Raw genomic sequence first — 461,373 nt, 5'->3', positions numbered from 1 at the left:
GACGTGCGGCCTCTGCCTGGGAGTCGCCCGAGGGTGACCCCGTCCAGGTGTGGCGTTCGGCGGGATGTCTGCTTGCGTTGCTGGTGCGGGGCACGGTCGCAGGTGTCCCTGAGGCGGCTGCGGCACTCGGGGAGCTTCCGAGCGGGTTCGCCGTGACCGGGGGAGACATCGCGGAATGGGTGGAGCCGTACAAGAGGCGCCCCGCGAACGCCGTTGAGACCGGCGTGATGATGGATCTGCTGGTGCGCATCGGTGAACTCCGGCAGGCGAGGACGATGTTGGTGAACGGAGTTACGCTCGACGACGCTTCGCTCACCCGGCTTACCCGCTCTGCCCTCGGTGCGCTGGGCGCCGCCGTGCCGCCGGTACGCGCCAGTGCGATGGGCCATCCGGTCCGGAAGAGGCTGAGGGAACTGGCCGAACTACTCGTCGTGCTGCGGCACAGGGGCACGATGCTGAACTTGCCCTGGACAGAGCTGGCGGGCTGGATCGACCGCGTTCCCGACCCGATAGCCCTGGGCTGGATGGTGGAACTCGTCGGAGCAGGGCTCGAACGGCACGAGTATCCCCCTGCGGATGCCCTGCGGCTGCTGCGCGCACAGTGCGGCGCGGACAGCACACTGGACGGCGGGAGCGAACTCGGCCGGAAGGCCCGCCTGTGGTGCGTGTGGTGGTACAGCGTCCATGGGGTGGCCTCGGATGTTCCCGAGGCACTCCGGGTGGCCTTCCACGAACCCGTCGACGCGCTCACCATCATGAAGGTGAGCAACTTCGTCTTCCCGGACCGGCGTGACACCCCGCTCACCGAGGAAGAGTGCGCCGACCTTCTGCTCAGTGTCGGCCGCCAGCTGAGGGCGAGCACGCTGGGCTCGGGGCGCCGCAAGGACGTCGCCCAGGCATGGCGGGCGGCGATGTGGTCGTTCGTCGTGGGGAGCGGCACTGACACCCAGCTACGGATCGTCCGTGAACTTCCCCTCCTGGACGACGCGTTCGCCGGGCATCTGCTTCAGTGCGTCCCGGTGAACCGTACGCCTGAGCTGCGCGCCGCGCTTAGAGACGTCGCGGCCCAGCCGAAACTTGGTGCCCGTCTCCAGCAGGCCGTGCACCAAATCCTGGACCAGTACAAGCGGCACTCCTCGGAAGGCGGCTGGCCCGGCCTGTTTGCGGATCTGGCCCGTGCTGGAGGCTGACGGCGTCGTCGGCGGTGACGGCCTACCGCAGCTCCGTCACATGGCAGTTCGTGCCCGGAACCGTCGGTATGAACAGTGCGACCAGCTCCACCCTCTGGCCTCGACAATGTAAGTCTGCCTCATTCGTCAGAAGCATTTGGCGTAGCCGACAGAGCCCTCAATGACGTGTACGAGAGGCGGGAAAACACTCCATGGTCGATGACGAGGGCGGTGCCGACGGGTGCCCGAAGGCGACGTACGCAGTGCCGCAACCAACGGGCATGAGCAGCACCATCCGTTGACCTATCTGCCCGTTCATCCGCGAGGCCCTCCCTGTTCAGGAGCCTGGAGATCGTCCGTCCGTTGTGTTCTGCTCCGTCGCCGCCTCGGCGTCCGAGCAGGTTTGGGAACGTGGCTCGGGCGGCAGACGATGATCACATCGATGATGTCGGGAAGCTTCAGGAGTGCGTTGCGGGTGGTGTCATGTTCCTGGACGGATGAGGACTCGTCATAGATGAAGACGGTCATCTGCCGGTAGGAAGTGTTGCCGGAGAGGTAGCCGATGTAATCGTCGTAGATCTCCTTCTCGAAGGACTTGAAGTCGGCGGCCTTGCGCGCGTATTTGACCTCGATGAGCAGACCGAGCGAAGGGACGCCGAAATCCGCACGGTAGGTGCTGTGGCCGAGCCGCCGGAGGGGTTCTTCCTCGACAAGGTCGTCGAATACAGGCCGGAGCATGAGCCAGAGGATGTTCTGGATTTCGCGTTCCGAGGTGATGGGCCACCTGATGGGGCTGTCACGATCGTCACCGTCGTGGCGCCACTGCCGCATCGCGGCCTCGAATCGGCTCAGGAGGACGCCGACGTGGGAGCGGCTCAGGAGGGTCTCGTCGATGCTGGCGGTGACTATATGGGCTGTTGCTTCGAGAAGCAGCGCCGCCCGTGGCGCACTTGCCTGTCCTGCATCGGTCAAGAGAATGTCGGTGAGCAGCCGTGACTGCAGTCGCCGCAGCTCGTCTTGCTCCGTCTGCGGGATGTCTCTTGCTGAGACGGTCAGCCAGTGAAGGCAGGCGGCTTCCACCGGATCGTGGATGCTGCGGGCGTCCACCGGGAGAGTGGCCGTGGTGCCGAGGATGTGCCGGGCGTGCTCCTGGAACAGGCCGAGGAGCACGTTGGCGTGACGCAGCCTTGAGTCTTGGAGAATCTCTGCCAGCCACACGCGTGCTTGTGGAGCGTCGTCGTGGACTGTGGTGACGGCCAGCGCGAGGCCGACAATCTGTCGTGGGTCATTGACGAAGGTGACTCCGTCGTCCTGGAAGGGACTTTTCCGCATGAGGGCGGACAGGCCGGCAGTCAGGTGTTCCCGGGCGGCAGCCTGGGAGGCGGTCGTTGAGGGGAATTCTGTGAGGCCGTAGCCGAGGACGGCCAGGCCGTGTGAGTGGGCGAAGCGGTGCTCGTTGTCGGTGAGCCATGCTGGCGTCATGGGGCTGGTGTCCCAGTCGAAGCTGAGGCGTCGTCGGCTCAGGATGTGATGGGCGAGCATGCCGTCGAGGTTGCCGGGCGTGTTAGCCCGTCGGATGAGCTCTTCCAGGTGGGCGGTCGTTGCGGCCAGCAGGTGTCTGGTGGGAGTGGCCGTCCCGGGTTCTTCGGTCGCGGTCACAGGAACCACCTGCTGGAGCGGAGTTTGGTGGTGACCGCGTCGGCGTTCCAGTTCCGTACGTGGCGCAGCTGTCCGAGCAGCTCGGCGATCAGGTCCGAGTACAAGATTGTCACGGGGATGCGTGACGGGTACATGTTTCGCCAGGACATCGATGTGAAACGGAATGCCTGTCGCCCCAGGTATTCGATGTCGGTAAAGGTCGAGTGGCGGTGGAGCTTGAGAAGGAGAGGCTTGGGGACACCGTGCAGGGCGCTCTTGAGGTCCATGGGGCCGCTGACGGATACGAGTAGTTCACGCTCGCCGATGGGTACGGCATGGCCACGTTCCGGGACGTAGTGTCCCTTGGCTCTGCCCCCGGCCCCACGGTTCACTCCTGCGCTGGCCCGGTCGAACATGACCCAGTCGTGGTCGGTGCTCACGTGCACGAAGGCGAACTCGACCTTGGCGTAGGTCTGGGTGAGGCGCTGGACCAGTTCTTTGACCGCAGTGGCCTCGATGTCTTTGAGCGGTTTGAACACGTGGAAGGTGAGGCGCAGTTCGTCGCCCTTCTGCCAGGCGTTGCGTTTCTTGATCAGGTCGATGCAGTCCGTCAGGGAGCGCAGGAGTTCCCGGGGGTAGTCGTCGTAGTCAGCCTCCCGGGACGTGTTGGACAGAAGATAGTTGCCGTCTGCGCTAAACACGGTGGTGATGCCCACTACTCGTTCCGGCGCGGTGAGTCGACTCTCCTTGACGTGCGCACTTCCGATGCCGATGACCAATTCGTGGGTGAGGGCACGTGGAGCGGCGATCACGAAGGGGATTCCGCCCAGCTTGGCATAGCAGGCCAGGGCAATGCTGTTGAGCGGGTAGGCGAGTTTGCTCAGCCGGACCGTTTCGATTCTCACGTCCTGGACGGGGACGCCCTGTCCCATGAAGGCTGATTTCGCCACAAGGTACGGGCTGCTGTCGCCCGTGAGCTGAGCCTGAGCCTCGCTGGTGATGACGATGGCCAGGTCGAAGTCTCCACTGAGCAATGCCCCCCGGCACGCCTCGCGGTAGGCGTCGGCATCGGTTGTGGCGCCGTCGAAGGGATGCAGGGAGACGTCAGCCCCGGAAAGGTGATACTTGCGGATGAAGCCGAGGCCGAACGTTCTCTCTCCTTGGATCCCGTAGAGGAACTTGGAGAGGAAGGTCTCGACGATGCCCTTGTGCGCGCGAGGCGTGATGACGGCCATCCGGGGCTTTTTCTTGGCGAAGAACTCCACGTCGAAAGGGCCGTACTCGTCCAGGCCACGGTCGGCGGATTTGCTGGTCTTGTCGCCGGCTTGGTCGAACTGGAACGTCGGGGATGGATAGTAAGTCCCGGTCACCTTCGTGCCGTTGCTCGACCCGACCGGTTGCTGGATGATCACGGACAGGTCGCTGGTCACTTGCAGGTGGCCGAGTCGCCCCAGGCGACTGGCGATTTTGACCGCGCCTTCGTAGCGGCCGAAGGCCCCGAGCAGATCGAATGTCTTCTGCTCCAGCTCCTTGAGGATCCTGGCGCTGTCGGCTCCGGCCAGGGCACGGACCACGTCGTCGAAGGTCTCCCGTCGGCTCTCCAGCCACGCATTGCAGGCGGGGATACGGGTCGCGCCTGGGGCGTCGCGCAGTACCAGGTCGGTGCCGTCGACGTGATCGACGGCACCGACCGCGCGCCGTGCGGCGTGATGGTCCATGCGCGGGTCGGGTTCGCTCCTTGCGTCCTCGCTCAGCACGTAGAGGCCGCGCACGTCGAGGCCCTGGTGGATCAACTCGTCCACCGTCATGTCGATCTCATGGCGGCTCTTCACCCCGACGATCACTCCGGGGTGATTTGAGGGGCCGATGGTCCTGCCGTCCAGACGGTATTCCGGATAGACGTGGAGCCTTCCGAGGGCCTCCTGATGCCGGCCACGGACCGAAGGCTCAAGCAGATCCCTGCCTGCCAGGCGAGAGACGAACACCGGTGGGCTGCGCCGACGCACCTTGTACCCCCACCCCAGCACCGACCGGAGCAATGCTTCCTGGACGAGACGCATGGTGAGTGACCGATGATCGCGTGTCCGGAAGGTTGTAGGCGTGCCGTGCGCGTCGGTGTCTGCTTGCACTGGAATGCAGGCGATGCCCGTTCGTGTCTTGGCGACCACGTGGCTGTCGGCAAGCTTGGCTCGGAGGTCAGCCAGCTGCTCGGGCGACTGGAATTCGATCAGCCCACCTTTGAACTCGTCCGCCGAAAAGCGGATCGGCAGGAAGTTGAAAGCCAGCACCGGTGGATTCATTCTGTCCCCTTGCGTCCGAGCGCCCCCCCTGACATCGAGGCGGTTACACGTACGGCACCTCGTCACCACGGCGCCCTTCACGCTACGAGCATTGTGGCACTGGGGTATGACAACGGGCGGGGAGAGGCACACGGGATCGCGGAGCGGGGCGATGGGCGGCCCGACTGGGATGACGGTCAGCTCACGGTGGGCTCGCTGCGGAGTTGTTCGCGTTGAAGGGGTACTTGTCGGATCTCGGCGGCGGTTGCCGCAGCACGGCGACGTGAGGTCGGCCGGGTCGTAGGTCAGGATCGTGGCCGGTCCGGGATGCGAGGAGGGCGTACCCGCCCTGGCCGTGCCCCGCACGGTCTTGCCGCCCACTGCGAAGTCGCGCAGCCCGCTCGGCACGGCTTCGGGCATCGGTCCGCGCGCCGGTGTCGGACTGCGCGGTCCAGGGCGTCGGAGTCGATGCGACGCTGGCGGACCGTTTTGCACTATCAACGTGGCTGCTTGACCGCGCGAGGCACGTCGACTCGTACGACAACTTCACTGCACGGGGCCGGTCATCCGGCGACCTTGGAGGCGGAGGAGTTCTCCCGCAGCCCTACGCACCCGCAGGCTGGTCACCGGTTCCGGCAACGTGCGGCTTCGCGGAAGACACGGTACAACTGGCTGTCATGCAAGGGGAGGAGCTGGTGACCGTGGGTCAGGGAGCAAGTCCGTTCCGCTTTGAGGTGGTCAAGAAGTATCCGCCGCGGGGCCCTATGCATCAGTACCGCCTCGCTACGGCGACCACATTCACCTGTTGTCGATGCGGCAATGACAAGAAATCCAAGTTGACGGTCTCCATCCACGATGAGTGGAATCTCTTGTTGTGCAACGCTTGCTACGGGCGACTCCTGTCCATTTGGGAGATCAAAGCCGGAGAACTTAGCGACTCTGCACGCCATGCCGAGCTCCTTCGCCTCCTCGGCAGCTTGTCCGGGGAAGCTGAGGTCGAGCGAGCCCGAGCTGTTCTGCTGGCCCGTGATTCCCGATCCACCCTCTTGTCGGCCCCTGCGCTCACGATGTTGGCGACGGCTGCCGCTGTGGCCGATGGATTTGCCGTCAAAACGGCCACCGAACTTGACTGGTCGGCTGCGGTCATCGGTTTGTGCAAGGCCGTTGAGTTGGAGGCTGTCCGGCTGATCTGCGAACCCCTGAGAACAGCCGTGTCTGGCATGGAACTGGCGGACGACCTGCGCGACCGCAGTTTTCAGCGCATGGCCCAGTACTGCAAGAACGGAAAACCCGTGGAGCTGGGCACCCTTGGCTACTTCATGCGATCCATAGCTGCGTCCCCGCGCTCGGCAACCAGCCCCATTGCGTCAGAGATGCGGACTCTCGCCAGCCGATGGCCCAGATCCGACTGGCTGTTCAAAACAGACGGATTTCCCGAAGATGTGCGGATACTGACCAAGATCTACAGAAACCCGGCAGCGCATACTGAGCTACTCTCCGAGGCCCAATATCGATCATGTGCTGAACTCGTTCAGGGAACAGACGGAGTCCTCTGGAAGGTTCTCGCAGCCGTGGATATGACTCGGCGGTAGTTCGTGCGATAGCGCGGTGATTGCCCGCGAGGCAGAAAAACGCCGGGATGGGCACGCAAGGCCCGTCGGCACAGTGCGGCAACAGTGAAGAGCAGCCCGTGTCACACGCCTCATGTGACACACAGTGCTTCATCGGAGCCCGCGGCCGGCACCCCGTTGCGCTTGGTGTCGGCCGTACTGGCCAATGACATCCTCGGTCACGCCGGTTTCGCCCCGTGCTTGCCGAGTGCACCGAAGGGCGCCCGAGGTACAGGGTGTGGCGCGTTCGAGCCGGTGGTTGCCCTTCGCGCGGAGCGCACCGAAGTGCGCTGAAGGAGACACAGGGCGCGCGGCGGTGGGGGAGCTTCCATGGTCTGCAGATCGGCCGACGTGATCTGCATGAGGGTGGGCAGCGGTTGGGGAGTATGGAAGCGAACGCTGCTGCCGTACCGCGGACTGGCTCCTGACATCTCGGACCGACGCGTCCTAACCATCCTGTGTCGACGCGGGGCGAGGCAGTGCGCTTGGACGCTGGACCGGGGAGCGTGTCTGGAGCACTGGAATGCGGGGTGTCCTCTGCACCGTGTCACTGGTGACCGCTCTCCGGGTCGGCGGCGCGGCTGCTGACTTGCGACGGGGGATGAACCATCGAGTCGTCAGACCCGCCTCGAGCCGCGGGCCGCGCGGCAGATGTGCATGAGGTGGTGCTGGGGGTCGACACGCATCGCGATGTGCATGTCGCGGCTGTGGTCTCGTTGACGGGCCACGTCTTAGGTGTTGACCGCTTCCCAGCAACAGCGAGTGGCTACGGCCGACTTGCAGAGTGGGCCGGTCGGTGGGGCGCAGTTCGACGTGCCGGGGTGGAGTGTTCTGGCAATTACGGTGCGGCGCTGTCGCGCCATCTGCTGGCTGAAGGCATCACGGTCGTCGAGGCTCCTGGCCCTGGGCTTGCAGCGCGGCGCCGGCGGAGCAAGTCCGACGAGGGGGATGCGGTAGCTGCAGCCCGGTCCGTGCTCAGCGGCCGTGCGCAGTCACCGGTGAAGGCAGGCGATGGCCCGGTCGAGATCGCGCGCATGTACCTGATGGCGAGAGACTCCGCGGTGAAAGCCAAACGGCAGGCGGTGAACCAGATCAAGGCCCTCCTGGTCACCACTGACCCGGCCCTCAGAGAGGAGCTGCGGAGTCTGTCGCGCCGTCGTCTCACCCTTTCCTGCCTGCAACTGAGCGAAGGCGGCGAGGAGGTGGATTCGATCGTGAGGGCGACCAGGTTCACGGTGCGGGTGCTGGCGCAACGCATCGAGCAGCTTGATGGGCAGGCTCGAGTGCTGGACCAGCGCCTGGCGGAGCTGATCGGGACGTATTACCCGCGCCTGCTCGATGCTGTCGGAGTCGGTCCGCACAGTGCGGCGGTGTTGTTGACGGCCCTGGGCGACAACAGCGAGCGGATGCGAGGTGAGGCGTCGTTCGCGGCGTTGTGCGGGGCAAGCCCGGTCGAATACTCCTCGGGCAGCCGGCAGCACCGCCGGCTCAACCGCGGCGGCAACCGGCAGGCCAACGCGGCCCTGCACCGCATTGTGCTGTCGCGGCTGCGCTGGGACTCGCGTACGCAGGCGTACTACGAGCGGCGGGTAGCCGAGGGAAAGACCCGGCGCGAGATCATCCGCTGTTTGAAGCGGTACGTCTCGCGCGAGATCTATCGGCTGATCGCCACCAGCCGCGAGGAATTCGTGAACGGATCCAGCCGCCGGCCCGCCCCGTAACCTGCTGCACTCGATGGGAGAGCCGACAAGCGGAACGTTTCTAAGCTGCCCCGAGGCTGGAGAGACCGGCGAGCACGTTCGGGGAGAGGTTGGAGTCGTATCTTTGTGTTCATGCCGCCGCGTCAAAGAGAACTCGTCAGTCCCGACACTCGGATGAAGTTCCGCTCGCTGGCGACGAATTTGACTGTCCGGACGATTGGCGAGGCGTGGCAGAGCCACCACTTCGCCCCCATCCCCGACGACGAACTTCGGTACACGGACTCCAGCATCCGCCGCACCACCTTCGAGTCCTACGCCGCAGCCGTTGACTGGACCGACCGCGGCCACGTGACCAGGGCGTTGCGTGTGTTCGAGGACCTGATTCGGACCGGACGCCGGGAGGGATGGAGTGGGCCCTGGCTGGACGATCTGATGGAGCGACTGCGGCGAGACGGCCTGCAGATCGATGAACGCGGCCGCATTACCGAAATTCCGGGCACCTCGACACCGGCAGTCCCTACCCAGAGCGCGTCGCGCACGGACAACCGAAGTGTGGCGCTCACCGAGGTGACGCGGCGTCGCATCGCCGAGGCCCTTGGCACGACCGATTGGACGGGAGGGCTGGGCGACCTCTCGTTCCTCGAGCGCCTGTATGACCTCGATGCCTTGCCGAGCCACGACTCCCGCTTCGCGACGGCACGAGAAGACATCGCCAAACACCGCTACGCCAACGACGACTGGGACAACGACTGGATCTTCAGCGACGACCGGTTTGGGCTGGGGCGCGGCCTGGACGAGACGTTACTTCGATTTCTCAGTGAGACCCTTCACCCCGCTGTACGCACGGACGAGGAGGAGGTTGCACGTCTCGTGACTGTGCTCAATAAGGTGCTGGCTCCGGACGGTTACGTTCTGAAACCGGCGACCGTGATCAGCGGATACCCGGTCTATCGAGCCGGGCGCTTGGCAGAGAGGACGGCATCTGGCGAGTCGGACGGAGACGCTGCCGCGCGCAAGGACCCGGATCCGATACCCGGCTCCCGGCACAGTTCTGCGTCGAGCACCACGACCTCCTCGGCAGCGGCCGATGACGCGGCGCGGGTGCGACGTCTGGCCCGCGGAGATCGGAAGGACTATTCCTGCGAACGGCTGCCGTTCGCCGACGGCGGTCAAGCAGACGTCTTTCGCGCGATACACAAACCGACGGGCGCCAGGGTGGTGCTCAAGAAGCTCCGCGACCGGAACCCGCCCGAACGCAAGCGCGCCCGCATGAAACGCGAGATCACCCTGGGCCGCTGGCTCGACGGGCACCCGCATGCCATGCCGATCTTGGACGCGGACCCGGGCCACACTTGGTTCGTCATGCCCTACGCCCCCTTCACGGCAGAGCAACGCAGAGACCAGCTCGCCGAACCGTCAGAGCTGAGGAAACTCGTCGACGCCCTGTGCTCGGTGTTGTCCGCCACCCACCAGGCTGGCTGGCTCCACCGGGACATCAAGCCCGCCAATGTGCTCATGCACGACGGCCGGTGGGTCCTCGCAGACTGGGGCATTGCCCGGCGTCCGCGTGGACAGACCACGGACCCGCAACGCACCCGCGTCGGCGTACCTTTCGGCTCGGGCGGCTTTGCCGCCCCAGAACTTTCCGTTGATGCACACGGCGCCACGGACGCCGCCGACGTGTACAGCATTGGTCAGCTGATTGGTTGGGCCGTGACCGGAACGATGCCCGCGATCAACGTGCCGCTCCTGCCCCCGGCAGGGCCGTGGAGGAGCATCGTGCGGCAGGCCACGCAGACTGATCCCGTTCGCCGGCCTCCCACTGTCCGGGCACTTCGCCAGCTGGTCATCCAGGAGACGCAGGCCCCAGCACAGTCCGCCTTCGTGAAGGCGCAGGCCCTTCAGCGGGAGATGGAATCAGGCTCTGCCACCGCTGCACACGAGTTGATCGCGTTGGCCGCGAGACATACCGATGACGCGCCGCTCTACTGCGATCTGCTGGTAAAGCTGCCCCTGGGGCCGCTCTTGCCGGCGCTGCTGGCCGATGCCCAGCGTGCTATCGACATCGTCCGCGCGATGGCCGAACTCCTGGGCACGCACCGGTCTCCGGAGCGGGGGGAAGTCGATGCCACGATCATGTGGCTGATTCGCATTGCACAGCGGGCGGCAGACAGCGGCGTCCTCGACCTTCTCGAGGAGTGCTGTGACGGGGCATTCGAATGGGACGGCCGCTGGGATCAGTGGGGACCTCAGAAGGACATCGCGGCATGGCTACGCACCTTGCAGGGTGACAGTGCCAGCTCAGTCGCCTCGATGCTTCGCCAACACCCCACCTGTGCACAACACTTCAGTCACATCGCCGACGACGTCGATGTCGACCACCGGATCCGAGCCGCACTGACACACCTTGGCGACGCGCGTCCCGCGCCCGTGAAGGCTGACGCGATCCGCGCATCCCCACCCGGACTGCGGTGACGCGGGGTTGGACCGTGGGCTCCCTCCGCGCCGCGTCTGGCGAACTGCACACGATGCGCCTCTCGCGGTAGCCTGTTGGGCTGACCGGCGAGTGCCGCGAGCGGCTTCAGGTCGACTCGTGGGCCGGATCGGTGGACGCCTGCCGCGGGACAAGCCGAGGTGGCATGACCCGGGGCGGGCTCGCGTAGGCCGCGTGCGCGCGTTCCTGCTCGCGATGCCAGATCCGCTGGAGGGCTTCGTCTGACCGCGGCACAGCGAGGCCCAGGTCCCTGAGGATCTCTCGAAAGAATGGGACGGGGCCGCCGCCAGGTGCCACGACCAAGGACGACAAGAGCGGGGCATCGCTCCCGGAACGATCTTCGATCTGGGTCAGCAGCGTGAGACGCACATCCTGAGCGGTGTTCTTGCCGCCGGACAGCAGCAGCCAGTGTGTGGTGCTTGCTGCCTGCGCCACCGCGATCAGCTGCTGCCGCAGCTCGTCGGGAGCGGGGACAGCCGGCTTTTTGGCCTTGTCGAGTTGGGTGTTTCGTTGGCGCCGATCCCGCTCTTTCGGTTCCTCGGCGGGTCGCTCGTGCGAGGTGTCGTTGAAAGCCTTCTGGTTGCGCTGCGCCGTTTGTCGGGCCGTGGTGATTGCGGCCTCCAGTTCAGCGCTCGTCTTCCGTAGAACCCGGAGCCTACGGCTGTTGAGCTGCGTGCGGCGGGTGCCCTCCAGCAGCCTGCGCGCTGCTCGCAGCTCCTGCGTCAAACGGGCGGCAGTCCCGCCGCCTGCACCGTCGGCCAATTGTTGGCCTTCGGCGAGCAGATGTTGCAGCCGCATCCATTCGTCGGTGCTGGGCCTCTTGCTGCCCTGCCCAGCCGCCTGGTGGATGCCTTGAAGTTCGCCGCGGCGAGGGCTGAGCCGGGCGCGAGTACGGCGTTGGGGCACCGCCGCATTAAGCGGCAGTTCCTGGGGCATGGTGCGCGCGGGGACGCCGTACTTGGCGAACGCGCGATCGGCCTCTCGCTGAGCCCACCGCTTCAGATGAGGCGCCGACGACGGCTTCCCCAGCCCGATCCCTTCGATAACGCTGGCCAGGTACGGCAAGGGCGCACCCTTATCTGTCCGTATGAGCGCGGATAGCACGGGGGCGTGCGCAGGAAACGGGATGTCGACCTCGGTGAGCAGATCGACGAGGTCCGCATCGTCGTATCGGGTGAAGTCCACACCGACCGTCTGCCCGAGGTGCTTCAGGGTCGGTTTGGTTGCCCAGCGCGCATCGAGCTCCAAGGCGTCTCGAAGCGCGACGATCAGCTCGTCCCGGCCCAGCTCGCGGACAGGCGGCGGCGGGACCTCAGGCGATCGCGCTATGCCGCTGCGCCTCTTGTCGTCGGCGGTCGCGCGCCGGCGGGCCGCCCGGATCTTGTCGACTGCCGGCGTAGCAAGCCCGTCGGGGGTCAGCACCGCGGCTGAGAACGGGGTCCATTCAGTTGCCTGACCGCGTTGTTGCACGCCGAGGTAGGGGCATCGCTCGGCTCCCTTGGTCTCGAACCGGATCCGGAAGACGTACCCGGACTCGTTCCAGAACACACCGGGCACCGCGCCGCCGAGCCCGAAGATCCAGTCTGCCTCTTCTCGTGGAGCTGGGGTCTCGCCAGGCGCTGGACCCCATGAGCCGTTGAGGTCGGGCCGCAGGCGGAAGTGCAACCGCCGGGCCATGCCTTGTGGGTCGACGTCGATCGAGCCACCGGAAGTCGGGGTGTCGCCGGGCATCCGGACCGTCGCTTTGAGGCCACGATTCCCCATCCAGCTGCGCAGAGCCCGCCTCATGAAGAGATGGTCGGCGCTGTCTTCACCATTGGCGGTCCGCGTGCAGGTGTGATGAGGATGGTGCGCGAAGTGACAGACCTTCGATTCGTAGAGGCGGTCAGTTAGCCGTTCTCCGCATCCCCCAAGCAGAGTGCCGCACCAGTAGGTGTACTGAGGGTGGCGTTGCCGCCATCGCGTCAGCTCCATTGCCTCCATGGGGAGAATGATCGCCAAGTCCGAATCGCTGCTACCAATGACAGCCGTCTGTATCCGACGATGGTCCACGGGCGGCGGTTGCATGACGTTGGACCTCCGGCGGAGGGAAGCTGGCAGGCGCCAACAATCCTGCCAGAACACGTGACTTGTGACTGTCGCTCGCAGCGAGAACGGCTGGGACTGCCCGGCGGATCGAGCGACTAACTGCCCGGCAGAGCACAAGCAGGGCGCGGTGTTGAGCTGCGAACGTGCGGTGATGCTGTCGTACCGGCACTGGCACGAGAGGGGCGGGGCGATGTGTTCCAGGTGTGCGACCCGGGATTGGGCTGGCGACCGATCGCTGCTCGAATGGCTGGGGGAACTCATTGGAGTCCGGATCGGGCTCTCCGTCACGGAGGATGAGTTAGCCGATATCGTGCGCGAGGCGAGGCGGGATTTCTTGATCTCACACTACAAGCAGCGCGTGGGTGAAGTTTTCTGTGTTTCCTCGGAGTCGGTCGCGTTGGGTGACATGGCGTGGTCGACGGCACAGCCCCAGGGCGCTGGCCGCGATTTTCCGAGTGCTCGCCGGACGGCGGGGCCCGTGGCAGTTTGTCATCGCCAATTAGATTCGGCGCGGAGTTCGTTCCGGTTGGTTGCCTCCTGCGCGAGTCGTTGGCCCTGGGCCAGCAGGGTGTGCGCGGACTGCTGGAGTTCTTCAGGGAGCCATGCCACGAGGCTTTGGGCTCGATCGTCGGCGATGATGTCGCCGGCGGTTGCCTCGTGGGAAAGCAGCAGGCGGTAGAGGCCCGTGGCCGGTTCGATAGGGGGCAGCCCGTGCTGGAGGCCGTTGATTGAAGCTCTGGCCGGTATGGCGATGCCTTCGGCGTCGAGGTCGCCGTAGTAGACGATGCGATGGATACCCGCGAGCTCGGCAAGGTTCTCGACGGATGCCTCGAAGGCCCGTCCGGCGCCGAAGGCGATGTATCCGACGTGTCCGGGGTCGGGTGTGAGCAGGTCGCGCAGGGTGGCGTAGGTGTCGCTGTTTTCCACCACGAGAACGGTGTCGCCGTCGCCGAGCCGACGGTAGGCCAGCGGCGGAGGTTCGCGGTAGGTGGCAAGCTGGTCGAGGGTCAGCCGCCCCGGGGCGAAGAGCGCCCCTGTAATCAGGGTGTCGAGGCGCTTTTCCTGGCGGAAGATCTCGTACGAGCGTTCCCGTAGGGAGAGGCGTGCGCGACGGTCTGGATGGTTGTGGGTGTCCCGGAACCAGCGATTGACCGCGAGGAGATCCTCGGTCTGAGATGCGGTGAGCTGGGCGTTGTAGGCCCAGTTGAGTTCCGGTCTCCACGAGACGGGCTTGCGAGGGGTGGGGGACTTTGTGGGTGCCGCTCCGGGGACCCGGATCTGTTCCGGGAGGGCTGGGCGTCCCGCGTCCCATTTCGTACTGGCCGTGGGGAGGCTGATGATGCCGTGTTCGGCGACTTCATACAGCAGCGTGGCGAGGGCTCTGCGTGCGTCCTCGCCACTGGCGGAGCCGGGCAGGGCTTGACGGAATGCCTCGATGAGGGTGGCCCGGTCGACCGTGACGCGTTCGGTCAGGGCCTGAAGTGCGGCACTGAACTGCGCTGCTGCGGGGGAGAGTTGGGCAGGTGCCTGGTCGGCGGGGTCGGCGGGCGGTGTCATCGGGCGTCTCCCCGCTTGCGGTACAGCCGGGCCGAGGTGAGGAATCCGGCGGGGTTGGGGGCGTCCTGGTCGGGGGCGACGCGGGGCGTGGGGATGAGGGCGTTGCGCACGGTGTCTTCGAGCCGGATGAGAGAGAGGCCACTTCGGGCTTCCGCGTCGTTGCGGAGCTGGATGTGCAGGGGGAAGCGGGAGGAGACATTCTCGTCGCTCAGCCCGGTGGTGTAGATCAGTTGGATTCCGAGGGCTGCGGCCATTTCCATCTGGATGTCGACGAGGTATCCGGCGTTGGCGCGGCCGATGGGGTTGTCGAGCAGGAGCAGTCCGCCGTTGCGTGTGCGGCTGCGCGGGCCGGGCGAGGTGCGCAGGGCGGCGAGAGTGCAGTAGAGGAGGATGGCGCCGGTCAGCTCCTGACCGCCTGAGAAGACCTCGGCCATGTCCTCTACGGGAACACGGTCGAGGCGATGGGCGGCGTTGGGTTTCATGACCTCGGCGTTGAATCCGCGGGGGACCGCATCCTTGAGGCAGCGCATGACGACGTCGGTGCCCTTGAGCTTGCGGGTGCGGGAGTTGCCGGCCAGGGCGTCGACGGATTCGCGCATCTGTGCGGTGAGGGTCGCCAGGTCCGGCCTCTTGTAGCGGATGGTGAGGTATTTCTGCCCGGACCAGGGGGAGTCCCCGTCGGGGAAGGCGGAGAAGCGGGTGGCCTGGTCGAGGCGCTGCAGAAGGTCGGTTACATGGCCGCCGAGCTGCGAGGCGAGGGCTTCGCGGGCCTTGGCCATGCCTTCCAGGTCGGAGTTCAGGGCCGCGATGCGTGAGGTCAGTGCCTCGGTCCAGGTGGAGGCCATGGCCGGGATGTGACGGCTGTCCAGGGCGGAGATCTGGGTTCGCAGCGGAATATCGAGCCGTTCGAAGCGGACGTCGGCGGGTACCTCCTTGAGTCGGCTGACGCCGCTTTCAAGGCGCCGCTCCGCTTGGCGGGCTTGGTTGCGGGACTGGGTGTGTGCGGCCGTCACCCGGCGTGCGGTGGTCTCGGCTGCTTCCGCGGTGCCGCCGTAGGCGGCCACGTCCGCGGGGATGGCCAGGTCGTGGACGGCGGTGTCCAACCGGGGCAGGACGCGGTCAAAGGCCGTCAACTTCCGACTGGAACTGGCCTGTTCGCGGCGGGCGGTGTTGAACGCGTCGGCGGCGCTGCGTTCGCGCTCCTGAGCTTCGTGGTATTCGCCTGTGGCCTTGGTCGTCAGGTCTCGGGCTTCGGCGACGGTGCCCGGTGTCCATGCGGCGGCGTCCTCCTCGCTCAGCGGCAGTGCCGGGGGCAGGTGGGCGGCGCGTTCGGTGAGGCGGCTTGCCTGGTCGCGTAGTTCTTGGAGGGCTTCTGCGCAGGAGCGGATCTCGGTGGCGAGGGCGCGCAGGACGGCGTTGCGCTGGACTTCGTCGCCGGCCCGTGCGTCGTGGCTGTACTCCAGGGCCAGCTCTTGTACGCGGGCAGGGACCTTGTTCCATGACTCCTGGCTGTCGAGGAGTGCCTGCTGCGCGGCCTCGGCTCGCTGCTGCTGGTCTTCGCCGACCTCTACGCTCTTCAGCTCTTCCTGAGCCTGCTGGTAGCGGTGCTGGAGTGCGGGGAGGGGAGCCAGGGGTGCAGTGAGGGCGGCGTGGGCCTGCTCTGCTGGTGCGGTGGTGGTGATTGCTTCTCGGGCCCGGGCGTACCCGTGTGCTTCCTGCTCGGCCGCTTCGATGGCGCGGACGTGCCGCTCGCCCTCGTCCTCGGCCTGGGTGATCTGGCTTCTCAGGGATTCCAGCTCATGGGTGCGAGTGGCGCTTTCGGCGGTCAGCGTCGCGATACGGGCCTCGGCCTGCTCTGCGGCGGCCTCCTCCATCGCCAGCTGAGCCAGCGTGTCGGCAGCCCGCTGCGCCGCGCGGGTCTGCCCGTCGAGGCGTTCACACGTGCCCTCGGCGTCTTCCAGGGCGGCTTCTTGGCCATCGACTGCGGTGCGTGCGGCGGCCAGAGCGTTCTGGGCCCCTTCAGCGGCGTACTGCAGGTCGGCCAGCTGCTTGAGCCGGTGGGGTACCGGCGACTCGCCGCAGGCTTCGCGCCAGTTCACGATCTGGCGGACAAGATTCCTGGCGGCGCTGATGCGTTGGCCGAGAGTGTCCAGCTCGCCCTGGCCTGCAGTGATACGGGCCTCGACCTCGGTGCGTTCGCGCGCGGCGGCTTCTTCGTCATGGAGGGCGGGAGAGGGTTCCACAACGAACCGGTCTTCGTCGAGCGCCGTGGGGGAGCGCAGCATCCGTTCCCCAGTGCCCACGGTGACGGCGGCGGAGGGCAGCGGACGCAGGCGTTCCATAAGGTTCTTAGCGGACTCCAGCCCGTCAGGGCCGCCGACGATGATTCCGCCGGCCAGGTCCGGGTGAGCACTGATGATCTGCTGGTGCTCCGCGGCCGGGACGTTGTCCCGCATCCACTGCCAGCCGGGCACGGCATGGATGCTGTGGCGGGACAACTGCCCGCACAGGTCACGGACTTCCTGAGAGGAAGGCAGAAGGCCCTCGCTCGTATCGAGCAGGGAGAGCAGGTCCTGATCGTGCCGCAGATCCATGCGCGCCTGTGTCAGGGCGGTGTCGAGGCCGCTGACGCGCCGTTCGGCGAGCTGGTGCAGGCCGGCGGCCTGGGCATGGAGCCAGGGCAGCGCGTCCCCGCTGCGCAGCTCCTCACTGCCGGCCTCCAGCAGTTCGGCACACAGGGGGTTGTCGCGCACGGCTTCAGCGCGAGTCCGCAGCTGACCGATCTCCTTCTCGGCCGCTTCCGACTTCTCGCGCGCCGACCAGGCCAGCTTCTCCTGCTCCGTCAGGGCCTTGTGGGACCGGTCGCGTTCGGCCCGGATGCTGGCGCGCGTCAGTTTGGCCTCACGGAGCAACTGCTCGCTGTGGTGGGTCTCGCTCTGGGCGCGAGCCGCAGCATCCGCGGCGCTCTCCTGTGGGGTGAGGAGGTCCTCGGCCCGGGCAGCGCTCAGCCGTGCGGCGAAGACTTGGGTCCGCTCCCGCAGGGTGCGGGATTCTTCCTGGGCGGCGCCCGCGGTGGTGAGCAGCGCGTTGCTGCGGGTACGCCACTGATCGATCCGTTCCTTGGCCTGGGAAGCGGCGGCCTCGTGCGTACGGATCGTGGTGCGGGCGTCCTTCTCGGCCAGCTGGTATCCCGCGCGCAGGGCGGCAGCCGCGGCATCGACGGCCTGGACGTAGGGGGCGGCCGTGTGCTCGGCCTTGATGAGGGCCTGCTGAGCCCGGTCATGATTCTCCACGGCCTGGGTGTGACGCAGCGCGATCGGCACGCTGCGCCATGCCGTGCTCTGGTCCTCTGCCCGCGCCTTGCCGTCCTGGACTTCGGCCTGTTGGCGGGAGATCTCGTCCAGTTCGAGGGTGTGCGAGTGGGCCTGAACGTGCCGCAGGCGCGAGGCGGCGACTTCTCGTGCGCGCTTGGCGTCATCGTGCGCGCGGTGGGTGGCCTTGACGGCGCTCTCGTCCTCGGCTGTTGCAGCCGTGAGGGCGGCGTGGCGTGCCCGGAGCGCGGCAGTGAAGCGGACCAGATCCTTTTCGGCTTCCTTGGCCGCACCGGCGTGCTCGGTCAGGGCGTCATGAAGGCCGGCGACGTCGTCGCACGCCTGCCGCATCTCCAACGCGAACTGCCGTTCCCTCTCCCACTGGGCCCGTTCGTCGTGGGCGGCGGCGTAACTGTGGAAGGCCGTTCCGAGTTCGGCATACCGGTCGTCATCCGTGGCCTTGCGCAGCAGCCATTCGACGAAGGCGTCGGCGGTATGGGTGGTGAAGGCTGCGGCGGCGTCGCTCTCTTTGGCGTTCATCCTGCGCTGGACGTCGAAGAGATCGGGCTGCAAGCCGAGGCCGTGCTGGTGCTTCTCCCACTTCTCCTGTCCCTCGATGATGCGCAGCTCGAGCGCGTCAACTCGCTTGTCGTAGTCGCGTAGTTCGGTGAGGTAGTCATCGAACGGCACCCAGTGCCCGTCGCGGTGAAAGGGCAGCCGGTTGGCATCCAGTGCCGCGGAGGGATGAAAACTGTAGAAGCAGCGGTGCAGCTTGCCGTCGTGATCGGGAGCCAGGATCTGAGCGGTGACCAGGAGGCGTCCGGTGCGGGCGTCGGCCCACTCCAGGACGACGTGGGAGGGCTGGGCCTTGGAGACGACGAACTTGCGCAGGGCCGCCAGTTCGCTGTGGCGGTACGGGATAGTGGTGCAGGTGATGCCGGTCAGTAAGACGCCTTTGCCGCCGCCGTTTTGGAGCATGACCAGGCTGGCGGGGGAGGGGCGGTGGGTGACGTGCCCGGCGTCGGGGACGAGGGAGGCTGTCTCCACCTCGACGCCGGCGCCGGAAAAGTCCAGCGGAACATTCTCGTACCGGGCATCGTGGGGGCCGAAGTTTCGCAGCAGAATGCGGTTGAGCTCATACATGGAAGACGTCCTCGGGGAGCTCGGTCAGCTGAACAGGCCGGTTACCGGAGCGGCATCGGCCGGTGGAGAGGCGCCGCCTGTGGCCGGCCGGCCCTGGATGCCCGGATCGCCGGTGGGCAGGACGGCGACGCCCAGGGCCGCCAGTTCCTGCAGCATGTCGCGGGCGGCCTGGTCGCGGATCTGCAGCCGGTACTTGACGTTGGTGTTGTACGTTCCGGCGTGTTCGTCGCTCGCCTTGTGCAGGAAACCGTTGTCGGCCAGATGGGTGAAGGCCCTGCGTACCAGGGCTCGGGTGGAGGTCCGAGGTGGCCCGCCTGCCCGTGTCTGCCCTGTGGCGTTGCGGCGCAGGTAGGCCCGCCACAGCCCTTCCAGCCCCGGCTGACCGGTGGGTGGGTCGACGTCGCTGTCGGTCAGTGCGAGACGGCGCTCGATCGCCGAGGCCAGGGCCCGAACTTCTTCGTCCACCTGCTTGACCGAGATCCGGCCGACGTACTCGTCGTCGTCGAGGTCTTCAGGGCGGGGGAAGGCGAGGGCGGCGATGGTCAGCTGGGCCAGGAGGTACAGCGGACGGTCAGTGGTCTGCGGAACGAGTTCGGAGACGGACACCGCGAAGTCGGTCTCGGGCGTGGTGCCCAGGACCAGTCCCGGCTTGGGATGGACCTCCAGCACCGTCAGCTCGAAGCCCTGGGCGACCTTCCGTACCAGCTGGGCGAACTCCGGCTCGGTATCGAAGCGTTGGACGAGCCGGGTGTATTCGCCGGAGCGGGCCGGAGCCTTGCCACGGGCCATGGCGAGGGCCACCATCCTGGCGGCGTCAGCAGCATCTTCGTACTGGTTCATGCACTCTCCTCATCAAAGTGGTGGGCTTCGGCGCCGGCCGGGGGGCGTGGTCCCGGCATAGGGGGCAGCGGCGTCGGGGCCGTTCGCGGCCCGTCCGTCAGGGCAGTCCCTTGGGTGCGGACCAGAAGGAAGTCACTGCCGGCGAAGTGGTCGTCGATCAACGCTGTCCCGTCATCGATGGCCACCACGGTCGGTGCGCCATCGGCGAGCCGGCGCACGGGAATCAGCCGGAACAGCTGCTGCACGCGGATCGCGAGGAGTTCATCGGTGGTGCCGCGATCCGGGCCGGGCTCCGTGCCGGAACGGCGCGCTGCGGCCAGCAGGCTCGAGAGCCGTGCGCCCTGCTCTGTGACGGCTTCCAGCAACGCCTCCACGGCCTCATGCTGTTCGGGCGTGAAGGCGGCGGGCTCCTCAGCCTCCGACCAGTCGCGCTCGCCCTGGACCGGCACCAGTTCTCCGTCGGCCTGTTCGGTGACCTTGGCCAGTCCCTCGAAGAAGTCGGGCAGATACATCACGCGCGGCCGCACCGGTCCCAAGACTGCGCGGGTGAAAGCCTCCAGGGGGCCCAGGCAGGCGTCGAGGGAGAGTTCTAGGGCCGGTTGAAGAAGCTGCTCATGCAGATGCACGCGTGTGTGCAGCGCGGGTGCCACGAACACCTGACGGTCTTGCTGCCGCCGAAACTCCGGGCCGACCTTCATCAGCATGTCGATCAATACCGCGTGACGTTGCCAGCACTCGTGGATCAGCGCCCCCAGGTCCTCCAGTTGCCGGCGCTTGCGCTCGTCGTCGGTGGCTTCCAGCAACTGGTCGACCCGCTCCTTGAGCTGCGTCTCCGCCTCCGACCTGCTGCGTACATGTTCCAGCGCCTCGTCGACCGTGTCCTTAACCTCCGTATCCCAGTCCACAGCCCGCACATTGCGCTGCATCGACTCGATACGTCCGCGGATGTCCTTGGCATACCGGACGCTCTGGATCCGCGCGCGGTGCGCGATCTGCCACGCCTCGCTGATCCGGGCACGCTTGAGGAGCGCCTCCAGCTTGGCTTCGGCAGCGACCTGCTCCGAGGCAATGTCGACGTCGATCGCGTGCACCAGCACAGTGATCGCCGCATCCGTGGCGACGAGAGCGGCCTGCCCCACATGATCGGGAACTTCCTTGAGGATCTGGAAGGACGCCTCACGTGTCTCGAACCCGTGATCCGTCACGGACCCGATCTCATGACGAAACGCGCGGTCCCGCTCCTCCGTATTGATCAGTCGCTCGGTCACCCATCGTGCGACTGCCCGGTATTCCTCGTCCGCCCGCCCGGGCAGCTGCAGTGCAGCGAACTCGGCAACGTGTTCCACGACCGTTTCCTGCCGAACGGCGCTCTGCATGTCGGTGCGCAGCGTCACGACATCGATCGCGGCCAAGGCCAACTCGGCCATACGGTAGTGCTCCCACCCGCGCTCCCTCTTGGCCTTGCTGGTGTCCAAGGCCAGCAAGGGGTAGACCACCGCCAGGGCCCGCATCCGCGACGTGATGCTTTCGTAGACCGCGGACGGTTCCTCGAAGATCACCAGGTGTCCCCCAACTCCCTTGTCTGGTCTATCGATTCAAAGCTAGGCGACGGCACTGACATTCACTCGGAAATCCGAACTGGCGTTTCATTATGGGGAGTTGGTGGAGTTCGAACAGCAGGGGTTGCTATGACTTTCCAGCGACACGAGGGGGCCCCGCCGGCGATGCGGTCTGGCCTCTTCCTGTGACTGGTCAACAGTGTCCGCAGCCTGCTTCGGGGGTCCCGTTGTACTCGGGCTCGCCGCTTTCGAGTACTCGGACCAGGGACGCGGTGACGACTCGCGTGCTGCGGCCGATGCGGAGCACGCGGCAGGGGAACTTTCCCTGGCGCACCAGGTCGTAGCCCTTCGCCCGGGAGAATCCGAATGCCTTGGACGCTTCCTCCACGCTTCCGGTCCCGTTCCAGGTAGCTCGGATATGGGTGGGGCTGTACTGGGGATCCTGGATCGGGTTGTGCTGTGTGTGCATGACTGCTGGTTCTGTCCTTCTCGCGGCGCATTTCGGTGGCGGAAATATCTCCGAGTCCAATGGGGTTCCCCTCTGGCATCGTGGTCGTGCAGGGGGAGTGGTGGGACTGAGGCTGTTCAACGTGACGAGTGGTGTGACTGAGGTCGTGCCGCGACTGGCGCAGGTCGAGGCGGATGTGCAGGGCCTTGTCGAGGCGCACATGGAGACGATGCTCGGTGTCAGGTTCCTGGCGAGCGAGTACGCCATCGACTGTGTCGATGGCGGGCGGATCGACTCACTGGGCCTCGACGAGAACGGCGCACCCGTGATCGTCGAATACAAGCGTGGCACCGACGCAGGCGTGATCAACCAGGGCCTCTACTACATGGCCTGGCTGACGAACCACAAGGACGCCTTCCAGGGGCTGGTTCGCGACCGGCTCGGGGGGATGACCACATCTCAGATTCTGTGGAGCGTGCCTCGACTGATCTGTGTGGCCGGCGACTTCACCCGCTACGACGCGCACGCCGTACGCGAGCACCGGCGCAGCATCGACCTGGTCCGCTACCGGTACTACGGCAGCGACCACATCGGCCTGGAGACCGTGGCATCGGTCACCGGGCATTCGGCTGTTCCCCGATGGCGTGGGCCCGACCTGACGATGGTTCGACGACACGACGGTGCGATGACTGAGCTGGCCGGGGCGGTCGATGAGGCGCTGACCGGTCTCGGGGCCGGCGTCACCCGCGTGCAGCGCAAGCAGTACGCGGCCTACCAGCGGCTGCGGAACTTCGCCTGCGTGCTTGCGCCGCAGCAGACCAAGATCCTCGTCTACCTCAAGGCCGACCCGAAGGACGTCGACCTCGTTCCGGACTTCACCCGGGACGTAACAGGGCTCGGTCACCATGGCACGGGTGACTTGGAGTTGCAGCTGCGTTCGGAGCGGGATCTGGAGCGTGCCCAGGATCTGTTCCGCCTCAGCTACGCCGCGGCGTAGCGCGCTGGTCGTCAGCTTGGTCGTGGGTGGCGCGGTTGCGGTGTAGGGGGTTGCTGTCGTGGTGCTGCCTTTCGACGCGGCAGGTAGGGAATGGCGGTGGAGCTATAAGGATGCGGTGGATCTCCGGTTTCGGTAACCGGGGATCCACCGCTACGCTGCCTCGCACTTCGGCAAGGGGCTCCCATCCTGTTGGGAGAGAACGCACTGCTGCGGGGTGGGTACCCGCCAGAGGCCGACACTGCCAAGGTGGCTTATCTCAACCCGCCCAAGCAATGGGCGCGATTGGGGAATAGGCCACCCGATCTGGTGAACGTGGCGGCTTGGGATCACCCCCGCCGTTGGTCGTAGTGGCAGATTCTGTGGTGCACGTCGGTGGCTCATCACCGGCGTCCGCCTCATGCCGCCGTCGGCGGAGCAGGAGCAAGCTGCGAGACGTCCAGACGCCACCGAGGCGTTTTGTTGGGGCTGATCGTTCTTCGGGCGTTGGCAGATGGACCGTACGGGGCGAGGACCGCCGGACTCCCTTCTGCAGGGTGTTGGCCCGTTCCTCGTCGGCACGAGGCTTCGGCGCTCGGGCGCGTGACACGCTCCCGAGAGGCGGGAGCTTGTGTGTTCGCCCGGCACGCCGGGTGAAAGGACAACACCATGGTCGCGAAACGACCTGACGGCATTTTTCCGCGCATCGGCACCGACGCCTATGGCCGGAACCTCGCGGACGCCATCGAGAACACCTGCGCGGAACACGGGGTCGTCCCGCCTCCCCGGCAGGCGATCACCGAGGGGCTGGCCACCGCTCTCCCGGACACCGAGATCAAGGGTCTCATCACCAGCCGGAGCGGCAAGAAGGTGCTCAAGCCCTCGGCTTACCGCCTCGTGCAGGCCGGCGAGGAGCAGGTACTCCTGCTGATGTGTGACGTTCATGGTGCTGCAGCGGTCCCGTGGGACCTCAACGACCGCACCGTCAGCTGCTGGTCGCCGCCCGTTCCTGAGGCCAGCCAGCGCGTCAAGGACCTCATCGCCGCCGAGTTGGCGCTGCACGAAGCCAGGAAGACCGCAAAGACCGCCGAGAGGGAGCGGGAAAGCTGCCGCCGCGCGGCCGGTGACGACACGTACGCCGCGCAGGCCCTGGCGGCGGCCAGGCAGAAGCACGAGGATGCTGACCGCCGGGTGGGGGAACTCGAAGGCGAGCGCCAGGCACTCCTGGCCGCCCTCGGCGGCCGGCGGCCGCGTCCTGTGGTCCGGGCGGCGGAGGAGGACGGGGAGCCTAAGGCAGCGCTCACTCTCGCCGAGCAGCCCTACGACGTGGCGGTCCACATGCAGCGGTACGCCGCCGAGAATCTGGAGCGCGCCGGGAAGACCCGCGGCTACGACCTGGCCGAGTCCCTCGTGGACGCGGGCCAGCTCTCCAAGGGCATGAACGTTCTGCAGCAGTGGCAGATCATCCGCCCCGACGGCACGGTGTCGAAGCTGTGGCGTCTGGCCGCCGTGACCGGGAACAACCGGGCACTGGCCCGTCTCAACATCTTCCGCGTGCGGCCGGAACACCTGGTCACGGGGATGCCCCAGTCTCTCCTGCCCATGCCGAAGGGCAAGAAGGCTGATCCGGAGCTGCTGTTGCTGAGTCAGCGCGAGATCCTGAACCGGCTCTCCGACCGGCTCAACGAGGCCGTCGCCAAGCCGGAGACAGAGGCGACCGACCCGTCGGTCCGGGCCGGGAAGATCGCCACGATCTCCTCGGAGATCGTGATCGGCTGCACCAAGCCGGCGGCGCTGGAGCACGTCCTGCGGACGCTGAACGTCAACGACCACCTGCGCGGCATCCAACCCTACGACGAGGATGCGCGCCTGATCGCCCTGTTCGCGACGCTCGTCGACGCCTACGCCAGGGAGTCGGTCCTCGCGGACGCGCTCACCGAGGCGTTCCCCGACGCGCGAGGCGCGGATCTCCTGGACCTGGTCGGGGTGCGCGACGCACTGACCGCCAACGGACCGCTCGACCCGCTCGTGCCGCTCGTGCCCGCTGGCGACGATGTCTCCCTGGCCGTGCTCCGCGACATCGCAGTGCGCGCCATCACCGCGCTCGTGTTCCCCGAGATCCCGCCCGAGGCCCCGAAGCGGACGAACGCTCGCACCGTCCGTGACACGGGGCGTTTCTGGCCGATCGTCAGGGGGACGCTCCAGGAGCCGGCGTGGAGCCAGACCAAGGCCAAGACAGCAGAGGCACGTACCCGCCTGTGGTCCGCCGCCATCGCCCAGCTGTTTCTGCACCGGGGAAATATCCTCTCCGCCCTCGGCTTCTTCGGCGTCCCGGAGACCGCCAAGGGCGCCGGGCAGGACCCGCGATCACTCAAGGTGCTCCTCCTCGGGGCAGAGGCCGGCGACGCAACCGCCTGGGCCGCCCTCGTCCAGCGCATGGCACCAGCGCTGATCCATGCTCCGCAGCCGTTTATCACCGCTGGCCAGGGCAGCGAGGCAGGCGACGGCCGCAAGGGCGTGCGGCGCACCCCCAAGAGCGCCCTCGCCGCCCTCACCCTGGCGTACACAGCAGCCAGCGCCCCGGGCGTCAGCCGGGCCCTTCTCCTTGCGTTCGCGAAGGCCGTGCTGGAGCACCCGGACGCAACTCAGCCGCCCGAGGCCGAAGACGGCAATTCTCTGATCTGTTACGGCGAGCAGCATTGGGTTGAGGGCTGGACGCCGATCACCGCGGGGATGGTGATCGCCCCAGACATCAAGGGGCGGCCCACCCACTTCGTCGCAGACAAGGCATGGTTCGACGAGACCTTCCCCGTGGAGCTCGGTCGTGCGGCCCCGGGCGACCCCGGAAGCGCAAGTGCTTCCACCACGGCCGGAATCAGCACGAATTCCGCTGCTGCCACCGCGCACGGCGCCCCGCCTGTCGACCCGCACGACCAACTGGCCGCGCTGCGCCGTGAGCTGCCCGCCCGCGTGGAACTCGTCGAGAGCGGCTACCAGCAGGCCGTGGACTCCGCCCACAATCTGATGACGGACTTCGAGGAGGCGCACCGCCTGCGAGTCCAGCTCGAAGAGGACGCGCTCCCGGCTGAGCAGCGGATCGAGTGGATGGAGAAGCTGACGAAGGTCCGGGCCGCAGCCCAGGCCAGCGTGATGACGCTCGAACAGGTGGAAGCGCTGATCCTGCAAGTCTGACCGACGAGGTAGACCCGACTTGTCGGGTAAGGGTGGGCCCCTGGACGTAGATGAGGGGCCCACCTCCCTTTTACCGAGGCGTGCCCGAGGCCGGCTGCCGGACTAACCTGGCCAGTCGCGCGGGTGGTCCAGGAGCGGCGGCCGAGGGTAGAAAGGCTGGCCAGGCGGCGCGGCCGCATCACTGCGTAGCGGGCCGAGGTGGTTGCGGTAGGTGGGGGGCGATCGGTAGGCCGGGCTATGCACCATGCGGTCGGGCCCCGCATAGCGGACGTAGCGCTGGACCATGTTCAGGAACAGGCCGATTCTGCGGGGCATTCCATCAGACTTATCCCGATGTAGGAGTCTGTGGACCTGCCGTCAGCGCGTCCACATCGTCGTTCGCAGTCTGAGTGATTTGCTCTTGGTGGAGCCCAATTACATATATTTCGAGACCGGCGTTGCGATGAAATACAAGTTCGCTGGAGGCAGACGCTCAGGACTGGAAACATCTTCATGAGGCATGTCACAGTTGCCTCATTGTAAAGCCGCAGTCCATCAGAAAAGGGTTTCGTTAATGGCGAATGTTGCCTCTGCTTCAGTCCATATCCCTCAAGCCGTGCGTTCGAAGGACGGCGCGCTCCTTCCGGCAGGAACGCGCGGTGATGCCCACCTCGCGGCGGACTGGGCCGTCGGAGACGATAGCCTCACGGATGTGTCTCTCACCAGCTCGCATAGCGCCACTGTCCACGCCGAGGCCATCCCTGCCGAGGCCGTGGCCAACGGCGAGGTCTACACTCGCCGATGGGTCGTCGACATGATCCTCGACCTGGTCGGGTACACCACTGACCGGGATCTTGATCAACTCGTCATCGTCGATCCCGCCTGCGGATCTGGCGCGTTCCTTCTTGGCATCGTTGAGCGCCTCAGCACGGTGTGCCGAAAGCTTGAACGGGACCTCCCCGTGAAGGGGGTCCGTGCCCTCGACCTGCTGAGTCGCAACGTGAAGGCGAGTCGCGAGGCGGTCGCGGACGTCCTTGTTGCAGATGGCTGGGACCGCGAGACGGTTGACACCGTCGTCAGGCAGTGGATTCAGCACGGGGACTACCTCCTTGATGACGCAGGGAAGGCCGACTTCGTTGTAGGAAACCCTCCCTATATCCGTTTGGAAGATGTTCCAGACCAGCGGATGCAGCTTTATCGGAGGGGTCATCCGTCCATGGTTGGCCGCTCTGACATCTACGTCGGATTCTTCGAGAGGGGCCTCGCTTCCCTCGCGCGCGGTGGGGCGCTCGGGTTCATCTGTGCGGATCGCTGGATGCGCAACCAGTATGGCCGTGAGCTGCGTCGGCTAGTCGCCGACCACTTCAGCATGGATTTTGTTGCAACTATGCATGATGTCGATGCTTTCGAAGAGCAGGTGTCGGCCTACCCGGCGATTACGATCCTGCGTAATCACCCACAAGGAAAGTCAGTTGCGGTCGACACCACGAAGTCCTTCGGACCGGACGAAGCCCGTCGGCTGATGGACTGGCTCGGCGACGAGGATCGCGCTGCTGCGAACACAAGCAGCTTCAAGGCGGCCCGACTGCCTCACTGGTTCTCGGCAGCAGACTCGTGGCCGGCCGGAAGCCCCGCACGCCTCGCCTTGCTTGAGGACCTGAACGACCGATTCCCCGTGCTTGAAGAGACGTTGACGAAGGTCGGGATCGGCGTGGCTACAGGATCTGACGCTGTCTTTCTCACTGAGGACGACACGCTCGTGGAGAAGGACCGCCTTCTCCCCATGGCGATGGTGAAGGACGCCAAGAGCGGGCACCTGGAGTGGCACGGCACCCACATGGTCAACCCGTGGGATGACGATGGCGAGCTGGTAGACCTCGACAAGTACCCCAGGCTGAGGGCTTACTTCGAGAAGCATCGGGCAGCTCTCGAAGGCCGTTACGTGGCGAAAAAGCAGCCCGACCGTTGGTACAAGACGATCGACAAGATCGACTCACGTCTGACGGGTCGGCCGAAGTTGCTGCTTCCGGACATGAAGCTGACAATTCATCCGGTACTGGATGAAGGTGGCTACTACCCCCATCACAACCTCTATTACGTTGTGTCCGACACATGGGACATCAAGGTTCTGGGAGGACTCCTCCTGTCTCGCGTGGCCCAGACCTTCGTTGAGGCGTACGCGGTGAGGATGCGGGGCGGCACACTCCGCTTCCAGGCCCAGTACCTGAGGCGTATCCGGGTTCCTCGCCCCGAGGCCATTTGTCAGACCGATGCTCTAGCGTTGGCACACGCGTTTGATCACCGCGATGTGCAAGCCGCCACCGAGGCGGCCCTCCGCGTCTACGGGATCGAGCGCATCCCGGACTGACTGACATGGGGGACTGATGAGCACCCAACCAACCTGGGACAACGACGCCTTGAACCGGGCCGTCCACACGATGTGGGCGGCCCGTTCGCGTGGCACCCAAAGTGGGAAGCACATGGCTGCGGTCGAAGACCTCGTGATCGAATCCGCGACAGAGGCTTGCAAGAGCACTCCCATTACCTTCTTGAGAGGTGAGGCCGCCACGCTTCCCGGGGTTTACCGGCCACGCAAGAACTGGGACATCGTTGCCCTGGATGGGGACCGTCTCGTTTTTGCCATTGAGATGAAATCTCAGTCCGTTGAGAAGATCAGCAATAACGCGAACAACCGAAATGAGGAAGCTATCGGGAGTGCTACCGACTTGAGGCTTGCTCACAAGAAGGGGCTGCTCGGAAGGGACAGGGGGGATGATCATAGGCCCTGGATTGGGTATCTATTCATTCTGGAAGAGGCGCTGGGGTCGACGCGGCCGGCCCGGCAGCAAGTGAGTGCTGCTCTCCCGACGGATCCCGCTTACGGGACTCACCCGTCCTATGAGGACCGGTATCGCTTGCTTTGTGAACGCTTGTTGGAGAACAAGCTCTACGATGGAGCGTGCTTCCTCCTCTCGAATACCACCCCAGGCGCCCTGGTCAAGCAGCCGGACCCGAGTACTGGTATTGATTTTGGTAGCTTTATGGAATCCCTTGCGGGGTATCTCGCAAAGTACTGCGCCAACAGGACCTGAACCGGGGTGGGCCGGGGGGCCTTGTTTCGGCCATGGGGAGCGTCGAGACGGCGTGTTCCACTAGCCTGGCCTCTGGCTTCGGTGGTCGAGGCCCGCAGCGTCGAGAGCTGTGCCAGTCTCGTGCAGCCCGCCCACTGGCTGCACGTCGATCATGGTGGGTCCGTGGACGGAAAATTTGAACTCGCAGTCCGGAAGTACTGGGAGAAGCGAGAGCAGCAGACCGCGAGGCAAATCGCTGAGGGGAAGCAGGATGCGGGGCTCCGGGGCGCCGTTACAGGTGGCGCCCATCTTGATGCTCTGACGCAACTGATCGTGGAACACTTCGTGGACGTACTTGAGTACCCGGCCAGCTCAATTTTCCTGGGCAAGAAAGCTGAGCTGCCTGGGTATTATCGGCCAACCAAGCAATGGGATCTCATCGTCAAAAATGGAACCCAGCTGGTTGCGGCTATCGAGTTCAAGTCGCAGTCCGGGCCCTCGTTCGGGAACAACTTCAATAACAGAACAGAAGAAGCGATCGGTAGCGCTGTAGATACTCAGCGCGCCATCGCCAAGGGCCTCCTTGGCGATGCCCGACCCTGGCTGGGATACGTATTCCTACTGGAGGACGCAGACGGATCCACGCAGAGTGCGAAGCGAGACTTCAAGCCGAGCTTCAAAGTGGACGAGGCGTTTGAGGGGCGTCCTTCATATGCTGACCGTTATCAAGTGCTTTGCCGCAGACTGGTCGAGGATGGACTCTATGACGCTGCCTGCTTCGTCTTGGCCCCCAAAGATCCCGAACGTCCTATCGGCCAACCCGACCCGAAGCTAGAATTTGCGGGATTCATCGACTCGCTTACGAAGCACGTACGGAAGGAGCCAGGGCTGTAAACGAGGTTGCTTCGAGTGTGAGATTCCCAATTCATCCAGGGTTCACTGCAGAGCAGCGTGGATCTTCTGCGTCAACTGGTAGGTCGGGTGGGAGAGATCGCTTTAGCTCAACACACATTCCCAGCATTCGGCTGCCGGTATGCGACACATCGCCGGACCGGAAGGGGAACGGGCATACCCACTTCGATGGTGCCCAGTGCGCCTTGCTCCGCAGGCCCGCCGTCGGCGTCCTGGGAGTGAGGTGGTGTTGGGGCCGGACATGCACTGGGATGCCCAAGTGGCAGTCACCGCCCTCTTGCCGAACCGGCGCGTGAAGTCGGCTGCGCGCTGATGTCGGTACGGCTCAGGGCGTTCAGCGCCTGAGGCCGGGCTGTGACCGGTTTCTGCATGAGCCGGTGGGCCACCTCGAAGGCGACATCCTGCAGCACCGAGGCTGCGGCGTGAGGCGAGAAGTGAAGCGCTCACCGGGGAGTGCCGGCGGCGCCGCCCTAGAAGGTTCAGGCGGGCAAGGCGCCGCGATGGCAGTGGGCGTCGAAGGCGTCGAACTGGACGCCTGCGGGGTCATCTCCTGGTGCCTGCCGGCGGACCCAGCGGCTGTCGACGGTGTGGTCCCAGCCGGCGTCGGTCAGCGGGCGGGTGGCCATCGTCGATGGTCGCATCTGAGACCTGGTTGCCCGCCGCGATCTGTGCCGCGTCCGCGGAGGCGAGGCTGTCGAGGAGTACCCGCATGATCTCAACAGGGACTGTGGTGGTCGCGGTGGCGTGCCACACGCGCTCGCCGACCGGGCTTTCGTACGCGGCTATCTTCCACTGGGCGTCGTCGGGGTCGGCTTCGTGGACGAACTCGGCGCGCAGGACGAGGGATTCATGGACGGCGTGGGTGGTGTCGTCCGACCAGGTCCGTTCCCTGCCAAGTGCTACCTGTTGAGAGGCAGTCGTCGTTGTCGGACCCGTGCGTCATCATTGCGGAGGTGGCCTTGTGCGGGTCACAGCCGCCCACATGACGACTGGCGGGAGAGAAGAAGTGCAGGAGCGCGACGATTTCATTGTGTCGCTCAATATCGACCGCACGCCCGACGACATCCGCTCGGCCGGGCAGCGGCGGCTGGTTCGCGAGCTCTTGGCCGAACTCCGCCGCGTTGCTGAGGACCCACGCTATGCCGGAATCGTCCGTGAGGTTATCGACCCGGTTACCGGCTCGGCCCGGCGCCGTGCACCTCGTACGGCGCTCCTGCAGGCACGCCTGGCGGTCGAGGGCTATCAGCTCCGCCGTCGGCGGGAGGGGCGCCCTCTCCTGATGGAAGAGACGGCCACTCAGATCCTGCTGGCTTCTGCCTCTCCTGAGATCGAGTACTACGAGTTCACCAAGACCGAGGAGTCCAGGTACGGCGCGGACTGGCTCTGGGTGTGGCTCGACCGTTCCGGTGTGTGCTTCATGATGCTGGTGCAGGCGAAGACCTTGAAGGTCAACAACGGCAGATGGAGTCTCGATCTGGGCTACCGCAGTGGTAAGGGGAAGCGCCGTCAGATGGATCTTCTGCTGGAGTCGGCGGAAGTGTTCGGCGTTCCGTTCTCCTACGTCATCTACGCAGGGGATCGACAGTACCGCGCCACTTTGGAGTGCTCCTCTCCCCACAATGACGGGCACTGCCGCGACCGGGACCGGGCGGGGGTCTCGTGGTTGGCTGGATTGTCGGCGCACAACGTTATGACGATGCTGCGGCCGAGCGAGTACGCCGCCGACGCGCTACACCGCTCCATGCCTCTCGAGGACATGCTGGGCACGGACAAGCCCCTGCCTCCCATCATCGACCTGAATCAAAAGGTCCTGCCGCACGAAGTCCGGGATCTCCTCAGCAACCCGGAGGGGCAGGCACAGACGATCGCCAGAATGGTGTTCGGCCAGGTCTCCACGATTCGCATGGGGCAGTTTTCGGCAGCGGACACTGCCTTGATGCCGCTCCCTGAAGGCTCGATCGTTCCCGAACTCCCTCGGGACCGCGGCCACCTGCCGCTCCCCTACCTTCCGCACATATTCGGCGGCTTGCGGTCCTCGGCGCCGACATTCGTTCAGGACGTGATGGCCGGCCGGACACCTCCCAGCTGGGTCACTGAGCGGCTGGCGGGCATCGTGATCGTGCCTGACTCCGAGCCGGAGGTGCGCCACCATCCGCCGCAGTTGCCCGCTCCCTCGCTGCAGCTGCCGCCAAGCACGTCGGCCAACGCAGCAGAGGAGCCGCGCCGGGTGGCCTGACCCGATGGCCCGAGCCCGGGGCCCACCTTGATCGGCCTCAACATGCCAACCCGGTAGGGATGGTCTGGTACTTCTCCCAGTCGGCGTGATTGTCGAGGAAGGTGTTGAAGACGGCTTCGTGGTAGCCAAGGTCGGCGGCGTAGGTGGGTACCTGCTCTACCAACGGCGCAGCGGTGTCGGTCGGGGCCGTGTCCGGGCGGAGTGAGGCTGGTACGGGAGTGGAAGGTGTGGCGTTCGATGTCGGTCATGGGTGCAGGTTCGGGTCGTACGGCCTTGCCGTGAGCCTGTTCGAGGGCAAGGAGGGCCTGGGCCGGTGAGGCGAGGCGACGGTGACGTGATGCAGGTGGTTCTCGCCGTGCAGGGATGAATGACGAGCCGGCCGGCGCGGATGGCGTCGTGGATCTTCTGGGCTTGGTCGGAGCATTCGCGGATCTGGTCGCGGCTGAGGCGGGGCGTGGGGTAGTTGACCCATGTCCATTCTTCGTCGATGGCTTCTCGCAGGCCGGGGGTGATCTCGGCGGTGATGCCTTCGGCGTGCAGAGCGTGGGTCGCCTTCTCGGCCCAGTACGGCTCCTCGCGGTCGATCCGGGCCCGGTAGTGGGGTCATCGGTGGGCGCGCGGGCTGAGTAGTGCGGGCTGGGGCGGCGGGCCGGTCGCGCGGGGCGGTTGCCCGCGTCGTGTCGGCTGGCTTTCGGCGGGAGCGGGCGGGGGTGCAGTGGCGCGCATCCAGCGGGTACGCAGGGAGTTGAGGTCGGCCAGGGCCCCGCGGCTGCCGGTGACGAGTTGGTGGGGGGTGTTGGCCAGGTCGTCGGTGTAGGCGGTGATCCGAGCGGCGACCGTCTGGGCGCGGGCGAGGAGAGCGCGTTGGAGGATCTTCTCGCCCCAGTACTCGGGGGAGCCGGTGGGCGTGGAGACCAGGGCCATCACGTCCTTGGGGGAGAGGGAGCCGGTGAGAAGACCGCGGTGCTGGGCCTCACCGAGGACGGTGACCGGATCGACCATGTCACCGCGGTGGACCAGCGCCGTGATCGACTGCCAGAGCGCGGCGTGCAGCGGCAGCAGGAAGTCCGCCTCGGTCAGCCACCGCATCTGCTGGACCTCCTCCGGATAGGCGGTGGCGGTCGCCAACAGGAGGCGTTCTTCGTCGAGGTCCTCCTCGCCGGCCTGCCGCGGGACATCCGCGGGGAGTGCCGTGCGGGGGAAGGAGCCGGGGTGTGGGGCGAACTGTTCGGCGAGGGCGTCCAGGACGCGGCCGATGTCGTCGGCCAGGCCGAGCGTCGAGGCGGCCGGGTTGGGCAGGCCCGGGTCGGTCGCGGTGGACGCGAGGCGCTCGGCGTGCTCGCGGAGGAGCCGGCGGGTGTTGTCTGCGCGGATCATCCTGGCGTACGCCGCCGCATGCTTCGGTTGCGGGCAGAACTGGATGATGGTGTGGAGGTAGGAGGCGCTCAGGCCGGGAGCGTGCGGACGCGCGTGGTCCAGCACGGCGTTGAGCCAGGCGGTGTCCTTTGCGTGGTCGGCGGGGTCGGGCGGCGGCAGCGTGCGGATCGCGGTGAACAGCGCGGCATGGGTGTGGCTGTCGAAGTGGTGGGCGATCAGCGGCTCGGTGTCGGCCAGACGTGCAGGTTCGAGGAGAAGGGCGCCGAGTAGGGCCTGCTCGGCATAGTGGACCGGCCTCGGCGCCGGCGCGAGGTCGAGGTCGTTGTCCTCGTCGGGTTCGGGGGCGTGGGTCATCAGGCGGCGAGAGTGAAGTCGTCGGGGTTGAAGGGCTTGTTGAGGTTCGGGGCGAGCAGGTGCGCTGCCAAGCGCGGGGGGACAGCGTTGCCGATCTGCGAGAACATCTGGCCTTTGTTGCCCTGCCACGGATAGTCGGCGGGGAAGCTCTGCAGCACGCCCGCTTCCCGAGCGGTGATCTTGATCGGGGCTGGCACCGGTCGGTGCTCGCCGTCCGGCACGCCGGAGGCGGTGTCGGCGACCCAGGTGCACTCGTTGGCCCGGTGGCCGAAGAACAGCGTGCCGGCGGGCTCGTCGGCACGGCGCACGGTCGCGTTGGACTGGTTGTTGCTGCGCAGTGACCATGACCAGCGGTGCGCGTCGGCGGTGAACGTGGGGGCCAGAGCATCTGCGGGGCGGTTCTCGCGGGCAACGTGCCGGGCAGCCCAGCCGGAGCCCTCCCGGCGGGAGGCCAGGACGATCTCGGAGTCGGGATGCGGTGTCCAGGCGCCGCGGGCGCGGGCTTCGGTCAGGGTTTTATGAGAGCCGGAGGGGAAGGGTTCGGGGCCGCCTCCAGGTCCGCCGCCGGCGCACACGGTGGGCACGGGCCGGTCAGTGGCGCCCCAGCCCAGGGCCTCGGCCATGGACACCCACCGGTCACGGCCGGGTCCGAACAGCGACTCCGGCTCGGCGGCCGTCGCGTGAGTGGGCGGCGGGGGCTGGGCGGTGTGTACGCGGGAGGCGAGCAAGATCGCTCGCTTCCGGGTCTGCGGGACGCCGTAGTCGGCGGCATTGAGGATGCCAGTCCAGACGGAGAATCCCCAGGTCCGCATGATGGCTGCGTACTGCCGCCACAGCGGCAGGACGTCGGGGACTTCCTCCATGACCACCCACTCGGGCAAGCCCGCCAGGTTCAGGGTGTGCAGGTAGCGCATGGGTTCGGCCGCGAGGAGAGACCGTTCGTCCGCGCAGGCGCCGAGGAGCTGCTCACGGGTGTCGCGTCCGGCGGCGAGGTCGGCGACGGCCTGGTGGACGAGTGGCTGGTCGACCAGACCGAGGCGCTTGCCGGCCATGCTCCATGCCTGACAGGGAGGGGAGGCGATCAGCCCGAGGATCCGGCCGGAGAAGATCCACGCCGGATAGCGGGCGACATCGGTCCGGATCGTCAACTGCCCAGCTCGGGCACGGGTTTTGCAGGCCCACTCGTCCCACTCAAGGCCGATGTCCCGCGCGCCGAGGACGGTGAGCGCGTGGCTCCAGCCGCCGGGGCCGGCGAACAGGTCGAGGATGATCCGCCTCAAGAAGCCAGCCCGAAGTCGTCCTGCACCGGTTCGACTTCACCCCGGCGGGCCCAAGGAGAACAGCCGTCGACCACGCCGTTCCCCAAGCCCTCGACCACGACGGCCCGGTTGCCGCTGTGCAGCAGGCCGGAGAGTGCGTCGTGGTGGCTGGTGTATGCGGTGCCGAGGGCCAGCAGGCGTTCAGGGGCATCGTAAGACGTCACCGGCGTGCTCCCTGCGCCACGGCGGCCTTGGGCGCAGTGGCCGCTGCGGTCGGCAGCGCGGCTCGGTGACGCGGCTGCGTCAGGGCCCGGTGCCCGTCCTCGGTGACGGTGATTTTTTGGCCGTGGTACAGCGAGGTGCTGGTGTCGGCGGTGACGAGTCCGCGTTTGGACAGAGCCTGGTAGGTGGCGATGGAGACGCGGGTGCCGTCGTCGGTGGCGACGCGGGTGACGCCCAGCCCGCGTTGTGAACTCTCATACAGCCGTCCGCCTCCCAGGAGGGACTTGAGGGCGTCGTATTGGGCGGCGGTGAGTGCGAGGCCGGTCGTCTGCTGTGCGGATGCCGCCGTGTGATCCTGCATGGATGCCAGGTCTTCGGTGATGCCGTGGGCGAGGTAGTGGCACCCAGTCGCGCTCAGGTCGAGCTGGTGGGCGGCATCGTCGAGGTGCCCGGTCATACGCGGAATGGCCTCGGCGTGCCGTGCGGTGCGCACCGCCTCGTCGTCGGCCACGTAGCCAGAGAACTCCGCGCCCTCGTAGGGGTTGGCGAACAGCGCGTTGGCGATGTCGTTGCCGGCTAGCGAAGAAGCGGACACTACCGAGGCCATCAGCTCCAGGCCGGCGCGGCTGCCGGCGATGTTGGTGTACGTGCTGTTGTCGAGGGCAGTCAGACGCAGCAGGGCGGTGGCCGTGAGGTTCTGTGCCTTGAGCAGGAGAGGGCTGATTCGGTGCAGCGCGTCCGTGCCGGGGATGTAGGAGACGTTGCGTACGCGTGCGCGGAGGGCTTCGAAGTCTCGGGCCAGTTGACGGAGCTGGCGGACTTGTTCATTCAGGTCGGGCGGGGGCGTGGAGATGGGATGGCTCCTGGGGACGGCGGTTCAGCGGCTTCGGGTGGTTGCTTGAGTGGCGGTGGGGATCGGGCGGGGCGTCGTGCCGGGGGCGGTACCTGGTCCTGTCGGGGGTAGTCCGATGACGGAGGCGAGGGCGGTGATGCCTGCTGGTGTGAGGCGCACGCGGTCCTGCGGCGGGCCGCCGATGTAGGCACCGAGAGCGGAGTTCGGGGTCCGTTCGGCAAGGTCCTTCGACTCCAGGGCCCGCAGCGTGCTCATCAGGACCTTGGGCTCCCGGGAACGCGTGAACTCCCGCCCCAGGGAGCTGCTGGCCACGACATGCCCGCAGGCGATCTCCGCGAGGGCAGTGCGCTGGGTGGCAGTGAGCCGTTCATCCGGTGCGATGGCGGTCGACCAGTGACGTCGCCGTGTCTGTGCGGCGAGAGCTGCGGCGCAGCCGAACGCGGCTTCGGGAGCCAGGGCGGTCAGCTCACGAGCGGCCTGGACGCCGTGGTCGGCTGACGCGGTGCTGAGAAAGGCGAGCTGTTTCAGCCGCAGCACGCACTCTGTCAACTCCGTGCTCTCGTAAAGCCGTTCATCGTGGATGGCTTTGACGGCGATGCGGGTGTCGGACGCCAGGCGCTGTGCGGAGGCGACGTGGGCCTGCAGCTCGGGCTCGGTCGCAGTGCCAAGGAGGATGTCGAGCGCGTCGTTGTGACGGGTGTATTGATCGGCGAGGTGGAGCAGGCGCTCGACGGGTGTCGGCGGTGGTGGCACGTCGAACAGCAGGGATTCGGTGGGCGGCGTGGTCATGAGCGGCGCCGTACGGCCGGAACCGGCACGGGGACGCCGGCGCTCGTGCTCGGTGTCGCGGGACGGCGGGGCGCACCAAGGCAGGCGCGGGCCGCTGCCAGGTCCTGACCGGCGTCGTCGAGGTGGACGCGCAGGCGGCTGTGCTGGTCGATCGCGTCGAGCTGTTTGTGGAGCGTTGTCTGTCCGCCGGGCTGGGCGAGGGTGACGAGCGGGGCGAGGGCCTGGGTGTAGTGGGCGATGGCCCGTCCCAGGTGCCCGGTCGTCAGCCCCAGGGCCTCGGCCGGAGGGATGCCGGCGATGTTCGGAGCGAGCTGGTACTCGGCGTCGGCGGCCATGCGGGCGGCCAGATGGCAGAGCAGGCCGATGTGGCGGGTGGCGGTGAACAGGCCGCTTCCGTCACCGGTGATGCGGTGGTCGCGCATGTCGGCGATGACGGCATCTACGGCTTCGTGCGGCTCCATGTCGTCCAGGTCGGCGGGCTCGTAGGTGTGAATGTGCGCCTCCGTGGGCGAGTTGAGTGGGGAGAAGGGGCGCGCGGACTAGGCGGTGGTGCCGAAGTCGGTCTGCTTCGGGGCGGCCTTGGCGACGGCGCGATCGGTGATGCCCTTGGACGCGCGGGCGGAGGCGGCGGAGAGTTCGCTGGCGCCGGGCTCGAGATACCAGGGGCGCAGGTCGAGCATGGCCGCGCGCATGCCGGTGGCGAATGCGAGCGCGGTGCCCTTGGGTAGGGCGCGGATGGCGTCGGCGGCCAGGATGCGTTCTTGCCGCATGCTGACGGACGTGGATTTGCCGGATTCGGAGGTCGAGGTGGAGGTGGTCTCGACGTCGTGGTCACCGATCAGGCGGGACAGCTTGTCGGCGAAGTCGGGGTCGTCGATGCCGGACCCGATGACCTTGATCGTGGAGGCGGACCACATGGCGTCCATGCCGGCGTCGCCCCAGACTTTCTGACCCTGCCGGTAGCTCTGCAGGTGACAGATGAGAGGGTCAGGCGGGTGAGTGAGACACCGATGAACACCCTGCAATACCGCTTTGACGGGCCAGAAGACGCCCCGGTCCTGATCCTCGGTCCCTCACTGGGTACCACATGGCACATGTGGGACCGGCAGGTGCCGGAGCTGGTGAAGCAGTGGCGGGTGTTCCGTTTCGACCTGCCCGGGCACGGTGGCGCCCCCGCGCATCCCGCCGGGTCGGTCGCCGACCTGGCCACCCGGCTGCTCGCCACGCTCGACGCGGCCGGCGTGCAGCGCTTCGGCTACGCGGGCTGTGCGCTCGGCGGTGCGATCGGCGCCGAACTGGCGCTGCGCCACCCGGAGCGGCTGGCCTCGCTCGCGCTGATCGCCGCCTCGCCGCGGTTCGGGACGGCCGACGAGTTCCGTCAGCGCGGGGTGATCGTCCGGACGAACGGGCTCGGCCCCATCGCGCGCACCTCTCCCGAGCGCTGGTTCACCAGCGGCTTCGCCGCCGCGCAGCCCGCGATCACCGAGTGGGCCGTGCAGATGGTCCGCACCACCGACCCCGGCTGCTACATCGCGGCCTGCGAGTCGCTCGCCTCCTTCGACGTACGGGGCGAACTGGGGCGCGTCGGCGTGCCGACCCTCGTCCTCGTCGGGTCCGACGACCAGGTCACCGGCCCCGCCGAGGCCCGCACCCTGGTCGCCGGTATCCCGGACGCCCGCCTCGCGGTGGTGCCCGGCGCCTCCCACCTGGTGCCGGTCGAGCAGCCCGCGGCCGTCACCGACCTTCTCGTACGCCACTTCTCGACGGCCTGGCAGCCCGCGTACGACACCGGAACCGGCCAGACGGCCGTCTCGGCGGTCCCGGCCAGGGCGGTCCTGACCGCACCGCAGCCGATCACCCCCATCGCGGAGATAGCGCCGCCCGTCCCGCAGCCCGAGGCGCCGGGCCGTCCGGACCAGTACGACGCCGGGATGAAGGTCCGGCGTGAGGTGCTCGGCGACGCGCACGTCGACCGGGCGCTCACGCAGGCGGACGAGTTCTCCGGGGACTTCCAGGACTTCATCACCCGATACGCGTGGGGCGAGATCTGGAACCGGCCCGGCCTCGACCGGCGTTCCCGCAGCTGTGTCACCCTCACGGCCCTCGTCGCGGGCGGTCATCTCGACGAACTCGCCTTCCACACCCGCGCCGCCCTGCGCAACGGCCTCACCCCGGTCGAGATCAAGGAAGTGCTGCTCCAGGCCGCCGTCTACTGCGGGGTGCCGGCCGCGAACAGCGCGTTCAAGGTGGCCCAGCGGGTCATCCGCGAGGAGACGACGCCCGAGGCGTGACCCTTGCCGGGCGACGCTTGAGGGACGACCCCCGGCAGGTGAGGGGCGGCCCCGAGCCTGGTGGTGAAAGCACCAGCCCCAGCCGCTCACGGTCCGGGCCCGCGCGGCAGGATGGACGTATGAAGCTCACGAAGAAGTCGCACGCCTGCATCCGTCTGGAGAAGAACGGGCAGACGCTCGTCCTCGACCCCGGGGGATTCAGCGAGGAGGACGCCGCGGCCGGTGCCGACGCGATCCTGGTCACGCACGAGCACGTGGACCACTTCGACGAGGGACGCCTGCGCGCCGCCCTCGACGCGAACCCGGCCGCCGAGATCTGGACCCTCGCCGCGGTCGCTGACCAGCTCTCCGCCGCCTTCCCGGGCCGCGTCCACACCGTCGGCCACGGCGACACGTTCACCGCCGCGGGTTTCGACGTACAGGTCCACGGCGAACTGCACGCCGTGATCCACCCGGACATCCCGCGCATCACGAACGTCGGCTATCTCGTCGACGGCGCCGTCTTCCACCCCGGCGACGCCCTCACCGTCCCCGACCAGCCGGTCGACACGCTGCTGCTCCCCGTCATGGCCCCCTGGAACAAGCTCTCCGAGGTCGTCGACTACGTCCGCGAGGTCAAGCCGCGGCGCGCGTACGACATCCACGACGCCCTGCTCACGGACCTCGCCCTTCCGATCTACGACCGGCTGGTCGGGGGCCTCGGCGGCGCCGAGCACGTGCGGCTGACGCCGGGAGCGTCGGCGGAGGTCTGAGACGGGGTTGTCAGACCCGGCGGGTAGGTTGTGGGGCATGCGTATCGCGACCTGGAACGTGAACTCGATCACCGCCCGCCTGCCAAGGCTGCTGGCCTGGCTGGAGAGCACCGGCACGGATGTGCTGTGCCTCCAGGAGGCCAAGGTGGCCGCCGAACAGTTCCCGTCCGACCAGCTGCGCGAGCTGGGCTACGAGGTGGCGGTCAACGCGACCGGCAGGTGGAACGGCGTCGCGGTGATCTCCCGCGTGGGCCTGGAGGACGTCGTGCGGGGCCTGCCCGGCGACCCCGGCTACGAGGGAGTCGAGGAGCCCCGTGCCGTCTCCGCGACCTGCGGCCCGGTCCGCGTCTGGTCGGTGTACGTGCCGAACGGCCGCGAGGTGGCCCACCCCCACTACGCCTACAAGCTCAGCTGGTTCGAGGCACTGAAGGCGGCGGTCGCGGCCGACGCGGCAGGCAGCCGCCCGTTCGCCGTCCTGGGCGACTACAACGTGGCCCCGACGGACGACGACGTCTACGACCTGGCCGCCTTCGAGGGCCTCACCCACATCACCCCGCCCGAGCGCGCCGCCCTCGCCGCCCTGCGTGAGACGGGCCTGACGGATGTGGTCCCCCGTCCCCTGAAGTACGACCACCCGTACACGTACTGGGACTACCGCCAGCTCTGCTTCCCCAAGAACCGGGGCATGCGCATCGACCTGGTCTACGGCAACGAGCCGTTCGCCCAGGCGGTGAAGGACGCGTACGTGGACCGCGAGGAGCGGAAGGGCAAGGGCGCGTCGGACCACGCCCCTGTGGTGGTGGACCTGGAGGTGTAGGAGACCTGTTCTCCGGGTCCGGGGGCCTGCTCAGCGCCGGACATGCATGTTCAGCGCGGACGGGCGTCTGGGGGCGGAGTCCCCGGGGACGGCGGCCCGACCCAGGTGCCCTACGGAACCAGCGCACCCAACGGAACCGCCCCGGCCAACGCGGTGAGCCCCGCGTCACCCGGATGCAGATGGTCCCCACTGTCGTACGCGGGCAGCAGCCGCGTGGGCTGCGCCGGGTCCCGCAGCGCCGCGTCGAAGTCCACGACCCCGTCAAAAATGGAACCGGAGCCGGTGCCCGACGCGGCCTCCTCCCGGATCCACGTGTTCACGGCCGCCCGCTGCCCGTCGACCACCGAGGTGCACCGAGCCTCACCCGCGCACGGCCCGATCGTGGCCACCAGTACCCGCACCCCGCGCGCCCGCACCCGATCCGCCAGCGCCCGCAGACCGGCGACGACATCCTGCGCGGACGCGCCCGTCCGCAGGTCGTTCACGCCCTGGAAGACGATCGCCGTACGCGCCGACGTCTGGGCCAGCACATCCCGGTCCACGCGGTGCAGGGCGCTCACCCCGCCCGAGTCGGTGGAGACGCCGTCGCCCGGGTAGCGGTCGGTGAGGACGCGGTTCGCGGCGATGCCCTGGTTGAGGACGCCGTAGTGAGGAACCGCGCTCTGGGCCAGCAGCCGGTCGGCGAGCACGTCGGGCCAGCGCCGGTTCGCGTCCACGGTCGAGCGCTCCCCGTCGGTGATCGAGTCGCCGAGCACCACGACCGACCCGGGCCCGCCACCGACGTCCACGCCGGTCAGCAGCGGCCACGTCGTCAGCGTCGAGGTGTACGGCGCCGGGGAGCCGTCCGCCGTGTGGTCGCCCGGCTCGCTGACGTACGAGCGCTGCTGCGCGAGCCGGTGCAGGGGCGCGGCCGTCACCGTGCCCGGCAGATGGAAGCTCACCAGCAGATTGGCGTCCGCGGGCACCGCGAAGTCCAGCGGATCACTGAACGCCTGTGCCCCGGCCGGGAGTTCGGCCCCGCGCGCGCCCCGGAACGTCAGCGGCACCGGCGTCTGGCTCGCGGCGGCGCCCGCCGCCTGCACGGCCACCGTCGCGCCGCCGATCCGTACCGGCGCCGACGCGAAGGTGTTGTCGAAGCGGACCCGCACCCGCGGCCCGCCGGCCGATGTGTGCACCACCAGCCGCAGCGTCCGGTCGGTCCACGGGCCGACGGTCGCGTACGTCGAGGTCGGCGCCGCCCAACTCCCCGTCCAGCCGTCCGTGTCGGGCCGTACCGTGAGGGCGAACACATGCAGGTCGGCCGCGTACGGCAGACGGACGGATTCGACCTGGTGCCCTCGCGCGATCGGCACGGTGACGACGTACAGCCGTGCCTTCTCGGCGAGTTGGCCGGTGGCCGTGTTCACGTGCGGCAGGGCGACCGCCTTGGCGCCGAGGGGGCCGGCACGCCAGTCGGGGGCGGTGAGCCGGTACGAGGACCGCGTGCCGTCCGTGTACGAGACGGTGCCCGCGCCGCTCACGTCGGCGCCGCCGGTACCGGCGACGAGGAACGCGAGGGCGTCCCCCTCCCCGCGGACGCGTACGGGCTGGCCGGCGGCGCGGACGTTGTCCGGTTCGCCCGGCTCCCGGCACGGCCAGCTCAGCCGGGCGCCCTGGACGGTGAGGGCGCCGCCCCGCGTCCAGCCCGCGGCGGTCAGGTCCTGGGCCGACACGGAGGCGCCCGAGCCGTCGAAGTCGGCCGTCCCGGGGCGGGTGTCGTCGCTGACGGCGGTGTTGTCGAAGTACCGGGTGAGGGGGAGGGCCTCCGTGGCGTGGGCCGTGGACGACAGGGGCGTCAGCGTCGCGCACAGAGCGAGGACGATCCCCGGTCCCCAGAGACCCCGGACTCCCGGTCCCAGCCCGCCTCGGCCACCTCGGCGCATGTCCGTCCCCCGGTCCGCTCGGCCAGCCGTTCAGTGCAGTGTGAAGCTAAGGAGTCGGCAAGGGCCCGTCAATGCGCAGGTGAGCCGGACAGGGCCGGGCACGGAAGTTGGCCGGAACCGGCGGCCCCGCGCGCCCTGTGGTGCGGTCGGCGGTGTGAATGACACGCTGGACGTATGAACATCCCTTTCCTGGGCAACTGGCGCAAGAAGCACGGACCCGCCCGCGGTGTGGCGGTGTTCTCCGAAGGGGAGCACGACTCCGAGGCGGTCGCCGGGCTTCTCTCCGAGTGCGAGCTGCTGCGTTCCCAGGCGCACCGGGCGGGCGTCGAACTCGACGACTCCGCCGCCTCGTTGGAGGCGCTGGACCAGCTGGTGCCGGGCTGGCGGGACGACGAGGAGACGCTGTCCTGGCTCGGCAACGACGCGGGGCTCTATCTGGGCACGGTCATCGTGCGGACGGTCCCCGGCGCCGCCTGGGACTTCTGGGCGAACGGCCAGCCCGTCGTGCGGCTGTCCTCCGGCCGTGAGTTCGACGTCGTCACCTCCGGACACGAGTGGGCGTCCAGCGGCGTTCCCGAGTTGTCGCAGCTGTACGCGGAGGTCGCGGAGACGTAGGAACGATGCGGGCATCTGGCGTAAATACGGCTAATGCCCGAAAAGTGCGTGTCGCGCTTTAACTCCACTCTTGTCTGGATAGTTTGCGGCAACCACGACACAGCTGAAGTGAGTAGGGCTGGGCATGGCCGTCGATCCGTTGATCGAGCTGCATGAAGTCAACAAACACTTCGGTGAGCTGCATGTCCTCCAGGACATCAACCTCACCGTGGGCAGGGGGGAGGTGGTCGTTGTCATCGGCCCGTCCGGGTCGGGCAAGTCCACTCTGTGCAGGGCGATCAACCGGCTGGAGCCGATCGAGTCCGGGACGATCAGGCTCGACGGTCAGCTGCTGCCCCACGAGGGCAAGCCGCTCGCGCGGCTCCGGGCCGAAGTCGGGATGGTCTTCCAGTCGTTCAACCTCTTCGCCCACAAGACCGTCCTCCAGAACGTCTCGCTGGGCCAGGTCAAGGTGCGCGGGCGCGGGAGGGCCGAGGCCGACAGGCGCTCCCGTGAGCTCCTCGACCGGGTGGGCCTCGCCTCGCAGGCGCCGAAGTACCCGGCCCAGCTGTCCGGCGGGCAGCAGCAGCGTGTGGCCATCGCCCGCGCCCTGGCCATGGACCCCAAGGTCATGCTCTTCGACGAGCCGACTTCGGCGCTCGACCCGGAGATGATCAACGAGGTTCTGGAGGTCATGCAGCAACTGGCCCGTGAGGGTATGACGATGGTCGTCGTCACCCACGAGATGGGCTTCGCCCGCTCGGCCGCCAACCGGGTCGTCTTCATGGCCGACGGCCGCATCGTCGAGGACCGCAGCCCCGAGGAGTTCTTCACCGACCCGCGCAGCGACCGAGCCAAGGACTTCCTCTCCAAGATCTTGCGGCACTGAAGCCAACACCCCTGGCAGTCATGGGAGTTGAGGACGTCGTGAATCCACTGACGGACAACCTCCGTACGGCGGCCAGGGCCGGAAAATCGGCCGCGCCGAACCTCGACTACGATTTGCCGTTCATCCCCATCGGGATGTGGACCGAGGTCGAGGCCGTCGCACCGGCCGAATCAGGGACGCTGCTGCCAGGCGGGCAGCGGTAGAAGGGCATGCGCTCGCCCGGCGGCAGCCGGAGATCACTGCTCGCGCAGGGGTACCGACACCCATGAGGGGTCGTGCTCCGGCGGGCGGAAGGTCAGCTGCGCCGGTCGGGTTGTGCTCGACGCAGACGGGTCGACCTGGCCGGCCGGCCTGCCGAGGCCGAGCGGGCCCACGTCGCGGAGGTACGCGACGGGGGTGCCGCTCTCCTTGTTTCCGGTGACCGGACCGTCCGCCGTGTGCGACGTGACCGTTCCCCGGACGCGCCGCTAGGAGGCGCGGTGGGAGTTGGACGGAGCAACGGCCGGAACCGGTATGGGGGTTCGCGCGGCCCGGGTGACGTCCGAGACCACCTCGACGACATCGGGTCCGTACGCCTGCGAGTTGACGACCTTCAGGAGCAGGGCGAAGGAGTTGTTGCCGTACTTGCGGGCCAGCCGTTCGTGGTTGCGGGCCAGATAGCGGGTCGCCGCCTGGTTGGTGATCGCGCGCTGGCCGCAGAAGAGGAAGACCGGCCGGGCCTCGCCGCTCTGGCCGGCGGTGAGCCGCGCGAGGATCACGTACTCGCTCCGGCCGCCCTCCAGCCGGTAGCGCTCCGTACCGATCTGGAAGGCGCCGCGGTCCGGGCCGGGTTCGGCGTCGACGTTGACGCGGACGCCGGGGAGCAGGGAGTGCAGATGCGCCAGCATGCGGCGGTTGGAGGAAGGGCCGCCCACACAGAACTCGGTCCGTTCGCCGAACCCCTGCTGTGCCGCGTCGTGGGCGACGACCTGGGCGTGGGCGTTGCAGTCCTTGATGAGCGCGGCGAGTTCCAGGAGCGCGAACACGTCGTGCCGCATCACCGTCAACTCGGGGCCACCGGCCTCCCGGTTCACCACGAGCAGCGACTCGGAGTTGTCCGGGAGCCCGAAGAAGGCCTGCTTACGGCGGAGTTTGCGCTTCCACAGATAGGTGCGGGCCAGCCAGCCGAGGGCTGCGCTGATACCGGCCGCGACCACACCGAGGACGATATTGCGCACATCGTCAGTCATGGGCGCGCATGGTATCGGTCAACCGCAACGGTGTTCGAGAGGCCCTTACGGGACCGCTGGGATGAAGTTACGCTGCGCGGACGGTCGTTGACTGGAGGTATTGATGCGTCGCCCTGTCGCGCGGAGTCTGGCGGTCCTGGCGGTATCGGCAACGGTGGTCTCGGTGGGGGCGGCAGCGCCACCTTCCGGCGCCGCACCGGCGGACCCGGTGCCGCCGAAGGTCCCGGTCGCCGTCGGATACGGCGGTGCCGTGGCGAGCGTGGACGCGGACGCCTCGGCCGCCGGGATCGAGATCCTGCGCAAGGGCGGCAACGCGGTGGACGCCGCCGTCGCCACGGCCGCCGCGCTCGGCGTCACGGAGCCCTACTCCAACGGCATCGGCGGAGGCGGCTACTTCGTCTACTACGACGCCAAGTCCCGTACGGTACGGACGATCGACGGCCGCGAGACGGCACCCCTGACGGCCGACTCGGGCCTGTTCCTGGAGAACGGGCAGCCGATCGCCTTCGCCGACGCCGTCACCAGCGGCCTGGGCGTCGGTACGCCGGGCACACCGGCGACCTGGCAGGCGGCGCTGGACAGCTGGGGCACCAAGGGTCTCGGGACGCTGCTGAAGCCGGCGGAGCGGCTCGCGCGCGACGGCTTCACCGTGGACGACACGTTCCGCGCGCAGACCGCGCTGAACGAGACACGGTTCAGGAACTTCCCGGACACGGCGAAGCTGTTCCTGCCGGGCGGTGCGCTGCCGGTGGTCGGGTCGACCTTCAAGAACCCCGATCTGGCCCGTACGTACGAGGAGTTGGCCCGCAAGGGCGTCGCCACCCTGTACCGGGGGAAGCTGGCGAAGGAGATCGTCGACACGGTCAACGAGCCGCCGGTGGACCCGGCTTCGGGCTACAACGCGCGTCCCGGCGAGCTGTCGCTGAAGGACCTCGCGGCCTACCGGGCGAAGCGGCAGGCGCCCTCGAAGACGTCGTACCGCGGCCTGGGCGTCTACTCCATGGCACCCTCCTCGTCGGGCGGTACGACGGTCGGCGAGGCCCTCAACATCCTTGAGAGGACGGACCTTTCGAAGGCGAGCGACGTCCAGTTCCTGCACCGCTACATCGAGGCCGGCCGGATCGCCTTCGCGGACCGGGGGCGCTGGGTGGGCGACCCGGCCTTCGAGGACGTACCGACGAAGGAGCTGCTGTCGCAGTCGTACGCCGACTCGCGGGGGTGCCTCATCAAGGACGACGCGGTGCTGACCAGTCCGGTCGCGCCCGGCGACCCGCGCAACCCGGCTGCCTGCAACAGCGGCGGCATCGCGGCGCCGACGACGTACGAGGGTGAGAACACGACGCATCTGACGGTGGCCGACAAGTGGGGCAACGTCGTGTCCTACACGCTGACCATCGAGCAGACCGGCGGCAGCGGCATCACGGTCCCGGGCCGCGGTTTCCTCCTGAACAACGAGCTGACGGACTTCTCCTTCGCGCCGGCCAGCCCGGCCGTCCACGACCCGAACCTGCCGGGCCCGGGCAAGCGACCGCGCTCGTCGATGTCCCCGACGATCGTCCTGGACGCCCACGGCAAGCCGGTGGTCGCTCTTGGCTCACCCGGCGGCGCCAGCATCATCACGACCGTTCTGCAGACCCTGACGGGCTTCCTCGACCGGGGGCTCCCGTTGGTCGACGCGATCGCGGCGCCGCGCGCGAGCCAGCGCAACCAGACGACCACCGAGCTCGAACCGGGCCTGTGGAACAGCGGGTTGAAGACCAAACTGGAGGCGATCGGCCACGGCTTCCGGCTGAACGCGGAGATCGGCGCGGCCACCGGCGTGCAGCGACTGCCGGACGGCAAGTGGCTGGCGGCGGCCGAGACGGTACGGCGGGGCGGCGGCTCGGCGATGGTGGTGCGGCCCGCGTCATGAGTCACCCGGGGGCGGGCGGCGGCAGGGCGTCCGAGGCCGGCCGCCCGTCCCCGTAGCGACTGACGGCCGCCGCGGGCCAGGTGTACTCGATCTCCGCCAGGGTGAAGCCCGCGGCCGTCCGGAGAGGCCGTTCGGCGGTGCGCAGGCCGCCCGCGCGCTCGTAGAACGAGATCGCGCGGGCGTTGCCGCGCAGCACTTCCAGGTAGACGTCCTGGCCCGGGTGCCGACGGGCCGCCCAGGCGAAGCCGTGCCGCAGCAGGGCGCGGCCGACGCCGGTGCCGACGTGGCCCGGCCGGGCGTGCAGGTTGTCCACGTGGACCCGGCCGTCCGGGGCCGTGTCCAGATGGATGAAGCCGCGCAGTTCGCCGTCCTGCTCGGCGAGCAGCAGACACCGGTCGGCGGACAGTACCGACGCGCGGGTCCGCCACTTCGCGCGGTGCTCCGCCGCCAGCGGGCCGTCCAGATACGCGGCGGGCATCAGCGCGCGGTACGCGCTGCGCCAACTCGCCGTGTGCAGGGCCGCGATGCTCTCCGCGTCGGCGGAGGTGCCGTTCCTGACGCGCATGCGGCCGTAGACTACTCCCGGCTCGTGTGCGCCTCCAGCCGGGCCGTGAGCACCCGCGGACCCGACTTCGTGATCGCCACCGTGTGTTCCGCGTGGGCCGCGCGGGAACCGTCGTTCGTGCGGAGGGTCCAGCCGTCCGGGGCCTCGTGGTAGCCGTCCTTGCCGGAGCCGATCAGCATCGGCTCGATCGCCAGGACCAGGCCGTGGCGCAACGGCATCCCCCGGCCCGGGCGGCCCTCGTTGGGGACCGGGGGGTCCTCGTGCATACGGCGGCCGATGCCGTGGCCGCCGAAGCCCTCCGGGATGCCGTAGCCCGCCGTGCGGCACACCTCGCCGATCGCGTGCGCGATGTCGCCGACACGGTTGCCGACGACCGCCGCCGCGATGCCCGCGGCGAGGGCCCGCTCGGCGGTCTCGACGAGCCGTACGTCGGCCGGGCGGGGTTCGCCCACGATGAAGCTGATCGCCGAGTCGCCCGCCCAGCCGCCGAGTTCGGCGCCGAAGTCGATGGAGACGAGGTCGCCGTCGCGCAGCCGGTAGCCGTCCGGGATGCCATGCACGATCGCGTCGTTCACCGACGCGCAGATCACCGCCGGGAACGGGGTGGGCGCGAAGGAGGGGCGGTAGCCGAGGAAGGGGGAGGTCGCCCCGGCCGCCCGCAGCACGTCGTGCGCCACCTCGTCCAGCTCCAGCAGGGAAACACCCACGTCAGCGGCTTCCCGAACCGCGGTCAGCGCTCTGCCGACCACCTGGCCCGCTTCGTACATGGCGGCGATCGCCGCATCTGTCTTGAGTTCCACCATGCCAATTACTATACCGGTATTAGAATGGGGGCATGGTACGCACTCCTCTCACCCCCGAAGAGCGTGAACGCGGCGAACGGCTCGGCCGGCTGCTGCGTGAGGCGCGTGGTGGCCGCAGCATGGCGGAGATCGCGGCCCGCGCCGGCATCTCCGCCGAGACCCTCCGTAAGATCGAGACCGGCCGTGCGCCGACCCCGGCCTTCTTCACGGTCGCGGCGCTGGCGCGGGTGCTCGGGCTGTCCATGGACGAACTGGTCGGGCGGTGCGAGCCCCTGGCCCCGGTCGCGGCGTGAGCCTCGGGGGGCGGTTCCGGCCAAAGTGTCAGTGGTGCACGTCACGTTCCGCTGGGCGCGCGGTACTCTGCGTCCGGTCCGAAAACCCCTCGTAGCTCATCCGTAACACGGTTGGTGTTTTCTACGGGGCGGAGAACTCCGGTCGGGCATGGGGTGGACGTCATGGCGGTGGAACAGCTCCCGGGGCAGGTGCGGGAGTTCGCGCGGTATCTGAACGGCCTGTTGGCCCGCCTCGACCAGGGCGCGGGCTGGTGCGGCGTGTTCTGGGAGCGTGACCCCGACGGTATGCGTGCCTGCCTGGAGGGGTACGAAGTGCCGCCCTGGGACGTCGTGGAGGCGCTGCTCCAGGATCTCGCCGCCGAGTACGGAACGGGCGCCGTCACCCCGGAGGCCGAGCGGGCGCGTGCCCTGCACCAGGCGTCGCTCGCCGAGTTCGACTCCCGCCCCGGTGCCCGTGACACCCTCGGCGACCGGCTCGACGTGATGCTCCGGGAACAGAGGTACGCCGCCGAACGGCTCGCCGAGCTGGGGCGGTCGCTCGGCTCCGCCACCACCCACGAGGAGGCCGAGGAGCTGCGTCTCGACCTCGCCTGGGCCCACGACGACCGTGAACGCGCCTCCGCCCGCTGTGCCGAACTCCGTTACCGCCTGGACCAGTTGGCCCGCCGGACGGTGAGCCGGGCGCCCTACCGGGGCCGTGACGGCGACGACGAGGCGGACGTGTTCGCCGGCCGCGTACACCACCACAACGCCCCGCACCGTGCCGACGCGCCAGACGGCGACCCCCTGACCCTGCCCAGGCAACGCACCGACCCCGACGGCACGGCCGTCTGGCACGACGACGAGCGCGGCACTCACGGACAGCGTGCGGACGGCCGTGCGACCGCCGGCTACGAGAACGGTCCCGCCTCCCCGGGACAGGCCCCGGACGCCCCCGCCCCGGCCCGCCACGGGGACGACCGGGACGCGGACCGTCAGGGCCCCGGCGACCGGACGGCCGCCTGGCGCGAGGGCACCGGCCGCACGGACGACCACGACGGCGCCGGCCCCACCCGCTACGGAGACGATCGCGCCCCCGGCCGTCAGGGTTCCGGCGACGATGCGGGTGCCTGGAACGCGGACAGCCGCAGTTCCGGCCGCACGGACGAGGGCGGCGCCCGCCCGGCCGCCCACGGGGCCGACCGAGGCGCGGACCGGCAGGGTTCCGGCGACCGGACGGCCGCCTGGCGCGACGGCATCGGCCGCTCCTCCGGCCGCACGGACGACGGCGACGGCGCCCACCCGGCCGACGCTCCCGGCACCCTGGAGCCTTCGGCCGAGCGCACGGCCCCGCAGCTCCCCGCCGACTGGTACGAGCCCTCGGCCCCCGACCCCGACCCCGAGCCCGCCCCCGCCCGCGCAGAGCCCCGCCCCGCGGGCAAGCAGCGCTCCAAGCGCCGTGCCCGTGGCAGTGCCCGGTTCGCCGGGATGATGGACGACGCGGACACCGGCGCCACACCCGTCGTCTCCGCCGCACCCGCACCGGCCGCACCCGCGCCCGCCGCCCCCAGCCGCCGTACCCCGCGCGGCGCGCGGTTCGCCGGAGCCCCCGCTGCCGCCAAGCCCGTGGCGCCCGTGCGGGAGGCGCTGGACGACGACGCCCGGCACGACACCATCGACGCCGTCCGCAACCTCGTACGACTGCGCGGCGAGGGACGCAGCGGTGAGGCGCACGCGCTGCTCGTCGAGGCCTCCCAATGGCCCGCCGTCCGCTTCCCGCTGCTCGCCGCCGAGCTGAACCGCGCGGGGCTCGGCGCCGACTGGGCCACCCTGCTGTGGGAGGCCGCCTCCCTGCCGGCCGACCAGCTGGTCGCCGCCGCCGACGCGCTGGTCGCGGCGGGGCGGGGACTCGACGGCCAGCAGATCCTGCGGCAGGGCATCGTGCGGCCGGCCCACGAGGTGGGCGAGGCCGTGCTCCGGCTCGCCGAGGAGGGCCGGCAGCGTGAGGTGCGGGCCCTGCTCGACGCGTACGTCCGGGTCCGTACCCCCGAGGAGGCCGCCCGCAGTGTCGCCGCCGACCCCCAGCGCCTCGTCCCGCTGCTCCTGGAGGCGGCCCGGGGCGCCTCCGAGGACCGGTACTGGGATCTGGTGCACGCCCTCCGGGTCGCCGGCCACAGTGCCTGACCGGGCTGACCCGGCTGCCCGTGAATCGCCCACCGGGGTGTGAAACGTGATCGACTCCGCGGGTTAACGGCGATGGTCTTGGCAAGGCTCTTCCGGAGGCTTACTTTCAAGCCCCTACGACCTCTGTCTACGGGCGTAGAGGCTCTCTGACGTCCAGCCGGAAGGAACAGGTCATGGCCAACGTCGTACGTGCCGCTCTGGTTCAGGCCACCTGGACAGGTGACACCGAGTCCATGGTCGCCAAACATGTGGAGCACGCCCGTGAGGCCGCCCGGCAGGGTGCCAAGGTCATCGGATTCCAGGAAGTCTTCAACGCCCCCTACTTCTGTCAGGTCCAGGAGCCCGAGCACTACGGCTGGGCCGAGCCCGTGCCCGACGGGCCGACGGTGGTCCGTATGCAGGAGCTGGCGCGCGAGACCGGCATGGTGATCGTCGTCCCGGTCTTCGAGGTCGAGCAGTCCGGGTTCTACTACAACACCGCGGCCGTGATCGACGCCGACGGCACCTACCTCGGCAAGTACCGCAAGCACCACATTCCGCAGGTCAAGGGGTTCTGGGAGAAGTACTACTTCAAGCCCGGAAACATGGGGTGGCCCGTCTTCGAGACGGCCGTCGGGAAGATCGGCGTGTACATCTGCTACGACCGGCACTTCCCGGAGGGCTGGCGCCAGCTGGGCCTGAACGGCGCGCAGCTCGTCTACAACCCGTCCGCCACCTCGCGCGGCCTGTCCGCCTACCTGTGGCAGCTGGAGCAGCCGGCGGCGGCCGTCGCCAACGAGTACTTCATCGCCGCCATCAACCGGGTCGGCCAGGAGGAGTACGGGGACAACGACTTCTACGGGACGTCGTACTTCGTGAACCCGCGCGGCCAGTTCGTCGGCGAGGTCGCGAGCGACAAGGACGAGGAACTCGTCGTGCGGGATCTTGATTTCGATCTCATCGAGGAAGTCCGGCAGCAGTGGGCCTTCTACCGGGACCGGCGGCCGGACGCGTACGAAGGGCTGGTGCAGCCGTGAGCGATCTGTACGGGCGTCACAAGGCGGTCCTGCCGGACTGGCTCGCCCTCTACTACGAGGACCCGCTCGAAATCACGCACGGCGAGGGCCGGTACGTGTGGGACGCGGCCGGAAAGCGGTACCTCGACTTCTTCGGCGGCATCCTCACCACGATGACCGCGCACGCGCTGCCCGAGGTCACCAAGGCGGTGAGTGAACAGGCCGGGCGGATCATCCACTCGTCCACGCTCTACCTCAACCGGCCGATGGTCGAACTCGCCGAGCGCATCGCCGAGTTGTCCGGCATCCCGGACGCACGCGTCTTCTTCACCACCTCCGGGACGGAGGCCAACGACACGGCTCTCCTCCTCGCCACCTCCTACCGGCGCAGCAACCAGATCCTGGCCATGCGCAACAGCTACCACGGCCGCTCCTTCAGCACGGTCGGCATCACCGGCAACAAGGGCTGGTCCCCGACCTCCCTGTCCCCGCTCCAGACCCTGTACGTCCACGGTGGCGTCCGCACCCGCGGGCCGTACGCCGAGCTGAGCGACGACGAGTTCATCGCCGCCTGTGTCGCCGACCTGGAGGACCTGCTCGGGCACGTCCGGCCGCCCGCGGCCCTGATCGCGGAGCCCATCCAGGGCGTCGGCGGCTTCACCTCGCCGCCCGACGGGCTCTACGCGGCCTTCCGCCGGGTGCTCCAGGAACGCGGCATCCTGTGGATCGCCGACGAGGTGCAGACCGGCTGGGGCCGCACCGGCGAGCACTTCTGGGGCTGGCAGGCACACGCGGAGAACGGTCCGCCGGACATCATCACCTTCGCCAAGGGCATCGGCAACGGCATGTCCATCGGCGGGGTCGTGGCCCGCGCCGAGATCATGAACTGCCTCGACTCCAACTCCATCTCCACCTTCGGCGGCACCCAGATCACCATGGCGGCCGGCCTCGCCAACCTCACCTACCTCCTGGAACACGACCTCCAGGGCAACGCCCGGCGCGTCGGCGGCCTGCTCATCGAACGGCTCCGGGCCGTCGCCGCGCAGCTTCCGGGCGTACGGGAGGTCCGTGGCCGCGGACTGATGATCGGCGTCGAGCTGGTGAAGCCGGGCACCGACACGGCTGATCCGGAGACCGCCGCCGCCGTGCTCGAAGCGGCCAGGGAGGAGGGGCTGCTCCTCGGCAAGGGCGGCGGCCACAACACCAGCGCGCTGCGCGTCGCACCGCCGCTGTCCCTCACCGTCGCGGAGGCCGAGGAGGGCGCCGCGATCCTCGAACGTGCTCTGAGGAGCACCCAGTAGCAGAACCTGAGTAAGGGCGGGTGAGCCGAAGGGGCGCGCCTGTGTCGAGAGTTGGAGCGCGCGGAGGCCCGAAGGGTCGAGCACGGTCGGGCTCTCGACACAGGCCGGAGCGCCCCGGAGGCGAACCGAGCCACAGAAAAAGGGGTAGACGGCCATGCTCACGACCACCACCTTGGAACCCGCCCTGTCGGTCCGCCAGGTCCTCGGCCTGGAACGGGTGCTCGCCGGGGAGCCCGAGGTGGTGGCCGGCGCCGGCCAGCTCGACCGGGCCGTGCGCTGGGTGCACGTCGCCGAGGCCGCCGATGTCGGCGTGATGCTCAGCGGCGGCGAGATGATCCTCACGACCGGGGTACTGCTCGCGGGGGACGAGGAGGCCCAGGCCGAGTACATCCGCTCGCTGCACCGGGCGGAGGCCGCCGCCGTCGTGCTCGGGCTCGGGCGTGCCTTTCCGGCGCCCCCGGACGTCATGCGGCGAGCGGCCGAGCGGTGCGGGCTGCCCATGGTGGTGCTCCACCGGCCTTTCCCCTTCGCGGAGTTGACGGAGGAGGTCCAGTCCCGGCTGGTCCGGCGGAAGTTCGCCGCCGTGAGCCTGTCCGAAGCCGTACGGACCGCTCTCACCGGGCTCATCACCTCCGGCGCCCCGCTGCAGAGCCTCCTCGACGAGGTCGCCTCGCACAGCGCCTGTCCCGTCGTCGTCACCAACCTCGCCCACCGGGTCCTCGCCACGGCGGGGGAGCGGTCGGCCGTCGACGACGTGCTGCGGGACTGGGAGCGCATCTCCCGGCAGGCCGGCGGCAGCGGGGGAGACGGGTGGATCCGGGCCGAGCTGGGCGGGCGCGGGGAACGCTGGGGGCGGATCGTGCTGTGCGGGTACCGCGGTGACGCCGCCACCGGACGGCTCCTCGCCGACCGGGGCGCCGAGGCACTCGTCCTGCACCGCATGCTCGGGGGCTCCGTGCACACCTGGGAGGAGCAGTCCGCGCAGAGCCTGCTGACGGACCTGGTGAGCGGAGTCGTACCGGCCCGGCAGCTGCTTCCGCGCGCGCGGGCCGCCGGGCTGCCCGTCAACCGGCGGACCTTCGTGCCGCTCGTCGTACGGGACGGCGACCCCGCCGAACTCGACCGCGTACTGAGGCTGTTGGGGCTGCCGGGGCTGGTCGCCGAGCTGGCCGACGACGCCACCGCCGTGCTGCTGAGCCTCGCCCGGGACCAGGACGCCAAGGCGCTGGCCGCGCACTTCGCGCTCCGGCTGCGCACCGAGACCGGCGGGGGCCGGACCGTGGTGGCCGCCGCCGAGGCACTCGCCAACTGGGACGACGTACCCACCGGACTGCGCGAGGCACTGCATGTCGCCGCCGCCGTCGCGGACACCCCGGCGGGGCAGGACCTGCCCGTGCTGGTGCACCTGAGGGACGTACGGCTGCGCGGGCTCGTCCGGCTGCTGCGGGACGATCCGCACGTCCAGGCGTTCGCGGAGCGGGAGCTGGACGGGCTGCTGTGCGGGGCCGGGGGCGAGTCCGAACTGCTGCCCGTGCTGCGGACCTATCTCGCCACCGGGCGCAACAAGTCACGTACCGCGCAACTGCATCACGTATCGCGGCCCGCGCTCTACCGGCGGCTGGAGGCGATAGAGGCGCGGCTCGGGCTCGATCTCGACGACTTCGAGCAGGCCGCCTCCGTGCATATCGCGCTCCTCGCGCACGACGCCCAGCAAGGCCGATGACCGCTCGCTCCAGCGCTCCGTCTTACCGCTCCGAAACATCAGAGGACCAGGGAAAACAGTGGTGAAACATGGGCCGACGGCAGGGTGACACCGTGGAACGCCGGGCGTCCGCAGGCGTGACACCGTGCAACTCAAACCCGATCTCCAGGCTTCCTAGGCTCGGCGTACACCGAGTGACCGGAGGTCCCGATGAGCAGGGTGATTCGCGCCGCCATTTTCCAGACTGCCTGGACGGGCGACAAGGAGTCGATGATCCAGGTCCACGAGCAGGCGGTCCGCGACGCCGCGGCGCAGGGTGCTCAAGTCATGTGCTTCCAGGAGCTGTTCTACGGCCCCTACTTCTGCCAGGTCCAGGACAAGGCGTTCTACGAGTACGCCGAGCAGATCCCGGACGGCCCGATCGTCAAGCGCTTCCAGGCGCTCGCCAGGGAACTGGGCATCGTCCTCGTCCTGCCGATGTACGAGGAGGAGCAGCCCGGCGTCCTCTACAACACGGCCGCCGTGATCGACGCCGACGGCTCGTACCTCGGCAAGTACCGCAAGCACCACATCCCGCAGGTCGCCGGGTTCTGGGAGAAGTTCTACTTCCGCCCGGGCAACGCCGGCTGGCCGGTCTTCGACACGGCCGTGGGCAGGATCGGCGTCTACATCTGCTACGACCGGCACTTCCCGGAGGGCTGGCGTGCGCTGGGCCTCGAAGGCGCCGAGATCGTCTTCAACCCGTCGGCCACCTCGCGCGGCCTGTCCGCCTACCTGTGGCAGCTGGAGCAGCCGGCGGCGGCCGTCGCCAACGAGTACTTCGTCGGCGCGATCAACCGGGTCGGTGTCGAGGAACTGGGCGACAACGACTTCTACGGGACCTCGTACTTCGTGGACCCGGAGGCACAGTTCGTCGGCGAGGTGGCGAGCGACAAGGAGACCGAACTCGTCGTCCGCGACCTGGACCTGGCCAAGCTGCGCGAGGTCCGCGACCGCTGGCAGTTCTTCCGCGACCGCCGCCCCGACGCGTACGGCCCCTTGACCGCACCGTAACCAGTAGACGCCGGGTTCCCGCGCCCACCCAGGGGCGCGGGAAACTGCGCGACCAGCCACACACGACCCGCACTCTTCACACAACCAGCGGAGTTGTCATCCCATGAGCAGCCGTACCGTCATCCGCGGCGGACTAGTCATCACCGCGTCCGACGAGATCCATGCCGACGTCCTCATCGAAGACGGCCGCATCGCCGCCCTCGCCACCAGCGGAAGCGCCACCGCCCAGGCCTGGACGGCCGAGCGGACCATGGACGCCACCGGGAAGTACGTCATCCCCGGCGGCGTCGACGCGCACACCCACATGGAACTGCCGTTCGGCGGTACGGCCGCCTCGGACACCTTCGAGACCGGCACCCGGGCCGCCGCCTGGGGCGGCACGACCACGATCATCGACTTCGCCGTGCAGAGCGTCGGCCAGTCGCTGCGCGACGGACTCGACACCTGGAACGCCAAGGCCGACGGCAACTGCGCCATCGACTACGCCTTCCACATGATCGTCTCCGACGTGAACCAGGACACGCTCAAGGAGATGGACCTGCTGGTCGAGGAGGGCGTCACCTCCTTCAAGCAGTTCATGGCCTACCCGGGCGTCTTCTACAGCGACGACGGCCAGATCCTGCGCGCCATGCAGCGCTCCGCCGAGAACGGCGGGCTGATCATGATGCACGCCGAGAACGGCATCGCCATCGACGTGCTGGTTGAGCAGGCGCTGGCCCGGGGCGAGACCGACCCCCGCTACCACGGCGAGGTCCGCAAGGCCCTCCTCGAAGCGGAGGCCACGCACCGCGCCATCAAGCTCGCGCAGGTCGCGGGCGCACCCCTGTACGTCGTCCACGTCTCGGCGCAGGAGGCAGTCGCCGAGCTGGCACGGGCGCGCGACGAGGGGCTCAACGTCTTCGGCGAGACCTGCCCGCAGTACCTGTTCCTGTCGACCGACAACCTCGCCGAACCGGACTTCGAGGGCGCCAAGTACGTGTGCTCGACGCCGCTCCGGCCCAAGGACCACCAGGCCGCGCTGTGGCGGGGCCTCAGGACCAACGACCTCCAGGTCGTCTCCACGGACCACTGCCCCTTCTGCTTCGAGGGCCAGAAGGAACTGGGCCGCGGCGACTTCTCGAAGATCCCCAACGGGCTCCCGGGCGTCGAGAACCGTATGGACCTCCTCCACCAGGCCGTCGTCGACGGGCACATCAGCCGCCGCCGCTGGATCGAGATCGCCTGCGCCACCCCGGCCCGCATGTTCGGCCTCTACCCGAAGAAGGGCACCATCGCCCCGGGCGCCGACGCCGACATCGTCATCTACGACCCGGCCGCCGAGCAGACCGTCTCCGCCGCGACCCACCACATGAACGTCGACTACTCGGCGTACGAGGGCAAGCGGCTCACCGGCCGCGTCGAGACCGTCCTCTCGCGCGGCGAACTCGTCATCACCGAGCGGGAGTTCACCGGACGCGCGGGTCACGGCGTCTACACCCCCCGCTCCACCTGTCAGTACCTGATCTGAACTAGGAGCAGCGCTCATGGACTTCGGCCTCGTCCTGCAGACCGACCCGCCGGCCTCGCGTGTCATCGAGCTGATGCAGCGCGCCGAGGGCAACGGCTTCACGTACGGCTGGACCTTCGACTCCGCCGTGCTGTGGCAGGAACCGTTCGTGATCTACAGTCAGATCCTGTCCAGCACCGAGAAGTTGACGGTCGGCCCCATGGTCACCAACCCGGGCACCCGCACCTGGGAGGTCACCGCCTCCACCTTCGCGACCCTCAACGACATGTTCGGCAACCGCACGGTGTGCGGCATCGGCCGCGGCGACTCCGCGATGCGTGTCGCCGGCCGTACGCCCAACACGCTGGCCCGGATCAGCGGCGCGATGAAGGTCATCCGCTCGCTCGGCCGGGGCGACGAGGCCGACCTCGGCGGTACGGTCGTCAAGTTCCCGTGGGTACGGCCGGGCGCCGAACTCCCCGTCTGGATGGCCGCGTACGGCCCCAAGGCCCTCAAGATGACCGGCGAGGAGGCCGACGGGTTCATCCTCCAGCTCGCCGACCTCTATCTCACCGAGTACATGGTCAAGACGGTCAAGGACGCGGCCATCGCCGCCGGACGCGACCCGTCCGAGGTGAAGATCTGCGTCGCCGCCCCCGCGTACATCACCGAGGACGACTCGCCCGAGGCGCTCGCGCACGCCCGCGAGCAGTGCCGCTGGTTCGGCGGGATGGTCGGCAACCACGTCGCCGACCTGGTGTCGAAGTACGGCGCACACTCCGCCGCCGTACCCGAGGAACTCACCGACTACATCAAGGCCCGCGAGGGCTACGACTACTCCCACCACGGACGGGCCGACAACCCCGACACCCAGTTCGTGCCCGACGAGATCGTCGACCGGTTCTGCGTCATCGGCACCCCCGAGATGCACATCGAGAAGCTCAACAAGCTGCGTGAGCTGGGCGTCGACCAGTTCGCCGTCTACGACATGCACGACGCGCAGGAAGCCGTCATCGACGCCTACGGGTCGACGGTGATCCCGGCCGTCAACGCCTGACGTACACCGGCTGCCGTGTTACGACCCGCACGTCCCCGATATCTCCCTCTCCCCGGCGTTCAGGTTGCCGGGGAGGGGGTCAGGACTCCTCCGGGAGTCCTGTGCGCATCCCCCAACGCGCCACCCGCACGGCCTTTCCCGACCCATCTCATTGATTGGCCTGCCCATGACCGACACCGCTCCCACGGCCATACCGCCGTCCTCCCAACTCACCCTCCCCGACGGCCGGGTGGAGATCTCCCCCGACGCGCCCGTTCCCAGCGGGCCGTACGCCAACGAGGACCTGCTGCCGGTTCCGGTCGAGAAGCGCACCTGGAACACGTACAACTTCTCGGCCCTCTGGGTGGGCATGGCCCACAACACGGCCTCCTGGACCCTCGCTTCGGGTCTGATCGCCGTGGGCATGGACTGGAAGCAGGCCGTGCTCACGATCGCCCTGGCGAACGTGATCGTGCTCATCCCGATGCTGCTCACCGGGCACGCCGGGCCCAAGTACGGCATCCCCTTCCCCGTCTTCGCGCGTGCCTCCTTCGGTATCCGGGGCGCCAACCTCCCCGCCGTCGTACGGGCGTTGGTGGCGTGCGGCTGGTTCGGGATCCAGACCTGGATCGGTGGCGAGGCGATCTACTTCCTCGCCGGCAAGCTCATCGGCAACGGCTGGAGCGACGCGGGGAAGATCGGCGGCTACGCCTGGACGATGTGGCTGTCCTTCGCCATCTTCTGGGCGATCCAGGTCGCGATCATCTACCGGGGGATGGAGACGATCCGCCGGTTCGAGAACTGGGCCGCGCCCTTCGTGCTCCTCGGCGCGGGCGTGATGCTGTGGTGGATGGCCGACAAGGCCGGCGGCTTCGGTCCGCTGCTCGACCAGCCCTCCAAGCTGGGCTACGGCCCGGACTTCTGGAAGATCTTCGCGCCCGCCCTCATGGGCATGATCGGCTTCTGGTCCACGCTGTCGCTGAACATCCCGGACTTCACCCGGTACGGGAAGAGCCAGAAGGCCCAGACGTGGGGGCAGGCGCTCGGTCTGCCGACCACGATGACGCTCTTCGCGTTCCTGTCCGTCATGGTCACCTCGGGTTCGCAGGCCGTGTACGGCGAGGCGATCTGGGACCCGGTACAGCTCGCCGCCAAGACCGACAACGTCTTCGGTCTGCTGTTCGCCCTGGTCACCGTGCTGGTGGCGACCCTGTCCGTGAACGTCGCGGCCAACCTGGTCTCCCCGGCCTTCGACTTCTCCAACATCGCCCCGCGCAGGATCAGCTTCCGGACGGGCGCGCTCGCCACCTGTGTCCTCGGCGTGCTGATCTTCCCGTGGAAGCTGTACTCCGACCCGCAGGGCTACATCTTCACCTGGCTCGGCCTGGTCGGCGGTCTGCTCGGCACGGTCGCGGGCATCCTGATCGCCGACTACTGGATCCTGCGCCGCGGCAAGCTCGACCTCGCCGACCTGTACCGGGCGGGCGGACGCTACTGGTACGACAACGGCTGGAACTGGCGGGCGGTCGTCGCCCTCCTGGTCGGCGGCGTACTGGCCGTCGGCGGCGCCAACTTCGCGCCGCTGATCGACGGGCGGCCCATCCCGGCACTGTCCTCGCTGGCGGACTACGGCTGGGCCGTGGGCCTGGGCACCTCGATGGTGCTCTACCTGGCGCTGATGCTGGCGACCGGCAAGGGGAGTGACGAGGCGCGGGAACAGGAGCAGGAGACGACCACGGTCTGACCCTGTGACGTGCCCCGGAGGGCGGCCGGTTCTACCGGCTGCCCTCCAGCGCTGCCACCGCGTCCCGGGCGGCCTTGATGGCACCCTTGTTGATCACATCCGTGCTGGGCGCCTTCTTCGACTCGAAGTCACTGCCGTTGTACGTGATCACCACCAGCGCGTTCGACGCGCGGACCAGGACCACACCCTCGCGGGTCTGCTGCTTGTCCTCGGTGGTCAGGTTCACGACGGAGTAGGCGGCGTCACCGAGACCGGGCACCACCCCGCCGCCGCTCTTCTCCGTCAGGCGGTCCTTGTACGTCTTCTCCGCCGCCGCGTCCGTGTCGGACAGCTCGAACGACACGTCGAGCCAGCGGTAGTCGTACCCCTTGAGCGCGTTCCAGGAGCAGGTGCGGCGCGCGTCCGTGTCCGTCGACGGAATCTCCTTGCCGGCCGCCTTGGCGCCCGGGACGAGGGACTTGATCGTCCCCGGGGTCACGGCCGAGCAGGGCGCCGGCGCGGCGGCGAAGGTCTTCGTGGCCGCCGATGTCGAGGGCGCGGTGGGCGCCGCGGACGCGCCCGTGGTGGCCGCCGTCTCGTTGTTGTCGGACGGCGCCGCGGCGAGCGGACCCGAGGACAGCGCCCAGCCGGCCGTGGCGAGCACGGCGACGGGCGCGAGGCGGGTGGTGAGTGCGAGCGGCAGAGGAAGGCTCAAGGCGCACTTCTCGTGGGGGACGGTGCGGAGGGGGTCCGCACTCCGGACGGGACGCCAGTGTCACATGACTGCCTGTGGGGCGGAAGTAAGAACTCGCTCCGTGGCGGTGCGATGACTGTCACTTGCCGTGGGCCGCCCGGACTGTCCGTCGGAATAGGCAAATCGGCGCCGATAGCGCCTAATTCCTCCTCAATGCTGTACAGCAAGGCGAAACTCGCATAGGTGATGAGGCAGGCATTTCGATAACAGCTTGCGCCGTTCCGCCCCCGTCCGCAGCCTTGACGCATGTCCTCCTCATCGGCCACCACGGAGAACCCGTCCCCCGAACTCCCCGCCGTGCGCGAGGAGATCCTCGACTACTACGCGCGCGGCAAGGAGGACGCCCGGATCCGGCGGGGTTCCGGGCGGCTTGAGTTCTGGCGGACCCAGGACGTGCTTCGGAGGCTGCTGCCCGCGGCTCCCGCGCGCGTGCTGGATGTCGGCGGGGGCAGCGGGGTGCACGCGGAGTGGCTTGCGCGGGACGGGTACGAGGTCGAGGTGATCGATCCCGTGCCGCTGCACGTGGACCAGGCGGGACGGTTGCCCGGCGTCACCGCGCGGCTCGGGGACGCCCGTGCGCTGCCCGTGGAGGACGCCTCCCAGGACGTGGTCCTGATGCTGGGGCCGTTGTACCACCTGCCCGAACGACCGGACCGGGTGAAGGCGTTGAGTGAGGCGCTGCGGGTCGTCCGGCCCGGGGGACCGGTGGTCGCGGCCACCATCAACCGCCATGCCGCACTGCACGACCTGCTTCGGAAGGAGCACTACTTCGACCCGGTTCACCGGGCCCACACCGACGAGGTCAGCGCCACCGGCCGACACGGCACCGTGGGGGGCCTGTTCACAACCGCCTACTTCGCCGAACCGACCGAGGTGCCGGCCGAGTTCAGCGAGGCCGGACTCGTCCCGGAAGGCCAGTACGGGCTGGAGGGTGTCGCCTGGCTCATGGGCGGTGTCGAGCAGTGGCTGGACGACCCGGAACGCCGCGAGGCCGTCATGTCCGCGACCCGTCGCATCGAGTCCGATCCGGCACTGCTCGGCGCGAGCGGCCACGTGCTGACGGCGGGACGGCGTCGGTCCTAACCGGGAGGTGAGCGGGCGCGGCTGGTGCAGCGGGTCTACCGGGTCCATCGGGAGCGCGGCACGGGGTACGTACGATCATCGGATCGTGTGCCGCAGTGAAGGAGCCGCCCGTGTTCACCACCCGACCCACGCTCCAGGGCACCTTCGGGATGGTGTCCTCCACGCACTGGCTGGCCTCTCAGTCGGCGATGGCCGTCCTGGAGGACGGCGGCAACGCGTACGACGCCGCCGTCGCCGCGGGCTTCGTCCTGCACGTCGTCGAACCGCATCTCAACGGGCCCGCCGGTGAGGTGCCGATCATCATCGCGCCGGCCGACGGCGAGGTGCGGGTGCTGTGCGGGCAGGGTGTCGCGCCCGCCGGGGCCACGGTCGCGCACTACCGGGGACTGGGACTCGATCTCGTACCCGGCACCGGCCCCCTCGCCGCCGCCGTGCCCGGCGCCTTCGACGCCTGGATGCTCCTGCTCCGCGACCACGGCACCAGGACGCTCGCCGACGTCCTCAAGTACGCCGTCGGGTACGCCGAGGACGGGCACGCGCCCGTGGAGAACATCGGCGCGACCGTGGAGACCGTACGGGTGCTGTTCGAGACGGAGTGGACCTCCTCCGCGGAGGTGTACCTGCCCGGCGGGCAGCCGCCCCGGCCCGGCCGGCTGTTCCGCAATCCCGCGCTCGCCGCCACCTGGAAGCGCCTGCTCGCCGAGGTCGCCGGGGCGGGGGACCGCGTCGCCCAGATCGAGGCGGCACGGGAGGTGTGGCGCACCGGATTCATCGCCGAGGCGCTCGTACGGCAGTCCGCGCGGCCCACCCTCGACACCAGCGGCACGCACCACACCGGCACCCTGACAGCCGCCGATCTCGCCTCCTGGTCCGCGTCCTACGAGGCCCCGGCGACCTACGACTGGCACGGCTGGACCCTCTGCAAGGCCGGCCCCTGGAGCCAGGGCCCGGCTCTCCTCCAGCAGCTCGCGCTGCTCCCGCCCGAGCTGCCCCAGTACGGCTCCGCCGACTACGTCCACCTGCTGATCGAGGGCTGCAAGCTCGCCATGGCCGACCGGGAGGCCTGGTACGGGGACGCGTCCGGCGGAGCCGACGTACCGCTCGACGAACTGCTGTCCGACGCCTACAACGCCGACCGGCGGACGCTCGTCGGAGACAAGGCCTCCTACGACCTGCGGCCCGGCAGCCCCGGCGGACGCACCCCGCGACTGTGCGCGCACGCGCGCGTGGTGACCACGGACGAACCCGGATTCGACCCCCTGGGAGCCGGGGAACCGACCGTCGCCAGACTCCCGGCCCCGTCCGCGCCCGGCGCGCCCGGCGAGCCCGAGATCGCCGCCGACGGCTCCACCCGGGGCGACACCTGCCACCTCGACGTCGTCGACCGCTGGGGAAACATGGTCGCGGCCACGCCCAGCGGCGGCTGGCTCCAGTCCAACCCCGTCGTACCCGAGCTGGGCTTCCCCCTCGGCACCCGGCTCCAGATGGCCTGGCTGGAGGAGGGCCTGCCGAACTCCCTCACCCCGGGCCGCCGCCCCCGGACCACCCTCACCCCCTCCGTCGCGCTTCGCGACGGGGTGCCGGTGCTGGCGTTCGGTACGCCCGGCGGGGACCAGCAGGACCAGTGGCAGCTGCACTTCTTCCTCGCCGTCGCCCTGCGCCCCCGGGTGCGCGGCGGTCTGGACCTCCAGGGCGCGATCGACGCCCCGAACTGGCACAACGACAGCTTCCCGGGTTCCTTCTACCCGCGCGGCGTGCGCCCCGGGAGTGTCACCGTCGAGGCCCGCACGGCGGACGGAGTGGTCGAGGAGCTGCGCAGCCGGGGGCACGACGTGACGATCGGTGACGACTGGTCCGAGGGCCGGCTGTGCGCGGTCGCCCGGGACCCGCAGACGGGTGTCCTGTCGGCGGCGGCGAATCCGCGGGGGATGCAGGGGTACGCGGTCGGGCGCTGATGTCCGAATCCTGGTCTTCAGGCGGATTCCATCCGATGTCCACCGGCCCGGCGGGGATTGTCAGTGGCGCGTGCTCTCATGGAGGCATGATCGAAGAAAACGAAACCATCGAAGAGTTTCTCGCCCGGCATGTGTCCGACGTCGAAGAAGCGGTCCGTGAGGCGGCGGCCGCGGAGATCATGCCGCGCTTCCGGCAGCTCGCCGCCCACGAGGTCGACCAGAAGAGCGGACCGCACGACCTGGTGACCGATGCCGACCGCAGGGCCGAGCTCTATCTCACCGAGGTGCTGCCCAAGCTGCTGCCCGGCTCCGTCGTGGTCGGCGAGGAAGCCGTGCACGCCAACCCCGCTTCGTACGAGGCGATACAGGGTGAGGCACCGGTCTGGATCGTCGACCCCGTGGATGGCACCCGCCAGTTCGTCCACGGCGACCCCGGCTTCTGCACGCTTGTCGCGCTCGCCCACCGAGGAGTCGTCCGCGCGTCGTGGACGTTCGCCGCGGCCCGCGACCAGCTCGCCACGGCGATCCGCGGACAGGGCGCCTTCCTCGACGGCACACCCCTGCACGCGGGCGTGCCCCAGCCCGGCAGTGACCTCCGGGTGGCCACCTCCCACCCGGACTACACGACCGACGAACAGAAGCGCGCGCTGCTCGGCCTGTGGACGGACGGCGTCCGGCCGCGCGCCTGCGGCTCCGCGGGCCTGGAGTATCTGGCCATCGCCCGGGGTGAGCTGGACGCCACCGCGTTCTCCTGGGAGGCCGCCTGGGACCACGCGGCGGGCATCCTCCTCGTCGAGGAGGCCGGCGGCGCCCACCTGACCCGCGCGGGCGAGCCGTTCCGCATAACCGGCGGCAATGTGCTGCCGTTCACCGCTGCGCGCGACGCGGCCACGGCTCGCCGGGTGGCGGAGCTGCTGTCGGGCGCAGCCTGATCTGCGGGCGGGCCGAACTGAAGCGCAGGGTGACGACCTCGAACTCGGCCACGGTGCCCACCGCGGGCCAGTCCGCGGGGTCGAAGGGCAGCCAGGCGATGTCCACGAAGGCGTCCACCGGCAGGTTGATGTCGACGAACAGCCCGGTCCGGCCCGGTCCCCACGGCAGCGCGCACACCATGCCGGTGACCAGGTACCCCTCGGGCAGCGGGCCGGTGGTGTAGTGGCTCAGATGCCGGTGCCGCAGAGCCGTGGACCACGCCCGCTCGAACTCCGGCTCGGTCACGTCCACCGCCTCCGGCGGCACCTCCACGGCGCCCTCGGTGAACGGTCCGTACACGGTCTGGTAGAGCTGCACGCCGAGGCGCCCGAACCGCTCTCGTACGAGGGCCAGTTGGGCCTGTGCGGCGGCCATCGAGGCACCGCCGGACGTGGTGCCGTCGGCATTCTGGAGGGGCTCGCAGGAGCGCGGGATCTCCAGTGCCGCCTCGAACACCGCCTGCCGCAGCACCCAGCCGTCGTCCTCGACCTCGAACCAGTGCCAGGCGGTGTCGTCGGTGCCCTCGCCGGGCGATTGGATGCGGAAACGGCGCGTCATCCGGCCGAGGTTACCCGCGCCGGGCAGTGTCGGTGTCCCGGCATATCCTGATCCGAAGTGGCCGTCGGCCGACAAAGGAGTCCGAAGGTGCCGTCGATGCTCGATGTGGTCGTGGTGGGGGCGGGCCCCAACGGGTTGACGGCTGCCGTGGAGCTGGCCCGGCGGGGCTTCTCCGTCGCCGTCTTCGAGGCACGCGACACCGTGGGCGGTGGTGCCCGGACGGAAGAGCTGACGCTGCCCGGCTTCCGGCACGACCCCTGCTCGGCGGCGCACCCGCTCGGCGTCAACTCCCCGGCGTTCAGGGCGATGCCGCTGGCGAGGTACGGGCTGGAGTGGCTGCACGCCGACCTGCCCATGGCGCACCCCTTCCTGGACGGCACGGCCGCGGTGCTGTCCCGTTCCGTGGCCGAGACGGCCGCCTCCTTCGGGCCGCGTGACGCGGGCGCCTACCGCAGGCTGGTCGAGCCGTTCCTCAGCAGGTGGGACACGCTGGCTCACGACTTCATGTCGCTGCCCCTGACCTCGCTGCCCCGCGACCCGGTCACTCTCGCCCGCTTCGGTCTGGCCGGCCTGCCACCCTCGACCTGGCTGATGCGCCGCTTCCGCGACGAGCGGGCGAAAGCACTGTTCGCAGGCCTCGTCGGACACGTCATGGCCCCGCTGAACGGGGTCGCCACCGGCGCCGTCGGCCTGGTCTTCGCCCTGGCGGCACACGCCCGCGGGTGGCCGGTCGCCCGAGGCGGTTCCCAGTCGATCTCCGACGCGCTCACCGCGTACCTGACGGACCTCGGCGGCGCAGTCCACACCGACTACGAGGTCAAGCGGCTGGACGACCTGCCACCCGCGCGTGCGTACGTCTTCGACACCTCACCGACCGCACTGGCCCGCATCGCGGGCTTCGGCGGCTACTACGAGCGCTATCGCTACGGCGCGGGCGTCTTCAAGATCGACTACGCGCTGGACGGCCCCGTGCCCTGGACAGCGCCGGAGGCCCGCACGGCGACCACCGTCCAGGTCGCCGCGGACCGGGCCGAGATCGACACCGCCCTGCGCGCCGCCTCCCGTGAGGGCCGGGCACCCGAGACCCCCTTCCTGATCACCGTCCAGCCGAGCGCCGTCGACCCCTCCCGGGCCCCCGCGGGCAAGCAGGTCTTCTGGGCCTACGGACACGTCCCGAACGGCTGGACGGGCGACCTCACCGACGCCATCGAGCGCCAACTGGAACGCTTCGCCCCCGGCTTCCGCGACCGGGTCCTCGCCCGCGCGACCGCCGGGCCGCCCCAACTCGCGGCCCGCAACGCCAACTACGTCGGCGGAGACATCGGATCCGGCGCGGCCAGCGGCCTCCAGCTCGTGATGCGCCCCAGGCTCTCCCTGTTCCCGTACGCCACCCCGCACCCGGCCGTCTTCATCTGCTCGTCGGCCACCCCGCCGGGTCCGGGCGTGCACGGAATGTCGGGACACAACGCGGCGAAGGCCGTCTGGAGAAGGCTGAGGCAGCCATGACCGCCATCACGCTCGTCAAGGGCGACATCACCCGACAGAGTGCCGACGCGATCGTCAACGCGGCCAACTCGTCACTCCTGGGCGGCGGAGGCGTGGACGGAGCGATCCACCGCAGGGGCGGCCCCGAGATCCTCGCGGCCTGCCGGGCACTGCGCGCCGGCCACTACGGCAAGGGTCTGGCCACCGGCCAGGCTGTCGCCACGACCGCGGGCAAGCTCGACGCGCGCTGGGTGATCCACACGGTGGGGCCCCGCTTCCTCCCCGAGGAGGACCGGTCGGCACTGCTGGCCTCGTGCTATCAGGAGTCGCTCAGGGTCGCCGACGAACTCGGCGCCCGCACGGTGGTGTTCCCCGCCGTCTCCGCCGGCATCTTCGGGTGGCCGATGCAGGACGCGGCTCGTATCGCGGTGGAGACCGTGCGGGCCACGGAGAGCGCGGTCGAGGAGGTACGGTTCGTCCTCTTCGACGATCAGGCGTACGAGGCGTTCGCCGCGCAAGTGCACTGCTGACGGCGGGGGTTCGGTCCCGTTGACCGGTGCGGGTGCGAGCGCCCGTATGAAGGCCGGGTCCACGTGCCCGGGCCGAGGCGCCCATGGTGAGGCCCGGGACACCGGACCCGGCGACGGGCGGCCCCGGGCCGGAGCGGTCACGGGCCGTCGCGACGTCAGGGTGACGGTTCGGCCTCCCCCTGGGTTGCCCGCAGGTCGGCCAGCAGTTCCGCCTGTCCGGCCAGCACGCCGGACAGGATGACCCGCGCGACCCGGAGCAGTTCGGCCACGTGCGGGCTGGTCAGCGAGTAGTACACGGTCGAGCCCTCCTTGCGGGTGACGACCAGGTTGGCCCGCCGTAACACCGCCAACTGCTGCGAGAGGTGCGCGGGTTCGATGCCGACCTCGGGCAGCATCTCCGCGACCGCGTGCTCACGTTCGCTCAGCAGTTCCAGGACGCGGATACGGGCCGGATGACCGAGGGTCTTGAAGAACTCGGCCTTGAGTTGGTACAGCGGCGTGCTCATCGCGCCGTCGCCTCCCCGGGGCAGCGGTACGACCGCGCCGGCCGATCCTCGGCGCATCGCACCCACCCATTCATGAACACCATGGCGCTCATCCTCGCCCGCGACGCCCGCCGGACAGAATCCGGCCGGGGACACCGGGCCGCACGGATCCCGGTCGCCCCGTCCCGCGGGAAGCGCGACCGGCGGGTGGGCGTACGGCGCGCGGGCCCGCGTCCCAGGTCCCTGCGGGGGCGGGGGAGGGCCGCATCGGCTCCGGACACGTCGGCCGCGTACCGGGTGGCGGGGGTGGTGCTCATCGGGGCGACCCCTCGCCGTTGCCCGTGGACCCGTCCGTGGTGGTGTTCCTGGCCCGGGCCGCGCTCCTTGGCCCGTTCCTGGCCCTCGGGGCCGGTACGGCGGTCAGGACTCCGGTGGATTCCAGGTGGGCGCGCGCTCCCCGGATCGCCTCGGGGGTGGTGCCGTACTCACGCTCCTCCTGGCGCAGCAGGCCCAACAGGCCGACGGAGTCGAGGACCTGACGCTGGCCGGAGCGTATTCCGGAGAACATGACGACGATGCCGCGCCGGTTCAGTTTCTGGACCGCGTCCTTGAGGACCAGCGCGCCCGTCGCGTCCACGGTCGACACCCGGGACATCCGCAGGATCACGACCCGTACGTCCGCCACCTCGGTCAGCTCAAGCAGGAAACGGTGGGCGGCGGCGAAGAACAGCGGCCCGTCGATGCGGTAGGCGACGATGTGCTCGGCCAGCAGGGCGTGCTCCTCGGCGCTGTGGTCGTCCCGGTCCAGCGGGACCTCGTCGAGGCGGGCCTGCATGGCCACGGCCCTGAGCGCCAGGGCCCCCGCGACGACCAGGCCGATGATCACCGCGTACACCAGGTCGAGGGCGAGGGTGGCGACGGCGGTGAGAACCAGGATCAGCGCGTCGGAGCGGGTCGCCCTGGCCATCGCCCGCAGTGAACCGACTTCGACCATGCGGATCGCGGTGGCCAGCAGGACGCCTGCCAGCGCGGCCAGCGGAATCTTCGAGACCAGCGGCGCCGCCGCGAAGACGATCACCGCCAGGACCACGGCATGGGTGAGCGCGGCGAGCCGGGAACCGGCACCCGAACGGACGTTCACGGCGGTCCGGGCGATCGCTGCCGTGGCCGGGACGCCGCCGAACAACGGAGCGGCGAGGTTGGCGACGCCCTGCCCGAACAGTTCCCGGTCCGGGTCGTGCCGCTGGCCGACCGTCATGCCGTCCGCGACGGTCGCCGACAGCAGCGACTCCAGCGCGGCCAGCGCCGCCACCGCCACGGCCGGAGCGAGCAGCGAGGACAGCGCGGACAGGTCGAGGAACGCCAGCGAGGGTGCGGGCAGGCCGGCGGGCAGATCTCCGATCGGAGCGGCCGCGTCCAGCCGGAAGACCTGGGCCAGGACGGTGGCGACGATCACCGCCACGATCGAGAACGGGACGGTCGGCCGCCATCGCGCACCGACCAGCATGACGAGCGCGACACCCGCGGCCAGCACGAGCGCCGTCCAGTTGGGATGGCGGACGAAAGCCTCGACGGCGCGCCAGGCGACGGTGAGGACCTTGTCGCCCTCGGGCCGCGCCACGCCCAGCGCGTTCGGCAGCTGCTGAAGGCCGATGACGCAGGCGATACCGAGCGTGAAGCCCTCGACGACGGGGGCGGGCACATATCGCATGTACTTGCCCGCACGGGCCAGGGCGAGCCCGATCAGCAGCAGCCCGGCCAGCAGTCCGACGGTCAGCACACCGCCCGGCCCGTACCGGGCGACGATCGGTACGAGGACCACGGTCATCGCCCCGGTCGGCCCCGACACCTGCAGATTCGATCCGCCGAACACCGCGGCCAGCGCGCCCGCGACCACCGCGGTCGCCAGTCCCGCCGCCGCACCGAGGCCGGAGGACACTCCGAAGCCGAGTGCGAGGGGGAGCGCCACGATCGCCACGGTCAGCCCGGCGAGGAGATCCCGGCGCGGATCGCGGGCCATCGCCTCGACGTCGGCACGCACGGGAAGCAGGGACCGTACCGATCCCCATGCGCGGACCGCGCCGCTCACTCCGGGGTGACCTGGTACAGCGAAACGGACACGTCCGGCTCCTTCTCTCCACCTGGCTGTCTGGACCGACGCAGCTATCTGCGAACACAGCCAATAGAGCATCTAGCCAATTGCGAAATTATGCAATTCTGCATCCCTGCTGTGTCACTGCGCAGCTGTCCGATCCGGGACCTCCCTGGACACGCCACCTTGATGTCGGATTCCCGCCAGCCCCGGCCCGGCCCAGCACCGATGCTGGACGTATGCGGAACGCCATGCACACCGACACCGAGCACTGCGTACGCGCCGTCCGGTCCAAGGACGCGCGCTTCGACGGCTGGTTCTTCACGGCGGTCCTGACCACCCGGATCTACTGCCGGCCCAGCTGCCCGGTGGTGCCGCCCAAACCCGAGAACATGACCTTCTACCCGAGCGCGGCGGCCTGTCAGCAGGCGGGATTCCGCGCCTGCAAACGGTGCCGGCCCGACACCAGCCCCGGCTCACCGGAGTGGAACCAGCGCGCCGACCTCGTGGCCCGCGCGATGCGGCTGATCGGCGACGGGATCGTGGACCGCGAGGGCGTCCCCGGCCTCGCCGCCCGCCTCGGCTACAGCACCCGCCAGGTCGAACGGCAGCTCCTCGCCGAACTGGGCGCCGGTCCGCTCGCCCTCGCCCGCGCCCAGCGCGCCCAGACCGCACGGCTCCTCGTCGAGACGACCGCGCTGCCCATGGCGGAGATCGCCTTCGCGGCCGGCTTCTCCTCGATCCGCACCTTCAACGACACCGTCCGCGAGGTCTTCGCCCTCTCCCCGAGCGAACTCCGCGCCCGCCTCCCGAAGCCACGCGCCGACGCCCGTCCGAGCGGCGCGGCCACGCCCATCGGCACCCCGGCCGCCCTGAACCTCCGCCTCCCCTTCCGCGCCCCGCTCAACCCCGACAACCTCTTCGGCCACCTCGCCGCGACCGCCGTACCCGGCGTGGAGGAATGGCGCGACGGCGCCTACCGTCGGACCCTGCGTCTTCCTTACGGACACGGCGTCGTCGCCCTCGCCCCGAAAGCCGACCACATCGCGTGCCGCCTCACCCTCAGCGACCTGCGCGACCTGCCCGTCGCCATCAGCCGGTGCCGCCGGCTGCTCGACCTGGACGCCGATCCGGTCGCGGTCGACGAGCAGCTGCGTACGGATCCGTTGCTGGCGCCGCTCGTCGCGAAGGCCCCGGGGCGGCGGGTCCCGCGCACGGTCGACGAGGCGGAGTTCGCCGTACGGGCGGTACTGGGCCAGCAGGTCTCCACGGCCGCCGCCCGTACCCACGCGGCCCGGCTCGTCACGGCGTACGGCGACCCGGTCGGCGATCCGGAGGGCGGCCTCACCCACCTCTTCCCGACCCCGCGGGCGCTGGCCGCCCTCGACCCCGAGTCCCTGGCCATGCCCCGCACCCGGCGGACCACATTCACCACCCTTGTCCGTCAACTCGCCGACGGAACAATTCACCTGGGGGTCGAGAGCGACTGGCCCCAGGCCCGCGCCCGGCTCCTCGCCCTGCCCGGCTTCGGCCCCTGGACCGTCGACGTCATCGCGATGCGTGCCCTCGGCGACCCCGACGCGTTTCTCCCCACGGACCTCGGAATCCGCCGCGCGGCAAAGGAGTTGGGCCTCCCGTCGACACCGGCCGCGCTCACCGCACACGCGGCAGCCTGGCGGCCGTGGCGGGCGTACGCGGTCCAGTACCTGTGGGCGACGGACAGCCACCCGATCAACTTCCTTCCCGCATCAGGACGTCAGGAGCAGCAATGAGGCAGCACACGGTCATCGACAGCCCGTACGGCCCCCTCACCCTCGTGGCCGACGACGGGGTCCTCTGCGGCCTCTACATGGTCGGCCAGCGTCACCGTCCGCCCGAGGAGAACTTCGGCGCCCGCGACGACACGCCTTTCGGGGAAACGGCCGACCAGCTGGAGGCCTACTTCCGGGGGGAGTTGAAGGAGTTCACCCTCGAACTCCGCCTGCCCGGAACCGACTTCCAGCGCAGTGTCTGGGAGCAGCTGTGCCGTATCCCGTACGGCGAGACCCGCTCGTACGGCGAACTCGCCCACGCCCTCGGCAGTCCGAAGGCGTCCCGGGCCGTGGGCCTCGCCAACGGCAGGAACCCGGTCGGCATCATCGTGCCCTGCCACCGGGTGGTCGGCGCCGACGGCAGCCTCACCGGGTACGGGGGCGGCCTGGAGCGCAAGCAGCGACTGCTGGACTTCGAACGGGGGCCGGCGCTCTTCTGACTCCTCCGCGCCTTCGCCCCGCACCCCGTACTCCCCTCCACCTTCGTCCCGCACCTTGTAGCCCGCCGCGCCCCGGCGCATGATGTGAAGCGCTTTCTGTCGCGTTCATGGCAATGATCTGGGCGGGTGTGCCGATGGGCGCGCGCCTCGAAGGGCGGTAGACGATGGAGTTCACCAGCCGTTCCGCAGGTTCCACGCCGTCCGAATCCGGTGGTGTGAGCAGACGGCGTGTGCTGCAAGGGGCCGCCGTGGGTGTGGGTGCGGTGGCCCTGCCGACGGGCGGGACGGCGTCGGCGGTGCAGGTCGAAGCAGTGGGGCGGCAGACCTTCGGCCTGAATCTCGACTGGCGGTTCATCAGGTCGAATGTCGCCGGCGCCGAACGCGCCACGTTCGACGACTCCGGGTGGGCCGTGGTCAGCGCGCCGCACACCTACAACGACGTGGACTCCTTCGACAACTGGATCGGCAGCTCGGGCGAGTCCTCGGTGGCGATGCAGCCGACCTGGTATCGCAAGCGCTTTCAGTTACCGGTCGAGCAGGCGGGCCACAAGGTGATCCTGGAACTGGAGGGCATCCGCCAGGCCGCCACCGTCCACCTCAACGGCGTCCTGATCGGCAGTTACGAAGCCGGCGTCACACCCTTCGGCTTCGACCTCACCGACGAGGTCCTGTTCGGCGCCGACAACGTGCTCGCGATCTGCGCGGACAACACCAAGTGGCGGCCGGAATCCGCTACCGGGATGCCCTTCCAGTGGGACACCCGGGACTTCAACCCCACCTTCGGCGGCCTCACCCGCAACGTCGTCCTGCACGTCGTCCCGAAGACCCACTTCACGCTCCCGCTCCACAGCAACCTGGGCACCACGGGGACCTACGTCTACCCGTCCGCCGTCAACGTCTCCGGCCACACCGCGACGATCAACGCGGAGGCGCAGATCAGCAACGAGGAGGACCGGTCCCGGACGCTGTCGGTGTCCGCCGAAGTCCTCGACGAGCAGGGCGTGCCCGTGGGCACGCTGCCCGCCTCCACGGTCACCCTGGCCGCCGGTACCAGCCATGTCGTCAAGGTCGGCAGCCGGATCAGCAGGCTGAACTTCTGGTCGCCGTCGTATCCGGCCCTCTACACCGTGCGGCTGACACTCGCGGAGGGGACGACGGTCGTGGACACGTACACGGTGCGCACCGGCTTCCGGAAGGCCGAGTTCCGTGGCGGGGCGAGCACCGGCGGCGTGTACATCAACGACAGGCAGATCTTCCTCACCGGTTACGCGCAGCGCGCCACCAACGAATGGGCGGTGCTCGGCGACGCCGTACCCGAGTGGCTGCGCGACCACGACGGCCGGCTCATCCGGGAGAGCAACGCCAACCTGATCCGCTGGATGCACCTCGCCGCGCAGCCCGCGAACATCCGGATGACCGACCGGTACGGGCTGGTGTCGGTCCAGCCCGCCGGGGACAAGGAGGCCGACGTCACCGGCGTGCAGTGGGACCAGCGCCTCGCCGCGATGCGGGACGTGATGATCTACTTCCGCAACAGCCCGAGCATCCTGTTCTGGGAGTCCGGCAACAACTGGCTGACCGCCGACCACCAGCGGCAGATGCGCGCACTGAAGCAGACCTGGGACCCCGGCGGCATGCGCGCGATCGGCTCCCGGGCCACCTCCGACAACTCCGCCTACGGCGGCACGGCGGCCGTCGACCAGTGCGAGTACATCGGCACGATGCTCAACCGCCACTACAGCGACTACGCCCGCGACCGCATGCCCCTCATCGAGTCCGAGTTCACCCGCGACGAGGCCCCCCGCCGTGTCTGGGACACCGCCTCCCCACCCGACTTCGGCTACGTCACCGGCCCCGACGTCACCTACCACTGGACCTCCGAGGACTTCGCCGCGACCGTGGCCGCCAGCTACCGCTACGAGTTCTGGAGCCAGCGCATCCAAGGGCCGGGCAACCAACGCTACTCGGGAGCGGCGGCCCTGACCTGGGCGGACTCCAACCAGCACGGCCGCCAGTACAACTGGGAGACGTGCCGCCTCTCCGGCCGCGTCGACGCGGTGCGCATCCCCAAGGAGACCTACTACACCCACCGCGTCATGCAGAGCCCGACCCCCGACCTCCACATCGTCGGCCACTGGACCTACCCGTCCGGCACGGTGAAGCCGGTGTACGTCATGGCGGCGGGCGTCGCCCGGGTGGACCTGCTGGTCAACGGCAGGTCGGTCGGTACGTCCACCGCCCCGCAGTACGACTTCCTGCACACCTTCGCGAACATCACCTGGCAGTCCGGCACGATCACAGCCGTCGGCTACGACTCGGCCGGCACCGAACTGACCCGCGCCCAGAAACAGACGACTGGCACACCGGCCGCCCTCCGGCTCACCGCACACGTCTCACCCGACGGTCTGAAGGCCGACGGCACCGACGTTGCGATGATCGACGTCGAGGCGGTGGACTCGGCGGGCCGCCGCGTACCCACCGACCAGGCTCGCGTGGACTTCACGGTCACCGGCCCGGCGAAACTGCTCGGCGGCCACAACCCGGGCGTCCCGTACAGCGTGTTCCAGTCGTACGTCAGCACGGAGGCGGGCATCAACAGAGTCTTCGTACGCACGACGCGCACCGCGGGCCCCGTCACCGTCCGCGCCACCCGCAACGGCCTGGCCACCGCCACGGTGACGATCACGTCCACACCCGTCGAGACGACGGGAGGACTCACGGAGCCCCCGCCGCTGTGAACCCCGTGCGCCTAGGCCGCCCCGAACTCCCGCAGCCCGCGCAGCAGTTGGGGCAGGGCCGTGCCGATCGGTTCCCGTACGACCTCGTCGGCCCGGTCGTCGTACGGGGTCGGCTCGGCGTTGACGATGACGAGCCGGGCGCCGTGGTCGGCGGCGACACCGACGAGCCCGGCGGCGGGGTGGACCTGGAGGCTGCTTCCGACGGCGATGAACACCTGGCAGGCCTTGGTGACGGCGAGGGCGTCACCGAGGACGACCGGGTCGAGGCGCTGACCGAACATCACCGTCGCCGACTTCAGAATCCCCCCGCACGTCAGACACGGCGGATCGTCCTCACCGGCCTCCACCCGGGCGAGAGCGTCCTCCATGGGACCGCGCGCATGGCACTCGGTGCACACGAACTCCCTTGCGGTGCCGTGCAGTTCGAGTACCTTCCGAGCCGGCATCCCGGCGAGCTGGTGCAGCCCGTCCACGTTCTGCGTGATCACCCGCACGGGCACCCCGGCCCGCTCCAGCTCGGCCACGGCCAGGTGCGCGGCGTTGGGCTCGGCCCGCAGGGTCTCGTTATCGCGCCGCATCCGCCAGGAACGGCGCCGGATCTCGGGATCGCTCATGTAGTACTCGTACGTCACGAGCTTCTCGGCCTCGGGATCGCGCCGCCACAGGCCGCTCGGGCCCCGATAGTCAGGGATGCCGGAATCGGTCGAGATGCCGGCGCCGCTGAGCACGGCGACGAGGGGCTTGGTCATGGTGCCGAGGGTAGGTCCCGGGGTTCGGGTCGGCGACCGGTTATCGGCGCGAGGCCCGTCCTCCACGGCCGGTGCACGAACAGGCGCCCGGTGTTGGTGTCCGCCCCATGGCAGCCGAGGTCTCCGTGTCCCTCGACGCCGGACTCGTCGTCGAGGGCATGGTGCTCGCAGGCGTCGAGAACCCTCAGGACGCCGTCGAACTCGTCGTACGTGACTGCATCACGCGCGGTCACCGGACAGAGGCCCGGGTCGCCGAGCGCGACGACACTCGGCGGGCGGCGGACGAGGTGACGCCGCCGGACGTCCAGGGCTGAACCCGCCTCCCGGGGTGCGCGTCAGGCCACCCGGCTGCCGTTCTCCAGTTCCGCGGTTCCCCCGCCCGCCGCCAGGACGTCGAGGGCGTGCAGGACCCGGCGGCCCAGGGAGCCCTGGAGGTACTCGGCGAGGTCCTCGCGCGCCACGAGCCGCCACGACAGCAGCTCCTCCTCCTGCAACCTGATCGACTTGAGCTCGTCCTCGCCGAGCACACCACCGTCGTACAGATACGCCACCAGCGGCGGGTGGCCCGCGATGTGGACCCAGTCGACAGCCAGCAGGCGGCCGGGTTCACGGTCGAGGCCGATCTCCTCAAGGGTCTCCCGGCGCGCGCCCTGGCGTGGGGTCTCCCCGTCGTCCGACTCGATCGTGCCGCCCGGAAGTGCCCAGCCGTCACGGTAGTTGGGCTCGACGAGCAGGATCCGTCCGTCGGCGTCACGGAAGAGCGCGGCGGCGCCGGCCAGCACACGGGGCAGGCCGGCGATGTACGTGGCGAAGTCTTGGATGGTCATCCGGGAAGCGTAACCAGGGCAGATGGCCCGGTGAGGCCCGTCGGTGTTCCGTCACACCTGCGGGTGGCCCAACCGAACGGTCCGCTCCGCCAGTTCGCTGATCCGCACCCCGTCGAAGCCGAACACCGCGCTGCGTACGGTGTCCTCCAGCGGGTCCTTCCACCGGCTCGGGATCGCCCGCGCGCCGCACAGCACGCCCGCCACCGAGCCCGCGGTCGCGCCGTTTGAGTCGGTGTCCAGGCCGCCCCGGACGGTCAGGGTGATCGTGCGGGTGAAGTCGCCGTCCCCGTACAGCAGCCCCGCGGTGAGGACGGCGACGTTCGGCACCGTGTGGATCCAGCCGAGCCCGGCGGTCTCCCCGGCGACCGCATCGAGCGTGTCCTCCCAGGTCAGCCGGGCCTCGTGCAGCGACAAGACCCGGCGCACCGTACGGGCCAGTCGGCTGCTCGTCGGGATCACCGTCAGCGCCGTGTCCAGGGCGTGGCGCACAGTGGGTGCCGTGAACGCCGCCGAGATCAGTGCCGCCGCGAACATCGCCCCGTACACGCCGTTGCCCGTGTGGGAGAGGACGGCGTCCCTGCGGGCGAGGTGGGCGGCGCGGCGGGGGTCGTCCGGGCAGGTCCAGCCGTAGATGTCGGCGCGGATCAGGGCGCCGATCCACTCCTGGTACGGGTTGTCGTACGTGGCGGTCAGCGGCGGCCTGAGACCGGCGGTGAGGTTGCGGTAGGCGGCGCGTTCCGCCGTGAACGTCTGGAGGAACGGCAGGCGCAGCAGCCACAGTTCGCCGACCTGCTCGGTGCTGAAGCCGAAACCGTGTGTCTCCAGCAGGGCCAGGCCGAGGATCGCGTAGTCGACGTCGTCGTCACGGCAGCTGCCGTGGATCCGGCCGCGTACGCACCGACGCCACTCGGGGCGCAGTTCGAAGCCGTCCGTCCCGCCCTCCCCGTCCTCGCTGTCGGGCGGCGGCCCGGGCAGGTAGTCGGTGAGCGGCAGGGCGCCCGTCAGGCGCAGATAGCGGTCGATGCGGTCGCGCGTCCAGTGGTCGCCCTGTTCGACCGGCTTGCCGAGCATGTTGCCCGCGACGCGGCCCAGCCAGCCGCCGAGGACGCGGTCGGCGACGTCGGGCCCGGTTCGTACAGGGGTCATGTGTCCGGTCTACCACTTCGCGCCGGCACGGATGCCCTGCTGTGAGCGGCCGGGAAGGCATGACGGGGCGGGTCCCCTGCGGTTAAGGTCGCAGCGGCGCGACTGCCCTGCTGGTTCGGGGCCGAGAGCAAGGGGAAAACAGGGTGGCGGACGCTGCGGTATCGGCGAAGGTGACAGGTGTGCGGACGGCTCGGGTGCTGATCGCCGCCGACAAGTTCAAGGGGTCGCTGACGGCTGTGGAGGTCGCCGAGCGGGTGACCGCCGGGCTGCGCAGGGCCGCCCCCGGTGTCGAGGTCGAGTCGCTGCCCGTGGCCGACGGCGGCGACGGAACGGTGGCCGCCGCGGTCGCCGCCGGATTCGAACGGCGTGAGGTACGGGTCGCGGGACCGCTCGGGCACGAGGTGACGGCCGCGTTCGCGCTGCGCGGAGACACCGCCGTGGTGGAGATGGCGGAGGCGAGCGGGCTCCAGCGGCTGCCCGCGGGCGTCTTCGCGCCGCTCACGGCATCGACGTACGGCTCCGGCGAACTGCTGCGGGCCGCGCTCGACGCGGGCGCGCGCACGATCGTCTTCGGGGTCGGCGGCAGCGCCACCACCGACGGGGGCGCGGGCATGCTGTCCGCGCTCGGCGCACGCTTCCTGGACGCCGACGGCGAGCCCGTCCCGCCCGGGGGCGGCGGCCTGGACGGTCTCGCCACGGCCGACCTCTCGGGCCTCGACACCCGTCTCGCGGACGTCGACTTCGTGCTGGCCAGCGATGTGGACAACCCGCTGACCGGGCCGAAGGGCGCGCCCGCGGTGTACGGCCCGCAGAAGGGTGCCTCCCCGGACGACGTGGCCGCTCTGGACGAGTCCCTCGCGCACTACGCGAAGGTCCTGGAGACGGCGCTCGGCGCGAAGGCCGCCGAGTACGCGGCCGCCCCGGGTGCGGGCGCCGCCGGCGGCATCGGCTACGGCGCCCTGGTTCTCGGCGCCCGGTTCCGGCCGGGCATCGAGGTCATGCTCGACGTCCTCGGCTTCGCGGCGGCCCTGGACCGCGCCACGCTGGTGATCACCGGTGAGGGTTCCCTCGACGAGCAGACCCTGCACGGCAAGGCCCCGGCCGGTGTCGCGGCGGCGGCCCGGGCCGAGGGCCGCGAGGTCGTCGCGGTCTGCGGACGCCTCGCCCTGCGCCCGGAGGCACTGGGCCGGGCCGGCATCCGACGCGCGTACCCCCTGACGGAGATCGAGCCGGACCTCGCCAAGTGCATCGCGGACGCCGGGCCGCTCCTGGAGCGGGTCGCGGAGAACATCGGACGGGACTTCCTGGTCTGAGGCCCGCGGGACGCCGACCACGTCATTGGGCGAGCCGTGCGGCCTCCTCCTGCGCGCCCGTCGGCCCCGACAGCCGGTACGCGTCCAGCGCCAGCGTCATCTCGATCAGATCGCGCGGCCTGGCCAGTGACCGGGACGTCAGCTGTTCCAGCCGCCGCAGCCGGTTGAACACCGTGTTGCGGTGGCAGTACAGCCGTCCCGCGGCCCGTCCCGCCGAGCCCTCGCAGGCCAGCCACACGTCCAGCGTCTCCAGCAGCACGTCCCGGTCGGCCGGTTCCAGCCCGACCAGGGCGCCGAAGACGGACGAGACCAGCCGGTTCGCGAGTTCCGGCTGGCTCACCACCAGCGCCGTCGGCATCCGCTGATCCAGCCGTACGACCTCGTCGGCGTCCGGCGGGCAGGTACGCAACGCCAGTTCCGCCAGCCGCCGGGCCCGCCCCAGCTCGGCCAGCCCCGGGACGACGGGACTGATCCCGCCCGCTCCCGAACACCGCCCGCTCAGCGCCTGCGCCACCGCGTCGAGCCCCTGGTCGGGCCCCAGTAGCACCACGCCGACCTCCTGGTCGGCCCGCATCCGCCACACGAACCGGTACCCGGCGCCCCGTAACGGCCGGTGGAAGGCCTCCCGGGGGTCCCGCCGCTCCGCCCGCAGCACCACCACGGCGTACGCGCCCCGCTCCGGCAGATCGAGCCCCGCCGCTGCCCTGGCGGCCAGCCCCGGCGACTCCTGACCGTCGAGCAGGGCGTCCAGCAATGCCTGCAACTGCTCGTCTGTACGCCGCCGTAGCTCCATCTCGGTCGCCCGGTAGGCCTCCGACGCCGTCGCCGCCTGCGCGTCGATCGCCGACCACACCAGGGTCGCCGACCGCATCAGCACACCGAGCCGTTCCGGGTCCTGGCCGCCCGCGCCCTCCAGCAGCGCGTCCCAGACCAGATAGCCCGCACTCCGGTACGCGTGCACCAGGAGCTCCAGCGGCAGCCCCTGCTGGGCGCGGCGCCGGCCCGCGTCCTCCGCGTACTCCAGGTCGCGGCGCGGTGAGCCCCGGGGCGCGGAGATCGTCCCGATGCCGATCCGCATCGCCTCCTCCGCCTCCCGCCACTGCTGGTCGTACGGGAGGACCTGCCCGTAGACGGGGGAGTGCTCCGACAGTTGCCGCACATGTTCGTCGACCAGCTCCGGCACCCGTTCCAGCAGTGCCGTGCAGGACTCGGCGAGCACCTGCCAGTCATGACCCGTACGCCTTCTGCGCGGTCCCATGAGCGGAGGATGCCACCGTCCGCTCCCCTTCGGCAGGCCCCTGACACGCAGCGTTGTGCACGCGCACAACGGGCGGCGGAGTCCGCTGGTCCCCGGCCACGTTTCGCCGCGGTTTCGGCCGCGACCCGTGGACGGACGCCGGACGCGGTGCTGGGGTGAGCGCCACACCGGACGTGTGTGCGGGAGGGAGCGGACGCCATGGGCGGTGGGACAAGGGGATCTCCGGGCGGTTCTCCGGACGGTTCCCCGGGCGGTTCAGCGGACAGGACGCCGCGCAGGACCTCGGGCGGGACTCCGGGCGGGACCTCCGGTGGCGCCGCCCTCGTCGTACGGGACCTGACGGTCGGCTACGGGCCCGTGCGCGCCCTCCGTCAGGTGTCGCTGGAGGTGCCCGAGGCCGCCGTCGTGACGGTGCTGGGCGGCAACGGCGCCGGCAAGTCCACGCTGCTGCGCGCCATCAGCCGCACCCTGTCCTTCCAGGGCGGGGCGACGACCGGCGGCACCGTCACCCTCGGCGGACGCCGGATCGACGGGCTCGCCCCCGACCGGGTGGTGGCCGCCGGGGTGTCCCAAGTCCCCGAAGGACGGCGGGTGTTCGCCCGGATGACGGTCGCCGACAATCTGCGTGCCGGAGCCCTGGGCGCGAGCGGCGGACGCGTGGAACGGGCCGCCGCCCTGCGCCGCGTGCACGAACTGTTCCCCGTCCTCGCCGAGCGCGCCCAGCAGCGCGCCGGGCTGCTGTCGGGCGGCGAGCAGCAGATGCTGGCCGTCGCGCGCGCCCTCATGGCCGCCCCCAAGGTCCTGCTCCTCGACGAGCCGTCACTCGGCCTGGCCCCGCTGATGGCCGCGCGCATCGCCGACACCGTGCGTGAGATCAACGCCCAGGGCACCTCCATCCTGCTCGTCGAACAGAACGCCGCCCTGGCTCTGAAGCTGGCCACGCAGGCATACGTCCTGGAGGTCGGCGAGGTCACCCTCTCCGGCCCCTGCGCCGAACTCGCCGCCTCCGACGAGGTGCGCCGCCGCTACCTGGGAGTGGTGGACGAGGACGCGGCGGCGGACGCGGCAGGGGCGATGACCGGAGCGGGTGCGTCCGGGTCGACACGGTCCACTCCGAGGTTGACCAGATGGGAGGGTTGATCCACATTGACCACACTTGACGGACCTGCATCCACCATTGACGAGCAATCCGTACCGTCCCTCAACGTTGATCACCTCACCGTGCGCTTCGCCGGGCTCCTCGCCCTCGACGACGTCACCTTCACGGTCCGCCCCGGCACCGTCCACGCCCTGATCGGCCCCAACGGCGCGGGCAAGTCCACCTGCTTCAACGTCCTGTCCGGTGTCTACCGGGCCACCTCCGGCAGCGTCCGCTTCGGCGAGCACGAGCTGACCGGCATGCCCCCGCACCGCATCGCCGGCCTCGGTGTCGCCCGCATCTTCCAGAACCTCGCCCTGCCGCCCCACGCCACCGTCGAGGACAGCCTGCTGCTCGGCCGCCACCGGCTGACCAGGACCGGCTTCGTCGCCGCCGGACTCCGGCTGCCGTCGGCGGCCCGCGAGGAACGCAGGCACCGCGCGCGGGTACGGGAGATCGCCGGGTTCGTCGGCCTGGAGGAGCACCTGGGGCGCCCCGCCGGCTCCCTGCCCTACGGGCAGCAGAAGCTCGCGGAACTCGCCCGGGCCCTGTGCATGGAGCCACGGCTGCTGCTCCTCGACGAACCGGTGGCCGGGATGACCGCCGACGAACGGCGCCGGGTCGCGGCCGTCATCGCCGGTGTCCGCGACAGCCTCGGCATCTCGATCGTCCTGGTGGAGCACGACATGGGGGTGGTGATGAGACTCGCGGACACCGTCACCGTCCTGGACTTCGGCCGCCTGATCGCGGACGGGGCCCCGGCGGACGTACAGAACGACCCGGACGTCGTACGGGCCTATCTCGGCGAGGAGGCCACCCCGTGAGCACCTTCGCCGAACTGCTCCTCAACGGCATCTCCATGGGCTCCGTCTACGCCCTCATCGCCCTCGGCTTCGTCGTGATCTTCCGAGCCACGGAGGTCGTCAACTTCGCGCACGCCTCCCTGCTGCTCGCCGGCGGCTACGTCACCGCCTCCCTCCACGACGACATCGGCTTCTGGCCCGCGCTGCTCGCGGGAATCGCCGGGGCCGCGCTCGTCGGCGCGGCCGTGGAGTTCCTGGTGATGCGCCGCGCCCGGGGCGGCGACCACAGTGTGCTGGCCATCGTCACCATCGGCGTCGACATCCTGCTGACCACCGAACTCACCCGCCGCCTCGGTACGGACGTCCTCGCGCTCGGCGACCCCTGGGGCGACGCCGTCCTCACCCTCGGCCCGATCTCGCTCGCGCACACCCGGATCGCCGCCTTCGTCGCCGCGGCCCTGCTCATCACCGCCTTCCTGCTCGCGTTCCGCTACACGAGCTGGGGCGTGGCGATGCGCGCGGCGGCCGAGAGCCCGGAGACGGCAGCCCTCATGGGGGTCAGGCTGGGCCGGGTCTCGCTCGGCGCCTGGGCCGTCGCGGGCGGACTCGCGGCCGTCGCCGCCCTCTTCCTCACCGTCTTCCCGACCCCGGGACTGGAACGGGCCACCTCCCTCGCCGCGTTCAAGGCGTTCCCGGCCGCCATCCTCGGCGGCCTCGACTCCACGACCGGCGCCCTCGTCGGCGGCCTGGTGGTGGGCGTCACCGAGTCCCTCGCCACCGGCTACCAGAGCGACCTGGCCTTCATGGGCCGGGGCCTCGGCGACCTCGCGCCCTATCTGGTCATGGTCGCGATCCTGCTCGTCCGGCCCGCCGGGCTCTTCGGCACGAAGGAGCCCGCCCGTGTCTGACGTCCTCGCCGACCCGGCCACCGAGCCCCGAAGCGCGCTCCGCCGACCGCACGCGCGCACGTACACGGCCGCCGCGGGCGCCCTTCTGCTCCTCGCCCTCCCGTTCTACCTGGACCGCTTCTGGCTCCAGGCGGGCCTGTTCGCCATGGCCGCCGCGATCGGCGCCATCGGCATCAACCTCCTCACCGGCGCCACCGGCCAGCTCTCCATGGGCCACGCCTTCTTCCTCGCGGTCGGCGCCTACGGCTACTGCGTGTTCGCCGCCGACGGGGACGACGGGCTCACCGGGCTGGGACTGCCCACCTGGCTCGCGGTCGTGCTCGCCACGCTCGTCGCGGGCGCCGCGGGCGGCCTGTTCAGCCCGATCGCCGGCCGCCTGCGCGGCCCCTACCTCGGTATCGCCACCATCGCCCTGATCTTCATCGGCCAGCACGTCCTGTTCAACGCCCGAGATCTCACCGGCGGCTTCAACGGCCGTGACGTACCGCCGCTGAGCCTCTTCGGCCTCACCTTCGACGACCGTGAGCTCCTGGTCGCCGACGTGCCGTTCGGCTCCGCCGAGAAGCTCTGGTACGCCGGGCTCGTCCTCCTGCTCGGGGGCGCGCTGTTCGCCCGTGGCGTCCTGCGCGGGCGCCCGGGGCGGGCCATGAACGCCGTCCGCGACCACCGCATCGCCGCCGGGGTGATCGGCGTGCCCGTGGCCCGCTACCGTGCCGCCGTCTTCGTCCTGTCCTCGATGTACGCGGGGCTGGCCGGCGTCCTGCTCGCCCTCGTCTTCCAGCGGACCGTGCCCGACTACTACGGCATCACGCTCTCGCTGGAGTACCTCGCCATGATCGTCATCGGCGGGCTCGGCTCGGTCTCCGGGGCGGTGGTCGGCGCGGCCTTCGTCTCGCTGCTGCCGCAGCTGCTGACCCGCTACAGCGACGCCCTGCCGCTGGTCTCCGCCCCGGGCACGGGCGGGATCGCACCGGGCGAGGCGTCCCGGTACCTGTACGGCGCCGCCGTCGTGGCGGTGGTGCTCTTCCTGCCGGGCGGGCTGGTCAGACTGGCCGCCGCCCGGCGCCGCTTCGGACGCAATCCAGGGGAGGAACGATGACCACGAGATACGCGGCCCGAGCCGCCGCGGGCGCGCTCGCCGTGCTGCTCGCAGTGGCCGGGTGCAGCTCCAAGGCCAAGGACGACGACGGGGGCGACAGCGCTTCGGCGTCGGCGGGCGGCGTCAAGACCGACGTGGGCGTGTCCGACAGGACGATCACGCTCGGCGCGCTCACGGACATGACCGGGGTCTACGCGACCCTCGGCAAGAGCGTCACCCAGGCCCAGCAGCTCTACGTGAAGCAGCTGAACGCCGTTGGAGGCGTCTGCGGCCGTCAGGTGGCCCTGACCGTCCGCGACCACGGCTACGACCCGCAGAAGGCCGTCTCCGGCTACACGGAGCTGGCACCGAAGGTGCTGGGCTTCGCCCAGTTCATCGGCTCGCCGTTCGTCGCGGCGGTGAAACAGCGCATCGACGGCCAGGACAAGGTCCTGGTGCTGCCGCAGGCGTGGGCCGCCTCACTGCTCGGCAGTCCGTACATACGCGTGATCGGGTCAACGTACGACATCGAGACGATCAATGCGATCGACTTCCTGATCAATGAGAAGGGGATCAAGAAGGGCGACAAGATCGGTCATGTCTACTTCGAGGGGGACTACGGGGAGAGCGCCCTGGCCGGTGCCAAGTACATGGCGGAGAAGTCGGGGCTGACGATCGTCGAGCAGAAGATCAAGCCGACCGACAACGACATGACCGCCCAGGTCGCCGCGTTGAAACAGGCGGGCGTCAAGGCGATCGTGATCAGCGCCGGACCGCGCCAGGCCGCCTCGCTGGTCGGAGTGGCCGCGGCCGGCGGCTTCGGCGTCCCGGTCATCGGCAACAACTCGGCCTTCGCCCCGCAGCTCCTGGCCACCCAGGCGGGCCCGGCCCTGTCCGCGAACTACTGGGTCGCCTCACCGTCCCTGCCCATCGGGGCGGACACCCCGCAGGCGCAGAAACTCGTGGCCGACTACCGGGCCGCGTACCCGAGCGACTCGCTGGACAACGGCGTGGTGGCCGGCTGGACGGCGGCCTCCGTCTTCGGCGAGGCACTGAAGAAGGCCTGCGCGAGCAAGGACCTCACCCGCGAGGGCGTGGACAAGGCCCTGCTGACGATCAACGCGTTCGACGTCGGCTTCGGCAGCCCGCAGGACTTCACCGACCCGAAGTCCCCCTCCTCCAAGGAGAGCGTGATCCTCCAGCCCGACAAGAGCGCGACAGGAGGCATGAAGGTCGTACGGGAGTCCGAGGCGTCGTCCGTCGCGGAGGGTTACTCGCCGGGCGCGTGAGCCCTGGCATGGGCCCTGGCATGGGCCCGGAGAACCCCGCACGCAACGCGGAGGGCCCCGAACCGTCCGGTTCGGGGCCCTCCGTACGACTGGCTGCCAGCGCGGTGCTACGGCAGCTGTGCCGCCCGTGCCTCGCGGCGGGTGCCGCGGAAGTTGTTCACCCGGCGGGCCGTGGCGAACAGCGGGATCACCGCGCCCAGGACGAGCTGCAGGGCGCAGCCGGTCTGGAGGAGGAGCTGGCCGCCGGGGGCGTCGAAGGCCCAGGCCGCCAGGAGGCCCATTCCGGAGACGATCCAGGCGATCATCGCGATCGCGAGGGGACCCCGCGGCTTCGGGTACTCGACCCGGCTCACCATCAGCCAGGCGGTGCCGACGATGGCCATGAGCGTGGCCACGAACGGCAGTTCCAGAAGCACGATCGAGACGACCGTCAGGGCGCCGAAGGGACTCGGCATGCCCTGGAAGGTGCCGTCCTTCACCGTCACGCACGAGAATCTCGCGAGTCTCAGCACCACGGCGAGCAGGACGACGATCGCGCCGACCGCGGCCACCTTCTGGTACGCGTCGTCCGCGACCATGCCGTACACCAGCACGAAGTACGCCGGCGCGAGACCGAAGCTGATCAGGTCGGAGAGGTTGTCCAGCTCGGCGCCCATGGGGGAGGAGCGCAGCTTGCGGGCGACCAGACCGTCGAAGAGGTCGAAGACCGCCGCGCAGAGCATCAGGATCACCGCGGTCGCCGCCGAGTGACGGGCCATGCCCGACTCGTCACTGCCGGTGAGGTGCGGGATCAGGATGCCCGTGGTGGTGAAGTACACCGCCATGAAGCCACAGGTGGCGTTGCCGAGGGTGAGGGTGTCCGCTATTGAGAGGCGGAGAGAAAGAGGCATCTCCTCCTCGTCGTCACCCACCTCGTCGGCCTCCGGCACCCACTGGGTCTCGGGATCAATCACGGTCAATGCGAGTCACCCCTGCCACCGTCTTCTGGCCGACCTCGACCGCGGCCTCGACACCCTCGGGGAGGTAGATGTCGACGCGCGAGCCGAAGCGGATCAGGCCGATCCGGTCGCCCTGCTCGACCTTCGTGCCCTGCGGGACGTACGGGACGATGCGGCGAGCGACCGCACCGGCGATCTGGATCATCTCGATGTCACCGAGTTCGGTGTCGAAGTGCCAGACGACTCTCTCGTTGTTCTCGCTCTCCTTGTTGAACGCCGGAACGAACCCGCCCGGGATGTGCTCGACGGACGTCACCGTGCCGGAGAGAGGCGCGCGGTTGACGTGTACGTTGAGCGGGCTCATGAAGATCGCGACGCGGGTACGGCCGTCCTTCCAGGGCATGATGCTCTGGACCACGCCGTCGGCGGGAGAGATGACCCGGCCCTGGGTGATCTCGCGCTCGGGGTCGCGGAAGAACCACAGCATGCCCGCCGCCAGCGCGGTGGCGGGTACGGCCACGGCCTTGGCGGCGCCGGACTTGCGCGCGCGTACCAGGCTGAGGGCTGCGGTGGCGACGGTCGGGAGGAGCCACGGCGATGCTCCGCGCGCCAGGCGTACGCCTGCCAGGCTGTCGCGAGGTGCAGAGGTTTGGCTGTGGGGCATGGATGACCTTCGTAGCGGATGATGCCGCGCTGTATCAGGGGACGGCGGCTTTCCGGCGATCGTAGCGGCTCACGACCACAACTGGGTAAGCCAGGAAGCCGAGTCGACGGCTGAAGAGTGCTGACGGGGTGTGATCTTCTTCTCCAAGAAAACACCCCGAAGCGGACAATCAGCCCTGGAATTTGTACTCTTCGAGCAACCTGCGCCCGATGATCATTTTCTGGATCTCGGCGGTCCCTTCGCCGATCAGCAGCATCGGTGCCTCCCGGTAGAGGCGCTCGATCTCGTACTCCTTGGAGAAGCCGTAGCCGCCGTGGATCCGGAAGGCGTCTTCCACGACCTCTTTGCAGTACTCGGAGGCGAGGTACTTCGCCATCCCTGCTTCGAGGTCGTTTCGCTCACCGGAGTCCTTTTTGCGTGCCGCGTTAACCATCATCGCATGGGCGGCTTCGACCTTGGTAGCCATCTCGGCCAGCTTGAACTGGATCGCCTGGTGCTGGGCGATCGGCTTGCCGAAAGTGTGCCGTTGCTGGGCATACGAGACGCCGAGTTCGAACGCACGCTGAGCGACACCGCAGCCACGTGCGGCGACATTGACACGTCCCACCTCGACGCCGTCCATCATTTGGTAAAAACCCCGGCCGGTGGTGCCACCGAGAACGCGATTGGCCGGAATTCGCAGTCCGTCCATGATGAGTTCGGTGGTATCGACACCCTTGTAGCCCATCTTGTCGATCTTGCCCGGGATGGTGAGACCGGGCCGGACCTCACCGAAGCCCGGCTCCTTCTCGACCAGGAAGGTGGTCATCGACTTGTGGGGCGCGGTCCCCTCCGGGTGTCCTTCGTCACTTCGGACGAGTACGGCGACCAGGTTGGACGTTCCGCCGTTCGTCAGCCACATCTTCTGGCCGTTGAGGACGTACTCGTCGCCGTCCTTGACCGCCTTCGAGGTGATCGCCGACACGTCCGAGCCGAGCGCCGGCTCCGACATCGAGAAGGCGCCGCGGACGTCGCCCGCCGCCATCCTCGGCAGGAAGTGGTCCTTCTGCTCCTGGGTGCCGTGCTGCTTGAGCATGTACGCCACGATGAAGTGGGTGTTGATGATCCCGGAGACCGACATCCAGCCACGCGCGATCTCCTCGACGCACAGCGCGTACGTCAGGAGCGACTCGCCGAGGCCGCCGTACTCCTCGGGGATCATCAGGCCGAACAGGCCCAACTCCTTGAGGCCGTCGACGATCTGCTGCGGATACTCGTCGCGGTGCTCCAGCCCGGTCGCGACCGGGATGATCTCCTTGTCCACGAAGTCCCGGACCGTGGACAGGATCTCCTGCTGGACGTCGGTCAGACCGGCGGTCTGGGCGAGTCGCGCCATGGCTACTTCACCTGTTCCTTGAGCTCGGGGCGGCCGGGCTGCTCGCCGCCGCGCTCCTTGATGTACGTCTCGGTCGGCACCATCACCTTGCGGCGGAACACACAGACCAGCGTGCCGTCCTGCTTGTAGCCCTTCGTCTCCACGTGGACGATTCCGCGGTCGTTCTTCGACCGGGAGGGCGTCTTGTCGAGGACGGTCGTCTCGCCGTAGATCGTGTCGCCGTGGAAGGTCGGCGCCACGTGCTTCAGCGACTCGACCTCCAGGTTCGCGATCGCCTTGCCCGACACGTCCGGTACGGACATGCCCAGCAGCAGGGAGTAGATGTAGTTCCCCACGACGACGTTCTTGCCGAAGTCGGTCGTGTTCTCCGCATAGTTGGCGTCCATGTGGAGCGGGTGGTGGTTCATCGTCAGGAGGCAGAACAGATGGTCGTCGTACTCCGTGACGGTCTTCCCGGGCCAGTGCTTGTAGACCGCGCCGACCTCGAACTCCTCGTAGGTGCGTCCGAACTGCATGGTGTTCAGGCCTCCGGGGCTTCGAACTTGGACGTACGCTGCATGCCCGCGGCCCGGCCCTTGCCGGAGATGACCAGGGCCATCTTGCGGCTCGCCTCGTCGATCATCTCGTCGCCGATCATCGCGGAGCCCTTCTTGCCGCCCGCCTCGGACGTGAAGTACTCGTAAGCGTCGAGGATCAGCTCGGCGTGGTCGAAGTCCTCCTGCGAGGGGGAGAAGATCTCGTTGGACGCCTCGACCTGGCCCGGGTGCAGCACCCACTTGCCGTCGAAACCGAGGGCGGCGGCACGCTGCGCGACCTCGCGGTAGCCGTCGACGTTGCGGATCTGGAGGTAGGGGCCGTCGATCGCCTGGAGGTTGTTGGCGCGGGCGGCCATCAGGATCTTCATCAGGATGTAGTGGTAGGCGTCCGCCGGGTAGCCGGGCGGCTGCTCACCCACGACGAGCGACTTCATGTTGATCGACGCCATGAAGTCGGCCGGGCCGAAGATGATCGTCTCGACGCGCGGGGAGGCCGTCGCGATCTCGTTGACGTTGTTGAGGCCCTGGGCGTTCTCGATCTGCGCCTCGATGCCGATCCTGCCGACCTCGAAGCCCATCGTCTTCTCGATCTGCGTCAGCAGGAGGTCGAGGGCGACGACCTGCTGGGCGGTCTGCACCTTCGGCAGCATGATGCAGTCGAGATTCGGGCCCGCGCCCTCGACGACCGTCACGACGTCGCGGTACGTCCACTCGGTCGTCCAGTCGTTGACGCGCACGACCGTCGTCTTGCCCGTCCAGTCGCCCTCGTTGAGGAACTTGACGATGGTGTGCCGCGCCTCGGGCTTGGCCAGCGGGGCGCACGCGTCCTCCAGGTCCAGGAAGACCTGGTCGGCCGGCAGGCCCTGGGCCTTCTCCAGGAAACGGGGGTTGCTCCCGGGGACCGCGAGACAGGAGCGTCGCGGACGCAGACGGTTGACGGGCGTGGTCATGCGGGGACCTCCAGGGGGTCGAGCTTGTTCGCTTTCCGGATCTCGTCGACTATGCGGCCGATGATTCCGGTGATGTCGAAGTCCTTCGGGGTGAAGACCGCGGCCACGCCCGCAGCCCTGAGCTTTTCGGCGTCACCATGGGGGATGATCCCACCGGCGATGACAGGTACGTCTGTGGCACCGGCCACACGCAGCCGCTCCAGGACGTCCGGCACCAGCTGGGCGTGCGAGCCGGACAGGATGGACAGGCCCACGCCGTGCACGTCCTCGGCGATCGCCGCGTCCACGATCTGCTCCGGGGTGAGCCGGATGCCCTGGTAGACCACCTCGAACCCGGCGTCACGGGCCCGCACGGCGATCTGCTCGGCACCGTTGGAGTGCCCGTCCAGACCCGGCTTGCCGACCAGGAACCGGAGCTTGCCGACGCCCATCTCCTGCGCCGTGATCTCCACCTTGCGGCGGACCAGCGCCAGCCCGGTGCCCTCTGCGGCGGCCACCGCGACCGGCGCGGACGAGACGCCGGTCGGCGCCCGGAACTCCCCGAACACCTCGCGCAGGGCCCCGGCCCACTCACCGGTCGTGACGCCGGCGCGGGCGCACTCCAGGGTGGCCTCCATGAGGTTGCCGGTGCCCTTCGCGGCCTCCTTGAGCCGCTCCAGCGCCTTGCAGGGGCGCGGGTGGTTGAACGGCGGCTGGTAGCGCGTGTCGCGCCAGCCCTGGAGCGCGGAGGTCACCCGGGCCTCGACGGCCGGATCGACCGTCTGGATCGCCGCGTCGAGGTCGGCCGTGAGCGGGTTCGGCTCGGTCGACTCGAAGATGTTGACGCCCACGATCTTCTCCTGACCGGACTCGATACGGGCCCGCCGCTCGGCGTGCGAGGCGACGAGCTGCGACTTCAGGTAGCCCGACTCGACGGCGGCCATCGCGCCGCCCATCTCCTCGATACGGCCCATCTCGGCAAGCGACTCCTCGACCAGCTCGGCCACCTTCGCCTCGACGACGTGTGACCCGGCGAAGATGTCCTCGTACTCCAGCAGGTCGCTCTCGTAGGCGAGCACCTGCTGCATCCGCAGCGACCACTGCTGGTCCCAGGGCCGGGGCAGCCCCAGCGCCTCGTTCCACGCCGGGAGCTGGACGGCACGCGCGCGTGCGTCCTTCGACAGCGTCACCGCCAGCATCTCCAGCACGATCCGCTGGACGTTGTTCTCCGGCTGCGCCTCGGTCAGTCCGAGGGAGTTGACCTGCACGCCGTACCGGAAGCGCCGCTGCTTGGGGTTCTCGATGCCGTACCGCTCGCGCGTGACCTGGTCCCAGATCCGCCCGAACGCCCGCAGCTTGCACATCTCCTCGACGAACCGGACGCCCGCGTTCACGAAGAAGGAGATACGGGCCACGACGTCACCGAACTTCTCGGCGGGCACCTGTCCCGAGTCCCGTACGGCGTCCAGTACCGCGACGGCTGTCGACATGGCGTACGCGATCTCCTGGACCGGGGTCGCCCCCGCCTCCTGGAGGTGATAGCTGCATATGTTGATCGGGTTCCACTTGGGGATGTGGTTGACCGTGTAGCAGATCATGTCGGTCGTCAGCCGGAGCGAGGGTCCCGGCGGGAACACGTGCGTGCCCCTCGACAGGTACTCCTTGACGATGTCGTTCTGCGTCGTCCCCTGGAGCGTGGTGATGTCGACACCCTGCTCCTCGGCGACGACCTGGTAGAGCGCCAGCAGCCACATGGCGGTGGCGTTGATCGTCATCGAGGTGTTCATCTGGTCCAGGGGGATGTCCTGGAACAGCCGGCGCATGTCACCGAGGTGCGAGACGGGGACGCCGACCCGGCCGACCTCGCCGCGGGCGAGGATGTGGTCGGGGTCGTACCCGGTCTGGGTCGGCAGGTCGAAGGCCACCGACAGACCTGTCTGGCCCTTGGCGAGGTTGCGCCGGTACAGCTCGTTGGACGCCTCGGCCGTGGAGTGACCGGCGTACGTGCGCATGAGCCACGGCCGGTCCCTTTCCTTTCGCTGACGCTCACTCATCAGTGACCTCCGGTCTCAGATGTTCCGGAAGCGGTTGATGGCGTCGATGTGCTGGGCGCGCTTCTCCTGGTCGCGCACACCGAGACCCTCCTCGGGGGCCAGGCACAGGACGCCGACCTTGCCCTGGTGGAGGTTGCGGTGGACGTCGTAGGCGGCCTGCCCGGTCTCCTCCAGGGCGTACACCTTGGAGAGCGTCGGGTGGATCTTGCCCTTGGCGACCAGCCGGTTGGCCTCCCAGGCCTCGCGGTAGTTGGCGAAGTGCGAGCCGATGATCCGCTTGAGGGACATCCACAGGTAGCGGTTGTCGTACTCGTGGTTGTAGCCCGAGGTGGAGGCGCAGGTGACGATCGTGCCGCCCTTGCGGGTGACGTAGACGGACGCGCCGAAGGTCTCGCGGCCGGGGTGCTCGAAGACGATGTCGACGTCCTCGCCGCCGGTCAGCTCGCGGATGCGCTTGCCGAACCGCTTCCACTCACGCGGGTCCTGGTGGTGTTCGTCCGCCCAGAACCTGTAGTCCTCGGCGTTGCGGTCGATGATCGCGTCGGCGCCCATCGCCCGGCAGATGTCCGCCTTCTGCTCGCTGGAGACGACACAGATGGGGTTGGCGCCGCCGGCCAGCGCGAACTGCGTGGCGTACGAGCCCAGGCCGCCGCTCGCGCCCCAGATCAGGACGTTGTCGCCCTGCTTCATCCCGGCGCCGTTGCGCGACACCAGCTGGCGGTACGCGGTGGAGTTGACCAGCCCGGGTGCGGCGGCCTCCTCCCAGCTCAGGTGGTCCGGCTTGGGCATCAGCTGGTTGGACTTGACAAGGGCTATCTCCGCCAGCCCGCCGAAGTTCGTCTCGAAGCCCCAGATGCGCTGCTCGGGGTCGAGCATCGTGTCGTTGTGCCCGTCCGACGACTCCAGCTCCACCGACAGGCAGTGCGCGACGACCTCGTCGCCGGGCTTCCAGGCGTTGACGCCCGGGCCGGTGCGCAGGACGACGCCCGCGAGGTCGGAGCCGATGATGTGGTACGGCAGGTCGTGGCGCTTGGTGAGCTCGCTGAGCTTTCCGTAGCGCTCCAGGAAGCCGAAGGTCGACAGCGGCTCGAAGATCGACGTCCAGACCGAGTTGTAGTTGACCGAGGAGGCCATGACGGCCACCAGGGCCTCGCCCGGGCCGAGTTCCGGCACCGGGACGTCGTCCAGGTGGATCGACTTGCGGGGGTCCTTGTCGCGGGTTTCGAGGCCCGCGAACATGTCCGTCTCGTCCTTGTGCACGGTGATGGCACGGTACGACTCGGGGAGCGGCAGAGCGGCGATGTCGGCCGGAGTCGAGTCCGGCGACTGGATCGCGTCCAGGATGTCCTTCACGGTCACGGTGTTGCCTCCGGCGAATGGCGTCTTGAGGGAAGACGTTGAGGGTTACGTCGGTGCTGCTGAGGGTTGGGTGTGAGACGTGCCGTCGGTTCGGCGGGTGGTGCTTCGGCAGCGCGTGGTGGCGCGGGAGGTTGCCTGTGACGCAGGCGTCCGGGCGCGCAGACTGGGGGTCCCCCCAGGCCCTTGAGGCACTGGGGGAGGTTTGCGGGGACAGCCGACGTACGAATGGTCTCTGCACGCCGGCCGCCCGGACACCTTCAAGGTATGACACCGCGTGTCAGGTGACAAGGCACTGAGTGCCAGAAAATGGCCTCAGATGAAATCTTTACGTAACAAATGAGCGATGATCGATCAAAGGCTACTGGGGAGTAGATCCCGCGGGTCCCGGGCGAGGGACAGAGAAGAGGCGGGCCGCAGTATCCGCGACCCGCCTCTTCCGAAAGCTCTTCCGCTCTACGGCCGTTCCTTCAGCGCCTGCTCGATGGTGCGCATCACCTCGTCGAGCGGTGCGTCGGTCCGCGCCACGGCGACCAGCACCTCTCCCTGCGAGGCCACCGAGGCCGGAACGGCCCGGGCGGCGGTGTCGCGACCTGCCCCGATGCCCGTGCCGAAGGTCTTCCGCACGATCCCGAAGGCGTGGTCGAGCTGGGTCTCGACGTCGCCCTGGCCACCCGCCCGCAGCCAGCGCCGCAGGACGTGGTTGTGGGCGGTGACCACGGCCGACGCGGCGACCTCGGCCAGCAGCGGATCGTCGTTCGCGTCGTCGTCGTGCGCGTGCTCGTCGAAGTGGCCCAGGAGGTAGCGGGTGAAGAGACGCTCGTAGCGGGCGACCGACGCGATCTCCGCCTCCCGCAGGGTGGGCACCTCGCGCGTCAGCTTGTAGCGGGCGACCGAGATCTCCGGCCGGGCCGCGTACATCTTCATGACTTCCTTGATGCCGCGGCACACGGTGTCGAGGGGATGCTCGTGCGCCGGAGCCGCGTTGAGCACCGCCTCGGCCCGGATCAAGGTGTCGTCGTGGTCCGGGAAGATCGCCTCTTCCTTGGAGCGGAAGTGCCGGAAGAAGGTGCGGCGGGCCACGCCGGCCCGGGCCGCGATCTCGTCGACGGTGGTGCCTTCGTAGCCCTTGGTGGAGAACAGCTCCATCGCCGCCGCCGCCAGTTCTCGGCGCATCTTGAGCCGCTGGGCGGCCGCGCGGCCGCCCGCGGCACTCTCCGGCGCGTCGGGCGTGGCTGGGGTACGGGAGGACTTGGCGGGCTGGGACATGACCCGAACGTACTGCATCTGCGCAGGGTGGCGCGCGCGTCCGGGATCACCCCCGCCCTGGGCGGGCGGGGGCGGGGAGGCCGGGTCGAGAAGTCCGCCCCAGTCCTCGTCGTGCCGGGGAACGCGCCCGAACCCCTGTCCGAAGCCGGGCCCGGACCAGTCGCCGGCCCCGTCAGCGGCGGGCATATTCGCGGAAGCCGCGGCCCGTCTTGCGGCCGAGGCAGCCCGCGGCCACCAGATGCTCCAGGAGCGGCGCGGGGGCCAGACCCGGGTCACGGAACTCGCGGTGCAGGACCTTCTCGATGGCCAGGGAGACGTCCAGCCCGACCACGTCCAGCAGTTCGAACGGGCCCATCGGGTAGCCGCCGCCCAGCTTCATCGCCGCGTCGATGTCGTCAAGAGACGCATAGTGCTCCTGCACCATCTTGATCGCGTTGTTGAGATACGGGAAAAGCAACGCGTTGACGATGAATCCGGCCCGGTCGCCGCAGTCGACGGCATGCTTCTTGATCCGGACACACACCTCGCGGACCGTCGAGTGGACGTCGTCGGCCGTCAGCACCGTGCGGACGACCTCGACCAGCTTCATCGCCGGCGCCGGGTTGAAGAAGTGCATGCCGATCACGTCCTGGGGACGCGAGGTGGCACGGGCGCACGCGATGACGGGCAGCGAGGAGGTGGTGGTGGCCAGCACCGCGCCCGGCTTGCAGACCTTGTCCAGCGTCGCGAACAGCTGCTGCTTGACCTCCAGGTCCTCGGCGACGGCCTCGACCGCCAGATCGACGTCCGCGAAGGCGTCGTACGAGCCCGCCGCGGTGATCCGGTCGAGGGTCTGCGCGGCGGCCTCGGCGGTCAGGCGGCCCTTGTCGACGGAGCGGGCCAGCGACTTGCCGATCCTGGCCTTGGCGGTCTGGGCCTTCTCCTCGCTGCGGGCGGCGAGGACCACGTCGTATCCGGCCTTCGCGAAGACCTCGGCGATCCCGGAGGCCATCGTGCCGGAACCGGCGACACCCACGGAACGGACGGTGCGGCCGGGGGTCTCCGGGGCGGTGGACAGCGGCGTCAGCGCGTCCGCCACGACCGTCGCACTGCCGGGCGCCTCGTAGGAGTAGAAGCCGCGCCCCGTCTTCCTGCCGGTCAGACCGGCCTCGCTGAGCTGCTTGAGGACGGGCGCCGGGGCGTGCAGCCGGTCGTGGGACTCGGAGTACATGGCCTCCAGGACCGTACGGGCCGTGTCGATGCCGATCAGGTCGAGCAGGGCGAGCGGCCCCATGGGCAGACCGCAGCCCAGCCGCATCGCGGCGTCGATGTCCTCACGGGAGGCGTACTTCGCCTCGTACATCGCGGCGGCCTGGTTGAGGTAGCCGAACAGGAGTCCGTCGGCGACGAATCCGGGGCGGTCGCCGACCGCGACGGGCTCCTTGCCGAGCTCGATCGCCAGATCGGTGACCGCGGCGACGGCCTGCGGCGCGGTCAGCACCGACGAGACCACCTCGACCAGCTTCATCGCCGGAGCCGGGTTGAAGAAGTGCAGGCCCAGCACACGTTCGGGACGCGCCGAGTCGGCGGCGAGGCGGGTGACGGAGAGGGCGTTGGTGCCGGTCGCGAGGATCGTCTCCGGGCGCACGATGTCGTCGAGGGCGCGGAAGATCTGGTGCTTGACCTCGTACGACTCCGGCGCCACCTCGATGACCAGGTCGGCGTCGGCCGCCTCGCGCAGGTCGGTGGAGGTGCGGAAGCGGGCGAGGACGTCCGCGCGCTCCTGTTCGGTGAGCCGGCCGCGCACCACGGCACGGGCGGTGGAGGCCTCCAGGGCGGCGACGGCCTTCGCGGCCGTGGCCTCGCTGATGTCGATGCCGACGACCTCGCGGCCGGCGCGGGTGAGGACCTCGGTGATGCCGGTGCCCATCGTGCCGAGGCCGACCACGGCGACGGTCCCGAGCGGGGACGGAGAGGTGTGGGACAGGGGAGTGGCCATCGCGGGACTCCAGGAATGAGGGTGACGACTGGGAGCGCGCCCGGGTGCGCCGGAGGAAGCCCTGCGGACAGGGAAGCCCTGTGAACGGCGCACCGGGTGCGAGAAGAGGAGTACTGAACGCGGAGTGCGGGTGATGCCGGGCTGCGAAGCGCACACGCCCGGTGCCGTGGTCGCGGGCGTGCACACGCCCGGAGAACGGTGATGTCCGACCGGCCCTGTCCCAAGCCGTGTCGCACTCACGACGGCTGCGTCACCAGGCCGTCGTCAGCAAGCATTGCAAGCGAGTGGGTAACTCGCTCGTCTGAGCTTAACCGGTGGGTAACGAGCGCGCCAGCCCCCGGTCTTGTGATGTGCGTCCCGGGATCCTGCCCACGCGGCCTCGCTCCCGCACCTAATCTCGGCATCATGGACGAAGAGTTGCGATCACTCACGGAGCGTTTACGGTCCGAGGCCGGAGCGGCGAGCTCGGGGGCGTACGAGAACCTGGTGGCGACCGGCGACCTCGACGAGCTGGCCGATGTCCTCACCGCACCCGGGCAGCCGCTGTGGGCCAGGGAGTTGGCCGCCTTCCGCCTGGGGCTCGCCGGGGACCGGCGGGCCTTCGAGGCACTGGTCCTCCTCCTCAACCACCGTGACCCGCAGCGCTGCTCCTCCGCCGCGTACGCCCTGGCCCGCCTCGGCGATCCGCGCACGGCCCGGGCGGCAGCGGCCCTCGCCACCAACGAACTGCGCGTCGCCTACGCCCTCCACCCGGTCCGGCTGCTGGCCCAGCTGCGCGCCCCCGAGTCCGTGCCCGCGCTGATCACCACACTGGCCCGCCGCCTGAAACCGCACGACCCGCACCGACGGGTGGCGCTCGCCTGTGTCGAGGCGCTGGGCACGCTGGGGGACCGGCGGGCGGCACCGGTCCTGAACGAGGCGCTCGCGCACCCGGCGCTCGCCGAGGCCGCGGTGCACGCGCTGGCGCGCATCCCGAGGCAGAGGTGACCCCGGGGAGCTGTCAGCCGAGCAGTTCCCGCACGTACCGCACCTCCGGTACGGCGACCCCGTCCACGTCGAAGGGCTCCTCGGCGCCGTCGGCGGTGAACCCCGCCCGCTCGTAGAAGTGCCGGGCGCGGTCGTTGTCCCGGAGGACCCACAGGAGCATGCGCCGGTGCTGGGCATCGGCGCACCGGCGTACCGCCTCCCGCAGCAGCGACTGTCCGACTCCGGCGCCGAACCGCCCGGCGTCCACGTAGATCGCGTACAACTCGGCGTCGTCGGTGCGGATCTCGCCGTCCCGGTAGGGCCCGTGACAGGCCCAGCCGACGACTTCCCCGGCCTGCTCCGCGACCAGGTTGACGACCTCCGACCCGGCCCGCACGAAGAACGTCCGCCGGCGCTCGGCGTCCTCCGTCACGCTGAGGGCGTCGAGATACGGCTGCGGCATCAGGCCCTTGTAGGCGTGCTGCCAGCCCCGGATACGTATCTCGGACACGCGGTCGCAGTCGTCGAGGGCCATCTCGCGCACGAGGATCGGGTCGTTCATGGGGGCACCCTTTCAGAGCAGGGTCAGCTGGACCGGCCCGGGTGCCCCGGTGGCGGGCTCGGCGGAGTCCGTCCCTACGGGTGCCGGAATCCTGCGCGGCATCCCCGCGCGCGTGGGACCCATCCCGTACTCCTGGGCCAGCTCGTGGACCTGGCGGGTGATCCGGCGCTGGTACCACTTGGGGGCGTAGGCGCCCTCCGCGTACAACCGCTCGTACCGGCGCACCAGATGCGGGTGGTGCTGCCCGAGCCAGGCCATGTACCACTCGCGGGCCCCGGGACGCAGATGCAGCACCAGCGGGGTCACGGAGGCGGCCCCGGAGGCGGCGATCGCCCGCACGGTCGCCCGCAGTTGGGCCGGGTGGTCGCTGAGGAACGGGAGCACGGGCGCCATCAGCACCCCGCAGCCGATGCCGTGCTCGCCCAGTGCCCGTACGACGTCCAGGCGCCGTTCCGGAGCGGGGGTCCCCGGCTCGACCGTGCGCCACAGGTCGGGGTCGGTGAAGCCGACGGAGACCGAGATGCCGACATCCGTGACCTGGGAGGCCTGCACCAGCAGGTCGAGGTCGCGCAGGATCAGGGTGCCCTTCGTCAGGATCGAGAAGGGGTTCGCGTGGTCGCGCAGGGCGGTGAGGATGCCCGGCATCAGCCGGTAGCGGCCCTCCGCGCGCTGGTAGCAGTCGACGTTGGTGCCCATCGCGATGTGCTCGCCGAGCCAGTGGCGCGAGCCGAGCTGGCGGCGCAGCAGCTCCGGGGCGTTCACCTTGACGACGATCTGGGAGTCGAAGCCGAGACCGGTGTCGAGGTCCAGATAGCTGTGCGTCCTGCGCGCGAAGCAGTACACGCAGGCGTGCGTGCAGCCCCGATAGGGGTTCACCGTCCATTCGAACGGCATGCGAGAGGCCCCGGGGACCCGGTTGATGATCGAACGGGCCCGGATCTCGTGGAAGGTGATCCCGCGGAACTCGGGGGAGTCGAAGGTACGGGTGGTCACCGCGTCCGCGCCGAACAACGCGGCGTCGGCCGGGCCGGAGCCGGGCTCCACTGTGAGGTTCTCCCAGCGCATGACACCTCCTCGGTAGCACTGGCCACAGAATAGAACACATGTTCCCTTGATCGTGCGATCGTATGTTCGAGTGTTGTGAAGCTCCTGGGCGGTGCCCCCGCCGGACCCCTTGCGGGACCCCGATTTGGGCGGCCGGGCGGCGGGGTGGTTGGGTGAGCGCGAACCCCCGAAGAACCAGCTGCTGGAGGAACGCAATGGCGCAGGTCGAGGCCACCACGGAGCGCATCGTCGCGGCGGACGCGGAGACGGTGTTCGACGCCCTCGCCGAATACAGCGGCACGCGCGCGAAGGTGATGCCGGAGCAGTTCAGCGAGTACGAGGTGCGCGAGGGCGGCGACGGCGAGGGCACCCTCGTCCACTGGAAGCTCCAGGCCACCAAGAAGCGCGTCCGGGACTGTCTGCTGGAGGTCAGCGAGCCCACCGACGGTGAACTCGTGGAGAAGGACCGCAACTCCTCGATGGTCACCACCTGGCGCGTCACCCCGGCCGGCGAGGGGAAGTCGCGGGTCGTCGTCACCAGCGTCTGGGACGGCGCCGGCGGCATCGGCGGCTTCTTCGAGCGGACCTTCGCCCCCAAGGGTCTCGCCCGCATCTACGACGGCCTCCTCGACAAGCTCGCCGCCGAGGTGGAGAAGTAGCCCAAGGGGCAACCCCTTCAGGGGCGTTGGCTCCCGCCCCCGCACCTCACCGGTTCGAGTGGATCTCCGTCCCATGTACCGGTACGCCGTAACTCGTCGCGCTTGCTCGCAGTTGTCGCCCAAAGCGGGAATTGTCGGTAGGTGCGACGAGGGGAGCGGTACGTGGGCGGGATCACTCTGGTGCAGGACGAACCGGCGACCGCGCTCGCGCCACCCCCGCCCGGACCTGTGCAACTCGGCCCGCGCCAGGTCCGGTTGGTGTTCTTCGGGCTCATGCTCGCGCTGCTGCTCGCAGCCCTGGAGCAGATGATCGTCGCCACCGCGCTCCCGAAGATCGTCGGCGAGCTGCACGGCCTGGACAGGATGTCCTGGGCGATCACCGCGTACCTGCTCACCGCCACCGTCGGACTGCCGGTCTACGGCAAGCTCGGCGATCTGCTCGGCCGCAAGGGCGTGTTCCAGTTCGCGATCGTCGTCTTCGTCATCGGCTCGGCGCTGGCCGGCCGGGCGCGGACCATGGACCAGCTCATCGCCTTCCGCGCCCTCCAGGGCGTCGGCGCGGGCGGGTTGATGATCGGTGTCCAGGCGATCATCGCGGACATCGTGCCGCCGCGCGAACGTGGGCGCTTCATGGGCCTGATCGGCGCCGCGTTCGGCCTCGCCTCGGTCGCCGGCCCCCTGCTGGGCGGCTACTTCACCGACCACCTCTCCTGGCGGTGGTGCTTCTGGTTCAACGTGCCGTTCGGCCTGCTGACGCTGGCCGTCGTCACCGTCGTACTGAAACTGCCGAAGCCCACGGCCAAGGCCCGCCTCGACGTCCTCGGGGCGCTGCTGCTCGCCACGGCCTCGACCTGCCTGGTCCTGCTGACCAGTTGGGGCGGCACCGAGTACGCGTGGCGCTCGCGCGAGATCCTCGGCCTCGGCGCCGGAGCGGTCGTGGCGGCCGTGCTCTTCGTCGTCGCCGAGCACTTCGCGCCCGAACCCCTCATCCCGCTGCGGCTGTTCAGGGACTCCGTCTTCAACGTCACCGGCCTGGTGGGCCTGGTGATCGGCGTGGCGCTGTTCGGGGCCGCCAGCTATCTGCCGACCTTCCTCCAGATGGTCGACGGCGCCAGCGCCACCGAGTCCGGTCTGCTGATGCTGCCCATGATGGCCGGCATCGTCGGCGCGTCGATCGTCTCCGGGCAGCTCATCAGCCACACCGGCCGCTACAAGATCTGGCCGGTCCTGGGCAGCGCCCTGGCCGTGCTCGGCATGTGGCTGCTGTCCCGCCTCGAAGCGGACACGCCCCGGCTGCACTACAGCCTCTGGATGGCCCTCCTCGGCGCCGGCATCGGCATGGTGATGCCGGTCCTGGTCCTCGCCGTGCAGAACTCCGTGCGCCCCGCCGACCTCGGCACCGCGACCAGCGCCAACAACTACTTCCGGCAGATCGGCGGCAGCGTCGGCGCCGCGGTCTTCGGCACCCTCTTCGCAAACCGGCTCGCCGAGTCCCTGCGGAAGAGCCTCCCCACGCGCGCGGGAGCCCGTCTCCCCGAACCCGACTCGATCACCCCGCAGCTCGTCCACGCGCTTCCCCCGGAGCTGCGCGACAGCTACATCAGGGCGTACGCCGACGCCATGCCGCGCGTCTTCCTGTACCTCGTGCCGGTGCTGGTCGTCGGTCTGCTCATCGCCTTCTTCCTCAAGGAGAAACCGCTGGTGTCCCACCACACGGCTCCCGCCGCCCCCGACTCCACGGGCACCACGGCCACCCTGGCGGTCCCGGTGGCCTTCCCCCACCCTTCGGGCGGGGAGACCTCCGTCGCGTCGCGCCCGCCGCACGACGCCGGAATCCCGGTGTGCGGCACCGTCCAGCACCCGGACGGGACCGTCGTACCCCGCGCGGCGCTCACCCTCATCGATGTCACGGGTGCGCAGATCGGGCGCGGCGCGAGTGCCGAGGACGGGCGGTACGCGCTGTCCACGCCGGGCCCGGGCGCGTACGTCCTGATCGCCGCAGCGGGCGGCCACCAGCCGCAGGCGGTCACCGTGACCGTCGGCGAGCGGCCCGTCGAACTGGACCTCGTCCTCGGCGGCGCGGGGCGCCTGGCGGGCCGGGTGCTGACCGCGGACGGCACCGCGGTCCCGGACGCCACCGTCACGCTCACCGACGGACACGGCGAGGTCGTCGCCACCACCCGCAGCGGCTACGAGGGCCGGTACGTCATCACCGAGCTGGTGGCCGGCGAGTACACCCTCGCCGCCAGTGCTCCCGCCTTCAGCCCCGCCGCCCTCCCCGTCACCGTGCGGGCGTCCCGGGAGACCCTTCAGGACGTCCGACTCGCGGGCGGCGCCGTCCTGAAGGGCACCGTGCGGGCCGGCGGCGGACGGCCCGTCGAGGACGCGCGGGTGACCCTGCTCGACATGGCCGGCAACGTCGTGGACACGCTCACCACCCCGGCCGACGGGACGTTCGGCTTCCTGGACCTGTCCTCCGGCGAGTACACGGTCATCGCCTCCGGTTACCCGCCGGTCGCCACCGTCCTCCAGGTGGCCGGCGGCGACCGTACGGAACGCGACCTCCGGCTCGGGCACGGGGACTGAGCGGGCGGGGCGCGCGACCGTGCGCCGGAGCGGACCGGCCAGGACCAATTACCGGATTGCCACACATCGCGACCGACCGGCGCCGTACGGTGGTGAGGACGGCACAGATCTTGCGGAGCCGTGGGAAGAAGGGGCCTGCGCCATGGACCGTGGCACCGAGCCGGGCGCACCTCCCGCCCGCGGGGCTGAGGAGAGCGCGCCGGCGGAGCACGCCGCGGCCGGCCGTATCCCGCTGGCCGTGGTCGTGGTCGACCGTGAAGGCCTGGTCTCGCACTGGAGCCGGGGCGCGCGACGCCTGTTCGGCGCCTCCCGGGAGGAAGCCCTCGGCCGGCCCGCCGTCGACCTCCTGCCCGTCTCCGGTGCCCTCCCCGACACCGGTACCGACGACGATGACTCGACGCCCTACGGGCCGTACGCGGCCTACGACGGACTCGGACCCGACCTGGAGTCCTCCCTCGACGGCCGGCTGTCCTACCCGGCCGCGGGCCGCGCCCGTCTCACGGTGCCCGGCCGGGACGGCGAACGCGTCGACGTGCTCTGGTGGGCCTACCCCCTGGTGGGCCCGGGCCACGAGCGACTCCTCGTGCTCGCCGCCGACACCGACGTCCTGCGCCAGGAGGACGACGAGGTCGCTGTCGAGCGCATCGCGCCCGGATTCGCCCTGCACACCAACTTCCCCGGCGCCGACGAACTGGCCCGCAGGCTCCCCGAGATCCTGCCCAGCATGAGTGTCGGGGAAAGCGCCCGCATCGTCTCCCAGATCCTCGAACTGGGCTATCCCGTACTGGAGTTCAGCCAGAACGACCTGGTCCCGGTCACCCCCGACTGGGGCGTGCCCCGGCGCGCCGAGCGCAAGGCCCGCCGGGAGCGGGCGGCCCGCGCGGTCCAGGCAGGCGAGCCCCTGCCCGAGGACCTCCAGGACGACGTCGAGGACCTCGAACACGCGGCGGTGCGCGAGCGGCTGGAGTTCCTCAACGACGTCAGCGGGCGCATCGGCACCTCGCTCGACCTGTCCCGCACGATCATCGAGGTCAGCAGGGCCGTCGTCCCCCGCTTCACGGACGTGGCGGGCACCTATCTGCGTGAACAGGTCGTCGCGGGTGAGGGTTTCTCCGACGGAGTGCCGGACACGACGACGATGTGGCACCGCGTCGCCCTGGAGCACACCGACGAACCGGGCCGCTGGGACGACGTCGTACCGGTCGGCGAGGCCATGCCGTTCCCGGCGCACACCCCGTTCTTCCAGTGCATGACCAGCGGTCAGCCCGTCCTCGTGCCGCGCATCAGCGAACAGATGGGGCACATGATCGCCTCGCAGTTCGAGAAGCGTGACATCCGGCCGCTGATCACCGGCCGCTCCATGCTGGTCGTCCCGCTGAAGGCCCGCAACGTCGTCCTCGGCTTCATGATCCTGCTGCGCCACCCCGAGCGCGTCGAGTTCAACGACATGGACCGCGTCACCGGCGCCGAACTCGCCGCCCGCGCGGGCCTCGTGCTCGACAACGCGCGCATGTACACCTACCAGGAGAGCGTCGCCGAGACCCTCCAGGACAGCATGCTGCCGCAGATCCCCGCACGCATGGCGGGCTGCGACATCGCCACCCGCTATCTGCCCGGCACACTGCTGGGCCGCGTCGGCGGCGACTGGTTCGACTCCGTGAAACTGCCGGGCGCCCGTACCGCCCTCGTCGTCGGCGACGTGATGGGACACGGCCTCAACTCGGCAGCGATGATGGGCCAGTTGCGTACGGCCGTCCAGACCATGGCCGCCCTCGACCTGCCGCCCGCCCAGCTCCTGCGCAACCTCGACGACCTCGCCCAGCGCCTCGGCGACAACTACCTCGCGACCTGCCTCTACGCCGTCTACGACCCGATCGCCGGTGAGCTGCACCTCGCCAACGCGGGCCATATACCGCCCGTGCTGGTCCGCGCGGTGGACGGCCGGAGCGAGCTGCTCGACCTGCCCACCGGTGCGCCCATCGGCGTCGGCGGGGTGCCCTTCGAGGCGGTACGCGTGCGCGTGGAGCCCGGCGACCGGCTCGTGATGTGCACCGACGGCCTCGTCGAGGTACGCGGGGAGGACATCGGCGTGGGCCTGGCGACGCTCTGCGAGTCCGCCGCCCACCCGGCCGCCTCCATGGACGACGCCTGCGACACGATCATCCGCGCCCTGAACGTACGCGGAGGCCGCAAGGACGACGTGGCGCTGCTGATGGCCAGACTCAACGGCATCGAACCGGACGACGTCGCCGAATGGCGGCTCGCCCTCGACCCGGCCGAGGTCCGCCGGGCCCGTGCCGTGGTCCGCGAACAGCTCCACGACTGGGGCCTGGCGCGGCTGGTGGACGTCTCCGAACTGCTGGTCGGCGAACTCGTCACCAACGCCGTACGGCACTCGCACGCGCGTCCCGTCGTGCTTCGTCTCGTGCGCGGCGAGACCCTGCTGTGCGAGGTGGACGACGACGACCACACCCTGCCCACACTGCTCAGCGCCGAGCCCACGGCCGAGGCCGGCCGCGGGCTGCGCGTGGTGAGCACGCTGGCCCGGGAGTGGGGGGCGAGCCGTACCGGGGCGGGCAAGACCGTGTGGTTCGAACTCACCTTGCCACGCCGACGCTGACGTCCCGCAGTCGATGTCGGTGTCCTGTGCTTGGATTGACGTTGCCGCGGGGCCGGGGAGGCGTGTGAGGCGCACACCGGCGTACACCTCTCGAACGAGCCGTGAAGGTATGCGCGGTGCGCTTGTGGGCGTAACCGGGGCACGGTAGACCGAACTGGCCCGTCACCTCGGACGGGCAGCCGTCGCACCCTGGGGAGTTGGGCATGAGCGTGACGAGTCGGTACAGGGAGGCCTGGGAGGGCTTCTGGCGCGAGGCCCCCCACGGACAGGGAGCCGTCTTCTGGGACGCGGAGCCCGTGCTGACCGTCGGTCTCCACCTCGCCGTCTTCGAACCGCACCTCGCGGACTTCGAGTTGCCCCTGCTGGACCTCGGCTGCGGCAACGGCACCCAGACCCGGTTCCTCACCGACCGGTTCACCCGGGTCGTCGGCGCCGACCTCTCGCCCGCGGCACTGGAACGCGCCCGCCAGGCCGACCCGGAGGGCGCCGCCGAGTACGAACTGCTCGACTGCGCCGAGAAGACCGAGGTCGAGGCACTGCACGGAAAGCTCGGCGACACCAACGTGTACATGCGCGGGGTGCTCCACCAGTGCGACGCCGACGACCGGCAGACCCTCGTCGACGGCATCGCGACCCTCATCGGACAGCGCGGCCGGGCCTTCCTGGTCGAACTGTCGCAGGACGCGCGCCCCATCCTGATGGGCCTCGCGCAGAGCCCCGAGGGCCCGCCGCCCAAACTGCGCCCGGTCCTCGAACACGGCATCGCACCGGGCGAGGTGGCGGACTCGGCGGTGCCCGTGTACCTGAGCGCGGCGGGCCTGAAGGTCCTCGGGAGCGGTGAACTCCCGCTCACCACCACGGAGTACACAGCGGACGGAACCCGCATCGTGCTGCCCTCGAAGTGGGTCGTGGTGGCGCAGCAGCGCTGAGGTCCGCGGCGGCCGGAAACGTGACGCCGGAGGCCGCCGTGACCAAGTCGGAATGTGGAGAAGTCGTGGAGGATTGACGGGAGTCGTTCGGCGTGGCGAGAATGCGGATCACTTCGCTGCGTCTGAAGCGAGTGAAGTGACGCGAGTGACCTGGTCGCGCAGGCTTCGTGTGTCCGCCCGCGCCGGTCACTGGCACTCGACACACCTCCCACACATTTCGAACCACAGAGGCTCATTTTGTCGCGTTCGCTCCAGTCCAGAACTCTGACTGTCCTCGCCGCAACCGCTTTCGCCGCCGCTGTCGTACCCGTACTCGGGGCCGGTACGGCGAGCGCGACCAACGGCGGGTCGTGTCAGTCCGCCACCGTCCAGTACCGCGTCGACGGCGGCGACTGGACCTCGCAGGGCGGGTTCCACGCCTGGGACAGCGCTCCCGGCTCCGTCGAGGTGCGGCTGGCCCCGGGCCAGAGTGTCGGGGAGGGCTGCAAGTACCCCGTGTCCCTGGCCGAGTACACGACCGAGGGCCCGAACTGGAACACCTCCGGCCGCCAGACCTTCGTCGAGAAGGACACCGTCTACCTGACCTCGGCGGACGTCGCCGACGCGGGTGGCGCGGAGCACACCTGGCAGAAGCTGAGTGTGAAGACCCCGGACTGCTACGGGCAGATCGACCTGTACGGCGACGACATCGCGTACGACGGCAAGGAGGGGGAGGGCCACGGTCCCGCCCCCTACCAGCCCGACGGCGTGGTCACGCCCTACCACCTCATAGCGGCCTGGAACGGCGGCGACAAGGCGTGCGAGACCGGCGCCTCCGAGCCGCCCGCCCCCACTCCGTCGGAGCCCGCGCCGAGCACCCCGGCCACCCCGACCACGCCCGCGACTCCCACGACGCCCGCGAGCAGCGAGCCGCCCGCCGAGGAGACGACCCCGCCGGCCTCCTCCAGCACGCCGCCCACCACCCCGGACGTGCCCCCGGCGGAGTCGACGCCGCCCACCAGCCCGGAGCCCTCGCCCAGCGAGAGCACCCCGCCGCTGGCGGAGACCGGCGCCGGCGCGCCGGTCGGCACGATCGCCGGTGCGGCGGCCGTGGTGCTCGCCCTCGGCGCCGGCGCGCTCTTCCTGACCCGCCGCGCCCGCCGCTCCTGACCGGGAGCGCCGCGACCGCGGCCGTCCCGTAGCGCGACAGGTCGCCCGACAGCCCCGTTTCCGTGAGGAGGCGGGGCTGTCGCCGCGTTCCGGCTACTGAACGGTTCGGCGCGTAGATCCGTGAGTCCACCCGGGAGGCCGAAGGGGTGCTTCCTGGCCGGGACCGCGCCCGGCGCGTAACGTTCGGACAGCGAGCCGCTGACCTGCGACGGGACTGTCTCACGATGAAGATCCTCATCAGCGCCGACATGGAGGGCGCCACCGGCGTCACCTGGCCGGCCGACGTACTGCCGGGCACCCCGCAGTGGGAGCGGTGCCGTTCGATGTTCACCTCGGACGTCAACGCGGCCGTGCTCGGCTTCTTCGACGGCGGCGCCGACGAGGTGCTGGTCAACGAGGCCCACTGGACCATGCGCAACCTGCTCCTCGAACGGCTGGACGAGCGGGTGGAGATGCTCACCGGGCGCCACAAGTCGCTGTCCATGGTGGAGGGCGTGCAGCACGGCGACGTCGACGGCATCGCCTTCGTCGGCTATCACGCGGGCGCCGGAATGGAGGGCGTCCTCGCCCACACCTACCTCGCCAACTCCATCACCGGCGTGTGGGTGAACGACGTACGGGCCAGCGAAGGGCTCCTCAACTCCCATGTCGTCGCCGAGTACGGGGTTCCCGTCGTGCTCGTCACCGGCGACGACCTCGCCTGCGAGGACGCGCTCGGATACGCGCCCGAGGCGCTGAAGGTCGCCGTCAAGGACCATGTGTCGCGGTACGCCGCCGTGTGCCGGACGCCTGCCAGGACCGCCGCCGACATCCGGGCCGCCGCGAAGGAGGCCGCCGTACTGGCCGTGCGGCACGAGCCCGTCGTCGGCGGGCCGTTCACCGTCGCGCTGGAGTTCGACGCCGAGCATCTCTCCATGGCCGCCACCGTCGTGCCCGGCGTCGGGCGGATCGGGGAGCGGAAGGTGGCGTACACGAGCGGCACAATGTACGAGGGCATTCGTACCTTCAAGGCGGTCACGACGATCGTCTCGGCCGCGGTGGAGGAGCAGTATGGCTGACCAGCAGGCGCTCGACGAGGTGGTGGCGTTCACCTCCGATCTCATCCGGATCGACACGACCAACCACGGCGGCGGCGACTGTCAGGAGCGGCCCGCCGCCGAGTACGCCGCCGCCCTGCTCGCCGAGGCGGGCCTGGAGCCCACACTCCTCGAACGGACCAGGGGCCGCACCAACGTCGTCGCCCGGATCGAGGGCACCGACCCCGCCGCCGACGCCCTGCTCCTGCACGGGCACCTGGACGTCGTGCCCGCACGCGCCGACGACTGGAGCGTGCACCCGTTCTCCGGGGAGATCCGCGACGGCGTCGTCTGGGGGCGGGGCGCCGTCGACATGAAGAACATGGACGCGATGATCCTCGCCGTCGTCCGCGACTGGGCCCGCGAGGGCGTCCGGCCCCGGCGCGACATCGTGATCGCGTTCACCGCCGACGAGGAGGACAGCGCCGCCGACGGCGCCGGATTCCTGGCCGCCGAGCACCCGGGGCTGTTCGAGGGGTGCACCGAAGGGGTCGGCGAGTCCGGGGCGTTCACCTTCCACGACGGCGGCGGACGCCATCTGTACCCCATCGCCGCCGGTGAACGCGGCACCGGCTGGCTCAAGTTGACCGCCAGGGGCCGTGCCGGACACGGCTCGAAGGTCAACCACAGCAACGCCGTCACCCGCCTCGCCGCCGCCGTCGCCCGCATCGGCGCGTACGAGTGGCCACTGCGCCTCACCCCGACCGTGCAGGCAGCCTTGACCCAACTGGCCGCCCTCTACGGGATCGTGCCCGACCTGGACGACGTCGACGGGCTCCTCACCAAACTCGGACCCGCCGCCCGGCTCGTCGAGGCGACCGTCCGCAACAGCGCCAACCCGACCATGCTGAGCGCCGGTTACAAGGTCAACGTGATCCCCGGCGAAGCCGTCGCGTACGTCGACGGGCGCTTCCTGTACGGCTGCGAGGACGAGTTCCGCGCGACCCTCGACGAACTCACCGGCCCCGACGTGGAGTGGGAGTTCCACCACCGTTCGGGAGCCCTGCAAGCGCCGGTGGACTCACCCACGTACGCCCGAATGCGCGCCGCCGTCGAGGAGTTCGCGCCCGAGGGGCTCGTGGTGCCCTACTGCATGTCCGGTGGGACCGACGCCAAGCAGTTCTCGCGGCTGGGTATCACCGGGTACGGATTCGCGCCGCTGAAGCTGCCCGAGGGCTTCGACTACCAGGCACTCTTCCACGGTGTGGACGAGCGTGTCCCGGTCGAGGCGCTGCACTTCGGAGTCCGGGTACTCGACCGGTTCCTGCGCACGGCCTAGGAGTGGGGAACACAGTGCAGACACTGCCGTACGGATCATGGCCCTCGCCCATCGACGCGGAACTCGCCGCCGAGCACGACGGGTCGCCCGAGTACGTGGGGTTCGTCGGCGACGAGGCGTGGTGGACCGAGCCCCGGCCCACCGAGGGCGGCCGGCGCACCCTGGTGCGACGGCGCTCCGACGGCTCCCAGGAGTCGGTCCTGGACGCGCCGTGGAACGTGCGCAGCCGGGTCATGGAGTACGGCGGCCACCCGTGGGCCGGTGCGGTGCTCGACGGCGGTGCGCTGGTCGTGTTCGTCAACTTCGCTGATCAGCGGCTGTACTGCCTGACGGAGGGTCAGGAACCGCGCCCGCTCACGCCGTTGTCCCCGGTCGGCGGCGGACTGCGGTGGGTGGAGCCGCAGTTGCGGCTCGAACTCGGTGAAGTCTGGTGCGTAATGGAGGAGTTCACCGGCGAGGCTCCCACCGATGTGCGGCGCGTGCTCGCCGCCGTGCCGCTGGACGGATCGGCCGCCGAGGAGCGTGGCGCCGTACGCGAACTCAGCGACGACCGGCACCGGTTCGTCACCGGCCCCCGCGTCTCGCCCGACGGACGGCGCGCCGCCTGGCTCGCCTGGGACCATCCGCGGATGCCCTGGGACGGGACCGAGCTGGTCCTCGCGGAGGTGGGCGCCGACGGCACGCTGAGCGGCGCCCGGACGGTCGCCGGAGGGCCCGAGGAGTCGATCGCCCAGGTGGACTGGGCGGGCGACGGCGCGCTGCTGTACGTCAGCGACCGCTCCGGCTGGTGGAACCTCTACCGGGACGACGTGCCCGTGTGTCCCCGCCCGGAGGAGTTCGGCGGCGCGCTGTGGAAGGTCGGGCAGCGCTGGTTCGCCCCGCTGGAGGGCGGTCCTGTCGCGGTCGTGCACGGGCGCGGGGCGACCACGCTCGGGATCCTGGACCCCGGGACCGGCGACGTCGTCGACACCTGCGGTCCCTGGACAGAGTTCGCGGCCACCCTCGCCGTGCACGGGGACCGGGTCCTCGCCGTCGGGGCCAGCCCGCGCAGCGCGGCCGAGGTCGTCGAGCTGGACACCCGTACGGGACGGGCCCGGGTCATCGGCGCCGCCCACCAGGACCCGGTCGACCCCGTGCACTATCCCGAGCCGCAGATCCGCACCTTCACCGGCCCGGAGGGCCGGGACATCCACGCGCACATCTATCCGCCGCACCACCCGGGGTGCACGGCGCCCGACGACGAGCTGCCCCCGTACGTCGTGTGGGCGCACGGCGGGCCGACCGGGCGGGCGCCTCTCGTGCTCGACCTGGAGATCGCCTACTTCACCTCGCGGGGCATCGGCGTCGCCGAGGTCAACTACGGCGGCTCGACCGGGTACGGGCGCGAGTACCGCGACCGGCTGCGCGAACAGTGGGGCGTCGTCGACGTCGAGGACTGCGCGGCCGTCGCCCTCGCCCTCGCCGACGAGGGCACCGCGGACCGCGCCCGGCTCGCCGTCCGGGGCGGCAGCGCGGGCGGCTGGACCGCCGCGGCCTCCCTCACCGGCACCGACGTCTACGCCTGCGGCACGATCCTCTACCCGATCCTCGACCTGGCGGGCTGGGGCTCGGGGGAGACCCACGACTTCGAGTCGCAGTACCTGGAGTCCCTGGTCGGCCCGCTCGCCGAGGTCCCGGGCCGCTATCTGGAGCGCTCGCCCGCCGAGCACGCCGCCGACATCACCGCGCCCTTCCTGCTGTTGCAGGGGCTGGACGACGTCATCTGCCCGCCCGTGCAGTGCGACCGCTTCCTCGCCCGGCTCGCGGCGGAGGGACGGCGCGTGCCGCACCGGTACATCGCCTTCGAGGGGGAGGGGCACGGCTTCCGGCGGGCGGACACGACAGTGCGTGTCCTGGAGGCCGAACTCTCCCTGTACGCACAGGTCTTCGGACTCAACCCGCCCGGCATCCCGACCCTGGAACTGGTCAAGTGAAGCCACTCGTCAGGCCGTCGAGGCTCGCGCCCGGTGCCCGCGTGGCCGTCGTCGCGCCCAGCGGGCCCGTGCGCGAGGAACGCCTGCAGTCCGGACTCGACCTGCTGCGCGGCTGGGGCCTCGACCCCGTCGTCGCACCTCATGTCCTGGACCGGCACGGGGAGTTCGACTACCTCGCGGGCACGGACGCCGACCGGGCCGCCGACCTCCAGGCCGCCTGGTGCGACCCCACGGTCGACGCGGTGCTCTGCGCCCGTGGCGGCTACGGCGCGCAGCGCATGGTCGACCTGCTCGACTGGGACGCGCTGCGGGCGGCCGGGCCCAAGGTGTTCGTCGGCTACAGCGACATCACCGCGCTGCACGAGGCGTTCGCGGTCCGGCTGGGACTCGCCACGCTGCACGGGCCGATGGTCTCCGCCGTCGACTTCCTCAAGAACGCGCGGGCACAGGAGCACCTGCGGGCCACGCTGTTCGACCCGGAGTCGGTACGGGTCATCGACGCCGCGGCCGGTCCGGCGCTGGTACCCGGGCGGGCCCGCGGTGTCACCCTCGGCGGCTGTCTGGCCATACTCGCCACCGAGCAGGGCACCCCGCACGCCCGGCCCGGTGCGCGCGGCGGACTGCTCATGATCGAGGACGTGGGGGAGAGCGCGTACCGGATCGACCGGGACCTCACCCAGCTGCTGCGCACCGGCTGGCTCGACGGCGTCGCCGGGATCGTCCTCGGCTCGTGGGAGAGGTGCGGCCCGTACGAGGGGCTGCGTGCCGTGTTCGCCGACCGGCTCGGCGGACTGGGGGTGCCGGTGCTGGAGGGGTTCGGGTTCGGGCACTGCGACGGGGCGCTGACGGTCCCCCTCGGGGTGGCCGCCGAACTGGACGCCGACGCGGGGACACTGACGCTGGAGGAACCGGCGCTGCGGTGAGGAGCGGGCCGGCTCCCGCTGCCGTCACCCGTCCGGCGTACCTCCGGGCGCGCGGGAAGCACTGGCCGGGCTCATGCTGGCCCCATGAGCCCGAAGACCTCCGAGAGCCGTGGCGACGCCGGTGGCGGGACCGGTGGTGCGCGGGGGCTGCTGACGCCCACCCGGGTCGCCGTCGGGGCGCTCGCCCTGCTCGCCCTGATCTTCATCTTCGAGAACACCCGCGCGACCAGGATCCGCCTGCTGATCCCCGAAGTGACCATGCCGCTGTGGATGGCGCTGCTCGGCACGGCGGCCATCGGCGCGCTCTGCGGGGCCTACTTCATGCGCCGCCGAAGGTGAACAAGGGCCGCGCGTAAGGTGACCGGGTGTCTGAGCACCGTGGATATCTCGCCGAAGGGCCCCGCGTGGGCATACGTCCGTTCACCTACGAGGACGGTGCCGAGTTCATCGACCGGGTGCGGGAGAGCAAGGCCCTGCACCACCCCTGGCTGGCCCCGCCGGCGAGCCCGGACGCCTACGCCTCGTACGCCGGGCGGCTGATCGAGGATCCGACGAAGGCCGGGTTCCTCGTGTGCGAGAAGGACGCCCGGGGTGCCGTCGCCGGGTTCGTCAACATCAACAACATCGTCCAGGGCGGCTTTCTGTGCGGTGCCCTCGGATACGGGGCGTTCGTCCATGCGGCCGGGCGGGGGCTGATGAGCGAGGGGCTCGGTCTCGTCGTCCGGTACGCCTTCGGGCCGCCGCTGCGGCTGCACCGGCTGGAGATCAACGTGCAGCCCGGCAACGCCGCCTCGATCGCCCTCGCCCGGCGCTGCGGCTTCCGGCTGGAGGGCTACTCGCCGGGTTTCCTCTACATCGACGGGGCCTGGCGGGACCACGAACGGTGGGCGATCACCGCGGAGATGCTGAAGCGGTGAGCGTGAGCACTCCGCCGGGCCGGGAGTCCGCTGTGGTGTCCGAGGGCCGTCGTGGCTCGTCGCGCAGTTCCCCGCGCCCCTTTCGGGGCGTTGCCCGTCGAGGCGCGGGCTCCCCGGCCCGGTGAGTGTCCCGGAGGTTCGCCCTCCTCAGCCGCCCGACAACTGCGGCAGCACCTTCGTGCGGTAGAAGTCGAAGAAGCCGCGCTGGTCGGGGCCGATCTGGCTGACGTAGACCCGGTCGAAGCCCGCGTCGGCGAAGGCGGACAGGGCCGCGAGGTGTTCGTCCACGTCCGGGCCGCAGACCGTCCTCTCGCTCACCATGGACTCGGTGACCAGCGGCTCCAGTTGCTCGAAGTGACGCGGCGTGGGCAGGATCTGGGCCATCTCGCCGGGCAGCAGCTGGTTGGGCCACAGCCGGTGCGCCGTACGGACGGCCTCCTCGCGGTCGGGGCCGTAGCAGACCTTCGTACCGCCGCTGACGAGCCCCGAGCCCCCGCCGCCCTTGCGGAACTGGGTCGTGAGGTCCTCGTCGGGACCCATGGTGATGTAGCCGTCGCCCACGCGGGCCGCGAGCGCCGTGGCCTGGGGGCCGAAGCCGGAGACGTCGATCGGGACGGGCTCGTCGGGGACGGTGTACAGGCGGGCGTTCTCGACGGTGTAGTGGACGCCACGGTGGTTGACCTCCTCGCCGGTGAAGAGCCGGCGCATCACCTGGATCGCCTCCTCCAGCATCTCCAGGCGGGTGCGCGCGGGCGGCCACCGGTCGCCGAGGACGTGCTCGTTCAGTGCCTCGCCGGTGCCGACGCCGAGCCGGAAGCGGCCGTCGGTCATCACCGCGCTCGTCGCCGCGGCCTGCGCCACCACCGCCGGGTGCATCCGCACGGTCGGGCAGGTCACGGCCGTCTGGACGGGCAGCGACACCGCCTGCGACAGCGCGCCGATCACCGACCACACGAAGGGGCTCTGGCCCTGGGCGCCGTTCCACGGGTGGTAGTGGTCCGAGATCCACAGCGCCTGGAACCCGGCCTGTTCGGCCTGCCTCGCCTGCTCGACGAGTTCCGCCGGACCGAATTCCTCGCACGCGAGGAAGCAGCCGTACTCGGGCATGGGGGAAGCACCTCCGGAAAAGGGCGGGTCGGGGTGTGCTCCGGGTACCCAGAAGGAGACGGGGAAACCGGCGGGGGAGGCCGGACCGCGGCTGACCCAACCGGTCCCGCACGGACGTCCGGGCGCCCTGAGCAGGCGACGCGGACGGCTCCGTACGTCGCGAACCGCTGCGGCCCGAGTACCGGAATCCGGTACTCGGGCCGCACAGCACCCTGTTCTCCAGGGGGTCGATCACTTGCCGATGCCGGCTACCAGCGGTACCAGCGACCCCTTGATCCGCTCGCGCTCGTGCCCCGCACCAGGAAGCCCAGTAGCCAGACGACAAGCACGATCAGTGCGATCCACCAGAGGATTTTCACCGCGAATCCGGCCCCGAAGAGAATCAGAGCCAGCAGCAGTACTAGCAGAATGGGAACCATTGTGAACCTCCTGGACTCCGAGTTTCCCGAAATCGGCGTCTCAGTCATCCGTGGAGGGAATCAGTCGGCCTTTCGGCAGAGGATCTCCCCGTGCGGGACGGTGAACCAGGCGTCCTCCCGCCGTCCCCATTCCCGCCAGGCCTCCGAGACCGCCCGCAGCCGCTCCGGAGTGGCCAGCCCGCCTTCCGTGGCCCGGTCCGCGTACGCCGACGCGAGTGTCCGGTCCGCCCACAGGCCGCTCCACCAGGCGAGCTCGTCGCTGTCCGCGAACGTCCAGGTGCTGGACGTGGCCGTGATGTCCGTGAGCCCGGCCCGCAGCGCCCAGGACTTCAGGCGACGCCCCGCGTCCGGCTCGCCCCCGTTGGCCCGGGCCACGCGCCGGTACAGGTCCAGCCAGTCGTCCATGCCCTCCGACGCCGGATACCAGGCCATGGCCAGGTAGTCCGACTCGCGGACGGCGATGTACCCGCCCGGTTTGGTGACCCGGTGCATCTCGCTCAGTGCCCGCACCGGATCGCCCACGTGCTGGAGCACCTGATGGGCGTGGACCACACAGAACGTGTCGTCCGGGAAGTCCAGCGCGTGGATGTCCGCGACCGCGAACTCGACGTTGCCCAGGCCGCGTTCGGAGGCCGTGGCCCTGGCCCGGTCCAGGATGCCCGGTGCCCGGTCGACGCCGGTGACCTGCCCGTCGGGGACCAGTTCGGCCAGGTCGGCGGTGATCGTGCCCGGGCCGCAGCCGATGTCCAGGATCCTCATGTGCGGCTTCAGCGAGCCGAGGAGGTAGGCCGCCGAGTTGGCGGCGGTGCGCCAGGTGTGCGAGCGGAGCACGGACTCGTGGTGCCCGTGCGTGTAGACGGCGGTCTCCTGCGGCTGCGACTGCGGCTTGGACATGGCCGTGCCCCTTCTCGTCTTCTCGAACGACCCGCTTCGAACGACTCGCTCCTCACCGTACGCAGTCGTGCCGAATAATGAGACCCGCGTCTTGGAATATGGACACCGTCCGTCAACGGCCGTCCGCCGGGGGTCAGTTCTGGTCGAGCGGCCGGTAGACGGTCAGCGCCTCCGCGAGTTTTTCGAGCGTCACCCCGCCCGCCACCTCGGTGACTTCGCCGTCGTACGCGAGGAGGGTGCCCGGAGCCACGTCGTCCCACTGGAGACGGTGGACGAGGGCGCCCGCGTGAGCGTGGTGGCGGCCGGCCGGCACGGGACCCAGCCGGCGGCGGGCGCCGCTGCCCGCGAACGGCAGCCACAACGGGCGCCGCCCTCCCAGGAGTTGCACCTTCCGCGGATGGCGGTCGGCACGCAGGACATGTACCGCCCCGAGCACCCCGGCCGGCCGACCACCGATCCGGTCGGACCAGCGCTCCCGCTCGCGCTCGCGCACCGGGTCCGGGCGGACGCCCAGGCCGCAGGTGTTGAGGAAGACGCCCTCCTGGTCCCCGGACCGGAACCGGCCCACGTCCACGCGCACCGCCTCGCCCCGGCGCACCGCGCGGCCGGCGGCCCGTGCGTCCTCGACGCCCAGGTCGAGCGCGAAGCGGTTGAGCGTGCCGCCGGGCACCACCGCGAGCGGGAGTCCGTGGGTCAGGGCGATCCCGGCGGCCGTGTTCACCGTGCCGTCGCCGCCGCACACCCCGAGCACCCGGCAGCGGGCCGCCGCCTTCTCCAGCTCGGCCCGCAGATCCTCCGGCGCGCACTCCACGATCTCCGCCAGCGGCAGCGCGTCCTCCAGCGCGCGGACCCGGTCCGCCGTACCCGCCGCCGTGTTCGCGACCAGGACCAGGCCCTCGCCGTCGGGCAGCGCCGGGGCCGTGGCGTGCGGCCGGGCCGGGGACGCGGAGAGATCGCGGGTCGGCGCGAGCCTCCGTACGGCGAACGCGGCGCCCGCGCCCAGGACCGCGCCCGCCAGCACGTCACTGGGGAAGTGGACGCCGGTGTAGACACGGGACATCGCCACCGAGAAGGCGACCGGCGCCACCAGCGCGCCCAGCCCCCGGGACTCCAGGGCGACACCGGTCGCGAAGGCTGCCGCCGACGCGGAGTGACCGGACGGGAACGACGTCGTGATCGGCTGCCGCTTCAGCTGCCTGACCGTCGGTACGGCGTCCAGCCCGGGGCGGGGGCGGCGTACCGAGCGCTTGCCGACCGTGTTGATCGTCGCGGAGGCCACGGCGAGGGAGGCGAGCCCCCGGACGGCGGCCCGGCGGGCCCGGGGACTGCCCGTCGCCGCCAGGGCGGCGGCCGTCGCGAACCACAGGACACCGTGGTTCGCGCTGCGGCTCAGCCTCGGCAGGACGCGCTCGGCGCCCGGCCAGTGCCGGGTGGCGGCGGTCTCGAACAGCCAGGAGTCGAGTTTCAGCAGGTTCTCGCGCAGGGCGTGACGGCCGAGCTGTGGGACGGTGAGGTCGATGATGTCTGCGGTCATGAACCTCTGGGTACCCTGAAGAGAGCCTTTTTGTCTTGTCGCGCCGGTCAAAGGGCTTGTCGCGAGGTCGTGGGGCGGGAGGGAAGCCATATGCGTCTGCTGCTCGTCCGTCACGGTCAGACCCCGTCGAACGTGCGATTCCTGCTGGACACCGCGGTTCCGGGACCCGGACTGACCGAGCTGGGGGAGCGGCAGGCCGCCGCGCTGCCGGAGGCGCTCGCGGGCGAGGACATCGACGCGCTGTACGCCTCCACACTGACCCGCGCACAGTTGACCGCCGCCCCGCTGGCCGGGGCGCGTGGCCTCGGCGTACAAGTGCGGGACGGCATCCGGGAGGTGGCCGCCGGGGACCTGGAGATGCGGGGCGACTCCGAGGCCGCGCACACGTACATGACCACCCTGTTCGCGTGGGCGGCCGGTGACACGGAGCTGCGGATGCCGGGCGGGGAGAACGGTGCCGAGGCGCTCGGACGGTTCGACGCGGTCGTCGCGGAGGCCGCCGACGGCGGAGCCGGCACGGTCGCCATGGTCAGCCACGGGGCCGCGATCCGGATGTGGGCGGCGGCCCGCGCGGACAACATCGACGTGCCCTTCGCCGCCGGGCACCGGCTCGACAACACCGGTGTGGTCGTCCTGGAGGGGTCCCCGGCGGAAGGGTGGAAGGCCCTGTCCTGGGCGGGCGCCGCTGTCGCGGAGACCGGGTCGGACACCGGGAGCGGGCCTGCCGGCGAGCGACTCGGCCCCGCCGGGTAGCCGGGATTCCCGCCGCGGGCCCGATGGGGGCCGGTCGCACGGTTCCCCGCGCCCCTTCCGGGACGCCGGTGCGCACCGGCGCCGACCGGAACCGTCTGCCCGCGCGCGTGTGCCGGCGGCCGTGCGTTTATGGGTTTGCCGGGGGTCGCTGTCGGCCCGCAGAATGCGCCTCATGGGACACCTCGAAGCAGCGCACCTTGAGTACTACCTTCCCGACGGGAGGGCGCTGCTCGGCGATGTGTCGTTCCGGGTGGGCGAAGGGGCCGTCGTGGCCCTCGTGGGACCCAACGGCGCCGGGAAGACGACCCTGCTGCGGCTGATCTCCGGCGAGCTGAAACCGCACGGCGGGACCGTCAACGTGAGCGGCGGGCTCGGCGTGATGCGCCAGTTCGTGGGCTCCGTACGGGACGAGACGACCGTACGGGACCTGCTCGTGTCGGTCGCCACCCCGCGGATCCAGCAGGCGGCCAAGGAGGTCGACCTCGCCGAGCACGGCATGCTGACCGTCGACGACGAGGCGGCCCAGCTCCAGTACGCCCAGGCCCTCTCCGACTGGGCCGAGGCGCGCGGCTACGAGGCCGAGACACTGTGGGACATGTGCACCACCGCCGCGCTCGGGGTGCCGTACGAGAAGGCCCAGTGGCGGCTCGTGCGCACCCTCTCCGGCGGTGAGCAGAAGCGGCTGGTGCTGGAGGCGCTGCTGCGCGGCACGGACGAGGTGCTGCTGCTCGACGAGCCCGACAACTACCTCGACGTACCCGGCAAACGGTGGCTGGAGGACCGGCTCGCGGAGACCCGCAAGACCGTTCTCTTCGTCTCCCACGACCGGGAGCTGCTCTCCCGGTCCGCGCAGAAGATCGTGTCCGTCGAACCCGGCCCCGCAGGCGCGGACGCGTGGGTGCACGGCGCCGGGTTCGCCACCTATCACGAGGCGCGGGCCGAACGGTTCGCGCGCTTCGAGGAGTTGCGCCGGCGCTGGGACGAGAAGCACGCCCAGTTGAAGAAGCTGGTGCTGAACCTTCGTCAGGCGGCCTCCATCAGCCATGAGTTGGCGTCCCGCTACCAGGCCGCGCAGACCAGGCTGAGGAAGTTCGAGGAGGCGGGGCCGCCGCCCGAGCCGCCGCGCGAGCAGGACATCACCATGCGGCTCAAGGGCGGCCGTACCGGCGTAAGGGCCATCACCTGCAAGGGACTTGAGCTGACCGGGCTGATGAAACCCTTCGACCTGGAGGTCTTCTACGGCGAACGGGTCGCCGTTCTCGGCTCCAACGGCTCCGGCAAGTCGCACTTCCTGCGGCTGCTCGCCGGTGACACCGTGAACCACACGGGCGAGTGGAAGCTCGGCGCGCGGGTCGTGCCCGGGCACTTCGCGCAGACGCATGCCCATCCCGAACTGGAGGGCCGTCCGCTCCTCGACATCCTGTGGTCTGAGCACTCGCAGGACCGGGGCGCGGCCATGTCCCGGCTGCGCCGCTACGAGCTGACCGCCCAGGCCGAGCAGCGCTTCGAGCGGCTCTCCGGGGGCCAGCAGGCCCGTTTCCAGATCCTGCTCCTGGAACTGGAGGGGGTCACGGCGCTGCTGCTGGACGAGCCGACGGACAACCTCGACCTGGAGTCCGCCGAGGCACTCCAGGAAGGCCTGGAGGCGTTCGAGGGCACGGTTCTCGCCGTCACGCACGACCGTTGGTTCGCGCGTTCCTTCGACCGGTATCTGGTCTTCGGCAGCGACGGGCGGGTCCGCGAGACCTCCGAGCCCGTGTGGGACGAGCGGCGGGTGGAGCGGGCCCGGTAAAGAGTCGCTTCGCCTGTGCGGCCAGGGGTACCCGGGCCGTACGGAAGAACTCGACGACTGGGGTGCCACCATGAACGGAGTCGATCCGGCCCGACTGGACGACCAGCAGCTCATGAAGGAGCTGGAGACGATCCACCGCACCCGTCACGACACGCTGCTGCACGCGTCGAACGGCGCGCTGCGCGCCCACAACGACCGTATGGCGCAGCTGGAGGGCGAGTACCTGCGCCGCCATCCGCGCCGTCCGGTCGCCACGGGCCGCACCCGTGCGGGCGCCCGGGACCGGGACGGCGCGCAGGAGTGAGCGAAGGTGCCGCCGCCCGGGGCCCGAGGGCTCCCGGCAGCGGCACCGGCCGCGGCGGTGGATCTCAGCGGCGCACCGGGGGAGTATCCCAGTGCCGATGGGCCGCGACCGCCGCGACGAGGGCGGGGCTGTCACCGGCCGACCAGTGGCCGATGGCCGTCAGGACGATCCGAGGACGTTCCGCGACGCACTCGTGTCCGAGGTCGGCAGGGAGGCGTCGCGGATCCGCACCTGCGCGTCGGCCGGGCTCGGGCCGCCCGGCCACCCCGCCGGGCGGCCCGAGCCCGCCGGAGGACTCGGGCACCGGTTCTCCGCCGCCGCCTCCGGCGGTCGCCGTCTGCCGGGGCTCGGTGGGTTCGACCTGTTCGGCGCCCTGGTGGGCGGTCGGAAACGCGATGCCCATGAGTTCCACCAGATTTCGGGGATGCTCGCCGCGTACCCGACGATCCGCTGCCGACACGCGCCGGCGGTGCCTCAGCTACAGGTCATGTCCGAGGACGGGCCCCTGGTCCCGGTCGGGCGGTGACCTCCGAGAGGGTGAGAGCGGAGTGCTCCGCGGAGCACTCGACGACCACCCGGACCGGGGAGCCGCAGGCGGTGTGGCGAACGTCGAGCACCGGTCCCTCGGAGCCGAGCGCGTACGCCTCGCCCCACTGGCTCAGCGCCATCAGGACGGGCCACAGGTCCCAGCCCTTGCGGGTCAGACGGTATTCGTTGCGGGAGCGGCTGCCCGGCTCCCGGTAGGGGACGGTCCTCATGACGCCGGCCGCGATCAGCTTCCGGAGGCGGTCGCTGAGAACGGCCTCCGACAGGCCGATGTGACGGTGGAAGTCGTCGAATCGCCGGACTCCGTTGACGGCGTCACGCAGGATCAGCAGCGTCCATTTCTCCCCGACCACGTCGAGCGTGCGCTGGACGGGGCAGTTCTCCGTGCTCGCCTCAAGCCACTCCATGCCGCCATCGTACGGCGCTGGCTTCGTCATTGACAGTCAGGTGAGGCGACAGCTAGCTTCGCTTGGAAAAGTCAGATGGGAGGCGCTCGGCCATGGGGCGAACGCGTACGTATCAGTGGGAAGACCCGGCGATCCTGGCGGAGGCCGCCAGACGCATGACCGGCCTCGACTTCCTGCGCGAGCTTCAGGCGGGGCGACTGCCGGCGCCGCCCGTCAACTACGCCGTCGACTTCACCCTGACCGAGGTGGAGCACGGCAGGGCCGTCTTCTCCCTGACGCCGGGGGAGGAGCACTACAACCCGATCGGCAGCGTGCACGGCGGCATCTTCGCCACCCTCCTCGACTCGGCGGCGGGGTGCGCCGTCCAGTCGACCCTCCCGCAGGGCATGGCGTACACCTCGCTCGACCTGACGGTGAAGTTCCTTCGGCGGATCACCGTGGACACGGGCGTGGTGCGCGCCGTCGGCACGATCGTCAACAAGAGCCGTCAAACCGCCCTCGCCCAGGCGCAGTTGGTCGACGCCAAGGACCGTCTCCTCGCGCACGCCACCAGTAGCTGCCTGCTCTTCCCGGTGCCGCCCCCGCAGGGCTGACCTGCGCGCCGGCCGGACCGCTTCCTCGGCCGGCCGGGTGGCCCGGTGGCCGGGGCTGTCGGCGCGGGCCGTCCCCCAGGAGCGGGTGGTGACCGCGGAGGGTTCACCCGATTGGTGGACCGTATGGGGGGCGGCAGGCCTGGCCGGGCGCGCGGAGGACCCCGACGGCCGGCGCCGGCGGCCGGTGCGCCCGACCTCGCTGGACGAAGAGGCGGCGGTACGTGCCTCCCGGGTCCCCCCGACGAACCTCCGGCGCTGCTTCGTACGGCCCTCCTCGCAGCGGACTTCGCACGATTCACCGAGGACCCTCGCGTCCTCGCGGCCCAGTGTCCTCGCACCCTCGGCCGCACGGTCGGGGCTTCCTGTCTCGCCCGGCCTGACCTGCGACCTCGCGGCAACGCTGATCTAATGACGTCAGCCATCCCGGTATGGCCCACATCACAGGGGTCAGGAAATATCTGATGAGTCAGCTACTGTTTGGTCAGGTGAATCGCTCGCAGAAAGTGCGGGCTCCCCACGCTGCCGAGGTCCTTGATGAAGCTCGTCCATGTCTTCGATGCCTACTGCGGTTGGTCGCACGGGTTCTCCGGAACCCTGAGTGAGGTTGTCTCCCGTCATCCGGACGTACCGGTGGAGGTGGTCTCGGGTGGGCTGTTCACGGGGTCGCGTCGGGTGCCGGTCCGGGAGTTCGGGTACGTCCAGGGTGCGAACGCGCAGATCGCCGAGCTGACAGGTGCCGAGTTCGGTGCTGCCTACGAGGGACTGATCGCCGACGGTTCGTTCGTGATGGACTCCGAGGTCGCCGCGCGCGGGTTCGCGGCGCTGCGTGCGGCGTCCCCCGCGCGCGCGGCGGAGCTGGCCATCGCGCTCCAGCGCGCCTTCTACGTCGACGGCCTCAGCCTCTCCGAGGCGGCGACCTACCGGACGGTCGCCGAGGCGGCCGGCCTGGACGCCGACGCCGTGGTGGACGCCTTCGAGGGGCCCGGCGTGCGGGTCGCGGCCGGAGCCGACTTCCATCGGGCCGCCTCCCTGGGCGTCACCGGCTTCCCCACCCTGCTGGCCGCCGACGGCGACCGGGTCACCGTGCTGGCGCGGGGCCACGCCACCGCCGACGAGGTCGACCGGCGGCTCGCGACCCTCCGCACCCCCTGAATCCTCCTTTCCTCACCCCGCACCCCTCACTCGCAAAGGAACCGCCATGAGCGCCCTGTCCTTCAAGGTCCTGGACCTGGACTTCCCGGCCGGCAGCAAGAACAAGACCGCGACGCTTGTCACCGGTGAGACCGACGCCCTGCTGGTGGACGCCGCGTTCACCCGCGCGGACGGCCACCGCCTGGCCGCCGAGATCCTCGACTCGGGCAAGACGCTGACCACGGTCTTCGTCTCCCACGCCGACCCCGACTTCTACTTCGGCGCCGAGGTGATAGCGGACGCCTTCCCCGACGCGGTGTTCGTGGCGACGCCGCTGGTCATCGAGCACATCCGGGACTCCTACGAGGGCAAGCTCAAGGCGTGGGCCGCGCTTGGCCCCAACCTGCCCACCCGCCTGGTGGACCTTCAGCCGCTGACCGGTGACGCCCTGACCCTGGAGGGCCACCGTTTCGAGCTCAAGGGCGGCCCGGCCGCCCTGCCCGACCGCCACTACCTGTGGCAGGCCGAGGCGCGCGCCCTCCTGGGCGGTGTGCTGCTCTTCCAGCAGGAGCACGTGTGGGTCGCCGACACCGCCACTCCCGGTGACCGTGCCGCCTGGGTCGACCTGCTCGACGAGATGGCCGCCCTCGCCCCGGAGCTGGTGGTCCCCGGCCACCGGCTGCCCGGCACCGCGGCCGACGCGACCGCCATCTCCGCCACCCGCGAGTACCTCCTCGGCTTCGAGGAGGAGCTCGGCAAGGCGGCCGACGGCGCCGCGCTGACGGAAGCGCTCGTGGCCCGCTACCCGGACAACGGGATGCTGATCGCCGCGCAGATCGGTGCGAAGGTCGCCAAGGGCGAGATGAAGTGGGGCTGACCATGGCCGAGTTCGAGACTTCCGCGGCGCCCGCCGACGTCGTACGCCGTCAGTACCTGGCCTCCGCCGCCGGTGACCTGGACGCCCTGCGGGCGACCCTGGCCCCGGACGTGGAGTGGACGGAGATGGCGGGCTTCCCGCTGGCCGGCACCTACCGCACCCCCGACGGCGTCACCGCCAACGTGATGGAGCGGCTGGGCAAGGACTGGGAGGGCTGGACCGCGCACGACGACACCTATGTCGTGGACGGCGAGAACGTCGTCGTCCTGGCCCGCTACACCGCCGCCAACAAGGCCACCGGCAAGTCGATCGACGTCCGTGTCGCCCACCACTTCGTCGTGCGCGGCGGACTCATCGTCCGCTTCGAGCAGTTCGTGGACACCGCCCTCGTCCGCGACGCGATGACCGTCTAGACACACCGTCCAGCACTCGAAGAACAGGAGAGGCGCATGTCCGCTGCCGACAACACGGCGCTCGTCGTCGCGTTCTATGAGCAGGCGTTCAACGACTACCAGCCGGAACAGGCCGCCGCCGCGCATCTCGGCGACAGCTACATCCAGCACAACCCCGAGGCCCAGGACAGTCCGCAGGCGTTCGTCGGCTACGTCCACTGGCTGCACGGTCAGTTCCCCGAGCTGCGCCTGGACATCAAGCGGACGGTCGCAGAAGGGGACTTGGTGGTCACCCACAGCAACCTGCACCTCAAGCCCGGCGACCGGGGCATGGCCGTCGCGGACTTCTGGCGCGTCGCCGACGGGAAGATCGTCGAGCACTGGGACGTGATCCAGGAGGTGCCCGAGAAGAGCGCCAACGACAACACCATGTTCTGAGGTCAGTCCCCGTCCCGGGACCCGTGTCCCCGTCCCGGGACCCGCTCGGCCTCACAGGTCGCGTGACCTTACGTCGGCCTGCGCACCCCCCCCGTGCGCCGCGGCACATACCGCGGCGCACAGACCCCCACGTGAGGACGCTTCGCGCCGTTGCCGAGCCGTGCGGCGCCGCTCCAACTAGCCCTGAGCTCTTCGCCCTTCCGTGTTGTGGCCGCCGAGCCCCAGCCCTGCCGCCGGCCGTCCAGAAGGAGTGAACCGCTCGGGCCGCGTCCCGAAGCCGTATCCCTCCGGCGGTATCCCCTCCGGCCGCGCGCCGAACGGCGAATCCGACTTCCTGACCAGGTGACGGCTGTCCTGACCGAAGCCGCCCTCTGCGCTGCCGGTGTCACCGTCGCAGCGCTTCTTCCCCCCCATGAGAAGGGTTTCACCCACATGCGGTCGGGTTGCTGGCCTGCTTCAGGATCGCGGCCCGCTGCCCCCAGGGCCCGGCCGGTGACCGGCTCCGGCATGTCCGGGGCGACGTCCTCGGCGTAGGAGTGCGGGCAGACCTCCTGCCGGGACAGCCGAGACCTCGTCATCGGACAGCACTCTCGAAAAACTGTTTGGCGCGTATGGGGCGGGGCAGGCGCAGCAACAGTGCTTCGGACAGGAGGCACGTCCGTGGGAGCGGTGGATCACCGACCCGGGTGTGTCTGTCCCGGTTGTGCGCACTCTCCCTCGGGGACCCGTCCAACCCGAGCACTCCTAGGGAGTTGCGACGCAACATGCGAACTCACACGAGTCCGAAGCGACACCCCCACAACGACGCCCCCGACACCGCGGAGGCGTTCCGCAGGCTCGCCGCGCTCCCTCCGGGGCCGCAGCGCGACACCCTCCGGGCGAAGATCGTCGAGGCCTGGCTGCCCATGGCCGACCGGCTCGCCGGCCGTTTCCGGAACCGGGGCGAGGGCCTGGACGACCTGCGGCAGGTGGCCGCGTTGGGCCTGGTCAAGGCCGTAGACCGCTACGACCCCGCGCTCGGCAACGCCTTCGAGAGCTACGCCGTTCCCACCGTCACCGGTGAGATAAAGCGCCACTTCCGCGACCACATGTGGACCCTGCACGTGCCTCGCCGGGTCCAGGACCTGCGCAACCGCGTACGGTTCGCCGCGCAGGACCTCTCGCAGACCATCTCGGGCCGCCGGCCCACCGTCGCCGAGATAGCCCAGCACGCCAACATGACCGAGGAGGACGTCAAGGTCGGCCTGGAGGCGCTGGAGAGCTTCACCGCGCTCTCCCTCGACGCCGAACTGCCCGGCAGCGAGGACGGATACTCCCTCAGCGACGCCCTCGGCGCACCCGACCCGGCCCTCGACATCGTCATCGACCGTGAGGCCGTCAAGCCCCGGCTACAGGCACTGCCCGAGCGTGAACGCGCCATCCTCTACATGCGGTTCTTCGGGGACATGACCCAGAGCTGCATCGCCGAGCAGCTCGGCATCTCCCAGATGCACGTCTCCCGTCTGATCAGCCGCTCCTGCAACCGGCTGCGGGACCAGGTCATGAGGGACGCGGCCTGAGCAACTGCTGTTCCCGGCCGTCCCGTTGACCGGAGGTCGGGAGCCGGGCAAGCGGGGAACGCGGGAGCGGGGCCGGAACGAACGGCCGCCGTCACCCGCCCCGGCCGCCCTGGAACACGGGGCGCCCGTCGGCTCGGCCGACCCGGGCGAACGAGTGCCGTCGGCCCGCGTACCGGGCCACGACTCCCGGCCAGGGGTCTCCGATACCGTTTCCCCCGCGCCACGCCGCGCTCGACGAGCTGGAACCGGGCCGGAGCGGCTCGGCACCGCCCCGCGCACCTGGCCCGTCCTCGACCGGCCGTGCGCCCTCCTCATGCACGTCCCGCGGGCACGAGCAGTGTCACCCGCTCGGGCGTGTCCGTCCCGCGAATGGTGCCCGGCCGCGCGCGCCCCGCCGCCGGGCGGGCTGTCATGGGGTGCGGGGCATCACCCGACGTGCCCCGCAGCCGCCGCTCGAAGGAGCCCAGCCATGCGCCGCACCGCCCGTGTCCTGTCCGCCGCCGCCCTGGCCGGTGCCGTGCTGGGCGCCGCCGCCCCGGCCGTGTCCGCGGACGCCGCCGGGGAGGTCAGCCCGGGCACCGTCGGCCCCGGCGGCACCGTCACCGTCTCCGTGGCCTGCGACGCGACCGGCGGAACCCCGCCCGCGACCATCGACGCGCACTCGCAGAGCTTCGAGCAGGGCACCGTCCAGCTCCAGCAGGTCCCCGGCAACGACGACCAGGTGACCGGCCCCGCCTACAGCGGCACCGCGAGGATCGCGCCCGACTGGAGTTTCGAGGGCGCCCAGAACGCGAGCGCCCCCGCCGCCGAAGGGTCGGCCGACGGTACGTGTCCCGGGCAGGGCGGGGCCCAGGGCAAGGCGTGGAAGGCGACGTTCACGGTGACGCGCGACGGCACCGGCACCTGCGGCACCGGCTCCCACGGCGGCGACTCCCGGAGCGGCGACTTCCAGGACGTGTCCGGCTGCCCCACACACCCCGCCGAGCCCGCACCCACGCCCGCGCCGGTGCAGCGCGGGGTGCAGGCCGGGCAGGGCGGCGCCTTCACCGACTCGGTGCCCGCGCTGGTCGCCGGGGGAGTGCTGATCGCGGGCGCGGCCGGGGCCGCCGTACACCGGCTGCGCCGCAGGAGAACGGCCGTACGCGGCTGACCCGGGTGCGGCCCCGGTACAGGGGAAGCAACCCGGGCGGGCTCCCACGGGTCACTGTGACTGTGGGTGCGCGCAGCCGTAGCCACGGCAGGTACAGACACCGCACCAGCAACCCCGCGGAGGCACGCATGCGGCCGACGGATCCCCAGGGGCACGGCCCCGTCCGCTACGGCCCGCCGTTCCCCGGCGACGGACTCCCCGTACTGCCCGAACTCGCCGCCGTGCTCGCCGCCGCGGCCGGTCGCCCCGACGCCCAGCCGCCCGGCGGCGGCCCCGCGCTCCTCGGCGCGGCCTGCGGCTACTGGGCCCGGCGCGGACTGCCGGCCGGGCCCGACCGGGTGGCCGCCGCGCCCGGCGCCCCCGCTCTGCTGCACGCGCTGACCGCCGCGATCGGCGGCGACGTCCTGGTGCCCCGGCCCTGCGCGGCCTGGTGGGCGCCCCAGGTACGGGCGTTGGGCAGGTCCGTGTTCCATGTGGCCGCACCGGCCGAGTGCGGGGGCGTGCCGGACCCGTACGCCCTGCTGGAGACCGTACGGAGGGTGCGCGCCGAGGGCGGTGATCCCCGGCTGCTCGTACTGTCCGTGGCGGACGACCCGACGGCCACCGTGGCGCCGCCCGAACTCCTCCACGAGACCGTCGAGGCAGCCGCGGGGGAGGGGCTCCACCTGGTCAGCGACGAGACCTGGCGCGACACCCTGCACCGGCCCCACGACACCGTGCTGCTCAGCCCGGCCGAGATGCTGCCCGAGAAGGTCACCGTCATCACCGACCTGTGCGGCGCGCTGCTGCCGCCGGGCTGGCCCGCGGCCCTCGCCCGCTTCCCCGCGAACGCCTCCGGCGACGCCCTACGCGCGCGCGTGCTCGACGTACTCACCGCGCTCGGCGCCCGCATCGCCGAACCGGTCGCCGCCGCCGCCGGCTACGCGCTCGGCGAGCCCGAGCCCGTCACCGAACGGCTCACCGCCGCCGTACGCCTGCACGCGCGCGTGGCCACCGCCGTGCACAGCGCGGTCGTCGCCGCGGGCTGTCTGGCCCGGCCGCCGAGGGCCGGCCGTCATCTGTACGTCGATCTCGGCCCCCTGCGGACCGCGCTCGGCGCCCGCGGCGTCGGTGACGCCCAGGAACTGGAGGACCACCTCACCGCCCGGCTCGGGATGCCCGTGCCGGGCGGGCACCGGTTCGGGGACGACCTCGCGGCACCGCGCGTCCGGCTGGACACGGGCGCGCTGCTAGGCGACACGCCCGAGGAACGAACACAGTCGCTCACATCACCCGAACCACTGGAACTGCCACACGTGCGACGCGCGTTGGCCTTGGTGGGATCGATCTTCGACGATCTCTGTGACGACGCTCAGCGACGGGAGCCTCCTCGATGACGCAGCAGTCCGAGTCGACCACGAGCACCAGCACAGGTACGAGCGCGACCACGACTTCGACCACGAGCGCGCCCACCACGACCGAGGCACTCCAGCCGCCGCGCGGGAACCGGGTGTGGCCCCGGTCCTTCGCCGACCGGCTGACCACCCCGCTGCCCGGCCTGATGGGCATGGCCAGATTCGCCAGAGAAGGCGCGGTACGGCCGACGCCGGAAGGCCTCGCCGACATTCCGAGGCTGCCCTTCGAACCCGGCCCGCTGCCCCGCGTGGACGCGCGCACCGTCGCCGCCTCCTGGGCCGGGCACGCCAGCTGGGTGGTCAGGATCGGCGGGCTCACCGTCCTCACCGACCCGGTCTGGTCCCGCCGCATCCTCGGCACACCGGCCCGGATCACCCCCGTGGGCGTCGCCTGGAGCGCGCTGCCGCGCATCGACGCCGTCGTCATCAGCCACAACCACTACGACCACCTCGACGCCCCGACCCTGCGCAGACTCCCGCGCGACACCCCGGTGTTCGTGCCGGCCGGGCTCGGCCGCTGGTTCCGGCGGCGCCGGTTCACCCACGTCACCGAGCTGGACTGGTGGGAGGCCGCCGAACTGCGTGGCGTCCGCTTCGACTTCGTCCCGGCCCACCACTGGTCCAAGCGCGGCCTCACCGACACCTGCCGGACCCTCTGGGGCGGCTGGGTCCTCACCGACCTGGACGGGCAGCGCGTCTACTTCGCGGGCGACACCGGGTACGGCCACTGGTTCACCCGCATCGGGCAGCGCTATCCGGGCATCGACCTCGCGCTGCTGCCGATCGGCGCGTACGACCCGCGCTGGTGGCTCAGCGACGTCCACTGCGACCCCGAAGAGGCGGTACAGGCCGCCATGGACCTCGGTGCGCGCCGGATGGCGCCCATGCACTGGGCGACCTTCGTCCTGTCGGCCGAACCGGTCCTCGAACCGCTGACCCGGGTACGGACCGCCTGGGAGAAGGCCGGCCTGGCCCGCGAGGACCTGTGGGATCTGCCGGTCGGTGGTTCGCGTGTGCTGACCTGACGCGCCGGGCGGGCGGGAAAAGCACGGATCCCTGCCGGGTGCGATGCGCTGTGCGCGGTGCGCGAGCGGCAGGCACACGGACCCCGCCCGCCACCCCGTGCGCGCGGGCCCCGGCCCGCTCACCCGCCGGCTGCGCTGCCCGGCACGAGGAGAGAAGGTCTGCGGGCCGGGCCTGCCGCGTGCGCGCGGGTTCCGGCCCGGATCCTCTCGCGCCAGGCGCTACCGCCCAGGCCGACTCCGCCATCCACGCAGGCGCACACGCGTGGGCGGGGCACCGGGCCCCCTTCCCGATGCCCAGCCGTCGCTCGAAGCGACTGCCCGACGCGCGGGCGCGGGCCGAGACAAGCACGGACCGCGCGCGGCGGGGCCGACCCTGCCCTGCCCCGCCCCGCCCCGTCCCGGTTCTCCTGCTCGGTCAGGCTGTCCTGCGGATCCCGCGGACCCGCCGCCATGCGCCGGGTGCCGCGCTGATCGTCAGTGCCAGTGCTACCGCCGCCACCACGCCCTCCCAGGGCTCGTCGAAGAGCGAACCGCCGAGGACGCCGATCAGCTGGTACGTCGCGGCCCATGCGAGGCAGGCCGGGACGTCGCCGCGGGCGAAGCGGCGTACCGGCCACTTCGCCAGCAGGCAGGCCAGCATCACCGGGATGCGGCCGGCCGGCACCAGCCGGGACAGCACCAGGACCGTCACCCCGTTCTCGCTCAGCTTCCGCTGGGACTGCGCGAGACGGTCCTCGGGCGCCCGTGACCGGATCGCGGCCAGCCAGCGCGAGCCGTTCCGGGAGTCCATCCCGCGCCGGCCCAGCCAGTAGAGCGCCACGTCCCCGAGGAACGCGGCCAGCGCGGCCACCGCGAACACCAGGACCATGGCGAGCGGCGCGGTCTGGTGATAGGCCACCACGGCCGCCGAACTCACCAGTGCCCCCGTGGGCACCACCGGCACCAGCGCCCCGATCAGCACCAGCAGGAACAGCGTCGGATAGCCGATCGCCTGCCCCGCCGCCCCCTGTCCCGAGGTCGACGCGGCGGCCAGGACCACGATCACCGTGCGACCTCCAGGCGCACGCTCTGCCCGTGGTCCAGCCGGTACACGTCGACCGTGGGCGCCCGTTCCGCCGCGAGCCGCACGAACTCCTCGCCCGGCGCGTGGAACTCATGGGGGCGTACGGCGTCCATCCCGATCGGCCAGTACGTGCCGTAGTGCACCGGCACCGCACTGCGCGGGGCCAGCCGGGCCAGCGCCTCCGCCGCCCGCTCCGCGTTGAGATGCCCCTCGCCGAGATACGGCCCCCAGCCGCCCACCGGCAGCAGCGCCGCGTCGACCGGCCCGACCTCCTCGGCCATCGACGCGAACAGGCCCGTGTCCCCGGCGAAATACGTCCGTGCCTCGCCCTCGATCACATAGCCGAGCGCGGGCGCCCGCTGCGGCCCGACGTTCAGCCGCCGCCCGTCGTGCCGCGCGGACACGGCCCGTACGAGCAGGTCGCCGACCTTCGTGTGGTCCCCGGCGACCACCTCCGTGATCCGGAGATGCGCCAGCCGGCGCGACAGGCCCGGCACCGCCTTCGGCGCGCCCCGGGGCACGATCAGGCGCGAGCCCGGCGCGAGGCGCGCGAGGGAGGGGACATGGAGGTGGTCGGAGTGCAGATGGGAGACGAGCGCCACGTCCGCGCGCCATGCGCCGGGCGGGGGCAACTCGCCCCGTCGACGGCGCAGATGGGCGAGCCGGCGTACGAACAGGGGGTCGGTGAGCACGCGTACGCCCGAGTCCTCGACCGTACAGGTGGCGTGCCCCCACCACGTGATCTCCACCGGCACCCCTTTGCCTCCTTCGCGCGACTCCCCGAAGACTACGGGCAGGAGTAGGGTCGGCGGGAAACCGCGGGGCGAGTGGGGAAACCCCGAGGTGAACGGGGAAGCCCGGAGCTTAGGGGGACGCCATGGGACACGCGCACGCCGCCGTCGGCCTGCCCGGCCCGGTACCGCGGGTCACCGCGATCGCCAGCCTGACGCCGCTCGAAGAGCTGGACGAGGAGCCGTTCCTCGTCGACTCGCGCAGTCAGCACGCGATGTGCGCCCGCTGGGCCGCCGAGCACGGCTACGTCGTCACCCGGGAGTTGCTCGTACGGGGTCTGCGCGCGGACCACTGCGCCCTGTGGGACGGCGTCGAACCGGGCCTCGACCTCTTCGTCGCGCCCAGCCGTCGGGTCCTGGAACAGGCGCTCACCTCGGTCGACGAGTTCACCGCCGAGTGCGCGCGGCGCGGGGTACGGGTGGAGACGGTGGGCCGCGCGGAGCCGTCGTACGACGCCCAGATGAAGGCCAGGGTCCACCGCCGCCTCTCCATGCCGACCGCCGGGTACGACGGCCGCTGAACCTTCACCCGGCACGCCCGGCGCCGCCCGCCCGTTGTGACAGGGTGGGCCCAGGCCAGCCGTGGGGACGGGCCAGGACGTGAGGTGTGCGGGACGTGGGTGCGGGGCGTTGGCGGCGGATCGTCAGCCAGATCGGGCGGAGCGTCGCGGTGTGGGCCGTGTCGACGCTGACGATGCTGGTGCTCGCCGGCATTCTGCCGGACTTCCAGATCCGCTCCGGGGACGGCGACAGCGCCACCCGGATCGCGGTCACCGCGGCCGTCGGCGCGGGCGCGTTCGGTCTGCTGTCGGCGCTGGCCTGGCCGGTGCTGGTCCGGCTGCTGCTGCTCGTGCCCGCCCTCGTACTGGGCCTGCTGGTCTTCTTCCTGAACGGCGCGCTGCTGCTCGTGGCCCTGCGGCTGACCCCGGCCGACCGCCCCGAGGCGGCTCCGGAGACGGCGGTGGTGGTCGCCGCGGTGATGTCCGCGGTGGCCTCCGCGACGGGCGCCGCACTGGCCGTACGGGACGACGACGCCTACCGAAGACGTCTCTACCGCCTCGCCGACCGACGCGGTACCGCGCGGGTGTTCGAGGGTCCCACGACGCCCGGCGTGGTGTTCCTGCAACTCGACGGCGTCGGACACGACGTCCTCGTCCGCGCCGTGGAGAAGGGACTGATGCCGACCGTGGCGGGCTGGCTGGGCACCAGCCACCGGCTCACCCCCTGGCGCACCGACTGGTCCAGTCAGACCGGCGCCAGCCAGCTCGGCATCCTGCACGGCACCAACCACGACATCCCCGCCTTCCGCTGGTACGAGAAGGACACCGGCGAGGTCATGGTCTGCAACCGGCCCACCAGCGCCGCCGAACTCCAGCGCCGGGCCGTCGAACGCACCGGCGACGGCGGCCTGCTCACCTTCGACGGGGCCAGCCGGGGCAACCTCTTCAGCGGCGGCGCCGACGAGCAGGCCCTCGTGCTGTCCACCGCGCTGCGGCGACGCGGCCGGGAGAACCGTTCCCGCGCGGGCTATTTCGCCTACTTCTCGGACCCCGCCAACGCCGTCCGTACCGCACTGTCCTTCGTCGCCGAGGTCGGCCGCGAGATCGGCCAGTCGACCGTGGCCCGGATGCGCAAACGGCGCCCGCGGATCGCGCGCGGCGGCCTCTACCCCTTCATCCGCGCCTTCGCCACCGTCATCGAGCGGGACGTGGTCGTCGCCGCGGTGATGGGCGACATGCTCGCCGGGCGCACCGCCGTCTACGCCGACCTGGTCGCCTACGACGAGGTCGCCCACCACTCCGGGCCGCACAGCCGGGACGTCGAGAAGGTCCTCCAACGCCTCGACCGTTCCGCCGCGTTGATCGCGCAGGTCGCCGAACACGCACCCCGCCCGTACCGGATCGTCCTCCTCTCCGACCACGGGCAGAGCCCCGGCGAGACCTTCCGCGGACGGTACGGGCTCGGCCTCGGCGACCTCGTGAGGGCCGGCTGCGGACTGCCCGTGCCGCGGAAGGCGCGCCGCACCCACAGCGGGGCCGAGGCGCGGGCAGCCGTGCGCGCCGCGCTGCACAGGCCCGTCGAGGAGAACGGTGGGTGGCACGTGCCCCCGGGTCACCACTCCGAACCGTTGGTGCTGGCCTCCGGCAACCTCGGGCTCATCTCCTTCCCGGACGTGCACCACCGCATGACCAAGGAGGAGATCGACGCCCGCCATCCCGCCCTGCTCACCACCCTCGCCAACCATCCCGGCATCGGCTTCGTCCTCGTCCGCAGCGAGGAGCACGGCGGGGTGGTGCTGGGCGCGCACGGCGCGGAGATCCCGGTGGACGCGCTGGACGACGAACACCCCGGCCCGCTGGCCGACTTCGGGCCCGGCGCGGCGAACGCGGTCCGCCGTACGCACTCCTTCCCGCACACCGCCGACATCATGGTCAACTCCTGGTACGACCCCGCCGAGGGCGAGGTGCTCGCCTTCGAGGAGCAGATCGGCTCGCACGGCGGACTCGGCGGCGACCAGGGCAGACCCTTCGTGATGGCGCCCCTCGGGCTGACGGCGGCGGTCGAGGAGGGGGAGGAACTCGTCGGCGCCGAGCACCTGCACCGCGTACTGCGGGGCTGGCTGCGCGAGTGCAACGGGCCGCAGGTGCCGCTGGAGGTCCCCGGGGACCACCGGGTCGCCTGAGCGCGGGCCGCCGGGGAACCGGCCGCGCACCGTTCGTACCGGACCTCGCGCCTTCGCGCGCGCCGTCGACCGCGAACCGTTCCCGGTGACTGTGCGGGAGAAACTCCCGCAGATCGTGGTCCGGTTCCGCAGGATGCCCGTCTGCCGTTCACCGCACGGAGGGTGGTCTTTCGCGTGCCGTGAGCCGGAGTGTGATCGGATGGGGGGATACGGACTCCCGGCTTCGGGACCACATGCGAAAGGAAGAACCGTGGCTACCACGCGCTCTGCACACACCGTCTGGGAAGGCAACCTGCTGGAGGGCAACGGCGTTGTCACCTTCGACTCCTCCGGTGCCATCGCCGAGCAGCCCGTGACGTGGGCCTCGCGCGCACAGGACGCGAACGGCAAGACCAGCCCCGAGGAGCTGATCGCCGCCGCCCACTCCAGCTGCTTCTCCATGGCGTTCTCGCACGCCCTGGCCGGCGCCGGCACTCCGGCGACCAAGCTCGTGACCTCGGCCGACGTCGTCTTCCAGCCGGGTGAGGGCATCACCGGCATCCACCTCACCGTGGAGGGCACCGTGCCGGGCATCGACGAGGACGCCTTCGTCGCCGCCGCCGAGAACGCCAAGGAGAACTGCCCGGTCAGCAAGGCCCTGACCGGCACGACGATCACGCTGTCGGCGAAGCTCGCCTGACGTTCGCCACGCCCCTGCCGCGCTCCTCGATGTCCGAGGTGCGCGGCATCGTCGTTTTCGGGGTACTTCAAAGAAGGAGTCGGCGGAAGGATCGACAAACAGGCACTCAGGGTTTGTGGTGGAGGGCGGGAAGCGTCCTGGCGGAAGGGGACAGCTGTGGCACGTGCGGTCGGGATCGATCTGGGGACCACGAACTCGGTGGTGGCCGTGCTGGAGGGCGGTGAGGCCACCGTCGTCGCGAACGCCGAGGGAGCGCGGACCACACCGTCCGTCGTGGCCTTCGCGAAGAACGGTGAGGTGCTCGTCGGCGAGGTCGCCAAGCGGCAGGCCGTGACGAACGTGGAGCGCACGGCCCGCTCCGTCAAGCGGTACATGGGCGACGGCCATTGGCGGTTCCCCGAACAGGGGTCCGTGGACGGCACCCGCTACCGCGCCCAGGAACTCTCCGCGCGGGTGCTCCAGAAACTCAAGCGGGACGCGGAGGCGTATCTCGGCGAGGACGTCTCGGACGCGGTGATCACCGTGCCGGCGTACTTCGACGACTCCCAGCGGCAGGCCACCAAGGAGGCCGGGGAGATCGCCGGCCTGAAGGTGCTGCGGATCATCAACGAACCGACCGCCGCCGCCCTCGCGTACGGCCTCGACCGGGGCGAGGAGCAGACCGTGCTCGTCTTCGACCTGGGCGGCGGCACCTTCGACGTGTCGCTCCTGGAGATCGGCGACGGCGTCATCGAGGTCAAGGCGACCAACGGCGACACCCAACTCGGCGGCGACGACTGGGACCAGCGGATCGTCGACCACCTCGTCAAACGCTTCAAGGGGCAGCACGGCATCGACCTCGCGGGCGACAAGATGGCGCTGCAACGGCTGCGCGAGGGCGCGGAGAAGGCGAAGATCGAGCTGTCGAGTTCGTCCGAGACGACGCTCAACCTGCCCTACGTCACCGCCTCCGCCGAAGGGCCGCTCCACCTTGAGGAGAAACTGACGCGCGCCCAGTTCCAGGAACTCACCGCCGACCTGCTCGACCGCTGCAAGAAGCCCTTCAGTCAGGCGATCAAGGACGCGGGCGTGGAACTCGCCGCGATCGACCACGTGATCCTGGTCGGCGGGTCGACGCGGATGCCGGCCGTCACCGAACTGGTCAAGGAACTCACCGGCAAGGAACCGCACAAGGGCGTCAACCCCGACGAGGTCGTCGCGCTGGGCGCCACACTCCAGGCCGGTGTCATCCGCGGTGACGTCAAGGACGTCCTGCTGCTCGACGTCACGCCGCTGTCCCTGGGCATCGAGACCAAGGGCGGCATCATGACCAAGCTCATCGAGCGCAACACCACGATCCCGACCCGGCGTTCGGAGATCTTCACGACCGCCGCCGACAACCAGCCCTCCGTGGGCATCCAGGTCTACCAGGGCGAACGTGAAATCGCCGCGTACAACAAGAAGTTGGGTGTCTTCGACCTCACCGGGCTGCCACCGGCCCCGCGAGGCGTGCCGCAGATCGAGGTCGCCTTCGACATCGACGCCAACGGGATCATGCACGTCTCGGCGAAGGACCTGGCCACCGGCCGGGAACAGAAGATGACCGTGACGGGCGGCTCGGCGCTGCACAAGGACGACATCGACCGCATGATGCGCGAGGCCGAGCAGTACGCCGACGAGGACCGCAGGCGCCGGGAGGCTGCCGAGACGCGCAACCAGGCCGAGCAACTCGTCTACCAGACCGAGAAGTTCGTACGGGACAACGAGGAACGGGTGCCGGCGGACGCGAAGTCGGAGGTCGCGGAGGCCGTCGCGGAGGTCAGGGGGCTGCTGTCGCAGGAGACGGACATCAGCGCGTTGCGGGCGGGGGTGGAGAAGCTTGCCACCGTCAGCCAGCGGATGGGGCAGGCGATGTACGCGCAGGCCCAGCAACAGTCTCCGACGGACTCTTCGACGGACTCTCCGACGGAGGGACGGGGCACCGGTGACTCCGCCGCAGCGGGGGAGGACGAGGGTGTGGTGGATGCGGAGATCGTCGATGACGAGCGGGAAGCGGGTGGTGGCGGGAAGAGGTAGGGGTGGCGGTGGTTCGCCGACTGCCGACTGCCGACTGCGTGTTGAGGGCTGAGGGCTGATGAACACGGCCCCGCGCCCCTGAAGGAGGGCGCGGGGCGTCCTCCTTCAGGACTTACGGGCCACGCCCGCGTACACCGGGACGATGCCCTCTGCCTGGGCTGCCACGTCCTCCGGGTCCGGGCGCCAGCCGTACACGGGGATCACGCCGGGGCCCAGGAGTTCCAGGCCGTCGAAGAAGTGGTGGAACTCGGTGAGGGAGCGGGGGAAGAAGGGCGTGCCGCTGCGCCGGAAGTGCTCGGCCGCCTTCGCGATGGCCTCGGGGCTGAGGTCCGGGGTGACCTGGGAGAGGACGAGGTAGCTGCCGGGGGCGAGCGCGTCGACGTACTTCTTCAGCAGGCCGTGCACGTCGTCGCCGTCGGGATCGTCGCCGAGGTAGTGGGTCAGTGCGACCAGCGACAGCGCGACGGGCCGGGTGAAGTCCAGGGACTCGCCGGCCAGGCGCAGGATCGTCTCCGGGTCGCGGGCGTCGGCGTGTACGTAGTCGGTGGTGCCCTCGGCCGTCCCGTGCAGCAGGGCCTGTGCGTGCCGCAGCACGATCGGGTCGTTGTCCGCGTACACCACCTTGGCATCGGGGGCGACACTCTGGGCGACCTGGTGCAGGTTCGGCTCGGTGGGGATGCCCGTGCCGATGTCCAGGAACTGGCGGATCCCGGCCTCGGCGGCGGTCCGTGTCGCGCGTTGCATGAACCGGCGGTTGGCGCGTGCGCCGCGCAGCACCGTGCCGTCCACCGCGAGGATCCTGCGGGCCAGCTCCTCGTCCACCGGGTAGTTGTCCTTGCCGCCGAGCCACCAGTCGTAGACCCGGGCGGGGTGGGGTCTGCTGGTGTCTATGCGGGTGGGCGCGCCCTCGGGTGCGGTCATGCGGTGTGTGCTCCTCAAGTGCCGTGAGTTCGTTCGTAGGTGGTGCGGCCGGTTCTGTGGGCCTGTGGATCAGCTGATCAGTAGCCGTCGCGGTACTCGGCGATGATCTCCTTGGTGCGCTGGGCCGACGCGGCACCCGCCGTCATGTGGTCCAGGACCTCCAGGTGCGAGGCGACCTCCCGGCGGGAGTCCAGATAGAGCGCGCCTGTCAGGTACTCGGTGTAGACCATGTCGGGCAGTTCCGGCTCGGCGAAGCGGAACAGCTCGAAGGGCGCCGACGTGCCCGGGTGCGGGCCGTCCCTGAACTCGGCGACCTGGATGGTGACATGGCCGCTCTCCGACGCGTCGAGGAGCCGGTCCAGCTGGTCGCGCATGACCTCGCCGCGGATGCTCACGGGCCGCCGCAGTACCGTCTCGTCGATGATCACCCAGAGGTGGGGCGGGTGTTCACGGGTCAGCAGCTTCTGCCGGGCCATGCGCAGCGACACATGCCGCTCGACCGCCTCGGGCCCCGTGTGCCCGATCGTTCCGGCCTCCATGACGGCACGCGCGTACTCCGGGGTCTGCAACAGGCCTGGTACGAAGTGCGGTTCGTAGGAGCGGATCAGCCGGGCGGAGCCCTCCAGGCTCACATGCATGCTGAACCAGTCCGGCAGGACGTCGGAGAACCGCTGCCACCAGCCGGGCTCGTTCGCCTCCTCGGCCAGGTCCACGAACACGGCCACCTCGTCCTCGGGGACGCCGTACGCCGTCAACAGCACATGTACGTACGGGATTTTGAGGGAGACCTCGGCCATTTCCATCCGCCGTACGGTCGCCGGTGCCACGCGCAGGACCCGCGCTGCCTCTTCCCGCTTCAGCCCGGCGGCCTCGCGCAGCTCCTGGAGCCGTCTCCCGAGCACCACCTGGCCCACGGTGGGCGCAGCCCGCCGCTCACTCACGCCACGCCTCCCCTACGCGCCGAAGTAACGCGAGCAGTGTGTCACGTTCCGCTGTCGGCCTGACAGGTTCGGGCCACCGAGATTACCCGCGAGGTAATCGACCCCGGTGAGCCCGCCCGGAACAGTGATGGCAACGGGTTCCGGGCCGGCGCACTCCGGTCCGGAACCCGGGTTCCGGCTCTGCTTCGACTTCTGTTCCGACCTCTGCCCCAACTTCCGTTTCGACCTCGATGGAGGGGATCCGCCATGTCCGCGACCCAGTTCGCCGCACTCGCCGCCCGGTCCGCCGAACCGCCCGTGATGCTGCGCCGCTTCCTGGCGCTGGACGCGCTGGTGACCGGAGTGAACGCGGTCGCCTATCTGGTGGCTGCCGGTCCGCTCGCCCGTTTCCTCGGCGTCGGCTCGGGGCTGCTGCTCGAACTCGGCCTGTTCCTCGGCGTGTACGCCGGAGCCGTCGGCCTGCTGGCCTCGCGCAGGCGGCCGGCCGTACTGCCGGTGCGGGCCGTGATCGAGGTCAACCTCGCATGGGCGGTGGTCAGTTGCGTCGCGCTCGTCCTGTGGCTCACCCCGAGCACGGTCGGGGCGGTCTGGGCGTTGCTGCAGGCGGCCGTTGTGGCGGGGTTCGCCGCGTTGCAGTACGTGTCCCTGCGGGCCTGTCGCTGAGAGGACAGCCCTGACGGATCATCAACCCAGCATCGAGTGAAGGTACTTGACCGTCGCCGGGTCGGCCGGGAGGAGCGTCTCGATGGCCAGCTCGGCGACGGTGATGTCCATCGGGGTGTTGAAGGTGGAGATCGACGAGACGAAGGAGAGCACCCGGCCCTCGTGCTCGATCCGCATCGGCAGCGCGAACGCGAACGTGGACGCCGAGTCGGAGTCCGACACGGACCCGGAGCCGGCCGTCCGGTCCACCGGGCTCTCCCGTGGCTCCGGCACCGGGTACGCGGCGACCTCCTCGTACAGCGCGCGCAGCGGGTCCGAACGGTGCAGGGCTATCTGACGTTCCATCTGGGCGAGCAGGTGCCCCCGCCACTCGGGAAGGTTCCGGATGCGCGGCGCCAGGCCCTCCGGGTGCAGGGTCAGGCGCATCGCGTTCAGTGGCGGCGCCAGCACGGACTCGGGGAGACCTTCGAGGAGCATCAGGATGCCCCGGTTGGCGGCCAGGACGTCGTACGTCGCGTCGACCACGAACGCCGGGTAGGGCTCGTAGCCCTGGATGAGCCGTTCGACGCCGTCCCGCAGGGACTCCAGCGCCGGGTCGTCGAGCGGGGTCTCGCGGTAGCGCGGGGCGTAACCGGCCGCCAGGAGAAGGGCGTTGCGGTCCCGGACGGGGACGTCCAGGTGTTCCGCGAGCCGCAGGAGCAGTTCCTCGCTCGGGCGGGACCGGCCCGTCTCGACGAAGCTGATGTGGCGGGCGGACGAGTCGGCCCGCAGCGCCAGTTCGAGCTGGCTGACGCGCCGCCGCTCCCGCCAGACCCGCAGCAGCGGACCGGCTCCCCGGTGCGTCCTGGGTGTCTTGTCCTCGGGGGCGATGAGGCGGGCCGCGCCGCCGGTCGGGACCGTGGTCATACGACGACCGTAGCCGAGGAGCGGCGGTGAGGGGGCGAACGGACGGGCGACCGGTCCCCGGAGTGCCGAACAGTACGAAACAGTCGGTGGGCACCCTCCTGACCTGGGCCGGAACGCCCGGCCTGTGGCACGCTGGGACAGCAACCCACATCAGGGAAGGAGCGTGGCCATGCCCGTCGTACCGCTGTCGCAGAAGGAGATCGAGGACCGGCTGGCGGAGCTGCCCGGCTGGTCGCTCGACGGGGACCGCCTCGCCCGTTCCTACCGCCTCGGCTCGCACTTCGCCGCGACGGCGCTGGTCATCCACATCGCCCAGGTCCAGGAGGAACTGGACCACCACTCCGACCTCACCCTCGGCTACAACACCGTGTCACTCACCGTGAACACCCACAGCGTGGGCGGCGCGGTCACCGACCTCGACTTCCGGCTCGCCCACAGAGTCGAGGCCCTCGCACCGGGCCACGGGGCGAGCTGACCGGGCCGAGGGGTCACGATCGTGCTGGACTACAACCAGGAGGCGGAGCGGTACGACGCCTCGCGCGGCGGCGAGCCCAGGGCGGCGGCTGCGGCGGAGGCCGTGCTGAGCCTCGTACCCGAGGAGACGCGCAGCCTGCTCGACGTGGGATGCGGTACGGGCATCGTGACCCGGCGGCTCGCGGCGGCGCGGGCCGGGATGCGCGTGATGGGCGTCGACCTGACCGAGGGGATGGCGAGGCGGGCCGCCGCCCGATTGCCCGGTGCCGTCGTTCTGGCCGACAGTCGTCAACTCCCTTTTGCGGAGGGCGGGTTGGAGGCGGTCACGAGTGTGTGGCTGCTGCATCTCGCCGGGCGGGCCGAGGACGTCCGGGCCATCGTCGGGGAGTGCGCGCGGGTGCTGCGGCCGGGCGGGACGTACGTCACCACCGTCGACAAGGGCGCCTCGCACAACGTGGGCAGTGACATCGACGCCGTTCTCGCCTCGCGCCCGTGGCGTGCGGCCCCGGACGCGGCGGCCGACGTCGAGGCGTATGCCGTCGGGCACGGACTGGTTCCGGCCGGGGAGGCCCGCTTCCGGGGGCGTGGGCAGGGGCGCAGTCCCCGGCGGGCCGTCGCGGACCTGCGGCGCGGATGGTTCATGACGTTACCGCCGGGCGATCCCCTCGCCGACGGCTTCGCCGCCCGCCTGGAGGCGCTGCCCGATCAGGACCGGGCCCGCCCGGACCCGGTGTTCACACTGCGGGCGTTCCGGAAGCCGCACTCATCCTGAGTGGCAGGGCGTCCCAACTGCCTTCGGTGTCGCGGAAGTCGGCGCGGCGGCGGTTGCGGACCGGGCACCCGCCGTTCGCCCGCCGCGCAGGAAGTCCAAGTCGTGCGGCCCGTTCATGAGCGGTCTCCAGTGGTTCCCTCGGGCAGGCTGTCGGCCAGGTAGGCGCCGAGGTCCGGGACTTGCGGCGTCAGCAAATGCCGTACCCAGGCGTCGCGTTCATGCAGGATCGGCGGCAGCTCCCAGACGCAGCCGATCCAGGGGGCGTCGGGCGCGATGAAGTGCGTGGGGTCACGGTCCGGGCAGCCCAGCACCGGCTGACCCGCCGCCGCGCCCCGGAAGTGCAGGACGTTGTCCCACACCCAGCTGTACGCGTTGAGGTAGGCGCCGTCGTCGCCGCCCCGGTGCAGGACGACGAAGGTGGCGGGCGGGGTGCCGTCCGGCTCCGGGAGCAGCCTCGGCAGCATCGCGTACGCGGCCTCCTCGACGTCGGGGGCGATCCCGTCCGGGTCGGCCGTGACGTGGTAGCGCTTGACGTGCCGGCCTGCCACCTCGATGGGCGGGAGAACGGTCAGCAGTTTCTCGGTGAAGGGGGCGAAGGCGGTGTTGGACATGAGGGGACGGTAGGACCACTTCCCTGACATCCTGCGTCAGTGAAGTGGGTGAGGTTCGCGTGAGGTCCAGTCGACTGCTGTCCGTGCTTCTGCTGCTCCAGACCCGCGGGCGGATGACCGCCGCCCAGCTCGCCGAGGAGCTGGAGGTCTCGGTGCGCACGGTCTACCGGGACGTCGAGGCGCTGAGTGCGGCGGGCGTGCCGCTGTACGGCGACGCGGGGCACGCCGGCGGCTACCGTCTGCTCGACGGCTACCGCACCCGGCTGACGGGTCTGAACGCCGACGAGGCCGAGGCCCTGTTCCTGGCCGGGGTGCCGGGACCGGCCGCCGAGCTGGGCCTCGGCTCCGTCCTCGCCGCCGCCCAGCTCAAGGTCCGCGCCGCCCTGCCGCCGGAGCTGCGCGCCCATGCCGACCGGATCAGTGGCCGCTTCCACCTCGACGCGCCCGGCTGGTACGCGGACGCCGAAGAGGTGCCGCACCTCCCGGCGGTCGCCGCCGCGGTGTGGAACAGCCGTGTCCTGCACGTCCGGTACCGGCGTTGGGCCGAGCCCACCGATGCGGAGCGCCGCCTGGAGCCGTACGGGCTGGTGCTGAAGGCGGGGCGCTGGTACGTCGTCGCGGGACCCGGTCCCCGTACCTTCCGCGTCGACCGGATTCTCGAACTCACGGCGTCCGAGGAGGAGTTCGTCCGGCCCGATACCTTCGACCTGGCCGCGTACTGGACGGCGTACCAGCGTGACTTCCACGACCGGCTGCACCGCGGCGAGGCGGTGGTGCGGCTGGCGCCCGGCGTGCGGCTGTCGGGGCCGGCCGCCGACGCCGTAGGGGTCAACGGCCTTACTGATGAACAGGGTTGGACCGTGGCGACGGTACCGATCGAGTCCGTCGACCGTGCCCAGGAGGAGTTCCTGAGACTGGGTACGGGCGTCGAGGTACTGTCGCCGGCCGAGCTGCGCGAGCGGATCGCACGGACGGTGACGGAACTGGCCGCTCGATACGCCGAATCGGTGCACCCGGGCGGCAACTCCCTTGCGGACAGCGGCGACTGACGAGTGGAACCCGTCCGCCCCGCAGGAGGTAGGTACCGTGCAGCACCCGCAGCCGCATGCCCAGCCCCATCCCCCCACCCGCACCAGACGCCGGACCCTGCTGTCCGCCGTGACCGCAGGAGCCCTCGCCGCCGCAGGGCTGGTGTCGCTCTCCGCCACACCGGCCGAGGCCGCCACCGCCCGGCAGGTCGAGGCGCTCGACCGGGGTGTCGTCAGCGTGCACACCGACAGCGGCAACCTGGTCAGCTGGCGCTGGCTCGGCACCGACCCGAACGACGTGTCCTTCAACGTCTACCGGGCCGGTACGAAGGTCAACTCGACGCCGGTCACCGGCTCCACGAACTACTTCCACTCGGGCGCCCCCGCCCAGGCCGACTACACCGTCCGGGCGATCGTCGGCGGCGTGGAACAGGCCGACTCCGTCCACGCGATCCAGTTCCGCACCGGATACAAGGACGTCCCGATCACCCCGCCCGCCGGCGGCACGACCCCCGACGGAGTCGCCTACACCTACGAGGCGAACGACGCCTCGGTCGGCGACCTGGACGGTGACGGCGCCCTCGACTTCGTACTGAAGTGGCAGCCCACCAACGCCAAGGACAACTCCCAGTCGGGGTACACCGGCAACACGATCGTCGACGGGATCAGGCTCGACGGCACACGGCTGTGGCGGATCGACCTGGGACGCAACATCCGCTCCGGCGCGCACTACACACAGTTCCAGGTGTACGACTACGACGGCGACCGCAAGGCCGAGGTCGCCATGAAGACGGCGGACGCGACGGTCGACGGGACGGGCGTGGTCATCGGCAACTCAGCCGCCGACTACCGGAATTCGAGCGGTTACGTGCTCTCCGGGCCCGAGTACCTGACCATGTTCAACGGGCAGACCGGCAAGGCGATGGGCACCGTCGACTACGTCCCGGCGCGCGGCACCGTCTCGTCGTGGGGCGACTCCTACGGCAACCGGGTCGACCGGTTCCTCGCCGGCACCGCCTACCTGGACGGCGCCCGGCCCTCCCTGATCATGGCGCGCGGCTACTACACGCGAACGGTGCTGGCGGCCTGGGACTGGCGGAACGGGGCGTTCACGCGCCGCTGGACCTTCGACTCCAGCTCCTCCACCAACACCGGCAAGGGATTCGACGGCCAGGGATCGCACAGCCTGTCCGTCGGGGACGTCGACGGCGACGGGAAGGACGAGATCGTCTACGGGGCGATGGCCGTCGACGACAACGGCAACGGGCTGTGGACGACGAGGACGGGCCACGGGGACGCCCAGCACCTCGGCGACCTCGACCCGGGGCACGCGGGCCTGGAGTACTTCAAGGTGTCCGAGTCCACCTCCCAGCCGGCCGAGCTGTACATCAACCCGGCCAACGGCACCGTCAACTGGAGCATCGCCGCCTGCTGCGACAACGGCCGGGGAGTCGCCGGGGACATCTGGGCGGGCAATGACGGAGCGGAGGTCTGGTCGGCCTCGGACTCCTCGATCCGCGACGAGGCGGGCGCCACCAAGGGCCGCGAACCGTCCTCCGTCAACTTCCTGTCCTGGTGGGACGCGGACCCGGTCCGTGAACTCCTCGACGGCACACACATCGACAAGTACGGCACGTCCTCCGACACCCGCCTGCTGACCGGCGCGTCCGTCCACTCCAACAACAGCACGAAGGCCACCCCGGCGCTCTCCGGGGACCTCTTCGGCGACTGGCGCGAGGAGGTCGTCTGGGCGACCAGCGACAACACGGCTCTGCGCGTCTACTCGACACCGGTCGAGACCACGACGAAGATCACGACGCTGCTGCACGACACGATGTACCGCACGGGCCTGGCCTGGCAGAACACGGCGTACAACCAGCCCCCGCACCCGAGCTTCTTCATCGGCGACGGCATGCCGACGGCACCGAGGCCGACGGTCTACACCCCGTGAACGACGGTGGGTGCGTGTCCCGCCGGACACGCACCCACCCGTTCAGGCGACCGTGCAGCTCTGGTCGCCCAGCTTGAACGTGGTCGGTTTTCCGTTGGTGCCCGACCAGTTGCCCGTGAACCCGAAGCTCACCGACGAGCCCGCCGCCACGTTCGCGTTCCAGTTCACGTTCTTCGCCGTGACCGCGGCACCCGACTGGGTGTACTCCGCGTTCCAGAGCTGGGAGACGGTCTGGCCGTTCGGGAAGGACCAGCCGAGCGACCAGCCGTTCCAGGCGGTTGTGCCGGAATTGCTGAGCTTGACGTCCGCCTGGAAGCCGCCCGACCACTCACTGGTGACCTTGTACGTCACCGTGCAGGCCCCCGTAGGCGTAGGCGTAGGCGTAGGCGTAGGGGTGGGGGTGGGGGTGGGGGTGGGCGTCGGTGTCGGGTCCGTGCCGCCTCCGCCGCCACCGCTCGTGTCCGACGACTCGCCGTATACGACGCCGCGCCCGTTCGTCGACACGTACACGCGCCCGTACACCCTCGGGTCACCGGTGATCGCCGAGCCGGTCCAACCCCACTGGTGGGCATCGTCGTTGACGCGCGTCCAGGACGCGCCCTTGTCCGTGGAGCGGAAGATGCCGCGTACGCCGGCGATCTTCGCGCTCGTGTAGAGCGTCTGGTACGTCGCTCCCGTCGCAGCCTTGCCGAAGCCGATCGTGTCGGCCTGCTCGACGTTCGACAGCTTGGTGAACGTCGTACCGCCGTCCGTCGAGTGCCACAGGCCGTACGCGCCGTCCGCCGCGCCGCCCGCCAGCCAGATGTCGCCCTTCGTGCCCGGCAGCGCCTTGAAGCGCACGCTGTCGCCGGCCGGGAGGCCGGTCGCCGCCGACGCCGTGAAGGTCGCTCCGCCGTCCGAACTCGCATAGAAACGGCCCGACTTGAAACCGTAGAACGTCCTCGGGTCCACCCGGTCGGACTCGACGGTCGCACCCGCAGGGATGCCCGACGACGTCGACCAGGACGAACCGAAGCCCGTCGCGTACTGCACTCCCGTGCCCGCCGGGCTCCACACGAACCGGCTGCCGTCCGACGCCGCCGCGATCGTGCCGCCGCCCGAGACGCCCGAAGGGTCGGTCCCCGCGAACCAGTTGGCGCCGTTGTCCGTCGAGAACGCGACATGCGGACCCGAGTCCAGGTCGCCGACGCGGGCCACGATCCCCGGGTTGCTCTCGGCGTAGTCCAGGCTCGTGGTCGTGGTGAAGTTCGGTGAAGTGAACATCATCGAGGGGACCTTGGTGAGATCCGTGTGCCGGAAGCCACCGATGTCGCCGAGCGCGCTGAGCAGCACCGCACCGCCCGACGGGGGAGCGGCCAGGTCGAGGACCGCCGTCTCCTCCAGGCCCTGGACCATCGGCTTGATGCTGAACTGGCTGCCGCTGTCCCAGTTGGTGAGGTTCTCGGTGCCGTAGACCGTCGCGCCCGTTCCGTACATCATGCGGTTCGAGTTGAACGGGTCGATCTCCAGCGCCTCCGTCATCCACCCCAGTTTCGGCGACTGTTCGGGCGGCGACGGGTTCGCGCCGAAGGTGAGCCACGGCGAGGACGAGACGTCCATCGTGTAGCGGTTCGAGCGGTTGGGGTACGAGGTGTAGTCCCAGGCCTTCGTCCAGGTGCCGCCGCTGTCCGTGGAGCGGAAGAGCTGCGTGTCCGGCCACCACGAGCTGTACGCCGTCGCCATCACCGTGCCCGGCTTCTGCCGGTCGATCGTCAGACCGCTGAACCCGTAGTAGGTGTCCGCCTCCGCGACCGGGCTGATGTTCGTCCAGGTGCCGGTGGCCGTCGCGTACCGCCACAGCTGGCCCTTGCCGCCGTCGTAGGGGCCGCCCTTGTCGCTGTACGGCAGGTACAGGTAGCCGTTCTTCGCGTCGAGTACGCCCTTGTGGGCCAGATAGCCGGTGGGCTGCCCGGCGAGCCGCGACCAGGTCGCGCCCGCGTCCGTCGAGCGGTACACCGCGTTGTCCTTGTCGGCGACCCCGACATAGATCGTGCGGGTCGCGCTGCCCGCCGTACCCGTCGACTCGTCGAAGGTGACCCAGACGATGCCCTGGTTGTCGCCGGCGTACCCGCTGGTGTCGGTCGGATCCTGCGCGTAGTTCCCGACGTTGGGGAAGTTCGCCACCTGCGACCAGGTCGCCCCCGAGTCCGTCGACCGCCACAGCCCCTTGCCGCTGGGCGCGCCCAGATACAGCACGCTGTTCCTGTTCGGGTCGACGGCGAGACGCTCGCCCATGCCCCGGCCGGGCATGTTGCCGCCCAACTTGAAGGGCAGGTCGGCCCGTTGCCAGCTCGCGCCCCGGTCACCGGATCTCAGCACGGCGCCGTTTCCCGGGTCCCAGCTGTTGGTGTACGTGCCGACAGCCGCGTACACCTTGTTCGGGTCCACGGAGTCGGACGCGAGGCTGACCACACCGGTGTGGCCCCAGCGGTCCCAGCCGACCGAGTCCGTCAGCGGGGTCCAGGTCTTGGTCGACTCCTGCCAGCGGTAGGCGCCGCCGATGTCCGTACGGGCGTACGCCAGGTTCTTCTCGGTCCGGTTGAAGACGATGCCGGGGACGAAACCACCGCCGTCGATGCGGGCGTTCTTCCAGGTGTACGTGTCGGCCGCGAGCTTCACCTCCGCGGCGGACGGGGCGGCCAGCGCGAGTGAACTGCCCGTCAACAGGCCTGCGGTCAGGGCCAGTACGGCCGTGAGGATACGGGTTCTTCGCATGGGTGGGGGTCCCCTCAGCAAGAGGTCTCATGAAAGGTGCGGGGTGCGGGGAAGTGGGGGAGAGCGGTACGCGACGACCGGGCGGCCCCCAGTGCGGGAAGGGGCCGCCCGGCGCGGTACGCGGAGCTCAGGTCCTTCTGGACCCGGCGGGGGCTATTCGAGTAGCTCCGCGTACGAGCCCATGGCGAGGGCTATGTCCGCCTGGGCCCAGAACCGGTGATAGGTGAACGAGGGCGCGGCGCCACCGGCCAGGTACGCCTCGATCTTCGACCAGTTGGGGTCGTTCTTGTAGAAGGAGCGGAGCGAGATGAAGGTCGACGACGAGTTGACCGTGTCGCCGTTCGGCATCTTCCCCGTCCAGGCCGACGGCACGTAGACAGCGTCGTCGAAGCGGTTGTAGTCGGTGCGGGTCTCCGGAACGGCGATGCCCAGGCTGTCCTGGTAGTTGGTCCACATGCCGTCCAGCAGCGCCTTCGCCGTCGTCGCCGCCTCGGTGTCACCGGAGCGGTCGGCGTAGTACGTCAGCGTCTTGGCGTACGCCGCCGCCACGCCCACGTCGTTGGTGTAGTCGGCGACGGTGACGTGAAGTCCCGTGTTGGCGCCCGGAGTTGTGGCGTTCCAGGTGTCGGGGGCGCCCGACCACTGGAGCGTCGACGGGATGCGGTAGGTGCCGTCGGGGTTGATGGTCGTCTTGGACAGGGCCCAGTCGACCCACTTGTCCAGGACGGTCTTCGCCGCCGCGTTGCCCGTCTGCTGGTAGTACTCGGCGACCCGCTCCATGGACCACGCCTGGAAGCCGAACCACTGGTTGGACGGCGGGTCGTGGTACACCGGCTTCTCGTCGTAGTACATGCCGTAGAAGGTCGGCGTACCGGTCGGCGGGGTCGCGTAGCGGCCGGCCCAGCTGTTGGTCGCGCCGCCCGCGATGGCACCCTCGTTGGACTGGAGCCAGCGGTAGAACTCGATCTGCCGCTGGAGCGATGTCGACCAGTCCGCCTGCCCTGTCGCCGACTTGGGCTTCAGGTCGGCGTACGAGCTGAGCGCGTAGGCGGCCAGCGGGTTCTGGTAGCCACCGTGCGTGTGGCTGGAGCCGATGCGCCAGGCCCAGCCCGCCGAGGTGTCGGTGGCGCCGCCCCACGCGTAGTACCAGGACATCAGATAGTGCGAGGCGTCCTTGCCGGTACCGGCGGCGCAGGCCGTCGGGCCGACACAGTTGCCGATCTTCTTGAAGTACTTGTCGTACATCGAGTAGCGCAGGTAGTCGCCCATCTTGGCCGCCTTGCCGACGGTGGCCGAGACGTCACTGCCCTTGCCCTGCTGCTTCGCCCAGACGTCCGCCCAGTACGCGGCCTGCACGGCCCGCGCGTCGGCGTCCGGGGCGTTGGTGAACTTCCACTGCTTGGCGTACGACGCGTCGCCGGTGAACAGGTCCAGGTACCCGTTCGTGCCGCCGTACTTGAAGGCGTCGCAGGTCGGCTGCGGAACGGTCTCCCACACCGATTCCTGCGGCCCGCGCTGGAAGGTGTTGATGTAGGAGGGACCGGTGTCCGTCGGGCCCGCCTCGCACTTGCCGGGCGAGTTGCCGTAGCCGTAGACGTTGTCGACGTCCTGCAGCCAGTGCATACCGTAGACGTCGTCCGTGCCGTACGCGGTCTTCAGCTCGGCCGCGATCGGGTCCGTACCGACCGAGACACCGGTGTTGAGAGCGGCCGGGTACTGGCTCGGCAGGTCCCACTCGGGGGCGTAGGTCGCCGGTTTCGACGCGTTGTAGAAGGAGTTGGTGGGCTGGTCGGCGTGGGTGGGGATCATGTACTGCTCCATGATCGACCAGGCGCCGTTGAACTTGGTCCAGTCTCCGGTGACCTTGCCGTACATGGCCTGGAGCCACAGGAGGTAGCTGTAGGCCTCCGACGTGGTCTCGTGGCCGTGGTCCGGTGCCTCGACGATCAGTGTCTCCACCGAGTGGTAGGGGATGCCCTCGGGAGAGAAGTAGCCGCTCGCCGGGTTGGTGATCTTGCCGTAGAGGTCCAGGAAGCGGGCGTCGTACACCTTCGAGGCCGCCAGCTCCGTGACGGTGACCGTCGCCTTGGCGTGGCCGGTGGCCGTCGAGTCGAAGGCCGCCGATCCGGTGCCCGTCGCGTTGGCGGTGATCGTCACCTTCTGGGCCGTGTTCCAGTTCGACGGAGTGAAGGTGAGCGACGCGCCGCCCGTCACCGACAGGCCCGTGTTGCCGCTCGCGCGGGCCGTCGTCACGGTCACGTTCGCGCTCGGCTGGGTCGACAGCTTCACGTCGTACGTGCCCGTCTTGCCCTGCTGGACGCCGAGTTGGGTCGGTACGGCGACCACGGCGGGACCCGAGGCGACCGTGATGCCGACCGGTGTGGACGGTGCCGAGGCGCCCAGGCTGTCGTAGGCCTTCGCCAGCAGCGAGTGACTTCCGACGGCCAGCCCGGTGGCCGAGTACGTGTACGGAGCGGTCGTGTCCGTGCCGAGCAGCGTGGTGTCGTCGTAGAACTCGATCTTGGTGATCGTCGCGTTGTCCGCCGCCGCCGCGGTGGCGGCCATCGGTACCGCGGTGCCCTGCGAGTAGACCGCGCCCGCGACCGGGCTGGTGAGCACCGTGACCGGTGGCTGGTGGGCCCCGGCGCAGGTCGTCCCGTTGATCGCGAACGAGGTCGGCGCCGCGTTGGTGCCGCTGTACGTGAACTGCCCACCGGTGCTGACGGCGGCGCCGGCGGCGATCGTCGCGTTGTACGTCGCGTTCTGCACGGTGACCGTCTGGCCGGACTGGGACCAGGTGCCGTTCCAGCCGTTGCTGAGCTTCTGGTTGCCTGCGTAGGCGTAGGTCAGTGTCCAGCCGTTGATGACGTCCGTACCGCGGTTGGTGATCGTCAGGTCCGCGGTGAAACCGGACCCCCAGTCGTTCGTCTTGTAGTCGACGCTGCATTGAACTGCCGCTGCCTGAGCGGGAGTCGTACCCGTCGCGAGCATGGTCAAGGGGAGGGCGAGGGCCGCCACGACAGCGGTCCAGAACCGCCGCGTGACGCGGCGTCTGCGTTGGGGGTGCATGGTGCTGGTTCCTCCTAGCGGGCTCGGAGGTGCTCGTGGAGATGTGGGGAGGAGCAACAAGCCTTGAACCAGTGGGAGCGCTCCCATATTGAGGACAGGCGTGTCAAGGGTCAAGGTGTTTGAAGACTCGAATTGATTCGACGACGACATCTGATGGAAACACGTCAACCCCTCTGTCCTTTGCCGTCACTTGGCGCTAACTTCGTTGACACCAGTGGGAGCGATTCCGTCAGTCGACGCGTCCGAGCGGCGTGCCCGATCTGCAAGGAGTCGCTCATGCGACACCCTCCGCGTTCAGGTCTTTTAGTCGTGCTCGGCGCTGCCGTCGCCCTTCTGGGCACCGCGGTCGCACCGGTCCTCACGGCGTCGGGAGCCACCCCCGCGTGCACGGTGGAGTACTCGGTCACCAGTGCGTGGGACGCCGGCTTCCAGGGCTCCGTCCGGATCACGAACAACCAGGCGGCGCTCAGCAGTTGGAGTCTGGCCTTCGACTTCGGCGCAGGTCAGAAGCTCACCCAGGGCTGGAACGCCAAGTGGTCCCAGTCCGGCACCACCGTCACCGCGGCCAACGAGAGCTACAACGGCTCGCTGGGCACGGGCGCGAGCGTCAGCGCGGGGTTCATCGCCTCGCGGTCCGGGAGCAATCCCGTACCGGCGTCGTTCAAGCTCAACGGGACGACGTGCAACGTGGACTCGGAGTCGAGCCCGACCCCGACACCGACCCCGACTCCGTCGCCCACCGTTCCGCCGGCCCCCGAGGCCGGAGCACCCGCCCTGCACGTGTCCGGCAACAAGCTCGTCGACTCCGGCGGCGCCACCCGGCGACTGCTCGGCGTCAACCGCTCCGGCGGCGAGTTCGCGTGCGTCCAGGGCAACGGCATCTGGGACGGACCGGTCGACGACGCCTCGGTCGGGGCGATCGCCGACTGGAAGGTCAACACCGTACGCATCCCGCTGAACGAGGAGTGCTGGCTCGGCCTGTCCAACATCAAACCCGAGTACGCGGGCGCCAACTACATCGCCGCCGTCAAGGACCTGGTGGCGAAGGTGAAGGCGCACGGCATGACACCGATGGTCGAACTGCACTGGTCCTGGGGCCTGTACACGGGCAACTCGGCCGGCTGCTCCGACGTGCACGCCAGCTGCCAGAAGCCGATGCCCGACATGCAGTACTCACCCGCCTTCTGGACCTCGGTCGCGAACACCTTCAAGGCTGACCAGGCTGTCGTGTTCGACCTGTTCAACGAGCCCTACCCGGACCGCGCCACCTCCACGGCGGCCCAGGCCTGGACCTGCTGGCGGGACGGCGGCACCTGCCCCGGCATCGGATACGAGGTCGCCGGTATGCAGGATCTCATCGACGCGGTCCGGGCCACCGGCGCCAAGAACGTGATCCTGGCCGGTGGGCTCGCGTACTCCAACGACCTCAGCCAGTGGCTGACGTACAGGCCGACCGACCCGGCGGGCAATCTCGCCGCCGCCTGGCACATCTACAACTTCAACTCGTGCTCCAGTGAGAGCTGCTGGGACTCGACGCTCGCGCCGGTCGCCGCCCAGGTCCCCCTGGTCGCGGGCGAGATCGGCGAGAACACCTGCGCGCACTCCTTCGTCGACCGGGTCATGAAGTGGTTCGACGACCGCTCCCTGTCCTACCTCGGCTGGACCTGGAACACCTGGAACTGCGCCACCGGCCCGTCCCTGATCTCCGGTTACGACGGCACACCCACCGCCTTCGGAATCGGTCTGCGCGACCACTTGCGGGCCATCGGTTAGCGCACCAACTCCCCATCAGAGCAAGGCGCTTCTCACCCCACAGGAAAACGAGAGGACACCCGCACTCATGAGCCGTACCAGAACAGCGATCCTCGCCTCCATGGCGATGGTCGCCGGTGCCACCGGCGCCGCGGCAGCCGCGGCGCAGGCCGACGTCGGCATCGCGGCGATCCCCTGCACCGTCGCCTACACGGTGCAGAACCAGTGGTCCACCGGCTTCACCGCCGCCGTGACGGTCACCAACAACAGCGCGGCCAAGTCGAGTTGGGCCGTGAAGTGGTCGTACGCCGGCAACCAGCAGGTCACCAGCGGCTGGAACGCCAAGATCACCCAGAGCGGCACCGCCGTGACCGCCGCCAACGAGACCTACAACGGGACGCTCGCCACCGGTGGTTCGGTGAGCTTCGGCTTCAACGGCAGCTACAGCGGCACCAACGCGCTCCCGACCACCTTCACCCTCGACGGCGTCACCTGCAACGTCGACGGCGGGACCGACCCCACGAACCCGCCGGACCCCGGCACCGGCACGAGGGTCGACAACCCGTACGCCGGCGCCAAGGTGTACGTGAACCCGGAGTGGTCGGCGAAGGCCGCCGCCGAGACGGGCGGCAGCCGGGTCTCCAACCAGCCCACCGGCGTCTGGCTGGACCGGATCGCGGCGATCAACGGAGTCAACGGCGGGATGGGCCTGCGCGCCCACCTCGACGCGGCCCTCCAGCAGAAGGGCACCGGCGAACTCGTCGTCCAGCTGGTCATCTACAACCTGCCCGGACGCGACTGCGCCGCCCTCGCCTCCAACGGCGAACTCGGCCCGACGGAGATCGACAAGTACAAGACCCAGTACATCGACCCGATCGCGGCGATCCTCGCGGACACCAAGTACGCGGGTCTGCGTATCGTCACGACCGTCGAGATCGACTCGCTGCCCAACCTCGTCACCAACACCGGCAGCCGGGTCACGGCAACGCCCGCCTGTGACGTGATGAAGGCGAACGGCAACTACGTCAAGGGCGTCGGCTACGCGCTCAACAAGCTCGGTGACGTGCCGAACGTCTACAACTACGTCGACGCCGGCCACCACGGCTGGATCGGCTGGGACGACAACTTCGGCGCCTCCGCCGACCTGTTCAAGCAGGCGGCCACCGCCGAGGGCGCGACCGTGAACGACGTGCACGGGTTCATCACCAACACGGCGAACTACAGCGCCCTGAAGGAGAACAACTTCACCATCAACGACACCGTGGCCGGCAAGTCCGTCCGCGAGTCGAAGTGGGTGGACTGGAACCGGTACACCGACGAGCTCTCCTTCGCGCAGGCATTCCGCAACCAGCTGGTCACGGTCGGCTTCCCGTCCACCATCGGCATGCTGATCGACACGTCCAGGAACGGCTGGGGCGGGCCCGCCCGGCCCACCGGTCCGGGTGCGACGACCACCGTCGACACCTACGTCGACGGCGGACGCTACGACCGGCGGTTCCAGACCGGCAACTGGTGCAACCAGTCCGGCGCGGGCCTGGGAGAGCGCCCGAAGGCCGCTCCGGCGACCGGGATCGACGCGTACGTGTGGATGAAGCCTCCGGGCGAGTCCGACGGCTCCAGCTCGGCGATCCCGAACGACGAGGGCAAGGGCTTCGACCGGATGTGCGACCCGACGTACACCGGTAACCCGCGGAACAACAACAACATGTCCGGTGCGCTGCCGAACGCGCCGGTCTCCGGGCACTGGTTCTCGGCACAGTTCCAGCAGCTCATGGCCAACGCCTACCCGGCGCTCTAGGCTCCGCCGGTCAGGCAGTTCTTCTGCCGCGGGCCCGGTGGGGGCTGGTCGCGCAGTTCCCCGCGCCCCTGTCGGGGGGCGCTGTGCGCCTCCCGACCTCACCGGGCCCGCTCAGACGTCTCTGCTCAGGCCCCGGTGGATCGCGATCTCCACCGGGGAGTACGTCCCGTCGGCACGCTCCAGCTCGTACGGCACCGCCGGATGCAGCGGTGGCTGGGCCATGAAGCGGGGTCGGGTGCCGTGGTGCGGTTGTGCCGCGTGGACCAGGAACGGGTGGCACAGGTACACGTCGCCGGGGCGGCCGGTGGCACGGGCGAGCGGACGGTGTGCCGAGGCCGCCACCAGTTCCGGAGCGATCTCCAGCCCCGAGACGCCCTCCTCGCCGTACGGCTCCAGCAGCGGGGGTACGTCCAGATGCGAGCCCACCCGGATGCGCGTCGGGGCGTCCGCCTCGCCGACCTCGCTGAACAGGAACAGCATCAGCAGGGACCGGTCCCGGGAGCGGAGGTTCGTGTACGGCCAGTTCGCGCCCTCGGGGAGATAGCTGCCCTCGATGTGCCAGCCCGCGTCGTCCGGTTCCTCCTCGTGCGGGAACCGCAGTGGAAAGCTCCCCAGCGAATAGCGTGACGCCCAGCGGCCCTCGCCCACCAGCGCGTCGAACGCCTCATGCAGGGCAGGGGTGTTGACCGCGGCGGCGAACGGGCCCTGGGCCATGTCGGACACCCGGTGCACGGGCTTCGTCCAGGTGCCCGGGTCGTCCGGGTCGCACCCCGTCTCCCGCCAGAGCAACCGTGCGCAGTGCTCGGCGACGCGTGGCGGGAAGGCGCTCTCGATCTTCACGAACCCGTCTTCGAGGAAGCGCTCCACCAGCTCGTCGTCCATGGGGACATCGTGCAGGAGCGGGGTCGACCCGTGCATCCGGTTTTTGCCGCAGGCGGTCGTGGAGGAGATCTCCGTTTGCCGCAACGGCAACAGAACTGGCCCGGTCGGCGGCGTCGGAGCAGGCTGGTGCCAACGACAACGGGAGGCTCGTCCACCATGGCCCATCAGCACCGGCACGATCATGATCACGACCAGGCGCCTGCTCACGCCCAGAACCATTCCCACAACCACAACCACAACCACAACCACGCCGACGTCGACTTCGCCGAGATGATCCCGCACCTGGAGGGGCAGGCCGAACTGTTCGCACCGCTCTACGCCGACGCCCTGGCCTGGCTGCGGCGGCAGCAGCCGGAACCGGGACTGATCGTCGACGCGGGCAGTGGCCCCGGCATCATCTCGGGCTTCTTCGCGGAGGCGTTCCCCGAGGCGCGCGTCGTCGCGGCGGACAGCTCGGCGCCGCTCCTGGCGCGAGCCCGCGAGAACGCCGAACGACGCGGCGCCGCCGACCGATTCAGCACCATTGAGGCCGAACTCCCGGACGGACTGGGCGAGTTGGAGTACCCCGTCGACCTGGTGTGGTCGAGCCGGGCCGTCCATCACGTCGGCGACCAGCGGGCCGCGCTCACCGCACTCGCCGCCGTACTCGCCCCGGGCGGCACGCTCGCCGTGCTGGAGGGCGGCCTCCCCGAGCGGAACCTGCCCCGTGACCTCGGCTTCGGGCGGCCCGGCCTGGAGGCTCGGCTCGATGTGATCGAGCAGGGCTGGTTCACCGAGATGCGCACCAGCCTGCCCGGCCACGTACGCGAGACCGAGGACTGGCCGGCCCTGCTCACCGCCGCCGGCCTGCGCCCCTCCGGCACCCGCTCCTTCACGCTCGACCTGCCCGCCCCGCTCACGGACGCGGCCCGCGAGTACGTGATCGGCGTCTTCGACCGGCGCCGCACGATGTTCGCGGACGAACTCGACGCCGAGGACCGCGCCACCCTCGACCGTCTCCTCGACCCCGACGACAAGGCGGGCCTGCACCACCGGCCCGACATCTTCGTCCTGGCCACGCACACCCTGTACACCGGCAGCAAGCCGCAGGGGTAGTCGCGGCCGTGCGCGGAGGTGCTGCCCGCGGGATCGGTCGGGAGGTCCAACACGCCTGCCCCGGGCTTGACTTCGAGGGCGCTTCAAGTGATGGACTCCCCGCTGTTCACCGACGCGCATGGCCCATGCGTGGCACACACAGGGGGTAACCACCATGACCGACTCACCCGTCGCACTCGTCACCGGCGGCGCCAGCGGCATCGGCGCGGCCGTCGCGCGGCAGCTGCTGGACGCCGGCCACCGGGTCACCGTCACCGGCCGGGGCGAGCAGCGGCTGACCGACTTCGCCGAGGAACTCGGGCGCCCCGAAGGCCTGTTGACGATTCCCGGCAACGCTGCCGAGTACGACCAGGTCCGTGGCGCCGTCGAGACCACGCTGAAGGAGTTCGGGCGGCTGGACACGGTCGTCGCCAACGCCGGGTTCGCCACCCACGACACGGTCGCCGACGGCGACCCGGCGGGCTGGCCGGAGATGGTGCTGACCAACGTCCTCGGGCCCGCGCTGCTCATCAGGGCCTCGATCGACGCGCTGAAGGAGACCCGGGGCCGGATCGTGCTGGTCGGCAGCGTCGCCGGGTTCGTCCACACGCCGGGCAACATCTACGGGGCGACCAAGTGGGCGGTGACCGGCCTCGCCGAGAACACCCGCCGCCAGGTCACGGAGTTCGGGGTCGGCGTGACGCTGGTGGCCCCCGGGCGGGTCGAGACCCCCTTCTGGGACAGCTACGGCAGCCTGCCCCCGGGCCGGCTGCTGACGGCCGACCAGCTGGCCGACTCGATCGTCTGGGCGATCCGGCAGCCGGAGGGGGTCGACGTCAACACCGTGGTCGTACGGCCGACAGGGCAGCCCAACTGATCTGCGCGCGGCCCGAGTTGCCTGCCCGGGACCCCCGGGCAGGCAACTCGTCGTCCTGGTGTCCCGTCGGCCCGGGCTCAGTTGTCGCGGATGAACTGCTTGGCCAGCCGATCACCCAGGGAGACCGCAGCGCTGTGGCTCTCCAGGGGTGAGACCTGCGAGTTCTTGAACAGGATGTACGTCACGCCGGAGTCGGTGCCGCCGCTCTCCGGGTCGGGATCGATGCCGAGTGCCTTAGCGGTGGCGTACGACGCCTCGCCGATGATCTTCGTGGGTCCGGTGTCGCCGACGACCGCGTACTCGACCTTGTTGTTGTAGATCACGGCGACCACGCCACCGCCCTTGATGCCGGCGCCGGCGTAGTTCCAGATGCCGCTGGAGCTGGGCACGACGACGTACGGCAGGGAATCGGCCTTGAGCGGCTTGCCGTTGGACTGGTGGAACGCCGTGTCGTCCTGGTACCAGGGGTCGGTGTTCTCGTTGCACTTCGACGTGCGCTGGCCGTCGCAGTCGATGTCCATGTCGGCCTTCCAGAACACGGCTCCGTTCTTGCCGCACACGGGGATCGAGGCCGAGGTCTCCTCGTCGGTCCGGTACTTGCCGTTGGAGAGCTGGGAACAGGACGTCACCCTGGCGAGCAGGTCGGCCGCGCTGACCGAGCCCTCCTTGGTGGACGCGGGCCGGGGCGTGCCGGAGGCGTACGAGGGGATCGCGGCGGTGGCGAGCATGGCCGCGCCGGCGGCCGCGGTGAGGGTCAGTGTTCGAGAGCGCACTGTGGGGGGACCCTTCTGTTAGGAAAGTTTCCTTACCGGGTGCGATCCAAGGTGGACCTGTTTGCATGGCTGCGTCAACCCTGCCGACCGGGGTTCGACGCGGCCCGGTTGCCTTTGTTCCATGGCGAGTTGGACGCGGCGGAGGCCGGGCGGGAGCCGGCGCGGGGTGGGGCGGCGGGTCGGTTCAGGGGGAGTGCGGGTGGTGGCAGCGGTGCGCGTGGGGTGTCGTGCGCCCGGGGTGTGGGGCAGGGGCGGCCGTTCGGGGCGAGCAGCGGGGACGGCCGGCCGACTGACCTCCCGGCCGGCCGAATGTCCGGGTCACGACGGCGCAGAACCTGCCTGGGGGTAAACGGAACGCCCCGGATCCGCGACCGGAATCGGCGCGGACCGGGGCGTTGCCGTGGTCGTCGTCAGCCGGCCTCGAAGGTGGCCGGGTCCGGGCCCAGTCGGCGGCCCTCGTTCAGCGCGCTGATCGCCGCGAGGTCCTCCGCGTCCAGGCTGAAGTCGAAGACCTCGATGTTCTCCTTGATCCGCGAAGGCGTCACGGACTTGGGGATCACCACGTTGCCGAGCTGGAGGTGCCAGCGCAGGACGACCTGGGCCGGCGTGCGGTCGTGCTTGCGGGCGACGGCCACGATCGCCGGTACCTCCAGCAGACCCCTGCCGGAGCCCAGCGGGGACCATGCCTCCGTGACGATGCCGTGCTCCGCGTGGTACTCGCGGGACTCGTTCTGCTGGAGATGCGGGTGCAGCTCGATCTGGTTGACCGCCGGGACGACGGACGTCTCGGCGAGGAGCCGGTCGAGGTGGACCGGAAGGAAGTTGGAGACTCCGACGGTCCGGGCGCGGCCGTCGGCGGCGAGCTTCTCGAACGCCTTGTACGTGTCGACGTACGCGCCCTTGGCCGGCTGCGGCCAGTGGATCAGATACAGGTCGACGTACTCCAGGCCGAGCTTCGCCAGGGAGGTGTCGAAGGCGCGGAGAGTGGATTCGTACCCCTGGTCGCTGTTCCAGAGCTTGGTGGTGACGAAGAGCTCCTCGCGGGGGACGCCGGATGCGGCGATGGCCTTCCCGGTGCCCTCTTCGTTGCCGTAGATCGCTGCTGTGTCGATGCTGCGGTACCCGCTCTCCAGCGCGGTGGTGACCGCCTGCTCCGCCTCGTCGTCAGGCACCTGCCAGACGCCGAAACCCAGCTGGGGCATCTCGACGCCGTTGTTCAGGGTGATCGGGGGGACCTTGCTGCTCACGAGCTCTCGATCCTTCAGTCGTCGGTTGGGTACTCCCATCGTCAACGAGCGGGGGCCGTGCCGCATTCCTGGTCGTCGACCTCGTGCGCTTTCCCGCAGATTGGCCGAAAACACCTTCGGCGGTCCGCGTGCATTGGTACGGACTATTGACCGCGCGCCGTCAAGCGGCGACTCTGTATCCCGCCGCGAATCGTGATGATGAATGTCGTTCACATATGTGGCTCCGTGTCGGTAGATCCAGCCCCCCATGTAGATCCAGCCCCCCATGCTGAGGTGGTCCCACCATGAACACATCCAGGCGAACCCTGCTCGGCGCCGCACTCGGCGGAGCGGCCGGAGCGGCCGTCGGAGTCCCCGCCCTCGCCGTCCCGGCCCACGCCGCCTCCTGGCAGCAGAAGTGGGCCCCCTCCGCGAGCGGCGCCGGGCTCGGCGCCTTCGAGACCATCGAGGACGACCGCGCCGACTCCCACACCGCCGGACAGCCGCACATCTTCGCCACCGGCAACAACTGGCGCTTCAACATGCACACCGGCGACCGCGACACCTCGACCGACCGGCAGCGCCAGGAGGTCACCGGGCTGCGCAACGGCAGCGGCGGCGACTACCTCAAGTGGACCGAGGGGCAGACCTGGCGGGTCACGTACTCGATGTACATCCCCAGCTCCCTCAAGGCGACGACCACCTTCACCCACATCATGCAGATGAAGCAGCCCGGCGCAGGCACTTCGCCGATCGTCGTGCAGTCGCTGCGCCGGGTGAACGGCGTACAGACCATCGAACTCAAGCTGCCCTTCGACGACATCCTCGTCGGCCGTACGAACCTCGAACCGCTCCACGACAGGTGGACGGACGTCGACTTCCAGATCAAGGTCGGCAACGGCGGCGCGGGAACGGTCCGTTGGATCCTCCGGAGCGGCTCGACAACCGTCGTCGACGCCTCACGCACCGGCGTCGACACCTTCCTCGCCGACCGCGTACGCCCCAAGTGGGGCATCTACCGTTCCCTGGGCGACACTTCGGGCTCGCTCCAGGACTGCCACCTGCTGCTCACGAACCTGCGCGGCTACCAACTCGTCTGACGGCGGCGGCCGTCAGGCCTGGTACAGCGCCTCGACCTCCTTCACATACGCGTCCTCGATCGCCTTGCGCTTCAGCTTCAGGGACGGGGTCAGCAGGCCGTGTTCCTCGGTGAACGGCTGGGCCAGGATGCGGAACGTACGGATCGACTCGGCCTTGGAGACCAGGGTGTTCGCGGCGACCACCGCACGCCGTACCTCCTTCTCCAGGTCCGGGTCGCTCACCAGTTCCGTCGAGGTCAGCTGCGGCTTGCCGCGCATGGTGAGCCAGTGCTCGACCGCCTCCCGGTCCAGGGTGACAAGGGCCGCGATGTACGGACGGTCGTTGCCGACCACGATGCACTGGGCGACCAGGGGATGATCCCGGACGCGCTCCTCCAGGCCGCCGGGGACGACGCTCTTGCCGCCCGAGGTCACCAGGATCTCCTTCTTGCGGCCGGTGATCGTGAGGAAACCGTCCTCGTCGAGGGAGCCCAGGTCGCCGGTGGCCAGCCAGCCGTCGTGCAGGGTCGCGTCCGTCGCCTTCTGGTTGTTCAGATAGCCCTGGAAGACGTTGTCGCCGCGCAGCCAGATCTCACCGTCGTCCGCGATGTGCACCGTCGTGCCCGGGATGGCCTGGCCGACCGTGCCGTACCGGGTGCGCTCGGGCGGGTTCGCGGTGGCCGCGGCCGTCGTCTCCGTCAGGCCGTACCCCTCGTATATGTGGACGCCCGCGCCCGCGAAGAACAGGCCGAGCCGCCGGTCCATACCCGAACCGCCCGTCATGGCGTGCCGTACGCGCCCGCCCATCGCCGCCCGGATCTTGGAGTACACGAGCTTCTCGAAGAGCTGGTGCTGCATCCGCAGGCCCGCCGACGGGCCGGGGCCCAGGTCCCAGGCCTTCTCCTCCGTGGCCTCCGCGTACCGCACCGCGACCTCGACGGCCTTCTCGAACGGGCCGTCCCTGCCCTCCCGTTCGGCCTTGCGGCGGGCCGCGTTGAAGACCTTCTCGAAGATGTACGGCACGCCGAGGAAGAACGTCGGCCGGAACGCGGCGAGGTCGGGCAGCAGGGCCGCCGCGTTGAGCTGCGGCTGGTGGCCGAAACGGACCCCGCCGCGGATCGCGGCCACCTGCACCATCCGGCCGAAGACATGCGCGAGGGGGAGGAAGAGGAGGGTCGCCGCCTCGTCGCCCTTCCTGGAGTGGAACACCGGCTCCCAGCGTTCGATGACGGTGTCCGCCTCGAACATGAAGTTCGCGTGGGTGATGACACAGCCCTTGGGGCGGCCCGTGGTGCCGGAGGTGTAGATGATCGTCGCGGTCGACTCGGGCATGACCGCGAGCCGGTGCCGGTGCACCACGTCGTCGTCGAGGTGCGCACCCGCCTCGTACAGCTCCTGCACGACACCGACGTCGAGCTGCCACAGCCGGCGCAGCTCGGGCAGCCGGTCGATGACCGTGGCGATGGTCATCGCGTGGTCCTCGTGCTCCACCATCGCCGCCGTCACCTCGGCGTCGTACAGCATCCAGAAGACCTGCTCGGCCGACGACGTCGGATAGACCGGCACCACCTGCGCGCCGATCGTCCACAGCGCGTAGTCGAAGAGCGTCCACTCGTAGCGCGTACGGGACATGATCGCGACCCGGTCCCCGAAGCGGATGCCCTGCGAGAGCAGGCCCTTGGCGAGGGCGAGGACCTCGTCACGGAACTCGCTCGCGGTCACGTCCCGCCACTGGCCGGCCTCGTCCTTGCGCCCGAGCGAGACATGGAGGGGGTCCTCCTGGGCACGTTCGAACACCACGTCGGCCAGTCCGCCCACGGGCGGTGCCAACGCCAACGGAGGGTTGGTGAATTCGCGCAAACCCGCTCCTAGTGACGCTTTGCACAGCGCCGTGAAAGCTACCCCACGCCTTCACATCGCGGGAGGGGTTCCAAGCCGAGCGGTGTTCAGCTTCGGCGCCGTCCCGGGGCGGAATATGCGTCTGTATGGGTAGCGGGCGGACAGAACCCCCTCCGCCGGAGAAGATCTCGGTCGGGTAATCTCCACGGAATCCGACCGACCCGCTCACCGCCCGCGCCAGGCCTCTTGGGACTGTCTTTAAGGTTTCGTGGCCGGCCGTCAGAGCCGGTGCAGCCGGTCCCCGCTCGTCAGGATCGCCGCCGCCAGCGCGTCCGCCGCGCTCTCGGCGGACGTACGCCGGTGCCCGTGGACCAGGACGAAATCGACCCGGCCCAGCTCCGGCAGCCCGGCGCGGTCGGGCACCTGGACCAGACCGGGCGGGACCATCCCGCGCGAGTGGGCCATCACACCGAGGCCCGCCCGGGCCGCCGCGATCAGGCCGTTGAGGCTGCCGCTGGTGCACACGACGCGCCACGCCCGGCCCTGCCGCTCCAGGGCCTCCATGGCGAGGGCGCGGGTGATGCCCGGCGGCGGGTACACGATCAGGGGTACCGGGCGGTCGGGGTCCAGCCGGAGCCGTTCCGCGCCGATCCACACCAGCTCGTCGTGCCAGACCGGCTCGCCGCGCGGGTCCTCGGGGCGCCGCTTGGCGAGGACGAGGTCCAGTTTCCCGGCGGCCAGCTGCTCGTGCAGGGTGCCCGACAGCTCGACCGTCAGCTCCAGATCGACCTCGGGGTGGTCGTGGCGGAAGGCCTCCAGGATCTCCGGCAACCGGGTCAGCACGAAGTCCTCGGACGCGCCGAACCGCAGCCGGCCGCGCAGCCGCGTACCCGTGAAGAACGCCGTCGCCTGCTCGTGGACCTCCATGATGCGGCGGGCGAAGCCGAGCATCACCTCGCCGTCCTCGGTCAGCTCCACGGAGTGCGTGTCCCGGGAGAACAGTTGCCGGCCGGCCGCGTCCTCCAGGCGCCGGACGTGCTGGCTGACCGTCGACTGCCGCAGCCCGAGCCGGCGGGCGGCCTGCGTGAAACTGAGCGTCTGGGCCACGGTCAGGAAGGTCCGCAGATGAGAGGGGTCGTACACGCGTCCACGCTACCCCGTTATCGCAGAACGCGATGACAGTCAGAGCGGTGTACGGGATTCCCGATCACGGACCGGAGGAGGACGATGGAAAGGGCACGACCGTCCCGTACCTGAGTAGTGGAGCACCGTGAAACGCCTGAAGTGGCCGAGCTGGATGCCGATCGACCCCTACATCCTGCTGCTGCTCGCAACGGTGGGTCTCGCGGCCCTCCTCCCGGCGCGCGGGACGGGCGCCGACGTCGCCTCGGGCGCCTCCACGGCGGCCATCGCCTTTCTCTTCTTCCTCTACGGCGCCCGACTCTCCACCCGCGAGGCACTGGCGGGGCTGAAGCACTGGCGGCTGCACACCACGGTCCTCGCCTGCACGTTCGTCGTCTTCCCGCTGCTCGGCCTGGCCGCCCGCGGACTCGAACCGGTGTTCCTGACCCACGACCTCTACACCGGTCTGCTCTTCCTCACCCTCGTCCCGTCCACGATCCAGTCGTCGATCGCCTTCACCTCGATGGCCCGGGGCAACGTGCCCGCCGCGATCTGCGCGGGCTCCTTCTCCTCCGTTGTCGGCATCGTCGTCACCCCGCTGCTCGCGGCCACACTGCTCGGCAGCACCGGCGGCGGCTTCTCGCTCGACTCGCTCGTCGAGATCGTGCTCCAGCTGCTGGTGCCATTCCTCGCCGGACAGGTGCTCAGGCGCTGGATCGGCACGTTCGTCACCCGGCACAAGAAGGTGCTGGGGCTGGTCGACCGCGGCTCGATCCTCCTCGTCGTCTACACCGCGTTCAGCGAGGGCATGGTCGAGGGCATCTGGCACCAGGTCGGTCCCGCCCGGCTCGGCGGACTCCTGGTCGTGGAGGCCGTACTGCTCGCGGTGATGCTGGCGCTCACCTGGTACGGGGGCAGGGCGCTCGGCTTCGACCGCGAGGACCGGATCACGATCCAGTTCGCGGGCTCGAAGAAGTCCCTGGCGGCCGGACTGCCCATGGCGAGCGTCCTGTTCGGCGCCCAGGCCTCACTGGCCGTGCTGCCGCTGATGCTCTTCCACCAGATGCAGCTGATGGTGTGCGCGGTGATCGCCAAGCGCCGCTCGCAGGACCCCGTGACGGCCGACCCGCCGGTCACCGGCCGGGACGCGGCCGGACCGCCACGCATGACGGCCGGTACGGCGACGCGTCACCGTTGAGCCGCCCACGGGAACCGGGCCCGGCCACAGCGGCCGGGCCCGGTTCCCGTGGGCGGCGATCCCCGTACGTCGTCAGGGGCGGGTGGGGTGCGAACGGCCCTCGTTCACCTTGTTGAGAGGCAGCCACAGGACCGTGCTGCTCGTGGCCGTCTCCTCGTCCACGGTCGCCGTCATGGCCGCCTTGGACAGTTCCGCGCTGCCCAACGCCCGGTCCCAGACCCGGACGTCGTCGATCGCGCCGCTGAAGTGCTGCAGACTGTCCACCCGTTGCCCGATGTGCACCCCGAACACCGAGTTGCGGCTGACGGATCCGGTCACGTCCGCCACGCTGACCGCCGTACCGTCGACGAAGAGCGTGAACTGGCCGCCGCCACGGCGCAGGGCCGCGAAGTGCCACAGGCCGTCGTTGTAGGTGCCCACCGAGGTCGCGGACGCCGTCCTGACGGCCGACGCGCCGTCCCGGACGGTCATCAGACCCCGGACCCGGTTGGTCGCGGGCTCGGCGCGCAGCCAGACCTGGGGCTGGGTGGAGCCGACCCCGCCCATCCACAGCAGCGGCCGGTCACCCGACGTCGCCGTGGTGCGGAACCACAGGCCCACCGTGAAGTCCTTGGTGCCGAGCGGCAGCCGGTCGCTGTACGGGAGGCGTACGGCGTCGTCCACGCCGTCGAACTCCATCGCCCCGCCGCCGAACACCCCGGTGGTCTGCGTGGCGCCGCCCAGGACGGCGGCCGGGCGGGCGTCCGGGGCCAGGTCACGGGTGGTCGGGTCCGGGCCGCGCGCCGGCGTCAGCCAGTCCTCGCTGAAGCGGGCGAAGCGGATCTCGTCGCGTGCGTCGACGGTGCCGCCCTCGTACATCAGGCCCACCGTCCCGCTGTCGATCTTCACCAGGTCGGAGTAGCCCGACCAGTCCCGGGTGACGACCGTGCCCCGGTCCACGCTGTCCCAGGTGCGCCCGCCGTCGTAGGAGGAGCGGATCATCATCGTCCGGCGCCGGTCGGGATCGCCCGGGCAGGCCAGCAGTATGCGGGCGCCGAGGCCCACCGTGGAGCACTGGACCTGGGGCGCGTAGAGGTCCGGGAGCGCGCGGAAGGGGGTGAGGAAACTGCTGCCGCCGTCCGCGCTGAAGGCCTGGGTGCGGTGTCCCAGATCCGTGCCGTCCTGCTCCCGGCCGCTGACCAGGATCACCCCGTCCGAGCGCTCCGTGAGCGTCACCTCGGACGGTTTCTGCCGGAAGGTGCCGTCCGCCGCGATCGGCCAGGTGTCCGTGGCGCCGGCCCTCCAGTGGTCGCCGCCGTCGTCGCTGATGATCAGCGCGGCATGGTTGGCACTGATCCGGCTGCCGTCCCACGTCTCGGTGTTGACGCCGAAGACGAGCCGGCCCGCGTGCTCGCCCCGGGTGAGCTGGATGCCGTGCACGGGGCCCGTCGCATACCAGGAGTTCCACTCGGGCGGCATGATCTCGGCGCTCAGGTCGCGAGGCTCGGACCAGGTCAGCCCGTCGTCGTCGCTGTACTGCAGATGGGGAGTGCGGTCGCACGGCACCGGGCAGTTGCCGCCGCCGTGGCCCGTGTTCCAGCTCTCCGCGAGGAGGATGCGGCCGGTCTCCCGGTCCACGATCGGCGCCGGGTTGCCGTGGGTGTCGACCCCGCCGTCGTCGACCACCTGGACCGGGCCCCAGGTGAGCCCGTCGTCGGTCGACCGCTTGACGACGATATCGATGTCACCGGCGTCCCCGCAGTTGTCCTTCCGTCCCTCGGCGAAGGCCAGCAGCGTTCCCTTCAGGGTCCGGACGATCGCGGGGATCCGGTAGCAGGCGTAACCGGGGTCCTGGGAGGCCCGGAAGAGCACCTGCTGCTCGAACACGGCCGTCTCGGTGGCCTGTCCGGCGCCCGCTGGGCTCGGCATCGCGAGCAGCAGAGCGGCCGTGGTGAACGCGGCCGTGAGGGTGGATCTGAATCGTGCGCGAAGACTTGACGGCATGTACGGCCCTGCCCTTCAACGTCTGGACTTCATGCGTCTGGACTTCAGAGTTCGTGACTTCAGAGGTCTGGACATCTGAACAATCGGGCATCCGAAAATCTGGACATCCTACGTCCAACGTGCGCGCATCAGACGGTAGTTGGATGCTCAGCCGCCCCACAAGAACCGTGTGTCAGGGGATCAGGACAACCTTGCCGAGGTTGGTCCGGGACTCGATGACCCGGTGTGCGCCGGCCGCGTCCGCCAGCGCGAACTCCCCGTGCACCACCGGTCGTACGGCTCCTTCGGTGAACTGCCGCCACAGCTCGCGGCGTCACCGCTCGTACAACTCGGGTTGTTCCCTGGCTATTCGGCGCAGCTGGAAGCCGGTGACGGTCGTGGCGCCCACCAGCGGGTCGTACGCCCGGACCGTGCCGCCGCCCGAGCTGTACGCGACGAGCCGGCCACCGGGAGCGAGGGCGGCCGGCGCGGGGGCGAGCGACGCGCCGCCGACCGCGTCCAGGACGTGGTCGGCGGAGGCGAACCCGTCCTGCTGTCCCATCAGGTCGTACGGGACGACCTCGTCGGCTCCGAGGGAGCGCACGAAGCCGGCCCTGGCCCGGTCCGAGACGGCGCCGACGAACCGGGACGCGCCGCGGGTCCGGGCGAGCCGCACTGCGAGGTGTCCGACGCCGCTCGGCGCCCCCGTGATCAGCGCTGTTTCGCCCGGCGCGGGGCGGGCCGCGGACAGGGCGCCCAGGGCGACCGGCCCGCTGCGGACGACCGCGACCGCGTCCATCGGCGAGACGCCGCCGGGCACCGGGGAGGCCATGGCTTCCTGGAGCACCGCGAAGTCGGCGTAGCCGTGGCCGAAACAGAGCCCGGTCACGCGGTCGCCCGGTCGGAAGCCGGTCACTCCGGCGCCCACCGTCACGACCTCCCCGGCGATCTCGCCGCCGAGCGGTACCGGTTCGGCGGCCTCGGTCACCTTGCGGACGACGGGGAGGGTGACGCCGATCGCCTCGCGGTGCACGGGGAGCTCACCGGGCCCGGGCTCGGGCACGGGGGTCTCTTCCAGGCACAGGGGACCACCCCTGTGCCCGTACCGAACACGGCGCATCCGCACCTCCTACCTCGCACTCCGAGAAACCGTTGGGAGTCCCAACGATAAACGTATAACCATTGGGAGGTCCAATGATTATTGGTTAGTCTTTCCGCATGTCTGTCGAACTTCGTTCCATACGCGTCCTCCCCAGCTGGATCCTGGGGAGGGCAGCCGACCGCGGGCGGGCGCTGGTCGCCGCCGCGCTGGCCCATGAGGGGCTGAAGATGTGGCATCACGTGGTGCTCTCCGCCGTCGCGGAGCTGGGCCCGGTCGCGCAGGCCGAACTGGTGCGCGGGGTGGGGCTCGACGCCAAGGACATGGTCGGCGTCCTCAACGACCTTGAGGGCGCCTCACTGGTGGTGCGCGCACCCGACCCGCACGACCGGCGCAAGAACGCGGTGACGGTCACGGCGGAGGGGCGGCGGCTGCTGGCCCGCTGCGAGCGGGCCGCGCGCAAGGCCAACGACGAACTGCTGGCGCCGCTCACGGCCGTGGAACGCGACCTGTTCATGGGCCTGCTCACCCGGGTTTCGGGTACGACCTAGCGGCAGGCAGGCAGGCAGGCAGGTAGAGGCGGGGCCCCACCGGCGCAGGGGGCGCTCCCCGCCGTTCGGGGCCCCGCCGCCGTGCCGCGGGGAAGCCGGTCAGCCCTGGGAGGCCGTGGCCCGCAGGGCGATCCGGTCCTCGCCCGCGTACACGTTCATGTTGGCGCCCCGGAGGAACCCCACCAGGGTCAGCCCCGACTCGGCCGCCAGGTCGACGGCGAGCGACGAGGGCGCCGAGACGGCCGCCAGCACCGGAATCCCGGCCATGACCGCCTTCTGCGCCAGCTCGAACGAGGCCCGGCCGGAGACCAGCAGGATCACGCGGGACAAGGGGAGATCGCCGTTCTGGAGTGCCCGGCCGACCAGCTTGTCGACCGCGTTGTGCCGGCCCACGTCCTCGCGGATGTCGATCAGCTCGCCCTCCTCCGTGAACAGGGCCGCCGCGTGCAGACCCCCGGTCCGGTCGAAGACCCGCTGGGACGCGCGGAGCCGGTCGGGGAGGCTCGCGAGCAGTTCGGGTGACAGCCGGACCGGGGGAGAGTCGGCGCCGTCGTCGATGGGCCGGCGGGCCGTCGTACGGACCGCGTCCAGACTCGCCTTGCCGCACAGGCCGCACGAGGACGTCGTGTACACGTTCCGCTCCAGCGTGATGTCGGGCAGCGTCACGTCCGGGGCCGTCCGCACATCCACCACGTTGTAGGTGTTCGAGCCGTCCTCCGTCGCGCCCGCGCAGTACACGATGTTCTGGAGCTCGCGCCGCTCGGCCAGCACGCCCTCGCTCACCAGGAAGCCGGCCGCGAGCGCGAAGTCGTCCCCCGGCGTCCGCATGGTGATGGCGATCGGCTTGCCGTTCAGCCGGATCTCCATGGGTTCCTCGGCGACGAGTGTGTCCGGGCGGGTGGAGATCGCTCCATCCCTGATCCGGATCACCTTGCGTCGTTCCGTGACTCGTCCCATGTTCTGATCAGCCCCGGTTCTGTACGTGCTGGTGGATGACCTTCTCGTTCTCATTGTCCTGCACGCGCGAGGTGGCCCCGCGTCCCACGGAGTCCTGTTGTCGCGAGGAAAAAAGGTTGACGACATATTGTCTACAGTATGTAGGTTGGCTCGGCAAGGGTCGTGGCGCAGGCGGGAAAGAGGGGCCCATGGCGCGGAAGCGGCTCACCGGGTGGCGGGATGCCGTTCGTCCGCTCCGAACGACCGTTCGGCGCAGCCCGGATACCGTTCACCGCATACGGTCGGCGAGTTCGACCGGCCGCCTTCCCAACCGCGCGGCCGGTTCCTATCGTCCGGGATCATGAGTCCCCCCATCGCATCCCCCGGCTGGAGCCGCTGGCTCGTACCCCCCGCCGCCCTCTCGGTCCACCTCTCCATCGGTCAGGCCTACGCCTGGAGCGTCTTCAAGCCGCCGCTGGAATCCGCGCTCGGCCTCAGCGGCACCCAGAGTGCGCTGCCCTTCCAGCTCGGCATCGTCATGCTCGGCCTGTCCGCCGCGTTCGGCGGCACCCTCGTCGAGCGCAACGGGCCGCGCTGGGCCATGACCGTCGCCCTGGTCTGCTTCTCCTCCGGCTTCCTGCTCGCCTCGCTCGGCGCCGCCACCGAGCAGTACTGGCTGATCGTCTTCGGCTACGGCTTCGTCGGCGGCATCGGGCTCGGCATCGGCTACATCTCGCCCGTCTCCACCCTGATCAAGTGGTTCCCGGACCGGCCCGGCATGGCCACCGGCATCGCGATCATGGGCTTCGGCGGCGGCGCGCTCATCGCCTCGCCCTGGTCGGCGCAGATGCTGGAGTCGTTCGGCTCCGACAGCTCGGGTATCGCGCTCGCCTTCCTCGTGCACGGACTGTCGTACGCCGTGTTCATGTCGCTCGGAGTGCTCCTGGTCCGGGTGCCGCGCAGTGCGGAACCCGCGGCCGGCGGAGCGAGCGGGCCGAGTTCCCTCTCGGGCGTGCAGGTCTCCGCGCGCAGTGCCGTGCGGACCCCCCAGTTCTGGTGCCTGTGGGTCATCCTCTGCATGAACGTGACCGCGGGCATCGGCATCCTGGAGAAGGCCGCGCCGATGATCAAGGACTTCTTCGCGGACAGCTCCACCCCGGTCTCGGTGTCGGCGGCGGCCGGTTTCGTCGCGCTGCTGTCGGCGGCCAACATGGCGGGCCGGATCGGCTGGTCGTCCACCTCCGACCTGATCGGCCGCAAGAACATCTACCGCGTCTACCTGGGCGTGGGCGCCCTGATGTACGCGTCGATCGCCTGGTTCGGGGACTCCTCCAAGCCGCTGTTCATCCTGTGCGCCCTGGTGATCCTCTCCTTCTACGGCGGCGGCTTCGCCACCATCCCCGCCTATCTGAAGGACCTCTTCGGCACCTACCAGGTCGGCGCGATCCACGGGCGGCTGCTCACCGCCTGGTCCACGGCCGGTGTCCTCGGCCCGCTGATCGTCAACTGGATCGCCGACCGGCAGGAGGAGGCCGGCAAGCACGGCTCGGCCCTCTACGGACTGTCGTTCTACATCATGATCGGACTGCTCGCCGTCGGCTTCGTCGCCAACGAACTCGTCCGCCCCGTCGACCCCCGCCACCACATCCCCGCACCGAAGGAGGCCGCCGATGTCCAGCGAGAGCCGTCCGTCTGAGAGCGCGGGCCCGCCGCCCGACCGCAGGCCCCTGATCGCCTTCGCCTGGCTGTGGGTGGGGGTGCCGCTCTGTTACGGCGTGTACGAGCTGGTGCAGAAGGCGACACAGCTGTTCACGGGGTAGGTGTTCGGGCGCGCCGGCCTCTGATGGAAGCCGACAACCCGGCCGCGTTAATCCTGTGGCATCGCGTGCCGTCGTACTGGTGAGTCACTGATCAGACTGGTGGATCCCGCTACCGAAATGCAGCAAGGGGGACCCACCCATGAACGGCTCGCGCATCGCCGCCGTCGGTCACTACCAGCCCGCCAAGGTGCTCACCAACGAGGATCTGGCGGGTCTGGTCGACACCAGCGACGAGTGGATCAGAAGCCGGGTGGGTATCCGTACGCGCCACATCGCCGGTCCCGACGAGCCCGTTGACGAGCTGGCCGCGCACGCCGCCGCCAAGGCGCTCGCGGCGGCGGGCCTGGCCGCCAGCGACATCGACCTCGTCCTCGTCGCCACCTCGACCGCCATCGACCGCTCCCCGAACATGGCCGCCCGGGTCGCGAACCGGCTCGGCATGCCCTCGCCGGCCACGATGGACCTCAACGTCGTGTGCGCCGGCTTCACGCACGCCCTGGCCACGGCCGACCACGCGGTGCGGGCCGGGGGATCGGCGCGGGCCCTCGTCATCGGTGCCGACAAGATGTCCGAGGTGGCGGACTGGACCGACCGCACGACCTGCGTACTCGTCGGGGACGGTGCGGGCGCGGCGGTCGTCGAGGCCTGTCCGGCGGATACCGCCGGACCCGTCGGCATCGGGCCCGTGCTGTGGGGCTCGGTGCCCGAGATGGGGAACGCGGTACGGATCGAGGGCACACCCCCGCGGTTCGCACAGGAGGGGCAGAGCGTCTACCGCTGGGCCACCACCCAGCTGCCGCGCATCGCCCGCCAGGCCTGCGAGCGCGCGGGCGTGGCCCCCGAGGAACTGGCCGCCGTCGTCCTGCACCAGGCCAACCTGCGCATCATCGAACCGCTGGCGGCGAAGATCGGCGCGGTGAACGCCGTCGTGGCACGCGATGTCGTCGAGTCCGGCAACACCTCGGCCGCCAGCATCCCGCTCGCCTTCTCGAAGCTGGTCGAGCGCGGCGAGATCTCCACCGGCGACCCGGTCCTCCTGTTCGGCTTCGGCGGCAACCTCTCGTACGCCGGGCAGGTCGTCCGCTGCCCGTGAGCGGGGCGGGCTCGCGGGCCCACCACGTGCGGGTGGGTCCTGTGCGGCCCACCCGGGCGTCCTTCGTGCCGCCTTCTTCTTTGTCCTCTCAGTGGAAGAAGTAAGCGGCAATCTGTGCCCAACTTCTTCCCAGCCTCGGCAGTCGCTGCTACGTTCCACTCGAAAGCCCGGCGAAGTGGCCGGAAAGAGTGGCCTGTTGGTGCCTGACTAGGCGGGGAGGGGCTTGTGAGACGTATGACCGCTCGACCCGCGAACGCCCACCAGGCCCGGCTGCTGCGCCTGTTGCGTGACGGCGGGCCCAACTCCCGGGCCCAGCTGGGGGACCAGATCGACCTGTCGCGGTCCAAGCTGGCCGTGGAGGTGGACCGGCTCCTGGAGACGGGCCTGGTCGTGGCCGACGGACTCGCCGCCTCACGAGGCGGTCGCCGCTCCCACAACATCCGGCTCGCCCCCGCCCTGCGCTTCCTCGGCGTCGACATCGGCGCGACCTCGATCGACATCGCGGTCACCAACGCCGAACTGGAGGTGCTGGGACACCTCAACCAGCCCATGGACGTACGCGAGGGCCCGGTCGCGGTCTTCGAGCAGGTCCTGTCCATGGCCGCCAAGCTGCGGGCCTCCGGGCTCGCCGAGGGGTTCGACGGCGCCGGCATCGGCGTCCCGGGCCCGGTCCGCTTCCCCGAGGGCGTACCGGTCGCCCCGCCGATCATGCCCGGCTGGGACGGCTTCCCCGTACGGGAGGCACTCAGCCAGGAACTGGGCTGCCCGGTGATGGTCGACAACGACGTGAACCTGATGGCGATGGGGGAGCAGCACGCGGGCGTCGCCCGTTCCGTCGGTGACTTCCTCTGCGTCAAGATCGGCACCGGTATCGGCTGCGGCATCGTCGTCGGCGGCGAGGTCCACCGCGGGGTGACGGGCAGCGCCGGCGACATCGGGCACATCCAGGCGGTGCCCGACGGACGCCCCTGCGCCTGCGGCAACCGGGGCTGCCTGGAAGCCCACTTCAGCGGTGCCGCGCTCGCCCGCGACGCCAAAGAGGCGGCCCAGCAGGGACGTTCGGCGGAACTCGCGGCCCGATGGGAGGCGAGCGGAGCCCTGAGCGCCGTCGACGTCGCCGCCGCCGCTGCCGCCGGGGACGCCACCTCGCTCGACCTGATCCGCGAGGGCGGCAACCGCACCGGCCAGGTCATCGCCGGTCTCGTCAGCTTCTTCAACCCGGGCCTGGTGGTGATCGGCGGCGGGGTGACCGGCCTCGGCCACACCCTGCTCGCCGCCATCAGAACCCAGGTCTACCGCCAGTCGCTGCCACTGGCGACCGGCAACCTGCCCATCGTCCTGGGGGAGTTGGGCCCCACCGCCGGAGTCATCGGCGCGGCCCGCCTCATCAGCGACCACCTGTTCTCACCCGCGTAAGCCGACTCCGTACCCGCGTAAGCCGACTCCGTACCCGCGTAAGCCGACCCCACAACCGCGTCAGCCGACGCCCGTCACCAGCACAGCGCCCTGCTCTGCCCTGCGCACAACGCCTGCCCGGCAGGCGATCCACCCTGCAACCGGCCCGCACGCCCGCCAAGGGGAACCGTCATGGCACCAGAACCACCGCTGCTCAGCATGTCCGGCATCACCAAGTCGTTCCCCGGAGTCCGGGCCCTCGACGGCGTCGACCTCGACGTCCAGGCCGGTGAAGTGCACTGTCTGCTCGGCCAGAACGGCGCCGGGAAGTCCACGCTCATCAAGGTCCTGGCCGGCGCCCACCAGCCCGACGACGGCACGATCAGCTGGCGCGGCGAGCCGGTCACCCTGCGCTCGCCCATCGCCGCCATGCGCCTCGGCATCGCCACCATCTACCAGGAACTCGACCTGGTGGAGCACCTGTCGGTGGCCGAGAACGTCCACCTCGGCCATGAACCCACGGCCGCCGGATTCGTTGTACGGGGAAAGGCGGCCAAGGCGTCGACTGCCGCGCTGCTCAAGCGACTCGGCCATCCGGAAGTGGAACCCGGGCGCCTCGTGGGGGAGTTGTCTGCGGCCCAGCGGCAGATCGTGTCGATGGCGCGGGCCCTCTCCCACGACGTACGGCTGATCGTCATGGACGAACCGTCCGCCGCGCTCGACCCGGAGGAGGTCGACAACCTCTTCCGTATCGTCGGCGACCTGACCGCCGACGGGGTGGCCGTCGTCTACATCTCGCACCGGCTGGAGGAGATCCGCCGCATCGGCGACCGCGTGACCGTCCTGAAGGACGGTCGGGCGGTCGCGGGAGGACTCCCCGCCGAGTCCACACCGACCCGCGAGGTCGTCGCCCTGATGACCGGCCGCAACGTCGAGTACGTCTTCCCGGAGCGCCGCGCGGCACCGGAGGACGCGGGCGGCGCACCGGTCCTCGAAGTCCGGGGGCTGGCCAGGGAGGGCGAGTTCGCGCCCGTCGACCTCACTGTGCGCCCCGGCGAGATCGTCGGACTCGCGGGACTCGTCGGGTCGGGGCGCTCGGAGATCCTGGAGACGATCTACGGCGCCCGCAGGCCGACGGCCGGTCAAGTCCTTGTCGACGGTGCGGTGTTGAGGCCCGGCAGCGTACGGGCCGCAGTGCGCGCCGGGCTCGGGCTCGCCCCCGAGGAACGCAAGGCGCAGGCCCTGCTGATGCTGGAGTCCGTCACCCGCAACGTGTCGGTCTCCTCCATCTCCCGCTTCGCACGCGGCGGTTGGATCGACCGGGGCGCCGAACTGGGCGCCGCCCGCGCCGCCACCCGCGAGCTGTCGCTCCGGCCCGACAATCCTTCCGTACCCGTACGCACCCTCTCCGGCGGCAACCAGCAGAAGGCGGTCCTCGCCCGCTGGCTGCTGCGCGGCTGCCGCGTCCTGCTCCTCGACGAACCCACCCGGGGCGTCGACGTCGGCGCCCGCGCCGAGCTGTACGCGGTGATCCGCCGGCTCGCCGACGAGGGCCTCGCCGTTCTGCTGGTCTCCAGCGAAGTACCCGAGGTCCTCGGCCTCGCCGACCGTGTCCTGGTCCTGCGCGAGGGCCGGGTCGTCCACACGGCACCCGCCCGCGAACTCGACGAACACCGCGTGCTCGACCTCGTGATGGAAGGAGCCCCTGTGGCCAGCACAAGCTCTGCGGCCGGCAGCCCCGTGGCCGGTGAAAGGGGCCCGGCATCATGACGCAGCCCGTGTCCCCGCCGCGCGGCACCACCGACAAGATCCCGTCGACCGGTCAACTCCCCGCCTGGAGAGGTGTGGTGGCCCGCGCCGACATCCGCACCCTCTCCCTCCTCGGTGTCCTCGCCGCCCTGATCGTGGTCGGCGGGATCACCAAGCCCGACGAGTTCCTCGACACCCGCAACCTCCAACTCGTCCTCACCCAGGGCTCGGTGATCGGTGTCGTCACCGTCGGGATGACCTTCGTCATCATGTCGGGCGGCATCGACCTGTCGGTCGGCGCCATCGTCGCCCTCTCCTCGGTGTGGGCGACCACCGTCGCCACCCAGGAGTACGGCTTCGCGGGCATCCTCTTCACCGCCGTGCTCGTCGGAGTGGGCTGCGGACTGGTCAACGGGCTGCTCATCGCGTACGGCGGGATGGTCCCCTTCATCGCCACGCTCGCCATGCTGGCCTCGGCGCGCGGACTCGCCCTCCAGATCACGGACGGCTCGACGCAGATCGTCACGATCGACAGCGTCCTCGACCTCGGCGAGCGCGACGCGTACATCCTCGGCATCCCGCCACTGGTGCTGGTCTTCGCGGTAGTGACGATCATCGGCTGGCTGATCCTGAACCGCACCACCTTCGGCCGCCGCACGGTCGCCGTGGGCGGCAACGCGGAGGCGGCCCGCCTGGCCGGCATCGACGTACGCCGCCAGCGCCTCTACCTCTACCTCCTGTCCGGACTGTGCTGCGGGATCGCCGCCTTTCTTCTGATCATCCTGTCCGGCTCGGGCCAGAACACCAACGGGAACCTGTACGAGCTGGACGCCATCGCCGCCGCGATCATCGGTGGCACCCTGCTCAGCGGGGGTCGCGGCACCATCGTCGGCTCCGTGCTGGGCGTCCTGATCTTCACCACGATCACCAACATCTTCGCCCTGAACAACCTGCAGAGCGATGTGCAGCAGATCGCCAAGGGCGCGATCATCGTCGCCGCCGTGCTCGTCCAGCGCCGTACCGCAAGCACGACCTGAGGGAAGGGTTCACCGCCATGCCTGAGTCGACGCCTCTCACAAGCCGCAGAGGACTGCTCTTCGGAACCGCCGCCGTCGGGGCGGGAGTCCTGCTCGTCGGTTGCACCAGCAACGATCCCGCTGACGAGCCCGCGGCGAACGACGACCAGCCGGCCGCCGCCGACACCCCCGGCAAGGCCGTCACCATCGGCTTCGCCGGACCGCAGGCCGACCACGGCTGGCTCAACGCGATCAACGACAACGCCAAGAGCCGGGCGAAGAAGTACTCGGACGTGACGCTGGAGATCACCGAGGGCTCGAACGACACCGCCGCCCAGATCGGCCAGATCGAAACGCTGATCAACAAGAAGGTCGACGTGCTGGTGATCCTGCCCGCCGACGGCAAGGCGCTCACCCAGGTCGGACTGAAGGCGATGCGCGCCGGCATCCCCGTCGTGAACCTGGACCGGATCTTCAACACCCCGCAGGCGTACCGCTGCTGGATAGGCGGCGACAACTACGGCATGGGCCTCAACGCCGGTCACTACATCGGCGAGCAGCTCAAGGACGTCGACGACGCCAAGGTCATCGAACTCGCGGGTCTCGACAACCTGGAGCTGACCAAGCAGCGCACCCAGGGCTTCGACGACGCCCTGAAGAACTACCCGAACATCAAGAAGGTCGCCCGCCAGGCCGCCGAGTTCACGGTCGAGTCGGGCCAGGCCAAGATGGCCCAACTCCTCCAGGCGCAGTCCAAGTTCGACGCCCTGTGGAACCACGACGACGACCAGGGCGTGGGCGCGCTGCGGGCCATCGAACAGGCCGGCCGCGACGACTTCCTGATGGTCGGCGGCGCGGGCGCCCTCTCCGCCTTCCAGGCCATCAAGCAGGACAACGGTGTCCTGAAGGCGACGGTGCTCTATCCGCCCACCATGGCCGCCTCGGCGATCGACCTGGCACGCGCACTGGGCCAGGGCAAGGGGGTCGGTGGCCTCTCCGAGTTCGAGATCCCGTCCTCCCTGACGCTCTACTCGGCGGTCGTCGACAAGGACAACGTCGACCAGTACATGCCGACGGGCTTCAAGTAGAGGGACCGGGGTCAGGGGCCCGGACCTGGACGGTGAGGCGCACGGTTCGGCCGCGCCCCTTCAGGGGCGCGGGGAACTGCGCGACCGGCCACAACGCACCCGCAGCCGACCCACTGGACCAACCCCCACCACCCGAGGAGGACCTCCGCATGGCACAGCCGCAGGCAGACGCCGACAAGCCGGCCCTGGGCGTCGGCATGGTCGGATACGCGTTCATGGGCGCAGCCCACTCCCAGGGCTGGCGCACCGTTGGCCGCGTCTTCGACCTGCCGACCCGCCCGGTGCTCGCCGCGATCTGCGGCCGTGACGCCGACGCCGTCAAAGCCGCGGCGGACCGCCACGGCTGGGCGGCGGCCGAAACCGACTGGCGTGCCCTGATCGAACGGGACGACGTCGACCTCGTCGACATCTGCACCCCCGGCGACAGCCACGCCGAGATCGCCCTCGCCGCCCTCGCCGCGGGCAAACACGTACTCTGCGAGAAACCCCTCGCGAACACCGTCGACGAAGCCGTGGCGATGACGGCAGCGGCCGAAGAGGCGGAGGGGCGCGGCCAGTTCACCATGGTGGGCTTCAACTACCGTCGGCTGCCCGCCACCGCGCTCGCCCGTTCCATGGTCGCCGAGGGCAGGCTCGGCAACCTGCGGCACGTCCGGGTGACGTACCTTCAGGACTGGCTGGTGGACCCGGAGTTCCCGCTCACCTGGCGGCTGCGCAAGGAGACGGCCGGGTCGGGAGCGCTCGGCGACCTGGGCGCCCACATCGTCGACCTAGCCCAGTACCTCGTGGGCGAACCCCTCGCCGGAGTCTCCGCCCTCACCGAAACCTTCGTACGGCAGCGCCCGTTGCCCGGCGGTCCGACCAGCGGTCTGACCGCCACCGCGACCGCCGGCACCGGACAGGTCACCGTGGACGACGCCGCCGTCTTCACCGGCCGCTTCGCCTCCGGCGCCCTCGCCTCCTTCGAGGCCACCCGGTACGCGACCGGCCGCAAGAACGCCCTGCGGATCGAACTCAACGGCGAACGCGGCTCGTTGGCCTTCGACCTGGAACGCCTCAACGAGCTCGCCTACCACGACGGCACCGAACCCGGCACGCACGCGGGCTTCCGCCGCATCCTCGTCACCGAACCCGACCACCCCTACCTGGACGCCTGGTGGCCGCCGGGCCACGGCCTCGGCTACGAGCACTCCTTCGTCCACCAGGCCCGCGATCTCGTCCTCGCGATCGCGGAGGGCCGCCGGCCCCGGCCGTCCTTCGCGGACGGACTCCAGGTGCAACGCGTCCTGGCGGCCGTGGAGGAGAGCGCGGAGAAGAACTCCGTGTACACACCGGTGTCGGGCTCACCCGCAGCGGTCCCGCCCGTATCGATCTCACCCCTGTCGGACTGAGGAGGCTCGACGAGAATGCCGCGCGACTTCACACTCTTCACCGGCCAGTGGGCCGACCTGCCTCTGGAAGAGGTCTGCCGCCTCGCCCGTGACTTCGGCTACGACGGACTCGAACTCGCCTGCTGGGGCGACCACTTCGAGGTCGACAAAGCCCTCGCGGACCCCTCCTATCTGGAGGGCCGTCACCAACTCCTCGACAAGTACGGCCTCAAGTGCTGGGCGATCTCCAACCACCTGGTCGGCCAGGCCGTCTGCGACGCCATCATCGACGAACGCCACCGGGCGATCCTGCCCGCCCGCATCTGGGGCGACGGCGACGCGGAGGGCGTACGGCAGCGGGCGGCGGCCGAGATCGCCGACACCGCGCGGGCCGCAGCCGCCTTCGGCGTCGACACCGTCATCGGCTTCACCGGCTCCGCGATCTGGCACCTGGTCGCGATGTTCCCGCCCGCCCCCGAGTCGATGATCGACCGCGGCTACCAGGACTTCGCCGACCGCTGGAACCCGGTCCTCGACGTCTTCGACGCCCAGGGCGTGCGGTTCGCGCACGAGGTCCACCCGAGCGAGATCGCCTACGACTACTGGACAACCCAGCGTGCCCTGGAGGCAGTTGACCACAGGCCCGCCTTCGGCCTGAACTTCGACCCCTCGCACTTCGTGTGGCAGGACCTCGACCCGGTCGGCTTCCTGTGGGACTTCCGCGACCGGATCTACCACGTCGACTGCAAGGAGGCCCGCAAGCGGCTCGACGGCCGCAACGGCCGCCTCGGCTCACATCTGCCCTGGGGCGACCCGCGCCGCGGCTGGGACTTCGTGTCGGCCGGCCACGGCGACGTCCCCTGGGAGGACGTCTTCCGCATGCTGCGCTCCATCGACTACCGGGGCCCCGTCTCCGTGGAGTGGGAGGACGCCGGCATGGACCGGCTCCAGGGCGCCCCCGAGGCACTGACCCGCCTCAAGGCGTACGACTTCGACCCGCCGTCGGCCTCGTTCGACGCGGCGTTCGGCAGCAACGACTGAGTCGTTCCTGACTGTTCCGGGGTGACGGCGCACCCCGGCGTATCGCACCCGCAGGTACCACGAGCTCCATTCTGGAGGCATTCGTGCACGCGAAAGACGGCCCCACCCGCACCGCAAGAACCGCGAGTCGCAGACGACACCCCCAAGTCCGCAGAGCGCTCGCCCTGTTCACGGGCGCGCTGCTCGCCGGAGCGTCACTCACCCTGACCGCTCCCCAGGCCGGCGCAGCCGTCGCCGACCCGGCAACAGCCCCCGCTGCGGCTGCCGCCGAGGACTTCCAGCAGGTCACCCTGGCCAAGGGCGAACCGGAGGTCGGCGAGCCCATGTCGCTCGCCGTCCTCCCCGACCGCTCGGTCCTGCACACCTCGCGCGACGGCGAACTCCGCATCACCGACGCCGCCGGAAACACCCGGCTCGCGGGCAAGCTCGACGTCTACTCCCACGACGAAGAAGGCCTCCAAGGCATCGGCGTGGACCCGCAGTTCAGCTCCAACCGCTTCATCTACCTCTACTACGCACCCCCGTTGAACACCCCGGCGGGCGACGCCCCCGAGACGGGCACCGCGGCCGACTTCGCGCCGTTCGACGGCGTCAACCGGCTCTCCCGCTTCGTCCTCGACGCCGACGGCACCCTGAACAAGGCCAGCGAGACGAAGATCCTCGACGTCCCGGCCTCGCGCGGCCTGTGCTGCCATGTCGGCGGCGACATCGACTTCGACGCGGCGGGCAACCTGTACCTGTCGACGGGCGACGACACCAACCCCTTCCAGTCCGACGGCTTCACGCCCATCGACGAGCGCGCGAACCGCAACCCGGCCTTCGACGCCCAGCGTTCGTCCGGCAACACCAACGACCTGCGCGGCAAGATCCTGCGTATCAAGGTCAACGCCGACGGCACGTACGCCGTCCCGGCCGGCAATCTCTTCGCGCCCGGCACGGACAGGACGCGCCCCGAGATCTACGCGATGGGCTTCCGCAACCCGTTCCGCTTCAGCGTCGACAAGGCCACCGGGATCATCTACATCGGCGAGTACGGCCCCGACGCGGGCGCGGCCGATCCGGCCCGAGGCCCCGCTGGCCAGGTCGAGTTCGCCCGTGTCACCGGCCCCGGCAACTTCGGCTGGCCGTACTGCACCGGCGCCAACGACCCCTACGTGGACTACGACTTCGCGACCGGGACATCGGGCGCCGCCTTCGACTGCGCCGCCCCGAAGAACACCTCACCGAACAACACCGGCCTGACCGACCTTCCCCCGGCCCAGGCCGCCTGGATCCCCTACAACGGCCCGTCCGTACCGGAGTTCGGCGACGGCTCCGAGTCACCGATGGGCGGCCCGGTCTACCACTACGACGCCTCGCTCGACTCCCCGGTCAAGTTCCCGGAGGCGTACGACGGCGACTTCTTCGCCGGTGAGTTCGGCCGACGCTGGATCAAGCGGATCACCAGCGACGACAACGGGACCGTCCAGTCCATCAACGACATTCCCTGGACCGGCACCCAGGTGATGGACATGGCCTTCGGGCCGGACGGCGCGCTGTACGTCCTCGACTACGGCATCTCGTGGTTCGGCGGCGACGAACACTCCGCCCTGTACCGCATCGAGAACGCCACCGACGGCCACTCCCCGGTCGCGCAGGCCGCCGCCGACGTCACCTCCGGCCAGGCCCCGCTGAAGGTGAGGTTCTCCTCCGCCGGCACCACCGACCAGGACGGCGACGCCCTCACCTACAGCTGGGACTTCGGCGACGGCGGAACATCCACCGCGGCGAACCCCTCCCACAAGTACAGGAAGAACGGCACGTACACGGCGACGGTGACCGCCAAGGACACCACAGGCCGCACCGGCGGCGCGAGCGTCCAGGTCGTGGTCGGCAACACCGCACCCAAGGTGGTCCTCCAACTCCCGCAGGACGGACAGCTGTTCGCGTTCGGTGACGCGATTCCGTTCAAGGTGAGGGTCACCGACCGCGAGGACGGCCGGGCCATCGACTGCACCAGGGTCCAGGTCACCTTCATCCTCGGCCACGACAGCCACGGCCACCCCCAGACCTCCGCGAACGGCTGCTCCGGCACCATCCAGACCAGCGCCGACGGCGGCCACGACCCGGACGCCAACATCTTCGGGGTCTTCGACGCCCAGTACACCGACCTCGGAGGCGGCGGCCAGGCACCCCTGACCACCCATGACCAGAACGTCGTCCAGCCCGACCACCGCCAGGCCGAGCACTTCAACAACTCCTCCGGTACAGCGGTGAGTTCACGGGAGTCGGCGAACGGCGGCAAGGCGGTCGGCGACATCGACAACGGCGACTGGATCGCCTTCACGCCGTACGTCCTGAGCAACGCCAAGTCGCTCACGGCACGCGTGGCCTCGGCCGGCGCGGGCGGCAGGCTGGAGATCCGCGCGGGTTCCCCGACCGGCAAGGTGCTGGGCCGCACGACCGTCCCGACGACCGGCGGGTGGGACACCTACCAGGACGTCACCGCCACCCTGTCCCACGCCCCGCAGGGCACGACCACGCTCTACCTGGTCTTCAAGGGCGGGGCGAGCGGCGACCTGTACGAGCTGGACGACTTCTCCTTCACCACCGGCTGAGGGGAGTGCGCCATGCGATCAACAGGACTCACAGTCACCGCTGTTGTGGGCACGGCACTGCTCCTCGGAAGCGTGTCGACCCCGGCCGCCTCCAGGCCCGCACCACAACACGCCGACCGGGTGCTGGTCTTCTCCAGGACGGCTGCCTTCCGGCACGACTCCATCCCTGACGGCATCACGGCACTCAAGGAACTCGGCGCGAGTGCCGGCTTCCGGGTCGACGCGACGGAGGACGCGGCGGCTTTCAACCCGGCGAACCTCCGCCGGTACGCGGCCGTCGTCTTCCTCTCGACGACCGGCGATGTCCTGACAGACCGTCAACAGACCGCGTTCGAAAGCTACATCCGCCACGGCGGCGGCTACGTGGGCATCCACGCGGCGGCCGACACCGAGTACGACTGGGCGTTCTACGGCGGCCTCGTCGGCGCCTACTTCCAGGGGCACCCGGCGATCCAGCCGGCCCGGACGGTGGTGGAGGACCGCGCCCACCCGGCGACCTCCACCCTGGGCATGGACTGGAACCGCACCGACGAGTGGTACAACTACCGCTCCAACCCACGGAGTTCGGTGCACGTCCTGGCCTCCCTCGACGAGTCGTCGTACACCGGCGGCACGATGAACGGCGACCACCCGATCGCCTGGTGCCACAACTACGAGGGCGGACGCTCCTTCTACACCGGCGTCGGCCACCTCTCCTCCGCGTACACCGAACCGGCGCTCCGGCAGCACCTGCTGGGCGGACTCCGCTGGGCCACCGGCAGAGCCCAGGCGGACTGCCGTCCGGAGAACGGCTACCGGCCGCTCTTCGACGGCACCTCACAGGAAGGGTGGAAACAGGCGGGTCCCGGCACCTTCACCGTCTCCGACGACGGCACGCTGACGTCGTCCGGCGGCATGGGCCTGCTCTGGTACGCCGCCCGGAGCTTCGGCGCCTACTCCCTGAAGCTGGACTGGAAGGCCCACGGCGACGACAACTCCGGGGTGTTCGTGGGCTTCCCGCCCTCGGACGACCCGTGGTCGGCGGTCGACAAGGGCTACGAGATCCAGATCGACACCACCGACGCCCCCGACCGCACCACCGGAGCCGTCTACGGCTTCCGCTCCGCCGACCTGCGCAAGCGCGACCGGGCGCTGAATCCGCCGGGGGAGTGGAACACGTACGAGATCCGCGTGGAGGGCGAACGGCTCCGCGTCCGGCTCAACGGCGTGCAGATCAACGATTTCACCAACACCGATCCCACCCGCAGCCTGCGGGACGGTCACGTCGGCATCCAGAACCACGGCGCCGACGACCAGGTGTCCTTCCGTGACATCCGGATCAGGGAACTGCCCACGAACGCGCCGGCGAGCCCGGGCGTCACGGGCGACTGAGCGGCGGCGGGCGGGGGACGCCGGACTCCCGCCCGCCGCCTTCCCTCCCCTCTCGGCCGCCGCCGGAGGGTGTGAACACCGTGAACGACAAGGAGGCCGCCCATGTCCACGTCGTCGTCCCGTCCTCGCACTCGTGTGGGGGTATGGCTGATCGGAGCACGCGGCTCCGTCGCCACCACCGTCGTCGCGGGCTGCGCCGCCGTGACGGCGGGGCTGCACCGCCCCACGGGCATGGTCACCGAAACACCCCCGTTCACGGACTGCGGCCTCCCGCCCCTGTCCGCGCTCGTCTTCGGCGGCCACGACACCGTGGACTGCCCGCTGCCCAAACGCGCCGAGGCACTGACGACGGCAGGCGTCCTGCCGTACGGCCTCACGCCGGCCATCGCCTCCGAACTGGCCGCCGCGGACCGGGAGATCAGACCCGGCGGCCCCGCGCCCGGCGACACCACCCGAACCCCGGACGACCTGGTGACGGCCTTCGCCGCGGACATCCAGGACTTCGCACGACGCCACGGCCTGACCCGGACGGTGGTGGTGAACGTAGCCTCCACCGAGCCGGCCCCGACCGGCACCGCACTCCCCCCGAGCTCGCTGTACGCGGCGGCGGCCCTGCGCGCCGGCTGCCCGTACGTCAACTTCACCCCGTCGACGGGGCTGCACCACCCGGCACTCGCCCGCCCGGCGGCGACCAGCGGGCTGCCCCACGCGGGCCGCGACGGCAAGACGGGACAGACCCTGCTCAGGTCGGTCCTCGGCCCGATGTTCACACAACGGGCGCTGGAGGTCCGCGCCTGGTCGGGTACCAACCTCCTCGGCGGGGGAGACGGAGCGTCGCTCGCCGATCCCTCCGCCGCAGCGGCGAAGAACGCCGGCAAGGAACGCGTCCTCACCGACACCCTCGGTACGACACCGGAGGGGGTGGTCCACATCGACGACGTCCCGTCCCTCGGCGACTGGAAAACCGCCTGGGACCACATCGCCTTCGACGGCTTCCTCGGCACCCGGATGATCCTCCAGACCACCTGGCAGGGCTGCGACTCGACCCTGGCGGCACCCCTGATCCTCGACCTGGCCCGACTCACCGCCCGCGCCCACGAGACCGGCCTCTCCGGCCCGCTGAGCGAACTCGGCTTCTACTTCAAGGACCCGATGGGCGACGGCCCGGCGGGCCTCGGCGAGCAGTACGCGGAGCTGATGGGGTTCGCGGCACGGCTGCGGGACGGGGGAGGGGCGGCGGGTCCGGCGGGGCATGCGGGCGGGGGTGCGGGCCGGGACGCGGTCCCTCGGGCGGAGGCCCCGGGCGGGCGGCCGGCCGACGGCGAGGGGGCACAGCGGTGAGCGCCCGACCCGGTGCTGCACCCGGAGACGGCGCACGGGCCCGGGGCAACCGTGGCCGCGCCCGGCCCAGCGCACCGCACGCCTCCAGCACCACGCCCCTCCGCTTCGGCTACGGAACCAACGGCCTCACCGACCTCCGCCTCGACGACGCCCTCGGCCTGCTCGCCGACCTCGGCTACGACGGTGTCGGCCTGACCCTCGACCACATGCACCTCGACCCACTCGCCCGGGGCCTCTCCGCCCGCACCCGACGGGTCGCCCGCCGCCTGAACGCCCTCGGCCTGGGCGTCACCGTGGAAACCGGCGCCCGCTACGTGCTCGACGCCCGCCGCAAACACGGCCCCTCTCTCCTCGACCCCGACCCGGACGACCGCTCACGACGCGTCGACCTCCTCCTCAGGGCGGTACGAGTCGCCGCGGACCTGGGCGCCCACGCCGTCCACTGCTTCAGCGGCATCACCCCGGCCGGCACGGAACCGGACACCGCTCGGCACCGACTGACCGAAGCCCTCACCCCCGTCCTGGACGCGGCCACCGCGGCCGGTGTCCCGCTCGCGATCGAACCCGAACCCGGCCATCTGCTCGCCACCATCGCCGACTTCCACCACCTCCGCCACGCACTCGGCGACCCCGAGGCACTCGGCCTCACCCTCGACATCGGTCACTGCCAGTGCCTCGAACCACTCCCTCCCGCCGACTGCGTACGCGCCGCCGGGCCCTGGCTGCGCCACGTCCAGATCGAGGACATGCGCCGCGGGATCCACGAACACCTCCCGTTCGGCGACGGGGAGATCGACTTCCCGCCCGTGCTCGATGCGCTGGCCGCCACCGGCTATCAGGGACTGACCGTCGTCGAACTCCCCCGCCACTCCCACGCGGGCCCCCACCAGGCCGAACACTCCCTCCGCTTCCTGCGCGACACGGTCCGCGCCACCCCGGCCCCGCCCGCCGTCCCCTCCGCGACAGCGGAACCGACCGGCACGGACCTCCGGCCCGCCGCAACCCCGCGGACCACCCCTCCGCATACCGCCGCCACGATCGCCGCAACCCCGACGACCGCTTCCCCCACCCCTTCCTCCACCCCCTTCCCCGCTCCGGCCAAGCACTCCGCCACCCCGGCCGAAGGGAGCACCCCATGACCCAGCCCCACCCCGGCCCAGGCACCCCCGCGGCCGACAGCCCCCAACCACCCGCCCCCGCCCCGCTCACTCCGCTGCACGACCTCCGCACCCAGATCACCGCCCACCTCGGCGAAGCCGCCCGCACCTGGCTCGCCCACGCCCTCGACGAAGCAGCCGCCCGCCCCGCCACCCACGGACCCATCTCCGCCTGGGAGCTGCGCCTCGCCGAAGCCGGCCGCCGCTGCGGCACCGACCACGCCGACGCCGTACGCGTCCTGATCCTGGACGCCGCCCAAGCCGGCCCGGACGCCCTCACCCGCGTCTACCGGCAGGGCACCGCCGCCGAACGCCGAGCCGTCCTGCACGCCCTGCCCCACCTGGTCGCCGGCCCCGACGCCCTCCCCCTCGTCGAGGACGCCCTGCGCACCAACGACACCAGCCTCGTCGCCGCGGCCGTCGGCCCGTACGCCGCCCGTCACCTGGACGCCCACAACTGGCGCCACGCCGTGCTGAAGTGCCTGTTCACCGGAGTGCCCGTCGACACGGTGGCCGACCTCCGCCACCGGGCCCGGGCCGACACGGAACTCGCCCGCATGCTCGACGACTACGCCGCCGAACGAGCCGCCGCCGGTCGGCCCGTCCCCGAGGACCTGCACCGCGTCCTGGCCCTGACGGGGTCCGAAGCGAAGGAGTCCTGATGCGCATCTTCGACCCCCACATCCACATGACGTCACGGACCACCGACGACTACCGGGCCATGTACGCCGCGGGTGTCCGCGCCGTCGTCGAACCCTCCTTCTGGCTCGGCCAGCCCCGCACCTCGCCCGACTCCTTCCTCGACTACTTCGACTCCCTCCTGGGCTGGGAACCCTTCCGTGCCGCCCAGTACGGCATCGCCCACCACTGCACGATCGCCCTCAACCCCAAGGAGGCGAACGACCCCCGCTGCACCCCCGTCCTCGACGAACTGCCCCGGTATCTCACCAAGGACCGCGTCGTCGCCGTCGGCGAGATCGGCTACGACTCCATGACCCCCGCCGAGGACACCGCCCTCGCCGCCCAGCTCCAGCTCGCCGCCGACCACGGCCTGCCCGCGCTCGTCCACACCCCGCACCGCGACAAGCTCGCCGGCCTGCGCCGCACCCTCGACGTCGTACGGGAGTCCGCCCTGCCCCCCGAGCACGTCCTGGTCGACCATCTCAACGAGACCACCGTCAAGGAGGCCAAGGACAGCGGCTGCTGGCTCGGCTTCTCGGTCTATCCGGACACCAAGATGGACGAGGAACGGACGGTCGCGATCCTCCGCGAACACGGCCTCGACCGGGTGCTGGTCAACTCCGCGGCCGACTGGGGCAGTAGCGACCCCCTCAAGACCCGCAAGGTCGGCGACCTGATGCTGGCGGAAGGCTTCACCGAGGACGACGTCGACCGCGTCCTGTGGCGCAACCCGGTCGCCTTCTACGGGCTCAGCGGCCGACTTGACCTCGGCGTCGACACGACCGGCGCCACCCACGAGGGCAACTCCGTCCTGCGCGGCGGGGAGTGACCCATGCGCTTCCGCCACCCCGACGGCTCCACCGTCCACCTCGCCTACTGCACCAACGTCCACCCCGCCGAAACCCTCGACGGCGTCCTCGCCCAACTCCGCGACCACTGCGAACCCGTACGCCGACGCCTCGGCCGCGACCGCCTCGGCATCGGACTGTGGCTGGCCAGGAACGCCGCCCACGCCCTGGTCACCGACCCCTCCGCCCTGCGCGGACTGCGCACCGAACTCGACCGGCGCGGCCTCGAAGTCGTCACCCTCAACGGCTTCCCCTACGAAGGCTTCGGCGCCGAGGAGGTCAAGTACCGCGTCTACAAACCGGACTGGGCCGACCCCGAGCGGCTCGCCCACACCACCGACCTGGCCCGTGTCCTCGCCGGACTCCTCCCCGACGACGTCACCGAAGGCAGCGTCTCCACCCTGCCGCTCGCCTGGCGCACCGCCCACCACGGCGAGCGCGCGGCCACTGCCCTGACCGCACTGGGCACCCTCGCGGAGCGTCTCGACGCCCTGGCCGAACTCACCGGCCGCTCCATCCGAGTCGGACTGGAACCGGAACCCGGCTGCACCGTCGAGACCACCACCGACGCCATCGCCCCGCTCACCGCGATCGGCCACGACCGCATCGGCATCTGCGTCGACACCTGCCACCTCGCCACCTCCTTCGAGGATCCGCACACCGCCCTGGACGCGCTCACACAGGCCCGCGTCCCCGTCGTCAAGTCCCAGCTCTCCGCCGCCCTCCACGCCGAACACCCCCATCTCCCCGAAGTCCGCGACGCCCTCGCCGCCTTCGACGAACCCCGCTTCCTGCACCAGACCCGCACGGCCACCGCCGCCGGACTCCGCGGCACGGACGACCTGGGCGAGGCCCTGCACGGCGACGCCCTGCCCGACGCCTCGCCCTGGCGCGCCCATTTCCACGTCCCGCTCCACGCGGCCCCCGCCGCACCCCTCACCTCCACGCTCCCCGTACTCAAGGCCGCGCTGACCCGGCTCGTCGGCGGCCCGCACCCCCGCACCCGGCATCTGGAGGTCGAGACCTACACCTGGCAGGCCCTCCCACCCGAACTACGGCCCCGCTCCCGCGCCCAGCTCGCCGACGGCATCGCCGCCGAACTCACCCTCGCCCGCGACCTGTTGAGCGACCTGGGCCTGAAGGAGCTGCCATGAGCCCCGGCCCCGCCGGAGAAGTCCCGATCCGCGCTCCGGCGACCCCGCCGCTCCGGCCGGACCGGACGGCCCCGGTCTCGTACTACGACCGGCCTCTTCGAGGCGGCCACGGCCGCCTTCGGGCGGGCGACGACGACGGTCTGCCCCTCATCCGCTCCACCCCCCCCGTGCCGTCGACGGCCGCACCGCGGCCACCGATGTGAAGTCGATCCCGCCCCGACCGGCCGGTCACTTCCGACCGGTCACAGTGAAGCACTGACCACTGACAACGCCTTCCGACCCGAGGAGTTCCAGGCATGAGCCGCACACACCACACGGACCCCGAACTCGTCCACCGCCTCAGCAGACGAGGCATGCTCGGCGTGGCCGCGGGCGCCACCGCCGCCGCGCTGCTGGGCGCCGCCGCGACCCCGGCCGGAGCCGCCACCGGGACCGCGTCCGCCGCAGCGGGCCGGGGCCGTCCCGTCCTGCCCCCGGGCCGGCTCGGCATCCAGCTCTACAGCCTGCGCGACAAGGTCTCCACGCTGGGCTTCGCCCCCGTGTTCGCCGAGCTGAAGAAGTACGGCTACGACGAGGTCGAGTTCGCCGGATACACCCAGGGCTCAGCGGGCCCCATATCGCTCGCCCAGCTCAGGCGGCTGGCGCGCGACCACGGCCTCAACCCGATCGGCAGCCACGTCGGCTACTACGCCAGTGACCCGAACGCGTACACCTTCGCCCAGAACCTCGACAAGGTCCTCGACGACGCCCAGGCACTCGGCCTCAAGCACATCGGCACCGCCTCCGGCCCCTTCCGCTACGGCTCCACCGTCGACGCCTGGAAGCGGGCGGCGGAGGAGTTCAACACGTACGGCGCGGCGGCCAGGGCGCGCGGCATGAAGTTCTACCAGCACAACCACTCCGAGGAGTTCTCCTTCGCCACCGACAACCCGAAGGTCCGGCTCTACGACGTACTGCTCGCCGAGACCGACCCCAAGCTCGTGTACCTGGAGATGGACATCTTCTGGGCCTACTCGGGCCAGTTCCGCTTCTCCAAGCGCCCCGACGGCACACCGGCGCCCTTCGAGCCGCTCGACTACGTCCTCAGGCAGCCCGACCGCTACCCGCTCTTCCACGTGAAGGACGGTGTGAGCGACCCGGGCAACCAGTACGGCTACCGCATGACCGACGTCGGCGACGGAGACATCGACTACCAGCGGTTCATCTCCGGCGTCACCCGGCTGCGCGGTCACCGCCTGGCCCATCACTGGCAGGCCGAGCACGACAACCCGACCGAGTCCTTCACCTTCGCGCGCCGCTCCAGCGAGCACCTCCACTCGCTGCGCGAGAAGTGCTGACGGGCCGCCGACACCCGAGGAGGCCCTCCCGGACGGCGCGTCCCGGGAGGGCCTCCGCACGTGCGCGTGCCGTCAGGCCGCGGGCCTCGGCTCCGCGGTCCGGGCGGCCGGGGTGCGACCCGGCTGCCGGAGCAGCAGGGCGATCACCGCCGCCACCATGGAGACGGCTCCGGCCAGGGCGTACGCGCCGTCGTACCCCCAGGCCGCGACCACCATGGAACCGAGGCCACCGCCGAACAGGCCGCTGACCAGCTTTCCGCTGTACACCAGTCCGTAGTTGGACGCGTTGTAGTTCTCCCCGAAGTAGTCCGGGGTGAGCGCCGCGAACAGCGGGTAGAACGCGCCGCCCCCGAAGCCGGAGAGGAAGGCGAAGAACAGGAACAGTGCCTCGCTCTTCACGTCGCCCGCCCAGATCACCCCGAACTGGGCCAGGCCCAGGACGACGATGACGAACACCAGGGTGGGCTTGCGGCCCCACCTGTCGGACAGCCAGCCCACGACACCGCGGCCGATGCCGTTGATGACCGCCATGACACCCATGGACGAGGCCGCCACCAGCGGGCCGAAGCCCACCTCCTTGGCGAAGTCGACCTGGAAGGAGATCCCGAAGATGGACACGCCGGCGGTCAGCACGATGGACAGCCACATCAGGGGGAGCATGCCGGTCCTGATGGCCTCCTTGGGTGTGTACTGCCTCACCGCGGGAGGGTTCTTGGTGAGGCCGGTCGCGTTCTTCTCGTCGTCGGCGTACGTCAGCGGATCGATGTCCGCGGGCCACCAGTTCTTCGGGGGATCCTTGAAGAAGAAGGCGGACGCGAGGACCACGATCATGATGTAGCAGCCGATCAGGTCGAGGACCCGGTGGTAGTTCGCGGTGTCGAAGCCGTAGTTGAAGATGAAGATGAACGGCAGCGATCCGTACGCGAACCCACCGTTGACGAACCCCGTCCTGGCTCCCCGGCGTTCGGGGAACCACTTGCCGACCATGTTGATGCAGGTCGCGTAGACCAGGCCGGCGCCGATGCCTCCGACGACACCGAAGCCGAGGATCGCGAGCCAGACGTCGCTCAGGTGCGAGAGGGCGAGGAATCCGAGGGCGCACAGGCCCGAGCCGATGTACATGGCTGTACGGGCCGTCAGGATGCCCTTCTCCCGGAGCCAGCCCGCGGGGAAGGCGATGCCGGCCTGGAAGAAGACCCAGACGCTGAGGATCCAGAAGGTGTCGCTCTGCGTCCAGCCGTGGGCGTGGGACAGGGTGTCCTCCGCCGAGCCGTACGCGTACTCGAAGACACTGATGGCCATCATGGCGATCCACGGCAGGTACACCATGAGCTTGCGGGAGTGACCGAGGATGTCCCGGTCGGTCTCGCCGACGCGGTAGACGCGACCGCGGGAGTCGGTCACTTCCCGGTAGGGACGGTGTGCGGCTCGGGGGCCGGTCGGCGAACTGTTCGCCGCGTTGCCCTCTGAAGTGTTCGCAGAACTGTGGGTCGCGATGGGATCTGCCGTCATGTCAGGCCAATTCCTCCGTGTCAGGCCGTTTCCTTGCTGATGCGTCAGGCCATTTCCTCGCCGAGCGGTTGGGGGTTGGGGGAGACCCGGCGGTTCGCCGTCGGCCTGCCGGGAGCCTTCAGGAACACCGCGAGCACGGCGGAGGCCAGGCCGATGCAGCCGGCCAGGACGAACGCGCCCTCGTAGTCCCAGTGGTCGACGACGATCGCGCCCACTCCGGATCCGACGAGACCGGAGATGAGTTTCGAGCTGTAGACCATCCCGTAGTTGGACGCGTTGTTGTTCTCACCGAAGTAGTCCGCGGTCATGGCCGCGAACAGCGGGAAGATCGCCCCGCCGCCGAAGCCGGAGACCATGGAGCAGAACAGGAAGAACGGCATGCTGCCCATCTGGCCGGAGACCAGCACGCCGAACTGGGCCGTGCCCAGCACCAGACATACGATGATCAGCGTGTTGCGTCGCCCGCAGCGGTCGGATATCCAGCCGATGACACCGCGGCCGGTGCCGTTGACGATGGCCTTCAGGGACATCGCCGTGGCCGCGATCCCGCCCGCGAAGCCCATGTCCTTGCCGAACGGCACCTGGAAGGCGATACCGAAGATGTTGATGCCGGCGGTGCACAGCAGGCAGAACCACATCATCCACAGGACGGGCTGCCGGGCGGCCTCCCTCGGGACGTACTGCTTGACCGCGGGCGGGTTCTTCTCCAGCGCCCGGCGGATCTTCGGGTCGTCCGTGGCCTTGAGCGGGTCGACGTGCGCGGGCCACCAGTTCTTCGGCGGGTCCTTGAAGAACCAGCCGGCCGAGGCCACCACCAGGCACAGCCCGACACCCACGCAGGCGAGCACGGTCTGGTAGTTGCTCAGGTCCATGTACGAGGTGAACAGGAACACGAAGGGCACCGAGCCGTAGGCGAACCCGCCGTTGACGAAGCCCGTCTTGCCGCCCTTGCGCTCCGGATACCACTTGCCGACCATGTTGACGCAGGTCGCGTAGACGAGACCGGCGCCGATACCGCTGCACATGCCGAAGCCGAAGTAGGCCACGAGCACGTTGGGCGCGTACGCCAGCGAGAGATAGCCGAGCATGGTGCCGACCGCGCCGAGCATCATCGCCGTACGGGCGGGCAGCCTGCCGCTCTCCCGCAGCTGACCGGCGGGGAAGGCCACGGCCGCCTGGAAGAACACCCAGACGCCCATCAGCCAGAAGATGTGTCCGCTGTCCCAGAGATGGGCCTCGTGGAGGGTGTCCTCCGCGGACGTGAACGCGTACTCGGCGGAGCTGATGCCCATCATGCCGATCCACGGCAGGATGACCATCCACTTGCGCCCGCGGCCCATGATGTCGACATCGGATTCACCGACGCGGTACATACGGCCGTTGTGGTCCGTCACCTCCCGGTACGGGACGGACGTCGAGTAGTCGATGGTTGTCATCTTGGTGAAGACTCCTTGCGTCGAAAGATCTGGCCAGCGCCCCCTGTCCAAATGCCTTTCGTGCGCGCATGGGTCCCGGGGCCGGCCGACGCGCACCGTCGGACGCCCCCTGTGCCGGGTTACGTCATGAACCGCCCCCCAACTGCCGGGAGGCCACGCACCTTTGTGGTGCGTGCTCCGAACTCCCCATGTCAGACCACCCCGTTCGCCCTGAGCAGGCGCAGTTCCTCGTATTCGAGGCCGAGTTCGTTGATGAGGATCTGTTCGGTGTGTTCGCCCAGGAGGGGCGGGGTGGTGATGTGGGTGGGGGAGTCGGAGAGTTTGAGGGGGTTGCCGACCGTGGTGAACGGGCCGCGCTCGGGATGATCGACGGTGACGATCATGTCGTTGGCGGCGAGGGAGACGTCCTCGATGATCTCTCTCGTGGACAGGATCGGGCCGCACGGGATGCTGTATGCGTTCAGCTGTTCCAGGACCTGCCATTTCGGCAGGGCGGATGTCCACTCCTCGATCAGCTGGAACATCTTCGCCAGCTTCGGCAGGCGTGCTTCGGGGGTGGCCCAGCCGGGATCGTCGGCGAGTTCCGGGCGGCCGATCAACGTGGCCAGGGGACGCCAGCCGGGCGGCTGGACGATCACGTACACGTAGTCGTTGGGCCCGCCGGGCGCGCATCGCACGGCCCAGCCCGGCTGTCCGCCGCCCGAGGCGTTCCCGGAACGGGGTACCTCGTCCCCGAAGTCCTGGGCCGGGTACTCCGCCAACGGGCCGTGCCGCAGCCGTTGTTGGTCACGCAGTTTCACCCGGCACAGGTTCAGCACCGCGTGCTGCATCGCCACGTTGACGCGCTGGCCCCGGCCCGTCGACTCCCGCTGGAACAACGCGGCCAGGATCCCGGCCACCGCATGGACACCGGTGCCCGAGTCCCCGATCTGTGCCCCCGTCGCCATCGGCGGCCCGTCCTGGAACCCGGTGGTCGCCATCGACCCGCCCATCGCCTGCGCCACCACCTCGTACGCCTTGAAACCGGTGTACGGGCCCTCCCCGAACCCCTTGATCGACGCGTACACGATCCGGGGATTGATCTCCCTGATCCGTTCCCAGGTGAAACCCATCCGTTCCACCGCACCCGGCCCGAAATTCTCCACCATCACATCCGAACACCGGATCAGCCCGGTCAGGATCTCCCGGCCCCGCTCCGACTTCGTGTTCAACGTGACACTGCGCTTGTTGCAGTTCAGCATCGTGAAATACAACGAATCCACACCCGGCACATCCCGCAACTGACCCCGCGTGACATCCCCGCCCGGCGCCTCCACCTTCACCACATCCGCACCCAGCCACGCCAGCAACTGCGTCGCCGACGGACCCGACTGCACATGCGTCATATCCAGGACACGAATCCCCTCAAGAGCCTTGGCCGTCACAGGTCACCTCGCTTGTCCGTAGCCTCGAACGTCCTGGTGGCGCCGATCCTGGGTAGTGCTTGGCACATTGCATACAGTCGACGAATACTGTATGAAGATTGTTATCCCGCATCCGATGGGTGATGTCCAGGGGGCGTGCAGCACTTTTAAGACGGGAGCCGAATCATGGACCTGGTCGCCCTCCCCGCGAACTTCCCCGGCATCGGCGGCGGGTTCCGGCCCGGAGCATGGCCGACGGGCTGTACGGCTTCCTCGCCGACCCGGATGTCGGGTCGGAGTTCGTCGACGTCCCCGGCGGGCCCGGCGCAGTCGAAGAAGAAGGCGCTGGAGACGGTCGGCGCCCCGGCGGGAAACACCCCGACCGGGACGGCCCGCAGCGCGCTCGCCCCGCCGGCAGCCGACGGTGACACCACCCACGGCTGACAGGCGGTGACCACCGGACCGACCGGCGCCACCACGCTCCTGCCCCCTCGCGCCCGCCCCCCACACCCACACCCACACCCACACCCACACCCAGACCCAGACCCCCGCCCCCGACTGTGCACCGAGAGCGGAGACACCGAATGACCACCACCCTCAACTCCACCCACCTCGTGGTGAAGTCCGGTACGTCCTGGACCGACGCCTGGCAGCGATGCCTCGCCGTCGCCCCCGAGGCGTTCCGCGACGACCGCGTCCTCAACCTCTGGAACTCCGCCTGGCAGGCCGACGGCCGCGCCCTGCCCGCGACCAGCCCCGTCGACGGCAGCCCGATCGCCGGCCCGCCGCGCCTGGACCGGGACGCAGCCCACCACGCCGTACGCGCCTCGCTCGACCAGCACCGCGCCTGGCGGCACGTCCCGCTCCCCGAACGCAGGGCCCGCGTCGCGGCCACCCTCGACGCCCTCACCCAGCACCGCGAACTCCTCGCACTCCTGCTCGTCTGGGAGATCGGCAAGCCGTGGCGGCTCGCGCAGGCGGACGTCGACCGGGCCATCGACGGTGTGCGCTGGTACGTCGACGGCATCGAGCCGATGGTCGCCGACCGGGTGCCGCTGGACGGCCCGGTGTCCAACATCGCCAGCTGGAACTACCCGATGAGCGTGCTCGTTCACGCGATGCTCGTACAGGCACTGGCGGGCAACGCGGTCATCGCCAAGACCCCCACCGACGGCGGTGTCGCCTGCCTGACCCTGGCCTGTGCGCTCGCCGCCCGTGAGGGGATTCCCGTCACCCTCGTCAGCGGCAGCGGGGGAGAGCTGTCCGAGGCGCTGGTGCGGGCGCCCGAGATCGGCTGCGTCTCCTTCGTCGGCGGTCGCGACACCGGCGCCGCGGTGGCCACCGCGGTCGCCGACCTGGGTAAACGTCACATCCTCGAACAGGAAGGGCTCAACACCTGGGGCGTCTGGAACTACTCGGACTGGGACGCCCTCAAGGCCGTCGTGCCCAAGCTCTTCGACTACGGCAAGCAGCGCTGCACGGCCTACCCGCGCTTCGTCGTCCAGCGGCAGCTGTTCGACGAGTTCCTGGCGGCATACCTTCCGGCGGTGCGCACCCTGCGCGTCGGACACCCGCTCGCCGTCGAGAAGGCCGACGACCCCTACCCGGCACTCGACTTCGGGCCCGTCATCAACGCGGCCAAGGCGAAGGAACTCCACGACCAGGTCGCCGAGGCCGTCGCCCGAGGCGCGGTTCCCCTGCACCGCGCCAGCGAGGCCGAGGCCCGCTTCCTGCCCGGCCAGGACACCTCGGCGTACGTCCAACCGGTCACGCTCCTGGGGCCGCCGCCGTCCTCGCCGCTGCATCACGCGGAGCCGTTCGGGCCGGTCGACACCATCGTCCTGGTCGACACGGAGGCGGAACTGCTGGCCGCGATGAACGCCTCCAACGGCGCGCTCGTGGCCACCCTGTCCACCGACGACCGGGCCACCTTCGACCGGCTCGCCCCACAGATCCGCGCGTTCAAGGTCGGCCATGGCAAGCCGCGTTCGAGGGGTGACCGCGACGAACTGTTCGGCGGGTTCGGCGCGTCCTGGCGCGGCGCGTTCGTCGGCGGCGAGCTGTTGGTGCGCGCCGTGACCCGGGGACCGGCGGGCGAGCGGCTGCCCGGGAACTTCCCGGAGTACCAGCACATGCCGTGACCGGCGGCCGGGCGGCGCCCTTGCGGGGGCGCCGCCCTCCGGACATCGCGTGCACACACGTCGACGTGGAAGTGAGGTGGCGATCATGGCCAAGGCTCTTGAGGGGATTCGTGTCCTGGATATGACGCATGTGCAGTCGGGTCCGTCGGCGACGCAGTTGCTGGCGTGGCTGGGTGCGGATGTGGTGAAGGTGGAGGCGCCGGGCGGGGATGTCACGCGGGGTCAGTTGCGGGATGTGCCGGGTGTGGATTCGTTGTATTTCACGATGCTGAACTGCAACAAGCGCAGTGTCACGTTGAACACGAAGTCGGAGCGGGGCCGGGAGATCCTGACCGGGCTGATCCGGTGTTCGGATGTGATGGTGGAGAATTTCGGGCCGGGTGCGGTGGAACGGATGGGTTTCACCTGGGAACGGATCAGGGAGATCAATCCCCGGATCGTGTACGCGTCGATCAAGGGGTTCGGGGAGGGCCCGTACACCGGTTTCAAGGCGTACGAGGTGGTGGCGCAGGCGATGGGCGGGTCGATGGCGACCACCGGGTTCCAGGACGGGCCGCCGATGGCGACGGGGGCACAGATCGGGGACTCGGGCACCGGTGTCCATGCGGTGGCCGGGATCCTGGCCGCGTTGTTCCAGCGGGAGTCGACGGGCCGGGGCCAGCGCGTCAACGTGGCGATGCAGCACGCGGTGCTGAACCTGTGCCGGGTGAAACTGCGTGACCAACAACGGCTGCGGCACGGCCCGTTGGCGGAGTACCCGGCCCAGGACTTCGGGGACGAGGTACCCCGTTCCGGGAACGCCTCGGGCGGCGGACAGCCGGGCTGGGCCGTGCGATGCGCGCCCGGCGGGCCCAACGACTACGTGTACGTGATCGTCCAGCCGCCCGGCTGGCGTCCCCTGGCCACGTTGATCGGCCGCCCGGAACTCGCCGACGATCCCGGCTGGGCCACCCCCGAAGCACGCCTGCCGAAGCTGGCGAAGATGTTCCAGCTGATCGAGGAGTGGACATCCGCCCTGCCGAAATGGCAGGTCCTGGAACAGCTGAACGCATACAGCATCCCGTGCGGCCCGATCCTGTCCACGAGAGAGATCATCGAGGACGTCTCCCTCGCCGCCAACGACATGATCGTCACCGTCGATCATCCCGAGCGCGGCCCGTTCACCACGGTCGGCAACCCCCTCAAACTCTCCGACTCCCCCACCCACATCACCACCCCGCCCCTCCTGGGCGAACACACCGAACAGATCCTCATCAACGAACTCGGCCTCGAAGAAAACGAGTTGCCGTATCTCAGGGCGCAGGGCGTGATCTGACCGACGGCGGCCGACGCCGCAACCACTCCGTCCCGGGCGAGGCGCGGACCACCGCATCCTCGCCCGGGACGGCTCCCGTTCGCATCCGACCGGAGTGAGGTAGCCCAGCATGTCGACCCACGCACCCCGTCTCGCCGGGCAGACGGTCACCGACCGCCTCGTCGAGTCCAACCGCGCGTACGCCGCAGGTTTCGCCGACCCGGGAATGGACGCCCGTCCCGTACTCCAGGTGGCGGTCGTGGCCTGCATGGACGCCCGTATCGACCTGCACGCCGCCCTCGGGCTGGAGTTGGGCGACTGCCACACCGTCCGCAACGCCGGCGGCGTCGTCACCGACGACACCATCCGTTCCCTGACGATCAGTCAGCGAGCGCTCGGCACCCGCAGTGTTGTCCTCATCCACCACACCGGATGCGGTCTCCAGACCCTCACCGAGGACTTCCGGCACGAACTGGAACTGGAGGTCGGACAGCGCCCGGCATGGGCGGTGGAGGCCTTCCGGGACGTCGAGCAGGACGTACGGCAGTCCATGCAGCGCGTGCGCACCTCACCGTTCCTGCCGCACACGGACGACGTCCGGGGCTTCGTCTTCGACGTGACGACCGGTCTGCTGCGGGAGATCGACCCGAGGGCCTGAGCCCACCCTCCGACCTCCATCCCTGCCCGCGCCGCCGCCCTCGGCGTCATGCGCTCCGGTCGGCCGGCGCGGCGAGCCGCTCGCGGTGGACGTCGGTCCACACCGTGGTGCCGAAGGTGTGCCGGTGCGTGAGTTCCGCGGCGCGGTCGGGGTCCCCGAGGCGCCCGCCGGGCGGACACCGGTCGCGGAAATTTCGCCACCGCCCCCTGGTGCCCACTGTCGGCGTACAGAATACTGTATGCAATTACTTCGAGGGGGTCCCTCCGTGTCCTACCGCACAGCTCTCGCCGACGTCCTGACCCGGGCCGTCGCACCCTGCGCCCAAGTCACCAGTACGGAAGGCAGGTTCCCCCGTGGTGCGGTGACGGCCTTCGGGGCCACCGGACTGCTGGGGCTCACCGTCTCCACCGAGTTCGGCGGTGCCGGGCTCGGTCTCCCGGAGGCCGCCGAAGTGGTGGCCCGGACCGAGCGGGTCTGCCCGGCGACGGCGGCCGTGCTCCGGTCCCACTACACGGCGGTCGCCGTCATCGAGCCCTACGGCAGCCCATGGGTGCGTGCCGAGATCGCCGCCGGACGTCATCTCGCCAGCCTTGCCCTCATGGAGGACGTGGAGGACGACGCCGCCGAGCAGGATCCGGCGGCCCACCTGCTCGTGCCGCGCCGCACAGCGGTTCGCTCCGGTGGAGTGGTTGCCCTCCGGGCCCGTAAGCGCCGGGTGGTCGCGGCGGGGGAGGCCGACAGCTACGTCTGGTCCTCCCGGCCGCTCGGTGCGCCGGACGGCCTGAGCCTGTGGGGGGTTCCGGCGCACGCCCCGGACCTCTTCGTGCCGGCCCGGCCCGACGCCTCCGGACCGCCGGGCAGCGCCACGTCCACGGTGTTCGCCGACCCGGTGCTGGTGCCCGCCGACGCGCGGCTCGGTCCGGACGGCGGCGGGCGTGACATCGTGCTGCGCACGGTCCTGCCGTGGCTGCTCGGGCTGCGGGACGCCGCGGGCACGCAGGTGCACCACCTCGCGGCTGTCGGAGCTGGGCCCTCCGACTCCCTCGTCCCGTCCGGGACCTGGGTTTCCTGAGTTCCGGCCCCTGAGGTACGGCTCGTGAACTCCAGGCCGCAGAGCGCCTGTTCGTGCTTCCGCGGACGTCAGTCCTGGCCCGCTCCGGCGGCGAGCTGTCTGCGGTAGAAGTCGGTCGTGCGTTCCGTGTGCTTGCGCATGACCTCGCCCGCACGGTCCGCGTCGCCCTTGGCGATGGCCTTGATGAGCTGGGTGTGCTCGTTCCACGCCTCCTTGCCGCGGGGCTTGGCGATGGGCGTGTAGTACCAGCGCACCTTCTGGCCCACCTGCGCGAGCATCTCGGCCAGTACGTCGTTGGCGGCCACGGACGTGACACACGCGTGCAGGGCGGTGTTGGCCGCGACCAGGCGCTCGACGTCGCCGGCGGCGAGAGCGTCGACGCCCTGGGACTGGAGCTCGCAGAGGCGCTCGACGTCCTCGGGGGTCGCGTTGCGGGCGGCGAGCTGGGCCGAGTAGGTCTCCAGCACCGAACGGACGCCGAGGAGCTGGGCGGCCTCCTCCTCGGTGGGGGAGTGGACGAAGGCGCCCTGCGCGGGCCGCAGGTCGACCCAGCCGGCGGTCTGGAGCCGCTGGAGAGCCTCCCGGACCGGCTGTCGGCTGACTCCGAGGTGCTCGGCGAGCTCGGCCTCGACCAGGTGCTGACCGGGCTTGAGGGAGCCACTGACGATCAGTTCGGTCAGGGCGTCGTACACGGCCTGGCGGAGCGGTGCCGGGCGGGTGACGCGCCGGGACGCTGCGGCCGTGAGTGCCTCGCGCATGATTGTCCCGTTCTGCTCTGCCGCCGGACCGACGGCTTTTGCCAAGAGGTGGCCGCCGAGGGGGTTGCCGACGACGGTTTCAGCATACAGGTTTTGGTATGCAACATGGCGTGGCAGGTTGATCGTAGGGGTCAATCGCGAGGCGTGTTGTTGACTGTCGTCTGTATACAGAAGCCTGTATGGGGTATTGTCTCAGTCTCCTGACCCCTCGCCCGGGACGCCGGGGGACCCGCGTGACGGAAGGCGGAGCGATCATGACGACCAGCGGGAGTGACATGTCGGTCGAGAGCGTGGTCCGGCGAGTGGTGGCCGACCACCGGGATCAGCGCGGCGCGCTGCTGCCCGTACTGCACGCGGTCCAGGCCGAGTTGGGCCATGTGCCGCAGGAGGCGATACCGGTGCTCGCCGACGGACTCAACCTCTCCAGGGCGGACGTCCACGGAGTGGTGACCTTCTACCACGACTTCCGCCGTGAGCCCGCGGGTCGCACCACGGTGCGCATCTGCCGGGCCGAGGCCTGCCAGTCCCTGGGCGCCGACCGCCTCGTGAGCTACGCGCGCGAGAGTGGACTGACCCTGGGCGAGACCTCGGCGGACGGTGCTGTCACCGTCGAACAGGTCTTCTGCCTGGGCAACTGCGCGCTCGGGCCGGCAGTCGAGGCGAACGGACGGCTGTACGGACGAATGAGCCCATCCCGGCTGGGCTCCCTCCTCGACGGGGCGCCGAACGGAATGCCGAAGCAGACGCCCGAGGAGACGCCGAACGAGACGCTCGACGGGACGCTCAACGCGGCGGTCTCCTCATGAAGAACTCCTCGCACACCGCCGCGACGGTCTACGTCCCCCGCGACTCGGCGGCCAGGTCCGTGGGCGCCGACGAGGTCGCGGGCGCCCTGCAACGAGCCGCCACACGCGGGGACTTCGCCATCGACGTCGTACGCAACGGATCACGCGGCATGCTCTGGCTGGAGCCGATGGTCGAGGTCGTGACCCCGCAGGGCCGCGTCGGCTACGGCCCCGTGGCCGCCGGCGACGTGGACGGACTCCTGGCCGCAGGCATGCTGGACGGCGCGGACCACCCCCTGCGGCTCGGCCTCGTGGACGAACTCCCCTGGCTGGCCCGCCAGACACGCGTCACCTTCGCCAGAGTCGGCGTGACCGACCCCCTCTCGACGCGGGACTACACCGAGCACGGTGGCCTGGCCGGACTGCGCGCCGCCCTCGACATGACTCCCGCCGACGTCGTCGCCCAGGTCACCGAATCCGGACTGCGCGGTCGCGGCGGCGCCGGATTCCCGGCCGGTGTCAAGTGGAAGACGGTGCTGGACTGCGCCGACGAGCTGAAGTTCGTCTGCTGCAACGCCGACGAGGGCGACAGCGGGACCTTCGCCGACCGGATGGTCATGGAAGGCGACCCGTTCCTGCTCATCGAGGGCATGACCATCGCCGCGCACGCGGTCGGCGCGAGCGAGGGCTACCTCTACATCCGCTCCGAGTACCCGGACGCGATCGCCACGATGCGCGAGGCCATCGAGACCGCCCGCGAGCACGGCTGGCTGGGCAAGGGCATCCTCGGCTCCGCACTCGACTTCGACCTGCATGTACGCGTCGGCGCCGGCGCCTACATCTGCGGTGAGGAGACCTCCATGCTGGAGAGCCTGGAGGGCAAGCGCGGCACGGTCCGCGCGAAGCCGCCGATCCCGGCGATCGAGGGCCTCTTCGGCAAACCGACCGTGGTGAACAACGTCCTCACCCTGACCACCGTCCCGGTCGTGCTCGCGAACGGCGCGAAGGCCTACCAGGGCCTCGGCGTCGGCCGTTCGCGCGGCACCCAGGTCTTCCAGCTCGGCGGCAACATCGCGCGCGGCGGCATCGTGGAGACAGCCTTCGGCATCACCCTGCGCGAACTGATCGAGGACTACGGCGGCGGCACCCGGACCGGACGCCCCCTGCGCACCGCACAGGTCGGCGGCCCCCTCGGCGCCTATCTGCCGACGTCGATGTTCGACCTGCCGATGGACTACGAGGCGTTCGCCGAGGCCGGTGCGATGCTCGGGCACGGCGGGATCGTCGTCTTCGACGACAGCGTCGACATGGCCGCGCAGGCCCGCTTCGCGATGGAGTTCTGCGCCGCGGAGTCCTGCGGCAAGTGCACACCGTGCAGGGTCGGTTCGGTGCGGGGCGTCGAGGTGATCGACAAGATCGTCGCCGGCACGCACCGCGACGAGAACCTCGCCCTGCTCGAAGACCTCTGCGACCTGATGACCGACGGCTCGCTGTGCGCGATGGGCGGGCTGACCCCGATGCCCGTACGCAGCGCGCTCACGCACTTCCCCGACGACTTCCTCGGCGGTCGCCGACTCCTGGACATCCAACCGGTCCGGGCGAGCCAACCCGTACAAGCCAGCGGTGCGAGGACGGAGGGAACGGCATGACACTCCTCAAGGAACCCGACTTCGGAACCCCGGAACGGCCCGGCCCGGCCACGGTGTCCGTGGAGGTGGACGGCCTGCCGGTGACCGTCCCCGAGGGCACGTCGGTGATGCGCGCAGCCGCGCAGGCCGGTGTCGACATCCCCAGACTGTGCGCCACCGACAGCCTGGAGGCCTTCGGCTCCTGCCGGTTGTGCGTGGTCGAGATCGACGGCCGCCGCGGCACTCCGGCGTCCTGCACCACCCCGTGCGCCGACGGCATGAAGGTGAGCACACAGACACCGAAGGTGGAGAAGCTCCGCCAGGGCGTCATGGAGCTGTACATCTCCGACCACCCCCTCGACTGCCTCACCTGCCCGGCCAACGGAGACTGCGAACTCCAGGACATGGCAGGCGTGGTGGGGCTCAGGCAGGTCCGGTACGGCTACGAGGGCGCCAACCACCTCGACGCCGAGAAGGACACCTCCAATCCCTACTTCGACTTCGACCCGTCCAAGTGCATCGCCTGCTCCCGCTGCGTACGGGCCTGCGGCGAGGTGCAGGGCACCTTCGCACTCACCATCGAGGGACGCGGCTTCGACTCCAAGGTGTCGGCGGGCGCAGGCGAGACGTTCATGGACTCCGAGTGCGTCTCCTGCGGCGCCTGCGTCCAGGCCTGCCCGACGTCCACGCTCCAGGAACGCTCGGTCGTCGAACTCGGCATGCCCACCAGGTCGGTCGTGACCACCTGCGCCTACTGCGGTGTCGGCTGCTCCTTCAAGGCCGAGCTGCGCGGCGACGAACTGGTGCGCATGGTGCCGTACAAGGACGGCGGCGCCAACGAGGGCCACTCGTGCGTGAAGGGCCGCTTCGCCTTCGGCTACGCCACCCATCCCGACCGCCAACTCAAGCCCATGGTCCGCGAGAAGATCACCGACCCCTGGCGCGAGGTCGAATGGGACGAGGCGATCGGCACGGTCGCCCGCCGCATGCGCGAACTCCAGGACCGGTACGGAACAAGCTCCGTCGGTGCCATCACCTCCTCGCGCTGCACCAACGAAGAGGTGTACGTCGTACAGAAGATGGTGCGTGCCGCCTTCGGCAACAACAACGTCGACACCTGCGCCCGTGTCTGCCACTCCCCGACGGGATACGGACTCAAGCAGACCTTCGGCGAGTCGGCGGGCACCCAGGACTTCCGTTCCGTGGCCGAGGCCGACGTGATCATGGTGATCGGTGCCAACCCCACCGACGGGCACCCGGTGTTCGCCTCCCGGATGAAGCGCCGGCTGCGCGAGGGCGCCGAGCTCATCGTGATCGACCCGCGCCGTATCGACCTCGTGCGCTCGCCGCACATCGAGGCCGCGCACCATCTCCAGCTCAGGCCGAGCACCAACGTCGCCGTCGTGAACGCCATGGCCCATGTGGTGGTCAGCGAGGGCCTGTTCGACCGGGCCTTCGTGGACGCCAGGTGCGAGGACTTCGACGAGTGGGCGGAGTTCGTCGCCCGCCCCGATAACAGCCCGGAGGCGGTCGAACCGATCACCGGCGTACCGGCCGCCGAACTGCGCGCCGCCGCACGGCTGTACGCGAACGCACCCAACGGAGCCATCTACTACGGCCTCGGTGTCACCGAGCACAGCCAGGGCTCGACCATGGTCATGGGAATGGCCAACCTCGCGATGGCGTGCGGCAACATCGGCCGGGACGGCGTCGGCGTGAACCCGCTGCGCGGCCAGAACAACGTGCAGGGCTCCTGCGACATGGGCTCGTTCCCGCACGAACTCCCCGGCTACCGGCACGTCTCCGACGACGCGGTACGCACCGTCTTCGAGAACCTCTGGGGCGGAACCCTCCTCGCCGAACCGGGACTTCGTATCCCGAACATGTTCGACGCGGCGATCGACGGCACCTTCCGCGGACTGTTCGTCCACGGCGAGGACATCGCCCAGTCGGACCCCAATCTCAAGCATGTCACCGCCGCGCTCGAAGCCATGGAACTGGTCGTCGTACAGGACCTGTTCCTCAACGAGACGGCCAAGTTCGCGCACGTCTTCCTGCCCGGCGCGTCGTTCCTGGAGAAGGACGGCACGTTCACCAACGCCGAACGCCGGATCAACCGGGTGCGCGCGGTGATGAAGCCGAAGACGGGCAAGCACGAGTGGCAGATCGTCAGCGAGATCGCCACCGCCATGGGATACCCGATGGCGTACGACCACCCGAGCCGGATCATGGAGGAGATCGCCTCCGTCACACCGACGTTCACCGGTGTCTCCTTCGAGCTGCTGGACAAGCTCGGCAGCATCCAGTGGCCGTGCAACGAGCAGGCGCCGGAAGGCACGCCCATCATGCACGTGGACGAATTCGTGCGCGGCAAGGGCAGGTTCGTGGTCACCTCCTACGTACCGACCAACGAACGCAGCACCCGGCGCTTCCCGCTGGTCCTGACCACCGGCCGCATCCTCAGCCAGTACAACGTCGGCGCGCAGACCCGCCGTACCGGCAATGTCGCCTGGCACCCCGAGGACATCCTCGAACTCCACCCGCACGACGCCGAGGACCGCGGCATCAGGAACGGCGACATGGTCACCCTCGCCAGCCGCGTCGGGCAGACGACACTGCGCGCGGAGATCTCGGACCGGATGCCGGCCGGGGTCGTCTACACCACCTTCCACCACCCCGTGACCGGCGCCAACGTGGTGACCACGGAGAACTCCGACTGGGCGACCAACTGCCCGGAGTACAAGGTGACCGCCGTACAGGTCGGCCTGGCCCGGCCCACCCGGGCCGCCGAATCCGAACCGGCTGCGGACGACCTGGTCATGGTGGTGGACTGAGGTGGCCGCGACCGCCGTACCGCCGGAGCGCCGGATGGCCAACGACATCGCCGCGAACCACGGTCACCTGCCGGACCACGTCGCAGCCGAGGCGATCGCCGGGCATGTGGGGAAGTTCTGGGACCCGCGTATGCGTACACGGCTGTACGAGTTCGTCGACGCCGGGGCGGACGGGCTCGACCCTCTGGTGGTGGCCGCGGTGAAGCTCCTGCGCTGAGCCGGGCGTACCGGCGGGACGATCAACACCGTCGCTGCCCCCTGTACATCATCCCCATGGTGCATACAGTATGGAGCAGGGTGGGACGGCCTCGGACGGAGAGGAGTCGTTCATGCTGTTCCGGCAGCTGGAGTACTTCGTGGCGGTGGCGAGGGAACGGCACTTCGCCCGCGCGGCGGAGTCCTGCTACGTGTCGCAGCCGGCGCTCTCGGCGGCGATAGCCAAGCTGGAACGGGAGTTGAACGTCACTCTCATCAACCGCGGGCACAACTACCAGGGCCTCACCCCGGAAGGTGAACGGCTTGTGGTGTGGGCCAAGCGCATCCTCGCCGAGCAGGACGCGTTCAAGGCCGAGGTGGCCGCCGTGCAGTCCGGCATCACGGGAACGCTGCGCCTCGGCACGGACCCCACGGCGTCCACGACCCTGGCGCTTCCCGTGGCCGCGTTCTGCGCGGCACACCCGCTGGCCAAGGTGCAGGTCCGGTCGCGGCTGTCGACGAAGGAACTCCACCGCCAGCTGCGCGACTACGAACTGGACGTGGCGATCGCCCACTTCGACCCGGGCGACCAGGAGGGCCTGCAGGTCGTCCCCCTCTACCAGGAGCGGTACATGCTGCTGGTGTCGGACGACCAACTCGTCGCCCAGTCCGCCACCGTGACCTGGGCGGACGCGGCCCAACTGCCGCTCGCACTGCTGACGCCCGACATGCGCATCCGCCAGATCGTCGACACCGTGTTCGCGGAAAAGGGGTTCGTGGTGACCCCGCAGGTCGAGACGGACTCCATCGCCTCCCTCTACGCGCACGTGGGCGGCGGCGGTTGGGCGAGCATCGTGCCGCACACCTGGCTGCGCGCCATGCCGGTCGTCGGCCGGACGAGGGCGCTGCCCCTCGTCGACCCGGAGGCCGGCGCCCAGGTCTCGGTGGCGATCCACGCGGCCACACCCGGCTCGGTCGCCGCCCGCGCCTTCGTCAACGCCGCGACGGGCCTGTCCCTGGACGACTTCTTCGCCCGCCCGCTGCCGTTGCCGACGCCGGCCGAGCACCGGGTGCGCTGACCCCCGCGATCAGGGCGCGTACCGGGCCCGTACCGCCTTCCGGTCCAGTCCGCCCTTCGCCGTGTACGGCAGTGCGGCGACCACTTCGAGCCGGTCCGGCACCTCGAACGCGGCCAGCCGGTCCCGGCAGTACCGCAGGATCTCCGCAGGCCCGACACCCTCTCCCTCGCGCAACACCACGGCGGCGCCGACCCGTTGCCCGTACACCGCGTCGGGTACGGCGAACACGGCCGCCGCGGCGACACCGGGGCAACCGGCGAGGATGTCCTCGACGTGCTCGGGTGAGATCTTCTCCCCACCACGGTTGATGAGGTTCTTGATCCGCCCGGTCAGCGACAGATACCCGTCCTTGTCCAGCGTGCCCAGATCACCGGTGCGCAGCCATCCGTCGACGAAGACGGACGACGTCGCGTCCCGGTCGCCGAGATAGCCGCGGGCGACGGTCGGACCGTGCACCCACACCTCGCCCTCGACGTCCACCGGACACGCCCGCCCGTTCCGGTCGACGACCCGGACCTCGACCCCGGTCGGCCGTCCCACCGACCCCTGCTTCAACTCCCCGCGCTGCGGCAGCGGTTCACTGGTCGCCTGGTGCGAGGACTCGGTCATCCCGTACGCGGACAGCAACGGCGCGCCGAAGGTCCGCTCCAGCGCCCGCTGCGTAGCCGTGTTGAGGGGAGCGCTGCAACTCCGCACGAACTTCAGTGGTGGCGTCCGTGGCCCCGGACTCTCCCGCTCCGACCGGTCCAGGAGGATCTCGTGGATGGCCGGCACCGCGGTGAACCAGGTGGCGGTCACGGCCCGCATGTCGTCCCAGAACGTACTCGCCGAGAACCGTCCCCGCTCGGGCAGCAGTACGCAGCCCCCGCTGGCCAGGGACGCCAGCAGCGCCGCGAACAGCCCGTGGCCGTGGAAGAGCGGCATCACCGCGACCGTCGCGTCGGCAGGGCTCAACTCGTAGGTGGCGCAGATGCCCTGGACGGACGCGGCCAGGCTGCTGTGGGTGATCGGAACCATCTTCGCCCGGTCGGTGGTTCCCGCGGTGAACAGGACGAGGGCGTCCCGGTCCGACAACTCGCGCGCCGCACCGGATACGTCGGCGACGTCACCGGTCTCCAGCATGACCGCCGCCGTACCCGCCCGGGAGACGTCCACCCGTACGGGCCACACGGGAACCGGCAACACGGCGTCGACCACCGACGGCCCGACGAGAGCTGCTCGCGCTCCCAACCCCCTGAGCCGCGCGTCGAGTTGGGATGCGGGAAGTGCCGGATCCAGCGGAGCGACCACCAGCCCGGCCCGCGCCGCACCCAGCAACGCCACCACGAACTCAGCCGTGTTGGCACAGATCAGCCCGACCGCGTCCCCCCGCCGCAGCCCCGTGCGCCCGAGCCGGGCCGCCACGTCGTCGGCCAGACCGGCGAGGCCCCGGTAGGACAGGTGCACACGTTCACCGGTGACGACGAGGGCCCGGGCGTACGGACGTTCACGTACCTGCCGGTCGAGGAGATCGACGAGGCCCGTGACCTCCGGAGGCCGGTACACGTTCGTGTCGCGCACGGATGCCGCGGCCGGAACGGCCATGACCCCACCCCCTCGCGTCAGATCTGATGAAGCAGTTCTCTGCGAGCCTGCGGCGACCTTCGGTCCGCGTCCAATACGCACTGGTGAACGGCCGATAGCAGCCGTCTATCAAGGGAGTTGGCGAGGCCTCCACCAGCGGTCGATAGACGCTGTTTATCGGCTGGTCGCCGATGGGTCTTGGACGCGGACGGACGCGCTGCGGATGGTGGGAGAAGTAGCCGCTCCGGCAGGACCTGCCCAAGGAGGACCTCGGACCATGACCGCCCCCTCGCCCCTGGAGACCGCGGCAGCAGCCGACGTTCCGACCGAACTCACCGACGGGTACCACCTGGTTGTCGACGCCCTCAGGATGAACGACGTCGACACCATCTACGGAGTGGTCGGCATCCCGATCACCGACCTGGCCCGCCTCGCCCAGGCACAGGGCATCCGCTACATAGGTTTCCGGCACGAGAGCAACGCCGGACACGCGGCCGCGGCGGCCGGCTACCTCAACAAGAAGCCCGGCGTGGCACTGACCGTGTCCGCACCCGGCTTCCTCAACGGCCTGGTCGCGCTGGCGAACGCGACCACCAACTGCTTCCCGATGGTCCAGATCTCCGGCTCCAGCGAGCGCCACCTCGTCGACCTCAAGCAGGGCGACTACGAGGAGATGGACCAACTCGCCGCCGCGCAGCCGTTCGTCAAGGCCGCCTACCGGGTCAGCCGCGTCGAGGACATCGGCCGGGGCATCGCCCGCGCGCTGCGCACCGCGATCTCCGGGCGCCCCGGCGGCGTCTACCTCGACATCCCCGCCGCCGTACTCGGGTCCATCATGCCCGCCGCGGACGGCGCGAAGACCCTGAGCCGCCTCGTCGACCCCGCCCCGCGCCAACTGCCCGCGCCGGAGGCCGTAGACCGGGCGATCGAGCTACTGGCAGGCGCCGAGCGGCCGTTGATCGTGCTGGGCAAGGGCGCCGCGTACGCCCAGGCCGACGACAGGGTCCGGGAGTTCGTCGAGTCCACCGGCATCCCGTACGTACCGATGTCGATGGCCAAGGGCCTGCTGCCCGACGACCACCCGCAGTCGGCGGCCACCGCGCGCTCCCTGGCGCTGAAGAAGGCCGACGTCGTGATGCTGATCGGCGCCCGCCTCAACTGGTTGCTGGGGCACGGCCGGACGGGGTGGAACCCCGACGCCAAGTTCGTCCAGATCGACATCGACCCCAAGGAGATCGACAGCAACCAGCCGATCGCGGCCCCGCTCGTCGGTGACATCGAGTCGGTGCTCGAAGCGCTCGCCGAGCGGACCAAGCCCGGCCGGATCACGGCCCCTTCGGCCTGGCGGGAGGAGCTCGGGGCCCGCTCGGCGCAGAACGTCGCCAAGATGGCCGTGCGCCTCGAAGCCGACCCGCACCCCATGCAGTTCATGGGCGCCCTGAAGGCCGTACGCGACGTCGTACGCGCGCGCCCGGAGACGTACATCGTCAACGAGGGCGCCAACGCCCTGGACATCGCGCGCAACGTGATCGACATGCACGTACCGCGCCACCGCCTGGACAGCGGCACCTGGGGCGTCATGGGCATCGGGATGGGGTATGCCATCGCCGCCGCCGTCGAGAGCGGCGCACCGGTCGTGGCCGTGGAGGGCGACAGCGCCTTCGGGTTCAGCGGGATCGAGATCGAGACGATCTGCCGCTACAACCTGCCCGTCGTCACCGTGATCATGAACAACGGCGGTGTCTACCGCGGCGACGACGTCAACCCGTACGACGACGCCCCCTCGCCGACGACCCTCATGGGCGCGGCCCGCCACGACCTCCTGATCGAGGCGTTCGGCGGCAAGGGCTACCGCGCGACCACACCGGCCGAGGTCACCGCCGCCCTCACCGAGGCGCTTGCCTCGGGCGGCCCGGCCCTCATCGACTGCGTCATCGACCCCTCGGCCGGCACCGAGAGCGGCCACATCTCGCACCTCAACCCCAAGGGCATCACCGTCGGCAACATCACGCCGGCGAAGAAGTGACCCCTGACCCTCCAGCACCGCGAACCAGTACCTCGAACTCCCCTTCCGTACGCGTACGTTCACGAAAAGGAAGCAGACACATGAGTGAAAAGCCGCTCGCCGGAATCAAGGTGATCGACTTCACCGGGGTCCAGGCCGGTCCCGCCTGCACACAGTTGCTCGCCTGGTTCGGCGCCGACGTCCTGAAGGTGGAGCGCCCCAACGGCGGCGACGTCACCCGCAATCAACTGCGGGACATCGAGGACCTCGACGCGCTGTACTTCACGATGCTCAACAGCAACAAGCGCTCCCTCGCCATCAACACCAAGACCGCCGAGGGCCTTGAGGTGCTGGAGAAGCTCATCACCGACGCCGACGTGCTGGTGGAGAACTTCGCCCCAGGAGCCCTCGACCGTATGGGCCTGACCTGGGAGCGCATCCAGGAACTCAACCCACGCCTGATCTTCGGCTCGGTCAAGGGCTTCAACGACGACTCGTCCTGGAACGACCTCAAGGTCTACGAGAACGTCGCCCAGTGCGCGGGCGGTGCCGCCTCCACCACCGGCTTCTGGGACGGCCCGCCGACCATCTCGGGCGGCGCCCTGGGCGACACCAACACCGGGATGCACCTGGCGATCGGCATCCTCACCGCGATCATCGACCGGGGGAAGACCGGCAGGGGGCAGAAGGTCTCCGTCTCCATGCAGGACGCCGTGCTCAACCTCTGCCGCGTCAAGCTGCGCGACCAGCAGCGGCTGGAGCGGGTCGGCTACCTGGAGGAGTACCCGCAGTACCCCAACGGCGAGTTCACCGATGTCGTACCGCGCGGCGGCAACGCGGGCGGCGGCGGCCAGCCCGGCTGGGTGCTCAAGTGCAAGGGCTGGGAGACCGACCCGAACGCTTACATCTACTTCACCGTCCAGGAGCAGAACTGGAAGCGCACCGCCGAGGTGATCGGCCGCCCGGAGTGGGCCGAGGACCCGGAGTACGCCACCGCGCGCGCCCGTCAGTCGCACATCTTCGAGATCTTCGAGGAGATCGAGAAGTGGCTCGCGGACAAGACCAAGTACGAGGCGGTGAACATCCTGCGTGAGTGGGAGGTGCCCTGCGCCCCGGTCATGAGCATGAAGGAGCTGGCCTACGACGAGGACCTGCGCAGGAGCGGCACGGTCGTCGAGGTCGAGCAGAAGGGCCGCGGCACGTACCTGACCGTCGGCAGCCCGGTGAAGTTCTCCTCCTTCAAGCCGGACATCGCCGGTGCTCCGCTGCTGGGCGAGCACAGCTCCGAGGTCCTGGTCGAACTGGGCTACGACGAGGAGACCATCGGTCGGCTCAAGGAGAGCGGTGTCATCGTCTGACCCGGTCCTGCCTGGTCCACAGCGACGGAAGCGGCCGTGACCCGAGGGTCACGGCCGCTTCCGTGTGGTCCGGCGGAACTCAGACCGTCGCCTCGGCCTCGGCGCGCCGCCGCATCAGCTCCCGTTCCCGCTCGCGTCGCGCGGTGACGTCCCGGATGACCGCACCGACGTATGTGCTGCCGTCGGGGGCCGGCAGGAGCACCACGCTGAACTCGATGGACAGCTTGCGGCCGTCCGCCGCGAGTGCGGGAACGTTCAGCAGATCGGCGTCCCCGTACTTGGTCGTCCCCCGGTCCATGGCCTCCTGGAAGCCGTCCCAGTGACGCTTCCGGTGCCGTTCGGGAATGATCACGTCGAGACTGCGACCGTCGACGTCGGCAGCCGAGAAGCCGAAGATGCGCTCAGCGCCCCGGTTCCAGAAGCGGATCAGTCCGTCGCCGTCGATGATCACTATGCCGTCGGGAGCCTGGGCGGCCATTCCCAGCACCACCTCGGGATTCAGATCTTCCATGTCGCCTCCGCGCTGGGGCAGTTGGATACTGAACGCATACAGGGAGGCAGTATACAGACGAATGGTATACAGGATCCAGAGCGAGCGAAGGCGCGCCGTCGCGACGGCGGGACCTCCATTGCCGGAGGTCCCGCCGTCGCGTGCTGTGCCGTGGCTCGGCTGCTTCGGCCGCACCGGCCTCAGGCGGCGGTCCCCACGGCGAGGAGGTCGCTGATGGCGTGGACGGTCCGGAGGGTGGGGACGTCAACGCCGGTGATGCCGGCGAGTTCGATGACGGCGGTGAGGAGGACGTCGAGTTCGAGGGGTTTGCCGCGTTCGAGGTCCTGGAGGGTGGAGGTGCGGTGGTCACCCACACGTTCGGCGCCGGCCAGGCGGCGTTCGATGGAGATGCCGATGCGGCAGTTGAGCGCCTCGGCGACGGCGAGGGTCTCTTCCATCATGGTGTGGATGACCTGACGGGTACCGCCGTGATGGCACATCTGGCGCATCGTGGCGCGAGCGAGGGCGCTGATGGGGTTGAAGGAGATGTTGCCGAGGAGCTTGAGCCAGATGTCGTTGCGCAGGTCGGGCTCGACGGGGCACTTGAGTCCGCCGGCCTGCATGGCCTCGCTGAACGCCTGGCAGCGCGGCGAGAGGGAGCGGTCCGGTTCGCCGATCGAGAACCGGGTGCCCTCCAGGTGCCTGACGACGCCCGGCCCTTCCAGCTCGGTCGCCGCGTACACCACGCAGCCGATGGCCCGCTCCGGCGCGAGCACCTCGCTGACCGCGCCGCCGGGGTCCACGCTCTCGATGCGATGGCCGTCGTGGGGTCCGCCGTGGTGGTGGAAGTACCACCACGGGATGCCGTTCTGTGCGGCGACCACGGCGGTGGACTCGTGGAGCAGCGGCTCGATGAGCGGCCCGCACGCCGCGTACGAGTTGGCTTTGAGCCCGAGGAAGACGTAGTCGACGGGGCCGATGTCGGCGGGGTTGTCGGTGGCGTGGGCGTGGGCGGTGAAGTCACCGCGAGGGCTGAGGACCCTTACTCCGTGTTGCCTCATCGCCGCGAGATGAGGTCCACGGGCGACGAGGTGGACGTCGGCGCCGGCTTGGTGCAGGGCGGCGCCGACATAGGCGCCGATGGCTCCGGCGCCGAGGATGGCGACTTTCACTGGGTGGCGCTCCGTTCGGTCGAGGGTGTACCGCGGAACTGTCGAAAACTGTCGACGAAATATTGTCTACAGGATGGAGATGGTGGCAGCAAGGGTTTGGGGCGGCGCCCGGACGGCCACCCGTGCCGCCTGAGCGCCGGTCTCCGGGCGTTTGTGCGCCGTAGACTGTAGGCGAAAGCCAATTCATACTGGGCTCTCACAGGTGGCGACGGTGCTGCAGAGGAGGGGCTGTGATGTTGTCGACGACAGGACTGCCGCAGGGCGCGGTACCCAGGCTCGAACGTCCCGGCCCACTGCGCGACCGTGTCTACGAGGCGCTGCTCGAACTGATCACCACCCGTGCCCTGCAACCCGGACAGCACCTCGTCGAGAGCGAACTCGCCGGACACCTCGGGGTTTCCCGGCAACCGGTTCGCGAGGCGCTGCAGCGGCTCAACACGGACGGCTGGGTCGATCTGCGGCCCGCACAGGGCGCCTTCGTGCACGAGCCCACGGAGGCGGAGGCGGATCAACTCCTCACCGTCCGCACGCTGCTGGAGGCGGAGGCGGCCCGGCTCGCCGCGGCCAACGCGGGCGCCCCGGCCATCGCCGTGCTCGAAGACCTGTGCGCGGAGGGTGAGCGCGCGGTCGCCGCCGACGACGTGGACGCCGCGGTCGCCATGAACGCCCGGCTCCACGCGAAGATCATGGAGCTGGCCGGAAACACGGTCCTCGCCGAGTTGGCGGCGCAGGTCGACCGCCGGGTCCGCTGGTACTACACGCCGGTCGCCCGGCAGCGCGGACGGCAGTCCTGGATCGAGCACCGCGAGCTGATCGCGGCGATAGCGGACCGGGACGAGCAGCGCGCGACGGAGATCATGCGGGCCCATACGGAGCACACGCGGAAGATGTACCACGAGCGGGAGAAGTAGCCGGGACGCGCCCGTCCCGTAGCCGTCCGCTCGCCCGGGGTGAGAGATATGCAGGTGAAAGCCAGTCCGAAACCTTGGTATTGTTGGTCATGTCGCCGCCGGGGAACACCCCCGAGTTGCGGCGGACACCTGGTCCGGGTGGCGGAATGGCAGACGCGCTAGCTTGAGGTGCTAGTGCCCTTTATCGGGCGTGGGGGTTCAAGTCCCCCCTCGGACACATCGCATACATTGCACATCGCTGGACGTTCGCGAGTTACTGGTTGCCGGTCGGGCCCTGAGGCCCACCGGCAATTCGGCGTTCAGGGGGGTCTCTGGGGCTCCGGGCCCTGGTGGACGCTCCCACCTCGTCGGAACGGAGAGCGGATGGGGATCGAGCGGTTCATCGGCGTCGACCTTGCCTGGGCGGAGGGCGGTACTCGTGCCAGAACCAATGAGACGGGGGTCGCCGCCGTCGACCGGCTCGGCACGGTGATCGACTGCGGCTGGACCCGCGGGATCGAAGAGACCCTGACATGGCTCGCCGAGGTGGCCGTCGACGGATCGACCCTGGTGTTCGTCGACGCACCGCTGATCGTCGACAACCCGCGGGGTCAGCGACCGTGTGAGCGGGAGGTGGGCCGACGGTACGGCAGGTGGAAGGTGAGCGCGAACAGCACCAACCAGGGCTCTCCCCGGCGGGCCGGAACGCTCCTGCGCGGACGGTTGCAGGAGCTCGGCTGGATCTACGACGACGGCAGGGACGGGCCGCCGACGGGCGGACTGGTCATGTCCGAGTGCTACCCGTACACGACGTTGGTCGGAGCCCCCGAACTCGGCTACGACCAGGAGCGCCCCACGTACAAACGCCGGCCCAGAAGAGTGCCGACGACGGAATGGAGATCGGTCCGTGCGGCTGAGTGCGACAAGCTGATCGCACGCATGGCGGGTCTGGCCACTGTCGACCCGCCCCTCCTGCTCTCCTCCCACCCTGTCTCCCGTCGACTGCTCGACGAGCCCACACCTCAACGGGCGGCCGAGTACAAGCACCGGGAAGATCTGATCGACGCGCTGCTCTGCGCGTGGACGGCAGCCCTGTGGGACCGGCACGGACTCGCACGCTGCCAGGTACTCGGGCCTGACGGCCTCGTGCCGCATGGATCTGCTCCCACCATCATCGCGCCCGCCCGACCTGAGCAACGGCGGGACCACTAGGACCTGCCCACCTCGCGGTCGGGCATGACGGCTGGACCTCGTTCGTACGGTATGCCGCGTACGGCTGAGCCCGTCGGACAGGCCCAGCCGCACCGCCGGTGGCTCAGTCCCGCAACCGGTCGATCTGCCGCAGCTTGTTCGTCGCGTCCAGAGCCGCGACCTTGTAGGACTCCGCGAGCGTCGGGTAGTTGAAGACCGCGTTGACGAGGTAGTCGACCGTGCCGTCGCAGCCCATGACGGACTGGCCGATGTGGATCAGTTCGGTCGCTCCCGTGCCGAAGCAGTGGACGCCGAGGAGTTTGCGGGTCTCCGGGCAGACCAGCAGTTTGAGCATGCCGTGGGAGTCGCCGATGATCTGGCCCCGGGCCAGTTCGCGGTAGCGGGAGATGCCCACCTCGAAGGGGATGCTCTCCTCGGTGAGCTGGTCCTCGGTGCGGCCGATGAAGCTGATCTCGGGGATGGTGTAGATGCCGATGGGCTGGAGGTTGTGCATCCCGTCGACGGGTTCACCGCACGCGTGGTACGCCGCCGCCCGGCCCTGTTCCATGGAGGTCGCGGCGAGAGCCGGGAAGCCGATGACGTCGCCGACGGCGTAGATGTGCGGGACCTCGGTGCGGTAATGCTCGTCGACCGTGATCCGGCCGCGCCGGTCGGCCGACAACCCGGCCTTGTTCAGGTCGAGTTCGTCGGTGAGGCCCTGTCGGCCCGCCGAGTACATCACCGCGTCCGCGGGGATCTTCTTGCCGCTCTCCAGGACGGTGAGAGTGCCTCGGGCGTGGCGTTCCACCGCCGCGACCGTCTCCCCGAAGCGGAAGGTGACGGCCAGGTCCCGCAGGTGGTACTTGAGCGACTCGATCACCTCGATGTCGCAGAAGTCGAGCATTCCGGGCCGCTTCTCGACGACCGTGATCTTGCTGCCGAGCGCGGCGAACATGGAGGCGTACTCCATGCCGATCACCCCGGCCCCGACGATGACCATGGAACGCGGCACACCTTCGAGGTTGAGCACGTTGTCGGAGTCCATGATGGTGCGTTCGTCGAACTCGACGGTGTCCGGGCGGGCCGGCCGGGTCCCGGTGGCGATGATGATGTGCTCGGCGCTCAACAGCCGTTCGTTCCCGGTCACTTCGCGCAACGCCACGGTGTGGTCGTCGATGAAGCGGCCGGTGCCGGCGAACAGGGAGACGTGGTTGCGGGACAGCTGGCTGCGGATGACGTCGACCTCGCGACTGACCACGTGCTCGGTGCGCGCGGTCAGGTCGGCGACGGTGATGTTCTCCTTGAGCCGGTAGCTCTGGCCGTACAGATCGCGTTGGGTGAGGCCGGTGAGGTAGAGCACCGCCTCGCGCAGCGTCTTGGAGGGGATGGTGCCGGTGTGGATGGAGACCCCACCGACCATGTCGGGGCGGTCGATGACGGCGACCCGGCGGCCGAGCTTGGCCGCCGCGATGGCGGCCTTCTGGCCGCCCGGGCCGGATCCTATGACAAGCATGTCGAAGTCGGGCACCCTCGTGAGTCTGTCAGCCCGAGGCCGCCGCCCGAAAGGGTGAACGGGCAACAGTTGATGTCGACACCGCTGCTCCGTTCCCCGATCGTGCCGCGCGACTGGCCCCGGGACTCGGCTCAGGAAGGCTGCGGAGTGAGGCGTTCGAGGCCCCTGCGGTCGTAGTAGCGGGCCATCGCGAAGCCGAAGAGCAGCGCGAGCGCGGCGCCGACCGCGATCATGATCCAGGCGCGGGTCAGGCCGGCGTCCCCGCGGGCGTCGAAGTAGAGGATCGCGCGCGCTCCGTCGCCGAGTTGGCGCATGGGCTCGAACACGGACAGGAAGCGGTAGAAGTCCGGAACCGCCTGGAGCGGGACCGTGGCCCCGGACGAGGGCAGGCCGAGGACGATGAAGACGAACATCGACACGAGCTGTCCGATCCCGCCGAAGGCCGCGTTGATGGCCTGGACGCCGAGGCCGACCGCGAGGGTGGCGCAGTACGAGTACAGCCACAGCAGAGGGAGATGGTCGGCGTCCATGTCGAGGATGCCGACGGTGGCGACCATGATCAGGGAGACGCTCAGCAGTGTGATCCCGGCGGTCATGCCCATCTTCAGCAGCAGCGTCTGGGTGCGGGTGATCGGCACGGTGGGGCGGCGCGTGTGCCAGGGGCCGATCTCGTTGTCGGCGTAGCCGAGAGAGGTGTCCACCCCGTTGCTGATGACGTTGGCGCCGAGGAACCCGGCCAGCACGAGCAGCAGCGTGTAGTAGAAGGTGCTGAGGCCCAGGCCGCTGTGGGTGCCGATGGGATGGCCGACCTGGGGGGTGACCGCGACCGGGTCGGCCAGCAGCAGCTTCGTCGTGGCGCTCGCCCCCTTCGCGCTCGCCGTCAACTGCTCGCCGATCGTCTGCGAGGCCTGGTGCGCGGCCTGTGTGGTGATCTGACTGGCCAGGGAGGAACCGAGGCTGCCCTTGCCGGGGTTGGTCAGCACCGTCAGCGCCGGACGGGCGGTGGCGCTGGTGCCGGTCAGCGCGGCGACCGAGGCGGTGAAGCCGTCGGGTACGACCAGCGCGCCGTAGAGCTTGCCCGAGTCCAGCTCGTCCTGGGCCCTGGAGAGGCTCAGTTCACGCCACTCGGCCTTGTCGCCGCCGGAGGTGTCGGTCGTGATCGCCTGGACGATCTGCGCACCCAGGTTCTCCTTCTGCCCGGGCAGCGGCGCGCCCCGGTCCGCGTTGACGATGCCGATGGGCAGGTCGTGCAGGTCCCGGTTGGGGCTCACGATGCCACCCATGTAGAGCAGCGACAGCAGCAGCGCCAGCAGCCCGGTCAGGACGGTGGGCAGCAGCCACAGCTTGGGCCGGCCCAGCAGAGCGGTGGCACGCGCCTGGACGCCGCCGTTGGTGGGGGAGGGGGACGGGGACGGGGATTCGGACGTGCTGTCCTCGGTTGCCATGGTTCTCCGGTGGTTCTGGAGCGGTTCGGGACCGTGTGGGGGCGACGGTCGTCGTATCGGCGTGGGACGTGCGGGTTGCCGCCTGCGGGGTCAGGATCGTGTGTACGGCGGCACAGCCACGTCAGCGACTCGCCGAGCCGAAGACTACGTCCCCCGGGTTGCACCCGTCGCGGCAGGATCCCGGCGCGGAGGGACGACGCCGACTGCCGCTCACGTCACCCGTGAACAGCCGAAACGGATGCCCGATGCCGGAGACGGGCGTACTGGCGTACCGGGGCAACTGGGGTACCGGTCTCCTGGGGAGGAGCGGGTCACATGGCGTCGAGATAGTCCCGCAGGACCTGGGAGCGGGACGGGTGGCGCAGCTTGGACATCGTCTTGGACTCGATCTGGCGGATGCGTTCGCGTGTCACGCCGTACACCTGGCCGATCTCCTCCAGGGTTCTGGTCCGGCCGCCGGACAGGCCGTAGCGCAGGGAGATGATGCCGGCCTCCCGAGGGGTCATCTCCGCGAGGATGGACCTGATGGTCTCCTGGAGCAGCAGGAAGGTGACCATCTCCATGGGGGTGACGCTGTCCCGGTCCTCGATCAGGTCGCCGAGTTCGCCGTCGCCGTCCTCGCCGAGGGCGGTGTGCAGGGAGACGGGTTCCCTGGTGTAGGCGGTGAGTTCCGGCAGCCGTTCCACGGGGACACCCGCCTTCTCCGCGAGTTCCTCCGGTGTGGGTTCCGTCCCGAAGTCCTGGATGAGTTCGCGGCGGGTGCGGGCCACCCGGTTGATGACCTCCACCAGATGCACGGGGATACGAATGGTGCGGCCCTGGTCCGCCAGCGCGCGCGAGATCGCCTGCCGGATCCACCAGGTCGCGTACGTAGAGAACTTGAAGCCCTTCGCGTAGTCGAACTTCTCGACGGCCCGGATCAGGCCCGTGTTGCCCTCCTGGACCAGGTCGAGGAAGAGCAGTCCGCGGCCCGTGTAGCGCTTGGCGACGGACACGACCAGGCGGAGGTTGGCTTCGATGAGGTGGGACTTGGCGCGTTCCCCGTCCGCGGTGAGGAGTTCCAACTCGCGCCGGAGTACGGGGTCCCCGGGCGGGTCCGCCAGCAGTTTGTGCTCGGCGTACAGCCCGGCCTCGATCCGTTTCGCGAGGTCGACCTCCTGCTCGGCGCTGAGGAGCCGGACCCGGGCGATCAGCCGGAGGTAGTCCCGCACCTGGTCGACCGAGCCTCCCCCGGTGGCCAGCCGGGGGAGGGGAGCATCGCTCTCGTCCTCGGTGGCCGGGTCGAACACATCGGTCACCTCGGTATCGGTCGCCATCGTGCTCACTTCCTCTCCAGGAGTGCACGCAGGAACGTCCCTGTAGGAGAACGAGTCACCGCCGTCGCGTGTTCCGGAGTCTCCTGGGCAATCACCAGGCCGCCGACAGTCCCGCCCTCCGAGCTGATATCGATCACCCGTTCGATCCCAGGATACAGGGGGCCGTGAGGTTTCCGAATCGTTGTCGAATGTGGTGGGGCGGGAATTCATGTCCACGGATATGCGCCATTGTCAATTCCCCGGGGATTTCCCATTTCCCCGCTCCCTTCCCCGTTCCCGTCCCCGGGGAATTGCGTCAGGCGTGCCGCACCGGTGTGTCAGCAGTCGCGGAACTCCGGCGACTGGTTCAGGACCTGCGAGCGCGGCGAGGTGAAGCGGGCGTAGGTCGCGCCGCTCTGCGCGCCGGGGTGGAAGGCGGCGACCCGGTGGCAGTTCTGGAAGGCGAGCGCGATGCCGAAGTGCCGCTCCAGGCTGCCCCGGATCGCGTCGCTGGCCAGCGCGCGCAGCAGCTGACCGCGCTCCTTCTCGGTGGGCGGCGGCGTCTGGTTGTCGGCGAACTCCGCGGTGCCACCCTGGAGTTCGGCGGCGAGGCCGGCGATGAGGTCGTAGGCGTACGGGAGCGAGGTGCGGACGGTTTCGACGAATTCGTCCTCACGGATGTCACCCCGCTCGGCTTCGGCGAGGAGCTGGGGGGAGACGTCGAGCGACATGAGGGGGAGTCCTGTTCTTTCGTTCTCTTGCGTTCTCACCGGTGGCGCGTCTGCGTGGTGACCGGGGCGTGGGGCGTGGGGCGGGTGTCGGAGGCGTGGTGACTGGTGCGTGCCCGGGGTGCGGTCAGGCGAGGGCGGCAGGCCCGTGCACGAACTCCGGGTCAACCTGCTCGGCCAGGTCGAGGCCCGTCGCCCGGTCCGCCCATGCGCGGGCGTTGCGCAGATGGAACTCGACGGCGTGCCGCTGGAAGGTGGCCCAGTCCTTGGGGCGGGCATCGACCGCGTCCCGGAGCTGGTTCAGCGCGTGCAGGTTCTGCGGTTCCAACTCGCCCTGTTCGCGCCCCTGTTCGGCGGCGCGCACCCAACTGGACTGGACGAGATGGGTGAGCAGGTCGTCGCCGGTCTCCTCCTTGAGGAAGAGCAGGTCGTCCTCGCCGGTGACCTTGTTGCCGATCACCGCGAGCGGAATCCCGAACTCGCGGGCGTGGTCGCGGTACTGGCGGTAGACGGAGACGCCCTTGCGGGTCGGCTCGGCGACCAGGAACGTCATGTCGAACCGTGTGAACAGCCCGGAGGCGAACGCGTCCGCGCCGGCGGTCATGTCGACGACGACGTACTCGCCGGGGCCGTCGACGAGATGGTTGAGGTAGAGCTCCACGGCGCCGAGCTTGGAGTGGTAGCAGGCCACGCCCAGGTCGCTCTCCTCGAAGGCGCCGGTCGCCATCAGCGGTACGCCGCCCACGCGTTCGACGTGCCGGGAGTGGATCTCGTCGTCGCCGAGCGGGCGCAGCAGCCGTGAGCCCCGGCCGGCCGGGGTCGTCTTCACCATGGCCTCGCGCGACTCGATGCGCGGGTTGGTGCCGCGCAGGTAGTCCTTGATGTCACCGAGACGGGCGCTCAGCGGCGGCGCGGCGAAGGCCTCGCCGCCGACCGGGTCGAGGGCCTCGGCCAGGTGCTGGTTGATGTCGCCGTCGATGGCGACCACGGGCGCGCCGGAGCGTGCGAGATGGCGGGAGAACAGTGCGGACAGCGTGGTCTTGCCGCTGCCGCCCTTGCCGACGAACGCGACGCGCATCAGCGGGCCACTCCTGGTTCTTCGTCGGCCGCCTTCGAGGCAGGCGCCGCGCAAGCCATTTTGAAAATGAATGTCATGTGGCAAGTTTTTATGCGGAGCCCGGACCCCTGTCAAATCGACTCGCCCTCAACTGGGCCACGGGTGAGCGGAGTTGGCGACCGCTTGTTCGATCAACCTAAATGCATATGATGTGCAGGTGCGTGATTACTGCATCAGGGCGGCGACCCCCGGCGACCTCGACGGCGCGCGAGCCGTCATGCTCGACACCGTCTACCGCGACTTCGGAACGGGCTACGTGCCGCGCTGGCACGGCGACATCGTCGACCCGGCGTCCGCCTATCTCGTGCCCGCCCGCCACACCCTCCTGGTCGCGGTCGACGAACGTGACGCGAGCGTCGTGGCCACCGCCGCCCTCGACTCGCGCGGCCCCCTCCATCCCCCGAATCCGCGCGGGCTCGCCGAGCGCTATCCCTCGGGGAGCACCGCGCAGTTGCGCCGGGTGTACGTCCGCCCCGAGCACCGCAGGCGCGGCCTGGCCCGGCGCCTGGTGGCCGAACTGCTGGCCTTCGCCGCGGCCGACGGCGGCTACCGCTCCGTGTATCTGCACACGGACCCGGCGGTGGCCGGTGCCGAGGGGTTCTGGCGGTCGCTGGGCCGGATCGTGCACGACGAGCGTGAGGGTGCGGGCGGCGGGCAGAGCGTCGTGCACTTCGAGGTCCCGCTGGCGCGGTGATCGTCGGCGGTCGACCTGGGCTGGCTATTGGAAATGATTATCAGATAGTCTCCCGTTTCTGTGCGGCCCCCGTCCCTGTACGGCTGCTCCGTGCTGCCCACCCCCCTGAAGACCCTTACGGAACCGAGGACCATGCGCACCCCCCGCCGTCGCCGACTGCTCGTCGGACTGCTGCTCTCCCCGCTGCTCACCGGCTGCTTCGCCTCCGGCGGCGACGACGGCGACTCGTCGTCCGACGCCGGGTCGGGGTCCGGCTCCCGGCTGCGGGTCGCCCTCGCCTTCCCGCCCGCCGAGAACCTCTCGCCGTACGGTGCCGACGCCACCCTCCTCAGCCGCCTCGGCGTCACCGAGGGCCTGACCGCCCTGGACGCCAACGGCTCGCCCGCTCCCGCGCTCGCCGAGTCCTGGACCCGCGAGGACGACCGCACCTGGCTGTTCACCCTGCGCGAGGCCACCTTCCAGGACGGCACCGACGTCACCGCGCCCACCGTCGCTGCCGCCCTCACCCGGGCCACCCGGGCCGAACCCGAGCCCGCCGCCCTCACCGGCGTCACCCTCACGGCGAAGGCCACCGGTGACGGACGTGTGTCCGTCACCACCGCCGAACCCGACCCCGTGCTCCCGCTGCGGCTGTCCAGCCCCGGCCTCGCCGTCCTCGCGCCCAAGGCGTTCGTGAAGAAGGGCGTCGTCGACCCGGTCGGCACCGCCACCGGACCCTTCGAGCTGACGAGGACCACCGGCGCCACCGCGGCCACCCTCGACCGCTTCGACGACTACTGGGGCGGACGGGCCCAGTCCGCCGGGATCGACGCGCGGTTCATCGCCGACGGCACCGCCCGCGCCAACGCCCTGCGCACCGGGCAGGTCGACATCGCGGAATCGATCCCCGTCGCCCAGGCCGCCTCCCTCGACAGGGCGACCCGCCGCGAGACCGCCACGGCCCGCACCACCTCCCTGCACCTCAACACCAGGACCGGCGTCTTCAAGGACGCGAGGCTCCGGGCCGCCGCCCGCGCCGCGGTGGACACCTCCGCCCTCGCCGACGGTGTCCACGAAGGCCACGCCGACGCGGGCCAGGGCATCTACGGCCCGGCGCTCACCTGGGCCGAGGGCAAGCGCGTCCAGCCCACCGGACGCGCGCAGGCGACGGCGCCCGAGGGCGCTTCCGTCACTCTCGCCACGTACGACAACCGGCCCGAACTCCCGGAAGCCGCACAGGTGTTGAAGCAGCAGCTGGAGAAGGCCGGGTTCAGGGTGAAGCTGGAGGTGCGGGAGTACTCGCGCCTCGAAGGCGACGCGCTGGCCGGGAAGTTCGATGCCCTGGTCGCCGCCCGCAACACGATGCTCGACTCCGGCGACCCCGTCTCCGTCCTCGCCAGCGACTACACCTGCGACGGCGGCTACAACCTGTCCCTGCTCTGCGACCGAAAGGTCGACCGGGCCGTCGCCGAGGCCGAGGGCATCGAGGACACCGCCGAGCGGCAGGACGCGGCCATGGCGGCCGAGGCGCTCGTCCTCGGCGACGACGCCGTCGTCCCGCTGGTCCACCAGCGGATCATCACCGGCGTCGACGCCGGTGTGCAGGGCGTGCTCCTCGATCCGTACGAGCGCACGCTGGTCGGTACCGGAACGCGGCGCTGACCCGTGCGGAGCCGTGCGGGCACGCTTCTGTGGCGTGCCCTGCTCGCCGCGCTCCTCGTGTGCGGGATCGGTCTGCTGCCCTGGCTGACCCGCACCGATCCGGCGTTCACCGTGCTCAGAGCGCGGTCGGCGGAACGCGAGGCCACCCCGGCGGTGCTCGCCGACATCCGCAACCGACTCGGCCTCGACGCCGGCCCGTTGCGGCTGCTCGGGGACTGGCTCGGCGGGCTGCCGCGCGGCGACGCCGGGCGGTCCTGGATCTCCGGGTCCGAGGTCATGCCGGATGTCCTCCAGGCACTCGGCGCCTCACTGCTGCTGATGGCCGTGGCGCTGGCCATCGCCCTTCTCGTCGCCGCCCTGGTGTGCGCGCGGACGCTGCGCGGCGGCGGGCGGCGGCGCGGCGGCGGCAGCGGGTCGGCGATGGTCGCCGCGCTGCCCGAGTTCCTCACCGCCTCCGTGCTGGCCACCGTCGTCGGCGTCCAGCTCGGCTGGCTGCCGGCCCTCGGCTGGTACGGACTCCAGTGGACGGTCCTGCCCGGCCTCGCCCTCGGTCTGCCCGCCGGGGCGCTGCTCGGACGGCTCCTCGACGACCTGCTGCCCGGCGCCTTCGCCGAGCCCTGGGCGCTGGCCGCCGCCGCACGCGGCATCCCGGCCCGGCGCATCGCGAGCCAGGCCGTCCGGCGCTGTCTGCCCGCACTGCTCCCCAACGCCGGACTGTTCGTCGTCGGGCTGACCGGCGGCTCGGTCGCCGTCGAGCAGATCTTCGACATCCCCGGCCTCGGCCGCACCGCCCTCCAGGCCGCCATCGCCCAGGACCTGCCCGTCCTCCAGGCGAGCACCCTCGCCCTCGTCCTGCTCGCGGCCCTCGCGGCGGGCGCGACCCGGATCGCCGCCCGGCTGCTCATCGGCCCCGCCCTGCGCGACGGCGGCCTGTCCTCCCTGCACCGGCCCGCACCGCCCGCCCGCCGCACCCCGCCCCTGCTGTACGCCGGTGTGCTGCTCGGCGTCGTCGCCCTCGGCCTGCCGCGTGACCCGCTCGCGCTGGACACCCGGGCCCGGCTCCGACCCCCTTCCTGGGCGCACCCGTTCGGCACCGACGCCCTCGGCCGCGACGTCCTCGCCCGGGTCGGGCACGGCGCCCTCGACACGCTGCTGCTCGCCTCCGCGATCAGTGCCGCCGCCCTGCTGACCGGGCTGGTGCTCGGGCTGGTGCCCCGGCTGTCCGGACCGCTCGTCGACACCGTCAACGCGATACCGCCCGTACTCGCCGCGCTGCTGGTCACGGCGGTCGTGGGCAGCGGCGGGGCCACCCCCGCGCTCGCCGTGACCGTCGTCGCCTGGGCGCCGCTGGCCGCGCACACCGCCGCCCTGTTGCGCCAGGAACGGGCCACCCTGCATGTCACGGCCACTCGGGGTCTGGGCGCCGGCCGCTGGTACGTCCTGCGGCACGAGCTCCTGCCCGCCGCACTGCCCCCGGTCACCCGGCACGCCCTGCTGCGGCTGCCCAGTGTCGCCCTCGCCCTGGCCGCCCTCGGCTTCCTCGGCCTCGGCGCCCAACCGCCGTCCCCGGAATGGGGGTTGCTCCTCGCCGAGAACCAGCCGTACGCCGAACGCGCCCCCTGGGCGGTCCTCGCCCCCGCCGCCGTACTCGCCCTGCTCGGCGCCCTGGCCGTCACCGCCGCCGGCCTCGCGGTCCGGCCGCTCCGAAAGGTCGTGCGAGTTCCCGGACCGCGCCCGGAAGCAAGGGAGTTGGCCTTCCAGTGACCGTGCCCGCAACCGCAACCGCAACCGCCGTCGAGGACGAGGCGCCCGCCCGGATGCGGCTCTCGCCGCTGCTACGGCTGCTGATCCTCACTCAACTCGCCTTCAACGTGGGCTTCTTCGCCGTCCTGCCCTTCCTCTCCGAGCATCTGGGGCAGGCGCTCGGCATGGCGGGGTGGCTCGTCGGATTCGTTCTCGGGCTGCGCACCTTCAGCCAGCAGGGGCTGTTCGTGGTGGGCGGTGCGCTCGCCGACCGGTACGGCATCCGGCCGGTGGTGCTCGCGGGCTGCGCCCTGCGCGTCGCCGGCTTCGCCTGGCTCGGCTACGCCGACTCGACCGCGACCGTCATCGGCGCCGTCCTTCTCATCGGCTTCGCCGCCGCGCTGTTCTCGCCCGCCGTCGAGTCCGAGGTGGCCCGGCAGGCGGTGGTCCGGGAGGAGCAGGGCAACGGCTCGCGCACCCGGGTCCTCGCGCTGTTCACCGTCGCCGGACAGGCGGGCGCCTTCGCAGGGCCGCTCCTCGGTGGTCTGCTGCTGGCCGTCGACTTCCGGGTGGTGTGCCTCGCGGGCGCCGGAATCTTCGTCCTCGTCCTCGCCGGGCACGCCTGGCTGCTGCCGCAGCACATACCCGGCCGGGAGCGCGTAAGCGCGAAAGGGGGCGTGCGCGTACTGCTGCGCAACCGTCGATTTCTGGCGCTCTGCTCCGCGTACGGCGCCTATCTGCTCGCGTACAACCAGCTGTATCTGGCGCTCCCCGCCGAGGTGGAGCGCGCGACCGGCTCGCAGACCGCGCTGGCCTGGCTGTTCGCCCTGTCCTCGCTGCTCGTCGTGACCGCCCAGCTGCCGGTCACCCGCCGGGTCGGCGACCGGCTCGCCCTGCGCCGCTCCATGGTCGCCGGGATGCTGCTGATCTCCGCCGGGTTCGCGGTGGTGGCGCTGGCCAGGCCCGCGGGGTGGACCGGCACGGCCGGGCTGCTGCCCGCAGCCGGCTTCGTCGTACTGCTCACCTTCGGCCAGATGCTGGTCGCCCCCGTGGCCCGCGCGTGGGTGCCCGACCTCGCCGAGGAGGGCCGGCTGGGCCTCTACACCGGCGCCCTTTCATCGGTTTCCGGCCTGATCGTGCTGGTCGGCAGCTCGCTGACCGGCACCCTTCTCGACACCGGGCTGCCCGCGGCGGTGCCCTGGCTGGTACTGGCCGCCGTACCCCTGGCGGCGATCGCGGTGCTGCCGCGCCGGGCCTGAACCGTGGCCGGGGGAGCACCCCGGGAGTCTGGGCGGCACAGCCGTGGGGCATGCCGAATTGGTAGCGTCACACCACTCGCGCCGACAGGCACGGGTGAGCAACGAACGGCACCACTGAGCAGCACCGCCGACCGGCATCACAGAGCACGATCATGTACACGACCACCGATATGCGTACGCGCTTTCGTACAGGGGGGCCCATGGCCACGATTCGCAGGGCAGTCATTCCCGCCGCCGGACTGGGGTCCCGGCTGCTGCCGCTCACCAAGGCGACACCGAAGGAGATGCTGCCCGTCGGTGACAAACCCGTCATCGAGCACACCGTCCGGGAGCTCGTGGCCTCCGGCATCACCGACATCACCATCGTGGTGTCCGGCGGGAAGGGCCTGATCCAGGACCACTTCCGGCCCAACCCCGCGCTGGTCGACCAGCTGCGCGCCGACGGCAAGGCCGCCTACGCGGACGCCGTCGAGGAGGTCGGCGAGCTGTCCCGGCTCGGCCACATCACCTACCTCGACCAGCACGGCCCGTACGGCAACGGCACCCCCGTCCTCAACGCCGCCCGCAACTTCGGCGACGAGCCGATGCTCGTGCTGTGGCCCGACGACGTGTTCGTCGCCGAGGTGCCGCGCGCCCAGCAGCTGATCAAGGCGTACGAGGCGACCAACTCCCCGGTCCTCGCGCTGATGCCGATGGACCCGGGCGACTCGCAGCGCTACGGCGTCCCCGTCGTCAAGGAGGACCTCGACGACGGTCTGCTCCGCATCACCGGCCTGGTCGAGAAGCCCCGCCCGCAGGACGCGCCCTCCTCGTACGCGGCCATCGGCGGCTACGTCATCACGCCCGGCATCATCGACGAACTCCGCGACCAGACCAAGCGCTGGTACGACCACCGCACCGGCGAGGTCTACCTCACGGACGCCATCAACGCCTACGCCGCCGGCCGGGCCGTCTACGGCCAGGTGATCCACGGCCGCTGGTACGACACCGGCAACCCGCTCGCCTACCTCACCGCCCAGTTCGCGGCAGCGCTGAACGACCCCGAGTACGGGCCGCACCTGCGCCGCCTGGCGAAGGAGCTGGAGGGGGAGGAGACCGGCGGGGCCGAGTGACCCCCGGTCTCGACCCGGGGGCTCCGCCCCCAGACCCCCGGTCGCGCTGAACGCGCTCGTCCTCGAACGCCGGACGGGCTGGATGGTGCCGGGCGGCGCCGAAGAAGGCGGCTGGTCCAAGAGGCCCAAGGGCGCCGGCGAGCGGGCCGGGACGGGTCACCCCAAGTCGGCACACGGCCTGGCGTGACCCGTCGCGTCGTGCCGGTGTCCGGCCGTGGGAGGATCCCCGCACGATGAGCGCTTCCCCGGCGGTACGGAGTCTGCGCGCCGCGGTGTTCGCCGCGGTGTGCGTCCTGCTGGCCGCCGCCGCACACGGACTCGCGACCGGCGCCGCGCCGTCGGCCGAGGCGGACGGCGCCGGGTTCGCGGCCGTGTTCGCCGCCGGGTGGCTGCTCGGCGGCCGGGAGCGGTCGCTCCCGGGGATCGGCGCCCTGACACTGGTCACCCAGGCGGGGCTCCATGTCGCGTTCGGCGTGTTCGGGGCGGCGCGCGGCCGGGTCATGGCGCACGCGCACCATCCCGGGATGCGCATGCCCCACGCCCACCCGCACGCCATGAGCGCCCACGCCCTCTCCGCGCACGTCGTGGCCGCCCTGGTCGCCTCCTGGTGCCTGCGGCGGGGCGAGGCCGCGCTGTGGTCGCTGCTGCGCTGGGCGGTCGCCTTCGTACCGGGCCTCGCCGCCTGGTGGCGGGACGCGCCCGTCGGGCCGCCCCGTACGCGGCCGGGGCGCGTGCCGTCGCGGGTCGCCCGGCCGCGGCGGCTTCTCCTGCGGTACGCGGTGGGCGGTCGGGGACCGCCGACAGGGATTCCGTACACGCCCTGAAGTTCCCCGACACCAGCCACCAGTACGGAAGTACTGAAGTACGGAGTTCCGCCCATGTTCCCGACACGCATCACCCTGCGCCGCGCCGGCGTCGTCACCGGTCTCACCGCCGCCGGTGTCCTCGCCGCCGCGGGTGCCGCCTCCGCGCACGTCACCGTGCACCCCGAGAGCTACGCGAAGGGCGCCACGGACGGCGTCCTGACCTTCCGGGTCCCCAACGAGGAGGACACCGCGAGCACCACCGAGGTCCAGGTGTTCCTGCCCACCGACCACCCCGTCCTCGGCGTGCTGGTCACCCCGGAGGAGGGCTGGACCGCGAAGGTGACGACCACGAAACTGAGGACACCGGTCAAGACGGACGACGGGACGATCACCGACGCCGTCTCCGAGATCACCTGGACCGGCGGCCGGATCCGGAGCGGGGAGTACGAGGACTTCGACGTCGCGTTCGGCCAACTCCCCGACAGCACCGGTCAGCTGGCCTTCAAGACCCTGCAGACGTACTCCGACGGCAACGTCGTCCGCTGGATCGAGACGCCTCAGGCGGGCCAGGACGAGCCGGAGAACCCGGCGCCGACACTGAGGCTGACGGCGGCGGTGACCGCTGAAGAGGGTGCCGGTGCCAGTCCCTCGGCGGCTTCCGTGAAGAGCGACGCCGGCCGGGACTCGGACCCGGCCACTGACTCGACGGCTCGCGGGCTGGGTGTCGCCGGGCTCGTCGTGGGGGTACTGGGCCTGGCCGCTGCGGCGTTCGCGCTGGTCAGGACCCGGACATCACGTTCGTAGAACAGCAGTCGCGGGAATTGCGGCAGTCGAAGTGCCTGCGGTCCGCGCATCGCGCGCGGGCCGCACCTCAGCGGGAGACGGACTCGGGCACCAGGGCACGCAGCTGCTGCTCAACCGAGGCGATCGACGCGAGCGACGGGGCGGGCGCCGTGCGCGGGCGGGACGTGCGGTACAGCCACAGGATGTCCCGGCCGAACGACCAGACCAGTGTGCCCAGAGCCAGCGCGGTCACCGCCTGCGTCGCCGCGAGGGGCAGGTACCCGGAGGCGGCGAGCAGGAGCAGGATGCCCTGGAAGGCGGCCACGGTCTTGCGGGCGGTGCTCGGCGGCAGCGGGGCGTTCAGCCAGGGCAGGACGCGGGCGGCGGCGACGAAGGCGTAGCGCATACCGCCGATCAGCAGGACCCACGGGCCCAGCGACATCGACACGTACACGCTGAGCACCAGGATGAGGAACGCGTCGACCTCCATGTCGAAACGCGCGCCCAGCTTCGAGCAGGTGCCCGTGCGCCGGGCGACCTTGCCGTCCACGCCGTCGAGGATCAGGGCCACGGCCGCGAGCCCGACGAAGAGTGTGATGGGCGGCGAGCTGACGAAGGAGTCCGCGACCAGCGCCGTCACGCCGCCGACCAGGGTCGCCCGGCCGAGGGTGACCCGGTTGGCCGGGCCGAACGACTTCGACCCCGACCGGTGCAGCGCGCGGGACAGAACGGCCCAGGTGGCGATCGCGAACGCCAGTCCGGTCAGCCAGCCCGCGGGGCCCAGGCCGATCGCGGAGCCGAGCAGGACCAGCAACAGGACCTGCAGGCCCGCCCCCAGAGCAGTTTCCTGCTGAACCAGCCTCGCTTCGTACGTGTTGTTCAGGGCCACCGCGAGTCCTCCGCCGTATGTACAGAGTGGATCATGCCGCGTACTGTGCGCGGACTGTGCACCCCGCAGTACGTGAACAACTTCCCAAGCGTTCAGGAGGACTCCGATGAAGCGCGCCGCACGTGCTTTCTGGCTCGGTTCGCCGGACCACGGAGAGATCCGTGACGTCGAACTGCCGGCGCCCGGCGAGGGCGAGGTACTGGTCCGCACTCTGTTTTCCGGCGTGAGCCGCGGCACGGAGACGCTCGTCTTCCGTGGTGGCGTCCCGGTCAGCCAGTACGCGGCCATGCGGGCGCCGTTCCAGGAGGGCGACTTCCCCGGCCCGGTCAAGTACGGCTACCTCAACGTCGGTGTGGTGGAGGAGGGCCCGGACGCGTTGACGGGCCGTACGGTCTTCTGCCTCTACCCGCACCAGACGCGGTACGTGGTTCCGGTGGGCGCGGTGACCGTGGTGCCGGACGGGGTGCCCGCCGAACGCGCGGTGCTCGCCGGGACCGTGGAGACCGCGGTGAACGCCCTCTGGGACGCGTCGCCGCTCGCCGGTGACCGGATCGCGGTGGTCGGCGGCGGGATGATCGGCTCGTCGGTGGCCGCGCTGATCGCCCGGTTCCCGGGAGTGCGTGTCCAACTGGTGGACGCCGATCCCGGGCGCGCGAAGACCGCGGAAGCGCTCGGCGTCGACTTCGCGCTGCCGCAGGACGCCCTGGGGGAGTGCGACCTGGTCGTCCACGCCAGCGCCAGCGAGGCGGGACTGGCCCGCTCGCTCGAACTCCTCACCGCCGAGGGCACGGTGATCGAGCTGAGCTGGTACGGCGACCGGCGCGTCAGCCTGCCGCTGGGCGAGGCGTTCCACTCCCGGCGGCTCACCGTCCGCAGCAGCCAGGTGGGGACCGTGTCCCCGGCCGCGCGGCCCGGCCGCACCTACGCCGACCGGCTCGCCCTCGCCCTCGACCTGCTGGCCGACCCGGCGCTCGACGCCCTGATCACCGGCGAGTGCGCGTTCGGGGAACTCCCGGACGTACTGCCGAGGCTCGCCTCGGGGGAGCTGCCGGCGCTCTGCCACCGCGTCCGCTATCCGGACGCGGGCTGACGGATTCGCCCGACCTCCGAAAAAGTGGATCGGGCACATGAACAAGTCGTTGAACAAGCTGCCGTGGGTAGCCGTACTACTCGGCATGCCCCGGCAGCGATCAGCACGGGGCAAGACGCGCCGCACCTGGAGGGTCGTCCGTTGTTCAGCATCACCGTCCGCGATCACATCATGATCGCCCACAGCTTCAGCGGAGAGGTCTTCGGACCCGCCCAGCGCCTGCACGGAGCGACTTTCCTCGTCGACGCCACGTTCCGCCGTGAACAGCTGGACGACGACAACATCGTCGTCGACATCGGCCTGGCCACCCAGGAGCTCGGCGCCGTGGTGAGCGAGTTGAACTACCGCAACCTCGACAACGAGGCCGACTTCGCCGGCATCAACACCTCCACGGAGTTCCTGGCCAAGGTCATCGCCGACCGGCTCGCCACGCGGATCGAGAAGGGCGCCCTGGGTGAGGGCGCCCGAGGCCTGGCGGGCCTCACCGTCACCCTGCACGAATCGCACGTCGCCTGGGCCAGCTACGAGCGTGCCCTGTGACCGACACGACCCTCGACCGCGCGGTTCCCCTCTCCCCGGCGGCCACTTCGGCAGCCCCGGCCCAGGTACAGGTACAGGCTCACGTGCAGACCACGCTCAACTACGTGCCCGTGCAGAACGCGGCCCTCAAGAACGCGGCGATCATCCCCATGTCCCTGCGCTCCGTGCACTTCGTGATGCCCGGCGGTGTCGACGACCCGGCCAAGCCGAGCGGCGGCAACGCCTACGACCGGCGGATCAGCCTCGACCTCGCCGGTTTCGGCTGGCAGGTCCACAAGCACGCCGTCGACGGTGAGTGGCCCCGGCCCGGCGCGGACGCCCGCGCCGAACTGGCGCGGACGCTGCGCGACCTGCCCGACGGCACGGTCGTCCTGCTCGACGGCCTGGTGGCCTGCGGGGTCCCCGAGATCATCGTCCCGGAGGCCGAACGACTGCGTCTCGCCGTGCTGGTGCACCTCCCGCTGGGCGACGAGACGGGCCTCGACCCGGCCGTCGCGGCCGAGCTGGACGCCCTGGAGCGCACCACGCTGCGGGCGGTGCCCTCGGTGATCGCGACCAGCGACTGGGCCGTCCGGCGCCTCGTCTCCCACCACGGGCTCGCCCCGGACCGCGTGCACATGGCGGCCCCCGGCGCCGACATCGCCCCCCTCGCCTCCGGCACCGACGGCGTCTCCCGCCTCCTCTGCGTGGCCGCCGTGACCCCGCGCAAGGGCCAGCACCGCCTCGTGGAGGCCCTGGCCGCGGTGACCGACCTGCCGTGGAGCTGCGTCTGCGTCGGCGGGCTCGAACAGGACCCCGAGTACGTCGCCGAGCTGCGCGCCCTGATCGCCAGGCACGGTCTGGAGGACCGGCTGCACCTGGCCGGCCCCCAGGCGGGCGCCCAGCTCGACGCCAGCTACGCCGCCGCCGACCTGATGGTCCTCACCTCCTACGCGGAGACCTACGGCATGGCGGTCACCGAAGCCCTCGCGCGCGGCATCCCGGTGCTCGCCACGGATGTCGGCGGCCTCCCCGAGGCGGTCGGGCGCGCGCCCGACGGCGGCGTCCCCGGCATCCTCGTACCGCCGGAGAACCCGGCGGCGCTCGCCGCGGAACTGCGCGGCTGGTTCGGCGAGGCGGACGTCCGCCGACGTCTGAAGGCGGCGGCGCGAGGCCGCCGGGCGGCCCTGGACGGCTGGGCGGCGACGGCACGGAGCCTGGCCGGTGTGCTGGGCCGGATTCCCTGGGAACCCCGGAGGGCGGCATGAGGACAGCGACAGCGACGACGACGGGCGCCGACAGCGGGTCGGTCTCCGCGCGGGCGTTCCGCGCGGCTGCGCTGCGGAGTGCCGTCGAGGTGCGGGGGCCGATCGCCCCGGGCACCCCGGAGAGCGGCACCACCGAGGCGACGACGATGACGGCCCCGGCCGCTCCGGCGACTCCCATGGACGCCGACATCGAGCTGATCGCCGCCCGGGGACGCCGGGTGGCCGCGCTGCGGAGTGCCGTGGGCGCACTGGGGCGCAACCCCCGGGAAGCGAGGAACGCGGCATGAGGAAGACGACGATCACCACTTCGGCGGCGTCCGACATACAACGACGGGGACCGGTGACTCCGGTGGACACGAACGCCAAGCCCGCCGCCGGGATTCCGGCCCAGCCGACGCACCGGGACGTGAAGCCCGGCGCCGGTCCGGTGGGCCCGGGGGAACGGGGCACGGTCCGGCTGCGTGAGGCCGGACCCGACGACCCGCCCCGCTACGCGCCCGACTGGCTGGAGCTGCGCGAGGGCGCCGACGCCGCCGCGCGCGCCGTCGAACTCCTCGTCCCGCTGCGCGCCCGGCTCGCCGAGCTGCCCGGAAAGCCGGGCGGGCACGTCATCCACGACCTGGGCTGCGGCACCGGCTCCATGGGCCGCTGGCTCGCGCCCCGGCTCGACGGCGCCCAGCACTGGGTCCTGCACGACCGCGACCCCTACCTCCTGCACTTCGCCGCCGTGGCCTCCCCGCGCGCCGCCGCCGACGGCAGTCACGTGACGGTGGAGACACGGCGCGGAGACGTCGCCCGGCTGACCGCCGACGCGCTGGCCGGTGCCTCGCTGGTCACCGCGTCCGCGCTGCTGGACGTCCTCACCCGTGAGGAGGTCGACGCCCTCGCCACGGCCTGCGCGGGCGCCGGCAGCCCGGCCCTGCTGACCCTCTCCGTCGCGGGCCGCGTGGAGTTCGGCACCCCCGACCCGCTGGACGGGGACATCGCCGACGCGTTCAACGCCCACCAGCGACGGGCGGGCCTGCTCGGCCCCGACGCGGTCACGGCGGCCTGCGAGGCCTTCGACCAGCGGGGCGCCACGGTCCGCGTCCACCCGAGCGCCTGGCACCTCGGCCCCGTGGAGGCCCCGCTCACCGCGGAGTGGCTGCGCGGCTGGGTCGCGGCGGCGGTGGAGGAACGCCCGGCACTGAAGTCCCGCGCCGACGCCTACCTCGCCGAGCGCCTGGAGGCCTGCGCGGCCGGGGAGCTGCGGGTGGAGGTCCACCACAGCGACCTCCTGTCCCTGCCGAGGCCGACGGACGGGACGACCTCATGAGCGTGCCGACGCTGGACGTGACCCGTAAGGGGCGCGGGGCTGTGTCGATCAGCGGCTCCGGCGCGATGGGGGTCCCCCCGTCCGAGCGAAGCCGAGAGTGGGGGAGCGACCAGCGCCCACCGGCCCGCGGCGTACGAACAGCCGTACATCCTCCGAGGCGCTCCGCGTCCGCCGGCCGCGCCGGAGTGATCGGCTTCGTCGGGCCCCGGGCCGCCGCCCCGCAGACGCCCACCCCGAACCGTCTCCGCCGCGTCGCCAAAGGCATCCGCCCCCACCTGGGCACTCTCGCCGGAACAACGATTCTCGGCGTGCTCCTCTGGCGCCTCGGCACCGGCGTCTTCCTGGACGGGCTGCGGCGGATCGACGTACCGATCCTCTTCGTGGGCCTCGGGATCGGGCTGCTCACCACCGTGTTCAGCGCCTGGCGCTGGGCCCTGGTCGCCCGGGGGCTGGGGATCAAGCTGCCCCTGGTCCCCGCGGTCGCCGACTACTACCGCTCGCTGTTCCTGAACGCGGCCCTTCCCGGCGGCGTCCTCGGCGACGTGCACCGTGCGGTGCGGCACGGGCAGAGCGCCGGTGACATGGGGCGCGGGGTCCGTGCGGTCGTCCTCGAACGGGTCGCCGGGCAGATCGCGCTGATCACCGTCGGCGGAGTGGTCCTGCTCACCCAGCCGTCGCCGGTACTGGCCGAGGCCCGCCGGGTCGCCCTGATGGTGGCCTTCGTCGCCGTGGGCGCCGTCGCGATCGTCGTCGCCGTCCGGATGAACCGTGCCCCGAGTGCGGCGGCCCGCCGGGCCCGCGCCCTGCGCGCCACGCTCACCGAGGCCCGCGGCGCCCTGCTCTCCCGCGAGAACCTGCCGGGCGTGGCGCTCTCCTCCGTGGTCGTCCTCTCGGGCCACCTCGGGATGTTCGTGGTCGCCGCCAGGGTCGCCGGATCCCGCGCCACCGTCGCCGAGCTGCTGCCGCTGGCAGTACTGGCGCTGCTGGCGATGGGGGTACCGCTGAACGTCGGCGGCTGGGGCCCCCGCGAGGGCGTCACCGCCTGGGCGTTCGGCGCGGCGGGGCTGGGCGCCAGCATGGGGCTGAGCGTCGCCGTCGTGTACGGCGTGCTGAGCTTCGTGGCCGCCCTGCCCGGCGCGGTCGTCCTGGTCGTCCGCTACTTCTGGTCCCCGGCGTCGGCACCGGCAGTGGCCCCGGCAACGGCCTCGGTGAGCATCGAGAAATACGCCCCGAAGGACTCGGCGAAGCTCGCCAGCAACGCCTTCCCCTTTTCGGCGGAGCCCAGCGAAGGACGGCCGATGACACCGGAATCGGTGTAACCGGCCATGCCGAGGGTCAGAAGATGCCGACGGTCGTCGGCGACGAAATCAGCGGTCTCATAACCGGGACGGAGCAATTCAGGATGAGCGTGCAGCAGGATGGAGGTCTCGATTTCCCCCGCGTGCATGTCGGTGAGCAGCGAGGTCACCACTCCGGCCCGCTCGCGCGCCGTCTCCCAGTCCTCCGCGGCCGGGAACAGCGCCATGCGCTCACCGCGCGCGGAGGATTCCTGAACGACGTTGCCCAGTACGTAGTTTCCGCCGTGTCCGTTGACGACCACCAGGGCGTCCACGCCCGAGCGGCGCAGCGATTCGGCGATGTCCCGTACTACCGCGTGAAGGGTCACGGAGGAGATGCTGACGGTTCCCGGCCACTTGGCGTGCTCATGCGAGCATGCGATGGTCACCGGCGGAAGGAGGTGCACCGGGTATGCGGATGCGATCTCCCGGGCAATGGCACAGGCGACCAGGGTGTCGGTCGTCAACGGAAGGAAGGGACCATGCTGTTCGAAGCTCCCGACCGGAAGAACGGCGACCTGCGTTGAGACGCCGGCGGCTCGTGTCCGTACGTCTTCCGTAGTGTCCACCGGCAACAGGCCGCCGGTCGGCAACGCTACGGACGCCGTCGACCGTATTCCCGAATCATCCATGTTCTCCCGGCCTTTCGTCTCTGCTTAGGAACCAGATCATGACAGAAAAAATTGGCGTACTCGGCAAAGCCTCCCAGGCCTCGGGAGTGGAACGCGTGGTGAATGCGCCGTTGCCCACCGTGTACGGCGATTTCCAGGCGGTCGGATACATGGACCACGATCGCGGTGACGAGCAAGTGGCGCTGGTCTACGGCGAGATCACCGAGGACGACGTTCTCACCAGGCTGCATTCCGAATGCCTGACCGGTGACGCCTTCGGCTCCCAGCACTGCGAATGCGGCGACCAGCTCGACTCCGCGCTGCGCGCGATAGTCGCCGAGGGGAGCGGCATTCTCGTCTACCTCAGAGGGCATGAGGGCCGGGGCATCGGGCTGCTCGCCAAGCTGCGCGCGATGCAGCTCCAGGCGGAGGGCCTGGACACCGTGGAGGCGAACCTCGCGCAGGGTCTGCCGGTGGACTCCCGTGACTACGGCGTCGCGGCGGAGATCCTCCATGACCTCGGTGTCCGTTCGGTGCGCCTGATGTCCAACAACCCGCGCAAGCGCGAGGCGTTGCTCCGCCACGGCATCAAGATCGCCGAGGACGTGCCGCTGCTGATCCCGCCGTGCGAGAACAACATCACCTACCTGCGGACCAAGCGCGAGCGCCTCGACCACGTCCTGCCGCACCTCGACGCGGTGGCGCACTGGTCCTGACCTGACCGGGAGACCCGGCCGGGAGTCCCGATCAGGGGGCGTACGTCACTCGGACGCGCGCGGGGGGTGCCAGCAGCCCCGATTCCGGAAAGGAAGAGGGAATGACCGACGACGTCCTCTTCCTCTCCCGGGACCAGGTGACGGCTCTCCTCGACGCCGACACGGCGATCGCCTCGCAGCGCGCGGCTTTCGGCGCGTTGGGCGCGGGCGGCGCCGGTACGCCTGATCTGCCCGGGAAGATCATGCATCCCAGCCGCTTCGACGACAGTGTGGTCTTCGCGTACGTCTCCCGGCTGTCCCGGGACACCGGCGCGGTGGCGAAGTTCGGCAGCGTCAACCCCGGCAACGCGGCGGCCGGCCTGCCGACCGTGCACGCCGTCATCACCGCCCTCGACCCGGTGACGGGCGAACTCGTCGCCCTCATGGACGGCACGGCGGTCACGACCCTGCGTACGGCCGCCGCCAGCGCCGTGGCCTTCGACGCGCTGTCCACGGCCGACAGCGCCGAACTGGCCCTGATCGGCTCGGGCACCCAGGCACTCGCCCACGCCCGGGCCGTCGCCCGGGTCCGCGACCTGAAGTCCGTACGGGTGTGGAGTCCGAACCCCGAGCGGCGCACGCGGGCCGCGGAGCTGCTCGCCGCCGAACTCGGCATCGCCGCCGAGGCGACCGGCACCCCCCGGGAGGCGGTGACCGGGGCATCCCTGGTGGCGGCCTGCACCCTCAGCACCACCCCCGTCGTGCGCGGCGCATGGCTCACGCCCGGGTGCACGGTGATCAGCGTGGGGTCGTTCGAGCCGACCCGCAGCGAGGTGGACGCCGATGCCGTACGGCGGGCGGCGGCCGTCGTGGTGGACGACCCGGGGACCGCGGCGGAGCACGCCGGACCGGTGGTCGACGCGTTGCGGGACCGGCTGCTGGCCCGCGAGGACCTGATCGGGCTCGGCGACGTCCTCACGGGCGCGCGGACAGCCCGCACCGGCCCGGACGACATCGTCTTCTACAACAGCGTGGGGCTCGGTGTGCAGGACGCCGCGGCGGCCTGGGCGGTCGTCCACGCGGCACGCGGGGAGGGGCGATGACCGTGACACGGGCGGACGTGGTCGTGATCGGCGGCGGGGTGATGGGGACGAGCATCGCCTACCAGCTGGCCCGGGCGGGCGTACGGGACGTGGTCCTCGTCGAGCGTGACGAACTGGCGTCCGGGTCCACCTCGCGCGCCGCCGGCGGGGTCCGGGCGCAGTTCTCCGACGAGCTGAACATCCAGCTCGGGGCGCGGAGCCTGGAGGCGTTCGGGCGGTTCGGGGAGGAGATCGGGCACGACATCGGACTGCACCGCGTCGGCTACCTCTTCCTCCTCTCCACACCGGCGGACGTCGCGTCCTTCGAGGCGGGGGTCGCGCTGCAGAACGGCCTGGGCGTGCCGAGCAGGATGCTCACCCCGGCCGAGGCACACCGCCTCTCCCCGCTGATCAGCACCGACGGTCTGCTGGCGGCGGCCTACTCGCCCGACGACGGCCACTGCACCCCGGAGGCGGTGGTCCACGGCTATGCCGCCGCCGCCCGCCGCCACGGCGCGACCGTCCTGCGCCACACCGAGGTCACCGGCATCGAACGCGACGGCGACACCATCACGGCCGTCGTCACGGACAAGGGACGGATCGCCACCGGCACCGTGATCTGCGCGGCCGGTGCCTGGTCACGGGCGGTCGGCGCGATGGCGGGCGTGGAACTGCCGGTGGACCCCCTGCGCCGCCAGATCGCGGTCACCGAACCGGTCCCCGGACTGCCGCCGGCGCTTCCCATGACCATCGACTTCAGCAGCAGCCTCTACTTCCACACCGAGGGACCCGGCCTGCTCCTCGGCATGTCCGACCCCGACGAGACGACCGGCTTCGCCACCGACACCCACGACCGCTGGATCCCGCGCCTGTACGAGGCGATGGAACACCGGGCGCCCGCCCTGCTCGACCTGCGCCGCACCGGCGGCTGGGCAGGCCTGTACGAGATCACCCCGGACCACAACGCCCTGATAGGGGAGGCGAGTTCACCTTCCCGCTTTCTCTACGCGACAGGGTTTTCCGGCCATGGTTTCCTCCAGGGGCCGGCGGTCGGCGAGGTGGTCCGCGACCTCTACCTCGGCCACGTACCCTTCGTCGACATCAGCCCCTTGAACGCCGGCCGTTTCGCGGCCGATGCCCTGCGCCCGGAGGTCAACCTCGTATGACCGAGCTCCACTTGTGGCTGCGCCACGAGACCCGTACGACAGAACGCCGCACCCCCGTCGTCCCGTCCGACGCCCGGCGGCTCGTCGAACAGGGGGTACGCCTGACCGTCGAGGACTCCCCGCAGCGCATCTTCCCGACCGGGGAGTACGAGGCGGTCGGCTGCGGTGTCGCTGCCGCCGGGTCCTGGGTCTCCGCGCCCTCCGACGCGGTGATCGTCGGCCTCAAGGAACTCCCCGACCAGCCGGGCGAGTTGCGTCACCGGCACATCTACTTCGGGCACGCCTACAAGGGCCAGCCGGGCGCGGCCGAGCTGCTGGGCCGCTTCGTCGCCGGGGGCGGGGCGCTGCTCGACCTGGAGTATCTGGCGGACGACCAGGGGCGCAGGCTGGCCGCCTTCGGCTACTGGGCCGGATACCTGGGGGCGTCCCTCGCCGTGCTCCAGCACCGGGGCAAGCTGTCGACTCCGCTGCTTCCGACCACCAAGGAGGCACTGGAGGCCGAACTGAGGGCACCGGGGACACGGATGAGCGCGCTGGTGATCGGCGCCCTGGGCCGCAGCGGCCGGGGTGCGCGGGTCGCACTCGACGAGGCCGGGGTGGACCCCACCTGCTGGGACCTGGCCGAGACGCGGAATCTGGACCGGCCGGCCCTGCTGGCCCACGAGTTGCTGGTCAACACCGTCCTCACGACCCGCCCGGTACCGCCCTTCCTGACGGACACGGACCTGGACACACCCGGCCGCCGCCTGCGCACCCTCTCGGACGTCACCGTCGACGTCGGCTCGCCCATGAACCTTCTCCCCGTGTACGACACCGCCACCACCTGGGACGACCCCGTGCGGCGGCTGCGCGACGAGCCGCCGCTCGATCTGATCGCCATCGACAACCTGCCGTCCCTGCTGCCCCGCGAGGCGAGCGCGGACTTCTCGGCCGACCTGGTGCCCCAACTCCTCGACTTCGAGGTGGGCGGCGCCTGGGGGCGCTGCCTGGAACGGTTCGACGAGACGTGCCGTGAACTCGGCCTGGTCAAGGCCGAGTCGGGAAGTTCGGCAAGTGCGGGAAACTCCGGAAACGAAGGGGGAACGGGCGCATGACCGACACGGTTCCCGCGAGCGGCACCGTCCACTGGATCGGCGTGGGCCTGTCCACGGGTGGCGGACTGGCCGCGCTGTGCGACAGCGACGCCGTGCGCCACGTACGGGTGTGGCACCGCACGGAGGACCGCGCGGCCGAGGCGCTGGCCCGGCTGGGTCTCACCGGCCGTGCCGAACCCCGCGCCTACACCCTGCCCGCGCTCACGGCCGAGCTGGCCCCCGGAGACGTCGTCGTCTCCATGCTCCCCGCACCCGGGCACGCCCCGCTGCTGGCGGCCTGCGTGCGGGGCGGGGCCCACTTCGCGTGCTCCAGTTATGTGTCGGAGGCGGTACTCGAGCACGTGCCGGCGGCCGAGGCGGCCGGTCTGGTCGTTCTCACCGAGTGCGGGCTCGACCCGGGCATCGACCACCTCTTCGCGCACAGCCTGGTCACCCGCGCCGAGCACGCGATCGGCGCCGGCACGCCGGCCTCGTACCGCCTCACGTCGTACTGCGGAGGCATCCCCGCGGTGCCCAACGACTTCAGGTACCGGTTCAGCTGGGCGCCCGCCGGTGTGCTCAATGCCCTTCGCTCGCCCGCCCGTTACATCGAGGACGGCGTCGAGACCGTCGCCGGGAGGCCCTGGGAGGTCACGCGTTCGCAGGACATCGACGGGGAGACCTTCGAGGTGTACCCGAACCGGGACAGTGTGCCGTTCGTCGAGCAGTACGGACTGCCGACGGCCTGGCAGGCGCGGACCTTTGTCCGGGGCACCCTGCGCCTGGACGGCTGGCTCAGCGCCTGGACCTCCGTCTTCGACGAGCTGAAGGCCGGTGACGACGAGCGGATCGGCGCCCTGGCAAGGGAGTTGGCGGCGCGCTACCCGACGACCGACGCCGACCGCGACCGCGTGGTCCTCGCCGTCTCCCTGGAGGTGGAAGCGGATGCGGAAGCGGACGTGGAGGGGTTGGGGGAGGGGGACCCCGATTCCGGGCGCCGGCGGAGCTGGTCCGGCCGCTGTCTCCTCGACCTGGAGGGCGACGCGGCCGAGAGCGCGATGGCCCGGTGCGTCTCCCGCACGCTGGCCCTGGGGGTCCGGCACATCCTCGACGGCTCGCTGCCGCCTGGCCTGAACCGCGCCGCCGAGACGGCACGGCGTTCGGAGGAATGGCTGAGTGAACTCGGCGGGGAGGGAATGGAGTTCAGGCTCACCGTCGGCTGACGGCGGCGCGCTCCCCGCCAACTGTCCGTCACCCGTTACTCGGTGACGACCGCCTCGTGCACCAGGCGCTTGAGGTCCTGCCAGTACGACTGACTCGTCCTGTGTCGTACCTGGGTCATGAACTGCACGGTCAGATCACGGCTCGGGTCGACCCAGAACGTCGTCGTCGCCACCCCGCTCCAGCCGTACGTGCCGAGGCCGGCCGGGGCCAGGGTGCGGTCCGGGTCGATCACCACCGAGACCCCGAGGCCGAAACCGACGCCCGCGTTGCCGGGCTCGTCGTGGGGACGGGCGCCGAAGGTGCGCAGGTCGGCGCCGCCCGGAAGGTGGTTGGAGGTCATCAGGTCCACCGTCCCGGACGACAGGATGCGGACGCCGTCGAGTTCGCCGCCCCGGCGCAGCATCTCCATGAACCGGTGGTAGTCGTGGGCGGTGGCGACGATACCGCCGCTGCCGGACAGGAACCGGGGCCGGTTCTTCAGGGGCAGGCCGAGGATCGGCTCGATGCCGCCGTCCTCGGTCTCCCCGTACAACTCGGACAGCCGGGCCGCCTGTTCGTCGTTCACGCAGAAGCCGGCGTCCGTCATGCCGAGCGGGCGGAAGACACGGTCGGCGACGAATTCGTCCAGCGGCTGTCCGGAGGCCACCTCGATGACCCGGCCCAGGACGTTCGTGGCGACCGAGTAGTTCCACTGGGTGCCGGGCTCGAACTGGAGCGGCAGCCCCGCGTACACCGAACACGTCTCGGCCAGCGTCGAGCCCGGCACCACCGACGACTCCAGGTTGGCGGCGCGGTACAGGGCGTCCACGGGGTGCGAGTGGTAGAAGGCGAAGGTGAATCCCGCCGTGTGGGTCATCAGGTGCCTGATCAGCAGAGGCTGGGCGGGCCGGGTGCTGAGGTCGCTCCCGGAACCGCTCACATGTACCTGCGGGTCGGCGAACTCCGGCAGGAACCGGGAGACGGGGTCCGTGAGAGCGAGCCGGCCCTCCTCCAGCAGGATCAGCGCGGCGACCGAGGTGACCGGCTTGCTCATGGAGTAGATCCGCCACAGCGTGTCGGCCTCGACCGGAAGGTCCGCCGCCCGGTCGCGCCGGCCGTGCGTGGTGAGGTGTGCGACGCGGCCGGCGCGGGCCACGGACACGAGGAAGCCGGGCAGGCGTCCTTCGTCGACACAGTGGGCGAAGTGCTGGTCGAGGCGGTCCAGTGCCTTCGCGTCCAGTCCGACCTCGCCCGGGTCGACCTCTTGTCGCAGCTGTGCCATCGTTCCCCTCCGGTCGCTTGAAGTGCCGTCCTGTCATACCCCGACAGGATCACCTCAGGCCTCAGACCCCCCATGGTGACGCAGGGACCCCGCGGGCGTCGCCGCGCGGTCACCCGGGTGCGGCAGTTTCCGGGCGGCCAGTGCACCCACGACTGCTGTACCCGCCAGCACGGGCAACGACGTCCGGAGCCCGTCGGTGACGGTGGCGAGGGTGGCCGCGGTGGCCACCCCGAGGACCGGTCCGACGTTCATCGCGGTCTGCTGCAGCCCGCCCGCCACCCCGGCCGACCCGGCCGCCGCATGGCGTACGACGACGGCCGTAGCGGTCACCATCACGGTGCCGAAACCCGCTCCGAGCAGCAGGAATCCACCGCCGACCGCCCCGGTCCCGGACGCCCGGAACAGCACGAGCACCCCCAGCGAGAGCAGGAGCAGCGCGACGACGGTCGTACGCCGGGCCCCGTACCGGCGCAGCAGTACGGCGGCCACCGGCGCCCCCAGCACCATCGCCACACCACCCGGCAGCGCGGCCAGACTCGTGCGCAGCGGGTCCATGCCCAGCTCGTCCTGAAGCACATGACTGGCCACGAAGAGTGTGCCGAACATCGCAGCGGACGCGGCCACGAGAATGCCCAGCGCGGCGCCGACGACCGCCGATCCGAGCACGTCGGGCGGCAGCAGCGGGTCGGCCGTGCGCCTCTCGTGCCGGACGAGGACGAGGACCGCGCCCGTCGCCGTGAGCAGCCCGAGGACGGCCGGCGGACTCCAGCCGTGCTCGGGAACGGCGACGAGCGTGTGCACGAGGCAGGCGAGGGCCAGCGCGAGCAGGGCGGCACCGGGGAGGTCGAGCCGCCCGTGTCCGGCCGCGGGCGACGGACGCGGACCGGGAGCGCGGACGAGCAGCGCCAGGACACCCAGTACCAGCGCCGGTACGACATTGAGGAAGAACACCGCACGCCAGCCCAGGCCGGTCACCAGGACGCCACCCACCAGCGGACCGGCCGCCGCGGCCACCCCGATCGCGCTGGTCCGCAACGCGATCGGCATCGCCAGCCGGTCGGGCGGGAACGCTGCCCGCAGCATGCCGAGCGTGGCGGGTTGCAGCAGCGCGCCGAAGACCCCCTGGACGACCCGCAGTCCGATCACCCAGCCCACCCCGGACGCGAACCCGATGCCCGCCGACACCGCCCCGAAGCCCAGCACCCCGGTGGCGAAGAGCCGTTGGTGCCCGTACCGGTCCCCGAGCCGCCCGGCGAACACCAGCAGACTCGCCACCGCGATCAGATACCCGGTGCTCGTCCACTGGACCTCGGTGAAGGAGGCGTGCAGATCCCGTTGCAGGGTGGGCTGCGCGATGGTCAGCACGGTGCCGTCGAGAGCGACGACCACCGCCCCGATCACACTGCTCGCGAGAGCGGTGCGCCTTCCCGGGGGATGCTCCCCGGACCCCCGGAGCCGATGCGCGCTCACCGCTCCTCCGGTCCGAGGTGCGCGTCGAGGGCCGTACCCAGCAGGGGTACGAAGTCGTCGGCGCCCGTGGTGAGTTGGAGGCTGCCCCAGGCCCACAGCTGGGCGATGCCGTACAGGTTCGCCAGCAGTGCCCCGGCGACGAGCCGGGCGTCGGCGTCCGGCCGGGCCCGCCCGACGAGATCGACCAGCAGGGCGAAGACGGGCAGGCTGGCCTCGCGCAGCCCCAACGTGTTGCTCTCCAGCAGGTCGTGACGGAACATCAGCTCGTGCATGCCCCGGTTGGCGAGCGCGAAGTCGAGGTACGCGCGCCCGAGTGCGGCGATCTGCTCCCGGGGTCCCGCCGTACCGGGCCCGGTCTCCTCGATCGCCCGCGATCCCCTGGCCGTGAGCTCGGCGAAGCCTCGGCGTGCGATGGCCGACAGCAGCTCCACATGGGTCGGGAAATACCGGCGCGGGGCGCCGTGCGAGACGCCGGCCCGGCGGGCGATCTCCCGCAGGGTCAGCGCGTGAACGCCCTCCGAGGTCACCAGGTCGACGCCGACATCGATGAGCCGGGTACGCAGCGAATCACTCATAGACACTGTCTACCAGTGCCCGGTAGACAGTGTCTACCGGAATGAAGGCCGGTGGCGTCGCGTTGCACGGGACATGACTCAGGACGACGCGCAGGACCCCCTCCTCAAGCCGCTCTCCGAGTACGACGGCGGAGTGCTGACGACCATCAAGGCCGACGGCCGCCCCCAGCTCTCGAACGTCACCCACGCCTACGACCCCGACGAACGCATCGTCCGCGTCTCCATCACGGACTCCCGCGCCAAGACCCGCAACATGCGCCGGGACCCGCGGGTCTCCTACCACGTGACCAGCGACGACCGCTGGGCGTACACCGTGGTCGAGGGCGTGGCCGAGCTGACGCCCGTGGCCCAGGACCCGCACGACGAAACCGTCGAGGAACTGGTCCGGCTCTACCGGGCCGTGCGCGGCGAGCACCCCGACTGGGACGAGTACCGCGCGGTCATGGTCCGGGACCGGCGCCTCGTGCTGCGGATCAGGGTGGAGCGGGCGTACGGCGTGCCCCGCCGCCGGACTCATCGAGGCGGGTGACTCTCCGTCAGCGTGCCCGCACTGCCGCTAGGGTTGATCCACAGAGCGGCCCAACGGCCGTGCGGGGCGCGGGAGACGGGGAGTGCGCGGGATACTGGATCCGATTTCGCTGGGCGCCATCAGCGCGGTACTCGGAGCCGTCGGATCGGGCATGGGCGGCGAAGCCGGCAGATGGGCCTGGGAGACCGCCGGAGGCGTGGTGCGCCGGATCGCCGGGCGCGAGGTCGCCGCACCCGCCACACCCGGCCAGCTGGCCGAGGTCGCCCGCCTGGTTTTTCACGGCCGCGCTGCCACCGGTCGACGCGGCGATCGCGGCCCTCGGGCAGGAGAACGCCGCCCATCACCTGGCCCACCTGCGGACGCTGCGGGAGCGGTGCGTCAGCGCCGGGTGACCGTGGCCCGGTGGGCGGCCTCTCCCGTCCGTACCGTCAGCCCCCGCGCGACCGGCTCGTCCAGCGACTTGCCGGCGGCGAGCCACGCGTGCAGGGCCGAGGCGTACACGGCCGGGTCTGCGTCCGAGCCGAACTCGGCTCGCACCCACAGCAGTTCACCGTCACGCGTACCGACCGTGCACCCGGCGGAGCCGCTGACGTAGGCGGCCGGCGCGCACTGCGGATACAGGGCGAGCGCCTCCGTCGTCCACAGCTCCGGCGTGCCGAACCGCGCGTCGTCCCGTTCGCCGTACCGGAACACCACGTCGGCGAGCGCGAGCCGGTGGGTCTCGCGGGTGTCCTCGTGTACCGCCGTGTGCATCTCGCCGGTGCTGTCGGCGGGCGGGCGCGGTCCGGCGTACCGGGTGATGTCGACCTCGCAGGCGCCCGGCAGCCGGGTGAACACGAGCAACGGCACGGTGCGGGAAGGGGGTTCGTACGGCGGCAGGGGGAGGGTTTCCAGCAGGGCGGGTCCGTCGGGCTGGGGGATGCCGGGGACGTCGTAGAAGAGCTGGCGCAGCCGGGTGGCCGACTCGCCGGGTACGGAGCTGATGAACCCGGCGGGTTCGGGGCGGGACCGGTGGTCGCGGGCGACCGCCTCCACCTGGGGGCGCAGCGGGGACGCCGGGTCGAGACGCGGGGCGTCGCGCACGAAGTCGTGGACGGGTGCCTCGGGCGCGAGGCCGCCGAGGGGAGCGGCGCCCAGCAGGACGGGGGCGCCCAGCGCGGCGGCGTAGCAGGTCACCGAACCGTGGTCGCCGATCACCGCGTCGGCCGCGATCGGCGCCTGGCGCCAGCCGTGCAGGGGGTCGATCGGCGCGAGCCCGGCGCGCCGTGCGCGGTCGAGCCGGGCGCGGATCTGTCCGGGACCGTGGCCGTGCCGGCTGTCGGGGTGGAGAACCGCCGCGAACCGGTACTCGTCGGCCGGGAACTCCGAGGCCGGCCGGGGGAGGAGCGACGGAAGGACGTCGCCGCCGTCGCCGAACAGCGACTCGGGGTTCCAGGTGGAGTTGAGGAGCGCCAGCCGCTGCCCGGCACGGATCCCGAGGGCCCGGCGGAAGCGGTCGCGGTAGGGCCCCGCCGCGAGCATCCGGTCCCAGCAGGGGTCCCCGGCGAGTACGGCGGTGGGCGCGGCCTCGGGGCAGGCGGCGCGCAATCGCTCGTACTGCTCGGGATGCGACAGGACGAGCGCGTCCGCGACGGGAACGCCGTGCTCGTCGAGCAGCCACTCGGGCGACATCCCGAAGACCGGCCCCCCGGCTTCGGCACTCCCGCCGCCCACTGTTGGGTGGTGGGTGTTGGGAGTCGCCAGCCTTTCGGGATACCCGACACCGTGGGACAATATGGTCAAGTGTCCCACAATGTCCGTGAGTTGACCGCCGAAGCTCGCGGATATCGCCAACGACACCGGCGTCTTGACGGCCTGTTCCCGCGGCAGTACCGGCACCCCGTCCCGGTCAGCAGCTCGGTGACGCCCGAGCGGAACACGGACGAGTCCGTGCAGGTCACGAGCAACTGGACCCTGAAGTCGTCGTCGAAGAGGGGCAGTACGTCGAGGAGCCGGGTCGCCGAGGTCACGTTGTGGACGACGAGCAGCACCTTGTGGCTCCGGCCCCGTGTGGCCCAGCGTGCCGAGTCGTCCCCGACCGGCACTCCTGTCCACCCGGCCCCCGCCACTGCCTCGCCCGCCCGCCTCTCGCACCGGTGATCGGGCAACGCTGGTCAAGGGCGGATCCGTGCGCACCGGACGCCCCTGAGAAACAGCGGGACCCACCTTTCCGGGAATGCCCATGTCCCCGAACAGCGCATTGCTGCCGGGGACTTGAGAGGGGCAAGGTCAGGCCGACACGGCCTCGCGCTTCGCCACGTTCTCGACGCCACGCTCACCGAGCCGCTCCGTCGGCACCCGGTGCGTCTCGCGTGCCGTGATCGCGGCCAGCACCGGCGGGATGCACAGGGCCGATGTGAACAGGGCGACGGAGAACCAGTCGTCCCCGTCCGGACCGGCGATCTCCGCGGCGAAGGTCACCGCGAAACCGGCGACGGCGAAACCGATCTGCGTGCCGATCGCCATGCCCGACAGACGTACCCGGGTCGTGAACATCTCGCCGTAGAAGGAGGGCCAGATGCCGTTCGCGGCGCTGTAGACCACGCCGAAGGTGACGATGCCGAGGACCAGGATCAGCGGGTACGAGCCCGTGGAGATCGCCCACAGGTAGACGAACATCATGACCCCGCTGCCGGCGGCACCGGCCAGGAACACCGGGCGGCGGCCGATGCGGTCGGACAGTGTGGCCCAGAACGGAATCGCGGCCAGCGCGACCAGGTTGGCGAGCGCGGCCACCCACAGCATCGACGAGCGGTTCATGCCGACCGAGTCGCTGGTCGCGTACGCCAGCGCCCAGACCGTGAAGATCGTGGAGACGGAGGCGACCAGTGCGCCCGCGATCACCCGCAGTACGTCCGCCCAGTGCTCGCGCAGCAGGATCAGCAGCGGCAGCTTCACCACGCCCTCGGCGGCTGCCTGCCGGGCGAAGGCCGGGGTCTCCTCCAGCTTGCGGCGGATGACGTAGCCGACGACGGCGACCGCGATGCTCAGCCAGAAGGGGATGCGCCAGCCCCAGGACAGGAGTTGGTCCTCGGGCATCGCGGCGATCGGGATGAAGACCAGCGTGGCGAGGAGCTGGCCGCCCTGGGTGCCGCTCAGGGTGAAACTGGTGAAGAAGCCGCGCCGGTCCGGCGGTGCGTGTTCGAGCGTCATGGAGTTGGCGCTCGCCTGCTCACCGGCGGCCGAGATGCCCTGGAGGACGCGGCAGAGCACGAGCAGGACCGGGGCGAGGGTGCCGACCTGGTCGCGGGTGGGCAGACAGCCGATGAGGAACGTCGACAGGCCCATCAGGATGAGCGTGAAGACCATGATCTTCTTGCGGCCGAGCCGGTCGCCGAAGTGGCCCAGGAAGAGCGCGCCGACCGGGCGGGCGGCGTACGCGACACCGAAGGTGGCCAGCGACAGGAGGGTCGCGGTGGCCGGGTCGGACTCGTCGAAGAAGACCTTCGGGAAGATCAGGGCGGCGGCGCTGCCGTAGATGAAGAAGTCGTAGTACTCCAGGGCGCTGCCGATCCAGGCGGCCGTGGCGGCCTTCTTCGGCTGGCCCTCGGGTGGATCGCCCAGGGGTGCTGCGGGGTCGTGGGGTGCGACGGAATCCGCCACGGCGTGCTCCTTCGGGGGAACTCCAGCGTACGTGGAGTGAGCGGAGGGGAGGGAGAGGTGCCGGATCCCTGGGGTGACGGGACGGCCGTGCCGGGAGCTACCCGGTTAATTAACCCACTGGATAGTTAGGAGCGGTTGGCTACGGATGTTGCGCCCACGTTTCCCGGGTGTCAAGAGGTCGCGGCGGAGGATCTTGCCCCTCGTCGGCTCGCGCCGGCTCCGGCAGTCCCTTCGCCGGCCCCGCGGTCCCCTCGTCAGGCCGTGCGGTCCGCCGTCAGGTAGGCGATGACCATGTCGCCGAGCATCGCCCGGTAGTGCTCCCGCTGGTCCGGGGCCGTCAGGTCGCGGCCGAACAGCGCGCCGAAGGTGTGCCGGTTGGCCACCCGGAAGAAGCAGAAGGAACTGATCATGGCGTGCAGGTCCACGGCGTCGACGTCGGCGGTGAACAGGCCCGACTTGCGGCCCGACTCCAGGATCCGGTGGATCACCTCCAGCGCGGGCGAGCCGATCCTCCCGAGCTGCTCGGAGGCGGCGATGTGCTCGGCCTCGTGGATGTTCTCGATGCTCACCAGGCGGATGAAGTCGGGGTGCGCCTCGTGGTGGTCGAAGGTGAGCTCCGCGAGGCGCCGGATGGCCGCGACCGGGTCCAGATGCTCTACGTCGAGGTCCTGTTCGGCCTGCCGGATCACGGAGTACGCCCGCTCCAGGACGGCCGTGAACAGCTGCTCCTTGCCGCCGAAGTAGTAGTAGATCATCCGCTTGGTGGTGCGGGTGAGCGCGGCGATCTCGTCCACCCGGGCGCCCGCCAGGCCGGCCCGGGCGAACTCCTTGGTGGCCACGTCGAGGATCTCGGCCCTGGTCCGGGCGGCGTCGCGGATGCGCCCGCCTGTGTGTGCCGGTTCTTCGACGCTGGTCATCGGGTTCCTTCGGGCGAGGGGCCAGTCCCGTGATTCTAGAAGGACTCGTGAGGGCTTCCCCGTGACCCGTGTTGCTGATATAGCTAACGTACTAGTTCGTACATTAGTGGAGGTCGGTCGTGGCCAAGGACTCGTTTCTCGTCGGGCTCATCGGCTCCGGCATCGGCCCGTCGCTGAGCCCCGCGCTGCACGAGCGGGAGGCCGGCCGGCAGGGGCTGCGCTATCTGTACCGGCTGATCGACATCGACACGCTGGGCGTCTCGGCGCACGCGGTGGGCGATCTCGTACGGGCCGCCCGTGACCTCGGATTCGACGGGCTCAACATCACCCACCCGTGCAAGCAGCTCGTCATCGAACACCTCGACGGTCTCGATCCACAGGCCGAGGCGCTCGGCGCCGTCAACACCGTGGTCTTCGAGGACGGCCGCGCGGTCGGCCACAACACGGACGTGACCGGCTTCGCCGCGTCCTTCGCGCGCGGTCTGCCCGACGCCCCGCTGGAACGGGTCGTGCAGCTCGGGGCCGGTGGCGCCGGTGCGGCCGTCGCCCACGCCACGCTCACCCTCGGCGCGGGCCGGGTCACCGTCGTCGACGCGCTGCCCGACCGGGCCGCGGACCTCGCCGCGTCCCTCAACCGCCACTTCGGCGCCGGCCGGGCGACCGCCGCGACGCCCGACCGGCTGGCGGCGCTGATCGGCCGGGCCGCCGGCGCCGACGGTCTGGTGCACGCGACACCCACCGGTATGGCCGCCCATCCCGGCCTGCCCTTGCCCGCCGAGCTGCTGCACCCCGGCCTCTGGGTCGCCGAGGTGGTCTACCGCCCGCTGGAGACCGAGCTGTTGCGCACGGCCAGGGCGATCGGCTGCGCCGCCCTGGACGGCGGCGGCATGGCTGTCTTCCAGGCCGCGGACGCGTTCCGGCTCTTCACCGGCCGGGAACCCGACACCGCGAGCATGCTCGCCGACATCGCCGAGCTCGCGGGCGCGCTCCCGGCACCCAAGTAGCAGCGAAGAGAAGGCAGAGGTACCGACGTGCGTACGTCCATCGCCACCGTGTCGCTCAGCGGCTCCCTGACCGAGAAGCTCACGGCGGCCTCCCGGGCCGGTTTCGACGGAGTCGAGATCTTCGAGAACGACCTTCTCGCCAGCCCCCTCACACCCGAGGAGATCCGCGCCCGCTGCGCCGACCTCGGTCTCGGCATCGACCTCTACCAGCCGATGCGTGACATCGAGGCCGTGCCCGCAGACGAGTTCGCCCGCAACCTGCGCCGCGCCCGGCACAAGTTCGAGCTGATGCGGCGGCTCGGCACCGACACCGTCCTCGTCTGTTCCAGCGTCTCGCCGCTCGCCCTCGACGACGACGCGCTGGCCGCCGACCAGCTGAGCCGACTGGCCGATCTGGCACAGGACTTCGGCGTCCGCGTCGCCTACGAGGCACTCGCGTGGGGGCGGCACGTCAGCACGTACGACCACGCCTGGCGCATCGTCGAGACGGCCGGGCATCCCGCCCTCGGCACCTGTCTCGACAGCTTCCACATCCTCTCCCGGGACTCGGACCCGAAGGGCATCGAGGACATCCCCGGGGAGAAGATCTTCTTCCTCCAGTTGGCCGACGCCCCGCTGCTCGCCATGGACGTGCTCCAGTGGAGCCGTCACTACCGCTGCTTCCCCGGGCAGGGCGGCTTCGACATCGCGGGCCTCCTCCAGCACGTCGTACGAGCCGGATACGACGGTCCGCTCTCCCTCGAAGTCTTCAACGACGTCTTCCGGCAGGCCGAGGCCGGACCGACCGCCGTGGACGCCCGGCGCTCCCTCCTCGTCCTCCAGGAGAGCATCGGCCTCGCCCGGCTGCCCGAACCCGTCGTCCCCACCGGTATCGCCTTCGCCGAACTCGTCACCCCCGACGCCGAACCGGTCGTGGCGATCCTCGGCGCCCTCGGCCTGGCCCGTACGGCACGCCACCGCAGCAAGCCGGTCGACCTCTGGGAGTGCGGCGAGGCCCGTGTCCTCGTCAACACCGGACCGGCCGCGCGCCGTGACGGCACCTCGGTCGCCGCCGTCGGCCTGGAGTCCCCGGACCCGGCGGGCGCCGCCCACCGTGCCGAGGCTCTCCTGGCGCCGGTCCTGCCCCGCCGCCGCGCCCCGGAGGACGCCCCGCTCGACGCGGTCGCCGCCCCCGACGGCACGGAACTCTTCTTCTGCGCCACGGACCGCCCCGAACTCCCCAACTGGCGCGCCGACTTCGAACCCGTTCAGCACACCGGGACCGCCCGGACCGCCGGGGACGCCCAGGGCGGGGTCGACCGCATCGACCACCTGGCCCTCACCCAGCCCTGGCACCACTTCGACGAGGCCGCCCTCTTCCACCGCAGCGTGCTCGGGCTGCACGGCCAGGAGAGCGTGGACGTCGCCGACCCGTACGGGCTCTTCCGTAGCCGGGCCGTCACCAACTCCGGTGGCAGCGTACGCATCGCGCTCGCCGTCGGCCCCGCGCCCGCCGAGGACGAGTCCCGTGCCCAGCACATCGCGCTCGCCACCGACGACGTGGTCGCCGCCGCCCGGCGCTTCCGAGCGTCCGGCGGCAGCCTGCTGCCGATACCCGCGAACCACTACGACGACCTCGCGGCCCGGTACGAGCTCACCGAGGGCGAGTTGGCCACGTACCGCGAGCTCGGCATCCTCTACGACCGTGACGCGCAGGGCGAGTTCAGGCACTGCTACACGCGGACCGTGGGCCGCGTCTTCTTCGAGCTCGTCCAGCGCGACCGCGGCTACCAGGGCTACGGCGCCCAGAACGCACCGGTACGCCTCGCCGCCCAGCACACGGGACGCCCGCTCCGCTGAGACGAGGTGCCGGGCCCACCGGCTCACTGCCGGCTGACGCTCCTGCTCACCCCGGCGATGACGGTCGTCGCCAGGATCCAGCCGGTCAGGATGAGGACGTACGACAGGAACTGGTACGCGCCCGTGGGCGCGAAGACCCCCTCCTGGCCGAAGGAGATCACCGGGAGGAGCAGGTCCAGGGTGAAGAAGACCGGGTTGAACTCCGGTGCCTCGTCCGCCTTGAGCGGGAGGGGGTGGTGCAGGGTGTACGCGATCGAACCGGCCGCCAGCAGCGACAACAGCCAGACGGCGGCGCGCAGCGGACGGTAGCCGTAGCCGACGGTGGTGTCCTGGAGGTGGCCCCACACCCGGCCCGGCCAGGGCAGGGTGGCCCGGTGCCGGCGCTGCTTGGCGAGCTGGACCCGGCGGGCCGCGCCCTCGTCACCGACATGCCGGTAGGCGGCGGCCAACTGCTCGTAGGCGTACGGGACATAGCCGTCACCGTCGCGTTCCAGCAGGGGCAGGCGGCGCTCGGCGGGCTCGTGCGGGTTGAGCACCGTGTAGGTGAGGTTGTTGAAGAGCACCTCACCCGGCGCGACCTCCGGTTCGAAGCCGAGTACGTCGATCCGGGACCGGCGCAGATGCAGCCGGCCCTCGATCGGCGCGCACCGGTACAGCCACAGCTCGCCGATGGTGCAACTGCTGGCCCGCAGGGCCGTACCGCCGGGGTTGGACAAGCGTGCCCGGGTGAAGTCGAGAGAGCCCGCGATACGGGAGCCGCGCAGGTCGATGCCACCCTGGGTACGCAGGTTCCGCGCTCTTACGTCGGCCCGCACTTCGAGGGACCGCGCGCACATGGCATGGCCGCCGGGGTTGCTCAGCTCGGCGTCGTCCAGGCCGATCGACCCGCCCACCGTGGCACCGTCGAGCCGCACCTCGCCCCGCACCCGCAGTCCGGGTGCCGCGAAGCCGTCGCCGAGCACGGCCTGATGGAGCTGGAGCACGGGCACGGACGGGTCGGACGTGGTGACTTCGGCTCCGTCCATGAAGAGCGCGCCCGCTATCTCCGCGCCGGCCAGCCACACCGTTCCCCGCACCCGGCAGTCGGTCATGCGCAGTGGACCGTCGATCCGCGTACTCGCGAGGTTGATCGAGGGGAGCACCGAGCCGCGCAGATTCAGCTGGCGCAGCCGGGTGCCGTAGAGGTCGGGCGACTCGTCGAAGTGGCAGTGCCGCAGATGGAGCGGGTGGTCCACCACCGCGTACGCGAGCTTCAGTTGCCCCGTGATGCGGGCACCCGACAGGCGGAGCCTGGGGATCTCGCCGTCCTCGTGCGCGGTGTCGAGCAGCAGGGCCCGCAGCACGGAGGCGCGTATCGTCCGCTCCGCTCCCCAGTCGGGGCCGATGTCCGGGTTGTCGGCACCGGCGTCGCCCTCGCGGAAGTCCACGGTCTCGCCCCTGGGGAAGGCGCGCCGCACTCGCTCCTCGGCCGCAGTCAGATCATTGATCTCCATCGGGGCGACTCTGACGCGCCCCGGACACACATGTCAATCGGGCCCGGGGACAAAGCCCCGGGCCCGACCGCCACTTCAGTCACCCGTCGCCGACGGGTGACTCAACTCGCCGCTTTCCAGCGAGAGTTCCACTCGACGATCACCGGGCGGTCGTGCTCTGTGGAGAGCCTGCTGACCGTGCCCGTGGCGAGCTGGAACAGCCGTCCGTCGGCCGGCGGCAGCCCGAGGTAACGGGCCGTCAGCACGCGCAGGAAGTGCCCGTGCGCCACCAGGATCACGTCACCCTCCGCGAGCGCGTCCTTGATGTGGGCCAGGGCGCGGTCCGCGCGCCGGCCGACCTCCTCGGGCGACTCACCCGGGTGCCCGGCCGGGCCGGGCGCCACCCCGTCCGTGAACAGGTACCAGCCGGGCCGTGTGCGGTGGATCTCGGCGGTGGTCACACCCTCGTACCCGCCGTACTCCCACTCGTGCAGGTCCGGATCGGTCGACGCGCCGGACAGGCCCGCGAGTTCGGCGGTGCGGACCGCACGGGTGAGAGGGCTGGTCACCACGCGTGCGAAGGTCCGTTCGGCGAGGAGCGGAGCGAGGGACCGCGCCTGCTCCTCACCGTGCGGGGTGAGGGGCAGGTCGGTCCAGCTGGTGTGCTGTCCCGACGCGCTCCACTCCGTCTCGCCGTGGCGGACCAGAAGAAGGTCACCCACGGCTTTCTACTCCTTGGGCTCGACGGCGTGACCGCCGAACTGGTTGCGCAGCGCCGCGATCATCTTCATCTGCGGGGAGTCGTCCTGCCGGGACGCGAACCGCGCGAACAGCGACGCGGTGATCGCGGGCAGCGGCACGGAGTTGTCGACGGCCGCCTCGACCGTCCACCGGCCCTCGCCGGAGTCCTGCGCGAAACCGCGCAGCCGCTCCAGGTGCTCGTCCTCGTCGAGGGCGTTGACCGCCAGGTCGAGCAGCCAGGACCGGATGACGGTGCCCTCCTGCCAGGACCGGAAGACCTCGCGCACGTCCGTGACGGAGTCGACCTTCTCCAGCAGCTCCCAGCCCTCGGCGTAGGCCTGCATCATCGCGTACTCGATGCCGTTGTGGACCATCTTCGAGAAGTGCCCGGCACCCACCTTGCCCGCGTGGACATAGCCGTAGGGGCCCTCGGGCTTGAGCGCCTCGAAGATCGGGTGGAGCCGCTCGACGTGCTCCTTGTCGCCGCCGACCATCAGGGCGTAGCCGTTCTGGAGACCCCACACACCGCCGGAGACGCCGGCGTCGACGAAGCCGATGCCCTTGGTGCCCAGCTCCTCCGCGTGCTTCTCGTCGTCCGTCCAGCGGGAGTTGCCGCCGTCGACGACCGTGTCACCGGACTCCAGGAGCCCGCCGAGTTCGTCGACGACGGACTGGGTGGCGGCACCGGCCGGGACCATCACCCACACCACACGCGGCGCTTCGAGCTTCTCGACCAGTTCGGCGAGGCTGCTCACGTCGGAGACCTCGGGGTTGCGGTCGTAGCCGATGACGGTGTGGCCGGCGAGGCGGATGCGCTCGCGCATGTTGCCGCCCATCTTGCCGAGACCGATCAGACCAATCTGCATGTCAGTTCACTTCCTGAGCGTCACGAAGAGTGCGGTACGTGGCCACGAGGGCGGCGGTGGAGGAGTCGAGGCCGGGCACGTCGGCCCCCTCGGTGAGCGCGGGCTCGATGCGCCTGGCGAGGACCTTGCCCAGCTCGACGCCCCACTGGTCGAACGAGTCGATGTTCCACACGGCCCCCTGCACGAACACCTTGTGCTCGTAGAGCGCGATCAACTGGCCCAGCACGGACGGAGTCAGCTCCCGCGCCAGCACAGTCGTCGTCGGGTGGTTGCCCTGGAACGTCTTGTGGGCGACCAGTTCCTCCGGCACTCCCTCCGCCCGTACCTCGTCCGGTGTCTTGCCGAACGCCAGGGCCTGTGTCTGCGCGAAGAAGTTGGCCATCAACAGGTCATGCTGCGCCTTGAGTTCGTCACTCAGTTCCGCGACCGGCTGGGCGAACCCGATGAAGTCCGCCGGGATCACCTTCGTCCCCTGGTGGATCAACTGGTAGTAGGCGTGCTGACCGTTCGTCCCGGGCGTGCCCCACACCACCGGCCCCGTCTCCCACTCCACCGGCAGCCCGTCGCGGTCGACCGACTTGCCGTTGGACTCCATGTCCAGCTGCTGCAGGTAGGCCGTGAACTTGGAGAGGTAGTGGCTGTAGGGCAGGACGGCATGCGACTGGGCGTCGAAGAAGTTGCCGTACCAGATGCCCAACAGGCCCAGCAGCAGAGGTGCGTTGGCCTCCGCCGGAGCCGTGCGGAAGTGTTCGTCGACCAGTGCGAACCCGTCGAGCATCTCCCGGAACCGGTCGGGGCCGATCGCGATCATCAGCGACAGGCCGATCGCCGAGTCGTAGGAGTAGCGTCCGCCGACCCAGTCCCAGAACTCGAACATGTTGTCCGTGTCGATGCCGAAGTCCGACACCTTCCCGGAGTTCGTCGACAGCGCCACGAAGTGCCTGGCGACCGCCTTGTCGTCGCCCAGCCCCGCGAGGAGCCAGGAACGCGCCGAGGTGGCGTTCGTGATCGTCTCGATGGTGGTGAACGTCTTCGACGCGACGATGAACAGGGTCTCCGCCGGGTCGAGGTCCCGGACCGCCTCGTGGAGATCGGCGCCGTCGACGTTCGACACGAACCGGAACGTCAACTCCCGTGCGGTGAACGCCCGCAGCGCCTCGTAGGCCATCGCCGGGCCGAGGTCCGAGCCGCCGATGCCGATGTTGACGACATTCCTGATGCGCCTGCCGGTGTAGCCGGTCCACTCACCCGAGCGGACCTTGTCCGCGAAGCCGGCCATCCGGTCCAGGACGGCGTGCACGGCCGGGACGACGTTCTCCCCGCCGACCTCGATCACCGCGTCACGCGGCGCCCGCAACGCGGTGTGCAGCACCGCACGGTCCTCGGTGATGTTGATCCGGTCGCCCCGGAACATGGCGTCCCGCAACCCGAACACACCGGTGGCGGCGGCGAGTTCCTGGAGGAGGGCGAGGGTCTCGTCCGTGATCAGGTGCTTGGAGTAGTCGATGTGCAGGTCGCCCACCCGCACGACGTACCGCTCCGCGCGTCCGGGATCGGCGGCGAACAGCTCGCGCAGTCGCGGTTGGAGGAACGCATCGGCGCGGTGGCCCTCCAGCGCGGACCATTCCGGGCGCCGGGTGAGCGTGGGGGAGTCAGACATGACGGGGGGTCTCCTTGGTGCCGTCGCCCCGCAGAGCGACCGCGTACATCTCGTCGGCGTCGAGGCGCCGCAGTTCCTCGGCGATGAGTTCGGAGGTGGGCCGCACCTTCAGCGCGAGGGTGCGGGAGGGCTGGCCCGGCAGGGTGAGTGTGGCGAGCGGGCCCTCGGGGCGGTCGATGACGATCTCGCCCTTGTCGGTGCCGAGCCGGACGGCCGTGACGACCGGCCCCGCCGTGACGACACGGTCCACCGGCACCGACAGGCGGGCGCTGAGCCAGCGGGCCAGCAGTTCGGCGCTCGGGTTCTCGGCCTCGCTCTCGACGGCCGCCGAGATGATCTTCGTGCGGGCCTGGTCGAGGGCCGCTGCCAGCATCGAGCGCCACGGGGTGAGACGCGTCCACGCCAGGTCGGTGTCGCCGGGCGCGTAGGACCGGACCCGCGCCTCCAGGGCGACGAGCGGCTGCTCGACCGCGTACATGTCGGTGATCCGGCGCTGGGCCAGCGCGCCCAGCGGGTCCTTTGCGGGCACCTCGGGAGCGTTCACCGGCCACCAGACGACGACCGGCGCGTCCGGCAGCAGCAGCGGCAGGACGACGGAGTCGGCGTGGTCGGACACCTCGCCGTACGTCCGCAGGATGACCGTCTCGCCGGTGCCGGCGTCGGCGCCCACCCGTACCTCGGCGTCGAGGTGGGAGTTGGTGCGGTCGCGCGGGCTGCGGGCGTGCCGCTTGATGACGACCAGGGTGCGCGAGGGGTGCTCGTGCGAGGCCTCCTCGGCCGCCTTGATCGAGTCGTAGGCGTTCTCCTCGTCCGTGACGATCACCATCGTCAGGACCATGCCCACGGCAGGGGTGCCGATGGCGCGCCGCCCCTTCACCAGTGCTTTGTTGATCTTGCTTGCCGTGGTGTCGGTGAGGTCGATTTTCATGGCCTGCGCCAGCTCCGTCCGTCTCGTGCGAGCATCTCGTCGGCTTCCTCCGGGCCCCAACTGCCCGAGGAGTACTGCGCGGGCCTGCCGTGCGTGCCCCAGTACTCCTCGATCGGGTCGAGGATCTTCCAGGACTCTTCCACTTCCTGGTGACGGGGGAACAAATTGGCGTCGCCGAGCAGGACGTCCAGGATGAGCCGTTCGTACGCCTCCGGGCTGGACTCCGTGAAGGACTCGCCGTAGGCGAAGTCCATCGTGACGTCCCTGATCTCCATCGAGGTACCCGGGACCTTGGAACCGAAGCGCACGGTCATGCCCTCGTCGGGCTGGACGCGGATGACGATCGCGTTGGCGCCGAGTTCCTCGGTGGCCGTCGAGTCGAACGGGGAGTGCGGGGCGCGCTGGAAGACGACCGCGATCTCCGTGACGCGCCGCCCGAGCCGCTTGCCGGTCCGCAGGTAGAAGGGGACGCCCGCCCAGCGGCGGTTGTCGACCTCCAGCTTGACCGCCGCGTACGTGTCCGTGCTGGACTGTGGGTCGATGCCGTCCTCTTCGAGGTAGCCGGACACCTGCTCGCCGCCCTGCCAGCCCGCCGCGTACTGCCCGCGCACGGTGTGCAGGCCCAGGTCCTCCGGCAGCTTCACCGACTTCAGGACCTTGAGCTTCTCGGTCAGCAGCGACTCGGCGTCGAAGGCGATCGGCTCCTCCATGGCCGTCAGGGCCATCAGCTGGAGAAGGTGGTTCTGGATCACGTCACGGGCGGACCCGATGCCGTCGTAGTAGCCGGCCCGGCCGCCGATGCCGATGTCCTCGGCCATAGTGATCTGGACGTGGTCGACGTACGACCGGTTCCAGACGGGCTCGTACATCTGGTTGGCGAAGCGCAGCGCCAGGATGTTCTGGACGGTCTCCTTGCCGAGGTAGTGGTCGATCCGGAAGACCTGCTCCGGGTCGAACACGTCGTGCAGGACCCGGTTCAGCTCACGCGCGCTCTTCAGGTCGTGCCCGAACGGCTTCTCGATCACCCCGCGCCGCCAGGAACCCTCCGGCGCGTTCGCCAGCCCGTGCTTCTTCAGCTGCTGGACGACCTTCGGGAAGAACTTCGGCGGTACGGAGAGATAGAAGGCGTAGTTGCCACTCGTACCCCGGGACGCGTCCAGCTCCTCGACGGCCGCGCGCAGCTGCTTGAACGCCGCGTCGTCGTCGAAGTCGCCGGGAATGAACCGCATGCCCTCGGCGAGCTGCTGCCAGACCTCCTCGCGGAACTCCGTACGGGCGTGGTCGCGCACCGAGTCGTGGACGATCTGCGCGAAGTCCTCGTCCTCCCAGTCCCGGCGGGCGAAGCCGACGAGCGAGAAGCCGGGCGGGAGCAGGCCCCGGTTGGCCAGGTCGTAGACGGCCGGCATCAGCTTCTTGCGGGACAGGTCGCCGGTCACCCCGAAGATGACCAGCCCGGACGGGCCCGCGATCAGGGGGAGACGACGGTCGCCGGGATCGCGCAGCGGGTTGTCCCAGTCACCCTCGGCGATGGCTGCCGCCGGCTCCGGCAGGGTCGGTTCGTCGCTCATTCCCCGTCAACTCCCTTGCTGTCCAGCGACTTCTTGACGGCGTCCAGCAGGTCGTTCCAGGCGATCTCGAACTTCGCGACGCCTTCGTCCTCCAGCAGCTTCACGACCTCGTCGTACGAGATCCCGAGCCCTTCGACGGCCGCGAGATCGGCGCGGGCCTGGGCGTAGCCGCCGCTCACCGCGTCGCCGTGGATGTCGCCGTGGTCGGCGGTCGCGTTGAGGGTGGCCTCCGGCATGGTGTTGACGGTGCCGGGTGCGACCAGCTCGTCGACGTACAGGGTGTCCTTGTACGCGGGATCCTTGACGCCGGTCGAGGCCCACAACGGGCGCTGCCGGTTGGCGTGGGCGCCGCCCAGGGCGGTCCAGCGGTCACCCCCGAAGACCTCCTCGTACGCCTCGTACGCGAGCCGCGCGTTGGCCAGCGCCGCCCTGCCCTTGAGGGCGAGGGCCTCGGCCGTGCCGAGCACCGTCAGGCGCTTGTCGATCTCGGAGTCGACACGGGAGACGAAGAAGGAGGCCACGGAGTGGATCGTCGACAGGTCGATGCCCGCGGCCTGCGCCTTCTCCAGGCCGGCCAGATAGGCGGCCATGACCTCGCGGTAGCGCTCCAGGGAGAAGATCAGCGTGACGTTGACGCTGATCCCGAGGCCGATGACCTCGGTGATCGCGGGCAGGCCCGCCTTCGTCGCCGGGATCTTGATCATCACGTTGGGCCGGTCGACCAGCCAGGCCAGCTGCTTGGCCTCGGCGATCGTCGCCGCGGTCTCGTGGGCGAGCCGCGGGTCGACCTCGATCGAGACCCGGCCGTCCCGGCCGCCCGTGGCGTCGTACACCGGGCGCAGGACGTCGGCGGCGGCCCTTACGTCGGCGGTGGTCATCATGCGTACGGCCTCGTCGACCGTGACGCCGCGCACGGCCAGGTCGGCGAGCTGCTCCTCGTAGCCCTCGCCGGAGCCGATGGCGGCCTGGAAGATCGACGGGTTGGTGGTCACGCCGACCACGTGGTGGGTGTCGATGAGCGCGGCGAGGTTGCCGGAGGCGATGCGTCCCCGGGAGAGGTCGTCCAGCCAGATCGAGACGTCCTCGTCGGAGAGGCGCTTGAGCGCGGGTGTTCCCGCGATGGGGGTTGTTTCGGTGGTCACTGTGATCATCTTCCTTCTGGCGTGCGGATCAACCACGGGCGGCGGAAAGAGATTCCCGGGCGGCCCGGGCGACGTTCTCGGCGGTGAAGCCGTACTCGGCGAACAGCGTCTTCGCGTCGGCGGAGGCGCCGAAGTGTTCGAGGGAGACGATGCGTCCGGCGTCACCGACGTAGCGGTACCAGGTCAGACCGATGCCCGCCTCGACCGCCACGCGCGCCTTCACGGACGGCGGAAGGACACTCGCGCGGTACTCGGCCGACTGCTCCTCGAACCACTCCACGGACGGCATCGACACCACCCGCGTACCCACACCCTCGGCCTCCAGCGCCTCACGCGCGGCGACGGCGAGCTGGACCTCGGAACCGGTGGCGATCAGGACGACGTCCGGGATGCCGGTCGAGGCCTCCCGCAGGACGTAACCGCCCTTCGCGGCATCCTCGTTCCTGGCGTACGTCGGTACACCCTGCCGGGTGAGCGCGAGGCCGTGCGGGGCCGGGTCGGTGGCGTGCCGCCGGAGGATCTCGGCCCAGGCCACGGACGTCTCGTTGGCGTCGGCGGGGCGCACGATGTTCAGGCCCGGGATCGCGCGCAGGGAGGCCAGGTGTTCGACCGGCTGGTGCGTCGGGCCGTCCTCGCCGAGGCCGATGGAGTCGTGCGTCCAGACGTACGTCACGGGCAGCTGCATCAGCGCGGACAGCCTTACGGCATTGCGCATGTAGTCGGAGAAGACGAGGAAGGTACCGCCGTAGACGCGGGTGTTGCCGTGCAGGGCGATGCCGTTCATCTCGGCGGCCATCGAGTGCTCGCGGATGCCGAAGTGGATCGTGCGGCCGTACGGGTCCGCCTCCGGCAGCGGGTTGTCGGCCGGGAGGAAGGAGGACGTCTTGTCGATCGTCGTGTTGTTCGAGCCGGCCAGGTCCGCCGAGCCGCCCCACAGCTCGGGCAGGACCGGACCCAGGGCCTGGAGCACCTTGCCGGAGGCCGCGCGGGTGGCGACGGACGCGCCCTCCTCGAACACCGGCAGCGCGTCCTCCCAGCCCTCGGGCAGCCGGCCTGCCACGACCCGGTCGAACAGCTTCGCCCGTCCGGGCTGCGCGGTGCGCCACTCGGCGACCCGTTTGTCCCAGGCGGCGTGCGCCTCGGCGCCCCGGTCGAGGGCCTGGCGTGCGTGGGCGAGGACCTCGTCGGCGACCTCGAAGGTCCGCTCGGGGTCGAAGCCGAGGAGGCGCTTGGTGGCCGCCACCTCGTCGTCGCCGAGGGCCGAGCCGTGGGCGGCCTCGGTGTTCTGGGCGTTCGGGGCGGGCCAGGCGATGATCGTGCGCATGGCGATGATCGAGGGGCGCGCGGTCTCGGCCCGCGCCTCCCTGAGCGCCGTGTACAGCGCGCGCACGTCGATGTCGCCGCCGGGTTCGGGCTCGATCCGCTGCACGTGCCAGCCGTACGCCTCGTACCGCTTCAGCACGTCCTCGGAGAACGCCGTCGCCGTGTCGCCCTCGATGGAGATGTGGTTGTCGTCGTAGACGAAGACGAGGTTGCCGAGCTTCTGGTGGCCGGCCAGCGAGGAGGCCTCGGCGGAGATGCCCTCCTCCAGGTCGCCGTCGGAGACGATCGCCCAGACGGTGTGGTCGAAGGGCGACTCGCCCTCCGGCGCCTCGGGGTCGAAGAGGCCGCGCTCGTAACGGGCGGCCATCGCCATGCCGACCGCGTTGGCGACACCCTGGCCGAGCGGGCCGGTCGTCGTCTCGACGCCTGCCGTGTGGCCGTACTCGGGGTGACCGGGTGTCTTCGAGCCGTGCGTCCGGAACGCCTTGAGGTCGTCCAGCTCCAGCTCGTACCCGGACAGGAACAGCTGGGTGTAGAGGGTCAGCGAGGTGTGTCCGGGGGAGAGGACGAAGCGGTCACGGCCCGTCCACTCGGGGTCCGCCGGGTCGTGTCGCATCACCTTCTGAAAGATCGTGTACGCGGCGGGGGCCAGGCTCATCGCGGTACCGGGGTGGCCGTTGCCGACCTTCTGCACGGCATCGGCCGCGAGTACACGGGCCGTGTCGACGGCACGCCGGTCGAGATCGGTCCACTGGAGGCTGTCGGATGTCTGCGTACTCATCTTCAAGAAGTCCTCGATAGAGGTGGATGGCTGCTCGGACGCGTTCAAACTTAAAAGTCTGACTTTTACGGGGCCAGGTGCCTGTGTGTCACCCTTTGGTGAAAGTGGGACACGGGCACTGAGGCCGACACGGCAAGAGAAGGACATGGCGGACAGAACCATCCAAGACGCCCAGGACGGGGACGGCATCAGGACGTTCCCCTTTCCGGTCGATCTGAGCGTCCTGGGCGTGGGTATGCAGGTCGGCCCGATGTCACCCGACCGCACCTGGCACGAGGACGCGCCGCTGGAACGCGTCCACCGGATCGACTTCCACATCGTGATGCTGTTCGACGACGGCCCGGTCACCCACATGGTCGACTTCGCCGAATACGAGGCGACAGCGGGCGACCTGCTGTGGATCCGCCCGGGTCAGGTCCACCGCTTCTCCCGCACCACCCGGTACCGCGGCACCGTCCTCACCATGCAACCCGGCTTCCTGCCCCGGACCACGGTCGAGGCGACCGGCCTGTACCGCTACGACCTGCCCCCGCTGCTGCGCCCGGACGCACCCCGACTCGCCGGTCTGCGGGCGGCCCTGGCCCAGCTGGGCCGCGAGTACGAGGACACCGCCACCCTCCCGATCGGCCTGCACACCTCGGTACTGCGCCACTCCCTCACCGCGTTCCTGCTGCGCCTGTCCCACCTCGCGACGAGTTCGGCGGAGGCGGCGGGAGGCCGGACCGACACCACGTTCACCCTCTTCAGGGACGCGGTGGAGAAGGGCTTCGCCACCAACCACAGCGTCAGCGCGTACGCCGACGCCCTCGGCTACTCCCGGCGCACCCTTGTCCGCGCGGTGCGCGCGGCGACCGGTCGGACGCCCAAGGGCTTCATCGACCGGCGGGTGGTCCTGGAGGCCAAGCGGCTGCTGGCGCACACGTCCCTGCCGATCGGGCGAGTGGGCGCGGCCGTCGGCTTTCCCGACGCGGCGAACTTCTCCAAGTTCTTCCAGCTGCACACGGGGACCACGCCGGTGGCGTTCCGGGCGGAGCTGAGTTCAGCCGGACCTCGCTGAATCGGGAACGCGGGAAGGGGCGGGCCGTCGGGCCCGCCCCTTCGTCAGCGCGGTGCAACCACCTGTTCAGTGGCCGAAGTTGAACCAGTTCACGTTCACGAAGTCCTGCGCCTGGCCGCTGGTGAAGGTCAGATAGACGTCATGCGTGCCGGTGACGGAACTGATGTTCGCCGGAACGGTCCGCCAGCTCTGCCAGCCTCCCGTGTTGGCGATCGAGAAGCTCCCGACCGGTGTGCTCGTACGGCTGTCGAGGCGTACCTCGACCAGTCCGCTCACGCCCGAGTTCGCGCCGCTCGCGACCCTGGCGACGAACTGGGTGGCCGCCGTGGAACCGAAGTTGACGCCCTGGTAGAGCGCCCAGTCGCCGTTGGCGAGCGAGCCGATGTTCTGCCCGCCGCCGGTGTCGGTGGTGGTCTCCGTGCTGGTGCCCGACTGGCTGTTGTAGGACTCGGCCTGGATGGCGCTGTACGCGTCCCGGGTCCCGGTCGGCGGGGGTGTGGTCGTGCTGCCGCCGGTGGTCGACTGGAGGACCTGCACGTAGTCGACGACCATCGGGCGTCCGGAGACCGTGTTCGCGTCCGGGCCGCCGCCGAACGCCGCCGGGAAGGCGCCGCCCATCGCCACGTTCAGGATGATGAAGAAGCCGTGGTTCGTGGCGTTGGCCCAGGTCGTCGCGTCGACCTGGTTCGCGGTCACCGTGTGGTAGTTGGTGCCGTCGACGTAGAAGCGGATCGCCTCCGGGCTCACCGAACGGTCCCACTCCATGCGGTAGGTGTGGAAGCCGGCCTGACAGGTGGTGCCGGCGCAGCTGGTGGTGCCGCCGATGCCGGTCGTCTCGTTGCAGGGGCCGCCCGGGCTGGTGCCGCAGTGCATGGTGCCCCAGATGGTGTTGAGACCCTGGGTGTTCTCCATGATGTCCAGCTCGCCGACGCTCGGCCAGTTCTGGTAGTTGCCCCGGTAGGGCGCCCCGAGCATCCAGAACGCGGGCCAGTAGCCGAGGGCGGACGCGCCGGTGACGTTCGGCACCTGGAGGCGCGCTTGGACGGCCAGTTTGCCGCCCGCCGGGGGCTGGAAGTCGGTGCGGTTGGTCTCGATGCGGCCCGAGGTCCAGTTGCCGGCGGAGTCCCGCACCGGGGTGATCCGGAGGTTGCCGCTGCCGTCGAGCGAGACGTTGTTCGTGCTGTTCGTCATCGTCTCGATCTCGCCCGTGCCCCAGTTGGCGGGGCCGCCGGGATACGAGGTCCCGGTCGCGTACTGCCAGTTGGTGGTGGAGACGCCGGTTCCTGCGGTGCCGTTGAAGTCGTCGAGGAAGACCTGCGTCCAGCCGGTCGGCGGCGTCGGCGCGTCCGCCTGGGCCACGGTCACGGCGGCTGCCGCGAGGCTGAGGACGGCGCCGACGGCGACGAGCACGCGACGGAGGGGGCCGCGTCCGACCGATGGGCCTGAAGTGGGTGAAGTGCCTGAAGTGTCCCTCATGGGTGCCTCTTCGGGTACGGGGTGGGGGTGCGCGGGTGTCTTCGAAAGCGCTCGACTTGGCTTGAGAGCGCTCTCAAAGTGGGCCCAATGTGCTCCCGGTGACTCCGGCCGTCAAGAGGTGAAACCCAGAATTTCCTTCCGCCACAGGTGAGTTCACCCGATGAAGACATGAATGTGCTAGGTGATCCGCCGGATGTGCGGTGGAGGGCTGTGGGTCCGCTGTGGCTGGTCGCGCGGTTCCCCGCGCCCCTTCGAGGGCGCGGGCCCGGTCTGCTCAGACGGCGCTGCCCGCCTTCCAGGCCGCCCAGTCCAGGTTCCAGCCGTTGAGCCCGTTGGCCGGGTCCACCGTCACCTCGCCCGAGTTCCTGACGATCACCACATCCCCGAGCATCGAACTGTCGTAGAACTTGTAGCCCGGCACGGAGGTGTCGTTCGCGCCCTTCGTGTCGTGCAGGCCGACGCAGCCGTGACTGGTGTTGCTGCTCCCGAACACCGAGGTCGAGGCCCAGTAGTTGCCGTGCACGAAGGTGCCGGAGGTGGTCATGCGCTGAGCGTGCGGGACGTCGGAGATGTCGTACTCGTCGCCGAGCCCGACCGTCGAGGACTCCATCCGCGTCTGCTTGAACCGCTCGCTGATCACCATGATCCCGGACCAGGTGGTGTGCTCGGCGTCGCCGCCGGAGACGGGATAGGTGGCCGTGGTCGTGCCGTCCCGCCGTACGGTCATGGTCTTCGCCTTCAGGTCGACCGTACTGATCTGCTCGCGGCCGATGTGGAAGGTGACGTCCTTGGACTGGGTGCCGTAGACCCCGTCCGCGCCCTCGACGTCCTTGAGCCGCAGCCCGAGCGTGATCTTCGTGCCGGCGGCCCAGTAGGTCTCCGGCCGGAAGTCGAGCCGGGTGTCGCTGAACCAGTGGCCGACCACATCGACGGCCGGCTCGGCGGTCACGGTGATCGCCTTCTGGACCGCTGCCCGGTCGGTGACCGCCTCCGTGAAGTTAATCGACACCGGCATGCCGACACCCGAGGTGGAGTCGGCCTCCGGGGTGAAGTACCCGACGAAGGTCGCGGACGGCGAGGCGGTGGTGAAGGTCGCGGTCTGCGTGGCGGCCCCGGTGACCTGCGCCGACACCGTGTACTTGGTCCCGGAGTACGGATTCCCGGTCGACGTCCACTTCGTACGGGCCTCGTTGAGGGTCCCGGCCAGTCCGCCGCCGTCGCCGGTGACCGTGACGGAGGCGAGGGTGCCGTCGGTGACGGTGACCTCGACGGGGGCGGCGAAGTCGGCGTGCTCGGTACCGTCGGCGGGGGTGACGGTGACGACGGCCTTCCTGGCCGCCTTCACGGTCGGGCTCGCGCTCGCCTTCGTCGTCGCCGAGGAGTCCGTGGAGCCGCCGCAACCGGTCAGTACGGCGGCCGGTACGGCCCCGAGCGCGGCGAGGATCCCGCGCCGGGACCACGACGGCGACTGCTGCCGGTCCCGCTCGCTCGGCTCGGACGGGTTCGGTATGTGCGGAACACCCACGGCACGCCTCTCTGGAACGATCAGGAAGTGATCGATGATGCGCGTGCATCGTGCATCTTCTGTATGGGTTTGTTCTTTGAAACGGGGCCTGGCGTCTGAGATTCGGGTAAGGACGCCGGGGACACCGCAGACGCGGCCGGGCGTCTCTCCTCAGTGCCGCTCCGGCTGCCAGCCCAGCGCCCGTGAGATGCCCCGAGCCGCCAGCCGCACCGCGGGCACCAGTACCGGCACCTGGGCGTCCCGCTGGGGCACCACGACCGACACCGCGGCGATCACCGCGCCGCCCGGACCGTGCACCGGGGCCGCCACCGACAGGGCGTCGTCGGTGACCTGACGGCTGCTCACCGCCACGCCTGTGCGCCGCACTTCGGCCAGGACGCGGCGCAACTGGGCCGGATCGGTGATCGTGTGCGGGGTGAAGGATGCCAACGGGCCCTCGCAGTACTGCTGTTGGACCACCGGGTCGCCGTGCGCGAGCAGGGCGAGGCCGACGCCCGTGGCGTGCAGCGGCCAGCGGGCGCCGACCCGGATGTGCACCCCGACCGCCGAACGGCCCGACAGCCACTCGATGTAGACGACCTCGCGGCCGTCCCGTACCGCCAACTGCACGTTCTCGTGCGTCGCTTCGTACAGGTCCTCCAGATACGGCAGCGCGATCTGCCGCAGCGCCAGCCCGCGCGGGGCGAGCGCCGCGACCTCCCAGAGCCTGAGGCCCACGTGGTAGACGCCGTCGTCGTCCCGTTCCAGGGCGCCCCAGTGGGTGAGGGCGCCCACGAGGCGGTGCGTGGTGGTGAGGGTCAGCCCGGCCCGCCGGCTGATGTCCGTGAGGGACAGCGCCGGGTGCTCGTGGTCGAAGGCGCTGAGCACGGACAGCAGCCGGTCGGGCGCGGAGCGGGTGGTCATGGGCGGGCAGCTCCCCGGGGTGTGGACGTCACGTCCCTGTATACCGACGACCGGTGCCGCGTGCCTGTGCGGTCGGCGCCCGTGTCCGTGACGGGAGTGCGGGAGTTCACGGGCGGACGCCCTCGGGGGCGGGGGTGTCCCGGGAGAGGCCGGGGGTGCCGAGGGTGTCGGTGTGCGTCTCGGGCATCCGCCACACGGTGACCGCGGTGATCAGCGCGCCGCCGCACAGCAGCAGCGACACGGGCGTACTGCCTCCGCCGTTCGAGGCGAGCAGGCTGGTCGCGATCAGCGGTGAGAACCCGGCGCCGACCAGGGTCGCCGCCTGGTAGCCGAGCGAGGCGCCGGTGTAGCGCACCTTCGTGCCGAACATCTCGGAGAACAGGGCGCCCAGCGGCCCGTACATCGTGGACTGGGCGATGCCGTGGCCGAGGACGAGGGCGAGGATCAGCAGGCCGGGCGAGCCGGAGTCGACCAGCCACAGCACGGGGAAGGCGAGCGCGGCCGAGAGGACGGCGCCGGCGAGGACCACGGGGCGGCGGCCGACGCGGTCGGTGAGCGCGGAGGCGGTGGGCAGGACGACGAGCGCCACGCAGGAGGCGATGGTCACTGCGGTGAGGACCTGCGGGCGGCTGTACCCGTTGCCGGTGGCGTAGGAGATCATGAAGCCGGTCAGCAGTGACTGGGCGGTGAAGGCGCCGATACCGACGCAGCAGGCGAGCAGCACCGGCCTGGGGCGGCGCAGCACCTCGAAGATCGGTGGCCTGGCGGAAACCTCCCGCCTGCCCTCGGTGAACAGCGGGCTCTCCGCGACCCGCAGCCGGACGAACAGGCCGACGCCGAGCAGTACGAAGCTGAGCAGGAACGGTACGCGCCAGCCCCAGGAGCGGAACTGGTCGTCGGGGAGCGTGGAGACGAGGGTGACCACTCCGGTGGAGAGCACGGAGCCGAGCGGGGCGCCGAGCTGGGTGGAGCTGGACCACAGGCCGCGCCGGGAGCCCTGGACCCGTTCGGCGTGCTCGACGACCATCAGGGTCGCGCCGCCCCACTCGCCGCCGATGGCGAGACCCTGGACGACCCGGAGGGCGACCAGCAGGACCGGGGCCCAGACGCCGATCGCGTCGTAGGTCGGCAGCAGCCCGATGAGGAAGCTGCCGCAGCCCATCAGGGTCATCGTCAGCAGCATCATCGACTTGCGGCCGAGCCGGTCGCCGAAGTGGCCGAAGACGATGCCGCCGAGCGGCCGGGCGACATAGCCGGCGGCGAAGGTGCCGAAGGCGGCGATGGTGCCGACCGCGGGGTCGGCCTGGGGGAAGAACAGATCGCCGAAGACGAGTGCGGCGACCGTGCCGTACACGAGGAAGTCGTAGAACTCGACGGTGGTGCCGAGCAGTCCGGAGAGTGCGACGCGCCGCAACTCCCTTGTGTCCGGGGAGAGTTGGGGGGTGGCGTCGGAGGACGAGCGGGATGGCTGCACGGGGAGCTCCCTGATGCCGATGTCGTGGGGGACGTCACCGGCGAGGGGACCGCACCGGTGCCCGGGTGAAGTTAGGCATCAATCGCACGGCAGTCAAGAACATGCCCAATATCAGTGGGGTCCGTCCTCCGTGATCCGCTGGAGAAGGGCGTGCAGCGTCTCCCGCTCGGCCGCGTCGAGCGGGCCCAGCAGTTCCCCGGTCACGCGCTGGCCCGCCTCGTCGGTGTCGCGGAGGAAGGCGCGGCCGTTCCCGGTCAGGGCGACGAGCCGGCTGCGGCGGTCGTCGGGGGACGGGCGGCGTTCGGCGAAGCCGAGCCTCTCCAGGTCGTCGACGAGACCGACGATCGCGCTCGGGTCGTATCCGAGCGAGGTGCTCAGCTCGCGCTGCAGCGCACCCGTGGAGGTGGCCAGGAAGCGGAGTACCGCGTAGTGGCGCAGCCGTAGCCCCGACTCCTGGAGGAAGGTGTTGAACAGCTGTCCGGAGCGCAGGCCCAGCCGGTACAGCAGGTAGCCGGTGTCCGCGTGCAGGCCGCGCATCCAGGGCTCGTGCGCGTCGATCGGGGCGGGGTTCTGGATGTCCTGCTGGCCGGCGATGGCGGGCTCCCTCGTCGAGGCCCCGGGCGGGGCGGTTCCATGTGCTGATTCCAGCATGGCGCACGCATCTGACAGCAACAACTATTGACGTCAACAATGATTGCTCTTAGCATCAATCTCAAGCAGTCGTTCCGCGTCGTCGTCTTGTGAAGGGACCCCCCTCGTGCCCAGCATCGATCTGACCGGCAAGGTCGCCGTCGTCACCGGCAGCGGCCGTGGCCTCGGCCTCGCCTACGCGCACGCTCTCGCCGCCGCCGGCGCCTCCGTGGTCGTCAACGACGTCGACGAGAACGTGGCCGAGCAGGCCGTGAAGTCCATCACCGCGGCGGGCGGCACCGCCGTGGCCGAGGTGGTCCCGGTCGGCACGACGGAGGCCGCCGAGCGGCTCGTGAACCGCGCGGTGGAGGAGTTCGGGCGGCTCGACATCCTGGTCACCAACGCGGGCATCCTGCGCGACAAGGTGCTGTGGAAGATGACCGACGACGACTTCGACGCGGTGATCACCACCCATCTCAAGGGCACCTTCACCTGCGCCCGCGCCGCCGCCGTACGCATGCGCGAGCAGGGTGAGGGCGGCACGCTGATCCTGGTCGGCTCCCCGGCCGGCCAGCGCGGCAACTTCGGGCAGACGAACTACGCCGCCGCCAAGGCAGGCATCGCCGCCTTCGCCCGCACCTGGTCGATGGAGCTGGGCCGGGCGAACATCACCGTCAACGCGATCGTGCCGGTGGCCGCGACCGCCATGACCGAGACGATCCCCGCCTTCGCCCCGTACGTCGAGGCGCTGAAGAACGGCGAGCCGTTCCCGGCCTTCCTGCGCAAGGGCGAGGGCTTCGGCACCCCCGAGGACTGCGCCGCCCTCGTCCCCTTCCTCGCCTCCGAGGCCGCCCGGGGCATCACCGGCCAGGCCATCGGCATCGGCGGCGACAAGGTGGCACTCTGGTCGCATCCGCAGGAGATCAGGACGGCGTACGCGGACGGCGGCTGGACCCCCGAGGCCCTGGCCGACGCCTGGCCCACCTCGGTCGGCGCCGAGCTCCAGTCGGTGGGCATCCCCGCCCCCAAGTTCCCGGAGGCGTAACCATGGCGCACCTCAACGTCGAGGAACTCGTCGCGATCGACGTCCACACCCACGCCGAGATCTCCTCCAAGGGCACCTCGTCCCTGGCCGACGACCTCCACGACGCCTCGTCGGCCTACTTCAAGGTCGAGGGCAAGCGGAAGCCGACCCTGGAGGAGACCGCCGCGTACTACCGCGAGCGGAAGATGGCCGCCGTCATCTTCACGGTGGACGCCGAGTCCGCGACCGGCACCGCGCCCGTCCCCAACGAGGAGGTCGCCGAGGCCGCTGCGGCCAACCCGGACGTGCTGATCCCCTTCGCGTCCATCGACCCCTTCCGGGGCCGGGCGGGCGTGAAGCAGGCCCGCCGGCTGGTCGAGGAGTACGGGGTCAGGGGCTTCAAGTTCCACCCCAGCATCCAGGGCTTCTTCCCCAACGACCGCTCGGTCGCGTACGAGCTGTACGAGGTGATCGAGGAGACCGGCACGATCGCCCTCTTCCACACCGGCCAGACCGGCATCGGCGCGGGAGTCCCCGGCGGCGGCGGGATCCGGCTCAAGTACTCGAACCCGCTGCACATCGACGACGTGTCCGCGGACTTCCCGGAGATGAAGATCATCCTGGCGCATCCGTCGTTCCCCTGGCAGGACGAGGCCCTCGCCGTCGCCACGCACAAACCGGGTGTGCACATCGACCTGTCCGGCTGGTCGCCGAAGTACTTCCCGCCGCAGCTGGTGCAGTACGCCAACACCCTGCTCAAGGACAAGGTCCTCTTCGGCTCGGACTACCCGGTGCTCACCCCCGACCGCTGGCTCGCCGACTTCGAGAAGCTGCCGATCAAGGACGAGGTCAGGCCGAAGATCCTCAAGGAGAACGCGGCCCGGCTGCTCGGACTCACGAAGCCCTGAATCCGTAACCCATGTCTCCTAACCCGTAACTCGTAGAGGGGCGCAACGATGCGCAACGAGGGACTGGGGTCTTGGCCCGCCCGCCGGGCCCGCAAGACCCCCCAACGCACCGCCCTGATCCACGGTGACACCACGATCACCTACGCACGGCTGTACGAGCGCACCACCCGGCTCGCGCACGCCCTGCGCGCCCGGGGTGTGCGCCGCGGTGACCGGATCGCCTATCTCGGCCCGAACCATCCCTCCTACCTGGAGACCCTGTTCGCGGCGGGCACGCTCGGCGCGGTCTTCGTGCCGCTCAACACCCGCCTCGCCGGCCCGGAGATCGCCTACCAGCTCGCCGACTCCGGCACCAAGGCCCTCGTCTACGGCCCCTCGCACGCCGGCCTCGTCGCCGGACTGCCCGGAAACACGGACGTGCGCGCGTACGTCGAGGTCGGCGCCGAGTACGAGGAGGCGCTCGCCGGTGCCTCCGCCGAACCCGTCGACGCGCCGGTCACCGCCGACGACACCTGCATCATCATGTACACCTCGGGCACGACCGGCCGCCCCAAGGGCGCCATGCTCACGCACGGCAACCTCACCTGGAACGCCGTCAACGTCCTCGTCGACCAGGACGTCATCACCGACGAACGCGCCCTGGTCTCCGCCCCGTTGTTCCACACGGCCGGGCTGAACATGCTCACCCTGCCCGTGCTGCTCAAGGGCGGACTGTGCGTCCTGGTCGAGTCCTTCGTCCCGGAGGCCACCTTCGACCTGATCGAACAGCACCGGATCACCTTCATGTTCGGGGTGCCGACCATGTTCGACCAGGTGGCCAGACACCCGCGCTGGGCCGACGCCGACCTGTCGTCGCTGCGCATGCTCTCCTGCGGCGGCTCACCCGTGCCGACCCCGCTCATCGCCGCGTTCCAGGAACGCGGGCTCACCTTCCTCCAGGGCTACGGCATGACCGAGGCATCGCCCGGCACCCTCTTCCTGGACGCCGAGCACGCGGTCAGCAAGGCCGGCTCGGCGGGCGTACCGCACTTCTTCAGCGACGTACGGGTGGTACGGCCCGACCTGACCCCGGCCGAGGTCGGCGAGCCCGGCGAGATCGTGGTCCGCGGGCCGCACGTCATGCCGGGTTACTGGGGACTGCCCGAGGAGACGGCCGCCTCCTTCACGGACGGCTGGTTCCGCAGCGGGGACGCCGCCCGGATCGACGAGGACGGGTACGTCTTCGTCGTCGACCGCATCAAGGACATGATCATCTCGGGTGGGGAGAACATCTACCCCGCCGAGATCGAGGACCTGCTCCTGGGCCACCCCGACATCGTCGAGTGCGCGGTCATCGGCGTCGCCGACGAGAAGTGGGGCGAGGTGCCGCGCGCGGTCGTCGTGCCCCGCGAGGGCGCGGCCCTGGACGCGGACGAGGTGCTGGCCTCGCTGTCCGGGCGGCTCGCCAAGTACAAGATCCCGAAGTCGGTCGTCATCGCGGACGAACTCCCGCGCACCGCCTCCGGAAAGCTCCTCAAGGCCCGGGTGCGCAAGGTCTTCGGCGCGGGCTCGTAGACCGCACCGGGCCCGCCCCCTCCATCAGCCATCAGCTCGACTCCCAGTTAAGGAACGCGACATGAGCATCACGGTCAACGGCATCGACGAACTCAAGAAGCTCGCCGGCAGCGACCTCGGCACCAGTGAGTGGATCGAGGTCACGCAGGAGCGCATCAACACCTTCGCCGACGCGACCGGCGACCACCAGTGGATCCACGTGGACCCGGAGAAGGCCGCCGAGGGCCCCTTCGGCGCCCCGATCGCCCACGGATACCTCACCCTCTCCCTCTTCATCCCGCTCTTCACCGAGCTGCTGGACGTCCAGGGCGTCACCACGAAGGTCAACTACGGCCTCAACAAGGTGCGTTTCCCCTCGCCCGTGAAGGCCGGCTTGAAGATCCGCCTGGTCGGCAGGCTGGCCGACGTCGAGGACGTGCCGGGCGGGGTGCAGATCACCGTCGACGGCACGATCGAGATCGAGGGCGCCCCGAAGCCGGCGGCGGTGCTGCAGAGCCTGTCCCGCTTCTACGCCTGATCCCTCCGCTCCGGCTGGTCCTCACGCACGGGCACGAGGTCGAGAAGGCGTTCCGAGGCCTCCCGGGCGAGCGGTGCGAGCCGTTCGTGCATCGCCCGGAACGTCTTCTCGGCCCGTTCCGCCGGCCAGTCGTCCGGGAGGTGCACGAACGGGAGGCGCGGATCTCGGCAGATGACGCCCAGCCACTCGGCCTGCATGACGAGGCGCAGCGAGAGGGCGTCGTCCACCGCCGGCAGCTCGCTCTCCCAGGGCTGCCACCGTCGCGCGAACGCCCGGTAGCGCGCGGCCAGTTCGGACAGTTCCCAGCTCTCCTCGATCATCGCGCCGATCTCCATGCCCGCGTCGGCGCGCGCCCGGAACACCTTCACATGGGCAGACAGACCGAGTTCGGCCACCGGGGCGGAGACATCGGCCTCGCCCGGCGCGATCCACAGGCCGTTGAACAGCGGGCCGAACCCGCTCCACGTCAACTGCGAGCGCAGATCGTGGCGTTGGCGCTGCCAGGACTCCGGGAGCGAGAAGCCCAGCAGGGTCCAGGTGCCGTCCCAGTGCCGGTTGACCGCGCCCGTGTGCCAGACACGCCGCTCCCCGTCCGCCGGCACGGCCGCCGAACGTCCGGTCAGCCCGAAGTGCATCCGGCGGCCCGCGCGCTGACGGCGCAGCAGACCGCGGCTCACCATCCGGGTCAGCGTCGAACGGGTCGCCTGCTCGCCGACGCCCGCCCGCGTGAACACGTCGATGACACTGCCCGAGGACACACGGACGCCACGCCCGAGCACCTGGTCGCCCAGGAACGTCAGCATCAGGGACCGGGGCCGCGGCGACTCCTCGGTGGTCACGCGGCCCACGCTACGCCCCGGCGACCGGTCCGTCAGCCCGTGACCTGCTGGTACGAGTACACGGTGGTCGCCAGCGCGCAGATGCCCGGCTGGACGACCTGGGCGCGCAGGACGCCGGTGTTCGTGTCGTAGTCGACGCCCTCCGCCTCGTACGCCGTTCCCGTGCAGGTGCTGCGCTGCGGGAGGGCGAACAGGCTCGTGACACGGCCCGTGACCGTCCTGCCGTCCACCGCGCGGGCCAGGTCGACCTGGAGCAGCGGGCGGATCTCCGGGAACAGGGTGCCCGAGTCGTCGTCCGAGGCACACAGCAGCCGGGTCGCGGTGACGAAGTCGCAGCCCTGGATGTCCCGCACCGTCCGGTCCAGGGTGATCTGCCCGGCCTGCGCCAGCGTGCCGCCGGTGGCCGGCGTCGACGCGTTGAGGAGCGGGGCCGGGAACACCTGCAGACGGGACTGGTCGCCCCACTCGCCCGAGACCAGCCACTGGCCGTCGGGCGAGACGGTGGCGAAGGAGTTGTTCAGTTTCTCGCCGGAGTCGAGCTGGTGCACGTACTGATAGCGCTGCCCGGCCGGGGTGGTGACCGCGAACATCTTGGACGTGGCCGTGTCCGGGCCCTGGTAGGCGTCGAACACGTACCCGTTCGCGATGTCCGGGTCACCGATGTGGTTCCAGCCGGCGATGCGCAGGTCCAGCGGGATCGAGGTGAGGCCGCGGTACAGGAGCGTGCCGTCCGCGCGGGAGGCCAGCCCCTGACCGCTGCCGAGGGAGTCGACCTGGGTCGCGCCGGTCTCCGTCCACTGTGCGTCGGCGGCGGAGGCTGCTCCACCGCCGCCGAGCGAGAGCGCTCCGGCAAGGCCCAAGAGCGCGGTCAGGGACAGGAGTTGACGCTTCATCAGTCAGCCACCCAGGACGTCGACGAATACCGGGTTGGAATAGAACCACGTATCGGCCCACGGGTCACCGTTTCCGGGCTCGTGGGTGATCGGACCGTGCGGGTCGACCGAGGCGCCGAGGTATCCGGCACCGTGCCGGTTGCCGTCGCTGCCCCGCAGCCGGACGTAGAAGGACTCGTCACCGACGGTCAGCGGCACGCGCAGGGTGTACGTTCCCGTGCGCCCCGTCACGTCCTTCGACTTCACGACCCTCGTGTCCGGCGCCTTCCAGGTGTCCCGGTCGGCGACCGGGCCGCGCACCGCGCCCCGGATCACGTCGACGTGCGCCAACTCGGGCAGGATTCCCTGCGGGTTGAGGCGGGAGGCGCTGGTCACGGTGATGTTCAGCGTGAGCTTCTCGCCCCTGCGGACGCGGAGCCGGCCCCCCAGCGTGACACCCCGGCCGGCGTCGCAGTCACGCGTCAGCCGTACGTCGAGCCCGTCCAGCAGATGGCCGTGGTCCAGCCAGACCCGGCCCGCGCGCATGCCCGCCATCACCGCGCGGTAGCCGTAGCCGGTGACGCCCACGTGGGTGCGGCTGAACTGGCCGGGCCAGAAGTCGCTGCCGGGCTGCGGGGTGTCGGTGTTCACCGGGTCGGGCAGCTTGCCGGTGTTGTCGAAGTTCTGCCCGACCGGCCAGTCGCCGTTCTTCCAGGTGTCGAAGACGATCCGGTGCGCGTCGGAGTTCGTGGTGATCGAGAACAGGCTGCCTTCGGCCAGCATCGAGTCCCACAGACCGCCGACCGTCGCGGTCGCCCAGTCGAAACCGCCGTACGTCAGATACCCGTCCGCCGGATAGCCCGCCCAGGACTGCGCGGACGGCTTGTTCTCGTACTCGCCGCGGATCGAGGTGGCCCCGCGCCAGCCGGGAATGGCCGCGCCCTGGGCGCCGGGCGCGCCCTCCATCCCGATCATGATCTCCGGCGCCGCGTCCCGCCAGTTGCGCATCTCGTGCGGGGAGTCGATGCCCAGGCGCATCGGGTGGTTGGCGAGGACCAGCACGTCGTCGACGTATCCGGTGCGGCGCTGCTCGGCCAGCCACTTGATCGCCTTGACCGCGTGTGCCTCGTTGCGGGCGGTGTCGGCGGCACCCGCCGAGCCCTCCGTGTAGCCGAGGAGCTTGCCGTCGTAGGCACTCTCGAACTTCGTGAGCAGGTCGACCTCGTGCTTGCCGGGCGGGGAGAAGACCGTGCAGTGCTCGGCGCCCGGGATGTACCACTCCAGGCCCTGGAAGATCAGCTGACGCGGGTTCTCCTTCCGCGCCTTGAGGATCTCGGCGTGCTCCAGCGGTGCCCCGAACTGGGCGTGCCCGAAGTTGGAGTGCTCGGTGAACACCATCCAGTCGAGGCCGAACTTCTCGCCCGCAGAGGCCAGTTGGGAGAACGTGTACTTGGCGTCGTGGCTGTAGACGGTGTGGATGTGATGGTCGCCGACGAGGTAGGCGAGGCGCGGGTCGCTGCCGCCGAGCCGACGGGGAGTGGCAGCGGCGGCGGGTGTCGCCAGTGACCCGGCGGCGAAGGCGGCGCCGAAGAGGCCTGCCCGGTGCAGGAGTTGACGCCGGGACACGCCCTGCGCGTCCAGGCCGGCGGGGGAGACGGTGGGGTCGGCCCAGGCAGGCAGCTGTTGCTCGGTCATGGTCTTTGGGTCCCTTGGGATCTGGTGGGATCTGGAGAGGTGTGGAGTCCACGAGGCTTGGCGGAGCCTGACGGTGTGTGTCGGTGGTGTGTGTCGGTGGTGGATCAGTGGTTCATGAACGCGCTGACGGGCAGTGCCCGTTCGACGATCCGTACGTCGCCGAGGCGGCCGTGCAGGATCTGGTCGATCTTCCCCGCGTACTCGTAGCCGCCGAGCAGCCAGGGCAGCCCGACCGAGGTGATGCCGGTCGAGGTCGCCGTCGGGTTGCGGACGACCGGGCAGCCCTGGACGTACAGCGTGGTGTGCCTGCCGTCGTTGACGACCGCGAGGTGCCACCAGGTCTCCAGCGGTGTCTCCTGGCCCCAGTTGGTGGCGATGCCCTGCTGGTTGAGGGGCCGCATGGCCCACTGGGGCTCGCGGTCGTTGGAGAGGGACAGCGTGGCGAGCGGCTCGTCCGGGTCGTCGCCGGTCCTGCCCGCGGCGCCGCCCGTACCGGTGCGGCTGACCACTCCGGCCCAGGCGTGGTGCGAGGGGTCCCAGTCGGCGGGCAGCCGGTAGAACGCCTCGATGGTGTAACCGGACTCGAACGTGGCCGAGTTGAGGGGCGCGCCGTCTACCGTGCGCAGATAGGCGCCCTTGAGCGGCGACTTGAAGCCGTTGAAGTCCAGGCTGCCGTGGCCGGGCTGGTCCGGGTGGTGGTCGCTCGACCAGTTGAGCGTGGCGCCCCCGACCGACACCGGCGTCAGATCGTTGCCGCGGCCGGACCGGTCACGGACCGTGCCCGTGAGGGCGGCGCCGTCCGTCTGTCCGTCGAAGCGCCAGTACGCCACCGTGCCCGGGATCACCATCTTCGAGGCCGGGCGGGCAGGGCGTGCGGGCACCGGGGCGAAGCCGGCGAAACGCTCCGCGAAGTCGATGTCGACGGAGAACCGGTCGGCCTCGCCGCTGAGCTCGATCTCCTGCCGCTCCAGCTCGTTGAGCCCCTTCGCGGCCCGGCCGAGGATCCACGGGGAGACCGTCTCCACGTCGATGGTGTTCCGGTCGAGGTCGAAACGGTAGAGGCGGATCATCGCCGCGCCGCCGAAGTACCGGTTCTGATAGTTCGTCAGGTGCAGCTCGACGTCATGTCCCGCCGCGTTCTTGCGCGTCGCGCGGCCGGCGGGCCAGTAGTGCCCGTTGAGGGTGAGGAAGATCTGGTCGTGGTCGGCGATCAGCTTGTCCCACAGCTGCTGCCCGTAGTCGGACAGGGAGCCGTCCTCGACGACCAGTTCGTGCGTCGTGAGGATCACCGGCAGGGCCGGGTGCTTCGCCAGGACGTCCTTCGCCCACGCGTAACCCTTGTCCGACAGCCGCCAGTCCAGCGCGAGGACCAGCCACTCCCGCCCGGCCGCCTTGAACACGTGGAAGGTGTTGTAGCCGTCGGCCGACGCCCCGCCGAAGGTCTTCTTCCCCTTGAACCGCGCCGGCCCGAACACGTCGAGGTACGGGGAGGCGCCCCGCTGGTCGGTGGTGGAGGACCTCACGTCGTGGTTGCCCGCGAGGACGCTGTAGCCGACGCCCCGCCGGTCCAGCAGCCGGAACGCCTCGCCGATCGCGGCGACCTCCGGTGCGGCGCCGTTCTGGGTGAGGTCGCCCAGATGGGACAGGAACACGATGTTCTCGTCCCGTCCGTGCTCCAGCAGATACCGCAGGGACGCCTCGACGGGCGCCTTGTCGATGCTCGGCCCGTCGAAGAGGTACTGGGTGTCGGGCATCACGGCGAGCGTGAACCGGCGGCTCTCGGTGTCGGGCCGCCACGACGAACGCGCCCTGTCGGTCACGGCTTCGGCGGCCGTCGGCAGGGCGACGGACGTGGTCGCCGCCGCCCCGATCAGCGCGGTCGCCCGCAGGAAGGTACGCCGTCCGGCGCCCGCCTGGGGTGCTTCCAGGGCAGGCTCGTGCCCGGACTCGTGCGAGGTGCACACAACTGACTCCGTAAGAGGTTCTGTGAGGTGAGAGGAGGTGTGTGGGGGGAGCTAGAGCGTGCGGAGAGTCCAGGCCCAGCGGTGGGTGCCCGGCTGCAGGAGATAGGAGGGGAAGGTGTCGGGGCCGCACGACGCCGTGCCGAGCCCGCGGTGTGCCGCGTCGATGTGGACCACGCAGCCGGGCCGCGCCGTCAGCTGGTCGTGGTGCGTGGCGGCGGCCAGCTCCTCGGCGCGGAACCGGGTCACGGAGACCTGGCGCGGCCGGTCCAGCACGACCGAGAGACCGGTGGCGTCCGGCGCCGACAGCCTGAACCGTCGTACACCGTGCCGTCCGCCGCTCTCCTGCGGTCGCAGATAGGGGGTGAACAGGGAGTCCACGGGGGCCGAGTGATGCCCGACGGGCGCTCCGGCGGCGCGGTCCGGATAGGACTCCCAGGGGCCCTGCCCGAACCACTCCAGCAGGTCGAGCCCGGACACCGTCTCGAACACGGAACCGACCCGGGCCACATCGGCGTAGGCGTCCGGCAGCTCGACGCCCTCCTCGACGCGGATGCCGCCCTGGACGGGGGTGAACACCTGCTCGTGGCGGATCACACCGGCGTTCGCCGCGTACTCGGCGAGCACGGTCACCTGCCCGCCGTCGCGCCGCACGTCGACGGCCTTGCGTACGAGGGTGTCGAGGCCCCAGTCCTGCCAGCGGGCCGCCATGCCGCCCAGCTCGTCGTTGTCGGTCGGTGCCCGCCACAGGGACAGCACGGGCGCCGACGTCAGCAGTGGGTGGACCAGCAGCCCGTCCGCGTCGACCTTGACGCGCGGTCCCGCGACCACGGTCTCCGGCACCTCGGGCGCGGCCCGCAGCAGCAGCTGGGGCACGCAGATCTCGGTGCCGCGCGGCGCCCACGGCTCGTCACCGGCCGTCGTCACCCGCAGGGTCACCCAGGCCTCGCCGCCGTCCGCCGGCAGCTCGAAGGGCAGCGGCACGGCAGCCGTCTCACCAGGGCGCAGATCCGGCAGTTCGGCGGGCGCGGTCAGGGTGCGGCCGTCCGCGAGCGTCAGTTCCCAGGTGGCCGTGAGCCAGTCCAGGCCCCGGAAGCTCTGGTGGTTGGCGACGACGAGCCCCTCGTGCCGGAAGGCCTCCAGGCGCACCGGGGCCGCGATCTCCCGGTGCTCGAACATGACGGGCTTGGGCGTGCGGTCGGGGAAGACGACACCGTCGGCGATGAAGGCGCCGTCGTGGATCGTCTCGCCGAAGTCGCCGCCGTACGCCCAGCGCAGGCCGGGGGCGGCGACACCGTTGTCATGGAGCCCGGCGCCCGCGCGTCCGAGAGGTCTGCCGCTGTTCACGCACTGGAGAATGCCGTGGTCCCAGAACTCCCAGATGAACCCGCCCTGAAGTCCCGGAGTTGACTCGATGGCGGCCCAGTGGTCGGCGAGCGTGCCGTTGCTGTTGCCCATGGCGTGCGAGTACTCGCACTGGATGAGCGGCTTGGTCTGCCTGCCGGACAGGGCGTGCGCGACACAGTCCTCCAGCGGCGCGTACATCGGGCAGGCGATGTCGGAGGCGACCGCCGGATCGGCCCAGCCGAGCTTGGCCGCGCCCTCGTACTGGAGCGGCCGGGTCGGGTCGTGCCGGCGCAGCCAGCCCGCCGCCGCGTCGTGGTTGGCGCCGTAGTCGGACTCGTTGCCCAGCGACCAGATGATGACCGACGGGTGGTTCTTGTCCCGCAGGACCATCCGCGAGACCCGGTCCACGAAGGCGTTCAGATAGCGCGGATCGTCCGCGATCTCGTGCGCGTGGTCGTGCGACTCGATGTCCGCCTCGTCGACCACGTAGAAACCGAGCTCGTCCGCGAGGTCGTACAGCGTCGGGTCGTTCGGATAGTGGGCGGTGCGGATCGCGTTGAACCCGAACCGCTTGAGCAGGACGAGATCGGCGCGCATGTCGTCGTACGACACGGTCCGCCCGGTCAGCGGATGGAAGTCGTGCCGGTTGACGCCCCGGACGTATATCCGCTCCCCGTTGACCAGCAGGTCCCGGCCGACGATCTCGACGTCCCGGAAACCGATCCGCCGCTGAGAGGTGTCGGCGACCGTTCCGTCGGCGCGGTGCAGCCGGACGGTCAGGTCGTACAGCTCGGGCGTCTCGGCGTTCCAGGTGCGTACGTCGGACACGCGCACCCCCAGCCGGGGCTCGCCCAGGAAGTCGGAGACGCGGTCGTCCTCGGCGTTGGAGCGGTCGAACTCGGCGTCCTGGAGGAGGAGGTGACCGTCGATCTCACCGGTGACGTACCAGCCCGCGGGCAGCGCGCCGCCCGCGTCCCGCACCCGGCAGTCGACGCGCAGCTCACCGGAGGCCGGTGCCCGCACGGTGACGTCCGCGAGGTGCAGCGGGTCCGTCGCGTACAGCAGCACCGAGCGGGTGATGCCGCCGTGCCACCACTGGTCCTGGTCCTCGATGTGGGTGGCGTCGGACCACTTGACGACCGTCAGCCGCACGGTCGCCGGGCGGCCCGGCCACACGACGTCGGACAGGTCGAACTCGGCCGCCAGATGGGAGTCCTTGGAGATGCCGACCGGCCGTCCGTCCACGTGCACGAGCAGCACGCTCTCGGCGGCGCCGACCTGGAGCACGATCCGCCGGCCCGCCCACTCGGCCGGAACGTCGAACTCGCGCTCGTACACACCCGTCGGGTTGGCGTCCGGCGACGCGGGCGGGAAGTCGCCCCACGGCATCCGGACGTTGGTGTACCAGGGCAGGTCGTCGGTGTCCTGGAGGGTCCAGGCGCCGGGCACTCGGGCCGTGGACCAGTCGTCGCCCACGGGGGCGGTGGGGTGGGGGAGGAGCTGGAAGCGCCAGTCGCCGTCGAGGGAGAGGGCGCCGCAACGCCGGTCGACGGCGTTCATGGGCAGCCGCCCCCAGGAGGTCACCTCGGGTGACTCCCAGGGGCGCAGGGCGAGCAGGGGATCGCTCGTCATCCGCGGACGGCTCCTTTCGCGAGGTCGCCGATGATCTGCTTGGCACCGATCGCGAACACGATCAGCAGCGGGATGAGGGCGAGCAGCGCGCCGGTCATGACGATGCCGTAGTCGGTGGTGCCGTGGGTGCCGTTGAGCTGGGACAACGCGACCTGGAGGGTCACGTTGTCGGGGTTGGTGAGGGAGATCAGGGGCCAGGCGAAGTCGTTCCACTGGCCCATGAAGGTGAAGATGCCGAGGAAGGCGAGACCGGGGCGGACCACCGGCAGCGCCACGTGCCAGTACTGGCGCAGGAAGTTCGCGCCGTCGAGCTTGGAGGCGTCGAGCAACTCGTCGTGGATGGCCGTCTTCATGTACTGGCGCATCCAGAAGATGCCGAAGGCGTTGGCCGCGGCCGGCACGATCAGCGCGGTCATCGAGCCGATCCAGCCGATCTTCGCCATGACGACGAACTGCGGGATGACCGACAGCTGCGCCGGGACCATGAAGATCACCATGAGCAGCCCGAACAGCAGCCCCTTGCCGGGGAACTCGAACTTGGCGAAGACGAACGCCGCGAGGGAGTCGAAGAGCAGGACCAGGAAGGTCACCGACGTCGCGACCAGCAGCGAGTTCCACATCGACCCGAAGAAGTCGATGGCGTCGAAGAGATTGCGGACGTTCTCCAGGAAGTGCGTGCCCGGCAGCAGCTTCGGCGGGTACGAGAAGATCTCCGACGAGCTGTGCGTCGACATGATGACGGCCCAGTAGAACGGGAAGGCCGAGATCAGCGTGCCGACGATCAGCGGCAGGTGCAGCGCGAGCCCTCTGCGGCGGGACCCCTTGATGGATGCCATTTTGCGGGCCCTTCCTAGTCGCCCCGGCGCTGCACGAGGCGCCAGTTGATGATCGAGAAGAGGACGACGACGAGGAAGATGCCCCACGCCACCGCGGCTCCGTACCCGAAGTCGTTGTTGTCGAAGGTCTGCTGGAAGAAGTAGAGGACCATCGTCTGGCCCGAGTGGCCCGGACCGCCCGCGAAGGTCGAGTCGTTGGACGAGGTCTGGAGCAGGACCTGTGGTTCGGAGAAGCTCTGCAGGCCCGTGACCGTCGAGACGACGAGCACGAACAGCAGCGTGGGCCGCAGCAGCGGCAGCGTGATCCGGAAGAAGGTCTGGAAGGGGTTGGCGCCGTCCACCCGCGCCGCCTCGTACAGTTCGCTCGGGATGGTCTGGAGCCCGGCGAGGAAGATGATCGCGTTGTAGCCGGTCCACTGCCAGGTCATCAGCGCCGCGATGGTGACCTTGATGCCCCACGGGGTGTTCAGCCAGGCCACCTGGTCGATCCCCACCCCGTGCAGGACGGCGTTCACCACGCCGTTGTTGGTGGAGAAGATCGAGCCGAAGACGATCGCGATGGCGACGACCGAGGTGACGTTCGGCAGGAAGTAGGCGACGCGGTACAGGCTCTTGAAGCGGACCGCGGAGTTGAGCATCACGGCCGTGACCATCGCCAGCAGGATCATCGGGAAGGTGGCCAGCGCCCAGATGATGATCGTGTTGCCGATCGAGTTCCAGAAGTCGCTGTCGGTCAGCAGGTACCGGTACTGCGAGAGCCCGGCCCACTCCATCGAGCCGAGGCCGTCCCAGCGGTGGAACGACAGGTAGAGCGAGAAGCCGACCGGGAACAGGCCGAATCCGAGGAAGATCAGGTAGAAGGGCGAGATCGCGGCGTAGAGGTGCCAGTACTTGCGCCACCCCTTCTTCGGCCCGGTCGGCGAGAGCCGCGGCGCCACAGCCGGAGGGGACTGCTCGATGACGGCCATCAGTAGCTCACCCCCAGGTGCTTCGCGATACGACGGCACTTGCTCATGGCGTCACTCCAGGCTTTCCCGGGGTCCTTGCCGAGGACGCCGACGTTCTTGATCTCGTCCTTGATGGGTGTCCCGAGCGCGATGTCGTACGGGCTGTTGTAGGCGACCACGATCTTCTGCGCGGCGGGCCCGAAGACGTCCGTGGTGACCTGGCCGCCGAAGAAGGGGTCGGCCTCCCGGAGCTGCTTGAGGTCGTAGGAGGCGGGCGTGGAGGGGAAGAGACCCGCGTCGACGTAACCCTGGGCCTGGTTGGCCGCGTTGAGGATCCAGGTGATGATCTGGAAGGCCTGCTCGGGCTCCCGGCACGCCTTGGTGATCGACAGGAACGAGCCGCCGTTGTTGGCCGGCCGTACCGGCATGTCGGCGATCCGCCACCGGCCCTTGGTCTTCGGCACGCCGTTCTTGATGTCGAAGCTGGCCCAGGAGGCGCCCAGTTGGCTGGGCAGTTTGCCGTCCTGGATGGCCGACAGCTGGTCCGGGGTGCCGTTCACCAGGTCCGAGACGATCTTCCGCTGCTTGGCCTCCACGGCGAGGGCCCAGGCCTGGCGCACATGCTCCTGGTCGCCGATGAAGTGGCGGTCCTTGTCGACGTACCGCTTCGCGCCCTGCTGGACGACGTTCTCGAAGACGGAGTTGACGTCGGTCAGCAGCCTGGCCCCCGGGACGCGCTTGCCGAGCTGCACGCCCGCGTCGAAGAACCGCTCCCAGGTGTTCAGCTCCTTCGACACGTCGTCGGGCTCGTACGGCAGCCCCGCCCTGCGGAAGATCTCGTACTGGTAGTAGTGGGCGACCGGCCCGCAGTCGATCGGGAAGCCGACCATCGTGCCGTCGTCGGCGATGCCCTGGTCCCACTTCCAGGACAGGTACTGGCTCCGGTACTTCTCCGCGCCCAGCGTCCGCAGATCGATGAACTGGTCCGCGTTCGGCAGGTAGGCGGCCATGTCCTCGCCCTTGAGCCCCGCGATGTCGGGGACGTGGGCCTGGCCGGTGATCGTGGTGATGAGCTTGGAGCGGTACTGGCCGCCGATCTGGATGGCCCGGAGGTCCACCGAGCTGTCGTAACGCGCCTTGGCGTTCTTGACGACGGTGTCGCTCAGACCGCCGCTCCAGTACCACAGGACCATGTTGCGCCCGGTGGAGCCGGTCGGAACGGCGCAGCCGCTCGCCAGGCCCCCGAGCGTCGTGGCGGCCGTGCCGGCCAGGCCCGCGCGCAGGAGGCCTCTTCGTGAGAGCTGCACAGCTCCCACCGCCTTTCGGATCTGTTCGGTGCGTAAAAGTGCGTAAGGGCGTGAGTGAGTAAGGGGGGAAGGGGGGGTGAAGTCAGGGTGTGACAGGCGCGAAGCGCACCGGCGGGCCGGGATCGGCCGGCAGCCGGTCGGCCAGGAAGCCGTAGGCGCGCCGCAGTGCGGGGTCGTCGAGCGTGTGCCACCAGCGGTGTATGTGGTACCAGCCGGGCGCGGCCAGCGCCCCGCCGCGCTCCCGCACGGACAGGGAGGCGGCCAGTACGGCGAACCGCAGCCGTTCCTCCAGCGGCCAGCCGCCGAGCGAGGCGGCGACGAAGCTGGCGCCGAACACGTCACCGGCGCCCGTCGAGTCGACGACGTCCACGGGGAGGGCCGGGACGTCCGCGTACTCGCCGGTCGTCTGGTCCACGGCGACCGCGCCGTCGCCGCCCCGGGTGACGACGGCCACCGGCACGAGCTCGCTGAGCGTGCCCAGCGCCGCGATCGCGGTGTCCGTGCGGGTGTACGCCATCGCCTCGGTCTCGTTGGGCAGGAAGGCGTGGCACAGGGCGAGCTGGTCGAGCAGGTCGGCGGACCACACCTGGGTGGGGTCCCAGCCGACGTCCGCGTAGATGTGCGTGCCGTTGGCCGCCGCCTTGGCCAGCCACCGGTGGGGCTCGGCCTCCAGGTGCACGAGGGCGGTGCGCGCCTCGGGCGGGTCCCCCAGCAGGGTGTCCTGGGAGTACGGGGGCGGCTGCCCGTGGGTGATCAGGGCGCGGTCGCCGTCGTAGGCGAGCGAGACGGTGACGGGGGTGTGCCAGTCGTCCGCGGTGCGCGAGAGCGAGAGGTCGACGCCCTCCTGTCCGGCGAGGACGTCGCGGCAGTGGGTGCCGTACGCGTCGTCCCCGAAGACCGTGGCCAGGGAGGTCCTCAGACCGTACCGGGCGGCGGCCACGGCGAGGTTCGCGATCCCGCCGGGGCTGGTGCCCATCCCCGACGTCCAGATCTCCTCGCCGGGCGTCGGGGGCTTGCCCAGGCCGGTGAGGACGAGGTCGAAGAAGAGCAGCCCGGTCAGCAGGACATCGGGCCGTTCGTCGTCCACGCGCGCATCCTCTCGTCAAAACTCGTCAGTTTGATGAGTTTGATGACCGGAATCGTGCGCGTCTTCGGAAGATTTGGCAAGAGTCGAGCAGAACCAAGCATAGAAATGATTGAAGATGACGAGTACTGTTCACCGCGTGCTGGCAGAACGACGACATCAACTCATCCTGCGGGCCCTGCGTTCAGGGGGCCCCGCGGCCGTGACCGATCTCTCCGAGCAGTTGGGCGTGAGCCCCGCCACCGTCCGGCGCGACCTGGTCAGACTGGAGGAGGAGGGCCTGCTCACACGTGTACACGGCGGCGCCGTGGTGGAGGAGGGCGACCAGCCCTTCGCCGAGGTCGCCGAGGTGCGCGTCGCCGAGAAGGACGCGATAGCCGCCAAGGCCGCCTCACTCGTCGAGGACGGCTCCTCCGTGCTGCTCGACATCGGCACCACCGCCTACCGGCTGGCCCGGCAGCTGCACGGCCGCCGCCTCACCGTGATCACCAGCAACCTGGTGGTCTTCGAGGAGCTGGTGGACGACGAGGGCATCGAACTGGTGCTCCTGGGCGGCATGGTCCGGCGCGAGTACCGCTCCCTGGTCGGTTTCCTCACCGAGGACAACCTGCGCCAGCTGCACGCCGACTGGCTCTTCCTGGGCACCAGCGGCATCCGGCCCGGCGGTCAGGTGATGGACACCACGGTGGTCGAGGTGCCGGTCAAGCGCGCCATGATCAAGGCCGCCGACCGGGTCGTGCTGCTCGCCGACCGGGCCAAGTTCCCCGGTACGGGCATGGCGAAGGTCTGCGGTCCCGAGGACCTGGACATGGTGGTGACGAACGCGCCGGTGGACCCGGCGACGCAGTCCTCTCTGCAGGAGGCCGGGGTGCAGGTCATCACGGCAGGAAAGGTGCAACCTTGAAGCTGACGATTCTGGGCGGCGGCGGATTCCGCGTCCCGCTCGTGTACGGGGCCCTTCTGGGCGACCACGCCGAGGGCCGGGTGACCCGCGTCGTCCTGCACGACCTCGACGCGGGCCGCCTCTCGGCGGTCACCCGGGTCCTGGCCGAGCAGGCGGCGGGGGTGCCCGACGCCCCCGCGGTGAGCGCCACGACCGACCTCGACGAGGCACTCACCGGCGCCGACTTCGTCTTCTCCGCGATCCGCGTCGGCGGCCTGGAGGGCAGGGCGAACGACGAGAAGGTGGCGCTGGACGAGGGCGTACTCGGCCAGGAGACGGTCGGCGCGGGCGGCATCGCCTACGGCCTGCGCACGGTCCCGGTGGCCGAGGACATCGCACGGCGCGTCGCGCGGGTCGCCCCCGACGCCTGGGTCATCAACTTCACCAACCCGGCCGGTCTGGTCACCGAGGCCATGTCCCGCCACCTCGGCGACCGCGTCATCGGCATCTGCGACTCCCCGGTGGGCCTCGGCCGCCGGATCGCCCGGGTGCTCGGCGCCGACCCCGGTGAGGCGTGGATCGACTACGTCGGCCTCAACCACCTGGGCTGGGTGCGCGGGCTGCGCGTCAACGGCCGCGACGAACTCCCGCGGCTGCTCGCCGACCCCGACCTCCTCGGCTCCTTCGAGGAGGGCAAGCTCTTCGGCACCGACTGGCTCCAGTCCCTGGGCGCCATCCCGAACGAGTACCTGCACTACTACTACTTCAACCGCGAGGCCGTACGCGCCTACAGCGAGGCCGAGAAGACCCGCGGCGCCTTCCTGCGCGACCAGCAGGCCGGCTTCTACGACGAGATGAAGCGGCCGGACGCCGCCGCCCTCACCGCCTGGGACCGCACCCGCGCCGAGCGCGAGGCGACCTACATGGCCGAGGCCCGCGAGACGGCGGGCGCGGGCGAACGCGACGCCGACGACCTGTCCGGGGGCTACGAGAAGGTCGCCCTCGCCCTGATGCGGGCCATCGCCCGCGACGAGCGCACCACCCTGATCCTCAATGTCCGGAACCGCGGGACGCTCTCGGTGCTCGACGCCGAGGCCGTCATCGAGGTGCCCTGCCTGGTCGACGCCAACGGCGCCCACCCCGTCACCGTCGACCCGCTGCCCGACCACGCCTCCGGCCTGGTCTGCTCGGTCAAGGCCGTCGAACGCGAGGTGCTCGCCGCCGCCGAGTCCGGCTCCCGTACGACGGCGGTCAAGGCGTTCGCGCTGCACCCGCTCGTCGACTCCGTGAACGTGGCCCGCAGACTGGTCGACGGGTACACCGCGGTCCACCCCGGTCTGGCGTACCTTAAGTAAGCGCTTTCCCTCTTGTTTCAGGTCTGGTCAGGTCCGGTCTGCTCAGGTCCGGTCTGCTTCATATCTGGTCTGCTCGAATCTGGTCTGGAGACTTCTCATGCACGACGAACGCCGGCGGATCGAGGAGCGCGTCCAGCGCCTCCACGACCAGCGGATCAAGGCGGCGATCTACGCCGCCACGGTTCCCTTCGAGGTCGAGGCCTGGCAGGCGCCGGGCGAGCCGGTCTCCTTCGAGGAGGCGGCGGCGGCGTCCTACACGCCCTTCGCCATGGACACCCTCTGGGGCCCGCCCTGGGGCACCACCTGGTTCCGGATGCGCGGCCGGGTGCCCGCCGAGTGGGCCGGCCGGCGCGTCGAGGCGGTCATCGACCTCGGCTTCGTCGGCGACTGGCCCGGCAACCAGGCCGAAGCCCTGGTCCACCTCACCGACGGCACCCCGCTGAAGGCGGTCAACCCGCTCAACCAGTACGTGCCGGTCGCCAACCCGGCCGCGGGCGGCGAGGAGATCGACTACCTCGTCGAGGCGGCCTCCAACCCGGACATCCTCGCCGCGAACTTCTCCAGGATCACCCCCATGGGTGACATCCTCACCGCCGGCGACAAGCCGCTCTACACCTTCCAGCGCGCCGACCTCGCCATCCTCGACGAGGAGGTCTTCCACCTCGACCTCGACGTCCAGGTACTGCGCGAGCTGATGCTGGAGCTGGGCGAGCACGACCCGCGCCGCCACGAGATCACCCACGCCCTGGACCGCGCCCTCGACCTGCTCGACCTGGACGACGTGGCCGGTTCGGCGGCGGCCGTACGGGCGGCCCTGGCGCCCACGCTGGCCAAGCCGGCCAACGCCAGCGCCCACAAGATCTCGGGCGTCGGCCACGCGCACATCGACTCGGCGTGGCTGTGGCCGATCCGCGAGACCAAGCGCAAGACCTCCCGCACCTTCTCCAACGTGACCTCGCTGGCCGACGAGTACGAGGACTTCGTCTTCGCCTGCTCGCAGGCCCAGCAGTACGAGTGGGTGCGCGACAACTACCCCAAGGTGTGGGCCCGCATCCAGGAGTCGGTGAAGAAGGGCCAGTGGGCGCCGGTCGGCGGCATGTGGGTCGAGGCCGACGGCAACCTGCCCGGCGGCGAGGCGATGGCCCGCCAGCTCATCCACGGCAAGCGGTTCTTCATCGAGCACTTCGGCGTCGAGACCAAGGGCGTGTGGCTGCCGGACTCCTTCGGCTACACCGCGGCCTACCCGCAGCTCGCCAAGCTCGCCGGCAACGACTGGTTCCTCACCCAGAAGATCTCCTGGAACCAGACCAACAAGTTCCCCCACCACACCTTCTGGTGGGAGGGCATCGACGGCACCCGCATCTTCACGCACTTCCCGCCGGTCGACACCTACAACGCCCGCTTCAGCGGCGAGGAGATGTCCCGCGCGACGCGCAACTACCAGGAGAAGGGCGTCGCGAACCGCTCGCTGGCCCCCTTCGGCTGGGGTGACGGCGGCGGCGGCCCCACCCGCGAGATCATGGAACGCGCGCGCAGGCTCGCCGACCTGGAGGGCTCGGCCACCGTCGAGATCGAGCACCCCGACGAGTTCTTCGCCAAGGCCCGCGAGGAGTACCCCGACGCACCGGTGTGGGTCGGCGAGCTGTACCTGGAGCTGCACCGCGCCACCTACACCTCCCAGGCCCGCACCAAGCAGGGCAACCGGCGCAGCGAACACCGGCTGCGCGAGGCCGAGTTGTGGGCGACCACGGCCGCACTGCACGCGCCGGGCTACGCGTACCCGTACGACCACCTCGACCGCCTCTGGAAGACGGTCCTGCTCCACCAGTTCCACGACATCCTGCCGGGCTCGTCCATCGCCTGGGTGCACCGCGAGGCGGAGGCCGAATACGCCCGCGTGGCCGAGGAGTTGGAGACGATCACCGCCGAGGCGGTGGCCGCGCTCGGCGGCGGCGAGTCCCGCGCCTTCAACACCAGCCCGTACGACCGCGCCGAGGTCGTCCGCACCTCGACGGGCGTCCCCATGTACGTGGAGGTCCCGGCGAGCGGCAGCGCCCCGCTGGCCGTCGCGGAACCCCCGCGGCCGGTGACGGTGACGGAGGGCCGGATCCTCGACAACGGCCTCGTACGCGTCGAGTTGGCGGCGGACGGCACGCTGGCCTCGGTCCGCGACCTGAAGGCGAACCGCGAAGTCCTGGCGGACAAGGGCAACTTGCTGCGCCTGCACACCGACCTCCCGAACTACTGGGACGCCTGGGACATCGACAAGCACTACCAGAACCGCTACACGGACCTGCTGGAGACGTCCTCCGTGACGGTGGCCGACGAGGACCCGCTCCTCGGCGCCATCCGGGTGGAGCGCGACTTCGGCAAGGGCTCGAAGATCGTCCAGACGATCACCGTCCGGGCCGGCAGCCCCCGGATCGACTTCGAGACGGAGATCGACTGGCACGAGGCCGAGAAGATCCTCAAGGCGGCCTTCCCGGTGGACGTCCGCGCGGCGCACTCCAGCGCGGAGATCCAGTTCGGCCACGTCCAGCGGCCCACGCACACCAACACCACCTGGGAGTCGGCCCGCTTCGAGGTCTCCGGCCACCGCTGGGTGCACATCGCCGAGCCCGGCTACGGCGTCGCCGTCCTCAACGACTCGACGTACGGCCACGACGTCTCCCGCACGGTCCGCGAGGACGGCGGTACGACGACCACGGTCCGGCTGTCGCTGGTGCGCGCCCCGCGCATCCCCGACCCCGGCGCGGACCAGGGCAAGCACCGCTTCACGTACTCGCTGCTGCCCGGCGCGAGCATCGAGGACGCGGTCGCCGAGGGCTACTCCCTCAACCTGCCGCTGCGTGTCGCGGACGCCGCGGGCGCCCCGGAGCCGGTGGTGTGGGCGGACGGCGACGGTGTGACGATCGAGGCGGTGAAGCTCGCCGACGACGCGTCCGGCGATGTCGTCGTCCGCCTCTACGAGTCGCGCGGTGGCCGGGCGGAGGGCGCGCTGTGCACCGGGTTCCCGCTGGCGGGCGCCAGGATCACCGACCTGCTGGAGCGTCCGCTGTCCGAGGCGCAGACGGACGGTGACTCGGTGCCGGTGACGCTGCGGCCGTTCGAGGTGCAGACGCTGCGGTTGACGCGCGGCTGACGTACGGCTCACGCAGGGAAACGGGGCCCGGCCGGTAGGCCGGGCCCCGTTTCCGTTCCTCGGCTCAGCCGGTGAAGCCGGCCGTGATCGAGGTGAACTGCCAGGTGCTCTGGCTGATGCCCGAGCAGTTGCTGACCACTCCGCCGCCGGGGCACGGCCGGTCACGGTTGACCGCCCAGTAGGCGAGGCGGGCGATGTGGTGGGAGTTGGACCAGTCGCGGATCTGCGTCCAGGTCGTGGGGCTGGTCAGTTCCTGCTGGTCGGACAGGCCGTTCATGCCGGAGATGCCGATGTGGGCGTACGCCGTGGCGTCGTCCCAGCCGAACGTGGACCGCAGTTTCGTCTTCAGCCCCTCCGTCGCGTTCACCGTGCTGGTGTACATGTCGGCGCCGCCGCCGAAGTCGAACGGCATGATCGTGAACACGTCGATGTTGGCGCCCAGGGCCGACGCGCGCTCGATGAGGCGGCTGCCCCAGTAGGTCGGGCCGGTGGTCGACGTACCGAAGGTCAGGATCGTGCGCAGACCGGGATTGTTCGCCTTGACGATCTTCAGGGCGCCCAGGACGCGGTCCTGCACCACCTCGTTCTCGAACTCGTCCGAGTTCTCGATGTCGACGTCGATCGCCTTGAGCCCGTACGCGTCGATCACCTTCTGGTAGGCGCCCGCGAGCGCCTCGGGCGTCGAGCAGTTCGGGCCCAGTTTGTTGCCGCTCCAGCCGCCGATCGACGGGACGATGTCACCGCCCGCCGCACGGATGGAGTCGATGACGCTCTGGTCGCCGCCGCCGGTCAGCGCGCGGGTGCCGTCCCAGGCCGGGTTGCAGCCGCCGGAGGACAGGATGAACGCCATCGTGAACCACTTCACGCCCGTCGCGCTCATCACCGAGGTCGCGCTCGGCGGGTCGCCCCAGCCGAGGTAGAGGTAGGGCGCCGCCTGCTTGAAGCCGGTGGTGCCACTGCCCGCGTCCGTCGTGACGCTCACGGAGTTGGAGGCAGCCGAGACGTTGCCCGCCGCGTCCCGGGCCTTCACGGAGAAGGAGTACGCGGTGCTCGGCGCGAGCCCGCTCACCGTGGCCGACGTGCCGGAGACGCTCAGCACCTGGCTCGCGCCCCGGTAGACGTCGTACGCCGTGACGCCGACGTTGTCCGACGCGGCGTTCCAGGCCAGGGAGACCGTCGAGGAGGTCTTGGCGGTGGAGCGGAGGGTGCCGGGCGCGGTCGGCGCCTGGGTGTCCGAGCCGCCGCCGCCCGGGCCGTCCAGGCTGATGTCGTCGGCCTGGTAGGCGCCCTGCCCGTACCAGCCGTGGGTGTAGACCGTGATGGTGGTCTGTGCGGCGCCCGTGGTGAAGGGGACGGAAAGCTGGGCGTACGCCGAGGGGGACGTCGTCCAGGTCGAGGGGCCGCCGTCGACGCCCAGGTAGACGTACGAGCCGCGCACCCAGCCGCTGAGCGTGTAGGCGGTGTTCGGGCGGACGGTGACGGTCTGGGAGCACTTGGCGTTGTCGCTCGAACTGGCAGCCCCCGCAAGGGACTTGGAGCCGCCGTGGACGGGGGAGGAGACGACCTGGCCGAGGTTGCCGGTGCAGGACCAGGGGGAGAGGGAGCCCGATTCGAAGCCGGGGTTGGACAGGATGTTGGCCGCCTGGGCCGTGCCGGGGAGGGCGACCGCCCCGGCCAGGGCCAGGGTGGCGGAGCCGAGCAGGGCGAGCAGCCGGTGTCTGGTGGTTGTGAAGCGCACGCGATCTCCCTGAAGCGATGGGGGTACCCGGGAGTGCAGGGATGCACGGAGGTGCAAAGGGGTGCGCAACAAAGTTGGTCTGGACCAGTCGGGCTGTCAAGATGCTCAGCGCCGATTGGTCCAGACCGATGTGAACGAGTCCGGCAGGAGGAGTGGGAGGGAGGTCCTTTACGCGGTGGCCGTCGCCGGGGCTCCCGCGGACGCCTCCGCCGCCGCTTCCGCGACCGGCTCCTCGACGGCTGCCGGCGCCGGTACGGCGGGCAGCGTGGACGTGTGCGCCGGGACCTCGTCCGCGGGTGCCGACACCGTGCGCACCGGGCGCGGCGCGGAGATCACCGCGTAGTCCTGGCCGAGGAACGGCGGCACCAGGTCGCCCGGGTCCTCGCCGAGCGCCAACTGCACTGCCGCCCAAGGGGCGTTGATGCCGCACAGGGAGAGCTGGTGCAGGCCGCCGGCCGGACGTGTGTTGACGTCCATCAGCACCGGCCGGTCCTCGTACATCCGGAACTGGATGTTGCTCAGGTGGTGCAGGCCGAAGCCCTCGGCGATGAGCCGCGCGGGCCGCAGCCAGGCCTCGTCGAGGGTGAAGCCGCGCCGCCGGCCGTTCTTGGTGCGGCCGATCGCCATCCGGATGCGCGAGTCGGGTCCGGTGAGGCAGTCCACCGACACCTCCGGCTGCTCCAGACGGGGCATCACCAGCCAGTCGACGTCCTCTTCGGTGTTCCGCAGTACGTCGAGAACCATGTCCAACTGGACGTAGGGGGTGGGGAAACCGTTGAGGTGCGACATGGAGAAGGGAGCGCGCGTGATCACGCGGAAGCCCACCCCGCCCGCGCCCGCCGCCGGCTTGAAGCACGCCTTGTGACCGTCGGCCTCCAACTGCTCGACGGCGACGAGGAGTTCGTCGGCGCTGCGCACCCGCCACCACGGCGGCACCGGAACACCGACCGCCTCGACGGCCTGGTACGCGGTCGCCTTGTCCTGGAAGACGGCCACCGCTTCGGGCGTCGGCGCGAGCAGCTTGGTGCCCACGGCCTCGAAGTCCGCGCGGTGCTCGACGATCGCGTCCTGGTGCAGACGCGGCACGAACACGTCGATCTCACGGCGGTCGCACTGGTCGAGCGCGTACTCCACGTACGCGGCGGGGGACAGGCCCTCGGGCTCCATGGCGGCGGTGTCGGCGGCGGCGAGGACGGGAGAGTCGGCGTCTCCGTGGGTGGCGTGGATCTCGACCGCGCGGTCGCTGGGATTTCTCCGCAGCTGTTCCATGAAGAACACGTTCTCCGCGTACGTGCGGTTGAGCCAGACGCGTACGCGAGAGACCATGCAGGGCCACCTTTCAAGGTTCACGGGCACGGCGGAGCAGGGCCGAGCCCGGCCAGGGGGGAATTGGGAACACGGCAAGCCACCCGGGTGCGAACCGGGTTTTTGGCGGAAGTGTTGAGGCGATCATAAGGCTCCGCGGACCCTGTTCCTGCTACGCGCGTGTTACGGAATTGACAGCAGTACCCCGTGTGTCGCCCCGTGCACCGCCAGTGGCCACCTGTAATGATCTTCGGCCCGCCCGGTGAGCTGCGCCGGGAGGGTTTCCGGGGGACGGGAAGCCGTACTTGTCCGGCTCTCGGGGATGTGTTCTTGTTGATCCGAACGTGCGCCCGCGGGGGCGGAGTTCGGACGCGGAAGGGGCTGGGGTGGAGACGACGGCCGGCGGTGCCGGACAGCTGCTGGCGATCAGTGATCTCCACATCGGCTACCCGGAGAACCGCGCCCTGGTCGAACAGATGCGCCCGGAGACGGACGACGACTGGCTGCTGGTCGCCGGCGACGTGTCGGAGTCGGTGGCCGACATCCGCTGGGTCCTGGAGACCCTCGCCGGCCGGTTCCGCAAGGTGATCTGGGCACCCGGCAACCACGAGCTGTGGACCCACCCCAAGGACCCGGTCACCCTGCGCGGGGTCGCCCGCTACGAACACCTTGTCGACCTGTGCCGTGAGCTGGGTGTGACGTCCCCCGAGGACCCCTACCCCGTGTGGGAAGGCCCCGGCGGCCCCGTCGCCGTCGCGCCGCTCTTCCTCCTCTACGACTACTCCTTCCTGCCGCAGGGCTGCGCGACCAAGGAGGAAGGGCTCGCGTACGCGGAGGGCACGGGCATCGTCTGCACCGACGAGTACCTCCTGCACCCCGACCCCTACCCGACCCGTGAGGCCTGGTGCCGGGCCCGGGTGGCCCGGACGGAACGGCGGCTCGCCGAACTGCCCGAGAACCTGCCGACGGTGCTCGTCAACCACTATCCGCTGGACCGGCATCCGACGGACGTGCTGTGGCACCCCGAGTTCGCCATGTGGTGCGGCACCACGCTGACCGCCGACTGGCACCGCCGGTTCCGCGTCGCGGCCATGGTCTACGGCCATCTGCACATCCCTCGGACCACCTGGCACGAGGGCGTCCGCTTCGAAGAAGTGTCGGTGGGCTACCCCCGCGAATGGCAGAAGCGACCGGGAGACCCGGGAAGGCTGCGCCGCATACTGCCGATGGAGGTCGGATCCGGTGATCGAGGAGCTTCTTCCGGCCACGGTGGTGGCCGTGGAAACGTACGGTGACGAGGCGGCCGACGGAGCGTACGGGGCCGGCGGGCCCGGGGACGCGACGCTGTTCCCCGAGGAGCGGGCGCTCGTGGCCCGGGCGGTGCCCAAACGCGTCCGCGAGTTCACCCTCGTCCGCGCGTGTGCCCGCCGGGCCATGGAGAAGCTCGGTGTGCCGCCGCAGCCCGTGCTGCCCGGTGGGCGCGGCGCCCCGCAGTGGCCGGACGGCCTGGTCGGCAGCATGACCCACTGCGAGGGCTACTGCGCCGCCGCACTGGTCCGCGCCACCGACCTGGCCTCCGTCGGCATCGACGCCGAACCCCACCAGCCGCTGCCCGAAGGCGTCCTCGACTCCGTGGCCCTGCCCACGGAGCAGGCGCACCTGCGCGCACTGACGGCGGACGGCCCCGGCGCGCACGGAAACCGCGTGCACTGGGACCGGCTGCTGTTCAGCGCCAAGGAAGCGGTCTACAAGGCGTGGTTCCCGCTCACCGGCAAGTGGCTGGACTTCAGCGAGGCCGACATCGAGTTCACGACCGGCCCGGGCCCGAACCCGTACGGCACCTTCCGGGCCCGGCTGCTGGTGCCCGGACCGGTCGTCGACGGCCGGGAGCTCGGCTGCTTCGACGGGCGCTGGACGGTGCGGCACGGGCTGTTGGCGACGGCGGTCAGTGTGCCGCACCAGCCTGTCTGAGCAACCGGAAGAACCTCTCCTCATTGCCCGTCAGACCCGCCCCCGCCAGGGCGGCCTCCGCCTCCGCGAGGACGGCGGGCGGCACGACGGGCGGGCGGTGGCTCCCCGGCGGTACGTCGAAGGCTGCGCGGACCGTGTGCAGCAGCCGCAAGTAGGCCTGTACGGCGGTGCGCTCACGGTCGGTCAGTACGGCGGTCGGCATCGGACGGCTCTCCCCATGTCGGCGTCATCTCTGCTCATGCCTGCACCTCCCAGCTTGCCGCCCGCCACTGACAATCCCGCTGCCGCGCACGTCGGTTCGCTCGGTTAGCAGATACGCAACTTCCTCGAAACGCCCTGTGAGAATGGGGTTCTACACTGGGAGGAAGGGGTTTTCGGCCAGGGGCCCGGGGGACAGGAAGCGGGGAGGTGAAGGGTGTGACGGACATCCCGCGTCACGGACCGGCACGCGCCGTACGGCTGCGACCGGTCGCCGACGGCGAACTGGAACTGCGGTACCGCGTCGTGCACGGGTACCGGCGGGCCTTCCGCATGGCGGGCGAGGGCCCCGCGCTGGTGCTCATCCACGGCATCGGGGACTCCTCGGCGACCTGGGCCGAGCTGATCCCCGACCTGGCCCGCAGCCACACCGTGATCGCCCCCGACCTGCTCGGCCACGGCGCCTCCGACAAACCGCGCGCCGACTACTCCGTGGCCGCCTACGCCAACGGCGTGCGCGATCTGCTCACCACCCTCGGCATCGAGTCCGCGACGCTCGTCGGACACTCCCTCGGTGGCGGGGTGGCCATGCAGTTCGCCTACCAGTTCCCCGAGCGCACCGAGCGGCTCATCCTGGTCAGCGCGGGCGGCGTGGGCCGCGAGGTCAACCCGGTCCTGCGGGCGGCCTCACTGCCCGGCGCCCATCTCGCGCTCTCCGCGCTGCGGTTGCCCGGGATGCGGATGCAAGTGGGCCTCGTCGTGCGGCTGATGAAGCTTCTGGACACCGATCTGGGGCAGGACGCGCCCGAGTTGCTGACTCTCGTGGACGCGCTGCCCGACGAGACCTCGCGCAACGCCTTCATCCGTACGTTGCGCGCGGTGGTCGACTGGCGGGGGCAGGTGGTGACCATGCTCGACCGGTGCTATCTCACCGAGGGCATGCCGACGATGCTGCTGTGGGGGGACCGGGACAGCGTGGTGCCGGTGCGGCACGCGTACGGGGCGCACGAGGCGATGCCGGGGAGCCGCCTGGAGATTTTCGAGGGGGCGGGGCATTTCCCGTTCCACAGCGATCCGGCGCGGTTCGTCGCGCTGGTGGAGGAGTTCACCGGGGAGAGCGCCCCGGCCGACTGGAGCCGGGAGCACTGGCGGGAGCTGTTGATCGACGGGCGGCCCGCGCAGGTGATGGAACAGGGGCTGCGGGAGGTCAGCGAGCGCAGTGCGACGTAGTTTCCGGCTGCGGGCGGCGTGCCGTCGTGGGCTGTCGCGCGGTTGCTGCCACCCCTAGAGGCTCCTTCCCTCCCGCACTTCCGCCACCACCGGGGACCGTTGCAGCGCCTGGGACATGCCCACCAGGTCACGGGGGCCCTCGGTCGACGACGGAGGGCCGTCCTCCCCTGCCGCCGCCGCGCTGATCACGCTGCCCTCCGGGTCCGCCGCCCGGGCCCGTAAGGCCGCCGTCACCATGGCCGCGTCCGCCTCGGCCCGGGCTCCCTCGGGGGAGGAGCCCGCGGTGCGGGCCGCGTCGTAGGCCCTTGCCCGGACGGTCGGGTCGAAGTACGGGTACAGGCTGAGCATGCCGTCGTGGATGTCGGACTCCCGTCGGGTGACCTGGAGTTCTGCCGGTGACCACCAGGCGATCCGGACCGCGCGCCCGCCCTGGTCCGACAGGGGGGCGAGCGCCCGCCACAGCGGACTGAGGCGGCGGTACGTCGACCAGGTGCTCCACACGTCCCCGACGCGCTGGAAGGCCAGCGGGATGCAGAAGCCGGCCGCGGTGACGACCTCCGCGGCGGCGGCCATCGCGGGGGCGACGTACGTGCTCAGATAGTCGAGGTTCTCACCGTTCCAGCGGGCGACGACGGCCGTCAGCTTGGTGGCCGCGAAGGCGATGTTGCAGAAGAAGCCGGCCACGATGACGAGCAGACCGACCCGCAGCCAGCCGTGCACCTGCAGCGCCCACGGCCAGCACACCATGTTCATCGCGATGTTCGAGACCGTGAGCGCGACGAGGTACAGCACGATCATCTCGCGGATGAACGGCGTGTTCGCGTAGTGCGTGTCGAAGTCGCGCAGGCGCTGCTCGGGCGCGTCCCCGAGGACGAACAGGGCGGCCGTCGCCACGATCACCACCGCGTACCCGGCGATCCAGCGGCGCGAGGCGCGCCGGGTGGCCTCGGGCGGGCCGCCCCGCCAGTTGATGATCAGCACCAGGCAGGAGGCGCTGAAGGCGCTCAGCAGGCAGTACACGAGCGGCGCCGAGAAGTTCGGGACGCCGGTGACGCGGTTGACCCACCCGATGGTCGGCGGTGCCGCGAAGAGGAACACCAGCACGGACAGCAGGAGCAGCGCGTACACCGACCGCAGGAGCGGGTCGCGCCAGGCGCGCAGCACCGCCCGGCCCTTGAGGAGGAGGACGATCACCATCGCGGCGGACGGCACGTAGTAGCTGGAGTCGTTCACGGCGGGCGCCGCCTCAGCTCTGCGGCCCGCGATAGCCCAGGGAGGCCTCGATCCGGCCCGCGAGCTGGTCGCGCCGGACCGGCTGGCGCGCCGAACCGGCCAGCCACGTACGGCACTTGCTGGCCAGCAGCAGGCCGAAGCTCTCGGCGTCCTGCTCGTCGGCGAGGTCGGAGCGGGTACGGGCGGCCACCTTGCGGACCGTGGCCTGGAGGTCCGCGGTGTCGCTGAGCAGCCGGGCGGCGACCGCCGCGCCCTCGACGTGATGGCCGCAGTGCCCGGCCTGCATGTGCCACAGCTCGTGCCCCAGGATCACCAACTGGTGGTCGGGCGCGGTGCGTTCCTCGACCACGATGAGGTCCTGGTCGGCCATGTCGAGCCACAGCCCGCTGGCCGTACCGGGCGGGAAGGGGGCCGCGCGGAACACGACGGGACGACCGCGGCGTCTGCTCATGGCGTCGCACAGCGCGGCGTAGAGGTCGGCGGGTTCGGCCGGTGCCGGAAGCCTCAGCTCGGTCACCAGCTCGCCGCACAGGCGGCGCATTTCCTTGCCGATGTTCACAGTCATCCCTCGGATCACGACTCCGGCCGCTTGACGCTCTCCAGAAGCATGTCCAGCCACTCGGCGACCTTGTCGCGGTGCTGGTCGGAGGGCAACTGCGCGGCCCGCCAGGCGATTCCGCGGACGCCGTGGTCCTGCAGCAGCCGCTCCAGCGGGTCGCTGGTGGCCTTCGCCGCCTCGCGCTCACGGTCCGCGAGTCGCTGGAGGAGCTCCTGTTCGGAGCGCTGGAGAGCGCCGGCGAGCGCCTCGGGATCCTCCGCGGTGAGGAAACCGGCGTGCACCCTGAAGAAGCGCTGGATGGCGTCGCAGTGCTCCATGGTGGGGCGCCGGTCTCCGTTGATGAGGGCGCCCGCCTGCTGGCGCGACATGCCGGCGCCGTCGGCGATCTCCTGCTGCGTGTACCTGCGGCCGTTCGGCTTGAGGCGGGTGCGGCGCAGCAGACCCAGCCGCTGAAGGAACCGGGCCTGGAGATCGGGTTCGCCGGCGCTCTGTCCGCTCAGCAGAGCCTTGACGACGCTCTCCGGAACCCCGGACGCGGCGGAGAGCCGCCCGGTGTGGAAGACCTCGGCGTGCGACGCGCCGAGCCGGTCCGCGAGTGCGGTGACCCGGACCACGACGGCGGACAGCAGAACCGTCGCCGTGGCGTCCGGAACCTCGTAGCCATCCGTCACCGACAGGTCTCCTACCGTCTTCTGTGTTCTGGCGTCTTCGTGGTGCTTCCGTGGCGTCTTCGTGTACGTCCGCCACGTCTTCGTCCACGGCTTCGCCGTTCGCCGTGAACTGCCCGGAGAGAGTAGCGGGTTGTTCGAACTCACATCCAGCTCTCGCCACATCTGTGGCCAGATTCAGCCGTCAACAGGCATGAAATGCCACGATAGTTGACACGGCTCATCCCAGGGCAGCAGGATCAGGGCGCCGCGTGAAGGCCGCATAGGCAAGAGGGGTGACCTCCCGATGGCATTTCAGGCAGGAGGGCAGCGGCCTGCGCCGCGGCCCGTCCCCGAGGGGCCCGAGGCCCAGGCGTATCTGCGGGACTACGCCACGCTTCTGGAGGCCGTGACCTTTCCGTCCGTCGTCCTCGACCACCGCTGGGACGTGGTCCTCTCCAACACCGCGTTCGAGACACTTTTCCGCGGTGTCGGTCCACATCCCACGGCCATGCCCGGCGACAACTTCCTCCGTTTCGTCCTCTTCCATCCGGATGCGGGCACGGTCCTCGGCGAGCACGAGGCGAGCTGGTGCCTGCCGATGCTCGCGTACTTCGCCGCCGCCGTGGAACTGCACGCCCAGGACCGCGGCCTCCAGTCCATCCGCCGGGACATCGCCCAGGACCCGATCATGGAGGCCGCCTACCGGCAGGGCCTGCCGCACTGGATCCGGGCGGTCGGCGCGGAGGCCTTCCAGCACGACGGGGCCGTACGACCGCTGCTGCACCCCGACCCGCGCTGGGGCGCCACCGAGTGCCGCATCGTGGGCGAGACGCCCAAGTCCCTTGAGGACATGGGCTATACGAGGCTGACGCTGGTGCTCCGCGAGACGCGGCGCCCGGCGGACGCCCCGCGTGGACCACGCCGCCCGCGGCGCTCGGCGAGCCACCTGAGTGTGGTGCCGGCCCCGGAGGCGTGAGACGGGACCTGGCCCCGGAACCGTCGGCGTTCAGGTCGTCGACGGCACCGGGGCCACCGCCCGCTCACCGTCTCAGGCACTGTCCTGCGTCTTGTCCGGAGTCCTGTCCTCGATCCCGTCCGACGGATCCGGGTCCGGACCCGGATCCGGTGTTCCGCGTTTGCCCGCCTGGATCTGCTCGTAGACACGCGTACGGAGCTGGGCGAAGCGCGGGGCGACGCGGGTGTGCAACTGGTCGCGCTCGTCCGGCAGATCGATCCTCAGCTCCTCCTTGACGACGGTCGGGGACGCGGACAGGACGATCACCCGCTCGCCGAGATACACGGCCTCGTCGATGTCGTGCGTGACGAACAGGATCGTGATCCCGCGCTCCCGCCACAGCCCCCGTACGAGATCCTCCAGATCGGCGCGCGTCTGGGCGTCGACCGCGGCGAACGGCTCGTCCATCAGCAGCACGTCGGGCTCGTAGGCGAGCGCGCGGGCGATCGCGACCCGCTGCTGCATACCCCCGGACAACTGCCAGGGGTACGCCCCTGCGGCGTCCGACAGGCCGACCGAGTGCAGCGCGTCCGCGACCAGTTCGCGGCGTCGCTGCCTGGTCAGGTTCTTCTGCCTGAGCGGGAGTTCGACATTGTCGCCGACGCGCATCCAGGGAAGCAGGCTGCGGCCGTACTCCTGGAAGACGAACGCCATCCCGGGCGGCGGCCCGTTCACCGGCCTTCCCGCGAGCGTCACTTGGCCCCCCGTCGGTGCCAACAGCCCGCCCACACACTTCAGCAGCGTCGTCTTGCCGCACCCCGAAGGCCCGACCAGACAGACGAGTTCACCCGACTCGACGCCGAAGGTGAGGTCCCGCAGCGCCTCGACCCGGCGTCCTGAACCCTCGTAGAGCTTGCTGAGGCCGGAAACATCGAGAAGCGCGCCCATGAACCGCCCTTTCGCGTGCACGAGGTTCACCGCGGCCGCCGACGGCACGTCGCCGAGGGCGCCGACGGGCAGGGCGTTCGTCCCGCCTCACGGCAGCAGCTCGTCCAGGTCGGGGGACTGCTTGAACAGACCGTCCGCCTCGCCCAGCTTCTCCAGTGCCTCGATCGAGGCACGGTTCGCCTCGGCCGGCCACTTCGGCAGGGTCACCTTCGCCAGCACGTCCGCCGGGATCTTGGTGTACGTCGTGACGGCCTGGCGGGCCTCGTCCGGGTGGGCGTCGGCGTACGCGAGGGACTCGGCGGTGGCCTCCTGGAACTTCCTCACCAACTCCGGGTTCTTCCGGGCGTACTGGGTCGAGGTGAAGTACATCGCGACGGTGCAGTCCGGTGCGACGTCCACCAGTGGCCAGGCGATCTCACGGCCGCCCTGGCTCTTGACCGTCGCGAGGGCCGGCTCGACCACCTGGGCCGCGTCGATCTGTCCGGCGTCGAGGGCGGCGGGCATCTGGTCGAAGGCGAGCTCGACGAACGTCACCTTGTCCGGGTCGCCGCCCGCCTTGCGCACCGACTCGCGCACCGAGGTCTCGTTGATGTTCTTCAGGGTGTTGACGGCGACCTTCTTGCCTTCGAGGTCCTTCGCCGACCTGATCGGGCTGTCCTTCTTCACGGTGAGGGCGCTGAAGTCCTTGCCCGCCACGCCGGTCGACGCGATGCCGTTGGCGACAGCCTTGACGGGCACGTTGCCGGCCTGGGCGAGCATCAGTGAGGTCACGTTGCTGAAGCCGAACTGGAACTGCCCGCTGACGACACCCGGCACGATTGCCGCGCCGCCCTGCGCGAGGGTCAGGGACAGCTTGAGCCCGCGCTCGCTGAAGAAGCCCTTGCGCTGACCGAGATAGAGGGGTGCGACATCGACGATGGGGATGATGCCGACCTTGAGAGTGGTGGTACCGCCGGACGGCGAGGTGCCCTCCGGCGAACCGGAACCGTCCGACGACCCGCATGCCGTCGCGGTGACGATGAGCGTGACGGCCGTGAGACCGGTGAACAGACGACGCAAGACTCCTCCTGTGGGACCGATCGAGGTACTCCGACAGGTTGTGCCAGGTGGTGGCGAGCTGTGCGCGGACAGCGCGGACGTGCTCAGTCGTTCGCGGTCGTACTCAGTAGTACTCAGTCATGCTCAGTCGTTCTCAGCGGGAACGTAAAGCCCCGGGGATGCATGGTCAATGCTTTTGCCGTGCGAGGTCGCCGTCCCGGTGCGGGGCCGGGACCGGGACGGCGGGAGAGTGGCGCTAGAGGTCGAGGACGAGCCGCGGACCACGGCACCGGGACACACAGATGAGCATCGTCTCGCCCGCCTCCCGCTCCTCGTCCGAGAGCACCGAGTCCCGGTGGTCCGGGGTGCCTTCGAGCACGTCCGTCTCACAGGTGCCGCACGTGCCCTCGGTGCACGAGAAGAGCACCTCGACCCCGGCGCCGCGCACGGCGTCCAGTACGGACACCTCGACGGGCACGGTCAGCGTACGACCGCTGCGCTGCAGAACGACCTCGAACTCGCTGTCCTCGCCGCCCTGTCGGGCCTTCGGCGCGAACCGCTCCACGTGCAGCGCACCGGCCGGGCAGACCGTCTCCACCGCGTCGAGCAGCGCCCCGGGGCCGCAGCAGTAGACGAGGGTGCCTTCCGGCAGCCGCCCGATCTCCGAGTCGAGGTCCAGGAGCCCGGTCTCGTCCTGCGGAGCGAAGGTGACCTTGTCCCCGTAGCGTCCCAACTCCTCGGTGAACGCCATGGAGTCACGGGTGCGCCCGCCGTACAGCAGTGTCCACTCGGCGCCCGCGGCCTCGGCGGCGGCGAGCATCGGCAGGATCGGTGTGATGCCGATACCGCCCGCGACGAAGCGGTAGCGCGGCGCCGGCTTGAGGGCGAAGTGGTTCCGGGGCCCGCGTACCCGCACCTTGTTGCCGGACCCCAACGATTCGTGCACGTACGCCGATCCACCGCGCCCGTCCGGCTCGCGCAGCACCGCGATCCGCCACGCCGACCGGTCGGCGGGATCGCCGCACAGCGAGTACTGCCGCTCCAGCTCCGGCCCGAGCACGACATCGATGTGCGCGCCCGGCTCCCAGCCCGGCAGTTCCTCACCCAGCGGATGCCGCAGGGTGAGCGCCAGCACGCCGTCGGCGGCCGACTCCCGCCGCTCGACGACGAGTTCGGCCTCGTACACGCTCATGAGCTGATTCCTTGCGCCTGGTCCGCCTGCGGCTGATGTCCCTGCGGATGAGCGAGCATCCACTCCCACATCTCGATGGGGTCCTGGGAGTTGTGCTCACGGCCGCAGTGACAGGTGCCGTGCAGGACGTCCGTGCCCGGCAGCCAGGCGATGCGGTAGATCTCGCGGGGTGTTTCGGAGAGGGGCCGGCCGCTCACAGGGCCTTCTCCACGGGCTTGTCGCCCTCCTCGACCAGCCGGGCGAGGATACGGCGGGCGGCGAGACCGCCGGTGTCGATGTTGATGCTCAGCTCCTGGTACCCGGACCGTTCCGAGCCCAGCGTCCGCTGAAGGAGGTTGAGCGCGTCGACGTCCTGCATGACGACGGTGTGGTTGTTGCCCCGCAGGAACTCGGTGACCTCGTCGTCGTCCGTCGCCCAGTCGCGCGAGACCATCCAGAAGTCGTACACCTTCCCGTCGGCCGACGGCGTGATCGCGTACGTGATCTCGGTGTGGAAGCCGTTCGGGTCGCTGCCGTCGGCCTCGGGCAGGACACCCACCGGCGCGATCCGGCTGTGCAGCAGATACAGGCACGGCGCGTGGTATTCGATGTCCTGCCAGCGCGTGATCCGCCCCTCGATGCCGGTCGACCTGGCGTAGAACGGCGGGCACTCGGCGTCGTCCATGTGCCGGCTCACCCGGACGATGCCCGCGCCCTCGTCGACCTCCGTGGTGATCGGCGTCTCGGCGACCTCGGGGGTGCCGATGTAGCCGCCGTGCAGATAGGTCTCGTGGGAGAGGTCGAGGAGGTTGTCGACGAGCAGTCCGTAGTCCGCGTCTATCGGCTCCATGCCCCTGACGGTGACCCAGCCGGGGGAGTCGAGGTGCCGGGCCCGCGGAATGGTGTCGGCGTCGGCGAGGGCCGGGTCGCCGATCCACACCCAGATCAGGGCGTCCTGCTCGACCACCGGGTAGGAGGCGACGCGGGCGGTGCGCGGGATGCGTTTCTGCCCGGGCACGTACACGCACGTACCCGTGGTGTCGTAGGTGAAGCCATGGTAACCGCACACGATCCGGTCGCCGTCCAGTCCGCTCTCGGAGAGCGGGTAGCGCCTGTGCACACAGCGGTCGTGCAGGGCGACGGGCGTCCCCTCGCCCTCGGTGCGGTAGAAGACGAGCGGCTCACCGAGGATCGTGCGGCCGAGCAACTCCCGCCCCACCTCGTGACTGTAGGCGGCGACGTACCACTGGTTCCTGGCGAAGGCGGTCGTGTGCGGCATGGCTGCGGCTCCCGTCGTTGGGTGATGGCGACATCGTCCGGAAGGGCGTCACGGGGGCGCAATACTGCTTCCGCCTCACGGAAGGATCAATGTAAAGGGCGTGGTCAGAGGGTTGGTCCGGATTGTCGGCGTCGTTTGAACCGTGACTCTCTGACGGTGGATCAAACCGGACCTGTCTCGTGGCGTCCATATCGGCCTGATCTTGATTCGAGATCGGGAGGAGAGGGTGATCCAAGTGGAGGACCGGGCAGAGATCCGCAGGCTGCACCGGGCCGAGGAGATGACGATCAGGGCGATCGCCCGGCATCTGGGCATCTCGAAGACACGGTGAAGCGGGAACTGGCCACCGACCGGCCGCCGACGTACTCGCGGCCGCTGAAGGGCTCGGCGGTCGACGCGGTCGACGCGGTCGAGCCGCAGAGGCCGCCTGCCTGCCGGTGGATCCGGTCTCGCGCACGACGTGTCAGCCCGGCGAGCTGGTCCTGCGCGGTCTGTGGTTCCCGCCGGTCCACGTCCCGCTCGGCCATGGCCAGGCCGGACGGCCGCCGGTGCCGGTGCCGGCGTCACCGGCGGTCCTGCCCAGGAGGCGTTTCAGCGTGGGTGACGCGGTGTTCAGGTCGGCCCAGAGGCAGCCGGGTGTCGTGCCGGCCAGGCCCGCCCGCAGGGCGTCCGCAGCGTCCGCGGCGCTGTTGACGCTCAGAACGAGATCGCAGTCCGCGGCGGCCTCCGACTCGCTGTCGGTCTCCTCCACACCCGGGAGTGCCGCGCCCCTGGGGTCGTAGCCGCGCACGTGTACGCCCGCGGCGACCAGGTCGGCCGCGATGGCGCTGCCCGCCTCTCCCAGGCCGAGTACCGCGATCCGCAGGGCCTGCACGGTGGTGGAACTCATGGACCACTCCCCGGAATTGGCAACAATATCGTCGCCAGTCTTCCCTCCGCGTGGGGGAGGCATGGAGAGGAGGCCACGTGCCGGCTGCACGCAAAGTCCCGTCCGGGCCCGCCCAGGTGGTCGAGGCGATCCGGGAGGCGATCCTGAGCGGGGACTATGTACCGGAGCGACGGCTTGTGGAGGCCGATCTGTCGGAGCGGTTCGAGGTCGGTCGCGGGGCCGTGCGCTCCGCCCTGCTCCAGTTGGACAGCGAAGGGCTGGTGGAACGCATCCCGAACCGGGGTGCGCGGGTGAGGGCGGTGTCCCTGGCGGAGGCGATCGAGATCACCGAGGTCCGAATGGTGGTGGAGGCGCTCTGTGCGGCCAAGGCGGCGCAGCGGGCGACCGAGGCGGAGATCGCCGAACTGTGCGAGATGGGCGAGCGGATGGCCGCCGCGGTCGACGCGGGTGCGGTGATGACCTGCTCGGAGCTGAACAATCGACTGCATCGCCGTGTGCTGGAGATGAGCGGACAGGGCATTGCCGAGGGCGTGATCGAGCGGTTGCGCGGTCAGTCGGTGCGGCATCAGTTTCGGCTCGCCGTGCAGCCGGGACGGCCGTCCGTCTCGCTGCCGGAGCATCTCGCGATCATCGATGCCATCTGCAGGCGGAATCCCGAAGCCGCGGAGAGGGCCGTCGGACACCATATCGGGAGCGTGATCGACGCCCTGCGCAGCGCGAACAACTCGCCCTCTTTCCCTGTGAGTTAGGTGCGTCGCCCCTGGTGGAGGGCGTGCGGCCGGAGTTCGGGCATCACTTTCTGCGCGGACCATTGACGCTCCTCGGATGATTGTCAACAATCTGGCTCACCAAATTGGCGACAGGAGCCGTACATGGCCGACCCATCAGTCACGCATCCGACACCTTCGGCCCGGGCCCGCGCTCTCGTCGCGGGGGCCTACGACATCCACGTGCACATCGCTCCCGACCTGATGAAACGACGGGTCGACGATCTGACTCTGGCGTCCCGCTTCGCCGAGGTCGGTCTCGACGGGTTCGTGCTCAAGTCTCATTACGTCCCGACGGCTGAACGGGCCGAGGTGGTACGCCACGCGGTGCCCGGCTTCGCCGCGGTCGGGGCGATCACCCTGAACGCCTCGGTGGGTGGGATGAACCCGATCGCCGTGGAGATCGCCGGCCGTGGCGGGGCACAGTTCGTCTGGCTGCCGACCGTGGACAGCGCCAACGAACGGGCCTGTACGGCGGACAGTCCCGAGGGTGCCACACCGCCCATGTGGGTGCAGCTGCAGAACGAACTGCGGGCCGCGGGCATGACGGCCGACCCGGTGGACGTGCTCGGGCCGGACGGGGCGGTGCTGGAGAGTGCCCGGCAGGTGTTCCGGGTGATCGCCGCGCACGACATGACGCTCGCCACCGGTCATCTCCACTCCGACGAGATCGCGGCCGTCGTGGACGCCGCGGCAGAGGAGGGCGTACGGCGGATCGTCGTTACCCACCCGGAGTTCACCTCCCAGCGCGTGGGGGTGGAGCGTCAGTGTGAACTCGCCGCGAAGGGCGCCCTGTTGGAGCGGTGCTTCACCACGCCGTACACCGGCAAGGTCTCCTGGGAACTGTGGCTGGAGAACATCCGGGCGGTCGGGCCGGAACACTCCGTGCTCTCCAGCGATCTCGGCCAGCCCTTCAACCCGCCGGTGGAGGACGGACTGCCGCTCCTCGCCGACCGGTTGCTCGCCGCCGGGTTCACCGAGGAGGAGGTCCACGTCATGGCCGTGGACAACACCCGCTGGCTCGCCGGCGTTTCCAAGGACCGGCGTGAGCGATGAGCAGTGTTGTGCAAGTCCGGGGGCTGACCAAGCAGTTCGCCAAGGGCGATCTGGGGATCATGGCGCTGCGGGACCTGAGTCTCGGGATCGAGGAGGGCTGTTTCGTCACGGTCCTGGGCCGCAGCGGCTGCGGCAAGTCGACCATGCTGAACATGATGTCCGGGCTCATGCAGCCCACGTCGGGTGACGTGACCTACCGGGGCAAGCCCGTGTCGGGCCCGCGCACCGAGGTCGGCTACATGACCCAGTCCGACACCCTGATGCCCTGGCGCGATGTCGTCCGCAACGTCGAGATGCCCATGGAGATCAAGGGGGTCGACGCGCAGGAGCGCCGCAAACGCGCGATGGATCTCATCGAGCGGGTCGGCCTCAGCGGCTTCGAGCGTCACTACCCCCGCGAGCTGTCCGGCGGTATGCGGCGCCGGGCGAGCCTGGCCCGGATGCTCGCCGGCGGTCCGGAGGTGCTGCTCCTCGACGAACCCTTCGGCGCTCTCGACGCGCAGCTGCGCTCCGTGCTGCAGGCCGAGCTGCTGCGGCTGTGGCAGGACAGCGGGCAGACCGTGGTGTTCGTGACGCACGACATCGAGGAGGCGCTGCTGCTGGGCGACCGGGTCGTGGTGCTCGGCCGGATCGGCCGCGTGGTCCTGGACAAGGAGATCGACCTGCCCAGGCCGCGCGACGCCGACGAGCTGCGGGTGGACCCGCACTTCGTCGCCCTGCACAAGGAGATGTCAGCGGCGCTGCGGGAGGCGCAATGAGCACGGTCGACGAGAAGAAGACGACGGACACGGCCATGAGTACGCGGGAGAGCACGGAGAAGAGCGTCGGTGAGTCGGTGACCGTGCCCCTGAACCGGGGCTGGTGGGACAAGCACGGCGGCGCGGTGATCATCTGGGGTGGCCGGCTGGTCTTCGTCGTGGTCCTGCTGGCCGCCTGGCAGTTGTGCGCGGGCCGTCTGTTCGACGTCACCTTCACCAGTCGGCCGCTCGACGTCATGCGCCGGCTGGCCGAATGGCACCGGGACGGTCTGCTCTGGTCCAACACCTGGGTCACCCTCCAGGAGGTCATGCTCGGGTTCGCCTTCGGCGCCGGGTCCGGTGCGCTCGCCGGGTTCGTCCTGGCCTCCCTGCCGACCTTCTATCGCGTGGTCGACCCGTTCATCGTGGCGCTGTACTCGCTGCCGAAGGTCGCTCTCGCGCCGCTGTTCATCGTCTGGTTCGGCATAGGCCTGCAGATGAAGGTGGTGCTCGCCGCCGTCACGGTGTTCTTCCTGGTCTTCCTCAACACCGCCGTCGGTGTGCGGGAGGTCGACCGTGGGCTGATCGACGCGGTCCGGCTGATGGGCGGACGCCGCCGTGACGTGGTGTGGAAGGTCGTCCTTCCCGGTTCGATGACCGGTCTGCTCACCGGCCTCAAGGTCGCCGTCCCCTACTCCCTGATCGGCGCGGTGATCGGCGAACTGGTCGCGTCCAACCGGGGCTTGGGTTATCTGATCAGCGACGCGGCCGCCAACTACGACACGGCCGGCGTCTTCGCGACGCTCGCCGTGCTGGGAACGATCGCCACGGTCCTGAACCTGGTCGTCGGCGTGCTCGATCGAAGGGCCAACCGCTGGAAGCCTCTGGAGGGCCGCGCATGAACCGTCGTCAACTCGTCAAGGGCGTACTCGCCACCGGCGTGGTCACGCTGACCGGCGCGGGCTGCACCGACGCCGGCGCCACCAAGACCGGCAGGCTCTCCATCGGGCAGGTGAGCACGTCGATCGCGTTCTTCCCGATGTTCGTCGCGACCGAGAAGGGCTACTTCGAGAAGGAGGGCGTCACCTTCGACGAGCCCGCGGTGCTCGGCAACGGCTCCAAGGTGGCCGCCGCGCTGAAGTCCGGCAGCATCGAACTCGGCGGCGGGGTGATGACGGACGTCCTCAAACTGTCGCAGACCGGCGACAACCTCAGCCTCGTCGCGGACATGGTGGACACCTACTACATCGACATCATCACCGGCACGAAGTTCGGGGGAGCGGCGGTCGACGCCTCGCTGGACGAGCGGATCGAGTCCCTGAAGGGCAGGAAGATCGGCATCACCGGGCCGGGCAGCGGAACCGAGGCACTGGTCATCCACCTCTTCAAGAAGGTCGGCCTCGACCCGAAGAAGGACGCCGAACTGGTCAACCTCGGCAGCGAGCCCACCGCGGCGATCGGCGCCCTGAAGGGCGGCCAGGTCGACGCCCTGTCGTTCGCCCAGCCGCTGGCCCAGCAGGCGGAGGGGGACGGCATCGGCATCACGTACATCTCCCCGTGCCGCGGTGACGTCCCCGGTCTGCAGCACGTGTCCCACGGAGTCATGTTCACCACCGCAAGCGTCATGAAGAAGAAGGCCGAGGAGATAGCCGCCTTCCAACGAGCCCTGGTCCGGGCGCGGAAGGACATCCACGGAGGCGACTCCGCGGAGATCAAGAAGCTGCTGGCCGGATACCGCAGCGGCATGCCCGACTCCGCGCTGGAGGCGCTGCTCCCGCTGCTGAAGGAGGAGATCCGGACGACGAACGGCTTCCCGCGCACCTCCTTCGACGCCGCGGTCGCCTTCCACAAGGCATCCGGCCTCATCACGAAGGATCCCGACTACGACGCGCTCGTGCCGTCGAACCTGCGCGAGACGTGAGCGCGGGCGACGCCGACATCGCGGTCGGCGGTGGCGGCAACGCGGCGATCGTCGCCGCGCTGACCGCCGCCGATGCCGGAGCGCGCGTGCTGGTGCAGGAGCGAGCGCCCGTGCACTTCCGCGGTGGCAACAGCCGGCACACCCGCAACATCCGGTGCGCCCACGACACCGGCGACGAGTACACCACCGGCCCCTACCCCTTCGCCGAGCTCCGGGCCGACCTGTGCGGAGTCGGCGAAGTCCCGAGCGACGAACGCCTCGCGGAACTGACGATCCGTCAATCTGCCGACGCGCCGGCCTGGATGAGCGCCCACGGCGCACGCTGGCAGCCCGCCCTCACCGGCACCCTCAACCTGGCCCGCGCCAACCGCTTCTTCCTCGGCGGCGGCAGGGCCCTGCTCAACTCCTACTACCGCACGGCCGAACGGGCCGGGGTGGCGATCGCGTACGACACGAAGGTCACGCACCTGGAGGTCGACGGTGAGATCTGCACGGCGCTCCACACCGACGACGGCCGCCGGGTCCGGGCCTCCTCCGTGATCTGCGCGAGCGGCGGCTTCGAGGCGGACCTCGCCTGGCTGGGCCGGTACTGGGGTGAGGCCGCCGAGGGTTTCCACGTGCGGGGACCGGCGTACAACGACGGTGGCTTCTTCCGGGAGTTGCTGGACGCGGAAGCCCAACAGGCGGGCGAGGAACGGGGGTTCCATGCCGTCGCGGTGGACGCCGCTGCTCGTCCTCGCGGCCTCCGGGATGCTCACCCTGCTGCTGCGGGAGACAGGGGCATTCGGTCCGCTGCCGCTGCTCCATGTGGCCGCGGTCGTGGTCGCGTTCGGGCTCGCGCCGTACACCGGATTCGTCCACGGGATCTTCCGGACGCTGTCCGTCCACCACGACAACCTGGAGCGCTCACATGGGCAACACCGCTGAGGTGGTGGCCGATTACGTCCGAGCCGCCGGGGGCCGGTTCGTCTTCGCCTACCCGGGCGATCCGATCATCGAGCTGATGGAAGCCATGCGCGCCCAGGACGTCGAAGTCGTCCTCGCCGGCCGAGAGGGCACCGCGGTGTTCATGGCCGAGGCGCAGGCGATGGTGACCGGGTTGCCCGGCGTCTGCCTGTCGACACTGGGACCCGGGTCGACGTCGATCGTCAACGGGGTGGCCGCCGCCACCTGGGACCGCGTGCCGCTGCTGGCGATCTCCGGGCAGATCGACGCCGGGCGCGAGGACGTGGTCACCCATCAAGTGGTCGATCACAAACTGCTCTTCTCTCCCGTGACCAAATGGGCGGGCCGGATCGAGCCCAGGTCCGTCGACACGGTGATGCGCAAGGCACTGCGGCTGGCCGTCGCCGAACGACCGGGTGCCGTCCACCTCACCGGCTCCGCCGAGACCTTCGCCGCGCCCGCTCCCGACAACGCCGTCACCCCGCCGCCGCTCGGCGGCGGCGCCGGGGGAGTGCGGGTCCACCGCACGGAGGGCGGCCCGGATCCTACGGCCGTACTGCGCGCCGCCCGGCGTCCGGTACTGCTCGCCGGGGCCGGGGCGACCCGGTGCGGTGCCTCTGATGCGTTGATCCGGCTGGCGGAGCGGGCCGTTGCCCCCGTGGTGGTGTCACCGATGGCCAAAGGGGTGTTCCCCGAGGACCACCCGCTCTTCGCCGGGGTCCTCGACATGGCGTGCAACCAGGTCCTGTGGGACTTCCTGGCAGGCAGCGACCTCGTCGTCGCCGCCGGCTTCGACCCGGTCGAGCTCATCAGGCCCTGGTCCCTGGCCGTACCGGTACTGCACGTGGACACCACCCCCAACACCGACCAGGTCTATCCCAGCGACTGCGAGGTGGTCGGCGACGTCTCGGCGAGCATCGACTGGCTCGCCGACGAGTGGCGGGGCGAGCCCCGATGGGACGAACGGGACGTGGCCGCGCACCGGGACCGGCTGCGCACGGCCTACTACGCGGGGCGGGTCGCCGGTCGTCTCAACCCCACCGACGTCATCGACGTCGTCCGCGCGAGCGCGCCCGCCGAAACCGTCGTCACCTGTGACGTGGGTTCGCACAAGCTCCTCGTGGGCCAGGGCTGGCAGGCCCGCCGGCCCCGGAGCGTTCTGATGAGCAACGGCCTGTCCTCCATGGGTTTCGGGCTTCCCGGGGCGATCGCCGCCCAGATGACACTTGGCGAGGCCCCGGTCGTCGCCCTCATCGGCGACGGTGGCTTCACGATGGCCGCCACCGAACTCCGGCTGGCCGTCGCCCGTCAACTGAGGCTGGCGGTGGTGGTGTTCTGCGACGGCAGCCTCAACCGCATCGAGCTCAAGCAGCGGGCCCTCGGCTACCCGAGCACGGCGACCCGCCTCCACGACATCGATCTGGTCGCCCTCGCGGGATCGATGGGCTGCCACGGCGTACGCGTGTCATCGGCGGCCGGGTTGGAGAAGGCCATGGCCGGACTCACGGGCCCGAGCGGGCCGCTGCTCATCGAGGCACGCATCGATCCGGCCCAGTACGAGGCCCAGTTCTAGGCCGAGAGGAGCCTCCCATGACCGCCGTCGAAGCGGTCGCCCAGTGGAAGAACCCCCTCAGGGTGGACGTACGGCACGCCGCCGTGCGCGCGGTCATGGACTGGGGCGCGGCCATCGTCCCGGGCTCCGAAACGCCGACCGCCCGCACCCTGACCGAGGCGCTCGCCCCGACCGGCGGACCTGCGCGGCCCATTCCTTCCGGACGGACCGCGGACGTGCGGACGGCGGCGCTGCTCAACGGGACCGCCGCTCACGCCGGGAAGCTCGACGACATCTGTCGCGACGCCTTTCATCACCCCGGTGCCCCGATCCTCGCTGCGGCCTTCGCGGTGGCGGCCTCGCCCGCACCCACCTGGAACTCGGCTCCAACTCCCCGACCCTGCTCTGGCACGACGCCGACCTCGACCACGCCCTTCCGCTGGTCGTCCGCGCCGGATACCGCAAGGCCGGGCAGGTGTGCACCTCCGTCCAGCGTCTCCTCGTACACGAGACGATCGCCGACGAGGTCACCGAGCGACTCGCCGCATTGGTCGGTGACCTCGCGTACGGCGATCCGCGCGCGCCCGGCACCCAGGTCGGCCCGTTGATCAGCACCGAGGCGGCCGTGCACGCCGAAACGCTGGTCGCGGTCGCCGTCGGCCACGGGAGCCGCCTGGTCACCGGAGGACGGCGAGCAGGCTCGATGATGGCCCCGGCACTGCTCAGCGGGCTGCCCGAAAGCGCCAGGCTCGCCTCAGAGGAGGCGTTCGCCCCGCTGCTCGCGACCGCCTCCTTCGGCTCCCTCGACGAGGCGGTACGCCTGGCCGACGCCACCCGGTACGGCCTGCGGGCCGGGGTGTTCTGCCAGGACCTCGACATCGCCCTCACCTTCGCCCGCCGCCTGGAGACGGGTGGCGTGGTCATCAACGACACGTCCAGCACGCACCCCGATCCCATGCCGTACGGCGGGGTCAAGGACAGCGGCCAGGGCACCGAGGGACCCGCCTACGCAGTGCGGGACACGACCGAGTCGCGCACCGTCCTGGTCCGGCATCGCAGGGCAGGCCTGTGAATCTCACATGAATCACGTCAGCCACATTGTTAACGGAATCGTTGACTAATTTGATGCTCTCTTGAACCGGAATTGACGTGACCGGTTCACAGCCACCGGCGTGCCCGCGCACAAGGCCATGCCGCCTTCCGAACAGGAGGCCACGTGTTACCACTCCCGAGAAACTCCGTCTCGCCCCGCCCCTTTCGCCGCCCCCGCCGTGCAGCCCTCACCGTCGCCACCGCGGCTCTGGTCGCGGCAGTCCTCTCGACGAGCGACGCCGGACTCGGGTCCGTCGCTCGCACCGACACCGACACCACCACCGTCGCCTACTCCGCCGAGGCCACGGCGGCCTCCGAGACCCTCGCCGCGGTCAACGCGTTCCTGGCCACGCTCAGCAGCACACAGCAGTCGACCGTCCAGGCCTCCCGCACCCAGTCCAACCTCTCCCAGTGGTCCAACCTGCCCGACGGCCTGTTCACGCGCGCGGGTCTGCGCATGGACACGCTCACCTCCACCCAGCGGGCGGCGGTGCTCGCCATCCTGCAGGCGGCGCTCAGCGACGAGGGATACGAGCAGGTCGTCGGCATCACCACCGCCGACGGTGTCCTGCACACCTCCACCGGAAGCGACGACTACGGCTCCGACCACTACTGGATCCGCATCCTGGGCACCCCGTCCTCGACCGGACGGTGGACCGTCCAGTACGGCGGCCACCACCTGGCCGTCAACATCACGCTCACCGGGGACACCATGACCCTGGCCCCGACCCTCTTCGGCGTCCAGCCCGCCACCTACACCCTCAACGGTGTGAGCTACGAGCCGCTGGCCGGCGAGACCGACAAGGCCTTCGCGGTCGTCCAGTCCCTCGACAGCACCCAACTCGCCGCCGCCGTCCTGGACACGGCCGTCACCGAGATCATCCTGGGCGCTGGTCAGGACGGGAAGACCCTGGCCTACGAGGGCGTCCAGGCGTCCACCTTCACCACCGCGCAGCGGACGCTGCTGCTCGACCTGGTCGCCGAGTGGATCAGCCCGCTCAATGACGAACAGGCCGCGTCCAAGCTGGAGTCGGCGGAGGCGAACCTCGGCTCCACGTACTTCGCCTGGTCAGGTTCCACGTCGAGCGACCAGCCGATCTACTACCGCGTCCAGAGTCCCGACTTCACCATCGAGTTCGCCCACCAGCGGAACATGGGCGGCACCAGCCATATCCACGCCATCTACCGTGAGACCGGCAACGACTACGGCGCGGGGGACTGATCCTTGAGCCCTGTCCAACGCCGCCTGGCCCGGTGGACGGTCGGCCTCGTGCTGGCCGCCGCCGGGTCAGGCCTCGCGGCCGCACCGGCCCAGGCCCATCCCACGGACGAGATCGTCCAGCAGGCCTACCTCACCCCCGACGATTCCCGGCTCGACATAGAACTCGCCCTCACACCGGGCGTGCTGGTGGCCCCCGCCTTCGCCGAAGCCCTCGACACCGACGGCGACGGGAAACTCGACGCCGACGAGAGGGCCGCACATGCCCGGCGCGTGATGTCGGCGCTCGGACTGGAGGCCGACGGACATGCCGTCCCGCTGGAGCTGGCCAGGTCCACCTACGCGGACTACGCGCTGCTCGCCTCCGCCGCCGGTGCCGTCACCCTCGACCTCACGGCCACCCTGCCGTCCGGCAGCAGCAGCGTCACCTTCACCAACGCGTACGACCCGCCGGGCAGTTCGGCCACGACCGTGCAGGCGAACGTGCTGGTTCCGGCCGGAGCGCCGGCGGAACCGGCGGACGTCGAACGCGCCGACGAAGGACGCACAATCATCGTTGCGCTCGCCGATTCCCCCGCGTCGGAGACGAGTCCAGCGGGCTCCGAGCAGCAGGTCGCGTCGGGCGGAGGTGCCATGCTCAGCGCCCTGAGCTCCCCGCTCTCCTCGCCCTGGGCCCTGCTGGCCCTGATCGGCACCTGCGCGCTGCTCGGTGCCTTCCACGCCCTCACCCCCGGCCACGGCAAGGCCCTGCTCGCCTCCTACCTGGTGGGCGCCCACAGCACGGCCCGCCAGGCGGTGATCCTCGGCGGCGTCATCACCGTCACGCACACGGCCTCCGTGATCGCTCTCGGCACGGCGGTGCTGGTCGCGGGGCAGTTCATCGTGCCGGGCGTCATGGTGCCGGTGCTGGAGGTGGCCGCCGGGGCGGTGGTGCTGGTCCTGGGGGTACGACTGCTGCGACGGAGATGGCCGCGGCAGAGCGAGGCCGAGCGCACCCACGCGCACGCTCATGCGGGCGCTCACCAGGAAGGACACAGCCATGGGCCCGGCGGGCACCATCATCATCATCCGCTCGTCATGCCCACGACCTTCCGCTCCATCGCCACCATGGGTGTCTCCGGCGGAATCGTCCCCTGTCCCGAGGCGCTCACCGTCCTCCTGCTCGCGATTGGCCTGGGCCGCACAGTGCTCGGTCTCACCATGATCATCGCCTTCAGTGTCGGCCTCGCGGGTGTCCTGGTCGGCCTGGGCCTGATTCTGGTGCAAGCCCGCGAGGGTCTGGAACGCTTCCGGCGCCCGGCGCCGAGCCCGGTGACGCGGTGGCTGCCGACGGCATCCGCCGGTGTGGTGACTGTTCTCGGCCTGACGATCGCGGTCAACGGAGTGGGCGGACTCATGGGATAGGTCACGCGCAGGAATGCGGCATGCCTCGTATACCGGGTGGCCATGACCATGGTCTGTCGGCCGATTCACATCACCGACCTCGAAATCCCCGAGAATCTGTGTCTGATGAGCCCGATGTACTTCATCGGGCAGAAGAACCCCGACCGGGCGAAGCGCTGGTGGATCCACCTCGGCACTGAGGACACCGACAACTCGCTCACAGTGACGTCCAATCTCGCGGCCGCACTGGACAACCTCGGTGCCGACGTGAGTCATCGTATGTACTGGGACGAGGGGCACGGTGCGAACAGTGATGCGGCCGATTTCATCACATGGGTCGCCCAAGGTGGCCGGCTGATATTTCGGCTCAATCAGGGTCAGGGTTTTCCGTCTGTGGACCCGGTCCATAATCCACGGGTAAAACAAAGATTCGCCGGGGTGTAAATCACAGAGCTGCGCGGTGCAATTTATCTCGCCCTGACAACGGTACGGGACGACCTGAAACTCTCTTTCCTTTCGCGTGTGCTGCGAAGGAGTTTTCGGAAGTCCTCCGGAGTCCTTTTTCAAGGAGGCAGTGAATTGCACAGCAACAACGCGCACCGCAGGTCGATGGGACGCTGGAAGCGAGCCGGCCTGGCCCTTTCCGTCACGACGGCCCTTCTCGGCGGAGCGGTGTACGCCGCCACGGCGAATGCCACGTCCGAAGCCGGCAGCAGCTCCTCGTCCACTGAGTCCTCGGTCTCGACCGAGGCCACCACGTCCGTCTCGGACGTGGTGGCCGCCGCCGACGCCTTCCTGGCCACCCTGGACGAGGACCAGCAGGCCGAGGTGCTCCTCGACTTCACCGAGGAGAACGCCACCGCCTGGTCCAACCTCCCGTGCGGTTCTTCCTGCCGGCCGGGCATCGAGCTGGGTTCGCTCAGTGATGATCAGCTGGCCGCCGCCAAGGCGGTACTCAAGGCGGCGACAGGCACGGGCACAGGCACCGGATACGACCAGATCTCGCAGATCCTGGCCGCGGACGACGTCCTCGGTGAGACCGCCAGCGGGTACGGCAGCGACATCTACTTCCTGGCGTTCCTGGGCACCCCGAGCGCGGACGGCACCTGGCAGCTGCACTTCGGCGGCCACCACCTCGCGGTGAACCTCACCTACGCGGACGGGGCGGTCGAAGGCGTCAGCCCCTTCTTCATCGGGGTCGAGCCCACCAGCTGGACCGACGACGACGGCACCTCGTACGCCCCCCTGTCAGGGATGCGGGACGGACTGCTCGACATGCTCGACAGCCTGAGTTCCTCCCAGCTGTCGGAAGCCCAACTCTCCGCCTCGTACAGCGATGTGCTGGTCGGACCGGGCGAGGACGGCGACTTCCCGGAGACCAAGGAGGGCCTCGCCGTCAGTGAGCTCTCCGACGATCAGCAGGAACTGGTGCTCAACGCCATCGCGCCGTGGGTCGAGGTCGCGGACGACACGAGTGCCGCTTCCGTGCTGAGCGCCTACGAGTCGGAACTCGACGAGACCTACATCGCGTACTCCGGGGGAACCGGGCTGGACGCCACCGGCAACTATGTACGCATCGACGGACCGGGCGTCTGGATCGAGTTCGTCTGCCAGAACGGTCTGGTCTACCAGAACCAGATCCACTACCACACCGTGTTCCGGGACCACGACACCGACTACGGGGGAGAGTTCTCCTTCTGATGAACCACTTGCCGATCTCGCCGTCCTGTCAGCACTGCGCGTGACGGTCGGGATGGCGGTGGCGGTCCTGGCGGCGCTGCCTCTGGCAGTGCCGCCAGGCTGCCGCGCATCCCTGGCTGCTTCGCTACCGAGTCCTCGCGGCCCGGCACCCGGGCGATCCACGCGATGAAGTCGCCGGGGTCCTCGTCCGCGCCGCCGGCGTCCCATGCGGCGCGAGGTGTTGACGTCGTCGCCCGGACGGGCGTGCAGATTGCCGACGACCGAGAGCGAGGTGGCGGATTCCGGGACACCGTCGCGGACCCACCACTGCCTGGACCGCTCCTCGTTGACGTCCTGGGCGAGGTGGTACATGGGTCTCATCATGTTCAGCTTGGTTCGTCTCGGACGTGGACAGATCGAAGGCGTCGAACGCGGGCACGTCCTTCGAGGGTCTCCCCTGGTGGGTGAGGAAGCCGGCCCAGCTGAAGCACGCCTTGCCGTCGGACCGCGTTACGAGCTCCCGCGTGAGCACTTTTTCTGTACGGCCCCGAGCACCCGCCCGGGAGGGGCACCTCTTCGACGTCCTGGGACGGCACCCACCCCACCGACCAGGACCTCCCCATGTTCCAGAAGCAGCGCATCGCCGACGTACTCGTGGTCGGCGCGACCGACAGCGTCGGGCGGCTTGCGGTGGAGGCCGCGCAACGGCATGGTCTGCGCCCGCGAGCACTCGTACGTGACCTGCGGCGAGGTGAAGAACCGCGCCCTGGTGACCCAGGAGGCGTACCGCTCACCTGGTCGCGAGGGAGATCTCGGTCGACTTGATCAGGGCGACGACCGGGGAGCCGGCCGCCAGGCCCAGGTCGTGTGCGGCGTCGGTGGTGATCGCGGCCGTGAGTGTGCCGCCCGCGACGGTGACCTTGACGGACGACATGGCGGCGCCCCTGGTGATGTCGGTGACCGTGCCGGGGAGTTGGTTGCGGATGGAGACGCCCTCGACGGCGGCGGTGGCGAGCGAGACCTCCGTGGACTTGACCAGGGCGCGCACGGCGGTGCCCCGGACGAGTCCGAGATCCCCGACGGATTCCCGTGTGATCGCGGCGGTGATTTCCTGACCGCCGTCGAGGCGGACCCTGACGGTGGCCATGACCTCTCCGGTGGTGACGGCGATGACGGTGCCGGGAAGCTGGTTGCGGATGCTCAGGCTCATGGCGGAACGCCTCACAGAGAAGATGGGGTAGCGCCCGCTTTTGGGGCTTTTGTGAGGCTCACGCTAGCCGGGCCGGGCGCCGGGTCCCGGTCAGGCCGGGTACGCGTGCGTCTGTGTCGCCTTGACGGTCGCCCAGACCTCCGCACCGGGACGGAGTTCGAGTTCGGCCGCGGCGACGGTGGTGAGGTCGGCGGCGAGCTGGAGTTCGCCGGTGAGGTTCGCGCGGATCTGGTCGCCGTGGATGTCCAGACCGGCCACCTCGCAGCGCCACAGGTTGCGGGCGCTGGAGCCGGTGGGGCGGTGGCGGTGCAGGGTCACGGCGCTGGGCGGGAAGACGACGAAGACCGGCCCGGTGAGGTCCTCGGTGGTGGTGATCGCCGGACCGGTGTCCAGCGTGACGGTGTGGCCGTCCGCCCGGCCCGGGTAGAGGTTCAGGCCGACCAGCTGGGCGATGTAGTCGGTGCGCGGACGCCGTGCGATGTCCTGGGGCGCCCCCTCCTGGACGATCCGGCCGTGTTCGACGACCACCAGCCGGTCCGCGAGCACCATCGCGTCCAGCGGATCGTGCGTGACCAGGACCGCCACGGCCTCGAAGTCGGCCAGGTGGCGCCGGAGTTGGGCGCGGACGTCGAGGCGGGTGCGGGCGTCCAGCGCGGCCAGCGGTTCGTCGAGGAGCAGCAGCCGGGGACGGGTGGCCAGGGCGCGGGCGAGGGCGACGCGCTGGGCCTGGCCGCCGGAGAGCCTGCGCGGCTTGGCGCCGGCCTGCTCGGCGAGCCCCATCCGCTCCAGCCACGCGGTGGCGGTCGCCCGGGCCTCCGCCCTGCTCGCCCCCTGGCAGCGCGGGCCGAAGGCGACGTTGTCGAGGGCGGTGAGGTGCGGAAAGAGCAGGTAGTCCTGGAAGACGACGCCCACCGGCCGGGACTCCGGCGGCGTACGCCCCAACTCCGCCCCGTCCAGGCGCAGATGGCCGCCGTCGAGCGGGGTCAGCCCGGCCAGCGCACGCAGCGCGGTGGTCTTCCCGGCGCCGTTGGGGCCGAGCAGCGCGACGACGTCACCGGGAGCCGCCCTCAGCGGGACGTCGAGGCGGAAGGAGCCCCGGTCGACGACGATCCGCGCGTCGAGGCCGCCGTCGGGTGCGCTGGGGGAACCGGAGTCGCCGCCGGAGGGCGAAGTGAGGCCGGACTTCGTTTCACGCATGGAGGTCATGATGCGGTCATCCAACGGTCGCGCAGCCCGGCCAGGACCGCGATCGAGACGGCGAGCAGGACCAGGCTCAGGGCGATGGCGGCGGCCGGGTCGCTCTGCAACGCCAGATAGACCGCCAGGGGCATGGTCTGCGTACGGCCGGGAAAGTTGCCCGCGAAGGTGATCGTCGCCCCGAACTCGCCCAGCGCCCGCGCCCAGGCCAGTACCGCGCCGGCCGCCACCCCGGGGGCGACGAGCGGCAGCGTGACCCGGCGGAACGCGGTGAAGCGGGAGGCTCCCAGCGTCATGGCGGCCTCCTCGTAGCGCGGGTCGGCGGCCCGCAGTGTGCCCTCCACGGTGATGACCAGGAACGGCATCGCCACGAACGCCTCCGCGACCACGACGCCCGCCGTGGTGAACGGCAGCGTGACGCCGAACCACGAGTCCAGCCACTGTCCGACGACGCCGTTGCGTCCGAGGGCGAGGAGCAGCGCCACACCACCGACGACCGGCGGCAGCACCAGCGGCAGCGTCACCAGGGCCCGTACGAGACCACGTCCCGGGAACTCGGCGCGGGCCAGCAGCCAGGCCAGCGGCACGCCCAGCACCAGACTCACCGCCGTCGCCGCGGTGGCGCAGAACAGGGACAGTCGGAGGGCCTGCCAGACCTCGGGGCTGGTCAACTGCTCGGGCAGGCTGCGCCACGGTGTGCGTACCAGCAGCGCGAGCAGCGGGAGCAGCAGGAACACCAGCCCGACGAGCGCGGGGACGAGGAGCGGAACCGGAACGCTTGCCCGACGCCGCCGGACGCGTCCGGGCCGCGGCCCGCCGGTCAGGGTGTCGGCCGCGGCACCGGACCTGCCGGGCCCGGTCACGGCTGGAGGAATCCGGCCCCGGTCAGGACCTGCCGTCCCTCGGCCGACCTGACCAGCTCGATGAACGCCTTCGCGGCGTCGGCGTTCGGCGCGTCCTTGAGCAGGACGATCGGGTAGTCGTTGACGGCCTCGGCCGACTCGGGGAACTCCACGCCCTCCACCTTGTCACCCGCCGCCTTCACATCGGTCCGGTAGACGACGGCCGCGTCGGCCTCTTTCAGCTCGACCTTCGTCAGGGCGCTCTTGACGTCCTGCTCGTACGACACCGGGGTGAGCTTCAGTCCGCTCGCGTCGAGGGTCTTCTGCGCGGCGGCGCCGCACGGCACCTCCTTGTCGCAGAGGACGACCTTCAGGCCCGACTTCGTCAGGTCCTTGAGGGAGGCGATCCTGTCGGGGTTGCCGGGCAGGGTGGCGATCTCCAACTGGTTGCGGACGAAGGTGGCGGGGGTGCCGGCGGCGTCCTTCGCGTCGGTGACGATCTTCATCGTCTTGGGGCTGGCGGACGCGAACACATCGGCCGGGGCGCCCCCGGTGATGCTCGCGGCGAGGGAGTCGCTGCCGCCGAAGCTGAAGGTGACCTTCGTACCCGGGTTCGTCTCCTCGAACTCCTTGCCGAGCGCGGTGAAGCTCTCCTTGAGGGAGGCGGCGGCGAACACGGTCACCGTGCCGGACGGCTTCGCCGACGCGGACGTGGACGCGGGGGAGCCGGAGGACGCCGAGTCGTCGGAGGAGGAGCAGGCGCTCAGGGCCAGCAGCGCGGCGGCGCTCGCACCGGCCGCCTGGAGGGTCCGGCGGGTCCGGCGTGCGGAACGGGTCGTCACGGGTCTGCTCCCTTTGCTCTCACGGATGCCCCGCCGGAAGGGGGTTCTCCCGGCCCCGACGGGAACGCGTACGCCGATGATAATGCCGCAGATGCGAGGGACAGGTCTGCTGTCGCATCGCATGAGCCGGGATCATGGCGGAGTTTGCTGGCATGTGCGTTTCTACGGGGGAGTGGTTGAGGAGTACGGCTTGGGGTCGTGCCGGGGCCGGGGCCGGGGCGTGGTGGGTGCGGTGGGTGCGGTGCGCGGTCGGAGGGCCGCCTATGCGGGGGGTCTCTTGGGCCGCCCTTGGTCCGCCGCACATCTCACGTACCGACGACCTTCACGCGGATGCCATCGGACCCTTCCGTGCCGTTCGGTGCCCCTGGGAAACTCCAGGCGCGCGCATTCCGTCACGTTCCACCCATTGCCGTCATCAGGACGAGAGGCCCCTCTCCCATGCCCGAAGTCAACCGGCGCCACTTCCTCCAACTCGCGGGCGCGACAACGGCGTTCACCGCGCTCTCCAGCAGCATCGAGCGCGCTGCCGCCCTCCCCGCGCACCACCGCACCGGGACGATCGAGGACGTCGAGCACATCGTCGTCCTCATGCAGGAGAACCGGTCCTTCGACCACTACTTCGGTTCGCTGCGCGGTGTCCGGGGCTTCGGGGACCCGCACCCGGTCACCCAGGTGAACGGCAAGTCGGTGTGGCACCAGTCGGACGGCACGAAGGACGTACTGCCCTTCCGTCCGGACGCCGACGACCTGGGGCTGGCCTTCATCCAGGACCTCCCGCACGGCTGGAGCGACGGGCACGTCGCCTTCAACAACGGCAAGTACGACAAGTGGATCCAGGCCAAGTCGTCGACGACCATGGCCTATCTGAACCGCAAGGACATCCCGTTCCACTACGCGCTGGCCGACGCCTTCACCATCTGCGACGCGTACCACTGCTCGTTCATCGGCTCGACCGACCCGAACCGCTACTACATGTGGACGGGCTACACGGGCAACGACGGCAAGGGTGGCGGCCCCGTCCTCAGCAACGACGAGGTGGGATACAGCTGGACGACGTACCCGGAGCGACTCGAAGAGGCGGGCGTGTCCTGGAAGATCTACCAGGACGTCGGCGACGGGCTCGACGCGGCCGGTTCCTGGGGCTGGATCGAGGACGCCTACCGGGGCAACTACGGCGACAACTCGCTCCTCTACTTCAACCAGTACCGTGACGCGAAGCCCGGCGACCCCCTCTACGACAAGGCCCGCACCGGCACCGACGCCCGCAAGGGCGAGGGCTTCTTCGACCAGCTCAAGGCCGACGTGTCAGGGGGGAAGCTGCCGCAGGTCTCCTGGATCGTCGCCCCCGAGGCCTTCACCGAACACCCCAACTGGCCCGCTAACTACGGCGCCTGGTACATCGCCCAGGTCCTGGACGCGCTCACCTCCGACCCCGACGTGTGGGCGAGGACGGCCCTGTTCATCACGTACGACGAGAACGACGGCTTCTTCGACCACCTCGTGCCGCCGTTCCCGCCCCAGTCCGCCGCACAGGGCAAGTCGACGGTCGACGTCGGCCCTGACCTGTTCAAGGGCGACAGCAGGCACGCGGCCGGTACCTACGGGCTCGGCCAGCGGGTGCCGATGCTGGTCGTCTCGCCCTGGAGCAAGGGCGGGTTCGTCTGCTCGGAGACGCTCGACCACACGTCGGTCATCCGGTTCATGGAGAGCCGCTTCGGCGTGCACGAGCCCAACATCTCGCCCTGGCGGCGCGCGGTCTGCGGTGACCTGACGGCCGCCTTCGACTTCTCCCGCAAGGACACCAGGCCCGTCGCCCTCCCCGACACCGACGGCTACCGGCCGCCGGACAAGGACCGCCACCCCGACTACGTCCCGACGCCGCCCGCGAACCCGGTCCTGCCCCGGCAGGAGCGCGGCCTGCGCCCGGCCCGTCCGCTCAAGTACGCCCCGTACGTGGACGGTTCGGCAGACCTGGTGGCCGGAAAGCTCACGCTCTCCTTCGCCTCCGGCACCCACGCCGGCGCCTCCTTCCTCGTGACCTCGGGCAACCGCACCGACGGCCCGTGGGTGTACACCACAGGCGCGGGCAAGACCGTCGCCGACACCTGGAACTCGGCGTACTCGAAGGACGTCCACGACCTGACGGTGCACGGCCCGAACGGCTTCCTGCGGGTCTTCAAGGGCCGCGGCAAGGGCGCCGCCGGACCCGAGGTGACCGCACGGCACGTCGGCGACGACCTTGAGCTGACCCTCACCAACAAGAGCTCCGGCGCGGTGGAGTTGAAGCTGAGCAGCGGATACGGGGGACACTCGCGGAAGATCAGGGTGCGGGCCGGGGCCACCGTGCGCCACCGCGTGGACCTGGGGGCCAGCAGGCGGTGGTACGACGTCACCGTCACCTCCGACGCCGACGCGTCGTTCCTGCGCAGGTTCGCCGGGCACGTGGAGAACGGCCGGGCGGGCGTGAGCGACCCGGCGATCGCGACCTGCTGAGAAGGGCGGAGCGGGGCCCGGGGTGCCTTGACCGTGACATGGTTGTCATCCAGCCACGTCACGGTAGTGTGCCCCGGTGACCACGCAATCGAACATACCTGCAGGTTGGTACCCGGATCCCCATGGAGCGCCCCGGACGCTCCGGTACTGGGACGGTTCCCAGTGGACCGACCACACCAACACCGACCAGCAGCAGGCGCAGCAGCCCCAGGCCCAGCAGCCGCAGGCGGCGCCGGTTCAGCCGCCGCAGCAGGGACTCGGCCGGCCCCAGGGTCAGCCCCACAAGGGGTTCGGCGCGCCGCAGCCCGCCGCCGGTGGCGACGCACGGGTGCAGCGGCAGGTGCAGCAGCAGGCCGGGGTCGCGGCGGGCGCGGGCGGCGGCACGCTGTTCAGTGAGCCGGTGCTGGTGGTCAACCAGAAGGCCAAGCTGATCGAGCTGACCAACGAGTACAAGGTCATGGACCAGCAGGGCCGGGAACTCGGCTCGGTCGTCCAGGTCGGACAGAGCGCGCTGAAGAAGATCCTGCGCTTCGTCGCCAGCATCGACCAGTTCATGACGCACAAGCTGGAGATCCGGGACGCCCACGGGCAGCCGGTGCTGCTGCTGACGCGCCCCCGGAAGTTCATGAAGTCGCGGGTGATCGTGCAGCGTCCGGACGGTTCGCCGGTCGGTGAGATCGTCCAGCAGAACATGATCGGGAAGATCAACTTCGCGATCAACGCGGGCGGTCAGCAGGTCGGCGCGATCAAGGCGGAGAACTGGCGGGCCTGGAACTTCGCGATCGTCGACCACGCGGAGAACGAGGTCGCCCGCATCACCAAGACCTGGGAAGGTCTGGCGAAGACGATGTTCACGACCGCGGACAACTACGTCCTGCAGATCCACTACCAGCTGCCCGAGCCCCTGCTGAGCCTCGTGGTGGCGACGGCGCTGACCGTCGACACGGCGCTGAAGCAGGATTCACGGGGCCTGGGCTGACAGGTCGGTTCACGGACGCGTGGAGGCCCGGTCGGTTCACAGTGACCGACCGGGGCCCCTGTTCACAGGCGTGTTCACAGGGACCGGTCGGTTCACAGTGACGTGAGGTGCCCCGGCTCCGACGGCTGCCGGGGCATCAACGACGGCTCGACGGGTGCCGAATGGGCCTCCAGCGCGAGGACCGACGCCACCGGGTGCTCCTCGTCGGCCAGGACCGAAGCCGCTGCCGAAGCCGCCACCGCAGCCGCCGACGGAATCACGACGCGCTCCGGAGACACCGGAACGGACACCGGAACCGGCTCCGGCGTCGCCCGTGACAACGTCACCACACCCCACCCGGCGAGCCCCGCGCCCGCCAGCGCCAGCAGCAGGCCCGCGGCCCCGCCCTGGAGCCGCTCGCCGAGCAGCGTCAGGCCGATCACCGCCGCGGCGACCGGGTTGGCCAGGGTCACCAGGGCCAGCGGACCGCCGAGGCCGCCCCGGTAGGCGGTCTGGGACAGGATCAGGCCGCCCGCCGCGAACGCCGCGACCAGCAGCGCCACCCCGATCACCTGCCAGCTCAGCAGCGGACCCGAACTGTCCGTCGCCGCGACCGTGACGGTCTGGGTGAGCGCCGAGGCCACCCCGGACGCCATGCCGGAAGCGCTCGCGTGCCGCAGGCCGGGCCGGGCGCCGGGGCGGGCCAGTACACCGATGAGGACCATCGTCGTACCCGCGACCGCCAGGGCCTCCGGGAGGCTCAGGATGTCGTCCGGCGCCGGACCGGAAGCCGTGACCAGGATCGCCGCCAGGCCGAGCAGTGTCAGCGCGGTGCCGCGCCACTCGACCGCGCTGACCCGGCGCCCGGCGACCCGCGCGCCCAGCGGCACCGCGGCGACGAGCGTGAGCGCGCCCAGCGGCTGCACCACCGTGAGCGGCCCGTACTTGAGCGCGACCACGTGCAGCAGCGCGCCCCCGGCGTTGAGCAGTACCGAACCCCACCAGGCGCCGCTCGCCAGCAGCCGCCGTATCCCCGCGTCGGCGTTGCGGGAGGCGAGCCGCTCCTGGGCGACGGCCGCGGCGGCGTAGCCGACGGCGGAGAGGAGGGAGAGGGCGACGGCGATCAGGGTGGCGGCGTTCATCGTCCGGCCCCCATTCCGGCTCCCACCAGGACGGGTTCGTCGGCCGGGGCGAGCCGGCCGCCCTCGCCCGCCGTCGATTCGGTGCGGTGGGGTGCGTGGACGACCGCGAGGGCGATGCCCAGCAGGGCCGACGCCACGATCGCGTCGAGCCAGTAGTGGTTCGCCGTACCGACGATCACCAGCAGCGTCACCAGCGGATGCAGCAGCCACAGCCAGCGCCAGCGGGAGCGGGTCGCGACGATCAGGCCGACCGCCACCATCAGGGCCCAGCCGAAGTGCAGCGACGGCATGGCCGCGAACTGGTTGGACAGGGTGTCGGCCTCGGGCGAGGCACCGTAGACGGTCGGCCCGAACACCTGGCCGGTGTCGATGAGGCCCGCCTCGCCGAGCAGCCGCGGCGGCGCCAGCGGGAAGGTGAGATGGATCACCAGGGCCGCCCCGGTGACCGCGGCGAGGATCCGGCGGGCCCAGACGTAGTGGGCGGGGCGCCGCAGGTAGAGCCAGACCAGGAAGGCGACGGTGGCCGGGAAGTGCACGGTCGCGTAGTAGGTGTTCGCGAAGTGGACCGCGGTGTCGCTGTGCAGGAGCGCCGACTGGACGGCGCCCTCGCCGGGGAGGTGCAGTGCCCGCTCCCAGTCCCAGACGTGACGCGCGTTCCGGAAGGCCTCCGCGGTGTGCCCGGTCGCCAGCTGTCGGCCGAGTTTGTAGACGAGGAACAGCCCTGCCACCAGCAGGAGTTCACGGACGAGCGGCGGCCGTCGTATACCGGCGGGTTCCGCCTTGGCGGACTCGGTGCTGGCTTTCATCCCCCGGCCCTTTCGCTGAGGTGGCGCGTGTGCGCACGTGGTGCGTGATGGGCGGGAACTCGTCTGTACGGGCGCTCGTCTCATCGATACGTTGGTGTACCGATACGAGAGTGTACCGAAACGAATCCGTACCGGTACACTGGCGTATCGATGGACTTACACCACACTGGAATCGGGAATAAGCCACAGAGCAGCCCGACAGCAACGACCACCGGAACCACTCGCACCACCCGAACTGCCGGAACCACGGAAGCAGGGAGAGCAGTCATGACGTCGCAGGCCGCGGAGGGACCGGAACCGGTCGTCGCCTCGCGCCGCTCCAGGATCACGCCGGAGCGTGAGCAGGAGTACTTCGACGCCGTGCTCGTCCAGATCCGTGAGTCCGGATACGACGCGCTGACCATGGAGGGCGTCGCCGCCAGCGCGCGGTGCAGCAAGTCGACGCTCTACCGGCAGTGGAAGACGAAGCCGCAGTTCGTGGCCGCCGCGCTGCGCTCCACCAGACATGCCCGCTTCGCCGTCGACACCGGGTCCCTCGCCGGGGACCTGCGGGCGGCGGCGCGGGCGATCGGCGAGGCGTCGGGGCACGACACCCAGCTGCTGCAGGCCCTCGGCCATGCCGCCATGCAGGACCCGGAGCTCCAGGAGGCACTGCGCGACGCGATCGTCGAACCGGAGCTGGCCGCGTTCCGCGAGATGATCCGCCGCGCGGTGGAGCGGGGCGAGATCCCCGCCGGCCATCCGGCGCTGGAGTACGTGCCGGCGCAGATGATGGGCGTCCTGCGGGCCCGCCCGGTCCTGGAGGGGCGGTACGCCGACCCGGAGTACCTCGTCGGATTCGTCGAGGCCGCGGTGCTGCCCGCACTCGGCATCACCTGAGACGCAGGCCGCCGTCCGTGGCTCGAACCGGACGGTGACCTGTCCGCGCCGACCCGTGGGGACGGGGGCGGCGCGCACCCCCCGGCCGGGTGGGGTTCCTCTTGAGCGGAGAGGCGCCCCACCCGGCCGATCCACCTGTACGGGCCCGGGGTGCGGATCGGCGGATCACACGTTCTGCCCGCTCCCGCCGGCCGTGGAGACCTTGATCCCCGCGGTGATCTCGTCGATCACCGACTCCTTCTGGTCGGCGTCGACGCCGAAGCGGACGACGACCATCTGCCGGGGGTTCGACGGCGCGGGGAAGGCCAGCGACTCGACGATGCCGTCGACGCCCTTGCTCGTGATCGCCTTCCAGCGGACCAGATAGCCCTTCTGCCCGGCCACCGTCACCGCCTTGGAGGCCAGTACGTCGTGCGAGGTGATCTTCCCGTACGTCGTACCGCCGTAGGAGTCCTCGGCGTTCGCCGCGATGTCCGCCTTGGCGACCGCCTCGGCCGTGCTGCCCGCCGTGCCCAGTGCCAGCGCGGGCGCCGAGTACGCCCCGCCCTTGGTGCAGGTCTTCGTCGTGTCGCCCGGGCACTTGTACGTGCTGTCCGAGCTCACCTGCCCGCCCACGGTGATCGACTGGCCGTACCAGCCGTCCGGGATCGGAATGCTGATCCCGTTGGTCGGGTCGGGCACGGAACCACTGTCGATCTTCGGGCTCTCGGAGGGCTCCGACTGCTGCGGGTCCGGTGTCTGACCGCCTGAGCCGCCACCGGGCCCGCCGCCGGTGCCACCGCCCGGACCGCCCTGGCCGCCGCTCTGTCCGTCGGTGCCGCCCTGCCCGCCGGGACCGCCCTGGCCGCCCGGCACCTGCGAGCCCACGTTGCTGCCGCCGCCCCCGTCGTCCTTGGTCAGCGCGTACACGCCGCCGCCTATGCCGGCGAGGACGGCGATCGCCACCGCGACGGCTGTGCCCGTACGCAGTCCGCGCCCGCCGCCCGGCGGCGAATGGTCGGGATACGCCGGGTAGGCCCCGCCGGCGGCGATCACCGGTGGACCCCAGGCGGCGGCCGAGCCTTCGGGACGGGTCTGTTCCGTCCATGTTCTACCGTCCCACCAGCGCTCGGTGGCGGGGCCGTCACTTGTCTGCCCGGGGTCGGGATACCAGCCGGGAGGAGTCTCCTGCGTCATGCCCCCACCGTATGAGGCCCGGGTGAAAGGCGGATGAGAGGAGTCCCCTTTCCGCCGGGAAAGGCGCAGAAAGGCGGGCCGAGATGCCGAGATAGCGGGATACGAGAGGTCGGGCCCCCTCTGTCGACGGCCGCACCGGCACCTCCGGCACGTCAGTCTCCGCCGCCGTCGGCGGCAGCCGCAGTCCCTCGGGGGTGCGCGGCGCCTCCACGGCGGCGCCCGCCGGCGGGAAGGAGAACGCCAGTGCGGGTGGCGTATGCGTTTTCACCATCGCCCCGGCCGCGCTGCCACCCTCCGGTGCGAGGAAACGGAGTCGGGATCACCGTCGCGGAACAGCCGTGGCCGCCGGACTCGGACCGCTCGACGAAGAGCCCGGCCGAACCCGCTAGCAGGGCTCCTCGGGAGTGCCCCGGCCGGGGGTCCGCAGGTCGGAGCCGTGCGGGGGCGCGCTCCTGGGGATTGTTCCCGGGGGCGCGGACAGGGCGGACCGGAGGGGCGTGACAGGGGCGGACATGTTGCCGACCATGACGGAAAACTGGCTTCGTTCCAGGGGCTGTTGACCGTCGGCGACTTCCACGACGGCCGCCGGCGGGCCCGCCGCGTCGCCCTGCCGCACTCCCTGTCACTCGTCCCGGCAACACCTGCGCGGACCCGCCTCCACTTCGGCGGCCGGACGGCTAGTCTCGAGTTCTGTACGTCGTTCAGGCGACTTGGGGAGGTAGCGGGATGACGGAGGAACGGCCAGGGACGGCCGGCTCTGCCGCCCTGTGGGAGCGCGACGCACAAGTCGCCGCCGTGGAACAGGCGATCGACGCCTTACGTGTCGACAACTCCTCCTCGGGCAGTCTGCTGCTCTTCACCGGCGATGCGGGCCTCGGCAAGACCGCGCTCATGACCGAGACCCGGCGTATCGCCGAGCGGCGCAACTGCACGGTGTGGTCGGTGCGCGGCGGCGAGACCCTCAAGTCCGTCCCCTTCAACGTCGTGCGCCAACTGCTGCAGCCCGCGCTCCTCTCGCTCATGCCGGAGGAGGCCCGCGAATACCTCGGCGACTGGTACGACATCGCCGGTCCCGCCCTCGGCATCACGGAGCCCGGCGACCGCCTGGCCGACCCTCAGGGCGTGTGCGACGGCCTGGTCGCGGCCGTACGGCGGCTCGCCAAGCGCGACTGGCCGCTCGTCCTGCTCATCGACGACGCGCACTGGGCCGACCAGGAGAGTCTGCGCTGGCTGGCCGCGTTCGCCGAGCGGCTCGACGACCTGTCCGTCCTCGTCGTGGTCGCCCGCAGGCCCGGCGAGGCCACCGACGGCCGTGCCGTCCACCTGGAGCAGATCGCCGAAGCGGCCGGCCCCGTCGCCACGCTCGACGCCCTGACCCCGGCAGCCGCCGCCGGCCTCACCCGCACCACCCTCGGCCCGCACGCCGATCCCCCGTTCTGCCGCGAGGTGTGGGCGGTCACCGGCGGCAACCCGTACGAGACCGTCGAACTCCTCGCCAAGGTGCAGGACGCCGGACTGGCCCCGGTCGAGGCGTCCTGCGGACGGCTGCGCGAACTCAACAACGCGGCACGCGGCGGCGGTCTCGTCGCCCGACTGGAGGACCTGGGCGTCGAGGCCACCCGCTTCGCCTGGGCGGCGGCCATTCTCGGTACGGGCATCTCCGTCGACCTCGTGGCCCGGCTGGCCACCCTCAGCCACAACGAGGCCTACCGCTGCGCCAACCTCCTGTGCACCGCCCGCATCCTCACCGAACCGCAGCCGACGGCCGGCCAAGGCGCGGGCAGCGAGCTGGAGTTCGTCCACCCGCTGATCGCCACCGCCGTCTACGACTCCATCCCGGACGGCATGCGCACCGCCATGCACGGCATCGCCGCCCAGGTCGTCACCGAGTCCGGGCGCGGCGCCGCCGCGGCCTCCCACCACCTGCTCCACGTGTATCCGGACGACGACGAGGAACTCGTCGACCAGCTCCGCGAGGCCGCCCGTGAGCACCAGGCGGTCGGCGCCCCGGACGCGGCCCGCCGCTGTCTGGAGCGCGCCCTGCTGGAACCGCCCCGGCCCGAGAGCCATGCGCAGGTGCTCTACGAACTGGGCTGCGTCACCCTCCTCACCGCGCCCGCCACCACCATCGGACACCTCCAGACCGCGCTCGCGCTGCCCGGCCTCGAGGGCGACCTGCGTGTCGACGCGATCGTCCGCCTCTCCCAGGCCCTGCTGCACAACGACCAGATGGAAGAAGCGGTCCGCACGGTCGAGGAGGAGGCCGCCCGGCACCAGCCCGGCCCCGCCCGCATGCGGTTGCAGGGCGCGCAGTTCATGCTGGAGTGCCTCCATGGCGGCGACGCGCCCGCGCCGGGCCGCTCCGAGCGCCTCGCCGAACTGGCCCGTCCCTGTACCGGCCGGGACAACTCCGAGCGCGCGCTGCTCATGCTGCGTGGCTTCGACGCCATGGCCCACGGCGAGAACGCCGAGGAGGTCGTGGAGATGTGCGACCGTGCCCTCGTCAACGGCCGCCTCGCCCCCGGACTCGGCTGGACCGACCCCGAGTGGGGCATCGAGCTGCTGCTGATGCTGGCCTGCTCGTACGCCTACGCCGACCGCCTCGACCGTGCCGAGGCCCTCTACACGGAAGCGCTGCGCGCCTACGAGACGGCGGGCTGGAGCGGCGGCCACCTCTCCCTCGCCCACGCGTACGTCGGTCTCGGGCACCGCAGGCGGGGCCGCCTCAGAGAGGCCGAGACCTCCCTGCGGGAGTCCCTGCGCCTCGCCGAACGCGTCGGGCGCGGTCTGCCCCTGTACTGGTCGGCGACCTGCAACCTCGTCGACACCCTGCTCGCCCGCGGCCATGTCCAGGAGGCGTGGACCGTCGCCGAGCAGTACGGCTTCGCCCCGCCCTACCCGTCGACCATCGTGCTGCCCGAACCCCGCGCCGTACGCGGCAGGCTGCTCCTCGCCGTCGGCCGGACCAAGGAGGGCATCAACGAACTGGAGGCCGCGGAGAAGGCGGCGACCGGACGGGGCTTCCACAACCCGGTGGTCGCCACCTGGGCCGTCGACCTCGCCCGGGCCCTGGCGACGGATGACCCGCTCCGCGCCGCCACACTGGCCTCCGACGCCCGTCGGCACGCCGAACGCTTCGGCACGGACACCGCCATCGGCGAGGCCCTGCGCTGCGCGGCGGCCCTGGAGACCGGCCAGCGGGCGGTACGCCTGGCCGCCCAGGCGGTCGCCTATCTGGAGGCGTCACCCTGCCAGTACGAACACGCCGCGGCCCGCGTCGAGTACGGCATCGCCGCCCGCTCGGTCGCCGAGATCCAACGCGGTCTGACTCTGGCCAAGTCGTGCGGCGCCGACGGCCTGGTCGCCAAGGCGCGGGAGGTGCTGGACACGGGACGGGGGCTGCGCTGACAGCCGGGGCGCCCGGCACGTGGGTCAGACCCGGAGCAGCTGCTCCGTGACCTTCGCCAGGCGCTCTCGCACGTCCTCGTCGTACGCCTCCTCGTGCGCCCGCGCCGGGCTCGTACCGTCGAAGTAGCGCCCGCTGCCCGTCTCCCGGGTCACCAGCGCGAGAACGCCCGCCGCACCGTCGGCGACGCTCGACCAGGGGGCGACACCGGCCTCGCGGACCATCGTGGTGTCCATGTAGGTGGCCGGGTGCAGCACGTTGACGGAGATGTCCCAGGCCGCCAACTCCTCGGCGAGCGTGAAGGTGTGGGCGGCGAGCGCGAACTTGCTGCGGACGTACGCCGTGGTCCCGCTGTAGCCGCGGGTGAGTTCGGGATCGGCGAAGTCGAGGGGCGCCTGACCGGCCGAGCCGACGTTCACGATCCGCGAGGGCGCGCCCGCGCGCAGCGCCGGCACCAGGGCACGGCTGAGAACGACCGGCGCGAGGTAGTTCACCGCGAGCCGCAACTCGTGCCCGTCGGCGCTCAGTTCACGTCCAGAACCACGCGGACCGGCCCCGACGCCCGCGTTGTTGACGAGCACGTCGAGCCCCGGGTACGCGGCCGAGACCTCGGCGCCCAGCTGCCGTACGGCGGCCAGTGAGGCCAGGTCCGCGACGAACCCCTCGGCCGCGCCCTCGGCCCGCAGCTCGGTGACGAGCCGCTCGGTACGGCCGGGGTCGCGCCCGTGGGCGAGCACGGTGTGACCGGAACGGACCAGCTCGAAGGCGACGTACCGGCCGAGCCCCGAGGTGGCGCCGGTGATCAGAACAGTGGACATGGCTCCACCGTAGGCACGGGAGGCAGACATGTACGAGGTGCTGCTGGGACTACGACCGGCAGGGTCACCCTTCCGTACGGTCCTCCTCCACGGCGTCCTCCTCCGCCAGCACGCGCTGTGCCGCCGCGAACGCCGAGTTGGCCGCCGGGACCCCGCAGTACACGGCCGTCTGGAGCAGCACCGCGCCGATCTCCTCGGGGGTGAGCCCGTTGCGGCGCGCGGCACGGACGTGCATCGCCAGCTCGTCGTAGTGACCGTGGGCGACCAGGGCGGTGAGCGTGATCATGCTGCGCTCGCGCCGGGTGAGTGTCGGGTCGGTCCAGATCTCGCCCCACGCGTAGCGCGAGATGAAGTCCTGGAAGCGGGCCGTGAAGGGCGTCTGCCGTGCCTGCGCCCGGTCCACGTGCGTGTCGCCGAGCACCTGCCGGCGCACCTCCATGCCCCGTCGGGGCGCTGCCCCGAAGTGCGGGCGCAGCGCGGCCAGTACGGCCTCCGGGCACTGCGCGACCGCCAGATGCGAGGCACCCGGAATTTCGACGAGTGTGGCACCCGGCACGGCGTCCGCGATCTCCCGCAGATGGGCCGGGGGAGTCGCCGGGTCCTGCCGCCCGGCGACGAGCAGCGTGGGCACGCCGATCCCGGCCAGCCGGTCACGCAGGTCGAAGGCGCCCAGCGCGTCGCAGCAGGCGGCATACGCGTCCGGATCGACGTTCCGGTGGTCCGTGACCAGCTCCGGCACGGTGAACCCGGGTGTGAACCAGCGTGCGTCGGCGCTCTCCGCCAGCCCGGCCAGCCCCTCGCTCCGCACCAGCGCGGCCCGCTCCTCCCAGGGCTTGCTGCCGTTGAAGTGGGCCGAGGAGCAGAGAACGGCGAGCGACGACACCCGCTCCGGGTGGTGGACGGCCAGATGCAGACCCACCGCGCCGCCCAACGACACGCCCGCGTAGGCGAATCGGCCGATCCCGAGCGAGTCGGCGAGCGCCAGCACCAGTGCGGCCAGATCGCCGACGGTGGCCCCGAGCCCGATCAGGCCGGGCGCCGAACCCCCGTGCCCGGGCAGGTCCCAGCGGACCACCCGGCGGGTGACGGACAGCTCGGGCGCCACCTTGTCCCACAGGGCGTACGAGGTCCCGAGCGAGGGCCCGAGCAGCAGCGGGGGAGCGGTGGCGGAACCCTCGACGCGGTGGTGCAGCAGCTTGTCGGTCACGGTCGCTCCAGGGCGCGGTCGGTGAGGGCTCCGGCGGAGCCGGTGTAACGGGCGGGGTCGGTCAGGTCGTCGAGGGGCAGGCCTTTCAACTCCGGCTCCTCGGAAAGGAGTTCGGCGAGCGGTCGGCCCTCGGTGTAGGTGCGGGCGGCCACTTCGGTGAGCAGGGCCTTCGCGCGAGCCCGGCCCAGTACCGGCGCGAGTTCCGCGGCCAGCCGCTCGGAGACGATCAACCCGTGGGTGAGGCCCAGGTGTTGGCGCATGGTGTCCGCGTGGACGCGCAACCCCTCGGTCAGCTCGACGGCGTCCCGGGCGGCGCCGCCGGTCAGCCTCAGCAGCTCCCTGAGCGGCTCCCACTCGGCGTGCCAGGCGCCGGCCGGCCGTTCGTCCTCGGCGACCAGCGCGCCGTACAGGGTGGCCGCGAGCTGCGGTGCGCGCCGGGCCGCGGCGGCGATCAGGGTCGACCGTACGGGATTCGCCTTGTGGGGCATCGCCGACGAACCCCCGCCGCTGCCCTCGGACACCTCGGCGATCTCGGTACGGGCCAGCGTCAGCACATCGGCGGCGGTCTTCCCGAGGGCCCCGGTGGTGAAGGCGAGCGCCCCGGCCAGATCCGCGACCGGGGTGCGCAGGGTGTGCCAGGGCAACACCGGCTCGGCCAGGCCGAGTTCACGGGCGTAGGCGGCGACCAGGGCCTGTGTGTCGACAGTGTCCCCGGTCGGGCCGAACACGGTGAACGCGGCCAAGGTGCCTGCGGCGCCACCGAGTTGGACGGGGAGACTGTGGCGTACGGCCGTCAGACGGTCCCGGGCGTCGAGGACCAGAAAGCGCCAGCCCGCCGCCTTCAGGCCGAAGGTCGTCGGTACGGCGTGCTGGGTGAGCGTGCGGCCCGGCATCGCGGTGTCGCGGTGGTCGGCGGCCGTGCGGGCGAGGGCCCGCGCCACGCGGTCGAGGTCCGTCAGGACCAGGTCCAGGGTGCGGGCGGCGACCTGCATCGTCGCCGTGTCCAGGATGTCCTGGCTGGTCGCACCCCGGTGGACGTAGGGCCCGTACTCCGCGCCGACCGCCGCCGTCAGGTCCGCGACCAGCGGGATCACCGGGTTGCCGCCGGCCCGGGCGCGCAGCGCGATCGACCGCACGTCGAAGGCGGAGGCCTCGCCGACCGCTGTGTCGACCGCCGTGGCCGCTTCCCGTGGCGCCAGTCCCAGACCGGCCTGGGCGCGGGTCAGCGCGGCCTCCGCGTCGAGCAGTGCCCGCAGGTACGCGGTGTCGCTCGTCGCGGAGGCCGCCGGGGAACCGGCCCGTCCGGGGGAGAGCAGACCGGTGTCGGCGTCGGACTCGGCATCGCCAGGTGGTGTCACTCGAACTCCAGGAAGACCGTTTCGCCCTCGCCCTGAAGGCGGATGTCGAAACGGTACGTGCGCCGCTCGCCCTCGGCGGCGACCAGCGTGGCGCGCCGTTCGACCGGCAGGGAGTCGAGGAGCGGATCGGCGCCGTCCGCCAGATACGCCCGTGTGTACAGGTGGTGCAGCAGACCGCGCGCGAACACGCACACGCTGATGTAGGGCAGACCGGCGTTGCCCGGTGGCAGCGTGTACAGCGCGTAGTGCCCGGCGGCGTCGGTGGCGACCCGCCCGAAACCGGTGAAGTCGGTGCCGTTGCGGCCCAGGTGGCCGCCCGTCACCGGGTCGCGGCGCAGTGAGCCGGGGGCGCCGGTGACGGAGCCGTCGGGCGCCGCCTGCCAGAACTCCAGCAGGGCGTCGGGTATCGGATCGCCCGCGCCGTCCAGGACGTACCCGTGGAGGGTGATCGTGTCCGGGTGGCCCTTGGGCGCGACCTGCTCGCCCTCGGGGAAGGGGAGGGCGTAGCCGTAGAAGGGGCCGACGGTGTGGGACGGGGTGGGGAGGAGTTTGCCGGGTGAGACGCTCATCAGTCGCGGCCTTCTTCGATCCAGGTGGCGGAGGGACCGTCGAGGACGATGTCCCACTCGTAGCCGAGCGAGAACTCGGGCTGGGACAGGTCGTGGTTGTACTCGGCGACCAGACGGCTCCGGGCGGCCTCGTCGGTCACCGAGCGCAGGATCGGGTCGTAGCGGAACAGCGGGTCGTTCGGGAAGTACATCTGCGTCACGAGCCGCTGGGTGAACGCCGTGCCGAAGACGGAGAAGTGGATGTGCGCGGGCCGCCAGGCGTTGGTGTGGTTGCGCCACGGGTACGCGCCCGGCTTGATCGTGGTGAACCGGTACCGTCCCTGATCGTCCGTCAGGACCCGTCCCACTCCGGAGAAGTTGGGGTCGAGCGGTGCCGGGTGCTGGTCCCGCAGATGGGCGTACCGGCCGGAGGCGTTGGCCTGCCACAGCTCGATCAGTTGGCCGCGCACGGGCCGCCCGCCCCGGTCGAGGAGCCGTCCGGAGACGGTGATGCGCTCGCCGAGCGGCTCGCCCCGGTGCTGGATCGTGAGGTCGCTGTCGATGTCGGTGATGTCGGTGACCCCGAACACCGGCCCCGACAGCTCGACCGTCTCCGGGTCCCCGCCGCTCACCGCGACCAGCGGCTGTTTCGGGTACCGCAGCACCGAACTGCGGTACGGGGCGTAGTCGCGCGGCGGATGGTTCTGTACGGGGGCGCCTTCGGCGACCGCCTTGTCGTAGGCGTCCTGGAGGTCGCCGACCTCGACGTCGATGTCCGACTGGGTGAGAGCCATGAGGAGTTCCTAGTCTCTTCCGAGCCTAATTACTCAGGGCACTGAGTATTTCAGCAAGGTTTCCCTCACGCTGTCACTCGCCGGTCTCGTCGTCAAGAGTTCCGGTAAATCGGCAGGTGGAGACCATGTAGCGCGGTGGGAGACATAGTGGACGTCGGGCTGTATCGTCAGTACACCAACGAAATCATGCTCTCTGAAGCAGACGACCCCAGGAGCGGACATGGCCGCGGTGGACCTCTCCACCCACCCCGGGCACCTCGCCCGGCGACTCCAGCAGGCGCACTACCTGCTGTGGAACGCGATGGTCTCCGAGGAGATCACCTCGCCGCAGTTCGCGGTCCTGAACGCGCTGGTCGCCGAACCGGGCCTGGACCAGCGCACGGTCGGCGAGCGGGTGGGCCTCGACCGGTCCACGGTCGCCGAGGTCGTCAGCAGGCTCGGCCGCCGCGACCTCATCGACAAGGTGCGCGACCCGGAGGACGGCCGCCGCTCCCTGCTGCGCCCCACGGACGACGGAGTGCGCGCGCACCGAAAACTGACCGTGCGGACGGCCCGGATGAACCAGGTCTTCCTGGCCCCCCTCTCCGCCGGTGAACAGGCCGTCTTCCTCGACCTCATCCAGCGCGTCGCCGACGCCGCGGAGGGGCTGCGCAACCCGGCGGAACCCCTCACCTCCCCGCGCTGAGCGCACTTCCGCGACAGGCCGGGTCCGCTCAGCGGACCGGCAGCGGATACCGTGCGGGGGCGGGACCGCCGCACGGGCCATGGGGCGGTCCGGAGCCGAGGAGGAACAGGAATGGCAGCCGGAGCAGCCGGGGCAGGGGCCGGAGGCGAGCCCGAACCCGCGGGGATGCGTACCGTCCAGCGGGCCATCGACGTCCTCGGACTCTTCGACGAGGTCCGGCCCGCGCTGTCCCTCCGTGAGATCGTCACCGCCTCCGGGCTGCCGAAGACCACCGTGCTGCGACTGCTCCAGACCCTGCGGCTCAACGGACTGCTCTGGGTCGACGAGCACGGCCGTTACCTCGCCGGCCCCGCGCTGCTGCGCTGGTCCCGGCTCGCCGAACAGGCCTGGCGCCTTCCGGCCGAGGCACAGGCGCTGCTGCGCGACCTCGCCGCCGAGCACAAGGAGACGGTGCACCTGTATGTGCGCCGGGACATCCACCGCGTCTGCATCGCCCAGGAAGAGGGCCCGCAGGCACTGCGCCAGGTCGTGCGGGTCGGCGACGAGCTCCCGCTGTGGGCGGGCGGCGTCGCCAAGGCGCTGCTGCTGGACGCCCCGGACGGGCTGCTGCTCAGGGTCGCGGAGGCCTCCCCGTACGGGGCCGCACATCTGGCCACCCTGCGGACCTGGATCGGCGAGGCCCGCGACCACGGCTACGCCGTGAGCCACGGCGAGCGCGAGGAGGGGCTGTCGGCGGTGGCGGTGCCGGTCCGGGGGAGGAGCGGGGCCGTGCTGGCCGCGCTGTCCTTTGGCGGTCCGAGTACGCGGTTCACGCCGGAGCGGGTGACACGGTTCGCGGCGGCGCTGCGCGGGGCGGCGGGGAAACTGGCCCGGGCGGGGCTGCCGTTCGAGGCGTAGGCGCTCCGCCGGGTGCGCGGTACGGCCGCCCCGGGCCCCGTGCGGCTGGTCGCGCTTCGCGCTTCGTGCCCGAGCGGTGGCGCCGCGGGTGCCGCTGCCCCGCGTGCGCCGTGGGGGCGGGGGTGCCGTACTCGGCGCCTTCCGGGCCCACGCGGGTACGCCCATCGGGGGAGACATCCCGGGGTCCGTGCCGCGCATCGGCGTCAGGCCGTGCCCGTCACGCCTTCGCGAACACCACCCACACCTGCCCCTTGGCGAAGTTCACCGGCGTACCGTCGGCCGCCGTGAAGTCCGTCCCCTCCGCGGCCGACCCGCGCCGCCACTCCACGTCGAACGCCCGCCCGTCGCGCAGCACTTGGGCCCGGCCCGAGCCCACGGACCGGGTGTACGGCGAGTTGTTGCCGAGGACGTCGTGGAACCGTGACCCGCGCACCTTCACGTACTGCACGACGACCGTCGTGGCCGCGACCTGCCTGCCGTCGGTCGCGGCGGTCGGGGTGCCGTCCATCGACACCAGCCAGCCGTGCCGGTCCGCGGACCAGGTGAACGTGAAGCGCGCCGACGGGAAGCGGACGGTGCGCGACTTCGCGGGGGTTCCGCCCTCGGGAGGGGCACCGTAACGGAAGCCGGTCGTCAGCGCGTCCGCTCCCGGCGCGGTGCCGATCAGCCGCCGCGGCCGCAGGTACAGGTTGTGCGGCGCCGCCTTGTCCGCGCTCCGGTAGTAGGCGCCGGAGGCCGCCGACTCCGGGGGTACGGCGGTCAGCGGTGCCCGGTCGATCAGCGGCAGCAGCTTGCTCTGGGCCCCGGAGAAGGCGAGCGTCGGCTCGTCGAACTGGCGCAGCAGTTCCAGGTCGGACTCACGTGCGCTGCGCACCGGCCCGACAGCCTGCGGCAGCCGGGTCGCGTACACCGCCATCAGCCGGCTCAGACCGCCCTCGACCTGCTCGGCGTACACGATGTCCGCCGCGTCCAGGCCCGTCTGGGGGCGGGCCGCGCGGACGTTGTCGATCTTCACGGCGAGGACCGGGCCGGCGCTCTCCGGATCCGGTGATTCGCGCTGGTCGGGCTCCTGGCTGCGGCTGTGGGTCTGTCCGCGCCCGTCGTCGGAGGGGCGGCCGTCCGTCGTGCAGCCGGCCATCAGGGAGGCCGTCACGGTGGCGGCCACCAGCGCCGCCGTAGCTGTTCCGCGCCGCAGCGTCCGTGCCGTTCGCGCCATCTGTCGCATGCCCACCGTCGCCACCAAGTCCGTATCTACGATTGTGCGCTTATCGGAACATTGGTGGCCATACCCGATCTGTTCCGTCCACGCACACGGAAGGGGCCGAACGGCCCACGGGCGAGGTGTCCGACGGGTGACCTCAGCCCTGCGGGCCGAGAATCTGCGCGAGGTCGTACCCCACCGGCTCGTCCAGCTGGTCGTACGTGCAGCTGTCGGCCGTACGGTCCGGGCGCCAGCGCCGGAAACGGGCGGTGTGCCGGAAGCGCGCCCCGTTCTCCATGTGGTCGTACGCCACCTCGGCCACCAGTTCGGGCCGCAGCGGAACCCATGAGAGGTCCTTCTTCGCCGACCAGCGGCTGGGTGCCCCCGGCAGCCGCGCCGCCTCGTGGGCCGCCTCGTCCGCCCAGGCGGCCCACGGGTGCCCGCCCACGTCCGCCAGCCGCAGCGGCTCCAGCTCCTCGACGAGTTCGGCCCGCCGCCTCATCGGAAACGCGGCGCTCACCCCGACGTGCTGAAGGGTGCCCCGGGCGTCGTACAGCCCGAGCAGCAGCGAGCCCACGATCGGTCCGCTCTTGTGCAGCCGGTACCCGGCGACCACCACATCCGCCGTCCGCTCGTGCTTGACCTTGAACATCACCCGTTCGTCCGGCCGGTAACGCAGGGTGAGCGGCTTGGCGACGACACCGTCGAGGCCCGCCCCCTCGTACTGCTCGAACCACCGCTGCGCCACCTCGATGTCGGTGGTCGCCGGCGCCACGTGGACCGGCGGGGCCGCACCGGACAGCGCCGTGGTGAGCAGCGCGCGCCGGTCGGCCAGGGGGACGTCGAGGAGCGACTCGTCGCCCAGCGCCAGCAGGTCGAACGCGACGAACGAGGCCGGGTTCCGCTCGGCCAGCGTCCGCACCCGGGACTCCGCGGGGTGGATGCGCTCGGTCAGCGCGTCGAAGTCGAGGCGCCCGCCGAGGGCGATCACGATCTCACCGTCCACCACGCAACGCTCGGGAAGCCGCTCCCGCAGTGCCGCCACCAGCTCGGGAAAATACCTGGTCAACGACTTGCCGGTGCGGCTGCCGACTTCGACTTCGGCGCCGTCGCGGAACACGATCGCGCGGAAACCGTCCCACTTGGCCTCGTACTGCATGTCCGGGGGGATCCTGGCCACGGACTTGGCGAGCATGGGCTTCACGGGGGGCATGACCGGTAGATCCATACGTCGATTCTGCGCGCCCATGACCGTGATCGCCCGGTATGCGAGCTTCAAGCGGTCCGCCTACCGTGGCTCGCATGGGCGAAGCGGTGGAGCTGGAGGCGTTCGGCCGGACAGTACGGCTGTCCAGCCCGGGCAAGGTGTTCTTCCCGGAGCGGGGGTTCACCAAGCTCGACCTCGCCCGGTACTACCTCGCTGTCGGCCCCGGCATCCTGCGGGCGCTGCGTGACCGGCCGACCACTCTGGAGCGGTATCCGGACGGGGTGAGCGGCGAGAACTTCTTCCAGAAGCGGGCGCCCAAGAACATGCCCGACTGGATTCCGACCGCCCACATCACCTTTCCCAGCGGTCGCAGCGCCGACGAGATGTGCCCGACCGAGGTGGCCGCCGTGCTGTGGGCCGCACAGTTCGGCACCCTCACCTTCCACCCCTGGCCGGTACGCCGCGCCGACGTCGACCACCCCGACGAACTGCGCATCGACCTCGACCCGCAGCCCGGTACGGACTACGGCGACGCGGTGCGCGCGGCGCACGAACTGCGCACCGTGCTCGACGAGTTCGGCGGTCTGCGCGGCTGGCCCAAGACCTCCGGCGGCCGAGGGCTGCATGTCTTCGTACCGATCGAACCCAGGTGGACGTTCACGCAGGTGCGGCGGGCGGCGATCGCCGTCGGGCGGGAACTGGAGCGGCGGATGCCGGAGCAGGTGACCACCAAGTGGTGGAAGGAGGAACGCGGGGAGCGGATCTTCGTCGACTACAACCAGACCGCACGGGACCGCACCATCGCGTCCGCCTACTCCGTACGGCCCCACCCGCACGCTCCCGTCTCGGCGCCGCTGAAGTGGGAGGAGGTCGAGGACGCGTGGCCCCGCGACTTCGACCTCGCGACCATGCCCGGCCGGTTCGCCCGACTCGGCGACGTCCACGCGGACATGGACGACCACGCCTTCTCCCTCGACGCCCTGCTCGAACTCGCCGGCCGCGACGAACGCGAGCACGGACTCGGTGACCTGCCGTATCCCCCGGAGTACCCGAAGATGCCGGGCGAACCCAAGCGCGTACAGCCAAGTCGGGCCCGCAAGGACTGACTTCGCCAACTTGGCTGTCGCACAAGGGATCAGACGGTCAGTCAGGGGCGTACGAGGCGAGAACCGAGCCTCCCGGGTGCAACGGGCGCTGCCCCGGGCGCCTTCCTCGGCGGCGGCCGGACCTGCGACCGTACGGGCTCTGCCCGGCACACGTCCGAGTTCGACCCTGGGGGAAGCGCACCATGAATCCGGCCTCGACGGCCACCAGTCCGCCGGCCGCCCCCGGCGCCCTCCCGGTGGCCGGGCATCTGTGGCAGATCCTGCGCGACCCGCTGCTCTTCTTCGAACGCCGGCACACGGGCGCCGCGGCCCGTACCGGAGTCGTGGTCGTGCGCGTCGGACCGAGGCCCGTCCACCTCGTGACCCGCCCGGATCTCGTACGGCAACTGCTGGCGGACCCGGAGACCTTCGAACAGGGCGGCATCTATGTCGAGGGCCTGCGGACACTCGCCGGCAACAGCGTCGCCGGCTGCCCCGCCGCCGACCACCAGGTGCAGCGGCCGATCCTCCAACCCGCCTTCCAGCAGCGGCGGATCGCCGACTACTCCCGGACGACCGAGGCGTGCGCGGACGCGTTGGCGCGGTCCTGGCGCGACGGACAGCGGCTGGAGATGGTGCAGAGCATGCACCGGCTGGCCGCCGAGGTCGTCACCCGCACCCTGTTCTCCGGCCCTGGCACCGTGCAGGCCGGGCAGGACATCCAGCGGCTGTTCCCGCATCTGCTCGCCGGGCTGCACCGCAGGATGCTGCTCCCCGTCGCCTGGGTGCACCGGCTGCCGCTGCCCGCCAACATCGGCTTCGCCTCGGCCGTCAGCGGCATCAACCGGATTGTCGACAAGGAGATCCAGACGTACCGCCGCGGCGGGCGCGACCCGGGAGACCTGCTCTCCGCGATGATGCGTGCCACGGACCCGCGCACCGGTGCCGCCCTCACCCACGCCGAACTGACGGAACAGGTCGTCGGCATGCTGTTGGCCGCCGTCGAGACCACGGGGAGTGTGACGGCCTGGTTGCTGCACAACCTCGCCGTCCACCCCGAGGTGGAGGAGGCCGTGCTCGGTGAGCTGAGTATCGCGGTCGGCGACCGGCCCCTGCGCGCCGAAGACCTCCCCAACCTCCCGCTGTTCAAGCGGGTGTTCGCCGAAGTACTGCGCCTCCACCCGCCCTTCTGGCTGCTCAGCCGCGTCACCACCCGCCCCGTCGAACTCGGCGGCCACCGGATTCCCGGCGGCGCCGACATCGCCTTCAGCCTGCACTGCCTGCACCGGGCCCCGCAGGCATTCCCCTTCCCGCACCGCTTCGACCCCGACCGCTGGCTCCCCGACCGGGTCACCGACGCCCAGCGGGAGGCGCACCTCCCGTTCGGCGCCGGCACCCGGCAGTGCATCGGCGAGGTGTACGGCCGTACGGCGATACCTCTCGTCGTCGCGACCCTGCTGCGGCACTGGCGGCTCCGGCACGCCACCGGACGGGAGGTGACCCCGCTGGTCAGGGGGACCATGAGGCCCAGCCCCCTGAGCATGACGGTGACGCGCCGGACCGCCGCCTTCGCTCCCTAGACGACCTGTGCCGACAAGGCGGTCGAAGCCGTCGTCCGCCTCACAGTTCCTTGATCCGGATGTCCCGGTACGAGACCACGTCGGTCGTGCCGTGCACCTGGAGGCCGATGTATCCGGAGGCGAACCGCCGCCCGTCCGTGCCCGGGTCGTCCGAGCGCGGCGGGGTGAAGTCCTGGCCGCCGGTGTTGTCGAACTCGTTGATCAGCACGCCGTTGCGGAACACCGAGTAGTGCTGGTCGACCACCCGGATCTCGTAGTCGTTCCAGGTGCCCTTCTGTGTGACGCCGGCCCCGGCGAGCCCCACCCGGTCGAAGCCGTAGACCGAGCCCGTCTTGTACATGTCGCCGTCGGGCCGGTCGAACACCTGCACCTCGTGCCCGTACTTGATGGCCGCCCACTCGGGCCGCGCCTCCTCCGGGTGACCGTGGACCCACGGGAACCGCACGAACACACCGGAATTGGCGTTGCCCGTGCCGGGCGCGTCGTCCCGCCACTGGAGCTTCAGCGAGAAGTCGCCGTACTTCCGCTCCGGGAACCACAGCATGCCCAGGCCCGCCACCGTGGTGCCGCTGGTGAGCGAGCCGTCGCCGTTCAACGCGAACGAACCGCCGCCCACCTGCTGCCACTTGGCGAAGGACGCGGCCGTACCGTCGAGAATCGTGCGGTAGCCCCCGGTCTGTCCCGGCCTGCCGACACCGGACGCGCGGGCCGCCTCCTCGATCGCCGCGTCCTCACGTTCGTCGACGGCACCGTCCTTGAGGAGCCGGTCGAGAACGGTCCGTACGTGCTTGAGGAACAGGGCGTGGGACGTCCACTCCCGCTCGTCCTCGATCAACTCGCCGATCCGGCAACGGCTGTCGGTGACCCGGTTGCGCACCCCCGAGTCGACCGTGCCGACGATCACCGTCAACCGCTCGTCGTACTCGGGGCAGTTGGGTGCCGGAACTCCGCCGCCCGCCACGACCGTGAGGCTCACCGAGCGTGCGTCGCTGGTGTTGCCCGCCCTGTCGCTCGCCCGGTACGTCACGGTGTGCGCGCCTGCCCGGTCGACGACCACCGGAGCGATGTACGTCAGGTACGGTCCGCCGTCGAGCGAGTACTCGGCCGTGGCGACACCCGAGCCGCCGTGGTCCGTCGCGCTGACGGTCACCTTGGCACTGTTGACGTAGGCGCCGTTCGCATTGCGGGTGCCCTCGACGGTCACCCCGGTCACGGGCGGGGTGGTGTCCTCGGCGGGCTGGGCCACGACGGTGAAGGCGACGCTCTTCTCGGCGGAGACGTTCCCCGCCCTGTCGGTGGCGCGGTAGCGGACGCTGTGAACGCCCAGCTGATGCACCATCACCGGCCCGCCGTACGGCTGCCAACTCCCGCTGTTCACCGCGTACTCGACCGTGTTGACCCCGGACCCGGTGTCCGAGGCCGAGACGGTGACCGTCGCCATGTCGAGATACGCCCCGTCCGCGTTCCGCGCGCCGGTCACCGTCGCCGAGGTCTCCGGCGGCGCCGTGTCGTCCGTCGGCGGCGCGGCCACCGTGAACGTGACGCTCTTCTCGGCGGCGGCGTTGCCCGCCCTGTCGAACGCCCGGTAGCGCACCGTGTGGCTGCCGACCTGGCCGATCACGACCGGCGTGGTGTACGGCTGCCAGGCGCCTTCGGAGCCGATCGCGTACTCGACCCGGTCGACGCCGGAGCCCTCGTCGCTCGCGCCGATCGCCACGGTCGCCGAACCGACGTACTGGCCCTGCGAGTTCTGCGCACCGGTGACATTCGCCGAGGTCTCCGGTGCCGTCGTGTCGGCGCCGCCGCCCTCGGTCACCACGAGGATGCCCTGCATCTGGCCGTGGCCCGGGATCGTGCAGTGGTAGCGGTAACGGCCGGGGGCGAGCGTCACCTCTGCGGTGTGCCGGCCGCCCTGGTCGTCGTTCGGGTTGGCGAGGATGTTCAGCGGGACGTCGTTGTTGTACTCCGGGTCGGAGACGTCGAAGGTCAACGTGTGCGGCATTCCCATGGTGTTGCCGGTCGCCGCACTGTTCTCGAAGACGATCGTCGTCGCGCCCGCCACCGCCGTGACCGGTACGGAGGCGTACTTGGTGATGTCGTCGCCCGCCGTCCAGGTGAGGACCTGTGCGGCGGCCGATTCGGCGGCTGCGGCGGTGGGTTCGGCGGCGCCGCGCGCCCCTGCCGCCGACGTCGGTCCCAGGACCATGAACAGGGACGCCAACAGGGCCGTCCAGAGCTGCCTGCGTCGCACTACTCCGCTCCCCTCACGAGGTCGCCGACCGCGGGCGTCGGGCCGCCGCCGGTGTAAGTGATCCGCCACAGCGCCGACTTGGCGTCCGAGGTGAAGAAGCCCCGGCCGTAGTCGAGGACGTAGAGCGAGCCGTCGGGACCGAACTTCCAGTCCATGAGGTTCTTGATGCCGTCGTTCCCGATCGGCACGATCTTCTTCAACGACTCGGAGTGGACGGGCAGTCCGCCGTCGCCCTGGTTCTTCGGGTCGGTCAGTACCGCGTTGCGCGGCTGGTCGGCGTCGTAGAAGTCGCCCACGAACCACTTGCCGTCCCAGTAGGCCGGCCACTTGGTGGTGCTCGCGCTCGCCGCGTCGTAGCGGTACACCGGACCGTTCATCGCGGCCTGGCCGCCGCCCTTGAGCCACGGCAGCAGATATGTGCTCTCCGCCTGCTTGTAGGACGGGACGCCGTTCGCGTCGCGCGGGAAGTCGGGGCCGCCGCCCTGGGGCGAGTACCAGATGTTGTTGCCGGTGACGGGCGGCAGGTCGACCAGGCCGTCGTTGTTCGGCGACTCGTTCTTCGGGTGGTCGCAGTCGTACCAGCCCAGCGGCTTCGACGGATCGGGCAGATTGCGGTCCCGGTAGGGCTGCTTGTTGCCCATGCAGTACGGCCAACCCCGGTTGCCCGCACGGGTGATGGCTGCGAACGTGTCGTACTTCGCAGGCCCCCACGTCGTCGAGGGCGCGCTCGCGTCCGGTCCGACCCAGCCCGCGTACAGAGTGTCCGTCGCCTTGTCGACGGAGATGCGGGCCGGGTTCCTGACCCCCATCACATAGATCTCGCCGCGCGTCTTTCCGCCGCCCTCGTCGGTCTCCCGGCCCGTGAAGAGGTTGCCCGCGGGGAGCGTGTACGTGCCGTCGGACTCCGGATGGATGCGCAGGATCTTGCCGTTGAGGTTGTTGGTGTTGCCCGCGGTGCGCCGGGCGTCGGCGAACGACACGCCCTTGTAGGCGGGTTGGGGGTTGTTGCCCGAGTAACCGTCGCTGAACTGACTGGAGTTGTTGTCGCCGGTGGCGATGTACAGGTTGCCCTTGGAGTCCCAGGCCATCCCGCCGCCCGAGTGACAGCAACTGTGGATCTGGACCGGCCACTTGAGCAGCACCTTCTCGCTGTTCAGGTCGAGCCGGTCGGTGGCGGGGTCGAGCGTGAAGCGGGAGACGTAGCGTTCGGCCGTCCTGGTGTCGCGGTTGATCCGCGCGTGGGGCGTGTAGTGGAGATACACCCAGCCGTTTCGCTCGAAGGACGGATCGAGCTCGATACCGAGCAGCCCCTCCTCGACCTTGGTCAGCTCGTCCCCGCCGCCCTTGTTGCCGAAGACGGTCAACTCGCCCGCCAGAGTGACCTTCCTGGTCCTCGGGTCGTAGACGTGGATCTGGCCCCTGCCCTTGCCGACGGCCGGATTGTTCCAGTCGGTCACCACCGGCTGGGAGGAGTCGGCACCGCCCCGGCCGATGTAGAACACCCGCCCGTCGGGCGCGGTCACCAGCCCGTGCGGCTCACCGATCTGGTCGCTCCGCCCGGGCTGGTTGGGCTGTGTCAGGCGCTCCGCCTTGTAACCGGCGTTGATGGTGGCCTTGCAGTCGGCCTGTGCCAGCCGGGTCGTCCACAGCAGCGCCCCGCGCAGATGGGTGCGGAAGTCCGTCTCGTCGTACGACGACACGGTGCCGCCCATGCCGGTGTAGAAGGAGCGTCCGCCGTCGTAGTCACGACACCAACTCACCGGATGGTCCCAGCCGTTGGCGCTCGCACCGGGTGTGTACGTCGACTCGCGAACCCGGGCCACGGTGTGCACGTCGCCGGAGGGGTTCTTCACCCAGTTCAGCCACTGGTCAGGCCGCTTCCACTGCACCGGCAGGTCCTTCGTGGCCGGATGCCGCCGGTCACCGACCTCGACGGTCGCGCGCTGTACGGCTGTCGGGCCGGTGGCCGAGGGGCGGGCGCCCACCAGGCCGGTGAACCAGTCGGAGTACGGTTCCGCCCGGGCCGCGTCATGGATGCCGACGAAGCCGCCGCCGGCCTCCATGTAGGTCTCCAGCCCGGCCTCCTGCTCCGGGTCGAGGACGTCGCCGCCCCCGGTCAGGAAGACGATCGCGTTGAAGGTCCCGAGCCGGGGCCCGTCCGTGAACACGGCGGCGTCGTCCGTCGCCTCGACCTCGAAGCGCTGTTCCGCCGGACCGGACAGCCCGATCCGCTCGATCGCCTCGATACCGGCGTCGACGACCGGCGACTCGTCCCCGGCCGCCGCCGAACCGTGGAAGACCAGGACGCGTACTCCACTGCCACCGGGCGGCGACTTGACGGACATCGTTGTCGCGGATGGATCGGGAGCCGGTTCCGCGCTCGCGGCCGGTCCCGACAGCAGTCCGGCGGTGACGGCCGACGCGGCCACGGTGGCCGCCCAGGCCCGTCTCCGTCCGCTTCCGCCGCCGCCTCTGCTTCTTGCGCTCAACTCCCTCGAACGCATGGACACTTGATGCGATGTGAACCGCATGTGGTCACCCACCCCTCCTCGGTCACAGCAAACGCAGAGGAAGCTAGACCTCTTTTGACGACCCGCCAAGAGGTATGACCGGGATCGCACGAACTTTGTCCTGAGTGTGGATAAACGAGTCCTGTGCCGCTACCGTCTCACCGGTTCCTCTCGTTCCCGCTGCGCATCTTCCGTACCAGGGTGGGGAGTTCGGCATGGACAGGCGTGACTTCAACCGGCGGGTGCTGCTGGGCGGCGCGGCCGTCGCGACATCGTTGTCGGTGGCCCCGGAGGCCGGCGGCGCGACCGCCGCGACCGCCGCACTCGCGAAGACGGCCCCCGCCGGCGGCGAGGTACGACACCTTCAGCTGTACGCCGAGCGGCTCGCCGACGGGCGGATGGGTTACGGCCTCACGAAGGGCACGGCGTCGGTTCCCGGCCCGCTGATCGAACTGAACGAGGGCGACACGGCGCACATCACCCTGGAGAACACGACGGACGTGGCCGTGAGCCTGCACGTCCACGGCCTCGACTACGAGATCTCCAGCGACGGCACGAAACTGAGCCGCAGTGACGTCGAACCCGGCGGCACCCGCACCTACACCTGGCGCACACACGCCCCGGGCCGCCGCGCCGACGGCACCTGGCGGGCGGGCAGCGCGGGCTACTGGCACTACCACGACCATGTCGTCGGCACCGAACACGGCACCGGCGGCATCCGCAAGGGCCTCTACGGCCCGGTGATCGTGAGGCGCAAGGGAGACGTCCTCCCGGACACCACGTACACGATCGTCTTCAACGACATGACGATCAACAACCGGCCCGGCCATCAGAGCCCCGACTTCGAGGCCACGGTGGGGGACCGCGTCGAGTTCGTGATGATCACGCACGGCGAGTACTACCACACCTTCCATATGCACGGTCATCGCTGGGCGGACAACCGCACCGGCCTGCTCACCGGCCCCGACGACCCCAGTCAGGTCGTCGACAACAAGATCGTGGGCCCGGCGGACTCCTTCGGTTTCCAGGTGATCGCGGGGGAGGGGGTCGGGGCGGGCGCATGGATGTACCACTGCCATGTCCAGAGCCACTCGGACATGGGAATGGCGGGCCTGTTCCTGGTACGGAGAACGGACGGGACGATTCCCGGACACGAGCCGCACGGTACCGCGGTCACCGCGGGGCGGGCGGGAGAGCCGCAGTTGTCGCACGAGCACTGAACGGGATCCGAGAGCGCTCTCATCCGCTGCCGGGCCGGGACTATCCTGATCGGCAACCGCCGATGAGGAGCGCCGAAGTGACCGAGACCGCGTCGCGTCCCACCCTGGAGGCCGTGGCCGCGCGGGCGGGGGTCTCCCGGGCCACCGCGTCACGCGTCGTGAACGGCGGGTACGGCGTGCGCAAACCCCTCGTCGAACGGGTCAGGCAGGCCGTCGAGGAACTCGGGTACGTGCCCAACCAGGCGGCCCGCTCCCTGGTGACCAGGCGGCACGACGCCATCGCCGTCGTCATCGCCGAACCGGAGACGCGGGTCTTCGCCGACCCCTTCTTCGCGCTCCAGCTCCGGGGAATCAGCAAGGAGCTGACCGCCCGCGACTCCCAGCTCGTGCTGCTGCTCACCGAGGGTCGCGACGACCACTCCCGCGTCGGCAGGTACCTCGCCGGCGGGCATGTCGACGGCGCCCTCGTCTTCTCCCTGCACCTCGACGATCCGCTGCCCGGACTGGTCCAGCGCGCCGGCGTCCCCACCGTGTTCGGCGGCCGGCCCGGCTGGAGCGACGGCAGCCGCGACGCCGTGTACGTCGACAGCGACAACCGGGGCGGCGCCCGGGCGGCCGTACAGCATCTTGTCGCCCTGGGGCGCACGCGGATCGCGCACATCACGGGCCCCCTCGACCAGACCTCGGCGGCGGACCGGCTCGACGGGTTCCGGGACGGCCTGCCCGTCGCCGACCCGCGACTGATCGCCGGGGGCGACTTCACCCCGGCGGGCGGGGAACGCGCGATGCGCGAACTGCTGGACCGGTGCCCGGACCTGGACGCCGTGTTCGCCGCCAACGACCTCACCGCCTCGGGCGCCCTCCGCGTCCTGCGCGAACGCGGACGGCGCGTGCCCGAGGACGTCGCCGTTGTCGGCTTCGACGACATGCTGCCGGTCGCCGAACAGACCGACCCGCCGCTCACCACGGTCCGTCAGGACATCGAGGAGATGGGCAGGCTGATGGCACGTCTGCTCCTTGGCTCTCCGGGCGAGGGCGGCCCGGCGGGCGGGGCGGCGGCCGGCGTGGTGCTGCCGACCACGCTGGTCCGTCGCGCCTCGGCGTAGCGTTCCGCGGGGCGGGCGGGTTTCTGGCCGCGGGCCCGGTGGGGCCGGTCGCCCAGTTCCCCGTGCCCCTGCCGGGCGGCCGTTCGGCCCCCTCTCCTCACGTCTGGGCCGGCGCGCTCCTGATCACCGCGAACCGCGCCCCGTACGGGTCGGTGAGCCGTGCGATGCGGCCGACGCCCGCCACGTCCGTGGCCGGCATCCTGACCTGACCGCCGTGCTCCAGGGCCGTCGCGACCGTCGCGTCGGTGTCGGCGACCTCGAAGTACGGCAGCCAGTAGGGAGAGGTCTCGGTGCCCGCCGGGTCGTCGTCGACGTCGACGATTCCGCCGAACATCCCCTCGTCCCCGGTACCCGCCGGGTTCACGCACGTGTACGAGCCGCCCGGGAACGGCGCCGCCGAGGTCTCCAGGCCCAGCGCCGCGCCGTAGAACGCGGCGACCTTGGGGACGTCCGTCGTGTAGAGCTCCACCCAGCACAGGGACCCGATCTCGCCGGCGATGTCGAGGCCCTTGATCCGGCCGGGCTGCCAGAGGCCGAAGACGGCGCCGGTGGTGTCGGTGAGGACGGCCATCCGGCCCGCGTCCATGACATCCATCGGCGGCGCCGGTGTGCCGCCCCCGGCCTGCTCGGCAGCCTTGGCGGTCGCGTCGACGTCCGGGGTCTGGAAGGACACCGTCCAGGACGGCGGACCCTGGTCCTCGCCGCTCTGCATGCCGCCCGCGGCGGTCCGCCCGCCCAGCTGGAAGAAGCCGTATCCGCCGCTCTCGGGGCCCGCCGACCGGAACTCCCAGCCGAAGAGCGCCCGGTAGAAGGAGGTGGCACCCTCGATGTCGGGGGTGCCGAGATCGATCCAGTTCGGAGCGCCGGTCACGAAACGGGTGGTGAGCATCATTGCCCTCCTCTGTGGGCCCCGCCCTCTGCGAGGGACCCGTTGCCTGTTCTGCCGAGTCTTGCACCGCCCACTGACAATCGCTGCCGGAGTGCTTCCACGGACCCGCGCACCGGCCGCGGTCACCCTGGGTGAGGGAGAAGACGCGCCTTGTGCCAGGACGCTCCGCGCGCCGCCGTGCGCTCGCGCATCCGGCGGGAGCATCATCGGTCGGACCGGCGAGGCGCCCGGGCCGTTCGGCGACCGGGCCCCAGGTCGCCGTTGACCGGACGTTGAGCGAACGTTTTTCACCGCCCGGCACGATCTCGGGCATGCACTACGAGACGATCACCCCGATGGACAGCGCCTGGCAGGCGCAGGCCCTGTGCGCGGAGACCGGGGCCGACTTCTTCTTTCCCGAGCCGGGCAGTTCGGTGCGGGAGGCGAAGCGCATCTGCGGGATGTGCGAGATGCGCCCCGCCTGTCTGGAGTACGCACTCAGCAACGACGAACGGTTCGGCGTCTGGGGCGGGCTCTCGGAGAAGGAGCGGCTCAACCTCCGGCGCACCTCGCGCACCTCGCACTGACCTCTCTGACCGCAATTCCTGTACGCCGACCGGTTCCGAGCGGGCACAATCCAGCTCATGTCCCAGACCCCGCACCAGCAGGCCGACAGTCTGCTGAACGCTCTAGACCCGCTTCCGTTTCCGCAGCGCATGCGTGAACTCGCCGTCCGCACACGGGAGTTCACGCCCCTGCGGCCGGTGCTGGCGGAACTGGAGAAACGCGGGTCGTACGGCCGGGACCTCGCGGTCGTCGCGGCGGCCGTCGGGCGGGACTCCGCATGGATCGCGGACCGGATCGCCGACCCCGACCCGTTCGTGCGAGGCCACGCGCTGGCCGTCGCCGACAGCCTCCGAGTCCCCGACGCCGCCTACGAGTCGGGCCTGGCCGACGCCTCCGAGGCGGTACGCCGGGACCTGCTGCGCGCGATCGTCGCAGGCCGGCGCACCGCACTCGCCGACCGGCTGCTGGACGGACTCCGGCAGGACTGGGGAGACGCCGAGGCGGCGCGACTGCTGCCCGGCTGCACGCCGCAGACGGTGACGCGGCTGCTCCCCGAGCTGTTCCACGCCTTCGGCGGCTGGCGGGCGCTCGCCCGACGCCATCCCGGCATCCTCCTCGACGTGGCGGAACGGGAACTGGCCGAACTGCCGACCGCGCTGCACGACACCTGGTGGGAGCGCTTCGCCGGTGCCATGGCCGCCGTCGCGCCGCACGATCCCCTGCGCGTCCTCGGCTTCCTGGAACAGCGGCCACCCAGGGCGCTCCCCCGCCAACTCCGCTCCCGCGCAGGTGTGTTCGCTGCCGCCGCCCCCGAGCGCGTCCTGCGCCTGCTCGCCACGCCCGGCTGGGCCGCCCTGGGAGTCCGCTCGCTCGACACCTCCGTGCTGCGCGGACTGGCCCGCACGGGAGGACCCGAACTGATCGCCTACGGAAGGATGCCGGCGGCCTCCGGGGAACTCCCGGCGCTTCTGAACGCCATGCCACCCGGCAGGCGTCACGCCTTCCTCACCGCGGTACGGGAGGGCCGGGGCCCGGCTGCCCTCATCGCCGACCAGGCGGTCCTCTCGGCGCTGCCCCGCACCCACGCCCCCGACGAGGCCCGCCGGGCGGCCGCCGCCGCCCGGGAACGAGGCGCCGACTGGCACGCCGTACTCCTGGTCGAATCGTTCCTGCCCGTCGACGAGGTGCGCGCCAGGATCGTCGCGGCCACCCGGCGTCCGGCCGCCGAAGACCGGGCTCTGGCCTGGCCGTTGCTGATCCGCAACGCCGCGCGCTCCGGCGACCCGGCCGACGTCACCGCCGTACTGGAGGAGATGGAACGGCTGCGGAACGAGCAAGACCCCGTGCGCTCGGCCGCGTTGGGGGCGCTGGCGGACGTCCGCGCCGCCCTGTTCACCGAGGACGCCGAGCCGCACCTCGACCGTGTCGCCGGGGACGCCGTAGCGGCCCGCGACTCCTCCGCCCTCACCCGGCAGCGGCTCAGCACCCTCGCCCTCGGGGTGCTGCGCGAGCACGCGGCGGGCGGACCACGGGAGTTGGTGAACTGGGCGCTGCGTACCCTGGTCCGCATCACCGGCCACACCTGCACCGCCGACCTCGGCCGCCTCGACCACACCCTCGCGCGCGGTCAGGAGCACCGTGTCTTCGAGGCCCTGCGCCCCTGGATCGAGGCGGGCGCCGAAAAGGCCGACTACAGCCTCGCCTTCGCCCTCACCCGGGCCGTCGGACGGCGCGCCGCCGGCATGGCCGAACTCCAGGACCTGCTCTGGCAGGCGATCCGGTACGGCGGCAAGGACTCGACCGTACGCACGGCGGTCGACCTCTGGCTGGAGCCGCCCGCCACCCGTGACGAGCGGGTCGCGCGCATCCTCGCGCACGAACCCTCCGCGGGGGCGCTGCCCGTCGTGTGGCGCGTCCTCGCCCGCCGCCGCACCGACCTGCTCGACCCGTATCTCGCCGAGAGCCCGCCGTACGGCCGCTTCCTGCCGAAGCGCGAGCCCTGGACCGCACGGGGGCACGACGACGTCCGGCGCTGGCTGCCCCGCCAACAGCAGGCTCTCATCAAGCAGTTGGCCGACGTCGCCGCCGACTCCGCGCTGCCGCTGTACCGGCGGGCCGACGCGATCGAACAGGCCGCGCACGTCCCGGAGTCCGGCATCACGCTCGTACGGCAGTGGACCGGCTCCGGGGACGTCGTCCTCGCCGAGGCGGCCCTCGCCGCGCTCGCCCGCACCGGCCGGCCCCAGGACGCACTGCCCGAACTGCTCGCCCACGCGGGCGGCGACCGGGCCCGCGTCGCCGTCCACGCGGCCACCGGGGCCTCCCGGCACGCGCGGCCGTCGCTGCTGGCCGTGCAGTTGGGGGAGATGCTGCGCGCGCCGGACGCCAAGGTGACCAGCCGGAAGGAAGCGGTCCGCCTCGCGGCGACACGTCTCCCGGCACCGTCGGCCGCGACGCTGCTGAGCGGGACGTACGGACGACCGGGCACCCACCGCGATGTGCGTACCGCGTGTGTGGCCTTCGCTGGCGTGCTGGTCGCGCACGAACCGGTCTGGGAGATGCTGCGTGACGCGGCCGGCGCCGAGCCGGTGCTGCGCCGGGCCGTGCTGCGGGTACGCCCCCTCGACCTGCCCGAACCCCACCGTGAGCGCTATGCCCGGCTCGTGCTCGACGTGTGCGCCACCGACGATCCCGGGACGGCGGCCCTCGCCCTCGGCGCACTGGCCCGGTGGACACCCTGGTCGCCGGACGCGCCCGCGGTGCTGGTCCGGGTCGCGACGGATCTCGACGACCGGACGAACTGGCAGGTGGCGGCCGACGGGCTGGTGACCGTCGCGGAGGGCTCCCCGCAGGGCGCGCGCTGGCTCCTGGAGGCCCTGCGGATTCTCGCCGAGCCCCCGGCCGAGGACGCCGAGGCGGACCTGGACGCGGGGGAGGGGCGCGACCGGCCCGCCCGCCGACGTGTCGAGTACGTCGTCTCCCACCTCTGCCGGTCCGGCACGTCGGCCGCCGGAGCGGTCCGGCCCGCCGCCCTCGCCGCGAGCGAGCTGCTGGCCGGGTACGACGCCCACGTACCGCAGGCGGCGACCCTGGCGGCGTACCACCTGGACCTCGAAGCCCGGCCGCCCCGTCTCGAACAGCTGGCCGCGCTCACCGCCGGTCGCCCCGCCCTCGCCGTCCGCACCGCCGGTGAGCTCGGCGAACGGCTGGCGCGCCGGGAACAGGAGGGCGACCCCGGCGCACTGCTGGCCGAGGTGCGTGGCCTGACCGCCCGGGGCGGCCATGCCGAAGGACTCCTCGCGGTCGCCGTCACCGGAGCGCTGGGCAGCCGCACCGGCTGGGCCGCGCCCTGGTGTGAGGAGCTGAGAGCACTGCGCCGCCACCCCGTGGCCGACGTGCGGGACGCGGCGCTGGACGAGGTGACGGCGTACGAGTGACCGTTGGGCCGGTGAGTCCCGGGCGGGTCAGCCGGCGGCGCGGGCCGCCATGCGGGCCTTGCGGGCCGCGAGCTTCGCGTCGAACTTGGAGGCCTCCGCGTCCAGGCCGCCCATGAACATGCCCAGTTCCTCCTGGGCCTGGAGACCCTCGGGGCCGAGGTCGCCCATGTCCATGACCTTCAGGTGGCGCAGGACGGGCTGGAGCACGTCGTCGTGGTGGATGCGCATGTTGTAGACCTCGCCGATCGCCATCTGCGCGGCGGCCCGCTCGAAGCCGGGCATGCCGTGACCGGGCATCCGGAAGTTGACGATCACGTCCCGTACCGCCTGCATGGTCAGGTCGGGCGCGAGTTCGAACGCGGCCTTCAGCAGGTTCCGGTAGAAGACCATGTGCAGGTTCTCGTCGGTCGCGATGCGGGCCAGCATGCGGTCGCAGACCGGGTCACCGGACTGGTGGCCGGTGTTGCGGTGCGAGACGCGGGTGGCCAGCTCCTGGAAGGCGACGTACGCCACCGAGTGCAGCATCGAGTGCCGGTTGTCCGACTCGAAGCCCTCGGCCATGTGCTGCATACGGAACGCTTCGAGCTTGTCCGGGTCGACCGCGCGGGAGGCGAGCAGGTAGTCGCGCATCACGATGCCGTGCCGGCCCTCCTCCGCCGTCCAGCGGTGCACCCAGGTGCCCCAGGCGCCGTCGCGGCCGAACAGGCTGGCGATCTCGTGGTGGTAGCTGGGGAGGTTGTCCTCGGTGAGGAGGTTGACGACCAGGGCGATCCGGCCGAGCTCGGTGACCTTGGACTGCTCCTTGTCCCAGGCCTCGCCGTCCTCGAAGAGGCCGGGGAAGTTGCGGGCGTCGCTCCACGGCACGTACTCGTGCGGCATCCAGTCCTTGGCGACCTTCAGGTGACGGTTGAGTTCCGTCTCGACCACTTCCTCCAGGGCGTACAGCAGCCGAGCGTCGGTCCATTCGCTGGACGGGCTGCCGAGGTGCGGGGAAGTGATCGTCATGAATGCTCCAGTAATGACGTCGCGAGCGGGTGAGCGGGGACTGCTTCAACTCGACCTACGGCATCGTAGGCTACGTTCCCGTAGGTTACGCCACCGTAAGTTAAGAATGTTGTAAAGATCGCTGATCAGCGGGTTTGTCAGCGGGACCCGGAAGGGCTCGGTACTCGCAGGTCCGGGGCCGAACGAGTACCCCGATCGCCAGGCTAGATGTACAGCTCCCGCAGCCGGACCGAGAGGCAGGTCACACAGCCTTCGAGCTTCTCGAACTCGCTGATGTCGACGAGCACCGGCTCGTGCCCGAGATCCGCGAGCAGCTCGGCCGTCTTCGGCGCGCTCGCCGCCATCAGCAGCTTCCCGCCGTCCAGCAGCACCACGTGCGCCCCGGACTCCTCCGGCACCGGCAGGAAGCGGGGGAACAGGGACGGGGAGTCCACCAACGGCGCATGCCCGATGACGGTCCCGTCCGGCAGCGCGGTGACCGCCGACTTCAGATGCAGCACACTGCTCACCGGCACGGCGACGACCCGGGCGCCCAGCGGTTCGAACACGGCCCTGAGCTGCTGCACCCCGGCCGCGTTCGTCCGCCCGCCCCGCCCGACGTAGATCGTGTCGCCGACCTTGAGGACGTCACCGCCCTCCAGGGTGCCCGGCTCCCAGACCCAGTTCACCGAGCAGCCGAGGCGGGCGACCGCCTCCTCGACGCCACCGGTCTCGGTGCGCCGGGACTCGGCGCCGGGCCGCGCGATCAGCGCTACGTTCCGGTAGACGACCACCGCGTCCTCGACGAACACCGAGTCCGGGCAGTCGTCCGCCGGATCCACCTCGACGGTCTCCCAGCCGTGCGCGCGCAGGGCCTCCGCGTACGCCTCCCACTGCCGGCCGGCGAGGTCGGTGTCGATCTCCTCGCGCTCGATGTGCGTGACGAGGCCCTCGGCCAGGCGCGGGCTGGGGCGGCGTATGAGGGCCTTCTTGCTGGGCACGAGGCGGGCTCCGTATCGGAAGGGGGTGTTCGCGCACATCATGCAGGGTGGGACTGTGCGGACAAAAGCCCCGGAGGTCAGACCGCGGCCCGGACCCCTCCGCCGATCACGCCACCTCCTCCGGGTCGATCTCCCTCAGCTCCCCGTCCAGCAGCAGCCAGCGGGTGATCCCGATCGACTCCAGGAACTGCAGGTCGTGACTGGCGACGATCAGTGCTCCCTCGTACGAGTCCAGAGCCGTCGTGAGCTGGCGCGCGCTCGCCATGTCCAGGTTGTTCGTCGGCTCGTCCAGCATCAGGAGCTGGGGGGCGGGCTCCGCCAGCATCAGGGCGGCCAGGGCGGCGCGGAACCGCTCGCCGCCCGACAGGGTCGCCGCCGGCTGGTCGGCGCGCGCACCCCGGAACAGGAAGCGGGCCAGCCGGGCACGGACCCGGTTGTTGGTGGCGCCCGGTGCGAACCGGGCCACGTTCTGAGCGACCGTCAGCTCGTCGTCGAGGACGTCGAGCCGCTGCGGCAGAAAGCGCAGCGGTACGTGCGTCCTCGTCTCCCCGGACACCGGGGCCAGTTGCCCGGCGATCGTCCGCAACAGGGTCGTCTTGCCCGCCCCGTTGCGCCCGATCAGCGCGACCCGCTCGGGCCCGCGCAGATCGAAGGAGCCCGCGCTCGCGCCGTACGCCAACTCCAGGTCCAGGAGCGTCAGTACGGTACGCCCGGGCGGTACGGCCGTGTACGGCAGGTCGACGCGGATCTCGTCGTCGTCCCGTACGGCCTCCACCGCCTCGTCGAGCCGCTCCTTCGCGCCGGCGAGCCGCTCCTCGTGCATGATCCGGTGCTTGCCCGCCGACTCCTGGGCGGACCGTCTGCGCGCCCCCATGACGATCTTCGGCTCGCGCTTCTGCTCGAACATCTTCTGTCCGTACTTCTTGCGGCGGGCCAACTTGACCTGGGCGTCGGCCAGTTCGCGCTTCTGCTTCTTCAGGTCGGCCTCGGCCACGCGCACCATGCGCTCGGCCGCCTCCTGTTCGGTGGTGAGTGCCTCCTCGTACGCCGAGAAGTTGCCGCCGTACCAGGTGACCTCCCCCGAGCGCAGGTCGGCGATCTGGTCGACCAGGTCCAGGAGTTCGCGGTCGTGGCTGACCACGATCAGCACGCCGGGCCAGGAGGAGACGGCCGCGTACAGCCGTCGGCGTGCGTACAGGTCCAGGTTGTTGGTGGGCTCGTCCAGCAGGAGGACGTCCGGCCGGTCCAGCAGCAGCGCGGCCAGCCGCAGGAGGACCGCCTCGCCGCCCGAGACCTCGCCGACCGTGCGGTCCAGGTCGATGTGGCCCAGCCCGAGTTCGCCGAGTGTGACCAGGGCGCGTTCCTCGACGTCCCAGTCGTCGCCGATCGTCTCGAAGTGCGCCTCGGTCACGTCACCCGCCTCGATGGCGTGCAGCGCGGCCCGCCGGGCGGAGATGCCGAGCACCTCCTCGACGCGCAGCGCGGTGTCGAGGATGACGGTCTGCGGGAGGTGGCCGACGTCGCCCGCGACGCGGACGGTGCCGTCGCTGGGCTGCAGTTGCCCGGCGATGAGCTTCAACAGGGTTGATTTTCCTGATCCGTTGACGCCGACGAGCCCGGTGCGGCCGGGGCCGACGGCGACGTCGAGACCGTCGAAGACGGCGGTGCCGTCGGGCCAGGCGAAGGACAGGGAGGTGACGGCGACGGAAGTGGTGGCTGACATGTGGCCTCGCGGTTGCTTGGGTCGGTCGGGGCAAACGCGTGTCGAGACACCGGCGGGCGGCGGGAGAGTTCTGGTGCACGGACAAGGTCCTGCTCCGGAGGGAGGCACGGACGGCTCGAACACCGAGGTCGCACGCTGCGCGGACACACCACTGGAGGGTGTGGGGCGCGGTGTCTCAGGACCTCAGTAGAGCAACGTCCTTCTCCAATTCGACGGCAACAGGACCGCTGCAAGCGTAGGAAGAGGCGTTTCAGGCTGTCAAAGCATTAAACGGGGCGGGGACCGTCACAGGGCGTCGCGCATCAGCTCCGCGAGGTCGCGGTCCAGGTCGGTCTGCAGATGCTCCAGGCCGACGGGCACCAGCTCGGTGGTGGCCGCCAGGAAGTGCCGCAGTTCGCCGGAGCGGACATGCACGACCGCGGTCCCCTCGGGGGCGTGGAACTCCAGCACCGTACGGTCGTAGCCGTACGGCCGCACTCGTACGTCGCCGTGGCCTTGCGGCTCGCGCATGCCGTCGGCGAGGAGTTCCCGGGAGAAGGTCCAGCAGACCTCCACGCCCTCCAGTGTGGCCGGCGCGGGGAAGGTCATCCGGACCGCGAACGGGTCGCTCCGGTCGTAGGTGAGCGTTGCGGGAATGCTCGTCATCCGCGGTGCGGCGGCGACGAGACGGGCTTCTACGAGCTGCTCGATGACGGTGAACAACGCCTTGCTCCCTTGTGACGGTTGGCCGGACTCCGGGATGGAACGGTCCGCACACTGAGAGAGACGCTGGAATGAGCCAATCAGTGCACCTGAATTTCGAGTGACCTCTGTCACCGAGTTCATTCACTGCTACCTTCGCCCGCCATGAGGATCATGGTGATGCAGAGACAGAACAGGCGTACGAGTCGGATCGGGCGAGCGATGACGGCGGGCGCGTACGCGGCGGCGCTCGCCGCCGTGGCCGCCGGGCCGGCCGCACCCGCACAGGCCTACGAGGGGACAGGCGCCGTTCCCGGTGCCGTGCACCGCGCGCCGCACTGGGCGCCGAAGGACAGCGGCGCCGCCGACGTCCGCTTCCGGGGACTGTCCGCCGTCAGCCGCGGTACCGCCTGGGTCGCCGGGACCCAGGGCACCGTCCTGCGCACCACCGACGGCGGAACGAGCTGGCGAAACGTCTCTCCGCCGGGTGCGGCCGAACTCCAGTTCCGCGACATCGAGGCGTTCGACGCGCGGCGCGCCGTCGTCCTGGCCATCGGCGAGGGTGAGGCCTCCCGTGTCTACCGCACCGACGACGGCGGCGAGACCTGGACCGAGTCCTTCCGCAACACCGACGCCAGGGCCTTCTACGACTGCCTCACCTTCTTCGACAGCCGCCACGGCCTCGCGATGAGCGACCCGGTGGACGGGAAGTTCCGCATCCTCTCCACCGCCGACGGCGGACGCTCCTGGAAGGTGCTGCCCGGCGCCGGCATGCCGGCCGCGCTGGAGGGCGAGGCGGGCTTCGCGGCAAGCGGGCAGTGCCTGGTGAGCTCGGGGCCGCGGGACGTGTGGCTGGCCACGGGCGGTGGCGCACGCGCACGCGTGCTGCACTCCGCCGACCGCGGCCTCAACTGGACGGCCACCGACACCCCGATACCGGCGGGCGACCCGGCCCGTGGCGTCTTCGCGCTCGCCTTCCGGGACCGCACGCACGGACTGGCCGTCGGCGGCGACTACCGCGCCGACCAGGCCTCCCCGCGCGCGGGTGCGTCCACCGCGGACGGAGGCCGCACCTGGACGACTGCGACCGCACCGCCGCCCGCCTACCGCTCCGGCGTCGCCTGGCTCCCGTACAGCCGCACGGCAGCGCTCGCGGTCGGCCCGACCGGCACCGACCTCACCACGGACGCGGGGCGCACCTGGAAGACCGTCGACACGGGCTCGTACGACACCGTGGACTGCGCCCCCGACCTGGGCTGCTGGGCCGCGGGCGAGAAGGGCCGGGTGGCACGGCTCGAATCCTGAGACGCGGGTACCCGTTCACCGAACCGGCACGAGAGAGCGGTACGAGCCGAGGGAGTGAACGGTCATGCCACGTGGTGCGAGCCCCAAGCGGGAACGCCAGTACGAGCACATCAAGGACAGTGCGCTGGACCGGGGCGAGAGCGAGAAGCGCGCCGAGGAGATCGCCGCGCGGACCGTCAACAAGGAACGCGCCCGGTCCGGCGAGGCCAGGACCGCCGGCCGTACGTCCACCCAGGACATGTCGTCCGCCCGGCGCGGCGGACAGCGCTCCCACCAGGGCGCCCAGGGGCCGACGTACGACCAGCTCTACGAGGAGGCCAGGAAGCGGAACGTGAACGGCCGCTCGGGGATGAACAAGGAGCAGCTGAGGAAGGCCCTCGGCGACAAGTGAGGCGGGGCCGGCTCGTACGCTCGTCGTCACCATGGAGATGAAGACGACGACCGTACCCGTTCCGGCTGACTGGCCCACGACCGAGGAGCGGGCCCGCGCGGTCCAGGACGAGCTGCGGCTGCGGGTGGTCCTGGACGAGCCGGGCCCGCCGCCCGGAACGGGGTACGTCACGGGTGTCGATGTCGCCTACGACGACGAGCGGGACCTCGTCGTGGCCGCCGCGGTCGTCCTGGACGCGGCGATCCTCGACGTGGTCGCCGAGGCCACGGCCGTCGGACGGGTTCCCTTCCCGTACGTGCCCGGCCTGCTCGCGTTCCGCGAGATCCCTGCGGTGCTGGCCGCCCTGGACGCGCTGCCCGTCCCGCCCGGCCTCGTCGTCTGCGACGGCTACGGCCTGGCCCACCCGCGCCGCTTCGGGCTCGCCAGCCATCTCGGCGTCCTCACCGGCCTCCCCACGATCGGCGTCGCGAAGAACCCGTTCACCTTCGTGTACGAGGAACCGGGCGCCCGGCGCGGATCGGCGGCCCCGCTGATGGCGGGCGCGGAGGAGGTCGGCCGCGCCCTGCGCACCCGGGACGGGGTCAAACCGGTGTTCGTCTCGGTCGGTCACCGCACGGCCCTCGACACGGCCTGCGCCCACACCCTCGCGCTCACCCCGGAGTACCGCCTCCCGGAGACGACCCGCCGGGCGGACGCCCTGTGCAGACGGGCACTGAAGGAAGCCACCGCCTGACGGAGGCGCCCTCCGGAGGCGATCCGCCGGTCAGCCGATCGCCTCGGACGGCCGGACGGCCGGAAGGTGAGGCGGTCGGACAGTCAGGTGATCGGGTGATCATCTGAGTACGTGTTCTGAGTATCTGTACGGATGCCGGCGGGCCCGGGCTGTCGGCAGGCTGTGCCCATGACCACGCACCGAGCCCCGAAGCCCGTCGCCAGTCCCGCACAGCCCGTCGAGCGCGCCGTCACGGCCGCGCTGATCGTCGCCGTACTGGCGGGACTCGCCTGGATCGTCGGCATGATCTACACGGTCACGGGCTGGGCCCAGTAGGCCCCTGGGACGCCTCGGGTGTCCCGGCCGGTCAGCTGCCGGCCGCGACCCGGAACGTGATCCCGGCCTTGCGCAGGCGCTCGATCAGCGCGTCGCCCATCGCCACGGCGGTGGTGACCTGACCGGCCGTCGCCGGCAGGTCGTCGAAGGCCAGGGAGAGCGCGGACTCGGCGAACATCTTCGCCGTCTCGTCGTAGCCGGGGTCGCCGCCCGCGACCTCCGTGAACACCCGCCGTCCGCCGCCCTCGCCCACGAACCGCACCGAGAACCAGCTCTTCGCGCGCCGCTCCGCGCTCGGCCCGTCACCCGGCCGGAGCCGCCCGGACAGCCAGCGCCGCGCGGGCGGCAGCTGGGCCGCCGCGAACACCGCGCCGGCCGCGGCGACCCCGCCCACCGCGAAGGGCAGCCGCCGTACCGCCGCGTAGTGGCGGTAACGGAAATCGGGCCCGTACCGTTCCAGCGCGCGTGCCGAGCGCACCACGACCTGCGGGTCGATGGTGGGCAGCGGCAGCGCCCAGGCGTCGACCTCCTTGGCGTACCTGGGTGCGCCCGCGGGGGCGGTCGCCCGGCGCCCCAGCAGCCGCGGCTCGTGGCGCCGGCGGTCACGTGCCGCGGACAGCATCTGCGGTCCCCGGGAGAACTGGTTGAGGGCCGAGGCGAAGGTGCCGCCCGAGAACATCGCGTCGCTGCGCACGAACCCGTCCACGGTCAGCGGCACCCCCTCGGGCAGTTGCGCGACCGTGAAGTAGGCGCCCAGGTCGTGCGGGATCGAGTCGAATCCGCAGGCGTGCACGAGCCGGGCGCCGGTCTCCCGCGCGCGGGTGTCGTGCCGGACGTACATCAGGTCGACGAACTCGGGCTCACCGCTGAGGTCGAGGTAGTCGGTGCCGGCGTCCGCGCAGGCGGCGACCAGCTCCTCGCCGTACGTCAGATAGGGGCCCACCGTCGTGGCCAGCACGCGCGTGTGCCCGGCGAGAGCGCGCAGCGAGTCGGGATCGGACACGTCCGCCTCCAGGGCGCCGACCTCGGCTGTCCCGCCGACTCCCACGAGGCGCTCGCGCAGCTGCTCCAGCTTGTCCTTGCTGCGGCCGGCGACCGCCCAGCGCAGACCGTCGGGCGCGTGCGCGGCGAGGTACTCGGCGGTGAGCGCGCCGACGAAGCCCGTGGCTCCGAACAACACGATGTCGTACGGGCGTTCGACCTTGCTCGACCTGCTCATGACACCCCTTGCTGTGCATCCCGCGCCGTTGTCGGTGGTCGAGGCTAGCGTGAGGTGGATCGATCTCGCGCGGCCGGTCGCTGTCCGGAACGCGGCGGCTTGGCCAAGCGCTTGCTTAATCAACGTCCTGCGAAACCTTGTGCGGAGTGGAACGCGTTCCTAGCATCGCTGGTGTCGCATCGGTTGTGTCACGGGAGTGGGGGCTCGATGTCAGTCGCGGGGACGGCAGGAAGCGGCCCGCTCGCCGGAGTGCGGGTGGTCGAGCTGGCGGGCATCGGACCCGGCCCGTTCGCCGCCATGCTCCTCGCCGACCTGGGCGCCGACGTGGTCCGGGTGGACCGGCCCGGGCGCACCGGACTCTCCGTCGACCCCGAGTACGACGTGACGAACCGCAACAAGCGGTCGGTGATCGTCGACCTGAAGGCGCCCGACGGACCCTCCCGCGTCCTGGACCTGGCCGCCCGCGCCGACATCCTCGTCGAGGGCTACCGCCCCGGCGTCGCCGAGCGCCTCGGCATCGGCCCCGAGACCTGCCACGCCCGCAACCCGAGGCTCGTGTACGGCCGGATGACGGGCTGGGGCCAGGAGGGGCCGCTCGCCCGCCGCGCCGGCCACGACATCGCCTACCTCGCCCCGACCGGCACCCTCGGCCTGATCGGCAGCCCGCACGAACCGCCGCCCGTCCCGGCCAACCTCCTCGGCGACTACGCGGGCGGCTCCCTCTACCTCGTCGTCGGCGTCCTCGCCGCCCTCCACCACGCGCGCGCGACCGGCGCGGGCCAGGTCGTGGACGCCGCGATCGTCGACGGCGCCGCCCACCTCGCCACGATGATCCACGGCATGCTCGCGGCGGGCGGCTGGCAGGACCGGCGCGGCGCCAACCTCCTCGACGGCGGCTGCCCTTACTACGGGACGTACGAGACCGCCGACGGCCGGTACATGGCGGTCGGCGCGCTGGAGCCGCAGTTCTACGACGAGTTCCTCGACCTGCTCGGCCTCCCGGAGCACTCCGGCGCCCGCAAGGACATCGCCCGCTGGAACGACCTGCGCGAGGCCGTCACCGCCCGCTTCAGAACCCGTACGAGGGACGAGTGGACGGCCGTCTTCGAGGGCTCCGACGCCTGCGTGGCGCCCGTCCTCTCGCTGCGCGAGGCCCCGCACCACCCGCACCTGGCCGCCCGCGGCACCTTCACCGACCACGGCGGCATCACCCAGCCGGCCCCCGCGCCCCGTTTCTCCGTCACCCACACGTCGATCCACAGCGGCCCCGCCCAGCCCGGCGCCGACACGGCCGACGTGGCGCGCGACTGGGACATACCCAGACTCCTGCCCGACGGCGGCTGACCGCTGACCCTCTGCCGGCCCCGCTCGCCCCATCCCACCCCGAAAGGCCCACCAGTGAGCACCGAAGCGTACGTGTACGACGCGATCCGCACCCCGCGCGGACGTGGCAAGGCGAGCGGAGCCCTGCACGGCACCAAGCCCGTCGATCTCGTCGTCGGCCTCATCCACGAGATCAGGAACCGGTTCCCGGACCTCGACCCGGCCGCGATCGACGACATCGTGCTGGGCGTCGTCGGACCGGTCGGCGACCAGGGCTCCGACATCGCGCGGGTCGCCGCGGTCGTCGCCGGGCTGCCGGACACGGTGGCCGGCGTCCAGGAGAACCGCTTCTGTGCGTCGGGCCTGGAGGCCGTCAACATGGCCGCCGCCAAGGTGCGTTCGGGCTGGGAGGACCTCGTCCTCGCGGGCGGCGTCGAGTCGATGTCACGCGTGCCGATGGGCTCGGACGGCGGCGCCTGGTTCAACGACCCGATGACCAACCTCGCCGTCGACTTCGTGCCGCAGGGCATCGGAGCCGACCTCATCGCCACCGTCGAGGGCTTCTCGCGGCGCGACGTCGACGAGTACGCGGCCCTGTCCCAGGAGCGGGCGGCGACCGCGACCAAGGAGGGCCGCTTCGAACGGTCCCTCGTCCCGGTGAAGGACCGCAACGGCCTCGTCGTCCTCGACCACGACGAACACCCGCGCCCCGGCACCACCGCCGACTCCCTGGCCCAGCTGAAGCCGTCGTTCGCGGACATCGGCGACCTGGGCGGCTTCGACGCGGTGGCGCTGCAGAAGTACCACTGGGTGGAGAGGATCGACCACGTCCACCACGCGGGCAACTCCTCCGGCATAGTGGACGGTGCCTCGCTGGTCGCCATCGGATCCCGGGAGGTCGGCGAGCGCTACGGGCTGCGTCCGCGCGCGCGGATCGTCTCCGCCGCCGTGTCCGGCTCCGAGCCCACCATCATGCTCACCGGCCCGGCGCCCGCCACTCGCAAGGCGCTCGCCAAGGCAGGGCTGACCATCGACGACATCGACCTCGTCGAGATCAACGAGGCGTTCGCTGCCGTCGTCCTGCGCTTCGCCCGGGACATGGGCCTGCCCCTCGACAGGATCAACGTCAACGGCGGCGCCATCGCGCTCGGCCACCCGCTGGGCGCCACCGGCGCGATCATCCTCGGCACGCTCATCGACGAACTGGAGCGCCAGGACAAGCGGTACGGCCTCGCCACCCTGTGCGTGGGCGGCGGCATGGGCATCGCGACGATCGTCGAGCGGATCTGAACTCCCGGCGGAATCAGCCGAACCGGCCGCGTCATTCACACCGGCGGTCCTGGCGGCACCAAGAGACTTCTGAGCTTCTACGGAGATCCCTGTCATGACACAGAGCACCACCATCCGCTGGGAACAGGACCGCACCGGTCTCGTCACCCTCGTCCTCGACGACCCGGCCCAGTCCGCGAACACCATGAACCAGGCGTTCCGGGACTCCCTCGCGGTGGTCACCGACCGTCTGGAGGCCGAGAAGGACACGATCCGCGGCATCATCCTCACCTCCGCCAAGAAGACGTTCTTCGCGGGCGGCGACCTGCGCGACCTGATCCGGGTCACCCCCGAAACGGCCCAGGAGCTCTTCGACGGCGGCCTCGCCATCAAGCGCGACCTGCGCCGCATCGAGACCCTCGGCAAGCCGGTGGTCGCGGCACTGAACGGCGCGGCCCTGGGCGGCGGCTACGAGCTGGCGCTGGCCTGCCACCACCGGGTCGCGCTCGACGCGCCGGGTACGAAGATCGGCTGCCCCGAGGTCACCCTGGGCCTGCTGCCCGGAGGCGGCGGGGTCGTCCGTACGGTACGTCTGCTGGGCATCGCCGACGCGCTGCTGAAGGTGCTGCTCCAGGGCACCCAGTACAGCCCCCAGCGCGCCCTGAAGAACGGCCTGGTCGACGAAGTGGCCGCCACCCAGGACGAGTTGATGGCCAAGGCCCGCTCCTTCATCGACGCCAACCCCGAGTCGTGGCAGCCCTGGGACAAACCCGGCTACCGGATCCCGGGCGGCACCCCCGCCAGCCCCAGGTTCGCCGCGAACCTGCCGGCCTTCCCCGCCAACCTGCGCAAGCAGACGAACGGCGCGCCCTACCCGGCGCCCCGCAGTATCCTCGCGGCGGCCGTCGAGGGCGCCCAGGTCGACTTCGAGACCGCACAGGTCATCGAGGCCCGCTACTTCGTGGAACTGGCCGCCGGACAGACGTCGAAGAACATGATCCAGGCGTTCTTCTTCGACCTCCAGGCCGTCAACTCGGGCGCCAACCGGCCCAAGGGCGTCGAGCCGCGCCAGGTCCGCAGGGTCGCGGTCCTCGGCGCCGGGATGATGGGCGCGGGTATCGCCTACTCGTGCGCCCGCGCGGGCATCGACGTGGTCCTCAAGGACGTGTCGGCCGAGGCGGCGGCCCGGGGGAAGGCCTACTCCGAGAAGCTGTGCGCGAAGGCCGTCTCCCGGGGGCGTACGACCCAGGAGAAGGCGGACGAACTGCTGGCCCGGATCACGCCGACCTCGGATCCGCAGGACGTGGCCGGCTGCGACGCGGTCATCGAGGCGGTCTTCGAGGACCCGGCCCTGAAGCACAAGGTGTTCCAGGAGATCCAGCACCTCGTCGAACCGGACGCCCTGCTGTGCTCCAACACCTCCACGCTGCCGATCACCGCCCTCGCCGAAGGTGTCGAACGCCAGGCCGACTTCGTCGGGCTGCACTTCTTCTCGCCGGTCGACAAGATGCCGCTCGTCGAGATCGTCAAGGGCGAGCGGACGGGGGAGGAGGCGCTGGCACGGGCCTTCGACCTGGTGCGCCAGATCAGGAAGACCCCGATCGTGGTCAACGACTCGCGCGGTTTCTTCACCTCACGGGTCATCGGGCACTTCATCAACGAGGGTGTGGCGATGGTCGGCGAGGGCATCGAGCCCGCGTCGGTCGAACAGGCGGCGGCGCAGGCCGGTTACCCGGCGAAGGTGCTGTCCCTCATGGACGAACTCACGCTGACGCTGCCGCGCAGAATCAGGGCGGAGACCAAGCGGGCGGTGGAGGAGGCGGGCGGTACGTGGGTGACGCATCCCGCGGAGGCGGTGATCGACCGCATGGTGGACGAGTTCGGCCGTACCGGGCGGAGCGGGGGCGGGGGCTTCTACGAGTACGGGCAGGACGGCAGGCGGGCCGGGCTGTGGCCGGGACTGCGCGAGCACTTCACGCGCGAGGACGCGCGGATCCCCTTCGAGGACATGCAGGAACGGATGCTGTTCTCGGAGGCGCTGGACACGGTGAGGCTGCTGGAGGAGGGCGTGCTGACGTCGGTCGCCGACGCCAACATCGGCTCGATCTTCGGGATCGGGTTCCCGGGCTGGACGGGAGGTGTCCTCCAGTACATCAACGGCTACGAGGGCGGCCTTCCCGGGTTCGTCGCCCGGGCGCGCGAGCTGGCCGACCGGTACGGGGAGCGGTTCGCTCCGCCGGCGCTGCTGCTGGAGAAGGCGGCGAAGGGGGAGGGTTTCGGGGACGGCTAGGGTTCCCCGCCGCCCCCGTCCTGGGGGCGGCGCTCCCAGACCCCCGCTCCGGCCCCGAACGACCTCTTCCTCCTCAAACGCCGGACGGGCTGGAAACGTGCACGGAGTTCGTCGCCGAGATCTCCTTCCAGGACTTCGGCTCGACCGGTACGGCCGACGCCCGTGCCGCCGGAGCCGCCGGTTTCGACGCCTGGAACAGCCAGGTGTCGAACAGCGCCCCCAACGACTCGCCGGACACCTGCTCGGCGTACGCACGGAAGTCGGCGACGGACGCGTTGCCGTACGCGAACTTGGTGGGCCACCCCTTCAGGACCGCGAAGAAGTCCTCGTCGCCGATCTCCTTGCGCAGTGCCTGGAGGGCCAGTGCGCCCCGGTCGTAGACGGCCAGGTCGAACTGGTTGTCGGGCCCCGGGTCGCCCGGCTTCACGGTCCAGAACGGGTCGTCCGCCGGGTGCAGGGCGTACACGTAGTCGGCGAGTTCCTGTGCCGTGCCCTCGTCCTCGTGCTCGGACCACAGCCACTGGGCGTACCGCGCGAAGCCCTCGTTGATCCAGATGTCCTTCCAGCCGGCGACCGACACGTCGTCGCCGTACCACTGGTGGGCCAGCTCATGGACGACGACGGAGACGTTCGTGCCGTTCGCGAACTGGCGCGGGCTGTAGAAGGGCCGCGTCTGCGTCTCCAGGGCGTACCCGGTGGTCGTGTTCGGGACATATCCGCCGAGCGCGTTGAACGGGTAGGGGCCGAAGTACCCGGCCAGCCAGTCCGCCACCTCCCCGGTCCGCTCGATGCTCGCCCGCGCCGCCCCGTAGTTGTCGCCGAGGTCCTTGCTGTAGGCGTTGACCACCGGGATGCCGCTCTCGGTCGTCCCGGTCGTGAGGTCGAACCGCCCGACCGCGAGGGTGGCGAGATACGTGGCCTGCGGCTTGTCGGACCGCCAGTTGTAGCGGGTCCAGCCGAGGCGTGAACTCGTCGACTGGAGCGTGCCGTTGGAGATCGCCTGCGAGCCGTCCGGGACGAGCACCGAGACGTCGTACGTGGCCTTGTCGAGCGGATGGTCGTTGCTGGGGAACCACCACCAGGCGGACTCGGGCTCGTTGGCGCCCACGCCGCCGTCCGGAGTGCGGTGCCAGCTCGTGAAGCCGTACGCCTGCTTCGACGAGGGAACTCCGCTGTACCGCACGACGACGGTGACCGCCGAACCCTTGGGCAGGGGAGTGCGCGGAGTGATCTCCAGTTCGTGCTCGCCGGAGGTGGCGAAGGCCGCCACGGCGCCGTTGACACGGACCTCGCCGACGTCCAGCAGAAAGTCCAGATCGAACCGTGAGAGATCCTGGGTGGCGGTCGCGAGAAGGGTGGCGGTGCCCTCCAACTCGTCGGTCGCGGGCTGGTACTTGAGCCGCAGGTCGTAGTGCGAGACGTCGTATCCGCCGTTGCCGTACGCCGGGTAGTAGGGGTCGCCGATGCCCGGTGCCCCGGGGACGTAGCCCGCGGCCGATGCCGGGATCGCCAGCAGCAGGGAGGCCGTGAGCGCGCCGGGAGCGATGAGTCTGCGGTGCACGAGAGCTCCAAGTCGTAGAGACAGTCGTAGTCGTGGGGGGAGGGTGAGTCTGTCCGGAGCCTATTCATTCGCTGTGCCCCGGCATCTGTCCACGGCCACCGGTGTCACACGATCGCCATTCGGCCGCCACACACCGTCCGCCTCACAGGCGCTTCTCAGCCACTTCATCGCCACCGCACCCCTCCCGCCCCTCAGCTGCCCTCTTTTGTACGGGAGTTGACCGATGTACCGTCCGCGCATGCCGATACGCACGCGCTCCACGACCTGGCGAACGCTCGCGGCGGCGGCCACCGCCGCCCTCACGGCCGCCCTGCTCACCCCGGCCGTCGCCCACGGCGCCCCACGGGAGCCACGGGAGAGCAGACCCGTCTACTCCTACGACAACGCGATCCGTGAGGCCGTCTGGGTGGACACCGGACTCGACGGTGACAGCGACGGGAAGAGCGACCGCGTCGCCGTCGACATCGTCCGGCCGCGCGAACCCGCCGCGCAGGGCCGCAAGGTGCCCGTGATCATGGACGCCAGCCCCTACTACTCCTGCTGCGGACGCGGCAACGAGGGCCAGCGCAAGACGTACGACGCCGACGGCAACGTTGTCCAGATGCCACTGTTCTACGACAACTACTTCGTGCCGCGCGGCTACGCCTTCGTCGGCGTGGACCTGGCCGGCACCAACCGCTCGGACGGCTGCGTGGATGTCGGCGGACGCTCCGACATCCAGTCCGCGAAGGCCGTCGTCGACTGGCTCAACGGCCGCGCCAAGGGCTACACGAGCCGCACCGGCACCGACCGCGCCAAGGCGGCCTGGACCAACGGCAGGACCGGCATGATCGGCAAGAGCTACGACGGCACGATCGCCAACGGTGTGGCCGCCACCGGCGTGCAGGGCCTGAAGACGATCGTCCCGATCAGCGCCATCTCCTCCTGGTACGACTACTACTTCGCCAAGGGCGCCCCCCTCTACGACTCCGGCCCCGAATGGCTGTCCGACTACGTCGAGAGCCCGGCCGCCCGCGCCAAGTGCGCCGCCGTACAGCAGAAGATCGTCGACGGAGCCCCGCGCACCGGCGACCGGACCTCCTTCTGGACCGAGCGCGACTACGCGAAGGACGCCAGGAAGGTCACGGCCAGCGTCTTCGTCGTCCACGGCCAGCAGGACCTCAACGTCCGCCCCAAGCACTTCGGCCAGTGGTGGGACGCCCTCGCGAAGCACGGCGTCGAGCGCAAGATCTGGCTCTCCCAGACCGGCCACGTCGACCCCTTCGACTTCCGCCGCGCCACCTGGGTCGACACCCTGCACCGCTGGTTCGACCACGAACTCCTCGGCTACGACAACGGCATCGACGACGAGCCCATGGCCGACATCGAACGCCACCCCGACCAGTGGGTCACCTCGGCCGTCTGGCCGCCCCGCACCACGCACACGGTGACCCTGCGCCCCGGCACCGGCGACCGGCCCGGCGTCGGCACCCTGGGCCTGCGGGGGCGGTCCGGCACGGCGACGTTCACCGACGACCCGAGCCTGAGCGAGACCGACTGGTCGGCCCAGGTCGACAGCCCGACGCCCGGCAAGGCCGGCTTCCTCACCGAGCCGCTCACCAAGGACCTGCGCGTCTCCGGATCGTCCACGGTGACGGTGACAGCCACCCCGAGCACCTCGACGGCCCATCTGACCGCCGTCCTGGTCGACCTCGGCCCCGACACCATCCGGGACTACGCCGACGGCGCCGAAGGCATCACCACGCTCACCGACCGCACCTGCTGGGGCCCGAGCACCACCGGCGACAGTTCCTGCTTCCGCTCGACGCAGGCGAGGACGACGCCCGTCGACTACACGATCTTCAGCCGTGGCTGGGCCGACCTGGGCAACCACGCCTCGGCCACGAAGGGCGTCCCGCTCACCCCGGGCAAGCCCTACACGATCACCCTCGACCTGCACGCGAGCGACCACGTCGTCCCGGCGGGCCACCGCCTCGCCCTGATCGTCGCGGGCACGGACAAGGACCTCATCGACCCCCCGTCGACCACCCCGACCCTGACGCTCGACCTGTCCCGTACGACGGCCAGGGTCCCCCTCGTCGGCGGCGCGGGCGCCTTCGCGCGGGCCACGGCGGGCGCCGCCGCGGCCACTCCGAGCCCGTCCCTCCTCGACGGCGTCCGCGACCCGCGCGCCGCCCACCGCATACCGGGAGCCGTATGAAACCGCGCCCGGCAGCGCTGATCGCCGCCGCCCTCGCCGCACCCCTGCTGTCGGTCCCCGCCCACGCGGCCGACGACCGAAGCCGGCCCCCAAGCACCGGATTCGAGCAGACGAACGGTGCCCGCTGGACCAGCCAGGCCGAGGAACAGGACTTCCTGGCCGCCGTCGACCGGGGGAGCGCCCGCGTGACGCTCACCCGCATCGGCACCACCGAACAGAACCGTCCGCTGCAACTCGTACGCATCGGCGAACGCCCCACCACCCGCACCGTGCTGCTCATCTGCAGCCAGCACGGTGACGAGCCGTCCGGCCGCGAGGCCTGTCTCACGACGATCCGCGACCTGGCGTACGCCAAGGACGCCCGGACGAAGGCGTTCCTGTCGCGCACGACCCTCCTCGTCGTCCCCACCGCGAACCCCGACGGGCGGGCCGCCGACACCCGGGGCAACAGCGACGGCGTCGACATCAACCGCGACCACCTGTCCCTGCGAACGGCGGAGGCACGGGCGATGGCGGCGGTCCTCCGCGACCGCCGACCCGACGTCGTCTACGACCTGCACGAGTACGGGGCCACGCCGCTCTACTACGACAAGGACCTGTTCGACCTCTGGCCGCGCAACCTCAACACCGATACGGCAGTGCACACCGAGGCACAGACCCTGTCGCAGACGTACGTACGACCGGCAGCCCGGAGCGCCGGGTTCACGACCGGCACGTACGGCATCTGGACCGACCCCGTCACCGGTGACCCGATCCGGCAGGTCGCCGGGGACGGCCAGGAACGCATCCTGCGGAACATGTCCGGCGTGAAGCACGCGGTCGGGCTGCTGATCGAGAGCCGGGTCGAGCCGCTGACCGAAGGGACACCGGAGCCGGACAACAACAGGCGTCGCGTGAACTCCCAACTAGCCGCCCTGAAGGGGCTGTTCAGCTTCGCCGGGGAGCGCGGCAGGCAGGTCGACGCGGCCACCGGAGCCGCCCGGCAGGCCGGATACCGGGACACCGGGCCCGTCTACCTCGGCGGCGCGGACAACGACCCGGCCGAACCCGCCGAGGTGATCGAGAACCCGCCGTGCGGCTATCGGCTCACCGGGGACCAGTACACGGAGGTGGCCGACGAACTGGCGCTGCACGGAGTGCGGGTACGGCCGGACAACAGCGGGGACGGGGCCTACGTCCCGCTGCGCCAGTCGCTGCGCGCCCTCGTCCCGCTGCTCCTCGACGAGCGGGCGCCGTACCACCTGACGGCGGGGCGGCCGGACGACGACTGCTGAACGGGCCGGTGTCGTTGGAACACGGGTGAGCACCCGCGCCCCTTTCAGGGGCGCGGGGAACTGCGCGACCAGCCCCCCACGGGGCGGCAGGGACACCACCCACCCAGCCCGCCGGTCGCTCAGCCCTCGCAGAGCCCCGCAGCGTCCCGCGCGCACCCCCACGCGACCGTGATCCCCGCACCGCCGTGCCCGTAGTTGTGCACCAACACCTGCCCGCCGGGGAGGAGTTCACGGTCCAGCCGCACCGCGTCGCGGGTGGGCCGCAGCCCGATCCGGTGGCCGATCACCCGCGCCCCGGCGATCTCCGGCCGCACCGCCGCGCAGCGCCGCACGATCTCCGCCGCCACGGCCGGATCGGGCACGAGCGACCACTCGTCCTCATCGGCCGTGCCGCCCAGGATCAGGCCGCCCGGCTGCGGGAAGAAGTACGTGGTCTTCGCGTCGCCGTGCCCCGCCGCCGTGAACCACGTCGTGATCCCCGGGTTCTCCACGACGACCAGCTGCCCCCGAACGGGACGCACCGCCGGATCGGGCACGAGCTCGCGCGCCCCGAGCCCCGTGCAGTTGACGACGACATCCGCCCCGCCGGCCTCCGCGGCCTCGGCGAGATCCTCGACGGACCGTTCCTCCACCACGCCGCCCGCCGCGCGGAAACGGTCCCGCAGCCACCCCAGGTGCACCGGCATGTCGATCAGCGGCAGCCGCGCCCGGAGCCCTTCGTCCGTCTCCCGCAGCTCGGGTACCCGAGCGGCCCACGGCCCCAGCCCGTCCAGCCGCAGCCCTTCCTGTACACCCTCGACCATGCGTACGCCCGTCTCCCCGGGCCGGTCCGCCAGTTCCGCGTAGACCGACAGCGAGACGAGCGCCCACTCCCCGGCGGACGCCTCCGGCTCGATCCGGTACGGCCACCACAGCGCACCCGCAACTGCCGAGGTGGTCCGCTCGGCGGGCTCCCGCGTCCACACCCGGACCCGGCGCCCGCGCTCGGCCAGCACCACCGCCGTCGTCAGGCCGATGACCCCGCCGCCGACCACGATCACTTCGCCACTCCGCCGCTTCTCCACCGGGGGACCGTAGCGGAATATGTCATGCCGTGCTCAGACCGGTCCCAGTCTGGGGATACTCACACCATGTCTGCCGACTACGCGACCTTCGGCCTGGCACCGGCGATGCGTGCCGGGGGAGTCCTCGCCAACGGTGACTACCAGGTCCACCGGGACTTCCTCGACTTCATCGTCGACGGCCGCCCCCTCCTCCACCAGCTGTCCGACCTCGACGCGGTCTCCCCGCTCGCCTCCGACATCCCGCCCGCGATCTTCACCGCCCAGGTCCGCGGCCTGCTCCTGGAGGCCGAAGCCCCCCTGGCGGGCGGCCGGTACATCATCTACGGCTGTCCCGAGTGCGCCGACCTGGAGTGCGGCGCGGTGACGGCGGCCATCGAGAAGGACGGCGACGACTACGTGTGGCGCGACTTCGCCTGGCAGACGGACACCCATGCCGACCTGGAGCTCAACGGCTACCACGGCATCGGGCCCTTCCGCTTCCCGGGCGCCGCGTACCGGGAGGCGCTCGGCTCCCTCCTCGACACCGCGGAGACCACCGAGGCGGCGCACTCCGCCGGATCAGGTGCGGCCCGCCGCCGGGTCCTGCTGATCGGCGCCCGCGTCGCCGTCCTCGCCAAGCTCGCCGCCGCGCTGCGCACCATCGGCATCGGCGCGGACATCACCAGGGACGCCACGGACGTTCCCGCCGACGAACTGCGCGGCTACGGAGCCGTCGCCTTCGGCCACGCGATCGACGAGGAGGAACGTGCCGCCGTACGCCGCGCCTTCGACCGCGCCGGCGTCGAGGTGGCGTACGTCGACGCTCTCGCCCCGATCGTCCCGCTCCTCGTCGCCCAGATCGAACACGCCCTGGACCGCAGCCCGTTGGAACAACGCCGGCTCACCCGCCTGCTGGCCGCCGACGGAGCGGCGGGCATAGAGGTCAGCTCCACCTGCCGTGTCCACCTCACCGCGTACCGCCTGGACCGTCTGTACCGCACCCACACGCTCGACGTCTTCGACGGCATCCTCGAACCCGGCCGGCACCGTATCGCCCTGGACGCGAAGGCCGTGAAGGGCGATACGTTCATCGTGGCGCGCACGTCGGGAACCGTGCTGGTGGAGCCGATGGCCCGGTGAAATCCCGGACGCGGCGCACCGCGGGCGGCAGCTAGGATCGGCGTTCTGATGACTGCCACTCTCGTCGCCAAGAACCTCGCCGCCGGCCACGGCGACCGCTCCCTCTTCTCCGGGCTCGACCTGGTCGTCGCGCCCGGAGACGTGATCGGTCTCGTCGGTGCCAACGGCGCGGGCAAGTCCACGCTGCTCAGGATGCTGGCCGGGCTGCTCCCGCCCGAACAGGGCGAACTGCGCCTGTCCCCGCCGAGTGCGAGCGTCGGCCATCTCCCGCAGGAGCCGGAGCGCCGGGAGGGCGAGACCGTCCGCGACTTCCTCGCCCGCCGCACGGGCGTGGCCGAGGCCCAGCGGGTGATGGACGAGGCGACGCAGGCGCTGGTCGACGGATCCCCGGGCGCGGACGACGCGTACTCGGAGAGCCTGGAGCGGTGGCTCGACCTCGGCGGCGCCGACCTGGACGAACGGGCGGAGGAGGTCGCCGGCTCGCTGGCCCTGACCGTGGACCTGGACCAGCCGATGACGTCCCTGTCCGGCGGCCAGGCGGCAAGGGCGGGCCTCGCCTCCCTGCTCCTCTCCCGCTACGACGTCTTCCTCCTCGACGAACCGACGAACGACCTGGACCTCGACGGCCTCGAACGCCTGGAACGCTTCGTCAAGGGCCTGCGCGCCGGCACGCTCGTCGTCAGCCACGACCGCGAGTTCCTCACCCGCACGGTCACCAAGGTCCTCGAACTCGACCTGGCCCAGCAGCAGATCAAGCTGTACGGCGGCGGCTACGAGGCCTATCTGGAGGAGCGGGACGTCGCCCGCAGGCACGCCCGCGACGACTTCGACGAGTACGCCGACAAACGGTCCGCGCTCCAGGACCGCGCCCAGATGCAGCGTGGCTGGATGGACAAGGGCGTCAAGAACGCCCGGCGCAAGGCGAACAACGACAACGACAAGATCGGCCGCAAGTTCCGCAGCGAGGCCAGCGAGAAGCAGGCAGCGAAGGCCCGCCAGACCCAGCGCATGATCGAACGGCTGGACGTGGTCGAGGAGCCGCGCAAGGAGTGGGAACTGCGCATGGAGATCGCGGCGGCCCCGCGCTCCGGCTCGGTGGTCGCGACCCTGCGGGACGCGGAGGTGCGCCGAGCGGGCTTCACGCTCGGCCCGGTGACCGTGCAGATCGACTGGGCGGACCGGATCGCGGTCACGGGCGCGAACGGCGCCGGAAAGTCGACCCTGCTGGGGGCCCTGCTGGGCCGTGTCCCCCTGGACGCGGGCCACGCCACGCTCGGCTCGGGCGTCGTGGTCGGCGAGGTGGACCAGGCCCGCAAGCTCTTCCTCGGCCCAGAGTCGCTGCTGGACGCGTTCTGCGAGGCGGTGCCCGACACGGAACCGGCGGAGGTCCGCACGCTCCTGGCCAAGTTCGGCCTGAAGGCGGAACACGTCCTGCGCCCGGCGGCGACCCTGTCCCCGGGCGAACGCACGCGGTCGGCCCTGGCACTCCTCCAGGGCCGGGGCGTGAACCTCCTGGTCCTGGACGAACCGACCAACCACCTCGACCTGCCGGCCATCGAACAGCTGGAACAGGCCCTCGACTCCTACGAGGGCACGCTGCTCCTGGTGACCCACGACCGCAGAATGCTGGACGCGGTACAGGTGACGCGCCGCTTCGAGGTGACGGACGGCAAGGTGTCGGAGCTCGCGTAGCCGCAGCGGGTGCGCGACCGCGCCCCTAGGGGCGCGGGGAACCGCGCGACCAGCCCCCACCGGCCCGCAGCAATGAACCACACGAACCACGGAGCGTCTCGCGCCGGGTTGCGCGACCCACCCGCCCGTCGACCCCAACCCCGGGTGCCCTCACGACAAGGGCACCCGGCAATCCCTCTCACCGCACGCTCACCGCCGCTTCGGGTCCACCAACCCGGCCTTCCGCAACGCATCGGCCATCGCGCTGTTCCCCGGCGCAGGCGCTCCCTGTCGAGCCCCTCCACCCCCTTGCCCCTGCCCCTGCCGCTGCTGCCGAGGCTGAGGCGGCCGACCGCCACGCTGCTGAGGGCGCCCACCTCCCTGCCCCTCCCCGGCGGCCACCGCCTCGTCGTCCAGCCGCAGCGTCAGCGAGATGCGCTTCCGCGGGATGTCGACGTCGAGCACCTTCACCTTGACGATGTCACCGGACTTCACGACGTCGTGCGGGTCCTTGACGAACGTCCTGGACATCGCGGACACATGCACCAGCCCGTCCTGGTGGACGCCGACGTCCACGAACGCCCCGAACGCGGCCACGTTCGTGACCACACCCTCCAGCACCATCCCGGGGGCCAGGTCGCCGATCTTCTCGACCCCCTCCTTGAAGGTGGCCGTCGTGAAGGCGGGCCGCGGGTCGCGCCCGGGCTTCTCCAGCTCGCGCAGAATGTCCGTCACCGTCGGCAGGCCGAACTTCTCGTCGACGAAGTCGTCGGGCCGCAGCGACCGCAGCACCGCCGTGTTCCCGACCAGTGACGCCACCTCGCTCCCCGCCGACTTCACCATCCGCCGCACCACCGGATACGCCTCCGGGTGCACACTGGACGCGTCCAGCGGATCGTCCCCGCCCCGGATCCGCAGGAACCCCGCACACTGCTCGTACGCCTTCGGCCCGAGCCGCGCGACACTCTTCAGCTGGGACCGGGACGTGAACGGCCCGTTGGCGTCACGGTGGGCCACGATGTTCTCCGCGAGCCCGGAGGAGATGCCGGACACCCGCGACAGCAGGGGCGTGGACGCCGTGTTGACGTCGACACCGACACCGTTCACACAGTCCTCGACCACCGCGTCCAGCGACCGCGACAGCTTCACCTCGGACAGGTCGTGCTGGTACTGCCCGACCCCGATCGACTTCGGGTCGATCTTCACCAGCTCGGCCAGCGGGTCCTGGAGCCGCCGGGCGATCGACACCGCCCCGCGCAGCGACACGTCCATTCCCGGCAGCTCCTGCGAGGCGAACGCCGACGCCGAGTACACGGACGCGCCCGCCTCGGACACCATCACCTTGGTGAGCTTCAGCTCCGGGTGCTTGGCGATGAGTTCACCGGCGAGCTTGTCCGTCTCGCGGGACGCCGTGCCGTTGCCGATCGCGATCAGGTCGACCGAGTGCTCCTTGGCGAGCCGCGCCAGCTTGGCGACCGCCTCGTCCCACTTGTTCGCCGGTACGTGCGGATAGATCACGTCCGTGGCGACGGCCTTGCCCGTCGCGTCCACCACGGCCACCTTCACGCCCGTACGGAACCCCGGGTCCAGTCCCAGCGTCGCGCGGGTGCCGGCCGGGGCGGCGAGGAGCAGGTCGCGCAGGTTCGCGGCGAACACCTTGACCGCCTCGTCCTCCGCGACCGTACGCAGCCGCAGGCGCACGTCGATGCCCAGGTGCACGAGGATCCGGGTCCGCCAGGCCCAGCGCACGGTGTCCTTGAGCCACTTGTCGCCGGGACGGCCGCGCTCGGCGATCCCGAAACGGTGGGCGATGACCGCCTCGTACGAGGAAGGACCCTCCGTCGGCTCCTCCGGCTCCAGGACCAGGTCGAGGACGTCCTCCTTCTCGCCGCGCAGCATCGCGAGGATGCGGTGCGAGGGCAGGGCGGTGAAGGGCTCGGTGAAGTCGAAGTAGTCGGCGAACTTGGCGCCCGCCTCCTCCTTGCCCTCCTTCACCTTGGCGGCCAGCCGCCCGCGCACCCACATGCGCTCGCGCACCTCGCCGATCAGGTCGGCGTCCTCCGAGAAGCGCTCGGTGAGGATCGAGCGTGCGCCGTCCAGCGCGGCCTGCGGATCGGCGACGCCCTTGCCGGCGTCGACGAAGGCCGCCGCCGCGGCGAGCGGGTCGACTGACGGGTCCCCGAGCAGGCCGTCGGCCAGCGGCTCCAGGCCCGCCTCGCGCGCGATCTGCGCCTTCGTCCGCCGCTTCGGCTTGAACGGCAGGTAGATGTCCTCCAGGCGCGCCTTCGTCTCGGCGCCGCGGATCTGACCCTCGACCTCGGGCGTCAATCTGCCCTGCTCGCGCACCGATTCGAGGATCGCGGCCCGCCGCTCCTCCAGCTCCCGCAGATAGCGCAGCCGCTCCTCCAACGTGCGCAGCTGCGCATCGTCGAGCATCTCGGTCGCTTCCTTGCGGTAGCGGGCGATGAAGGGCACCGTCGAACCGCCGTCGAGCAACTCGACGGCAGCCCTCACCTGCCGCTCCCGTACGCCGAGTTCCTCGGCGATCCTGCCTTCGATGGACCCTACGAGGGGTGTCGTCACGATCCCGTACCGCCTTCTCCACTGAGGTTGCGCGGCAATTGTGGCAGGTGGCACCGACAACCGGGGATCAGGGCGCCGCACGGCGCGCGAGGGACCGGAAGTGGACGGTCATCGGGCCACCGCACACCGGGGGTGGCAGGAAAGGTGGGAAACTCGTCATTGCGGCCATCGTCCGTGCCCGCCAAGAATCTGGGCATGGCGCAGCGAACCGTCCTCGTCGTCCTCTTCGACAACGTCCAGATCCTCGATGTCACCGGCCCCGTCGAGGTGCTCGCCCAGGCCTCCACCGGGCATCCGGGCACCTACCGCATCCGTACGGCCTCGCTGACCGGCGAGCCCGTCCGCACCTCCAGCGGCCTCGTCCTCGTACCGGACGGGACTCTCGCCGACGCGCCCGTACCGCACACCCTGCTGGTCCCCGGCGGCCCGGGCACCCGCCCCGCGGATCCGCGTCTGGCCGACTGGCTGCGCGTGCACGGGACGCGCCCCGAACGGCTGGTGTCCGTCTGCACGGGAGCGCTCCTGCTCGCCGCCGCGGGTCTCCTGGACGGTCTGCGCGCGACCACCCACTGGAAGTACTGCGACCGGCTCGCCCGCGACCACCCGGCCGTCGAGGTCGACCCCGGGCCCATCCACGTTCGCGACGGCCGGGTGATGACGTCGGCCGGTGTCACCGCCGGGATCGATCTCGCCCTCGCGCTCGTGGAGGAGGACCTGGGGCGCGACACCGCGCTCGCCGTCGCCCGCCATCTGGTCGTCTTCCTGCGCCGGCCGGGGAACCAGGCCCAGTTCAGTGCCCAGCTCGCCGCGCAGACCGCCCGGCGCGAGCCGCTCCGGGAGGTCCAGCACTGGATCTCCGAACACCCGGAGGACGACCTGAGCGTCGAATCCCTCGCCGCCCGCGCCCGGCTGTCCCCCCGCCACTTCGCGCGCGCCTTCCGGACCGAGACCGGCACGACCCCCGGCCGGTACGTCGACCGGGTCCGCCTCGAACACGCCCGGCGCCTCCTGGAGGACACCTCCGACGGCATCGGGGGAATCTCGCGCGCCAGCGGCTACGGCACCCCCGAGGCCATGCGCCGGGCCTTCGTCAGAAGCCTCGGCACGGCCCCGGCGGAGTACCGCCGCCGTTTCCGCCCCGCCCCCGACCACTGACCCGCACGCACCGCACCGGAAGGCACACCATGCAGATCGCCCTGCTGCTCTTCGACCGCTTCACCGCTCTCGACGTCGTCGGCCCGTACGAGATCCTCAGCCGGCTCCCGGACGCGGAGACCGTCCTCGTCGCCGAGGAGACCGGGCCCGTCCGCAACGACAGCGGCACCCTCGCCCTCACCGCCGACCGCACCCTGGCCGACGTACCGCACCCCGACATCGTGGTCGTCCCCGGTGGCCCGGGCCAGTCCGCCCAGATGGAGAACGAGGCCCTGCTCGGCTGGCTGCGCGCCGTGGACGCCACCAGCACCTGGACGACGTCCGTGTGCACCGGCTCACTGCTCCTGGCCGGCGCCGGCCTGCTCACCGGCCGCCGCGCGGCCTCGCACTGGCTGGCGCTGGGCGAACTCCCGCGGTACGGCGCCGAACCCACGGGCGAGCGGGTCGTGACCGACGGCAAGTACGTCACCTCCGCCGGGGTCTCCTCCGGCATCGACATGGCCCTCACGCTGACCGGCCGGATCGCGGGCGACGAGCAGGCACAGGCCGTACAGCTGTGGACGGAGTACGACCCCCAGCCGCCCTACGACGCGGGCGCTCCGCACAAGGCGCCCGCGCACGTGGTCGAACGCCTCCGCTCCCGCAGCAGGTTCACCGTCGCGTAGGCGACGCCGGCACCACCCAGGAGAAGTCCGCGGGGCGGCGCTCCAGGAACGCGGCGACCCCCTCCGCGGCTTCGCCGCTCTCCCGCGCCTGCCCGGCCCAGTACGCGTCCCGGTCGGTGCGCCCGTCCGCGAACTCCTTCGCCGCGGCCTGGGTGAGCCGCGAGCGCGAGACGAGGACGCGGGTGAACTCCACGACCCGCTTGTCGAGTTCGCCCGCGGGCAGCACCTCGTCGAGGAACCGGGTCCGCAGCGCACGCTCCGTGTCGATCAACTCGCCGGAGAACAGCAGGTACTTGGCCGTCGCCGGACCCACCAGGGCCGTCAACCGCCTTGTGGAGGACGCCGAGTACACCAGGCCCAGTTTCGCCGGAGTCACCCCGAACAGCGACCCCTCCTCGGCGAACCGCAGATCGCAGGCCGCCGCGAGCTGTGCCCCGCCGCCCACACAGTGCCCGCGAATCGCCGCGAGCACCGGTTTCGGGAAGGCCGCGAGCGTGTCCTCGGCCAGCACGGACAGCCGTTGCGCCTCCTCCGGCGAGCCCTTGAGCGTCGAGATGTCGGCCCCGGAGCAAAACGTTCCGCCCGCCCCCGTGAGCACCAGGACGCGGACGTCCGGATCGGCGGCCAGGGTGGCGAGCAGCGGCGGCAGCGCGCGCCACATGCCGACCGTCATGGCGTTGAGCCTGGCCGGGTGGCTGATGACGACGGTGGCGATCCCGTCGGCGGAACTGTGGGTCAGCTGCGGCTCCATGCGCCGGATCGTATCCGCCGGTGCGGAGCGTCCCGACGTGGACGGCACCAAACCCGTACAACCCGAATAGTTCGCGAAGTCGACACGACATGGCCAGGTCCAGTCGTGTCTGGGCTCGTGTCGCAAGCCATCTGTCAGAAGCGCTCGATACGTGCTGACTTCTGTTCAGTTCTCCGGTGGGGGCGCGTTGTTGCCAACACTCATCGTGTGGTGACAATCGAGCGCGAGGGCGGCGACCGAACGATGGAGAACCCTGGGCGCGAGTCCGGCTCACGCCCGGCGGACGACGGCGAACCCGTGGAGCGCAGACCCCCGGATCCGCTTCCCTACGAAGGGGTGTGGAGGTTCACCGCGCCCGCAGTCGACGCCTCCGTGCCGCAGGCGCGGCACGCCGTCCGGGACCTGTTGTACCGGCAGGGCGTGCCGGCCCCGCCCGACCTGGTGCAGGGGCTGCTGCTGATCGTGTCGGAGCTGGCGACGAACGCCGTACGGCATGCGGCGGTCCTGTCGCCGACACTCGCCGTGGAGGTCGCCGTCGGAGCCGAGTGGGTGCGGGTGTCCGTGGAGGACAACCACCCCTACCGACCCACCGCCCTGGAGGCCGACCACGGCCGGACCGGAGGACGCGGTCTGCTGCTGGTCCGCGAGGTCACCAGGGAGGCCGGCGGGGTCTGCGACATCGAACACACGGCGAGCGGCGGCAAGGTCGTCTGGGCGGCGCTGCCGCTCACCCCCGCACAGCTTCAGCCGTAGCCGTCACCAGCCGGCGGACGGGCCCGTCAGCTCCCGGACCGCCGGGCGCGCCGCGTCCAGCACGGTCATGAACCAGGCCGAGAACGGCTCCTTCGCATGCCGCTCCGCCAGCTCGGCCGGGGTCACGAAGGCCGTGTCCCCGACCTCCTCCGGATCCGGCGCGAGCGGCGACTGCACCATCCCGACGAACAGGTGGTTGTACTCCTGCTCCACCAGGCCCGACTCCGGGTCGGGGTGGTTGTAGCGGACCGTGCCCGCCTCGGCGAGCAGCGACGGCGAGATCCCCAGCTCCTCGTACGTCCGCCGGGCCGCCGCCGCGAAGGGTGCCTCCCCGGGGTAGGGGTGGCCGCAGCAGGTGTTGGACCAGACACCGGGGGAGTGGTACTTGGCCAGCGCGCGCTGCTGGAGAAGCAGTCGGCCCTGCTCGTCGAAGAGGAAGACGGAGAACGCCCGGTGCAGCAGGCCCGGTGGCTGGTGGGCGGAGAGCTTCTCGGCGGTGCCGATCGTCGTGCCGTTCTCGTCGACCAGTTCGAGCAAGATCGCTTCTGCGGTGCCGTTCGACGAACTGTTGTGCGTCGCGGTGGCAGGTGTGATCGGCATACCCATCCTTCGCCTCGGTCTTCGAGCCCCAAGTCTGCCGTACGAATCCGGCACTCCCGGCACTTCGCGGCATCCCCCGCCTGTCCGGCGCGAAAGCGGCCCGACGGTGACCGGATAGTCAATCGTGCCCTGTTCCCCGGCCGGGGAACCGCCCGCGAGGGGGGCTTGAAGGAGGAGACGAGGGCGCGCGCCGGACGGCTGCGTTCCGTCCGCGACGCGCGCCGGACGGGCTCAGTGGCACAGCTTCGACTCGTGCTCCGCGTGTCCGCCCGGCTCCAGTTGGAAGGTGCAGTGCTCCACGTCGAAGTGGTCGCCCAGACAGCCCTGGAGCTCGTGCAGCATCTTCTCGTGCCCGATCCCGCTCAGCACCTCCGAACTGACGACCACGTGCGCCGACAGCACCGGCATGCCCGAGGTGATCGTCCAGGCGTGCAGATCGTGTACGTCCTCCACGCCGGGCAGCGCCACTATGTGGGCCCGCACCTCCGCCATGTCGACGTCCCGGGGCGCCGCCTCCAGCAGCACGTTCAGCGTCTCGCGCAGCAGCTTCCAGGTGCGCGGCACGATCATCAGGCCGATGGCGACCGACGCGATGGGGTCGGCCCGCTGCCAGCCCGTCGCCATGATGACCAGCGCCGAGATCAGCACCGCCAGCGAGCCCAGCGCGTCCGCGGCGACCTCCAGGAAGGCACCGCGCACGTTCAGGCTCTCCTTCTGGCCGCGCATCAGCATCATCAGCGAGATCATGTTCGCGACCAGGCCGATCAGACCGAAGACGACGGTCACCCCGCCCTCGGTCTCCGCGGGCGTGACGAACCGCTGGATCGCCTCGTACAGGACGTATCCGCCGACGCCGAGCAGCAGCAGACAGTTGGCGAGCGCGGCGAGGATCTCGGCGCGGGCGTAGCCGAAGGTCCGGTTGCCGCTCGGCGGGCGGTTCGCGAAGTGGATCGCGAGCAGCGCCATGCCGAGACCGAGCGCGTCCGTCGCCATGTGCGCCGCGTCCGCGATGAGCGCGAGCGAGTCGGCGACGATCCCGCCGACGATCTCGACGACCATGACGGTGAGCGTGATGGCCAGCGCGAAACGCAGCCGCCCGCGGTACGCCGCTGCCGCCGTACCCGATGTCGGCGCGCCGTGCGCGTGTCCGTGATCGTGCCCAGCCCCCATGGAAGCCGCCTCCTGGTGTTCGTCCCGGGTCCCGTCCCGGGTCCCGTCCCGAGACCCGTGCCGGGATCAGTGAACTACGGGTGGGGGGTATGTGGCAACGCGGCACTGAACACCGTTGTCATGTGCCCTGACCTGCGGAAACGAAACGCAGGTCAGCGCCTCCGAAGATCGCCACGCCTCGACGGCCGGGGACGCTGCGGGGGAGTCCGTGGCGGTCCTTGACGCCGGTCACGGTTTGTGCGCGGCCTACCGGGTCGCTCATGATGATCCGGTAGGGGCGGCCGCCGGTCCGCCGGAAACGGACCCTGAGCAGCCGGTGAACCAAGGCGCGGCCCCATCCGATAGCCTCTGCCGACATGCTGCCCGGCCACCGTGGGTCAGGGTTCCCCCACCATCATGTACAGGACCGGCGCGCACGTGCCGGTGTCCAGGGAGTGAGTTCGGTTGCCGACCGCCATCCTCACGGGTCAGCCGGTTCCCGGATCGTCGATCGAGGACGATCTGCGGTCCTTGGGCTTCGACGTGCGGAGCGCGACCGACGTCGCCGACACCGAGACCCTGCTCGCCGAGTCGCCCTGTGACGAACGGGTCGCCGTCGTGGACGCCCGCTTCGTCGGGCACCTCCACGCGCTGCGCCTCGGCCTCACCGACCCCCGCTTCCCCCTGGCCGCCGTACCGGGCGCCGTGACGGCACAGCCGGGCGCCGGCCGCACCGCCCTGACCCGCGAACTGGCCCGCGAGATCTCCGCGTGCGGCGACGCCCCGGCCGAGCCCGGCGGCGCCTCCTCGGCCGTCGTCGTGGACAGCCTCGTGGACCGCATCGCCCTCGCCCTGGACGCGGACGGCCCCGGCGTCCACCGCCCCGGGCTGGGCAGTCTGACCGCCGTCGTCCCCGCCGGTCCCGAGGCCCGCGAGACGGCGATGCGGGCCGTCGCCGCCGTCGACGACGAGGCCGTACGCCTGAAGTCGGCGGTGAAGTCCCGGGACGGCTTCTTCACCACCTTCTGCGTCAGCCCGTACTCCCGTTATCTGGCCCGCTGGTGCGCACGGCGCGGTCTGACCCCGAACCAGGTCACCACCGCCTCGCTGCTCACCGCGCTGATCGCGGCCGGCTGCGCGGCCACCGGCTCCCGCGGCGGCTTCGTCACGGCGGGCGTGCTCCTCCTGGTCTCCTTCGTCCTGGACTGCGCGGACGGCCAGCTCGCCCGCTACTCCCTCCAGTACTCGACGCTCGGCGCCTGGCTGGACGCCACCTTCGACCGCGCCAAGGAGTACGCCTTCTACGCGGGCCTCGCCCTCGGGGCGGCGCGCGGCGGCGACGACGTATGGGCGCTGGCCCTCGGCGCGATGATCCTCCAGACCTGCCGGCACGTCGTCGACTTCGCCTTCAACGAGGCGACCGCGGGAGACACGGCCGCGACGGCCAACACCAGCCCCACGGCCGCCCTCTCCGACCGCCTCGACGGCGTCCGCTGGACGGTCTGGGTCCGGCGGATGATCGTCCTGCCGATCGGCGAGCGCTGGGCCCTCATCGCCGTCCTCACGGCGCTGACCACGCCCCGGACCACCTTCACCGTGCTGCTCGTCGGCTGCGGCTTCGCTGCCACGTACACCACGGCGGGCCGCGTCCTGCGCTCACTCACCCGAAAGGCCGAGCGCACCGAACGGGCAACGCGGGCACTGGCGGACCTCGCCGACAGCGGGCCGCTCGCGGAGCTGATCGGGCGGATCCCGGTGCGTACACCGGGCAGCTCGCGCTTCGTCCCGGCGCTGGAAAGCACCGTCCCGCTGGTCGTCGCGCTGTGGCTGTGCTCCTACGGCAGTTGGGTGCCCGCCGGCTTCGCCGCGCTGTACGTGCTCGCCTCGGGTGTCGCGGTCTCGATCCCGCTCAGGGGCCGCCTCGACTGGCTGGTCCCCCCGGTCTTCCGGGCCGCCGAATACGGCACAGTCCTCGTCCTCGCGGGCAAAGCGGAGGTAAACGGAGCACTTCCCGCGGCTTTCGGCCTCGTGGCCGCCGTCGCCTACCATCACTACGACACGGTGTACCGCATCCGTGGCAACGCCGGAGCGCCCCCGCGCTGGCTGGTACGGGCGAGCGGAGGGCACGAGGGCCGGACACTGGTGGTCGTCGTACTGGCCGCGCTGCTCAGTGCCCCGCAGTTCGTGGTCGCGCTCACGGTCCTCGCCGTGGCCGTGGCCCTGCTGGTGCTCACCGAGAGCATCCGCTACTGGGTGACCGCCCACCAGGGCGGCGCGCCCGCCGTACACGACGAAGGAGTACCCGCATGATCGGCCTCGTGCTGGCGGCCGGCGCCGGTCGGCGTCTGCGCCCCTACACCGACAGCCTGCCCAAGGCTCTCGTGCCGGTCGGCCCCGCGGGCGACGAGGACGGCCCCACCGTCCTCGACCTCACCCTCGCCAACTTCGCCGAGATCGGCCTCACCGAGGCCGCGGTCATCGTCGGCTACCGCAAGGAAGCCGTGTACGAGCGGCAGACGGCCCTGGAGAAGAAGTACGGGCTGAAGGTCACCCTCATCGACAACGACCGCGCCGAGGAGTGGAACAACGCCTACTCCCTCTGGTGCGGCCGGGACGCCCTCGCCGACGGGGTCATCCTGGCCAACGGCGACACCGTGCACCCCGTCTCCGTGGAGCGGACCCTGCTCGCCGCGCGCGGCGACGGGAAGCGGATCATCCTGGCCCTCGACACGGTGAAGGATCTCGCCGACGAGGAGATGAAGGTGATCGTGGACCCGGAGCAGGGCGTGCGGAGGATCACCAAGCTGATGGACCCGGCCGAGGCCACCGGCGAGTACATCGGCGTCACCCTCATCGAGGGCGCCGCCGCCGCGGACCTGGCCGACGCCCTGAAGACCGTGTGGGAGACCGACCCCCAGCAGTTCTACGAGCACGGCTACCAGGAACTGGTCGACCGCGGCTTCCGGATCGACGTGGCGCCCATCGGCGAGGTCCCCTGGGTCGAGATAGACAACCACGACGATCTCGCCCGAGGACGGGAGATCGCGTGCCGGTACTGACGAGGCTGATCCCCTCGCCGGTCGTCGTCGACATCCGCCGGGGGGCCCTGAACGATCTGGCGGACGTCCTGTTCGACCAGCGGATCTCGCACTCCGGGAAGATCGCCGTCGCGATCAGCTCCGGCTCCGGTGCCAGGCTGCGCGAGCGGCTCGCCCCGGCGCTGCCCGGCGCGAGCTGGTACGAGGTGGGCGGCGGCACCATCGACGACGCGGTCAAACTGGGCGACGCCATCAAGTCCGGCCACTACGACGCCGTGGTCGGCCTCGGCGGCGGCCGGATCATCGACTGCGCCAAGTTCGCCGCCGCCCGCGTCGGCCTGCCCCTCGTCGCCGTCGCCACCAACCTCGCCCACGACGGCCTGTGCTCCCCGGTCGCCACCCTCGACAACGACGCGGGACGCGGCTCCTACGGCGTACCGAACCCGATCGCCGTCGTCATCGACCTCGACGTGATCCGGGAGGCACCGGCGCGGTTCGTGCGCTCCGGGATCGGCGACGCCATGTCGAACATCTCCGCGGTCGCCGACTGGGAGCTGGCCTGCCAGGTCAACGGCGAGAAGATCGACGGACTCGCCGCGGCGATGGCCCGCCAGGCCGGCGAGGCCGTACTGCGCCATCCCGGCGGGGTCGGCGACAACGCGTTCCTCCAGGTACTGGCCGAGGCACTCGTCCTCACCGGCATCGCCATGTCGGTGTCGGGCGACTCCCGCCCGTCCTCCGGCGCCTGCCACGAGATCAACCACGCCTTCGACCTGCTGTACCCCAAGCGTGCCGCGAGCCACGGCGAACAGTGCGGCCTCGGCGCCGCCTTCGCCATGTTCCTGCGGGGCGCGCCCGAAGAGGCGGCGTACATGGCCGAGGTGCTGCGCCGGCACGGACTGCCGGTGCTCCCCCAGGAGATCGGCTTCACCACGGACGAGTTCGTACGGGTCGTCGAGTACGCCCCGCAGACCAGACCCGGTCGCTACACGATCCTGGAACACCTCGACCTCACGAACGACCAGATCAAGGACACGTACGCGGACTATGTCAAGGCCATCGGTAGCTGAACTACGCCCCGTCGTCCACCCCGAAGGGGTGAAGGACCGGCGCAGCGGCGAGCACTGGGCGGGACGCCTCTACATGCGCGAGGTGTCCCTGAGGGTCGACCGCTACCTGGTGGACACCAGGATCACGCCCAACCAGCTCACGTACCTGATGGTCGTCGCGGGCGGCCTGGCGGGCGCGGCACTCCTGGTGCCGGGCCTCACCGGGGCGATCCTGGCCGTCCTGCTGATGCAGCTGTACCTGCTCCTCGACTGCGTCGACGGGGAGATCGCCCGCTGGCGCAACCAGACCTCGATCACCGGCGTGTACCTCGACCGCATCGGCCACTACCTGTCCGAGGCGGCCCTGCTGATCGGCTTCGGGCTGCGCGGCGCCGACCTGTGGGACGGCTCCGGGAGCCCCGAGTGGCTGTGGGCGTTCCTCGGCACCCTGGCCGCGCTCGGCGCGATCCTGATCAAGGCGGAGACCGACCTGGTCGACGTGGCCCGGTCCCGCAGCGGCCTGGTCGCCGCCAGGGACGAGCTGGCGGTGCCGCGCTCCGAAGGCCTCGCCCTGGCCCGCAAGGCCGCCGCCGCGCTCAGGTTCCACCGGCTGATCGGTGGCATCGAGGCCAGCCTGTTCGTCCTCTTCGTGGCGGTCCTCGACCTCGTCGGCGGCGACCTGTTCTGGACCCGCCTGGGCATCGCGGTCCTGGCCGGCATCGCGATCCTCCAGACCGTGCTGCACCTCGTGTCCATCCTCGCGTCGAGCAGGTTGCGGTGAGTACCGGGATGAGAGTCGGCGCGGTGATCATCACCATGGGCAACCGCCCCGACGAACTGCGCGCCCTCGTCGACTCGATCGCCAAACAGGAGGGCGACCCGGTCCAGGTCGTCGTGGTCGGCAACGGCTCGCCCGTCCCAGACCTCCCCGCGGGCGTACGGAGCATCGAGCTGCCCGAGAACCTCGGCATCCCCGGCGGACGCAACGTCGGCATCGAGGCGTTCGGCCCGGCCGGCCGCGACGTCGACATCCTGATGTTCCTGGACGACGACGGCCTCCTCGGCCACCAGGACACCGCCGAACTGTGCCGCCAGGCGTTCACCGCCGACCCGGAACTGGGCATCATCAGCTTCCGCATCGCCGACCCCGACACCGGCCTCACCCAGCGCCGCCACGTACCCCGCCCCGGCACCACGGACCCGATGCGCAGCTCCCGGGTCACCAGCTTCCTCGGCGGCGCCAACGCCGTCCGTACCGAGGTCTTCGCCCAAGTGGGCATCCTCCCCGAGGAGTTCTTCTACGCCCACGAGGAGACCGACCTCGCCTGGCGGGCCCTCGACGCGGGCTGGATGATCGACTACCGGGCCGACATGCTGCTCTACCACCCCGCGACCGCGCCCTCGCGGCACGCGGTCTACCACCGCATGGTCGCCCGCAACCGGGTCTGGCTGGCCCGCCGCAACCTTCCCGCCCCCCTCGTGCCCGTGTACCTGGGGGACTGGCTGCTCCTCACACTCCTCCGACGGCCCTCCCGCCCGGCGCTCAGAGCCTGGTGGGGCGGGTTCAAGGAGGGCCTGACCACCCCGTGCGGACCCCGCCGGCCCATCCGGTGGCGTACGGTGTGGCGGCTGACCCGACTGGGCCGCCCCCCAGTGATCTGACAAGCTCTCCCTGAGAGCCCCGCGGGCCGACGGCATCCCGGTGCACGGCCCGCGCTCTGCCCCGTTCAGCTGCGCATATTGAAGACGAAAGTTTCCATTTGTGAGTGAGACAACGCATGACGGCGGTGTCGCGGTGAGCGACCGACCGTCACCCGACGACGGCCTCTCCGCGGCCGACCTCGCCGCGAAGTACGGGCTCGCCGTGAGCGGCGCCCGCCCTCGACTCGTCGAGTACGTCCGCCAGCTCTGGGGACGGCGTCACTTCATCCTCGCCTTCTCGCAGGCGAAGCTGACCGCCCAGTACAGCCAGGCCAAACTCGGCCAGCTGTGGCAGGTGGCCACACCGCTGCTGAACGCGGCCGTGTACTTCTTCATCTTCGGTGTGATCCTCAAGGCCGACCGCGGCATGCCCCGCGAGGTGTACATCCCGTTCCTCGTCACGGGCGTCTTCGTGTTCACCTTCACGCAGAGCTCGGTGATGGCGGGCGTCCGCGCGATCTCCGGCAACCTGGGCCTGGTGCGCGCCCTGCACTTCCCGCGCGCCGCCCTGCCGGTCTCCTTCGCGCTGCAGCAACTCCAGCAGTTGCTCTTCTCGATGATCGTGCTGTTCGTGGTGTCGATCGGCTTCGGCAGCTACCCCAAGGCGTCCTGGCTGCTGATCGTCCCGGCGCTGGCACTCCAGTTCCTCTTCAACACCGGCCTCGCGCTGATCATGGCCCGGTGGGGCGCGGCGACCCCGGACCTTGCCCAGCTGATGCCGTTCGTGATGCGTACGTGGATGTACGCGTCCGGCGTGATGTTCTCCATCCCGGTCATGCTCGCCGACAAGCCGGTGTGGGTCGCCGACGTCCTCCAGTGGAACCCGGCCGCCATCTACATGGACCTGATGCGCTTCGCGCTCATCGACGGCTACGGCTCGGAGAACCTGCCGCCGCACGTCTGGGCGGTCGCGGCCGGCTGGGCCGCGCTCTTCGCCCTCGGCGGCTTCGTGTACTTCTGGCAGTCGGAGGAGAGGTACGGCCGTGGCTGACCCGATTCCGGGGGACAGGATCCCCACTGTCATCGCGGACGAGCTCCACATCGTCTACCGCGTCAACGGCGCCAAGACCGGCAAGGGCAGCGCCACCTCCGCCCTCAGCCGCATCCTCAGACGCGGCGAGTCGCCCGGCGTACGCAAGGTGCACGCCGTACGGGGCGTCTCCTTCGTCTCCTACCGGGGCGAGGCCGTCGGCCTGATCGGCTCCAACGGCTCCGGCAAGTCGACCCTGCTGCGCGCCATCGCCGGCCTGCTGCCCGCCGAGAGCGGGCACGTGTACACCGACGGGCAGCCCTCGCTCCTCGGCGTCAACGCCGCCCTGATGAACGACCTCACGGGCGAACGGAACGTCATATTGGGCGGCCTCGCGATGGGTATGTCCCGCGAGGAGATCAAGGAGCGCTACCAGCAGATCGTCGACTTCTCGGGCATCAACGAGAAGGGCGACTTCATCACCCTGCCGATGCGCACCTACTCCTCCGGCATGGCGGCGCGGCTGCGGTTCTCCATCGCCGCCGCCAAGGACCATGACGTACTGATGATCGACGAGGCCCTGGCGACCGGCGACCGGTCCTTCCAGAAGCGCTCCGAGGACCGCATCCGCGAGCTGCGCAAGCACGCGGGCACGGTGTTCCTCGTCAGTCACAACAACAAGTCCATCCGCGACACCTGCGACCGCGTCCTGTGGCTGGAACGCGGCGAACTGCGCATGGACGGGCCGACGGACGAGGTCCTCAAGGAGTACGAGAAGTTCACCGGCAGGTAGCCGGGAATCGCACCGGTGATCGACCGGGCGAATCGGGGCCCCGCCGGAACTGTTCCGGCGGGGCCCCGCGTCTGCAAAGGAAACGTCAACTCCGTGACGTCCTAGGAATCTTGACGCCAATCGGTGCGTTCTTGTGATGCGCAGGACACCCCGACGGACCATGGCGCGTTGTACAACGTAAGCTGTACCAGTGCTGAATCGCGGCAAGTAGGGCGATAACACGCGACACCCGACATCGGACCGCCGCGTGGACGGCTGGGCGGCGTGTCCGAAATAGTGCCCATTGGGTCCGCAGTGTAGAACGGGAGATGTGACGGCGATGGCTACGGAAACTCCCCAGCTCCCCACAGCGTGTGCCGTCCCCGCCCCGGGCAGTCACCTGTGACGGCAACCGGCCACGCGCGCGCCCACGATCCGGAGCGCGGCACGCTCGACAAGGCCGCGGACGAGAACTTCCCCGTGGCGCCGTTCTTCCTCCCCAGGGCCTGGCGCACCGACCTCATGGCCGTCTACGGCTTCGCCCGCCTCGTCGACGACATCGGTGACGGCGACCTGGCCCCCGGCGGCGCCGACGCCCGCCTGCTGGGCGTCGCCCCCGAAGATGCCGACGACCGGCTCGTCCTCCTCGACGCCTTCGAGACCGACCTGCGCCGGGTCTTCGACGGTACCCCGCACCACCCCCTGCTGCGCCGGCTCCGCCCGACCGTCCGCCGCCGGTCGCTCACCCCCGAGCCGTTCCTCGGCCTGATCGCCGCCAACCGCCAGGACCAGCTGGTCAAGCGGTACGAGACGTACGACGACCTCCTCGCCTACTGCGAGCTGTCCGCCAACCCCGTCGGCCGACTCGTCCTCGCCGTCACCGGCACCGCGACACCCGAGCGGATCCGCCGCTCCGACGCCGTGTGCACGGCCCTCCAGATCGTCGAGCACCTCCAGGACGTCGCCGAGGACCTCGGCCGCGACCGGATCTATCTGCCCGCTCAGGACATGAAGCGCTTTCATGTCCAGGAGACGGATCTCGCCGCCCCCACCGCGGGCGCGTCGGTACGCGCGCTGATCGCATACGAAGCGGAACGTGCCCGGAATCTGCTGAATGAAGGCACCCCCCTCGTGGGTAGCGTCCACGGCAGGCTGAAGCTGCTGCTCGCGGGTTTCGTGGCGGGGGGAAAGGCGGCGGTCCGAGCGATCGCCGCCGCCGAACACGACGTACTTCCCGGCCCGCCCAAGCCCGGCAGGATCCAGTTGCTGCGCGAGGTGGGCACAACCCTGCGAGGAAGGGGGTGATCCGGAGCGTGGAGTCGGAACCACACGTGTCCGCACCGGTACTCGCCGCGTACAGCTACTGCGAGTCCGTCACCGGGCAGCAGGCCCGCAACTTCGCGTACGGCATCAGACTGCTGCCGACGCCGAAGAGGCGCGCGATGTCCGCCCTGTACGCGTTCTCGCGGCGTGTCGACGACATCGGTGACGGCACGCTGGCACCCGAGGTCAAGGCGGCGCGGCTGGAGGACACCAGAACGCTGCTCACCCGGGTGCGCGAGGGCGCGGTCGACGAGGACGACACCGACCCGGTCGCGGTCGCCCTCAGCCACGCGGGAACCCACTTCCCGATCCCGCTCGGCGGCCTCGACGAGCTCATCGACGGCGTCGTGATGGACGTCCGCGGTGAGACGTACGAGACCTGGGACGACCTGAAGGTCTACTGCCGCTGTGTGGCCGGAGCCATCGGGCGGCTCTCGCTGGGCGTGTTCGGTACCGAGCGGGGCGCGCGCGGTTCGGAACGCGCCTCCGAGTACGCCGACACGCTGGGGCTCGCGCTCCAGCTCACCAACATCCTGCGGGACGTCCGTGAGGACGCCGACAGCGGGCGGACCTATCTGCCCGCCGACGACCTCGCCAAGTTCGGCTGCTCGGCCGGGTTCAATGGGCCGACCCCGCCGGAGGGCTCCGATTTCGCGGGCCTCGTCCACTTCGAAGTGCGGCGCGCCCGCGCCCTGTTCGCCGAGGGCTACCGGCTGCTGCCCATGCTCGACCGGCGCAGCGGCGCCTGTGTCGCCGCCATGGCCGGCATCTACCGACGGCTCCTCGACCGCATCGAGCGCGAGCCGGAGGCCGTCCTGCGCGGCCGGGTCTCACTGCCCGGACGCGAGAAGGCGTACGTCGCGGTGCGCGGTCTGTCCGGTCTGGACGCCCGGCATGTCTCGCGGCAGACCGTCAGGAGGCGTGCCTGATGGACAATTCGGTGCAAGGTGAGGTGCCTACGTCGAAACGGCACGCAACCCTCCGGTCACGGACGGCGTCCCTGACTTCAACGGCCTGCCGTCCGGCGTTCGTCCGGCGCGGCGGGTGCACAGGGGGGAGTGTGCGATGAGCGAGGGCACGCAACCCGGGGTACGTCCGGGCCACCGCGGTGAGAAGTGCGCCGTGGTGGTCGGCGGCGGGCTGGCCGGGATCACCGCTGCGCTCTCGCTCGCCGACGCCGGTGTCCGCGTCACGCTGCTCGAAGGCCGGCCGCGCCTCGGCGGGCTCGCCTTCTCCTTCCGGCGCGACGGACTCACCGTCGACAACGGCCAGCACGTGTACCTGCGTTGCTGCACCGCCTACCGCTGGTTCCTCGACCGCGTCGACGGCGCCGCGCTCGCTCCGGTGCAGGCTCGTCTCGACGTACCCGTCGTCGACGTGGCGAAGCGGGCCGGGCGGCGCCTGGGCAGACTCCGGCGCGACGCGCTGCCTGTTCCGCTGCATCTCGGGCGCAGCCTGGCCACGTATCCGCACCTCTCGCTCTTGGAGCGCGCCAGAGTGGGACGTGCCGCGCTCGCGCTCAAGGCGCTGGACCTCGCCGACCCGGCGCTGGACGCGCAGGACTTCGGCAGCTGGCTGGCCGCGCACGGTCAGTCCGAGCGTGCCGTCGAGGCACTGTGGGACCTGGTGGGGGTCGCCACCCTCAACGCGGTGGCCGGGGACTCTTCCCTGGGGCTCGCCGCGATGGTGTTCAAGACCGGTCTGCTGTCCGACCCGGGCGCGGCCGACATCGGCTGGGCGCGCGTCCCGCTGGGCGAACTGCACGACACTCTGGCCCGCAAGGCGCTCGACTCCGCGGGCGTGCGCACCGAAGTCCGTACACGCGTCACCTCCGTCCGACACAACGAGAACGGCCGCTGGAGCGTCGAGGTTCCCGGCGAGACGTTCGACGCGGACACCGTCGTGCTCGCCGTGCCCCAGCGCGAGGCGCACGACCTCCTGCCGGAGGGCGCGCTCGACGCCCCCGAACGGCTGCTGGAGATCGGCACCGCACCCATCCTCAACGTCCATGTGGTGTACGACCGGAAGGTGCTGAGCACGCCGTTCCTCGCGGCGCTCGGCAGCCCGGTGCAGTGGGTCTTCGACCGGACCGAGGCATCAGGGCTCGGCGGCGGAGGCCAGTACCTGGCGCTGTCGCAGTCGGCCGCGCACGACGAGATCGACGAACCCGTGGCGGCGCTGCGCGAACGGTATCTGCCGGAGCTGGAGCGGCTGCTGCCCCGCGCGCGGGGCGCCGCAGTACGGGATTTCTTCGTCACCCGGGAGCGGACAGCGACGTTCGCCCCCACCCCCGGCGTCGGACGGCTGCGACCCGGCGCCCGTACCAGAATCCCCGGCCTGTACCTGGCCGGTTCGTGGACCGCCACCGGGTGGCCCGCGACCATGGAGAGTGCGGTCCGCAGCGGAGTCGGCGCGGCCGGTGCCGCGCTGGGCGCCCTGGGCCGACCCCGCCACCACCTCTTCGACGTGGAGGAGGCGGCCTGATGCTCGATCATCAGCACGCGGCAGGTCCTCGCACCCCCAGCACCGCAACAAGAGGAGAGACTGTGCCCACTGTGCCCCCGGCCCCGAAAGTCGCCGACGCGGTGGACGTGACCGCGCTCCTGGAGCGCGGCCGGACCCTGGCCACCCCGGTACTGCGGGCGGCGATCGACCGTCTCGCGGCGCCCATGGACACCGTCTCCGCCTACCACTTCGGCTGGATCGACGCCCAGGGCAGGCCCGCCGACGGCGACGGCGGCAAGGCCGTGCGCCCCGCGCTCGCCGTGCTGTCCGCCGAGGTGACCGGCGCCGAGCCCGAGGTCGGCATCCCCGGCGCGGTCGCCGTCGAGCTGGTGCACAACTTCTCGCTGCTGCACGACGACCTGATGGACGGCGACGAACAGCGCCGCCACCGCGACACCGTCTGGAAGGTGCACGGCCCCGCCCAGGCCATCCTGGTCGGCGACGCCCTGTTCGCGCTGGCCAACGAGGTCCTCCTGGAACTCGGCACCGTCGAGGCAGGCCGCGCCACCCGCCGACTCACCACCGCGACCCGCGCCCTCATCGACGGCCAGGCACAGGACATCTCCTACGAGCACCGCGACCGCGTCAGCGTCGAGGAGTGCCTGGAGATGGAGGGCAACAAGACCGGCGCCCTGCTCGCCTGCGCCAGCTCCATCGGCGCGGTCCTCGGCGGCGCGGACGACCGCACCGCCGACACCCTGGAGAAGTACGGCTACCACCTGGGCCTGGCCTTCCAGGCCGTCGACGACCTCCTCGGCATCTGGGGCGACCCGGAGGCCACCGGCAAGCAGACCTGGAGCGATCTGCGCCAGCGCAAGAAGTCCCTGCCCGTCGTCGCCGCCCTCGCGGCGAGCGGCCCGGCCGCCGAACAACTCGGTGAACTCCTCGCCGCCGACGCGAAGAGCAGCGACTTCGAGAACTTCTCCGAGGAGGAGTTCGCCACCCGCGCCGCCCTGATCGAACAGGCGGGCGGCCGGGAATGGACCGCCGAGGAGGCGCGCCGACAGCACACCGTCGCTGTCGACGCACTGAGCACCATCGACATGCCCGACCGGGTGCGCGCGCAGTTCACGGCGCTCGCCGACTTCGTCGTCGTACGAAAGAGATGATCACTATCGGTCGAATAAGCCTCGCGTAGTCGCCGGCCGGCGCCGCGTTGAGCGGCGCACCGGCCGACGGCGGACCCACAGCAGAGACATCCACTGCACGAAGGGGAAGCCATGACAGCGACGACCGACGGAAGCACCGGGGCACTCCCGCCTCGCGCTGCCTCGGCCAGCGACACCGAAACCGACACCAACACCCCAGTGGCGGCAGGGGTTCAGGATGCCGCCGAGCGGGCCATGAGGCACGCCACGGATTCCCTGCTCGCGCGGCAGGACGCCCAGGGCTGGTGGAAGGGCGACCTGGAGACCAACGTCACGATGGACGCCGAGGACCTGCTGCTCCGTCAGTTCCTGGGCATCCGTGACGAACAGACCACCCAGGCAGCCGCGTTGTTCATCCGCGGCGAGCAGCGCGACGACGGCACCTGGGCCACGTTCTTCGGCGGACCCGCCGACCTCTCCGCCACCGTCGAGGCGTACGTCGCCCTGCGGCTGGCCGGGGACGCGCCCGAAGCGCCGCACATGGCGAAGGCGTCCGCCTGGATCCGTGACCGGGGAGGCATCGCCGCCGCCCGGGTCTTCACCCGGATCTGGCTGGCCCTGTTCGGCTGGTGGAAGTGGGACGACCTCCCCGAACTCCCGCCGGAACTCATCTACTTCCCGAAGTGGATGCCGCTCAACATCTACGACTTCGGCTGCTGGGCCCGGCAGACCATCGTGCCGCTCACCATCGTCAGCGCGAAGCGCCCGGTCCGCCCGGCGCCCTTTCCGCTCGACGAGCTGCACATCGACCCCGACCTGCCGAACCCGGGCAAGTCCTTCGCCCCGCTCGCCAGTTGGGACGGCGCCTTCCAGCGTCTCGACAGGGTCCTGCACGGCTACCGCAAGGTGGCGGTGCGCCGGCTGCGGAAGGCGGCCATGAACGCCGCCGCCCGCTGGATCATCGAGCGCCAGGAGAACGACGGCTGCTGGGGAGGCATCCAGCCGCCCGCCGTCTACTCGGTGATCGCCCTGCACCTGCTCGGCTACGACCTCGAACACCCCGTCATGCGGGCCGGGCTGGAGTCCCTGGACCGCTTCACGGTGTGGCGCGAGGACGGGGCCCGGATGATCGAGGCCTGCCAGTCGCCGGTGTGGGACACCTGCCTCGCCGTCATCGCCCTCGCCGACGCGGGGCTGCCCGCCGACCATCCCCAACTGGTCAAGGCCGCCGACTGGATGCTGGGAGAGCAGGTGGTCAGGCCCGGCGACTGGTCGGTACGCAGACCCGAACTGCCGCCCGGGGGCTGGGCGTTCGAGTTCCACAACGACAACTACCCCGACATCGACGACACCGCCGAGGTCGTCCTCGCGCTGCGCCGCGTCCGGCACCACGACCCGGACCGGGTCGAGAAGGCCATCGGGCGCGGGGTTCGCTGGAACCTGGGGATGCAGTCGAAGAACGGCGCCTGGGGCGCCTTCGACGTCGACAACACCAGCACGCTCCCCAACAAGCTGCCGTTCTGCGACTTCGGGGAGGTCATCGACCCGCCGTCCGCCGACGTCACCGCGCATGTGGTGGAGATGCTCGCCGTCGAGGGCATGTCCCACGATCCGCGCACCCGGCGCGGCATCGAGTGGCTGCTCGCCGAACAGGAGCCGGGCGGTGCCTGGTTCGGCCGCTGGGGCGTCAACTACGTCTACGGCACCGGCTCGGTGGTGCCCGCGCTGACCGCCGCAGGGCTGCCCGCCGCGCACCCGGCTATCCGGCGTGCGGTGGGCTGGCTGGAGAAGGTCCAGAACGACGACGGCGGCTGGGGCGAGGACCTGCGCTCCTACGACGACAGCGCGAACTGGAGCGGACGGGGCGCCTCGACCGCCTCCCAGACGGCCTGGGCGCTGCTCGCCCTGCTGGCCGCCGGGGAGCGCGACTCCAAGGCCGTCGAACGCGGAGTCGAGTGGCTCGCGGCGACCCAAATGCCGGACGGCTCCTGGGACGAGCCGTACTTCACCGGCACCGGCTTCCCGTGGGACTTCTCGATCAACTACCACCTCTACCGCCAGGTCTTCCCGCTCACCGCGCTCGGCCGGTACGTCAACGGCGAGCCCTTCGCCGAGGCCAAGGGGGGCTGATGGACAGGCAGCCCGAGTCGGCCCCGCTGCTGATCGCCTGCGCGCTCGGCATCGAACGGCTCGCCCTGCGCCGGGGCGGACGCGGCTCCGGGCCCGTCACCGTGCTGCGTACGGGAATGGGGCCCGAGGCCGCCGAGGCGGCCGTCACCCGGGCCCTCGCCGATCCGGCGCTGCGCGACGCCGCGGTGCTGGCCACCGGCTTCTGCGCGGGACTCGCCCCTGGTATGCACCCCGGTGACCTGGTGGTCGCCGAGGAGACCCGGGGCCCGCATGGCGCCACCCGGTGCGTGGGCACCGAACTGCTGGTCAAGGAACTGGCGCGTGCCGTGCCCGGGCGCACCATCCACACCGGCCCCCTCACCGGCTCCGATCACGTCGTGCGCGGTCACGAACGGCCGGATCTGCTCGCGACCGGCGCAATCGCGGTCGACATGGAGTCGGCGGCCACGCTCCACAGCGCCGGGCGCACGGGCGTGCGCCCCGTTGCGGCCGTACGGGTGGTCGTGGACGCTCCAGAACATGAACTCGTCCGGATCGGCACGCTTCGCGGTGGAATATCGGCTTTCCGCGTTCTTCGTTCGGTCCTTCCTGCTTTTGTCGAATGGCACCGTTCCTTGCTGCTCCCCAGGAGGTGAGTCAGATGGCCATGCCGCTCCGCCAGACCATCAAGATCGCTACGTATTTGGCCGAACAGAAAATCCGCAAGCGGGACAAGTTCCCGCTGATCGTCGAACTCGAACCGCTCTACGCCTGCAACCTGGCGTGCGAGGGCTGCGGCAAGATCCAGCACCCGGCCGGGGTGCTCAAGCAGCGCATGCCGGTCGCCCAGGCCGTCGGGGCGGTCCTCGAATCCGGGGCCCCGATGGTGTCCATCGCGGGCGGCGAGCCCCTGATGCACCCTCATATCGACGAGATCGTGCGGCAGTTGGTGGCGAGGAAGAAGTACGTCTTCCTCTGCACCAACGCCATGCTGCTGCGCAAGAAGATGGACAAGTTCACACCCTCGCCGTACTTCGCGTTCGCCGTGCACATCGACGGCCTGCGTGAGCGGCACGACCAGTCCGTCGCGAAGGAGGGGGTGTTCGACGAGGCGGTGGCCGCCATCAAGGAGGCCAAGAAGCGCGGTTTCCGGGTCACCACCAACTCGACCTTCTTCAACACCGACACCCCGCAGACCATCATCGAGGTGCTCAACTTCCTCAACGACGACCTCCAGGTCGACGAGATGATGATCTCGCCCGCCTACGCCTACGAGAAGGCCCCCGACCAGGAGCACTTCCTCGGTGTCGAGCAGACCCGTGAGCTGTTCAAGAAGGCATTCGGGGGCGGCAACCGGCGGCGCTGGCGGCTCAACCACTCCCCGCTCTTCCTGGACTTCCTGGAGGGCAAGGTCGACTTCCCGTGCACGGCGTGGGCGATCCCGAACTACTCGCTGTTCGGCTGGCAGAAGCCCTGCTATCTGATGAGCGACGGGTACGTGACCACGTACAAGGACCTCATCGAGAAGACCGACTGGGACTCCTACGGCCGGGGCAAGGACGACCGGTGTGCCAACTGCATGGCGCACTGCGGCTACGAGCCGACGGCCGTCATGGCCACCATGGGGTCCTTGAAGGAGTCCCTGCGGGCCATGCGCGAGACCGTCGCCGGAAACCGGGAGTGACGTCATGACCGCCGTCTCCTTGGGCGTTCCCGAGGTGCCGGTCCGTCCGATCGCCGAGCGCCGGGTCTCCCGGCGGATCGAGGTCGGGCCGGTGGCGGTCGGGGGCGGGGCCCCGGTGTCGGTCCAGTCGATGACGACGACGCGTACGTCGGACATCGGCGCCACGCTCCAGCAGATCGCCGAACTCACCGCGTCCGGCTGTCAGATCGTCCGCGTCGCCTGCCCCACGCAGGACGACGCGGACGCGCTGGCGACGATCGCGCGCAAGTCGCAGATCCCGGTGATCGCCGACATCCACTTCCAGCCGAAGTACGTGTTCGCCGCGATCGAGGCCGGCTGCGCCGCGGTCCGCGTCAATCCCGGCAACATCAAGCAGTTCGACGACAAGGTGAAGGAGATCGCGCGGGCCGCCAAGGAGCACGGCACGCCGATCCGGATCGGGGTCAACGCCGGTTCGCTGGACCGGAGGCTGCTCCAGAAGTACGGGAAGGCGACGCCCGAGGCCCTCGTGGAGTCGGCGCTGTGGGAGGCGTCGCTGTTCGAGGAGCACGGCTTCCGGGACATCAAGATCTCCGTCAAGCACAACGACCCGGTGATCATGGTGAACGCCTACCGGCTGCTCGCCGAACGGTGCGACTACCCGCTGCACCTGGGCGTCACCGAGGCCGGTCCCGCCTTCCAGGGGACCATCAAGTCCGCTGTCGCCTTCGGGGCGTTGCTCAGCGAGGGCATCGGGGACACCATCCGGGTCTCCCTGTCCGCGCCGCCCGTCGAGGAGGTCAAGGTCGGCATCCAGATCCTCGAGTCGCTGAACTTGCGGCAACGGCGGCTGGAGATCGTGTCGTGCCCGTCGTGCGGGCGCGCCCAGGTCGACGTCTACAAGCTCGCCGACCAGGTCACGGCCGGGCTGGAGGGCATGGAGGTGCCGTTGCGCGTCGCGGTCATGGGGTGTGTGGTCAACGGCCCCGGCGAGGCGCGGGAGGCGGACCTCGGGGTCGCCTCCGGGAACGGGAAGGGGCAGATCTTCGTGAAGGGCGAGGTCATCAAGACCGTGCCCGAGTCGAAGATCGTGGAGACCCTGATCGAGGAGGCGATGAAGATCGCCGAACAGATGGAGCAGGACGGCGTCGCGTCGGGGGAACCGGCGGTCACCGTGAGCTGAACAGCACGGGCTGACGAGTACGGAAGAAGAGGGGGCCCGAGCGTGACGATTCTGGAGAACATCCGGGGACCACGCGACCTGAAGGCGCTGTCCGAGGCGGAACTCGGTGAACTGTCCGACGAGATACGGGAGTTCCTGGTGCACGCGGTCGCCAGGACCGGCGGCCATCTCGGACCCAATCTGGGCGTGGTGGAACTCACCGTCGCGCTCCACCGGGTCTTCGAGTCACCGGTCGACCGCATCCTGTGGGACACCGGCCATCAGAGCTATGTGCACAAACTCCTGACAGGGCGTCAGGACTTCTCCAAGCTGCGCGGCAAGGGCGGCCTGTCCGGCTATCCCTCGCGGGAGGAGTCGGAGCACGACGTCATCGAGAACAGCCACGCGTCCACCGCGCTCGGCTGGGCCGACGGGCTCGCGAAGGCCCGCCAGGTGCAGGGTGAGAAGGGGCACGTCGTCGCGGTCATCGGTGACGGCGCGCTCACCGGCGGGATGGCCTGGGAGGCCCTCAACAACATCGCGGCGGCCAAGGACCGGCCCCTGATCATCGTCGTCAACGACAACGAACGCTCCTACTCACCCACCATCGGCGGCCTCGCCAACCACCTCGCGACCCTGCGCACGACGGACAGCTACGAGCAGGTGCTGGCCTGGGGCAAGGACGTACTGCTGCGCACCCCCCTCATCGGCAACACCCTCTACGAGTCGCTGCACGGCGCCAAGAAGGGGTTCAAGGACGCGTTCAACCCGCAGGGCATGTTCGAGGACCTGGGGCTGAAGTACGTCGGCCCGATCGACGGGCACGACATCGGGGCGGTGGAGTCCGCGCTGCGGCGCGCGAAGCGCTTCCACGGGCCCGTGCTCGTCCACTGTCTGACGGAGAAGGGCCGCGGCTACGAGCCCGCGCGCTCGCACGAGGAGGACCACTTCCACACCGTCGGTGTGATGGACCCGCTCACCTGCGAGCCGCTCGCGCCCGCCAACGGGCCTTCCTGGACCTCGGTGTTCGGCGACGAGATCGTGAGGATCGGTGAGGAGCGGGACGACGTCGTCGCGATCACCGCGGCCATGCTGCATCCCGTGGGCCTCGGCAAGTTCGCCGAACGCTTCCCCGACCGGGTGTGGGACGTCGGGATCGCCGAGCAGCACGCGGCGGTGTCGGCGGCCGGGCTGGCCACCGGCGGGCTGCATCCCGTCGTCGCCGTGTACGCCACCTTCCTCAACCGTGCCTTCGACCAGTTGCTGATGGACGTCGCGCTGCACCGGTGCGGGGTGACGTTCGTGCTGGACCGCGCGGGTGTCACGGGAGTCGACGGGGCGTCGCACAACGGGATGTGGGACATGTCCATCCTCCAGGTCGTCCCCGGCCTGAGGATCGCCGCACCACGCGACGCCGACCAACTCCGCGCCCAGCTGCGGGAGGCGGTGGCCGTCGACGACGCGCCCACTCTGGTCCGGTTCCCCAAGGAGTCGGTGGGGCCGGCGATCGGGGCGGTCGGTCATGTGGGCGGGATGCATGTGCTGCACCGGTCCGAGGAAGCCGCCGACGTGCTGCTGGTGGCCGTCGGCGTGATGGCTCCGGTGTGCCTTCAGGCCGCCGAGCTGCTGGAGGCGCGCGGCATCAACTGCACGGTCGTGGACCCCCGTTGGGTCAAGCCCGTCGATCCCGCGCTGCCCGGGCTGGCCGCCGAGCACCGCATGGTGGCCGTCGTCGAGGACAACAGCCGCGCGTCCGGGGTCGGAGCCGCGGTGGCGCTGGCACTCGGCGACGCCGAAGTCGACGTACCCGTAAGGCGGTTCGGGATCCCGGAGCAGTTCCTCGCGCACGCCAAGCGCGGCGAGCTGCTCGCCGACATCGGTCTCACACCCGTCGAGATCGCCGGACGGATCAGCGCCGGGCTGGCCGCCAAGGAAGTGCTGTCCCCGGGGAAGTCCAACGGCAAGTCCGAGGAGAAACAGGAATGACAACCGCTGAACCCGGCTCCCCGGCGGGGGAGTTCGACCTCGGCGCGCTGCTCGCCGAGCGCGGCGCCGAACGCTACGAGCTGCACAGCAGGCATCTCAACCACCAGCTCCCGCGCATGCTGCACACCATCGGCTTCGACAAGGTCTACGAGCGGGCCGAGGGAGCGTACTTCTGGGACGCGGACGGCGACGACTACCTCGACATGCTCGCCGGGTTCGGGGTGATGGGCCTCGGTCGTCATCATCCCGTGGTCCGCAAGGCGCTGCACGACGTCCTCGACGCCCGGCTCGCCGACCTCACCCGCTTCGACTGCCAGCCACTGCCCGGGCTGCTCGCGGAGCGGCTCCTCACCCACAGTCCGCACCTGGACCGGGTGTTCTTCGGCAACAGCGGCACGGAGGCGGTGGAGACCGCGCTCAAGTTCGCCCGGTACGCCACCGGGAAACCGCGCGTCCTGTACTGCGCGCACGCTTTCCACGGCCTGACCACCGGGTCCCTCTCCGTCAACGGCGAGGACGGCTTCCGGGACGGCTTCGCCCCGCTGCTGCCCGACACCGCCGTACCGCTCGGCGATCTCGACGCCCTGGCGCGGGAGTTGAAGAAGGGCGATGTGGCCGCCCTGATCGTCGAGCCGATCCAGGGCAAGGGCGTGCACGAGACGCCTCCCGGATATCTGCGCGCCGCCCAGGAGCTGCTGCACAGGCACAAGGCGCTGCTCATCGCGGACGAGGTGCAGACCGGCCTCGGGCGGACCGGTGACTTCTACGCCTATCAGCACGAGGACGGGGTCGAGCCCGACCTGGTGTGCGTGGCGAAGGCGCTGTCCGGCGGATATGTGCCCGTGGGCGCCACGATCGGCAAGGAGTGGATCTTCAAGAAGGTGTACTCGTCGATCGACCGCGTTCTCGTGCACTCGGCCAGCTTCGGGGGCAACGCCCAGGCCATGGCGGCGGGGCTCGCCGTGCTGTCGGTGATGGAGAACGAGCAGATCGTGGCCAACGCCCGAGCCACGGGGGACCAGTTGAAGTCCCGGCTCGCGGCGCTCGTCGACAAGTACGAGCTGCTGGCCGACGTACGCGGCCGGGGTCTGATGATCGGCATCGAGTTCGGGAAGCCCAAGTCGCTGAAGCTGCGCAGCCGTTGGACGATGCTCCAGGCCGCCCGCAAGGGGCTGTTCGCCCAGATGGTCGTCGTACCGCTGCTGCAGCGGCACCGGATCCTGACCCAGGTCTCCGGAGACCACCTGGAAGTGATCAAGCTGATTCCGCCGCTGGTCGTGGGCGAGCGGGAGGTGGACCGTTTCGTGGACGCCTTCACCGCCGTGATGGACGACGCGCACAGCGGGAGCGGGCTGATGTGGGACTTCGGGAAGACGTTGGTCAAGCAGGCGGTGGCCAACAGGTAGGGCGAGGGGGGCGGGATTCGGGGCGGAGCCTTTCGGGTTTTGCCTCTGAGGCAAGAGATTTGCCCCGGAGGCAAAGCTGCGGCTGAATGGAGGCATGAGCCTTCCCGAAGAGCCCGTGCCGGTCGAGGACCAGGCCGTCGTCGCACCGCAGCTTCGGGCGCTGCGCCGCCGTGCCTCCCTCACGCTGGAGGCCGCGGCCCGGTCCGCCGGGCTGTCGCCCGCCCACCTCTCCCGCCTGGAGACCGGGCAGCGCCAGCCCTCCCTGCCGATGCTGCTCGGGCTCGCCCGTATCTACGGTACGACGGTCTCCGAACTGCTCGGTGAGACCGTCGCCGACCGGGACGCCATCGTGCGCGCCACCGACATGGAACCGACGGCCGCGGGCGGCTGGTCCTACTGGCAGGCCGGCGCGCCCGGACGCGGAATGCAGGCCCTGCGCGTCCATGTGCCGCACGGCGCGCAGGGCGACATCGTGCGCGTCCACCCCGGCGAGGAGTGGCTGTACGTCCTCAAGGGGCGGCTGCGGCTGAGCCTGGGCGACACCGCGCACGTCCTCGCGCCCGGCGACAGCGCGCACTTCGACTCGCTGACCCCGCACCGCCTCGCCGCCGACGGCCGCGACGGCACCGACCTGCTCTTCGTCCACACCCTGCTGCAGAGCCCCACCGCCGGTCTCTGTATCGGCCCGACCACCGGAGTGACGCCATGACCGACATGGAGGACAAGTTCCCGCGAGCCCTGTGGGTCCGCCTGATCATCTACATCGCGGTCGGACACCTCTTCGCCGGCTTCATCTACCTGCTTTTCGAGGTGGGCGCGAAGCAGTAGCGCTTCCAGGCCGGCCGGGTCAGTCGAGGAACCGCTCGCGCAGCCGCTCCCGCAGCTCGGGCGTGACGCCCAGTCCCTGTTCCAGATAGCTGTCGACGCTGCCCCAGGTCTCCTCGGCGGTCTCCACGGCCGCCATCAGATACTCGGGACGGGTGCCGAAGAGCGGGTTGAGCAGTTCCAGGACCTCGGAGCTGTAGGCCTTGGCCGCGGAGCCGCTGCGACGCACCTTGTAACGGCGGTGCTCCGCGTTCGACTCCATGTAGTCCGCCACGATCGCGTCGCGCTCCACCCCGACGGCGAGCAGTGTCACCGCGATGGACAGACCCGCGCGGTCCTTGCCGGCCGCGCAGTGCATCAGGGCCGGGACGCTGTCCTCCGCCAGCGCGTGGATCATCCGGGAGTGCTCGGCCGTGCGGTCCCTGACGATCTCGCGATAGGAGCTGATCATCCGCTGCTCGGCCTTGCCGTCCGCCAGCAGGCTGCGCAGCTCGTCGAGATCGCCGTCCCGGACCATCTTCCAGAACTCCGCGCCGTGAGCCGGGTCGGACAGCGGGATGTTCACGTTGCGCACGCCCGGCAGCTCGATGTCCGGCCCCTCCAGGCCGATGTCCGCCGCGTTGCGGAAGTCGAAGATCGTGTGCAGCCCGAGGGAGCCGAGGAAGGCCGCGTCCTGGTCGGTCGCGTGGGCGAGATGGCCGCTGCGGAACAGCCGTCCGTACGCCACGCGTCGCCCGTCCACCGTCGGCAGTCCGCCCACGTCACGAAAGTTTCGTACACCGCCCAGCTCGGGTTCGGTCGACGGGACCTGCTGCGTCACGAGGGTTCCCCTCCCACACCGCCCCGCGGACGCTGCTCGTCGACGGGCGCGCTTCGACGATACGACATGGGTGGGCAGGCCAATGAGTTTTCCACAGGCGTTGCCGTCCCGGCCCGTGGCGCTGATGATGTTGATGCTTGGGCGTGCCTGTTCGGATCTGTGGGGACATGATGCTGGAAATTGCCGGAACCGGTCGTACATGGCTCCTCTCGGGGCCCACCAGCAGTTACGGCGTCCATCTCACCGAGGACGACGAACTGCTGCACCTGCACTGGGGTCCCCGGATCGCACTCGCCGACGCGGAGGCGCTCGCCGTCCGTCCGCTGCCCGACTACTGGCCCTTCGAGGCGCCGCTCGACGGCCACGAGGAGTACCCGGTGGAGGGCGGCCCCCGTTTCGTCAGGCCCGCGCTGTCCGTGCGGACCGACGAGCGCCGGGGCACCGAGTGGCGCTTCGAGGCGTACGAGACCGAGGGCGGCGCCGGGGGTGACGAGCTGCGGCTGAGGTTCCGTGACGCGGGGCTGGTGATCACGCTCCACTACCGGATGCGCCACGACGTCGTGGAGCGCTGGGTGACCCTCACCCATGACGGGCCCGCCGGAACCGGCCCGCTGGAGCTGCTCCGCGCGGACTCCGCCACCTGGACGCTCCCCGAACGCGACGGCTGGCGTCTCTCCCAGCTGCACGGACGCTGGGCCGCCGAGTCCCGGCTCGTGAGAACGGACCTCACCTACGGTGAGAAGGTCATCGGCAGCCGGCGCGGTCACACCGGGCACCAGCACCTGCCCTGGGTGGCGCTCGACACCGACGCGACCGAGGAGCGCGGCGAGGTGTACGCGTGCGCGCTCGGCTGGTCGGGCTCCTGGCGGATCGCCGTCGCCCAACTGCCCGACGCGCGCGTGCAGGTCACCGGCGGCGCCGGATACGACGACTCGGGCCTGCTGCGCCTTGCGGCGGGCGAGTCCTTCACCACGCCCGTCTTCGCGGGGCTGTGGACCGACCTGGGGCACGGCGGGGCGAGCCGGGCATGGCACGCGTACCAGCGCGCGTTCGTCGTCCCGGACGCGGACCGGGACCGGCCCGTGCTCTACAACTCCTGGGAGGCCACGGAGTTCGACATCTCCGAGGAGCAGCAGGGGACGCTGGCCCGGCGGGCCGCCGCGATCGGCGTCGAACTGTTCGTCGTGGACGACGGCTGGTTCGGGGCCCGTACCAGCGACCGGGCCGGGCTCGGCGACTGGACGCCCAACCCGGACCGCTTCCCGGCGGGCCTGAAGCCGCTCGCCGAGTACGTGCACGCCCTGGGGATGCAGTTCGGCATCTGGGTCGAGCCCGAGATGGTCAATCCGGACAGTGACCTGTACCGCGCGCACCCCGACTGGGTGCAGTTCCAGCCGGGACGGAAGCGGACGGAGTTCCGCAACCAGCTCGTACTGAACCTCGCGCGCGACGATGTCCGCGAGTACCTCTGGGAGCAGCTCGACGGGATGCTCTCCAGCGCCCCGATCGACTATGTGAAGTGGGACTTCAACCGCTGCTTCACCGACGCCGGCTGGCCCGGTGAGGACTACCCGCAGCGTCTCTGGGTCGACCACGTGCACGGGCTGTACGCCCTGCTGGACCGGTTGCGGGAGGCCCATCCGAACGTCGCCTTCGAGTCCTGCTCGGGCGGCGGAGGCCGGATCGACCTCGGTGTCCTCGCTCGTACGGACCAGGTGTGGACCTCCGACAACACCGACCCGCTGGACCGGCTCGCCATCCAGGAGGGCTTCAGTCAGATCCATCCGGCGCGGGTCATGGCGGCCTGGGTCACGGACAGCCCGAACACCCAGCTCAACGGCCGGGTGAGCTCGTTGCGGTTCCGGTTCGTGAGCGCGATGGCCGGAGTGCTCGGTGTCGGCGGCGACCTCACGAAGTGGACGGAGGAGGAGCTGGCCGAGGCGGGGGAGTGGGTGGGGCTCTACAAGGAGATCCGGCCCGTCGTGCAGCGCGGCGACCTCTACCGGCTGCGGCGCCCCACCGGCGGGCTGAGCGCGGTGCAGTACGTGCTCGGGGACGAGACCGTCGTCCTCGCCTGGCTCCAGGCGCAGCACTACGGGGAACCGGTCCCGGCGCTGCGGTTGCGCGGCCTCGACCCGGCGGCGACCTATGAATGCCGTGAAACGGGTGAAATCCACCGTGGGGCCGTGCTCCTGCATCGTGGCCTGCGGACCGGGCTGAAGGGTGACCTCGAAGCGGCGGTTTTCCGACTTCGTCGGATCTGATTCTTCTGTCCGTTATGGCGCCTTCATTCCAACTCGCAAGGAAATGAGGGTTGCTGTGAATCCAGTGCGTGAGCAGGGTCATATCCGTGACCCTGAGTCGCCGTCATGTTCACGTAATTTCGGTGTGCTTCAAGGGAGTTCCAGGGATTGAGAGATCCGGAATTCACGGACAGTGACCGGGAATTCTGGGGAGGATCACAGGAAATCCGTACACAGGGAACTTGAGGCTTGTTCCGGTGCGTCCTGGTCGCTTACGTTCGCCACCAATCCGGACGGACGCCCAATCCTGCCGCCGCCCGGAGCCCGCATCGAACACCCGAGAACGGCAGGAGCGGGGGACCCACAGGTAGAACGCCTGTTCCGGTCTCTGGAACAGGCTTGGGGTTAAGTCACGTTCAGGCGTGGCCGGACATCTCCAGTCCGCACCCGACAGCTCACCTCGCAGGCGACGGAGAAGGAATTCGCCATGCCCGCGAAGGGTAAGCACCGCCGTCCGAAGTCCCAGCGATTCACCCGCTCGATAGCCGTCGCCGGAACCGGCGGAGCGGCACTCGCTCTGCCGTTGCTGGGAGCCACCGGAGCCCATGCGGCCACGGCCGAGTCCGCGACGCAGTCCGTGTCGACGCTTTCGGAGACCGCCAAGTCCGTAACGGCCGAAAACGTCTCCGCCAAGACGGCCAAAACCGAGAAGTCCGCGGCGTCGGCGCCTTCCGCCGCCGAGAAGTCGAGTGTCAGGACCTACGCGGTCCAGGCCGGCGACTACCTCTCGAAGATCGCCCAGGAGCAGAGCGTCAGCGGTGGCTGGCAGAAGCTCTACTCGGACAACCGCACCGCCATCGGCGCCGATCCGGGTCTGATCCACCCCGGTCTGAAGCTGACGATCGGCAAGAAGGCCGCGTCGGCCTCCTCGCCTTCCTCGTCCTCCGCCAAGTCCTCGTCCTCCTCGAAGTCCACGCGGACGGAGAGTTCCAAGCCGGCCGCCGAGAGCGCGACGGCCCAGACCTCGACGACGACCGAGGTTGCCGACACCGGCAGTTCGGGCGGCTTCACGCTTCCGGTGGCCGGTGCCACCATCGGCACCGCCTACCACGTCGCGGGCAGCATGTGGTCCAGCGGCTACCACACGGGCGTCGACTTCGTCGTCCCGACCGGTACCTCGCTCAAGGCCGTCGGCGCCGGCACCGTCGTCTCCGCCGGCTGGGGCGGCGCGTACGGCAACCAGGTCGTCATCCAGCTCGCCGACGGCTACTACGCCCAGTACGCCCACCTCTCCCAGCTCTCCGTCTCGGCGGGCCAGAGCGTGACGGAGGGGCAGCAGATCGGCCTCTCCGGTGCCACCGGCAACGTGACCGGGCCGCACCTGCACTTCGAGATCCGCACCACCCCGGACTACGGCTCCGACGTGGACCCGGTCGCGTATCTCCGCTCGAAGGGCGTCGCCGTCGGCTGACACGCGCACGATGAGGTGGGCCACGAGTCGCGTCGTCCCGTTATTCCGGGTTGACCAACACTTGACGAGTGGCTTATCTCACCGCGAGTCAACCCCTTCCTACGGTCGCGTAGCTCACATCGGAAGGTGAATCATGGGCCGATGTGGCAGACGATTCGAAGAATGACAGCAGAGCGGTGATCGGGTCGTACGTGGCGGTGGGGGACAGCTTCACCGAGGGCGTTGGCGACCCCGGCCCCGACGGGGCGTTCGTCGGCTGGGCCGACCGGTTCGCGGTACTGCTCGCGGACCGGCGCCCGGAGGGCGACTTCGACTACACGAACCTCGCGGTACGCGGGAGGCTGCTCGACCAGATCGTGGCCGAGCAGCTTCCGCAGGCCAGGGAGCAGGCGCCGGACCTGGTCTCCTTCTGCGCGGGCGGCAACGACATCATCCGGCCCGGCAGCGACCCGGACGAGGTCGCCGAGCGCTTCGAGCGAGCGGTGATCGGCCTCACCTCGGCGGTCGGCACGGTCATGGTGACGACCGGGTTCGACACCCGCAACGTCCCGGTGCTGAAGCACATGCGCGGCAAGATCGCCACGTACAACGGACATCTGCGGGCCATCGCCGACCGGTACGGCTGTCCCGTGCTCGACCTGTGGTCCCTGAAGACCATCCAGGACCGCCGGGCCTGGGACGGCGACCGGCTGCATCTGTCGCCCGAGGGTCACACGCGCGTGGCGCTGCGCGCGGGACAGGTCCTCGGCCTGGAGATCCCGGCCGACCCGGACCAGCCCTGGCCCGAGCTGCCGCCGCGGGGCACCTTCGAGATCCGCCGCGACGACGTCAACTGGGCCCGCGAGTACCTGGTCCCGTGGATCGGCCGGCGCCTGCGCGGCGAGTCGTCGGGCGACCACGTGACGGCCAAGGGGAGCCTGTCGCCGGTCGACATCAAGAGCCGGATCGACTGGGTCGCGTGAGTCGGGCATGGGGTCCGATCACGTCTCAGCGCCGGGTGGGCGACTTCAGCCCGTCCGGCGCTTGAGGGCGAGGCCGTCCAGGCCGACGCGGCAGCCCCGGTAACGCCCGCGCCAGCTCACCTGCCCGATGTCAACGCGGCCTGCTCCAGCCCCAGTTCCGCGGCCAGCGCAGCGTCCACCCACTGTTCGGCCCGCGCCCGCGACACCCCGTCGTACGCCGTCATCTGGACGGCCAGTCCGTCCAGCAGCGCCGTGAGCCGCAGCGCCGTACCCCCGGGGTCGGGGCACTCGAACTCGCCCGCGGCCACCCCCTCCGCGATGACCTCGGTGATCGCGGCCTTCCAGCGCCGGTCCAGGTCCCCGGCGACCTCCCGCAGCCCGGGGTCGCGCAGGGACACCGCCCACCCCTCGATCCAGAGGCGCCAGCCCTTGGCCTGACCGGTCGGCGCGTACCAGCGGACGGCGGACCGCAGTCGGCGCAGCGCCGGGGAACGGCGCCCGAGAAGCTTGCCCAGGTGAGTGAGGTCGGCCTCGGCCGCGTACCGGAACGCGGCGGCGACCAGTTTCTCCTTGGTCGAGAAGTGGTAGAGCACCAGCGCGTTGCTCACCCCGAGGACGGCGGCCACGTCGGCGATCCTGACCGCCGCCACACCCCGTGCCTCGATCTGCTCGATGGCGGCCCGCAACAACTCCTCGCGCCGCTCGGCCACGCTCAACCGCACCCTTGCCACGCGGCCACACTAATCCGTCACAGGACACGATGGCGGGGCAGCCCCGTCAATCCCTGTGAATCCGCGCCAATACGGCCGGTCCGCCGGGACGGACCCCGCACCCGTGGCCGGACACCGTCACCGGTACCACCCGAACCGCTCCGCGATCACCGGGAGGCGGTTCTCGACGATCGCGTGCGCCGCCGCACGCGGAGTCGTCCCGTCGGCCTCCGCGCGAGCGAGCACCTGGTCGACCAGGGCACGCATCGAGCGCCTGGTGTGCGCGAACGCCTCCTCCGCCTCCGCGCCGATGTCCCCGAACAGCGTCCACCACCACCAGGCGTTCGTCCCGGAGTTGACGACCACGTCCGGCAGTACGACGACGCCGCGCGCGGCCAGCAGCTCCTCGGCCTCCGGCAGCACGGGCATGTTGGCGGCCTCGACGACCCAACCTGCGGTGATCCCCGCCTGGTTCCCGGTGTCGACGGCGTACGAGACCGCCGCCGGCACCAGCACCTCCGCCTCCGTGGACAGCCAGGCCTCGCCCGGCAGTTCGCGGTCGTCGGGGCGCAGCACCCCGCGGTCCACGGTGCCGTACGTGTCCCGGGCCGCGAGCAGCGCCTCGACGTCGAGCCCCGCCGGGTTGGCGATCGTCCCCTTGATGTCGGCGACCGCCACCAACGTGAGCCCCGCGTGCGTGAGGAAGCGTGCCGTGGCCCCGCCCATGGTGCCGAGCCCCTGTACGGCGAATCGGGTGCCGGCGTACGGCACCGCGGCCCGGTCGAGCGCCGTGAGCACGGACTCCGCGACCCCGCAGCCGCCGACCAGCTCGTCGAGCCCGATGCCGTCCACCTCGACCGTGAAGGCGTCCGCGAGCCGCGCGCGGGCCGCGATCTCGTCGTCCAGCAGCGGGTAGACGGCCTGGATCGACGATTCCAGCCCGACTTCGGATGCCGCCCGGTCGACCAGGTCCTGGGTGAGGCCCAGGTCCTCGCCCGTGGTCCAGACGCTCTCGACGTACGGCCGCATCGCGCGCAGGTAGCGCACCAGCATGCCGTACGCGTCCGGGTCCCGGGGGTCGCAGTCGACACCGCCCTTGGCGCCGCCCAGCGGGATGTAGCGGCCCTCCGGGTTGTAGTGGAGCGCCTCCTTCATGGTCATGCCCCGGGCCAGTCCGGCGACCTCGTCCAGGGTGCAGCCCGCGCGCATCCGCAGCCCGCCGCTGGAAACGCCCCGTACCAGCCTGTCCACGACGAGGAAGCCCTGGCGGCCGGTGACGTGATCGGTCCAGGTGAGGGAGAGCAGGGGAGCGCCCTGGGTGGTTGCCATGGGGGCAATATACTGACTCGTGGTTCAGTTGCGTGTCGCCGTGCGCCATCGGTCCCGCACACTCCGCGTGCATCCGGAACTTTGGTCTTTCCTTGGAATGACCCGGCCGACACACGCACGACTCCGGACTGTCGGAGGGGGCGACCATAATGGAATGCCTGACCGACTCCACCTGGAGGTACCGTGACCGGATTCCCCTCTCCGAACTCAGGGCTGCGCGCGCTGCGGCCCGCGGCCTTCGGTGCGGACCCGAGTGGGGAGCGCCTGGCGCGGATCCGCCGATCGCCGCACTTCGCGGACGGTGTATTCCAGAACCCGCCGGGGACGCCACGGCCCGACGGCGCCCTGCTCGGGTTCGCCAAGTCCTCCCTGCGCAAGGAGGACCGGGTCCGCCGCGCCCCGGCCGGGACGGTGCCGGTGCACGCCACGACGCTCGCCGACCTCGCGAAGCCCCCGGTCAGCGGTCTCCGGCTGACCTGGATGGGCCACTCCAGCGTGCTCACCGAGATCGACGGACAGCGCGTGCTCTTCGACCCCGTCTGGGGCGAGCGCTGTTCGCCGTTCGCCTTCGCCGGGCCCAAGCGGCTGCATCCGGTGCCCCTGCCGCTGGCCGCGCTCGGCCCGGTCGACGTCGTCGTCATCTCGCACGACCACTACGACCACCTGGACATGCCCACGATCAAGGCGCTGGCCGGCACGGACACGCTGTTCGCGGTTCCGCTCGGTGTCGGCGCCCACCTGGAGCGCTGGGGTGTCCCGGCCGACCGGCTGCGCGAGCTGGACTGGCACGAGTCGACGAAGGTCGGCGGCCTGACCCTGACCGCCACCCCGGCCCGCCACTTCTGCGGCCGTGGCCTGCGCAACACCCAGCACACCCTGTGGGCCTCCTGGGTCGTCGCCGGTGCGGAGCACCGCGTCTACCACAGTGGCGACACGGGGTACTTCGAGGGCTTCCGGGACATCGGCGCCGACCACGGCCCGTTCGACGCCACGATGATCCAGATCGGGGCATACAGCGATTTCTGGCCGGACATTCACATGAACCCTGTCCAGGGGGTTCGATCGCACCTCGACCTGCAGCAGGGCGAGCCCGCGGGCGTGCTGCTGCCGATCCATTGGGGGACCTTCAATCTGGCCTTCCATCCGTGGGCCGAGCCTGGAGAGTGGATGAAGGCTGCGGCTGATGCGGTGGGGCAGGCGGTTGCTCTCCCCGTACCCGGCCAGCCGTTCGAGCCGGCTGGGGTGCTGCCTGTCGAGCCGTGGTGGCGGGGTGTCGGATACGTGCCCGACCACGAGTGGCCCGTTCCGGAGATCGCTGCGAAGGCGAGCCGTGAGGACCTTGATCTTGTGGGCGAGGCCTGACGCTGGACGAGCCGGGGCGTGTGGCGGACGTTCTTGCCGCCATGCCGGAAGCTGAGCGGAAGCGGGCACCTCGACCCATTGTCGGGGTGCCGCGTGGGCAGGAACAGGAACACGCACCGGAGTACCCGTCGCTACCCTCCATGGTGCGCATCGGCAGGAACGTGCGAGTGAAGACGAACGGCAGGTGGCGTCCGCTGCGTCGACGGGCTGTGCGGCACCGGCGTATCCCCGCCGCCCCGCATCAGGACATCCACCCGCGCCCGCGTCGTGCAGCAGGGGCGCGCTCTCCAGTGCGGGCCGGCCGCCCGAACACCGCGATCCCCCGCCCGGCGTACTGAGGCAGGCCGGTGCGGTGACCGGTGGGGGAGACGGGCGCGTCCGGGCCCGCGCCGTTCGGAGCCAACGGCGCCGGTCGCTCGGGTAGGTGGGCTCGCCGACCCCGGACAGGAAGTCCCGCCGCCCGCAGGCGCGCGGCGACCGGCAGGACGTAGGTGCCGGGTCCGACCACCATCATCCCCCGGCCGCTCGCCCCGCCCCGCCGTCGGCCGCCGCAGCGGTACCCACTGAGTCGTACGCCCCCACACATCACGGGCATCCGCGAACCGGGCAACCCGATGGCCTCGGCCCGCAGCGCGAAACGGTCCACGCGCGCACCTCCCAACGAGTCGCACGCGGAGTCCTCGTCGCGTTCGGCGACCACGGTCAACACATGGGAGCCATCACCGCCGGGCTGTGCCCACCCCCCACGGGCAGGGCCGGGAGACGGAATTCTGAGCGCAGTCCCAGGGGCGTCCGGTCATGTCGCCGTCAGGCGATGGTGATGCTGTCGTCGAGGTAGACGTCCTGGACGGCGTGGAGGAGTTCGATGCCTTCTGCGGTGGGTCGTTGGAAGGCTTTGCGGCCGGTGATGAGGCCGGTGCCGCCGGCCCGCTTGTTGATCACCGCGGTCCGGACCGCTTGTGCGAGGTCGTCGTGGCCGACTGATGCGCCGCCGCTGTTGATCAGTCCGGCCCGGCCCATGTAGCAGTTGGCCACCTGCCAGCGGGTGAGGTCGATCGGGTGGTCGGTGGTGAGCCGGTCGTACAGGAGGGGGTCGGTCCTGCCGAAGCCGAGTGTGCGGTAGCCGTCGTTGTTCTCCGCCTGTTTCTGTTTGACGATGTCGGCCTCGATGGTGACGCCGAGGTGGTTGGCCTGGCCGGTGAGGTCGGCCGAGGCCGAGTAGTCCGTGCCGTCCTTCGTGAAGGCCGGGTTGCGCAGATAGCACCAGAGCACGGTGAACATGCCCAGTTCGTGGGCTCGTGCGAAGGCCGCGCTGGCCTCGCGGAGTTGGCGGTCCGCCTGTTCGGAGCCGAAGTAGACGGTGGCGCCGACCCCGGCCGCGCCGAGGTCGAAGCACTGCTGGACGGTGCCGAACATGATCTGGTCGTAGTGGTTGGGGTAGGTGAGCAGTTCGTTGTGGTTGAGTTTCACGACGAACGGGATCCTGTGTGCGTAGCGGCGCGACACGGCTCCGAGTGCCCCGAGCGTGCTGGCGACCGCGTTGCAGCCGCCCTCGACGGCGAGTTCGACGATGTGCTGGGGGTCGAGGTAGCGGGGGTTGGCGGCGAACGCGGACGCCGCGGAGTGTTCGATGCCCTGATCGACCGGCAGGATGGACAGGTAACCGGTGCCGGCCAGACGGCCGTGGTCGAAGAGGGACTGCAGGCTGCGCAGCACCTGGGCCGGGCGGTCGGTCGCGGCCACGACCCGGTCGACGAAGTCACCACCCGGCAGTATCAGGTCTTCCTTGGGAATCCCCTGGGCGGTGTGGGTCAGCAGGTCCTTCGCCTCGTCGCCCAGCAAACCTTGGATGTCGGTCATCGCTCCGCCTCTCCTGTCACCCGGAACGCCGAAGGCGGGAGCCACGGAGGTTCGCACGGCCGCCTCTCGGGTTCACTGTCCAACATGCGGCGCGGCGTGATCGCTCGGCAGAGCCCATTGGGCCCTGCAGGGAGGTCGAACGGCCCTCATAGGGACGGACGCGGGGACCGTGGTCCGTTCCCGGGGTGGAGCCGGGCAGGGGGCTGCGGCCACGGAAACGCCGCACCACGCGGGTGAGCGCATGCCCACCCGGCGATCGCCGACCTTGCCCCCGGTTGACGGTCCTCGCCGATGTCGTCCCGCTCCATCCCGCGCAGGCACTCGGCTCTCGGAGGGCCATTTGTCCTGCTCTGGGAACGACCCCTTCGGCCGCCACGACGATCGGCGCGTAGTTGCTCTTGGATCTGCTCTCCACCTGCTCACACACTTCATCCATGTCGAACGGCCGCTCAGGGATGAGGATCACGTTGGCGCCGCCCGCGATGCCGGCGTGCAGGGCGATCCATCCGGAGTGCCGCCCCGTCACCTCCACCACCAGCGCGCGCATGTGCGACTCGGCCGTGGTGTGGAGGCGGTCGATGGTCTTCGGCACGCCGACCAGCTTGATCCCCTGACGGCTCAGCTCGGTGGCCGCGCCGAGGGTGTCCTCGCCGCCGATCACGATGAGCGCGTCGATGCTGTGCGTGGCAAGGGTGTCCCGCACACGCCGCAAACCGTCCTCGTGTTTGAACGGGTTGTTGCGGGACGAGCCGAGAATGGTCCCGGCGTGCGGGAGGATGCCCCGCACGCCGGGGATGTCCAACGGCACGACATCGCCCCGGAGGGCACCGGGCCAGCCGTCTCTCAGTCCGACGAGGTCGAAGGCGTACTCCTGGACGCCTTTGCGGACGACACTACGGATCACGGCATTCGGTCAGCTGCCCCACGACCGCCGGCGAGCGGCCGATCCGGACACGGCGCTGGCCGCCCTGCGCAACCGCCGGTCGATACGTTCCGGGGTGCCCGTGGGGACTTCCCGGCTGCCACGAGCGTCGGACCGCTCCCGCCGAGTCCGTGGCCCGGCGGCGTACGTCCGTCACGCCGACCGCCCGGATCCCTGCCGATGAGGTCCTCCACACCTGCGGTGGCAGCGCGACCGCTCGCGGGTGGAGGGCGGTTCGGTCGTGGACCGCCATGAGCGTGGGGAGGGACGAGATCCGCAGGGCCCCGGCGGGTTCGGGCTGTGCCTCGGTGTCGACCTTGCCGAAGACGAGGTCGGGGCGGCGGCCGGCGGCATTCTCCAGGACGGGCCGAACATCCGGCAGGGTCCGCACCAGGCTGCCCAGGAGCCGATCGGCGTGCTGTCCGAACCGCTGACGGACTCCTTGAGGTTGTCCTTGGTCGGCGCACCGGTCGCCATGGTGTCCGGCCTCGTCTCATATACCCGGTGGGGCAATCGCCGAGGGGGCCGGAACGAGAGACGAGGACGCCTTCATCGCCGATCTCGTCGCGAAGGACGACCGCCTCATCGAGATCGCCGGGACGGACACCTCGCTGCCCTTCGTCCTGAACAGCGGGTGACAGGTCCGGCGCCGCCCCGGGCCCGCCGTGTCTACGGCGTTCGCCCCGGAGCGTCTCTCTTGGCCGGGTGGTGGGGTGGGGGACGTCACCGATGCGTTGGGGAGGGGAGGGGAACGGTCCAGTCCAGGATGGTTCCGCTGGGCCGGTTCGGAGCCAGGTCGAGGGTGCCGCCGAGGTCGGTGGCGCGCCGACGGAGGTTGTCCAGGCCACTGCGGCGGGTGACGGTCGGGTCGATGCCGCCCCCGTTGTCCGCCACGCGCAGTCGCAGCCGGCAGCCGTCCACGGCGGCGCCGACCTCGACGGCGGTGGCGTGGGCGTGCCGGGCGGCGTTCGACAGCGCCTCGCGCAGCACCGCCAGCAGGTGCTCGGCATACTCGGCGGGCACGTCGGTGTCCAGCAGCCCGGTCATGCGCAGGGCGGGCGCGAACCCGAGCGCGTCGACGGCCTGGTCGATCTCGGCCACCAACTGGGAACGCAGCCCGCGGCGCCCGCCGGAGCGGTCGCGCTCGCGCAGCGCGTAGATCGTGGACCGCACGGTCTTGATGGTGTCGTCGAGGTCGTCGACCACGCGCTGCAGGCGCGCGGCCATCTCGGGCCGGTCGGCCAGTCGGCCGACCACCGAGTTCAGCGTCAGTCCGGAGGCGAACAGCTGTTGGATGGCCAGATCGTGCAGGTCACGGGCGATGCGGTCGCGGTCGGTCAGCACCAGGAGTTGCTCGGCCTCGCGCCGGTGCTCGGCGATCTCCAGCGCCAGCGCGGCCTGGTCGGCGAACCCGCTGATCATGGCCATGGTCGAGTCGGGGAACTCCTGCCCGCCGGGCAGGTGGGCGACCTGCAGGACCCCGCGTACGTGCTCACGGGTGCCCAGCGGGAGGAGGAACCCGGCGCCGAGCGCGACCAGTCCCGCGGAGCCGCCGCCGGCCTGCGGTTCGTCGGACAGCGCGTTGCTGGTGACTGTCTGGTTGGAACGGTAGACCTTCGCGGCCAGCGTGGTGGCCGACAGCACCAGCCCGAGCACCTCCGGTGCGCCCTCTCCGTCGGCGGCCTCGATCACCAGGTCGTCGCCGCCGTTGAACGGCACCGCCAGCGTCACCAGGTCCGCCCCGGCCAGCCCGCGGACGGTGGCGGCGATCTGGTGCAGCACCCGGTCAGGGTCGGTGCCCGACAGCAGACCGCGGGTGAGTTCACTGCTCGCGGTCAGCCACCGCTCGCGGCGGCGCGCGTCGTCGTACAGCCGGGCCTTCTCGATCGCCACGCCGGCTGCGACTGCCAGAGTGCGCAGCACGGCCTCGTCGTCCGCGTCGAAATCCGCTCTGCCGCGTTTGTTGGTCAGATACAGGTTGCCGAAGACACGCCCGCGCACCTGGATCGGGGCCCCGAGGAAGCTGGTCATGGGCGGATGACCGGCGGGGAACCCCACCGATTCGGAATGCGCTCCCAGGTCGGCCAGCCGAAGCGGCTCGGGCTCGCGGATCAGCAGCCCGAGGATTCCCCGGCCCTCGGGATAGTGGCCGATCGCGCGGACGGTCTCCTCGTTCATGCCGACCGTGATGAACCGACGGATCCGCCGCTCCTCGTCCAGTACGCCCAGCGCCCCGTACTCGGCGTCCACCAGGCTCACGGCGGACTCGGTGATGCGCCGCAGCACCACATCCAGATCCAGATGGGAACCGATCGCGAGCACCGCGTCGAGCAGGGTGCGCACCCGATCCCTCGTGGCCCCTGCCAGAGTCACCGGAGCCCGCAGGCCCTCCAGCGCGTCGTCCAGTCGCAGCTGCGGATCTGCCGGTCCGCGCCTCCGTCGCTCCAGCGGATCGTCTGTCATCCCGCAACCTCCGGAAGGGCGCCCTGTACCTTCCAGAATGCCCGAACGGCTCCGCGAGCGCACGAACGCGTGTGTGAAAAATAGTGTCACGGGGGCCCGACATGCCTGGCCGATGTGCCGCCGACCGCGGTGCCGGGACGGTCAGCGTGCCCGTGGGGCCCGGCGGGGCCAGCCGACGGTCAGGCGGTCGCCCTCGTCGGTGACGTGGGTGCCCAGTTCGGCGCAGGCGCGGGTGAGCCGGTCGGCGATCCAGGCGTACTCGGACCGGTCGGCGAGGCGGGTGTGGCAGTAGTCCAGGGCGATCGGGATCGCCTCGGTGTGCCGGGGGCCGTACTCGTTCAGGGTGATCAGCCAGAGCAGGCCCAGGTCGTTGCGCAGGGCCGGGTGGACGGCGTAGTCGTTGATGAGGTCGCCCAGGTCGAACAGGACATGGCGGGTGAAGCCGTGGAAGACGTGCGCGGAGTGGCCGACGACGAGGTCGGCTCCGGCGTCGGTGAGGGCGGGTGCGGCATGGAGTACGTGGGGAACGGGGCGGGCGGTCATCGTGGGGCCCCAGTGCATGCTGACCAGGACGACGTCCGTGGCGTGGGCCAGCGTGCGTATGGTCCCGGTGAGCCAGTCGGGCACGTCCTCGTGCCACAGGTCGGCGTGGGCCACGCCGGGCCGGGCGGGGCTTGCGGCGAACTCGGCGGGATGGTCGGTGGCGGCGACGATCCCGATGCGCAGCCCGCCGGACTGCAGGATCAGCGGAGCGCGGGCCTCCTCGATCGTTGCCGCGGCACCGACGGAGCGGATACCCGCCCGGGCCAGGTGTGCGCGGGTGTCCAGGAGGGCGGTGGGGCCATAGTCGAGGGTGTGGTTGTTGGCCAGGAAGACCGCGTCCACGCCGAGGTCGGCCAGCACGTCGGCGGCGCGGGGCGGGGCGCGGAAGAAGAAGGTCCTGCCCGGCACGTCGACGCGGGTGCCGCGGTCGGAGACGCAGCATTCGAGGTTCAGCAGGAACAGGTCCGCGGACGCGACGACCTTGTGCACCGCAGGGGAGAACAGGGGATGCGGCGTCCGGTGTGCCAGCATCTCGCCGACACCCCGGCCCAGCATGGCATCTCCGGCCAGGGCAATGGTGACGGACATGGGTTCTCGCCTCCGCGGACTCTGCCTCGCTACAGGCTCTGGGGCAGCGGAATGTGGTGTGCCTGGTCGGCGCCACGGTCGTCGGCGTCCGTCCTGTCCCCGAACTGTCGTCGAGGCCGTCGCCCGGGTGCGCGCCTTCGACCCTGCGACGCCGTCAGCGTCGGTCCTGTCCCTCCCTGTTCAGGGTCGCCCTCGCCGACGAGAGGGAGGAAGGGCCGAAGGGCCGTGGTTTGGGTGCGGTCGGCCCTCGCCGAACCCTCCCGAGGACACTTCGGCGGGTCGGGCCGTCGGCTGTCGTGCTTCCCCGGGCAGGGCCGGTGCGGACGGAGCGTCGTCGACGAAGCCGAACGGCATCCCGCGCCGGTCGGCCAGGGTCCGGGCCAGTTCCAGCACGTTGACGCCGCCGCTGCCCAGGCTGCCGGTGTGCCGAAGATCGACCAGGACGGCGGTGTCGCCGGGGCGGATGGCGGCGTGCAGCAGGCGGCCCAGGTGAGGTTCGGCGGCCGGGCCGATCTCCTCCCGGACCTCCATCAGCAGACACCCGGCGTAGCGGCGGACCGTGACGGGCGAGGGATCCGGGTCGGTGGCAGCGGCTCGCACCGTCCGTGAACGCGGCGGCAGCGTCCACCGACGACGGGACAGAAATGTCGCCGCCGGGCGGAGGGGAAGAGGAACGCTCCACGTCATGGTGCCCCCTGAGCACGGCCGAAGAGGTGGAACAGTCGTAGCGCGAACGCCGACAAGGAGTGTCCCGCCGTCCACGGGCCTGCGGCAGGGACCGATGGTCCCGGCTCCGAGCCGGATCGCCCCTACCGACAGCCTGCGGAACGCGATGCGATCCGCGCCCGGCGGGGTGACCCGGCTGTTGCCGGGTCGCCCTCACCTGGCAGGACTCCGGCACCCGGACCCACCGCACCCGTCCGGTGGTCCGGCCCGACCTGGCGGCCATGCTCGTTTCCGGCACCAAGTCCGACGAACAGCCGCTCCGCCGTCGCCTCCGCCGTGGTCTCCGTCGTCACCCAGGGGCCTTTCGGCCGCCCGGAGGACCCACCCGGCCCCTGTCGTCGCGTCGGCCGGGGTGTGCACGATGACCGCACGCCCCGGTCGTGCCTCGACACGGTGCACGGAGAGGGTCCCGAGGAGGACGTCCTGGAGGTGGTCGCCATGAGTACGGTTCCCTGGCGCAAGTCGCACAAGCGCCTGATGACCGTTGTGGACCTGCCGTGCGCGCAGCGCACCGTGGGTGTGGAGGCCGCGCTCCGGCTGCCGAACGTGATGATGCTCGTGGTCGAGGACGCCTGCACCCAGATCGCGCTGACGGACTGGCGACGCCGCGAACCGCCCCGCTGGCGGCACCGGGCACGGCATCGCTGGTATGCCGAGGAGCGGTGGCTGGACGCGAAGAAGGCCCGGCTGAAGGAACTGGCCGCGCAGTGCCTGGACACCCCGGACTGACCGGACCGCACCGTTCGTGCGCGGCCCGCCCTTGTCCACGCGGTTCGCCGGGCTCTGCGGAGAGCAGTGCCCGGCCCTCGGCACAGGCAGCGGCCGACCTTGGACTTCTGTGCCGTGCACCGCAGCGGTCTGCTGCCGACGGCAGGTGTCCACGTCCACCGCGACAGTGACCTGCTCGTCGGCCGCCCGGTGCGGCTGGCCAGCACCCGCATCGCCCATGTGACCGGCCGCACCGCGCCGGCGGGCCCCGCCGAACCCGCCGCCCCACTACTGTCAGGTGTTCCAGCCGCAGGAACACCGTCTGTTCGCCCTCTCCGTCGACCACGACCACCACGCACGGCTGGAGCAGCTCAAGTTCCTTGTCCTGGACGGCGGATACGGCGACCACCGGGACCGGAAGGTGTTTTCGTCGCACACCCGAAGAAGTCGTACAGCCGAAGAAGTAGGGGCAGTTGTCCGTGTGCGGGTACACGGCTGCTCCTGCCAGGCCACGACACCTTGCCGCCGGCCTGTCGGACCACGGTGATTCACGGCCGGTCGTCCCCGGGAAAGGGGCCGACCGGCCCGCCCCGGGTCACCGCGCCGTGTCCGACGATGAAGGTACGGAACGCGACGAGGGGAGGCGCGTCGTGAACCGCTACGACTGCGCACCCGAGGAAACGGTGACGCCGCGGCTGCCGAGGTGTGCGACCGATGCGGGTGCGTGGGGCACGTGCGGTACGCCCACGTCGTCGGACGCCTGGCGGAGCGCATGGCCGGCCAGGGGCCGGGTCATGAGCGGAAGCTCGCGCGGCGTGTCACGTGCGGGCTGTGCCGTGAGGTCGGGGTGTTCGACCAGGTGCGGTGCGCCGGATGAGTCCGGGGGAGAGCGGTACCTGGGAAGGCGGGGAGTCATGTGAAGGAGACACTGCCTCTGGGGCGGATCGCCGGTGTCCGCGTCGGTCTGCACTGGAGTGTGCTGGTCATCGTCGGCCTGGTATCCGTCATGCTGGCGGTCGGCCGCTTCCCCCAGGCTCATCCCGGCCGTCCGGGCTGGGTGTACTGGGGGCCGGCGCTGCTGACGGCTGTGGTGTTCCTGGCCTCGCTGCTGGCGCACGAACTGGCGCACGCGGTGGTCGCCCGGCGCAACGGTGTCGAGGTCGACGGCATCACCTTGTGGATGCTCGGCGGTGTCGCCCGCCTGCGCGGTGAAGCCGCCACGCCGGGTGCGGAACTGCGCATCGCCGCGGTGGGGCCGCTCACCAGCGCGGCGGCCGGCGTGCTGTTCGCGGGGCTGGCCCTGTGGCTGGACATGCTGCACGTGTCGGGGGTGGTGGTCGAGGCGGTCGCGTGGCTGGCCGCGATCAACGTCGTGCTGGCCGTGTTCAACGCCGTACCCGCGGCCCCGCTGGACGGCGGGCGGCTGCTGCGGGCGTTCATCTGGCACCGCACCGGCGACCGGCTCCGCGCTACTCGCGGCGCCTCGGCCGCGGGCCGCATGCTGGGCTGGCTCATGATGCTGACCGGCTTCGCGGCCGTGCTGTTCGCCGACGACCTGTCCGGGCTGTGGCCCGCGCTGATCGGCTGGTTCCTGATCGCAGCCGCGACCGCCGAGGAGCGGCAGGCACAGGTGCGCGGTGTGCTGGACGATATCCCCGTCAGCCGCGTGATGACCCGTGACCTGGCCACCGTCCCCGCTACGGCGACCGTTTCCCGCTTCCTGGCGGAAGGCCCCTTCGGGCACTACCGTCACTCCGCCTTCCCCGTCCTGGCCCCGGACGGCACGGCCGCCGGACTGGTCACCGTCGCACTCGTCGACCAGGTTCCGCTCCAGGCCCGCGCCACCACCAAGATCGGCGAGGTTCTGCGTCCGCTCGCCGACGTCGCGACGGCCGCATCGGACGAGCCGGTCGTGGACCTGCTGCCCCGTCTGGAGACGAGCAGGGACCGCCGAGTCCTGATCATCGACGGCGGACGGTTGGTCGGCATCGTCACGCCCGCCGACGTCAGTCGCGCCCTGACCTGGCTGACCACGGCCACCCGAGCGGGTTCGTGAGAGAACGGCCCGCGCCCTACGGCCGAGAGCACCCGAAGGAAGTGCTGTGATGAACACGAAATCATCAGCCCGCGACGCGGGGATTCCGCGCCCCGCGCAGACCATCGCGGAGCCGCCCGGACAGATCCAGGTCACACACGTCGCGGACCAGGCGTACGCGGTCTTCGTACGGGGACACGAACTCACCGTCGACCAGCCCGTCGAGGCCGGCGGCGACGACGACGGACCCACCCCAGTCGAGCTGTTCGTCGTCTCGCTCGCCACCTGCGTCGCCTACTACGCGGGCCGGTTCCTGCAGCGGCACCAGCTGCCCTACGACCAGCTGCAGGTCAGGACCGAGTACGACATGGCGGACGACCGGCCCGCCCGGGTCGCGGCTGTCCGCCTGCGGATCCTGCTGCCCGTCCGGTTGAGCCATGCGCGGCAGGAGGCCCTGCGCGCGGTGGTCGACCACTGCACCGTGCACAACACCCTGCGGATGCCGCCCGAGATCACGGTCGAGGTCGACTGAGGCGGAGGGGCGCGTGCCGCCGAGGTCTGTGGGCCCGGGCATTCCACCGGTCGATCTCGTCCCGGCTGCGGTGGTCGCAGAGGCGGCCCGCACGTCGTTGCGCAGGGCACGGGGCTCGCACAGTCGGTGAAGCTCAGCGGCGGTGCGCGGCAACCGTGCTTCTCGCGCCCGTCACCGCTCACCGGCGGCGATGCGGCGGCCCTGCCGGGTGTGCTCCCGTACGGCGGCGGTGGAGGCGTCGACCGACGGCATGCCGCTGATCCGTCCGGAGCGCAGAGTGCAGCAGCCGGGGCGGCATCGGCTTCGCCGACGGATCGCGGGCCCGTACTCGATACCGGTGCCGCCTTCCGCGGCGTTCCTGCCGGGACCGTACGACCGTCGGCTCGGGACACCCGGTGCCCCGCATTCGGTGCGACCGGTTCCACAGGAGCAGGTCGTGGGGCATGCCGAGGACGCTCGGCACTCGCATCGGGGCCGGTCGGCCCTGACACGCCGCGCTCATCCGAGTGCAGGCTTGAGCCGTCCGCCGAGGAAGGAGGGGGACCGTGGCCGTCTCCGCGCCTGTCGAGTGGGTCGTCGTCGCTCGGGAGCGCCGGCACCCGGGACAGCCGGGGACCTGCCGGGCCAGGCGCGCCAACGACAGGGCGGGCAGGGCCCTGCCCGCTTGTCGCGGAGCCCGGTTGCGCGGTGCACGGCCGCCGCCAGCCGTTTCTCCTCATCTCCTCGCGCTCTTCCCGGCACTTGCACCACAACACTCCGACGGCGAGTCCGCCAGGTCCGAACGGCCCCGAGGCGCGCCGCACCCTTCGAGGAGGAGGCCGTCATGACCACAACCGAATCCCGCCCGGTGGAATCGGCGACAGGCCACCCCCGTCCCGCGCTGCTCACCTTCCTGGGCGGTGTGGGCACGGTCACCGGCAGCAAGTTCCTCGTCGAGAGCGACCACGCGCGCGTACTCGTCGACTGCGGCCTCTTCCAGGGCCTCGCCGACCTGCGCAGGCGCAACTGGCGCAGTCTGCCCTGCGACGGCTCCGACATCGAGGCGGTCGTGGTCACCCACGCCCACCTGGACCACTGCGGATACCTGCCCAGGCTGGTGCGCCACGGCTTCCGGGGTCGGATCGTGACCACGGAGTTCAGCGCACGTCTGATGGAGATCGTGCTGCGGGACAGTGCCAAGCTGCAGATGGAGTCCGCCCGACACGCCAACGAGCACGGCTGGTCCAAGCACCGGCCCGCCCAGCCGCTGTACGACGACTCGGATGTCGACCGCGCCCTGGGGCTTCTCGACCCGGTGCCGACCTGCACGCCGATCGACATCGCCCCGCACACCCGGCTCACCCTGCATCCCGCCGGCCACATCCTCGGCTCGGCCTGGGCCCGGCTCACCCTGGAGGACGGTCACACCCTCGCCGTCAGCGGCGACCTCGGCCGCCCGGGTCACCCTCTGCTACGGCCGCCGGAGCCGTTCTCCGGGGCGGACGTGCTGCTCATGGAGTCGACCTACGGCAACCGGCGTCACGAGGAAGAGGCAGCGCGCGTCCACTTCGCGGACGTGCTGACCCGTACCCTCGCCCGTGGCGGCACCGTGGTCATCCCGGCGTTCGCTCTCGACCGCACCGAGGTCGTCCTGCACGAACTCGCCGAACTCCGCCGCACCGGTCGCCTTCCGGCAGCCGTGCCGGTGTACGTGGACAGCCCGATGGCCCTGGCCGCCCTCGACGTCTACCGCGAAGCCATCCTCACCCGGGCCTCCGAGCTGCGCCCCGAGGTCGTCGCCGCGGGCCACGCCGCGCTGAGCCCCGAGCCGTTCCTCGCCGCACGGTCGATCCAGGAGTCCATCGACATCGGTGAATCCACCGGACCGGCGGTCATCGTCTCGGCGTCCGGCATGGCCACCGGAGGCCGTGTCCTGCACCACCTGCGACGCCTGCTGCCCGACCCGCGCAACGCCGTCGTCGTGGTCGGCTTCGCGGCGCGGGGCACGCGCGCCCGCGACCTCGTCGACGGCGCCACGGCGTTGAAGATGTTCGGCGAGTACGTGCCGGTGCGTGCCACGGTCGCCGACGTGCCGCACTTCTCGGCCCACGCCGACGCCGCGCAGATCATCGACTGGCTGCGGGGCGCGCCCGCCCCGCACACCACATACCTGGTGCACGGCGAACCGGACGCGGCCGAGGATCTGCGGGATCGCATCGACCGAACCCTGGGCTGGACCGCCGTGGTACCCCGCTCCGGAGAGCACGTGCTCGTCCGCTGACGGCGCGGCCGACAGGTCTCTCGGTAGGGAAGCGGCCGACCGGACGGTGTCCGCAGGTCGGAGCGCAGCGGCGTACGCGTCGACGAGGACGGCTATCCCGAACTCACCACTCTCGCCGGCACGGTGGACTTCCTGGTCGTCCGGACCGGACAAGGGCCCCTTGGGACCCGAGTCCGGCCCGGAAGGCTCATGTGCGCCACCCCGCAAAGGAGTCGGCTGGCAGCAAGAGGGAACGGCGCGAGTCCGAAGGGAGCGACCTTGGGTACGAGTCCCACACCGCAGATCTGGGAGCTGTTCGCCGTTCTGCTGGTCGCGGCCGTGGGGGTGATGTTCGTCCTCACCGCGGTGCTCGACGCGCTCGCTGTCCGTCTGCTGCGTCGCCGGGTACGCAGGGCGCCGACGCGGAAGCCGCCCCGGCCGGGGACGGATCACGGCATGGCCGTCCGTTGCTGAGCTCCGCGTCGGCGAAGCCGCTGGGCGAAGGCCCGCCGTCATCCGGTGGTCAGCTCGTCGGCGATCCCCACGGCCCAGACGTCGATGGCGTCCCAGTCGCGGTGGTCGCCGAACCGGCCGCCCACCAGGTGGAACAGGACGCGTCCGGTGCGGGGCAGCTGATCTCGTGCGATGACACCGGAGAACAACCGGTGGTCCCGGAACGGCAGATCGCCGGGCAGGCTCCCGACGATCACCGGTATCTCCTTGGGCGCCAGCCGCTTCCACGGACCACGCAGCGCGCCCGGCATACCGACACTGAAGATCCACACAGGCCGGGAGCCCAGTACATCGAGGTTGTCACGCAGGAAGTCCTTGGCCGCATCCAGCCAGGTCTGCCCGTGCACGGCGCTGCCCAGGACGAACGCCCGGTACGCGTCGGCGTCGTCCACCGTCGTCATGGCCCGCGCCTCGGCCCTCAACCCGGCCTCGCTCAGCCGGACGGCCAGCCGCTCGGCGATCTCACGCGTCGAACCGTGATCGGTCGCGTAACCCACCAGGACATCCATGACGGCACCTCGACGTTCCCCTCGACCTCTTCGGGCGGGCTTCGGAAGCGGTCGCCCGGCGATCACCCTGTGCCCGCACTCCTGGTGCGGAGTTCCCTGACGTCCGCTGTCTGTTGTGCGCCTCCCGTTCTGGCCGTGGGGAGCGCTCCGACGCCGGCGGGAGGCGACGCGGGCCACTGCGGGGCGGGCACCGCGACCACGGGGACCGTCGCCTGACGCAGACAGGCGCGGGCCACTGGACCTGTCGCGAGCTGGTCGTACGACCCACGGGGCGAGCGCCCGAGCGCCAACAGCAGTGCGCCGCGCGCCTGTTGCAGCAGAACCCGTGCGGGTGGTCCCTCCACCACGACCGCGTGTACGGCACTGTCGATCCGTGGCCCGAAGACCTCGCGGAGCGTCGAGGAGAGGAGTTGTGCGGCCCGCTCCCGCTGCTCGGCGGGCGTCGGACGTGCCGAGACGGGGGCATAGGGGGCGAGCCGTGGGCCGGTCGGCTCCCAGGCGTGCACGGCGACGACATCCGTGTGCAGAGCGTGAGCCTGCCGGGTCGCCCAGCGCAGCGCCTCCCTGGACGCCTCCGACCCGTCGATGCCCACCACGATGCCGTTGCCGGCGCTGAGTTCGGTCATGGCAACCTCCCCGGATGGCCCGCTGCTCCCACGGTGGCCCGGACCGGGTGGCCGAGGCGTGGGCCAAGTGGCCCTGAGCGGGTGCCGAACGGGCCGCTTCTGCGGCGGTCGCGCGGGGACATACGGTTCCTTGCCGCCTGGCCGAGGCGGAAGCGCGGGCACATGTCGGTGGCCGGACGGTGCGCGGCGGCCCTTCCACGTCCGGGACTGCCGGTGCCGGTGCGGGTGCGGGTGAGGGTGCCGTTCCGTAACGGTGGCGGTCGGCCGCGGTAACAGCGCTGGTCGCCACCTCTGCCGTGCCGACGCCGCCGTCCGGCTCTTCCTGCCGAGGGCGATCCGCTTCCCGCCGCGTCGCTCGACACCTGCCCTGCGAGGGTGACCACGCCGACCGTGACGGTCTGCTTCAGCGTCCCGTCCAGGGGGCCCGGGCAGAGCGGGCCGGTCAGCTCTCCATCCGGCCCGCGACGGCCCTGGACGCGGTCTCCTCGTGCCGGCACCGTACGGTCGGCGTCAGCGGTTCACGGTCAGTGGCACGGTGTCGACGGTGACGGGCCTGCCGTCCTTGGGGGACAGGTAGTACGCGGTCAGCAGGCCCGGTCCGCCGCGGGCGGCCTTGTAGGGGAAGGTGACGTCGAAGGTGCCGCGGGTGCCGGTGCCGGAGGTCGCCTGGACCCGCACGTCGGCCGCGGTGTGTCCGGTGGTGTCGGTGACCTTCAGACGGAACACCGCCTCGAACGTGTTGGCGCTGCCCCAGACTCGTACGGGGGTGCGCACGGTGTCGCCGATCAGTGGGGACTCCATCAGGACGGCCGGGGCCAGGTCCTCGAAGTCGGCCCGTCCCACGGGGCCGTTGAGGACGATGCCCTCGCCGCCGAAGTACTTCACCGGCTTGCCGTCGAGCTCGAACCTGACCGAGTGGATCGAGGGGAAGCGGGTCAGGGTGAACACGACCTGGGCGAGGCGGGCCCGCATGGACAGGCTGCCGCCGCCGTCGTACCGGCCGGAGAGGTCCACGGTCGCCACGTGGTCGCGGACCACGACGGAGCGCAGCGTGGTGCCGGACGGGATGGCAGTGGTGCGGCTGCGCGCGCCTTCGTAGCGGCTGGGGCCGGCCAGCAGGGCGTGGACGGCCCCGGTGGCGGTGGCCGGGGCGGTCACGGTGCGCGGGGCGGGCGAGACCTGCTCGCCGTGCAGGAAGTAGACCGCGGTGCGGATCTGTTTGGCCGCGGTGGCGGAGCCGCTGCTCGTCGAGGGCGCGGGGTGTGTGGTACCCGGGGCGGCGGGCGTGGACGGCGTGGCCGGTGCGGGCGTTCCGGTGGTACCGCCCGAGGTGGCTGTGCCGGCCGGGGATCGCGAGGGTTGGTCGATTCCTCCTGGCGTACCCGAGCCGCCGCTCGTGCCACACGCGGTGACCACGAGCAAGGGGAGAGCCAACACCGCGGTGAGGGCTCTGCGGTGGCGTCGGCAGACGCGGGAGTTCGGGGCTTCACTGTTCATGGCAGCCTCCCGGGACACTTCCATCCAAGTCCTGCCGGAGGCGGGCTTCCAGGGCCTGTCGGCACTGGTCACGAGGCCGACCGGGGTGAATGCACGGGCCGTTCGGCCCCGCGGCAGGGGCGGCGTGGTTGACGGGGCGTCAGGTTCCGGCACCGATGGTCCGTCGGCGGCGCAGGGCCAGGTCCGCGATGGGATCCATGCCCGCGCGACCCGTGCCGCAGCGCGGCCGGTCCCCGGCCCGACGCGGGCGCCACGGCTGCGACACCGCCGGGCCCCGGCACAGGTCGGCAGGGCAGGGGTGTCAGTCGTGCGGGACGACGGCGACCGGGCACGGCGCGTGGTGCAGCGCCGCGTGCGCGACCGGCCCGAGTTTCCAGCGCAGGCGCGACGGATGCCTTCGGCGGCCCACGACCACGAGTCCGCTGTGCGCCGCGGCGTACAGGAGCACCGCCGAGGCCGGACCGGTCGAGACCTGCTCGACGACGGGAATGTCGGGGAACTTCTCGCGCCAGGGCACCAGTGCGGCCGTGAGTCGTATGCGTTCCTCAGCCTGGTAGCGGCTGTCGGCGCGCCCGGCGGCCATCGTGTGCGGATAGGGCATCAGGGTGGACAGCGGGAGGGCCCGTACGGCACGCACGCCCATTGCGCGCGAGGCGGCGGAGGTGAACGCGAATTCCAGGAGGGAGTCGGAGGCCGGTCCCGGCTGCTTCAGGCCGACCACGATCTCATCGTGGTCCACGGCCGCGGGATGCTCCCAGCCGTTCTCGACGGCGGGGTCGCCGGCCCGGACGGTGACGGCCGGACACCGGGCGAGGCCCAGTACCCGCAGGCTGATGGAACCGAGCAGGAAGCTCGCCGTCGATCCGTGTCCGCGGGAGCCGAGCACCACCAGTGCCGCGGTCCCGCTGAGGTCCACCAGCGCCTCCGCGGCCGGGGACGAGGCCAGCTCCGTGGTCAAGGTCAGACCGGGGTAGCGGTGGCGCAGTTCGGTCTCGGCCCGCTGGAGTGCCCGTCCCCCGTACTGCTGCTTGCCCAGGGCTTCCCGGGCGCCGGGCACATCGAGCGGCTGGGTGGTCCAGGAGTGGAAGAGGAGAAGGGGAAGCCGCCTTTCGACCGCTTCACGGGCGGCCCACCACGCGGCCGACGTGCCGGCTGGGGAACCGTCGAGTCCGACGACGACAGGACCGGTCATGGCGCACCTCCGGTGTCTGCGCGGCGCGCAGGGACCACTGTGCCGCGCGCATTCCCCCACCTCGGTCACTTCCAGGATCGTTGCCGGACGGCTGCCGGACGAGGGCCGGAAGGTTCGCTCCCGGGGCCGTCCGGCCCTGTGGCGGGTCGGCCGGCCAGGAGAGCCCGAACCCTTGAGGGGCGCGGCCGATGCCGCACGGCTCGGGGCCCGCAGTACGGGCGGGCTCGGTCCGGCGTGGCCTCCCCGGAAGGCGGCCGGCGTTTCGCGAGCGGTGCGGTTGCGTGACCGGGGTCCGTGTCCTGAGGGCCCGGTGCGTCCGCCGGGCCCGACCCCGCGTCCCCGGGAGGCCGCAGGCGGGTTCCGGCAGAGAAGCAGGGCACGGTATCGCGGCGCACCGCGACTCGGAGTTGCGACGCCCTGCTCCGGGTGGGGTGTCCGGGGAGCCTGACGACGGCCCGGGTGACGTCCCGCCCACCTTCGCGGTCGCGCGGAGGCGGGTGGCTGCGCCGGTGTCCCCGGCCACGTCGACCACCAGGTCCGGTGCGGGGATCTCCAGGCCCTCGGGGCGGAGAACGCCCACGACGTCCTTCGTGACGGCCAGGTGCTCACCCGGTGTCATGCCCCCGACCTGGTCGCGGGTGACGTACACCGTGGCGGTGCCGGCGAAGCACCGGTCGCCTTGCCGAAGGCGACGGGCGCCGTGGTCTTCCCCTCCCCGAACGGTTCCCGAATCGAGGCCGGAGCCGGAACGCCCTCGGGGGCAGGGGCCCAAGGACCCGTCCCGGGTGCCGGTAGGCCCCTTGAGGACCGCGATGTCCCGTGGCAAGGCTGGATGTGGTGGCGAGGGGGGAGACATGCTGTGGTCCCGGGGGAAGTCGTCCAGGCTCGGGCATCCGGACACCGACACCGTGCGGTTGGTCCCGGAGCCGGCCGCGGGGCAGGACGGTTCCGATCCGGTGTTCGTCGACTCCAGCGGGCGCCGGGGCCGCCGCATCCGGCGTGTCGTGTACGCCGCGGGCGCGCTCTGTGCCGGGTACACCGCGGTGCTGGCGCTCAGCTTCATGGGTGCGACACCGTTCGCCCCGAGGACCGTGCTGCCCGTGCCGGGCGTGCCCTCCGAGAAGCCGGGTTCCGTGGGCGAGACCCCGCGCGACCTGCCGGTCACACCGGCGACGTCCCCGTCCGGCGGCCCCTCCGTCTCCCCGTCGGACATCCCCGGCCCGTCCGCCACCCCCACGGACTCCGGGCAGCCGTCCTCCCCGGCCACGAGCCCGGGTCCACCGACCACGCCCACCGGCGACACCAGCCCGACGACCGCGTCCGGCACCCCCTCCGACACGGAAACACCGGCCTCGACCGGCCCGCCCGAGGAGACACCGAGCCCGAGCCCCGCGACCTCCGGGACCACGCCCACCGCGTCGCCCGGCACGGATGACACGGCGTCCGGCGACATCCCGTCCGGAGCCTGACCATGCCCGGACGACCGACGAGGCGTTCCACCGGGCGGCAGACCACCCGTCCCGGCGACACCGCCCGCGCCCGGCGCTCCGCCTCCCGCCCCCGTGTCGTGTCCCTGCTCCTCGTCCTGGCCGTCCTGTCGGGAGTGCTGCTCCTGCACGGCTACGCGCACGGGGAGTTCGCCGCGGACCACCGCGTCCACCCTCCGGTGGCGGCCGACCACGTGCCCCGGGAAGTGCTGCGGGGCGGCCCGGTGATCGACACCACCGGCTCCCGCACGCGCAGCTACCCACTCCCGGACCGCACCGTCGCCCTGACCTTCGACGACGGCCCCGACCCGACATGGACACCGAAGGTGCTCGACGTGCTCGACCGCTACGACGCCGAGGGCACGTTCTTCGTCACCGGCGCGGCGACCGCCCGCGAGCCCGGACTCGTACGCCGCATGGTCGACGAGGGACACGAGGTCGGCCTGCACACCTTCACCCACCCCGACCTGGTGTACCAGTCCGAGTCCCGGATACAGCGCGAACTGGCGCAGACCCAGCTCGCGTTGGCGGGCGCGGCGGGGATCCACAGCTCGCTCGTGCGCCCGCCCTACTCGGCGCACGCCGCCGACCTGGACGACCTGTCGTGGCCGGTGGTCGAGCGGCTGGGCGAGAAGGGGTATATCACCGCGTTCGTCGACGTCGACACCGAGGACTGGCGCCGCCCGGACGCGCGCGCCATCGCCTCCCGCGTCACCGGGTCGCTGACCGGGCAGGGCGTCGTGGTGCTGCTCCACGACTCCGGCGGTGACCGCGCGCAGACCGTCCGGGCGCTGGACATCCTGATCCCCCGACTCCGCGACCGCGGCTACCGGTTCACCACCGTCACCGGTGCGCTCGGCGGTGCGGGCGCCCACCATCCGGTCGCCGGAGCGGAGTTGTGGAGCGGACGGGTCTTCGTGGCGGCCGTGGTGGCCGGCGACCGGATCGTGCCCGCCCTGGCCGTGCTGCTGGCCGCGGTGGGGGCGCTGATGCTCGCCCGGTTCGCGGCCATGCTCGTCCTCGCCCACCGCCACGCGCGGCGCCGCCGCGACCCGGACTTCTCATGGGGGCCGGAGGTCACCGAACCCGTCAGCGTGGTGATCCCCGCCTACAACGAGCGCGCGTGCATCGCGCAGACGGTGCTGTCCGTGGTCAGGAGCGAGCACCCGGTCGAGGTCGTGGTGGTCGACGACGGCTCCACCGACGGCACGGCCGACGTCGTCGCGTCACTGGCACTGCCCGGCGTCAGGGTCGTACGGCAGCCCAACCGCGGCAAGCCCGCCGCACTCAACACCGGCATCGCATACGCCTCGCACCGGCTGATCGTGATGCTGGACGGCGACACCGTCTTCGAACCGGCCACCGTGCACCATCTGGTGCAGCCCTTCGCGGACCGCCGCGTCGGAGCGGTCGCCGGCAACACCAAGGTCGGCAACCGCAGACGCCTGCTGGGCACCTGGCAGCACCTCGAATACGTGATGGGCCTCAACCTCGACCGCCGGATGTACGACATGCTGGGCTGCATCCCCACCGTGCCCGGCGCCGTCGGCGCCTACCGGCGCAGCGCCCTCCGACACGTCGGCGGGCTCAGCGGCGACACCCTCGCCGAGGACACCGACCTGACCATGGCCCTGCACCGGGGCGGCTGGCAGGTGGTGTTCGAGGAGCGCGCCCGCGGCTGGACCGAGGCGCCCGCCTCCGTCGGCCAGCTGTGGCGGCAGCGCTACCGGTGGAGCTACGGGACGCTGCAGGCGATGTGGAAGCACCGCCACGCGGTTGTCGAACGCGGCCACGCGGGCCACTTCGGCCGGTACGGACTGGCGCTGGTGGTGCTGTTCACCGTTCTCACCCCGCTGCTCGCCCCGCTCATCGACCTGTTCCTGCTGTACGGGCTCCTCTTCCAGGACCCGATACGCACCGCGCTCGCCTGGGGCACGCTGCTCGGTGTACAACTCCTGTGCGCCGCCTACGCGCTGCGGATCGACGGCGAGAAGCTGCGCGTGCTCTGGGCGCTGCCCCTCCAGCAACTCTTCTACCGGCAGTTCCTCTACACGGTTCTCCTGCAGTCCTGCACCACGGCGCTGACCGGTGCCCGCCTGCGCTGGCACAAGCTGCGCCGGACGGGCCGGCTGACCGCACCGGCGGCACCTGCCGTGGAGCTGCCCCCGAGGCCGCAAGGGGTGCCGCCACCCGCACCGGGCGGCGGGCCGCCTGCTGCCGCTGCGGCCACGCAGACCGCCCCGACCGCGTTCCGCAGGAGCGGCCGGAACCTCTACCTGGACTTCCTGCGCGCGCTGGCACTGGTCCGTGTGGTGACCTACCACACCTTCAACTGGGCCTGGCTCACCCTGGCCTTCCCGGCCATGGGCGTGATGTTCGCCCTGGCCGGCTCGCTGATGGCCCGGTCCCTCGACCGCGGCGACCGCTCCGCGTTCGCGGTGGTGCGTGCCCGCATGCGCCGACTGCTGCCACCGGTATGGCTGTTCGGCCTGGTGGTCGTCGCCGCGATGTTGCTGACGGGCTGGCGCCCGGACGAGGGCGGCGGCCCGAAGGCGGCCGGGTGGGCGCGGACGGTGTACTGGATCGTGCCGGTCGGCGAACCGCCCTTCGCCGACACCGACTGGGCCCGGCAGATCGTCGAGCCGCTGTGGTACATCCGCGCCTACCTGCTGTTCGTCGTCCTCTCGCCGTCGCTGCTGAGGGTGTTCCGCAGGATGCCCCGGACCTCGACGGCGGCGTTCCTGGCCCTGGCGGCCCTGGCCCAGAGCGGGCTGCTGCCGCTGCCCGCACGTGTCGCGGAGCCCTTCACCGATCTGTCGGTCTTCGGAGCCTGCTGGCTGCTGGGCTTCGCCCACCGCGACAAGCTCGTGCTCGGGCTGCCGGCGGTCCGGGTGTGGGCGGTGTCCGCCGTCGTCATGGCGGCGGGAGGCTGGTACGCCCTGACCCACCGCACCGAGGAGGGCTACGACCTCGGCTCCATCCCCGTGAGTCAGGCTCTGTGGTCCTTCGGCTTCGTGCTCCTGCTGCTGCGGTTCGGCCCGCGGAGCGACCACTGGGTGACCCGCCACCGGCCGGTGCACGCTGCCGTCGTCCTGCTCAACGCCCGGGCCGTGACGGTGTACCTGTGGCACGAGGTGGCGCTGGTGCTCGGGGTGGTCCTCATCGACCGGATGTGGCAGGTGCCCGCGTTGGAGAACTCCCTGCCACTCGGAGCCACATGGTTCCTGTACCTCGTCGCCTGGCCACTCATCGCCCTAGCGGTGCTGCTTGTCGGATGGTCGGAGGACCGGGCGGCGAAACGTCCGGTACGCCTCTGGCCACGACCGGTTCGGCAGACCCAGGGAGCCAAGGGAGACCGGCCCCGGAGCGCCCGTGACAACTGACGCCCGCTCGCGTGGCACCCGAGCACACGGGTCCCGTCTGCGGGAACACAGTGCCACCTACGCGCGTACGTTCCGGGTCTGCTCGCACGCACGCCGGACGCCACCCCGATGCGCCGGACCTGGGTGGCGTCCGGCGAGGGGCGCCGGGGAGCCGACTCGGCGCCGCACGCACCGCCGAGGTTGTTGCTGCGTTGCCGCCCTCGCGCTCTGTGAGACCGAAACCGAGCGAACAGTCACGCGCCGCTCGCCGAGCCGAAGCCGGGGACTGCGGAAGGTGTCGCAGACGTATCCCGTGCAGCCATCGTCGAGGTCGTCGAGTGCGTCGTCACTCGTCCTCCTGACGGTGCGGTCGTCACTCGTCCTCCTGACGGTGTGAGAGGGCGTTTCCCCGCCGGGACACCAGCTCGCCGAGACCACTGGGCAGCACGGCACGACCGGCGTCACGCTCCACGACTACCATGAGACACACCGCTGCGTGGCCCTTCTCATACGGCCTCACACGGCGATGAGACGGTCCGCAACCGCGACCACATCCGGGATCTGTTCCACCGCCGACCTCAAGCGCGGGATCAGTGCGGCGTCCAGCGAGCCCTTCATCGTGACCGTGCCGTTCAGGACCTGAACCTGCACACGTGCCGGATCGATGCCCAGCTCGCCCTCGACGACGCAGGCGACGACCTCCGCCCGGATGGCCGCGTCGTCCCGGACCAGGGCCTGCAGCAGCTCACCGCGGCTGATGACCCCCACCAGGTGTCCCTTGTGGTCGGTCACGAACAGCTGCCTGATCCGGGAGCGGGCGGCCGTGCGCGCCGCATCGATCACCGAGGTCCAGGGGTGGACGGTGAGCGCCGGCGCCGACATCAGGGTGGCCGCCGTCACTCCCGCGTCCGTGCCACGTGACCGAAGCATCCGGGCGAACGCGCCGGGGCGGTCACCCGCGGTGAGGGACGCCGCCCGGGCCAGGAGGTCGGACTCCGCGACCACGCCGATCACCTGCTGGGCGTCGTCCACCACGGGTATGGCCCCTGTCTGCTGGCGGGCGAGCATCCGGGCGACGTCAAGGAACGGCGTGTCGCCGGGAATTCCGGCCGCGGACCGCCTCACGATGTCGCGCACCTGAAGTTCCGCGATCGTGCCCGCCTTCGCATGAGGGTGCCGGGTCGTGCCGACAGGGGTCTTCGCGGCGGGCAGGGGCCCCTGGACGGCGGCGGCCTCCGAGTGCGAGTGAGCGGCCATGGCCTGCAGGTAGCGCACCATCATGTCCTGGTGGAACTCTTCGGCCGGCGCCGGGGCGAACGTCGGAACGACACGCCGCGCCTCCGCCGACGCGGCGCCGTGTTCCCGTGCCTCTCGGTGGTTCATGGCTACCTCCCACACCGGGTGGAGACCGTGGCCCTGCTGTGTTTCCACCGTCTCGCCCGCGCATCGCCCAGGACAGGGCCGATCGGCCCTGTCCGTAGGGCAATCAGCCCTAGAGAGGCTTTCGGAACCTTCGTAACGTGAGAGCCGGGTCACGGCGAGCGCCGATGTCGTGCCCGGAGGTTCTGATGCCTGGGATCCGAGAGTTCCGTATCCGCCTTCGGCCGGCCGGTTCACCCGGCCAGGCCGCACCGGGAGGTGTCCCCGCCGACCGGTCGGCCGAGCTCGCGGCCGAGCTGGAGCCTCCGCTCACACGGCTGGACGACACCGTGGCCGAGGCCGACCGAATCCGTTCCGCCGCCGTCCGGGAGGCGGAAGCACGTCGCCGCGTCGCTGCCCGGCAGGCCGAGGACATGGTGCGGGCGGCACGGGCGCAGGCACTGGAGGTCAGAAGCGGGACCGCGAAGCGGATCCGGGAAGAGGCCGTCGCCGAGGCCGAACGGACGGACGCCTCGTCGCGGCGTGCGGTGGAGGCGTTGCGTGAGAGAGCGCGCGAGCGCACGCCTGCCTTCGCGGCGCGCCTGGTCGCGCGGGTGGCGGACGAACTGAGCATGGTCCCCCGCACCGAGCGGAGCGGACCGGACTAGGAGGGTCGCCATGGGCGCGGGCTGGGTCGCGGGCGTGACACGCGCCAGGTCGATGGCCGCGGGACGCCTCGGCCCGGACCGGGCACGGGAACTGGCGGACGCGGCCACCCCGACCGACGCCCTGCGCGCACTGCCCGGCACCTCCTACCGACGTGCCCTGGACGCGGAGCCCGAGTCCGCCGAGTCCGGGCGCGCGGTCCTCGGTGCCCTGCTGTGGCAGCTGCGGGTGCTCGCCGGATGGCAGCCCCGCCCGGGTGTCGCCGCCGTACGCCGGCTCGCCGCCGGCTTCGAGATCGCGAACACCCGGGACCACCTGCGTGCCCTGTCCGGCGAGCAGCGGCCCGCGCCGTACCGGCTGGGCACGCTGTCGACCGCCTGGCCCCGGCTGGCCCGGGCGAGGTCTCCGGGCGAGGTGCGGGCCGTACTGACCGCCTCCGCGTGGGGAGACCCCGGGGGTGAGTCGATGCCGGCGGTGGTGACCGGGATGCGGCTGTCGGCGGACGCCCGCATGGTGGCCGACCTGCCGCCGGCGGCCCGGTGGGCGGCGGGCGATGCCGCGCTGCTCGTGGCTCGCGAGACCTTCCTGCTGGGCCGCGGCCCGACCGGGCGGGCCGCCGTGCATGCCGAGCGGATCCTGGGCCGGTCGGCCGTGCGGGCCCCGTCCTACGGCGACTTCCGCACGCGTCTGCCGTCGGTGGCCCGCTGGGCACTGGAGGACACCGAGCACCCCGCGGACCTGTGGCGGGCCGAGGCCCGCTGGTGGCTCGCCGTCGAGAGGGACGGCCTGCGGATGCTGCACAGGGCGCACTTCGACGTGACACCGGTCGTGGGCGCCACCGCCGTGCTGACCGTCGATGCCTGGCGGGTGCGCGCCGCTCTGGTCGCCGCCGCCCACCAGGGCCGGGCACGGGAGGACCTCGATGACCTCCTGGAGTGACTCCCTGACGCCGGCGGCCCCGGTCCGTATGCAGCGGGTGGCGGTCGTCGCCCCTCGCGGCGTGCTGCGGGACGTGCTGGTGCGTGTCGCCGACGCGGGCTGCGTGGAACTGGACCGTGCCGACGACACGGCCCGGGGCACAGGACCGGCGGCACAGCGGCTGCAGGCGATGCGCGTCGAACCCGCCATGCCCGTGCTCTCCCGCACGGCGCCCGATCTCGACGCCCTCCGGGCGGCGGGCCGGGCCGATCTCCTGGCAGGCGAGGCGCAGGTCGAGAGCTACCGCGAGGCGGCGGTGCGGCATGGCACGGTGGTCGCCCTGGCCGGCTGGTGCCCGGTGACCGAGGTCCCCCGGCTCGGCAGCACTCTGGCCGACGTCGGGGGTGCCGTCGTGCCGTTGCGCTCGCCGCGCGGCATCGATCCGCCGACCCAGCTGCCCGCCACGGGCCCGGTACGGCGTTCCCTCGTGCCGCTGGTGCGGACCTACGGGACGGTTCCGTACGCCGATGTCGACCCCACGCTGCCCGCCGGCATCGCCTACGTCGTCATGTTCGGGATGATGTTCGGCGACGCGGGCCACGGCGCCCTGCTGCTCCTCGGCGCGCTGCTGCTGCGGCTCGGGCGCCCCCGCGGACTCGCGTCGCTGCGGCCCGTATGGCCCTTCGTCGCCGGGGCGGGGCTGACGAGCACCCTGGCCGGATTCGCCTACGGGGAGTTCTTCGGACCCACGGGCGTGCTGCCTGTGCTGTGGCTGAACCCGCTCGACGAACCTGTGCGTCTGCTGGCGAGCGCGGTCGGATTCGGCGCGTTTCTGCTCGCCCTGGCCTACGCGGCGGGCATCGTCAACCGGTGGCGGGAGAGCGGACCGGGCGGGGCGCTGTACGCGCCGTCCGGCATCGCGGGCGCCTCGGTGTTCCTGGGGTTCGCACTGGCCGCCGGTGGCGTCGTCCGGCACCTGCCGGTGCTCACGGTGAGCGGCTCGGTGATCGCCCTGGCCGGACTGGCGCTGGCCGGCACCGGGCTCTTCGCCCAGTCGGGAGGCGGTGCCTCCGGTGGTCTGCAGACCGGCATCCAGCTCTTCGACGTGGTGGTCCGGATCGGGTCGAACACGCTCTCCTTCGCGCGGCTCGCGGCGTTCGGGCTGACCCATGCCGCGCTCGGCGGGATCGTCTGGCAGGGCACGACCGGCCTGGCCCGGGGCGGGTCCGCGACGCTCGTCGCCGCACCTGTCGTCTTCGTCCTCGGCAACGCGCTCGCCTTCGCGCTGGAGGCACTGGTCGCCGGCGTCCAGGCTCTGCGCCTGGAGTTCTACGAGCTGTTCTCCCGGGTCTTCGACGTCGAGGGCCGGCCCTTCCGGCCCTGGCACGTGCCCACACAACACGGAGTCTCGGCACAACACGGAACGGAGGCGATGACATGATCGCCTGGCTGATCGCGCTCCCTGCGCTCGTCGCGGCGTTCGTCGTCACCCGACGGCTGCTGCGCCGCCGCAGTCCGGGGGCGTTGCGGTCGATCCTCGCTGCGGACGCGGCACTGTTCACCGGAGCCCTGGCACTCCTGCTGGTCGCGCTGAGCGGTGGTTCGGCACACTCCCATACGGCCACCGCGGCCGCGCAGAGTTCCGGCTCCAGTTCCGCGGCGCTCATCGGCGCCGCCATCGCGGTCGCCGGCGCCTCGATCGGCGCGGCGATCGCCGTCGCCTACACCGGGGCCGCCGCACTGGCGGTGATGAGCGAGCGCCCCGAACTCTTCGGCCGGGCCATGGTCATCGTCGGTCTCGCCGAGGGCATCGCCATCTATGGGCTGGTCGTCGCCATCATCCTGCTCGGAAAGACCTGATCATGGCTCACATAGCGGCGATCGGGGAACGGCTGCGCATCGCCGGACTGGCGTCCGCGGGCGTGGTCCTGCACCCCGCGCAGGATCCGGAAGCAGTGCGCACAGCCTGGCACGGGCTCGCGCCGGACGTGGATCTGGTCATCCTCACACCGGCCGCGGCCGAGGTGCTCGGCGAAGGGCCGGTGGACGGGCAGGGTCCGCTCATCGCGGTGATGCCGCCATGAGGACCTCACTCCCCCCGGAAGCCGACGCCGCGCTCGATCCGGTGCGGGCACAGCTGCTGCGGGCCGCCAGGGTCGATGGCGAGGCCCTGCTGGCCGAGGCCGATGCCCAGGTCGCGGCCGTGTTCGCCGAGGCCGAGGGCCGGGTCGCGGCGATTCTCGCCGAGGCGCGCAGGCTGGGCGAGGCCGACGCCGAGGCCGCCCGCGACGCCGCGCACACCCGTGGCCGCAGGGCCGCCCGTGCCCGAGAGCTCGCCGCCCGCCGGGAATGCTGGGAGGAACTGGGCCGACTGGTCGTACGTGGTGTGGAAGACCTGCGCAGGGCCGATTCGTACCCGCTCCTCCGCACCCGGCTGACCACGTACGTCCGCGCCGCGCTGGGCGCCGGCGTCCGGGTGACCGAGGCCCCCGGCGGAGGTGTCGTCGGCGAGACGGAGGGCCGCAGGCTCGACTGCAGTCTGGCCGCGTTCGCGCGCCGGGCACTGGAGCGGACCGGTACGGAGGCGGAGGAGCTGTGGGCACCATGACGTTCGAACCGCACGGACCCGGCCGCGTGGCGCGGGTCACCGGGCCGCTGGTCGAGGCCGAGGACGTCGGCGGCACCGCGATGAGCGACCTGGTCGCACTCGGCGACGCCGGCCTGCCCGGGGAGGTCGTCGCGATCAGGGACCGGGTCGTCACCGTCCAGGCGTACGAATACACGGGTGGTCTGGCCCCCGGTGCACCGGTGCGCCCGCTCGGCAGACCGCTGTCGGCGCCGCTCGGCCCGGGACTGCTGGGCGGCATCTTCGACGGGCTGCTGCGCCCGCTGGCGGCGGCGGGCACGTGGCTGGAGCCCGGCGCCGTCGGCCGACCGGACGGGCGGCGGCCCGAGTGGGCGTTCGTGCCCCGGGTGGCGGCGGGCGACCCGGTCGAGGAGGGGACCGTCCTCGGCGAGCTCCACGGCGCGGGTCCGGTTCCGCTGCGGGTTCTGGTGCCGCCCGGCTGCAACGGCCCGGTGGACCACATCGCGCGCGCGGGCCGCCACCCCGCGGACGCGATCGTCGCGTCGGTGGCGGGCACCCCGGTCCGGATGACGGCCCACTGGCCCGTCCGCCGGCCCCGCCCCGTCCGTGAGCGCCTGGAGTCCGGCAGGGCACTGGGTACCGGACAGCGGGCCATCGACCTGCTCTTCCCGGTGGCCCTGGGCGGCACGGTCGCCGTCCCCGGCGGCTTCGGCACCGGCAAGACGGTGCTGCTGCAGCAGATCGCCAAGTGGTGCGACGCGGACGTCATCGTCTACGTCGGCTGCGGTGAACGCGGCAACGAAATGGCCGACGTCATCGACGAGTTCACCGCGCTGACCGACCCGCGCACCGGCGGCCGACTCACCGACCGGACCGTGATCATCGCCAACACCTCCAACATGCCGATGATGGCCCGCGAGGCCAGCATCCACACCGGGGTCACGGTCGCCGAGTACTTCCGCGACATGGGCCTGGACGTGGTCGTCATCGCCGACTCCACCTCCCGGTGGGCCGAGGCGCTGCGCGAGTTCGCCTCCCGCACCGGCGCCCTGCCCGCCGAGGAGGGCTATCCGGCAGGCCTCGCCTCGGCCCTCGCCGCGTTCTACGAACGTGCCGGGGCGGTGACGACCCTGGGCGGCTGCAAGGGTTCGGTGACGGTGATCGGCGCGGTGTCCCCGCCCGGCGGCGACATGGCGGAGCCCGTCACCGCCCACACCCAGCGTTTCGTGCGCTGTCTGTGGACCCTGGACCGCGAACTCGCCTACGCCCGCCACTACCCGGCCGTCTCCTGGGCCGAGTCGTTCTCCCGCGACGCCGAGGCGCTCGGTGCCCACCACGCCGCGACGGACGACCCGGGCTGGCCCGCCCGCCGGGCACTGGTGACGGACCTGCTCGCGGAGGCCGACCGACTGGCCGACCTGGTCGACCTGGTCGGCATCACCGCACTGCCCGCACAGGAGCGGATCAGCGTCCTGGGCGGTCGGATCGTGCGCGAAGGCGTGCTGCAGCAGAGCGCGCTGTCCGAACGCGACGCCTACAGCGGCGCGGAGAAGACGGCCGCGCTCGCCGAGGCGGCGCTGGCCGTCGTCGGCAGGTGCCGCGAACTGGTCGATTCCGGGGTGCCGGCGGAGCGCGTCGAGGAGGTCGACTTCACACCGGTGCTGCGCGCCCGCGAGGAGGCGGGCCCGCACGACGCGGCGACGGTGGAGGCGCTGCGCAAGGCGATGCTGGACCGGCTCGGGGAGGTGTCGTGAACACCACGGAGGACTGGGGCCGCATCGAGTACACCTCGGTGCGGGAACTGCGAGGTCCCCTCGCGGTCGTCGACAAGGTCGAGGGAGTCGGCTGGGACGAGTTCGTGCTGTTCACCCTCGACTCGGGCGAGCAGCGGCACGGACTCGTGCTGGAGGTCGACCGGGGCACGGCCGTGGTGCAGGTGCTGGAGGACACCGCGGGCATCGACCCCGCGCGCATCCGCGCCGCCTTCACCGGGGCGCCGCTGCGCATCCCGGTGGGACCCGGTTGGCTGGGGCGGGTGTGCAACGGCCGCGGTGAACCCCTCGACGGAGGTCCGCCCGTCTTCGGCGCCGCCGACTCCGCCGTCGGCGGCCTCCCCATCAACCCGGTGCGCCGCGAGCCCCCCGCGGAACCGGTGCTGACCGGGATCAGCGCCGTCGACGCGCTCTCCACCCTCGTACGGGGCCAGAAGCTGCCGGTGTTCTCGGCGGCGGGTCTTCCGCACCTGGAGCTGGCCGCGCAGATCGCGGCCCAGTCGACGGCCGGAGGAGAGCCGTTCTGTGTGGTCTTCGCCGCCATGGGGGTGACGCACGCGGACGCCGACTTCGTCCGCGACAAGCTGGAGGAGCGGTCCGCCGCGGGTGAGTTGGTGCTCCTGCTCAACACCGCCGACGACCCCGTGATCGAACGCATCCTCACCCCGCGCATCGCGCTCACCGTCGCCGAGCGGCTGGCCTTCGGCGAGGGTCGGCACGTGCTGGTGGTGATGACGGACATGACGAGCTACGCCGAGGCGCTGCGCGAGGTCTCCGCGGCCCGCGGTGAGATCCCGGCACGCCGCGCCTATCCCGGCTACCTCTACAGCGACCTGGCGTCCCTCTACGAGCGGTGCGGGCGTATCCGGGGCCTGCCCGGGTCGGTCACCGTGCTGCCGCTGCTGACCATGCCCGCGGGCGACATCACGCACCCCGTACCGGACCTCACCGGGTACATCACCGAGGGCCAGATCGTGCTCTCCCGCGAGATGCACGCCAGGGGTGTCTATCCGCCGGTGGACGCGCTGTCCTCGTTGTCCCGGCTGATGCGCAGGGGCGCGGGTCCGGGCCGTACCCGTGACGACCACCTCGATGTCGCCGCGCAACTGCTCGCCGCCCTGGCGCGGGCCCGGCAGATCAAGGAACTGGCGGACCTCGTCGGACAGGCGGCGCTCAGCTCCACCGACCGCCGGTACCTCGATCTCGACGAGGCGTTCGCCCGCGGGTTCGTGGCCCAGCGGCGCGACGAACTGCGCACGCTCGAACAGACCCTGGAGCGCGCCTGGCAGGTGCTGCTCACCCTGCCCCGCAGCCAACTGTCCATGCTGCCGACGGAGTTCCTCGACGCGCATGGCGCGGCGGAGGGAGGGTGATCCCATGGCGGATCTGCGGATCCCGCTCGGACGGGCCGGACGGACGAGGGTGCGCCGCAGTCTGGAGGTCGCGCGGCGCGGCGCGGACCTGCTCGACCGGAAACTGCGCATCCTGCGCGCCAGGCACGCGGAACTCCTGCGCGCCGAGCACACCGCACGCGATCACTGGCACGAGTGCCTGAGGGAGGCCGAGACCTGGCTGCGGCGCGGGCTGCTTCTCGGTGGCGAAGGGTCCCTGGACGGGCCGCCCCCCAAGCGTCCCGCCGGATTGGAAGTGGTCTGGACGTCCACGATGGGCGTACGACACCCGCGGACCGCGTCCTGCACGGTGCCGGAACGGGAGCCGGAGGCGTTGTCGCCCGCGAACACCGCGCTGATCCATGCCGAGGCCGCCTACGCCGAGGCCGTGCGGGCCGCCGCCGAGTACGCCGTCGCCCGCGCAGCGGCACGCGCCGTCGGGGCCGAGGTGCTCAGCACCCGCCGGCGCGTGCGCGCCCTGCGGCGCAAACTGATCCCGCGACTGGAGCAGGCGCTGGCCCGCGTCGAACTCGCCCTGGAACAGAGCGAGCACGAGGACGCGGTACGCAGACGCTGGGCCGTCCGTGCCCTTCAGGACGATGCTTGACCTTGACGGCAGGAGGCGGCAGCACACGTCCAGTGCCGCGGAGCTCGTGTCGCGACTGCCGGCGAGGCACGAGGACGATCGTCATCAGCCTCCTCGTACCTCGCCTCCGGTAGTCGCCCGGAGGCTTCCGGTCGGCAGACGACGCCTCGTCGACGGCGGATCGGTGGCCTGCGAGGTGGCGTACGACGTGGGTCGTTGTCCGCGTGCCGTCAGGGCTGGGCGGGACCCGTCAACTGGACGATGTCGTCGGAGTAGACGTCGTGGAGCCGGATGGCGAGATCTTCCAGGGCGCGGCTGGCGGCGAGTTCGTCGCCGATCTCCGGAACGGAACGGTCGATCGGGTTGCGGCGGGCCACGCCCCGGCCGGTGACCTTCGACGTGTCCCGGGTGGTCAGGACGGCACGTGCGTGGGTGTCGTCTCCCTCTTCGGTTATGTAGATCTGTACGGTCCACTGCTTGGCTTCCATCGTGATCACTCCCGAGTGGCGGGTGCGAGGGCCGGACGCCGGGCGGTCCGGTCCGCAGATGTCCGGAGCGGGACTGCGGAAGAGCGCGCGGGGCGGCTTCTCCCTCCACTCCTCAGCCTGCGCTCCTCCGCACGACCGGTCCAGGGCCGAACGGCCCGCCGAGAGGGCGTCATCGTCCATCCTCCCGGGCGGTGTGCCCGGCTCGTGACGGCCGTCCGGCCGTAGTCGAAGGAGGTGCGCCGCTCATGCCGCGGGACGTCGGCCGTCGGCAGGTGTCCGACGCTGGGTGTGCCGTCGTCCTGGTGGGCTGCGGCCGGGGAGGTCTGTCCGGGGATGGGCGGCCACACCTCAGGATTCGACGGGCCTCCCGGCCGGGGCACGGCCCGACGTCAGAAGTCGAGTGCTTGCGGCGGCGAAAGTGCTCACCTGCCGGCGGCTACGGCACCGAGTCTCTCCGACCCGGCAGCTCCCATCGGGCGGCAGTCGGGACGGCGCCGCCCGGCCGGACGAGAGCCCGCCGGTGGCCGAGCCCACCCGGGTGCCGCCCCGTGGCGGGTGCCCATGCCCGAACACGAGGGAGCCGAGCGCGGCCGGGACGACGAGGTCTCGCGCCGGCCCTGCGCGAGCGGGCTCACGGCCGCAGCCGTCGTACGCGGCTCGCACCGTCGGAGCACGCCGGAGGAGCGGCTCACCTCGGCTCCCGCGCGCTGCCGGTCACCGCGCGCCGACTGTCCGGTGGCGGTCGTGGGCGATACCGGGCATGTCAGCCGACAACTGCCGTACGTCGTCGTCGGTGTGGGGGCCGGTCGGGACGGCCGTCGCCGTTGTGTGGCCGCCGTCGACCACGCCTTTGGGCAGCCGCGCTGTACGGCGCCGCGCTGCGGGTGCCGCAGGTGTGGCACCCGACTCTCCTCGGCGTCCGGACGAGCCGGCGGGCCGCCCAGGCCGCTCACCCGGAGGCGGAAGTGCACCACGAGGTGGTCCACAGCCGGGTGGGTGGCACCTCGCGCGAGGGCGTCGCGACGGACACTGCGCCCGCCTGCGCACCTGCCTCATCCGTGTCCGGCCGGGGGTGGCGCGTCGGTGTTTCCGGTCCCGTGTTCGACATGGCGGACGTGTGCGTCGGGGCCGGGGAAGACGAGCGTCACCTCGTCCGTGTCCGACCAGCGCACGTCGTAGGGTGGCGTTCCGTCCTCGTGGTGCAGTCCGACGATCTCTCCGTCGTGCCTGGTGGTGCCGGTGGTCGGGCTTTCGACAATGAGCTGATCGCCCAGTTGAGCTTGCATGGTCGCCGTCCTTCCCTTCCTCGGAGTGCTGGTGTACCCAACGTGTCACCCGCTGCCTGCCGCCGCATGGGCTCGACAACCCTCATGCGGGGGCCGGTCGGCCCGGTTTCCTGCCCGACCGGCCCCAATCGGATCCTGACCGGCTCACTCGTGGTCGACCGCCATGGCCAGGGCATTCGCTCCTTCCACTTCGCCATGAGAGGCGTCAGCCGGCTCACGTCCGACCGCGCGGACACTGTCACGCCCTGCCGAGTGCGGGGTCACGGCGGTCCGCGTGGCCGCGCCGCGACCGCGACGATCCCGTCCGGCGGCAGCGGACGCGGCTGCGCGATGGGGAGGAGCCCGGGCCCGACGAGGTGCCGGGTGGAGGGAGCTGTGGCGAGACCTCGTCGACCGGTTCACCGACCCCTTGGCCCGCTGTACGACTTCCCGCTCAACGAGGACGGCTGCGTGGAGCCCTGACTCGGGCCGTGCCGTACAGCGGTGGGGCGTCCGCTGTCACCCGGCGGCCAGGACCGCGTCGACCGGTCGTCGTGGGGTCGGCCGGCCCCGGGTGGCATGACCGAGGCGGAGGATCATCTGCGGGAACTCTCCGCGGGTGAGAGTCGTGCGCAGCCGGGCGCGCAGCCGGGGCATTTCGAGGGGCTGGGTGTGGAAGGCGGCCACGGCCCAGCGCGTGGTGGCGTGCAGGAGGACTCGCTGCAGGGCCTGTCCGGCGCGCAGCCAGTCCTCCAGGGTGTCGTGCCGCGTGGTGAGGAGGACGATCAGTCCGGTCTCCGGCGGCCAGACCGCGGGTGCGACGGGCGGGGTGCTTGTGCAACGGAGGAAGTCGCGCCCGGCGAGACCGGTCCGGTCCGGGTGGGCGGCGCAGGCGTCCAGGGGGACACCGTCCGGACGCTCGTCCAAGGGGGCCCGGGTCCAGCGGGTCAGTTCGGCGACACGTCCGGGATCGGCGCGGTTGACGGCTTCGGCGGTGTGGACCAACTCGGCGAGGTCGCGCCGGGCATGGGGGAATTCCACCGTGTACAGCTCGGCACCCTCGGCCCGTGCGTGCTCGCGGAGTTCCCCGACCAGTGGCTCCGGGAGAGGGGAGTGGTGGAACGGGCCGCGGTGCGTGTGCCGTTGCCGCAGGGCGCGGTACATGAGGTTCTCGTCGCTGCTCGGCCGGGCGTGCGCTCCCCAGCCGACGCCGGCGACGTGGGCCGGGTTCCACGGGTCGGGGAACATCCGCACGACGGGCCGGAAGCCCAGGTGCAGCATCGCGATCCGCAGGTTGAACAGGGCCGCGCCGCAGCTGATGACCTGCTCCCGCCCGTCCGGGTCGGTGAGCAGGAGCCGGCGCGTGGGGTCCGCGTACAGATCGAGCCCCGTCTCCCGGTTGACGAACAGCCAGGGCTGGCTGTTGTGGACCGAGGGCGCGGTGACGGCCGCGCGGACCAGGTGGTTGGCCGCGTGGTCGACCCGGGTGTGTGTCGCGTCCATGGCGGACACCGCCGTTCGTCGCTGTCTTGATCCTCTCAGGGCTCAGTCGTGCGCCACGGCTGCGACAGGGCAACGCGCGTGGTGGATCACGGTGTTCGTGACCGGGCCGGTGTGCGGGCCGAGGCGGGTCTCGCGCACGCGGCGGCCGACGACGAGGAGTCCTGCGCCCGCGGCGGCGCGGACCAGCCGGGGTCCTGCCCTGCCCTTGACGACGGTCTCGGCGACCTCGACACCGGGGTACTTGTCGCGCCAGTTCCGCAGCACGGCGGTGAGGAAGCCGCGCCACTCCTCCTCGCGACGGGGCCCTTCGCCGATGCCGGGCGCGCCCGGGCCGAGCGCGACGGCCGACGAGTTGTCCCAGGCATGTACCGCGTGGAGCGTCGCACCGCGCAGCCGGGCCGTCTCGAAGGCGAACTCGACCACCGCGTCGCACGGGTCGCGCACGTCGATGCCGAGAACGACGTCACGGTACGGCGTGAGGAGCGACGGGTTGCCGTCCTCGTCCGCCAGATGTTCGTCCTCGGACCGCTCCCCGGCCTCGACCAGAACGACCGGCAGGGTCGCCCGGGCCACGAGCGACTGGGCCACGGACCCGACGAGGAACCCGGTGAAGCCGCTCAGGCCGCGCGAACCGAGCACGAGCAACTCGGCGTTCTGCGCGGCGTGCGACAGGGCCACGGCCGTCGGGCCCTCGACCTGCTCGTCGGTGAGCCGCGCCGTGGGGCAGGTCCGCGCGATACGGTCCTCGGCCCTGCGCAGAATGCCGCGTCCCAGGTGGCGCCGCACCGCGTCCGCCGCGGCGGAGGGCGTTCGGTCCGGGCCCCGGTCGAAGGCGTGCACCAGGTGCAGGGGCAGATCGCGGCGCACCGCCTCCCGGGCGGCCCATTCGGCGGCGGCCAGGCTTTCGGGGGATCCGTCGACTCCGGCGACGACCGGTCGTGACATGGCGGGGCACCTCCGTGGTTCTCCCGTGGCCGGTCCTTCTCGGTCCTCCTCCCATCGTCGTGCCGTGCCGTCGCACGGCGCAGGGTCCACCGGTCCCAGGCTTTGGCCCGTACGGCCCCCGCATGGAGGGCCGGGCCACGGATGACCGTCGGACACGGCGGTGCCGGATACCACTGTCCGCGTGGGAGGCGAACCCGCACGGGACGGACCCTCGTTGCCGGGGCGACGGCTCCGCTCGGAGCAGGGTGCCGGCGGACCGGGCGTCAGGGGAGGCCCTGCGGCGTCGGCTGATGCCGCAGATGGTGCATGTGTCAGGGCTGTCCGGCACGGACCCGTTCGCGTCCCGGCCCGACCTCCCCAGGACGCCTCCAGGGCGGACGCGCGGATCGCGCGGCAGCCGGGGCCGCCGGTGCCCCTCGGACGGCCGATATCACTCGTACGGCTGATGCGGATGCCCCCCGGATCGACACGGCCGGTGACATTCAGGGTGGAACCGCCGACGGCAGCGGAGAGCCCAGGGCGGTCTCCGCGGGCTGACGGCGACGGGTGAAAACGGACGACGGGCGGACTGCCGTACGAACGGCGAGGGCCGGTGAGCAGGGGCTCCCCGGCCCTCGCCGACTGCATGTGACCGGTTCCGACCAGCTCTGATCGATTCGACGGCGTGAGGGAACGTACGTCCGAAGGGCTTATCGGTCTGCCGTGCGAGGTGTCATACCAGAGCGGGACCCCGTGCGGGGGAGTTTGTCAACTGCCCACCGCACGTGATGCGTTGCCGACTACTGTGAGTGGCCGCCGGGCAACACAGGGCCGATTTCTTCGGCTCTCGACCGGCGCTGCGATGGCGCACGCCCGGCTCGCGCAGACGCGCGATCCGCAGGTCCCGACGCACCAGTACGAGGACGAAGATGTCTCACCTCCGAGCACCGGCCCCCCGCGCAGACCGCCGTGAGGGCGGTCGGCACGGTCGGCCGGTCGCGCGTACTGTCCCCTCACTGCCCGAGACCCAGATACGGCCCCAGCTCATGCGGCTCGCCGTGCTGCCGCCCCTCGCGGTCGCCCTCAGCGCCTGCGCGGCCGTCCTGTTCATCGTCCGCGACACCGGGGTGCGCCCCACGCTCACCCTGTTCGCCGTACTCACCGGGGCGATCGCCGTGGCACTCGGAGGTGTCGTCATCGCCCTGGTGGCCGCCGACCGGACCGCCAGATCCGTGCACGAACGCCTCGGAGCCCTGCGCCGCACCAGCGCCCGCGGTGAGGTGGAGCTGCGCGCCCTCGTCGAGGGACTGCGGCGCGGCGATCCACCGCCCGCCCGCAAGACGCGGGGCGCACCCGCTGCCGACGCCGACGACTTCGAACTTCTCGGCGCGGACCTCGCGCGAGCCCATGACAGTGCCGTCGTCGCTGTCGTCCAGGCCTCGCAGCTCTCCAGCCAGGCGGGCAGCGAACAGAAGGTCGAGGTCTTCGTCAACCTCGCCCGGCGCCTCCAGTCGCTCGTGCACCGCGAGATCTCCATCCTCGACGAGCTGGAACACGAGATCGAGGACCCCGACCTCCTCAAGGGCCTCTTCCACGTCGACCACCTGGCCACCCGCATCCGCCGGCACGCGGAGAACCTCGCCGTCCTCGGCGGCGCCGTCTCGCGCCGGCAGTGGAGCAACCCGGTCTCCATGACGGAGGTGCTCCGCTCGGCCATCGCGGAGGTCGAGCAGTACTCACGGGTCAAACTCGTGCCCCCGATCGACGGCACCCTGCGCGGACACGCCGTCGCCGACGTCATCCACCTGCTCGCCGAACTCGTCGAGAACGCCACCGTGTTCTCCGCCCCCCACACCCAGGTGCTGCTGCGCGCCAACCTCGTGACCTCGGGGCTCGCCATCGAGGTCGAGGACCGCGGCCTCGGCATGCCCGTGGACGAACAGCACAAGATGAACACGCTGCTCACCGACCCCGACCAGGTCAACGTCGCCAGCCTCCTCCAGGACGGCCGCATCGGTCTCTTCGTGGTCTCCCAGCTGGCCCGCCGGCACGGCATCCACGTCCGCCTCCAGAGCAACATCTACGGCGGTGTCCAGGCCGTACTCGTCGTACCGCAGGGACTGCTGGGCACCGACACGGCAGCGGGCGGAGTCGTGGGCGTAGCCCAGTCCAGGCCCCCGGTGACGGCTCGGCCCCAGGACACCGCCCAGCCCCGGATCCAGGAGACCGGGAGCATGCGGAGGGTGGCCGAGCCGCCCCGCCAGCGGCCGTCGGCCGCCGGCCACCAGGGACGGCACCCGGCGGACCCGATGCCCGGCCCCGGCACACAGCCCGGCGGCTCGGCGCGCCGCCGACCGGAGGCACCCGGGCCCACCGAACCGGTGCCGAACGGCCGTGGCCCGGCCCCGCTGCCCGTACGCGGGGCCCGGGCGGAGCGGCCCAACCCCGCGGAGGCGATGCCGGGCGTCCGCCCCGACGACCGGCGGACCGTCGCGGAGAACGTGGCCACCCCGCCCACCCCCCGCAACAGCGCCGTGCGCGGCACCATGGGCAAGCCCCAACTGCCCCGCCGCCGCGCCCAGGAGCACATCGCGCCCCAACTGCGCGGCGGCCCGGCGGCGCCCCGCCCGGAGAGCGAGCACGTCGAGCACGACCCCGGACTCATGGCGGCCTTCCAGCGCGGCATCGGGCTCGCCGAGGCACGCCAACTGGAGTCGGACTACACGGACCCGGCCGTGGCGGCGATGGAGAGGGCGTACGAGGCCGAGTACGGGGGGTCGGCGCGCTCTCAGGCGCCGACCGGGCAACCGGCACCCGGGCAACCGGGAATCGCGGAACCGACGTACGCGCAGTCCACGTATCCGGCCGTGCCGGAGGCCGTACACCCGGATCCGTTCTCCGTCCCCGCGCCGGGCGACGGAGCGGGCCGTACCGATGTCGCCGTGTCCTCCGTGGACCCCAGGGACGTACCGACCACGGACACGTCCCCCATATCCGAGGCGCATCGGCTGCGCGCGCCCGGACACGACCTGGACCTCACTGCCCGGCACGACGGGAGCGCACCGGCCGGATGACCACCCCCCGCAGCACCACCCCCGCCCCCACCTCCAGCGCTCCCGCAGAGCTTCGTACCCCAAGGAGTCGATCCACCATGGCGAGCGATGTGCCGACCGGCCATGTATCCGATCTCGACTGGCTGATGAGCGGTCTCGTCCAGCGCGTACCGCACACCACGAGCGCGGTACTCCTGTCCTGCGACGGACTCGTCAAGTCCGTGCACGGACTCGACCCGGACAGCGCCGACCACATGGCCGCCCTGGCCTCCGGTCTCTACTCCCTGGGACGCAGCGCGGGCGTCCGGTTCGGGGACGGCGGTGAGGTGCGGCAGGTCGTCGTCGAGCTCGACTCGACCCTGCTGTTCGTCACCACCGCCGGCTCCGGCACCTGTCTCGCCGTGCTGGCCGGCCGCGAGGCCGATGCCGCGGTCCTCGGCTACGAGATGGCGATGCTGGTCAAGAGCGTCCGCCCGTACCTGATGACCGCCCCCCGGCAGTCCGCCGTCGAACCTACGGCGATGAGGCCTTGAGCGTGACGGCGGCCGGCGACGGGCCGTGGCTCGACGACGCGGCCGGACGGCTCGTGCGCCCCTACACCGTCAGCAACGGCCGGACCCGGCCGACCACCGCCCTCGACCTCATGTCCCAGGTGATGGCCACCGGAGCCACCCCCCTCGGCTACCTCGGCCCCGAGCACGCACAGGCGCTCGACCTGTGCCGGGAACCCGTCTCGGTAGCCGAGGTGTCCGCCCAGCTGAAACTGCCGGCGGCGGTCACCAAGGTGCTGCTGTCCGACCTCGTCGACTGCGGGGCACTCACGACGAAACCGCCCGAGTTCTACCACAAACCCACTGACCGGTCTCTTCTGGAGGCAGTGCTCGATGGACTACGACGACAGCTCTGATCCCTTCCCCACCGCATTGAAGATCCTGGTGGCGGGAGGGTTCGGAGTCGGCAAGACGACCCTCGTCGGCGCGGTGAGCGAGATCGCGCCGCTCAGCACGGAGGAACTGCTCACCACGGTGAGCGCCTCGACCGACAGTCTCGAAGGCATCGAGAACAAGGTCGAGACCACCGTGGCGATGGACTTCGGCCGCATCACCCTGGATCCGGAACACGTCCTCTACCTGTTCGGCACGCCCGGACAGGAGAGGTTCTGGTTCATGTGGGACGAGCTCTCCGAGGGCGCCCTCGGCGCGGTGATCCTCGCCGACACCCGGCGCCTGGAGGACTGCTTCGCGGCCGTCGACTTCTTCGAACAGCGCGGCCTCGGCTTCATCGTCGCGATCAACGAGTTCGACGGCTCGTACCGCTACGACCCCGAGGAGGTGCGCGCCGCCATCGACCTCGACCCCGACATCCCGATCGTGCGCTGCGACGCCCGGATCTCCAGTTCCGGGGTGCAGACCCTGCTCACCCTCGTGCGGCATCTGCTCGCCCACGCGCCCGCGCCCGCACCCAGTGCCCACAGTGAGGGAGCCCGCCCATGAGCTACGACCCGCCCCGCCCGGCCGGCCGTCTGCTGCTGACGCCGGAGGACGACGAGGCCCCGGCCCGCACCCGGCGGCTGCGCGGACTGGGCTTCGGGGAACGGCCCGAGCCCGCCCTCGACGCCTTCGCGGACCGCCTCGCCGAAATGGTCGGCGCGCCCTACGCGATGGTCAACTTCGTCGGTGCGGAGCGGCAGTTCTTCGCCGGGCTGCATGTCCCGGCCGATGCCGGCACCGGCCGGGAGGCGGGCGGCGACCCGGGCGAGGCGAAGCCGCGTGTGGGCCGCCGGCTGCCGCGCGACCACGGGTTCTGCCCGCATGTGGTGGTCCGGCGCAAGGCGCTCGTCCTGGAGGACGTCCGCGACTATCCGCGGTTCGCGGGCAACCCGGTCGTCGACGAGTTCGGCATCCGTTCCTATCTGGGCGCGCCGCTCATCGACAGCGCGGGCATGGCGCTGGGCACGGTGTGCGTCGCCGCCTTCGAGCCGCGCCCCTGGGGGAGGGCCGGGCTGGAGACCATCAAGGCGATGGCTGCGGAACTCGTCGGGCACCTCGCGCCGGGTGAGGCCCCTCTCTGAGGGGCGGCTCCGCCGTACGGAGGGCGACATACGGGGACGGTCACACGGAGACCGTCTCGCCGTCCGGGAACATGACCAGTGCGCGGCCCTCCTCCGTCACCGCGCACGACACGGCCTCGCGCAGGGCCTGCGGATGCACCGCGTCCCGGGTCAGCGCGACCAGGGTCACGAACAGCCTGCTCGCGCCCGGGGACTCGGCCGCGCGCTGGAGATACGGCGTCGCCGAGTGCGGGCCGAAGGCGTTCGCGTCGACCTCGCGGGCCACGCCCGTCGCCTCGTCCCAGCCGTGCAGCGCGACGACCACGCTGGTCAGACCCGAACCGGTACGGGTCAGGGCCCAGCCGTCACCCCGCTCGGCCTCCGGCAGGGCGGTGTCGGCCACCGCGTAGCCGCCCTCCCGGACCGCCGCCTCGGCCGGTGCCTGGACCCGATGTACGCGGATCTCCCAGGAGCCGTGCAGCACGCTCGTCGACTCGACCCGGAACTCCCCCTCCACGCCCGGGAGTTCGGCCTCGTACCGGGAGGCGGCGACCCGCCCCGAGCAGTGCAGCGGAAGGATTCCGCGCCGGCGCGACGCCGTACCGTCGGGGGCGAGGAGAGCCAGGTGACCGTCCACGTTCCGCTCCCAGGCGCCCGCGCCCGTCTCCGGGGCCGTCGCCGTCGAGTAGCCGAACTTCGCGTAGTGCGGGTCGTCTTCGGCGGGTCCCTCCGTCGGGTTGTGGTCGCTGCCGTGGTTGACGAGACGCACGATGCCGTCGTGCCGGGTGCCGTGCAGCAGCCAGCCCGGTCCGGGCAACGCCGTGTAATGGTCCGACTCCTCGACGGGCAGCGGGCGTTCGCGGGCGGTCCACACCGCGTGCTCCGGGGGCAGCAGCAGCCCCAGGAAGGCCGTGCTCGACCAGTACGGCGATCCGGGCCCCGAGTACGCCTGGGTCGCCGGCAGGAACGTGCCGTACCAGCCCAGCGGCAGCAGCCCGCGCTCGTCGGGCACCCCGCGCTCCACGAAGTGCGCCACCGCGCCCGAGGCCAGCCGCCGGGTCAGCCCGGGCGCCAGCGGGGTGCACTCGGCCAGCGCGCCCAGCCAGACGGGAGCGGTCGCGGCGAAACGGTACGTCAGGGAGCGGCCCTGGTGGACGGGGGCCCCGTCCGCCCCGAAGAAGTGCGGGTAGGAGGCGAGGAACTGGGCCAGCCGGCGCCGGTGGACCCGGCCGCGACCGCCGTCCTCGCCGCCCGTCATCCGGCACCACAGCAGGGGATAGAGGTGCAGTGCCCACCCGACGTGGTAGTCGAAAACGCGGCCGTCGCCGTCGCTGTACCAGCCGCCGCCGACATACCAGTCGTCGATCCGGTCGAGACCGCCGTCGATGTCCTCCTGGCGGTGCGGCGCCCCGACGGAGGCCAGGAACTGCTCGGCGACCACCTGGCACAGCCGTCCGCTGTCGTCCCGGGTCCGGCGGCCCACGAAGCCCCACAGCCAGTCGACGATCCGCTCCTGCACGTCCACGTCGAGCCGGTCCCAGATCCACGGGCGGGTCTCGTGCAGCCCGATCGCGATCGAGGCGGCTTCGGTCATCGGCTGGGAACAGTCGGTGAGTTCGGGCCAGGCCTCACCGCTGTCCCGGTCCGTGCCCGTTGTCAGACCCTGCGCGTAGCGTTCCACGAGACGTTGATCCACATCG

General features: G+C 70.8%; 388 protein-coding genes, 1 tRNA gene, 9 pseudogenes and 1 riboswitch (2 of these 399 cut by a window edge). Of the genes and pseudogenes, 234 read left to right on the top strand and 164 right to left on the bottom strand.

Going from position 1 to position 461,373, the window contains the following annotated elements:
- On the top strand, positions 1-1,190 hold the 3' end of the coding sequence (locus OG595_RS07190) for a trypsin-like peptidase domain-containing protein (protein ID WP_329269097.1). 3,658 nt of this gene lie to the left of the window's left edge; 1,190 of the gene's 4,848 nt are visible here — the last part of the coding sequence; its start codon lies off the left edge, out of view; the stop codon is at positions 1,188-1,190.
- Positions 1,191-1,484: 294 nt separating this feature from the next.
- Here OG595_RS07190 and OG595_RS07185 read toward each other — a convergent pair whose 3' ends face one another.
- Positions 1,485-2,828 (bottom strand): hypothetical protein, encoded by a 1,344-nt coding sequence (locus tag OG595_RS07185; RefSeq protein WP_329269094.1) that lies wholly within the window; start codon positions 2,826-2,828, stop codon positions 1,485-1,487.
- A complete protein-coding gene (locus tag OG595_RS07180; protein WP_329269092.1) occupies positions 2,825-5,107 on the bottom strand; it encodes an argonaute/piwi family protein in 2,283 nt (760 codons plus the stop codon). Before OG595_RS07180 ends, OG595_RS07185 begins: the two co-directional genes overlap by 4 nt.
- Positions 5,108-5,787: 680 nt before the next feature.
- On the opposite strand from OG595_RS07180, the gene OG595_RS07175 reads away from it, so the two are divergent.
- The 3 genes from OG595_RS07175 to OG595_RS07165 all read left to right on the top strand — a co-directional run bounded on the left by OG595_RS07175 (position 5,788) and on the right by OG595_RS07165 (position 10,871).
- Positions 5,788-6,678, top strand: coding sequence for a hypothetical protein (locus OG595_RS07175; RefSeq protein WP_329269091.1), 891 nt, complete (start codon positions 5,788-5,790; stop codon positions 6,676-6,678).
- Between the two features lie 671 nt (positions 6,679-7,349).
- The gene (locus OG595_RS07170) at positions 7,350-8,417 is read left to right on the top strand and encodes an IS110 family transposase (RefSeq protein WP_329269090.1); all 1,068 of its coding nucleotides are present in this window, start codon (positions 7,350-7,352) and stop codon (positions 8,415-8,417) included.
- 153 nt (positions 8,418-8,570) lie between these two features.
- Positions 8,571-10,871, top strand: a complete 2,301-nt coding sequence (locus OG595_RS07165; RefSeq protein WP_329269088.1) for a protein kinase domain-containing protein — start codon at positions 8,571-8,573, stop codon at positions 10,869-10,871.
- Between the two features lie 106 nt (positions 10,872-10,977).
- Here OG595_RS07165 and OG595_RS07160 read toward each other — a convergent pair whose 3' ends face one another.
- The 5 genes from OG595_RS07160 to OG595_RS07140 form a co-directional block, all read right to left on the bottom strand.
- On the bottom strand, positions 10,978-12,873 hold the full coding sequence (locus OG595_RS07160; RefSeq protein WP_329269085.1) for a competence protein CoiA family protein: 1,896 nt from the start codon (positions 12,871-12,873) through the stop codon (positions 10,978-10,980).
- A gap of 594 nt (positions 12,874-13,467) precedes the next feature.
- On the bottom strand, positions 13,468-14,535 hold the full coding sequence (locus tag OG595_RS07155) for a Wadjet anti-phage system protein JetD domain-containing protein (protein WP_329269082.1): 1,068 nt from the start codon (positions 14,533-14,535) through the stop codon (positions 13,468-13,470).
- Entirely contained in the window at positions 14,532-18,989 is a 4,458-nt protein-coding gene (locus OG595_RS07150; RefSeq protein ID WP_329269080.1) for a hypothetical protein, read from the bottom strand. Before OG595_RS07150 ends, OG595_RS07155 begins: the two co-directional genes overlap by 4 nt.
- A gap of 24 nt (positions 18,990-19,013) precedes the next feature.
- Positions 19,014-19,829 (bottom strand): hypothetical protein, encoded by an 816-nt coding sequence (locus OG595_RS07145; RefSeq protein ID WP_329269078.1) that lies wholly within the window; start codon positions 19,827-19,829, stop codon positions 19,014-19,016.
- On the bottom strand, positions 19,826-21,388 hold the full coding sequence (locus OG595_RS07140) for a hypothetical protein (RefSeq protein ID WP_329269076.1): 1,563 nt from the start codon (positions 21,386-21,388) through the stop codon (positions 19,826-19,828). Before OG595_RS07140 ends, OG595_RS07145 begins: the two co-directional genes overlap by 4 nt.
- A 566-nt stretch (positions 21,389-21,954) precedes the next feature.
- Here OG595_RS07140 and OG595_RS07135 point away from each other — a divergent pair.
- The 5 genes from OG595_RS07135 (at position 21,955) to OG595_RS07115 (ending at position 29,945) form a co-directional block, all read left to right on the top strand.
- Complete coding sequence (locus tag OG595_RS07135; RefSeq protein WP_329269074.1) at positions 21,955-22,833, top strand: DUF5655 domain-containing protein; 879 nt, start codon at positions 21,955-21,957, stop codon at positions 22,831-22,833.
- 645 nt (positions 22,834-23,478) lie between these two features.
- Positions 23,479-26,001, top strand: a complete 2,523-nt coding sequence (locus OG595_RS07130) for a hypothetical protein (protein WP_329269072.1) — start codon at positions 23,479-23,481, stop codon at positions 25,999-26,001.
- A gap of 691 nt (positions 26,002-26,692) precedes the next feature.
- Complete coding sequence (locus OG595_RS07125) at positions 26,693-28,348, top strand: Eco57I restriction-modification methylase domain-containing protein (protein ID WP_329269070.1); 1,656 nt, start codon at positions 26,693-26,695, stop codon at positions 28,346-28,348.
- 16 nt (positions 28,349-28,364) lie between these two features.
- A complete protein-coding gene (locus OG595_RS07120) occupies positions 28,365-29,072 on the top strand; it encodes a PaeR7I family type II restriction endonuclease (RefSeq protein ID WP_329269067.1) in 708 nt (235 codons plus the stop codon).
- Between the two features lie 81 nt (positions 29,073-29,153).
- Entirely contained in the window at positions 29,154-29,945 is a 792-nt protein-coding gene (locus OG595_RS07115) for a PaeR7I family type II restriction endonuclease (RefSeq protein ID WP_266685961.1), read from the top strand.
- Between the two features lie 497 nt (positions 29,946-30,442).
- On the opposite strand, the gene OG595_RS07110 is transcribed toward OG595_RS07115, so the two are convergent.
- Together OG595_RS07110 and OG595_RS45325 are read right to left on the bottom strand one after the other, a co-directional pair.
- Positions 30,443-30,589 carry a hypothetical protein gene (locus OG595_RS07110; RefSeq protein ID WP_329269064.1) on the bottom strand — a complete coding sequence of 49 codons (147 nt, stop codon included), beginning with the start codon at positions 30,587-30,589 and terminating at the stop codon, positions 30,443-30,445.
- Positions 30,590-30,650: 61 nt separating this feature from the next.
- Positions 30,651-30,800 (bottom strand): annotated as a pseudogene (locus OG595_RS45325) (DUF317 domain-containing protein); the annotation flags it as partial.
- Between the two features lie 145 nt (positions 30,801-30,945).
- Between OG595_RS45325 and OG595_RS07105 the strand changes: the two are divergent.
- On the top strand, positions 30,946-32,199 hold the full coding sequence (locus OG595_RS07105; protein ID WP_329269062.1) for a DUF6615 family protein: 1,254 nt from the start codon (positions 30,946-30,948) through the stop codon (positions 32,197-32,199).
- Positions 32,200-32,236: 37 nt separating this feature from the next.
- Here the strand turns inward: OG595_RS07105 and OG595_RS07100 are convergent, their stop codons facing one another.
- From OG595_RS07100 to OG595_RS07065, 8 genes and pseudogenes are all read right to left on the bottom strand, one after another.
- The gene (locus OG595_RS07100; protein ID WP_329269060.1) at positions 32,237-32,362 is read right to left on the bottom strand and encodes a hypothetical protein; all 126 of its coding nucleotides are present in this window, start codon (positions 32,360-32,362) and stop codon (positions 32,237-32,239) included.
- A 440-nt stretch (positions 32,363-32,802) separates the two neighbouring features.
- A complete protein-coding gene (locus tag OG595_RS07095; protein ID WP_329269058.1) occupies positions 32,803-33,930 on the bottom strand; it encodes a DnaB-like helicase N-terminal domain-containing protein in 1,128 nt (375 codons plus the stop codon).
- Positions 33,930-35,201, bottom strand: a complete 1,272-nt coding sequence (locus OG595_RS07090) for a DNA cytosine methyltransferase (protein ID WP_329282707.1) — start codon at positions 35,199-35,201, stop codon at positions 33,930-33,932. Before OG595_RS07090 ends, OG595_RS07095 begins: the two co-directional genes overlap by 1 nt.
- A 5-nt stretch (positions 35,202-35,206) precedes the next feature.
- The gene (locus OG595_RS07085; RefSeq protein ID WP_329269057.1) at positions 35,207-35,413 is read right to left on the bottom strand and encodes a hypothetical protein; all 207 of its coding nucleotides are present in this window, start codon (positions 35,411-35,413) and stop codon (positions 35,207-35,209) included.
- Positions 35,410-36,018 carry a hypothetical protein gene (locus OG595_RS07080; protein ID WP_329269055.1) on the bottom strand — a complete coding sequence of 203 codons (609 nt, stop codon included), beginning with the start codon at positions 36,016-36,018 and terminating at the stop codon, positions 35,410-35,412. The genes OG595_RS07085 and OG595_RS07080 overlap by 4 nt, the downstream gene beginning before the upstream one ends.
- Positions 36,019-36,288: 270 nt before the next feature.
- The gene (locus tag OG595_RS07075; RefSeq protein ID WP_329269053.1) at positions 36,289-37,053 is read right to left on the bottom strand and encodes a hypothetical protein; all 765 of its coding nucleotides are present in this window, start codon (positions 37,051-37,053) and stop codon (positions 36,289-36,291) included.
- Positions 37,050-37,514, bottom strand: a complete 465-nt coding sequence (locus OG595_RS07070; RefSeq protein WP_329269050.1) for a hypothetical protein — start codon at positions 37,512-37,514, stop codon at positions 37,050-37,052. The genes OG595_RS07075 and OG595_RS07070 overlap by 4 nt, the downstream gene beginning before the upstream one ends.
- 78 nt (positions 37,515-37,592) lie before the next feature.
- A pseudogene (locus OG595_RS07065) lies at positions 37,593-38,024 on the bottom strand (TraM recognition domain-containing protein); the annotation flags it as partial.
- Positions 38,025-38,048: 24 nt separating this feature from the next.
- On the opposite strand from OG595_RS07065, the gene pcaDC (OG595_RS07060) reads away from it, so the two are divergent.
- The 3 genes from pcaDC (OG595_RS07060) to OG595_RS07050 all read left to right on the top strand — a co-directional run bounded on the left by pcaDC (OG595_RS07060) (position 38,049) and on the right by OG595_RS07050 (position 40,913).
- Positions 38,049-39,344, top strand: a complete 1,296-nt coding sequence (gene pcaDC / locus OG595_RS07060; RefSeq protein WP_329269047.1) for a bifunctional 3-oxoadipate enol-lactonase/4-carboxymuconolactone decarboxylase PcaDC — start codon at positions 38,049-38,051, stop codon at positions 39,342-39,344.
- Between the two features lie 119 nt (positions 39,345-39,463).
- Complete coding sequence (locus OG595_RS07055; protein ID WP_329269044.1) at positions 39,464-40,096, top strand: MBL fold metallo-hydrolase; 633 nt, start codon at positions 39,464-39,466, stop codon at positions 40,094-40,096.
- A gap of 37 nt (positions 40,097-40,133) precedes the next feature.
- Positions 40,134-40,913, top strand: coding sequence for an exodeoxyribonuclease III (locus OG595_RS07050; protein WP_329269042.1), 780 nt, complete (start codon positions 40,134-40,136; stop codon positions 40,911-40,913).
- Between the two features lie 110 nt (positions 40,914-41,023).
- Here OG595_RS07050 and OG595_RS07045 read toward each other — a convergent pair whose 3' ends face one another.
- A complete protein-coding gene (locus tag OG595_RS07045) occupies positions 41,024-42,835 on the bottom strand; it encodes an SGNH/GDSL hydrolase family protein (protein WP_329269039.1) in 1,812 nt (603 codons plus the stop codon).
- Between the two features lie 174 nt (positions 42,836-43,009).
- Here OG595_RS07045 and OG595_RS07040 point away from each other — a divergent pair, with 174 nt between their 5' ends.
- The 3 genes from OG595_RS07040 to OG595_RS07030 all read left to right on the top strand — a co-directional run bounded on the left by OG595_RS07040 (position 43,010) and on the right by OG595_RS07030 (position 44,521).
- Entirely contained in the window at positions 43,010-43,450 is a 441-nt protein-coding gene (locus OG595_RS07040; protein WP_329269036.1) for a DUF6278 family protein, read from the top strand.
- Positions 43,451-43,574: 124 nt separating this feature from the next.
- Positions 43,575-44,318 carry an amino acid ABC transporter ATP-binding protein gene (locus OG595_RS07035; protein WP_329269034.1) on the top strand — a complete coding sequence of 248 codons (744 nt, stop codon included), beginning with the start codon at positions 43,575-43,577 and terminating at the stop codon, positions 44,316-44,318.
- Positions 44,319-44,356: 38 nt separating this feature from the next.
- Positions 44,357-44,521 (top strand): hypothetical protein, encoded by a 165-nt coding sequence (locus OG595_RS07030; RefSeq protein ID WP_329269032.1) that lies wholly within the window; start codon positions 44,357-44,359, stop codon positions 44,519-44,521.
- Positions 44,522-44,554: 33 nt separating this feature from the next.
- Here the strand turns inward: OG595_RS07030 and OG595_RS45320 are convergent.
- A pseudogene (locus tag OG595_RS45320) lies at positions 44,555-44,785 on the bottom strand (acyl esterase); the annotation flags it as partial.
- Positions 44,786-45,547: a hypothetical protein gene (locus OG595_RS07025; RefSeq protein WP_329269029.1), complete on the bottom strand. Its 762-nt coding sequence runs from the start codon at positions 45,545-45,547 to the stop codon at positions 44,786-44,788.
- 103 nt (positions 45,548-45,650) lie between these two features.
- Between OG595_RS07025 and ggt the strand changes: the two genes are divergently transcribed.
- Positions 45,651-47,459, top strand: coding sequence for a gamma-glutamyltransferase (ggt, locus tag OG595_RS07020; RefSeq protein WP_329269028.1), 1,809 nt, complete (start codon positions 45,651-45,653; stop codon positions 47,457-47,459).
- Position 47,460: 1 nt separating this feature from the next.
- On the opposite strand, the gene OG595_RS07015 is transcribed toward ggt, so the two are convergent.
- Together OG595_RS07015 and map are read right to left on the bottom strand one after the other, a co-directional pair.
- On the bottom strand, positions 47,461-48,024 hold the full coding sequence (locus tag OG595_RS07015) for a GNAT family N-acetyltransferase (protein ID WP_329269026.1): 564 nt from the start codon (positions 48,022-48,024) through the stop codon (positions 47,461-47,463).
- Between the two features lie 11 nt (positions 48,025-48,035).
- Entirely contained in the window at positions 48,036-48,827 is a 792-nt protein-coding gene (gene map, locus OG595_RS07010) for a type I methionyl aminopeptidase (RefSeq protein ID WP_329269025.1), read from the bottom strand.
- A 32-nt stretch (positions 48,828-48,859) separates the two neighbouring features.
- On the opposite strand from map, the gene OG595_RS07005 reads away from it, so the two are divergent.
- The 9 genes from OG595_RS07005 (at position 48,860) to OG595_RS06965 (ending at position 60,600) form a co-directional block, all read left to right on the top strand.
- Entirely contained in the window at positions 48,860-49,120 is a 261-nt protein-coding gene (locus tag OG595_RS07005) for a helix-turn-helix domain-containing protein (protein ID WP_327698601.1), read from the top strand.
- A 162-nt stretch (positions 49,121-49,282) separates the two neighbouring features.
- A complete protein-coding gene (locus tag OG595_RS07000; RefSeq protein WP_329269022.1) occupies positions 49,283-51,283 on the top strand; it encodes a hypothetical protein in 2,001 nt (666 codons plus the stop codon).
- Between the two features lie 173 nt (positions 51,284-51,456).
- On the top strand, positions 51,457-52,299 hold the full coding sequence (locus OG595_RS06995; protein ID WP_329269019.1) for a nitrilase-related carbon-nitrogen hydrolase: 843 nt from the start codon (positions 51,457-51,459) through the stop codon (positions 52,297-52,299).
- Positions 52,296-53,579 (top strand): aspartate aminotransferase family protein, encoded by a 1,284-nt coding sequence (locus OG595_RS06990; RefSeq protein ID WP_329269016.1) that lies wholly within the window; start codon positions 52,296-52,298, stop codon positions 53,577-53,579. Before OG595_RS06995 ends, OG595_RS06990 begins: the two co-directional genes overlap by 4 nt.
- A 154-nt stretch (positions 53,580-53,733) precedes the next feature.
- Positions 53,734-55,302 (top strand): PucR family transcriptional regulator, encoded by a 1,569-nt coding sequence (locus tag OG595_RS06985; protein WP_329269014.1) that lies wholly within the window; start codon positions 53,734-53,736, stop codon positions 55,300-55,302.
- A gap of 189 nt (positions 55,303-55,491) precedes the next feature.
- Positions 55,492-56,334 (top strand): nitrilase-related carbon-nitrogen hydrolase, encoded by an 843-nt coding sequence (locus OG595_RS06980; RefSeq protein WP_329269011.1) that lies wholly within the window; start codon positions 55,492-55,494, stop codon positions 56,332-56,334.
- Positions 56,335-56,437: 103 nt separating this feature from the next.
- Positions 56,438-57,841, top strand: a complete 1,404-nt coding sequence (gene hydA / locus OG595_RS06975; protein WP_329269008.1) for a dihydropyrimidinase — start codon at positions 56,438-56,440, stop codon at positions 57,839-57,841.
- 16 nt (positions 57,842-57,857) lie between these two features.
- Positions 57,858-58,877 (top strand): TIGR03842 family LLM class F420-dependent oxidoreductase, encoded by a 1,020-nt coding sequence (locus tag OG595_RS06970; protein WP_329269005.1) that lies wholly within the window; start codon positions 57,858-57,860, stop codon positions 58,875-58,877.
- 166 nt (positions 58,878-59,043) lie between these two features.
- Positions 59,044-60,600 (top strand): NCS1 family nucleobase:cation symporter-1, encoded by a 1,557-nt coding sequence (locus OG595_RS06965; protein ID WP_329269002.1) that lies wholly within the window; start codon positions 59,044-59,046, stop codon positions 60,598-60,600.
- Between the two features lie 31 nt (positions 60,601-60,631).
- Here the strand turns inward: OG595_RS06965 and OG595_RS06960 are convergent, their stop codons facing one another.
- Positions 60,632-61,294: a hypothetical protein gene (locus tag OG595_RS06960; protein WP_329269000.1), complete on the bottom strand. Its 663-nt coding sequence runs from the start codon at positions 61,292-61,294 to the stop codon at positions 60,632-60,634.
- Between the two features lie 285 nt (positions 61,295-61,579).
- Here OG595_RS06960 and OG595_RS06955 point away from each other — a divergent pair, with 285 nt between their 5' ends.
- From OG595_RS06955 to OG595_RS06945, 3 genes are all read left to right on the top strand, one after another.
- Positions 61,580-62,416 (top strand): class I SAM-dependent methyltransferase, encoded by an 837-nt coding sequence (locus OG595_RS06955; protein ID WP_329268997.1) that lies wholly within the window; start codon positions 61,580-61,582, stop codon positions 62,414-62,416.
- A gap of 110 nt (positions 62,417-62,526) precedes the next feature.
- A complete protein-coding gene (locus tag OG595_RS06950) occupies positions 62,527-64,371 on the top strand; it encodes a gamma-glutamyltransferase family protein (RefSeq protein ID WP_329268994.1) in 1,845 nt (614 codons plus the stop codon).
- Between the two features lie 86 nt (positions 64,372-64,457).
- Positions 64,458-65,303 (top strand): inositol monophosphatase family protein, encoded by an 846-nt coding sequence (locus OG595_RS06945; protein ID WP_329268992.1) that lies wholly within the window; start codon positions 64,458-64,460, stop codon positions 65,301-65,303.
- On the opposite strand, the gene OG595_RS06940 is transcribed toward OG595_RS06945, so the two are convergent.
- Complete coding sequence (locus OG595_RS06940; RefSeq protein WP_329268990.1) at positions 65,239-65,901, bottom strand: hypothetical protein; 663 nt, start codon at positions 65,899-65,901, stop codon at positions 65,239-65,241. The genes OG595_RS06945 and OG595_RS06940 overlap by 65 nt on opposite strands.
- A 96-nt stretch (positions 65,902-65,997) precedes the next feature.
- Here OG595_RS06940 and OG595_RS06935 point away from each other — a divergent pair, with 96 nt between their 5' ends.
- Both OG595_RS06935 and OG595_RS06930 read left to right on the top strand, forming a co-directional pair.
- Positions 65,998-67,407, top strand: a complete 1,410-nt coding sequence (locus tag OG595_RS06935) for a phytoene desaturase family protein (RefSeq protein WP_329282705.1) — start codon at positions 65,998-66,000, stop codon at positions 67,405-67,407.
- Positions 67,404-67,916 (top strand): O-acetyl-ADP-ribose deacetylase, encoded by a 513-nt coding sequence (locus OG595_RS06930; protein WP_329268988.1) that lies wholly within the window; start codon positions 67,404-67,406, stop codon positions 67,914-67,916. Before OG595_RS06935 ends, OG595_RS06930 begins: the two co-directional genes overlap by 4 nt.
- A gap of 155 nt (positions 67,917-68,071) precedes the next feature.
- On the opposite strand, the gene OG595_RS06925 is transcribed toward OG595_RS06930, so the two are convergent.
- Both OG595_RS06925 and OG595_RS06920 read right to left on the bottom strand, forming a co-directional pair.
- A complete protein-coding gene (locus tag OG595_RS06925; RefSeq protein WP_329268985.1) occupies positions 68,072-68,422 on the bottom strand; it encodes an ArsR/SmtB family transcription factor in 351 nt (116 codons plus the stop codon).
- A gap of 292 nt (positions 68,423-68,714) precedes the next feature.
- Positions 68,715-70,421 (bottom strand): SulP family inorganic anion transporter, encoded by a 1,707-nt coding sequence (locus OG595_RS06920; protein ID WP_329282703.1) that lies wholly within the window; start codon positions 70,419-70,421, stop codon positions 68,715-68,717.
- A 311-nt stretch (positions 70,422-70,732) separates the two neighbouring features.
- On the opposite strand from OG595_RS06920, the gene OG595_RS06915 reads away from it, so the two are divergent.
- From OG595_RS06915 to OG595_RS06905, 3 genes are all read left to right on the top strand, one after another.
- A complete protein-coding gene (locus OG595_RS06915; RefSeq protein ID WP_329268982.1) occupies positions 70,733-72,265 on the top strand; it encodes an AlkA N-terminal domain-containing protein in 1,533 nt (510 codons plus the stop codon).
- Positions 72,262-72,744 (top strand): methylated-DNA--[protein]-cysteine S-methyltransferase, encoded by a 483-nt coding sequence (locus OG595_RS06910; protein WP_329268979.1) that lies wholly within the window; start codon positions 72,262-72,264, stop codon positions 72,742-72,744. Before OG595_RS06915 ends, OG595_RS06910 begins: the two co-directional genes overlap by 4 nt.
- A gap of 215 nt (positions 72,745-72,959) precedes the next feature.
- Entirely contained in the window at positions 72,960-75,482 is a 2,523-nt protein-coding gene (locus tag OG595_RS06905) for a glycoside hydrolase family 2 protein (RefSeq protein ID WP_329268976.1), read from the top strand.
- Positions 75,483-75,493: 11 nt separating this feature from the next.
- Here the strand turns inward: OG595_RS06905 and OG595_RS06900 are convergent, their stop codons facing one another.
- Positions 75,494-76,231, bottom strand: a complete 738-nt coding sequence (locus tag OG595_RS06900; RefSeq protein ID WP_329268974.1) for an SIR2 family NAD-dependent protein deacylase — start codon at positions 76,229-76,231, stop codon at positions 75,494-75,496.
- Positions 76,232-76,338: 107 nt separating this feature from the next.
- Between OG595_RS06900 and OG595_RS06895 the strand changes: the two genes are divergently transcribed.
- Complete coding sequence (locus OG595_RS06895; protein ID WP_329268973.1) at positions 76,339-76,545, top strand: DUF2191 domain-containing protein; 207 nt, start codon at positions 76,339-76,341, stop codon at positions 76,543-76,545.
- A gap of 21 nt (positions 76,546-76,566) precedes the next feature.
- Here OG595_RS06895 and OG595_RS06890 read toward each other — a convergent pair whose 3' ends face one another.
- Together OG595_RS06890 and OG595_RS06885 are read right to left on the bottom strand one after the other, a co-directional pair.
- Positions 76,567-77,058: an NUDIX hydrolase gene (locus OG595_RS06890; RefSeq protein ID WP_329268972.1), complete on the bottom strand. Its 492-nt coding sequence runs from the start codon at positions 77,056-77,058 to the stop codon at positions 76,567-76,569.
- 51 nt (positions 77,059-77,109) lie between these two features.
- Positions 77,110-78,204, bottom strand: a complete 1,095-nt coding sequence (locus tag OG595_RS06885; protein ID WP_329268969.1) for an ADP-ribosylglycohydrolase family protein — start codon at positions 78,202-78,204, stop codon at positions 77,110-77,112.
- Between the two features lie 194 nt (positions 78,205-78,398).
- Here OG595_RS06885 and OG595_RS06880 point away from each other — a divergent pair, with 194 nt between their 5' ends.
- On the top strand, positions 78,399-79,517 hold the full coding sequence (locus OG595_RS06880) for a glycerate kinase (RefSeq protein ID WP_329282702.1): 1,119 nt from the start codon (positions 78,399-78,401) through the stop codon (positions 79,515-79,517).
- A 22-nt stretch (positions 79,518-79,539) separates the two neighbouring features.
- Here OG595_RS06880 and OG595_RS06875 read toward each other — a convergent pair whose 3' ends face one another.
- Complete coding sequence (locus OG595_RS06875) at positions 79,540-80,775, bottom strand: PucR family transcriptional regulator (protein ID WP_329268967.1); 1,236 nt, start codon at positions 80,773-80,775, stop codon at positions 79,540-79,542.
- A 198-nt stretch (positions 80,776-80,973) separates the two neighbouring features.
- Between OG595_RS06875 and OG595_RS06870 the strand changes: the two genes are divergently transcribed.
- From OG595_RS06870 to OG595_RS06850, 5 genes are read left to right on the top strand one after another with little or no spacing between them, the layout of a single operon-like run.
- Complete coding sequence (locus OG595_RS06870; RefSeq protein ID WP_329268965.1) at positions 80,974-81,915, top strand: ABC transporter ATP-binding protein; 942 nt, start codon at positions 80,974-80,976, stop codon at positions 81,913-81,915.
- A gap of 36 nt (positions 81,916-81,951) precedes the next feature.
- Positions 81,952-82,737 (top strand): ABC transporter ATP-binding protein, encoded by a 786-nt coding sequence (locus OG595_RS06865; protein WP_329282699.1) that lies wholly within the window; start codon positions 81,952-81,954, stop codon positions 82,735-82,737.
- On the top strand, positions 82,734-83,624 hold the full coding sequence (locus OG595_RS06860; protein ID WP_164415737.1) for a branched-chain amino acid ABC transporter permease: 891 nt from the start codon (positions 82,734-82,736) through the stop codon (positions 83,622-83,624). The genes OG595_RS06865 and OG595_RS06860 overlap by 4 nt, the downstream gene beginning before the upstream one ends.
- Complete coding sequence (locus tag OG595_RS06855) at positions 83,617-84,723, top strand: branched-chain amino acid ABC transporter permease (RefSeq protein ID WP_329268961.1); 1,107 nt, start codon at positions 83,617-83,619, stop codon at positions 84,721-84,723. Before OG595_RS06860 ends, OG595_RS06855 begins: the two co-directional genes overlap by 8 nt.
- Positions 84,720-85,991: an ABC transporter substrate-binding protein gene (locus OG595_RS06850; protein WP_329268958.1), complete on the top strand. Its 1,272-nt coding sequence runs from the start codon at positions 84,720-84,722 to the stop codon at positions 85,989-85,991. The genes OG595_RS06855 and OG595_RS06850 overlap by 4 nt, the downstream gene beginning before the upstream one ends.
- Positions 85,992-86,098: 107 nt before the next feature.
- Here the strand turns inward: OG595_RS06850 and pssA are convergent, their stop codons facing one another.
- The 9 genes from pssA to OG595_RS06805 all read right to left on the bottom strand — a co-directional run bounded on the left by pssA (position 86,099) and on the right by OG595_RS06805 (position 97,090).
- Entirely contained in the window at positions 86,099-86,920 is an 822-nt protein-coding gene (gene pssA, locus OG595_RS06845) for a CDP-diacylglycerol--serine O-phosphatidyltransferase (protein ID WP_164415860.1), read from the bottom strand.
- Positions 86,921-86,936: 16 nt separating this feature from the next.
- Positions 86,937-87,593 carry a phosphatidylserine decarboxylase gene (locus OG595_RS06840; protein WP_329268955.1) on the bottom strand — a complete coding sequence of 219 codons (657 nt, stop codon included), beginning with the start codon at positions 87,591-87,593 and terminating at the stop codon, positions 86,937-86,939.
- 169 nt (positions 87,594-87,762) lie between these two features.
- Positions 87,763-88,968 (bottom strand): acyl-CoA dehydrogenase family protein, encoded by a 1,206-nt coding sequence (locus OG595_RS06835; protein WP_329268952.1) that lies wholly within the window; start codon positions 88,966-88,968, stop codon positions 87,763-87,765.
- A 2-nt stretch (positions 88,969-88,970) separates the two neighbouring features.
- Entirely contained in the window at positions 88,971-89,483 is a 513-nt protein-coding gene (locus tag OG595_RS06830; protein ID WP_329268951.1) for a MaoC family dehydratase, read from the bottom strand.
- Positions 89,484-89,488: 5 nt separating this feature from the next.
- Positions 89,489-90,454 carry an HpcH/HpaI aldolase/citrate lyase family protein gene (locus tag OG595_RS06825; protein WP_329268949.1) on the bottom strand — a complete coding sequence of 322 codons (966 nt, stop codon included), beginning with the start codon at positions 90,452-90,454 and terminating at the stop codon, positions 89,489-89,491.
- Positions 90,451-92,487, bottom strand: coding sequence for a protein meaA (locus OG595_RS06820; RefSeq protein ID WP_329268947.1), 2,037 nt, complete (start codon positions 92,485-92,487; stop codon positions 90,451-90,453). Before OG595_RS06820 ends, OG595_RS06825 begins: the two co-directional genes overlap by 4 nt.
- Before the next feature lie 15 nt (positions 92,488-92,502).
- The gene (gene ccrA / locus OG595_RS06815) at positions 92,503-93,846 is read right to left on the bottom strand and encodes a crotonyl-CoA carboxylase/reductase (RefSeq protein ID WP_329268945.1); all 1,344 of its coding nucleotides are present in this window, start codon (positions 93,844-93,846) and stop codon (positions 92,503-92,505) included.
- A gap of 453 nt (positions 93,847-94,299) precedes the next feature.
- Entirely contained in the window at positions 94,300-95,112 is an 813-nt protein-coding gene (locus OG595_RS06810; protein WP_329268943.1) for a TetR/AcrR family transcriptional regulator, read from the bottom strand.
- 172 nt (positions 95,113-95,284) lie between these two features.
- Complete coding sequence (locus tag OG595_RS06805) at positions 95,285-97,090, bottom strand: 3-hydroxyacyl-CoA dehydrogenase family protein (protein WP_329268941.1); 1,806 nt, start codon at positions 97,088-97,090, stop codon at positions 95,285-95,287.
- A 405-nt stretch (positions 97,091-97,495) separates the two neighbouring features.
- Between OG595_RS06805 and OG595_RS06800 the strand changes: the two genes are divergently transcribed.
- The gene (locus OG595_RS06800) at positions 97,496-98,077 is read left to right on the top strand and encodes an adenylosuccinate lyase (RefSeq protein WP_329268939.1); all 582 of its coding nucleotides are present in this window, start codon (positions 97,496-97,498) and stop codon (positions 98,075-98,077) included.
- Between the two features lie 13 nt (positions 98,078-98,090).
- Here OG595_RS06800 and OG595_RS06795 read toward each other — a convergent pair whose 3' ends face one another.
- Positions 98,091-98,618 (bottom strand): GNAT family N-acetyltransferase, encoded by a 528-nt coding sequence (locus OG595_RS06795; protein WP_329268937.1) that lies wholly within the window; start codon positions 98,616-98,618, stop codon positions 98,091-98,093.
- 12 nt (positions 98,619-98,630) lie between these two features.
- A complete protein-coding gene (locus OG595_RS06790; protein WP_329268935.1) occupies positions 98,631-99,683 on the bottom strand; it encodes an Rv2578c family radical SAM protein in 1,053 nt (350 codons plus the stop codon).
- Positions 99,684-99,877: 194 nt separating this feature from the next.
- Between OG595_RS06790 and OG595_RS06785 the strand changes: the two genes are divergently transcribed.
- The 11 genes from OG595_RS06785 to OG595_RS06735 all read left to right on the top strand — a co-directional run bounded on the left by OG595_RS06785 (position 99,878) and on the right by OG595_RS06735 (position 113,773).
- Positions 99,878-100,321 (top strand): SRPBCC family protein, encoded by a 444-nt coding sequence (locus OG595_RS06785; protein ID WP_327698665.1) that lies wholly within the window; start codon positions 99,878-99,880, stop codon positions 100,319-100,321.
- Between the two features lie 162 nt (positions 100,322-100,483).
- Positions 100,484-102,907, top strand: coding sequence for an MFS transporter (locus OG595_RS06780; protein ID WP_329268931.1), 2,424 nt, complete (start codon positions 100,484-100,486; stop codon positions 102,905-102,907).
- A gap of 142 nt (positions 102,908-103,049) precedes the next feature.
- The gene (locus tag OG595_RS06775) at positions 103,050-105,527 is read left to right on the top strand and encodes an ATP-binding SpoIIE family protein phosphatase (RefSeq protein WP_329268929.1); all 2,478 of its coding nucleotides are present in this window, start codon (positions 103,050-103,052) and stop codon (positions 105,525-105,527) included.
- A gap of 203 nt (positions 105,528-105,730) precedes the next feature.
- Positions 105,731-106,456 (top strand): class I SAM-dependent methyltransferase, encoded by a 726-nt coding sequence (locus tag OG595_RS06770; RefSeq protein ID WP_329268927.1) that lies wholly within the window; start codon positions 105,731-105,733, stop codon positions 106,454-106,456.
- A gap of 237 nt (positions 106,457-106,693) precedes the next feature.
- Entirely contained in the window at positions 106,694-107,605 is a 912-nt protein-coding gene (locus tag OG595_RS06765; RefSeq protein ID WP_329268925.1) for a hypothetical protein, read from the top strand.
- Positions 107,606-107,829: 224 nt separating this feature from the next.
- Entirely contained in the window at positions 107,830-108,663 is an 834-nt protein-coding gene (locus OG595_RS06760) for a M55 family metallopeptidase (protein WP_329268924.1), read from the top strand.
- Entirely contained in the window at positions 108,656-109,960 is a 1,305-nt protein-coding gene (locus OG595_RS06755; RefSeq protein ID WP_329268922.1) for a M20/M25/M40 family metallo-hydrolase, read from the top strand. Before OG595_RS06760 ends, OG595_RS06755 begins: the two co-directional genes overlap by 8 nt.
- Positions 109,961-109,974: 14 nt before the next feature.
- Positions 109,975-111,933 carry a prolyl oligopeptidase family serine peptidase gene (locus tag OG595_RS06750; protein ID WP_329268919.1) on the top strand — a complete coding sequence of 653 codons (1,959 nt, stop codon included), beginning with the start codon at positions 109,975-109,977 and terminating at the stop codon, positions 111,931-111,933.
- Complete coding sequence (locus OG595_RS06745; protein WP_329268917.1) at positions 111,930-112,856, top strand: S66 peptidase family protein; 927 nt, start codon at positions 111,930-111,932, stop codon at positions 112,854-112,856. The genes OG595_RS06750 and OG595_RS06745 overlap by 4 nt, the downstream gene beginning before the upstream one ends.
- Positions 112,857-112,940: 84 nt before the next feature.
- Positions 112,941-113,195, top strand: a complete 255-nt coding sequence (locus tag OG595_RS06740; RefSeq protein WP_329268915.1) for a LapA family protein — start codon at positions 112,941-112,943, stop codon at positions 113,193-113,195.
- 26 nt (positions 113,196-113,221) lie between these two features.
- Positions 113,222-113,773 carry a GNAT family N-acetyltransferase gene (locus tag OG595_RS06735; protein ID WP_329268912.1) on the top strand — a complete coding sequence of 184 codons (552 nt, stop codon included), beginning with the start codon at positions 113,222-113,224 and terminating at the stop codon, positions 113,771-113,773.
- 147 nt (positions 113,774-113,920) lie between these two features.
- On the opposite strand, the gene OG595_RS06730 is transcribed toward OG595_RS06735, so the two are convergent.
- The 4 genes from OG595_RS06730 to OG595_RS06715 all read right to left on the bottom strand — a co-directional run bounded on the left by OG595_RS06730 (position 113,921) and on the right by OG595_RS06715 (position 117,727).
- Complete coding sequence (locus OG595_RS06730) at positions 113,921-114,880, bottom strand: LLM class F420-dependent oxidoreductase (protein ID WP_329268909.1); 960 nt, start codon at positions 114,878-114,880, stop codon at positions 113,921-113,923.
- A 248-nt stretch (positions 114,881-115,128) separates the two neighbouring features.
- Complete coding sequence (locus tag OG595_RS06725) at positions 115,129-115,299, bottom strand: hydrophobic protein (RefSeq protein ID WP_164319181.1); 171 nt, start codon at positions 115,297-115,299, stop codon at positions 115,129-115,131.
- 60 nt (positions 115,300-115,359) lie between these two features.
- Complete coding sequence (locus tag OG595_RS06720; RefSeq protein ID WP_329268905.1) at positions 115,360-116,193, bottom strand: class I SAM-dependent methyltransferase; 834 nt, start codon at positions 116,191-116,193, stop codon at positions 115,360-115,362.
- Between the two features lie 133 nt (positions 116,194-116,326).
- Entirely contained in the window at positions 116,327-117,727 is a 1,401-nt protein-coding gene (locus OG595_RS06715) for a bifunctional phosphatase PAP2/diacylglycerol kinase family protein (protein ID WP_329268903.1), read from the bottom strand.
- Between the two features lie 90 nt (positions 117,728-117,817).
- Between OG595_RS06715 and OG595_RS06710 the strand changes: the two genes are divergently transcribed.
- From OG595_RS06710 to OG595_RS06700, 3 genes are all read left to right on the top strand, one after another.
- Positions 117,818-118,480 carry a histidine phosphatase family protein gene (locus OG595_RS06710; RefSeq protein ID WP_329268901.1) on the top strand — a complete coding sequence of 221 codons (663 nt, stop codon included), beginning with the start codon at positions 117,818-117,820 and terminating at the stop codon, positions 118,478-118,480.
- Between the two features lie 172 nt (positions 118,481-118,652).
- Positions 118,653-120,272: an ABC-F family ATP-binding cassette domain-containing protein gene (locus OG595_RS06705; RefSeq protein WP_329268900.1), complete on the top strand. Its 1,620-nt coding sequence runs from the start codon at positions 118,653-118,655 to the stop codon at positions 120,270-120,272.
- 70 nt (positions 120,273-120,342) lie between these two features.
- Complete coding sequence (locus OG595_RS06700) at positions 120,343-120,576, top strand: DUF6158 family protein (RefSeq protein ID WP_329268898.1); 234 nt, start codon at positions 120,343-120,345, stop codon at positions 120,574-120,576.
- Positions 120,577-120,640: 64 nt separating this feature from the next.
- Here the strand turns inward: OG595_RS06700 and OG595_RS06695 are convergent, their stop codons facing one another.
- Positions 120,641-120,979, bottom strand: a complete 339-nt coding sequence (locus OG595_RS06695; protein WP_329268896.1) for a hypothetical protein — start codon at positions 120,977-120,979, stop codon at positions 120,641-120,643.
- 82 nt (positions 120,980-121,061) lie between these two features.
- Positions 121,062-121,529 carry a winged helix-turn-helix transcriptional regulator gene (locus tag OG595_RS06690; protein WP_329268894.1) on the bottom strand — a complete coding sequence of 156 codons (468 nt, stop codon included), beginning with the start codon at positions 121,527-121,529 and terminating at the stop codon, positions 121,062-121,064.
- 92 nt (positions 121,530-121,621) lie between these two features.
- Here OG595_RS06690 and OG595_RS06685 point away from each other — a divergent pair, with 92 nt between their 5' ends.
- The 9 genes from OG595_RS06685 (at position 121,622) to OG595_RS06645 (ending at position 130,088) form a co-directional block, all read left to right on the top strand.
- On the top strand, positions 121,622-122,122 hold the full coding sequence (locus tag OG595_RS06685) for a PaaI family thioesterase (protein WP_329268893.1): 501 nt from the start codon (positions 121,622-121,624) through the stop codon (positions 122,120-122,122).
- A gap of 534 nt (positions 122,123-122,656) precedes the next feature.
- The gene (locus tag OG595_RS06680) at positions 122,657-123,274 is read left to right on the top strand and encodes a DsbA family protein (RefSeq protein ID WP_329268892.1); all 618 of its coding nucleotides are present in this window, start codon (positions 122,657-122,659) and stop codon (positions 123,272-123,274) included.
- Positions 123,275-123,320: 46 nt separating this feature from the next.
- Entirely contained in the window at positions 123,321-124,130 is an 810-nt protein-coding gene (locus tag OG595_RS06675; RefSeq protein WP_329268890.1) for an MBL fold metallo-hydrolase, read from the top strand.
- Between the two features lie 2 nt (positions 124,131-124,132).
- Positions 124,133-124,543, top strand: a complete 411-nt coding sequence (locus OG595_RS06670) for a nuclear transport factor 2 family protein (RefSeq protein ID WP_329268887.1) — start codon at positions 124,133-124,135, stop codon at positions 124,541-124,543.
- Positions 124,544-124,579: 36 nt separating this feature from the next.
- The gene (locus OG595_RS06665) at positions 124,580-124,960 is read left to right on the top strand and encodes a nuclear transport factor 2 family protein (protein WP_329268885.1); all 381 of its coding nucleotides are present in this window, start codon (positions 124,580-124,582) and stop codon (positions 124,958-124,960) included.
- Between the two features lie 764 nt (positions 124,961-125,724).
- Positions 125,725-126,519, top strand: coding sequence for an RNA polymerase sigma factor SigF (locus tag OG595_RS06660; RefSeq protein WP_329268884.1), 795 nt, complete (start codon positions 125,725-125,727; stop codon positions 126,517-126,519).
- Positions 126,520-126,988: 469 nt separating this feature from the next.
- The gene (locus OG595_RS06655) at positions 126,989-127,669 is read left to right on the top strand and encodes a hypothetical protein (protein WP_329268882.1); all 681 of its coding nucleotides are present in this window, start codon (positions 126,989-126,991) and stop codon (positions 127,667-127,669) included.
- 128 nt (positions 127,670-127,797) lie between these two features.
- Positions 127,798-129,045, top strand: a complete 1,248-nt coding sequence (locus OG595_RS06650; RefSeq protein WP_329268880.1) for an aminotransferase class I/II-fold pyridoxal phosphate-dependent enzyme — start codon at positions 127,798-127,800, stop codon at positions 129,043-129,045.
- The gene (locus OG595_RS06645; RefSeq protein WP_329268878.1) at positions 129,042-130,088 is read left to right on the top strand and encodes an MBL fold metallo-hydrolase; all 1,047 of its coding nucleotides are present in this window, start codon (positions 129,042-129,044) and stop codon (positions 130,086-130,088) included. Before OG595_RS06650 ends, OG595_RS06645 begins: the two co-directional genes overlap by 4 nt.
- A gap of 415 nt (positions 130,089-130,503) precedes the next feature.
- Here OG595_RS06645 and OG595_RS06640 read toward each other — a convergent pair whose 3' ends face one another.
- Together OG595_RS06640 and OG595_RS06635 are read right to left on the bottom strand one after the other, a co-directional pair.
- Positions 130,504-131,130, bottom strand: coding sequence for a DedA family protein (locus OG595_RS06640; RefSeq protein WP_329282695.1), 627 nt, complete (start codon positions 131,128-131,130; stop codon positions 130,504-130,506).
- Complete coding sequence (locus OG595_RS06635) at positions 131,130-131,906, bottom strand: MBL fold metallo-hydrolase (RefSeq protein ID WP_329268876.1); 777 nt, start codon at positions 131,904-131,906, stop codon at positions 131,130-131,132. Before OG595_RS06635 ends, OG595_RS06640 begins: the two co-directional genes overlap by 1 nt.
- Positions 131,907-132,028: 122 nt before the next feature.
- Between OG595_RS06635 and OG595_RS06630 the strand changes: the two genes are divergently transcribed.
- The 4 genes from OG595_RS06630 (at position 132,029) to dnaK (ending at position 137,359) form a co-directional block, all read left to right on the top strand.
- On the top strand, positions 132,029-132,463 hold the full coding sequence (locus tag OG595_RS06630) for a hypothetical protein (protein WP_329268874.1): 435 nt from the start codon (positions 132,029-132,031) through the stop codon (positions 132,461-132,463).
- An 86-nt stretch (positions 132,464-132,549) separates the two neighbouring features.
- On the top strand, positions 132,550-134,625 hold the full coding sequence (locus OG595_RS06625) for an alkaline phosphatase family protein (protein WP_329268872.1): 2,076 nt from the start codon (positions 132,550-132,552) through the stop codon (positions 134,623-134,625).
- A gap of 250 nt (positions 134,626-134,875) precedes the next feature.
- Positions 134,876-135,304 (top strand): OsmC family protein, encoded by a 429-nt coding sequence (locus tag OG595_RS06620; protein ID WP_329268870.1) that lies wholly within the window; start codon positions 134,876-134,878, stop codon positions 135,302-135,304.
- Between the two features lie 156 nt (positions 135,305-135,460).
- A complete protein-coding gene (gene dnaK / locus OG595_RS06615) occupies positions 135,461-137,359 on the top strand; it encodes a molecular chaperone DnaK (protein WP_329268868.1) in 1,899 nt (632 codons plus the stop codon).
- A 105-nt stretch (positions 137,360-137,464) separates the two neighbouring features.
- Here dnaK and OG595_RS06610 read toward each other — a convergent pair whose 3' ends face one another.
- Both OG595_RS06610 and OG595_RS06605 read right to left on the bottom strand, forming a co-directional pair.
- Complete coding sequence (locus tag OG595_RS06610) at positions 137,465-138,280, bottom strand: SAM-dependent methyltransferase (protein ID WP_329268866.1); 816 nt, start codon at positions 138,278-138,280, stop codon at positions 137,465-137,467.
- Between the two features lie 77 nt (positions 138,281-138,357).
- Positions 138,358-139,221, bottom strand: a complete 864-nt coding sequence (locus tag OG595_RS06605; protein WP_329268865.1) for a helix-turn-helix domain-containing protein — start codon at positions 139,219-139,221, stop codon at positions 138,358-138,360.
- A 246-nt stretch (positions 139,222-139,467) separates the two neighbouring features.
- On the opposite strand from OG595_RS06605, the gene OG595_RS06600 reads away from it, so the two are divergent.
- The gene (locus OG595_RS06600) at positions 139,468-139,884 is read left to right on the top strand and encodes a hypothetical protein (protein ID WP_329268863.1); all 417 of its coding nucleotides are present in this window, start codon (positions 139,468-139,470) and stop codon (positions 139,882-139,884) included.
- 21 nt (positions 139,885-139,905) lie between these two features.
- Here the strand turns inward: OG595_RS06600 and OG595_RS06595 are convergent, their stop codons facing one another.
- A complete protein-coding gene (locus OG595_RS06595) occupies positions 139,906-140,790 on the bottom strand; it encodes a helix-turn-helix domain-containing protein (RefSeq protein ID WP_329268861.1) in 885 nt (294 codons plus the stop codon).
- 169 nt (positions 140,791-140,959) lie between these two features.
- On the opposite strand from OG595_RS06595, the gene OG595_RS06590 reads away from it, so the two are divergent.
- Both OG595_RS06590 and OG595_RS06585 read left to right on the top strand, forming a co-directional pair.
- The gene (locus OG595_RS06590; protein ID WP_329268860.1) at positions 140,960-141,265 is read left to right on the top strand and encodes a 4a-hydroxytetrahydrobiopterin dehydratase; all 306 of its coding nucleotides are present in this window, start codon (positions 140,960-140,962) and stop codon (positions 141,263-141,265) included.
- A 21-nt stretch (positions 141,266-141,286) separates the two neighbouring features.
- A complete protein-coding gene (locus tag OG595_RS06585) occupies positions 141,287-142,036 on the top strand; it encodes a class I SAM-dependent methyltransferase (RefSeq protein WP_329268858.1) in 750 nt (249 codons plus the stop codon).
- A gap of 113 nt (positions 142,037-142,149) precedes the next feature.
- On the opposite strand, the gene OG595_RS06580 is transcribed toward OG595_RS06585, so the two are convergent.
- Positions 142,150-142,647, bottom strand: a complete 498-nt coding sequence (locus OG595_RS06580; RefSeq protein WP_329268857.1) for a hypothetical protein — start codon at positions 142,645-142,647, stop codon at positions 142,150-142,152.
- A 59-nt stretch (positions 142,648-142,706) separates the two neighbouring features.
- On the opposite strand from OG595_RS06580, the gene OG595_RS06575 reads away from it, so the two are divergent.
- Both OG595_RS06575 and OG595_RS06570 read left to right on the top strand, forming a co-directional pair.
- Positions 142,707-143,696, top strand: coding sequence for a helix-turn-helix transcriptional regulator (locus OG595_RS06575; protein ID WP_329268855.1), 990 nt, complete (start codon positions 142,707-142,709; stop codon positions 143,694-143,696).
- 37 nt (positions 143,697-143,733) lie between these two features.
- Entirely contained in the window at positions 143,734-145,626 is a 1,893-nt protein-coding gene (locus OG595_RS06570) for a rhamnogalacturonan lyase (RefSeq protein WP_443072970.1), read from the top strand.
- A gap of 42 nt (positions 145,627-145,668) precedes the next feature.
- On the opposite strand, the gene OG595_RS06565 is transcribed toward OG595_RS06570, so the two are convergent.
- Both OG595_RS06565 and OG595_RS06560 read right to left on the bottom strand, forming a co-directional pair.
- On the bottom strand, positions 145,669-148,380 hold the full coding sequence (locus OG595_RS06565) for a cellulose binding domain-containing protein (protein ID WP_329268853.1): 2,712 nt from the start codon (positions 148,378-148,380) through the stop codon (positions 145,669-145,671).
- 153 nt (positions 148,381-148,533) lie between these two features.
- Entirely contained in the window at positions 148,534-151,449 is a 2,916-nt protein-coding gene (locus OG595_RS06560; protein WP_329268851.1) for a glycoside hydrolase family 48 protein, read from the bottom strand.
- A 276-nt stretch (positions 151,450-151,725) separates the two neighbouring features.
- Here OG595_RS06560 and OG595_RS06555 point away from each other — a divergent pair, with 276 nt between their 5' ends.
- Complete coding sequence (locus OG595_RS06555) at positions 151,726-153,222, top strand: cellulase family glycosylhydrolase (RefSeq protein ID WP_329268849.1); 1,497 nt, start codon at positions 151,726-151,728, stop codon at positions 153,220-153,222.
- A 67-nt stretch (positions 153,223-153,289) separates the two neighbouring features.
- Complete coding sequence (locus tag OG595_RS06550) at positions 153,290-154,999, top strand: glycoside hydrolase family 6 protein (protein ID WP_329268847.1); 1,710 nt, start codon at positions 153,290-153,292, stop codon at positions 154,997-154,999.
- Between the two features lie 111 nt (positions 155,000-155,110).
- Here OG595_RS06550 and OG595_RS06545 read toward each other — a convergent pair whose 3' ends face one another.
- Entirely contained in the window at positions 155,111-155,881 is a 771-nt protein-coding gene (locus tag OG595_RS06545) for a phytanoyl-CoA dioxygenase family protein (protein ID WP_329268844.1), read from the bottom strand.
- A 156-nt stretch (positions 155,882-156,037) separates the two neighbouring features.
- Between OG595_RS06545 and OG595_RS06540 the strand changes: the two genes are divergently transcribed.
- Together OG595_RS06540 and OG595_RS06535 are read left to right on the top strand one after the other, a co-directional pair.
- Entirely contained in the window at positions 156,038-156,976 is a 939-nt protein-coding gene (locus OG595_RS06540; protein ID WP_329268842.1) for a class I SAM-dependent methyltransferase, read from the top strand.
- 154 nt (positions 156,977-157,130) lie between these two features.
- The gene (locus OG595_RS06535; RefSeq protein WP_329268840.1) at positions 157,131-157,832 is read left to right on the top strand and encodes an SDR family oxidoreductase; all 702 of its coding nucleotides are present in this window, start codon (positions 157,131-157,133) and stop codon (positions 157,830-157,832) included.
- 77 nt (positions 157,833-157,909) lie between these two features.
- Here OG595_RS06535 and OG595_RS06530 read toward each other — a convergent pair whose 3' ends face one another.
- Positions 157,910-158,605 (bottom strand): glycoside hydrolase family 75 protein, encoded by a 696-nt coding sequence (locus tag OG595_RS06530; RefSeq protein WP_329268838.1) that lies wholly within the window; start codon positions 158,603-158,605, stop codon positions 157,910-157,912.
- A 410-nt stretch (positions 158,606-159,015) separates the two neighbouring features.
- Positions 159,016-159,852 carry an aldo/keto reductase gene (locus OG595_RS06525; RefSeq protein ID WP_329268836.1) on the bottom strand — a complete coding sequence of 279 codons (837 nt, stop codon included), beginning with the start codon at positions 159,850-159,852 and terminating at the stop codon, positions 159,016-159,018.
- A 284-nt stretch (positions 159,853-160,136) separates the two neighbouring features.
- Between OG595_RS06525 and OG595_RS06520 the strand changes: the two genes are divergently transcribed.
- Entirely contained in the window at positions 160,137-160,931 is a 795-nt protein-coding gene (locus tag OG595_RS06520; RefSeq protein WP_329268834.1) for a Tat pathway signal sequence domain protein, read from the top strand.
- 12 nt (positions 160,932-160,943) lie between these two features.
- Here OG595_RS06520 and OG595_RS06515 read toward each other — a convergent pair whose 3' ends face one another.
- The gene (locus tag OG595_RS06515; RefSeq protein ID WP_329268833.1) at positions 160,944-162,770 is read right to left on the bottom strand and encodes an AMP-dependent synthetase/ligase; all 1,827 of its coding nucleotides are present in this window, start codon (positions 162,768-162,770) and stop codon (positions 160,944-160,946) included.
- 258 nt (positions 162,771-163,028) lie between these two features.
- Positions 163,029-163,892, bottom strand: coding sequence for a LysR substrate-binding domain-containing protein (locus OG595_RS06510; RefSeq protein WP_329268831.1), 864 nt, complete (start codon positions 163,890-163,892; stop codon positions 163,029-163,031).
- Positions 163,893-164,046: 154 nt separating this feature from the next.
- Here OG595_RS06510 and OG595_RS06505 point away from each other — a divergent pair, with 154 nt between their 5' ends.
- Positions 164,047-165,069: a bile acid:sodium symporter family protein gene (locus OG595_RS06505; RefSeq protein WP_329282690.1), complete on the top strand. Its 1,023-nt coding sequence runs from the start codon at positions 164,047-164,049 to the stop codon at positions 165,067-165,069.
- A 72-nt stretch (positions 165,070-165,141) separates the two neighbouring features.
- Here OG595_RS06505 and OG595_RS06500 read toward each other — a convergent pair whose 3' ends face one another.
- Both OG595_RS06500 and OG595_RS06495 read right to left on the bottom strand, forming a co-directional pair.
- Positions 165,142-167,052, bottom strand: coding sequence for a sialidase family protein (locus OG595_RS06500; RefSeq protein ID WP_329268828.1), 1,911 nt, complete (start codon positions 167,050-167,052; stop codon positions 165,142-165,144).
- A gap of 172 nt (positions 167,053-167,224) precedes the next feature.
- Positions 167,225-168,151: pseudogene (locus OG595_RS06495) on the bottom strand (quinone oxidoreductase family protein).
- Positions 168,152-168,249: 98 nt separating this feature from the next.
- On the opposite strand from OG595_RS06495, the gene OG595_RS06490 reads away from it, so the two are divergent.
- The gene (locus OG595_RS06490; RefSeq protein ID WP_329268826.1) at positions 168,250-168,681 is read left to right on the top strand and encodes a MarR family winged helix-turn-helix transcriptional regulator; all 432 of its coding nucleotides are present in this window, start codon (positions 168,250-168,252) and stop codon (positions 168,679-168,681) included.
- 99 nt (positions 168,682-168,780) lie between these two features.
- Here the strand turns inward: OG595_RS06490 and fdhD are convergent, their stop codons facing one another.
- Positions 168,781-169,638: a formate dehydrogenase accessory sulfurtransferase FdhD gene (gene fdhD, locus OG595_RS06485; RefSeq protein ID WP_329268824.1), complete on the bottom strand. Its 858-nt coding sequence runs from the start codon at positions 169,636-169,638 to the stop codon at positions 168,781-168,783.
- 340 nt (positions 169,639-169,978) lie between these two features.
- Between fdhD and OG595_RS06480 the strand changes: the two genes are divergently transcribed.
- From OG595_RS06480 to OG595_RS06395, 18 genes are all read left to right on the top strand, one after another.
- The gene (locus tag OG595_RS06480; protein WP_329268821.1) at positions 169,979-171,313 is read left to right on the top strand and encodes an OFA family MFS transporter; all 1,335 of its coding nucleotides are present in this window, start codon (positions 169,979-169,981) and stop codon (positions 171,311-171,313) included.
- Positions 171,288-171,437, top strand: coding sequence for an MFS transporter small subunit (locus OG595_RS06475; protein ID WP_329268818.1), 150 nt, complete (start codon positions 171,288-171,290; stop codon positions 171,435-171,437). Before OG595_RS06480 ends, OG595_RS06475 begins: the two co-directional genes overlap by 26 nt.
- A 139-nt stretch (positions 171,438-171,576) precedes the next feature.
- A complete protein-coding gene (locus OG595_RS06470) occupies positions 171,577-172,530 on the top strand; it encodes a beta-ketoacyl-ACP synthase III (protein WP_329268816.1) in 954 nt (317 codons plus the stop codon).
- Positions 172,531-172,764: 234 nt separating this feature from the next.
- The gene (locus OG595_RS06465; protein ID WP_329268814.1) at positions 172,765-173,946 is read left to right on the top strand and encodes an ROK family transcriptional regulator; all 1,182 of its coding nucleotides are present in this window, start codon (positions 172,765-172,767) and stop codon (positions 173,944-173,946) included.
- 171 nt (positions 173,947-174,117) lie between these two features.
- Complete coding sequence (locus tag OG595_RS06460) at positions 174,118-175,695, top strand: sugar ABC transporter ATP-binding protein (protein WP_329268812.1); 1,578 nt, start codon at positions 174,118-174,120, stop codon at positions 175,693-175,695.
- The gene (locus OG595_RS06455; RefSeq protein ID WP_329268810.1) at positions 175,692-176,711 is read left to right on the top strand and encodes an ABC transporter permease; all 1,020 of its coding nucleotides are present in this window, start codon (positions 175,692-175,694) and stop codon (positions 176,709-176,711) included. Before OG595_RS06460 ends, OG595_RS06455 begins: the two co-directional genes overlap by 4 nt.
- A gap of 17 nt (positions 176,712-176,728) precedes the next feature.
- Positions 176,729-177,778 (top strand): substrate-binding domain-containing protein, encoded by a 1,050-nt coding sequence (locus OG595_RS06450; RefSeq protein WP_329268808.1) that lies wholly within the window; start codon positions 176,729-176,731, stop codon positions 177,776-177,778.
- Positions 177,779-177,927: 149 nt separating this feature from the next.
- On the top strand, positions 177,928-179,169 hold the full coding sequence (locus OG595_RS06445; RefSeq protein WP_329268805.1) for a Gfo/Idh/MocA family protein: 1,242 nt from the start codon (positions 177,928-177,930) through the stop codon (positions 179,167-179,169).
- Positions 179,170-179,184: 15 nt separating this feature from the next.
- On the top strand, positions 179,185-180,189 hold the full coding sequence (locus tag OG595_RS06440) for a sugar phosphate isomerase/epimerase family protein (protein WP_329268802.1): 1,005 nt from the start codon (positions 179,185-179,187) through the stop codon (positions 180,187-180,189).
- A gap of 83 nt (positions 180,190-180,272) precedes the next feature.
- Positions 180,273-182,786: a PQQ-dependent sugar dehydrogenase gene (locus OG595_RS06435; RefSeq protein WP_329268800.1), complete on the top strand. Its 2,514-nt coding sequence runs from the start codon at positions 180,273-180,275 to the stop codon at positions 182,784-182,786.
- 12 nt (positions 182,787-182,798) lie between these two features.
- Positions 182,799-184,157: a ThuA domain-containing protein gene (locus tag OG595_RS06430; protein WP_329268798.1), complete on the top strand. Its 1,359-nt coding sequence runs from the start codon at positions 182,799-182,801 to the stop codon at positions 184,155-184,157.
- Between the two features lie 102 nt (positions 184,158-184,259).
- Complete coding sequence (locus OG595_RS06425; RefSeq protein ID WP_329268796.1) at positions 184,260-185,498, top strand: inositol-3-phosphate synthase; 1,239 nt, start codon at positions 184,260-184,262, stop codon at positions 185,496-185,498.
- Positions 185,495-186,637, top strand: a complete 1,143-nt coding sequence (locus OG595_RS06420) for a sugar phosphate isomerase/epimerase family protein (protein WP_329268794.1) — start codon at positions 185,495-185,497, stop codon at positions 186,635-186,637. The genes OG595_RS06425 and OG595_RS06420 overlap by 4 nt, the downstream gene beginning before the upstream one ends.
- Complete coding sequence (locus OG595_RS06415; RefSeq protein WP_329268792.1) at positions 186,634-187,317, top strand: EboA domain-containing protein; 684 nt, start codon at positions 186,634-186,636, stop codon at positions 187,315-187,317. Before OG595_RS06420 ends, OG595_RS06415 begins: the two co-directional genes overlap by 4 nt.
- Positions 187,317-188,165 (top strand): TatD family hydrolase, encoded by an 849-nt coding sequence (locus OG595_RS06410; protein ID WP_329268789.1) that lies wholly within the window; start codon positions 187,317-187,319, stop codon positions 188,163-188,165. The genes OG595_RS06415 and OG595_RS06410 overlap by 1 nt, the downstream gene beginning before the upstream one ends.
- A 3-nt stretch (positions 188,166-188,168) precedes the next feature.
- On the top strand, positions 188,169-189,338 hold the full coding sequence (eboE, locus tag OG595_RS06405; protein ID WP_329268787.1) for a metabolite traffic protein EboE: 1,170 nt from the start codon (positions 188,169-188,171) through the stop codon (positions 189,336-189,338).
- Positions 189,335-189,541 (top strand): hypothetical protein, encoded by a 207-nt coding sequence (locus OG595_RS06400; protein ID WP_329268786.1) that lies wholly within the window; start codon positions 189,335-189,337, stop codon positions 189,539-189,541. Before eboE ends, OG595_RS06400 begins: the two co-directional genes overlap by 4 nt.
- A gap of 93 nt (positions 189,542-189,634) precedes the next feature.
- Positions 189,635-190,675: a sugar phosphate isomerase/epimerase family protein gene (locus OG595_RS06395; protein WP_329268784.1), complete on the top strand. Its 1,041-nt coding sequence runs from the start codon at positions 189,635-189,637 to the stop codon at positions 190,673-190,675.
- Positions 190,676-190,747: 72 nt separating this feature from the next.
- Here OG595_RS06395 and OG595_RS06390 read toward each other — a convergent pair whose 3' ends face one another.
- The 3 genes from OG595_RS06390 to frc (OG595_RS06380) all read right to left on the bottom strand — a co-directional run bounded on the left by OG595_RS06390 (position 190,748) and on the right by frc (OG595_RS06380) (position 195,047).
- Entirely contained in the window at positions 190,748-192,187 is a 1,440-nt protein-coding gene (locus OG595_RS06390) for an OFA family MFS transporter (protein WP_329268781.1), read from the bottom strand.
- A 44-nt stretch (positions 192,188-192,231) separates the two neighbouring features.
- On the bottom strand, positions 192,232-193,623 hold the full coding sequence (locus tag OG595_RS06385) for an OFA family MFS transporter (RefSeq protein ID WP_329268779.1): 1,392 nt from the start codon (positions 193,621-193,623) through the stop codon (positions 192,232-192,234).
- Between the two features lie 191 nt (positions 193,624-193,814).
- A complete protein-coding gene (gene frc / locus OG595_RS06380; protein ID WP_329268777.1) occupies positions 193,815-195,047 on the bottom strand; it encodes a formyl-CoA transferase in 1,233 nt (410 codons plus the stop codon).
- A gap of 165 nt (positions 195,048-195,212) precedes the next feature.
- Here frc (OG595_RS06380) and OG595_RS06375 point away from each other — a divergent pair, with 165 nt between their 5' ends.
- The 5 genes from OG595_RS06375 (at position 195,213) to OG595_RS06355 (ending at position 200,191) form a co-directional block, all read left to right on the top strand.
- Positions 195,213-195,470, top strand: coding sequence for a hypothetical protein (locus OG595_RS06375; protein WP_329268774.1), 258 nt, complete (start codon positions 195,213-195,215; stop codon positions 195,468-195,470).
- Positions 195,471-195,610: 140 nt separating this feature from the next.
- The gene (locus tag OG595_RS06370) at positions 195,611-197,167 is read left to right on the top strand and encodes an aldehyde dehydrogenase family protein (RefSeq protein WP_329268771.1); all 1,557 of its coding nucleotides are present in this window, start codon (positions 195,611-195,613) and stop codon (positions 197,165-197,167) included.
- An 82-nt stretch (positions 197,168-197,249) separates the two neighbouring features.
- Positions 197,250-198,482 (top strand): formyl-CoA transferase, encoded by a 1,233-nt coding sequence (gene frc, locus OG595_RS06365; RefSeq protein ID WP_329282688.1) that lies wholly within the window; start codon positions 197,250-197,252, stop codon positions 198,480-198,482.
- Between the two features lie 109 nt (positions 198,483-198,591).
- The gene (locus OG595_RS06360; protein ID WP_329268768.1) at positions 198,592-199,119 is read left to right on the top strand and encodes a beta-class carbonic anhydrase; all 528 of its coding nucleotides are present in this window, start codon (positions 198,592-198,594) and stop codon (positions 199,117-199,119) included.
- A gap of 265 nt (positions 199,120-199,384) precedes the next feature.
- Entirely contained in the window at positions 199,385-200,191 is an 807-nt protein-coding gene (locus OG595_RS06355; RefSeq protein WP_329268765.1) for an acyl-CoA dehydrogenase family protein, read from the top strand.
- Positions 200,192-200,259: 68 nt separating this feature from the next.
- Here OG595_RS06355 and OG595_RS06350 read toward each other — a convergent pair whose 3' ends face one another.
- Positions 200,260-200,949, bottom strand: a complete 690-nt coding sequence (locus tag OG595_RS06350; RefSeq protein ID WP_329268762.1) for a GntR family transcriptional regulator — start codon at positions 200,947-200,949, stop codon at positions 200,260-200,262.
- A gap of 254 nt (positions 200,950-201,203) precedes the next feature.
- Here OG595_RS06350 and OG595_RS06345 point away from each other — a divergent pair, with 254 nt between their 5' ends.
- From OG595_RS06345 to OG595_RS06325, 5 genes are all read left to right on the top strand, one after another.
- Positions 201,204-201,755 carry a formate dehydrogenase subunit gamma gene (locus OG595_RS06345; RefSeq protein WP_329268761.1) on the top strand — a complete coding sequence of 184 codons (552 nt, stop codon included), beginning with the start codon at positions 201,204-201,206 and terminating at the stop codon, positions 201,753-201,755.
- Positions 201,752-203,383, top strand: a complete 1,632-nt coding sequence (locus tag OG595_RS06340; RefSeq protein ID WP_329268759.1) for a formate dehydrogenase beta subunit — start codon at positions 201,752-201,754, stop codon at positions 203,381-203,383. The genes OG595_RS06345 and OG595_RS06340 overlap by 4 nt, the downstream gene beginning before the upstream one ends.
- A complete protein-coding gene (fdhF, locus tag OG595_RS06335) occupies positions 203,380-206,196 on the top strand; it encodes a formate dehydrogenase subunit alpha (protein WP_329268757.1) in 2,817 nt (938 codons plus the stop codon). The genes OG595_RS06340 and fdhF overlap by 4 nt, the downstream gene beginning before the upstream one ends.
- A gap of 34 nt (positions 206,197-206,230) precedes the next feature.
- Positions 206,231-206,413: a formate dehydrogenase subunit delta gene (locus OG595_RS06330; RefSeq protein ID WP_329282685.1), complete on the top strand. Its 183-nt coding sequence runs from the start codon at positions 206,231-206,233 to the stop codon at positions 206,411-206,413.
- A 112-nt stretch (positions 206,414-206,525) separates the two neighbouring features.
- Positions 206,526-207,470, top strand: coding sequence for a LysR family transcriptional regulator (locus tag OG595_RS06325; RefSeq protein WP_329268754.1), 945 nt, complete (start codon positions 206,526-206,528; stop codon positions 207,468-207,470).
- A 9-nt stretch (positions 207,471-207,479) separates the two neighbouring features.
- Here OG595_RS06325 and OG595_RS06320 read toward each other — a convergent pair whose 3' ends face one another.
- Positions 207,480-209,054 (bottom strand): FadD7 family fatty acid--CoA ligase, encoded by a 1,575-nt coding sequence (locus OG595_RS06320; protein ID WP_329268751.1) that lies wholly within the window; start codon positions 209,052-209,054, stop codon positions 207,480-207,482.
- Between the two features lie 256 nt (positions 209,055-209,310).
- On the opposite strand from OG595_RS06320, the gene oxc reads away from it, so the two are divergent.
- Positions 209,311-211,059: an oxalyl-CoA decarboxylase gene (oxc, locus tag OG595_RS06315; RefSeq protein WP_329268749.1), complete on the top strand. Its 1,749-nt coding sequence runs from the start codon at positions 209,311-209,313 to the stop codon at positions 211,057-211,059.
- 80 nt (positions 211,060-211,139) lie between these two features.
- Complete coding sequence (frc, locus tag OG595_RS06310; protein ID WP_329268746.1) at positions 211,140-212,396, top strand: formyl-CoA transferase; 1,257 nt, start codon at positions 211,140-211,142, stop codon at positions 212,394-212,396.
- 79 nt (positions 212,397-212,475) lie between these two features.
- Here the strand turns inward: frc (OG595_RS06310) and OG595_RS06305 are convergent, their stop codons facing one another.
- The gene (locus OG595_RS06305; protein ID WP_329268744.1) at positions 212,476-212,907 is read right to left on the bottom strand and encodes a PAS domain S-box protein; all 432 of its coding nucleotides are present in this window, start codon (positions 212,905-212,907) and stop codon (positions 212,476-212,478) included.
- A 179-nt stretch (positions 212,908-213,086) separates the two neighbouring features.
- Positions 213,087-214,058 carry a 2-dehydropantoate 2-reductase gene (locus tag OG595_RS06300; RefSeq protein WP_329268741.1) on the bottom strand — a complete coding sequence of 324 codons (972 nt, stop codon included), beginning with the start codon at positions 214,056-214,058 and terminating at the stop codon, positions 213,087-213,089.
- A gap of 233 nt (positions 214,059-214,291) precedes the next feature.
- Between OG595_RS06300 and OG595_RS06295 the strand changes: the two genes are divergently transcribed.
- The 3 genes from OG595_RS06295 to OG595_RS06285 all read left to right on the top strand — a co-directional run bounded on the left by OG595_RS06295 (position 214,292) and on the right by OG595_RS06285 (position 216,160).
- Positions 214,292-214,969, top strand: coding sequence for a GntR family transcriptional regulator (locus tag OG595_RS06295; RefSeq protein WP_329268740.1), 678 nt, complete (start codon positions 214,292-214,294; stop codon positions 214,967-214,969).
- Between the two features lie 132 nt (positions 214,970-215,101).
- A tRNA-Leu gene (locus OG595_RS06290) sits at positions 215,102-215,186 on the top strand.
- A gap of 146 nt (positions 215,187-215,332) precedes the next feature.
- Positions 215,333-216,160 (top strand): DUF429 domain-containing protein, encoded by an 828-nt coding sequence (locus OG595_RS06285; protein WP_329268737.1) that lies wholly within the window; start codon positions 215,333-215,335, stop codon positions 216,158-216,160.
- A gap of 103 nt (positions 216,161-216,263) precedes the next feature.
- Here OG595_RS06285 and sthA read toward each other — a convergent pair whose 3' ends face one another.
- The 5 genes and pseudogenes from sthA to OG595_RS06260 all read right to left on the bottom strand — a co-directional run bounded on the left by sthA (position 216,264) and on the right by OG595_RS06260 (position 222,198).
- Positions 216,264-217,667 carry a Si-specific NAD(P)(+) transhydrogenase gene (gene sthA, locus OG595_RS06280; protein WP_329268733.1) on the bottom strand — a complete coding sequence of 468 codons (1,404 nt, stop codon included), beginning with the start codon at positions 217,665-217,667 and terminating at the stop codon, positions 216,264-216,266.
- A gap of 116 nt (positions 217,668-217,783) precedes the next feature.
- A complete protein-coding gene (locus OG595_RS06275) occupies positions 217,784-219,097 on the bottom strand; it encodes a YhgE/Pip domain-containing protein (RefSeq protein ID WP_329268732.1) in 1,314 nt (437 codons plus the stop codon).
- 311 nt (positions 219,098-219,408) lie between these two features.
- Positions 219,409-220,452, bottom strand: a pseudogene (locus OG595_RS06270) (RNA polymerase sigma factor); the annotation flags it as partial.
- Positions 220,453-220,730: 278 nt separating this feature from the next.
- Positions 220,731-221,123, bottom strand: coding sequence for an SCO5389 family protein (locus OG595_RS06265; RefSeq protein WP_329268730.1), 393 nt, complete (start codon positions 221,121-221,123; stop codon positions 220,731-220,733).
- Positions 221,124-221,247: 124 nt separating this feature from the next.
- A complete protein-coding gene (locus OG595_RS06260; RefSeq protein WP_329268729.1) occupies positions 221,248-222,198 on the bottom strand; it encodes an ATP-binding protein in 951 nt (316 codons plus the stop codon).
- A gap of 196 nt (positions 222,199-222,394) precedes the next feature.
- Between OG595_RS06260 and OG595_RS06255 the strand changes: the two genes are divergently transcribed.
- From OG595_RS06255 to OG595_RS06225, 7 genes are all read left to right on the top strand, one after another.
- Positions 222,395-222,931, top strand: a complete 537-nt coding sequence (locus tag OG595_RS06255; RefSeq protein WP_329268727.1) for a GNAT family N-acetyltransferase — start codon at positions 222,395-222,397, stop codon at positions 222,929-222,931.
- A gap of 132 nt (positions 222,932-223,063) precedes the next feature.
- A complete protein-coding gene (locus tag OG595_RS06250) occupies positions 223,064-224,572 on the top strand; it encodes an ABC transporter substrate-binding protein (protein ID WP_329268725.1) in 1,509 nt (502 codons plus the stop codon).
- A gap of 3 nt (positions 224,573-224,575) precedes the next feature.
- Positions 224,576-226,336 carry an ABC transporter permease subunit gene (locus tag OG595_RS06245; RefSeq protein WP_329268723.1) on the top strand — a complete coding sequence of 587 codons (1,761 nt, stop codon included), beginning with the start codon at positions 224,576-224,578 and terminating at the stop codon, positions 226,334-226,336.
- Between the two features lie 53 nt (positions 226,337-226,389).
- Positions 226,390-227,574: an MDR family MFS transporter gene (locus tag OG595_RS06240; protein WP_329282683.1), complete on the top strand. Its 1,185-nt coding sequence runs from the start codon at positions 226,390-226,392 to the stop codon at positions 227,572-227,574.
- A gap of 200 nt (positions 227,575-227,774) precedes the next feature.
- Complete coding sequence (locus tag OG595_RS06235) at positions 227,775-228,686, top strand: UTP--glucose-1-phosphate uridylyltransferase (protein ID WP_329268722.1); 912 nt, start codon at positions 227,775-227,777, stop codon at positions 228,684-228,686.
- Positions 228,687-228,919: 233 nt separating this feature from the next.
- The gene (locus OG595_RS06230; protein WP_329268721.1) at positions 228,920-229,510 is read left to right on the top strand and encodes a hypothetical protein; all 591 of its coding nucleotides are present in this window, start codon (positions 228,920-228,922) and stop codon (positions 229,508-229,510) included.
- 54 nt (positions 229,511-229,564) lie between these two features.
- The gene (locus tag OG595_RS06225) at positions 229,565-230,296 is read left to right on the top strand and encodes a YcnI family protein (protein WP_329268717.1); all 732 of its coding nucleotides are present in this window, start codon (positions 229,565-229,567) and stop codon (positions 230,294-230,296) included.
- Positions 230,297-230,363: 67 nt separating this feature from the next.
- On the opposite strand, the gene OG595_RS06220 is transcribed toward OG595_RS06225, so the two are convergent.
- Complete coding sequence (locus tag OG595_RS06220) at positions 230,364-231,164, bottom strand: CDP-alcohol phosphatidyltransferase family protein (RefSeq protein WP_329268715.1); 801 nt, start codon at positions 231,162-231,164, stop codon at positions 230,364-230,366.
- A 106-nt stretch (positions 231,165-231,270) separates the two neighbouring features.
- Between OG595_RS06220 and OG595_RS06215 the strand changes: the two genes are divergently transcribed.
- The 6 genes and pseudogenes from OG595_RS06215 to OG595_RS06190 all read left to right on the top strand — a co-directional run.
- Complete coding sequence (locus OG595_RS06215) at positions 231,271-232,254, top strand: zinc-dependent alcohol dehydrogenase (RefSeq protein ID WP_329268714.1); 984 nt, start codon at positions 231,271-231,273, stop codon at positions 232,252-232,254.
- A gap of 141 nt (positions 232,255-232,395) precedes the next feature.
- Positions 232,396-232,794 carry a 6-pyruvoyl trahydropterin synthase family protein gene (locus OG595_RS06210; RefSeq protein ID WP_329268711.1) on the top strand — a complete coding sequence of 133 codons (399 nt, stop codon included), beginning with the start codon at positions 232,396-232,398 and terminating at the stop codon, positions 232,792-232,794.
- Between the two features lie 83 nt (positions 232,795-232,877).
- The gene (locus OG595_RS06205) at positions 232,878-234,041 is read left to right on the top strand and encodes a glycosyltransferase family 4 protein (RefSeq protein ID WP_329282682.1); all 1,164 of its coding nucleotides are present in this window, start codon (positions 232,878-232,880) and stop codon (positions 234,039-234,041) included.
- Entirely contained in the window at positions 234,038-234,328 is a 291-nt protein-coding gene (locus OG595_RS06200) for a hypothetical protein (RefSeq protein WP_329268708.1), read from the top strand. The genes OG595_RS06205 and OG595_RS06200 overlap by 4 nt, the downstream gene beginning before the upstream one ends.
- Positions 234,325-235,356, top strand: a complete 1,032-nt coding sequence (locus tag OG595_RS06195) for a methyltransferase domain-containing protein (protein WP_329268705.1) — start codon at positions 234,325-234,327, stop codon at positions 235,354-235,356. Before OG595_RS06200 ends, OG595_RS06195 begins: the two co-directional genes overlap by 4 nt.
- Positions 235,353-236,432, top strand: a pseudogene (locus tag OG595_RS06190) (lysylphosphatidylglycerol synthase transmembrane domain-containing protein); the annotation flags it as partial. The gene OG595_RS06195 and the pseudogene OG595_RS06190, both read left to right, overlap by 4 nt.
- An 80-nt stretch (positions 236,433-236,512) precedes the next feature.
- Here the strand turns inward: OG595_RS06190 and OG595_RS06185 are convergent.
- Positions 236,513-237,325 (bottom strand): creatininase family protein, encoded by an 813-nt coding sequence (locus OG595_RS06185; RefSeq protein ID WP_329268704.1) that lies wholly within the window; start codon positions 237,323-237,325, stop codon positions 236,513-236,515.
- A 38-nt stretch (positions 237,326-237,363) separates the two neighbouring features.
- On the opposite strand from OG595_RS06185, the gene ribA reads away from it, so the two are divergent.
- From ribA to OG595_RS06160, 5 genes are all read left to right on the top strand, one after another.
- Positions 237,364-238,020: a GTP cyclohydrolase II gene (ribA, locus tag OG595_RS06180; protein ID WP_329268702.1), complete on the top strand. Its 657-nt coding sequence runs from the start codon at positions 237,364-237,366 to the stop codon at positions 238,018-238,020.
- A 101-nt stretch (positions 238,021-238,121) separates the two neighbouring features.
- Entirely contained in the window at positions 238,122-239,102 is a 981-nt protein-coding gene (locus OG595_RS06175) for an ornithine cyclodeaminase family protein (protein WP_329268701.1), read from the top strand.
- On the top strand, positions 239,099-240,247 hold the full coding sequence (locus OG595_RS06170; protein ID WP_329268698.1) for an NAD(P)/FAD-dependent oxidoreductase: 1,149 nt from the start codon (positions 239,099-239,101) through the stop codon (positions 240,245-240,247). Before OG595_RS06175 ends, OG595_RS06170 begins: the two co-directional genes overlap by 4 nt.
- The gene (locus tag OG595_RS06165) at positions 240,244-241,341 is read left to right on the top strand and encodes a saccharopine dehydrogenase (protein ID WP_329268696.1); all 1,098 of its coding nucleotides are present in this window, start codon (positions 240,244-240,246) and stop codon (positions 241,339-241,341) included. The genes OG595_RS06170 and OG595_RS06165 overlap by 4 nt, the downstream gene beginning before the upstream one ends.
- On the top strand, positions 241,338-242,543 hold the full coding sequence (locus OG595_RS06160) for a saccharopine dehydrogenase family protein (protein WP_329268694.1): 1,206 nt from the start codon (positions 241,338-241,340) through the stop codon (positions 242,541-242,543). The genes OG595_RS06165 and OG595_RS06160 overlap by 4 nt, the downstream gene beginning before the upstream one ends.
- A 35-nt stretch (positions 242,544-242,578) precedes the next feature.
- Here the strand turns inward: OG595_RS06160 and OG595_RS06155 are convergent, their stop codons facing one another.
- Genes OG595_RS06155 through OG595_RS06145 form a run of 3 tightly spaced genes read right to left on the bottom strand, consistent with a single transcriptional unit; the run spans position 242,579 to position 245,850 of the window.
- A complete protein-coding gene (locus OG595_RS06155) occupies positions 242,579-243,805 on the bottom strand; it encodes a serine hydrolase domain-containing protein (RefSeq protein ID WP_329268692.1) in 1,227 nt (408 codons plus the stop codon).
- A 54-nt stretch (positions 243,806-243,859) separates the two neighbouring features.
- Positions 243,860-245,275, bottom strand: coding sequence for an MFS transporter (locus OG595_RS06150; RefSeq protein WP_329268691.1), 1,416 nt, complete (start codon positions 245,273-245,275; stop codon positions 243,860-243,862).
- Complete coding sequence (locus OG595_RS06145) at positions 245,272-245,850, bottom strand: TetR/AcrR family transcriptional regulator (RefSeq protein ID WP_329268688.1); 579 nt, start codon at positions 245,848-245,850, stop codon at positions 245,272-245,274. Before OG595_RS06145 ends, OG595_RS06150 begins: the two co-directional genes overlap by 4 nt.
- Positions 245,851-245,923: 73 nt before the next feature.
- Here OG595_RS06145 and OG595_RS06140 point away from each other — a divergent pair, with 73 nt between their 5' ends.
- Positions 245,924-246,379: a PPOX class F420-dependent oxidoreductase gene (locus OG595_RS06140; protein ID WP_329268686.1), complete on the top strand. Its 456-nt coding sequence runs from the start codon at positions 245,924-245,926 to the stop codon at positions 246,377-246,379.
- A gap of 378 nt (positions 246,380-246,757) precedes the next feature.
- Here the strand turns inward: OG595_RS06140 and OG595_RS06135 are convergent, their stop codons facing one another.
- Positions 246,758-248,161, bottom strand: coding sequence for a hypothetical protein (locus tag OG595_RS06135; RefSeq protein ID WP_329268683.1), 1,404 nt, complete (start codon positions 248,159-248,161; stop codon positions 246,758-246,760).
- Between OG595_RS06135 and OG595_RS06130 the strand changes: the two genes are divergently transcribed.
- A complete protein-coding gene (locus OG595_RS06130) occupies positions 248,162-248,518 on the top strand; it encodes a hypothetical protein (protein ID WP_329268681.1) in 357 nt (118 codons plus the stop codon).
- Between the two features lie 129 nt (positions 248,519-248,647).
- Here the strand turns inward: OG595_RS06130 and OG595_RS06125 are convergent, their stop codons facing one another.
- Together OG595_RS06125 and OG595_RS06120 are read right to left on the bottom strand one after the other, a co-directional pair.
- The gene (locus tag OG595_RS06125) at positions 248,648-250,021 is read right to left on the bottom strand and encodes an MFS transporter (RefSeq protein WP_329268678.1); all 1,374 of its coding nucleotides are present in this window, start codon (positions 250,019-250,021) and stop codon (positions 248,648-248,650) included.
- A 254-nt stretch (positions 250,022-250,275) separates the two neighbouring features.
- Positions 250,276-250,938 carry a TetR family transcriptional regulator gene (locus tag OG595_RS06120; RefSeq protein ID WP_329268676.1) on the bottom strand — a complete coding sequence of 221 codons (663 nt, stop codon included), beginning with the start codon at positions 250,936-250,938 and terminating at the stop codon, positions 250,276-250,278.
- 119 nt (positions 250,939-251,057) lie between these two features.
- Between OG595_RS06120 and OG595_RS06115 the strand changes: the two genes are divergently transcribed.
- Positions 251,058-251,942, top strand: a complete 885-nt coding sequence (locus OG595_RS06115; RefSeq protein WP_329268672.1) for a shikimate dehydrogenase — start codon at positions 251,058-251,060, stop codon at positions 251,940-251,942.
- 27 nt (positions 251,943-251,969) lie between these two features.
- Positions 251,970-253,781, top strand: coding sequence for a bifunctional sugar phosphate isomerase/epimerase/4-hydroxyphenylpyruvate dioxygenase family protein (locus OG595_RS06110; protein WP_329268670.1), 1,812 nt, complete (start codon positions 251,970-251,972; stop codon positions 253,779-253,781).
- Positions 253,782-253,804: 23 nt separating this feature from the next.
- Here OG595_RS06110 and OG595_RS06105 read toward each other — a convergent pair whose 3' ends face one another.
- From OG595_RS06105 to tkt, 8 genes are all read right to left on the bottom strand, one after another.
- Positions 253,805-255,274, bottom strand: coding sequence for a membrane-associated oxidoreductase (locus tag OG595_RS06105; protein ID WP_329268667.1), 1,470 nt, complete (start codon positions 255,272-255,274; stop codon positions 253,805-253,807).
- A 101-nt stretch (positions 255,275-255,375) separates the two neighbouring features.
- A complete protein-coding gene (locus tag OG595_RS06100) occupies positions 255,376-255,975 on the bottom strand; it encodes a histidine phosphatase family protein (protein ID WP_329268664.1) in 600 nt (199 codons plus the stop codon).
- Between the two features lie 6 nt (positions 255,976-255,981).
- Positions 255,982-256,860 carry a phosphogluconate dehydrogenase (NAD(+)-dependent, decarboxylating) gene (gene gnd / locus OG595_RS06095; RefSeq protein WP_329268662.1) on the bottom strand — a complete coding sequence of 293 codons (879 nt, stop codon included), beginning with the start codon at positions 256,858-256,860 and terminating at the stop codon, positions 255,982-255,984.
- Between the two features lies 1 nt (position 256,861).
- Complete coding sequence (gene pgi / locus OG595_RS06090) at positions 256,862-258,520, bottom strand: glucose-6-phosphate isomerase (protein ID WP_329268660.1); 1,659 nt, start codon at positions 258,518-258,520, stop codon at positions 256,862-256,864.
- Complete coding sequence (opcA, locus tag OG595_RS06085) at positions 258,513-259,448, bottom strand: glucose-6-phosphate dehydrogenase assembly protein OpcA (protein WP_329268657.1); 936 nt, start codon at positions 259,446-259,448, stop codon at positions 258,513-258,515. Before opcA ends, pgi begins: the two co-directional genes overlap by 8 nt.
- Positions 259,445-261,016, bottom strand: a complete 1,572-nt coding sequence (gene zwf / locus OG595_RS06080) for a glucose-6-phosphate dehydrogenase (RefSeq protein ID WP_329268654.1) — start codon at positions 261,014-261,016, stop codon at positions 259,445-259,447. Before zwf ends, opcA begins: the two co-directional genes overlap by 4 nt.
- The gene (tal, locus tag OG595_RS06075; RefSeq protein WP_329268652.1) at positions 261,013-262,167 is read right to left on the bottom strand and encodes a transaldolase; all 1,155 of its coding nucleotides are present in this window, start codon (positions 262,165-262,167) and stop codon (positions 261,013-261,015) included. Before tal ends, zwf begins: the two co-directional genes overlap by 4 nt.
- A gap of 19 nt (positions 262,168-262,186) precedes the next feature.
- The gene (gene tkt / locus OG595_RS06070; RefSeq protein WP_329268650.1) at positions 262,187-264,262 is read right to left on the bottom strand and encodes a transketolase; all 2,076 of its coding nucleotides are present in this window, start codon (positions 264,260-264,262) and stop codon (positions 262,187-262,189) included.
- 145 nt (positions 264,263-264,407) lie between these two features.
- Here tkt and OG595_RS06065 point away from each other — a divergent pair, with 145 nt between their 5' ends.
- The gene (locus OG595_RS06065) at positions 264,408-265,319 is read left to right on the top strand and encodes a helix-turn-helix domain-containing protein (RefSeq protein WP_329268648.1); all 912 of its coding nucleotides are present in this window, start codon (positions 264,408-264,410) and stop codon (positions 265,317-265,319) included.
- Between the two features lie 66 nt (positions 265,320-265,385).
- Here OG595_RS06065 and OG595_RS06060 read toward each other — a convergent pair whose 3' ends face one another.
- The 5 genes from OG595_RS06060 to OG595_RS06040 form a co-directional block, all read right to left on the bottom strand.
- Positions 265,386-266,795, bottom strand: coding sequence for a glycoside hydrolase family 16 protein (locus tag OG595_RS06060; protein ID WP_329268646.1), 1,410 nt, complete (start codon positions 266,793-266,795; stop codon positions 265,386-265,388).
- A 274-nt stretch (positions 266,796-267,069) separates the two neighbouring features.
- On the bottom strand, positions 267,070-268,320 hold the full coding sequence (locus tag OG595_RS06055) for a L,D-transpeptidase (RefSeq protein ID WP_329268644.1): 1,251 nt from the start codon (positions 268,318-268,320) through the stop codon (positions 267,070-267,072).
- Between the two features lie 150 nt (positions 268,321-268,470).
- A complete protein-coding gene (locus tag OG595_RS06050; protein ID WP_329268642.1) occupies positions 268,471-269,223 on the bottom strand; it encodes an IclR family transcriptional regulator in 753 nt (250 codons plus the stop codon).
- A 106-nt stretch (positions 269,224-269,329) separates the two neighbouring features.
- Positions 269,330-270,637, bottom strand: coding sequence for an MFS transporter (locus tag OG595_RS06045; RefSeq protein ID WP_443073324.1), 1,308 nt, complete (start codon positions 270,635-270,637; stop codon positions 269,330-269,332).
- 171 nt (positions 270,638-270,808) lie between these two features.
- Positions 270,809-271,348, bottom strand: a complete 540-nt coding sequence (locus OG595_RS06040) for a MarR family winged helix-turn-helix transcriptional regulator (RefSeq protein ID WP_329268638.1) — start codon at positions 271,346-271,348, stop codon at positions 270,809-270,811.
- A 106-nt stretch (positions 271,349-271,454) separates the two neighbouring features.
- On the opposite strand from OG595_RS06040, the gene OG595_RS06035 reads away from it, so the two are divergent.
- The 4 genes from OG595_RS06035 to OG595_RS06020 all read left to right on the top strand — a co-directional run bounded on the left by OG595_RS06035 (position 271,455) and on the right by OG595_RS06020 (position 275,330).
- Complete coding sequence (locus OG595_RS06035) at positions 271,455-272,372, top strand: SDR family oxidoreductase (protein WP_329268636.1); 918 nt, start codon at positions 271,455-271,457, stop codon at positions 272,370-272,372.
- Between the two features lie 2 nt (positions 272,373-272,374).
- Positions 272,375-273,259, top strand: coding sequence for an amidohydrolase family protein (locus OG595_RS06030; protein ID WP_329268634.1), 885 nt, complete (start codon positions 272,375-272,377; stop codon positions 273,257-273,259).
- Positions 273,260-273,307: 48 nt separating this feature from the next.
- The gene (locus OG595_RS06025) at positions 273,308-274,813 is read left to right on the top strand and encodes an acyl-CoA synthetase (RefSeq protein ID WP_329268632.1); all 1,506 of its coding nucleotides are present in this window, start codon (positions 273,308-273,310) and stop codon (positions 274,811-274,813) included.
- Between the two features lie 61 nt (positions 274,814-274,874).
- Positions 274,875-275,330 (top strand): MaoC family dehydratase, encoded by a 456-nt coding sequence (locus OG595_RS06020; protein WP_329268629.1) that lies wholly within the window; start codon positions 274,875-274,877, stop codon positions 275,328-275,330.
- On the opposite strand, the gene OG595_RS06015 is transcribed toward OG595_RS06020, so the two are convergent.
- The 9 genes from OG595_RS06015 to OG595_RS05975 form a co-directional block, all read right to left on the bottom strand.
- Positions 275,321-276,169, bottom strand: coding sequence for a PaaX family transcriptional regulator (locus tag OG595_RS06015; RefSeq protein WP_329268627.1), 849 nt, complete (start codon positions 276,167-276,169; stop codon positions 275,321-275,323). The two genes, OG595_RS06020 and OG595_RS06015, sit on opposite strands and share 10 nt — an antisense overlap.
- 32 nt (positions 276,170-276,201) lie before the next feature.
- Complete coding sequence (locus OG595_RS06010; protein WP_329268625.1) at positions 276,202-277,062, bottom strand: hypothetical protein; 861 nt, start codon at positions 277,060-277,062, stop codon at positions 276,202-276,204.
- A 3-nt stretch (positions 277,063-277,065) separates the two neighbouring features.
- Complete coding sequence (locus OG595_RS06005; RefSeq protein WP_329268622.1) at positions 277,066-278,736, bottom strand: PHP domain-containing protein; 1,671 nt, start codon at positions 278,734-278,736, stop codon at positions 277,066-277,068.
- Between the two features lie 104 nt (positions 278,737-278,840).
- A complete protein-coding gene (locus OG595_RS06000) occupies positions 278,841-280,700 on the bottom strand; it encodes a LamG-like jellyroll fold domain-containing protein (RefSeq protein WP_329268619.1) in 1,860 nt (619 codons plus the stop codon).
- A 51-nt stretch (positions 280,701-280,751) separates the two neighbouring features.
- Positions 280,752-283,676 (bottom strand): glycoside hydrolase family 2 TIM barrel-domain containing protein, encoded by a 2,925-nt coding sequence (locus OG595_RS05995; protein WP_329268617.1) that lies wholly within the window; start codon positions 283,674-283,676, stop codon positions 280,752-280,754.
- Complete coding sequence (locus OG595_RS05990; protein WP_329268615.1) at positions 283,673-284,512, bottom strand: carbohydrate ABC transporter permease; 840 nt, start codon at positions 284,510-284,512, stop codon at positions 283,673-283,675. Before OG595_RS05990 ends, OG595_RS05995 begins: the two co-directional genes overlap by 4 nt.
- A gap of 14 nt (positions 284,513-284,526) precedes the next feature.
- Positions 284,527-285,480 carry a carbohydrate ABC transporter permease gene (locus OG595_RS05985; protein WP_329268613.1) on the bottom strand — a complete coding sequence of 318 codons (954 nt, stop codon included), beginning with the start codon at positions 285,478-285,480 and terminating at the stop codon, positions 284,527-284,529.
- On the bottom strand, positions 285,480-286,766 hold the full coding sequence (locus tag OG595_RS05980; protein WP_329268611.1) for an ABC transporter substrate-binding protein: 1,287 nt from the start codon (positions 286,764-286,766) through the stop codon (positions 285,480-285,482). The genes OG595_RS05985 and OG595_RS05980 overlap by 1 nt, the downstream gene beginning before the upstream one ends.
- A gap of 82 nt (positions 286,767-286,848) precedes the next feature.
- On the bottom strand, positions 286,849-287,853 hold the full coding sequence (locus tag OG595_RS05975; protein WP_329268609.1) for a carbohydrate kinase family protein: 1,005 nt from the start codon (positions 287,851-287,853) through the stop codon (positions 286,849-286,851).
- 136 nt (positions 287,854-287,989) lie between these two features.
- Between OG595_RS05975 and OG595_RS05970 the strand changes: the two genes are divergently transcribed.
- The 3 genes from OG595_RS05970 (at position 287,990) to OG595_RS05960 (ending at position 293,230) form a co-directional block, all read left to right on the top strand.
- Positions 287,990-288,754, top strand: a complete 765-nt coding sequence (locus OG595_RS05970; protein WP_329268606.1) for a DeoR/GlpR family DNA-binding transcription regulator — start codon at positions 287,990-287,992, stop codon at positions 288,752-288,754.
- Positions 288,751-290,088, top strand: a complete 1,338-nt coding sequence (locus OG595_RS05965; protein WP_329268604.1) for a 6-phospho-beta-glucosidase — start codon at positions 288,751-288,753, stop codon at positions 290,086-290,088. The genes OG595_RS05970 and OG595_RS05965 overlap by 4 nt, the downstream gene beginning before the upstream one ends.
- A gap of 97 nt (positions 290,089-290,185) precedes the next feature.
- Entirely contained in the window at positions 290,186-293,230 is a 3,045-nt protein-coding gene (locus OG595_RS05960; protein ID WP_329268602.1) for an alpha-mannosidase, read from the top strand.
- A gap of 64 nt (positions 293,231-293,294) precedes the next feature.
- Here OG595_RS05960 and OG595_RS05955 read toward each other — a convergent pair whose 3' ends face one another.
- Together OG595_RS05955 and OG595_RS05950 are read right to left on the bottom strand one after the other, a co-directional pair.
- A complete protein-coding gene (locus OG595_RS05955) occupies positions 293,295-294,968 on the bottom strand; it encodes a carbohydrate binding domain-containing protein (RefSeq protein ID WP_329268600.1) in 1,674 nt (557 codons plus the stop codon).
- 168 nt (positions 294,969-295,136) lie between these two features.
- Positions 295,137-296,294, bottom strand: coding sequence for an ATP-grasp domain-containing protein (locus tag OG595_RS05950; protein WP_329268598.1), 1,158 nt, complete (start codon positions 296,292-296,294; stop codon positions 295,137-295,139).
- A gap of 365 nt (positions 296,295-296,659) precedes the next feature.
- Here OG595_RS05950 and OG595_RS05945 point away from each other — a divergent pair, with 365 nt between their 5' ends.
- Together OG595_RS05945 and OG595_RS05940 are read left to right on the top strand one after the other, a co-directional pair.
- Positions 296,660-297,568 (top strand): metallophosphoesterase family protein, encoded by a 909-nt coding sequence (locus OG595_RS05945; protein ID WP_329268597.1) that lies wholly within the window; start codon positions 296,660-296,662, stop codon positions 297,566-297,568.
- Positions 297,516-298,244 carry a 4'-phosphopantetheinyl transferase family protein gene (locus tag OG595_RS05940; protein ID WP_329268596.1) on the top strand — a complete coding sequence of 243 codons (729 nt, stop codon included), beginning with the start codon at positions 297,516-297,518 and terminating at the stop codon, positions 298,242-298,244. The genes OG595_RS05945 and OG595_RS05940 overlap by 53 nt, the downstream gene beginning before the upstream one ends.
- On the opposite strand, the gene OG595_RS05935 is transcribed toward OG595_RS05940, so the two are convergent.
- The gene (locus OG595_RS05935) at positions 298,219-298,446 is read right to left on the bottom strand and encodes a hypothetical protein (protein WP_329268594.1); all 228 of its coding nucleotides are present in this window, start codon (positions 298,444-298,446) and stop codon (positions 298,219-298,221) included. The genes OG595_RS05940 and OG595_RS05935 overlap by 26 nt on opposite strands.
- Before the next feature lie 215 nt (positions 298,447-298,661).
- On the opposite strand from OG595_RS05935, the gene OG595_RS05930 reads away from it, so the two are divergent.
- Positions 298,662-299,672 (top strand): alpha/beta fold hydrolase, encoded by a 1,011-nt coding sequence (locus tag OG595_RS05930; protein ID WP_329268592.1) that lies wholly within the window; start codon positions 298,662-298,664, stop codon positions 299,670-299,672.
- A 54-nt stretch (positions 299,673-299,726) separates the two neighbouring features.
- On the opposite strand, the gene OG595_RS05925 is transcribed toward OG595_RS05930, so the two are convergent.
- The 3 genes from OG595_RS05925 to OG595_RS05915 are packed head-to-tail and all read right to left on the bottom strand — an operon-like array spanning position 299,727 to position 302,135.
- Positions 299,727-300,905, bottom strand: a complete 1,179-nt coding sequence (locus OG595_RS05925) for an MAB_1171c family putative transporter (RefSeq protein WP_329268589.1) — start codon at positions 300,903-300,905, stop codon at positions 299,727-299,729.
- Between the two features lie 13 nt (positions 300,906-300,918).
- A complete protein-coding gene (locus tag OG595_RS05920; protein WP_329282679.1) occupies positions 300,919-301,446 on the bottom strand; it encodes a toxin-antitoxin system, toxin component in 528 nt (175 codons plus the stop codon).
- Positions 301,447-301,478: 32 nt separating this feature from the next.
- Positions 301,479-302,135, bottom strand: a complete 657-nt coding sequence (locus tag OG595_RS05915; RefSeq protein ID WP_329268586.1) for a helix-turn-helix domain-containing protein — start codon at positions 302,133-302,135, stop codon at positions 301,479-301,481.
- A gap of 283 nt (positions 302,136-302,418) precedes the next feature.
- Here OG595_RS05915 and OG595_RS05910 point away from each other — a divergent pair, with 283 nt between their 5' ends.
- Positions 302,419-303,090 carry an MmyB family transcriptional regulator gene (locus tag OG595_RS05910; RefSeq protein ID WP_329268584.1) on the top strand — a complete coding sequence of 224 codons (672 nt, stop codon included), beginning with the start codon at positions 302,419-302,421 and terminating at the stop codon, positions 303,088-303,090.
- A 72-nt stretch (positions 303,091-303,162) separates the two neighbouring features.
- On the opposite strand, the gene OG595_RS05905 is transcribed toward OG595_RS05910, so the two are convergent.
- The 5 genes from OG595_RS05905 to OG595_RS05885 form a co-directional block, all read right to left on the bottom strand.
- Complete coding sequence (locus OG595_RS05905) at positions 303,163-304,017, bottom strand: ABC transporter ATP-binding protein (RefSeq protein ID WP_329268581.1); 855 nt, start codon at positions 304,015-304,017, stop codon at positions 303,163-303,165.
- 87 nt (positions 304,018-304,104) lie between these two features.
- On the bottom strand, positions 304,105-305,076 hold the full coding sequence (locus OG595_RS05900; RefSeq protein ID WP_329268579.1) for an ABC transporter substrate-binding protein: 972 nt from the start codon (positions 305,074-305,076) through the stop codon (positions 304,105-304,107).
- 235 nt (positions 305,077-305,311) lie between these two features.
- Complete coding sequence (locus OG595_RS05895; RefSeq protein WP_329268576.1) at positions 305,312-306,247, bottom strand: PDR/VanB family oxidoreductase; 936 nt, start codon at positions 306,245-306,247, stop codon at positions 305,312-305,314.
- Positions 306,244-306,444 carry a hypothetical protein gene (locus tag OG595_RS05890; protein ID WP_329268574.1) on the bottom strand — a complete coding sequence of 67 codons (201 nt, stop codon included), beginning with the start codon at positions 306,442-306,444 and terminating at the stop codon, positions 306,244-306,246. The genes OG595_RS05895 and OG595_RS05890 overlap by 4 nt, the downstream gene beginning before the upstream one ends.
- Complete coding sequence (locus OG595_RS05885; RefSeq protein WP_329268572.1) at positions 306,441-307,505, bottom strand: aromatic ring-hydroxylating dioxygenase subunit alpha; 1,065 nt, start codon at positions 307,503-307,505, stop codon at positions 306,441-306,443. Before OG595_RS05885 ends, OG595_RS05890 begins: the two co-directional genes overlap by 4 nt.
- Positions 307,506-307,740: 235 nt before the next feature.
- On the opposite strand from OG595_RS05885, the gene OG595_RS05880 reads away from it, so the two are divergent.
- Positions 307,741-307,836: a helix-turn-helix domain-containing protein gene (locus OG595_RS05880; protein WP_329268571.1), complete on the top strand. Its 96-nt coding sequence runs from the start codon at positions 307,741-307,743 to the stop codon at positions 307,834-307,836.
- Positions 307,837-307,968: 132 nt separating this feature from the next.
- Here OG595_RS05880 and OG595_RS05875 read toward each other — a convergent pair whose 3' ends face one another.
- Complete coding sequence (locus OG595_RS05875; RefSeq protein WP_329268569.1) at positions 307,969-308,457, bottom strand: NAD(P)-binding domain-containing protein; 489 nt, start codon at positions 308,455-308,457, stop codon at positions 307,969-307,971.
- 14 nt (positions 308,458-308,471) lie between these two features.
- Here OG595_RS05875 and OG595_RS05870 point away from each other — a divergent pair, with 14 nt between their 5' ends.
- The 13 genes and pseudogenes from OG595_RS05870 to OG595_RS05815 all read left to right on the top strand — a co-directional run bounded on the left by OG595_RS05870 (position 308,472) and on the right by OG595_RS05815 (position 320,767).
- Positions 308,472-309,143, top strand: a complete 672-nt coding sequence (locus tag OG595_RS05870) for a GntR family transcriptional regulator (RefSeq protein ID WP_329268567.1) — start codon at positions 308,472-308,474, stop codon at positions 309,141-309,143.
- Positions 309,144-309,266: 123 nt separating this feature from the next.
- The gene (locus tag OG595_RS05865; protein WP_329268565.1) at positions 309,267-310,217 is read left to right on the top strand and encodes a DUF6282 family protein; all 951 of its coding nucleotides are present in this window, start codon (positions 309,267-309,269) and stop codon (positions 310,215-310,217) included.
- Positions 310,214-310,975, top strand: a complete 762-nt coding sequence (locus tag OG595_RS05860; RefSeq protein ID WP_329268562.1) for an ABC transporter ATP-binding protein — start codon at positions 310,214-310,216, stop codon at positions 310,973-310,975. Before OG595_RS05865 ends, OG595_RS05860 begins: the two co-directional genes overlap by 4 nt.
- Complete coding sequence (locus OG595_RS05855; RefSeq protein WP_329268561.1) at positions 310,972-311,856, top strand: ABC transporter permease; 885 nt, start codon at positions 310,972-310,974, stop codon at positions 311,854-311,856. The genes OG595_RS05860 and OG595_RS05855 overlap by 4 nt, the downstream gene beginning before the upstream one ends.
- Positions 311,853-312,875, top strand: a complete 1,023-nt coding sequence (locus OG595_RS05850; RefSeq protein ID WP_329268559.1) for an ABC transporter substrate-binding protein — start codon at positions 311,853-311,855, stop codon at positions 312,873-312,875. The genes OG595_RS05855 and OG595_RS05850 overlap by 4 nt, the downstream gene beginning before the upstream one ends.
- On the top strand, positions 312,872-313,879 hold the full coding sequence (locus OG595_RS05845; RefSeq protein WP_329268557.1) for an FAD-binding protein: 1,008 nt from the start codon (positions 312,872-312,874) through the stop codon (positions 313,877-313,879). Before OG595_RS05850 ends, OG595_RS05845 begins: the two co-directional genes overlap by 4 nt.
- The gene (locus tag OG595_RS05840) at positions 313,786-315,393 is read left to right on the top strand and encodes a thiamine pyrophosphate-binding protein (RefSeq protein WP_329268554.1); all 1,608 of its coding nucleotides are present in this window, start codon (positions 313,786-313,788) and stop codon (positions 315,391-315,393) included. The genes OG595_RS05845 and OG595_RS05840 overlap by 94 nt, the downstream gene beginning before the upstream one ends.
- A 17-nt stretch (positions 315,394-315,410) precedes the next feature.
- A pseudogene (locus OG595_RS45315) lies at positions 315,411-315,719 on the top strand (MmgE/PrpD family protein); the annotation flags it as partial.
- Positions 315,668-316,444, top strand: a complete 777-nt coding sequence (locus OG595_RS05835; RefSeq protein WP_443073323.1) for an aldehyde dehydrogenase family protein — start codon at positions 315,668-315,670, stop codon at positions 316,442-316,444. The pseudogene OG595_RS45315 and the gene OG595_RS05835, both read left to right, overlap by 52 nt.
- A gap of 144 nt (positions 316,445-316,588) precedes the next feature.
- Positions 316,589-317,686 carry a DUF3500 domain-containing protein gene (locus OG595_RS05830; RefSeq protein ID WP_329268549.1) on the top strand — a complete coding sequence of 366 codons (1,098 nt, stop codon included), beginning with the start codon at positions 316,589-316,591 and terminating at the stop codon, positions 317,684-317,686.
- A gap of 3 nt (positions 317,687-317,689) precedes the next feature.
- A complete protein-coding gene (locus OG595_RS05825; protein WP_329268546.1) occupies positions 317,690-319,087 on the top strand; it encodes a nickel/cobalt transporter in 1,398 nt (465 codons plus the stop codon).
- Positions 319,088-319,129: 42 nt separating this feature from the next.
- Positions 319,130-319,510 (top strand): hypothetical protein, encoded by a 381-nt coding sequence (locus OG595_RS05820; RefSeq protein WP_329268543.1) that lies wholly within the window; start codon positions 319,130-319,132, stop codon positions 319,508-319,510.
- 135 nt (positions 319,511-319,645) lie between these two features.
- Entirely contained in the window at positions 319,646-320,767 is a 1,122-nt protein-coding gene (locus OG595_RS05815; RefSeq protein ID WP_329268541.1) for a DUF3500 domain-containing protein, read from the top strand.
- A gap of 769 nt (positions 320,768-321,536) precedes the next feature.
- Here OG595_RS05815 and OG595_RS05810 read toward each other — a convergent pair.
- The 4 genes from OG595_RS05810 to modA form a co-directional block, all read right to left on the bottom strand.
- A complete protein-coding gene (locus tag OG595_RS05810; RefSeq protein WP_329268539.1) occupies positions 321,537-321,956 on the bottom strand; it encodes a TOBE domain-containing protein in 420 nt (139 codons plus the stop codon).
- Between the two features lie 90 nt (positions 321,957-322,046).
- The gene (locus OG595_RS05805) at positions 322,047-323,153 is read right to left on the bottom strand and encodes an ABC transporter ATP-binding protein (protein ID WP_443072967.1); all 1,107 of its coding nucleotides are present in this window, start codon (positions 323,151-323,153) and stop codon (positions 322,047-322,049) included.
- A 5-nt stretch (positions 323,154-323,158) separates the two neighbouring features.
- Positions 323,159-324,016, bottom strand: a complete 858-nt coding sequence (modB, locus tag OG595_RS05800) for a molybdate ABC transporter permease subunit (RefSeq protein ID WP_329268534.1) — start codon at positions 324,014-324,016, stop codon at positions 323,159-323,161.
- The gene (modA, locus tag OG595_RS05795; RefSeq protein ID WP_329268531.1) at positions 324,013-324,837 is read right to left on the bottom strand and encodes a molybdate ABC transporter substrate-binding protein; all 825 of its coding nucleotides are present in this window, start codon (positions 324,835-324,837) and stop codon (positions 324,013-324,015) included. Before modA ends, modB begins: the two co-directional genes overlap by 4 nt.
- Positions 324,838-325,275: 438 nt before the next feature.
- On the opposite strand from modA, the gene OG595_RS05790 reads away from it, so the two are divergent.
- Together OG595_RS05790 and OG595_RS05785 are read left to right on the top strand one after the other, a co-directional pair.
- The gene (locus OG595_RS05790; RefSeq protein ID WP_329268528.1) at positions 325,276-327,330 is read left to right on the top strand and encodes a phosphocholine-specific phospholipase C; all 2,055 of its coding nucleotides are present in this window, start codon (positions 325,276-325,278) and stop codon (positions 327,328-327,330) included.
- 76 nt (positions 327,331-327,406) lie between these two features.
- Positions 327,407-328,309 (top strand): phospholipid scramblase-related protein, encoded by a 903-nt coding sequence (locus tag OG595_RS05785; protein ID WP_329268525.1) that lies wholly within the window; start codon positions 327,407-327,409, stop codon positions 328,307-328,309.
- 92 nt (positions 328,310-328,401) lie between these two features.
- Here OG595_RS05785 and OG595_RS05780 read toward each other — a convergent pair whose 3' ends face one another.
- Together OG595_RS05780 and OG595_RS05775 are read right to left on the bottom strand one after the other, a co-directional pair.
- On the bottom strand, positions 328,402-329,430 hold the full coding sequence (locus tag OG595_RS05780; RefSeq protein ID WP_329268523.1) for a hypothetical protein: 1,029 nt from the start codon (positions 329,428-329,430) through the stop codon (positions 328,402-328,404).
- Positions 329,427-330,236: a phosphatase PAP2 family protein gene (locus OG595_RS05775; RefSeq protein ID WP_329268521.1), complete on the bottom strand. Its 810-nt coding sequence runs from the start codon at positions 330,234-330,236 to the stop codon at positions 329,427-329,429. The genes OG595_RS05780 and OG595_RS05775 overlap by 4 nt, the downstream gene beginning before the upstream one ends.
- Positions 330,237-330,503: 267 nt before the next feature.
- On the opposite strand from OG595_RS05775, the gene OG595_RS05770 reads away from it, so the two are divergent.
- Positions 330,504-331,115, top strand: coding sequence for a TetR/AcrR family transcriptional regulator (locus OG595_RS05770; RefSeq protein ID WP_329268518.1), 612 nt, complete (start codon positions 330,504-330,506; stop codon positions 331,113-331,115).
- Between the two features lie 165 nt (positions 331,116-331,280).
- Here the strand turns inward: OG595_RS05770 and OG595_RS05765 are convergent, their stop codons facing one another.
- Positions 331,281-332,291 carry a DUF2510 domain-containing protein gene (locus OG595_RS05765; RefSeq protein WP_329268515.1) on the bottom strand — a complete coding sequence of 337 codons (1,011 nt, stop codon included), beginning with the start codon at positions 332,289-332,291 and terminating at the stop codon, positions 331,281-331,283.
- A gap of 726 nt (positions 332,292-333,017) precedes the next feature.
- Between OG595_RS05765 and OG595_RS05760 the strand changes: the two genes are divergently transcribed.
- Entirely contained in the window at positions 333,018-335,699 is a 2,682-nt protein-coding gene (locus OG595_RS05760; RefSeq protein ID WP_329268513.1) for an ATP-binding protein, read from the top strand.
- A 24-nt stretch (positions 335,700-335,723) separates the two neighbouring features.
- Here OG595_RS05760 and OG595_RS05755 read toward each other — a convergent pair whose 3' ends face one another.
- From OG595_RS05755 to pcaH, 5 genes are all read right to left on the bottom strand, one after another.
- Positions 335,724-336,515, bottom strand: a complete 792-nt coding sequence (locus OG595_RS05755) for an SDR family NAD(P)-dependent oxidoreductase (RefSeq protein ID WP_329268510.1) — start codon at positions 336,513-336,515, stop codon at positions 335,724-335,726.
- Between the two features lie 64 nt (positions 336,516-336,579).
- The gene (pcaDC, locus tag OG595_RS05750; protein ID WP_329268508.1) at positions 336,580-337,722 is read right to left on the bottom strand and encodes a bifunctional 3-oxoadipate enol-lactonase/4-carboxymuconolactone decarboxylase PcaDC; all 1,143 of its coding nucleotides are present in this window, start codon (positions 337,720-337,722) and stop codon (positions 336,580-336,582) included.
- Positions 337,719-339,080: a 3-carboxy-cis,cis-muconate cycloisomerase gene (gene pcaB, locus OG595_RS05745; protein ID WP_329268506.1), complete on the bottom strand. Its 1,362-nt coding sequence runs from the start codon at positions 339,078-339,080 to the stop codon at positions 337,719-337,721. The genes pcaDC (OG595_RS05750) and pcaB overlap by 4 nt, the downstream gene beginning before the upstream one ends.
- Positions 339,077-339,649 (bottom strand): protocatechuate 3,4-dioxygenase subunit alpha, encoded by a 573-nt coding sequence (gene pcaG, locus OG595_RS05740; RefSeq protein ID WP_329268498.1) that lies wholly within the window; start codon positions 339,647-339,649, stop codon positions 339,077-339,079. The genes pcaB and pcaG overlap by 4 nt, the downstream gene beginning before the upstream one ends.
- The gene (gene pcaH, locus OG595_RS05735) at positions 339,649-340,422 is read right to left on the bottom strand and encodes a protocatechuate 3,4-dioxygenase subunit beta (protein WP_329268496.1); all 774 of its coding nucleotides are present in this window, start codon (positions 340,420-340,422) and stop codon (positions 339,649-339,651) included. The genes pcaG and pcaH overlap by 1 nt, the downstream gene beginning before the upstream one ends.
- Before the next feature lie 220 nt (positions 340,423-340,642).
- Between pcaH and OG595_RS05730 the strand changes: the two genes are divergently transcribed.
- Together OG595_RS05730 and OG595_RS05725 are read left to right on the top strand one after the other, a co-directional pair.
- Positions 340,643-341,107 carry a MarR family winged helix-turn-helix transcriptional regulator gene (locus tag OG595_RS05730; protein WP_329268495.1) on the top strand — a complete coding sequence of 155 codons (465 nt, stop codon included), beginning with the start codon at positions 340,643-340,645 and terminating at the stop codon, positions 341,105-341,107.
- Between the two features lie 111 nt (positions 341,108-341,218).
- Positions 341,219-342,004: an IclR family transcriptional regulator gene (locus tag OG595_RS05725; RefSeq protein WP_329268494.1), complete on the top strand. Its 786-nt coding sequence runs from the start codon at positions 341,219-341,221 to the stop codon at positions 342,002-342,004.
- Between the two features lie 217 nt (positions 342,005-342,221).
- Here OG595_RS05725 and OG595_RS05720 read toward each other — a convergent pair whose 3' ends face one another.
- Positions 342,222-343,220 (bottom strand): DUF3048 domain-containing protein, encoded by a 999-nt coding sequence (locus OG595_RS05720; RefSeq protein WP_329268492.1) that lies wholly within the window; start codon positions 343,218-343,220, stop codon positions 342,222-342,224.
- A gap of 142 nt (positions 343,221-343,362) precedes the next feature.
- Positions 343,363-344,433, bottom strand: a complete 1,071-nt coding sequence (locus OG595_RS05715; RefSeq protein WP_329268490.1) for an ATP-dependent DNA ligase — start codon at positions 344,431-344,433, stop codon at positions 343,363-343,365.
- 74 nt (positions 344,434-344,507) lie between these two features.
- On the opposite strand from OG595_RS05715, the gene ligD reads away from it, so the two are divergent.
- Positions 344,508-345,518 carry a non-homologous end-joining DNA ligase gene (gene ligD / locus OG595_RS05710; RefSeq protein WP_329268488.1) on the top strand — a complete coding sequence of 337 codons (1,011 nt, stop codon included), beginning with the start codon at positions 344,508-344,510 and terminating at the stop codon, positions 345,516-345,518.
- Positions 345,519-345,700: 182 nt separating this feature from the next.
- Positions 345,701-347,077 carry a cytochrome P450 gene (locus OG595_RS05705; protein ID WP_329268485.1) on the top strand — a complete coding sequence of 459 codons (1,377 nt, stop codon included), beginning with the start codon at positions 345,701-345,703 and terminating at the stop codon, positions 347,075-347,077.
- Positions 347,078-347,117: 40 nt separating this feature from the next.
- Here OG595_RS05705 and OG595_RS05700 read toward each other — a convergent pair whose 3' ends face one another.
- Entirely contained in the window at positions 347,118-349,283 is a 2,166-nt protein-coding gene (locus tag OG595_RS05700; RefSeq protein WP_329282677.1) for an OmpL47-type beta-barrel domain-containing protein, read from the bottom strand.
- Positions 349,284-349,327: 44 nt separating this feature from the next.
- A complete protein-coding gene (locus OG595_RS05695) occupies positions 349,328-351,832 on the bottom strand; it encodes a ThuA domain-containing protein (protein ID WP_329268482.1) in 2,505 nt (834 codons plus the stop codon).
- A gap of 221 nt (positions 351,833-352,053) precedes the next feature.
- Here OG595_RS05695 and OG595_RS05690 point away from each other — a divergent pair, with 221 nt between their 5' ends.
- The gene (locus tag OG595_RS05690; RefSeq protein WP_329268481.1) at positions 352,054-353,058 is read left to right on the top strand and encodes a multicopper oxidase domain-containing protein; all 1,005 of its coding nucleotides are present in this window, start codon (positions 352,054-352,056) and stop codon (positions 353,056-353,058) included.
- Positions 353,059-353,135: 77 nt separating this feature from the next.
- Positions 353,136-354,164, top strand: a complete 1,029-nt coding sequence (locus tag OG595_RS05685; protein ID WP_329268479.1) for a LacI family DNA-binding transcriptional regulator — start codon at positions 353,136-353,138, stop codon at positions 354,162-354,164.
- 97 nt (positions 354,165-354,261) lie between these two features.
- Here OG595_RS05685 and OG595_RS05680 read toward each other — a convergent pair whose 3' ends face one another.
- Positions 354,262-355,053, bottom strand: coding sequence for a VOC family protein (locus OG595_RS05680; RefSeq protein ID WP_329268477.1), 792 nt, complete (start codon positions 355,051-355,053; stop codon positions 354,262-354,264).
- Between the two features lie 311 nt (positions 355,054-355,364).
- Between OG595_RS05680 and OG595_RS05675 the strand changes: the two genes are divergently transcribed.
- Both OG595_RS05675 and OG595_RS05670 read left to right on the top strand, forming a co-directional pair.
- Positions 355,365-355,619, top strand: a complete 255-nt coding sequence (locus OG595_RS05675; RefSeq protein WP_164313360.1) for a WhiB family transcriptional regulator — start codon at positions 355,365-355,367, stop codon at positions 355,617-355,619.
- A 57-nt stretch (positions 355,620-355,676) separates the two neighbouring features.
- Entirely contained in the window at positions 355,677-359,036 is a 3,360-nt protein-coding gene (locus OG595_RS05670) for a hypothetical protein (RefSeq protein ID WP_329268474.1), read from the top strand.
- 27 nt (positions 359,037-359,063) lie between these two features.
- Here OG595_RS05670 and OG595_RS05665 read toward each other — a convergent pair whose 3' ends face one another.
- From OG595_RS05665 to OG595_RS05650, 4 genes are all read right to left on the bottom strand, one after another.
- Complete coding sequence (locus OG595_RS05665) at positions 359,064-360,041, bottom strand: acyl-ACP desaturase (protein ID WP_329268472.1); 978 nt, start codon at positions 360,039-360,041, stop codon at positions 359,064-359,066.
- A 203-nt stretch (positions 360,042-360,244) separates the two neighbouring features.
- Positions 360,245-361,021, bottom strand: a complete 777-nt coding sequence (gene ddaH, locus OG595_RS05660; RefSeq protein WP_329268470.1) for a dimethylargininase — start codon at positions 361,019-361,021, stop codon at positions 360,245-360,247.
- A 106-nt stretch (positions 361,022-361,127) separates the two neighbouring features.
- On the bottom strand, positions 361,128-362,744 hold the full coding sequence (locus OG595_RS05655) for an ABC-F family ATP-binding cassette domain-containing protein (protein ID WP_329268469.1): 1,617 nt from the start codon (positions 362,742-362,744) through the stop codon (positions 361,128-361,130).
- Between the two features lie 285 nt (positions 362,745-363,029).
- Positions 363,030-363,446: an SsgA family sporulation/cell division regulator gene (locus tag OG595_RS05650; RefSeq protein ID WP_329268466.1), complete on the bottom strand. Its 417-nt coding sequence runs from the start codon at positions 363,444-363,446 to the stop codon at positions 363,030-363,032.
- Between the two features lie 201 nt (positions 363,447-363,647).
- Between OG595_RS05650 and OG595_RS05645 the strand changes: the two genes are divergently transcribed.
- From OG595_RS05645 to mmpA, 4 genes are all read left to right on the top strand, one after another.
- The gene (locus OG595_RS05645) at positions 363,648-364,730 is read left to right on the top strand and encodes a WD40/YVTN/BNR-like repeat-containing protein (RefSeq protein WP_443073322.1); all 1,083 of its coding nucleotides are present in this window, start codon (positions 363,648-363,650) and stop codon (positions 364,728-364,730) included.
- 64 nt (positions 364,731-364,794) lie between these two features.
- Positions 364,795-365,121 carry a plasmid stabilization protein gene (locus OG595_RS05640; RefSeq protein WP_329268462.1) on the top strand — a complete coding sequence of 109 codons (327 nt, stop codon included), beginning with the start codon at positions 364,795-364,797 and terminating at the stop codon, positions 365,119-365,121.
- Positions 365,122-365,158: 37 nt separating this feature from the next.
- Positions 365,159-365,854 carry an endonuclease V gene (locus tag OG595_RS05635; protein ID WP_329282675.1) on the top strand — a complete coding sequence of 232 codons (696 nt, stop codon included), beginning with the start codon at positions 365,159-365,161 and terminating at the stop codon, positions 365,852-365,854.
- A gap of 168 nt (positions 365,855-366,022) precedes the next feature.
- Positions 366,023-366,169 (top strand): morphogenic membrane protein MmpA, encoded by a 147-nt coding sequence (gene mmpA / locus OG595_RS05630; RefSeq protein WP_203690270.1) that lies wholly within the window; start codon positions 366,023-366,025, stop codon positions 366,167-366,169.
- 31 nt (positions 366,170-366,200) lie between these two features.
- Here the strand turns inward: mmpA and OG595_RS05625 are convergent, their stop codons facing one another.
- Positions 366,201-367,388, bottom strand: a complete 1,188-nt coding sequence (locus OG595_RS05625) for a saccharopine dehydrogenase family protein (protein WP_329268451.1) — start codon at positions 367,386-367,388, stop codon at positions 366,201-366,203.
- A gap of 207 nt (positions 367,389-367,595) precedes the next feature.
- Here OG595_RS05625 and OG595_RS05620 point away from each other — a divergent pair, with 207 nt between their 5' ends.
- The 3 genes from OG595_RS05620 (at position 367,596) to OG595_RS05610 (ending at position 372,270) form a co-directional block, all read left to right on the top strand.
- Entirely contained in the window at positions 367,596-368,732 is a 1,137-nt protein-coding gene (locus tag OG595_RS05620; RefSeq protein WP_329268449.1) for a CaiB/BaiF CoA transferase family protein, read from the top strand.
- Between the two features lie 54 nt (positions 368,733-368,786).
- Positions 368,787-370,001, top strand: coding sequence for an acetyl-CoA C-acetyltransferase (locus OG595_RS05615; RefSeq protein WP_329268445.1), 1,215 nt, complete (start codon positions 368,787-368,789; stop codon positions 369,999-370,001).
- Between the two features lie 94 nt (positions 370,002-370,095).
- Entirely contained in the window at positions 370,096-372,270 is a 2,175-nt protein-coding gene (locus OG595_RS05610; RefSeq protein ID WP_329268442.1) for a 3-hydroxyacyl-CoA dehydrogenase NAD-binding domain-containing protein, read from the top strand.
- Between the two features lie 73 nt (positions 372,271-372,343).
- On the opposite strand, the gene OG595_RS05605 is transcribed toward OG595_RS05610, so the two are convergent.
- A complete protein-coding gene (locus tag OG595_RS05605) occupies positions 372,344-373,831 on the bottom strand; it encodes a M1 family metallopeptidase (RefSeq protein WP_329268439.1) in 1,488 nt (495 codons plus the stop codon).
- Between the two features lie 238 nt (positions 373,832-374,069).
- Between OG595_RS05605 and OG595_RS05600 the strand changes: the two genes are divergently transcribed.
- Complete coding sequence (locus tag OG595_RS05600) at positions 374,070-376,031, top strand: Xaa-Pro dipeptidyl-peptidase (RefSeq protein WP_329268436.1); 1,962 nt, start codon at positions 374,070-374,072, stop codon at positions 376,029-376,031.
- On the top strand, positions 376,028-377,305 hold the full coding sequence (locus OG595_RS05595) for a M14 family metallopeptidase (RefSeq protein ID WP_329268433.1): 1,278 nt from the start codon (positions 376,028-376,030) through the stop codon (positions 377,303-377,305). The genes OG595_RS05600 and OG595_RS05595 overlap by 4 nt, the downstream gene beginning before the upstream one ends.
- A gap of 119 nt (positions 377,306-377,424) precedes the next feature.
- Here OG595_RS05595 and OG595_RS05590 read toward each other — a convergent pair whose 3' ends face one another.
- A complete protein-coding gene (locus OG595_RS05590; RefSeq protein WP_329282672.1) occupies positions 377,425-378,345 on the bottom strand; it encodes an FAD-dependent oxidoreductase in 921 nt (306 codons plus the stop codon).
- Between the two features lie 90 nt (positions 378,346-378,435).
- Here OG595_RS05590 and OG595_RS05585 point away from each other — a divergent pair, with 90 nt between their 5' ends.
- Together OG595_RS05585 and OG595_RS05580 are read left to right on the top strand one after the other, a co-directional pair.
- A complete protein-coding gene (locus OG595_RS05585; RefSeq protein WP_329268430.1) occupies positions 378,436-379,488 on the top strand; it encodes an oxidoreductase in 1,053 nt (350 codons plus the stop codon).
- 48 nt (positions 379,489-379,536) lie between these two features.
- Positions 379,537-381,180 (top strand): ABC-F family ATP-binding cassette domain-containing protein, encoded by a 1,644-nt coding sequence (locus tag OG595_RS05580; protein ID WP_329268428.1) that lies wholly within the window; start codon positions 379,537-379,539, stop codon positions 381,178-381,180.
- Between the two features lie 189 nt (positions 381,181-381,369).
- On the opposite strand, the gene OG595_RS05575 is transcribed toward OG595_RS05580, so the two are convergent.
- Positions 381,370-383,742, bottom strand: a complete 2,373-nt coding sequence (locus OG595_RS05575; RefSeq protein ID WP_329268426.1) for a Tex family protein — start codon at positions 383,740-383,742, stop codon at positions 381,370-381,372.
- A gap of 195 nt (positions 383,743-383,937) precedes the next feature.
- On the opposite strand from OG595_RS05575, the gene OG595_RS05570 reads away from it, so the two are divergent.
- Both OG595_RS05570 and OG595_RS05565 read left to right on the top strand, forming a co-directional pair.
- Positions 383,938-384,897, top strand: a complete 960-nt coding sequence (locus tag OG595_RS05570) for a GlxA family transcriptional regulator (RefSeq protein WP_329268424.1) — start codon at positions 383,938-383,940, stop codon at positions 384,895-384,897.
- 29 nt (positions 384,898-384,926) lie between these two features.
- Positions 384,927-385,562, top strand: a complete 636-nt coding sequence (locus OG595_RS05565) for a DJ-1/PfpI family protein (RefSeq protein ID WP_329268422.1) — start codon at positions 384,927-384,929, stop codon at positions 385,560-385,562.
- On the opposite strand, the gene OG595_RS05560 is transcribed toward OG595_RS05565, so the two are convergent.
- Positions 385,549-386,313 (bottom strand): enoyl-CoA hydratase/isomerase family protein, encoded by a 765-nt coding sequence (locus OG595_RS05560; protein WP_329268420.1) that lies wholly within the window; start codon positions 386,311-386,313, stop codon positions 385,549-385,551. The genes OG595_RS05565 and OG595_RS05560 overlap by 14 nt on opposite strands.
- A 243-nt stretch (positions 386,314-386,556) precedes the next feature.
- On the opposite strand from OG595_RS05560, the gene OG595_RS05555 reads away from it, so the two are divergent.
- On the top strand, positions 386,557-387,066 hold the full coding sequence (locus OG595_RS05555) for an ATP-binding protein (RefSeq protein ID WP_329282671.1): 510 nt from the start codon (positions 386,557-386,559) through the stop codon (positions 387,064-387,066).
- A gap of 3 nt (positions 387,067-387,069) precedes the next feature.
- On the opposite strand, the gene idi is transcribed toward OG595_RS05555, so the two are convergent.
- A complete protein-coding gene (gene idi / locus OG595_RS05550; protein WP_329268418.1) occupies positions 387,070-387,666 on the bottom strand; it encodes an isopentenyl-diphosphate Delta-isomerase in 597 nt (198 codons plus the stop codon).
- 231 nt (positions 387,667-387,897) lie between these two features.
- Positions 387,898-388,836 (bottom strand): cation diffusion facilitator family transporter, encoded by a 939-nt coding sequence (locus OG595_RS05545; RefSeq protein ID WP_329268417.1) that lies wholly within the window; start codon positions 388,834-388,836, stop codon positions 387,898-387,900.
- Positions 388,837-389,280: 444 nt separating this feature from the next.
- Here OG595_RS05545 and OG595_RS05540 point away from each other — a divergent pair, with 444 nt between their 5' ends.
- The 20 genes from OG595_RS05540 to OG595_RS05450 all read left to right on the top strand — a co-directional run bounded on the left by OG595_RS05540 (position 389,281) and on the right by OG595_RS05450 (position 410,415).
- Positions 389,281-391,125, top strand: a complete 1,845-nt coding sequence (locus OG595_RS05540) for a DUF5941 domain-containing protein (protein ID WP_329268415.1) — start codon at positions 389,281-389,283, stop codon at positions 391,123-391,125.
- Positions 391,122-391,874 (top strand): phosphocholine cytidylyltransferase family protein, encoded by a 753-nt coding sequence (locus OG595_RS05535; RefSeq protein WP_329268414.1) that lies wholly within the window; start codon positions 391,122-391,124, stop codon positions 391,872-391,874. Before OG595_RS05540 ends, OG595_RS05535 begins: the two co-directional genes overlap by 4 nt.
- A complete protein-coding gene (locus OG595_RS05530; protein WP_329268411.1) occupies positions 391,862-392,923 on the top strand; it encodes an iron-containing alcohol dehydrogenase family protein in 1,062 nt (353 codons plus the stop codon). Before OG595_RS05535 ends, OG595_RS05530 begins: the two co-directional genes overlap by 13 nt.
- Complete coding sequence (locus OG595_RS05525; RefSeq protein ID WP_329268409.1) at positions 392,901-393,683, top strand: CDP-alcohol phosphatidyltransferase family protein; 783 nt, start codon at positions 392,901-392,903, stop codon at positions 393,681-393,683. Before OG595_RS05530 ends, OG595_RS05525 begins: the two co-directional genes overlap by 23 nt.
- Positions 393,680-394,564 (top strand): glycosyltransferase family 2 protein, encoded by an 885-nt coding sequence (locus OG595_RS05520; RefSeq protein ID WP_329268407.1) that lies wholly within the window; start codon positions 393,680-393,682, stop codon positions 394,562-394,564. Before OG595_RS05525 ends, OG595_RS05520 begins: the two co-directional genes overlap by 4 nt.
- A gap of 100 nt (positions 394,565-394,664) precedes the next feature.
- Positions 394,665-395,594 carry an ABC transporter permease gene (locus OG595_RS05515; protein ID WP_329268405.1) on the top strand — a complete coding sequence of 310 codons (930 nt, stop codon included), beginning with the start codon at positions 394,665-394,667 and terminating at the stop codon, positions 395,592-395,594.
- A complete protein-coding gene (locus OG595_RS05510; RefSeq protein ID WP_329268403.1) occupies positions 395,587-396,366 on the top strand; it encodes an ABC transporter ATP-binding protein in 780 nt (259 codons plus the stop codon). Before OG595_RS05515 ends, OG595_RS05510 begins: the two co-directional genes overlap by 8 nt.
- Before the next feature lie 381 nt (positions 396,367-396,747).
- A complete protein-coding gene (gene hpnC, locus OG595_RS05505; protein WP_329268401.1) occupies positions 396,748-397,650 on the top strand; it encodes a squalene synthase HpnC in 903 nt (300 codons plus the stop codon).
- Entirely contained in the window at positions 397,647-398,597 is a 951-nt protein-coding gene (gene hpnD / locus OG595_RS05500; protein WP_329268398.1) for a presqualene diphosphate synthase HpnD, read from the top strand. Before hpnC ends, hpnD begins: the two co-directional genes overlap by 4 nt.
- Positions 398,597-398,737: a DUF6380 family protein gene (locus OG595_RS45310; RefSeq protein ID WP_443072965.1), complete on the top strand. Its 141-nt coding sequence runs from the start codon at positions 398,597-398,599 to the stop codon at positions 398,735-398,737. Before hpnD ends, OG595_RS45310 begins: the two co-directional genes overlap by 1 nt.
- Positions 398,734-400,152 carry a hydroxysqualene dehydroxylase HpnE gene (gene hpnE / locus OG595_RS05495; RefSeq protein WP_329268395.1) on the top strand — a complete coding sequence of 473 codons (1,419 nt, stop codon included), beginning with the start codon at positions 398,734-398,736 and terminating at the stop codon, positions 400,150-400,152. The genes OG595_RS45310 and hpnE overlap by 4 nt, the downstream gene beginning before the upstream one ends.
- 62 nt (positions 400,153-400,214) lie before the next feature.
- Complete coding sequence (locus OG595_RS05490) at positions 400,215-401,282, top strand: polyprenyl synthetase family protein (RefSeq protein WP_329268393.1); 1,068 nt, start codon at positions 400,215-400,217, stop codon at positions 401,280-401,282.
- Positions 401,283-401,393: 111 nt separating this feature from the next.
- Positions 401,394-403,391, top strand: a complete 1,998-nt coding sequence (shc, locus tag OG595_RS05485) for a squalene--hopene cyclase (RefSeq protein WP_329268391.1) — start codon at positions 401,394-401,396, stop codon at positions 403,389-403,391.
- On the top strand, positions 403,391-404,026 hold the full coding sequence (locus OG595_RS05480; RefSeq protein ID WP_329268388.1) for a phosphorylase family protein: 636 nt from the start codon (positions 403,391-403,393) through the stop codon (positions 404,024-404,026). The genes shc and OG595_RS05480 overlap by 1 nt, the downstream gene beginning before the upstream one ends.
- A gap of 5 nt (positions 404,027-404,031) precedes the next feature.
- A complete protein-coding gene (hpnH, locus tag OG595_RS05475; protein ID WP_329268385.1) occupies positions 404,032-405,054 on the top strand; it encodes an adenosyl-hopene transferase HpnH in 1,023 nt (340 codons plus the stop codon).
- Between the two features lie 4 nt (positions 405,055-405,058).
- Positions 405,059-406,216 (top strand): flavodoxin-dependent (E)-4-hydroxy-3-methylbut-2-enyl-diphosphate synthase, encoded by a 1,158-nt coding sequence (ispG, locus tag OG595_RS05470; protein ID WP_329268382.1) that lies wholly within the window; start codon positions 405,059-405,061, stop codon positions 406,214-406,216.
- 42 nt (positions 406,217-406,258) lie between these two features.
- Positions 406,259-408,181, top strand: coding sequence for a 1-deoxy-D-xylulose-5-phosphate synthase (gene dxs / locus OG595_RS05465; protein WP_329268381.1), 1,923 nt, complete (start codon positions 406,259-406,261; stop codon positions 408,179-408,181).
- Positions 408,178-409,587 (top strand): aspartate aminotransferase family protein, encoded by a 1,410-nt coding sequence (locus OG595_RS05460; RefSeq protein WP_329268380.1) that lies wholly within the window; start codon positions 408,178-408,180, stop codon positions 409,585-409,587. The genes dxs and OG595_RS05460 overlap by 4 nt, the downstream gene beginning before the upstream one ends.
- A gap of 94 nt (positions 409,588-409,681) precedes the next feature.
- Positions 409,682-410,296, top strand: a complete 615-nt coding sequence (locus OG595_RS05455) for a helix-turn-helix domain-containing protein (protein WP_329268377.1) — start codon at positions 409,682-409,684, stop codon at positions 410,294-410,296.
- Positions 410,293-410,415: a DUF6126 family protein gene (locus OG595_RS05450; RefSeq protein ID WP_164313401.1), complete on the top strand. Its 123-nt coding sequence runs from the start codon at positions 410,293-410,295 to the stop codon at positions 410,413-410,415. The genes OG595_RS05455 and OG595_RS05450 overlap by 4 nt, the downstream gene beginning before the upstream one ends.
- 19 nt (positions 410,416-410,434) lie before the next feature.
- On the opposite strand, the gene OG595_RS05445 is transcribed toward OG595_RS05450, so the two are convergent.
- Positions 410,435-411,232 (bottom strand): tyrosine-protein phosphatase, encoded by a 798-nt coding sequence (locus OG595_RS05445; RefSeq protein WP_329268372.1) that lies wholly within the window; start codon positions 411,230-411,232, stop codon positions 410,435-410,437.
- A 170-nt stretch (positions 411,233-411,402) separates the two neighbouring features.
- Between OG595_RS05445 and OG595_RS05440 the strand changes: the two genes are divergently transcribed.
- The 3 genes from OG595_RS05440 (at position 411,403) to OG595_RS05430 (ending at position 415,908) form a co-directional block, all read left to right on the top strand.
- Positions 411,403-413,496 carry an alpha-galactosidase gene (locus OG595_RS05440; protein WP_329282669.1) on the top strand — a complete coding sequence of 698 codons (2,094 nt, stop codon included), beginning with the start codon at positions 411,403-411,405 and terminating at the stop codon, positions 413,494-413,496.
- A gap of 303 nt (positions 413,497-413,799) precedes the next feature.
- A riboswitch (cyclic di-AMP (ydaO/yuaA leader) is annotated at positions 413,800-413,959 on the top strand.
- 3 nt (positions 413,960-413,962) lie between these two features.
- The gene (locus OG595_RS05435; protein ID WP_329268369.1) at positions 413,963-414,946 is read left to right on the top strand and encodes a M23 family metallopeptidase; all 984 of its coding nucleotides are present in this window, start codon (positions 413,963-413,965) and stop codon (positions 414,944-414,946) included.
- A gap of 176 nt (positions 414,947-415,122) precedes the next feature.
- Positions 415,123-415,908, top strand: coding sequence for an SGNH/GDSL hydrolase family protein (locus tag OG595_RS05430; protein WP_329282666.1), 786 nt, complete (start codon positions 415,123-415,125; stop codon positions 415,906-415,908).
- Positions 415,909-416,024: 116 nt separating this feature from the next.
- Here the strand turns inward: OG595_RS05430 and OG595_RS05425 are convergent, their stop codons facing one another.
- Together OG595_RS05425 and OG595_RS05420 are read right to left on the bottom strand one after the other, a co-directional pair.
- Complete coding sequence (locus tag OG595_RS05425) at positions 416,025-416,639, bottom strand: TetR/AcrR family transcriptional regulator (RefSeq protein ID WP_329268367.1); 615 nt, start codon at positions 416,637-416,639, stop codon at positions 416,025-416,027.
- A gap of 117 nt (positions 416,640-416,756) precedes the next feature.
- Positions 416,757-417,947: a Glu/Leu/Phe/Val dehydrogenase dimerization domain-containing protein gene (locus tag OG595_RS05420; protein WP_329268365.1), complete on the bottom strand. Its 1,191-nt coding sequence runs from the start codon at positions 417,945-417,947 to the stop codon at positions 416,757-416,759.
- 183 nt (positions 417,948-418,130) lie between these two features.
- Here OG595_RS05420 and OG595_RS05415 point away from each other — a divergent pair, with 183 nt between their 5' ends.
- Complete coding sequence (locus OG595_RS05415) at positions 418,131-419,309, top strand: MBL fold metallo-hydrolase (RefSeq protein WP_329268363.1); 1,179 nt, start codon at positions 418,131-418,133, stop codon at positions 419,307-419,309.
- 807 nt (positions 419,310-420,116) lie between these two features.
- Here the strand turns inward: OG595_RS05415 and OG595_RS05410 are convergent.
- From OG595_RS05410 to OG595_RS05385, 6 genes are all read right to left on the bottom strand, one after another.
- A complete protein-coding gene (locus tag OG595_RS05410; protein WP_329268361.1) occupies positions 420,117-421,169 on the bottom strand; it encodes a class I fructose-bisphosphate aldolase in 1,053 nt (350 codons plus the stop codon).
- 16 nt (positions 421,170-421,185) lie between these two features.
- On the bottom strand, positions 421,186-422,073 hold the full coding sequence (locus OG595_RS05405; RefSeq protein WP_329268359.1) for a 6-phosphofructokinase: 888 nt from the start codon (positions 422,071-422,073) through the stop codon (positions 421,186-421,188).
- Positions 422,063-422,482 (bottom strand): thioredoxin family protein, encoded by a 420-nt coding sequence (locus OG595_RS05400; RefSeq protein ID WP_329268356.1) that lies wholly within the window; start codon positions 422,480-422,482, stop codon positions 422,063-422,065. The genes OG595_RS05405 and OG595_RS05400 overlap by 11 nt, the downstream gene beginning before the upstream one ends.
- A 332-nt stretch (positions 422,483-422,814) precedes the next feature.
- On the bottom strand, positions 422,815-424,554 hold the full coding sequence (locus OG595_RS05395) for a sensor histidine kinase (protein WP_329268353.1): 1,740 nt from the start codon (positions 424,552-424,554) through the stop codon (positions 422,815-422,817).
- 141 nt (positions 424,555-424,695) lie between these two features.
- A complete protein-coding gene (locus tag OG595_RS05390; protein WP_329268351.1) occupies positions 424,696-425,685 on the bottom strand; it encodes a CapA family protein in 990 nt (329 codons plus the stop codon).
- A gap of 180 nt (positions 425,686-425,865) precedes the next feature.
- Positions 425,866-426,285 carry a hypothetical protein gene (locus tag OG595_RS05385; protein WP_329268349.1) on the bottom strand — a complete coding sequence of 140 codons (420 nt, stop codon included), beginning with the start codon at positions 426,283-426,285 and terminating at the stop codon, positions 425,866-425,868.
- A gap of 564 nt (positions 426,286-426,849) precedes the next feature.
- On the opposite strand from OG595_RS05385, the gene OG595_RS05380 reads away from it, so the two are divergent.
- From OG595_RS05380 to OG595_RS05360, 5 genes are all read left to right on the top strand, one after another.
- Entirely contained in the window at positions 426,850-427,140 is a 291-nt protein-coding gene (locus OG595_RS05380) for a hypothetical protein (RefSeq protein WP_329268346.1), read from the top strand.
- Between the two features lie 895 nt (positions 427,141-428,035).
- A complete protein-coding gene (locus OG595_RS05375) occupies positions 428,036-429,175 on the top strand; it encodes a site-2 protease family protein (RefSeq protein ID WP_329268344.1) in 1,140 nt (379 codons plus the stop codon).
- 49 nt (positions 429,176-429,224) lie between these two features.
- Positions 429,225-429,686, top strand: a complete 462-nt coding sequence (locus OG595_RS05370) for an OsmC family protein (RefSeq protein WP_329268342.1) — start codon at positions 429,225-429,227, stop codon at positions 429,684-429,686.
- 823 nt (positions 429,687-430,509) lie between these two features.
- A complete protein-coding gene (locus tag OG595_RS05365; RefSeq protein WP_329268340.1) occupies positions 430,510-431,946 on the top strand; it encodes an MBL fold metallo-hydrolase in 1,437 nt (478 codons plus the stop codon).
- 258 nt (positions 431,947-432,204) lie between these two features.
- On the top strand, positions 432,205-432,399 hold the full coding sequence (locus OG595_RS05360; protein ID WP_329268338.1) for a hypothetical protein: 195 nt from the start codon (positions 432,205-432,207) through the stop codon (positions 432,397-432,399).
- Positions 432,400-432,437: 38 nt separating this feature from the next.
- On the opposite strand, the gene OG595_RS05355 is transcribed toward OG595_RS05360, so the two are convergent.
- The 4 genes from OG595_RS05355 to OG595_RS05340 form a co-directional block, all read right to left on the bottom strand.
- The gene (locus OG595_RS05355) at positions 432,438-432,947 is read right to left on the bottom strand and encodes a flavodoxin domain-containing protein (RefSeq protein ID WP_329268336.1); all 510 of its coding nucleotides are present in this window, start codon (positions 432,945-432,947) and stop codon (positions 432,438-432,440) included.
- A gap of 62 nt (positions 432,948-433,009) precedes the next feature.
- Positions 433,010-433,573: a universal stress protein gene (locus OG595_RS05350; RefSeq protein WP_329268334.1), complete on the bottom strand. Its 564-nt coding sequence runs from the start codon at positions 433,571-433,573 to the stop codon at positions 433,010-433,012.
- Between the two features lie 510 nt (positions 433,574-434,083).
- Complete coding sequence (locus OG595_RS05345) at positions 434,084-435,070, bottom strand: GerMN domain-containing protein (RefSeq protein ID WP_329268332.1); 987 nt, start codon at positions 435,068-435,070, stop codon at positions 434,084-434,086.
- Between the two features lie 301 nt (positions 435,071-435,371).
- Complete coding sequence (locus tag OG595_RS05340; RefSeq protein WP_329268329.1) at positions 435,372-436,262, bottom strand: universal stress protein; 891 nt, start codon at positions 436,260-436,262, stop codon at positions 435,372-435,374.
- A gap of 854 nt (positions 436,263-437,116) precedes the next feature.
- Here OG595_RS05340 and OG595_RS05335 point away from each other — a divergent pair.
- From OG595_RS05335 to OG595_RS05325, 3 genes and pseudogenes are all read left to right on the top strand, one after another.
- Entirely contained in the window at positions 437,117-437,731 is a 615-nt protein-coding gene (locus OG595_RS05335; RefSeq protein WP_329268328.1) for a hypothetical protein, read from the top strand.
- A 2-nt stretch (positions 437,732-437,733) separates the two neighbouring features.
- A pseudogene (locus OG595_RS05330) lies at positions 437,734-439,902 on the top strand (polysaccharide deacetylase family protein); the annotation flags it as partial.
- Complete coding sequence (locus OG595_RS05325) at positions 439,903-441,132, top strand: acyltransferase family protein (RefSeq protein WP_329282663.1); 1,230 nt, start codon at positions 439,903-439,905, stop codon at positions 441,130-441,132.
- Positions 441,133-441,627: 495 nt separating this feature from the next.
- On the opposite strand, the gene OG595_RS05320 is transcribed toward OG595_RS05325, so the two are convergent.
- On the bottom strand, positions 441,628-442,494 hold the full coding sequence (locus OG595_RS05320) for a CBS domain-containing protein (RefSeq protein WP_329268326.1): 867 nt from the start codon (positions 442,492-442,494) through the stop codon (positions 441,628-441,630).
- A 185-nt stretch (positions 442,495-442,679) separates the two neighbouring features.
- Between OG595_RS05320 and OG595_RS05315 the strand changes: the two genes are divergently transcribed.
- The 9 genes from OG595_RS05315 to OG595_RS05275 are packed head-to-tail and all read left to right on the top strand — an operon-like array spanning position 442,680 to position 450,411.
- Entirely contained in the window at positions 442,680-443,138 is a 459-nt protein-coding gene (locus OG595_RS05315) for a hypothetical protein (RefSeq protein ID WP_329268324.1), read from the top strand.
- Between the two features lie 10 nt (positions 443,139-443,148).
- The gene (locus OG595_RS05310; RefSeq protein WP_329268322.1) at positions 443,149-444,075 is read left to right on the top strand and encodes a hypothetical protein; all 927 of its coding nucleotides are present in this window, start codon (positions 443,149-443,151) and stop codon (positions 444,073-444,075) included.
- The gene (locus tag OG595_RS05305) at positions 444,059-445,495 is read left to right on the top strand and encodes a V-type ATPase 116kDa subunit family protein (protein WP_329268320.1); all 1,437 of its coding nucleotides are present in this window, start codon (positions 444,059-444,061) and stop codon (positions 445,493-445,495) included. Before OG595_RS05310 ends, OG595_RS05305 begins: the two co-directional genes overlap by 17 nt.
- Complete coding sequence (locus OG595_RS05300) at positions 445,492-445,914, top strand: ATP synthase subunit C (RefSeq protein ID WP_329268318.1); 423 nt, start codon at positions 445,492-445,494, stop codon at positions 445,912-445,914. Before OG595_RS05305 ends, OG595_RS05300 begins: the two co-directional genes overlap by 4 nt.
- A 2-nt stretch (positions 445,915-445,916) precedes the next feature.
- Positions 445,917-446,138, top strand: a complete 222-nt coding sequence (locus OG595_RS05295; RefSeq protein WP_329268316.1) for a hypothetical protein — start codon at positions 445,917-445,919, stop codon at positions 446,136-446,138.
- Positions 446,135-446,662, top strand: a complete 528-nt coding sequence (locus tag OG595_RS05290; RefSeq protein WP_329268313.1) for a hypothetical protein — start codon at positions 446,135-446,137, stop codon at positions 446,660-446,662. Before OG595_RS05295 ends, OG595_RS05290 begins: the two co-directional genes overlap by 4 nt.
- Positions 446,659-448,395, top strand: coding sequence for a V-type ATP synthase subunit A (locus OG595_RS05285; protein WP_329268310.1), 1,737 nt, complete (start codon positions 446,659-446,661; stop codon positions 448,393-448,395). The genes OG595_RS05290 and OG595_RS05285 overlap by 4 nt, the downstream gene beginning before the upstream one ends.
- Positions 448,392-449,786 carry a V-type ATP synthase subunit B gene (locus OG595_RS05280; RefSeq protein WP_329268308.1) on the top strand — a complete coding sequence of 465 codons (1,395 nt, stop codon included), beginning with the start codon at positions 448,392-448,394 and terminating at the stop codon, positions 449,784-449,786. Before OG595_RS05285 ends, OG595_RS05280 begins: the two co-directional genes overlap by 4 nt.
- A gap of 4 nt (positions 449,787-449,790) precedes the next feature.
- Complete coding sequence (locus OG595_RS05275; protein ID WP_329268305.1) at positions 449,791-450,411, top strand: V-type ATP synthase subunit D; 621 nt, start codon at positions 449,791-449,793, stop codon at positions 450,409-450,411.
- A 209-nt stretch (positions 450,412-450,620) separates the two neighbouring features.
- Here OG595_RS05275 and OG595_RS45305 read toward each other — a convergent pair whose 3' ends face one another.
- The 4 genes and pseudogenes from OG595_RS45305 to OG595_RS05255 all read right to left on the bottom strand — a co-directional run bounded on the left by OG595_RS45305 (position 450,621) and on the right by OG595_RS05255 (position 454,591).
- Entirely contained in the window at positions 450,621-451,058 is a 438-nt protein-coding gene (locus OG595_RS45305; protein ID WP_443072963.1) for a DUF1876 domain-containing protein, read from the bottom strand.
- Between the two features lie 890 nt (positions 451,059-451,948).
- Positions 451,949-452,164 (bottom strand): annotated as a pseudogene (locus OG595_RS05265) (DUF1918 domain-containing protein); the annotation flags it as partial.
- Positions 452,165-452,662: 498 nt separating this feature from the next.
- Positions 452,663-453,646 (bottom strand): Acg family FMN-binding oxidoreductase, encoded by a 984-nt coding sequence (locus tag OG595_RS05260; RefSeq protein ID WP_329268301.1) that lies wholly within the window; start codon positions 453,644-453,646, stop codon positions 452,663-452,665.
- A gap of 42 nt (positions 453,647-453,688) precedes the next feature.
- Positions 453,689-454,591: a universal stress protein gene (locus OG595_RS05255; protein ID WP_329268298.1), complete on the bottom strand. Its 903-nt coding sequence runs from the start codon at positions 454,589-454,591 to the stop codon at positions 453,689-453,691.
- 908 nt (positions 454,592-455,499) lie between these two features.
- Here OG595_RS05255 and OG595_RS05250 point away from each other — a divergent pair.
- From OG595_RS05250 to OG595_RS05230, 5 genes are all read left to right on the top strand, one after another.
- Positions 455,500-457,644, top strand: coding sequence for a sensor histidine kinase (locus tag OG595_RS05250; protein WP_329268295.1), 2,145 nt, complete (start codon positions 455,500-455,502; stop codon positions 457,642-457,644).
- A gap of 77 nt (positions 457,645-457,721) precedes the next feature.
- Entirely contained in the window at positions 457,722-458,156 is a 435-nt protein-coding gene (locus tag OG595_RS05245; protein ID WP_189145958.1) for a roadblock/LC7 domain-containing protein, read from the top strand.
- Positions 458,157-458,158: 2 nt separating this feature from the next.
- A complete protein-coding gene (locus tag OG595_RS05240; protein ID WP_164313415.1) occupies positions 458,159-458,530 on the top strand; it encodes a DUF742 domain-containing protein in 372 nt (123 codons plus the stop codon).
- A complete protein-coding gene (locus OG595_RS05235; RefSeq protein ID WP_329268291.1) occupies positions 458,508-459,116 on the top strand; it encodes a GTP-binding protein in 609 nt (202 codons plus the stop codon). Before OG595_RS05240 ends, OG595_RS05235 begins: the two co-directional genes overlap by 23 nt.
- Positions 459,113-459,694: a GAF domain-containing protein gene (locus OG595_RS05230; protein WP_329268289.1), complete on the top strand. Its 582-nt coding sequence runs from the start codon at positions 459,113-459,115 to the stop codon at positions 459,692-459,694. Before OG595_RS05235 ends, OG595_RS05230 begins: the two co-directional genes overlap by 4 nt.
- Before the next feature lie 40 nt (positions 459,695-459,734).
- Here the strand turns inward: OG595_RS05230 and OG595_RS05225 are convergent, their stop codons facing one another.
- Positions 459,735-461,373: the 3' portion of a DUF2264 domain-containing protein gene (locus OG595_RS05225; protein WP_329268287.1), read on the bottom strand. 248 nt of this gene lie beyond the right edge of the window; the window shows 1,639 of its 1,887 coding nt (coding positions 249-1,887); its start codon lies off the right edge, out of view; its stop codon occupies positions 459,735-459,737.

The sequence above is a fragment of the Streptomyces sp. NBC_01451 genome (assembly GCF_036227485.1).
Taxonomy (GTDB): domain Bacteria; phylum Actinomycetota; class Actinomycetes; order Streptomycetales; family Streptomycetaceae; genus Streptomyces.
This window is presented reverse-complemented; position numbering and strand designations above follow the sequence as displayed.

Coding starts and splice junctions, on each gene's coding strand:
- OG595_RS06770 (WP_329268927.1), top strand. CDS start 105,731: ATGAGCGTGACGAGTCGGTACAGGGAGGCCTGGGAGGGCTTCTGGCGC.
- OG595_RS05790 (WP_329268528.1), top strand. CDS start 325,276: ATGCCCGAAGTCAACCGGCGCCACTTCCTCCAACTCGCGGGCGCGACA.
- OG595_RS05230 (WP_329268289.1), top strand. CDS start 459,113: ATGAGCTACGACCCGCCCCGCCCGGCCGGCCGTCTGCTGCTGACGCCG.
- OG595_RS07040 (WP_329269036.1), top strand. CDS start 43,010: ATGAACATCCCTTTCCTGGGCAACTGGCGCAAGAAGCACGGACCCGCC.
- OG595_RS06995 (WP_329269019.1), top strand. CDS start 51,457: ATGGCCAACGTCGTACGTGCCGCTCTGGTTCAGGCCACCTGGACAGGT.
- OG595_RS06930 (WP_329268988.1), top strand. CDS start 67,404: ATGACCGCCATCACGCTCGTCAAGGGCGACATCACCCGACAGAGTGCC.
- OG595_RS07000 (WP_329269022.1), top strand. CDS start 49,283: ATGGCGGTGGAACAGCTCCCGGGGCAGGTGCGGGAGTTCGCGCGGTAT.
- OG595_RS06875 (WP_329268967.1), bottom strand. CDS start 80,775: ATGGGACCGCGCAGAAGGCGTACGGGTCATGACTGGCAGGTGCTCGCC.
- OG595_RS05355 (WP_329268336.1), bottom strand. CDS start 432,947: ATGGATGTCCTGGTGGGTTACGCGACCGATCACGGTTCGACGCGTGAG.
- OG595_RS05395 (WP_329268353.1), bottom strand. CDS start 424,554: ATGACAGACGATCCGCTGGAGCGACGGAGGCGCGGACCGGCAGATCCG.
- OG595_RS06445 (WP_329268805.1), top strand. CDS start 177,928: ATGGCACAGCCGCAGGCAGACGCCGACAAGCCGGCCCTGGGCGTCGGC.
- OG595_RS06760 (WP_329268924.1), top strand. CDS start 107,830: ATGAAGATCCTCATCAGCGCCGACATGGAGGGCGCCACCGGCGTCACC.
- OG595_RS05245 (WP_189145958.1), top strand. CDS start 457,722: ATGGCGAGCGATGTGCCGACCGGCCATGTATCCGATCTCGACTGGCTG.
- OG595_RS05300 (WP_329268318.1), top strand. CDS start 445,492: ATGATCGCCTGGCTGATCGCGCTCCCTGCGCTCGTCGCGGCGTTCGTC.
- OG595_RS06260 (WP_329268729.1), bottom strand. CDS start 222,198: ATGCGCGTCGCGTTCGTCGGCAAGGGCGGCAGCGGCAAGACCACGCTG.
- OG595_RS06400 (WP_329268786.1), top strand. CDS start 189,335: ATGAGCCCCGGCCCCGCCGGAGAAGTCCCGATCCGCGCTCCGGCGACC.
- OG595_RS05625 (WP_329268451.1), bottom strand. CDS start 367,388: ATGAGCAGGTCGAGCAAGGTCGAACGCCCGTACGACATCGTGTTGTTC.
- OG595_RS06850 (WP_329268958.1), top strand. CDS start 84,720: ATGACCACGAGATACGCGGCCCGAGCCGCCGCGGGCGCGCTCGCCGTG.
- OG595_RS06890 (WP_329268972.1), bottom strand. CDS start 77,058: ATGACCATCCAAGACTTCGCCACGTACATCGCCGGCCTGCCCCGTGTG.
- OG595_RS06395 (WP_329268784.1), top strand. CDS start 189,635: ATGAGCCGCACACACCACACGGACCCCGAACTCGTCCACCGCCTCAGC.
- OG595_RS06895 (WP_329268973.1), top strand. CDS start 76,339: ATGGCAGCCGAGGTCTCCGTGTCCCTCGACGCCGGACTCGTCGTCGAG.
- ligD (WP_329268488.1), top strand. CDS start 344,508: ATGGGCGAAGCGGTGGAGCTGGAGGCGTTCGGCCGGACAGTACGGCTG.
- OG595_RS06600 (WP_329268863.1), top strand. CDS start 139,468: ATGTCCGCGACCCAGTTCGCCGCACTCGCCGCCCGGTCCGCCGAACCG.
- OG595_RS06795 (WP_329268937.1), bottom strand. CDS start 98,618: ATGAACGACCCGATCCTCGTGCGCGAGATGGCCCTCGACGACTGCGAC.
- OG595_RS06470 (WP_329268816.1), top strand. CDS start 171,577: ATGAACGGCTCGCGCATCGCCGCCGTCGGTCACTACCAGCCCGCCAAG.
- OG595_RS07120 (WP_329269067.1), top strand. CDS start 28,365: ATGAGCACCCAACCAACCTGGGACAACGACGCCTTGAACCGGGCCGTC.
- OG595_RS06425 (WP_329268796.1), top strand. CDS start 184,260: ATGTCCACGTCGTCGTCCCGTCCTCGCACTCGTGTGGGGGTATGGCTG.
- OG595_RS07155 (WP_329269082.1), bottom strand. CDS start 14,535: ATGACACCGCCCGCCGACCCCGCCGACCAGGCACCTGCCCAACTCTCC.
- OG595_RS06240 (WP_329282683.1), top strand. CDS start 226,390: ATGCGGCTCTCGCCGCTGCTACGGCTGCTGATCCTCACTCAACTCGCC.
- ribA (WP_329268702.1), top strand. CDS start 237,364: ATGACAGAAAAAATTGGCGTACTCGGCAAAGCCTCCCAGGCCTCGGGA.
- OG595_RS05805 (WP_443072967.1), bottom strand. CDS start 323,153: ATGCGTGAAACGAAGTCCGGCCTCACTTCGCCCTCCGGCGGCGACTCC.
- OG595_RS06360 (WP_329268768.1), top strand. CDS start 198,592: ATGTCGACCCACGCACCCCGTCTCGCCGGGCAGACGGTCACCGACCGC.
- OG595_RS06065 (WP_329268648.1), top strand. CDS start 264,408: ATGGCGGACAGAACCATCCAAGACGCCCAGGACGGGGACGGCATCAGG.
- OG595_RS06170 (WP_329268698.1), top strand. CDS start 239,099: ATGACCGTGACACGGGCGGACGTGGTCGTGATCGGCGGCGGGGTGATG.
- OG595_RS06705 (WP_329268900.1), top strand. CDS start 118,653: ATGGGACACCTCGAAGCAGCGCACCTTGAGTACTACCTTCCCGACGGG.
- OG595_RS06370 (WP_329268771.1), top strand. CDS start 195,611: ATGACCACCACCCTCAACTCCACCCACCTCGTGGTGAAGTCCGGTACG.
- OG595_RS06755 (WP_329268922.1), top strand. CDS start 108,656: ATGGCTGACCAGCAGGCGCTCGACGAGGTGGTGGCGTTCACCTCCGAT.
- OG595_RS05320 (WP_329268326.1), bottom strand. CDS start 442,494: ATGAACCACCGAGAGGCACGGGAACACGGCGCCGCGTCGGCGGAGGCG.
- OG595_RS06465 (WP_329268814.1), top strand. CDS start 172,765: ATGACCGCTCGACCCGCGAACGCCCACCAGGCCCGGCTGCTGCGCCTG.
- OG595_RS06935 (WP_329282705.1), top strand. CDS start 65,998: ATGCTCGATGTGGTCGTGGTGGGGGCGGGCCCCAACGGGTTGACGGCT.
- OG595_RS06920 (WP_329282703.1), bottom strand. CDS start 70,421: ATGGCCCGCGATCCGCGCCGGGATCTCCTCGCCGGGCTGACCGTGGCG.
- OG595_RS06630 (WP_329268874.1), top strand. CDS start 132,029: ATGGGACACGCGCACGCCGCCGTCGGCCTGCCCGGCCCGGTACCGCGG.
- OG595_RS06985 (WP_329269014.1), top strand. CDS start 53,734: ATGCTCACGACCACCACCTTGGAACCCGCCCTGTCGGTCCGCCAGGTC.
- OG595_RS07005 (WP_327698601.1), top strand. CDS start 48,860: ATGGTACGCACTCCTCTCACCCCCGAAGAGCGTGAACGCGGCGAACGG.
- OG595_RS06660 (WP_329268884.1), top strand. CDS start 125,725: ATGCGAACTCACACGAGTCCGAAGCGACACCCCCACAACGACGCCCCC.
- OG595_RS06265 (WP_329268730.1), bottom strand. CDS start 221,123: ATGTCGCTCGACGTCTCCCCCCAGCTCCTCGCCGAAGCCGAGCGGGGT.
- OG595_RS05380 (WP_329268346.1), top strand. CDS start 426,850: ATGAGTACGGTTCCCTGGCGCAAGTCGCACAAGCGCCTGATGACCGTT.
- OG595_RS06730 (WP_329268909.1), bottom strand. CDS start 114,880: ATGCCCGAGTACGGCTGCTTCCTCGCGTGCGAGGAATTCGGTCCGGCG.
- OG595_RS05645 (WP_443073322.1), top strand. CDS start 363,648: ATGACGGCGGGCGCGTACGCGGCGGCGCTCGCCGCCGTGGCCGCCGGG.
- OG595_RS05770 (WP_329268518.1), top strand. CDS start 330,504: ATGACGTCGCAGGCCGCGGAGGGACCGGAACCGGTCGTCGCCTCGCGC.
- OG595_RS06325 (WP_329268754.1), top strand. CDS start 206,526: ATGCTGTTCCGGCAGCTGGAGTACTTCGTGGCGGTGGCGAGGGAACGG.
- OG595_RS06235 (WP_329268722.1), top strand. CDS start 227,775: ATGGCCACGATTCGCAGGGCAGTCATTCCCGCCGCCGGACTGGGGTCC.
- OG595_RS06910 (WP_329268979.1), top strand. CDS start 72,262: ATGAGGCAGCACACGGTCATCGACAGCCCGTACGGCCCCCTCACCCTC.
- OG595_RS06185 (WP_329268704.1), bottom strand. CDS start 237,325: ATGGATGATTCGGGAATACGGTCGACGGCGTCCGTAGCGTTGCCGACC.
- OG595_RS05905 (WP_329268581.1), bottom strand. CDS start 304,017: ATGGGCGCGCTTCTCGATGTTTCCGGCCTCAGCAAGCTCTACGAGGGT.
- OG595_RS05480 (WP_329268388.1), top strand. CDS start 403,391: ATGGACAGGCAGCCCGAGTCGGCCCCGCTGCTGATCGCCTGCGCGCTC.
- OG595_RS06775 (WP_329268929.1), top strand. CDS start 103,050: ATGGACCGTGGCACCGAGCCGGGCGCACCTCCCGCCCGCGGGGCTGAG.
- OG595_RS05720 (WP_329268492.1), bottom strand. CDS start 343,220: ATGGCGCGAACGGCACGGACGCTGCGGCGCGGAACAGCTACGGCGGCG.
- gnd (WP_329268662.1), bottom strand. CDS start 256,860: ATGCAGATTGGTCTGATCGGTCTCGGCAAGATGGGCGGCAACATGCGC.
- OG595_RS05440 (WP_329282669.1), top strand. CDS start 411,403: ATGCTGGAAATTGCCGGAACCGGTCGTACATGGCTCCTCTCGGGGCCC.
- OG595_RS05725 (WP_329268494.1), top strand. CDS start 341,219: ATGGCAGCCGGAGCAGCCGGGGCAGGGGCCGGAGGCGAGCCCGAACCC.
- OG595_RS06030 (WP_329268634.1), top strand. CDS start 272,375: ATGGCGCACCTCAACGTCGAGGAACTCGTCGCGATCGACGTCCACACC.
- OG595_RS05390 (WP_329268351.1), bottom strand. CDS start 425,685: ATGTCCGTCACCATTGCCCTGGCCGGAGATGCCATGCTGGGCCGGGGT.
- OG595_RS07075 (WP_329269053.1), bottom strand. CDS start 37,053: ATGACCACGCCGCCCACCGAATCCCTGCTGTTCGACGTGCCACCACCG.
- OG595_RS05365 (WP_329268340.1), top strand. CDS start 430,510: ATGACCACAACCGAATCCCGCCCGGTGGAATCGGCGACAGGCCACCCC.
- OG595_RS07050 (WP_329269042.1), top strand. CDS start 40,134: ATGCGTATCGCGACCTGGAACGTGAACTCGATCACCGCCCGCCTGCCA.
- ispG (WP_329268382.1), top strand. CDS start 405,059: ATGACCGCCGTCTCCTTGGGCGTTCCCGAGGTGCCGGTCCGTCCGATC.
- OG595_RS06320 (WP_329268751.1), bottom strand. CDS start 209,054: ATGGCCGTTCCGGCCGCGGCATCCGTGCGCGACACGAACGTGTACCGG.
- OG595_RS06565 (WP_329268853.1), bottom strand. CDS start 148,380: ATGCGAAGAACCCGTATCCTCACGGCCGTACTGGCCCTGACCGCAGGC.
- map (WP_329269025.1), bottom strand. CDS start 48,827: ATGGTGGAACTCAAGACAGATGCGGCGATCGCCGCCATGTACGAAGCG.
- OG595_RS06580 (WP_329268857.1), bottom strand. CDS start 142,647: ATGTCCAACACCGCCTTCGCCCCCTTCACCGAGAAACTGCTGACCGTT.
- OG595_RS06965 (WP_329269002.1), top strand. CDS start 59,044: ATGACCGACACCGCTCCCACGGCCATACCGCCGTCCTCCCAACTCACC.
- OG595_RS05680 (WP_329268477.1), bottom strand. CDS start 355,053: ATGCTCACCACCCGTTTCGTGACCGGCGCTCCGAACTGGATCGATCTC.
- OG595_RS06250 (WP_329268725.1), top strand. CDS start 223,064: ATGCGCACCCCCCGCCGTCGCCGACTGCTCGTCGGACTGCTGCTCTCC.
- OG595_RS05620 (WP_329268449.1), top strand. CDS start 367,596: ATGTCAGTCGCGGGGACGGCAGGAAGCGGCCCGCTCGCCGGAGTGCGG.
- OG595_RS05755 (WP_329268510.1), bottom strand. CDS start 336,515: ATGTCCACTGTTCTGATCACCGGCGCCACCTCGGGGCTCGGCCGGTAC.
- OG595_RS05875 (WP_329268569.1), bottom strand. CDS start 308,457: ATGCCTCCCCCACGCGGAGGGAAGACTGGCGACGATATTGTTGCCAAT.
- OG595_RS05695 (WP_329268482.1), bottom strand. CDS start 351,832: ATGCGTTCGAGGGAGTTGAGCGCAAGAAGCAGAGGCGGCGGCGGAAGC.
- OG595_RS06140 (WP_329268686.1), top strand. CDS start 245,924: ATGACTCAGGACGACGCGCAGGACCCCCTCCTCAAGCCGCTCTCCGAG.
- OG595_RS06175 (WP_329268701.1), top strand. CDS start 238,122: ATGACCGACGACGTCCTCTTCCTCTCCCGGGACCAGGTGACGGCTCTC.
- OG595_RS05420 (WP_329268365.1), bottom strand. CDS start 417,947: ATGGCAACCACCCAGGGCGCTCCCCTGCTCTCCCTCACCTGGACCGAT.
- OG595_RS06020 (WP_329268629.1), top strand. CDS start 274,875: ATGAGCATCACGGTCAACGGCATCGACGAACTCAAGAAGCTCGCCGGC.
- OG595_RS05310 (WP_329268322.1), top strand. CDS start 443,149: ATGGGCGCGGGCTGGGTCGCGGGCGTGACACGCGCCAGGTCGATGGCC.
- OG595_RS07025 (WP_329269029.1), bottom strand. CDS start 45,547: ATGACTGACGATGTGCGCAATATCGTCCTCGGTGTGGTCGCGGCCGGT.
- OG595_RS05340 (WP_329268329.1), bottom strand. CDS start 436,262: ATGACCGGTCCTGTCGTCGTCGGACTCGACGGTTCCCCAGCCGGCACG.
- fdhD (WP_329268824.1), bottom strand. CDS start 169,638: ATGGGACGAGTCACGGAACGACGCAAGGTGATCCGGATCAGGGATGGA.
- OG595_RS06790 (WP_329268935.1), bottom strand. CDS start 99,683: ATGCGCTGGGAGAACCTCACAGTGGAGCCCGGCTCCGGCCCGGCCGAC.
- OG595_RS05235 (WP_329268291.1), top strand. CDS start 458,508: ATGGACTACGACGACAGCTCTGATCCCTTCCCCACCGCATTGAAGATC.
- OG595_RS05665 (WP_329268472.1), bottom strand. CDS start 360,041: ATGACGATCACTTCCCCGCACCTCGGCAGCCCGTCCAGCGAATGGACC.
- OG595_RS05295 (WP_329268316.1), top strand. CDS start 445,917: ATGGCTCACATAGCGGCGATCGGGGAACGGCTGCGCATCGCCGGACTG.
- OG595_RS06560 (WP_329268851.1), bottom strand. CDS start 151,449: ATGCACCCCCAACGCAGACGCCGCGTCACGCGGCGGTTCTGGACCGCT.
- OG595_RS06165 (WP_329268696.1), top strand. CDS start 240,244: ATGACCGAGCTCCACTTGTGGCTGCGCCACGAGACCCGTACGACAGAA.
- ggt (WP_329269028.1), top strand. CDS start 45,651: ATGCGTCGCCCTGTCGCGCGGAGTCTGGCGGTCCTGGCGGTATCGGCA.
- OG595_RS06840 (WP_329268955.1), bottom strand. CDS start 87,593: ATGCCCCACAGCCAAACCTCTGCACCTCGCGACAGCCTGGCAGGCGTA.
- OG595_RS05885 (WP_329268572.1), bottom strand. CDS start 307,505: ATGCCGCACACGACCGCCTTCGCCAGGAACCAGTGGTACGTCGCCGCC.
- OG595_RS06925 (WP_329268985.1), bottom strand. CDS start 68,422: ATGAGCACGCCGCTGTACCAACTCAAGGCCGAGTTCTTCAAGACCCTC.
- OG595_RS05690 (WP_329268481.1), top strand. CDS start 352,054: ATGGACAGGCGTGACTTCAACCGGCGGGTGCTGCTGGGCGGCGCGGCC.
- OG595_RS06810 (WP_329268943.1), bottom strand. CDS start 95,112: ATGTCCCAGCCCGCCAAGTCCTCCCGTACCCCAGCCACGCCCGACGCG.
- OG595_RS06305 (WP_329268744.1), bottom strand. CDS start 212,907: ATGGAAGATCTGAATCCCGAGGTGGTGCTGGGAATGGCCGCCCAGGCT.
- OG595_RS06690 (WP_329268894.1), bottom strand. CDS start 121,529: ATGGAGTGGCTTGAGGCGAGCACGGAGAACTGCCCCGTCCAGCGCACG.
- OG595_RS05250 (WP_329268295.1), top strand. CDS start 455,500: ATGTCTCACCTCCGAGCACCGGCCCCCCGCGCAGACCGCCGTGAGGGC.
- OG595_RS05565 (WP_329268422.1), top strand. CDS start 384,927: ATGCAGATCGCCCTGCTGCTCTTCGACCGCTTCACCGCTCTCGACGTC.
- OG595_RS05350 (WP_329268334.1), bottom strand. CDS start 433,573: ATGACCGAACTCAGCGCCGGCAACGGCATCGTGGTGGGCATCGACGGG.
- OG595_RS07035 (WP_329269034.1), top strand. CDS start 43,575: ATGGCCGTCGATCCGTTGATCGAGCTGCATGAAGTCAACAAACACTTC.
- OG595_RS05595 (WP_329268433.1), top strand. CDS start 376,028: ATGAAACCGCGCCCGGCAGCGCTGATCGCCGCCGCCCTCGCCGCACCC.
- OG595_RS06700 (WP_329268898.1), top strand. CDS start 120,343: ATGAACGGAGTCGATCCGGCCCGACTGGACGACCAGCAGCTCATGAAG.
- OG595_RS06980 (WP_329269011.1), top strand. CDS start 55,492: ATGAGCAGGGTGATTCGCGCCGCCATTTTCCAGACTGCCTGGACGGGC.
- OG595_RS06805 (WP_329268941.1), bottom strand. CDS start 97,090: ATGGCCACTCCCCTGTCCCACACCTCTCCGTCCCCGCTCGGGACCGTC.
- eboE (WP_329268787.1), top strand. CDS start 188,169: ATGCGCTTCCGCCACCCCGACGGCTCCACCGTCCACCTCGCCTACTGC.
- OG595_RS06160 (WP_329268694.1), top strand. CDS start 241,338: ATGACCGACACGGTTCCCGCGAGCGGCACCGTCCACTGGATCGGCGTG.
- OG595_RS05985 (WP_329268613.1), bottom strand. CDS start 285,480: ATGGCCGTCATCGAGCAGTCCCCTCCGGCTGTGGCGCCGCGGCTCTCG.
- OG595_RS06645 (WP_329268878.1), top strand. CDS start 129,042: ATGACGCAGCAGTCCGAGTCGACCACGAGCACCAGCACAGGTACGAGC.
- OG595_RS05455 (WP_329268377.1), top strand. CDS start 409,682: ATGAGCCTTCCCGAAGAGCCCGTGCCGGTCGAGGACCAGGCCGTCGTC.
- OG595_RS05920 (WP_329282679.1), bottom strand. CDS start 301,446: ATGCGCCGCCTGTGCGGCGAGCTGGTGACCGAGCTGAGGCTTCCGGCA.
- OG595_RS05765 (WP_329268515.1), bottom strand. CDS start 332,291: ATGACGCAGGAGACTCCTCCCGGCTGGTATCCCGACCCCGGGCAGACA.
- OG595_RS06655 (WP_329268882.1), top strand. CDS start 126,989: ATGCGCCGCACCGCCCGTGTCCTGTCCGCCGCCGCCCTGGCCGGTGCC.
- OG595_RS06215 (WP_329268714.1), top strand. CDS start 231,271: ATGAAGCGCGCCGCACGTGCTTTCTGGCTCGGTTCGCCGGACCACGGA.
- OG595_RS06295 (WP_329268740.1), top strand. CDS start 214,292: ATGTTGTCGACGACAGGACTGCCGCAGGGCGCGGTACCCAGGCTCGAA.
- OG595_RS05560 (WP_329268420.1), bottom strand. CDS start 386,313: ATGGAGCCGCAGCTGACCCACAGTTCCGCCGACGGGATCGCCACCGTC.
- OG595_RS06025 (WP_329268632.1), top strand. CDS start 273,308: ATGCGCAACGAGGGACTGGGGTCTTGGCCCGCCCGCCGGGCCCGCAAG.
- OG595_RS05675 (WP_164313360.1), top strand. CDS start 355,365: ATGCACTACGAGACGATCACCCCGATGGACAGCGCCTGGCAGGCGCAG.
- OG595_RS06715 (WP_329268903.1), bottom strand. CDS start 117,727: ATGACCGCAGACATCATCGACCTCACCGTCCCACAGCTCGGCCGTCAC.
- OG595_RS05640 (WP_329268462.1), top strand. CDS start 364,795: ATGCCACGTGGTGCGAGCCCCAAGCGGGAACGCCAGTACGAGCACATC.
- OG595_RS05895 (WP_329268576.1), bottom strand. CDS start 306,247: ATGAGCGTGTACGAGGCCGAACTCGTCGTCGAGCGGCGGGAGTCGGCC.
- zwf (WP_329268654.1), bottom strand. CDS start 261,016: ATGAGCGACGAACCGACCCTGCCGGAGCCGGCGGCAGCCATCGCCGAG.
- OG595_RS05865 (WP_329268565.1), top strand. CDS start 309,267: ATGGCCGACCCATCAGTCACGCATCCGACACCTTCGGCCCGGGCCCGC.
- OG595_RS06665 (WP_329268885.1), top strand. CDS start 124,580: ATGTCCGCTGCCGACAACACGGCGCTCGTCGTCGCGTTCTATGAGCAG.
- OG595_RS07080 (WP_329269055.1), bottom strand. CDS start 36,018: ATGGCCTCGGTAGTGTCCGCTTCTTCGCTAGCCGGCAACGACATCGCC.
- OG595_RS06120 (WP_329268676.1), bottom strand. CDS start 250,938: ATGACCAGCGTCGAAGAACCGGCACACACAGGCGGGCGCATCCGCGAC.
- OG595_RS06390 (WP_329268781.1), bottom strand. CDS start 192,187: ATGACGGCAGATCCCATCGCGACCCACAGTTCTGCGAACACTTCAGAG.
- OG595_RS06350 (WP_329268762.1), bottom strand. CDS start 200,949: ATGCGCGAGGCACTCACGGCCGCAGCGTCCCGGCGCGTCACCCGCCCG.
- OG595_RS05635 (WP_329282675.1), top strand. CDS start 365,159: ATGAAGACGACGACCGTACCCGTTCCGGCTGACTGGCCCACGACCGAG.
- OG595_RS06725 (WP_164319181.1), bottom strand. CDS start 115,299: ATGGTTCCCATTCTGCTAGTACTGCTGCTGGCTCTGATTCTCTTCGGG.
- OG595_RS05820 (WP_329268543.1), top strand. CDS start 319,130: ATGACCATGGTCTGTCGGCCGATTCACATCACCGACCTCGAAATCCCC.
- OG595_RS06825 (WP_329268949.1), bottom strand. CDS start 90,454: ATGACCACGCCCGTCAACCGTCTGCGTCCGCGACGCTCCTGTCTCGCG.
- OG595_RS07105 (WP_329269062.1), top strand. CDS start 30,946: ATGACGACTGGCGGGAGAGAAGAAGTGCAGGAGCGCGACGATTTCATT.
- OG595_RS05810 (WP_329268539.1), bottom strand. CDS start 321,956: ATGAGCCTGAGCATCCGCAACCAGCTTCCCGGCACCGTCATCGCCGTC.
- OG595_RS06375 (WP_329268774.1), top strand. CDS start 195,213: ATGGACCTGGTCGCCCTCCCCGCGAACTTCCCCGGCATCGGCGGCGGG.
- OG595_RS05910 (WP_329268584.1), top strand. CDS start 302,419: ATGGCATTTCAGGCAGGAGGGCAGCGGCCTGCGCCGCGGCCCGTCCCC.
- OG595_RS07145 (WP_329269078.1), bottom strand. CDS start 19,829: ATGAACCAGTACGAAGATGCTGCTGACGCCGCCAGGATGGTGGCCCTC.
- OG595_RS05570 (WP_329268424.1), top strand. CDS start 383,938: ATGGCGCAGCGAACCGTCCTCGTCGTCCTCTTCGACAACGTCCAGATC.
- OG595_RS06450 (WP_329268808.1), top strand. CDS start 176,729: ATGCCTGAGTCGACGCCTCTCACAAGCCGCAGAGGACTGCTCTTCGGA.
- OG595_RS05370 (WP_329268342.1), top strand. CDS start 429,225: ATGAACACGAAATCATCAGCCCGCGACGCGGGGATTCCGCGCCCCGCG.
- OG595_RS45305 (WP_443072963.1), bottom strand. CDS start 451,058: ATGGACGATGACGCCCTCTCGGCGGGCCGTTCGGCCCTGGACCGGTCG.
- OG595_RS06200 (WP_329268708.1), top strand. CDS start 234,038: ATGAGGACAGCGACAGCGACGACGACGGGCGCCGACAGCGGGTCGGTC.
- OG595_RS06005 (WP_329268622.1), bottom strand. CDS start 278,736: ATGACCGAGCAACAGCTGCCTGCCTGGGCCGACCCCACCGTCTCCCCC.
- pcaH (WP_329268496.1), bottom strand. CDS start 340,422: ATGGCTCTCACCCAGTCGGACATCGACGTCGAGGTCGGCGACCTCCAG.
- OG595_RS06480 (WP_329268821.1), top strand. CDS start 169,979: ATGAGTCCCCCCATCGCATCCCCCGGCTGGAGCCGCTGGCTCGTACCC.
- OG595_RS06460 (WP_329268812.1), top strand. CDS start 174,118: ATGGCACCAGAACCACCGCTGCTCAGCATGTCCGGCATCACCAAGTCG.
- OG595_RS05990 (WP_329268615.1), bottom strand. CDS start 284,512: ATGGCATCCATCAAGGGGTCCCGCCGCAGAGGGCTCGCGCTGCACCTG.
- OG595_RS06440 (WP_329268802.1), top strand. CDS start 179,185: ATGCCGCGCGACTTCACACTCTTCACCGGCCAGTGGGCCGACCTGCCT.
- OG595_RS05760 (WP_329268513.1), top strand. CDS start 333,018: ATGACGGAGGAACGGCCAGGGACGGCCGGCTCTGCCGCCCTGTGGGAG.
- OG595_RS05715 (WP_329268490.1), bottom strand. CDS start 344,433: ATGGATCTACCGGTCATGCCCCCCGTGAAGCCCATGCTCGCCAAGTCC.
- OG595_RS06540 (WP_329268842.1), top strand. CDS start 156,038: ATGGCCCATCAGCACCGGCACGATCATGATCACGACCAGGCGCCTGCT.
- OG595_RS06275 (WP_329268732.1), bottom strand. CDS start 219,097: ATGGCAACCGAGGACAGCACGTCCGAATCCCCGTCCCCGTCCCCCTCC.
- OG595_RS06410 (WP_329268789.1), top strand. CDS start 187,317: ATGCGCATCTTCGACCCCCACATCCACATGACGTCACGGACCACCGAC.
- OG595_RS05705 (WP_329268485.1), top strand. CDS start 345,701: ATGAATCCGGCCTCGACGGCCACCAGTCCGCCGGCCGCCCCCGGCGCC.
- OG595_RS05335 (WP_329268328.1), top strand. CDS start 437,117: ATGCTGTGGTCCCGGGGGAAGTCGTCCAGGCTCGGGCATCCGGACACC.
- OG595_RS06900 (WP_329268974.1), bottom strand. CDS start 76,231: ATGACCAAGCCCCTCGTCGCCGTGCTCAGCGGCGCCGGCATCTCGACC.
- OG595_RS06740 (WP_329268915.1), top strand. CDS start 112,941: ATGAGCCCGAAGACCTCCGAGAGCCGTGGCGACGCCGGTGGCGGGACC.
- OG595_RS06710 (WP_329268901.1), top strand. CDS start 117,818: ATGCGTCTGCTGCTCGTCCGTCACGGTCAGACCCCGTCGAACGTGCGA.
- OG595_RS05255 (WP_329268298.1), bottom strand. CDS start 454,591: ATGTCACGACCGGTCGTCGCCGGAGTCGACGGATCCCCCGAAAGCCTG.
- OG595_RS06685 (WP_329268893.1), top strand. CDS start 121,622: ATGGGGCGAACGCGTACGTATCAGTGGGAAGACCCGGCGATCCTGGCG.
- OG595_RS05345 (WP_329268332.1), bottom strand. CDS start 435,070: ATGAACAGTGAAGCCCCGAACTCCCGCGTCTGCCGACGCCACCGCAGA.
- OG595_RS07045 (WP_329269039.1), bottom strand. CDS start 42,835: ATGCGCCGAGGTGGCCGAGGCGGGCTGGGACCGGGAGTCCGGGGTCTC.
- OG595_RS06010 (WP_329268625.1), bottom strand. CDS start 277,062: ATGAAGCGTCAACTCCTGTCCCTGACCGCGCTCTTGGGCCTTGCCGGA.
- fdhF (WP_329268757.1), top strand. CDS start 203,380: ATGACACTCCTCAAGGAACCCGACTTCGGAACCCCGGAACGGCCCGGC.
- tkt (WP_329268650.1), bottom strand. CDS start 264,262: ATGAGTACGCAGACATCCGACAGCCTCCAGTGGACCGATCTCGACCGG.
- OG595_RS07160 (WP_329269085.1), bottom strand. CDS start 12,873: ATGGAGGCAATGGAGCTGACGCGATGGCGGCAACGCCACCCTCAGTAC.
- OG595_RS06520 (WP_329268834.1), top strand. CDS start 160,137: ATGAACACATCCAGGCGAACCCTGCTCGGCGCCGCACTCGGCGGAGCG.
- tal (WP_329268652.1), bottom strand. CDS start 262,167: ATGATCACAGTGACCACCGAAACAACCCCCATCGCGGGAACACCCGCG.
- OG595_RS05435 (WP_329268369.1), top strand. CDS start 413,963: ATGCCCGCGAAGGGTAAGCACCGCCGTCCGAAGTCCCAGCGATTCACC.
- OG595_RS06720 (WP_329268905.1), bottom strand. CDS start 116,193: ATGTCCAAGCCGCAGTCGCAGCCGCAGGAGACCGCCGTCTACACGCAC.
- OG595_RS07055 (WP_329269044.1), top strand. CDS start 39,464: ATGAAGCTCACGAAGAAGTCGCACGCCTGCATCCGTCTGGAGAAGAAC.
- OG595_RS05260 (WP_329268301.1), bottom strand. CDS start 453,646: ATGGACGCGACACACACCCGGGTCGACCACGCGGCCAACCACCTGGTC.
- OG595_RS06230 (WP_329268721.1), top strand. CDS start 228,920: ATGAGCGCTTCCCCGGCGGTACGGAGTCTGCGCGCCGCGGTGTTCGCC.
- OG595_RS05855 (WP_329268561.1), top strand. CDS start 310,972: ATGAGCACGGTCGACGAGAAGAAGACGACGGACACGGCCATGAGTACG.
- OG595_RS05460 (WP_329268380.1), top strand. CDS start 408,178: ATGACAACCGCTGAACCCGGCTCCCCGGCGGGGGAGTTCGACCTCGGC.
- OG595_RS06155 (WP_329268692.1), bottom strand. CDS start 243,805: ATGGCACAGCTGCGACAAGAGGTCGACCCGGGCGAGGTCGGACTGGAC.
- OG595_RS07015 (WP_329269026.1), bottom strand. CDS start 48,024: ATGCGCGTCAGGAACGGCACCTCCGCCGACGCGGAGAGCATCGCGGCC.
- OG595_RS06835 (WP_329268952.1), bottom strand. CDS start 88,968: ATGGCGCGACTCGCCCAGACCGCCGGTCTGACCGACGTCCAGCAGGAG.
- OG595_RS06590 (WP_329268860.1), top strand. CDS start 140,960: ATGCCCGTCGTACCGCTGTCGCAGAAGGAGATCGAGGACCGGCTGGCG.
- OG595_RS06675 (WP_329268890.1), top strand. CDS start 123,321: ATGAGCGCCCTGTCCTTCAAGGTCCTGGACCTGGACTTCCCGGCCGGC.
- OG595_RS06945 (WP_329268992.1), top strand. CDS start 64,458: ATGATCGAAGAAAACGAAACCATCGAAGAGTTTCTCGCCCGGCATGTG.
- OG595_RS06680 (WP_329268892.1), top strand. CDS start 122,657: ATGAAGCTCGTCCATGTCTTCGATGCCTACTGCGGTTGGTCGCACGGG.
- OG595_RS06915 (WP_329268982.1), top strand. CDS start 70,733: ATGCGGAACGCCATGCACACCGACACCGAGCACTGCGTACGCGCCGTC.
- OG595_RS06955 (WP_329268997.1), top strand. CDS start 61,580: ATGTCCTCCTCATCGGCCACCACGGAGAACCCGTCCCCCGAACTCCCC.
- OG595_RS06505 (WP_329282690.1), top strand. CDS start 164,047: ATGCCGATCGACCCCTACATCCTGCTGCTGCTCGCAACGGTGGGTCTC.
- OG595_RS05305 (WP_329268320.1), top strand. CDS start 444,059: ATGACCTCCTGGAGTGACTCCCTGACGCCGGCGGCCCCGGTCCGTATG.
- shc (WP_329268391.1), top strand. CDS start 401,394: ATGACAGCGACGACCGACGGAAGCACCGGGGCACTCCCGCCTCGCGCT.
- OG595_RS05960 (WP_329268602.1), top strand. CDS start 290,186: ATGCACGACGAACGCCGGCGGATCGAGGAGCGCGTCCAGCGCCTCCAC.
- OG595_RS05995 (WP_329268617.1), bottom strand. CDS start 283,676: ATGACGAGCGATCCCCTGCTCGCCCTGCGCCCCTGGGAGTCACCCGAG.
- idi (WP_329268418.1), bottom strand. CDS start 387,666: ATGCCGATCACACCTGCCACCGCGACGCACAACAGTTCGTCGAACGGC.
- OG595_RS07110 (WP_329269064.1), bottom strand. CDS start 30,589: ATGGCCACCCGCCCGCTGACCGACGCCGGCTGGGACCACACCGTCGAC.
- hpnE (WP_329268395.1), top strand. CDS start 398,734: ATGAGCGAGGGCACGCAACCCGGGGTACGTCCGGGCCACCGCGGTGAG.
- OG595_RS07165 (WP_329269088.1), top strand. CDS start 8,571: ATGAAGTTCCGCTCGCTGGCGACGAATTTGACTGTCCGGACGATTGGC.
- OG595_RS06830 (WP_329268951.1), bottom strand. CDS start 89,483: ATGCAGTTCGGACGCACCTACGAGGAGTTCGAGGTCGGCGCGGTCTAC.
- OG595_RS05775 (WP_329268521.1), bottom strand. CDS start 330,236: ATGAAAGCCAGCACCGAGTCCGCCAAGGCGGAACCCGCCGGTATACGA.
- OG595_RS07070 (WP_329269050.1), bottom strand. CDS start 37,514: ATGGAGCCGCACGAAGCCGTAGATGCCGTCATCGCCGACATGCGCGAC.
- frc (WP_329268746.1), top strand. CDS start 211,140: ATGAGTGAAAAGCCGCTCGCCGGAATCAAGGTGATCGACTTCACCGGG.
- OG595_RS05950 (WP_329268598.1), bottom strand. CDS start 296,294: ATGGTCTCTCGCGTACGCGTCTGGCTCAACCGCACGTACGCGGAGAAC.
- OG595_RS07150 (WP_329269080.1), bottom strand. CDS start 18,989: ATGTATGAGCTCAACCGCATTCTGCTGCGAAACTTCGGCCCCCACGAT.
- OG595_RS06785 (WP_327698665.1), top strand. CDS start 99,878: ATGGCGCAGGTCGAGGCCACCACGGAGCGCATCGTCGCGGCGGACGCG.
- OG595_RS05585 (WP_329268430.1), top strand. CDS start 378,436: ATGTCTGCCGACTACGCGACCTTCGGCCTGGCACCGGCGATGCGTGCC.
- hpnH (WP_329268385.1), top strand. CDS start 404,032: ATGGCCATGCCGCTCCGCCAGACCATCAAGATCGCTACGTATTTGGCC.
- OG595_RS05450 (WP_164313401.1), top strand. CDS start 410,293: ATGACCGACATGGAGGACAAGTTCCCGCGAGCCCTGTGGGTCCGCCTG.
- OG595_RS05860 (WP_329268562.1), top strand. CDS start 310,214: ATGAGCAGTGTTGTGCAAGTCCGGGGGCTGACCAAGCAGTTCGCCAAG.
- OG595_RS06105 (WP_329268667.1), bottom strand. CDS start 255,274: ATGGAGATCAATGATCTGACTGCGGCCGAGGAGCGAGTGCGGCGCGCC.
- OG595_RS06340 (WP_329268759.1), top strand. CDS start 201,752: ATGAAGAACTCCTCGCACACCGCCGCGACGGTCTACGTCCCCCGCGAC.
- OG595_RS05700 (WP_329282677.1), bottom strand. CDS start 349,283: ATGGTCCTGGGACCGACGTCGGCGGCAGGGGCGCGCGGCGCCGCCGAA.
- OG595_RS06800 (WP_329268939.1), top strand. CDS start 97,496: ATGGACGAAGAGTTGCGATCACTCACGGAGCGTTTACGGTCCGAGGCC.
- OG595_RS06050 (WP_329268642.1), bottom strand. CDS start 269,223: ATGACCACCCGCTCCGCGCCCGACCGGCTGCTGTCCGTGCTCAGCGCC.
- OG595_RS05410 (WP_329268361.1), bottom strand. CDS start 421,169: ATGACCGACATCCAAGGTTTGCTGGGCGACGAGGCGAAGGACCTGCTG.
- OG595_RS05670 (WP_329268474.1), top strand. CDS start 355,677: ATGTCCCAGACCCCGCACCAGCAGGCCGACAGTCTGCTGAACGCTCTA.
- OG595_RS05580 (WP_329268428.1), top strand. CDS start 379,537: ATGACTGCCACTCTCGTCGCCAAGAACCTCGCCGCCGGCCACGGCGAC.
- OG595_RS05655 (WP_329268469.1), bottom strand. CDS start 362,744: ATGTCAGCCACCACTTCCGTCGCCGTCACCTCCCTGTCCTTCGCCTGG.
- OG595_RS06870 (WP_329268965.1), top strand. CDS start 80,974: ATGGGCGGTGGGACAAGGGGATCTCCGGGCGGTTCTCCGGACGGTTCC.
- OG595_RS06345 (WP_329268761.1), top strand. CDS start 201,204: ATGACGACCAGCGGGAGTGACATGTCGGTCGAGAGCGTGGTCCGGCGA.
- OG595_RS05935 (WP_329268594.1), bottom strand. CDS start 298,446: ATGCCGACCGCCGTACTGACCGACCGTGAGCGCACCGCCGTACAGGCC.
- OG595_RS06550 (WP_329268847.1), top strand. CDS start 153,290: ATGAGCCGTACCAGAACAGCGATCCTCGCCTCCATGGCGATGGTCGCC.
- OG595_RS06475 (WP_329268818.1), top strand. CDS start 171,288: ATGTCCAGCGAGAGCCGTCCGTCTGAGAGCGCGGGCCCGCCGCCCGAC.
- OG595_RS05555 (WP_329282671.1), top strand. CDS start 386,557: ATGGAGAACCCTGGGCGCGAGTCCGGCTCACGCCCGGCGGACGACGGC.
- OG595_RS06940 (WP_329268990.1), bottom strand. CDS start 65,901: ATGACGCGCCGTTTCCGCATCCAATCGCCCGGCGAGGGCACCGACGAC.
- OG595_RS06545 (WP_329268844.1), bottom strand. CDS start 155,881: ATGGACGACGAGCTGGTGGAGCGCTTCCTCGAAGACGGGTTCGTGAAG.
- pcaG (WP_329268498.1), bottom strand. CDS start 339,649: ATGAGCGTCTCACCCGGCAAACTCCTCCCCACCCCGTCCCACACCGTC.
- OG595_RS05545 (WP_329268417.1), bottom strand. CDS start 388,836: ATGGGGGCTGGGCACGATCACGGACACGCGCACGGCGCGCCGACATCG.
- OG595_RS06670 (WP_329268887.1), top strand. CDS start 124,133: ATGGCCGAGTTCGAGACTTCCGCGGCGCCCGCCGACGTCGTACGCCGT.
- OG595_RS05600 (WP_329268436.1), top strand. CDS start 374,070: ATGCCGATACGCACGCGCTCCACGACCTGGCGAACGCTCGCGGCGGCG.
- OG595_RS05285 (WP_329268310.1), top strand. CDS start 446,659: ATGACGTTCGAACCGCACGGACCCGGCCGCGTGGCGCGGGTCACCGGG.
- oxc (WP_329268749.1), top strand. CDS start 209,311: ATGACCGCCCCCTCGCCCCTGGAGACCGCGGCAGCAGCCGACGTTCCG.
- OG595_RS05730 (WP_329268495.1), top strand. CDS start 340,643: ATGGCCGCGGTGGACCTCTCCACCCACCCCGGGCACCTCGCCCGGCGA.
- OG595_RS06500 (WP_329268828.1), bottom strand. CDS start 167,052: ATGCCGTCAAGTCTTCGCGCACGATTCAGATCCACCCTCACGGCCGCG.
- OG595_RS06285 (WP_329268737.1), top strand. CDS start 215,333: ATGGGGATCGAGCGGTTCATCGGCGTCGACCTTGCCTGGGCGGAGGGC.
- OG595_RS06225 (WP_329268717.1), top strand. CDS start 229,565: ATGTTCCCGACACGCATCACCCTGCGCCGCGCCGGCGTCGTCACCGGT.
- hydA (WP_329269008.1), top strand. CDS start 56,438: ATGAGCAGCCGTACCGTCATCCGCGGCGGACTAGTCATCACCGCGTCC.
- OG595_RS07130 (WP_329269072.1), top strand. CDS start 23,479: ATGGTCGCGAAACGACCTGACGGCATTTTTCCGCGCATCGGCACCGAC.
- OG595_RS05315 (WP_329268324.1), top strand. CDS start 442,680: ATGCCTGGGATCCGAGAGTTCCGTATCCGCCTTCGGCCGGCCGGTTCA.
- OG595_RS05840 (WP_329268554.1), top strand. CDS start 313,786: ATGGGCAACACCGCTGAGGTGGTGGCCGATTACGTCCGAGCCGCCGGG.
- OG595_RS06430 (WP_329268798.1), top strand. CDS start 182,799: ATGCGATCAACAGGACTCACAGTCACCGCTGTTGTGGGCACGGCACTG.
- OG595_RS05535 (WP_329268414.1), top strand. CDS start 391,122: ATGATCGGCCTCGTGCTGGCGGCCGGCGCCGGTCGGCGTCTGCGCCCC.
- OG595_RS05850 (WP_329268559.1), top strand. CDS start 311,853: ATGAACCGTCGTCAACTCGTCAAGGGCGTACTCGCCACCGGCGTGGTC.
- OG595_RS06330 (WP_329282685.1), top strand. CDS start 206,231: ATGGCCAACGACATCGCCGCGAACCACGGTCACCTGCCGGACCACGTC.
- OG595_RS06595 (WP_329268861.1), bottom strand. CDS start 140,790: ATGACCACGGTCCCGACCGGCGGCGCGGCCCGCCTCATCGCCCCCGAG.
- OG595_RS06455 (WP_329268810.1), top strand. CDS start 175,692: ATGACGCAGCCCGTGTCCCCGCCGCGCGGCACCACCGACAAGATCCCG.
- OG595_RS06415 (WP_329268792.1), top strand. CDS start 186,634: ATGACCCAGCCCCACCCCGGCCCAGGCACCCCCGCGGCCGACAGCCCC.
- OG595_RS07095 (WP_329269058.1), bottom strand. CDS start 33,930: ATGACCCACGCCCCCGAACCCGACGAGGACAACGACCTCGACCTCGCG.
- OG595_RS06650 (WP_329268880.1), top strand. CDS start 127,798: ATGCGGCCGACGGATCCCCAGGGGCACGGCCCCGTCCGCTACGGCCCG.
- OG595_RS05780 (WP_329268523.1), bottom strand. CDS start 329,430: ATGAACGCCGCCACCCTGATCGCCGTCGCCCTCTCCCTCCTCTCCGCC.
- OG595_RS06535 (WP_329268840.1), top strand. CDS start 157,131: ATGACCGACTCACCCGTCGCACTCGTCACCGGCGGCGCCAGCGGCATC.
- opcA (WP_329268657.1), bottom strand. CDS start 259,448: ATGAAAATCGACCTCACCGACACCACGGCAAGCAAGATCAACAAAGCA.
- OG595_RS06610 (WP_329268866.1), bottom strand. CDS start 138,280: ATGACCGCACCCGAGGGCGCGCCCACCCGCATAGACACCAGCAGACCC.
- OG595_RS06040 (WP_329268638.1), bottom strand. CDS start 271,348: ATGCTGGAATCAGCACATGGAACCGCCCCGCCCGGGGCCTCGACGAGG.
- OG595_RS05275 (WP_329268305.1), top strand. CDS start 449,791: ATGGCGGATCTGCGGATCCCGCTCGGACGGGCCGGACGGACGAGGGTG.
- OG595_RS06820 (WP_329268947.1), bottom strand. CDS start 92,487: ATGAGTGAGCGTCAGCGAAAGGAAAGGGACCGGCCGTGGCTCATGCGC.
- OG595_RS06695 (WP_329268896.1), bottom strand. CDS start 120,979: ATGGGCATCGCGTTTCCGACCGCCCACCAGGGCGCCGAACAGGTCGAA.
- OG595_RS05290 (WP_329268313.1), top strand. CDS start 446,135: ATGAGGACCTCACTCCCCCCGGAAGCCGACGCCGCGCTCGATCCGGTG.
- OG595_RS06195 (WP_329268705.1), top strand. CDS start 234,325: ATGAGGAAGACGACGATCACCACTTCGGCGGCGTCCGACATACAACGA.
- OG595_RS06385 (WP_329268779.1), bottom strand. CDS start 193,623: ATGACAACCATCGACTACTCGACGTCCGTCCCGTACCGGGAGGTGACG.
- OG595_RS06060 (WP_329268646.1), bottom strand. CDS start 266,795: ATGAGGGACACTTCAGGCACTTCACCCACTTCAGGCCCATCGGTCGGA.
- OG595_RS05610 (WP_329268442.1), top strand. CDS start 370,096: ATGACACAGAGCACCACCATCCGCTGGGAACAGGACCGCACCGGTCTC.
- OG595_RS45310 (WP_443072965.1), top strand. CDS start 398,597: ATGGACAATTCGGTGCAAGGTGAGGTGCCTACGTCGAAACGGCACGCA.
- OG595_RS06970 (WP_329269005.1), top strand. CDS start 57,858: ATGGACTTCGGCCTCGTCCTGCAGACCGACCCGCCGGCCTCGCGTGTC.
- OG595_RS06555 (WP_329268849.1), top strand. CDS start 151,726: ATGCGACACCCTCCGCGTTCAGGTCTTTTAGTCGTGCTCGGCGCTGCC.
- OG595_RS06145 (WP_329268688.1), bottom strand. CDS start 245,850: ATGAGTGATTCGCTGCGTACCCGGCTCATCGATGTCGGCGTCGACCTG.
- pgi (WP_329268660.1), bottom strand. CDS start 258,520: ATGTCTGACTCCCCCACGCTCACCCGGCGCCCGGAATGGTCCGCGCTG.
- OG595_RS06885 (WP_329268969.1), bottom strand. CDS start 78,204: ATGACCCCTGTACGAACCGGGCCCGACGTCGCCGACCGCGTCCTCGGC.
- OG595_RS05525 (WP_329268409.1), top strand. CDS start 392,901: ATGTCAAGGCCATCGGTAGCTGAACTACGCCCCGTCGTCCACCCCGAA.
- OG595_RS06490 (WP_329268826.1), top strand. CDS start 168,250: ATGTCTGTCGAACTTCGTTCCATACGCGTCCTCCCCAGCTGGATCCTG.
- OG595_RS07180 (WP_329269092.1), bottom strand. CDS start 5,107: ATGAATCCACCGGTGCTGGCTTTCAACTTCCTGCCGATCCGCTTTTCG.
- mmpA (WP_203690270.1), top strand. CDS start 366,023: ATGACCACGCACCGAGCCCCGAAGCCCGTCGCCAGTCCCGCACAGCCC.